Below are 332206 nucleotides of genomic sequence, written 5' to 3' on the forward strand. Positions count from 1 at the left end.
GTCTTGTGTGGACCATACGCTTTCGGAGCATCCTTCCACTGAAGGCCGTTGCGGAGGACATAAACGATCCCGCTCAGTTCAATAAATTAATAGGTCCTGAGCCTAGGACCTCTGATGAAACTCAATGGGGTCCGACCAGTGCACATCCGTCGTCACAAAATCACAAGCGCCAGCCGTCATTCCCTTGGTGTTGCAGCCAATATTGCTCACATGATTTCCAGAAGAAACAGACGGAATACAGGATGATTCCATCCATGTCCGACAAGGGAAACTGCTTCGAGAATACAGCTGTGGAGACCTTCTTCAAGAGCCTGAAGGCCGAAATGCTCTGGCGGCAGGCAACTGCCGCCATCTTCCAGTACGTCAACGGCTTCTATAATCCGCGACGACGCTATTCATATCTCGGCAGCATCAGCCCACTCGTTTCGAGGCTAAAGCCGCCTAACAAGATCACATTCCGGCACAAAACCGTCACAAGTCCAAGAATACGCAGGTTACCAGACATTCACCCGTTTCTGCGCCATTATCTCACTAACTGTCTTGCTAAAGATTTCGAGTGAAATAATTGAATAACCCAGAATTTCTTCTGATTCGTCTCTGACTTGGGTCAGCATAACAAGGTCGATGTCACCACTCTCCCGCGTAAATCTGTATGGAGGATAAGGTAGACCGCGTTCTCTAAAAGACTTCAACCATTCGAGCATCGTACGCGTATCAGGCAGAAGCACATGGATATCGGCACCAATGACCTCTTTTTTGTCAAAACCAATTCGACGACAGAATGTCATACTGGCATCCCGGATGATATAGTCTCGATCTATAAAACAAATCGAAACTTCTTTCGAGTTATAGAGAGATGAGATTTGAAATGCCCTCTCTTCAATAGATAATCTTTGATATTCGTTTTCTGCATGTACCGCCGGATTGGAATTCGGGCTTCCAATCCTTTTTAATGGCTGAGGAGGACTGAACAGATACCCCTGCCCTTTCGTACACCCGATTTTCCGTAACAGATCTGCCTGCTCGACCGTCTCTATTCCTTCTGCGATCACGTCAATATCGAGACTGTTTGCCAAACCAACAATCGCAGATATTATTTTTCTATCCTCCTTACGACTGACACAGGAATGCACGAATTTCTGGTCAATTTTTACACCTGAAAATGGCAAAGAACTCAGGATCGTGAGACTTGAATAGCCGGTGCCGAAATCGTCCATGACGAAAGAAATTCCGGTTGTATTCAGCTTTGTCATAAATTCAGTACAAAGCGCGAGATCAGAAATAATCACGCTTTCAGTAATTTCGATTTTGATGCGCTCGTGCGGGAACTCATAGAGGCTGATGAGGGACAGGATGTCATCAAGAATACAGGCGTCCGATATCTGCGATGGTGAAAGATTAAACGAGAAAAACAGGTTAGGACCAAATTTAAGTTGGTGACGGAAAGTATATTCCAAAAGAAAAATAAGGAGTCCATCAAGGAGTTTTTTATCTTCGAACCAATAGATACTTTCCTTGGTATCGAGAAGTTTTCCACAATCAAAAAACCTACTCAAAACTTCATAACCAATGATTTGATCAGATTTCATTGATACAATTGGTTGGAAATAAGGCAACACGGAAATCGTCGTTTCACCAATTTTGAAATGCCGGTTCATTGTCTATCCCTTTTCAGGGTTAATACGGTGCAAAACGTTCCGATATCGTTAACGTCTTGTACTTTCTGGGTCACGGTAACAAAAGACCTATTGGTCTGGCGCAAGATCTGAATCATTTTCTGGCTGTGGGATAACGGGTAGAGAAAACAGTCATGAAAGTGACAGTGTCCGCTTCAATCCCGTTGATCCCGGCCTGAGTTTCCCGCTTCCTAAACGAGCGTTCACCGTGTCACAATGTGCAAATTTGGTGCATATGGGAATTGGCAAGTGATAGCTTAGTCGCTCGCCCCGAGTTATTCAACAATCTCAGCGCGATAAGCATCCGACATTACCTTGACATAGCACGTGAACCTCACTGCTTTATGCATGATTCACTGCCTCGTCGGTCGCCTGAGACGGACGAGTTCGCGCCGGATGACTTGGAGAACCGTGTCGCGCAGCCAGCGATGAACGCCATCTGAGTCTACGCGCGGATGCCAAGCCTGAAAAGACGTGACGGGAGGAAGATCGAACGGGAAGTCGAAAGCCTCAAGCTGGATCTGCGAAAGTGGAAGACGGTCGATCACGATATCGGGCAACGGAAGGATCATGTCCGTCTCCCGCATGGTCTCGATCATGGAATGGTAAGTCGGCACGACCATGGCGATGGGTCGGGTCAGGCCGTAATGTTCTTGAAGAACAGTATCTATCGGGCCGTAAAGGCGACCTTTTCGCGATACGCTGATGTGATCATATTCCACCAGCGTTTGTGGTGTAATGCCTTGCGCGAAAATGGGGTGCCCTTCGCGCACCATGGCACGAAACGACGTCAGGAAGAGGGTCTGACGCATGATTTCAGGGCGCAGATCGTCCGTAGCACCAACATAAAGATCAATCTGGCTGTTGCGCAGAGCCTCACTGGCGGGCTCCTCCGTTTCGGGAGCGAACACAACGCTGCAATTTGGACATTCCTGCTTGAGAGCCATCAGAATGACATGCCCGAACGCACTGACGACAAGGTCATTGGCGCGGATCGTAAAGCGCGGCGAGAGATGGCGCAGATTGAGCGTTTCGCTGTCATTCACCAGTGCATCGGCCTCGCGCACGATGTTCTGGACCCGGTCACGAATGCGGCTGGCGAAGGCTGTGGCCATCATCCGGCGCCCGGAAAGAACCAGAATAGGATCTCCAAATACGGTGCGTAGCGTTGCGAGATGGCGGCTCATGGCGGCATCGCTCACCTTCAGCCGGCGCGCTGCCTGCGAGACGCTTTCTTCCTCCACAAGAACCTGAAGATAGCGCAGCAGGTCGAGATCATAGCGTCTGTGACTGTCAGTTCGTTTGGCCATCGCTCTCTTCGTTTCCTAAGGCTTTCCAGTATATTTTCGTGCTTTCAGCCTGAAATGGAAGGGTTTTTGATAACCCTTCCGGAAAATGGAAACGTCACCTGCTGCAAACGTGGGTTTTCGGACCTGTCCGCTCTGGATAATGGCTGAGGGGCAACGAAAGAGACCCCACAATGCAACCAGCAGCCTCGCCCTTGGCGGGTGCGCCGCCCGCGCAGCCGTCTTACATTCCACCTTTTGGCACGCGGACCATTATCGGCTGCCTTGGGATGCTGCTGGCCGTGCATGTCGCCGGGTTCAACGAACACATCACCGAAATCGGTCTCGCCGATATCCGAGGCGCGATGCATATCGGGCATGATGAGGGAACGTGGTTCACCTCGATCTATGAGGCCTTCAACATTGCCGCCATGGCTTTCACGCCCTGGTTCTACATGACGTTCTCGATCTATCGGTTTTCGATCTTCATGACGGCCGTGCTCGCCATGCTGTCGATCCCTCTGCCCTTCATGCCGGACATGACCTCGCTGTGCTTTCTTCGTGCGGCACAGGGGCTGAGTGCGGGGTGTCTGCCACCCGTCCTGATGACGGTCATGCTGAAATATCTGCCGCCGCCCATCAAGGTGTTCGGCATTGGCGGTTATGCGATGAGCGCCACCTTTGGCCCCAATCTGGGTGGGCCGCTTGAGGCAATGTGGTTCGAGCATGTGGGCTGGCGCTGGCTGTACTGGGAGGTCATTCCCTTCAGCATCATCGCCATTGCCATGATGGCCTACGGACTGCCACGTGATCCGGTGCATCTCGAACGTTTCAAAAAATTTAACTGGCGTGGCTTCTTCATTGGCGTGCCATCCATCCTGTGTGTGGTGACAGTGCTCTATCAGGGGGACCGGCTGGACTGGTTCCGTTCGCCGATCATCTCCCATCTGACATTCTGGGGCGGTGCGCTGTTCGTGGGGTTTCTGTTCCATGAATGGCACCATCACAGCCCGTTTTTTCGGCTTCAGTACTGGAAGAACCGCAATATCACGATGTCTCTGCTGACCCTTGTGGGTGTGCTCATCATCTGCGGTCTGATGATGGAAGTCCCGATGACATATCTGGAAGCCGTGCGGGGATACCGGCCCATTCAGACGGCTCCGGTCGCGCTGACAGTTGCCCTGCCCCAACTCATCATGCTGCCGCTGACGGCCGCGCTCTGCAATTCCGCGCGGGTGGACTGCCGATATGTGCTGGCATTCGGCATGTCGTGTCTGGCGTTGGCAGCGTTCCTCGGAACCTGGCTGACGCCGGACTGGGTGCGCGATAATTTCTATCTCCTGCAGGCACTACAGATCCTCGGTCAACCAATGGTTGTGATCCCGGTGCTGATGCTGGCCACCATGTCTCTGGGGCCAGCGGACGGACCGTTCATCTCGGGCATGGTCAACATGCTCAAGGGCATGGCCAATGCGTTTGCTGCCGCCATTTTTGAAATCCTGCTCCGCCGTCGGGAACAGTATCATTCCACCATGCTGCTGGACCGGGCGGGCAATAACGCCACGTCCCTGTCGGGCATGGGCGATCCGATCCATGCGGCGATCAGCAACAGCTCGCCTGACGGCGCTCATGTGGCGCGCAATACGCTTCAGATCTTCCATACCTATCTGCACGAGCAGTCGATAACGCTGGCACTGGTGGACATCTACTTCGTCGTGATGTGCCTCTGCATTGCTTATGTCGCGCTGACCGCCGTGCTGCCGAAACGCGTCTATCCACCCGGCAAAGGGCCTGCTCCGGCCATGCCTGCTGCTGCCCGCGAACCCGCTTCCTCCTCCCTTCCCGCCACCGCGCACTGACGGACCTGCCTCATATGATTTACGGAAAACCCCTTCTTCTGGCCGGATGTGCGGTCGTCTTGCTGACGGGCCTCGCCTGGACGGCGGATCGTTTCTTTGTGGGCGATGGTATCCGTCAGGAAACCAACGATGCCTATGTCACGGCCGATTTCACGACCGTAGCGCCGAAAGTCTCGGGCCGCATCGATCGAGTGCTGGCCGAAGACAACGAATATGTCCATGCCGGGGAAGAACTTGCCCATATCGAGGACGACGATTACCGCGCGGCTTTGGATACCGCGCGTGGCGACACGGCTGCGGCTCAGGGCGATGTGAACAATCTTCAGGCCCTGCTGGAGCGTCAGGGCTCCATCGTCGATGCGGCGAAATATACCGTGCAGTCCGACGAGGCCGCGCTAGTCTTTGCGCGGCAGAATGCAGCCCGGTATCGCAATCTGTCCGCAGGGGGCGCGAGCACGATCGAACAGCAACAGGGCGCGGAAGCCCGGCAGCTTGAAGCGGTTGCGGCCCTTGCCCGTGACAAAGCCGGAACCAGTACGGCTGAACAGCAGGTCGCGGTACTGAAGGCGCAGCTTGAAAAGGCGCAGGGTGCGCTTCTGAAGGCGAAAAGTGCCGAACATCAGGCCGAACTGAACCTGTCCTACTGCACCATTCCCGCGCCGGTGGACGGCGTGGTGGGAGAGCGCGGCGTACGTGTCGGTGCCTATGTCCATCCGGGCACAGGGCTGCTGGCGGTCGTGCCGGTCCGCAAGGCCTATGTGCTGGCGAATTTTCAGGAAACCCAGCTTACGAACGTCCAGACCGGCCAGAGTGCGACGGTCTGGGTCGATACGTTTCCCGGTCATCCACTCAAGGCCCATGTGGACAGTCTGGCCCCGGCCACAGGTGTGGCTTTCGCTGCGATCCAGCCCGATAACGCGACCGGAAACTTCACGAAAGTGGTCCAGCGCGTCCCGGTCAAGCTGACCTTCGATCCCGGCCAACCTCTGGCGGAGAAGGTTCGTGTCGGTATGTCGGTCGAAGCACGAATCGACACGTCTTCGACGCCTGAGGGCACCCATTCCCATGACGCACGGTATCTCTGGAAATGAGAGCTTCCATGTCCACCCTCTCACGCTGCTTCCTCCTGGGGCTCACCGCGCTGTCTGCCTGTACGGTCGGACCAGACTATCATCGGCCCGACCCGCAGGCACCCGCGCACTGGCATCAGAGTCTAGCCCCCGCTGCCAGCCATCCGCAGGAAACATCCATTGTCGATGCACAATGGTGGCGGATCTATCATGACCCCACGCTGACGGCGCTGGAAGAAGATGTGGCGCGTAACAATCTCGATCTGCGTGAAGCCGCCCTGCATTTCACGGAAAGTCAGGCAGAACGCCGGATCGCCAGTGCGGCGCAGATGCCGCATATGGAAGGTGCTGCGTCCTATGCCCGTGAACGCGCCAGCACAAACGGTATTCTCGGCCTTCTGGGAACCATGCAACAGGCCGGGCCCGGCGAAATTGCCAGCGGCCAGCAGGGTTTTGGACCGGCGGCTATGGATGGCGCGAAGGGCAACCCGTCTTTCAATCTGCCACAATACGGGCTGAGTGCGTCATGGGAGGTCGATTTCTGGGGGCATGTGCGTCGTCAGGTCGAGGCAGCTACCGCGGCCATGCATGAAACGGACGAGCTGCGCCGCGACGTGCTGGTCTCCCTCATGGCGGAAACCGCGCAGGATTATCTGAGCCTGCGCAATATCCAGACCCAGATTGGCATCACGCAGCAAAGCATCGCCATTGCCGAGCACAGTGTGAAACTGACGGAACTCCGCTTTACACAGGGCACGGCGACAAAACTCGATGTCGCCTATTCCCGCGGTCAGATGCATGGTTTTGAGGCGCGTCTTCCTGTTCTGAAAAGTCAGGAAGTGCACCTCGTGAATGCCCTGAGCTTCCTGACGGCACAGCAACCGGGCGCTTTGAAAAACACGCTCGGGTCTGTTCAAGCCATTCCGTCCGTTCCTGCTGACATTCCAGTCGGCCTACCCTCCGAACTGGCCGAGCGCCGTCCTGATGTGCGGGCGGCAGAAGACCATCTCCATGCCGCGACAGCGAGTATCGGTGTTGCCGTCGCAGATTTTTTCCCGCGCGTAACACTGTCTGGCAGTCTGGATATTCAGGCGTTGCAGTTCAGCGGATTGGGTTCATGGGCGTCGCGCCAGTACGGGTTCGGTCCGACCATGACGCTTCCCTTGTTCGAAGGGGGCCGTCTGACGGGACAATTGCATCTGCGCCGCGCCCAGCAGAAAGAGGCGGCGATTGCGTTGCAGCGCACACTTCTGAAAGCATGGGAAGACGTCGATGATTCCATGGCGGATCTGAGTGCCGCGCAGGAGCATCGAAACAGACTGGAAGAGACTGTCTCGGAAAACGAGACCGCCGTCCATATCGCGCAGCTTCAGTATAGTCAGGGAGCAGGAGACTTCCTCAATGTCCTGACCACGCAGAACGCCCTTCTGGCCAGCCGGAGCGCTCTGGCTGAATCAAGCGCAAATGCCTCAATCTCCGTCGCTCGTCTGTACCGCTCTCTTGGAGGAGGCTGGGAGAATGGAGACCCTTCACATAAACGTGGCGCGCCATGACACGCGAACAGGTCCAGAATTACAGCCCATTGAAATGGCAGGTGACGTGGGATGTATATCGGGATTGATCTGGGGACGTCAGGAGTCAAGGTGGTTCTGGTGGACGGAGCGCAGCATGTGCTGGCTTCGGAAACGGTGGCACTGAAGGTCTCGCGTCCCCACGAAGGATGGAGCGAGCAAAACCCGGATGACTGGCTCGCGGCCACGCTTGCAGCGATCGACGCGCTGGCAAAGGCCTATCCGTCCGAAGTCTCGCAGGTTACGGGCATCGGGCTATCGGGGCAGCAGCATGGCGCGGTCCTGCTCGATGGCGGCGGTAAGGTGCTTCGTCCCTGCATATTGTGGAACGATACGCGGGCCGAGGCCGAGTGCGCGATATTTGAGCATCGTTTCCCTGAGAGCCGCGCGGTAACCGGCAACATCGCCATGCCGGGCTTCACCGCACCGAAGCTGATCTGGGTCGCAGAACATGAAAAGGACATTTTCGCGAAGACGCGTCTCGTGCTTCTGCCCAAAGCATGGCTTCGTTTTGCCATGACGGGCGAGGCGATCGAAGACATGTCCGACGCATCGGGCACGTTATGGCTTGATGTCGGACAGCGCCGCTGGTCGGAAGAAGCGCTGTCTGCAACAGGGCTTTCTCTCTCCCACATGCCGGAGTTAAGAGAGGGAAGCGAGGCCGCTGGCGTTCTCAAACCCGATCTCGTGCAGCGTTGGGACATGCGCAAAGCGCCAGTCTTTGCCGGAAGTGCGGGAGACAATGCAGCCGGTGCAGTCGGGTTGGGTGCGACAAAGCCGGGGGATGCCTTTCTCTCGCTTGGCACTTCCGGAGTAGTCTGGGTGACGACAGATTCCTATCGCGGCGGTGCCCGGGACGCTATTCATGCGTTCTGTCATGCGGTGCCGGGAGTATGGCACCAGATGGGCGTAACGCTCTCGGCTGCGGCGTCACTGGCATGGTGGTCACGCGTCACGGGAATGAAAGAAGCAGAGCTTCTGGCCGAATTGCCTGTGTCACCCGAAGCCCCTTCTCCCGTCCTGTTTGCACCCTATCTTTCAGGTGAACGTACACCTCACAATGACGGAGCGGTACGGGGTGGCTTTGCTCTCCTTTCGCAGGATACGACACGCGCGCAAATGACTCAGGCTGTGCTTGAAGGAGTTGCGTTTTCGTTTCGCGATGCATTGGAGGGGTTAAGGGCGTCCGGATCTGAAGTTAAGGAGGCTGCGGTCATCGGCGGCGGGTCGCGTAGTGCACTGTGGGTAGCGATCCTCGCATCAGTGCTGGGAATTCCGCTGCATCGTTTGGCCAATGGCGAAACAGGCGGAGCATTTGGAGCCGCGCGACTGGCACGTCTCGCGGTCACAGGCGAGGACGTGGAAACCGTGTGTCTGTCGCCTGAGCGCGCGGAGACGATCATCCCCAATGAAGCGCTGCGTCATGCGTATGAGACTACCTATGCGGGCTATCGCACGCTTTATCCCGGCCTTGCGGCCGTGAAAACAGTGCTCGCGAAAAAAGAGAATGCGTGAAAAATCGTTGTATTCTTGTCTAGTTACCAAGAATAACAACGAAGGCAGTTAGAAAAAAACGCCTGATTACCAATGTTTCTGAACGAATAGAAATCGCAGGGACCACATTCCGGTTCCTGCGAACTCGCACCAATTCTGAACGCGCTCGAGAAGCGCTTGCATACTGTGCAAAGACATCTCTCGTAATCAAAAAATCACCTGTCTCGGCGCCAGGTACTGACGACCTGGTGGTCGCAGGCGTTCGGCTTCGTCCCGATTTGAAAAGATATATTTTGGTATAATTTGTAATAAATGCGTTTCTTTTCATTTCAAAATCACGCTGCTATCGATGTGCAAATGATAATGATTATCATGTGAATTTCCGATTGGGACCTGCTGACGTGAACCTGCGCCCTGTAACGCGTTACGCCATAACCAGCCTTCTGGCCTCCACATTCCTGGCTACCGTGGCTCCCGCCGCGGTACAGGCCGAAGACATGCAAGAGAAACCTGCCGTTCTCGAAAAATCCGAGAAACGTGTCGATTCCAAAAAGAAAAAAGCGTCATTGAAGACGCATTCAGGAAAAGATCAGGATGCGGGGCCACCGGCAGCGCGTGACAAAACTGCTCCCACAGCTGAAAATATCGTCGTCCGTTCCCAGAGATGGGATCGTGGAAGCTATACCGCCCCTTCCACCAGCGCATCCACGGGACTTTCTCTCAGTCTTCGCGAAACGCCCCAGACCGTAACGGTCATGACACGACAGGTCATGGACGATCAGCAGATCAACAGCCTGGATGACGTCCTGAACACCACACCTGGTGTCACATCCTACGCCAACGATAATGCCGGTCGTACGACTTATCGTGCGCGTGGTTTCAACATCACCAACTACAAGATCGATGGCATGCAGATTGATGCCACTACAAGCTTCGGTGGTGTTGGGTCATCCATGAATATGGACCTGTATGAGAATGTCCAGATCGTCCGTGGGGCCAATGGTCTTCTGGGCGGGACAGGTGATCCGTCCGCAACCATTTATTTGCAGCGCAAAACGCCAACCAAAGAATTCTCAGCGAATGGCCTGCTTCGACTGGGCAACTGGAATGAGCATCGTGTCATGGCGGATATTAACACTCCGCTGAATCATTCCGGCACGATCCGCAGCAGATATGTCTTCACATGGGATGACACGGATACATTCCGTGTCCGGGAGCACGTCAATCGTTTGGGCGCGCTTGCCAATTTCGCTGCGGACCTCTCCGTGCGGGATACACTGAGTTTTGGCTTCCAGTATGAACGAACCCGTAATGACGGCGCCTCATGGGGAACCAACGTTCCGATCTGGTATGCTGACGGTACACGCACGCACCTGCCCCGCAGCACCAACCCAGCCGCAGACTGGAGCCAGGCTACCCGCGACCAGTACACGGCTTTCATCAACTACGACCATGATTTTTCAGCAGGCTGGCACCTCAAGGTCGGCTATATGCGGACGCAGGGCAGTTCCTACAGCAATCTGGGCGTTGCCAAAATCAACAATGCCGCCAAAAATGTCGGGGGCTATGCCGGTTTCTGGAATCAGGATGGCACAGGTGGCTACCTCAACGCGCTTCACGCAGAATATGCCGATGCGCGTGATAATGCGGATGTTCATATCTCGGGCCCGATCCATTTTCTTGGACACGAGCATCAGATCGTTTTCGGTTTCAACGGGTATAATGACGAGCTGACACAATACACATTCAGCAAAGCGCTTGGAAATTGCAGCATTGCGGGTGTTACGCCCTATTCGGGCTGCCAGTATCGTGCGGCAGGGCTGCCCATTGCCAACTGGCAGACCTGGGATGGTTCGTATCCGGATTTTATGACGCATCGAACAAAAGCACGCGAAGTCGATGTGACGCGCAATTACGGGGCCTACACATCAGGCCGCTTCATTCTTGCCAAAGGTCTTTCGCTGATCCTTGGCGGCCGGGTAAGTACTTACGAAGCTTATAGTGGTACATATAATGTGCAGAACCAGTATTCGGGCGCGACAGGAACAGGACGCCAGAATGCCGTTCTGACGCCTTATGCAGGCATGGTGTATGATTTTACAAAGACGATGTCCGTTTATGGCAGTTACACCAATATCTTCACCCCCCAATCCAATCTGAGAGATGCCAACAATCAGCCTCTCAGCCCTGTGATGGGGAAAAGTTATGAAACGGGTTTGAAGGGGTCGTTCTTCAAACAACGCCTGAATACCTCTCTTGCTTTTTATCTTAACAGACAGAGCAATGTGGCGGAGGCGACGGGTGCCACCAACACAACGACGGGCGAGTCCATTTACCGATCCGTCAATGGCGTCAAAACCGAAGGCATTGATCTTGACGCTTCAGGCGAGCTTCTGCCGGGCTGGAATGTCTTCTTCGGCTATAGCTATCTTTACGAAAAAGGTCTGAGCTATCGGCAGGACCCACATCATCTCGTGCGCCTGACCACAAGCTATACATTTCCTGGTGTGCTGCATCGTCTGACCATAGGAGGCGGCATTTCCAGCCAGACGAGCACAGAATGGACCACCAATCCTGGCCGTCCGCTCGGCAACGGGAAATATGACAGTTCCAACCTGCGTGTGGGTGGTTACACGCTCATCAATCTTATGGCGCGCTACCGTTTGGCCAAGTGGATCGACGTTGCTGGCAACATCACCAATCTGACGGACAAGACCTATGTCAGACAGGCCGGATTTTATGACGGGATGATCTTCGGAGAGCCCAGAACCTTCAGTTTCACAATCCGCGGTCATTATTAAAAATAGAACAGGATCTGTTTGTAAAACCGCAAATCTACATTTTTGCTGATGGGACTGGCCTTCAAGGAAGAAGGTCCAGCCTACCTTCTCACTCCAGATCAGAGGACGGGTAGAGCCTGCGGGCAACCCGTTCCATCGTCAGTCCCTGCACGATAATGGTAAATACGACGACCCCGTAACAGACTGGCAGCAGCAGATCGCGCAAGTCTCCGGGCGGGAGCCCAAGCGCCAGCGAAACCGAAATGCCGCCACGCAGACCGCCCCAGGTCAGGATCCCAAGAACACGGCCCCGCTCCCATTGCCTGAGGTGAACCGGAAGCGTTGAAAGCAGCACACTCAAAGCCCGCACGGCAATGGACAGCGGGATTATGGCAAGTGTCGCCAGTATCGCAAAGACATTCGGCGTAATTTCGAGAATTTCGAAGCCGATGAGCATGAACAGAAGGACGTTCAGAACCTCGTCAATAAGTGTCCATGCGACGTCGAGTTCCTTTCGGGATGCCTCATCGAAAACGGAATGGCTATAGCTTGTTCCGAAACATAGCCCGGCTACGACGACGGCAATCGCCCCCGACATGCCAAGCTGGTTGGCAATACTGAAGGCTCCAGTCGCCAGAGCCAATGACGTCAACAGGTCAATGTGCGGGTCGCGCTGTCCTTTAAGCACACGGAGTGCAACCCATCCGGTCAGCGCGCCCAGCAGGCCGCCACCAATCGCCTCGCGGCAAAAACTCAGAGCGATCTCGGAGGCAGTCACGCCCAGACTGTCTCCAGTCGCCAGCCCGATCGTGACACCGAAAATCACTACGCCCACACCGTCATTGAACAGGCTCTCGCCAGCGAAAACGGCCTGAAGGGGGCCGGGTAGTCCGAGACGTTTCAGCATGCCGACGACCGAAACCGGATCGGTTGGCGCGAGAATGGCCCCAAGGACGATACACCACGCAAAAGGAATGGCATGACCCAACAGAGGGAAGACACACCACGCCGCGATCGCCAGAAAGGCAACCGCCAGAACGGTGCCGAGAACAGAGAGGGTAGCCACGGAGGCAAGCTTTGCGCGGAGATGCCCGACATTTACCTGCATTGCCCCGGCAAACAGAAGGAGGCACAATACGCCATTCAGAAGAGCCGTCGGAAGATTGATGGCGCCCAACACGGATCGTGGAAGAGCCTGAAGGTCATAAGCCGGAATCAACGGATTCAGGATCATGATCAGCAGAGACGCCAGCAATGAAAAGACCAGCACGCCAATCGTCACAGGAACACGAAGCGTGTGATGATTGAGAATACTGAACGCTGCCGAGAGAGTCAGCAGCAGGGCGAAGAGGCTGATGGTGTCCATATCCTCATCGCTGGCTTCTCCCGCTTCCTGCGTCAAGAAAAACCGGAAGGGTCTGCTTTGCGAAACCGGTCATGGCTATTTTTGACAATTAGGGAGAGCAGGTCAGCAGACAGGTGACAATCGCTTTCACGCTGGCCACAACGCAGGCTCAGATAAAACGCGGCGAACCGCCGTTGGCATAAATACCTTATCTTCCTACTGAAACGGCACACCCGTCCAAATCGCATTCTTAGTCCCCATGCCCGAGGCGGTGGCCAGATGGAAATCCGTGGAACCGGGCTTGCCAGACGATCAGGAACCCAGCAACCGCAAGCCCCATTACAGCCCAGGGAAACGATACAGCTCCCCAGGTCTCAAGCAACACACCGCCCAGAATTCCACCTCCCGCTATGGCGCTATTCCAGGCGACGACATTCATCGACAATGCGACGTCCGCCCCCTCGCCAGCCGCATCGGCCAGTGCTGTCTGAAGCAACGTTGCAGCACCGCCGAATGTCAGGCCCCATATCGCGACCCCCATTATGATCACTACTGGCGACGCTGATCCGACTGCAAAAATAACCGCAACAACGGCGAATATTGCCAGACTGACCAGAACGGAAAGCCGCAGGGCGTGATCGACCGTGCGACTGGTCAGCCAGATGCCAGCCAACGCAGCAATACCAAAGAGCAGAAGAATACCATCTGCGTGCGGCGCCAACCCGGCAGGTGTGATGAACGGCACGATATAGGTGTAGAGCACATTATGCGCGAGCATCCAGGTTATCACAACGCCCAGCACAGACCGTACGCCCGGAGTTCGCAGAACATGCCCGAACGGCTGACGTTCGTGGTGCGCAAGCCCCGGAAAATCAGGAACGCTCGTCAGAACCCAGAGGATCAACAGCAGAGTTGATCCTGACATGATCGCGAAGGCCAGTCTCCAGCCCACAGCAGCGCCCAGCCATGTTCCAGCCGGAACACCCAGAGAAAGTGCGATCGGTGTGCCTACCATGGCAATGGCCAGAGCGCGCCCCTGCTGAGAGCGCGTCACCATCTTGCGCGCATAACCCGCCAGCAGGGCCCAGGCGAGCCCTGCCGCTGCACCCGCGCCATAGCGGGCAACAAGGGTCACTCCATAATGCTTTGAAAATGCCGTAACGGAATTAAAGACTACAAAACCAATGATCGCCAGCAGAAGAACCCGTCTCCGCCGCCATCGCTGGGTAGCAAGTGTCAGCGGGATCGCAGCGCTCAGGGAACCCAAAGCATAGGCCGTCACCATCTGTCCTGCCAGCGCCGGGGAAATATGCAGGTCAGCTCCAATCTGGGGCAACAGCCCCGCAGGGAGAGTTTCGGTCATGATGCAGATAAAGCCAGTCATCGCCAGTGCGAGCAAACCGGCTACGGGCAGTCCGCCATTGAGCTCCTTGCGGGAAGCTGTCGTATCGAGGGTCATATGGCTCTCATATATGGATCGTTCGATCTATATATGAGAGGTGCAAAATCTTGGCAATTATTTCTGGATCACTTAATATAAAAGTCTTTCAGAAGGAGTGGCAGCATGGCGCGGACCGGGCGTCCTCGTGAGTTTGACAGGGACAAGGCGATTGATGCGGCCACCACACTTTTCTGGGCACAAGGATATGAACCAACGTCCCTGACGCAGCTCAAGACCTGCATGGGCAACATTTCGCCAGCAAGCTTCTACGCTGCGTTCGGCTCAAAGGAAGCCCTGTTCCACGAAGTCGTGCAGCATTATCTGGCGACCTACGGACAGGTCATGGCGCCCTTATGGGACGAGAGTCTGTCACCACGCGATGCGATTGAGCGGACGTTAAGCTGTTCAGCGGACATGCAGGCGGCTCGGACACATCCTTGCGGATGCCTGATCGTTTCAGGTGCCAGTAATTGCTCGCCCGAGAACCAGTCTGTTCAGGCTCTTCTTAGTGAACAGCGGCAACAGACGCGGGCTGGCCTCCGGGCGTGCGTAAAGCGCGCCGTAGCCAACGGCGAACTGCGGGATTGTCCCGTAACTGAGGCCCTGCCCAATATTCTCGCGACATTTTTCCACGGCATGACATGTGAAGCCCGGGATGGAGCAACATCAGAAGATCTGGATGCAGCAATCACCTCTCTCCTAATGTTGTGGGACGCCAATGCAGTGTCATCCGAAACAGAAATACGCTGACTGCCGGCATTCACGCTGGGCAGGCAGGCTCTGCATTCTTGCCATGAAAGGCGGCCTGATCCGGTAGGGTCTGAGTATCTGAAAACCGGCCGGATGACAGGAATATCCGCGTCAAAAGTCTTTGAAGTTGCGACTATCCGGACGCCACCCCGCTTCCGGAAAAGAAAGGTCACAGCACTCCGTCGGTCAACATCTCACCATCGGCGCCAATACGAAAATCTGCGCTGCCCTCCGTCACCAGCAGCCGGCTGTACTCACAGACACCTTCTCCGAGGCACGTCGTTACGCGCTTGATACGCATCAAAGCAGACTGCTCGGAAACACTGAGCCACTGAGCGACATCAGCCGAAGCCTTGGACAGGCCGATGGAAATATCTGCATGGGCAACCTGAAACTTGAAAATATCCCGAAGGATCGCTGTTGATGTCAGGGAAGCAGCAAGGTCAGGTGACACAAGAGGGGCAAGCCGGGCGGGATAAAAAACTTCTGTCACTCCCAAAGGTCCTTCTTCGGACCGATAACCACGACGAATGAACAATGTCTCGTCATCTGATGATAAAGCCAGAGCGACTTCTTCAGGAGGACGACGCATCTGGTAATCCAGCAACGCCATTTCTGGGCTCAAACCTTTTCCGGCCAGAATTTCAAAAAACGAATGAATCGTTTTCTGCCGCCCTGGCCGATGCAGGGCCCCTACGAATGTCCCACGTCCATGCTGCCGGACGACGACATCCCTTTCAGCGAGATAGGACAACGCCTGACGGATGGTAATGCGACTAACACCATACATCAGGCACAGTTCAGCCTCGGATGGGAGCCGCTCCATGAAACGGCTGTCCTTGCCAATCAACCCGGAAATATGATGCCCAACCTGAAGGTAAAGCGGCGTCGGGCCATTCGTATCGAGCGCTGACGAGAACATGGCGTTAGGCATAAAGAAAAAATTCCAGAAAACGTTTCACTTTTGGATTGAAGAGCACACCGAAACCCGGTACCAAGACGTCCTATAACAACCTAATACGTCTTTGCCGATTCAGTCACTGTTTTGTGCCAGCGTCGGGAGAGATTCGGGCCTTTCTGGCGTCTCCGCAGTGTTTGAGAGCTTCTTCCATGCGTGCTTCAACCTTCCTGAGTACCGCCGTTATCGGCAACATGTTCTGTATGGCAGCCTACGCTGCTCCTGTTGCGGATACAAAGCACGTCGGGGAGAAGCGCCACTCTTCCGCCACCGGCAAGAGCGTGAAGCCCTCCCCTTCCCGGCCAGAAGTCATCCGGGTGTCCGCAGAATCCGTGGCAGGCGGCCGCATGGCTCCCCAGAATGGCACGAAATCACGCAGCGAGATTACTCAGGCCTATATCGCCAAGCAGGCACCGACACCTAACGTCTTCAAGCTGCTCGGCAACCTTCCCGGCGCCAATGTCGCCAGTGCTGACCCCTTCGGGATGGTGAGTGGCAACATGACGATCCGTGGCATGAACAGCGATCAGATCGGCTTCACCGTCGAGGGTGCGCCTCTGAACGATATCGGTTCCTACATGGCTTTTCCAACCGAATGGGTGGATTCCGAGAACCTGCGTGAAGTGACGATGCAGCAGGGGTCCGCTAATCTGGACTCTCCCGTCATTGGGGCTTCAGGCGGAATTGTGTCGATGAACCTGCTTGATCCGTCTCACAAAATGGGCGCCACGATTGCAGGGTCTTTCGGGTCTTACAACACACATCGCGAATATGTTCGTCTTCAGAGCGGCGATATCGGTAACACCGGAATGCGGGCTTTCGTCGCATGGTCACATCTGGAAGAGCCGCATTTCCGTGGTGCTGGAGACGATCACAAGCAGCATATTGACGCCAAAATGGTCAAAGACTGGATGAACGGAAGCCGAAGCACCGTTGCACTGACCTTTGATGATTCCATGAAGGTGGCTTACCTGAACCCCTCCCTGTCTGCCTGGCAGGAATATGGTCGAGGCGCGAATTATAGCAGAGATTTTTCGCCGACAGACACCAAATACTGGAAACTGCACCAGAGCCCTTATCGCGTTCTGATCCTGAGCGCGCCGCAGAATATCGTCGTCAATGACAAACTCGGGTTTGATTTCACGCCGTATTTTTACTGGAATTCTGGCACGATCGCCTCGGCGTCCCTTATGTCTGAAAACGCCATCTATTCCGGGACACAAAAATACAGCATCGACCTGAACGGTAATGGTACGACCACCGATAAGGTGATGATGTATACACCGTTCGGTACACCTTACGTTTATCGCCCCGGTCTTGTCTCAAAGGTTCATTATACTATTGGCAAGCATACGCTGGTGTTTGGATACTGGTTCGACTGGTCCAGGCAGCGCATGGTCAATCCGTACAGCGCGATTGGAGAAAATGGCGGACCGGCAAATGTGTGGGGATATCTGGGAAACGTAAAACTGGCTGATGGCACACGCCTAGCAAGTTATGACAACCTGACCATCACGCGCGTCAATACTCTGTTCTTCGGTGACACATTCAACGCACTGCATAATCGTCTGCGAGTGGAAGCCGGAATCAAGGAGTCTATGGTAACTCGCATCGGGTACAACTACCTGCCTGGCGCACAATACCGCACCACCATGAATGCGGCCGTTGCGACGCCTAATCTGGGTGCACGTTATCGTATTGACAGTCATAGCCAGATCTTTGCAGACGTTGCGACCAATTTCCGCACACCAACGCTGAATGCGCTCTACAACACCTACAGCGCATCAACCGGAAAGGTGGCGACGCAGGCCAATACTGCCCAGAAAACTGAGTATTCGATCTCTGAAGAACTTGGTTACCGCTATCAGGGCGACATCCTGGACGGCTCCATCACATTCTTCAACTATAACTTCACGAACCGTCAGGTTTCTACACAGGTTACGATCAACAACGCGCAGATTACCCAGAACATCAATGCAGGCGGCCAGACATCGCGCGGCGTAGACATCGAGATTGGTCTGCGTCCGTGGCATCACCTGCGCCCTTACATCTCGGCAGAATATCTGCACGCAACGATCGATAACAACTACAAGGTTGGAGCAGACTATCTTCCAACGGCTGGTAAAACTGCTGTGCGCAGCCCGAATGTGCAGGCATCAGTCGGACTCGACTATGATGATGGAACATATTTCGCAGGATTTTCCGTCAAGTATGTCGGACGGCAGTTCTCAACTTTCATGAATGACCAGGCCATGCCAGGATATGTCAACGCGGATATGAACTTCGGTTATCGTGCACCGAAGATCTTCCACACACATCCCGAAATCAGGCTGAATCTTATGAATGTCGGCGATAACAAGTATCTCTCCGGTGTGGCTGGTGTCGCAGCGTCCTCACGCGCAGCACGAGGGATCTATGGCAGCACCATCGCATCCCAAGGGTCGCCAACATACTATGTTGCCGGAAGTTTCGCGGCTCTTGTCACAGCCAAAATTGACCTTTGATCGGATGTTTTACGCCCGTCTTGATCGTTTTTTCAACCTCACGGCCAGCGGAACAACCGCTGGCCGTGAGGTTATTGCTGGCCTGACAACCTTCGCCGCAATGGTCTACTGCGTTGCAGTCAATCCCATGATCATGGCGGAAGCCGGCATGGACCGCGCAAGCGTCCTGAGCGCCACATGCCTGATTGCAATTTTCAGCACGACTCTGATGGGGCTTCTGGCAAACCTTCCCCTTGGCGTCGCTCCGGCCATGGGATCGAATGTGGTCTTTGCGATCATTCTGGTCAAACAGATGGGCGTTCCCTGGCAGGCAGCTCTTGCATTGGTCTGCCTGACAGGGCTGATTTTCATGGTCATGAGCCTGACACGCATTCGCGAGCGCATTGCCCAGGAGATCCCTGATACACTCCGGATCGGTATTCAGGTTGCAGTCGGTCTGGTCATCATGTTCATCGGAATGCGTAATTCCGGCTTTGTTGTCCCTAATCCCTCTACATTTGTGTCCATGGGGCCCATTACCAATTCCAAAGTGCTCATGACACTGGCTGGCTTTATCCTCACACCACTTCTTGTCGCCAGACGGGTCCCAGGTGCCCTGATTATTTCAATTATTGCTCTAACCTTTGTCGGGCTTTTTCTTCCCGACGGCAAAGGTGGAAGCATCACGCCCTGGCCCACACATATCTTTGCGCTTCCCCGCATGCCCCATGAGACGGCTTTCCAGCTCGAACCACTCTATCTCGTGCATCACATCTTCTACGTCCTGCCGATGTTGTTCTTTTTCCTCTGCACTGAACTGTTCGGCACGCTCGCAAACCTGCTGGGCGTTGTAACCGCGACAGGAATGGTGTCGGAAAATGGTCGCATTCCTAGAGCCCGAGAAGCCTTCATAACAGATGCTGCCGGAAGTATTCTGGCCCCAGTATTGGGAACCTCAATTGTAACGGTCTATTCTGAATCCATCACGGGCGTTCATGCCGGCGGTCGAACCGGCCTGACGGCTCTGGTTATAGCGGGAGGGTTCGTTACAGCACTTTTCCTGTGGCCTTTGTTCATGATCATTCCACCTCAGGCAACAGCACCTTCTCTTCTCATGGTAGGAATGATGATGTTTCAGGGGGTCCGCCATCTGGATCTGTCCGACCTCAAGGAAAGTGCCCCTGCCGCACTGACATTCATTATCGCTCTTCTGACCGGCAATCTCATCAACGGCATGGCCATCGGAACATTCTCATACGCGACCATGGCTCTCGCAACCGGTCGCGGGCGGGCAGTATCTCCAGTCGTGTGGGGTCTATGCGTGATTTTCATTATGTTTTTTGCTGTTTCAGCCCAGATGCATGGCCGTCACGGCTGAGGGGATTTTTCCATGTTTTCCAGACTTCGCCTTTCAGTTCTTCTGCTCGGCTTTTCTTCTCTGACTTTCGCTCAGGCTCAGACAACGCCGACACGCAATTATGTCATCATCGACAACGATTTCGCGGGTCCGGGCGGAACGAACATCCAATCCGTCATTCCCTTGCTGGGGCAACCAGACAAAGCAACCCTCCTTGGCTTTACAGTCGTGGTTGGAGATGGCTGGGAAAACGAAGCGGTTGCCCACCTGTCCCGCTTTCTGGAAATAGCCTCTGCGCCGGCGAAATTGCCTGTCGTTCCAGGTGCAACGCAGCCATTGGTCAACTCACGCCCACGTCTTCTGGCCTGGGAAAAGTCCAGTGGTAAGATGCCATGGAAGGGCGCATGGCGTGGAGATGCTCCTGACCTTCAGCCTCGGATCCAAACACTCAAAGAAGGAATGCCAAGCCGCCCTGTCTCTCCGGAGAAGGCCGCATTGTTTCTTATCCGCCAGGTCCATGAACATCCTCATGAGGTCACTCTTCTCGCAGCCGGCCCCATGACGAACGTCGCTCTTGCCATCAAGCTGGATCCAGAATTCGCCTCACTCTGTCGCAGGCTCGTTTTTATGGGGGCCATCGTTGATGGCAACCTTTCCCAAGTGACGGATAGTGCGGATTATTATACCGATTTCAACTTCATGTTTGATCCGGAAGCCGCAGCCATTGCGTTGGAAGCGCCATTTCCAGAGGTAATTTCGATCGGGGCCGTTGCCAATCCCATTCGCATGACACCTGAAATCCGCGACCAGGCCACCCTCCATCCTGGGCCTGTTTCAGATTATCTGAAGCGCTATTTCCGCCCACAACCCATGTGGGATGAACTGGCCGCGGCTATCGCCCTGGATCCGACTTTGATGACACATAGCGTAACGGCATACATGACAGTCGACCTGACGCATGGTCCGAATTACGGATACGCTCATGTATGGCCTGATAGCACCCGCCCCCACATTGGCGAACGCCCCGTCCGAATTGTCACAGCAGTCGATACGCCTCGTTTCATCCAGACGTTTGTAGACGCAGCCAATCGGATCAGTACGCATGATTGATGTCAGCTGTTCTCTGACCTCGCCTGAACTGCGCACACGCGCCGTGGATGCAGCAACCGGGCGGGCGCCGTTCGATATTCTGCTTGTGAATGGAAAGATTGCTGACGTTGCGACGGGAGAACTGCGTAACGCTGATGTCGGATTGATTGGGCCGCTGATTGCCAGCACACACCCAACAGGTCAGCGTCAGGATGCCCTCAAGATTTTCGATCTCGCAGGTGCAGTGATCGCGCCAGGACTTATTGACTCTCATATGCATATCGAGAGTTCCATGATTACCCCCCGGATCTACGCAAAAACCGTAGTACCGCAAGGAACGACGACCGTATGCTGGGACCCGCACGAAATCGGAAATGCCAGCGGTCTGGATGGCGTGAAATGGGCCATTGAAGCCACCAAAGGCCTTCCTCTCCGCATTCTGGTCGAAGCCCCGTCCTGTGTACCGTCCGCACCGGGGCTGGAACGCTCTGGTGCCGTCTTTGACGAAACGGCCATGGCAGAGATGCTATCCTGGCCTGAAGTGATCGGTGTTGCTGAAGTGATGGATATGCGAGGCGTCATCACGGGCTCACCTCGCATGAAGAGTATTGTCAACGCCGGCCTTACAAGCGGAAAACTGGTATGTGGCCATGCACGAAACCTCAAAGGCAGAGACCTTCAGGCGTTTATGGCTGCTGGCATAGAGTCAGACCATGAGCTGACGTCTAAAGCTGATATTCTGGAAAAACTCCGATCCGGTATGACTCTGGAGTTGCGAGTTTCCCATGAAAATATCCTGCCTGAAGCGATTGCCGCCTTTGAAGAATTGGGCTGCGTTCCACAAACCGTCACGCTCTGTACGGATGATGTTTTTCCAGATGATCTGTTGCGTCGTGGAGGAATGATTCATCATCTCAGATGCCTCGTTTCTTTGGGAATGCAACCTCTGGATGCCCTGCGTTGCGCAACGCTGAATGCAGCGATGCGCCTTGAACGGCGAGATCTTGGCCTTGTTGCAGCTGGCCGCCGGGCGGATCTGGTAGTTTTCAACAACCTTTCAGATTTTACGCCTCTGGACGTTTTCACATCCGGCATCCATGCTGCGTCACACGGAACGCTTCTGATTGAACTCCCAACTGAGCTGCCAGGACTTCCGCTCAAAACCATTAACCACGCACCTGTCACCCCTGAAGATTTTCAGATTGCGGTGGCCGAAGCCACGAAAGTCCGTGTTCGAACTGTCCGTACACCCCGCACCACTCAGTGGGGAGAACGGGAAATGAGCGTTGAAGCGGGCCATCTCGTCCTGCCACCTGACGCTGCGCTCATGGCTGTTTTCAACCGCTATGGGGAAAACGGGCCACCCGGGCTCGGCATTCTTGAGGGATGGGGAGACTGGTCAGCCACAATCGGCACAACGATCCTTCATGACAGCCATAATCTTGCGATTTTCGGTCAAAATCCGGAAGATATGGCGCTTGTAGCCAACACTCTCATTGCGAGTGATGGGGGCATGGCAGTCGCACGGGACGGCAAAATTATTGCCCATGTTCCACTTCCTGTGTGCGGGCTGCTTTCTCCGGATAATCTGGAAATTGTCAGTCATCAGTTTACAGCCGTTCGGGATGCGGCAGCAGCAGCGACGACATGGGACGGTCCGACCGCCATGATTAAACTGGTGACGGGCGCTTCCCTCGCCTGCAATTCCGGGCCACACGTCACAGATCTGGGGATTACGGATGGTATGACAGGTGAAATCATCACCAGCATGGTCATGGAGACTGCCTGATGACGTTTCCCCACGACGTAACGGCCATGCGTCGCAACCTCCACAGCTTTCCCGAAACAGCCTTTCTTGAATACCGAACGGCATCACTTGTCGCTCAACGCCTGACAGAATTGGGTTATTCTGTCAGGGTTGGGCCGGAGATCATGTCCATGAACGATGTTCGTGGATTGCCTACAGAAGAAGACATTCAGGCTGCCCAAGAGGATGCCCTCGCAAATGGAGCAGACCCTTTTTGGCTAAAAAGAATGCCCGGTGGCCAGACGGCTGTTTGCGGAGAAATTCGGCGTGGTGAAGGCCCGGTTGTTGCCCTTCGCTTTGATATGGATGCCCTCCCCGTCCAAGAAAGTTCATCAGAACATCATTCCCCGGCTTTGGACAATTTCAGGTCTCGACACGAAGGGCGAATGCATGCGTGCGGACATGATGGTCATACGGCTATAGGGCTGGCTGTCGCAGACAAACTGTCGCGTCCAGAAGCAGAATGGAAGGGAACACTCCGGTTTATTTTTCAGCCTGCGGAAGAAGGAGGGCGCGGAGCCCAGCCGCTCGTTTCGAGTGGGCTTCTGGATGATGTCGACAGTTTTCTGGCCACTCATCTTGGCTGTCAGCTTCCAAGCGGGCAGATTGCCCTGACGGCTGATGGCTTTCTTTGGGCGGAAAAGTGGAATGTCACCTTCACGGGCAAAGCGGCTCATGCGGCGATGTGCCCTGAAGAAGGTCGGAACGCCCTGCTCGCTGCGGCTATCGCTGTTCCTGGTCTTTATGCGTTACCTCGCGATGGACAGTCTGACACGAGGATTAACGTGGGTCTGTTACAAGCAGGCCGTGCCCGAAACGTCATTGCAGATCAGGCCTATCTCGAACTTGAACTGCGTGCTTCAACCCGCGAAGGCCTCAGTCGCCTGACAGACGGCGCAACGCGCACCCTGCAAGGCGCGGCTCTGACTCAGGGTGTTGAAGTCAAAATCGACATTTACGGAACAGCCATCAGCGCTCAGTCCGACCCGGAGATTATGGAGCGTTTGAGAGATGCGATTCTTGGCACAGAAAGTGCCGCCGTTATTCAGAGCTGGCCGATAGGTGGCGGTGATGACGCAACCTTCATGATGCAGCGCGTCCAGGAACGCGGAGGCAAAGCTGGTTATTGCCTGTTCGGGGCAGATATTACTGCCCCTCATCATGCCAGTCTGTTTGATTTTGACGAGACTGTATTGCACAGAGCCGTATCGGTTCTTTCAAAATTTGTGGAACTGCCAGCATGAGCACACTTCCTTTCTGGCAGGTTTTCGCACCGGATGTTGCACTGAGCAGCCCCTATACCGATCGTTACAGGGTTCGTGCAGGAAATCGGAATCTTGACCTCCCTCTGCGTACTCTACCGAATGGAAAGCAGGCGGTCTCATCCCTTCTGGTCAATCAGACATCCTTTGAAGTGATGGATGTGTTGTGTGCAGAATTGGTCAATCTGGCCCACTCACTGAAGCCGGAGCTGGTCGTCGGTATGCCGACTTTGGGTCTAGGACTGGCTGCGGCTGTCGCCCGTGGGTGTGGACTGCCACGATATGTGCCACTGAGCACATCGCGAAAATTCTGGTATAAAGACACGCTTTCTGCGCCCCTTTCGTCCATTACCAGTCCAGACAATACCAAAAACCTCTACCTTGACCCCAACTTGCTTCCGTTGCTCCACGCAGCCAAGAAAATCATCATCGTTGATGACGTAGTCAGTACGGGGCAATCATTGGCTGCCGGTGTCAATATTCTTGCGGCAGCAGGCGTCTCACCCATCGGAGGCCTTTGTGTCATGACGCAAAGTGATCGTTGGAAAAACCGCTTTTCTTTTCCTGTTCTAAGCTGCTTCTCCTCCCCCCTTTTTGAGTACACGACAGAGGGCTGGATTGAACAAAAATGCCCCCCTCAAACAGAGAGCTCTGATTGATACGCTTCTGCCGTCTAAGCGCGGACGTTGGGCTGAACAGGACCTGTGAGTTGCCCTAATGACTCTGCCGCTATAGAACCCCAACGCCATGCTGGCCGACCGGAGCGATAACAAATAATCGTTTCCGCCAATATCTGCTGATTCAGGAAATCCTGCCGGTCATTCCATCATGCAAAAGCTGCGGTGGTCCATAGAAAACAGACTGGCGGCGTTACCGACCGCAGCCGCACTTTGCGATCCGTTCCGACGAGACCGCCTTGTCCTGAGAAGTTTCCTCACCCTCGCCGCCGTAAGGCTTTGGGTCAGGTCTTTTGTCAACGTAATCTGGACTGTCACTCGCACGACATGCGTGCCTATACCGGAACGTCCCGTAACAATCCTTTCAAGCTCTATAAAAATATCAATCCATAGTGGGATATTTCCAAAAGACATTAATAACCATCATACAATGTTATTTTTTATAAAACATTACGTTCGCGTGTATTTTTTTATCTCTCTCTATGATAGTTGTATAAAGATATAAAATCTTAAATCCGAGATAAAATAGTGGAATACTCACATCGTTCTTTGCCTCTCCTCACTCTACGGCAAATTCCATATGCGAAATGCATCGTTCCCCTGATGGTCATCGCGGGTCTGGGATTAACCACGGGGCAGGCAGATGCGTCAGAATTTGCATCTTCTCGGATAAAGAAAAAGCAGGAAAAACCACAAAATACAGGTCCTTCAACAACGCTTTCAGGTGGTGAAGAACAAATTACTGTCACTGTCCGTCGTCGGAGCGAGCCTCTGCAGAAAGTCCCGGTTGCCACGTCTGTTTTCACAGCAAAAGATGCTGCACGGAACAACGTTCATGATCTTCAGGGTATTTTCCAGTTCATTCCGTCAGCCAATTTCCGAACAAGCGCTTCCTCAAAAGATAGGACAGTTTTTGTGCGTGGAATAGGCACCATTTCCACCTCTCCAGGCGTAGAACCCTCTGTCTCCACCGTTCTGGACGGCGTTGTCCTGGCCCGCTCGGGTCAGGCCACTGCGGATCTTCTCGATCTTGAGCATATTGAAGTATTAAGGGGACCCCAGGGCACTTTGTTTGGTAAAAATGCTTCGGCAGGCGCGGTGAATATCGTCACTGCAGCGCCCACAGAAGCCTTTCATGCCCATGCCGATGCGTCCTATTTTTCGGGCGACGAATATCGTCTGAGTGCTGGAGCCTCGGGCACACTTATTCCCTCAAAACTGACTGCCAATGGATCTTTTCTGGTAGGCGGCTATACTGGGAATGTTCGTAATGTGTACATCAGCGAAACCGTTAATGGATATCAGCATCGAGGGGCGAGAACGAAACTGGCATGGACGCCAGACGACCAGACACGGGTTACCCTTGGACTGGATTATATGTATTCCAACGATGCCGTTCCCAATGGAGTCTTTTCATCGACCTCACATATTGCCTACCCTACAGGAACAGTGACGAACAATGCCGCTCTGGCGCAGGCTCTAAGTGCCGAAGGCATTAGTCCTTCATCGAACAATACACGCGTCAGCAACAATACCCTCAGCAAATCCATTGATCACAATGGGGGGGCTTCAATCACGCTTGATCGAAAGTTTGGCGCTTATACTCTGACTTCCATTTCCGCCTACCGGCGCTGGCAGAACACACAGGATCAAGATTACGATCAACTGTCTCAGCCGTACCCTTCCCTGCCGCAACTCGCTGATCATGGGTGGCTGGACTTCTGGCAGGCGTCACAAGAGGTGCGTATTGCCTCCCCGAAAGGCCATTTTTTCGATTACGTCGGTGGTCTGTATTATCTTCATACCTCTGATTCAGAGACATATGATCGATCTTTACAGCCTTATGGAGGAACATCCACTTCCGGACATGCAAATTTCGGAACCACCGGAAACAATTACGCGGTCTTTGCAGAAGGCAATCTGAACTTCACAAAGAATTTCAGGGCCATTCTGGGGCTTCGACTTTTGAGAGACGATCTGGATTACCGCTTCAACCGCACATCGACATCCGCCGCGGCGGTAACGGGCATCCGTCCAGACTATTCTTCCAATGGCTCAACAGCTCACAACGGATATGTAGACCGGATCGGCCTGCAATACGACATCAGCCACGATATCCATACCTATTTCACTTACTCCCATGGCTATAAGGGACCAGCTTATAACGTGTTCTTCAATATGCAGAACACCGATGCAAAATCTCTACGGCCAGAACAAAATAACAGCTTTGAAATTGGCCTGAAATCACAGTTCCTGCATCGTAGGATTACAGCGAATTTCGCAGCTTTCATTGAAGATTTTTCAAACTATCAGGCCAATTTTCTGGATACCGTTGCGGGTGCGACCGTTACGCGCCTTATCAATGCAGGAACAGTTTCCAGCAAAGGCGTAGAGGGGGACATTACCGCACGCCCCTTCCGCTATCTGACCGTTGGAGGCAATTTTGCCTATACCTATGCCACGGTCGATCATTTCAATTGCCCTGCTGGTGCGCCTCTCTCCTGCAATGTAAACGGCCAGCCGCTACCTTTTGCACCGCGCTGGAAACTTGTCCTGAATGCGGATTACACGCGGCCGCTGAACGATCGTTTTACGCTTTCATTAGACAGTGATTATACATGGCAGAGCCGCACCCAGTATTCGCTGACTGAAACGCCCGACACCATCCAGAAAGCTTATGGAATCTGGAACATGAGTACGACGATCGAGGACAGGAAGCATCGGTTGCGTCTTACGCTCATCATGCGCAATGCCATCAATACACATTACGCCTCTTATATGGGCTATGGGAGCCTGGGAGGTGTCGTAAACTGGCTTCCGCGCGATTACGGCCGTTATGGTGGCTTTACCCTGCACAAGGACTTCTGAACCAATGATCAGACGGCTCTTCAGTCCATCACAGGAATCAGAAACAGCACAACCGGACACAACAGAAAGACTGTCCGTCCTAATGCCCTCTCTGCTGTTTCTGATTGGTATCATCGCCTACGCAGACCGCCAGATTCTCGCTTTACTCAAGCCTGAACTGGACCGTATTTTCGGCTGGACTGCTGCTGACTACGCGTCAATTTCCTCATGGTCACAAGCGACCATTGCTGTCAGTCTGCTGGTCAGCGGGTGGGTTGTTGATCGTCTGGGAATAAAAAAGACGTTGGGTTTTGGTCTGACAGGATGGAGCCTTGCAACCATCCTGCATGCTGCGGTGCGGAGTGTCAGCGGCTTTTTGGCCGTCCGGGTCGCTCTGGGGCTGTTTGAGGGTGTGGGCACACCCGCCAGCATGAAGGCCATCAGAACGACATTCCCTCGTGATGCTCAGGGGCGCATGATCGGCCTGCTCAATGCAGCCCCAAATCTGGCCGCAATGAGCACACCTCTGATTGTGGCTCTTCTATTCCCCGTACTGGGATGGCGCGGCACAATTATCGCGGTTGGGGCTTCAGGACTGCTTTGCGCATTGCTCTGGTTCCGTTTCGCCCGCGTGAACGACAGCGAAACACAGACCTCGGCAACGGGTCATGCGGAGCCCAGCGCCCTTCCCGCATGGCGCTGTGTCACAGGTTTTGCATTGGGAAAATTTCTTACAGACCCGGTCTGGTGGTTCCTGCTGTTCTGGCTACCCGACCTGCTCCATCGGCGCTTTGCGCTTGAGCCGTCTTCCATGGGTTTTCCTCTGGCCGTAGCGTATGGCATGGCAGGGATTGGCTCCATTCTGGGAGGGTACGCGCCTTTTTTCCTGACTCGGGCCGGGTACAGACATGAAACAGCACGACGCGCCATTATGGCTTTCGCCGCCTTGTGCGCCCTGCCGCTCCCTCTTCTGCTCACAACGTCCAGCCTGACTCTTGGCATTGCAGTCTGCGGGCTGACTCTGGCTGCTCATCAGGCCTTTGCTACCAATCTGTTCGGGTTCATTACAGAGTGGGTTCCTACGCGAATGACTGGGCGTGCAACGGGTGTGGGCGCTTTTGCGGGAAATATCGGCGGCGCGCTCATGCTGCACCTTCTGGGGCAGTTTGCGGCTCCAGGTCAGTCAATGAAGCCCGTTTTCGCTTACTGTGCTGTCGCCTATATTCTGGGGTGGCTCGCACTGGCGCTTTTCGCGCCAGTTAGGAAACTTCTTTCCCAAACTGCCGATCCCGACCTTAACCGTCCAGTTCCGACAGTCTGACCATCCGTTTTTCGCGGGTACTGATCTCGGCTGCCGTCCCGATTTTTACGGCCAGAAGACCGTCTGCGGCCGTTACCTGAACAGGTGCGCGCCCAGCGGCAGCATCCAGAAACGCCAGTAGCTGGAAGTAAGTCGCCCCATGATGATGTCCGGCAGCAAGCACGTCATCGCGGACTTCGATCGTCTCCCGCACAACGGCCTTGGGCTCACCTACAGGAACGCGGGGGGAGAAAACCTTGATCCCGGACGGGATACCCACCTCAAGCTTTGCGCGATCCCCAATCGCCACAAGCTGCTCCTGCTCTTCCGCCCCTTCTGCGAACATGCACAGATCCAGCATGGCGCGCACGCCGTTGTCGAAATCGACAATGGTATAACTGTTATCGATGATATCAGGCGTCTGACCGTCATAACGCTCATCAAGATGATTGACGTCCGCCGCTCCCGAACAGAAAACGCTGACAGGATTGGCACGTACGATACAGGTCATAAGATCGAAAAAGTGACAACATTTTTCGACCATCGTACCGCCCGTATTGCGGTTGAAGCGGTTCCAGTCTCCAACCTTGGCCAGAAATGGAAAGCGATGCTCATGGAGAGCCAGCCGCTTCAAAACACCGATCCTGCCTTCATGCACATCAGCAATGAAGCGTGAGACAGGGGGCATAAACCGGTATTCCATCCCGACCCAGAAAATACCCTTCCGTCCGTCTGTCCGCGCGACAATGTCTGCGGCGTCCGCCACTGTTGTGCAAAGCGGCTTTTCGCAAAGAATATGAAGATCCGTATCGAGCAGCGGCAAAAGCACATCGTGATGCGTGTAATTCGGCGACGCAACAATCACCGCATCAGCCTCAGTCACCGCAAGCATGGACGAAACGTCGGCATAAGCCGGGATCTCTGCGGCATCCTCACCGAAACTGGTTCTCAGACTCTCTTTTGCCCATGCGATGGAAGAGGGTTCGGGATCGACAAGTGCAACGACGCGTGTTCCGGGCACAAGCGCCAGATTACGGATATGTTCCTGAGCCATAAGGCCGGTACCAACGAGAATGAAACGCATTGTCCGCCACGTGTTGTTGTTAATGCCGTGAAGCGCGCTATACATCAATTCATCAAAGTGGTAAATAAGTATTAAACATTATTGTTTAGTGATTAGGTCTACAGATGCCAGTTTCCTTCGCCTCAACTCCATCCTGTGAAGTCAGTTGGTTTTCCGCGCTGTGTGATGACGACTACGAATTTCTCGGTGTCCCGGACAAGGCACTTCAGTCGTCTTGGGAGCATTGCAGAAATATCGTTCTGAGCGCGGAAAAAGGAGGTTTTGACCGTATCCTTTTACCTTCAGGATACAGTCTGGGACTGGATACAATCGCTTTTGCCGGTGGGATGGCTCCCCTGCTGCGTCGCCTGAAACTGCTGACAGCCATTCGTTGCGGCGAGGTCTGGCCCCCTCAGCAAGCAAGGCAGATTGCCACGCTCGACCAGATGACCGAAGGTCGGCTCGACATCAACATCATCTCGTCAGATCTTCCGGGTGAAACGCTGGAAAGTGCCCCGCGCTACAGGCGTACCCTCGAATATATGCATATCCTGCGAGCCCTCCTGAACGGTCAGCCTGTCGAAACTCAGGGAGAGTTTTACAAGCTGTCCATCGCCCCGCCTCGCTTGCAGGGTTACGGTGGCAAGTCTCCTCTGTTTTATTTTGGCGGTCTTTCCGAAGCCGCCCGTGAAACGGCAGCGGCAGCGGCCGATGTCTATCTGATGTGGCCCGATACCCTCGAAGGCGTTCGGGATGTCGTCACTGACATGCGGGCCCGTGCTGTCCGACACGGCCGCACCCTGAAATTCGGCTATCGCGTGCATGTCATTGTTCGGGATACCGAGGCAGAGGCGCGCGCCGCCGCCGCCCGACTTGTTTCCAAATTGGACGCCTCTACCGGCGCCAGCATTCGCAACCGTTCACTTGATGCTGCGACTGCCGGAGTGCTCCGGCAAGGTGAACTCAGGGATCGCGCCGATAGCGATGGTTATGTCGAAGACATTCTGTGGACCGGCATTGGGCGGGCAAGGTCTGGCTGTGGTGCTGCCTTGGTCGGCACTCCTGACCAGATTCTGGCCAAGCTGCGCGCCTATAAGGAACTCGGGATGGAAGCCTTCATTCTGTCAGGCTACCCTCATCAGAGCGAATGCGACCTGTTCGCCCGACACGTCTTGCCACATCTGAACCATGCTTCACTCTCCCGGTTTGACTGAAGCCAGCATCACCATACGCACAAAAAGGAAAACCGCATGACTTGGACACCAAACCCCTCCCGTTATGAAACAGCGACCTTTCGTCGTTGCGGCCGCTCCGGCCTTGACCTGCCGCCCATTTCCCTTGGTTTGTGGCACAATTTCGGAGGCACTGACGTGTTCGAGACAGGTCGTGCCGTCATCAGGCGCGCCTTTGATCGTGGCGTAACGCACTTCGATCTGGCCAATAACTATGGACCGCCCTACGGCTCTGCTGAAGAGAATTTCGGCGCGATCCTCAAAAAGGATTTTGCGGCCCATCGCGACGAGATGATTATTTCTTCAAAAGCCGGATGGGATATGTGGCCCGGCCCGTATGGTAACGGCGGGTCTCGCAAATATCTTCTCGCCTCTCTCGACCAAAGCCTCCAGAGAATGGGGCTCGATTACGTCGATATTTTTTACTCGCACCGTCCAACACCGGATGTCCCGCTTGAAGAGACGATGAGCGCTCTGGTGCAGATGCACCGTCAAGGCAAAGCACTCTATGTCGGTATTTCGTCCTATGGTCCGGAGCGAACAAAACAGGCCGCTACCATCCTGAAGGCTGAAGGCGTACCTCTCCTCATCCATCAGCCGTCCTATTCGATGCTTAACCGATGGGTTGAGGTGGAACTGCTCGATACGCTCGAAAACCTTGGCGTTGGATGTATCGCTTTTTCTCCGCTGGCTCAGGGACTTCTGACCAACAAATATCTCAATGGCGTTCCGGAAAACTCGCGCGCGGCCATCGGGGACTCCTTTGTCCAGGCGATGCTCTCAGAGGACAATATCGCACATGTCCGGGCTCTGAATGACATTGCACGAAAACGCGGACAGTCCCTCGCACAGATGGCTATTGCCTGGATCCTGCGCGATCCCCGGGTCACCTCCGCCCTGATTGGCGCACGCAACGTTCAGCAGCTTAACGACTCACTGGATGCCCTGAAAAACCAGTCTTTCAGTGCGGATGAACTGAAGTTGATCGACCAGTATGCCCGCGAAGGACATATCGACCTCTGGCGCAACCTCTCCGAATAAAGAGATACTCACCATCTCAAACAGGTTCGTCGGATCATCCCGACGAACCAAATTATAGCTCATCAAGAAATACAATCAGATTTGAATTTCTATAATCTTCTGATATATTATCGTTCCATAATATATATAATTATTTTCAAGATACACACTGTCTGCATTTATAATTTCCCATAACAACCGGTTGAGCATTTAGTGCTCTCAACAAAAGCAGATTTGGTATTACCAAAACCGCAAACTGCCTCCGTTCGCAAGAACAAGCCTCTGAGGCCGAAAAATCACATCTTACAGGAGGAGAGAAAAATATCTCATACCCTTATGGACACCCATAGCGTTATATGTAACATAATTGGAGATAATTATTGCGGTCATAGTGTGACATTCAATCACAAAATAGATCGTATGAAACCTTGGGCATGACTAACCCGTCATGCACGCTTTCTGCTTCATAGGGTCTGGGTGTCGTTTATGGATCTGGTTCTTGGAATTGATGTCGGAACAGGGAGCGCCCGGGCAGGCCTCTTCACCCTCGACGGGCAAAAGAAAGCGTCTTTCGTCCAGAAGATCCAGACATGGACACCACGCGCAGGCTACGCGCAGCAATCTTCCGCTGACATCTGGTCCGCCATTTGCCAAGCGACCCGTAACGCGCTGGCAATGCTTGAGGGGCCTTATCGCATTACCGGAATTGGTTTCGACGCAACCTGCTCTCTTGTTGTCCTCGATAAGGACGGCCATGCCCTGTCGATAGATCCGGACGGAGCACCGGAGCAGAACATCATCCTCTGGGCGGATCACCGTGCCCTTGAGGAAGCGCAGGACATCAATCGTGGGGGTCATGATGTGCTTCGCTATGTCGGCGGCACGATTTCCCTTGAAATGGAAACGCCAAAGCTGCTCTGGCTGAAGCGGCACCTTCCCCATATCTACGATCAGGCCGCCCATTTCTTTGATCTGCCGGACTTTCTGACTTGGCGCGCAACAGGGTCCCTCTCCCGCTCAGCCTGTTCGACGGCCTGCAAATGGACCTATCTCGCCCACGAAAACCGCTGGGACGAAGGATATTTTCAGTCCGTCGGCTTGGGAGATCTTGCCTCTGACAATTTCAGCCGGATTGGAAATGATGTGCGTCCGTTGGGCGGCACTCTGGATTCCGGATTGAGCGCTCAAGCTGCTTCTGAAATGGGACTGACACCCGGCATCCCCGTGGGGGTCTCTGCCATTGATGCCCATGCTGGTGGCATCGGTCTGTTCGGACTCAATACGGAAGGGTCTTTGTCAGATGAGCAACTTGAGCGCTCAATCTCCCTGATCTGCGGGACTTCGAGCTGCCATATGGCGGTCTCTAAAGAAGCACGTTTCGTCTCGGGTGTCTGGGGGCCTTACTGGAACGCCATGATCCCCGGAATGTGGCTCAATGAGGCGGGTCAGTCCTCAACAGGCTCGTTGATCGACTTCGTTATTTCCAGTCATCGCCTTGGCGCTTCCCTCAAGCAGGAAGCCGAAAAAGCCGGAACAAGCGTATATGCGCTGCTGAACGCGCGGATTGAGACGCTTGAAGCCGAGGCACTGCCGGGAACGATCACGTCCGACCTGCATGTCTTTCCGGATTTTCACGGAAACCGCTCGCCCCATGCTGATCCGGCTCTGAGGGGCATAATCAGCGGTCTGACGCTCTCTGATACGCTTGATGATCTGGCAAGGCTCTATCTCGCCACAGTGCAGGGTCTCGCTTATGGCACGAAAGATATCATCGACGCCCTGAATGCCGAGGGCTACCGGATCGATACGATCCTTGCGACCGGTGGCAGCACCAAGAACCCCGTTTTCCTGCGCGAACACGCCAATGCAACCGGGTGCCGCATTCTGCTCCCCGCAGAGCCTGATTCCGTTCTTTTGGGTGCCGCCATTCTCGGCGCTGTCGCAAGCGGGGCCTATCCTGACCTGCGGCAGGCCATGGCACGAATGAGCCATGCAGGAGACGAGATCGTCCCGGACGACCGCACCGCCACATATCACGCCGCCAAACGCAGCATCGCGCACGACATGCTCACGAACCAGATCACCTGGCGTCAGCAGATGCGCGACGTTCTGGAAAAGGAGGCCGCCGCCTGAGAACAGGCCCTGCCGTTTTTCTTCAGTCCCTTGTTCGCAATCTGCCAGAACCCCTTTTCCAGAGGTCAACGTCCATGCTTCGTCTGAAATCCACCCGCACAGTCCTCTGCGCCCTTGGCGCCCTGCTCGCAGGCTCTTTCCTCTCCAGCGCACAAGCCGCTGGAACCCTCACGATTGCCACCGTGAACAACGGCGACATGATCGTCATGCGGCAGCTCTCGACAGAATTCGAAAAAGCCCATCCCGACATTCACCTGAACTGGGTCACGCTTGAAGAAAACGTCCTGCGTCAGCGCGTAACGACCGACATCGCCATGAAAACCGGCCAGTTCGATGTCGTCACCATCGGCAATTACGAAGTGCCGATCTGGGCCAAGCAGGGCTGGCTCACCGAAATCAAGCCTGACGACGCCTATGACATGAATGACATCCTGCCTTCCGTGCGTGAGAGCCTCACAGCAGACGGCAATCTCTACGCCCTGCCATTCTATGCCGAGAGCGTCATCACCTATTACCGCAAGGACCTGTTCCAGAAAGCTGGGCTGACAATGCCCGAACAGCCGACTTATGATCAGATCCGCCAGTTTGCAGACAAGATCACGGACAAGCCCAATCAGGTCTATGGCATCTGTCTGCGTGGCAAGCCCGGCTGGGGCGAAAACATGGCGTATATTTCCTCGCTCGCCAACACGTTCGGCGCGCAGTGGTTCGACATGTCCTGGAAACCGACCCTGACATCCGACGCCTGGAAAGCGACCCTGAACTGGTATGTCTCTGCCCTGAAGGCTGATGGCCCTCCGGGGGCCACGTCCAATGGCTTCAACGAAAACCTGGCTCTGTTTGCCAGCGGCCATTGCGGAATCTGGATTGATTCCACGGTCGCAGGCGGCCTGCTGTTCGATCCGAAGCAGTCGCAGGTTGCAGACAAGGTCGGCTTTGCTCCTGCCCCCAAAGGCCCCTACGGCAAAGGACCGACCTGGCTGTGGAGCTGGAGCCTCGCCGTGCCCGTCAGCTCCCATCAGAGCGCCGATGCCCAGACCTTCATCACATGGGCTACATCCAAGGATTATGTGAAGCTGGTCGCCGCCCGGAAGGGCTGGGTCTCAGCCCCTCCGGGAACACGCGCCTCGACCTATGCAGCGCCCGAATATCTTAAGGCCGCCCCTTTCGCCTCTTTCGTCCTGAACGCCATCAAGACCGCTGATCCCAATGGTCCGACCGCACAGCTCCGCCCCTACACAGGCGCCCAGTTCGTCGCGATCCCGGAATTCCAGTCCATCGGCACTCAGGTCGGCCAGACAGTTGCAGCAACCCTGTCCGACCAGATGACGGTCGATCAGGCGCTGACATCCGCTCAGGCTTCGGTCACCCGCGCGCTCCGCCAGTCCGGCCGCGCGCGATAACGCCGCCAGATCAAGGTCAAGATACCATGCAGGCCGTTCTCGAACACAGCCCGCCCGCAGGGGCGACAGCCCGGACCACGAAGAGGACAGGATTCCTGCTCCTCTCTCCTTCTGTCCTGATCCTTCTGGTCTGGTCGATCGTCCCACTCGTCATGACGCTGTGGTACTCGCTACAGAACTATAACCTCGTTGATCCCACGCTGCACGGCTTCGCGGGCATCGATAATTACTGGTACCTGCTGACCGACCCCGATTTTCTGCACGCTTTGCTGAACACGCTCGTCCTCGTTGCGGGCGTCCTGCTGATCAGCATTGGCGGTGGAACACTGCTGGCTGTTCTGTACGATCAGGAATTCTTCGGACGCGGCATCGCTCGCATCATGGTCATTTCGCCATTCTTCATCATGCCGACGGTTTCCGCGCTGTTGTGGAAAAACCTGATGCTGCACCCGATCTATGGCGTCTATTCCGCCATGATGCGGGCCGTGGGCCTCACCCCGATCGACTGGCTGGCGCGGTTTCCGCTCATGACCGTTATGATGATCGTCGCCTGGGAATGGCTGCCCTTCGCGGTTCTCATCCTGCTGACGGCCGTGCAGTCTCTGGACGGCGAGCAGCGTGAAGCCGCCCGCATGGATGGCGCGGGGCCGATCGCGCGTTTCCGCTACATCATCCTGCCGCATCTGGGCCGCGCCATCAGCGTCGTGGTCATGATCGAGACGATCTACCTGCTGACGATCTTTGCCGAAATCTCCGTCACTACGGCGGGCGGACCCGGCGTGGCCTCTACCAATCTCGCCTACCTGATCTATTCCCGCGCCCTGCTTCAGTTCGACGTGGGCGGTGCTTCAGCGGGTGGCGTGGTCGCAATCGTCATCGCCAATATCGTCGCAATTTTTCTGGTGCGCGCCGTAGCCCGCAATCTGGAGGCCTGACATGGCGCTCAAGACAAAAACCAGCACCCACATTGGCGTAACCATTCTTGGATGGGGAATAGCGCTCTGGCTGTTCTTCCCGATTTTCTGGATGATCCTCACAAGCTTTAAAAGCGAAGTGCAGGCCATCTCTACGCCGCCGAAGCTGTTCTTCATGCCTACACTAAGCAGCTATGCCGAGGTGTTCGAACGCGCCAACTACTGGCACTTCGCGCTGAATACCGTGATCGTCTCGGTCGGAGCGACAGCCATCGCCATCGCACTGGCTGTTCCCGCCGCGTATTCAATGGCGTTCATGCCTTCAAAGCGCACCCGCGGGACTCTGCTCTGGATGCTCTCGACCCGGATGCTACCCCCCGTGGGCGTTCTGGTGCCGATCTACATTCTGGCCCGCAACACGCATCTGCTCGACACCTGCACGGGCCTTGCGATCGTGGACATGCTCACGAACCTGCCGATCATCGTGTGGATGCTCTACACGTTCTTCCGCGAAGTCCCGGCCCCCATCTTGGAAGCCGGCCGGATGGACGGCGCCACACGCTGGCAGGAAATGACGATGGTGCTCCTGCCGCTTGCCCTGCCCGGCATCGCGTCTACAGCCCTGCTATCGCTTATCCTGTGCTGGAACGAGGCATTCTGGTCCCTAAACCTGACGTCCTCGCACGCGGCCCCGCTGACTGCCTTCATCGCGTCGTTCTCGTCTCCCGAAGGACTGTTCTTCGGAAAACTGTCCGCAGCCTCCACTCTTGCCGTCGCCCCGATCCTCGTTTTCGGCTGGATCAGCCAGAAACAGCTCGTCCGCGGCCTGACCTTCGGAGCCGTCAAGTGACTTTGATCCCGGCTCACTCCCTTCACTCTTCTTGCACGAACGGGGCCTGACCCATGGCGACTGTCGAACTCAAAAACCTCCGCAAGACGTATCTTACGGAAGAAATCATCAAGGGCATTTCCCTGTCGATCGAAGAACGCGAATTCGTGGTCTTCGTCGGCCCGTCAGGGTGCGGAAAATCCACGCTCCTGCGCATGATTGCAGGACTGGAAGACATCACATCCGGTGATCTGCTGATTGACGGCCAGCGCGTCAACGACGTGGAACCCGGCAAGCGCGGTCTGGCGATGGTTTTTCAGTCCTATGCGCTCTACCCGCATATGAACGTCTATAAAAACATGGAGTTCGGTCTGAAGCTGTCCGGCATGCCGGAAGCGGAGCGCCGCGCAAAAATCGAGCATGTCGCCCGTACGCTTCAGCTTGAACCCTATCTGAACCACAAGCCGGGGCAGCTTTCCGGCGGTCAGCGCCAGCGCGTCGCCATCGGACGCGCCATTGTCCGCAATCCGAAAGTCTTCCTCTTCGACGAACCGCTTTCCAATCTCGACGCAGCCCTGCGCGGTCAGATGCGCGTCGAACTTTCTGCCCTGCACCGCAAGCTCGGCGCCACCACGATCTATGTGACGCATGATCAGGTCGAAGCCATGACCATGGCGGACAAGATCGTCGTCCTGCAGAAAGGCGTGGTCGAACAGATCGGCTCCCCGCTCGAACTGTACCATCACCCGCGTAACCTGTTCGTGGCCCGCTTCATCGGCTCGCCACCCATGAACTTCTTCTCGGCCATTTTCCAGGGTGGCGACGCGGCGGGATCGAGCGTGCAACTCCGGGATGGATCGAGCCTCTACGTTCCCGTCACGTCTCCGGGCCTCCTGCCCGGAACAAAGGTGACGGTCGGTATCCGCCCCGAACATGTCGAACTGGCGTCTTCAGGCCCCAATAGCGGCGTCGTGGAGGTCATTGAACGTCTCGGCGCCATCACCCTCGTTCATGTCCGTATGCCAGATGGCGAAATCATTGTCGTCCAGACGGATGGCGCCGTTCTCACGGATGTGGACACCCGCGTCAGCCTGACGCTGCCGCCACGGAACTGTCATCTTTTTGCTCCCGACGGTGTGGCTTTCGAAGCCTGTCACCGCCACCCCCTCGCAGCCTGATTTTCTGGATCACTTACAATGTACATGGAAAAACTCCGCCTCGATAACCGCGTCGCCATCGTCACTGGTGGTGCACAGAACATCGGTCTGGCCTGCGTCACGGCCCTTGCCGAAGCTGGCGCCCGCGTCGTCATCGCAGATCTCGACGAAACCCTCGCAGCGCAGGCCGTCCGGGATCTTCGCGATCAGGGCTATGATGTCAGCAGCGTTCCAATGGACGTCACAAAAACGGAAAGCGTGCAGAACGCCGTCAGCAGTGTACATAAAAAAGAAGGCCGTCTTGACATTCTGGTCGCCTGCGCGGGGATCTGCATTTCCGAGGTCAAGGCCGAGGACATGACGGATGGGCAGTGGCTCAAACAGGTGGATATCAACCTCAACGGCATGTTCCGCTCCTGTCAGGCTGCTGGCCGCATCATGCTTGAACAGAAAAAAGGTGTGATCGTCGCCATCGGCTCCATGTCCGGCCTGATCGTCAACCGCCCGCAGCAGCAGGCTGCTTACAACGCGTCCAAGGCGGGTGTGCATCAATATATCCGCTCGCTGGCAGCAGAATGGGCGCCTCACGGCATCCGCGCCAATGCGGTCGCCCCGACCTATATCGAAACCACTCTCACGCGCTTTGGTATGGAAAAGCCAGAACTTTACGACGCCTGGATTGCCGGAACGCCGATGGGGCGCGTGGGCCAGCCCGACGAGGTCGCCTCGGTTGTACAATTCCTCGCCTCGGACGCCGCAAGCCTCATGACGGGCGCAATCGTGAACGTGGATGCAGGATTTACTGTCTGGTAAATCCCTTGTCCGGGCAGCAGAAAACTGTCCGGATTTCTTCCCTGCGCGAGGGCCGTAACACTTTGTTTCCGTGAAAAAATCTTTCCCGGTCTTATTTTGCAAACCTCTACTTGCAACTGACTCGCAATAGCGATACCAGCCTCTGATCACGCACCAGCATGAACAGTCATTTGAGGTCGGGTATGCACCGCAACAGGATTTTTTACGCGATACCCCTCTCCCTCGTCATGAGTGGAGAAGTCTTCGCAGCCGACCAGAATGTCACGCCTGAACAGTCCCAGCGTTCCGGGACAAAAAAAACCGATACCGCCGGAACACAAGCCAAAACGGTTGAGACGCTCAAGGTCCGCGCCCGCCGCGCCTCGACGATCGCGTCTTCCGCAACCAAATCGGACACACCGCTCGTCGAAACCGCCCAGTCGGTCACGGTTATCACCCGCAACGAAATGGATATCCGTAACGTCCTGAACCTCAATCAGGCCGTCCGTTATACCGCGGGCATTACGGCGGATCTCCGCGGCGGCGGCGTCGGAACGCGCTATGACCAGTTCGCCCTGCGCGGATTTTCGGCCCCGACATTCCTTGATGGCCTGAAACTTCAGGACAGCCCGACCGGTTACGCTACCGCCCAGACCGATACGTCACGTCTGGATCGCATCGAAATTCTCAAAGGCCCGGCATCAGCCCTGTACGGCCAATCCAGCCCCGGCGGTCTCGTCGCACTCTCCAGCAAACTGCCCACGGACCAACGCTCCTATGGCAGCGTCAACGCAACCGGCGGCATGTTTGATCTGTATCGCGTGGATGCCGATGTCGGCGGTTTCGTGACGAAAAACGGTTTCGTCCGCTACCGCCTCGACGGCACTATCAACGGCCAGCACAGCCAGCTTGCCCGGACCGGCAGCCGACGCTTCTCCATCAGCCCGTCCTTCACGTTCGGCGGCGATGGCCCGACCACGCTGACGATCCTCGGCAATTATCAGTACGACCCTGAAAACGGCACCTACGGCGGCGTTCCGCTGGTCGGCTCGCTTAAACGCGCGCCTTTCGGCTATCTGCCGCGCAATTTCTATGACGGCGATACATCGTTCGAGAAATACAATCGCCGCCACGGCGCCATCACCTATATCTTCAATCATCGTTTCAACGATGACTGGAGCTTCAGCACCCGCGGCCGCTACGACGATATCAAAACCCAGTATCGCAGCGTCTATGACAGCGGCTATTACGTTACGGGGCAGGACGACATGCTGGCCCGCTCAGCCATTGCCACAAACGAACACACGCATAATCTGACTTTTGACAGCGCGTTCAAAGGCAAGGTCCGGACCGGGCCGTTGCGCCACACGATGATGTTCGGCTTCGACTATATGCAGCAGAGCGCTTCCGAAGTCGGCTTCTATGGTGACGCTCCGTCCATGAATGTTTTCCATCCGAACTATCAGGTGGCCATCGCTCCCCTGAACCCCTGGGTGAACTACAACACCGACTCTCATCAGGCCGGTATCTATGGTCAGGATGAAATCCACTGGAAACGCCTGATCCTGACCGGGAGCCTGCGTAACGACTGGTACCGTTCCCACCAGACCGACAACATGTCCCACACCACCACCAACCAAAGCCCCAGCCAGATCACATGGCGCGCGTCTGGCCTCTATCACTTCGATTTCGGCCTCTCGCCTTACATCAGCTACTCGACATCCTTTCAGCCCCAGTCCGGGAATGTATCAACGGATAGTGGAAAGACCGTACATCAGGCCAGTCCGTCTGTCGGCAAACAGCTTGAAGGCGGCCTGAAATACCAGCTTCCGGGCACGTCACTGCTTCTTACCGCCGCAGGTTTCCATATTGAACAGACAAATGTTCTCGTCGGGATCGGCAGCACGGGCTACAGCGCTCAAAGTGGACTGGTCCATTCGGATGGTTTCGAGTTCGAAGCTCATGCCGAACCGTTCCACAACCTCGTGCTGACCGCGGCTGTCAGCATCCAGAAAGTCCACGATGACTCAACTGGCAAGCCCCTGATCCAGTCCGGAAAAGGCAATGCCTCGCTGTTCGCGTTCTATACGATGCCCTCTGGCCCGGCGAAGGGTCTCGGCTTTGGCGGCGGCATGCGCTATTCCAACAAATCCTATGGCGGCGAAGCGTCTTATGGGAGTGTCTGGGTGCCACAATATGCGGTATTCGATGCGTCAGTGCGCTATGACCTCTCCAACCTGTCGCACAGCCTTCATGGCTGGAACGTCGGCGCGAGCGTCCGCAACCTCTTTGACAAGAACTTCATCGCCAACTGCCTGAGCTATGCCTCTTACGGTCAGGAATTCTGCTACTACGGAGAGCGCCGCAACGCGCAGGCCAATATTGGCTTTAGCTGGTAAAGCGCTGAGCGGGCACACCCGGCGCTACGACACGATCCTGCGTTTTGTCGTAGCGCTTCCGGGCGGATACATCATATCCGCGCTGGGAGGCGTGTGCCTCGCATTCTGGCTCCCCCTTTCCAGAGCGGATAACGCCATGGCCGGGATACTGCTCGGCCTGTTGTTATGGCCAGTCGTCTTCATCGCATCCTTCGGGGTCGCAAATATTAGACGGCTGGCAGCAGTGGCAGGTGTTCTGACTGTTGTCTTGGCCGCTTTCGTCTTCAGCCGCGGCTGGTATCCATGAAAAACACCTTCCGTGCCTCCATGGCCCTGGTCCACACCACGCTGGGCCTTATAACCGGCTGGGTGCTGTTCGCCATTGCGCTGTCCGGTGCCCTGAGCGTGTTCCGACAGGATATCAATCTCTGGGCCAGACCGGAGTTACCGGTTACTGCCCCCGATCCGATGGTGGTGAACGCCCACGCGCTGGATTGGTTGAGCCATAACGCCCCTACCGCCAGCGCATGGTATGTTGCCAGCGCGACCACGCTTCAGCCTTTTGCAACGGCCCTATGGCCAAATGCGAAAGGAAACTACATCCAGCGCGTCCTTGACCCTATTACTGGCAGCCCGGACGGCATCCGGGATACGCTCGGCGGAGAATTCTTCTACCGCTTCCATTTCGAGCTTCAGCTTCCCTATCCTCTGGGCCGCCTGATCGCCGCACTCGCGGCCCTTGCACTCGTTGTCGGGCTGATAACCGGCGTCATCATCCACCGGCGCATTTTCGCGGATTTCTTCACTTTCCGACCTTCCCGCGGACAGAGAAGCTGGTTGGACATTCACAACCTGCTCGGTGTCACAGCCCTACCCTTTCACCTGATGATTTCCTTCACCGGTGCCGTCACGCTCGGAACGCTGCTGCTCCCATGGAGCACACAGGCGCTCTACCGCAATGATCTGACGGCGTCTTATACCGAGCTTAACCCGGCTCTCTATTCCCGTCCCGCTACGGGCCATCCCGCCCATCTCGCACCTTTTCTGCCGATGCTGCGCGAGGCCGAAAGTAAATTCGGCGGCGCGGGATTGGAACAGATCTATGTGTTCAATCCATCCGATCAGGCCTCTCTCGTGACCATGATCGCCGGTAACGATCATACCGTCAGCACGTCCTCACAAATCATCACTTTCGATGGGCCTTCGGGTCGCGTTATCAAACAACACATCGAACACCGCCCCGTTCTCAAAGCCTACACCTTCCTGTACGGGCTGCATGTCGCCCGCTTTGCCCCCGGCCTCACACGCTGGCTCTACTTCCTGTCCGGCCTTGCGCTTGCAGCCCTGATCGGCAGCGGCATGCATCTCTGGACGATCAAACGCCTGCGTCGTCCCCATCATCGCGGACACCGGATCGTTGCCCGACTGAATGTGGGTGTGCTGGCCGGTACGCCTCTCGCTTTCGCATCCTTTTTTATCGCGAACCGCCTTATCGGCCCCACGACGCTGCATCGGGCAGAATATGAAGTGACAACCCTCTTCGTCGTCTGGGGCCTTACCTTGCTGTACGCACTCGCCCGCCGTCCGGAACGGACATGGCCAGAGCTTCTGGGGGGCAACGCTGTTGCGTGCCTTCTGACCTCGCTTCTCAGCCTGCCCTGGCACACATCTGTTCTGGCTGGCGTCAGTGTAACGGCCGCGCTCCTGTCTGCATCATTCGCTTTCGCAGCCTTTCGCACGCTGCAAAAAACGGTCCTCCCGGCATGAACGAGATCATGTCGCTGCTCCTCGGACAGGGCGCAATGCTGGTGCTCGTTACGGCCTCAGTGCGCGGAAATCGTATCCTGTGTCGCAACAGCCTGACAGACCTTCAACGGAATATTCTGAAATCCTGCGCCGCTGCCGTTCTGACCGCCAGCCTCGTTCTTCGGGCCACATCCAGCGATTTCATCATCCTGAATATCATTGAATGGATCCTACTCGCAGGTCCGGAAATCATGGTCGCAACGCTGCTCTGCTCCTGGCGGGAACAGCGTTCACGATCATGACGTTCAAAAACGCTTAGCTGGAAAACGCCGCAGCAGGATCGGTGATCGTGGGCTGCCCTGTTTCCATCCGACCGCCCAGAACTTGCCTGAAATCGGCGTCATCCGGAGAGGTCAGCGTCACGTCATACCATTGATGCGTGGCTGATAGATCCAGCCTGATGTCCTTATGCCCCCCGGATTTCAGAATAACCTTTTGCAACGGCGCAGCATCTCCCGTCCGGTATTGGATCGTCACAGGAACCTTGCCGCCATTACTGAGCGAGAGAAGAAGTGCTGCCCCTTTCGCCTTTACGCCGCTTTCATAGCGACATGCCGAGCGCAGCAGAACACGATCCACATGCCCCCGATAGGCCCGATAGAATCCATTGGGCGCATGAACCGCCACATCATACAGCCCGTCTATAGCGGGAAGTGTCACGTCCATGTCGTCACCGGCCGCAACAGCATAGGTTCCCACCTGCATGTCCCGACCGTCATTACGATAATCATAGATATTGAACGGCGCACCCACAGAGCGTTCCCCATGAACGCCTCGGCCTGCGCGGAGCCTCAGGCCGACACGCCGTTCTCCTGCCACCACGCCGCCATCGCAATAGAGTTCATACGGCAGCGCACAGGCTGGACGTGTTCCTGCTTCCTGCCGAACGGTTTCCCGCAACAGATCCGGCTGTGTTCTCAGCGTTGCTGTCTCAGAAGCGGACAGAGAGCGAAAGCCACCCGGTAAAGGACGGTTTTTCGCGTCTTCAATTGCTCGGAGATGTGTGTTCCGATCCAGATAATTCAGGGATGGTGCATCCGCTTCGGAGGACTGAAAGCAGGATGTCAGATCGCCGCAGATCGCACGACGCCAGGGAGAAATATTCGTTTCCCGGACAGGCGTTCCGAATTTCCGTTCAACAAAATGTTCGAGAAACTGCAATGTCGAACTGTGGTCGAAAAGCTGCGAATTGACGCGGCCACCACGGCTCCAAGGGGACGCAACCACCATCGGCACCCGGAAGCCGAGCCCGATCGGACCACTACGGGCCAGTCGCTCGGGAACGCCAAGACGCATTTCATCATCCGCTGTCGTATATTCCAGTCCGTCCGGCCCAATCGCTCCGGAAGAGCGTCCCGTTTCCGGGCGCTGGGGATCGGGAGCAGCGTAAGAGCAGCAGTGGTCGAAATACCCGTCATTTTCATCATAGGTCAGAATGAAAATGGTCTTTTTCCAGACATCGGGGTTTTCGGTCAGAATGTTCATGACCTCCGACACATACCACGCCCCGTACCAGGCCGATGTCGGATGGTCCGAGAAATGCTCCGGTGCCGCGAGCCACGAAATAGCAGGAAGATTGCCTGTCCGCGTATCCATGCGGAACTGATGCAGCACATCGCCCTTTGGCGCCTTCATCCCCTTTGAATCTGAATCATCTGCAAAAGCCAGCGTCTCCAGAGAATGATAGTCCGGATCAGCCCTGTTCGTCACAAACGCCTTGTTGAAAAGCGCGCGTTCCGCAGGTGTCAGAGCCTCATATCCCTTTGCGGATTTCTGACGCCGACGCAGAACTTCCATCAGCGCCTTAGCTTCGACAAGCTGCTCGCCACGCTCACCCGACACCAGCATCTCGAGTTTTTCAAGCCGATTGATATGATCGGAACATTCCTGAATCCGCTCGTCAATCCAGTCTCCAAATCCCGCATTGGAGCTGACATTGAAGTTGTCGAAGCACTCCAGAACATTACATCCGAAATTTGACAGCCAGGAGCGCTCTGCCGCTGACATCCCTCCCGTCTGACTAAGTTCGTTCTGATAGAATTTCCAGGAAACACCAATCTTTTCCAGACGCTCCGGAAAAGTCGTCCAGGTCATGCCGCCTTCAAGGATTTCCGGGTTCCGCATATACACGTTTGAGTTCGTGGTCTGCTGGTCACGCACGGTTCCCGTCCAGAAGATCAGACGATTGGGGGTCGTGCTCGTCATCGCCCCACAGTAATTCTGGTCACACACCGTAAAAGCATCGGCCAGCGCATAATAAAACGGCAGATCTTCACGGGTATAATAACCCATCGTCAGAGGATATTGTTTGTAGTCTTTTTTGTAAGGACGCTTGGCATCAACCCAGTCATCATGATGTCCCTCATTCCAAGCATCGACCTGACTGTCCCGGGAATGCGGGATTGAGCCCATCCAAGTGACTTTGGTGTCATGAATATTGAGACGCCAGGGCGCATAGGTCTCGCCCCCCTTCCCTGATTGTACGAAAACGGAATTGCCGTTCTTCTGCCGGATAGCCCGCCTGTCATTAAAGCCGCGAACCCCGGCGAGCGTACCAAACATATGATCGAAAGAGCGGTTTTCCTGCATGAGGATCACCACATGCTCGGCATTCAGATATGTCGTTCCCGGATCAGGCGCGATGGCATAAGCACGGCGGATGGCGGCCGGCAGCCCTTCTGTCGCTGCGGCCGCCCCACCGAACAGGGCATATTTGAGAAAGGTTCTGCGAGAGGACATATAGATCTTTGCCTGAAACCAGAAGGCGTTTGCGCGCCATAAATAAGGTATATCAGGCCAGTCCTAAACATTTCGCAGAACCAGTTCACCCCCTGCTTTCATAATTTAATAAAGGTTTCACCACCCGGCGGTGTTGTGAAGATCAGTTGCCCAGTGAGCGATCAACAGAGCGCCCTGCCCGCTCGATCGGTCCTTTGGGCGGATCAACGGTATCACGTACCTTCTCGCCAAACGTCCGATGATGTTCGCAGGCCGTCAGCGTGACGCAGGAGACTGAAAGAGCCAGAAGAAGCAGGATTGATTTTCGCATGTGAGCGTCCCTTCGAAAATACGTTTCGGCATAGAAAACGTCGAAGCTCTCGCATGGTTTCTTTCGGATATCCGAAACGATTTCTTATTCAGCATTCAATTTTATTCAATATATTCCACCCTTAACTAGGAAATAAAACCCAAATCATTACAAAATAAAATTCAAAACCAATAACAGTCATGAAGAATTTTGATTTACCCAGACTGTCGCAAAACAGTCATGTTTCAATGGTCGCATCTTCATGGGGCGTGCAATAGATTGCAAAAAGGTAAACAACCCATGGATTGGTGATGTCTGAAACGACGATAGGTTCCCGCGCGGAAATCCAGTCTTCTTCGCGCCCCAACATGAGTGGAGGGAACAAGCCTCTGCATGTTGTCCTTTTTTTTGCGGTGCTGATCGGGGCGTTAGGCTTTGCCGCATTCAGTATTCTTAGAGATATGCATTCGGTCGGCGAAGGAGCCCTGGCAACCGGAACTTTCGTGATGCTCGGCATCGCGCTGATCATCGCTCTGGCGTTCGAGTTCGTTAACGGCTTTCATGACACAGCCAACGCCGTGGCAACCGTCATCTACACCCGAAGCCTGCCCCCTCTCGTGGCCGTCATCTGGTCCGGCTTCTGGAATTTTCTCGGTGTTGCACTCTCCACCGGAGCAGTCGCCTACAGCATCGTCACACTTCTTCCGGTGGAGTTGATCCTTCAGGCCGGAAGCGGTGCGGGCTATGCCATGATTTTCGCCCTGCTGATCGCTGCTATCGTCTGGAATCTCGTGACATGGGCATTCGGCATCCCCAATAGTTCGTCCCATGCCCTCGTGGGGTCAATCATGGGCGTCGGCCTAGCCAACCAACTGATGTCGCCGACCGGGGCGGCGACGCAGGGTGTCGACTGGGGCCAGGTTGAAAAAGTTTTCTCCGCCCTGCTGTTCAGCCCCATCTGCGGGTTCGTCATGGCCGGACTTCTGTTGCTCGTCATGAAGCTGCTGATCCGCAACAAAGCCCTGTATCAGGCCCCTAAAGGCGATACTCCGCCACCTCTGTGGATCCGCGCGCTCCTGATCTTTACCTGCACAGGTGTCTCATTTTCGCATGGCGGCAATGACGGGCAGAAAGGCATGGGTTTGATCATGCTGATCCTGATTGGCGCAGCACCCACCGCCTATGCCCTGAACCGGGCTATGCCGGAAAGTGCCATGCCTGCGTTCTTTCAGTCTTCCGCAGAAGCCGAAAAAATCTTCCTGAGCCACTCCCCATCCCCGTCCACCACGCTCACAGCAGCAAATGCCCGTGAGATCGTAGGCGCTGGCCTGCGTGCCAAGTCTGTTGCCTCTCCACAGACCTATGACGCGCTGGCCGTTCTCAGCAACGACATCTCCACCTCGGTCAAAACTTATGGCTCCATGAAAGCCGTCCCTGCTGCAGCCGTGCCGAACGTCCGTACGGACATGTATCTGGTCGCAGACGCCATCCGCGTCATGGGAGAAGCAAAGGATTTTACGCCAACGGAAAAGAATGCGCTGAAATCCTTCCAGTCCGAACTCTATCACGGCACGCGCTTTATTCCGCTCTGGGTCAAGATCTCCGTCGCCATTGCGCTGGGTCTTGGAACGATGGTCGGATGGAAGCGGATTGTGGTGACTGTCGGCGAAAAGATTGGCAAGACCCATATGACCTATGCCGAAGGAGCTTCGGCTGAACTCGTGGCAATGACAACTATCGGTCTGGCTGAAAGATACGGCCTCCCCGTCTCGACGACGCATATCCTGTCGAGCGGCGTGGCTGGAACAATGGCCGCCAACGGCTCTGGCATTCAGGTCGCTACCCTGCGATCTATGGCTCTGGCATGGGTCACCACCCTACCGGCCGCAATGGCGATTGCAGGCATCCTCTATGTTCTGTTCCGTCAAATTTTCTGATCAAACCGTATTGCCTTGTGCGGATTATATATCCGCACAAGGCAGTCGATTTCTTCCTTACCGTCGAGCCATGTCCAGAGGCTTCAAAAGCTGGCGCGAAGCAAGCACGCTTAAAAAATTCTGCCCGAAAGACAGGGCATTAAAAAGCCATTGTCTATTCATATTCTTCCATTTTACAGAAACGATGTTGAGCATCCTACGGTCGAAATTAAATTCTGATTTTTCATAAATTATTTCCCCCTATTCTGAAATCTTGCAGAGGAGTGATATTTTATTCCAAAACAAAAATCATAATTTCTTAGAAATAAATCTGCAAAAATGCTCCATTTAATATTTAACGACGTTACAAATTAAATTTCCTCAAAAAGTTTTTTCTCTTGCCTTTTTGAAAAATATGGCGCCTATCTCGATACAGCAGGTGCTCTTGAGTGAGTTTTTCGACGCGTGTTGCGCCATTCTTTCTCCTTAAGTGTTATGATTTCGTGTGTATCTTGTACACGACTGCTATTGTTAAAAAGGAGCCTCGTTATGGCAACAGGCACCGTAAAATGGTTTAACTCCACCAAGGGCTTTGGCTTCATCCAGCCTGACAACGGTGGACAGGACGCGTTCGTTCATATCTCTGAACTCGAGCGCGCCGGAATGCACACCCTCAACGAGGGTCAGCACGTCTCTTACGAACTCGAAGCTGGTCGTAACGGCAAGACCTCAGCAGTGAGCATCAAGGCAATCTGATTGCCCCGATGGACATTCTGATGTTCAGAAAGCCGCCTTTACGGGCGGCTTTTTTCATGTCTGCACACACCGCGAAACTGCGGTAAATTCGCTCATACCAAGCAGGGCCGTGGCAGCCGGGCTCTGATAACGCTCCTTGTGACGCAGACCATAGAAAAAACGACTTTCAGGGACCTGAAGTACGGCATGCAACGTGCCTGCGCGCAACGCCGGACCAACAACCAGAGACGATAATGCGCCGATCCCGGCCCCCGCTTCTATGGCCGTCTGCACACCCTCATTTGAAGGCAGAACAAGACTGATATTCAGATCTTCGATGTCAATATCATATCTTCCCAGATAGAGCTCCAGCGCTGCACGTGTTCCGGAGCCCGCCTCTCGCATGACCCAATTTTGTTGATGCAACCAAGCGTCGTCGATCCGGGGTGGAATCAGGGAACTTGCCTGCACGAGAATCATATGGTCCTCACCGACCGGCCATTGCGCCAGTGCAGGATCAGCGACAACGGCTTCCACAATCCCGACCTCGGCCTCACCCTCCCGAACCATTCGGGATGCTTCTTCCGAATTGCTGATCGCCAGTTCGATCTTGATGTCTGGATATCTCTTCCGGAAGGCGACAAGGATTGGGGGCAGCCAGTACGCAGCAATGGTCTGGCTGGCGACAACCTTCAACGTACCCCGTCTCAGACCGCTGATATCCTTCAGGATATTCTCAGCAGCCGAGGCCTGCGCGACAACTGCCCGTGCCTCTGGCAGAAACAAACGTCCTGCATCCGTCAGAGCAATCCCCCGCCCAACCCGATGGAAAAGCTTGACCCCATACCGCGCTTCCAGCGCCGCAATGGCAGCCGAAACGGCGGACTGGGTCACGTTCATCGCCTGACTTGCGGCTGTGACGTGCTCGCGTTCTGCGACAGCGATGAAAAGACGAAGCTGATCGAGTGTCATGCCGTCTTTCTAACAGAAATCATCTGATTTTCCGATTGGAATCAGAAAAGTTATTCGTTGGAATGATATATTAGCCTCAGCCTAGATGTCTCCGGCAAAGGAGATCATCATGCACATATCCTGTTTCAGAAACCGGCCCGCTTTCAGGTTGCCCGAAATTTTGGTCACTAGATTTCCCGGCATTGCTCTTTGTGCGGTCACGGCCCTGCTGGCTTTTGAAGCAGAAAAAATCGAACGCGCATTCCTTCAGAAATCATGGCTTGAAATGCTCAATCTGGCCCTTGTTATCGGGGTCTGCCTCCGACTGGTCTCCAGTCGAAGCCGCGTTTTCGATCCGGGGATCAGGTTCTGTTCAAAATCCCTTCTGGATGTGGCAATCGTTCTTCTTGGAGCCGGATTCAGCCTGAGGGGAATTGTCTCGGCAGGCCCCGGGATTCTCGTCTGTGTTTTCGGAATGGTCGCTTTCAGCCTTGCCCTGACAATCCTGATCGGACGCCTCACCGGCCTGTCCCGTTCACAGACCCTCCTCGTGGCCTGCGGTAATTCGATCTGCGGAAACTCCGCCATCATGGCCGTCGCACCCGTCATTCATGCTCGTGACGAAGATATTGGTGCCACTCTGGCCTTCACTGCTGCGGGTGGCCTTGCTATTGTTCTGGGCTTGCCGCTTCTTCTGCCATTCCTGCACCTGTCCGACATCGCGGAAGGCAGCGTTGCCGGACTGACCGTCTATGCCGTCCCACAGGTCATGGCAGCAGCGTCACCATTCGGGGCCGCGGCCCTGCATACCGGAACACTGGTCAAGCTCATGCGTGTCCTGACGCTAGGCCCCGTGTGCATTGTCCTGTCGCTTCTGTATGCCCGCAAAAACCGTCAGACAGGAACGCATCAAACGTCACGTCGGCTTGTCCCATGGTACATCACGGGGTTTCTGCTGATGATGACCTGCCGGTCTTTCAATATAATCCCTGAAGCGTTTCTTCCCGTCCTCAACACCCTCGCCACGACCCTGACCGTCATGGCGATGGCCGCATTGGGACTTAGCATTGATGTCCGCTCCATCTTTAAGGCCAGCGGATCGTTGATGCTCACGGTCGCCTTGTCTCTGGCCGGCCTCGTCAGCGCCAGTCTGGCGCTGATGAAGATCCTGACCTGATACAATCCTATTGGTAAATTTTCCCGTACCGGTTGGCCAGATAATCGGCCAGCGGAATGTCTTCCTGCCGCACAAAACCCTGAGTCGGAATTTTTCCTTCCGCCAGCAGATCCAGAACCGCACAAATGGACCCGGCCGTCGTGAGCTGGATCGCCGTGCGAAACCCTCCCATGAAATTTTGCGCCTCAATGGAACGCGCCACGGTTTCCTGCTGAAGCTTTCCGTTCTTGAGGCCAGTCACGATCACGGAAAGCACAACCAGATCCTGAGCAGTCCCCGGAATAGCATGCGTGAAAATATCCTGAAGGATATGCCGCCGCTCCGACAGACGCAGATCCGACAGCAGAACCTTCATGATATCCCGATGGCCCGGATAGCGCATGGTGCGATAATTGAGTTCCCGCACCTTACCTTCATAGGTCTCGCACAGAGACCCAAGCCCACCTGACGTATTGAAGGCTTCATAGGTTACACCGTCGACACCCAGCGTCTCGACCCCGTCCAGAGCAGGGACCAAAACGCGTCGCCCGTCTACGATCGCCTCGCACGGCTCGATATATTCGTTGATCAGACCTTCCGTGCTCCAGGTCAGGTTATAACCCAGCGCGTTGGACGGAAAGCGCGGCAGCGCCCCGACCCGAAGCCGGATCGTCTCCACCTCGTCGAAATGCTGCGCCAGATCATGTGCAGCAATGGAAACAAAGCCCGGCGCCAGACCACATTGCGGAATAAATGCGCTGGACGCCCCTTCTGCCAGCGCCCTCACATCTTTGGTGGAGGCAACGTCTTCCGTCAGGTCAAGATAATGCGTGCCTGCCGCTGCAGCCGCTTTTGCGATATTCCGCGTGAGATGAAAGGGAAGCGCCGAGAGCACCGCAAATTGCCCATTGAGCAGTTCGGCATCCAGTCCTTTTGCAATATCCACCGTCCTGCGTTTGATGCCTTCCGGCAGGACAAGCGCCTGAAGATGATCCGTGTGACAGTCCAGCAGCGTGACGCCATAGCCTCCATGATGAAGAAGCTCCGCAATGGCTGAACCGATCTTTCCCGCACCTGCAACTGTGACCTGCTTCATGATCATATCCTGTTCCGGAAGTGTTATGACAGCATCACGATCAGGGCAGACGGATCTCAAGCGGCATCCCGACGATGAAATGCAGTTTCCATCGGCAGATTGCCGGTTATAACTGGCAGAATGACGGATTCACTTGATCAGGCCCTGCTCGACATCCTGCGTCGCAATGCGCGCACGCCTACTGCCGCTCTGGCGCGCAGGCTCGGGATTTCACGCACAACCCTTCAGGGACGCATGGAACGTCTGGAGCGACAGGGCCATATTCGCGGCTATACTCTTGTGGAAAATACTGATGATGACCTGTTGCGCGCGCATGTCTCGATCGTCATCACGCCCCGTCACAGCCAGAAAGTGGAGCGAGACCTCAAAACGCTTCCCGAACTCCGGGAATTACACGCCGTCAGCGGCGCCTCGGACCTGATCGCCCTGCTGGGCGCCGCAACCACGGAGGCCATCAACCGTGCCATTGATGACATCGGCCAGATGGAAGGCGTAGAGAGGACGGTGTCCGCCATCATCCTCTCCACACGCTTCCGTAGAGGGAGTTAATTCCTCAGAGGGCGGCGTTGAATACCAGCCCCAGAACCGCGGCATCCTTGTAGCGGGTCGTTCCGCCAAGGCGGTTGAAATACTGGAAGTCCGGCTGCAGCGTCAGACCCGTCATGATGTGATAGCTGTAGAAAAACTCGTAGATGTTCTCATGGGACTGAATGCCATGCGGGACACCGAAATTGGTGGACTGGAACGGCAGACCATTATTGAACGATGCTTCCTGCTGAAGGGTCGCAGCCCGGCTGAAGTTCATCCACTGATACGCAATACCCCACGTATCCAGCGGACGTCCCCAGAGCTTTCCGGTATCAAGCAGAGAGCCAACCAGATGATGGTTCATCGCCGAGGTCTGGCCCGAGGCATAGGAATAATATCCCGCCAGCATGAGGCCGTTCATCGGCCCATCGCCATGCCGAATCAGCATCTGATCCATCAGTACCCAGACAGACGTCTGACCGCTCTGATAGCGCGGGCTACGTCCGCTCAGCACCCATGCCTGTCCGGATCCGTCATCATACAGATCGTGATAGCGCGAATTGTCGTACATGGCACCGACCTTGTAATGGCCGATCAGCTTGTTCTTGCCGAATTCCGGAATCCAGCCCAGTTCAACCTCGGTGGAGAGCTTTCCAAGCCCGCTCTGCGCCCAGGACCAACCGGAAATGCCACCATTATAGGAATGGGGAGAAACGGCAAACAGACCGCCCATCAGATAGAGATGCGGGTTCGGCATCAGACGCAGAACCGTGCCCATATTGCCCGACGGCCAGTCACGTCCGCCGTTGAGGTACTTGGTCGGCGTGACATTGCCGCACATGGAGACGTTCGCGAAGCTGCAAAGCCAGGGGGAATTATTGAAGAACGTGCCCGTCGGGATCCAGCCCGCTGCCAGATCCACCTTCCGGTTGAACCACGCTTTTTCTCCGTATGCCCAGACGAGATGCGCCACGACATTGCCACGCGCACCATAGATCTGCTGAGCCTGCGTGACGTTATCGCCGATATCACCGCTCAGATTCCGGCCATGCCCGTTCACCATGAGCGTATGCAGCCACAGATCCTTCGACCAGTCGCCACCCAAAATCTGATGCCAGTCCAGATCAACCGTCACGCCGACCTGCCCGGCATTGGTCTCGGTCTGGTGACGGCCGCCCGTCACATTGCCCATAAGACTTTCATACACATCCACCGCAACATAGATGCCATGCTTCTGAAGCCATGGCTGCACCCCTCCCCAGGTCCCGAACATATGGGTCGTGCCGTAGGGCGCACCAAAGGACGGCGGTCCGTATGGAGACTGGAGGAAACCCGGAATGGTCGTGGACAGCGGAGGAACCGGCTGCGTCTCCGACCCCATGGGGGCAGGATTTGTCAGATCTTCCGAACTGGCCTTGCTCTTGCTGCTCTGCGCCTCGGCAGTACCGGCCCCCATCGTGAGCACCCCCAACCCGCAGGCAAAAGCGAACGACAGAGCGGAACCGGACCGACGATAAGCCGTACCAGCAGAAACCAACGTCAGGAATTTACTCACATGCCTCAAACCGACATCCCCTTACAGAGCCAAAAAAAATGCGAAAGACAGGGATGCCATGATCGGCACCCTTAAGTAAAATTCACTTTACAGAAAGAGCTTTGCTGCAGGAAGGCACAAAACAGTGAGACAATTGAAACAATAAGACTTTATTTTTTGAAATAAGATCACGTTTGTTTTCGTTACCCCTCCCATCCCGGAATCCTCATGCAGCCTCCCTTCCCCGCTCCAGATGCCATTACCGTCAAAAACCTGCGGAAAACCTATACAGTCCGCGAAGGTGGAAGCTGGCGAGGGAAGACGCGCGAGATCGTGGCGCTGGACGGAATTTCCTTTTCCGTCCCCAAGGGCCAGATCGCCGGTTTCATCGGCCCGAACGGCGCAGGAAAATCGACAGCCATCAAAATCCTATCCGGAATCCTGCGTCCCACCTCCGGCGAAGTGCAGGTGAACGGGTTGGTGCCATGGACAAACCGTGTGGCCCATGTCGCGCGGATCGGGGTCGTCTTCGGCCAGCGAACCCAACTCTGGTGGGATCTGTCGGTTGGTGAAGGCCTTGCCCTCCTGCGGGATATTTACGGCGTCGAGCCCGAACGCTTTGCCCGCAACCGCGCCCGGCTGGCCGATGCGCTCGATCTGGACGGAATCATGGACCAGTCCGTCCGTCAGCTTTCGCTCGGACAGAGAATGCGCGCCGAAATCGCTGCCTCCCTGATTCACGACCCCGACATCCTGATCCTCGATGAGCCCACCATCGGTCTGGACGCTCCGTCAAAACTCGCCGTCCGGGCATTTGTGCATGAACTCTGCCGGGACCGGGGCACGACCGTCCTGCTCACCACCCATGACATGCATGATATTGAGGCGCTGGCCGAACGCGTGATCGTCATCGGGCATGGGCGCATCCTCGCAGACAGCCCGTTCGAGGATCTACGCACGACAACTCTGTCCGAGCGCATTCTCGAACTGGACTTTCACGGTACGCCCCCCGAACTGGCACTCCCGGCCGGCGCGGTCGAGACCGCCCGCGCGCCACAAAGCCTCACCATCACTTTCGACCCGCGCCAGATTCCGGCCCCTGCCCTCGTTGCCCATGTGGGACAACTGCAAGGGTTGGACGATCTGAGGATCAGCCGCCCCTCGATCGACGAGATCATCACACGCTTTTATGCGGACCACGCCGCATGACGCTCCGCCCCTATCTCACGGCCTTCGGGCTGCAATGGAAGATCGGTCTGCGCTACCGTATCGCGGTCGTGGCCGGATTAGTGGCGCAGATGTGGTTCGGCGCCGTGACATTAATGGCCTACGCCTCCGTCTATCATGCAGCCCCGGACGTTCAGGCCCCGCTCTCGCTGCGACAGGCCATGACCTACACTTGGATCCAACAGTCCTTCTTCACGCTTCTGCCACTCGGCTGCCTACCCGCCATCGGAGACGCCGCCAAAACAGGCGCAATCGTCTATGATCTGCTGCGTCCGGTCGATATGTGGAACTGGTGGCTGTCGGCCAGTCTCGCGCGTCTGCTGGGCAATGCCGTTCCCCGTGCGATCCTGCTGGCCTGCGTGGCGGGTCCGCTGGCCATGCTGGTGGGCCTCGGCGCATGGAGCCTCGCGCCACCAGCGGATCTGGCTGCGGCCACTCTGTCGCTGCTGTCCATCACACTCGGCGCATTGCTCTCGGCCACCATCGTCATGTGGTGGAATATCCTGACGGCCCGCACGCTCTCACCGCTCGGCAGCTACGCCGCTGGAACGCCACTGGCCGTTCTGCTGTCGGGAATGCTCCTGCCGCTGCCGCTCTATCCCGACTGGATACGCTCCTTCCTGCTCGCACAGCCGTTTGCCGGAATTACCGACATTCCCATCCGCATCTACCTGGGCACGCCCATTCCGGGCGGCGTAGCAACCGGGCTGGGCCTTCAGCTTTTCTGGCTGACAACACTCACCCTTCTCGGACGCTTATGGATGCGCCAGACGGTCAACCGGCTGGAAGTTCAGGGGGCCTGACATGACACATACCCCTGCCCGCACGCTCAGCGCCCTTGGTCTCTACCGCCGCATGGCGGGCGCTTCGATCATCGCGCAACTCCGCTACCCCGGCACGTTTGCCATTCAGGCCATCGGGAATTTCATCACAACCCTGCTCGGCTTCTTCGGCATCTGGAGCCTGTTCAAACGCTTTGGCAGCATTGCGGGATGGGATATCGGCACGGTTGCCGTTCTTTATGGTCTGGTGAATGTGGCATTTGCCGTGGCCGAAACACTGGGGCGCGGCTTCGAGGTTTTTGGCGGCGAATATGTCCGCACCGGCAGCTTTGATCGCCTGCTCCTGCGGCCACGCTCAACCCTGATTCTGCTTCTGGGCCATGAACTGCGCCTGCGCCCCATAGGACGTTTCCTTCAGGGCGCGTTCGTTCTCATCGCCGGATTATGGCTTGCCCCGCACGTCCAGTGGAGCGCGGTTCTGCTTCTGCCGCTCGCCATCGCAGGGGGAGCGGCCATGTTCCTTGGTGTCCTGATCGGACAGGCCGCACTGTGCTTCATCACGGTCGAGGGGTTGGAAGTCGTGAACGTCCTAACCTATGGCGGCGTCGAGGCCGGACAGTACCCGCTGACCATGTTCGGACGCTGGCTCCGGCGGTTCATCACCTTCGTCCTGCCGCTCGCTGCCGTCTGCTACTATCCCGCCCTGTTCAGCCTCAACCATCCCGACCCGCTGGGCGTGCCGACATGGATCGGCGCCTTGTCTCCAATTGCAGGCTTTGCCTTTCTGGGCGTCATGGTCCTGATCTGGCACCGGGCAGTTGCAGGATATGTTTCCAGCGGAAGCTGACGGCCGGGTTTAAGATCCTGCCCCCATCAGCGACACATGCGCGGCAATGATCTTCCATCCATCGGGCGTACGGAACCAGGTCTGGCTCTGACGCCCGATCTTTTCAGCCCCGATGCGCCGGAACTCCAGATCGACCGTCGCGACATCCTGCCCCACAGTTGTAACAACACGCCGCAGCACCTCCCGCGGCGGGGATCCTCCCGTCCGCGCCCGGCGGAAGGCCTGAATTTCCTCAAACCCGTAGAGGTTCTCGCCGACACCGTAACGAACCGTTTCCGCGCCGTCGTAAAAAAGAGCATCCAGTTCATGCAGGATGTTCTCACCCAGCGCCTTTTCATAGCGGTCGGACATCGCAGTCACGTCCGCAAGAACCTGAGGATCATTCAGCGCAGGAAAAGGATTCAGCGTCATCATTGGGTCTCCGACAGGACTTTCAGCAAGGTCTTCCACTCACGAAAAAGACATAGCATTCCTTGAAAAAATCACCATCTCGTGAATTTTCGAAACGTAACGAGATCTGTACCGTCTTTCGTAAATACTGATTACTCTCTTCAAATCATAAAAAAATTTTAATGGATTTTGAAAAGTAAAAAAAACTCCATAAACCACGATTTAAAAGACGTTGTATTTCATCCCACCTATTGTCCCGGTTTCCCTTCCTTGCTCAAAATCTGTTGGGAACCGAGCTGAATGAATGCCATCGTCGTCACCGCGCTAAGGCGACCGCTCACCTTTGTCGTCCTGTCGATCATGATCGTGCTGCTTGGCGTGATGTCGATCTTCAAGACGCCGACCGATGTTTTTCCAAACATCAAGGTTCCGGTAGTCGCGGCAATCTGGACCTATCCGGGGCTTCTGCCTCAGGAATTTGCAGGCCGTATCACCTATAACTTCGAACTGGCCGTTACCACGACCGTTCAGAACATCGAGCACATGGAGTCCAGCTCCTATTACGGCCGCTCGATCGTCAATATCTATTTCCAGCCCGGAACATCGGTCGGTACCGCCGAAGCCGAAGTGTCGGCCATCGCACAGACCGTGCTGCTCGGGCTCCCGCCCAAAGTCCCGGCGCCGATGATCGTGGCCCTGAATCCCTCTCAGGTTCCGGTCATTGCGCTTCAGATGACGTCTGACAAACAGACACCGTCCGATCTCTTCAAGCTCGGTGTCATTCGCGTTCGTCCGCTTCTTGCTACGGTTCCCGGCGCCATCGTCGCCCATCCTTATGGCGGTATGGACAGCTTCGTCATGGTCTCCCTGGACCAGAAGCAGCTTCAGGCCCACCACCTCTCCGCCGCAGACGTTCAGGCTGCCCTGACCGCCCAGAACATCGTTCTGCCGGCAGGTGACCAGAAGATCGACGCAACGGACTGGATGGTCCAGACCAACGCCGCCCCGGAATCCATGGACGATATCGCCAATATTCCGGTCAAGCGCGTTGGCAATGCGGTCATCTATGTGCGCGATGTGGCGTCGGTCTATCGCGGCGGACATCCCCAGACGAACCTCGTGCTGGTCAAAGGCCGCCAGGGCGTCGAGATGATCACGCAGAAGGGTGGCACGGCCTCCACACTCGATGTGGTCGCGGCTACCAAGGCCCTTCTTCCGCGCCTGAAAGCGATCCTGCCTCCTGACGTCCATATCTCCATCCTGTCCGACGCCTCCATCATGGTGAAGGATCAGATCAAGGACGTGGTTCAGGAAATGATCACCGCGTCGTTCCTGACCGGGATCGTGGTTCTGCTCTTCCTCGGCTCCTGGCGCTCGACAGTCATCATCGCGACTTCAATTCCGCTGGCCATTCTATGCTCGATCATTGCCCTTGGATGGGCCGGTCAGTCGATCAACGTCATGACGCTCGGTGGTCTGGCCCTCGCCGTCGGTATTCTCGTCGACGATGCTACGGTGATGATCGAGAACATCGACGTTCACCTTGAAATGGGCAAGGACCTCGAAACCGCCATTATTGATGCGGCCAACCAGATCGTCATCGCGACCTTCGTCTCCACGACCTGCATCTGCATCGTCTGGCTGCCGCTGTTCGAACTCGATGGCGTCGCAGGCTATCTCTTCATGCCGATGGCCCTTGCCATCATGTTCGCGATGATCGCGTCCTTCATCCTGTCGCGAACCCTCGTTCCGACCATGGCGAAGTACCTTCTCGCAGGCCATGTGCATCACCCGGTCGGCGCACCCGGCCCCGATGAAGACCCGCACGGTATCCATGACTCTGCGATCGACATCCCGAACCCGCATGCGACCCAGCGTCCGCCATCAGGCTTCTTCAGCCGCTTCCAGAAAGGCTTTGAAGCGCGCTTCACCAGCTTCCGTGAAGGATACAACACGATCCTCACACGCTGCGTGGCACGCCGTGGTGCCTTTGTCGGCATCTTCATGGTGCTCTCCATCGCATCCATGGGGCTGTATTTCGTCGCAGGGCGGGACTTCTTCCCCGAAGTGAAATCCGATGCCCTTCAGATGCACATGCGCGCACCGCTCGGAACGCGTATTGAAGTCGCAGGCCGCATCGCCGCCCTCGTGGACGATCGCATCAACCAACTTCTGCCGGGCAAGGTCGAGAACATCATCTCAAACTGCGGCCTTCCCGAAGGACCGCATAACCAGGCCTTCATCCCGACCCCGTCCATCGGGACGCAGGATTGCGATCTGACGATCGCCCTGAAGAACGCTGAATCCCCGGTCTGGGATTACCGTGCCCTCCTGCGCAAGGATCTCTCCAAGCGCTTCCCGGGAACGGTTTTCACATTCCAGCCTGCGGATCTGACGAACAAGATCCTGAACTTCGGTTCCGCCGCCCCCATCGACATCCAGCTTTCCGGCCCGGATGCCATGGAAAACTACAACTACGCCAAGCACCTGATCGGGCTGATCCGCCAGATTCCAGGCACGGCAGACGTGAACATCCAGCAGACGATGTCCACACCAACGCTGATGGTGAATGGCAACCGAACCTTCAGTCAGGCAACTGGCGTGACGGAAGCCGATCTTGCAACCAACGAACTGCTGACGCTTGCCGGTTCCGGCGTCGTCGATCCGCAGTTCTGGCTTGATCCGGTCGACAATGTCACCTTCCCGCTCAACGTCTACACGTCGCAGGATCAGCTCACCCATCTCAATGACCTGCTGACCATCCCGGTCGACAAGGGAGACGGGGATCCCAACGACAAGACCCAGCTTCTGGGCGCCCTTGCCAATGTCGTGGCAGCCGGCACTCCGGGCGAAGTCTCGCACTACAACTCGATGTCCGAAATCGACATCTATGTGAACATCGAAGGCACCGATATGGGTTCCGTGCTGGACAAGGTGCGTCAGGTCGTCGCCCACGACGATCATAACAAACCGACCTCCGCCGAAGTCGATATCCACGGTCAGGCCACAACGATGGCAAGCGCCTACAAGCAGCTCATCATCGGTCTCGCGATCTCGATCGTCCTGATCTATCTGCTGATTGTGGTGAACTTCCAGTCCTGGCTGGACCCGTTCATCATCATCACAGCCCTTCCGGGCGCACTCGGCGGCATCGCATGGGCGCTGTTCCTCACGCAGACACGCCTGTCCGTCCCGGCTCTGACGGGCGCCATCATGTGCATGGGAACCGCAACTGCGAACTCGATCCTCGTGGTGTCCTTTGCCCGTGAACGCCTCGAAATCCACGGCGATGCGCTTAAAGCGGCTATCGAAGCCGGTTACGGCCGTATCCGCCCGGTCATCATGACAGCGCTGGCCATGGTCGTGGGCATGATCCCGATGGCAACATCGAACTCGACCAACGCGCCCCTCGGCCGCGCCGTGATCGGCGGCCTGATCGTCGCAACGATCTCGACCCTCCTCTTTGTTCCCTGCGTCTACGCAATCCTCCACAACCGCACATCGCGTCAGAAGGAAATCGCCTGATGGCTACCTCCCCCAAACTCATCGCCGCTGCGGGAGGGTGCCTCCTCGCGCTCTATGTCGGCTATATCGTCGTTGACCGTATCCATGTCTCTGCGGCCCTTGCAGCAGAGACGAAGGAAAACGCTCTGCCCGACGTTGCCGTCGTCAAGCCGATCCAGTCCCCCAAGAAGGTCGCCCTGACGCTGCCCGGCAACATCGATGCCTGGTATCAGGCACCGATCTATCCGCAGGTCTCGGGCTACGTGAAGATGTGGTACAAGGACTACGGCGCCCGCGTGAAGCAGGGCGACGTTCTGGCCGAGATCAACGCCCCGGCACTGGACGCACAATACGCACAGGCGAAGGCCGATCTCGCGTCGATCATGGCAAAGTACAACCTGTCCAATGTCACGCTCCAGCGCTGGCAGGCCATGGGCCGCTCACAGTCCGTCTCGGGACAGTCCGTCTCCGTCGCGCAGGCTGACCAGCAGTCTGCCAAGGCGCAGGTCGAAGCCGCCGAGCGGAACGTTGCACACTTCGAGGCGCTCGAACGCTTCAAAACGATCGTAGCCCCCTTCGATGGTATCGTGACCTCACGTGACATCAATGTCGGCGACTACGTCCATGACGGTGGTGGCAACCTCAACGCTGCGGGCGCGGCCTCCGAGCTCTTCACCGTGGCAGACGTCCACAAGCTGCGTCTGTTCGTCTCCGTGCCGGAAGTCTTTCAGTATGTCCTTCAGCCGGACATCACAGCAGAAGTCACCGTCCCGCAGTTCAAAGACCGCAAATTCACGGCGAACTTCCTGACGACCGCGCGCGGCTATGATCCAAACACCCGTACCTCCACCACGGAGTTCGAGATGGACAATCCGAACGAAGTCCTGTGGCCGGGCACCTTCGCTTCGGTGGAACTCAAAGCGAATAATGAGAACTCGCATCTCTACGAAGTTCCCACGAGTGCTCTGGTCTTCCAGGAAAAGGGCATGCAACTCGCCGTGGTCCGCGACGACAACACGGTCCATTTCCAGAACGTGACGGTCGGACGCATGGCCGATACGGCAACGGAAATTCAGGCTGGCATCGGCCCGAACGACCGCGTGATCGCCAACCCGCCCGCAGACGTGCTCGAAGGCGACAAGGTCAACGTGACCGTGCCGCAGCGCGGCTACAATCAGTCCGGCTTCGGAAAAGAGAACGAGTAAGATGATCCCATCCTTCTCCCGCCTCCGCCGCACCGGTCTGGTCTGCGGCACCGCCCTGTCGCTGCTCGGTCTGTCCGCGTGCGATCTGGCGCCCACCTACAAGGCTCCGAACCTTGTCGTCCCTGCCTCATGGCAGGGGCAGGCACCGTTTGCCGTGGCCACACCCGCGGATACAGCATTGCCCACCAACTGGTGGACCATGTTTCAGGACCCGCTGCTGAACGATCTTGAAGCCCGCGCCACCTCGGATAACGGCGACATTCAAGCCGCAGCCGAACGCTTCATTCAGGCCCGCGCCCTCGTTGTAGCCGCGCGTTCGGAACTGCTCCCGCATGTCAGTCTCGAAGCTGGTGCGTCGGACAACAAACAGTCCGCTGATCGTCTGTTCCGCAACGGTGCGACCCTGACCCAGACCGAAGAAGAATATGGCGGTCTGGCTTCATGGGAACCTGACTTCTGGTCATCCATCCGCAACCGTGTCCGCGAGCAGAAACAGTTCGCCCAGCAGCGTGCGGCCGATTTCGCCATGGCGCGCCTGAGCACGCAGGCCGAGCTTGCCCGCGATTACATCCAGCTTCGCGGCTATGACGCGCAGGATGCGATCTATGCGCAGTCCATCGGGTACTACGAACGTGCCGTCCGGATTACGGAGAACCAGCTCCAGAATCAGGCTGCTCCCCGCCTGGATCTGGCACGCGCACAGGCCCAGCTTTATACAACGCAGGCAGCGCGTCTGGACATTCAGGCCGCAAGGCAGGTTACGGAACATGCCATCGCGGTGCTGACCAACAGTTCACCGTCGAGCTTCCACATCCCGGCCAGCCCGCAGTTCCATTTCGTCCAGCCGACGATCCCCACCGATGTTCCCTCCACCCTACTCCAACGTCGTCCGGATATCGCTTCCTCCGAGCGCGAAATGGCACAGGCCAATCGTGAAATCGGCATTGCGCGTGCGGCCTTTTATCCGCATATCGCCCTGCGCCTGAATGGTGGTTTCTCCGCCAATGGCTTCGATCTGGCCAATCTTGCCAACTCGTTGTGGACCTATGGCGCGACGCTCGACATGCCGCTCTTTGATGGCGGACTTCGCCGGGCGGAGCTTCAGAGAACATGGTCGGCCTATCGTGAAACGCGTGACGACTATCGCATGAAGGTTCTATCGGCCTTCCGCGAAGTAGAAGACGGGCTGTCCCTGACCGAACGTCTGAGCAAGGAAAATGCAGCGCTGGAACAGGCGGTCAAAGCCAATCTCGCCACGCAGAACATGACCATGACGCTCTATCAGGGCGGCGTCGGAACCTATCTTGAGGCCATTTTCAGCCAGGAAAACACGCTGGAAAGCCGCATCCATCAGGTCGAGATCGCAACCCGTCTGTATCACGCGGATGTGGACCTGATCCGCAGCCTCGGCGGCGGCTGGACTATCCGTGACCTGCCCACAATGGACCAGACCCTGTCCATTACGCCGTTGCAGTATGATAATCTGCATCACCCGAAACCCGTCGGGGACGTCACGACGTCCCAGCATCCAGAGCAGTTCGAAAACCTGACGACTGGTCTGCCAGCAACACGCTAAATAAATGTTTGGTCCTGACCCAGGTCATTTCGGTCAGGACCAAACAGGGCATTGACCTTTTCGCAAGAAGCGATCCAATAAGCACTCAGGTTCTACCGGGCCTATGCTTTATCCCGTTCCCTGCCACGAGTAGGCTCTGCTTCATGCGTTACGTTCTTCTTTCCAGCGTTCTTCTGCTTGCGTCCTGTTCTTCTGCTCCGTGGGTCACAGGCCATACTGACAGCAAATGCATCCGAGAGCAGATGGTGAGCGGGGCCAACGGCAATGGCCGCCCCTTCGCCGCTGCCGCAGAATTCTGTGCTGCTACCATCCGCAAAGAAAACAAAGGACATGACCGCCCGCTGGACGTGCGTGACGACATGACCCTTCAGGCGATGGCGGAGAACCCGGATTACAATACGACCGGGCTTTCATTCGTCCCGCGCGATTCCAAAACGCGCATTCCCGGCGGAATCCGCAACATCAATATTGACTGATCCTGCGGAGAGGCAGTTTCGTCTTACCGTCCCCCTTGACCAAAGAAAGTCTTTTCATGTTCAGCCACATCATGCTGGGTAGCAACGACATTGCTCGTTCCAAAGCATTCTATGATGCAACGCTTGGTGTCATCGGCTGTACGCCCGCCGAACCCGATGCAAAGGGTCGGCTTGTCTATGCCCATTCCGGTGGGCGTCTGATCATCACGAAGCCCCTGAACGGTGAACCGGCCACAGGCGCGAATGGCGGGACGGTTGGGTTTGCCATGAGCAGCCCCGAACAGGCCGATGCCTGGTATAAGGCTGGCGTTGAAAACGGTGGCGAGGCCATCGAAAACCCGCCCGGCATCCGCCACACCGGAATGGGTGACCTGTACCTGGCCTATCTGCGCGATCCGGATGGCAACAAGCTCTGCGCCCTGCATCGGGTCGGCTGAGAAACCAATCCCGGCCACGAGGTTGTCTGCCGGGCTGCCCTGCGGCATGAAAGGGGCTAACACGTCCCTTTCTTCCTGTCGGCAGGTTCCCAAGATGTCTAAACACACCCCCGTTGGTCTCGAAAACGGCTCAGCGCCTGTCACGGCATTGACCCATTCGGGGAATTTTCATGTCGACGAGACCATGGGTTATGTCATCCTGCATTATGCCCTTGCGCCGCAGGGAGATCTTCGTGCGCGTGTTCTCGAAGAAAAATCCGCCGATCGCCTAACCTTCATCCGGACGCGCAATCCAGACGTTATCAAATCAGCCGATCTCGTTTTCGACGTCGGTGGCCTCTATGATCCGCCCCATGGCCGTTACGACCACCACATGAAGGACAAGCCCCTTCGTGAAGACGGCACGCCTTACAGCGCGGCTGGTCTTTTGTGGAAGGATTATGGTCACGCGGCCATTCGTAACATCCTGAACACGCCGGTCGATGACGCTACCGTAGACCTGATCTGGCAGAGCCTCGACAAGTCCCTGATCCTGCCGATCGATCAGGATGACAATGGTGTGGTCAAGATGGGCAAACTCTCGCTGGCAGACATCGTCTCGGCATGCAGCCCGCCTTGGGATACGGCGGAGCTTTACGGCAAGCAAGAAGCCCGCGCACGGGAGTCCCTCGGTTTCGCCAATGCCGCCACAGCTGTCGCCTCGCATCTGATCAATGTCGTGGACCGTATCCGTGCCAGCCTCAAAGCGACGGACCGCGTTATTGAGGCTTATGAGAGCGCTGAAGACAAGCGCATTCTGGTCATGGAAACGGGAATGCCGACGGAGAAGGTCATTTTCGAGCGTGATCTGCCGGTGGTGTATGTCGTCTCTCCGGCAGGACCGGAGCAGTGGAACGTCAAGGCCGTGCCGCCCGTGCGTGGTGATTTCGGCCAGCGCGTTTCCCTTCCGGAAGCGTGGGGAGGTCTGGAACGGGACAAGTTGGCCGCGGTTTCCGGTGTTTCTGACGCCGTGTTTGCCCATCCTGCCCGCTTCATCTGTGGTGCGACGAGCCGCGAGGGGGCCATCCGTATGGCCCAACTGGCTCTGCAGATCGCCGGGGTCTGAGACGAAACGTCTTAGTTCAGAGCCTTGATCTTCAAATAAGTTTCTTCATCGGAAGTCGGTGTTGCCGCTAGGAAAGCTCCGAATTCCGGATTTCTCAGCGGCGGACCACTCTTTGATGACGAACTTTCCTTTGCGTCTTCCTGTTGCGGCGATTGGCCTGTGCCTGACATGGCCTCTCGCCGCTCACGCAGCCGACACGGTCCCTCCGACCAGAACCCCAATTAAACATCTGGTCGTGATCTATCAGGAAAACGTCTCGTTCGATCACTACTTCGGAACATACCCGAAGGCGGCCAACCTTGCTGGCGAGCCCGAATTCCATCCCTCAGCAGACACACCACGCGTCGATACGCTCGCTACGGCAGACCTACTAAGGCACAATCCCAACACGATCCTGGCCAACGGGCGGGACGCCTCCCTGCCTTTCCGACTGGATCGCACACAGGCCGCCACCGCTGACCAGAACCATGGCTACACGGCCGAACAGCGGGCCTATGACCACGGGCGATCCGACCTGTTCCCACGCTATACCGGTCGCGGACTGCCCGGCGGGGTTGGGGCGTTTGGCACCAGAGGCGAGGTCATGGGCTATTTCGACGGCAATACCGTCACGGCAATGTGGCGCTACGCACAGCGTTTCGCCATGAGTGATGCGACCTATACGGACACATACGGCCCTTCCACGCCCGGGGCGCTGGAAGTGGTGTCCGGCCAAACCAACGGTCTGCAGATCAAAACCACGACCCAGAAGCCGTCAACACTGCATGCCGCATCGCCTTATGTCGGAGACGGACAGGGCGGCTGGACCATGATCAACGACATCGATCCCGCTGACGACGTCTGCTCCACGCCCAACAATCAGGTGCGGATGACCGGGCCGAATATCGGGGATCTGCTCAACAAACATGGAATCACCTGGGGTGGCTTCATGGGAGGCTTCAACCTTTCACTCCACAATCCCGATGGCTCGACAGGGTGCCAGCGCCAAACGCTTTCCCCAACCGTGAACCAGATCGTGGCGGACTACATCCCGCACCATAACTGGTTCCAGTATTACGCCAGCACGTCCAATCCGACACATGCACGGCCATCTTCTCCAGCCGCGATCGGACACAGCATGCGCCCGGACAACGGCCAGCCGGACCCCGCCAACCACGAGTACGATCTTCAGGACTTCTTTGCTGCGACAAAAGCAGGAAACCTCCCCGCCGTTTCTTTTGTAAAAATGCCAGCCTGGCAAGACGCCCATGCGGGCTATTCGGACCCGCTGGATGAACAGAAGGGCGTGGTTGAACTCGTCAATTTCATTCAGACGCGTCCGGAATGGCGCGATACTGCCATTTTCATCGCTTACGATGATTCAGACGGGTGGTACGACCACGCCTTCGTCCCTCCCCGTCATGGCTCCGCAGATCCCGAAGTCGATCAGCTGGACGGACCGGGACATTGTGGAACCGCAGTTCGCCCTAAAGGCGTCGGTGGAGCTGAAGTGAATGGCCGGTGCGGACCGGGGACCAGAATCCCCCTGCTGGTGCTGTCACCCTGGGCGCGGACGAACTATGTCAGCCATACCTTCCTGACCCAGTCTTCCATTCCCCGTTTCATTGAAGACAACTGGCTTCAGGGCGACCGGCTGGGCAAAGGTTCTTTCGATGCGGACGCGAATTCTCTCGAGGACCTGTTCGATTTCAGTCGCAAGCCCAGACTGGATCCTCTGTTTCTTAATGCAGGAACGGGCACTGTGAAATCGCAGCCCTGAAACGACAAAGAGACGCGATCACACCGCGTCCCTTTGTCGTTATGGCCGGAGCAGAAACGCTCCGGCCTCTGATGAAGAGGTCTCAGGCGAGAAGGTAGAACACCGTCGCCGCGACACAGACCGTCACAGGCAGTGTCAGCAACCAGGCCATCACGATCTTGCTCAGCATCTTTTTGTTGATGCCCGATCCCGCAGCCACCATCGTTCCGGCCACGCCGGATGTGATGATATGCGTCGTGGACACCGGAAGGCCGGTATAACCCGCCGTCATGATCAGGCCTGCACCCACGACTTCCGAAGCTGCGCCCTGTGCAGGCGTCAGATGCGTCGTTCCAATGCCTTCACCCAGCGTCCGGACGATGCGCTTGTAGCCGACCATCGTTCCGATCCCGAGGCAGAGCGCGCTCAGAAGACGGACCCAGCCCGGAGCGTATTCAACAGTCGGACGCAGTTCGGATGCGAGGCGGGAAGCCTGCTTCTTCTCGGCATCGGACGCAGCCGGATTGGCGGCAACAGACCGCAGGCCGGACAGAACCTGATATACGTCACCGCGCAGCTCAGCCGGAACCTGGGAAGGGCCATCCGTCTGGGACAGACGGTTGATCGACGCGATGGCATCTTCCTTGAAAGAATACCGGTCATACTGCGTCACCAGCGGCAGAGCCTGCTGTGCGTCCTGACGGATCTGCTGGATGCTGACAGGAGCAGCCGGGTTCAGGGCGAAGGTTGCGGGCATGATGCCGATGATCGTCAGCATAATCAGGCCGATGCTCTTCTGGCCATCGTTGCTGCCATGCGAAAAGCTGACGAGCGTGCATGTCAGAACCAGAACGCCACGTACGATCGGGTTCGGCTTTTGCTCGGGTGTCGGCGCCTTGTACATTTCCGGCATCTTCACAAGCGAACGGATGAGGAAATACAGCAGGAGCGCGCCCACAAAACCCAGCAAAGGCGACACGGCCAGTGCACGGAGCACTTTCCAGATCTGGCTCCAGTCCACGCTGTGCCCCAGTTCGCGGGCATGAACGAAGGAATCACCGATCGCAATGCCAACCAGCGAGCCGATCACGCAATGGGAGGAGGAGTTCGGGATCCCGAACCACCATGTCATCAGGTTCCAGGCCAAAGCGGTGCCGAAAAGGGCCACCAGCATCGGAACAGCCGGATTGCCGCTCGGAGGCGAAAGCACATCGGGCGGGAGAAGCTCCACCAGCGCATAAGCAACGGAAATACCGCCCAAAATCACGCCCAGCAGGTTCATCAACCCAGACCAGACCACTGCAACAGTCGGCTTGAGCGAATTGGTATAGATGACAGTTGCAACAGCATTGGCCGTGTCATGAAAGCCATTGGCAAATTCAAAAACGCAGACCAGAACAAAGCAGAGGCATAGCGCAACAAGCGATACCGCCGAGGAAGGGTCAAAGTGAAGCATAAATCCCGGATTCCGTTATTCTGCCTCCTGCCTTAATCCATTTAATAAATTTTTAGTTATGACGTTTCTGCTTTTCACAAAACCTTCATAGTCATAATCTGAAACACAACAATATACGGCCCTACTTTCAGCAGTAGAGTTCCAAGTCAGGGCACAAGGGCTTTCACTAGCGCCTTGAGGGCTTTCTGTGCGGCCTTCGATCCCCATTCCCGCAACAGTTCACGCGCCTGTGGCTGCTTCGAGAGTGCTTCAGGCGTTTCCCGGATCGGCGGCATGGCGCTGACATGATCCTTGATGTTGGGCGGAAGTGCCGGGAAAGGATCAATATTCACTAACTGCGTCAGCAGCGCCACGCTCGTAATACGGCAGGTCGGACGATAGGTGTTCAGACACACATACGCCCCCGTGCCATTGACTGCGGGATCGTAAATCGCCTTCCACGTCACGGCAGGAACCGGAATACGGCCCTTCCCGATCGTCCGCATCTCATCCGGATCGTAACCCGGCCCTGTCACAACGAAGATTTCGCCTTCCTGTCGCGCCCAGCCCCTGACAGCACTTTCAACGCCTTCCCACGGGCCACGATTCAGCTCTGCTGTCTGCGGGACGATATTGGACAGCAGGAATGATTCCTGCTGCGCCGTCAGGCCTGCTTCATCGCCACTGGGAGTCATATGCCCCCGGTCATAGCCTGACGCCCGGTAATCGCTCAGAGTAGACCGCATACTGAGGGGAAGACGCTCATCAGCGAAAAAATTACCCTGCCGCCGCGTGCGATCCGCAATTTCCAGATTTTCTTCCGTCAAATCCTCGGCTGACCAGAGCGGCCCCTTAGTCGCTTCCGAAACAAGAGCGGCATATCCCGAATTACAGAGCTGAACCGTGCCGATCCGCGCCGTTTCCCGCAGGATGGCCGGAGGCTGCCCGTCTGCGAACAGGTCCGGACATGTCTCCGCTCTGGCCGACATGGAAAACATCAGGGAGAGAATGGGAAGAGACAGAAAATATTTCAAAAGTGGCCGGTCTCATGACGTCAGTTTCGGGAGCGGCCGGTGTTAATGGATCAGGACGCTCCGCGCAACTGACTGATTTTTCAGTTTCTTTTCATGACAACCTCAATCAGATGGACAGCCCCTTCATCTGTCAGAACGACCGGCTCCTCACCTCCAAACAGTTTCCCGTTCTCCCGAATCTCCAACACGCCTCGGCTGATCTGATCCGGGTTGCTCACCTCAATCCGATAGGTGGCTGTCTTCCAGCGCAGCATTACTTCAAAGTCCGGCCATTCCGGCGGAATGCAGGGCGAAAGAAACAGTTTGCCGTCTTCGATCCGCACACCGAGCAGAACTTCCATTCCCACGCGCTGCATCCATCCTGCCGAGCCCGTATACCACGACCACCCGCCACGCCCGACATGCGGTGCTGCGGAATAAACATCAGCCGCCACGACATACGGCTCCAGCCTGTAACGCCCGGCTGCCGCCTCGTTCCGGGCGTGATGGACCGGGTTGATGGTGGCAAACATCGCATGGGCCGTAGCGCCGTCTCCCAGCAGGGCCGTTGCCATGACGGTCCAGAGAGCCGCATGGGTATACTGACCGCCATTTTCCCGAACACCGGGCGGATAACCGCGAATATAGCCGGGGTCAGGTTCGGATTTATCGAAGGGCGGAGTCAGAACCATGATGATGCCGTCGTCCAGCCGCACAAGCTGCTCCCGCACCGCCTGCATGGCTACACGGGCGCGCTCAGGGTCTCCGATCCCGGAAATCACGGCCCAGGACTGTGCGATCGCATCAATCCGCCCTTCCCGGTTGAGATGACTGCCCAGCGGCGACCCGTCATCAAAATAGGCCCGGCAGTACCACTCCCCGTCCCAGGCGTTCTCCAGCCCGGTCTTGAGTTTCTCAAGCGCTCGGTTCCATTTCTCCAGACGGCTCTGATCGCCCCGCGCTTCCGCATGGGGGATAAACGCTTTCAGCGCCGAGGACAGGAACCAACCAAGCCACACGCTTTCTCCCCGACCGGCTTCGCCGACACGATTCATCCCGTCATTCCAGTCGCCGGTGCCCATGAGAGGCAGGCCATGAGCGCCCCATGTCAGACTGTGGTCGAGCGCTAAAGCACAATGTTCGTAAAGCGAAGCCCGCTGTTCCGTCATTGACGGCTGAAGGAAGCGTTCGTGCTCGTCATTGGCCAGAACAGGAGCGTCGAGGAAGGACAACTCCTCATCCAGAACGCTCCGATCGCCGCTAACCCGCACATACTGTGCCACCGTAAAAGCCAGCCATGCGCAGTCGTCGGAAATGCGCGTCCGCACGCCATTGCCTTTCTGGGGCAGCCACCAGTGCTGAACATCGCCCTCCAAAAACTGACGCGATGCCGCGCGCAGCAGATGCTCCCGGACCAGTTCAGGCGCGGAGGTTACAAGCGACATCCCGTCCTGAAGCTGGTCACGGAACCCGTACGCGCCGCTCGCCTGATAGAACCCGGCCCGCGACCAGATGCGGCTCGACAGGGACTGATACAGCAGCCAGCCGTTGAGCATGATGTCCATGGCCCGATCCGGAGTGCGGACCTGAAGTGCGTCCGTAACAGAACGCCAGCCCTGTTTCACATCCTCCAAAACATCATCCAGATCCACGGCCCGGTATTGTGCAATCAGTTTCCGCGCCTGTTCAACGTCCTGTCCCTGCCCCAGAAGGAAGACGATTTCTGTCTCCTCACCCGGGGCCAGAGTGATGAGCGTCTGCAAAGATGCGCAGGGATCGACGCCCGCGCCAACAAGACCCGGAAGGTCGGCTCCCCGCATGATCGCGCGAGGGGCGGACAGACTTCCATAACGTCCAAGAAATGCTGTCCGATCATCCATGAAGGAGGTCTGACGTCCTCCGAAATCTGCAAATGCCACACGATCGCCGAACGTATCTCCCCATACATTCCGCGCGAATAGGGCGCCGGTTTCAGCATCAGTTTCCGAGAACACGAAGGGGGCCGCAGACATCCGAGAGCGGCCAAGAACCCATTCCACATAGGCCGTTGCGCGCAGAGTCCGCGTCCGGGAAGTCTGGTTCACCAGACGCAGCCTTGAAATCCTGATTGGGTCTTCCCGTGGCACATACTGCACCAAGGTCGTGGCAATCCCGTCCGCAACCCGCTCGAACCGACTGTAACCGCGACCGTGATACGCAACATGAACCGCCGTTTCATCAGGGCAGACCGCCGCGACCGGCGACCAGAAAACCCGGCTCTCCTCATCGCACAGATAGAAAGCCTCTCCCGGCGGATTGCTGACCGGGTCGTTGCTCCAGGGCGTCAGCTGGTTCTCACGGCTGTTTTCGGACCAAGTATAGCTGCTTCCTTCTGCTGAGACCTGAAACCCGAAATGTGGGTTTGAGATCACGTTGATCCACGGCGCCGGCGTGGTGCGACGTCCCTGCAGAATCACGGCATATTCTGTCCCCTGCGCCGTAAATCCTCCATATCCATTTGAAAGTTCAAGTTCCGGGAGGGCTGGAGCCTCGCCCGTAGCCCTGTAAGGCCGGAAGAACGTTTCCTTCCCCAAACCCGCCTTGTCCTGCCGGATCGTTTCCGCACGGGTGATCTGGTATTGCAGGCTCCCTCCCTTTCCGGGGAGGACCACACGCGCAGCCGAGAACAGAAGCTCCTTCACCACACCGGACATCAGGCTGCCCCGCAGCAGATGGACACCCCCGGCCCCGCCGCCCACCGAGGACGATCTGACGAGCGTTTCAAGCGCCTGCTGAAGATCCTGCGCATAAGATGTCGGATGTTCATTCAGGATGACCACATCCACGGCCAGAGCCTTGAACCGGAAATATTCCTGCGCCCTGAGCACCGTGCGGGCAAGCTCGAAGTCCTCGCTTTCACTCACGACAAGCAGCAGGATCGGCAGATCGCCCGACAGACCCTGCCCCCACAGATCGGTCTGCCGTCCCGCTCCTCGTCTGATCCGCTCAGGAGAGGCCCGTAATGTCGGGCCTGCATAGAGCAGGAACCCTGCCAGCTTCTGAAACAGATCCGCCTGAGTGGGGCGAATGTCCAGATGCCGCAACTGAACCTGTGCATGTGTCCAGGCCAGCGTCAGCGCGCGGTCGAGATCTGCTGCATCCTGATGCCGCTCAATGCTGTCCATCAGCGCCGCCCGCGTCGAGGCCACGATCGTCCAGAACGACACCCGACGGGTGGTCCGTGGCGGGACCGCCAGCCTGCACCGCATAGCGAAGGCCGCATCCAGCACCGTACCGGTACTCCCGGAAAGTTCCGAAGCTCCCTGCAATGCAAGAGGTGCCCGAAGATCACGCCCCCGGCCCACAAACCGTGCACGGTCCGTTTCAATGGAGAGGGTTCCACCTCCAACCACCAGACAGGCAGCCCAGATTTCCTGCTCCCCCGGACTACGACGGCGGCGCGTGGCAATAATGGCGCGCTGCGAGGGAAGATATTCCGTTTGCACGAACATCCGGGCGAAAGCGGGATGGGCAAGGTCCGTCTCCGGCGGGCACAGCGCCAGTTCGACGTAGGACGTCACTTCGATCTCAACAGTCGCCAGACCTGTATTCCTGACGGAAACACGACGCAGTTCCGCATCGTCCTCCGCAGAGACCAGCACATCCATCGTCGTCGTCAGTTCGCCATCCTGCCGCAGATAAGTAGCGCGGTCCTCACGGAACTCGACGTTACACTGATCTGCCGGAACCCCGCAGGGCTGAAAACCGGCGGACCACACACGGCCGCGTCCGATATCCCTCAGATAGACATACGATCCCCAGTTATCGAGCGTCCCATCCTCACGCCAGCGCGTTACCGCCTGCCCGTTCCAGCGACTGTAGCCTGACCCTGCGGCGGTCAGCATGACGCTGTAGTGGCCATTGGAGAGAAGATGCGTGACGGGAGGCGCATCCACATCCAGCGTGATCTGACGCCCACCCGGAGCCTGTCCCGTAGAGGCCGGAGGCGGAAGCAGTTTCTCTTCCTTCAGCGGACGCGTTATGGCCCCGCCGATCGGCGCGCGTTCCTGAAGCAGAAGTTCGGCGGCCCCCATCATAGGCTCCGCATGAAAACGCCTGCGCATGATTCCATCCAGAATGGTATCGGCAAACGCCAGAATGGACATGCCCTGATGATGCGCCATGTAGGAGCGGATGATCGCAGGATTTTCTCCGGGCCGCAGACGCTCTTTCGTGTAGTCCAGAGCCTCATAGAACCCGAACGCTCCTTGTGCTCCGAGGGCCTCCAGACGGGCGAAATTTGCCACGGCCTTGCGGGCATTCACCATGGTGGCCAACGCCGTCGCATAAGGGGCGATCACGAGGTTCTGGGCAAGCCCCCGCTTCATCCCGAGACCCGGCACGCCGAAGTTGGAATACTGGTAATTATAGTCCAGATCCCGGGCGTTGTAGGCTGATTCCGAGATGCCCCAGGGCGTTTCACGCGCCTGTCCATATTCGATCTGACGCCTGACGATCTGTCTGCTGGTCCCTTCCAGCAGACTGTCGAACGGCGCTGCCATAACCAGAGACGGCATAAGATATTCGAACATGGAGCCCGACCACGACACAAGCGCCTCACCCCGCGCGACCGCGGCAACAGGCCGCCCGAGCCGGAACCAGTCCCGGGCGGGAACATCGCCTTTCGCAATCGCAAAGAACGAAGCAAGCCGCGCTTCGGACGCGAGCAGATCGTAGCAGTTGTCGTCCAGAACGCCGTCATTGACGACATACCCAATCGACAGCAGCCCGCGCTCACGGTTGCGAAGGAAGCCGAACTCCATATCAAGCGCCATGGTCCGGGCCTGCTCGGCCAGTTCCCGTAATAGTCTGGCTGTCTGCAGTCCAACGGCGCCGTCTCTCTGATCACTGCGAATAGCATTCTGGGCAGCCTGCAACCAGAACAGGACACTCTCAGCCCCTCCTGCCAGAATGATATCCCTGTCAGCCGTTTTCTGTCCCCTTGTCCCGTTCAGGGACTGCACTGCTTCTCCCGCACGCGCGACAAGAGCCATCAGTTTTTGTTCGACGAAAATCTGACCGGCAGCATTTTCCAGCAACTCATGCAGCAACGACCGGATATCCTGCGCGATACCGCTCGTGCGCAAGGCATTGCCACTAGCGGCCAGTTCCTCCTGAGCCAGAGCCAGAGCGTCCTGCACGCCCGGTCTCCAGCCGTCAGGCGAACGGCCCTTATGCTCCCATTCTATAAAGGTCCGGCCCAGCGTGATCAGATGGCCCGCCAGATTGCCGCTATCGACGGTCGAGACATACACTGGCGCAAGAACAGAGAGGTCTTCCGTACTATACCAGTTATAGAAATGGCCCCGATACTTTGGCAGGCGCGCCATCGTCGCAAGCGTTTCCTGCACTCGCTCCACGGCTTCCGCCATGCCGATCCAGCCAAAATCATGCGCGGCAACAACGCACAAGAGATACAGTCCCATATTCGTGGGCGACGTTCTGCGTGCGAGCAGGGCGGCGGGCTCTTCCTGAAAATTGTCAGGCGGGAGGAAATGATCCGATTCCGTGACGAAGGTTTCGAAATACTTCCATGTCCTCCGCCCCTGAAGGCGCAAAACAGCCGTCTCGTCCGCTGTTGCCTCAAGCCTGCGGGCAGAAACACTGTACTGGCTCGCCTTCCACGCGAAGACCGGCGACAGCATCCAGACACAGGCAAAGGGCAGCACCACAAGCCACACAAGAGGCGCCATCAGAGGCATCAGAACAAAGGCAAAAGCACCGAGAAGGATGGCTCCTCCCATCTGGCGCACATATCCCATCAGGCTTTCCCGCGGCGCCTCGGCAGCCTGCGCCGCCGTTACCCATTGCAGAAGATGCCTGCGCGTGACAAACACCCTTGCGAGCGTTCGAACGATCGCATCGCCCATCAGGCAGGCCTGATCCGCCAGAAACACCAGACAGAGCGCAGTGGTCAGGACAGTCCGCTTCAGGTCTGTGCCGAGCAAAGCCAGATAACTGTCAAGCGTCTCTCCCTGCCGGAAGCGAAACGCGTCAATCAGCAGCGGCAGAGTGGCTGGAATGGCAACGGTTGCGACAATGCACATCGTCCAGACGAACGCATCATGCCCTCCCAACATCCACCCTGCAAACAGGGCCGCGACGGCCATGGGTGCGGACAGACTGCGCCGCAGGTTATCCAGCATTTTCCAGCGCGCGATACCCGTCATGGGCGTTGAGCGTCTACCGATCGTCGGAAGCCACCCCATCCATGAAAAAATCCATGGCAGTAGCTGCCAGTCCCCCCGTGCCCACCGATGCAGACGGGATGCCGAAACCAAATAGTCAGTAGGAAATTCTTCAATGACCTCAATATCGGTCACAAGCCCGGCGCGGGCGAAGACGCCTTCAAACAGATCGTGACTCAGCAGCGTTCCTTCAGGCACCCGTCCGTCCAACGCAGCCTCGAAGGCATCGATGTCGTAGATTCCTTTCCCGGCAAACGACCCTTCTGAAAACATGTCCTGATACAGATCCGACACAGCGGCGGTGTAGGGCTCGATTCCGTTCGGGCTGGAAAAAACCCTCTGAAACAGTGTGCTGCTTCGCGCCTTAGGCAGCGAAGGCGTGACACGTGGTTGAAGGATGCCGTAGCCCTCCACGACAGCCCCGCGTTCCGGATCGAAACTCGCCCTGTTCAGAGGATGCGCCAGTTTGCCGACCAGACGCCGGACCACTTCGTAAGGCAGGCGCGTGTCGCTATCGAGCGTTACGACATACCGCACGCCTTCTGGAATCCGCTGCCCCGAAAGCGGCATGAAACTCGTATCCTGCGCCCCACGCAGAAGACGGTTCAGTTCATGCAGCTTGCCACGCTTACGTTCCCAGCCAATCCATTTCCCTTCGCCTTCAGACCATTTCCTACGACGATGCAGCAACAGGAAACGGTTCGAGGCACCGTCAATTGCCCCATCGGTCCGTCCATAGATCCTGTTCAGTCGCTCAATGCCCTGTACGGCCTGCTCCAGCAGGTCTTCATCCCCTGCGCGGTGTTCGGAAGACCAATCCGTCCAGTCCGTCAGCAGCGCGAAAAAGATATCTCCATCCCGGCTGGCGAGATAATGTTTTTCAAGCCGATCAACCATTTCCCCGACAGCCTGCCGGTGCGTCAGAAGGGTCGGCACTACGACCATCGTCCTCAGTTCGGCCGGAATACCCTGTTTGAGTTCCAGTGCCGGAAGTTCTGAAACCGTAATAGCCCACATCAGAAAACGGTTCATTCCGGAAACCACGGCATCGGATGCCGGGATGAATCCCAGAACGAGTAGAAGCAGGAATGCCCGTCCCGGCAGATAACCGTTCATGAGCGACAGAAACGCTGCCAGCAGCAGAAGTGTCAAAAGCGTAACGGCAATACTGTAGCCGGTAATGCCAAGCTGACGACTGATCTTCCCGACCTGAACCCGCAGCGGCGCGCGAAACCCCAGTTCCTGCTCAAGAGCGGAACGCCCCTCCGCAATCAGGTAATATCCGGGATCAGCACGCCGTGGCTCCGCAGATTGCTCGACACGGGCATTCTGCGCTTTTGCAACTGCCAGACTGGCAATATCGCACTCTGTAAACCGCGATCCTTTAGCGAGTTTTTCAACAGCCCGGCAGTAGAGGTGGCGCGTCGTCAGATCCATCCCGGCAAATTCGCCATGAGCCGCCAATATTCTACTGACAAGACTGACATCCTCGACCAGATCGTTCCAGTCGGTCGTCGTCATCAACCGGATACTGTTGATAATGTTACGAATTGTCGCGTTCAGGCCGCCCTGCTCCTGCATTTCCTCATGAACGAGCGTCTCCAGATCCGTTCCTTTTTCCTGGAGCACGCCATCAAGCCAAAGAAACGCAGGGTCTTTCTGCGGATCATGCCCCCGTAGACGATGGGCGAACTGAACAAGAAAAGCGCGCGAGAGCGTGTGGATCTCAACCCCAGCGAGAAGCTGCATGGTCTGCGGACCATTGACGCCCCCGTTTTCCGTCAGCGCATCGACAAGAGTATCGGCCCTCTCCCGCGCCTTCAGGTCAGCGCTGATTTTTTGTGAAATACGCCGCAGGTTTTCAATCAAAACGATGCGAATATTAATCGGAACGGCCCAGAGTTCCCGGATCAGCAGAGGCTGGGTCTGTTGGTAGGTCTCCAGAAACTCGCGGATCGTTTCTGAGCTGATATGACTGTCCGTATGCGCCACCAGCGCCCAGGCGATTTCGAAAACGCGGGGTAGTCCGGCAAACGCGCCATCCACAAGTTTGGGGAGGTCACGGTAATAGCCGACAGGCAGCTCAACCTTGATGGTCTGAATCTGCATGTCCATCAGATAATAGTTGTCGATCAGCCATTCAGCGGCTGGGGTCAGTTGCTTTCCCTGCTCCGATGCGTGGGACAGGACAATATTGGCATCCTGCAACACCCGCGCATTGTCGTTCAGACGGGCAATGAGCGGGCTACCACGAGTACCAAACCCGATCCGGGCATGGGAGACTGCCAGACTGTGAGCATGCGTCCGCATCCGCTCCAGACCGAACAAGTCTGCCCGAATGGGGTTTTCATCCGCCCAGCAGTTTCGCGAATGCGCGCCCTCTTTCGGCGCGCCGGGGAGATAAGAGGACACCGATTCGAGTGATGCCCGAAGTCTAAACATTTGTGTTCTGATCGACATCTTTACCACCCCATCTCCGGAAAAGGAGACTCATCCAGACGCCTGAAACCGGATTGAGAAAGCTGTCTTCAGCAACAGGTTCTTGTTATTTCTTTTGTGACGGATCACGTTTCCTTGCTGTTGAGGAAACGCCTGGTAAAAACTGCCAATGTTTGAGAGCGTTATTAGCGATACTTCAGAACTACCCGACTGCGGAGATGACAAAACATTGCATGATACGAAAAGAAAACGATCCGCGGTCACGACCTTCCGACTTCTCGCAAGCGCCTTGGTGAGTGCCGCGTTAACCGGAACTTTACCTCCCGCGAAAGCAGCGCCGCCAGAAATTCTCCCGCTCGCTCATGCAGAGTTGGAAAAGGGGTCTCATGTCACGCTTTCTGCACGGGGCGTTGTCGCGTCGCTGGACGTCAGACACACGACAAAATGCAATGTGCCGATCGTCTGGGGCGATATGGATTCCAGCCCCACATCTCCTTGCAGCATGGCTTTCCTGACACTCCGCACGCCCGGAGATACGCTGGCACAGGCGTCTTCTTTTCCCCTGACACCCTATGGGACGGAAGATGACGGCATGGCGCAGCTCAGAATGTCTTTTAGACAGCTGGACGCGTCGACCCCTTTCCCACAAGTCATGGTCTCGGCTTATACGGGGGGTGCGCATTGCTGCTCCCTTACGTCCATTTTCGATCTGCGTTCCAAAGGGCAATGGCAGCACCTCGAACTGGGAGCGATGGACGGTGATGGTGAGCCGCAGATCGTGGATATCGTCGGAAATGGACAGCAGGAAATCCTGACCTTCGATCAGTCCTTCCTCTATACTTTCGCCTCCCATGCCGGTTCTGAATCACCTATTGTGATTTCGCGTTATCACGACGGTGTTCTGGAAAATGTGACACGCGATCCGGTCTATCGGGACTATCTTGCCAAAGATCTGGCTGAAAGACGCCGCAACTGGACACGATCCGGTCGTTTCGAGCCGAATGGCTTTCTGGCCTATGAGGTCGCGACCATGGCCAATCTGGGCAAATTCTCAGAAGGCTGGCGCGATATGCTGGCTCATGCGCAATCCACAAAAGAAGCCGGATCTGGCCTGTCTTTATGTGATCTCAAACCCGCCGCAGAAAAACAGAATGGTCATGGCTGTTCTGCCAAAGAAAAAGAACTGCTTCCATTTCCCGAGGCCCTTTCCGCCTTTCTTGTCCAGACCGGTTACATAACGCCGGAACAGGCTGCTTCGGTTCGAGGAGATCAGGGTTCGACGAACGTGCCTCCTCCGCCGACGGAATCCGCTCCCCAGAAGCCGGTGTCTTCGTCATCCGCCGTTGCCCAGCCCACGACAACAAATTCCGACACCATAGCTCCGGCCAAGTCCATAAAATCCTCCGCCCTGTTCTCTGTCCTCGCAGGTCTTGGGTTGGTTCTTTATCTTCTCCCGATCCTGATTGCGTACAAACGCGACACTGTCGATCAGCGAAAAATCGCGATGGTGGCGGTCCTGCTGGGCTGGACGGTCATCGGTTGGGTCGCAGCCCTTGTCATGGCCCTCACGCAGCAGTCACGCAAAACATAGACATACGATCAGTTTCTACTCCGTGCCTCTCGCAGCGTCATGCTCCCGATCCGCTGTGAGAGGTAAATCCCGGTCTTTCCTGAAAAAGCGCAGGCCACGAAACATCCGATCGCGAAATAGGCGATATCCGCGGCCCCAAACAACTCGACACCCATCAAGGTACAGGCCAGAGGCGTGTTCGCCGCGCCCGCAAAGACCGACACGAACCCCACAGCAGCGAGTAGGTCCACCGGCATATGCAGCACATGGGCCAAAGCATTTCCCGAGGCGGCACCCAGAAAAAATAGTGGCGTGACTTCCCCGCCCTTGAACCCACTCGCCAGAACAACAACTGTAAACGCCAGCTTCCAGAACCAAGACCAGGGATAGAATGCAGGCCCGAAAAAGCTGACAATGGCCGCTCCACTGGGTTCTGCCGGAAGAACGCCCAGCCCAAGATAATCCCTGTTCCCAACGACTATCACCAAAAGAATGGTCGCAATCCCGCCAATCGCCGGGCGCAGCCATGATCTCGGACAGACTGTTTTCATAACTGCCGCCAGACGATGCACGCTCTCCGCGAAGATCCAACTCAGGAGACCAAAAACAACAGCCGCACCGGCAACCTTCCCAGCCAGCACAGGATTGACGTGCAACAGCGAGCCGTCGGCACTCAGTGTCCCCTGAAACATCAGAGGGTAGAAAACGTGATGCACTCCCCAGGCGCGACAGGACCAGTCCGCAATGATGGAGGCCATGGCCGCAGGAAAAAGAAACCGGTAGTCGAGCCGGCCCAACGTTAGAACTTCAAGAGCGAAAACCGCTCCTGCAACGGGGGTTCCGAAGACGGAACCAAACCCTGCGGCAATGCCACAAACCAGCAGGGCGCAGCGTTCCGAAGAGCGAAGCCTGAACAGCCGCGCCGTCGCACTCGCCAGACTGCCTCCAACCTGTATGGCCGTTCCTTCCCGCCCGACAGACGCACCGAAAAGATGGCTCACAACCGTCGCGATCAACACGAAAGGCGCCATGCGGAGTTGAACCCCGGCCCCCGGCTCGTGGATTTCGTCCACGATCAGGTTCGCCCCGCCTTCCACATCCCGTCCGAACCAGAAATACCATAGCCCGACCGCCACCCCCGCCAGAGGAAGGCCGAACAGCAGAACCGGATGAGCGATCCTGCAAGCAGTTACGACGTCCAGAAGCCACAGAAACAAGGCGCAGACGCTGCCGATACACACGGACAGCATGATGAGGACAGCACCCATCCGGCAATAATCAAAAATATCGGAAAAACGGAACTGATTCTGAACGTCGTTCATGGCGGACGCATGTCTCCTGTCTCATGCCGCAGAGGGCGCTGAACAGGAATCATCAGCTTCCGGATGAAGCGGTTCGACCATGAATGGTCAGGCAGAATCCATTGCCTTCAGACAGGAAAAAAGCCCCTCCGCCCCCAATCTGTCAAGAGATCCCTTCGTCCGGCAGATGACAAGGTTTTAAGGGGACGCCACTTTCCAGCATGACAGGGGTATGCCACCGTAACTGTAACAAAAACGAACGGCCTGATCCGTTCTTCTGTCCGACTGATTTTAAGGAGCTGCATATCATGCGTCGCCTTCTGGTTCTCACCACCCTTCTCGCAGGGCTGCCCTTCACGGTTGCAGCGCATGCCGAAGGAACCTTTTCCTTCGCCACAACACCGGGGCAGCTTCCCAAAACCGTTGTGCCGACGGATTACGTCATTGATCTGACGACCGACATGGATCATCTGACCCTTCAGGGTGACGAAATCATCCGGATCGAAGTCCAGACCCCGACTGCGGATATCACGCTCAATCAGGCGGGCCTCAAACTGGCGAGCGCCCTGCTCGACAACTCCGAGAAAGCCGTCATCCATCAGGACGACGCCGCAGAGACGGTCACATTGCACTTCCCGGCCCCCGTTCCGGCTGGCGTTCATACACTGGCCATCAAGTATTCCGGTCCGATCCTGAAGACGCCCAACGGCATTTACGTTGACGACTATACAGACCCCAAGGGCAAGCCTCAGCGGATGCTTGTCACACAGTTCGAAGTCGCTGATGCCCGCCGCATGTTCCCCGGATGGGATGAACCGGCCTTCAAGGCCACATATCAGCTGAACGTGACGCTCCCGTTTGAATATGCCGCCGTGAGCAACATGCCGATCATCGGCACGACACAGCAGGATGAAAAGACAAAGCGCGTCTCCTTCACCGCGACCCCGCGCATGTCGAGCTATCTGCTGGCACTGGTAGCGGGCGACATGGCCTCCGTCGATGGTAAGGCAGACGGCACACCTCTGCGCGTCTTTGCACCGACCGGCCTTGAAAATCAGGGCACCTACGCTCTGGGCGCTGCCGAAAAGATCCTGCCTTATTACAACGACTATTTCGGCATCAAATACCCGCTGCCGAAAATGGACATGCTGGCCATCCCCGGCAACTATCAGGCCGGCGCGATGGAGAACTGGGGCGCGCTGACCTATATCGACAACGTCCTTCTGTTCGACCCGAAGAACAGCACGCCCCGCACCCGCGAACTGATCTATGAAGTTGTCGCACACGAAATGGCCCATCAGTGGTCCGGCGATCTGGTGACCATGGGCTGGTGGGACAATATCTGGCTGAACGAAGGCTTTGCGTCGTGGATGGAAATCAAGGCGACGGACAAAATGAACCCGGAATGGGACATCTGGCCGCGCCAGCACGAAACCCGCGAAAGCACGATGGCAACGGACGCCCTGTCCACCACCCATCCGATCCAGCAGACCATTCACAATGTCAGCGAAGCCAATTCCGCCTTTGACGGCATCAGCTATGGCAAGGGCGAGCTTGTCATCCGCATGATGGAAGGCTGGCTTGGCGAAGACCATTTCCGCGACGGAATGCGCGCCTACATGAAGGCCCATGCTTACGGAAATGCCACCAGTCAGGACCTCTGGAACGCCCTGTCACAGGCCTCAGGTCAGGATGTCGGCAAGGTGGCCCGCAGCTTCACTGAACAGCCTGGCATCCCGCAGGTCAATGTCGCGGCGGTCTGCCAGAACGGCCAGACAACCTACACTCTGACGCAGAGCCGTTTCACGATCCACGATCCCAATGCGAAAGCCCTGACCTGGAACATTCCGGTTGTCGCGGGCGGTCCGGGACTTGAGACCAAAAAGCTGGTCCTCGGTGCTGAGCCCGTAACCTTCACCCTGCCCCACTGCAACGCCCCCCTCAAGCTCGATCTGGGCGAGAGCGGCTATTACCGCGTGCATTACGACGATGTTGCTTTCGCACCGATCGCCGCCTCGATTTCAAAATTTGCGCCGGTGGATCGCGCCAATATTCTTGGCGACCAGTTCGCCCAGTTCCGGGCCGGTCATGGCAACCTGTCCTCCTATTTCGATCTCGTGGACCGACTGACGGCAGCGCATGAGAGCGACATCGCCACACTTGAGGAAATCATCGGTAAGCTGGAAACGCTTGATACCTATGAAATCAACAGCCCGGATCGCGCGGCATTCCAGGCCTATGCCCGCAGCCGTCTCGCCCCCGTGCTGAAGCGTCTGGGCTGGGACCAGAAGCCGCATGAAAGCGTGCTGGACACCATGCTCCGTCCGTCCGTGATTTCGGCTCTGGGGAACTTCAACGATCCCGCAGCCCTTGCAGAAGCAAAGCGTCGTTTCGCGGCATGGCTCAAAAACCCGGCCTCCCTGCGCCCCGATCTGGTCGGTACGGTCTCGGCTCTGGCGATGAAGCATGCCGATGCCGCAACCTATGACATCATGGCCAAGAAAGTCCGCGATACGCAGGCCACGGAAGTCAAACTGCGTCTGTTCCAAGCTCTTGCCAACGCCACGGACCCCGATCTGATCCGTCGCAATGTCGAACTGGCCTATAGCGGCGCTATCCCGAACGGTCGTATTTCAATGGCCCTGTCATCGATCGCCTCTGCCAGCGAAAACCCGGATCTCGTCTGGAAGCTCGTTCGCCAGCATGAAGCCGAAATCCGCACGCATCTGGCCCCCTGGTCACAGGACGGGTTCCTGCCAGCCATCGCAGCCCATTCCAACAATCCGGATATTCTCGCCGAACTGCAGAAAGACCCGTCTTCCAGCATGACAACCGGTGCGAAAATCGCCACGGCCCATGCAGTCAATGCCGTTTCAGCCCGCAAGGAAGCCGTTCAGGCCGCTCAGAGCCAGATCCACGACTGGCTTGCCGTTCACACTCACTAACACTCCAACGAGGCGGAAAAGATCCGCCTCGTCCCTGTCCGGGGCGGTAAAACTGCTATAGACGTGGCTCTCCTGTTTTACCCGCCACCGGACCATCCTGCCCCATGCTTCAGATCGAAAACCTTGTCTTCAACGCCTGGGGACGACAGTTCTTCAATCGTGCAAGTGCGAACCTTCCCAACCCGTCCAAGGTGTCGCTGGTTGGCCGGAATGGCGTCGGAAAATCCACGCTTTTCAAACTGATCAAGGGTGAGCTTCAGCCGGATTCCGGTGAAATCGTCATCCCCCGAGCTGCCCGCGTCGCAACCGTGGATCAGGAACATCCCGCGACGCCCATCAGCCTCATCGATACGATCCTCGCAGCCGATACGGAACGCGCGACCCTCATGGCAGAGCTGGAAACAGCCGATCCCGAGCGGATGGGCGATATCTGGATGCGCCTGATCGAAATCGATGCGGACAGTGCGCCTTCCCGTGCGGCAGAAATCCTGAATGGTCTGGGCTTCTCCACGGCAGACCTCGACCGTCCGATGGCCGAATTCTCGGGTGGCTGGCGGATGCGCGTAGCCCTCGCCGCTGCCCTCTTTGCCGAACCCGATCTGCTGCTGCTCGATGAGCCGACGAACTATCTCGATCTCGAAGGCGCTTTATGGCTGGAAGCGCGCCTCGCCCGCTATCCCCATTCCGCGCTCATCATCAGCCACGACCGCGAACTCCTGAACAATTCCGTAGACTTCACCCTGCATGTCACGGAAGGTAAACTGGAACTCTACACCGGCGGCTACGACGATTTCGAGCGTCAGCGTGCCGAGAAGATCCGCCTGCAGAGTGCCACACGCGCCAAACAGGAAGCAGAACGCGCGCATCTTCAATCCTTCGTGGACCGCTTCAAAGCGTCGGCCGCAAAGGCCGCGCAGGCCCAGAGTCGCGTCAAGCGCCTCGCCAAACTGGCTCCTATCGAAACCACGATCGAAGCCTCCGTCTCACCATTTCTTCTCCCATCTCCTGCCCGCCCACTCGCACCGCCTTTGATCCGGCTAGAAAACGTCGAGGTCGGCTACGGAGACGACCCCGCCATCCTGCGTGACCTGAACCTCAGACTGGACGTGGATGATCGCATCGGTCTGTTAGGCGTTAACGGTGCCGGCAAATCCACTTTCGCGAAGATGATCGCAGGTGCCCTTGAAGTCCGCTCTGGTGAAGTCTCGCGCTCTCCCCGCATTGAGGTGGGCTGGTTCCATCAGCACCAGATCGAGGCGCTCGACCCCGAACAGACCCCACTCGACATCATGCGTGAGGCCCGCCCGACAGACAGCGATCAGTCTCACCGCTCCCGTCTGGCCCAATTCGGCATCCACTTCGAAAAACAGGGTACCAAGGTTGAAGCCCTGTCTGGCGGCGAGCGTGCCCGCCTGCTGCTGAACATGGTGGCCATGGCTGCTCCGCACCTGCTGATCCTTGATGAACCAACCAACCATCTGGACATCGACAGCCGACGCGCCCTCCTGGATGCACTGAACAGCTACGAGGGCGCAGTCATTCTCATCACCCATGACCGTTCGCTCATGGAACTGGTCGCGGACCGTCTCTGGCTTGCGGCAGACAACCAGATCGTGCCTTTCGATGGTGATATGGACGACTACGCTAAATTCGTAATCGAGCGCGCAAAGGGGGGAACATCTGCTCCATCTCAGAACGCGGCCAAGGAAAAACGGTCAAAGAATAAGAAAAACAAGAATAAATAAATATTCTATTTATTTTATTTAAAAATTATATGGTATTTCCCAAGACATCCATAGTGGAGAGATAAATAATCTTTCCACTATAAAAACAATACCTCAAATCAAGAAATGGTAATAAATTAGCTTATAGTCGGATCGTCGAGCTTTTGAGCGTTTCTGAACAGCATTATCAACGGAAAAGTCCTCATCGCGGAGGCAGCCATAAAATCAAAACATAATCAATCGCCCGAGATCATAATCTCAAATATGCTGATGGAAACTTATCAATATTGCAGGCGTTATTCACAAGATACAAAAGGAATATGCATGATATTTTTATTTATTAATACTTTCTTAATTTAAAAAATATCCATTGATATTTCCCTATATCCCTTGATTAAAAGAGGAGGTGAAATGGTAGAGTTAGCTGCAAAGAACTCCACTCAAACAAATGTTTTCCCTCTCATGGAAGAGAGGAGAGTAGGCTTTAGTCTCGCATTTTGTGCAGGACTGATGAACGCATGGACTTTCTTCCATGCACAAACCTTCGCCACAGTTCAATCAGGTAATGTCATACAGGTTGGTTACCGCTTGGTAGAAGGGGACTGGATTGCATTCTGGTTTGCATTCAGTTCCGTTATTGCTTTTGGTTTGGGATCTGCTGTGTGCGGTGTCTTGATGACAACCCTAATCAAAGAAGGTCGTAATTTTTCAAATATTGTTCTATGGTCTGAATGTATTTTACTGTCCATAATCACATTATTAGCATTTACAAACACAATCCCCTTAGCTTTTCTGGCTGTAGCCATCAGTTTTGTCGCAGGAATGCAGGGGAATGCATTTCATAAAGATCATGGAATGCTCTATGGAAACGTGGCCGTTACCTTTGTAGTGCAAATGGCTTTTAACTTTATGGCTCAGAGCTTTTTTAAGAAAGATGGAATTAATGGAGAGTCCAACCTGATGTGGGCAGGGATATTCTTCTTCGTTCTGTTTGGTTTTGCCATCGGCGGAGCTCTTGGATTTTTCTGCGATAAATACATTGGGAATAATACATCTTTAATAATTACGATCATTTCGCTTCTGTTGATTACTCTTTTTTCAAGAAAAGATAAATCAAGCCCAGACCCAAGAACTGGTGCCACATTCGTTTAAGCGAACATTGCGTTAAAGTTTTCTCAATTCTTCTTCAAACCAAGGTGCTTACAAATGGAAAATTTGAACCAACCAATTATGGGCTCTAAGGGAGCTGATATCGTGGGCCCCCGTAATCCGGAAATTGAACAGCAAAACCCGGATATTTTTCTGCCTCCGGCAACAGATAAGGGCGGCATTCCCAATCTGAAATTTCCTTTCGCGATGGCGCATAACCGTCTTGAAGACGGTGGATGGGCACGAGAAGTCACCTGTCGCGAGATGGGAGCACTCAAGGAACTTGCCATCGTTAATATGCGCCTTCCCCCCGGTGTCGTGCGTGAAATGCATTGGCACAAAGAGGCAGAATGGGCTTACGTTCTTAAAGGGAAAGTTCGCTTCTACCTCATGGATGATCAGCGCCAGACACTGATTGAAGATCTGGAGCCGGGTGATTTGTGGTTTGCTCCCGCAGGCTTCCCACATGCCATTCAAGGCTTGGAGGAAGGCACTGAGTTTGTTCTCGTCTTCAACGATGGTAATTTTTCGGAAAATCAAACACTCTTGGTCACCGAATTATTTGCTCATATTCCTCGCGAAGTTCTGGCGAAAAATTTTGGCGTTCCCGAAGCTGCATTTGCCAATATTCCGGCGCATGAAAAATATATTTTCCGTCAGCCAGTTCCCCCTCCGCTTGAGCAGGTGCGTCAGGATCTGGGAGCTGTAAACTTTACCGACAAATATGTTTTCCGCGCCTCCGCAACACCGCCTACGGCTTATCCGGGCGGAGCTACACAGGTTATTGACTCGCGCAATTTTAGCGTCACGACATTGGCTGCCTTAATTATCGATCTGGAACCCGGCGGAATGCGGGAAATCCACTGGCATCCGGATGCTGATGAATTGCAATATTATATTTCCGGGAAAGCCCGGATGACAGTATTTGATGCCGTCGACAATGCCAGAACATTTGATTTTGTTCCTGGAGATGTCGGGTATGTCCCAAGAACCTTGGCACATTACATCGAAAACATCAGCGATGAGCCTGTCCGGGTCATTAATGTTTTTCATACTGGCCAGTATAAAGATATCTCGTTCAACAACTGGCTGGCCCTCACGCCTGCCCATCTGGTCAAGGGACACCTTCAAGTTGATGATCAATTTATCAGTCATCTCAGGACTACACGGCAGCCCGTTGTCAAAAAATAAATTATTGTTTTGCGGGGCTTTTTAAAGTCCTTCCTGTGAGTGCTTCGACGGAGCATGAGGCCTGCCACACGATGTGGATTATGACCTCTGCACCGTCGATACACTTCTCGTGATCCTCCACCAATCCACGCGAACGCATCATTTGGCCGTATATCATCCCGATTTCAGGTTTTCGCGACCATCTTCTGCGTCGGTCACTAAAGACAAAATTGGGAAATAACTTGCATCTCTTAAAAAATATAAGTTTTTTGATGTGAATCAATATTTAAACTTCCGCGACCGCGTAAGTATCTTTTGTGAATGTCTTAGCTGATATCTTTACGAAAGACGGACATTTACGCGCGTTGGAATTTACAGAAAGGATAAAGTGTGTCTCCTTTTGGTGGCCTGAAGATCGTAGGGCAACATCTGCCCAGACGGTGCAGACTGCTATTGAGTGCCGCCATTTTCATCGGAAGTTCCCCAACAGCATTCGCGCAAAGCGCTGACGATCAGGAACTAGCCGCCATCAAAGCCGAAATGCGTATGCTAGAAGGCCGGTTGCAGGCTATCGAGGAACGTCGACACACCAAAACCTCTTCACAAGCAACGCATTCCCGCGCCACGAAAGCAGCTTTCGCGCCCCGTAAGACAATAGTGGGGCTTGAAACAAATCATATAGGGATGTCGCCTTCATCGCTCTCAACCGGAGCTATGCCCGTTTCAACGACAGGCTCTGCCCCAACCAGTGCAACCAATACCTCCGCTCTTTATAATCCTGTTCCCCCCGCCACTCACCAGACACCGCCGCCGTTGTTCCAGTGGTTGGGAACCCAACATAATGAAGCCCATAGGACATCCATCGACCTAACCTCCTCCAGCCCTCTCGCGATTACGCAGACCGAAGTGGATCATCTTCCGCCTGTTTTCCAGATCGGTAATCTGACCGTGCGCCTCGGTGGGTTCATTGATTTCTCCAATATCTGGAGAAGCTCAAATCTGACCAGTGGGCCTGCGACTGCATGGAACGGTTTCCCCTATGCCAACAGCCCCAATCACGGATTGAGCGAAGAGCGTTTCTCGGCCCAGCTCACACGTTTCTCCACCCTTCTGGAAGCAAATCCGACCAAAGCCGTACGTCTTCAGGCCTATGTCGAAGCTGACTTTGGTGGGTCTGGTGGTACGACCAACAGCGTGCAGATCAATGGTTATACACCTCGTCTGCGTCAGGGTTACTTCACCTTCACTGAGAAGGACTGGGGGCTGCATGTCCTTATGGGACAGGCATGGAGTCTGACAACCAACTACGCCAAGGGTGTCATTCCCCGTCAGGAACAGCTCCCTGCCGTGACGGATAATAACCAGATCCCTGGGATTACTTTCACTCGTGTCCCGCAGGTCCGGATCGCCAAAGACTGGGCTCAGAAATACTGGCTGGCACTGTCCGTTGAGGACCCTCAAGCAACGGTAGCTTTTTCAGACTCCCTCAGTTCAGGTGGCACGCTGCCCGCAAGCTATGGTCGTCTGGCCGGACCGCGTGTCTTTTATTCCAATGCAGGTGGCGTACTGCTGAATCCCAATACGCAGTACAGCTACAATCCTGCTCCTGACATCGTTCTCAAAGCAGCTGTTGATACGTCTTTCGGACATTACGAAGTTTTCGGCCTAGGCCGATGGTTCCGTGGACTAATCCAGCCTGCGGGCGAGAATCATACCCATAAAAGCACCCAATTCGGCGGTGGGGTGGGAGCTGGCATGACTGTACCGCTCGGAACGGATAAACTACAGTTGACCGGTAACGTCTTGGCCGGTCAGGGCGTGGGACGTTACGGACCAACCCTCCTCCCCGACACCACATTCGACAAAAACGGAAATCCCAGTCCTGTTCCGGAAATCATGGGTTCGCTTGGCCTTGTAGGCCACCCGGCGCGTTCTGTTCTGCTCTACACCTATGGAGGTGTAGAGACCGCCGGCCGCCGTACTTATCTGGGCGCGGACGGGCTTCAACACGGCTATGGCGCAACAGATTTGAACCTGTCCGGGTGTGAATACGAATTCGGAACATGCTCCGCCCAGACAAAAACGCTTGCCGCTTTCACGACAGGAGGCTGGTGGCATTTTCTGGACGGCCATTATGGCAGCGTTATGGGAGGGCTCCAGTACACCTATATCCGGAAGTTCGCGTTCAAAGGGAATGATGGCGCAGGTCATGCTGTCGATCCCACGACCTATGGTCATACGGTGTATGTGACATTCCGCTATTACCCGTTCCAGCAATAATATCTGGCGAATATTCCTATCACGCTCACGCTGTTCGGTCTGACTGACCATCCATGACATACTGGAGAATTTCATGTCTGGCACATCACCTCAGGCGGCTTCCCAGCCCCTGAACCCGTCACCGGCGCAACCACAGAAACTTCAGCCACTCTATGTGCTCTCATGGTTTCTGTGTGCGCTGTTCTATTTCTATCAGTATGCCATCCGTTCTGCTCCCGGGATCATGCAGGATGAACTCACGCAGACCTGGGGCAACAGCCATCTCGGCCTCATGATCGCGTCCTATTACATTGTCTACGCGCTGATGGCGCTTGCCGTAGGCGTGCTGCTGGACCGGTATGGCGCCCACGCAATCATGCCGATGTTCATTGCCGTAACCGGCGTCGGGTGCCTGATCTTCGGTCAGGGCAGTCTGATTGCCGGTATTGGCGGTTACATCATTCAGGGCATTGGTGCGATCTGTGCTTTCGTGGGCGCTTCTTACGTTGCCGCGCGTTATCTTCCAGCCCGGACACTGGCTCTTTTCGTGGGTTTAACCCAGTGCATGGGCATGGCAGGAGCCGCATTTGGCTCCAAACCGACCCGTATCCTGATTGATCCGCACGGCTCGTTCCACATTCCCTGGCAGTCTGTCTGGCTGGGCTTCGGCGCTATCGGCCTTCTGCTGGCCGTCGCCGTCTTTTTCGTCATGCCACGCGATACGGGAGACAGCGACCATCATCATGGCGACATGTCCCTTGCCAACCTGATGCGCCCGTTCAAAATCATTTTCTCCAACCCGCAGAGCTGGATCGCGGGGCTTGCTGGCGGTCTGCTGTTCGTACCCACGACAATCGGCGCACTGGGCTGGGGCGCTCTGATGCTCAGCAAGGGCGAGCATACGACGATGGGTTTCGCAGCCACGGACGTCTCGATGGTTCCCATCGGATGGGTCATCGGCTGCCCGCTTCTGGGCTGGATTTCCGACAAGATCGGTCGCCGCAAACCTGTTCTGATTGGCGGTGCGGTGGTCCTGCTGGCGGCGTCGCTCTGTGCCCTTTATGTCCCGGTCGGGGTGTTGCCGCACTACTCCGTAGCGCTGGTCATGGGGATTGCGTCGGGTGCTGCCATGATCCCGTTCTCTTCGATGAAGGAGGTCAATCCTCCAGAGGTCAAGGGAACGGCCGCAGGCGTCATGAACTTCCTTGTTTTCGGGACGACCGGGATCATGTCTCCGCTCGTGTCCGCCCTGATGGGCAAAACGGCGCCCGAGACGATGGAGCAGTTCCATACGGCTTTCCTGCCGCTGGTCATCGGGATCGGAATTGCCATTGTTCTGGGGTTCTGCCTCAAGGAAACTGGCTGGAAAGTCCGCAAGGCTTCCTGAGAGTTCCGAACAGACGAAAAAACGGCCCATGGAAATGGGCCGTTTTTTGTGTGTTACTTCGCAGCTGTCTTTTCAAACGCTCCGGCGATCGTCAGCGTCACATCATCGCTGACATAGGGAACATATTTCTTTACCCCGAAATCACTCCGATGGATTGTTGCCTGAGCCTGAAAACCAACCGTATAGGCCTTGTCCATCGGATTGACGCCTGCTCCCACGAAATGGACGTGCAGAACTTCCGGATGTGTCACGCCATGCAGCGTCAGATTGCCGGTGACCAGCGCTTCATCCGCACCTGTCTGGCGAACCTGCGTCGAGACAAAGGTTGCCTCCGGATATTTCGTAATATCGAACCATTCGCTGTTCTTGAGTTCGTCCGTCAGAACCGTGCTGGTGGTCGAGACGCTTGAAACCGGAATGGTCACGTTCAGATGCGAGGCATCGGGATGAGCAGCATCAAGCTGGAGCGTTCCTGTAACGCCGGAGAACTGGCCGGAATAATAGGTGAAACCAAAATGCAGAACGGAAAATCCGATCTGCGTATGGCTGGTTTCGACCGAATAGGCGCCCGAGGGCACACTTGCAGGCGTAGCGGCAAAAGCGCTGGAAGACAGAAGTGCCGCGGCGAATACTGCGCCGACGCTCTTGAGAAAATATGTGTTCATGAGTTTGCGATCTTTCATATGTATGAAGGTAAAGGCGTCAGCCGAACCGAAAACCGGACAGGGCTTTTCCCATGATGACGTCGCTATAATCGCGATGCCCTGCATCAGTTCCCGCGGCCCCGGCGGCAAACATCAGCGGCAGAAGGTGCTCCGGCTGAGGATGGCAGTCCCGTGCGAAAGGCGCATGCTCCCAGTCCATAAGACGACTTCTGCGAAGGTCTGAGGGCGCTTCCACCGCGCTCTGGAGCCAGTTGTCAAACGCAACGGACCGGGCATCTGAAACGGCATCAGGCCGCATCAGATAGCGCATGTTGTGATACGTCATGCCGGTGCCCACCAGCAGGATGTTTTCGCTCCGCAAAGGCTTCAGAACCTGCCCAAGCTGCAGGACATCAGCCGCGTCCATCGTTCTGGGAAGAGAAATTTCTACAACCGGGATACTGGCATCCGGAAAGGCCAGCATGAACGGAATGAACACCCCATGATCCAATCCGCGCGCGGGGTCTGTGGCGCACGCAACACCCGCATCGCGCAGAAGACCAAGCACCTTCGCTGCGACATCAGGTGCACCCGGCACGGGATATTCAAGCTGATAGGTGTGAGGAGGAAAACCGTAATAATCGTAGATGAGTGTCGGATGAGGTGCCGAGCCGACACGCATTTCATCCGTTTCCCAATGCCCGGACATGACAACAATGGCGTCCGGACGACGGGGAAGCGTTTCACTGACAAAGCGAAGATAAGCGGCCATACGGTTCCACGTATTTCCCCATTCCATGAAGAAACATGGACCACCACCATGTGGCAGAAAGAGAACAGGCTGTCGGTTCTCCTGATTTTCCTGCGACATCTTCACGACCTCCCTCATCATTCTGCAAAACGGATGTTGCCACCCTCTCCGGGAAAGAATAATTCCCTGTTTTGGAAAATGATCTGACACCAGGAGTGTGAGATAAATGCTCGATCGTTTCACCAGCATGCAGGTGTTTGCAAAGGTTGTGGCTCTGGGAAGCTTTTCTGGAGCTGCGCGTGCGCTCGGCTTGTCCCAGACGATGGTCACGAAACACATCGCTGCTCTGGAAAGACGGCTTGGCGTCTCGCTGTTTCATCGCAGCACCCGCAGACTTTCTCTGACAGAACCTGGACGTCTGCTGCTGATCCGCGCGCAGACGATCCTCACGGATCTTGAAGAGATGGAACAGGAAGTGTCGGCCGAAAATCAGGAGCCGCGCGGCGTTCTGCGTCTGAATGCCCCGGTCTCCTTCGCTATCCGGCATGTCGGCCCGATCATGCCGCAATTCAGCCAGCGTCACCCCCTCGTTACGGTTGAACTCGGACTTGATGATCGCAGGATTGATCCGATCACGGAAGGGTGGGACCTGACCCTCCGTATCGGGCGAATGCCGTCAAGCGCATTACGCTCGCGCCCGCTGGCTCAGATAGATTTCGTGGTCTGTGCCGCCCCATCCTATCTCGAACGGCATGGCACACCTCATACTGTCGTCGAACTTCAGAACCATCAGTGTCTGGGCTACACACTCGGTCACGACATTGGCGCGACCCGCTGGAGCTTCGGCCCCAAAGGCGAACGGATTGTCATGGTCAGCGGACCGATAAGCGCCAATAATGGCGATATACTGCGAGAAGCCGCCGTTGCGGGACAAGGGATCATCTATCAGCCGCTCTTCATCGTTTCGGAAGAACTGAAATCCGGCAGGCTGGTGCCCCTGCCACTGAACGTGCCGACAATGACAGGGCCGGAACTACACGCAGTGTATGCCCCCACACCCCATGTCCCGCTCAAGATCCGGGCGATGATTGACTTTCTGGTGGAACAGTATGGGCCGGTCCCGCCCTGGACACTCTGACGGAACCGGCAAAGACGGGTTAGTGAACAGTCGAAGGCGCGGTTTTCTGACGGATCGCAGCGAATTCCGAACCGTCGTTCCACTGCGGCCAGTCATGCGAAAACGCCACGTCATGTCCGACTTTCCAGACGGCCCAGACGTCCTGCGCAGCGCCTCTGACATCCCAGTCCGGGCTCCAGGCATCGCAGGCCTGATGGTAGCAGGCCATGTAAGCCGTCAGCCATTTGCCGCCTGCTTCCGTTCCGCCTTTCACGAGATCGAACTTTCCGGCCATGTCCATCACCGCAAGAACCGGTACACCCGCGCGCGCGAACGGCAGATGATCGGCGCGATAGAACGCCCCACGCTCTGGCATCGCTTCCGGCTGTGTCGTGCGCCCCTGAAGAGCCGCAGCAGCAGCGAACTGATCCTGCAACGTGTTCTGCCCTGCCCCGATAATGAAGGCATTATGTGCAGGCCCGGCCATCTGAAGCACATCCATCGTCAGGTTGGCTGCCGTCTTGTCCAGAGGGGCCAGCGGATGCGCCACATACCAGCCTGATCCCAGAAGACCCCGCTCCTCGCCCGTCCAGGCTGCAAAACGGACCGTCCGATCGGGTTTCGGACCTGCCTTGAAGGCGCGGGCGATTTCAAACAGCGCCGCAATGCCGGAGCCATCGTCAATCGCACCACGCCGAATGACCGTGTTGCCTTGGGCATCCGTGCTCTTGCCGTAAGCATCCCAGTGCGCGCCGAACATGACCGTCTCATCCGGATATTTCGCACCCGTGATCTTCGCGAGTACGTTCTGACTCTTGAGGCGGTCGACCGTAACCGGAAGATTGGCCGAGAATGTCGTGTGCTTCAGAGTGACCGGCCGGAAATCCTCCGAGCGTGCTTTGATGCGGAGCGCTGCAAGATCCAGCCCCGCCTGCCGGAAGAGTGCATCTGCGGCTTTCCCCTCAAGCCAGCCCTGAACGGGTACGGGGCGGCTTTCGCTCGCCGAATGCTCCACGTCATAGGCTTCACCGCCCGGCGCGACCACGGTGCTCCACGGATAGGAAGCCCCAGCCGTATCATGAACGATCAGGGCCGCAACGGCGCCACGACGGGCGGCTTCCTCGTATTTATAGGTCCAGCGCCCGTAATACGTCATGGTTTTTCCGCCGAAACGTCCCGCAACGGGCTCGCCGGGAGCCGCATCGAAATCAGGGTCGTTCACGAGGAAAATCGCGACCTTGCCCTTAAGATCCACACCCTTGAAATCATCCCAGTGGCGCTCCGGTGCATGGACACCATAGCCGACGAAGACCACTGGAGCATTTTTAACCTTGAGCCGCTCTTCGGGCAGCAGCGTTGAGAGATAGATGTCCTTCAGCTGAACCAGCGGAAGCGTTTTGCTGCCAGTCCGGGCCACAACAGATCCCGTAGCACCGGTTCTGGTCCGAAGCATGGGAACATCCTGCGTCCATCCACCGTTTTCTCCCGCAGGCTCAAGCCCCAGAGCCTTGTATTGTTCGATCAGCCAGGGAACCGTAACCTTCTCCCCTTCCGTTCCCGGAGCACGGCCTTCAAACCGGTCCGAAGACAGAACCTTCATTGCTTCCGACATCCGCGACGGACTGATATCTGCTGAAGGATCAGCGTATCCCGCGACGGGGTTCAGCAGACCAGCCGTCAGCGCTGTGGCAAGAAAGAGAATGCGGCGGGAAAAGGTTTTCTGCTTCATGACAGGCATTACTTTCAGTGGGTATTTTGAGGCTCTAAGGCCGGATTTCCGGCCTTGGTGGTGTCGCGATCCAGCCGGTCACGACGGATATAGACGCTCTTTTCAACCGGGTCGCGCTGATAGTCGCGTGCGAGAATTTTCAGAACGCAGGGCATGTAATCCGCTGCGCTCCACCGTCCCCAGACGCGGTAATCATCGAAATATATAACGGGAGGAAGATTAGCAGGGAGATCCACACACAAATCACGCTCATATCCAAACCAGGGATGGCGGGCATAGTCTGCTTCCCAAGGAAGATATTCATGATACTTCTTCATGGAAAGACGACCGGCATAAATATAAACATCCGGATTATACGGAATAACCAGAATACGTTCCTGCGGTGTGGAGTATTTCTGAATGACTTTGACAAATCCTACATCCGTATTCTCACGAGTAGGATGAAACCCGACCTGTCGCTGTTGTTCACGGTTCATCCCGTAAGGCGAGGACGTTGCCTGCCGCAGGCCCAGAACAAACATGATGCAGAAGAGGCTTGCAACCAGAATTCCCACGATCTCGCGCGACTGCGTGACCCACGCCAGCATCAGAACGCAAAGCGTCAGGGCTCCCATAACGAATGCCCCATCCTGAAAGCCGATCGCACCCCGGACCTGCGTCATGAGTATTGCACCCAAAAGCAACATGACAGCCAGACGATGGCGAGATGATGCAAACAGAAGGATACTGCCGCAATAAAAACAGATCGTCGCCAGCGATTGGACGAGAGCATCATGGTGAAGCGAGGGGATGAGACTTACTACTAACGGCTTCAGACCAACATCGATGTAGGGTGCATAATAGAACTGGTTTGCAACGAAATGATAGGCGATCATTCCTTCCAGATCGCCATAAAACACCATCCATATCAGACAGACTGCAAGCGCTCCTCCAGCCCCAGCCAGAAGGTTCGGAATGACACGTTCTGATCCGGAGCGACGGACGGCCAGAACAGACAGAGCCAGCAGAACAGCAGTTGGAGCAAAGGAATAGGCCGTTAGCGGCAAAAGGAAGAGACAGGCCCCTCCGCATCGCGCCTGCCACCGTCCGATATCTGCTCCCAGAAACAGAGGGAGGATCACAAGCGCTATCACGCCCCCAAGCAGATCTCCGCCAACAGTCCAGTAACTGTCCATGTTGAAGGCCTGAACTGACCATTGGGCACCCATCGCGGCAAGCCACATGCCAATGGCAAGTAACCTTGTAGAATTTTTCTGAAGTACCGGAGAGTAGAATACTGAGATGGCAGTTCCTATCGTGCATACGATAGGAACAAGACGCATCAGATAAGCATGATGGAAGTCCGCAAAGAGGCTGACACTCCAGGACAGAATGAAGATCAAAGGACCATGAGCATCAATATAGTCCCGATACAGGACATCACCTTTCGCTATGGCCAGACCACCCAGAATATGACCGGACTCATCTCCAAAAGAAGGCGTTCCAAAGCCATAGAAAGCTTTCACGCCAAAATATAGCGCAGCCAGCAGCGCGAGAAACGGGCCGCAAGACGACAGGGCGTTCATTCTGCGCATGTAAGATCGCCTGTTCCTACGTCATGGGTGGAAAATCGGGAAGAAAACCATGATTTTCTTCCCGACTACAATTACTTGCCCGGATCAGAAACAAGACCGCGATGGACAAGCATTGGCGTAATGTCAGGATCTTTACCATAGAACGCCTTGAACATCGGACCGTAATCCATCGTATGCCCCTTCGAAAGGATCATATCGCGGAAGCGCTGTCCGTTTTCGCGCGTCAACCCTCCATGGTCCTGGAACCAGGCAAATGCATCCTGATCCAGCATTTCGGTCCACAGATAGGCATAATATCCCGCAGAATAGCCATTGGACCAGATATGCAGGAAATCGCTGGAACGATAACGTGGTGGAACAACTGCAACATCCAGCCCCATACCATCCAGCGCTGCGCTTTCAAATTTGTCCACGTCCTGACGCGGAGCTGAAGCAGGCAGGCTGTGCCACTTCATGTCCAGTTCAGCGGCCGCGACAATCTCACCCAGCGCATAGCCCTGATTGAAATGCGCAGCCTTGCGGATTTTCTCGACCAATGCCGCTGGCATCGGAGCGCCAGTCTTGTAGTGACGCGCATAGTGTGACAGGACTTTCGGGTCCAGCGCCCAGTTCTCATTGAACTGAGATGGAAACTCCACAAAATCCCGTGCCACGCTGGTGCCGGAAAGGGACGGATAAGTCTGGTCCGCAAACAGGCCGTGCAGGGCATGGCCGAATTCGTGGAACATGGTCGTCACATCGTCGGACGTGATGAGCTGTGGCTGACCCGGAGCGGCCTTGGTGAAATTGGCAACATTATAAATGACCGGCTTTGTTCCCAGCAGCTTCGACTGCCCAACAAAGTTCGACATCCATGCGCCGCCAGATTTGTTGTCGCGCTTGAAGTAATCGAAATACATCAGACCCAGCGGTGATCCATCCTTGTCATGGACTTCAAAAACCATGACATCCGGATGATAGACGGGAATGTCCGTCCGCTGTTTGAACGTAATGCCGTAGAGCTGATTGGCAGCGAAGAACACGCCATCCGTCAGCACCGTCTTGAGTTCGAAATACGGTTTGATTTCATCCTGATCAAGATTGTATTTCGCACGACGCACCTGACCGGAATAATATTCCCAGTCCCAGGGTTTCAGGTCGAACTTGCCACCGTCCTTGCGAATGGTCTCCTGAAGAACTGCCGCTTCCCGCTTCTGTTCCGCAGCCGTGGCCGGAACAAGCTGCTGCATGAAGTTTTCCGCAGCTTCCGGCGTCTTGGCCATCTGGTCATACAGAGTATAGGCGGCGAAGTTCGGATAACCGAAAAGCGCGGCTTTCTGCGCGCGCAGTTGTGCCAGTTCAGCAATCGTGGCGCGGGTGTCGTTCTCATCTCCTTTTTCCGCGCGCGTCCAGCTCTGGTCGAACAGGGCCTTTCGGGTATCGCGGTCGGCCAGGGATGAGAGATCAGGCTGCTGTGTCGTGTTCTGGAGGGGGATCACCCACTTGCCAGTCAGTTTACGCTCCTGCGCAGCCTTGGCGGCGGAGGCGATCGCATTGGCGTCCATCCCCGCCAGCGCTTTCTCGTTATCCACGACCAGCGCACCGGCCTTGGCGCTCGCAATCAGCTTCTGCTCATACTGCGTTTCGAGATTGGACAGCCGCGTATTGATTGCCCGCAGCTTCGTTTTGTCTGCCGCAGAAAGCTGCGCTCCAGCATGGACGAACTGCTGGTAATAAATATCGAGGAGTTGCGCCTGTTCGGGCGTCAGTGTCAGCTTCTCCCGACGATCATAAAGCGATTTCACACGCGCAAAGAGCTTTGCGTTCAGATAGACTTCATCTTCATGAGCCGTCAGGCGCGGGGCTTCCGCGCTTTGCATCTTGTCCAGCGCGTCGTTCGTATTGGCCTGATAGACGCCATAGAACGTCATCTGCACGCGGTTGAGCGTCTGCCCGGCCCGCTCCATTGCAACAATCGTGTTGTCGAAAGTCGGGGCCGCGCGATTATTGGCAATCGCATTGATCTCACGCAGGTGCTCGGCCATGCCGCGCTCGAAAGCCGGGGCGTAGTCGCTGTCCTTGATCTGATCGAAACGGGGCGCCTGAAAAGGCAGCGTACTTGCCGAGAAAAACGGGTTTGTCGCAGCCGCATGGGCTTCAGCAGAAAGAGAGAAAGCCGAAACCGCGGCAACTGCGGCAAGCCTGAAATTGAAAGCCATGAAATCGCCTGTGACAGTCGTGATGATGGCGAACCGTATGGCCTTCACGATGGATCGTCAAACACAAGCTTCTGCTTCCGGAAACGGCCCAAAACCAGTCAGTTGGCACTTGACGTCATTTTCTCCTTGGTGCGCGCGAACGCCCCTCCCTAGACCGGGAGGGTGTGTTGGCACAGCCGCCTTCGGGGCGGTATTTTTATAGCCGGAGACAACAATGGACTGGACCTCACTGTTCCAGACAATCCTGCCCTATCTGCCCGCCAAATATGCTAGCGATATCGTTTCAATCATAACTTTCCTGATCGCTTCGGCCGCTCTGGCTCTTCGCTTTTGGAAACCCCCTGCCAGCACGTCAAAGCTGTTGCCGCTTTTTCAAATCGTCAGCGCCGTAGCGCAGGCAAAAGGCTGGAACACAAGCGCGTATCAGCCGGGCGCAAAAGCCATCATGGTGCCCGTGGGCTCCTCGCGGGTGGATGACGCTGCAAAACTGGGACTGGACATGGCCTCGACGCATCCGAAGGCCGGTGAAGTTCCCAGACGCGTCGAATAATAACCGAATTTTTCCTTCAGCTATTTTCATTGATCTCAGCCGCCTCTCGGGCGGCTTTTTTTTATGTGTGGAGCATTTAATGCGTAACCGTATTCTCGCCCTGAGCCTTGGCACCATTCTTCTCGTTTCCATGAGCGCCTGCACCACGACCGCCAACACGGCCTCGTTCAACACGACCGCCCTGAGCAATGATGCGGCGGCCATTGCCTACGCGGTTCAGGCGATCGAAAGCATTCCCGAACTCGAAAGCCACCTGTCCGAGAAAGACAAAGCGCAGTTCGACAACCTGATCGCCCAGATCAAGAGCGTCTCGGCTCAGGTCGCGGCCAATTCAAACGGCACGATCACGATTGCCACCGGCAAGGACTGGGCCAAAAGCCTTGGAACGGATCTTCAAACCCTGCTGGCCATCGCAACGCCGATCGTGAAGGCTTACTCGCCGTCGACCGCTGGCTACATGTCCACGGTCGCCGCCATGATCCCGCTGGTCGAAGCCCTTGCCGGCGTGACGGCCGCTCCCCTCGCGGCCCCTGTAGAAACGCCGGAACTGATCCGCGCCCGGATCTATCAGGGCGTCTGAGCCTCAATTCCACTCAACATTGGAGCGGTTTGCCTGAACTGCTCCAATGCCCCAGTTTCCCCTGCCGGAGTTTTCCCATGCCCCGATGCCTTGGCAAACGTGCGCCCAGACATGATCCCCGCACCTATCGTCTGGCCCCCATGCTGGCCTCACGCCTCCCGGACATTCCCACGCAGAAGGACTGGTCCGCCGGGGTGCCCTACCAGATGTGGGGCAATGACCGGTATGGCTGCTGCGCCTTCGCAGCACAGGCGGCGCTGACAGCGACATGGACCCATGCCGCACAGGCGTTGGTCTTACTGCCAACAAGCATGGTGCTGAACAATTACGCCGCCGTCACCGGCTTTGACCCACAGACAGGCGCCCGGGACAACGGAACAGTACTACTGGACGAGCTGAATTTCTGGCTCCGCGAGGGCCTCCACCGCCCGGGGCAGACACTGGACTATCTGACGGCCTATGGCACGATCAACCCGCAGGACTGCGACGGCATCCGTCGCGCCATCTGCTATCTGGGTGGCGTGCTAGCAGGGGTTCAGGTCCCGCAAGGCTTCATGGATCTGCCCTTGGGAGCAACATGGGACTGGAACGCCATTTCAGACAAAACACCAGTGGGGGGTCATGCTATTGCGCTTGTAGGCTACGACCCTGAAGGGCTTTTCTTCAACACATGGGGGACACGGACCTTCATGCCGTGGGACACGTTCACAAAGATCGCCGACGAAGCCTACGGTCTGTTGTCGCGCCAGAACTGGCTCTCCATTCCCGGCACATCGCCAAACGGGGAAACGTTCGACGCGCTTCTGGCAGAAGCGCGAGGCGTATAAAGAGCAATTCGATCTTGCGGATATTTTCAAACGGGTGCGGAGAGGCCAAGCGCCTTTCCCGCAGCTGTGGCCACATCGTGCCGCAGTTTTACAACACTATGACCTCCTGAAGGATGAACCCGGTTCGTCAGGATCAGCACATAGCTGTCACTGTCGGGATCAATCCATAAGGATGTACCGGCAAAACCGGTATGACCAAAGGAACTCCGGGAAAATACATCCCCACGCGGAGATGAATAATGGGTGTCGATATCCCATCCCAGCCCCCGCAGATCCGTTTTCCCGGCTGGCTGCTGCGGCGTGGTCATGAGGACGAGCGTTTCCTGTTTCAGCGGGAAACTGCTCGGCCGTCCTTTCAGCCGATCCAGAAGCGCCTGCGCGTATAGCGACATATCCTGCGCATCTGAGAACAAGCCGGCATGGCCTGCCACACCGCCCATCCTGCGTGCTGTCGGATCATGAACCACCCCCCGCAACATGACACCCTGATCGTCATACTGGGTCGGAGCAATGATCGGCCTCAGACTGGAGGATGGAAGATAGCCGGACTCCTTCATCCCCAACGGATCAAGAATATTGACCTTTACATACTGATTGAGCGGCATCCCGCTCAGCTTTTCCACCAGCAGCCCCAGCATGATGTAGTTGATGTCACTGTAAACAAATTTTTCGCCGGGCGGATTGATCAACGGTGACGTCATGGCCCGCCTGACGCCTTCGGCCTTGCCAGTCCAGGGGTCGTTCAGCGGTACATCCGGCGGCAGACCGGAATAATGGGTCAGCAGCAACCTGATAGTGATGTCGCCTTTGCCGTTACACGCAAATTCGGGAAAATACTGGCTGACCCGCTCGTCCAGACCCACCCTGCCCTGCTCGACAAGTTGCATTACCGAGAGCGCCGTCATGGTCGGCTTGGTCAGGGACGCCATATCGAAATGCGTGTCCCAGCTCAGCGGTTCAGAGGCTGGAACAATTGCCCGCTTCCCGTACGTGAAACGGTGTACGATTTTTCCGTCATGTCCGATAACGACAACAGCGCCCGGCGTTTCCCCTTGTCTGACTGTATCACGAACCAGACCATCCACCGCGTCGAAAGACGATGTCGGACGTGCACAGGCCACCATCTGACTGACACAGACAGCCGCACCACCCAGCAGAACGTGCCGCCGTTTCAGAGTAGCATATTTCATTTCGGCACGTCCGTCTGACATATTCCTGTTTTCCCCCGCTCCTGATCCCAAGCCAAAAGACTAGCCGTTTTTTTCGAATGCGCAACAGAGTGGCCCGTTAGATACCATCAGACGTGGTTTTGGCCACAATTCTCCTGTATGACGCTACTCAACCCTGAAATAACAGTTCGATACGAGTGTTGTCATTTGTCTGAAAAACGCCCAGTTCTGAAGCCATCCACAAACAGGTTTGCGGTTTACACGCTCTCGCTGGTATTCGGTCTCTTTCAGGCGCTGCAATGCTTTCCGTTTGCCTTGATTCGCGGAAAACTGCCCGGTCATGCTTCAGGTGATCTCGTCCAACACATCATTGGCCAGATTTATTTCCTGCGGCAGGGATGGCACTGGCCGCTTCTGCTGGATCAGCGACTGGGAGCACCTGCTGGTACCAATATCGGTTTGACGGACAGTATTCCGCTGGAAGCTCTCCTTCTGAAAGTCATTCATCCGCTCTTTCCGGACATGCTTCAGGGGATCATTCTCTACCTTGCCCTGTGCTGGACACTCCAACCGGTCTGCGCAGTTTTCGCATTGCGGTCTCTAGGAGAAAAGCGCCTTCTCCCTGCGCTGGCAGCCGCGGTTTTTGCCTCCTGTTTTCCGACTTTCATCTTCAGAATTGGCCATGCGGCTCTGTGCGGGCAATGGATCCTGCTGCTGGCGATCGGTCTTTATTTCAGGGCCACACGAACCGGTGCAGGTTCCAGACCGGTTTGGCTGCTGGCTCTCATAACCGTTCTGACGCTTCTGATTCATCCCTATCTGATGGTCATGGCCGGTGCCATTCTTGGCGCCGTACCCCTGACTCTTCTCCTACGAGAGAGAAACTGGAAAGCCTGTGCACCCGCTGTAATGGCTACAGCCTCATCCGGACTGGGGATCATCGCCATCGGATCGGTTTTGGGATACTGGGGCAGCGCGAGTGGCGGTGGTTACGGGCTCTATTCCATGAACCTCGCCTCCCCCTTCTGGCCGGTTCATTCCAGTCTTTTTCCGTCTGTCTCCTCCAGCCTCGTAGAAGCAACCGGTGGTCAGTACGAAGGATATCAATATCTTGGCGCCGGTGTCTTGCTGACACTTGGGCTTGCCCTTCTGAGTCGTCGAGGCATTAAGCTTCTTGCACAACTTCCAAAACAGCATGCCGGTCTGCTTCTGGCATGTCTGGCGCTAACGCTCATTGCTCTTTCAAATCGCATCTACTTTTTACATATTCCGGTTCTACTCACACATTTCAGGGTTCCGGGCGCAGAACAGATGCGATCGTCAGGACGGATGTTCTGGCCGGTTGGTTATCTGATCATGCTCGGAGCAATTTACGGCCTCTGCCGGGCCTGGCCGAGAATGTGGCCTTTCGTCCTGCTGGCAGGAATTGCACTTCAATGGCAGGACACTCGCAATATCCGTTCTGATGTTCATCAGATTGAACTCTCATTCCTTGAGCCTCCCTCCGCCAAAGACAGTCAGCTTTCTTCGATAATGCAGCCTTTTGACAGGATCGAGATTCATCCTCGCCTGGAATGTGACGGCATTGATGCAATTTATGTCATGCAGTTTCTGTATGCCGCAGCGCTAAAAAATGCGGCGGTCAACACCATGTACACAGCCAGAACAACGCCGCAATCTGCCTGCCACCCTTCAGCCGAACAGCCTCATCCTCTGGATCCGCGGACACTGGTGATCCTGACCGGCACCTCACAGCGTCTGCACGCGCTACGCTGGAGCAGCCTGCAACACGCAAAATGTGGCGTCTGGGACAAGGCCACGTTCTGCGTTGCAGCGGACGTGCCGCTTCCAGCAGGTCTGTCCCCTCCACCGCTGCCCCCTGTTTTGCCAATCGATCAGGAGATCGTCACGGCAGGTCGGCAATTTAAGCACGAAGAAATTCTTGAGAATGGATGGTCCAATCCTGAAGACTGGGGCGTGTGGAGTGAGGCGCCTGAAGCCCGCCTTCATTTTAATCTGCCTGCAGATGTCCATACAGCAAATCTTGTATTACGAATGCACTCCTCGCCCGGTACACCGCAGCACGTCCGGGTACTCCTGAACGGGACGCAGATTGCTGAATGGGACGTACAACCTCACGATGCTGACTACACCGCCGACTTCGCTCTCCCCCCTGAAGAACATTCCGCAAGCCTGCAATTACAGATCAGTAATCCGGTGCAGATCGGACAGGACCCCCGTCATCTCGGGCTTGCTCTCCTCAGCCTCAAAATCAACAGACTGAATTGAACCTCTCAAAAACCGGGCATCATCATGCCCGGTCTGTCTGTTCAATATTTCCGACGCAGAACGTAAATCGGCCGCTGTTTCGTCTCCATATAGATGCGGCCGATATATTCTCCCAACATACCGATACTGATGATCTGAACGCTGCTGAAAAAAATGATAGCTACGAACAGAGACGCATAACCCGGCACGGAATTTCCCCAGAATATCGTGCGAAACACAATGAAAATTGCATAAAGAATAGCCAGAAAAGCACCGATTGTTCCCAGATAGGTCCATAGTCGAATTGGAGCAGAAGAAAAGCTGGTGAAACCTTCAAGGGCAAAATTCCAAAGCGAATAACCTGAAAATTTCGTCGTTCCTGCGGCCCGGGGTGCGCGGACATAATCAATAGTGACTGTCCTGAAGCCAACCCACGCAAACAGTCCTTTCATGAACCGCTGGCGTTCGGGAAGCCGCCCCAAGGCTTCAACCACACACCGGTCCATCAGACGAAAATCACCCACATTTTCCGGAATCCGGATATGAGCAAGCCGATTGTGCAGCGAATAAAACCATGCGGCGGTTTTGCGTTTGAGCATGCTGTCGCTGGACCGATCAACCCGCTTGCCCAGCACGACTTCCGCCCCTTCCCGCCAGGCCTGCACCATCTGGGGGATGACATCAGGCGGATCCTGAAGATCCGCATCAATAATAATGACAGCATCCCCTGTCGCCGCATCGAGGCCGGCCGTCAGCGCAGCTTCCTTGCCGAAATTGCGGGAGAGTTCAAGCACCCGAAACCGCCGGTCGGTTTCCGAAAGACGAACCAGTTCCCGCAAGGTCGCGTCACTACTGCCATCATCCACACAGACAATCTCCCAGTCCGTCTCGGCAATGCCGTCGATAACCGGCAGGATACTCTTCACAAAGTGACCGATCGCGGCCTCTTCATTGTAGAAAGGAACAATCAGGGAAAGCTGGCTGGCCATACAGGTCTTCAAATTCCAAGTCTCTAGCAGGTGATTCTATCAGAAATATCCTGACAACACGCAGGTTTCATTCCAGTCAAACCACAGAAATAACCAGAAAAAAACACTTACCCATTGTCGCTTAACAGGAGCATTGATCTTTCTCCTGCAATCGATAAGGTCTTACCGGAGATCGTTCTCTGCCACATCGCACATTTTGACCCGTCCGCATCGTTCAAGTTTTATCTCTCACCAGATTTTCCATTCTTTATGCAAAACCAGGGAATGTCAGGACCGGAAATGCAAAGTCCATGACAGACAACACCGATACAGGGCCGCGTTCCCACGCACAGGACAATGCCCCGCAATGGCGTCTTGAAAACGAACAGAACACCCTCCTCATGGTGCTGAGCGGAACGTGGCAGGCCAGAACCGGCGCGATTCCGGTCTTTCCAAAAGATGGCCTACCTAAAACTCCCGATGGACATCTGTCTTTCCAGACCTCTGACATTCAGGCGTGGGACACGGGACTGATTGCGTTCCTATGGGATCTTAAACGCGTTGCCCATGATGCTGGCATCAGTCTCGACATGCAGACACTGCCGGGCCCGATGCGTCAGCTTCTGGAACTTCTACCCGAAGCCCCGGACGAGCCTGTCCACCACAAGCAACCTCACAGGCCCCTTCTGGAAGCCGTTGGTGGCCATGCCATCGCCTCGATGACGGAAGTGGGTGTTGTCTCCGAACTCGCGGCACTGACAGCCAAAGGTGCCGTTCAGACCATTCTCGGCCGAAGCCGGATGCGCCTGAGCGATCTTCTGGCCAACACCAGCGATGCCGGCCCCTATGCCCTGCTGATCGTCGGTATCGTCAATTTCCTGATTGGCGCAATTCTGGCATTTGTTGGAGCTGTCGAACTGCAGAAATTCGCGGCCGGAGTTTACGTAGCCAGTCTGGTCGGAATTGCGATGGTGCGTGAAATGGCCGCCGTCATGACCGCTATCATCATGGCCGGACGCACGGGCGGCGCCTATGCCGCGCGCATTTCCACCATGCAGGGTAACGAAGAAATCGACGCGCTGAATGTCTTTGGCATTCAACCCTCGACCTATCTGATCCTGCCCGCTGTCCTGTCCCTCATCATCACGATGCCGTTCCTTTACCTGTACGGATGTCTTATCGGCATGCTGGGGGGCTTCGTCGTCTCCATTTCGATGCTCGACATCACGGCAGCAGGCTACTTCCATCAAACAGTCACATCCTTCGGAATCGGCCAGTTCATCTTCGGTTTTGTCAAAAGCATCGTTTTCGGTGCCTTCATCGGCCTGACAAGCTGCCGCATTGGCCTCAAAGCCGGGCGTTCGGCTGCGGATGTCGGTATTGCTGCCACACGCGCGGTTGTCGTCGGCATTGTCGGCGTCATCGCCATTGATGCAATCTTCGCCGTCATTGCAGATGTTCTGGGGATCTGACCGACATGCCTGACCAGACCGTCCTGTCCCTGCGTGACGTCACACTCTCCTTTGGTCCGAAGATCATTCAGAAGAACATCTCACTTGATGTGCGCAAAGGCAGCATCTTCGCGGTCATGGGCGGTTCAGGTTGTGGCAAAAGCACGCTGCTCAAAAGCATGATCGGCCTTCTGCGCCCTTCTGTCGGCGAATACCAGGTCGGCAACGAGAACTACTGGGCGGGCACCGACGCTCATCGCACCGATCTGAACCATCGTTTCGGCGTCCTGTTCCAAAGCGGCGCATTGTGGAGCTCCATGACCATCGGCGAGAACATCGCATTGCCTTTACAGATGTTCACGGACCTCAAGCCCCCCGTCATCCGTCGCCTCGTGGAACTCAAGCTGGGTTTTGTCGGCATGTTGCAGGCGATTGATCTTTATCCGTCGGAAATCAGCGGCGGCATGCGCAAGCGCGCCGGTCTGGCCCGTGCCCTCGCCCTCGATCCGGACATCCTGTTTTTCGACGAACCCTCCGCCGGTCTCGATCCGATCACATCTGCCCGCCTCGACGACCTGATCCTGAACCTGCGGGACGGCCTCGGTGCTACAATCGTCATCGTCAGTCATGAGCTGTCGAGCCTGTTCCATATTGCCGATGACGGCATCTTTCTCGATGCCAAAACCAAAATTCCCATCGCCCACGGCTCCCCAAGAGATCTGCGCGACACCTGTACGGACCCACAGGTGCATGCCTTCATGCACCGCGAACGCGACGACGAAGAAGGAAATACGTGATGAACAGGCAGGCTCTTGTCGGTGCTTTCGTCCTTGGGGGGACAGGTCTGCTCGTTGCAGCGTTCGTCCTGTTCGGCAATTTCCATCCTTTCGCCCGAACGACGAAAGCCGTTCTGGTGTTCCACGGCGCCTCGTCGGGTCTGGCCGTAGGCTCTCCCGTCACGTTCCGTGGCGTTCAGGTGGGCGCAGTGGACCGCGTCGTCATTGAATACAACCCCGCCACGAAAGACGCCTACATCCCGGTCTATGTCACGATGCGACCAGACGACATCATCCTGACCAACAGCACCCGCCATCTTCCCAACCTGCAAGAGCTGATCAAGCAGGGGCTGCGCGGCGAGATGAACCTCAAGAGCTTCGTGACAGGCACATCCGAAATCGATCTGGATTTCTCTCCGTCAACGCCTGCGGTTTTTCATCCCGACATCGCCCGCATCACGGAAATCCCGACCAAACAGTCCACCATCGCTGCCATGACACAGAGCCTTCAGGACCTGCCCCTGAAACAGATCGGCGAGAATGCCGACGCCACTCTGGCCTCGGTCCGTCAGCTTTCGGACAAGCTCGACAAGGATCTGCCTGCCCTGATCCAGAGCATCCACGAAACCTCGGACCACAGCCGCGACATGGTCGATGCGACCCGCAAGGCTATAACAGAGTTCGAGCCTGCCATAACACGCACCCTTCTGAGCGTGGATCGTCTGGCCAATGAGGGAACGACGCAGCTTGATGCGCGCGGACGTGAACTGCGCGCGGTCCTCCAGAGCAGCAATGAAGCAGTGCAGCAGGCCACAAAAAGTCTCGCCAATCTGGAAAATATGACCTCCCCGCGCTCCGCAGACCGGACCAATCTCGAAGCCAGTCTGCGCGATATCGCAGCGGCCGCCTCGGCCCTGCGCGGGTTCGCGACAGACGTCGAACATAACCCGCAACTCCTGCTCACGGGACGTCGGCAGTGAGCCGCACCACCCGCCTTCCCCCGATTTTTCCGGAGAACACCCCCGTGATACGGCTCATGACACGATCTGCGGCACCGTTCGCCCTTTTGACGCTGGCTCTGTTGTCGGGCTGTGCCGCTCCGCCGGTGCAGTTCTATACGCTTGGCGCCCCAGCCATTGCTCAGACCGGCAACACGGCCCTTCCTGCCACAGCCCCGGTCCTGAACGTCGCGCGCGTTGCCCTGCCGGATTATCTGGACAATCAGGACATCATGACCCGCCATAGGGATCAGCTTGACCGCAGCCCTAACGGACGCTGGGGAAGCCGCCTGTCGCAAGGCGTGACGGACCTTCTGGCGGCCCGTCTGGGGCAGGACTGGCCCCATTATATCGTGACCACACAACCATTGGCCGAAACCCCAGCACTCCGGCTTGCCGTTAACATCAACCGGCTTGATCTCGACAGCAGCGGCCAAGGAGCCCTACAGGCCGATTGGGCGCTGGTCCCCTCGGACACTCATCGCGCCATCCTGCGCAACCGGGGCTCTTTCACGGCACAGGGCTCCGTAACGACAGATGCAGGCAAAGTCGCCCTGACGCGTGAGCTCGTGGAGCAGCTTGCCTCCCGGATCGACAGCACAATTCCTCATCCCTGAAAGCCCCCCTTTCACTCAGACGGCGAACGCCCTATTTTCCGTGTCCCTGCGCCCTGAGGCTGCAAGTTCGCGGAGCGCCTGATTGAAAACCCTGCTGACCATTCTACCACTTCTGGCAATGAGCCTTACGGGAGGTGCCAAGGCTGCCGAGGAGCGGGATACGCTCTCAATCGGTCTGGCCATTGAACCACCGGGTCTCGACCCTACACGCGGTTCCAGTGAAGCCATCGGAATGGTGACCTACGACAATATCTATGAAGGACTAGTTCGTCTGGATGAACAGGGAACCATCAAACCCCTCCTCGCTCGGGACTGGAGCGTTTCGCCGGACGGCTTGACCTACGATTTCGCACTCCATGAAAATGTGCATTTTCATGACGGAACGCTTTTGACCTGTGAGGCTGTAAAATTTTCACTTCTCCGCGCCGGAGCCTCAGGCAGTACCAACCCGGACAGAAGCACTTTCAAGCAGATTGCCGATATTTCGTGCCCCGACAGCCTGCACGTCCAAGTTCGTCTTCAGCGCCCCTATGGCAGTTTCCTGTACCAGTTGGCATGGAACGACGCCGCCATCCTTTCGCCAGCCTCCGTAGCGCAGAACATCAGTCACCCCGTCGGCACCGGGCCTTTCATCTTTGGCGAATGGCAACGCGATGATCACCTGACGCTGAACCGCAATCCGGAATATTGGGGTGTCAGACCCGCTCTGCGTTCCGTCACCTTCCGCTTCATGCCCGACCCGCTTTCGGCCAGCAACGCGCTTCTGGCCGGAGAACTGGATGCCTATCCGTCTTTCCCATCCCGTGAAATCCTGAGCCGTTTTGCCAGCAACCCGCAGCTTGAAGTCGTCCGGGGAAGTTTTCCCTTCAAGGCCATTCTCGCCCTCAACAATGCCCGCCGCCCGTTCAACGATCTGCGCGTCCGACAGGCCATCGCGCAGGCCATTGACCGCAGGGCGCTGATTCAGGCCGTGGCGGAGGGTGACGCGACGCTCCTGCAATCACACATGGCGCCGGATGATCCCGATTACGTCGCCCTGCCCGACCGTTATCCTTACGACCCCGACCACGCCCGCGCGCTTCTGAAGGACGCAGGCATTGCGCCCGGCCTGCATCTGACGCTGGCGTTTCCGCCCATCGGCTATGCACGCGACAGCAGCGAACTCATCGCCGCCTATCTGGAACAGATCGGACTGAACGTCACGCTGCAGCCTGTGGAATGGCCCGCATGGCTCAGCCAGATTTACGGACAGGGCGCCTTCGACATGACCGTCATCGCGCATACGGAGCCACACGACATCACAATCTATGACCGCACACCGGTCTATTTTCACTATCACAGCCCCGTCTTTCACGACCTTCTTCAACGGTACGAGGCCACGGCAGACTCTGCTTTGCGGCATGAGCTTTCCACCCGGATGCAGGCTCAGCTCGCGCTCGACGAGCCGAACGTCTTCCTGTTCTCGATCCCCCGTGAGACCGTCCTGAACCGCCACCTCAAGGGTCTGTGGACCAACCAACCCATCGCAGGCTGCCCGCTGGGTGGCGTCTTCTGGGAGCCATGACGGGAATGAACGTCCTGTCTCTGGCCTTTCAGCGGCTTCTGCTGCTGATCGTTGCAAGTCTTGTGATTTTCGCAGCCATGAACCTCCTCCCCGGCGACCCCGCCTCCGTCATGCTCGGACTGGACGCAAGCCCCGAAAGCCTTGCTGCCCTGCATCATCAGCTCGGGCTGGATACCACCCTGCCCACACGATACGCACACTGGGTTGGCGATTTGATGCGCGGCAATCTGGGCCGCAGCTACATCTACGATGTCCCCGTTAGCAACCTGATCGGCGAGCGCCTGCAAAGCACTCTGCCCTTGATCCTGCTGGCCATGCTGCTCTCGCTCGGCGCAGGTATCCCGCTTGGCATGACCGCCGCTGCAAACCGGGGGAAAATGCCCGATATGGGCCTTATGGCGATGCTTCAGCTTTTGAAGTCCATTCCTGATTTCTGGCTGGCGATGATGATGACGTTCCTGTTTTCCCTGACCCTTCACTGGCTGCCAGCCAGCGGTTTTCCGGGTTGGGGTCATGGATTTTTCACCGGCCTGAGAGCGCTCATTCTTCCGGCCGTCGCACTCGCCGTCCCGCAGGCCGCCATCACCGCACGCTTCATGCGCTCTTCCCTGATGGAAACCCTGTCGCAGGATTTCATCCGCACGGCCCGCGCCCAAGGCTACAGCCGCTCTGGCGTCCTGTGGCGCGTTGCGTTGCCCAACGCCCTGATTCCGGTTCTGACACTGGCCGGGATCCAGCTTCCTGTTCTCATAACGGGCAGCATCATCGTCGAAAGCGTGTTCAGCCTGCCCGGCTGCGGAAAACTTCTGCTGGAAGCCGTCAACCAACGCGATCTGCCCGTCGTGCAAAACCTCGTCATGCTGATCGTCACCGTCGTCATGATCCTCGGTTTTCTGCTGGCCGCGCTGGTGCGTTTTCTGGACCCACGCCTTGGGGAAGAGCGTCCATGACCACGCGCGCCAACCCGACACTCTGGACCGGCAGCGCGTTGCTCGGCATCGTTCTGCTTCCTGCATGCGTCACGGCCCTGCTCACGGGCGCCCGTGCTCCGGCAATCGACGTCATGCATCGCTACGCCCCTCTCTCCCTATCACACCCGCTTGGAACCGATCCTTTTGGCCGGGATCTTCTGACCTTCGTGCTTTCCGGAGCCTTCAACAGCGTCCTGATCGCAGCGATGGCCGTGTGCCTCTCGACAGTTGCGGGGACGGCGCTGGGGCTGATGGCAGCTGGGAGACCACCCAAAGTCATCATGGGGCTGGCCGATCTGGGGCTGGCGTTTCCGCCCGTTCTGATCGCCGCTCTTCTAGTCACGGCGCTCGGAGCTTCGGCCACGGGTGAAATCCTCGCCATCGCCCTGTTCGGCCTTCCCGCCCAGATCCGCATCACCCGGCAGGCTGCAAGCGCCATTCTGATTCAGGACTATATCGCGGCCTCCCGTCTAGCCGGACGCAGCACCGTTTCCATTTTACGACGGCACGTCCTTCCAAACATCCTCCCGCTTCTGACGGTTCAGGCAACATCCTCGCTCGCCCTCGCTGTCCTTTCCGACGCGGGATTGTCCTATCTGGGGCTGGGCGCGCCGCCACCCCGACCGGATCTGGGCCGGGCGCTGGCCGCCTATCAGATCCATATTTTCGATCATCCACTTCTGGTCGCCGTGCCGGGTCTGACAATCATGCTGCTCGTACTGGGGTTCAACATGGCCGGTGACGGCTTGCGCGATGCTCTGGATGCCCCGCTACAGGAGCGCGCGCCATGACCTCCCTTCTTCAGGTCCGGAATCTGAGTGTTCACAGCCTAGCCCGTCCCATCCTTCACGCCCTTTCCTTTACTCTTGAAGCGGGAAAAATCCTTGCCGTTATCGGCGAGTCAGGCTCGGGGAAATCCACACTGGCCCTGAGCCTCATGGGGCTACTGCCAGACGGATTCCAGCCTCACGGAGAAATCCGTCTGAACGATGAAAACCTTCTGACGCTTACGGAACCTCAATGGTGTCAGATCCGTGGAAAAACGCTCGGCATGGTCTTTCAGGAACCCATGTCCGCGCTCAACCCCACGCGAAGGATCGGCGCACAGATCGCCGACACCCTCCGGCTTCATACAACACTCACACGTTCCGAGATCCGCGATCAAACCCTCGCTCTCATGGAGCAGGTTGGCCTTTTGAAAGCGGGCGTGAACGAACGCGCCTATCCCCATCAGTTTTCGGGAGGGCAAAGGCAGCGCGCGCTTCTGGCCATGGCACTGGCCTGCAAACCCGCCCTCCTGATCGCGGATGAATTCACCACAGCTCTCGATGCCCGCACCCGTGCAGACGTGATGGCACTCGTCCATCAACACACAAAAACGCACCGTATGGCCGTCCTGATGATTTCCCACGATCTGGGTCTGGTCCGCCATCATGCGGATCACGTTCTGGTGCTGAAAGATGGGATCTGCGTGGAACAGGGCCCGACTGCCTCCATATTCGACGCCCCCGCCGATCCCTACACGCAGGCCCTTCTCGCTATGTCCCTGCATGGCGCGGCCCATACGCCCCTAACGCACCTGCCCTTTTATACGGTCCCTGCATGACCCCGATCCTTCAGGCCCGGAATGTGACGTTCAGACAATCCGGAAGGCAAATCCTGCATACTGTCAGCCTCGATGTCCTGCCTGGCCAAACGCTCGGAATCATCGGCGCATCCGGCAGCGGAAAATCAACCCTCTGCCGTCTCTTGAGCGGCCTCATCCCCCCCCATGAAGGACAAATCCTCTATCAGGGACAGGATCTCGCAACAGCTTCCCGCGCCGTACGGAAAAAGATCCGTCCTGCCATTCAGATGATTTTTCAGGACCCTTACGGCGCCCTCGACCCACGCCAGACGGTCCGCGAGATCGTCGAGGAGGCCCTTGACCCTGCCCCAGACCGCGAAGCCCGCATTCTGAAGGCTCTCGCCGAAGTCGGCCTCTCCGCCGAAAGCGCAGACCGCTATCCCAAAGCCTTCTCCGGCGGCCAGAGACAACGCATTGCGATTGCCCGCGCCCTGATCACGCGTCCCTCCGTTATCATCGCGGACGAAGCCGTCTCGGCGCTGGACGTCTCGACACAGGCCATCGTCCTGAACCTTCTGCTGGATCTGCAACAAAAACACGGACTGGCCTATGTTTTTGTCAGCCACGATCTGGCTGTCATCCGCCATATGTCGCACCATATCGCCGTTCTGGAACAGGGACGGATTGTAGAATCCGGACCGGCCTCCACCGTCCTGAATGCTCCGACCCAACCCGAGACGCGGGCGCTGCTCGAAAACTCCATCTGACCGACGAGGCCGCATGACCAGCCTGAACCTGCTCACCGACATCCCCGGAATCCGCGTCGGCCACAGTGAAGATCTGAACCTGCGCACGGGGGTGACGGTCATTCTGTTCGACAATCCGGTCACTGCCTCCGGCAGCTTTCCGGGCGGCGCTCCAGCTCTGAGGGAAACCGCGCTGCTGGAACCCGAAAATCTGGTCGAGCACATCCATGCAGTCGTTTTGTCAGGCGGTTCCACTTACGGTCTGGATGCCACGACGGGAGTTCAGGCGTGGCTGCGAGAACAGTTTGGCAATGCGCCCCTCCCCCCAGGCACGATCCGCGTCCCCATCGTGGTGCAGGCCAGTCTCTATGATCTGCCAGCAGGCGGTCAGACGTCCTGGGGCCGCTACTCCCCCTATGCCGACATGGGGCATCAGGCTGCCGACAACGCCCGCCATGGCTGCTTCAGACTGGGCACTGTGGGCGCAGGAACAGGCGCTACAACTGCCACACTTCGCGGCGGCCTCGGTTCGGCCAGCACCATAACCCCGGCAGGACACCGCGTCGCCGCTCTGGTCGCGGTCAATGCCGTCGGGACAGCCACGATCGGCGATGGCCCCCATTTCTGGAGCGCCCCTTTCGAGCAGGGACGCGAATTCGGCGGTCTGGGCATGCCCGCACATCTCACGTCCGAAGACCTGCGCCTGCGCTCAAAATGGGCCTCCGTCACCGGCACTACGATCGGCCTTATCGCGACGGACGCAACCCTCACCAAAACACAGGCCAAACGCCTGGCCATTCTCGCACAGGATGGCGTGGCGAGAGGCGTTTTCCCAGCCCATCTGCCTCTGGACGGAGACGCCATAATCGGGGTTTCGACACGCGCAAAGCCATCGCCCAGTCCACAGGAATGGACGGAAATCCTACACGCCGCCACGCAGGTCACGGCACGTGCCATAGCTCGGGGCGTGTACGACGCAAGCCCGCTCCCCGGCGCCACATCCCTGCATACATGGCACGAACGGTTCGGAGGAAAAGAAAGACAGGTTTCAGATACGATACAAAAATGACTCGAACCCTAATTTCATATATTTTCTTCGTGATCGTATATGATTATAGAAACCAGACCGAGTGTTCTGCCCAAGGCTGTGTCCATGTCCTCTATTGCGCCGTCCTATCCTGTCCGCTCCCCCCTCCGTCAGGCCATTGCAGCAGACATGCGCAGGCCAGAAGCGGACTGCATCCTTCCTCTGATCGAACAGGCCACACTGACCGAGACGGAACAGCAGAACACGTTCGACGTCGCCCAACACCTGACCCGCACCCTGCGAACGCAGCGTCGTCCGGGCGGTGTCGAGGCTCTCGTGCAGGAGTTTTCGCTCTCCTCCGCCGAGGGTGTGTCCCTGATGTGTCTGGCGGAAGCACTCCTGCGTATTCCCGACGCTGCCACACGCGACGCCCTGATCCGCGACCGGATCGGAACAGGGGACTGGCTGTCTCACATGGGGGGCAAAAAGACCATTTTCGTAAATGCGGCCTCGTGGGGGCTGATGCTGACCGGCAAGCTAACCAACGACACCGATGAAGGACTGGCCGCCACGCTGTTCCGTCTCGTCGGACGGGGCGGCCAGCCACTGGTCCGCCGTGCGCTCGACATCGCCATGCGGATGATGGGCGAACAGTTCGTCATCGGCGAAACCATCGAGGACGCACGCAAGGTCAGCGCAGAACCCGAGGAGCGCGGCTTCAAATATTCTTACGACATGCTCGGTGAAGCCGCGATGACGGAAGCCGACGCCCTGCGCTACCGCCACGACTACGAACGCGCCATCGACGTCATCGGTCAGACTGCCCGTGGCGCGAATGTCTATGAAAAAGCCGGTATTTCCATCAAGCTCTCGGCTCTTCACCCACGCTACGCGTTCGCTCAGCGCGAGCGCGTTCTTGAAGAACTGGGCCAGACCCTGAAGGATCTCGTCGTTCAGGCCCGCCGCTATGACATCGGAATCAATATAGACGCCGAAGAAAGCGAACGGCTAGACCTCTCGCTCGACCTGATCGAAAACCTGTGTCACTGCCCCGAACTGGACGGCTGGAACGGCATCGGGATCGTGGTGCAGGCTTATGGGCGCCGCGCCCCGAAGGTTCTGGACTATCTGATCGACCTGGGACGCCGCAGCGGACACCGTCTCATGATCCGGCTAGTGAAAGGTGCTTACTGGGACAGCGAAATCAAGAAGGCGCAGGTCGAAGGCCAGACGGATTTCCCCGTCTACACGCGCAAATGCTACACCGATGTCAGCTATATCGCCTGCGCCAAAAAACTTCTCGCCGCCCGCGACGTGGTTTTTCCGCAGTTTGCCACGCACAACGCCCGCACGTTGGCCACGATCTACACGCTGGCAGGACTGAACTTCCAGATTGGCGACTACGAGTTCCAGTGCCTGCACGGCATGGGTGAGACGCTCTATAACGAAGTCGTCGGGCCACAAAAGCTCAACCGCCCGTGCCGCGTCTATGCCCCGGTCGGCTCGCATGAGACGCTTCTGGCCTATCTGGTGCGCCGTCTGTTGGAAAACGGTGCAAACTCGTCCTTCGTCAACCAGATCGGCGATGAGAGCCTGCCGATCGAAAGCCTGATTGAAGACCCGGTCGCACTGGCCAAGGCCGTGGAGCCGCCGGGTGCCTCTCATCCGGCTATTGCTCTCCCGAAAGACCTGTTCGAACCCGAGCGGACCAATTCGCGCGGGCTGGACCTGACCGACGAACACACCATCGCTGCTCTGTCCGGAGCCGTCCGCGTGTCTGCCGAGCAGGCTTTGCAGGACACATCCTGTTCGGGCGAAGCGCAGGATATCCGAAACCCCGCCAGCCATTCCGACCGGATCGGCACTGTCCGTTTCGGAAACGAGGCCGATGTTCGCAAGGCCATCGACTTTGCAGAAAGCGAGATGCCGGCATGGGCTGCTCTTCCCGCTGACGAACGTAGCGCAAAGCTAGACCGTGCGGCTGATCTTCTGGAGCAGCACCAGAAAGACCTGATCGCCCTTCTGGTCCGTGAAGCTGGCAAATCCTACGCCAATGCGCTTTCCGAAGTCCGCGAGGCCGTGGATTTCCTGCGTTATTATGCCGCACAGGCTCAGGACATCGCCCGGACAGGCAGCAGTGCGCGGCTCGGTGTCGTCGCCTGTATCAGCCCTTGGAACTTCCCGCTTGCCATCTTCCTTGGACAGGTCGCCGCAGCCCTCGCAGCTGGCAACACAGTCGTCGCCAAACCGGCCGAGGAAACTCCCTTCATCGCCCTGCGGGCCGCCGCCCTTCTGCAGGAAGCCGGAGTTCCGGAAAACGCACTCCGCCTCGTTCCCGGCGCGGGCGAAACCGGTGCGGCCCTCGTGGCGGACACCCGGATTTCCGGCGTGATGTTCACCGGCTCCACCGTCGTTGCAGGTCTGATCGCCAAAACCCTGGCCGACCGTACCGGAGTGGACGGGCAGCCCGTTCCGTTCATCGCTGAAACGGGCGGACAGAACGCCATGATCGTGGACAGTTCTGCCCTGACTGAACAGGTCGTGGCGGATGTGCTGGTCTCGGCATTCGACAGCGCAGGCCAGCGCTGCTCCGCCCTGCGCGTCCTGTGCGTGCAGGAGGACTGTGCCGATCGCGTCATGACAATGCTGCGCGGTGCGGTCGAAGAACTGAGGGTCGGCAACCCCGCAGAACTGCATACCGATATCGGCCCCGTCATCTCCGCAGAGGCCCGCTCGGGCATTCAGACCTATATTGACGAAGCCCGTACGCATGGCCGCGCCGTCTGGTCCCTTCCGCTGCCGGAAGACGCAGAAAATGGCACCTTCATCGCCCCGACGATCATCGAGATCGACAGTCTGGCAGACCTGAAAGGTGAAGTTTTCGGGCCGGTGCTGCACGTCCTGCGGTTTGAAGCCAGCGGCTTCGAAGCCCTTCTCAACGCCATCAACCAGTCCGGCTATGGTCTGACATTCGGCCTCCACACCCGGATCGAAAGCCGTATGGCGCATGTCACGTCCCGCATTGAGGCCGGAAACCTGTACGTGAATCGCAACATGGTTGGCGCGGTTGTCGGCAGCCAGCCTTTTGGCGGCGAAAAACTGTCAGGAACAGGACCGAAAGCCGGTGGTCCGCTAATCCTGCGCCGCCTGATGCGCACCACCCCGCCCCATACCGGTTGGGAAAAACAAGAGCTGCCTGAGCCTGCCCGGCAGTTCCTGTCCTGGCTGATGCAGAGCAGTTTTCCGCTTTATCAGAAAATCGTGGAAAGCATGCAGCACGGCCTGTGCGGCGCCACACGCGAACTTCCCGGCCCCGTCGGAGAGACCAACCTTTACCAGCTTCTGCCGCGCGGTGCTGTCCTGTGCGTCGCCAGTGACCGGGAGACCATGCTGCGCGCCGTGGGGCTTGCCCTGAGTGGCGGAAATACGGCCTTCGTGCAGGGACCGAACGTGGCCTCGGACTGGGTCTCCGACGTGCCGCATGCCCTCGCTTTGCATATCCGTCGCACTCAGGGCGGCCGTGTTGCGGGATGCCGGACGATCCTCGCATCTCCCGAAGAGAAGCAAATGGCGGCACAGGCCAGTACAGCCCTGTCACGCTCGGGCATGGTCGTGCAGCTTTACATGCTCGATGCGAAAAGCCCGATCCGGCCCGAATGGGTGCTTCAGGAAAAGGTCGTCAGCACGAACACGACGGCCGCAGGCGGCAATGCCAGCCTGATGACCATCGGATAATCTCCCACAGGCATGATCGTTTGTTGCGATCATGCTATGAGGACCGCCCCACTGACGGATAACCGACCTCATGAGCGACGCCGCACCGATTTTCACACCTGTTGATACGAAAAGCGGCTCGGCCTCGCTCGAAATCGCGGACGCCCTGCGCCGTGCCATCACGGACGGCATACTGACCGACGCCCAACCCCTGCGTCAGTCCGAACTGGCCCGCAATTTCGGAGTCTCCACCATTCCGGTCCGCGAGGCGCTCAAACAGCTTGAAGCAGAGGGGCTGATCGCCTTTCTGCCTCATCGCGGCGCCGTAGTGACGGGGATGAGCGAAGCGGACATTCTGGAATATTCGGACATCCGCGCTTCGCTGGAAAGCATGGCGGCGGGACTGGCCATGACGACCCTTACCCGCGTGGATCTGGCCCATATCGAGGACGCCTATGAGGCATTCGTCAACGGAACAGGCGGCAGCCACGGCATGGCCCAGTCCGGTCGGTTGAACTGGGAGTTTCATGGCGCCATTTATGCCGCTGCCCGTCGCCCGCGACTATACGGCATGATCCACGACCTTCACTCGCGCCTCGACCGCTATATCCGCGCCCATCTGGAACTGCCGGGACGAAAAACCGCAACGGACGCCGAACATTTCCAGATCCTTCAGGCCTGCCGCAAACGCGACAGCGACGAACTTGGACGACTGACAAAGCAGCATATTCTGGAATCGGCCCGCCTGTCTCTGGATGTCATCCGCGACCGGGCGGGCTCCTGATCGTCAACCTGCCGGGTTAGCCGTTACCAGCTTCACAGTCCCGCGTTCATCGAACCAGCAATTCAACGGACCATCCGCGTGGAAAAATCCCGGAATGCTGTCGATGATATGTGCGCTCTGCTCCAGACAGGCCACAAGACGGACGTGGAACACACACCCTGTAGCCACGTCGGTGCCGGAGCCAATCAGCCGCGCAACTGCTCTCAAGGACGCCGCCGTATCAGCCGGGTTTCGACGCAGCATTCTGAAAGACGCAAGAGCCGTGTTGAGGGCTTCCGTCTGGGCAGCAGTCAATCCAGCCTTCTCCGCTGCGCGCCTGAGGCGGATCAGCAGACGGCCAAGGGACAAAGCAGCAAAAGCACCATCGACATAACCCTGCCGGTCAATCGGGGACGTGACCAGAGACAGACGCATCAGCAGACTCGAGACCTTCTGGATCTGCGCCCCTTCCCACACCATCCAGGACGGGACTTTCGCACCCGGCTGGCTTGAAAGACTCTGCAAACTACGCCCCAGAGACAGCACAAGCCGCGACGCATATAACCTCTGATCAGCTGGCATGATCACCCGGAACACCAGAACAAGCAGCACACACCCCATCAGGATGGCCAGCCACGTATTGATGAGCGTGATGTCATCCACAACCATGCTGTTCGTCACCATCAACTGCATAGCCAGAAAGACCGTATAGCCAAAAGCGCCAATCCCGTAGCGTGGATGAAACTGGAGCCACACGCCGGGCAACATGCACGCACAGATCGACAGCCAGAGCATCGGATACCCATCCACGCGAGGCAGCGCCACGATATGACACAGCCAGCAGGCTGGAACCGAAAGCGCCGTCCCGATCGCCATCGGCACACTGGCCCGGGCAGCCGATGGTACGGTCGACAGCAGGCTCGATGCCGCCACCACATACATGATCATCATCGGACCGGTCGGGAAATACGTGATGTACCAGATCATGCAGGCCAGAAAGGCGATGAGCATTCCGCGCAATCCATTATAGATCGCGGACATCCATTCTACATGCAGCCCGCCTCGCACCCGGACATGCGCGCCACGCGGGCTGGACAGATCCAGCACGATTTCCCGAAGCTGAAACAGAATATCACGAGTATTATCGACCGACGCCTGCGCTTCTGGCGATATCGCAGAACGCTCCAGATTTGCCAGCCGTTCCAGCGCGTCTTCCAGACATGCGAGCACGCTCTGCGGTTGCTCGATCCATCGCGCACTCTCCGTCAAAGCAAGGATCCGGGTCAACGTATCGCGGATTTCACGATGCACATCTGCCGAGAGCGGGTTCGCGATCCCCAGATTACGCCAGTACGGATGATAGGACGCAACCAGCCCCGTCATGCGACTGACTGCCAACCTGTAACCCCGCACCCCGGCATGAATATCCGGATTATCGGTCGCCGCGTATTCGATGGCCGGTCCCAGACGCGCAAGCTGCCCCAGAAGGCGCTGCCTACCGTCATACAGGGTCTGCGGCAGCGTCCGGAATGCCCCATCGGCAACGGCTAGTTCCGCATTCTGAACGTCCTGTATGACGGCAGAACGAACCAGTCCTTCATGAAAAACCAGAGCATGGCGCAGGGTTTCGCGGAACGCCCCCGACAATGCGCCCATCGTCCCCTGACGCCGTCGGGGCGACGTCACCATGAAGACAGCCGCCGTCACCACAATTCCGAGCGCCACGTCCGACACCCGCATCATCGCCGACAGAAAAATGTTCTCGGGATGGGTGAAAGCCGGAACGGCCACGATAACGATCGTATATCCGGCCAGAACCGCCGCATAAGCCCTGAAATACCGCAGGCACGTTGCCGTCATGCAGGCCAGTCCGACAAAGACCGAAAGCGCCATGAAATACAGAACCGCGGACTGAACGAACATCGCCATGACAGCCGTGCTTAGTGCTGCTCCGATCACCGTTCCAGTCATACGCCACACACTTTTGGACACCAGCGCGCCCACGGTCGGATTGGCAACGATCAGAACGGTCGTGACCGTACTCATTGGCGATTCAAGCTGGATCATGAACGCCAGGAAAAGCGCAATCCCGATGGACAGGAAAACACGCGCCGTGAAAGCGGCTGTCGCGAGAAAATTCTGCCAGCGCAGGCTGCTGCGGTCCAAAGAGAACGTCTGACGAAAAAGATTTTTCATAAGGAGCCGCAGTTTCAGCAAGACGACACACCGGACAGGGAAAATCTGCTTTCCATCATTCCAAGCTGATCCCGGAGCATCTCTGCCTCCTCCTCGGGAAGCCCTTTGGTCAGCCGGGCCTCAAGCTCCGCTGCAATCTGCTGGAACCTCCGACAGCGTGCCATCCCGGCTTTCGTCAGCGCCACAAGATTGGAGCGTCGGTCATAGGGATCGGGCTCGCGCGAAATCAACCCCTCCCGGCCCAACTGGTCCAGAACCCGAACAAGTGCAGAACTGTCCACCCCCATGACTGACGCCAGATCGCTCTGTTTCAGGCCGTTTCCCATCACCATCAGATAGGCCATGGGCCGCATGGTCGCGAGCGTCATGCCCTCAGGGCGCAGAAGACGATCAAGCTGGGCCCGCCAGAGGCTCGACAGACGCATGACGTGAAAGGTCAGCTCCATGTCATGAAAACTGCTCTCCCGAAGAAGCGATGCACCATACTGGACAGCCATTTTCAATGACACCTCAACTGTTGACATGTCAACATATTATATGACAACATACGATTTGAAAACAGATCCTGTTGACATTTTCGTCAGGAGGTTCAGTTTTTGATCCATATCACTAACCGGCTCTCCCTCACATAATGAAGGAGTCGTTGTGTTTGATTGAGGAGCGTTGTGGGCGAGTTGTCTTACAGTCTGGCGTTTGGCAGTCTGGTGGTTAACGCTGGAGCTGGCTTCTGATGCTGGCTGAAGTTAACCTGTTTGGCGTTTTCGTTGCTCCGCTCTCCATTTATGCCGTAGCGGCGGTCTTTGTAACGTTACTGCTGAGAAGTCTTCTGTGGCGCACGGGCGCTCTGGGATGGTTCTGGCACGTCGCTCTCTTTGAAATAGCGCTCTATGTCTGTGTTCTCTGTCTGCTCATCCTTTACGTCTAGGGAGGGTCAGCAATGAACTGGACCCGCAGTGTAATCCGTGTCCTGCTGACCCTTGTGGTGCTGGCGCTCGCCATCGGCCTGGGTCGGACGATGTGGGACATCTATGTCCTCGCCCCCTGGACCCGTGACGGCCGCGTGCGCGTCTATGTCGTGGACGCCGCTCCTGAAGTTTCGGGCACGGTCGTGGCCGTGCCAGTCGTGGACAACGAGTTTGTCCATAAAGGCGATCCGCTTTTCGTGCTCGATCCGGTGCGCTTCCGCCTCGATATCGACGCCGCCCGCGCCCGTCTGGCCGGAGCCGAGGAAGACCTGAAGCTCCGCACCTCCGATGCCAAGCGCCGCATGGGACTGGGCGGCATCGTCTCGGCGGAAGAGCAGGAAGACTTCAACTCCAATGTTGAAACCCAGCGCGCCAAGGTCAACGCGGCCAAAGCCGAGCTGGATACGGCCCTGCTGAACCTCCAGCGCTCCACGGTCTATTCGCCGGTGGACGGCTACATTACAAACCTGAACCTGCGCGTGGGTGACTACGCGCATGCTGGGCAGCCCGGTATGGCCGTGATTGACGCACACAGCTTCTGGATCAACGGCTATTTCGAAGAAACCAAGATGCACGGCGTGCATGTGGGGGACGAAGCCCGCATCAAGCTGATGGGCTACAAACAGATCCTCATGGCGCATGTCGTCAGCATCGGCCGCGGCATCAACGACCAGAACGGCGTCTCCGACAAGCTGGGCCTGCCGGACGTCAATCCGATCTTCACCTGGGTGCGTCTGGCGCAGCGTATTCCGGTGCGTCTGGAACTCGACAGCGTACCGCCGAACATCACGCTGGCGGCCGGCATGACGGCCACGGTGACGATCGGGCGCGAAACGCCGGGCGCGCGCGGCCGTCTGACCACCTGGCTGCAGAACCACCTCTGACATGTCCCGCAAATTCCTGACCCTTGCCCTGAGTACCTGTCTGTCGCTGACGGCGTGTACGGTGGGGCCGAACTTCACGCCGGACCGGATCAAGGTACCCGACGCCTTTGTCGAGCAGCCCCATCCTGCCACGGCCGATGCGCTGGCGCAGTCGGCGGCGGATATGAAGGACTGGTGGTCGCAGTTCCACGACCCCATGCTCAACGAACTGGTGGATCAGGCGATCAAGGGCAATTACGACCTGCAGATCGCCTCGCAGCACATCATCGCCGAGCGCGCCGTCCGCCGTCAGGCACAGTCGGCCTGGTATCCGCAGCTCGACGTGGCCGCAGGCGGCGGCGATGACCGCTACTCAATCAATATCGACAACTGGCCGCTGCGTCCGGGCAATCCGGCCAACCGCCCCGAAGCCTCGGTCTTGACCTATGGCGCGCGGGCGACCTGGGAAGTCGATCTGTTCGGGCACATCGCCCGACAGGTGGAAGAGCGCAAGCGGATCGTCGAGGAATCGATCGAGAACCGTCGCGGCGTTCTCCTTGCCCTGCTGGCCGAGATGGCGACGGACTATGTGACATTGCGCTCCGTGCAGGAACGTCTGACCGTCACTGAACGCGCCATCGACGTGGCCGTGCGCTCGCGCGAACTGACCGAAAAGCTCTACACCCATGGCCTCGGCAACACGCTGGCCGTGGCGCAGGCCCAGACGGAAGAACATCTCGAACGCGCCCGTCTGGCGCCGTTGCACGAGCAGGAAGAGCGGCTGATGCATGCCATCGCCGTCCTTGTTGGCGACATGCCGGGCCAGCTTGAGGAAGAGCTGGAAAAGCGCCGCCCGATCCCGGATCTGCCGCGCTTCCCCGACAGCCTGCCGTCGATCGTGCTGGCCAACCGTCCCGATATCCGCGTGGCCGAGGCCGAATACGCCGCCGACACTGCACGCGTGGGCATTGCGGTCTCGAACCTCTATCCGAAATTCATGATCCCGCTGACGTTCAACCCGAACGCGTCCGCCGCCTATCAGGCGTTCCAGGCGGGCGGCATGGCGTGGAGCTTCATGATGATGGCGACGCTGCCGGTCATCCATGGTGGCCGTTATACCGCAGCCATCGCACAGGCCCGGGCCGAGGCCGAGGGCAGCCGTCTGAACTACCGCAAAACGGTGCTCAAGGCGTTTGCGGATGTCGAGGACGCGATGGGCGACTGGCGGCATAATGCCGAACTGGTCGAGCAGCTGAACCAGGCCTCCGTCGATGCTGGCCTCGCCCGCGACCGCGCCCAGAAGCTGTTCGGAGCCGGTCTGACCGGCTATCTGAACGTGCTGACGACCGAACAGACCGCCCTGTCCGCCGAAGATCAGGCCGTCGTCGGACGCCTCGCCCGCGTCCGCAACGCCGTCGCCCTCTACATCGCCCTCGGCGCCGGATGGCAGGGAAAAGCCCTCACCGACACAAGGCTCCCCGTCGAAGTCAAACAACAAAACGCCTTCGTCAGAGCTTTTACTCGGTAGTCCTGAGAGGATTGATCGCATAAAACCATTTGGGTTTTATGACGAAACACGACAATATCCTTTCAGGACTCCCTGACCGCTCAGCAAGGATCAGTGATGGGCAAACTGACCTTGTGGCGCACTCTTCCCGCATTCATGGCAGCTACTTGCGTGCTTTGTTATCCCGTACACGCGCGAAACATCCATGACTGTGTCACCATGAGCGAGGTCCTCCCCTTTCTGAACCCGGCTGGCGCTCCAGTTATTCATGTCCAAATCAATGGTCATGATGTCGGCTCTTTTTTCTCGACGTTCACAACACGGACCAGCGTATGGGATGCGAAAGGGTTTGATTTTTACCGTCTTGACCCTGTCAGAACCATGTCGGTCACAGGAACGGGCGGAAACTATTCCACTACAATTAAAAGCCTCCAGATCGGTCAATCCGTGCTCAAAGACATGACAGCATTACTGGTCAATGAGCGCCCTCCAAAAACGCCGGATGGCCTGCTTCTGATGATGGATCTCGGATGGGATATTCTGGGACAATACCATCTGCTCATCGACAGGTATTCGCAGAAAATCGGCATTTTCACTTACGATACTGCTGCGGATTGCCCGGATATCGGAACACTTCTGAAAAACCCGGGGCCAGCCATTCCCCTGATATCCATTGATGATGAGTCTCCGCAACTCAATCAGATGACGGCTCTTCTGGATGGCCACAAGGTGGACATGCAGATCAATACGAGCGCCAACCACTCCATTATTCAGCAATGGGTAGCGCGGAAGATGGGAATTTCACGCCACATCCTCAAACAGGATGACGAAATCCGGGTCGGCGCTGGCGACGTCCTGCTGGGGCACAGGCATCATTTCAGCACGCTGCAACTCGGCTCACACACGCTGCATGACATCACGCTGGATGTCGTCCCCGATGCGGAGTTCAATATTCTTGGGATGGACGTGCTCAAGCACTTCAACGTCCTGATCAATCCCATGGCCGGTAAACTCTGGCTGGAGGACTACGTTCCGCCGCCCGGCCATGTGGAGGAAAAGGCCCTCCCCTGGTCGCCGACCCATGACCGGCTCAGCATCACTCATGCCAGCGAGGAAAAGTAGGCCCCACCTCTCCCCGCCGGAAAGCCTTGAGGGTCAGGCTTCTGACGAACCGCCGTCCACGTCAAATGTCACACCCTGTGCCAGCGGCAGGGTGCGCCCATAATTGATGGCGTTGGTCTGGCGACGCATATAGGCCTTCCATGAATCCGAACCGGACTCACGACCGCCGCCTGTTTCTTTTTCACCGCCAAATGCTCCACCGATTTCCGCACCGGACGGCCCCATATTCACGTTCGCAATGCCACAATCCGATCCCCGCGCAGACAGGAACTGCTCCACTTCCCGGATATCGGTCGCAAAGATCGAAGACGACAGCCCCTGCACCACGTCGTTCTGAAGCGCAATCGCCTCATCCAGCGTGTCGTATTTCATCACATACAGGATCGGTGCGAATGTCTCTTCCAGCACCGGCCCCACCTGAGACGGCATTTCGACCAGTGCCGGACGCGCATAAAATGACGCCTCCCCGTTCACATCGACGCGGATTCCGCCATGAACCGTACCGCCCGCATCCGCCGCAGCCTTGAGACTGTCCTGCATCATGCCAAAGGACGCCGCGTCAATCAGGGGCCCGACAAGCGCCGTTCCTTCGATCGGATTACCAACCGAAATGCTCCTGTAGACATTCACCAGCTTGGGCACGAGCGTGTCGTAGACGCTGGAATGGACGAATAGACGCCGCAATGTCGTGCAACGCTGACCCGCAGTTCCCATCGCGCCGAACGCAACGGCCCGCAGCGTCAGATCCAGATCGGCCGATGGCGTGACGATGGACGCATTGTTGCCGCCGAGTTCGAGAATGGAGCGCCCGAAACGACGTGCCACGCGCTCGCCCACGTCGCGACCCATTCGGGTCGAACCGGTTGCGGAAATGACCGGCACGCGGTGGTCTTCCACCATCAGTTCGCCAATATCGCGTCCACCAACCAGCAATGTGCTGAGTGCGACTGGGGCATCGTTTCCAAAGCGTGCTGCCGCCTTCAGGAACAAAGCCTGCGTGGCGAGCGCGGTCAGCGGCGTCTTTTCCGAAGGCTTCCAGATCACGCTATCCCCGCAGACCAGCGCCAAAGCCGCATTCCACGACCAGACGGCGACCGGGAAATTGAACGCCGAAATAATGCCGACCGGCCCAACGGGATGCCATTGTTCCGTCAGGCGGTGGTCCGGTCGTTCGGAGGGGATCGTCAGGCCGTAAAGCTGGCGGGACAGACCGACCGCAAAATCGCAGATATCGATCATTTCCTGTACTTCGCCCAGACCTTCGGACGGAACCTTGCCCACTTCCAACGTCACGAGCCGACCAAGCGCGTCCTTGTTCGCCCGCAATTCCTCGCCCAGCAGGCGGACCAGCTCACCACGACGCGGTGCCGGAACCCTGCGCCAGACCTTGAACGCCTCTGCCGCACGGCCGATCGTCGCTTTTGCCTCGTCCGCGCTGATTTCCGCAACTTCAGCAATCCGCTCGCCCGTCAGAGGTGATGTAACGGCCAGAGTACCTCCCGAGTAGAGATCAGCCGACACGCCAAGGCTGTCGAGAAGCGTTGTGACTTCGGAGCGGAGAGAGGCAGTCATTGTTCTTCCTGTCTGGATTGCATAGCAGTTATCCCATTCACAAACCGTTACGATCCCGACGTCAAGATGATCCCGAAGACAGCCACTCCAGACAGCGGGATATTTTCCAGTCTGGGTGAAAGGGGGAAAAAGCGTTAGGATCATCTCAGGCACAGCCTTGCCGTCACTCTTTTCAGGCCGTAACGGCGGCAGTGATGACGGCGCAATCAGAAACACCCGCTCTGAAGGCAGAACCCATGCAGAATTTTGAATTCTACAATCCCACACGCATCATTTTCGGCGAGAATACGATCCCGAAACTGGCGGAGCAGATCCCGGCCGAGGCCCGCGTCCTGATCCTGTTTGGCGGTGCAAGTGCGGAGCGCAACGGCACACTTCCGGCCGTACGCGAGGCGCTGGATGGCCGCTTCACCCGGGAATTCGGTGGCATCGAAGCCAACCCGACCTTCGAGACGCTGATGAAGGCGGTCGAGCTGATCCGGAACGAGAAACTGGATTTCCTGCTGGCCGTAGGCGGCGGCTCCGTCATTGACGGCACCAAGTTCGTGGCCGCAGCCGTGGATTTCGAAGGTGATCCGTGGAGCATCCTGACGACGCATGGCGCGAACGTCAAAGCTGCGATGCCGCTGGGAACGGTCCTGACGCTGCCTGCGACCGGTTCGGAGATGAACAGCTTCAGCGTCATCACCCGTCATGCCACCCGCGAGAAACTGGCTTTCGGCAGCCCACACGTCTTCCCGCGCTTTTCGGTTCTGGACCCGACCCGCACTTATTCCCTGCCCGTCCGGCAGATTGCGAATGGCGTCGTAGATTCCTTCGTCCACATCATGGAACAGTATCTGACCTATCCGGCGGACGGTCTGGCTCAGGATCGCTTTGCCGAGGGGCTGCTGCTCAGCCTGATTGAGATCAGCCCAAAAGTCGTTGCAGAACCCGAAAACTACACGCTTCGCGCCAATTTCATGTGGATCGCAACGCTGGCGCTCAATGGCATCATCGGCGTCGGCATGCCGCAGGACTGGTCCACGCACAGCATCGGCCATGAACTGACGGCACGTTACGATATCGACCATGCCCGGACGCTGGCCATCGTCCTGCCGTCCATGCTGCGTGTCCGCAAAGACGCCAAGCGCGGCAAGCTCCTGCAATATGCAGCTCGTGTCTGGAACCTGCATGAAGGCACGGAAGACGAGCGGATCGAAGCCGCCATCGTACAGACGGAGAAATTCTTCGAAAGTCTCGACATTCCGACCCGCCTCTCCGCTTACGAGATCGGCGAAGAGAGCATTGATCCACTGGTCGCACAGCTCGATACCCACGGCATGACTGCACTGGGAGAACAGTCTGAAATTACTCTGGATGTCAGCCGACGGGTGCTTGAGCTGAGCCTGTAAGGCAGGGGGCGGCTTAGGCCGCCTCTCCTCTCAAAACGCCGTCCCGATCACGTCTTTCAGATGCTGGTGATAGGCCGCGAGCGTCGCGTCCACATTTGGCGCCTTCATCACGTCTGTCGCCAGAAACGTCGGAAGCGCCGACATTCCCAGAAATTCGTGGGCCTTGTGAAACGGGAAATAAACCCCATCCACGCCCCGTCCCTCGAAGAACTGAGCGGGGTCCGTAAACGCGTCTTCCGGCGCGTTCCATGTGGCTGACAGCATGTAATGCTTGCCTTGTACCAGACCGCCTGAGCCATATTTCCGCTCGGGATGCGCGCGGCTACGCCCATCATTGGCATACAGCTTCCCATGACCAGCCGTCATGATTTCGTCCATGTATTTCTTGACGATCCAGGGCACACCCATCCACCAACCGGGGCACTGATAAATAATCAGATCGGCCCACAGGAAGTTCCCGACTTCCTGTTCCACATCATATCCGTCATCAATTTTCGTTTGGCGGATTTCGTGCCCGCTCTTGGACAGGATGTCGGCGGCAAAGGCCTGAAGTGTATCGTTCAGACGACCGTGAGAATGAGCGAAGACCTTGCCGCCATTCAGAAGAAGAATTCTTGTCATGATTGCATATCCATCATTGCCCCAGATCGGAGCTATTGGGCCATCATGAACTCCTGATACCCACTTGATAAGCGCCACGATCTCCACAAAATCTGTGAAGCAGTTTCACAGATGAGGCAGAAAATGGACAACCGTTTCGGCGAGATGAAAATCTTTCTCCGCGTCGTGGAGAGCGGCAGTTTTTCCGAAGCGGCGCGCCTCTCCCTGATGACACCCTCTACAGTCAGCAAACTGATCGGGCGCATTGAAAGTCGTCTTGGCGTTCAGCTTGTGGAACGCTCGACCCGAAAACTGTCCATCACGCCTGAAGGACTGGCTTATTACGAACGGGTGCAGGCCTTGATTGCGGAACTGGACGATCTGGAGGGCTTCCTGTCCAGAAAAACCGTCCAATTGAGGGGGACCATCCGAATCAATGCCTCCGTGGCGTTCGGAGCGCTGATGCTGGAGCCGCTGCTGCCGGAGTTCTGGACGACATATCCGGATATCATTGTGGACCTATCCCTGTCCGACGAGATGGCGGATCTGTATCTGGATCGGACGGATATCGCGTTCCGGGTCGGAAAACTTCAGGATTCCAGCCTGATGGCCAGACATCTGGGGACCGTACCGCGGCTGATTGTCGGGGCACCGGATTATCTGGAGCGGTTCGGATGGCCCCAGAGCGCGGACGATCTGGAGCATCACCGGTGTCTGGGCTTCAATTTCCGCCGCGCGGCTCCGGTCTGGCCGTTGCAGGAACGCGGGCGGATCGTAGATCGGATCGTCCGGGGACCGCTACTCGCCAATAATGGTGAAACCGTTCGACACGCAGCAGTCCGTGGTGCCGGGCTGGCCCGGCTGGCCGAATATCATGTGCGCGACGATCTGGCGGCAGGACGTCTGGTCGAAGTGCTGGCAGACAATGCCACGCGGGATGAGGAGGCCATCCACGCGCTTTATCAGGGCGGAAAACGGGTACCGCAACGTATCCGCGCGTTCCTGGATTTCGTTATTCCGCGCCTTCAGGCCAGTCTCAGCCCGACTTTTATCCGTTGCTCAGAGCAGAGTTAAGGACGGCTGCCAGACGCACACCTGCCTGTTCAAGACGCAGTTGCATGATCGGCCAAGTGAGTTCGGTGTAAGCCTTGCCAACATCGGCGCCCTTGTTCGCCGGAAGCGCACCGTAAGCCACACTGCGGGCCAGAGAATGGCTTTCATCGGCCCAGTTGACGGTGGCGTCATGAACGTCACCAGCAGCCAGATCCTGCACCCAGTATTGCGCTTCATCTGGCGTAATCAGGGCACCGAGACGATCGGCTTCCTGCTTCGCGCGGGCGGGATCGATGCTGTAGAACGGGCCGACATGCAGGTCCGCTTCATGGTCAATCACCCCTTCATCCCACAGGGAATGCAGGTTCATGTGACCATTGGCGTTATTCCCGAAATAAGTCAGGTGAATTGCATTCCCGCCCATATCCTTGTTGCGCTCGGCAGCGTGCAGGGGCTGGTGGATATCGCCCATCAAATGAACGACCCATTTCAGCGCGACCAGACGGTCCTGAGGCGATTCATGGGTATCGGTAAGAATCCTGATTTCTTCGGGAAGTTTTTCCACAACACAGGCATGATCCGGGCAGTCGCGAGCCTGATCATAGGCCGGATGAGACACATCGATATCGACATAATGCCATTTCAGCGTCTCGGGCGCGCCCCCCTTCTTCTTGGGAACATGGCCGATCGTGTCAGGCCAGGAAGCGACCTGATCAAGGGTCTGGTGGTTTTCAAGCTCCAGGAGGGCCGCTGCCGCTTTGCTGGCCTGAGGTGTCAGGCGCTCCTGAGCGATATCCGCTACGATGGCGTGGCCATAAGGCCCCCAGGCGAATGCGCTGGAAGAAAAAGCAAGCATACCCGCGCCGATCAGGGACGCACAGAGAACACGAAACTGCATGGAAAACCTGACTGCCCATCTCTGGAAATGACGTTATCCCTGTTTCTCACCCTTTCGGGACCATCACAAGATATTCCAGCGCGCTGTCATAACCTTGTCTCGAACCTGCGCACCCACATGGGAAATCCGCAATAAAAAATCTTAAAATCTCCCGATATCAGTAAAATTTCTCAGTTTGGAAAATTATTTTTTCTTTCATGCAAAATTGTTCTGATCAATATTTTATATCTATTTCAGATCATCCCGATTTATTTCAGCTTCCCTGTTGATTGAGAGAAAATTTTTCACAAACCCATCAATCTTTAACCATGATATTTATCGATAAACATTATAATTCGTTCAAAACCATCAAGAGGCTTATTCTTTCCAATCCAACTATTAAAAAAAGTATGTCATAAAATTTACCGCATTCTTCAAAATATCATCATTGCCATTATTGTTATCAAAAAATAACATCCTCTTTAACGACAAGAAAAAGATATATTTTTCTAAATGTCACTTGGTTTTTATTTTGGAGGATCCAGCATGTCATCCTGGGCACAAGTTTACGATCCAATAGGGAACATCTGGATTTCTGGAGCAATCGCTCTTATTCCAATCCTGTTTTTCTTCTTCGCCCTTCTTTATCTGCATATGAAGGGTCATATTGCCTGCACCATTACTGTGGGAATTACTTTCGCACTGGCCGTCCTGTTTTATGGAATGCCCGTTTCCACGGCTGTAGCCGCCGGTCTGTATGGCTTCGCTTATGGATTATGGCCAATTTCCTGGATCATCATCGGGGCGGTCTTCCTGTACAAGATTTCCGTCCGGACAGGGCAGTTCGACATTATCCGTCATTCCATTTCCACAGTCTCGAAAGATCAGCGCATCCAGCTTCTTCTGGTCGCGTTTGCTTTTGGGGCTTTTCTGGAAGGAGCCGCCGGTTTTGGAGCGCCTGTAGCCATTACAACCGCGCTGCTCGTCGGGCTTGGATTTCCGCCGATCTATGCCGGAGGACTGTGCCTGATCGCCAATGCGGCTCCCGGCGCATTCGGAGCCATGGGCATTCCCGTGATCGTCGGCGCACAGGTGATCGGGACCGAGCCTTATGCCGTCGGTCGGCTTGTCGTCATGCAATTGATCCTGATCGGCATCATCATTCCATTCTGGCTGGTCGCCGTTGTGGACGGCATGCGCGGCATTCGTGAGACATGGCCTGTCATTCTCTTTACCGGCGTTGTTTTTGCCCTCACACAGTCGCTGACGGCCCTACTGATCGGGCCGGAACTTCCTGATATCATTGCACCGCTGGTGACGATGGTTGCCATCCCGCTCTTTCTGCGGTTCTGGAAGCCGAGCCGGGTTTTCCGTTTCGACACCGGCGATACACCCGCAGATGCCGTAATTGACAACACATCTTACACGTCATCGCAGATCATGCGGGCCTGGTCTCCGTTCATCATTCTCACGGCCTTCGTCGCCATCTGGAGCATCAAGCCCTTCAAGGCGCTGTTTGCCGCTGGTGGGCCATTGAACTGGACGGTTCTCGTCATTCAGTTTCCGGGATTGCATAACCTTGTCCTGAAAACGGCTCCGATCGTCCCCAACCCGACCCCTTACGCCGCAATCTTCAAGCTGGATTTCATTTCCTCTGTTGGAACAGCCATTCTGCTGGCCGGTGTGATGACTGTTCTGTTCCTGAAGATGCGCCCCACAGATGCCCTCGCAACATTCCGCGACACTTTGCGCGAACTGCGTATTCCCATTTACGCCATCGGCATGGTGCTGGCTTTTGCGTTTCTCGCAAACTACTCCGGCCTGTCCACCACGCTGGCTCTGGTGCTCGCCATGACCAAGGGCGCTTTCACGTTCTTCGCACCGCTTCTGGGCTGGCTCGGGGTGTTCCTCACAGGCTCCGATACGTCTTCCAACGCGCTGTTCGGCGGACTTCAGGCGGCAACCGGACGGCAGATCGGAGTGAGCGGGGAGCTTCTGGTCGCAGCAAATACGGTCGGCGGCGCGGTTGGAAAGATGATTTCTCCGCAATCCATCGCTGTAGCGTCGGCGGCCGTCGGGCTGGTCGGGCGCGAGGGCGAACTGCTGCATTTCACGCTGAAATGCAGCATCATTCTAGCCGTTCTGGTTGGGCTCATCACGACAGCGTTGGTTTTCATGGGGGTAGGCGCCTGATCCTGCGCTGACCTGAGAGCGGTGATGATGGGGCGCAGGAACATTTCTGCGCCCGTTTTCTTTTCAGGGTCTGAACAGAATTGCCGTATAAGGCCCCCAAAAACGAATTGAGAAACATTCTCAATAATAGTAAACCTCATTGCACGAATATCCCGACGACTACTCGCTTTCCCTCGAAGATTCCCGACAATAGAGCATCGTCGAACTCTTCAGGATTTTTCGGGAACCATAATAGGATAACAAGCGTTTTCGCTTTCTATCCTTTCGACATATCGTCCGAAAACTTTACTCCTCATGGGATTATTTACCGATAATCAGCTCTTCACGGTTGCATGATCACGTGACGTCTGTAGGTTGCGGACCTCTGTAAGGTGACACTGATCACGGTCATGTCATCCGTCTCGAGTGTATGCGAAGAGTGATCCTACATGACGAAAGATCGTCACTGCCCTCTTGTTGACCTCCATACGTCCTCCCCCAATGCCATGCGCCTGAACCGGCTGACGCGGATGTCGCGTCGCGATACGCTGATGACGGGCATGGCGGGTGTGGGCGTTCTGGCGGTTGGAAATGTCGTGGCCGCAGAGCCTGCGACTGGCGCCGATCCGGAACTTGAGCGCTTCATGAAGGTGTCAACGCGCCTGACAGATCGCGCCTCTCTTGATCCCCGGATCGGAAAGGCACTGTACGAGCGCATTCTCCAGTCCGGCCCGGAGCTTAAAGCTCAGCTTTCAAAGCTGGCGACGCTTCTGGAGAGCGGGAATTACGAAAACGCCTCAGCCTTCGCCAAAGCCGCCGAACAGGCCGATCCGGCGCTCAAGGACGTCATTCATGACATCATGACCGGCTGGTATCGCGGGGTCGCGGACGGCAAGGTTGTGGTCTATCGCTCCGCCCTGATGTTCGACGTCACCAAGGACGCGATCTACCCCAAGACCTATGCCGCGGGCGGCCCGTTCTACTGGACGACCCAACCTCCCGAAGTCGACAAGCCGACCGGCGCGCCTGCGCTGTCGCCGTCCAAGTTCGACGTGGAACCTACCTGAGAGCGGGAACAGCATCTCTTATGTCTTCTGATCAGAATCTCTCCGCCGATGTCGTGATCGTCGGGTCCGGTGTGGCTGGCAGTTCCATTGCGAACGAACTGGCGCGCGCGGGCATTTCCGTCATCGTGCTGGAAGCCGGGCCGCGTGTGGACCGTCAGCATTTCGTGGATAATTTCCGCAATCTGGAAAACAAGCCGTCCTATCAGGGCCCCTTCCCGTCCACACCCTGGGCCGTGCATCCGCCCAACCAGATGACGCCGAACCAGTATCTGCATACGAGCGGCCCGAACGCGGAAGCGTATCAGCAGGTCTATCTGCGGATGATGGGTGGCACGACCTGGCACTGGGCCGGATGTGCGTGGCGCTACCTGCCGTCAGATTTCGAACTCAAGACCCGCTATGGTCAGGGCCGTGACTGGGCGCTGAAATACGACGATCTTGAGCCATTTTATTATCAGGCCGAAGTCATGATGGGCGTGTGTGGACCGGACCCGAAGGTCGAGGATCTGGGCTCCCCCCGCCAGCAGCCCTATCCGATGGAAGCGCTGCCGATTTCCTATGCGGCGCAACAATTCCGCAAGCTCATCAACGAAAAGACACCTTATCGTGTCGTACATGAGCCGCAGGCTCGCAATACGCGGCCTTATGACGGCCGTCCGACCTGCGAGGGGCACAATAACTGCATGCCAATCTGCCCGATCGGGGCGATGTATAACGGCGGCTATTCCGTCTATCACGCCGAGGCCGCCGGGGCGAAGTTCGTACCCAATGCGGTGGTCTATAAAATCGAGCGTGACAGCGCGAACAAGAAGGTGACGGCCGTTCACTATTACGATCCGGACAAGGGATCACACCGTGTTACGGGCAAGTATTTCGTGATCGCAGCCCACTGCATCGAGACGGCCAAGCTGCTACTGGTTTCGGCCGATGAGCAGAGCCCGAATGGTATTGCCAACAGTTCGGGCCATGTCGGCCGGAACATGATGGATCATACCGGCGTGCAGGTGACGTTCATCAGCGGCGACAAGGCGCTGTGGCCGGGACGTGGCCCGCTTGAGACCAACGTGATCGACAATTTCCGCGATGGCGACTGGCGTGGCGATCGTGGCGCGTATCTCGTCCACATGGTCGATGACAATCAGGTCGATTTCGCAACGCAGCTTGCGATTTCAAAGGGGTATGTCGGCAAGGATCTGGAAGATCAGATCCGGTATCTGGCGTCCCACACCGTCCGTCTGTTCAGCCACAACGAGGCCTTGCCCGATCCGGACAACCGCCTGACGCTCAGCAAGACACATAAGGATGCGCTCGGCATTCCGCATCCGGATGTCTATTACAAGCTGCCGGACTACACGGTCCGCAGTTGCGAGCATACGCGCGGGCTGTTCAAGAACCTCATCGGCCTGATGCATGGCACAGATGAACAGTGGACGCCGGGCTATTTCCCGCAGGATCATCCCTCCGGCAGCACCATCATGGGCGTAGACCCCAAGGATTCCGTCGTGGACGGCCATTGCCGGACGCATGACCACGAGAACCTGTTCATCGCGAGTTCGTCCGTGTTCTCCACGGTCGGGACCGGGAACATCACCCTTACCGTCGCAGCCCTTGCGCTTCGTGTTGCCGATACGCTGAAAAAAGAACTGCTCCATGCCTGATTTCAAAACCGTTTTCTGGTCTTTTCTTGTTGGTGGAACGGTTCTGGCTGGACTGTCTTCTTTCGCTGCGCGGGCGGCGGATATGGATCAGGATGTCGTGAACCGTGGCGCCTATCTCGCTACGGCTGCGGACTGCATCGCCTGCCACACCAAGCCGGGCGGTACACCGTTCGCGGGAGGGCTGAAGATTGCAACGCCCATGGGCGACATCATTTCTACGAACATCACGCCCGATGCCGATCATGGGATCGGCAAATACTCGGAACATGATTTCGAGCAGGCCCTCCGCAAGGGCAAGCGCCGCGATGGCGCAAACCTCTACCCGGTCATGCCGTATGTCTCCTATGCGGCCCTGACGGATCAGGACGTTCACGCGCTTTATGTGTGGTTCATGAACGGGGTCAAACCTGTCGCGCAGACGCCCCCCGCAACCCAACTCAGTTTTCCGAGCAATATCCGCCTGACACTTTCAGGCTGGAACATGCTGGCGGGGACCGAGACGCAGGAAACTGGCGATTCTGCGAGTTATGACAAGATGCGGCGTGGCCGGTATCTGGCCATTGCGCTCGAACATTGCGGAACCTGCCACACGCCGCGCAACGTCATGCTGATGGAAAAGTCGGACCAGTATCTGGCGGGAAGCCCGCTGTCCGGCTGGTACGCTCCAAATATCACACCCAGCAAAACAGGCGGGATCGGAGACTGGAGCGAAGACGATCTCGTCCAGTATCTGCGCACGGGCCGGGCCAAAGGCAGAAGTCAGGCAGCCGGACCGATGGGAGAAGCTGTCGAACACAGCACGAGCCATCTGACGGATGCAGATCTGCATGCACTGGCGGCGTTCGTCCTTCAGGTCAAGGCGATCGACGATGCGTCCGACACTCAGCCTCGTGACGGTTTTGGCAAGGCGAACGACATTCCCGACCTGCGTTCGGGCAACCTGACGCGGATCGACAACCTGTCGCAGAAAGCCCCGGAAAACCTGTTCGATGCCAACTGTGCCGCCTGTCACGGGCAGAACGGCGCGGGCACCGTCGATCAGTATGCGCCGTCGCTTTACAAAAACTCCGTGGTTGGTGCGGGCCGTCCGGACAATCTGATCATGACAATCCTGACGGGTGTGAACCGCAAGACGGCGGATGGTCATGCCAGCATGCCGGCGTTCGGCAGCACTTCAGATGTGCAGCGTCTGGATGATGCGGAAGTCGCGAGCCTTGTGAACTATGTCAGCAAGACCTTCGGAAGCGGCACCTACACCGTAAGCGCAGATCAGGTCGCCAAGGTTCGCAAGGACCATACGCCGCACTGATTTTCGTCAGTTACGGGCCATAATAAAAAAGGGGAGCCGGATCAGATCCAGCTCCCCTTTTTCTATGAAAAAATCCGGTTCAGCCTTCGCTGGAGCGGCGCTTCATCAGCAGCAGGATGAAATACGGCACGAAGAAATAAAGCCCGATCATGACCATGAGCGGACCCAGCAACCAGGCCATGTTTTCATGAAACAGCGACTGACTGAAGAGATTGCCAAGCCCCATCATGCAACTGACGCAAAAGAAACCACCCAGATTTGCGAAAAACCCACGGTCTCCGTTGATCTGGCGCAGCTGATTGAAAAAGGAACTGGACTGCTGCGGAACGGTCATTGCGGGCATACTTCCTGTTTTCCTGTCGAAAATGGACAAGAACACGCCAGTCGTGGCCTTCCATTTCGTCGGAGTGCCGGGAAGGATACTGCCAAGTCCGGCAAGATCAAAGCCTCAACTCCACAAAGCAGCGCAAGGCCTTGCTCTGTCAGGCATCCAATAAAAAAACCGGCGCCTTTGGGGGCGCCGGTTTTCCTGAAACATTGACCGCTCAAGCAGCCTGACTGGAGACCGCAGAGACCGTCGCGGGCGCGGCCGCAGCAGGAGGCGTCAGCGTGCGACGGACGGCATCATGCCAGCCATCAATCATGATGCGACGCTGTGCCGGGTCCATCTTCGGTGCGAAAACGCGCTCCTGTTTCCAGGTCGCCGCAACTTCGTCCAGACTCTTCCACAGCCCGACCTGCAATCCGGCAAGGAAGGCTGCCCCAAGAGCCGTGGTCTCGATATTGACCGGACGCTCAACCTCGGCCTTGAGCATGGAGGACAAGAACTGGGCAAACCAGTCGTTGACTGCCATGCCACCATCAATCCGCAGGATGCTCGTGCGCATGGCACCGTCCTCGCGCATGGCGCGGATCAGGTCATAGGTCTGATAGGCCACGGATTCCAGCATGGCGCGGGCGATATGCGCCTGCGTGGAGCCGAGCGTCAGGCCGCAGATCAGGCCGCGCGCGTCAGGGTCCCAGTGCGGAGCGCCAAGGCCCACGAAGGCCGGAACCATATACACGCCGTGGCTGTCCGGGATACGGGTTGCCATGTCGTCGGTCTGGGAGGCATGCGTGATTAGTTGCAGGCCATCACGCAGCCACTTGATGCCTGCGCCCGCCACGAAAATGGAGCCTTCCAGCGCGTAGAAGGTCTTGCCACCAATACGATAGGCGATTGTGGTCAGCAGGCGATTGTTGGACATGATGGGCTTTTCGCCGGTGTTGAGCAGCATGAAGCAGCCCGTACCGTACGTCGCCTTGGCCATGCCTTCATGGAAGCAGGCCTGCCCGATGACGGCAGCGTGCTGGTCGCCTGCCATCCCGCCAATGGCAATCTTCTCGCCAAACAGCTTGGCTTCCGTCTCCCCAAAATCGCTGCTGTTGTCGCAGACTTCCGGCAGAAGGGCGCGCGGGACGTTGAAAAGCTCCAGAAGTTCATCATCCCACTGTTGGGTATGGATGTTGAACAGAGACGTGCGACAGGCATTGGTGATGTCAGTCGCATGTTTGCGGCCACCCGTCAGACGCCACAACAGGAAGCAGTCGATCGTGCCCGCTGCGAGTTCTCCGGCTTCCGCACGACGACGCGCATCGGGAACGTGATCGAGAAGCCAGGCAATCTTGCTGGCCGAGAAATACGGGTCCAGCAGAAGTCCGGTCTTGTCACGGACGACGGCTTCCTTGCCCTGCTGACGCAGGAGACTGCACTCATGGGCCGTCCGGCGATCCTGCCAGACGAGCGCGCGGTGGATCGGGCGACCCGTCTCGCGATCCCAGATGACGACAGTTTCTCGCTGGTTCGTAATGCCCAGAGCCGCAATCCGCTCCGGCCCGCCCACTTCGTCGATGGTCTCCCGCGCCGTGGCCAATACATCGCGCCAGATGTCTTCGACGTCATGCTCCACCCAGCCGGGTTCGGGATAATGCTGCGGAAACTCACGGCGGGAGATCGCCAGAGCCTGCGCATCCTTTCCAAAAACGATGCTGCGGGTCGAAGTCGTGCCCTGATCGATGGCGAGGATGCAGTCTTTCTTGTTCATGATGGACACTCCAATAAGGGTTCAAAAAAATTCAGACTGATTTTCAGGACACTCTGTTGACGACCGGGAAAGCAGGATCGCCAGGATTGGACACGACCAGAACCGGCTCGGCGGGATTGATCCCCTCGGGGGCCACGATGACCGTCTGCTCCAGATAGCGCGGCATGAACGGGCGCAGGCCGAACTGATAGAGTGCAGCACCGATCGGTCCACCGATCAGAGGAGCAACGATGGGCACCCAGAAGTAGTTGCCCGGTGCCGGCAGTGCGCTCTGTCCCCAACCCGCAAAAAAGCAGAACAGACGCGGGCCAAAGTCACGGGCCGGATTGATCGCCCAGGCGTCCAGATAGCCACAGGACGCGCCGATGATTGCCACCAGCAGACCGATGATCAACGCGCTCGAATTGGCCTGCGGAGCCTGCGTGTTGTACTGGCAGGTGATCGCGAAAATCCCGAAAACCAGAACAGCCGTCAGAACCAGCTCGTCCCAGAACGCATGCGACACCGTGACGAAATCACCGGGATGGGTGAAGAATACACCCGAAGCACCACCGTCGACGGCGCGCGTCAGGTTATGCGCCAGATTGAAATGGTCGATAACCGGGACATAAAGCGAGTAAACTACCGCTGCACCGGCACAACCACCCAGAACTTGAGCGCTAATGTACGGAAGCACTTTTTTCCACGAGAAGCCGCGGAACATGGCCAGAGACAGCGTGACAGCCGGGTTCGCATGCGTTCCGCTGATCGCGCCGGTGGCATAAATCGCCACCGTCACACCCAGACCCCAGACGATACACACGCCCCAATAGGCCGTTTTGTACGGACTGGGATCGTAGAGCGAGTACATGGCCGCAACGCCGTCTCCGAAGAGAATGATGATTGCGACTGCGAAGAACTCCGCGAGGAGCTCACCGAGATAACGTCTGTTTTCTGACATGACTGATATCCGCCATGAAAAATGAAGTAAAAATGGTCAGGCGACGTTCTGCCGCACGACCTGATCGGGATTGGCAACGGAGGCGACGACCGCTGGCAGACGTCCCTCGACATAGGTCTGAAGGGCCGCGCGACCAGCATCATTAACGAACAAACCAAGCCGTGAGCGACGCCACAGGATGTCCTCGGCGGTGCGGGCCCATTCGTTGTCGATCAGGTAATCCACTTCCCGCGCGCTGAGCGTGTCGCCGAACATCTGACCCATGCCTTCCGCATCTGCAGTGGCGATTTCATAAGCCCGGAGCCCGTAATTGCGCATCAGACGCCACGAACTGCGCTCGGAAAGATGCGGCGCGTATCCACGGAAGCGACGAAGCTGTGCGTCGAAATCCTTCGGCGCGAACTCTCCTCCGGGAAGCGGGGTGCCATCCGTCCAGCCCGGCTTGTGCAGGACGGGGAGATGCGGCGCGAGCTTCTCGACGGCATGTTCGGCCAGCTTGCGGAAAGTCGTGATCTTACCGCCGAAAACGGACAGGATCGGCGCGGCCGTCGCATCCACATCCAGCACATAATCACGCGTCACGGCCGAGGCATTGCCCGAATTGTCGTCATAGAGCGGGCGCACGCCTGCGTAGGTCCAGACGACATCATCGGGGCTGACGGTTTTCGTGAAATAGCGGTTTACGCTCTCGCACAGATAGCTGATTTCCTCAGGCGAGATGTCGACCTTCCCCGGATCCTTCTCCCACGGAACATCCGTGGTGCCGATCAGGGTGAAGTCCTGCTCGTAGGGAATGGCGAAGACGATCCGCTTGTCCGGGTTCTGGAAGATGTAGGCCTGCGAACCCTCAAAGACGCGCGGAACCACGATGTGGCTGCCCTTGACCAGACGTACCTTGTTGCGGCTTGGCACGTTCAGACGGTCCTGAAGCAGTTCCGCCACCCAAGGACCGGCAGCGTTTACGAGGGCCTTTGCCTGAACCGTGCTCTGCTCGCCCGTCTGGGTGTTTTCGAGCGTGGCGGTCCAGACCTGCGGGCCGCGAACAGCCTTAACGAGACGCGTGCGGGTCTGGACGTTCGCACCCACGCGCACGGCATCCATGGCGTTGAGAACCACGAGCCGACTGTCCTGCACCCAGCCATCCGAATATTCAAAACCGCGCACATACTCCGAACGCAGCGGCTTGCCCGCCGGAGCCGAACTCAGATTCAGAGCCTTCGTCTTGGGAAGCGTCATGTTCGGGCACAGATGATCGTACAGGAACAGCCCCGTACGCAGAAGCCATGCCGGACGCAGCATTTTCGAATGCGGCAGAACGAAGCGCATTGGCCAGATGATGTGCGGTGCGATCTTCAGCAGACGCTCACGCTCCATCAGGGCCTCACGGACCAGCCGGAACTCGTAATATTCGAGATAGCGCAGGCCGCCATGAATAAGCTTGGTGCTGGCGGACGATGTATGGCTTGCAAGATCATCCTGCTCGACGAGAAGCACATTCGCCCCCCTGCCCGCGGCATCTCTTGCAATTCCGCAGCCATTGATCCCCCCGCCCACAACCAGAAGGTCGTAGGGCGCGGATGGATTGGCCGAAGATGAAACCTCATGAATCGATGACATCATAATCTCCTGTCATCACGCTCCAAAACGAGCGGTCGATGTTCGTTTTGGAGCATGTTGAGCGATAAAGAAAGGGGTTTATGTGATTCGTAACGCAATAGTGTTAGAAGACGCTGCGTTATTCGTGATTTTCAGCCACATGCAGCGTGACACCCGCAGCATCCAGAAGCCGCTGAAAGGAGTCGGAGACCGGACGGTCGGTGATCAGGTCGTCGATATCCCGCAGATCCCCCACCCTACCCAGCGGATGGCGCGTGAACTTCGTATGATCGGCCAACAGCAGAACACGACGCGAGTTCCGGATAATTGTCCGTGCGCACTGGATTTCTTCCAGATCGAAATCCAGCAACGTGCCATCTTCCTCAATCCCGCTGATCCCGATTACGCCGAATTCCGTGCGAAACGAAGACAGGGTTTCAATGGCTGTGGCACCGAGAATGGCGCCGTCCTGCGGACGCAACTGCCCGCCCGCAATGATGGTATGAAAATCCGTCCGCCCAGAAACAAGCGATGCCACATGCAGATTGTTCGTCACGATCCGCAAATCCCTGTGGCTTGTCAGAGATCGGGCAAAGGCTTCCGTCGTTGTGCCGATATTGATGAATAAAGACGAACGATCGGGAATCAGGGCCGCCGCATAACGTCCGATCGCATCCTTGGCAGAGGAATTGAGGATCTGGCGCGCATCGTAATCCAGATTTTCAACCGTAGAGACGGGCGTTGCACCTCCGTGATGGCGGCACAGCAGGCCAAGTTCCGCAAGATGGGTCACATCCCGGCGAATGGTCTGAACCGCAACGCTGAAATGCTGCGCCATCTCCTCATTGGCCATGTAGCCCTGACTACGAACCAGACGCACGATCTGGTCCTGTCTTGGACTGGTGGAAGGCGGATCGTGAGGCATGATGGAATCCTGACGCGAAATGTAAGAAAGCGAACATAAGCGCACATTCCTGAGCACGGAAAGCCTTCCGCTCTGTAAGAATCTTTATTCCGGAACCGACAAAGCAACTCCAGGATTTCACAAACCGTTACAGATCGAGCCCTAAAAGCCATATTCCGGCCATGTCAGAGGATTTACCTTGAGACTGTAAGTGCCCGGAGTTGAACAGTCGGGCCTGAAGGTGAGTTATGAAGACAAAATTATTCGCAGGATTGATGGCAGGCTGCCTCCTCGCCGCAGCGCCTCTGGCTTCTGCCGATCCACGGAATTCCGGTCCTCAGGGTGGGCCCGGATGGCATGATGGTCCGGGACGAAATGGCGATTATCGCGGCAGCGGTCGGCGCGGCGGTCCTGACCGGGTGTGGCGTCGTGGAGACCGTTATGACGGCCCCCGCGGCAATCGTTGGGCCGTCAATAACTGGCGCAACTATCGTGGCCTGTATGCTCCACCGCCCGGTTATTACTGGACGCGTTCTGGAAACCAGTTCCTGCTGACAGCTCTGGCAACGGGTCTGATTGCCGGGGTCGTTGGCGCCAATATTGCGGCACCGCCTCCAGGACCGCCTCCGCCGCCCCCACCGGGATATGGACCGGGGCCACGCTAAGGAAGCGACCTACTGTTGAAGAAGCGCCGCGACCTCGCTCCATTCCGGTGCGGCGTCTGCGGCGCCACGACGGGTCGTTGCCAAAGCTCCACAGGCTGAGGCGATCCGGGCTGCTTCCGGCAGATTTTCTCCACGGGCCAGCGCAACGGCAAGCCCTGCATTAAAACAGTCTCCGGCAGCCACGGTATCGATCGGAGTTACCTGAAATGGCGGGATGTGTCCTGATGACGTTCCATCGTGCCAGAACACGCCTTTCGCTCCCATCTTGACCAGAACGGCGCGGACACCTTTCGCCACAAGAGCTTCTGCGGCCGTCTTTGCATCTTCAATAGTCGCGGGACGAATGCCGGTGAGGCTGAAAGTCTCGCTTTCATTGGGTGTCAGAATGTCGATCTCGCTCCATAAAGCGGCGAGGAGTCCATCTTCGGGTGCAGGAGCTGGATCAAGTACAACCAGCCCTCCCGCCCGCTTCGTCTGACGCGCGGCAGCAAGAACGACTGCCTGGGGGATTTCGAGCTGGAGCAGAAGAACCTTCGCCCTGTGCAGCCAAGGCGATGCAGCCACAACATCCGTTCCGTCCACCGCCATGTTCGCCCCGCCGGCAACGGTGATGCAGTTCTCCGCCGAAGCGTCGATCCCGATCAGGGCAATGCCGGTCGGGTGCTCGGGATCATCCCGCAGCGGCGAGAGATCCACGCCGAAACCCTCCAGACTGGCCCGGGCCTGCGCTCCGAACGCATCGCACCCCACACGACCGGCGAGAGCGACATCCACGTCGAACGGTTGTGCAAGCCTTGCAGCAGCCGCCGCCTGATTGCTGCCCTTCCCGCCCAGTCCGATCGCATAACTGTCGGCATGCACGGTTTCACCGGGTCGGGGAAGCCGCTGGCTTCGGGCCGTCAGATCAATATTGATACTGCCGAAGGAAAGGATCAGAGGCGTCCGCAAAGTCATGTCCATCAGGCCGAAAGCTGGAGAAAGTGAGGATGTCCAAGCCTGCTTATCGGATGGCCCGACGCCCTTCAAGCAGAGCATCATTCCCGTCCTCAATCCGAATTCGTTTCTTGACTTGCAACTTTTCACAGAAGCAGCAGTTTTCCATTCTCGACTTCCCTACCGGGTCGACAGGACTGTGTCTTTCGCAAATGATTGTGATAGGCTTCAGCCCTCCTGATGGCCGCGCGAAAGTTTCCTGCCTCCAATGCGACCTGCCCGCCTCCGATCCTGCATCTCCGGCCCCGCTTTTCTCCTGACGGGCGGATGCACTCTTCGCGGCGCTCCGGCCTTTCCGATCATGGGAGCCTATTTCCCGGGCTGGATGGCCTGCGCACTGATCGGCGTGGCGACGGCTGTGGGCCTGCGCGTCCTCTTTCTGCTGACAGGGCTTGATGCGCTGCTCAGCTTCCGCCTCTTCACCTATGTCGCCCTTGGCGTCATCGCCGCACTCACGGTGTGGACGCTGGTATTCGGACCCTGATCGTGCAGCGCATCCCTGTTTCCAGCAAAAAACCAGTCGGCATCATCATTGCGGTCCTGTGCGTGGGAGCGGCCACCGCTTTCGGCATACATGTCGCCCATGAAGACAGTGCTCACCCCTCCTCCGATAGCGGCATCATTGATGCGGAAGTGGTGCATATCGCTTCGGTTGTGGGAGGGCGCCTTAAAATACTGAACGTGTCGGTCAACCAGCATGTGCACAAAGGCGATGTGCTATACCAGATTGACCCTGAGCCTTATGAACTGACGCTTCGACAGGCGAAAGCCAATCTGGATCTGGCCAATGCGGAAGTGGAGAACCAGACGCGCTTGCTCAGCGTCAAGACCTCCAACGCCGCAACGGCTGGCGATCAGGTTTCCCGCGCCCAGACCAACCGGGATCTGGCGGCGCGGACGGTGGAGCGGCTTCAGCCTCTGGCCGGAAAGTCCTATATTCCTTGGCAGCAATACGATCAGGCCCGCGTTGCCCTACACGACGCCGAAATCTCGCTGGCCCAGTCCCGCATCCAGTCCACGGCGGCCACGACTGCAATTGGCGATCTGAAAAGTTCGATCGCCGCGCGTGATGCCAGTCAGGCAGCGTATGATCGTGTCCGGTATGAACTGCGACAGACCACGGTCATTGCTCCTGCGGACGGATATGTCACCAGCCTGCGCGTCAAGGTCGGCGAAGTTCTGGCGCCCTCGCAGTCTCTGTTCACGCTGATCGCGGACAATGAATGGTATGCAATGGCCAATATCCGGGAGGGCGATCTTGAAGCCGTCGGGGTTGGAGACTGCGTGACGGTCCATTCCATGATCGATCGGAACACACCGATCCGTGGTCATGTCGAAAGTATCGGCTGGGGCGTTCTGTCGGTGGATTCCTCCGGAATTGCCCGTTCGCTTCCCCTCGTGCCGCGACAGATGGACTGGGTGCATGTCGCCCAGCGTTTCCCGGTCCGTATCCAGTTGGAGAAAGCGAACCCTCTACTGCTGCGACTTGGCGCCACCGCGACGGTCGAGGTCCGGCATGGCGCTGCCTGTCCCTGAAGCCACCTCTCCGGACGTTTCGGATCAGGACGTGATCCAGTCCGCATCGCCCCTTCGCACCCTTGGGCTGGCGCGGATTTGGCGCCTGATATGGGACCCTGCGCCGGGACGTATGGGCTATGCGCTGCGTATGGCGGCGGGTTGCACAACCACCGTTCTGGTCGGGGAAATCTGGCAGGTTCCCGATCTGGGCGTTCCGGCACTCGTGACGATGGCACTATGGCAGAAAGACCGCGTGACCAATGCCCTCGTCGGGGTTCTGGTGAACATCGTGGTGGTGTTCTTGCTCCTGCTGATCTATGGCCTGATCAAGATCACGCTGGATCACGCGATGGAACTGGTGATCGTGATCGCCCTCCTGTCATTTGGGTTTTTCTTTCTGGGGTCAGCCAGTAAACTCAAACCCGTAGCCTATATGTTCGGCCTGATTATCGTCTTTGGACTGGTCGTGATTGATCAGGTTCCGGTCGGGGAAGTCATTACTCGGGCTATTCTTTATACGGATCTGTTTCTGGCCGTGCCGGGAGCGGTCATGATCGTGCTCGGTATGCTGATCTGCCCGTCTCCGCGCAGGGTTCTGACCGACGATATTGCAGCCCGTCTTCTCATGGCGTGCCGCCTGCTTCGGGGCGCGGATGACCGTACCCGCGAACAAGCGACGGACATGCTGCGCATCGGCACGACAGACATGATGAAGTCTGCGAAAATGGCCGGGCTGGAAAAAATTTGGGCGGTCAAAGATCTGGCCTGCCTCAGACAGGCCGCAAGCAGCAGCGTGGCCGTCCTCGCGCTCGCCGATGAAGCAGACCGAACCGGACTATCAGCAGAAGACGCGGCCTGTCTGATAGCAACGCTTGAAAAAATGGCCGCCATTTTCGCAGCCGGGGACTATCCAGCCGACATCGAGCGCCCCACCGTCAGCACCGCATCTCCAGCAGCCTGCGCCATGGCGGACATGCTGCCCGAGTTTACCACGCTCCCTGCGGAAAGTACGAAAGCTGCCCCCCCGGAGAAAAAATCCGGCTTCTTCGCGGACGACGCATTCAGCAATCCCGAACATGTCCGGTTTGCGGTCAAGGGCACGGCGGGGGTTATGCTCAGCTATCTGGCCTTCATGGTGCTGGACTGGCCCGGTATCCACACCTGCATCATCACCTGCTTCATCGTTGCGCTGCCAACCATGGGGGAGATGGTTTCCAAGCTGACCCTGCGTATCTCAGGGGCGCTTGTGGGGGGGGCGATTGGCATTGGCTCCATCATTTTCGTCATGCCCTATCTGGATGGGATCACCGGTTTTCTGGTTCTGATTTTCGTGGTGTCCCTGCTCGCGGCATGGGTCAAAACGGGTGATGAGCGCATTGCCTATGCGGGGTTTCAGATCGGTCTGGCCTTTTATCTATCGGATCTGAAAGGCTTCGGCCCCACCAGCGACATGGAAACCGCGCGGGACCGTATCATCGGAATCATGCTGGGCAATTTCATCACCTATGCCATGTTCACGAGCTTCTGGCCGGCGACCGCCAGAGACAGAATTGGAGAAGGTCTGCGCAAACTGGCGGAAGCTCTCCAAAGACAATCTCAGGCCTTGACGCCGCAAGCCCGCGCAGAAGCGATTGCCAGCACCCAGTCCGCCCTTTCGGAAAGCGAGCGCACTCTGGAATATGTCATGGCAGAACCCATCAACACCCGCGTTGATCTTCCCCGTCTGAGGGAGACAAAACAGGCGCTTGCTGATGCTGGCTGCCTCTCGGAAGACCTGCTCGTCACACCCGAAAGAGCAGATCTGACCAATCACACCGCACGCCTGGAACGACTTGCAGGGTAAGGAGCCTTGGCGTTTCTGAGGGATTTTCTCTCCCTCCGAGAGCGAAAACTAGGCGTCCAGAAGCTCTTTTGAAAGCTCCACATGCTTTCGGGCATACGCCACGGAATTAATGGCGTTTTTCACCCGCTCCTGAGCAGCTTCGGTTCTTTGCAAAGCGCCAGACGGATTGGTACGCACCGCAGAAATCGCCTCTGCAAGCGCCGTCGGGTTTCGTTCTGGCACATAGAGTACAGAATCTGACCCAAAATAATCTGTCAAACCACCACAGTCTGAAGAAATGACCGGGACTCCAAGAATAATAGCTTCTTCAACAACAGTAATGCCAGAAGCATGTCGATTGGACTGAAGGGGAACTACAACGATATCAGCGTCAGAATAAAGGCCGATCAGCTCAGCATTGTTTTTCGCCCGCACAAGCGTGACATTAGGAACATTCTTTGCCGCTTCAAATGCAGCAGGCGAACTGCTTGCGATGCTGAATTCCACATCCGGCAACGCGCTTGCCGCAGCGCAGAAGGTCTTCCAGTCTCTGTGCTCGTCGTTGCCAAGCGAAAGAACCTTGAGTTTTTTCCCCTGGCAGGTTTTGCGAGCAGGCTTCATATCGTCTGCCCGGATGCCGAAATGCACCCGCTCAACACGCAGATCCGGAAACATACGCCGACCATCATCCCGGTTGAAAACCGAGAGTACTGTCAGAAGGTCGAGGTCTTTCATAAGACGCCGGAAGAACCATTTCCTCCAGAAAGGCTGTTTGCGCCAGCGATCAATCAGCCAGACAGCCTGCCCAAGAAGCTTTGGCCTGCGCACAGGCTTCAGAATTCGGAACAGGAGGAGAACTGCCAGAGTCTGCGATTCTGTATGCGTCCACACCACATCGGACGCAAGCATTTGCTTACGGTTCCGCCACGCATGGACAAAGTCGAAACCAAGCACAAGACGTGCACCATAGCGGAGCGCTTTGTTGAGCGGATTTTCGCGCTGATCTTCAGAATAAACGATTTCTATGTCGTCTGAGGCAGCTCGGGAGTAGCCATAAGCCTGCTCCTCATTCAATCCCAATATTCGGCCCGCTTCCCAGCGTTCCCGCCAGGTTTTGCTGCCAAAACCGTACGCAAGCTGCACAAAAACTTTCATCACACAACATCCAGTTGCAATGATTGCTAAATACTTAACTTTAACAGCAGAATCAACGGAAAATTAACGGAAAATTATGGGGTTTTGGCCTCATTTTCACATCAGGATGGAAAACCTCTGTTCCGTTTTGTGATCGAACAAAGCGTTTGTATCTGTGCCTTTCAAGAAACAGTCATGGGGAAACGCGCCGCATATCGGCATCAAAACAGGCGAATCATTTTGACACTCAGTGCCATAATGTGGACAGGAGACTTCAGCCCACTCATACCGACTGATCAGGACCGCTCATGAAATCCGCACGCCTGCTGCTTTGCCTTCTTTCCGGATCTGTCCTGAGCAGTATGCCCGCTTTCGCAGCAGTGACACAACCAGCTTCCAAAACCAAAACAGCCGTACCCGCCCCGTCATCTCATGCCAAAACACAAACCCCCAAAGCAGAGACCATCACGGTTCGTAGTCGAAACGGTTCTGGAACTGCTGCGGATTATCTGAACAAAGACGTGGCTTTGGGGCCGCTCGGCACGCGCTCCGTGCTCGATACACCGATGTCCATCATGGTTGTTCCGCATGATGTTCTGGTGAACCAGCAGAGCCGCAATATTAACGATCTCGTAGCGTATGTGCCGTCCGCACAGCTTGAAATGCGCGGCGATCCGAACACCAGCCGCCCGCAGTCCCGTGGCTTTGAAGGCGATGTGATTGCCAACACCCGCATGGACGGGCTGAACATGGTCATCACCACGCCCTACGCCGCCGAACAGTTCGACAGCCTTCAGGTTCTGAACGGTCTGGCAGGCGCGCTTTACGGACCGCAGAACCCGGCTGGCACGTTCGACTTCACGCTCAAGCGCCCGACGGACCGTATGACCGAACGCTTTGTCGTGGGGACGGATTCCATTGGTTCTCCTCTGGAAAGCGCGGATGTTTCGGGGCGGGTCGGCAAGAACAAATGGTTCGGCTACCGGTTGAACCTGCTGAACCAGAATGGCGAAGGCTATGTGGAGGGCTCGCATCTGCGGCGTGATCTCGTCAGTGGCGATTTCGACATTCATCTCTCGGACAAGACTGTCATCCAGATCGATGCCAGCCAGTATACCTATGCCGAGCGCGGCTATCCGGGCGGTTTCGCCTATAGCACCGCAATCCAGCTTCCTCAGGCACCGGATCTGAGCCAGAAGGGTTATGGCCAGCCACAGGCGGGCTACAACATGGAAACCGATACGGCTCTGGCCAAGATCATCCATAATTTCAACGACAACTGGAGCCTGAGGCTTGGCGGTCTGTGGCAGAATGCGGCGCGCAATGTCTTCAGCACGTCCAATCAGCTTCTGAATTCCTCGGGCCTGTATCGCCAGACGATTTCCGCAGCCCTCACGGCCAATGATTTCGTCGCAGGAAGCAATATGGCTTACCTGAACGGCAAATTCCGCACCGGTCCGCTGCGGCACCAGATCGAACTCGGCACGAACGGTTATATGATGGGGAACTATAACCCCACCTCTTCCACCGGAACCATCACTCTTGGGGAAGCCACGATCGGTCACCCCAAGAGCTTCTCAAGCGTGCAGCCTTATTATTCCGGCCGCTATAAATCCGCCGATACGATGAACCAGTCGCTGCTGGCAGGCGATACCATTTCGCTAGGCAAGCACTGGTCGATCATGGGGTCCCTCGCCTGGAGCTGGCTGAGCACCAACAACTACGCCAAGACGGGCACCAAAACATCCAGCTACACGCGCGCGGCCGCCTTCAGCCCGATGACGAGCCTGATGTACAAGCCGACGGACAGCCAGACGCTGTATTTCACATGGGGACGTTCGCTACAGGCGGGAACGACCGCCCCGGTGGGATCGGTCAATGTGAATGACGTCACGGCTCCGTTGCGCTCAGAAGAATATGAAGTCGGCTACAAAATCCTGATCGCCAAGCGCATGCAGGTCAACATTGCGGGCTTCCGCATGTCACGCCCGTTCGGATTCACGGACCCTGTGACGCATGTCTATGCGAATTACGGCACGCAGCGAAACTATGGCGTCGAATTTCAGGCATCGGGCAATATCACCGATAATCTGACGTTTCTTGGTGGCATGACATGGCTCGATGCCCAGATGCTGGGCACGGGATCGTCGCTGACGGCCAACAAGCAGGTTGTGGGCGTGCCACCACTCATGGCGAATGCACTGCTGGATTATCGCCTGCCATTTCTCAAAGGCGCGGCCGTCAACGCGAATGTTCATTATATGGGCCGTCGAGCTGCCAATGTTTACAACACGACCTTTGCGCCGTCTTACGTCACGCTGGATCTGGGCGCACGTTATGCGACCCATGCCTATGGCCAGCCGCTAGTGTTCCGCTTTGGTGTGAACAACGTGACGAACCAGAGCTACTGGGCCTCCGTCTATCCATCCAGTATCAATGGCGTCAGCAACGCCACCAACTCCGCCGTGGCCGGTCTGCCAAGGACGTACCATTTCAGCATCGAGTTGGACCTCTGAGCGGAGCTCAGCCTGAGCTCATCGGGAAATCGTTCTGCCACAGCAGTGGCTGAAGCGTGAAGGTCCGGCGCAGGATGGTTTCCAGATCCGACCGGCCTTCAGTCTTGACCCATTCGTCCAGAGCCGTCCGGAACGTCGCAATCGCCGTCCGAGCGAGAAGACGCGCCGCAAGTGACGGCATTTCGGTGGCGGGCAGCCGGGCGATCAGGGTGGAAGCGAGCGTCTCTTCCCATTCCGAATACCGGCGCAAAGCCATGTCACGCAGCGCGGGCGTCTGTTCCACCAGCCTGACGACCGCATAGGCATCCATCCGGTCGGACGAATAACAGGCGACGACCGGCACCAGCCCCGCCAGCACAGCGTCTTGTAGCGGAACGTCCAGCGGCACGGCGCGAATGGCATCGGTCAGGATCGTTGTGACGCCGTTGGTCCAGGCGAGAATGATGTCGGCCTTGCCCGGAAAATAACGAAAGAGCGTCCGACGCGAGATCTGCGCGGCTTCTGCGATTTCATCGACGGATGTTTCTTCATAGCCATATGTCGAAAACAGGCGCATGGCTTCGCGCACCAGCGCGGCATGGGTGCGGTCCTTCTTGCGCTGCCGCAGCGGCCCGTCCTGTTCGCCATCCTGGTGTGCGTCTGTCGTCATGTCGTCCAGTTATCCCGAAGTCCCCAGCGAGCATAGACCCGAACTGTTAAAGCGTTCCAGAAGGCAGAAAGCACTGGCTTCAGGACACGAGCCGGTAACGCGCCCGGACCAGCACGTCATTTTCAAGCTGCTGCCGGAGCGCCGACATCTCCTGCGGGGCAGTCAGAACCGCCACCTCGTGAAAAAACGGGCGTCTGCCCGTCACGCGGTCCTGGAAAACCTGTGCCAGAACCATGGCCACCGGATCACGGCTGCAACACAGGCATCCCGTAGCGTGGCGGCTCCTGAAGGGCAACGGTGCCGGAATGGCGGCGACGTCGCCCCACGTTTCCTCAGGCCGTGCCTTACCGATGAACAGCGCATGATTTTTGCGCTCCTGCGACCACGAACATAGTCCGGACAGGAGGCTCAGGGGGATCAGAGACATGTGGGACACGGTCATTCCGTCCTCTGTAGCAGGCCGGGCGTACCCGGGCAGCCTTTTCATGTTCCGTTTTTCATACCTCCAACTCTTTGCCGCCATGCAGGCGGTTTGCTACACCGTTTCTGCCTCTTACCGTATATGGAGGCGCTGTCCCGATCACGGGTTCCCGAACCTGTCTCCTGTCCTTTCCAGTTACAGAGCCTGCTGCCCATGTCCTCACGTCCCCATCTGCTTGATGCCCTCGCCGATCAGGTCCTGCTCTGTGATGGTGGTATGGGGTCCCGGGTGCAGATGCTGGATCTCGAAGTCGAGCGCGATTACTGGGGACAGGAAAACTGTACGGAAATCCTGAACCTTTCACGTCCGGAACTCGTCCGCGAAATCCATCGCGGCTATTTCGAAGCCGGGGCGGACATGGTGGAGACGAACACGTTCGGCGGCTCCATCGTCACACTGGCGGAATTCGGGCTGCAGGACCGTACACGGGAAATCAACCGCACGGCAGCCACGCTGGCCCGTGAGGCGGCTGAAACGTTCTCCGACGGACGGCATCGCTACGTCATGGGTTCCATCGGTCCGGGCACGAAGCTGCCGACGCTGGGCAACATTGCCTATGACGATCTGGAAGCTGGTCTGATCGAACAGTGCCGTGGCCTGATTGATGGCGGCGTGGACGGATTCCTGATCGAGACATGTCAGGACACGCTTCAGATCAAAGCAGCCGTAAATGCTGCCAAGATTGCCCGGATCGAACTGGGTTCGGATGCGCCTATCTTCGTGCAGGTCACAGTCGAGACCACCGGCACGCTGCTGGTCGGCCCCGATATCGCTGCGGCCGCCACGACCGTTCAGGCGCTGGACGTCCCCTCTCTCGGCCTGAACTGCGCGACTGGCCCGCAGGAAATGGGCGAGCATGTGCGCTGGCTGTCAGAAAACTGGCCTGGCCTCATTTCCATGCAGCCCAATGCCGGCCTGCCCGAGCTTGTGGACGGCAAGACTGTCTATCCGCTCAGCCCCGAAGAAATGGCCGTTTGGATGGAGCGCTTCGTTCAGGAAGACGGGCTGAACCTGATCGGCGGCTGCTGCGGCACATCCACGCCGCATATTCAGGCGCTAGACGGGATGCTGCGTCGCCTTGGTGGCACGAAGCTACGCCCTGCCCCGGTCAAACGCAGCACGATCTGGATGCCGTCGGTCTCCAGCCTTTACACCCAGACGCCGCTGCGTCAGGAAAACAGCTATTTCTCCATTGGCGAGCGCTGCAATGCGAACGGCTCCAAGAAATGGCGCGAGCTTCAGGAAGCCAATGACTGGGATGGCTGCGTCGCCATCGGGCGTGAGCAGGCCGCCGAAGGCTCCAACGCGCTCGATATTTGCACGGCATTCGTGGGACGCGATGAAGTCCGCGAAATGAACGAGGTCGTCACGCGCTTCACGTCGTCCGTGAATGCGCCACTGGTGATTGACTCGACTGAGACCCCCGTCATTGAAGCCGCGCTCAAGCTGCATGGCGGCAAGCCGATCATCAACTCGATCAATTTCGAAGACGGTGAAGAACAGGCGCATGCCCGCATGAAGCTGGCCCGCAAGTTCGGCGCGGCGATGATTGCGCTCACGATCGACGAAGTTGGCATGGCGAAGGAGCCGCAGGACAAGCTGCGCATCGCCGAACGTCTGGTTGATTTCGCCTGCACCCAGTACGGGCTGCCGCAGTCTGACCTGATGATCGACCCGCTGACCTTCACCATCGCGACGGGCGTGGAAGATGATCGCAAGCTCGGACAGTGGACGCTTGAAGGTATCAAGCTAATCCGCGACAAGTTCCCCGATATCCAGATCATTCTCGGCCTGTCGAACATTTCCTTCGGCCTGAATCCGGCCGCGCGAGCTGTGCTGAATTCGGTGTTCCTCGACCATGCGGTCAAGGCGGGCATGACGGGCGCGATCGTGCATGTCTCCAAGATCCGTCCGCTGCATCTGATCGCGGCTGAAGAGGTCAAGGTCGCAGAAGACCTGATCTTCGACCGTCGCACCGAAGACTACGATCCGCTTCAGAAACTTCTGGAACTGTTTGCGGGCCGAAAAGCCGCTGATGCCGTCAAGAAGCGTCGTGCGGAAACGCCAGCAGAACGTCTGAAAGACCGGATCGTGGACGGTGACCGCAAGGGCATCGAGGACGATCTGGCAGCCGCAATGACGGAAATGCCGCCGCTCGATATCATCAACAATGTTCTGCTGGACGGCATGAAAGTTGTGGGCGAGTTGTTCGGTTCGGGCAAGATGCAGCTTCCGTTCGTGTTGCAGTCCGCCGAGACGATGAAGACTGCCGTCGCCTGGCTTGAGCCGCATATGGAGCGCACGGAAGGCCAGCATCGCGGCACGATGGTGCTCGCCACCGTCAAGGGCGACGTCCACGATATCGGTAAAAACCTCGTGGACATCATCCTGACAAATAACGGCTACCGGGTCATCAATCTGGGCATCAAGGTGCCACTGGCGGACATGATTGCGGCCGTGAAGGAACATAACGCCGATGCGCTGGGTATGTCCGGGCTTCTGGTGAAATCCACGGTTATCATGCGCGAAAATCTCGCGGAAATGCAACGTCAGGGCTTTGACCTTCCGGTTATTCTTGGCGGCGCGGCCCTGACGCGGAATTACGTCGAGGAAGAATGCGCCCGCTCTTATGGCGCGGGGGAACCGGGACGTGTAGCCTATGCGCGCGATGCGTTCGACGGTCTGGGCCTGATGGACAAGATCACCAATAACGACCTCGACTCCTATCTTGGCGCCATTCAGACGCGCCGCGCCAGTCAGGCGAGCCGCAAGACGGAACGTGCGCCGGAAATCGCGGAAACGCGGGGCTTTGGGGAGGTGGATCGTGAGGCCGCAAAAGCCCGGCGTGAGCGCATTTCAGGCTCCGAGCCTGTCATTACACCGCCCTTCTGGGGCGCGCGCGTTCTGGAAGCGACGCCGAATGCGGTTCTACCGTTTCTTAATGAACGGTCGCTGTACCAGTTTCAGTGGGGCTTTCGGAAACAGGGCCGCTCGCTCGACGAGTTCATGGAATACGCCAAGATCGAACTCCGCCCCGTGCTCAAGCGGATGCTGGCGCTAAGCGCGGAGCAGGACATCATCCGTCCACAGGCGATCTATGGCTACTGGAAGGCGGCGGGCGACGGGAACGATCTCGTGCTGTTCGAAGAGGACGGCAAGACGGAAGCCGCACGCTTCGCCATGCCGCGACAGCCCAAGGACGACGGCGAGTGCATCGCCGATTTCGTGCGCGATATCAGCGACGATGTCCGTGACGTGGTCGGGCTTCAGGTTGTGACCGTCGGGCAGAAAGCATCCGATCTGGCGCGGGTGTGGTTCGAGGACAATCGCTATCAGGACTATCTGTACCTGCATGGCCTGTCGGTCGAAATGGCGGAAGCCATGGCGGAATACACCCATAAGCGCATCCGCGCCGAACTGGGCTTCGCGGGCGACGACAACCGAGACATGGAAAAGCTGCTGTCGCAGTCCTATCGCGGCTCGCGCTATTCGTTTGGTTATCCCGCCTGCCCACGCCTGGAGGATCAGGAACCGATCCTGAAAATGCTGGATGCCGAACGCATCGGCGTGTCGCTTTCGGACGGCTATCAGTTGCACCCGGAACAGTCGACATCAGCCCTTGTGATGCTGAATCCTCGGGCAAAATACTTTACCGTCTGAGGACGGCAGACTTTCATAAAGACGGGAAAAGACCTTCCATGACGGCCTCTTCAGTTCCGCAGACGACCTATGTTCTGACGCTTTCCTGCCCCAACCGCCCGGGTATCGTGGCGGCCATCAGCGGGAAACTGGCGGAGCTGGATGCCAACATCACGGAAGCTCAACAGTTCGATGACCGGGACAGCACGGTCTTCTTCATGCGGATCGTCTTCGAAGTCGCACAGGACCGGACCAGCATGCAACAGCTCCAGGAGGCGCTGGCCATTCTGGGGAACAGTTTCAGCATGGAGTGGGCCCTGCATGATCGCAGCGTCAAGCCGAAGGTCCTGCTGATGGTCTCCCGCTTCGATCACTGTCTGGTCGATCTGCTCTATCGCTGGCGTATCGGGGAACTGCCAATCGAGCCGGTTGGTATCGTATCGAACCATCCACGCGAAGTGTTCGCGGATCTGGATTTCTACGGCATTCCATTCCATCACGTGCCCGTCACGAAAGAAACGAAGCCCGCGCAGGAAGCGCATGTGCTGGAACTTCTGGCGTTGAGCGGTGCCGAACTGGTCATCCTCGCGCGTTACATGCAGGTTCTGTCAAACGAGATGGCCGCCAGCCTGTCCGGTCGCTGCATCAATATCCACCACTCCTTCCTGCCCGGCTTCAAGGGTGCGCGCCCGTACCATCAGGCTTTTGCCCGCGGCGTGAAGCTGATCGGTGCAACCGCCCATTACGTTACGCGTGATTTGGATGAAGGTCCGATCATCGAACAGGATGTGGAGCGTATTTCCCATGCCGACACGCCTGAAGACCTGATCCGCAAAGGACGCGATATCGAACGTCGCGTTCTGGCACGTGCAGTCCGGTATCACATCGAACGCCGGACCATCATCAACGGCAACAGGACAGTCGTCTTCACGCCCTGAGACGGGTTTTTATTTGACGGGACATAAAAATTTCGCACGACATCCTGAATATTCTCTCCTACGTTCAACCGGCATTTTCACTGTCGGTGGCAATATTCAGATGAACGCTCGCAAAATTCTTTGTTCACTGGCCCTGTTTGCGACTTTGATCAGTCAGGCAGCCTGTTCCGGCAACTGGGTTCTTGAAAAAAGGCTGACACCGGCCGACACGCTGCAGGCAACATCCAAACGGACCGTCGTTCCCGGTACGTTTGTCATGACCGTCAAAAGCGTGAATGTTTTTAACAAGATGGTCTTTCTCAACTCCGAAGACACGTATCTGGACCGAGCCAATGTCGCCGTACAGATCACATCTTCGGTCGCCTATAATGCCGATATCCGGTTTGGTGGCGATTTCCGCAACATGGTGCTGAACAGGAAAATTCTGGTGATCGGCTCGGCCATGAAAGTCGGGGCGGATCTCGAACAGGGGATCATCGTCAACACCAAGGGTGACGAGCGGACGTATATTTTCGTCAGCCGGGCAAGCAATATTTTCTTTGAGTAAGCTTCATGTCTTGCCGGAATGCGCCCTGATCTTTCAGTGCGGATCCGGTTTCAGACAGATTATTTCATTCTATACCCCCATATTAATCATAAGATATTTCCCAAGCCTGAGATCCAGCCTATGAAGAGCGTCCTGTCTTTATGCCGGATCCAGTCATGACCGCCTCTTCCCTTCCTGCTCAGGACCGCCTGCAGGCCGTTCTCAAGGCCCTACAGACCGTCATGGGAGAACAGATCAGCACGGCACCCTCCGTTCGTGAGGAACACAGCCACGGCGAGGCCATGAATGCCTCTCGACTGCCCGAGGCGGTCGTGTTCGCGGAAAGCACGCAGGATGTCGCAACCGTTTTGCGGCAGTGTCATGAATGGCGGGTTCCGGTTGTGGCATTCGGGGCCGGTACCTCGGTCGAAGGCCATGTCGTGCCGCCCGAGCAGGCCATCAGCCTCGACCTGTCGCGCATGACCGACATCGTGGAACTGAACGCCGAGGATCTGGACTGCCGCGTTCAGGCTGGCATCACCCGCCAGACACTGAATGTGGAAATCCGCGACACCGGCTTGTTCTTTCCGGTCGATCCGGGCGGGGAGGCCACGATCGGCGGCATGTGCGCCACCCGCGCTTCGGGCACGGCCGCCGTGCGCTACGGCACGATGAAGGAAAACGTGCTCGGCCTGACCGTGGTGCTTGCGACCGGCGAAATCATCCGCACGGGCGGGCGCGTCCGCAAGTCCTCCACCGGCTATGACCTGACGTCTCTGTTCGTCGGCTCGGAAGGGACACTGGGGATCATCACGGAAGTCCAGCTTCGGCTGCATGGACGCCCCGAGACCGTATCGGCAGCCATCTGCCAGTTCGAGAGCCTGCATGACGCGATCCGGACCGCCATGGAAATCATCCAGTGCGGCATTCCCATCACCCGCGTGGAGCTGATGGACAGCGTGCAGATGGCGGCCTCCATCCAGTATTCCGGCCTTACGGAATATCAGCCGCTGACGACGCTGTTCTTTGAATTTACTGGCTCACCCGCAGCCGTACGCGAACAGGTCGAGACAACGGAAGCCATTGCGTCGGGTAATAACGGGCTGGGTTTTGCGTGGGCGGAGAGTGCGGAAGACCGTACCCGTCTGTGGAAAGCGCGGCATGACGCCTACTGGGCGGCGAAGGCCATTGTTCCGGGCGCGCGGGTCATCTCCACGGACTGTATCGTTCCGATTTCGCGTCTGGGCGAGCTGATCGAAGGTGTGCATCGCGACATCGAATCCTCCGGCCTGCGCGCACCGCTTCTAGGCCATGTTGGGGACGGCAATTTTCATACGCTCATCATTACGGACGACACACCCGAAGGGCATGACCGCGCCCTCGATCTGGACCGGAAAATCGTTGCCCGCGCCATGTCGCTGAACGGATCATGCAGCGGCGAGCATGGCGTTGGCATGGGCAAGCTGGAATTTCTGGAAACCGAACATGGTGCTGGAAGCCTCAGCGTGATGCGGGCGCTGAAAAACACGATGGACCCGCATCATATCCTCAATCCCGGCAAACTCCTGCCCGCAGGCCCGGTTTACACGGGCTGAACTTTCGGAGATCTTTCGCCCTCTTTTCTTTCCAGCCCTTGCCGGATTTCAGCCTCATGCCGTCAGTTTCCAGCCTCTGCCCCGATGTCGTCCTGATCGGTGCGGGGATCATGAGTTCCACACTTGCGGCCCTGCTGCGCGAGCTCGATCCGTCGCTGTCGATGATGATGTTCGAAACACTACCGGATTGCGGGCAGGAAAGTTCCTATGCCTGGAACAATGCCGGGACCGGACATGCCGGGAACTGCGAACTGAATTACACGCCCCAGCGCGCGGATGGCAGCATCGACATCTCCAAGGCGCTGGCGATCAACACGGAATTCGACCTCTCAAGGCAGCTCTGGGCGCACTGGGTCCGCGAAGGCCGCATTGCCGATCCGGCCTCATTCGTGCAGCCCTGCCCCCATATCAGTCTGGTTTGGGGAGCGGAGAACCTCGCCTTTCTCAAAGCCCGTTACGAGGCGATGGTCGCCCATCACTGCTTTGCGGATATGGAATACACGTCCGATCCGGCCGTCATCGCCCAATGGGCGCCTCTTGCGATGGCAGGGCGCGATACGTCCCAACCCGTTGCGGCCACGCGCATTCAAGAGGGCACGGACGTCAATTTCGGCGCCCTAACCCACGCGCTGACGGCCTCCCTCAAGTCAGACCGCAACATTGCCACCCACTACAATCATCGCGTCACCGGCCTGACACGCACCACGGACGGTCGCTGGCGCGTGACGGCCACCGATACCGAAAGCGGCCACACGATCACGGTTCTGACGCGGTTTGTTTTTGTCGGCGCGGGCGGCAATGCGCTGCCACTGCTTCAGGCATCCGGCATTCCCGAAGCGGCACATTATGCCGGTTTCCCCGTCAGCGGCCTGTGGCTGCGCTGCATGGACCCGGCCATTACCGGGCAACACCACGCCAAGGTCTACGGCAAGGCCCTTGTCGGTTCGCCGCCCATGTCGGTCCCGCATCTCGATACGCGCGTCATCGACGGCAAATCCTGCCTGCTGTTCGGACCTTATGCGGGGTTTTCCACGAAATTCCTCAAAAGCGGTTCATGGACGGATTATTTTCGCTCTCTGACGCCCCAAAACATCATTCCCGCCCTGACCGCCGGGAAAGACAATCTTGGATTGCTGGACTATCTCGTGCGTCAGGTTCTCCAGACGAACGAGGGCCGCTTCAAAGCCCTTCAGGATTTCTACCCGACAGCCAGACCCGAGGATTGGACGAAAGTCGTGGCCGGACAGCGCGTGCAGATTATCCGTCCGGACAAGGGGCTGCACGGAACCCTGCGCTTTGGGACCGAGCTTGTGAAAAGCGCCGACCGCTCCCTCATGGCCATCCTCGGCGCATCGCCCGGAGCGTCCGTTGCAGCCTCCGTAGCGCTTCAGGTCGTCCAGCAGGTCTTTCCCGAACGGCTGACAGAGGCTGACTGGCTGCCCCGCCTGCGTCAGGTGTTTCCGGCCTACGGGATCGATCTGATCAAAGACGCCCAAGCCTGCGCGACACTCCGGGAAGAAACTGCCCGTGTTCTGAAGATCACGGCAAAAGCGTAATAGTCACCTTTTTAGGGCCGGATTTCGCTCAACGGACGTTACACGTCCATTCGGCTCTGATATGGTATGTGTGATTTTACACTTGTCTGTTTGCTTTCACGCTCAGGAATCGATTTGACACATGACTGATGGTTCGGGCTCCGTGATCACCACCGCCTCGCCGCAGAGTTCGAAAAGGCGGGATAATTCGGCCCGGCAGAAACAGATCCTCGACGTCCTTCTCGAAACCGGAAGCGCCACCATCGAAGGTCTGGCAGAGCGTTTCGGGGTCAGTCGCATGACGATCCACCGCGACTCTCATGCCCTCGTACAACAGGGTCTGATCGACAAGCTCCATGGCAGTATCGTCCTGCGCAACAAGGTTACGACCCAGAAAACGGTCAATTTCCGACGCTCGCGGGCGACAGACCTCAAGGACGCGATCATCCAGCGGGCCGTCTCCTTGATCCAGCCCGAGCAGGTTCTGGTCCTTGATGACTCCACGACCGTCGCGGCCATGCTGCCGCTTCTGCCCGCTCTCGCGCCCCTGACGATCATCACCAACGCCGTGGGCGTCATTCAGGCGCTCTCGCCCTATCCCAACCTGAAACTGATCTGCCTTGGCGGCGACTATAATCCGCCGCGCAATGCGTTTTTCGGGCTGGTCTGCGAACAGGCCGCGCAGTCCCTGCGGGCGAACATGATGTTCCTCTCAACCTCCATCATCCATAACGCCACCGCGTTCCAGAACGATCAGGATGTGGTCAAGGTCAAGCGGATCATGATGGATATGGCGGACCAATGCGTTCTGCTGGTGGACAGCACGAAGTTCCGCAAAGGCGGCCTGCACCGTCTGGCGTCCTTGTCGGAATTCGACCACGTCCTGACAGATTCCCATCTTAAGCCGTCCATCGCGAAGGCTCTGGCGCAGGAAGACGTCAATCTCGAAATCTGCACCTGAGTGCAGATTTCGGACACGGACTATCAGGCGTCCGGTAAGTTTTGCATGAATTGTTGCAGATTGCCCCGGATTGCCTTTTCAAAGAGCGTCAGGGTCTCGCTCCCGACGTAATGCTCTACGCCTTCAGAATCTACACGGGCATTTTCCTCACTGACGCCGAGCGCTAGCAGAAATGCCTCCACGATCCGGTGCCGGTGCCGCGCCCTATCCGCCATTTCCTGCCCGGCAGGCGTCAGAAATACCCCCCTGTACGGCTTCTGTGTGACGTAGCCTTCCGTTGCGAGACGGGCGAGCATTTTCGCTACGGTCGGCTGTGACACGCCCAGACGCCCGGCGATATCGACCTGCCGGGCTTCCTGCCCTTCCGACAGCAGATCCGAAATCAGTTCGACATAGTCTTCCACCAGCACATTGCGCCGCGCCTCACGATTGGCGCGGAAGCCTTCGGAATGGGTTTCGACATCAGGCAGCGTCTCCTTGGGCGCGGTGTCCTTCAGCCGTTTTTTCCGTTCCATTCCCGTCCTGTGCCTCTATCCAGAAAACATTATTCACGGCGGAATAAAACATTCCGGACCGCTCTGCCAGTGCTGGCAATCACGATTTCCAGAGATTCTGTGTTTTTCATGAGGCTCATCAATATAGCATATTGAATATAAATCCCGGATGGGATTGAATACAGTCCCGATGCCAGACACCAATGCCCCCCGTACACCCTCTCCGGCTATGCGCCCGAGCCTGCCCGATGTGTTCTCCAGCATCCGTGTTCCGGGTGTGGAAGCGTCATGGTTCAGCCGTTTCATGGCCTTCGTCGGGCCGGGATTCATGGTCTCGGTCGGTTATATGGACCCGGGAAACTGGGCCACCGACCTTCAGGGCGGCGCGCGGTATGGCTATACGCTGCTCTGCGTCATCATGCTGTCGAACCTCATGGCGATCCTGCTTCAGGCGCTCTCCGCCCGCCTCGGGATTGCGACGGGGCAGGATCTCGCACAGGCCTGCCGCAACCATTTTTCCCCGCGCGTGAACATCGTTCTGTGGCTTGCCTGTGAATTGGCCATCATTGCCTGCGATCTGGCGGAAGTCATCGGCACGGCCGTGGCGCTCCAGCTCCTGTTCGGCCTGCCCCTCCTCGGCGGGGCCCTGCTGTCCATTCTGGACGCGTTGATCGTGCTGATGCTGATGAACCGGGGCTTCCGATATCTGGAGGCGTTCGTGATCGCGCTGCTGGGGATCATCGCCCTGTGCTTCGGGATCCAGCTCGTCGCGGCAGCCCCGCCCGTCCACAGCGTTCTGGCTGGACTTCTACCCGACCCGAAAATCGTGACGACGCCGGGGATGCTCTACATCGCCATCGGCATCATTGGCGCCACGGTCATGCCGCATAACCTGTATCTGCATTCCTCAATCGTTCAGACCCGCGCCTATGAACGCACCCCGGCCGGACGGCGGGACGCCATCCGCTGGACGACATGGGACAGCACGATTGCCCTGACTCTGGCGCTGTTCATCAACGCCGCCATCCTGATCGTGGCGGCAGCGGCGTTTCACAACTCCGGCCATCAGGATGTGGCAGAAATTCAGGATGCCTACAGGCTGCTCTCCCCGATCCTCGGACTTGGCATCGCCTCCACGCTGTTTGCCCTGGCACTTCTGGCAGCGGGCACGAACTCCACAATCACCGGCACGCTGGCCGGACAGATCATCATGGAAGGCTTTCTGCACCTTCGCATCCCGCACTGGGCGCGGCGGCTGCTGACACGCGGGCTGGCGATTATTCCCGTGGCGATCGTCACGTTGATCTATGGCAATCGGGGTGTGAGCGATCTGCTGATGGCCAGTCAGGTCATCCTGTCGCTACAACTGCCCTTTGCCGTCATTCCGCTCGTCATGTTCGTTTCGGACCGGCGCAAGATGGGCGAGTTCGTGATTTCCATGCCTATCCGTATCCTGTCATGGGGCGTGGCAGGGCTGATCCTGCTTCTGAACTTCAAGCTGCTTTACGACACTCTAGCGGGCTGAGAATCAGGTTGGATTGACGACCCACGGGCTGGCACGAAACACCGACCATCCCGTGTGCTGAACAAGCCGCTCCAGAGCGCGCGTTCCCAAAAGGGAATTGCCCTGCGCATTCAACCCCGGCGACCACACCGCGATGGACGCCACGCCCGGCGCAATCGCAAGGATGCCACCCCCCACACCGGATTTTCCGGGCAGACCTACGCGAATGGCAAATGCCCCCGAACCGTCATAATGGCCGCACATCATCATCAGCGCGAGGATCGTCTGGGCATTGCGCTCTGACATGACTCGCTCGCCAGTCAGCGGGTTCAGGCCACCCGTCATGAGATAGGTTCCGACCTGTGCAAGCTGCTGGCAGCTCATGGTGAGAGCGCACTGATGGAAATAGAAATCCAGCGTGTCCTCAACCACGTTGCGGATATTGCCGAAGGTCCGCATATAGTTTGCAAGCGCCATATTGCGAAACCCGGTCTCGCGCTCCTGACGCGCGACATCCGTGTCGATGTCGATCGAGGCCGGATCGTCCACCAGCGGACGCAGGAAATCCAGCAGGCGTGTCCGGGCATTTTCGCGGCCATAGCGGGACACCAGAATATCAGCGATGACGATGGCACCCGCATTGATGAACGGATTACGGGGAATGCCGTGCTCGTTTTCAAGCTGGACGATGGAGTTGAATGCGCTGCCCGATGGCTCCTGACGCACCCGCCCCCACAATTCCTCCCCCATCGCATTGAGCGCCATGCTGAGGCTGAACACCTTGGAGACGCTCTGCACCGAGAACGGAACTGCCGCATCTCCGACCGTGTGTGTCTCACCATCCATCCCCACAACGGCCATGCCGAAACGGTTGAGGTCCACCCGTGCGAGCGGAGGAATGTAATTGGCAACAGCACCCCGTTCTGAGGCTGTCCGCATTTCCTCTGCGATCGAGACGATAATGGACGCAAGTGTGGTCATGGGGCCTCGGTGTACGGAACGCGATGTGACTGAAAGAACAGGAGTTTCACAAGCTGCCGCCCCTGCGGACAACCCGCACGGGCGTGAAGTGGGATATGCATTTACAACATAGCTTGAAGAGCCTGTCTTCTTCTCATGCAGATCAGGGAGAAATCACCCGATGCCGCACCACCTGCCCCACGATCACCAGCGCAGGCGATTTAACCTGCGCTTCAGCCGCCTGAAGGGCGATGTTGGATAGCGTCCCGGTGAAAACCCTCTGCGCCGGCTGCGTGCCCCGCTCCACAATCGCCACAGGCCAGTCAGCCGGTAGTCCTTTTCCCAGAAGTCCGGCGGCAAGCTGCGGCAAGGTTGAAATCCCCATATAGATCACGACCGTCTGCCGACGATCGGCCATGTCGTCCCAGGGCAGATCCAGAACCCCGTCGGCTTTTGCGTGTCCGGTCACGAACAGACAGGCCTGCGCGCAATCGCGATGCGTTAGAGGAATGCCGGAATAAGCGGCACATCCATTCGCCGCGGAAATGCCCGGAACCAGCCGAAAAGCGACCCCGGCGTCAACCAGCGCTTCGATTTCCTCTCCGCCACGACCGAAAATGAACGGATCACCGCCCTTGAGACGCAGGACGCGTTCCCCTGTCTGCGCGCGACGGATCATTTCACTGTTGATCTCGTCCTGCGGCAGTGCATGTCTGTCACGCTGCTTGCCCACGAATACGAGTTCAGCATCCCGCCGGACCATGTCGAGCAATGCCGGAGACAGAAGATTGTCGTAGAGAACAGAATCCGCATTCTGCATCAGACGCAGCGCCTTGAGGGTCAACAGATCAGGATCGCCCGGCCCGGCCCCGACCAGCCAGACCTCCCCCGGTTTGCGCTCCGCGTCCAGAAGCGCGTTCAGTCGCGCATCCGCGCGAACATCATTGCCGTTTCGAGCTTCCTCCGCACCCGGACCATCGAGAAAATCCTCCCAGATGCGCTTGCGGTCCTGTACCTGCGGATAGCGCTCCGAAACCCGCGCCCTGCGGGACTGCATATAAGCGGACAAACGCCCCGTCCCCTCGGGCAGAAGCGCTTCGATTTGCTCTCGCAGACGACGCGCCAGAACAGGCGCCGCCCCTCCTGTTGAAACAGCAACGCGCACTGCACCCCGGCGAACCTGCGCCGGGGTGATGAAGCTCGACGGCTGCGGATCATCCACCGCGCAGACGGGAATGTTCAGCGCATCAGCCAAAGCCGCCACCTGCCGGTTGACGTCCCGGTTGTCGGTTGCAGCATAGACCAGACGGCAACCCGGCAGATGCTCCTTTAGGGCCACCTCATCCGCCCGTCCGCCAACATGACGCACAGCACCGCTCTCCACCCAGCTCTGCACCACCGGATTAAGGGTCTCGGCCAGCACATCAATCCGCGCACCATGATCGAGCAGAAGCCGCCCTTTGTTCACGGCGATTTCCCCGCCTCCGACCAACAGGACACGCGCTCCCGCAAGCCGCAAGGAGACCGGAAACCACCCACCCTCTGGAGGGGCGTCTGAACTGGAATGAGGAGGCTGGCTGTTCATTGAGGCACGGATTTCCGGATCTGGGGCGGGCAGAGGCTTAAGAGGCCGCATTCAGCGACAGCCGGGCCACGACGTCAAATCCGAAAATCATGCCTTCAGGGGTGGGGCAGACATCCGCTATCGGCAGATGCCCATAAAGACTGTTACCAGCCGCCCTGTCCGCCCGGACCGCCGTTCATGCCGCCGCCCATACCCCCACGGCCCTGATTTCCCATGCTTTGACTTCCCATGCCTTGGCCTCCCATATTCTGACCGTACCCCCTGTCACCATGATGATGGTGATGTCGGTTATTGTCCCGACGGTCATCGTAAGGGCCGTCACAGGCTGCAAGCGACAGGGTCAGAGTGGTCCCGAGAACCACTGCAAGAATTTTTTTCATGAGATACTCCATCACGACTGTGTCGATGACCATCATGCCCGGCGAAATATGGCGTTCTCAAGGACCGCACGGTAACGGAAAATAACAATCCATGATCATGGAGAAATATTTCCGCAGACGACACGGCAGAAATGCCGTAATTCTTCAGGATCGGAGAGCCTGTTAACTGGCCTCGCGGACTGCGCTTCTTGCAAGGAACATGTTTCATGGCTGGATTGATGGTTAAAATCTTCAGATCCCTCCAACAGGGGCCCGGCTTCGTCATCCTGCTCGTGCTGCTGGCCGTTGCTTCTTTTGTGGGGTATGAAATCCTGTACGCGCTTGTCGGATAAGGCGTTCACCACAGACTGGACTTTGCTTCATGACGAAAGGCGATCTTGAAAAGCGCCTCGATTTTCTCCGGGAAGCCTCCCGGCTGAAGGATATCCTTAGACGGACCTATACCCACGGCGGGCAGACCGAAAGCACGGCGGAACATACTTGGGCGCTCTGCCTTCTGGTTATGACCTTTGCCGACCAGCTTGAGGACATCGACCTTCTAAAGCTCCTCAAAATCTGCATTCTTCATGATCTGGGTGAAGCCATTCATGGCGACGTCCCCGCAATCTCCGCTCATGCCTCCGCCAACAAGGCGGCGCAGGAGCGCGAAGACCTGCTGACGATCATGGCCCCTTTGCCTGCCGACCTGCAGGCAGAGTTTCTGGAGCTGTGGGACGAATATGAAAACGCGGCGTCCCCCGAAGCACGGCTGGCCAAAGCGTTCGATAAGATCGAAACCATCAGCCAGCACAATGCAGGCCTCAACCCGGACGATTTCGACCATACATTCAATCTGACCTATGGCCGAAAATATACCGATGCGACCGAACTGACGCGCCGGATCCGCGATATTTTGGACGAGGAAACGCGCCGAAATATGATGCGAAGCCGGAACATGGTGGCGGGCTGAGCAGCCCTTTCTGCTCGACATCTGAAAGCAAATCCGTCAAAACCGGCTTCAAATGGCCTTCCGCTGTTACGAAATCTTTGCAGATTCGTGACAATCTGTATCCGATATGGACGTTCTGGCCCAAATGGAATGCAGAAGGACGCAGACAAGCGCATGGCAGATCATGACCTGAAAACTGGCATCCTTCCTCCTATAGGTCGTCCTTTGCTGTGTCCGGCGCTTGGGCTGGTCTGTGGCCTCGGCAGCCTGCTGGTCAGCGCATCCGCACAGACGACTACAGCATCTGTCACGACACCGCCCGCAGCACAGAACAGCGGCACAAGTGTTACGACCTCCACCACCTCCGTAAACGGTGGCGAAAAAATCGTCGTCAAGGGACACAAACCCGCTGGAGCCGTTCTGGGTGACGCCAAGGCGATCATGCAGATCCAGTCTGATGAGATCCGTTCCTATGGCGTTGATACTGCGGCCGATCTTCTGACGGCCATTGCCCCCGAAACACGCTCGGGCCGGGGCGCTACCGGAAATACGCCGGTTGTATTGCTCAACGGTAAGCGCATTTCGGGAATGCAGGAGGTCAACGACCTGCCCTTCGAAGCCATTGCCCGGGTCGAAATCTTCACTGAAGAAGAAGCCCTGCGCTACGGCTATCCGGCTGATGAGCGCGTGGTGAACATCATTACGGTGAAAAATTTCCGCGCCGTGCGACTGCGCACTTATGGCAGCACGTCCACCGATGCCGGAGGAGACGATGGTATTCTGGGCGCGAGTTTTACAAAACTCTCAGGCGAGCGGCGGATCAATCTGAGCGCCCGTTATGAAGTGCAGGCCCGTCTGCTCGACAGTGATCGCGGCGTGACACCCCCGTCCGCAAGCGGTCTATATTCCAACGCGGGCAATGTCACGTCCGTCAGTGGCGGCAGCCTCGATCCGGCTCTGGATGCACTGGTCGGGCAGAGCGTTACATCCGCAGGCGTACCATCACTGGTGGCGGGGCAGGTTCCGACGCTTCAGGATTTCACGGCTTATGCCAATGCGCCGCATGTCAGTTCAAACGCCTGCGATTACAGCCTGCAACCCAGAACGCACGAACTGAAGCTGAACGGCGTTTATGCCGATCAGATCTTCAAGACCGTGTCGGCGTCGTTCAATGCCAGTTACACCCATAGCAATTCCGAAAGCCTTCAGGGACCGGCACGCGGCATCCTCACCCTTCCGGCTGATAGTCTTTATTCGCCGTTTTCTCAGGACACGCTGCTCTACCGGAACTATACCACCGTTCCCGCCCTGCAACACACGGCGCATACGGACACCGTTCATGCCGGGGTGAATTTCAACGGCGACGTAGGAGACTGGAAGTGGAACAGCACAGGAAGCTTCGACCGCTCCACCACGTCCACCAACAGCCAGACCGGCCTTAACCTGAGCGCCGCCCAGACAGCCCTGACCAGCGGCCTCAGCAGTTTTGATCCATTTTCCAAAGTGGACCGCAACTGGCTGAACAACCGTTTGGTTAATCGCGGCCACACCACGGGCACGAGCGGCGAAATCACGGGCCTGCTGTCCGGCTCGCTCTTTTCCCTGCCCGCGGGGGATGTCTCCACCAGCATCGCGCCGACCGGTAGCTTAACAGAGCAGAACGCCACCTCGCTCAGTCAGGGCAAGCTGCAACGCACCCATATCAGCCGCGATGTCGGCACCCTTCAGATCGACGGCGATATTCCCATCGCCAATGCGCGCAAGCATGTCCTGTCATTTCTGGGCAAGCTCGATGCGAACATCAATGGCGCCATCAGTCAGGTGTCCCATTTCGGAACGCTGGGAACGATCGGCGGCGGCGTGACGTGGGAGCCTGCGCCGTGGGTCCAGTTCCCGTTCTCCGTCACCGACCGGACCGAGGCCCCCGACGCCACCGACCTTATTGCCCCCCGGATCGAGACGCCCAACGTCACGACCTATGATTACGTCACCGGACGGTCGGTTCAGGTAACGACGATTTCAGGCGGCAACCGGAACCTTCAGGCCGCAGATCGGCACGAAATCAGTATCGGGACGATCATTTCCCCAAGCTTTCTCGACGGCGCCCGTCTGCATGTGAACTACGTCCGGGACCGAAACCACAACCCGGTCATGAGCCTACCGACCGCGACCGCCGCCATCGAAGACGCATTTCCAGACCGCTACCAGCGCAATTCGGACGGCATTCTCGATGTCGTAGATATCCGTCCGGTCAATGCGCTGATGGAAAAGCGCAACGAGTGGAACGCGACATTCTCTTTTTCCAGACCGCTTGGAAAAAAGCCGGAAGGAAAAGGCGGAAAACATGGTGCGGGAGGACGGTATTATATTGTTCTGACGCAGGTCTGGCGCCTTAAGGACACCGTGCAGCTTCGCTCAGGCCTCCCCCCTATCGACCTGCTCAACGGCGGGACCATCGGCGGAACAGGCGGCCAGCCGCGGCATGAAGTCGAGCTTCAGGGCGGCGTTTTCAAAAACGGGTTCGGCTTCCGCCTCGTAACCAAATGGCAGTCCGCAACCTCCACGCTCGCCAGCACTCATGCCAGCAGCCTGTTCTTCAGCGATCTCGCCACGGTGGATACGACGGCTTTTGCCGATCTGGGGGAAATTCCGCGCTGGCAGAAGCGCAGATGGGCCAAGAATTTCCGGGTCATGGTGTCGGTCAGCAACCTATTCAACAGCCGCATCCGCGCCCGCAACGGCCTCGGCGTGACACCGGCGGGCTATGAACCTGCTTTTCTGGACCCGCTGGGACGGACTGTCTCCATCTCGATCCGCAAATCGGTCTGAGACAGCTCAGGCCGCCGGCGTATAAACCCGATGAAAGCGGCTTCCGAGTGAGGTCAGAACTTCATATCCGATCGTCCTCGCAGATCGTGCCAGCGCATCCACATCCTGCTGCGGCCCAAGAACCGAGAGGACATCCCCTGCTTTCAGATCGGCAGGTGCGTCGGTCAGGTCCACGGAAATACTGTCCATCGAGACGCGCCCGATAACCGGAAGCCGCGCCTGACCATGCCAGACACTCGCCTGTCCCGCCTGAGCACGGAAGAACCCATCCGCATATCCGAGACCAAGCGTGCCAATGCGCGTCGGCTTTGAAGCTGTCCAGCTTAGACCATACCCCACACGATCTCCGGGCTGGATCGTGCGGATTTGAGCAATGCGTGCATCGAGCGAAACGACCGGCGCAAGAACACGATGCCCTTCGTAAGGCGCAATCCCATAAAGGGCCGCCCCCGGCCGGATCAGTTCAAAATGATAGTCCGGCCCCAGAAAAATCCCGGATGACGCCGCCAGAGAGCGGGGAACACCGGGAAAAGCCGCCGCCATCGTCACGAAACGCTGTCGCTGCATCTCGTTGGCAGGGCTGTCGGGCACATCCGCACAGGCCAGATGGCTCATCACGAGTTGCAGGTTCAGCCCCTCGAAAAGGTTCCGCTCCGTCAGATCCTCAACGCCCAGACCAAAACGCGACATCCCGCTATCGAACTGGAGCGCCGCCGGGAGAGCCTGCCCCGCCCGCTCACACAACTGCTTCCAGCTCCGCACCTGATCAAGACTGTTCAGAACGGGCGTAAGACCATGCGCCTGCATCCTGCTCTCACAGTCTGGCATGAAGCCATGCAGCACGAAAATCCGTGCGTGGGGCAGTGTCTCCCGTAACGTCATGCCTTCATCAAGATGCGCGACGAAGAACGTTTCAGCGCCTCGCGCGGCCAGAGCCTGTGCGACCTGCGCCGCCCCCAGCCCATAAGCATCCGCCTTGACCACCGCCGCGCACTCTGCCCCCGCGCCTAGCCCGGCGACGAGATCATAATTATCGGCAATGGCCTTCAGATTGACGGTAAGCCACGCGCCCGCTCTGGCGGATGCGTCGTCCTGAGAGAATATGTGCATGGGACCGTCCGCAAGGATGCAATGCACCTTTATGGCACGCCCACCATACGACGCAACGGCCGCAACCCTCTTTTCAGATCGGACATTCTGCGCAACAAGACGCTCTGGTCCGTATATGAATGCAATTTTCCGTCACAAAAAGTGAGTTCAGATTTTCAGGGAAACGCCTATTTCTGTTCGCCACTGACGTTAACGACAAGACTGTTACGAAAGTTTCCATAAATTGATGTCAGACGACTCATCGTCTTCTCAGGCAGCGAGGCCCGGCGGTATCCAGCGCGTCATGAGCAATCTGGGCGTCCTTCTGGGAGGACGTGCCGTGAATGCTCCGCTGAGCCTCCTTCATATCTGGCTCGCGACCCACCTGCTGGGCAGCTACGGCTTCGGACTCGTTGCCATGATGTATGCCTTCGCACGAACGATGGGGGATATCGTCGACTTCCAATCCTGGCAGACCGTTCTGCACTATGGCCTGAAACCCCTAACGCAAGGGGATCGTCGTAGTTTCCAGAAAATCGTGTCCTTCAGCCTTCTTCTGGATGGCGCGGGAGGGCTTCTGGGTTTTGGCGGCGGTGTTCTCATCAGTCTTATGGCTATGAATTTCCTAGGATGGCCACCCCAGATCCACATTATCGGCGTTGTTTACTGCGTCTCCATCCTCTTCATGGCATCCGCGACCGCAACTGGCCTGCTGCGGGTGTTCGACCGCTACGACCTCTTGGCCGTGCAAGGAACCGTCGCCACCATCGTCCGGGTTATCGGAACGGCCTCGATGGCTCTGGGGTGGGCTTCTGTGGCAGCCCTTGCCAGCGTCTGGATTGCCGCGGAAGCCGCTGCGTGGGGCACGATCTTCTTCATGGCAGCCCGCGAAATGTACCGCCGTAACCTGATCCGCGGACTGTTCCAGGAAATGCTCGGGATTATCCCCGAACTTCTGAACGGACAGTTTTTTCGCGCCTATCCGGGGATCTGGCGCTTTGCGCTGAATACGAACCTCAATTCCACGCTAGCCCTCGCTTTCGGGCATATCGGCACGCTCGTGGTCGGCGCATTCGTCGGTCCGACCAGCGCAGGCTACTACCGGATTGCCAGCCAGATTGCCGCAGGGATTGCAAAACCCGCCACCCTGATCCAGACGACCGTCTATCCGGAAATGGCCCGGCTGTGGCGCGATCGGGCCATGAACCGCCTGTATCGCATGACGGGACAGATCGCCCTGATGGCCGGGGGGATCGGGACGGCCCTGCTCCTGCTGACACTGTTCGCCGGACGCCCGCTGCTTCAGCTTTACATCGGACACACAGGCGCTACGGAAGCTCTGCCCGTCACGCTGTGGCTGCTGGCTGCCGAAGTCGTAACCGTCTGGGGCCTGCCGCTGGAGCCGCTGTTGTTCACGACAAACCGCTCGGGTGCTGCGATCGGCGCACGCATTCTCGAATGCCTGTTCTTTCTCCCGGCGCTGGTGATGATGGTCCGCCAGTACGGGCTGAGCGGTGTGGGCCCGGCGACGTTCTGCGGTGTGACATTACTGATCACGATTCAGCTGGTCCTCGTGATCCGCGCGGCCCGCAGCCCCGATGGTCTTGCAGCATGAAGGTGGCCTTTCCCCTCATCGGCCAGCGTCATCAGACCCTGCACGCCCTGCCCGTTGCTCTGGAGATTTCTGCCCGCCATCCGGACGTGGCGGTCCATGTGTCCTGCCTGACCGTCAGCCATCTCGAACTGGCCCGCTCCCTCGCAACCCTTTATCCAGAAGCCCGCGTCCAGTTCGACCTGCTGCCTATTTCCCAAACCCTCCGCCGCCGCATCGAGAAACATGGACTGCGGGTGGTGGACAGGCTGATCGGCCTCTTCGCATCCCGGCATTATTTCCGGGGCTTTGACGCCATCATCGTGCCGGAAGCCACATCCCTGCAGCTTCGCCGCATGGGCGTAAGACGTCCAAAAATGATCTGGACGGGACATGGCGCCGGAGATCGGGCCATCGGATTTGCCAGCCACCTCGGAAAATTCGACTTTCTGCTGGTTCCCGGCCGCAAGGTAGAGCAGCGTATGCTGGAAAAAGGTATCATTCGTCCCGGCGCGTATCATCGCGGCACCTATGCCAAGTTTGATCTCGTGCGACGGATGGATGCGAAACGGCCAAAGCTTTTTAATAACAACCGGCCCACGATCCTGTATAATCCTCATTTCGTTCGCCGCCTGTCCTCATGGCCCGGGATGGGGCATCAGATTCTGGAGTTCTTTGCCGGACAGGACCGCTACAATCTTGTTTTTGCACCTCATTTCCGTCTTTTCGACAATCGTCGCGAGGAAGGCGAAGCGTTGAAACGTCAGTATGGGCATCTTCCGCACATGCTGATCGACCCTGGAAGCCACCGAAGCATCGACATGACCTATACGATGGGGGCAGACCTCTATCTGGGAGATGTCAGTAGTCAGGTGGCGGAATTCATGATCCGTCCCCGCCCTTGTCTCTTCCTCAACGCCCACCATGTGAAATGGAATGGAGATCCGGATTATCAGTTTTGGACGCTGGGGCCGGTGACGGAAAATGTGTTGGATCTGGGCGACAAGATCGAGAATGCCTTCGAAACGCATCCTCGTTTTCTTGAGGCGCAGCGCCAATATGGTTTAGAGACATTCGAAACACTGGGTGATGAACCCACTGCTCCCGCTGCGGCGGACGCAATCGTCGATTTTCTGAAAAGGGCAGCCTGATGTCAGGCAACCCAAACGGAGCTAGTCCAGGTTTGACCGAGGCCAACCAGAACCCAACCGCCAATCCCGTCCCGACGCCCAGCCGATCCGGTCTGGAACGACGTTACGGAGATTTCCCCAGCTTTGCAGCCGCACTCGATTACGCGGCACAGGGTGAGAGCGGATTCAACATCTATTCCGGTCGCGGACAGCTTCTCGAAGCACTCCCTTACCGTCTATTACGCGAGCAGGCCCGTTCAATGGCTTGCCGTCTGCTGGGTCTTGGCCTCACGCCCGGTGACCGTGTTGCAATCGTTGCGGAAAGCGATGGCGATTTTGCCCGTATCTTCTTCGGCTGCCAGTATGCCGGTCTTGTTCCGGCGCCGCTTCCCCTCCCCGTCGCGTTCGGCGGCAAGGACGGCTATGTGGCGACCCTGCGTGGCATGATTCAAAGCGCCGCCGCCCGTGCCGTCGTGGTGCCCGACGTGATCGGAAGCTGGACCAGCGACATCGTCGAGGGACTGGATCTGGTGTTCGGCGGATCTCCTGCCGATCTTAACCGTCATGCCGAAGCCCGCGTCGAACTGCCGGAAATCGCCCCGACAGCGCTATCCTATCTCCAGTTTTCCTCGGGAAGCACCCGGTTTCCGATGGGCGTTTCGGTCACGCAGGCGGCTGGCATGGCCAACGCCCGAGCCATCGCCCGCGACGGCCTGCACGTTCATCCGGCCGAAGACCCGCGCGATGACCGCTGCGTGTCTTGGCTGCCGCTCTATCACGACATGGGTCTTGTCGGCTTCTTCCTGACTCCCCTGACCTGCCAGCTTTCCGTTGATCTGCTGCCGACCCGCGAATTTGCCCGCCGTCCGCATGTCTGGCTGGACCTGATTTCACGCAATCGCGGGACGATCGCCTACAGTCCGTCTTTCGGTTACGAACTCTGCTCCCGCCGTAGCGGTCAGGCTGACCTGGACCTGTCCTGCTGGCGCATTGCAGGGATTGGTGGCGACATGATCCGCCATCACATCCTCGAAGGCTTTGCCGAACGGTTTGCGTCCAACGGGTTCCGCGCCAGCGCTTTTGTCGCGAGCTACGGCATGGCAGAAGCAACCCTCGCCATCAGTTTTGCCCCGCTCGACACCGGCATCCAGACCGACACGATTGATCTGCGCCGCCTTGAAAAGGACGGCATTGCCGAACCGTCCAACGATCCGTCCCTTCCGTTGCGGACATTTGTGCTATGCGGTGCGGCGCTCCCTGACCACCAGATCGAAGTCCGGGATGCATCTGGCCGTGACCTGGCAGACCGGCAGGTCGGAACCGTCTATGTGCGCGGGCCGAGCCTCATGTGCGGTTATTTCCGCCGCCCTGACGAGACCGAAGAGGTTCTTGATGCAGATGGCTGGCTGAATACCGGTGACCTTGGCTATCATCTCAATGGTCAGATCGTCGTCACCGGACGCGCCAAGGACCTGATCATCATCAACGGACGCAATATCTGGCCGCAGGACCTGGAATGGTCCGCCGAAAGCGAGATCCCGACCCTACGTTCGCGTGACGTGGCCGTATTCTCAGTGGACGGAGAAGAAGGCGAAAAGATTGTGGCCCTCGTCCAGTGCCGTGCGAGCGAGGATGCGAGCCGCAACCAGCTCCGTGATGAGGTCACGAGTCTGTTCCGCCGCCAGCACGGAGTGGATGTGGACGTCATCCTCGTTCCGCCCCGCACGCTACCCCAGACATCCTCCGGCAAGCTGACCCGCGCTAAAGCCAAGACCATGCTGCTCTCCGGGCAGTTTGACCAGCAGCCCGAAACCACGTCTTCGGCTGCCTGATCCTGCCCGTTCCGTTTGCCACATTGCCTGAAGACACAGAGGGCTGGCGAACGGGACGGGTTTGGAGCATAAGGCTTGCCCAAGATTGCACAGACATCGAGAGTTGAAGTCCATGACTGACAGCGTCACCGACATTTCCGCAATGATCATTGAGAAACTGCTTGCCAACCCGAAAGTTCCCCGGGACATCGATGGCAACAGCAAGATTGTCGAAGATCTTGCCTTTGACAGTCTCGCCGTCATGAACTTCGTCATGGAAATCGAAGACGAAATCGACGTTTCCGTCCCTCTCGACAAGCTGGCCGATATCCGTACCATCAATGATCTGGCTGGCTGCCTGCACGCGCTGAAGGTCGCCCAGGCGTGATCGATATCTTCGCCAAACATGCAGGACTGCGCGAAGCTTACGACGCCCTGACGGCCACGTCGCCGCGTAATCCGTTCGAAGTCGTGATCGAGCGTCCGGTTTCCGCCAGCGTCGGTATCATCGAAGGCCGTGAAACGCTCCTGTTCGGGACCAACAACTATCTTGGTCTCAGCCAGTCGAAAAAAGCCATCGAAGCCGCCGTGGAAACGGCAGAGACGATGGGCGTCGGCACGACAGGCTCACGCATCGCAAACGGCACCTTCGGCCTGCATCGCAAGCTCGAAGCCCGTCTGGCCGAGTTCTTCCGACGCAAGCATTGTATGGTGTTCTCCACCGGGTATCAGGCCAATCTCGGCACGATCTCGGCGCTGGTGAACAAGGACGACATTCTGCTGCTCGATGCGGACAGCCATGCAAGCATCTATGACGGCGCCAAGCTGTCCGGCGCGCAGGTCATCCGCTTCCGCCACAACGATCCGGTCGATCTGGAAAAGCGCCTTGCGCGTCTCAAGGATCATCCGGGCGCGAAGCTGATTGTCGCCGAGGGCATCTATTCCATGACGGGCAATGTCGCTCCTCTGGACAAGTTCGTGGACATCAAGACGCGCCACGGCGCCTATCTGATGGCAGACGAAGCCCATTCGTTTGGTGTTATGGGCGCGCATGGCCGTGGCGTTGCGGAAGTTCAGGGTTGCGAGGACGGCATCGACTTCGTGGTCGGGACCTTCTCCAAATCGCTTGGCACCGTCGGCGGCTACTGCGTCACAGACCATGACGGTGTGGACCTGATGCGCCTGTGCTCACGCCCCTATATGTTCACGGCGTCCCTTCCCCCTGAGATCATTGCCGCCACCATGGCAGCGCTCGAGGACATGCAGGAACACCCGGAACTGCGGACCAAGCTTCAGGACAATGCGGCACGTCTGCATGCGGGCCTTCAGAAAGCTGGCCTCAAGACCGGCGAACATATCTCACCCGTCGTGGCCGTAACGCTTGAAACCGTGGATCAGGCCGTAGCCTTCTGGAACGCGCTGCTGGAAAACGGGGTTTATGTGAACCTCTCGCTGCCGCCGGCAACACCTGACAACCGCCCTCTGCTGCGTTGTTCGGTGATGGCGGCCCATTCGCCCGAGGAAATCGACCGCGCGGTCGCAGTCTTCGGCGAAGTCGCCAGACATTTCGGGTTATAATCCATAAAAAAGGGGGATCCAACGGATCCCCCTTTTTTATGCTTTCGGACGACCCAACAGCTTTCGGGCCCGCCAGAGAAGTCGTGGCAGCATCACAAGTGGATGCCGGCTTTCAAAGGGCGACAACTGCATGTCAAAGCCCGTATGGCGCTGTATTTTCCAGGCGAGATAGGACGCGCCGTTTTCAAAGGTGAAAGCCGCTTTCAGCAGTCTCGCCACATTCCGTGGACGGCCGGATGTCTGAACCAGCGCCCAGCGACGCACCGCTTTTTGGCGCAGAGTCGTGCTCAAAACAGGCTCCAGAGTATCGTCATGAGCGGAGAACTGAAGTCCTGCCCTTGCCCATCCCAGCGGCAGCAGGGCCGCGTAACGCTCCTCCTGTCCTTCCAGAATGCTGTTACCACGCCCCTTTTTCTCAACCCGCAATTCAGACGCATAAGTATGGGCGAACAGGGTTTGCCAGAACTCCAGCGCCGTCATGGAAGGCGCCCCCAGCAGAGCAGCCCAGCATGAGGCCGTCATCACACATCCCGCAATCAGGGTGAGAAGACTGTCCGCGCTCTCCGGTCCGCGCACCCAGACCAGCCGGACCGGTTGGCAGAAACGGGCCCAGATCGTGGTATCCAAAGCGCCAAGACTGGTGCGGGCGGCGAACTGCTCACGGGACAGGACCGCGATCTTGGCACGCAAAACGCGGTCCTGATATCGGAATTCCGAATACCGCACATTGGGCGGCAGCACGAGATTTCCGGTCCGGGCGATCAGGCCACCTGAAAAGCCTTCTGCATTTTCGGTGACAATATAGAAGTCGAGAATACCGTCCGGATCGGCCTTGCGCAGAAGCGAGCCGTAAAACAGCACGCCAAGCGGCGGTTCGGGACAGGCACGGGCCAAAGCATCCGCAAAAGCGCTGACGCCCGGATCGACAGAGGTGGTCAGTTCACCGATCAGTCGTTGTTCGAGCGCATCAGGCATGAAGGAACCGGAAGCTGGGCGCACGTTCCAGCCTCAACACGCCATCCGGGGCCGCGCTGAAAACTTCTCCGTCAAGCACGAAATCGCTTTCCGTCACCAATGTCATATCGTCCGTACGACCACTGACGTAATCGGGATGACGACGCAGCCAGCGCGGTGCACGACCACACAGGAGCGCCCATGTGGCTCGCAGAAGACTTTCGGGCTGTGCGCTGACATCAAGATATCGAAGACCTTCGACATTCGGTTCAGCATCCCAGAACGGCCAGATCCCGCGCGACAGACACGACAGTCCCGTCGCAAGAAACATGAAGCTCTGCCCGTCATAAACATGACCGCCCGTTTCGATCCGAAGCGGATCTCCCCGGAGCCACGCTTCGCGGCTTTTGCGGAACATGAGACTGACAAACGTGGTGAGAAGGGTGATCCCCACCGCAAGATCATGCGGTGCAAAACGCAGCACCGTCGGCGAATGCGCGATGCGAACGGCCCGCGCAAATCCAGCACATCCTCCGAAAAGCCCAAGCACGGGCATCCGGTCGGTTCCGGGCCAGGACAGGCGGATCGGCGTGCGGATGCTGGAGCGTAAGGCGCCTGCTTTCAGACGACGGATGGCCTCCATGCCCCTCAGGCCAAACCCCACATCGCTGGCAATCAGGTTCGTATTGCCCGACGCCAAAACCACGATGTCGGGTAGGCGGTCTGCGGGATAGGCGCGCGCGATCGCTGTCAGGGCCGTACTGACCGTCCCGTCTCCACCATCGATGATGATGGTGTCGATACCGCGTTCGTAAAGCTGGCGAACATGAGCGGTGGTTCCTTCCCGACTGTCGGAGGGAACGAAATCCTTCCCCAGAAGGGCCTGGGCCTCGACAGCAAAACTGGAACCGTTCCGGCGATTTTTCCGGCTACGGGCATTATGGATCAAGGCTATGCGCACTGGGGAGGCAATCTTCATATGGCGTTCGGCTATGCGGGCGGGTCTAGCACGGCTATGATGGAACTGCCAGAACGGCACATCCCGGCAGTCCCGGGCGCCGTCTCATGGCGTGGATACTGACAAGGCCTTTCTCTGATCATGACCCCTGACCTGCCCGCAGATCCCCTCGCGTCGCGGCATACGTCCCCTGTCACAACGCCTCATGTCACATTGGCCCATATTTCAGACCCGCATCTGCCTCCGCCACCCGTTCATTGGCGTGCGGCCCTCAACAAGCGCGTCCTGAGTCTTCTGTCCTGGAAGAAGCACCGCCAGTACGTCCATCTCGCTCAGACCTGCGCTGCACTGGTGAAGGATATCGGACGCACAGGCGTGGACACGATCCTTGTGAGCGGGGATCTGACCAATTTCGGAACACCGGACGAATTCGCCGAGGCCGCCCGCTGGCTGGAAGCACTCCCCGCTCCGGCCCTCGTGATCCCCGGCAATCATGACTGCATGGTCCGGCAACCGGCTTCCGCGGGGCTAAATCAGTGGGAACGCTGGTCCGCGCGGCAATATCCGTATGTGCGTCTGCAGAACGGGGTTGCGATCATCGGCGTTAATTCCGGCATCCCTACAGCCCCTTTCATGGCCTACGGTCGCGTTGGACGCAGGCAGCGGGAACGGCTTGAAGCTCTGCTGGAGCAACTTGGAAAAGAAGGACTGTGCCGGGTGGTGATGATCCACCATCCCCCAAAGCGCGTCCTCGTCTCCTGGCGCAAATCCTTGCTGGATCACCGCGAGGTTGCGGCCCTCCTCCGACGGGCCGGAGCGGAAATCGTCCTGCACGGCCACTCCCATGATGCGACACTGACCCATATCGCCGGCACGGACATTCCCCTGCTGGGCGTGGCATCGGCCTCCCTGACAGATGACCGCCCTCACCGGCAGGCCTGCTGGAATCACCTGACGATCCGCTCATATGAAGGGGGCTGGCACATTGATCTGGCCCGTCACCGGCTGGATGGTTCGGTCAGCGAACGGGCGTCATGGAAGAGATCCGGGCGAAAACAGGCAGGAAGGACAGACGCGTGAAACAGCGGGCCCATATTCTGGACCGCTATCTGCTGACGCAGATGGCGCCGCCATTTGCGATCGCACTGCTGGCGATGCTGGTCGCCCTGCTTCTCGAACGCCTGCTGTCGCTTTTCGACTATCTCGCCTCCGCAGGCAGTTCGCTTGCGACCTGCATCGCGCTCCTGACGGACCTGTTGCCCCATTATTTCGGCATCGCCCTGCCCGCGGCGTTGTGCATCGCAGTCTTCCTGACCATCCGCGGCATGAGCGACAACAACGAGATCGACGCTCTTCAGGCCGGTCGCGTCTCGCTCATGCGGATCAGCCGTCCTTTCATGATCGTCGGCCTGCTTCTCGGTGCGGCGAGCGTGTTCCTGTACGGCTATATCCAGCCCGTTGCCCGGTATGACTATCGCGCAGGCTTCTATTTCGCGGAACATACCGGCTGGGCGCCCCATCTTCAGGCCGGAATGTTCGCCTCCACCTCCAGTAAAGCCGTCATGACCGCAGACAGTGTCAGCCATGCCGGAACCCGCCTTAAACGCGTTTTCATCCGCGAAGTCAGCCCCAGTGGGGTCGCCCACATCATCACGGCGCAAACAGGCGCGCTAACCATTTCGGAAAAAACGCGCAGCACGCGCCTCGATCTGTGGAACGGAGAAATCGTGGATGATCCGTTTCAAGCAACCCATCCTCACAAGCCGACAGTGACGCATTTCGAGCATGTCGTCCGCGTCATCGATCGGCCGGACAAGGAAACCGCGTTCCGCACACGCGGAGCGGACGAGCGTGAACTGACCCTGCTCGAACTGGCCCATGATCTGCGCTATGGCTTGCCGGGCATCGAATACCGCACACTTCGGGCTGAAATGGACTTCCGCATGGCCCGCGCCATTGCCATTCCCTTCATCCCTCCACTGGCGGTCGCTCTGGCCATCAGCGCGAGACGACGCAAATCCGTCTGGGGCCTGATTGCCGTCGCAGTCATCCTGATCGGCTTCGACCAGACCCTGATGTTCGGGCACAGCCTTGCCTCCACGGGCCGTCTGCCGATCTGGCTGGCAATCTGGGTGCCGGAGGCCGTGTTCTGTATAGGCTGCCTCGCGGCCCTGCTACGTCGGTCCCGGGGTTCCTGGCGCCGTCGTCTGCTGAAACGGGCTGTGGCATGAGCGACTCTCAGCCTTCCATGCCGCGCTTCGTGCTCATCAAGGCGCTCAACCGGGCCCTGCTGGGCCGGTTCATGTTGTGCGGTGTCGTGCTCGTCTCTCTGCTGGAAATTCTGGCCCTTATGGAGAAGACGACGCCGATCCTGAACCGGCATCTCGGGATCCGCGGGCTCCTGACATTCGCGTTCCTGCACCTGCCAGCACTCAGCATCGACATTCTGCCGCTGGCCTTCATGGTCGGCGCACTTTTCCTGCTGACGCAGATGACGCTGTCGAGCGAAATCTCCGCCCTGCGCGCAGCCGGACTTTCGACACCCTCGCTGTACCGCCTGCTTCTGCCTGCCGTCCTGATTGTCGGTCTCTGCGGAACCTGCGCCCAGTACTGGCTGGTCCCCGCCTGTGAAAATGCCCTCACCACATGGTGGAACAGGACAGACCCTCTGGCCGGACAGGACGGACAGCCTGAAGACGACATCCTGTGGTTTCGCGCAGGCCCCACTCTGGTGCGGATCGGGCAGATCGCCCAGGGCGGATATTTCCTGCGGGATGTGACGATCTATCACCGTGATTCCACGGGGCTGCTCACCGGAACCGAACATACGAATACCCTGACCTACACACAGGGCCGGTGGCATCCTGATGGCGCGCAGGATCTGTCCCTTTCCGAGGACAAATCGTTTGTGAACGTCACGAAGGGCGACAGCACCTTCGTCATCCCCGCCACCCCATCCACCATCATGACACTGTCCCAGAGCGGCGCTTTCGTCACACCGGGGCAGATCAGTGCCATTCTGCACAAGGGGGCTCCTGCAAGTCTGCCCAGAGCCACCTACCGCATGGCCCTCTTTGGCGGCATGATTTTACCGTTTGAAATTGCAGTAATGCTTCTATTGACGCTTCCGGTGATCTATATCCCTCCCCGTGCAGGACTTCGAAATCCGCTTCCGGTGTATGTTCTTGGCGCCGGAATGGGCTTCGTCATCCTGCAGGGAATGATTTCCGCACTTGGAAACGCAGGCACGCTGCCAGCCCCGCTGGCTGTCAGCGTCGGGCCATTGCTTGGCGCCCTTCTGGGTTTGACCTGGATCCTGCGGATGGAGGAACGATGAGCACTTTCACTGCACCGTGGCGCAACATGTCCGCCATCCGGACTGGCCGCAGCTTTGATCTGGGAAAGATGAACCTCTCCCAGCTCTGGTTCGCCTATCTGACCTATCCGACGATCCTGCTCTACTTCGCCCTGATCGTGGGCGCGGCCTGGGCGGCCCTGCATTTCTCGTCTGCCCTGTGGGTGACACTCATCCCCGTTCCCGTCGTGATCGTGGTCTATCCACTGGCCTGGTATGCGATCCACCGCTTCATCCTTCATGGGCGCTGGCTCTATCGCAATCACTGGACCGCCTCCCTGTGGAAGCGCATCCATTTCGACCATCATCAGGACCCGCATCTGCTGGACGTTCTGTTCGGCTCACCGCTAAACACGGTGCCGACGATGGCCATCATTACGATGCCGATCGGCGGTCTGATCGCGGGCTGGAGCGGTGCGTTCTGCGCCCTTTCGACCGCACTGGTCATGACCTGTATCTATGAATTCTTCCACTGCATCCAGCATCTGGCTTACAAGCCGCGCTGGAAATGGGTGGCGAACATCAAGCAGTTGCACGTCCTGCATCACTTCCACGACGAAGACGGCAATTACGGCATCACGAACTATGTGCCGGACCGTCTGTTCAGCAGCTTCTACCGTGAAGCGCGTGACCGGCCCCGCAGCAAACACGTCTTCAATCTCGGCTACGATCTTGAAGAGGCGCACCGCTATCCATGGGTCATGGACCTGACCGGCTCGCCGCCGAAAGATCGCCCGGACGGGGCCCGTCCGGCAGCATCACGCAAAACGTCAGACCGTAACCCCGCGGCATGAGTCTTCCGGTTCTGGTGCTCGCTGGTTCGCGTGACGGCGAGAATGATGTTCTCGCAAAACTCGGGCGGGTTTCTCACAAAGCGCTTCTTCCCGTCGCGGGTCAGCCCATGCTGGCCCGCGTGCTCGACACCATCGCCCGCACGCCCGGCCTCGGCCCGGTTACGATCAGCATCGAAAACCCGGATTGCATCAGGGACCTCGCAGGAGACGCCACGATCCTCCGCTCAGCTCCTTCTCCCAGCGAAAGCGTTGCCGAAGCGATCGACAGGATTGGCACGCCCTGTCTGGTAACGACAGCCGACCATGCGCTTCTTCGCCCGGAATGGATTGAGGAGTTTCTGAGCAAAGCGCAAGGCTGCGATCTGGCAGCAGGTGTGGCGTTGCGCACAACTGTCGAACGCGATGTTCCCGGCACGAAACGCACCTATATCCACCTGTCGGATATGAGTTTCTCAGGCTGTAACCTGTTCCTGATCGGGACGCCAAAAGCGCGGAACGTCATCGACTTGTGGAAGCGCCTTCAGCAGAACCGCAAACAGCCGCTTCGAATGGCTCTGACTCTTGGCCTCGGCACGTTGCTGCGCGCCGTGACGCGTACACTGGATTCCAGCGCTCTTTACCGCCGTATCCAGAAGCTCACCGGCGCGAACGTCCGACTGGTGACGCTGTCGGACGGGCGCGCCGCGGTGGATGTGGACAAGCCGTCAGACCTGACGCTGGCTGAACAGATTCTGGCGCAGACGACCCCATGAAAATCGCCTACATCATCAATTCGCTCGAATGTGGCGGCGCACAGCTTCCCATTCCGGATATTGTTTCCGTCATGCGCGCCCGAGGCGGGGATGTGACGGTCTTCGCGCTGGCCCGCAAAGACGGCCTCGCGATTCCGTTGCTCGAAGCCGCAGGCATTCCCGTCCGCGTACGCGAAGGCACGACGCGTGACCATATCGCGGCCTATCGCTGGCTGCGCGACGAGATGGAGACGTTCCAACCCGATCTGATCTGGACGTCACTGAGCCGCGCCACACTTCTGGGACAACTGGTCGCCCTGCGCCGCAAGACTCCAACAGTCCACTGGCAGCATTGCGGACGCCTCAAGAAGGCCAACGCATTCCTCCTCAGGCTCTGCCGTCCCTACACCACGCTCTGGGTCGCCGACTCCCAATCCGTCATCACCTTCGCCGCCAAAGAACTCGGCCTAAGCGATAATTTCGCGGCCTGGCCCATTTTCCGCGCCGATCCCGATGCGCCCATCGCAACACCTTGGAAAGAGGGCGAGATTGTCCGTATCGGCTCTCTGGGACGCCTCAATCCGGTCAAGGCCTATGACATCCTCTGCGATGCCGTGGCCCTCCTGAAGGACCATCCCGACCTGCCGCCATTTCGTCTTCAGATTGCGGGAGATGGCCCTCTGCATGCCGCGCTTCAAGCCCGCATTACGGCCGGAAATCTGCCGATCGACCTTCCGGGCTATACGTCAAAGCCCATGGATTTCCTGAAAACCCTGCATCTTTATGTCCAGTCGTCACACTGGGAGGGCATGTGTGTCGCAGGACATGAAGCCATGACATGCGGCCTCCCGGTTGTCGCAACTCCTGCCGGAGAACTGCCGTCCAGCATCCTCGACGGCGAGACAGGGCGCATCGTACCATTCGACAACGCCCCTGCCCTCGCAGACGCTCTGGCGGATCTGATCAGCAGACCTGCCGATCTGGCAGCAATGGGTGAACGCTCCCGCAAGCGGGTTCTGGAGCGCTTCGGGCCGGAAGCCTTCACCCGTAACGGTAATGCCGTACTGGATCGCATTCCGGGCTTCTGAACACCCGAATCACGCTTTTAGGCTCCGAAAAGCCGCCGCTTCACATTCAGCAGATCCCGCTTTGGGCCAAGCCCGATTTTCTTGACATCAATCAGCGTCACCTGCCCGGCTGCGGAGAGCGTGTGCATTCCGTCCCCAAAACGCCGACGCAGGGATGCTGGAATGGAGATCGTCAGGCCGGGCGTGACTTTCGGCAGTTCACGCTCCAGCCCCTCAATTTCCAGCAGCCGGATGCCGCGCCCATAGGTGCCCTGACAGTCCTGTGTGGGCAGAATGATCTTTCCATTCACGACAACAGGCGTTCCTGCCGGACGCGCCCCTGCACGGTCGTTCAGGAAAAGCCCAAGATTCTTCCATGAGCCCATCAGCGTATCGGCAACCGAAATATTCAGCAGACTTTGCCGCTCGACCTTACTGCCCGCAGGCGTCCAGAACATCCACCAGCGACCGGCATGATGGAACGGTGTGGCGTCGATCGCGGCTTCGGGGAAATCAAAGGCCTCGACGCGCTCCCAGCCCTTAGGAAACGATGTCGCACGATAGAGCGAAAGACGCCCCGACGCGCTCGCTTCGGGCAACAGGTAAACCTCGCCCTCATGCTCGAGCACAAAAGGGTAAGACAGGTGCCAAGGCTCTTCCAGAATGCTCTCGCGGGACAGCAGACGCCCCGTACCGTCATAGATCAGAACCTCGATCGTGCCTTTCGGATGGCGATAATCGAACGCTTCAGCAAAGACATACAGCTTTCCATCCCGCCACAGCCCGAAAGGGTCCGCCAGAAAACGATGATCCCCGATGTCAGGCAGTGTCGTGATGGGAAAACCGTTCAGGCTGGCCGCATCGACGATCTCCGCCAGAGGCGCATGAACGATGGCGCATCGCCAGTGATCCGTCCGCAGAAATGGCATGAGGCACTCCTCCCGCAAAAATACAGCTTCAAAAAATATCTGCCGGGGCAGACGTAGAGCGCAGATCGGGGCAGGATGGAACCATGAGTGAGGCTCTTTCCGCAATTCCCGCAGACATCGCCTGTGGTCTGCCCGAAACGCAACTGGCCATCCGGCGCGCCGTTCTCGGCCTGTGCCGGACGATGAACTGGGCGGCCATCAATGAATTTTCCCTGCCCGCCGCAGGCCGTCGCGCGGACGTGATGGCGCTGCTGCCCGACCATTCCCTGACCTGTATCGAGATCAAGTCCGGCCTGCGCGATTTTCAGACCGATCAGAAATGGCCCGAATACCGTGACTGGTCCGACCGCCTGTTTTTCGCCGTGGATGATGCTTTTCCCGTGGACCTCATACCGCCGGATGTGGGTCTGATCGTCGTCGGCGTTAGCGCCGTCCCCCCTGCCCTGCGCGACAGCGTTCTGGCAGAATGGACCATCATCCGGGAACCGGCACTCCACAGACTCGCCCCTGCCCGGAGGCGGACACTGGTGCATCTGTTCGCAACAACCGCCGCCAGCCGTCTCATGGGCCTTGAAGACCCCGCCATCACCTCATCCCTCCGCGCCGCACGTCGCGCTGAATAGGACTGTTCCATGACCTTCGATCCGATTGCCGTCCGCCTCGAAGCCGCCCGCAGCGTCGTTCGCGACGCAGCCCAGCTGGCCCTCTCCCTCCGCCCGGCCCCGGGCGGCCCGAGCGGGACTCTCAAGGGACGTCAGGACTATCTGACCGAAGCGGACGGCGCTGTCGAAGCCCTCGTCAGCCGCCGCATTCAGGAGCTTTTCCCTGAAGACGGTTTTCAGGGCGAAGAAAACGGTACGACCCGTCAGGGCCGCTTCCGCTGGGTCGTGGACCCGATCGACGGCACATCGAACTATGCGCGTGGTCGGGACCGCTGGTGTGTCTCCCTCGGCCTTCTGGAAGGCGATGAACCCGTCGCAGGCGTGATCGAGGCCCCGGCTCTGGGTGAAGTCTTCACCGCCAGCAAAGGCAAGGGCGCGTTCCTGAACGGCAAGCCCATCAAGGCCTCTCCCATCACCAACACGCAGGAGGCCATGATCGAAATGGGTTGGTCCTCCCGCGTTCCTGCCGAAACTTTTAACGAAAAGATCGCAGCCATCATGGCGCTGGGTGCCATGCCACGCTCGGGCGGGTCCGGCGCGCTGGCTCTGGCGGATGTGGCGTGCGGTCGCTCCGACGGCTACCTGGAAATTGTTATCCAGCTCTGGGATGTGGCTGCCGCACTGGCCATTCTCGCGGAGTCCGGCGCGGCCGTCTCGCCCTTCCTCCAGACTGGAGGCCTGACCGGAGGGGCGACCATCCTCGCAGCCGCTCCGGGCGTCGCAAAGGCCCTCTCAGCCGCGGTCAACGTGGAAATCTGACATCTCCTTTCCCGCACTCGTGATTTGGCCGCATTTGGCGCATAGTGCGGAAAACATCCTTTCGATGACTGCAGAAGGTATCTTCCATGACCCTGTCCGGTCTCCTGCGTACGACCACGCTCGTCGCTTCGGGCTGTATTGCCCTGTCGGCCTGCTCCGACGCACCCCAGACCACTGCCAGCCAGCAGCAGCTTATCGTTGATCGCGCCACACTGGCTGTTCAGGATCTCTTCGCGGGGACCACCCCCCAGTCGCGCTCGCAGAAACTCCTCGCGGAAGCGAAGGCCGTCATGGTCTGCCCGTCCGTGCTGAACATGTCATTCGGGATCGGCGGCTCCGGCGGTCGCTGCCTGCTGCTCAGCCGCGATGCTCGCGGATCCTGGTCCGACCCGGCTTTCTATCGCCTGAGCACGGCGTCGCTGGGATTACAAGTCGGCGTCCAGAGCGCTGAAACCATCCTGTTCATCATGTCCCAGCGCGGCATTCAGGCCATTCTGGACAGCCAGTTCAAGTTTGATGCCTCCGCCTCCGCCTCCTTCGCCAGCATTGGCACGGGTCTGGAAAACAGTACGGCCGGCGCACACAACACCGACATTTACGCTGCCCAGAAAAACGAGGGGCTCTATGCCGGTGCAGCTCTGGGTGGCTCGAAACTGACCGTCGATAGCGGTGCAAACCGCGCCTATTACAACCAGACGGTCGGTCCCGAAGACATCGTCGTGACGATGCGCGTCAACAACCCGTCCGCTGACCCGCTGCGCCGCGCCCTGATGTCAGTCGCCCAAACGCCAGCAGCCTCCACAGTCTCATCCCGCGTGACACAGGCGGCCACCACAGCCGCACAGGATGTAGTCGGCAACAGTCCGTACCCGACGACCTACGATGCATCGCGCCCCTACTCGGCACAGGCCGCAGGCGTCCAGAGCCAGAGCCTCGCTCCACTGAAGCACTAAAAACCCGTCCCGCTCTCTTCCAAAGAGCGGGACATCAGTTCGGGGTCTGCGTCGCCCCGGACAGATGCGCGCGATAGGCGCGGATGTTTTTATCCTGATCGGCAAGGGTTTCGGCAAAATTATGCCCGCCCGATCCTGTCGCCACGAAATACAGCATTTTGCCATCAGCCGGATGCGCCGCCGCATCCAGAGAACTCTGCCCGGGTGAGCAGATGGGTCCGGGGGGCAATCCGGCCTGAAGATAGGTATTGTACGGCCCCGGTGTTTGCAGGTCCTCATGAGTCAGAGGCGCATCAAGCGTCCCCACACCATTGCTGAGCCCGTAAATTACGCTCGGATCTGTCTGTAGCCGCATTCCCAGCTTCAAACGGTTGAGAAATACGCGCGCCACCATGGGGCGCTCCGATGGAACTGCCGTTTCACGCTCGATTAAAGACGCCAGAACCAACAGTTCCTGCGGAGACTGTATCAACCCGTCCAAAGCCTCGACATTGCGCCCGTCCCATGCGGCGGCCAGCCTGGTTGCCATCATTTTCTGCAATTTTTCGGCCAAAGCCTGACGCGACGTTCCCCAGACATAAGACACCGTCTGCGGAAAAACCGTCCCCTCCACCAATGTCGGCAAATCACCATTCAGGGCCGGAGCCTTATCGAGAATGGCTTTGATTTTAAGCACCGTCAGTCCCTCAGGCACCGTCACCTGATGGGAGACAGGCTTGCCGTGACGCAGGATCTCAAGAACATGCGCGACCGACACGCGAGAGGGAAACTGGAGTTCCGCCGCATGGATCTGGCCGTCGCGATGCGTCAGGAAAGCGGCAATTCGGAAAAAAGTGCCGGAAGCCCATGTCGGCGACAGAATACCATCGTCCTGTAGGGCCTTCGTCACCCGGGCATTATTGCCATGCGGGATGACGAAAGTCTTCGCGTCCTGTAGCGGGCCGGGATCGGTGTAATGGCCATACCCCGCGACCAGTCCGGCTACGAGAAGCAAAGGCGCTCCGAAGAACGCCAGCTTGCGGCCAGCCTTTGGAGGAAGAACGAGCTTCCGCGGTTCTTCGCTGTCAGACTGGCCTTCAGACATGGGAAACGAACCCTTCCTCAGTCCTTGAAGCGCTTGAGGATGATGCTCGCATTCGTGCCGCCAAAGCCGAAGCTGTTGGACAGGGCGACGTCGATCTTGCGCTGCTGGGCGACATGCGCCACGCGGTCGATCACGCTTTCACGCGCCGGATTGTCGAGGTTCAGGGTCGGCGGCACGATGCCGTCACGGATGGCCTGAAGGCAGAAGATCGCCTCAACCGCACCGGCCGCCCCCAGAAGATGGCCAATGGCCGACTTCGTGGAGGACATGACCAGACGCTTGGCGTCTTCGCCAAAGAAGCGTTCGACCGCATCCAACTCAAGGTCATCCGCCATGGTGGAAGTGCCGTGGGCGTTGACATAATCAATGTCTGCCGTAGTCAGGCCACCGCTGTTACGCAGCGCGGCTTTCATGGCACGGAACGCACCCTCATGGCCTTCAGCCGGGGCCGTGATGTGGTGGGCATCGCCGGACATGCCGTAGCCGCCGATTTCACCATAGATTTTCGCGCCACGGCGTTTGGCATGCTCAAGTTCCTCAAGCACGACTACACCCGCACCCTCACCCATGATGAAGCCGTCACGGTCCTTGTCCCAGGGGCGCGAAGCCTTGGTTGGATCGTCGTTGGAAGCGGTGGACAGCGCACGTGCCGAGCAGAACCCGGCAATGCCGAGCGAGCAGATCGCAGCTTCCGCACCACCGGCAATCATCACGTCCGCATCGCCATACTGAATCAGACGCGAGGCATCGCCAATGGCGTGAACGCCCGTTGCGCAGGCCGTCACGACAGCATGGTTCGGTCCTTTGAAGCCGTAGCGGATCGAAAGGTGACCGGAAATCAGATTGATCAGGGCCGAGGGAATAAAGAACGGCGACAGACGGCGGGCTTTGCCGCTCGAAACCGTCAGAGAGCCGTCATAAATCGTCTGAAGACCGCCGATACCCGAGCCGATCATGACGCCAGTGGCGCAGCGATCGTCTTCGTTCTCAGGCTTCCAGCCTGAATCCTCGACAGCCTGAATGGCTGCGGCAAGGCCCAGATGGATGAAGCGATCCATCTTCTTCTGGTCCTTGACCGGCACCCAGTCGGACAACGTGAGACCACCTTCCGCCGTCGGGCCGTCCGGAACCTGTCCGGCGACCTGGGCAGGAAGTTCGGAGGGATCGAAATGCGTAATCCGGCCAATGCCGGACTGTCCTTCGATCAGCCGCTTCCAGGTCAGTTCCGCGCCCACAGCCAGTGGGCTGACAACACCGATACCGGTTACGACGACACGCCGCCCGTTAGTTGCAGTCCCGCTCATCGATGCCTCTTGTCTCACGTTATGTCCGGGTCTTGCAGCCGGACCTCATGACAAGGCCCGGCTGATCTTCCACCCCTAAACGGGGCAGGAATCCGGGGCCGGAAAAGCAGCCCCGGTCAGTCTGAGGACTGGCCTCAGGCTGCTTTCTGCTTTTCGATGTAGTCGATGGCATCCTTGACGGTTGCGATCTTCTCGGCTGCATCTTCCGGGATCTCGACGGAGAAGGCTTCTTCGAAAGCCATGACCAGCTCGACCGTGTCGAGGCTGTCTGCGCCCAGATCGTCGATGAACGACGCGTCCGGCGTTACCTTGCTTTCGTCCACACCGAGGTGCTCGACAACGATCTTCTTTACCTTGTCAGCAATGTCGCTCATCTGTTCGTTCCTTATGCCCATCCGGGACCCTGTTGCCCGTCCGGTGCGTTACATCAAAACTCGTACTGCCGCCTGCCAGTCCGGAAGCCCAGTGGTTCCTCCAGAGCAGGGCCGCCCCCGTTGAAGGGGAGGCGTTGCCGCCGGAAGAACCGGACATCAGCCTTCAGCAGGCCGGGCAAAGCAGCGCGCGATTAGCATGCTTTAACCAAAAAGGCCAAGCATTCACACCATCGCCATGCCACCGTTGACATGTAGGGTCGTACCCGTGACCCATGCTGCCTCTTCGGAAGCCAGATATACCACTGCGGACGCCACGTCACCAGTATTCCCCATCCGACCGAGCGGAATAGAGCCAACCAGCTTTTCGCGAACCGCTTCCGGCAGCACATCGGTCATCGGCGTTTCGATGAAACCGGGCGCCACAACATTGACCGTCACACCACGCGGACCGGCTTCCTGCGCCAGAGATTTGCTCATGCCCACGATACCAGCCTTGGCGGCGGCGTAGTTGGCCTGACCGGCATTGCCCGTCGTTCCCACCACGGAGGCGATCGAGATGATCCGCCCCGCACGACGGCGCAGCATGCCCTTGAGCGCAGCGCGGGCCAGACGGAACGGGCTTTCCAGATCGACGGTCAGAACCTGCGACCAGTCGCTGTCCTTCATGCGGATGGCCAGCGTATCGCGCGTCAGACCGGCATTGTTGACCAGAATGTCCAGCGGAGCGCCCGCAGCGGCTTCGGCCTTGGCCACGAGGCCGTCAGCCTCGGCGGGGTCGGACAGGTTGGCGACAGCGATATGGGCGCGCTCGCCAAGGCTGTCGGCCAGTTCCTGAAGGGCCGCTTCGCGCGTGCCGCTGAGCACGACCGTTGCGCCCTGCGCGTGAAGCTGGCGGGCAATGGCAGCGCCAATGCCGCCCGATGCGCCCGTCACGAGGGCCGTCTTGCCGGTAAGAGAGAACATGATCGGTTATCCTTAAAGGGTCTTGAGCAGGGCTTCGATTTCGGCGGGCGTTCCGGCATTGCTCGTGGCCAGTTCAGGGGCGATACGACGCGCCAGACCGCACAGGACCTTGCCTGCACCAAGCTCGTGCATGTTCGTCACACCCATTGCCACCATCGCCTGCACGCTCTCGCGCCAGCGCACGGTGCCAGTCACCTGCTTGACGAGCAGGTCACGGATAACAGCAGGATCAGTCACCTTGGCAGCCGTAACATTGGCGATCACGGGAACGGACGGCGCATTCAGCGTCGCAGTCGCCAGTGCATCTTCCATCTCGCGTGCGGCAGGCGCCATCAGCGACGAATGGAAAGGTGCGGAGACCGGCAGCTTCACGGCGCGCTTGATGCCATGCTCTTTGGCGACAACGATGGCGCGGTCGATGGCGCTCATCACACCGGAGACCACGATCTGGCCACCGCCATTATCGTTGGCGATCTCCAGCGTCTCGCCCTGAGAGGCTTCATCGCAGATCGCACGGGCCTGCGACGCATCCACACCCAGCAGGGCCGCCATACCGCCCTCCCCGGCTGGAACGGCGCGTTGCATGGCCTGACCACGTAGACGCAGCAGACGCGCACCTTCCGCAATCCCAAGCGTGCCAGCAGCGGCGAGAGCGGAATACTCACCCAGCGAATGCCCGGCCAGCAAGGCTGCCTTGTCCGCCAGTTTGAAACCGCCTTCGCTTTCCAGAGCACGCACGGCGGCCAGCGAAACCGCGAACAGCGCGGGCTGGGCATTTTCCGTCCGCGTCAGTTCATCCGCATCACCAGTGAACATCAGGCGCGACAGATGATCGCCAAGCGCCTCATCCACTTCCTGGAAAACGGCGCGGGAGGATGCAAAAGCCTCGTGAAGGGCCTGTCCCATCCCGACGGACTGGCTCCCCTGTCCCGGAAAGACGAACGCGTGAACCGACATGGATCCCCCTGCTGGCAGTGAATTTAAGGTTTTGCGTGATGCGTCCTCACGCTCCATCTGTCAAATCCGGCATCAGTTTTTACGCTTGAGCGTAAAGAATTCATCAGTCGGAATTTTCACACGGATCATGGAAAACGGCCTGTCGGAGCGGAATACGGTGCCATTCTGATAATCCTGCGGGCGGAGAATGAATGTGTAAGGCACCGCACCCTGATTATCGACCAGAAGCCTCGGCGTTCCGTTTTCCACGGCTTCAAAACGCGCGCCGGGAGCAACATCAATCTTCAGCCGGTGTGCATCAGGCGCCAGAAAAGCAAGGATTACGCCAAAGAAATCGCGGATGGCGGCATTGATCTCCCCCATCCAGCCCACGGCCTGCTCTTTTGTAAAAGACGGCACCGGGAGAGGATCAACCTCAATCGCCAGTTCAAGCTGAACCTTTCGGTTGGACGGCAGGGTCAGCAGAACCGGAGGATTTTCCGCCAGAAGCGCCGCGGAACGAGGGAAATGCATCTCCCTGTCCTGACCAACAAAAAGCGGAATATCGCCTTCTTTAGTATGGAGGACGACCCGCGCCTCAGACGGTGCGGCATGGTCAGGCAGGATATCCCCCAAAAAGTGCAGAGACAGATTTTTCCCTGCCTTGTCCGGCAGGCGGTCAAACCGGTCATACACTCGGTAAATGCCCTTGTAGCTCCCGACCCGCATAGCGTGCTGGCCGGTAACGGTGACAGTTTCTTCCGGTTCGGCAGAAACGCTGGGAAACGGTGCGGCCAGAAGAACTGCGAGCAATCCCATGCCGATGCCGGTTTTTTTCAAGCCCCTCTCCTCCCGCTCTGCCACATCTTCGTGACAAACGATGACTATCCGATCTTCTGCATCACAATCAGGACCTGTGGCAACCGGACGGGATTGTCCATGTATTCGATCAGACGAAACAGACCGCCCCATGCCTTGATGATATAATTTCGCGGAATGATCGCCTCACCATAATGCGACTGGGGCTGAGGCGGTTTCGAAGTCGCCGCGTGAAGGAAACGTCCAGCCTCGAATTCCGCATTCGCACGTGCTTCATCCGTGAAACTGTCGGCACAGGCTTCATGCCACGGATGCTCCAGACGGATGCCGGAAGCGCGTTTGAGCCGCTGTTCAGCGCAGAAGGCGATGAACCGGCGGCTCTGCGTCGTCATGACCAGAATTCCGCCCGGTCTGAGCAAACGGTGAAACTCCCGGACCCAGTGCCCCGCGAGAAACTCGTCCAGATGCGAGAACACCGACCATGACGTAATCAGATCAAAGCTCTCCGACGTCAGAAGCATAGGCGGCACCAGATCGCAGCCCAGAAAATTCAGCGCCGGATTGCTCAGTCGCGCCGCCATGAGAAAACGGTCCGTGGTTTCCGCGCCATACAGATTGGAAGGCCGGATATCTTTCATGAACAGCCGGGCAATGCGCCCCCAGCCGCAACCGAAGTCCAAAAGACGTGTCTCGGGACGAACCGGCTGCCCGGCATAAGCACAGTACGCCTTGATTTCCCGGAAGAAGACATGCGCTTCGTGGATGGAAATTTCTCCATGATGCCCATGGATTTCCCGTTGCAGGTCATCGGGGGGGAAGGACGGCATCTTCACACCCTGAATTTCAGGAATGTGCACGGACGACACCAAAACCTGAAGCCATTCCTCATCGCTGATGCCACCGAAAGTTTCAAAGACGGCGCTAATACTTTCAGAATGGCTCATTAATTCCCGCCGAAGCCGTTTCGTAACGTTTGTTTAACGCATTCTTGCAGTCCCGGCCTTCCATGACCAGAGCTGGTTTATGAAAATTACGTCCTTCGCCTGCTCTGCGAGCAGAGCTTCTCCAGACCGACACAATTCCGTGTAACATTTAGAAAACAGGCGATTTTTTGTGGAATCCCAAAAATAAAGAACCGATGGTTTGGGCTGTCATGGCATTCACATGCGGATGACGGACAATCGAAGGATCTTTTTTCAATGTCCCTTTCTGGAAAAGTAGCTGCCGTCACGGGTGCCGCCCAGGGTATCGGCAAGGCCATCGCACTTCGTCTGGCCAAAGATGGCGCGGACGTCATTCTGCTGGACGTCAAACAGGACATTCTCGCCCAGACCGCCAAGGAGGTTGAAGCCCTCGGACGGCGTGCCGTCGCGCTTACGGCCGATATCAGCAACCGCGACCAGTTCGCCACGACCCTGCGCGAAGCCGCGGATACGCTGGGCGGCCTTGATATCATGGTCAACAATGCTGGTATCTGTCAGGTCAAACCGGTTCTGGAGATCGAGCCGACAGAGATCGAAAAGATCTTCAGCATCAACGTGCAGGGCGTGTTGTGGGGCATTCAGGCCGCTGCGAAGATTTTCCAGGAAAAGGGCACGAAAGGCAAAATCATCAATGCCTGTTCGATTGCCGGACATGAAGGCTACCCACTGCTGGGCGCCTATTCCGCCACCAAATTCGCCGTCCGCGCCCTGACACAGTCAGCAGCCAAGGAACTGGCGTCCTCGGGAATCACGGTCAATTCCTACTGCCCCGGCATTGTCGGAACCGATATGTGGGTCACGATCGACCAGCGCATGGCCGAAATTACCGGCACGGAAGTGGGCGCGACCTACAAGAAATATGTGGAGGGAATTGCTCTGGGCCGCGTGGAAACTGCCGATGATGTCGCAGGTTTCGTGGCCTATCTCTCCAGCAGCGACGCCGATTACATGACGGGTCAGTCTGTGCTGATCGACGGTGGCCTCGTCTTCCGCTGAGAGCAGAAAAAAGGGGGCCGGGTTCCCGCGCCCCCTTACATATCAGCGCCCGATCAGACGGCCGCGCTGCCACGCTTCAGCCGCCCCTTCAGGGTCCTGCCCGTCAACGGAAATGACATAATCCAGGGCGCTCATGACCTTGTTGCCCAGCATCATTTCCGAAAGTTCGTCCAGCAGATCGCTGTCTGCCTGACGCGCTACATCTTCACGCAAAATCATGCGGGCAGACATCTCACCACCAAGCAGACGCGACGGGTCTTCGAGCACGGTCAGCAGATCGGTATGGAACACCGCATGCGGCTGCGTTGCGACCACCAGCGGTTTCTCCCCGGCGTCGCGAGCCTTCTCCAGACGCTCGATCAGAGCACCCTCGCCAATGCTTTCAATAGACAGAACCGAAAGCGCCGGAAGCTGCTTGAGCGCCTCTTCCAATGCCTGACGGCTGTCATCAGCCACGATGATCCGGTCCACATCCGTTGCAGTCAGGGTTCCGACAGCGCCCAGCGGTGTCAGAGCAGCGAAGCTGACAACCGGTTGATAGAGGTCTCCCAGAACCCGAAGGCCCGGGCCGGCGAGACGCTCGTCACGCGGGAACCAAGCGGAAACCAGAAGGTCGACCTCCCCTTGTTCCAGCGCATCTTCGACATCATCGGGATCAAGATCGACATACTCGACCTCGACCTCATAGGCCTCAAGCACGCGCGCGACCGCGCTGGCACATCCCGCATGCAACGAGGTGTACAGATGGCCGATCGTCATTTGTGTCATGAGAATGGGTCCGTCAGGCAGAAAATTGAAACGTGAGACCGTGATTAGGCCCCACGTTCCAGTTTGTCACGACCTTACCAAATCTTTACGCGCTGATCCGGTGCCAGATAGAGCTTCTGGCCGGGTTTTACGTCAAACGCCCCATACCAGGCATCAATGTTATGAGCCGGGATGTTGACGCGCGTGATCGCCGGAGCGTGTTCGTTGGAGAGCACCTGCTGACGCAGGGCATCCGGACGATCCTTCTCCCGCCAGACCTGCGCCCAGCCGAGGAACACGCGCTGATCGCCCGTCAGACCATGCACGACCGGCGCGGGCTGACCGTGCAGCGAGTCATGATAAGCCTGAAGGCCGAGGTTCAGACCACCGGAATCCGCGATGTTCTCGCCCATGGTCATCTTGCCGTTCACATACAGGCCCGGCAGGACTTCCTGTGCATCGTACTGCGCGGCCAGACGGTCGGCCAGCTTCTGGAAGGCCTCTGTAGACGCCTTGCTCCACCAGTCGTTCAGACGTCCATGTTCGTCGTAGTGACGGCCCTGATCGTCGAAGCCGTGGCTCATTTCATGGCCGATCACGCCACCGATACCACCGTAATTGACGGCTGTATCGCCCTTCGGATCGAAGAACGGGGGCTGAAGGATCGCAGCCGGGAACACGATCTCGTTCATGGTCGGATCGTTATAAGCGTTCACCGTCTGCGGCGTCATGCCCCATTCGTCACGATCAACCGGCTTGTCGAGCTTGTCCAGATCGTGCTGCCAGCTGAACGCCGCACCACGCACGGCATTGCCGTAAACGTCGCCCTTGCGGATATCGAGCTTGCTGTAATCCCACCACTTCTTCGGATAACCGACCTGAATGGCGAAATGGTCCAGCTTGTTCAGAGCGGCCTTGCGGGTCGGCTCGTCCATCCAGCTGTTGTGTTCGAGACGATCATGGAAAGACGCCTTCACTTTCTGCACCAGATCGGTGATCTGCGCCTGTGCGGATGGCGGGAAGTAGCGCGCAACATATTCGCGACCCAGTGCCCAACCTAATGCACCGTTCGTCACGCGCACGGCACGCTTCCACCGCGGAGACTGCTGCGCCACACCCGACAGCGTATGGCTGTTGAAGTCGAACGACGCATCATAGAAGTTGCTGGACAGATAACCGGCAGCGTTGTCTCCAAGATGGAACGCCAGCCAGGCGCGCAGCGTCGCAGGGTCAGCAGCCTTGAGAACGGCCGTCATCGCCTTGATTCCGGCGGGTTCGCGCACGTCGATCTTGCGGCTTTCGAGCCCTTCTGCCGGAAGGCCGGCGCTGGTCAGGAACGTGACCCAGTCGAAGTCCGGCGCGAGCTTCTGAAGCTCGGACACCGGCATCGGGTTGTAAATTTTGAGCGGATCACGGGTCTGGTCGCGCGGCACTTCGACCTTGGCCAGAGCCGTTTCGAGATCAACCACGGCCTGCGCGTTCTTTGCAGCGTCCGGCCAGCCCTCAAGCGTCAGCATCTTGGCGATATAGGCCTGATAGGCCTTCTTCTTGTCCGCCAGCTTGGGGTTTGTGTAGTAGCTCGTGTCCGGCAGACCGAGGCCACCGCTCACGCCGATGCTCATGCCCTGATCGAGCATCAGCATATACCGTTCCGGGTCCTTCTGGTCCTGTTCTACGCCGATCTGGAACGTGGAGAACATCATGGATTTCAGGGACGCACCGAACGCCGCGGCAAGAGACTTGCCATCGTTGACGTTACGAATTGTTTCAAGATCAGCTGCGAGAGGCTTGCCCCCAAGGCGGTCCACGGCCTTCTGGTCAAGGAAGCTGGCGTAATAGGTTCCGATTTTGCCCATGTCGTCCGTGGGCTGTTCAGTAACCTTCTTTGCGGCTTCGTCGAGAATGGTCTTCTGACGCGACAGGGAGAGTTCATACAGGATACGGAACGGGCCGTAGCTGCTCATATCCCCGGGGATTTTGAGGTTTTTGAGATAGGTACCGTTGGCATATTCGAAGAAATTGTTGCCCGGCTCAACGGCGCGGTTCATCCCGGCTTCATCAAAGCCCCAGCCCGCATTGTAGCCAACAGCCTGTGCACCGGAAACCATCAGGCCTCCAGCGAGGGCGAGAAGGCTGGCCCCATATTTCAGAGTATGTCGTGACGTAAGGAATCGTTTCACAATGTACCTCATTCCAGAGTGGTGCCTTTAGAATGAGGTATAAAGTATCATTTCGTCAAAAGGACAAAACGCCCCCGCTCCGCTCAGCGGGTTTTGTGGACTTTTTTGGATTTTGCGCCCGTACCTTCCGGCGTCACGACAGCCGCGACCGGGTAATCGAAAGCGACCACCTTTTCGAGATACGGCCCGGCGAATTCCTTGAAGGCCTCATGGGCGGGATCAATGAACGCCACGTCCGTTACGACAGGTTTGCCGACATAATAATTCCGGTCTCCTTCGGAGCGAAACGTCACAAGAAATGCCTGCTGAAGGCCGGCATCTGCCCCTTCGCCACTATTCTGAAAGCCGGTTTCGATGCTGACGACAACCGGCTTGCCATCAGAACGACGGCTGTCCTGCGCGAGATGCAGGAAACGGCCCGACACTTCAGCACGCTGGGCCGTTGTGGAATCCTTGGTGTAGCGAAACATGACCATGTGCCGGACCGGACCAACACGCCAGTCTGGAGCAGTGAACTGCGCATAGCCGACCTGTTTGGCCAACTGCTGGGCAGACAGGGTGGCGGGGCTCACCGTATCGGTTTTGACCGGACCGGAGGACGCGATCGGCAGGGAATAAGGGTCCGCTTTCGCTGTCGGAAACTGATACAGTCCGGCGGCACAGAGGGACAGGGTTGCGCCGTAGACGGCACGACGGGAGAAAATGGCGGAAACGGTCATCGAAATCTCCGGACGCAGGCGAAAGAATCAGGCGTCTTTCATGGCACAGACGCCCGGTTTCGTCTTCTGTTTTCCAGTTTCCGGATGTTGCGTGGAAGTCCTCAGGCCTGAACCTGTTTCCTGAAAACTTTCCGGCGCCACTGGATCAGTCGATAGACCAGCGAAGATGCCAGCTTCTGCCAGCGCGAATGCGGCGTAAAACCGATCGTCTTGAAAATCATCGCCGTCACGCGGTCGATATGTTTGGGCTGATAGAAGCCCATCGCCTTGGACATATAGGCCGCGATGCAGCGCTGATGGTCATAGGCCATACCCGGCGGCTCATTGGTCGTGTGATAGGCCGAGGCGAGTTCGTCGTCCTCGCTCTCCGTCACACGGCCCAGCGCAATGCGCGTCCGTGCCCATACGCCGAGCTTTTCGCGCTTCAGATACCGGTGCATGTGATCGTAGAACAGCTTGAAATGCCGGTACTCATCCGCTGCGATCTGCTTGCAGATGGCCTTGAGCAATGGTTCGTCTGTCGCGTCGGCGAGTGCCGTATAAAAGGACGATGTGCCGGTTTCGACCATACAACGTGCAATCAACTCGCCCGTGCGGGAGCCGCGGATCGAGGCATCCACATCAGCGTCGATCTTGTACGATGCGCGATAGCGGTCGAACGCCTTTTCATAGTCCCAGGACGGATCGGCCAGCATGGCCCAGCGGCCAAGCGCATCGCCGTGCTGCACTTCTTCGACCGCCCAGTTCGCGGCAGCCGCACTGAAATCCGGGTCTCCCACGAAAACACGACGCAGATATTCGGCATAATCGAGACCGTTCTTTTCCACCACGGAAGCGGCCTTCACGAGGGGGATGATCTCGGGGTCCACGCGGGACGGATCAAAGGAGTTCCAGTCCATCTGATCGATATGCCAGTGTTTCATTCTGCAACCTCGTCCGTTTTCCGGCTCACCAATAGTGACGATCAGATGACACGGTGGGACAATTTTGGGTAGGTGTGATGCAGCAACCCTTGGAGATTGATCCGTGACGGCCACCCATACGCCCCACCCAGACGTCCGCCACGACTGGACCCGCGACGAAGTCGAAGCTCTTATCAGCCTGCCTTTCCCCGAGCTGATGTACCGTGCACAGACCCTGCACCGTCGCTACTTCGACCCCACAAAAGTGCAGATTTCCACGCTTCTTTCGATCAAAACAGGCGGCTGCCCGGAAGACTGCGCCTATTGTCCGCAGAGCGCGCTTCACGAAAAAAGCGTCAAGGCCGAGCGCCTGATGGCCGTGGAATCCGTTCTGAAGGAAGCGCGCGCTGCCAAGAAAGCCGGTGCGGGCCGATTCTGTATGGGCGCGGCCTGGCGTACGCCGAAGGATCATGACCTCGACACCGTCTGCGAGATGATCGAAGGCGTGAAGTCGCTGGGGCTGGAAACCTGCGTGACGCTCGGCATGCTGGACGCGCAGCAGACGGAGCGCCTGAAGACGGCGGGGCTGGATTATTACAACCACAACCTCGACACGTCCGAAGAGTTCTACGGCTCCATCATTTCCACCCGTACCTATCAGCAGCGTCTCGACACGCTTTCGAACGTGCGCGAAGCGGGAATCAATGTCTGCTGCGGCGGAATCGTAGGCATGGGCGAAGACCTGTCCGACCGTGCCGGTCTGCTCATGACGCTCGCCAACCTCCCCAAGCATCCGGAGAGCGTGCCGATCAACCTGCTCGTCCGCGTTGAGGGTACGCCGCTGGGCGAGGCCGAAGCCGTCGATCCGATCACCTTCGTCCGCATCATCGCTACGGCCCGCATCATGATGCCGGAAAGCCATGTCCGCCTTGCAGCAGGCCGCGAGAACATGACCGACGAAGCCCATGCGCTGTGCTTCCTCGCGGGTGCGAACTCGATCTTCTGCGGCGAAAAGCTCCTGACCACGCCTAACCCGGCCGAACATCGCGATCGCCAACTTCTCTCCGCCCTCGGAATGTCTCCGATGGTGCAGTCCGAAGCCGAAATGGGCACGATGCGCCCGGCTGTGGTGGAAGAAGCCGTCTGCGAGATGGCTGCGTCCTGACCGTCAGATCGACCGCTATGGGGAAGCACTCGAAAGGGCGTTTCCCCTTTTTTATGCTTGGCGTGCGGCCGCTTCTTCCCTAAACCCACGCCCTTTGCCCATACCGGAAGAAAGCGGAACCGATGACGACGCCCGGACACAACCAGACCAAAATCCGCGTCGGAATTGACTTCGGCACCACCAACAGCGTGGTCGTGATTGCGGATGAAAACGGCGACACCCACCCTGCCCGCTTCGTCTTCACGGATCACGCCACCAGCGAGACCTGCCGTACGCTGCTTTGCCTGTGGATGGATCAGGACGGACGACGCCGCGTCATGAAAGACGCGATCGGGCTGGACGCCATCGAGGCTTATCTGGACGATCCAGCCGAGAGTCGTCTCATCATGTCCATGAAAACCTATCTCGCGCAGGGGTCTTTTCGCGAAACGCGGGTTTTCAGCAATGTCATGACGCTCGAAGCCCTGATCGCACGCTTTCTGACGTCGCTGATGGACAAGGCCGGACTGAACCCGTCCGATGTGAGTGCCACGATCGGCCGTCCTGTCCGTTTTGCAGGCGAGTTGGCCGATGATTCGCTCGGTGTGGCCCGTTTGCGGGAAAGTTTTCTGGAAGCCGGATTTCCCGAACCCAATATCGTTCTCGAACCCGAGGGCGCGGGCTGGCGCTTCATGCAGCGTCTGGACCGCCCGGCAACCGTTCTCGTTGGCGATTTCGGTGGGGGCACCAGCGATTTTTCGATCATGCGCTTTGACCCGCAGGCCCGTCAGCGCGTCACGACGTTGGGTCATTCGGGTGTGGGCATCGCAGGCGACCAGTTCGACTATCGTATCATCAGCCACGCCGTCGCCCCGGCGCTGGGCCGGGATGCGACCTATCGCGTCATGGGTGGACAGCCCCTGCCCGTACCGGCGGAATGGTTCGCAAGCCTTGGTCGCTGGCATCGGTTGTCGCTGATGCGGACTCCCCAGACGCTGCGAGACATTGCGGACGTCGCCAAAACATCGTCAGAGCCGGAGAAGCTCCGCAGCCTGCTGCGTCTGATCGAGGATCAGGAAGGCCAGAATCTTTATCGTGCGGTTGGACAGGCCAAGAGCGATCTGTCGCGTCAGGACAGCACCGTTCTGCGCTTCATCCATCGGGATCTGAAAATCGAAGAAACCATCACCCGCGCGGATTTTGAAAGCTGGATTGCCCCTGATCTGAGCCGTCTGGACGACGCCATCGAAGACGCCATGCGTCAGACTGGTTTGCGTCCGAGTGATATTGACCGGGTCTTCCTGACCGGGGGCACCTCTTTCGTCCCGGCCGTCCGCAACCTGTTCGACCGGCGCTTTGGGGCAGAGCGCGTGGATGGCGGGTCAGAGTTTGTGTCGGTTGCCGAAGGGTTGGCCTTGATTGAACGTGAGCGCCATCTGGCCTGAACCGATGCCTATACAATCAAAATCACTATCCCATTCAGGACGATACAAAAGACAATTACTTAAAGAACACTATATTATACTTTTTTATTTAGTGAAGAAGGTTCCAGATTATGTGATTGGGAATTTTCTTCAATAAGGATTTTATCTTTCCTTGGAGAACCAGAAACGCACCGTGGAAATCCCTAAGCGTTCTGCTTTTACAGATCAGATTTACAGTCATGCATCATGCAGGCCATGATCGCAGGAAAGAACAGCAGACATGTCTCGCCCGCGTTTTTTGAAAATATTCCTGCAGATCAATATTTTTTCAGTATTCAGCATCCTTCCCCTGACTGTTCATGCACAAAGTACGGCGCCAGGTCTTCAAGAACGCGCGCGCCAGCCAACGGCCCGGGTGCTGCCCTCGACCGCACCCGGGATTTCACATTTAGCCAGCGCGGCGCAGCATAAGCATCCCCCCGCCCCTTCCGCCGACCATCTGGGCGCGATTTTTGATACGGAGAGCATTTCCTCGCTCCTGAACCGCAACAATGACGCCCTGCGCCGCAGCGATCTGACAGCCGGTTATTATGTGCCAGCCGAAGCCTTCGGCCATCTTGTGCCCCAGCTTTCGCCGTACCGGAACTGGTTGTCGGAACGCGGCTTCAGCTTTGAGTTCTCCTATAAAGGAGAAGCCATGGCGAATGTTGGCGGCGGCATCAGCAAGGGTATGTCCTACGCCCATGAACTGACCTTCAATACGCGCTGGGATCTCGGACGACTGCTCGGGCTGGATGGCTGGATTCTGCACGCCGTGATGATGGAACGTGCAGGTCGTCAGATCTCTTACGACCATGTCGGGGAGCATCGCATCCTGCTGAGCGAGGTCTACAGCCTTTCGGGCCATGCAGCCGCGCATCTGGCGGATATCTATGTTGAGAAGTCGTTCTTCAACAACCGCGTCAACATCAATATCGGCCGCATCACCCTGACGCATACCTATGCGACGTCGGTGTTGCTCTGCACCTTCATGGTGCAGTGTTCCGCCCCTCCTGCGATCAAGGCAGACGAAGGCTGGAGCGTCTATCCGAAAGCCACATGGGGTGGAACGCTGCGAATCAAGCCTACCCGCGACCTTACGCTACGAACCGGCGTCTACAAAGTCGGCCCACTGACGGAAAATCCGAGCGGCTGGGCCTGGGGCAGTGAAACCTCCACGGGAGTCATGCTTCCCATCGAGCTGACCTGGGAGCCCTTTATCGGTAAAGATAATTTGCCGGGTCATTACAAACTCGGCTTCGGCCATGATACCTCCCCTTATACTGATCGTCTGGGAACAATCCCGGCGATGTTCGCGCATGACGTTTTCCATGATGCCAACAAACCCCGGGATACGTTCTACATCGAGGCCGACCAGATGGTTTATCGCAAAGGTGGCCAGCACCAGATGGCGGGCGGATACATTCTTGCGGGCTATGTCCACAATACGCCCAGCGTCTCGACATTTTCCGATCAGGTCTATGTCGGTGCATCGCTTCTGGGCATCATTCCGCGCAGACCGTTCGACCGTTTTGGCGTGATGTATTCTTACTACCAGATGAGTCCCGCCATTACGCTCGGGCAGCGCCTGAGACAGCTTGCAGGCATGTCCATGGGGGCTTTCGTCAACGGCCCACAGACCCATTCCGCCATTCTGGAGGCGTATTACGGTATTCCTATCCACCCCGGCCTCGTGGTGCAGCCTGAGTTCGAATACATGATGCGCCCCGGCGAGACGTCCATCATTCCGAATGCAACGCTGATCGGTCTCAAGGTTCTTGGAAACCTTTAAGACAAAATCACAGGTAAGCGATCCGTTATTTGTGAGTTAACAGCATTGTTATTCTTCAACACTGACATTACCCGTTCGTGATTAGAGTATAAATATTTATTTACATACCCTGGACACAGATAAGGACACCTGACAAAGGATTTTCCGAATGAAAACGATGTTCGCTTCTTTTCTGGTTCTTGGACTTCTGGGCGGAACCGCACTCGCACAGGATCCGAAAGTCGAAAACGCTGTGGTCAGTGCCTCTTCAGACGCGAAGGCCCCTGTCACCCAGGTTGCGGACACAAAGAACAGCGAGACCTGCACTCAGGTCTGGGTTAACACGGTTACCCATGTCTATCATGTACCGGGCAGCTTCTGGTACGGCGCGACCGCGCATGGAACCTATATGTGCGAAGACGACGCCAAGCGGGCGGGGAATACACGCGGCCAGTTCTGAGCCTGTCAGGGGGTTTTTGCAGCCCCCGCTTGTTTTGCTTCCACCTCCCGGCTGGCACTTTCCTGTTGTCGCAGGGCTTCCGCCTGACGTGAATGTCCCGCGGCCTCCGCAGCATCCGCTGCCAGAGTGAGCGCCTGACGCATTCCGCGATAATCCAGAGCATCACGGCGGTTTTTCACGACTGAAAGCGCCTCCTTGGAAGCGAGTTCGGACTGCCCCTGTAACAGATACAGACGGGCCAGAAGTTCCTGCCGGTCAGTCGCAGCCCCATTGTCATGGAAGGTCGCCAGATCGTTTGCGCGCTGCCTCAGAGCAGCGGACTGCTTCTGATCTGCAGCAATCAGGCCAGACAAATAAAGCGCTCTCTCCCGAATACCCATATCGGGGGATTGCAGAGCGCGCTGTACGGCCTGTGATGCGAACATCGTATCATGCAACCTGTACAGGGCAGCCGCGCGGATCACCGCCAGATCAGACGTGTCGGAGACATTGCGCAGGCTTAGCGCGGTTTCGGTTTCGCCAAGACTCTGAAGAGCCTTCTGAGGCTTGTCCTGCCCCAGAAGCACCGTCGCAAGATTAAACCCGGCTTCATGAATGGCGACTGCATCGTCTCGCATCAGTGCCCGATCCATGGCCGTTCGATACTGCACCTCGGCCTGAGACGCCTGACCGATCCCATAAACGGCTTTGCCCGTATCCATGGCATCTTCATAAGGCTGATCGGGCTTGGGTCCCTTCGTTGCAGTTGAAGACGAACAGCCGCCCAACGTCAGAACGACCAAAGCCGTGCAGGCCAGAAAACCGTACCTCATGGCCGCACCGCCTCAGCCGGAAGACGACGGGAAGGCTCCTGTTTTGCACCTCCGCCTCCCAGCAGCCACAGCCCCCGGAGTTGATCCGTCAGCTTGCGCAGACTGCTCGCACTCGCTTCGGCCTGCGCCAGCAGGGCCGGCAGCTGGGCCGTGGCGGTATTGGCATGGCTGATGGTCTGCTGGATCTGCGGCATGCTCTGACGCAGACCTGCGGTTGTGGCACGGGCGTTGTCCATCGTTCCGTCAGCCTTGGTCATAATCCCCCCGACCTGTTTTTCAATGGGCCGTAAATCCGCAATGACGGCATCAAGATGCGCCAGAGCCGCGTTGGCCTTGTCCAACACGTCATCCTTCACCAGCAGACCGCCGATCGTGCCCCGTCCTTTGCGCATATCGGTCATCATGTCGTTCACCTGCGCCGTAATGAGCTGGACGTTATTCATGGCCGGCACCAGCTTGCTGCGCAGATCCATAACGGTCTGGGTGATCACATCCGCCGGGTTGGCCTCCACCGTGGCCTGAAGGACCGCATAGTCCCAATCCAGCGGCTTGCCCTTGCCACGCCCGAGTTCGATATAGCTCGCCCCGGCCACGATCAGGCGATGGCGGATGACGGCCGTACTATCCTGACGGATGAAGTTTGCGAATTGCGGGTCCAAATCCCCTTCCGCATACATCCGCCCCGTTTCATTGAGCTTGAGGCGCCGGATTTCGCCAGCATGGACGCCCATGACTTCGATATCGTTGCCGATCGCAAGCCCCGCCACGCCGCTTTCGGGCAGAATGAAATGCAGTTTCTTTTCCGGTGTCAGCCACTGACGCAGGAATCCGGCCTCCACGACCGCAACCGCGAACATGACGATTGCGGCAAGGACAAGCAGTCCGACCCATTCATCCGCATAGCGGTTTTGAAAGAGCGGACGGGCGGTCTCGGTTTGGCGCAGGCGGAACATCAGGAACCTCGCATCGAAAACAGTCCATCATCGTACAGTCTCAGGCGGATCGTGGCATCGGACGCATAATCCCCCCACCCGCTTTCATCCGGAGCCATCCACACCACCGCGCAGCCACGGTCCCGCAGATCGGTCACGAGAGACAGGAACGCATGCATCAGGCTGGCGGAAGCCCCTTCCATCGGGTGTTCCAGCAGCAGGAGCGCCGGTTCTCCCAGCATGGCCCGCACACACGCCGCGCGCTGCCGATCCATCGCCGACAGACGTCCCGGTGGCACCACCGGCAGGCCCGGCAGACCCAGCGTAACCGCCAGATGCACGGCCTGTGCCTGAAGTTTTTCAATCGGCGTGCGCGTGTGATGAAGCTGCGGCCACAGGATGTTCATATGCGTCCCATACAGGTCCACCCAGCCCCCCGTAACCACGATCCGTCCGATCCGCCCCCGCAAGGCGTTGGCGCGCCGCTCGTCCAGATCGGCCCAGTCCATGCCCATGCAACGCACATGGCCGTCATCAAGCGGAATAAGGCCCACGCACATATCGGCGAACAGTGCCGCCTGCCCCATGTCCCGACACTCGATCAGCGCGCACTCGCCGGGGTTGAGACGCAGATTATAGCGGCTCGACACCAGCCCGCTCTCATCAAACCGCGGACGCGCGTCCACCAGTTCAAGCCGGGCTTCCAGCGCATCGGACAGGACGTCGTCGTTTTCAGCCATCGAAACACACGCTGAAAACGACATTGATGACCATGATCGACAGCATTCCACGTGCAAACCCGCGCGGAAGCATGCTCGCCAGATCGTCTTCGGTCGTCACATCCATGCCCGAGAGGCACGAACAGACACCCACCGCGTAGCCGCTGAAAACGAACTTGGCCGGTATGACGAAATAGTCGATCGGCTTTACGCTCCCTGCGACCTGATCCATGAACGCCCAGATCGGCATCGTGATCGCATCTTCCACGCGACAGACTGCATAACCCACGACAAGCGCCGTCAGGCTGAAGATGATACCCAGCGTAAAGCCACTAATCGTCATGGCGAGGCTGCGCGGCACGAGAAACGAAATAAAGGGATCGACCCCCATTCCGGTCATGGCGCGCATCTGCCCACCCGTCGTGAGGGTTCCAAGTTCGGTCAGCATCAGCATTCCCGAACGTCCCAGCAGGATCACGCCTACCAGAACCGGCGCGATTTCACGCACTAGCACCGTTGACAGGATGGAGCCGGTCATCTGTGCCATGCCTGCAAAGCCGAGCCAGTACACCGTCTGCGCCACGATCCCGAACCCTGTCAGCGCGGCGGTCACGAGCGTACTCAGTAGCCCTCCGCCCACAGCCTGATGCAGGGATGCCCAGAATTCGATCCGTACCGTCCGCCGCCACGTCGTCAGGCGGGTCGCTTCGCGCATGATTCCCCAGCCGGCCCCGATCATCATCAGCGTGAAACGCATCTGCGTGCGGGAAAAATATCCCAGATGGACCAGCATGGTCCGGACCATCGTGATCCGGTCGAGGTTGCGCAGACCTTTCATCGGCGTCCTGCCAGAACGAAGCTGCGGGTAATGCCGCTATTGGGAAGATAGAACATCCCGCGCGCCCGAAAGAGGAAATGTTCCCGCAGGATCAGATAGGCCTGTTCGGACACCTGAATCGTCCCGGCATCCGGTGCGCTTCCGGTCAGGAGTTCGGCCCCGTTGAGCGCATCGCCCCAGATGTTGAAGACGGAGGGAGCCTCTCCCAGTTCGGAGGCCATGACAGATCCCACATCCATCCCGATCCGGAACACGGGGTCCAGATCCGCTGCCGCCAGAGACGACAGGCAGGCTTCACGGATCGACACCGCCGCATCCGCAAGACGCACGGCGGTTGACGGGTCCGGCGTTTGCGAGCAGCCGCCCACGAGAACGAGCCTGTTGCTTACCACCTGCACGGAGAACAACCCGCTGTCGCGGGCGATTTTCTGGATTTCCAGACTGAGCGTGCGGATGACAGTCATGGCCCGCGTGATGCTGTCACGATCCGGCGCATAAGGGTCTACGAAGGAAATGACCATGACCGGAACCTGCGGGTAGAACCCTGCCGCAACCGGCTCTCCCGCTGTGGGCGACGGCTCCAGCAGAAAGCCTTCGCCAAAGCGCGTCTCGTATTTATCCGCCGCGACCGCAAATCCGGACGTGCCGTCGCCCGCAGCATCGAACGGCTTGGCAAAGCGCAGGGCGACGACCGATCCCACGATGGCAATAATATGCTCCATCGTTTCGACCTGCCCCGGATCTTCCAGAACAATGGCGCCGACCGTTCGGTGAGCATTGCGGACCGGCTGGAACAGCAGCGTACTGGCACCCACAGCCCGCATGATGACGCGCTGGAAGTTCTGCGTCCGCTCGTCCTGCGAGGCATCCGCGATCGAGAGCGTATGTCCTTCGTCCAGAGCCTCGAACAGCTTGCCGTTTTCACGACGGCTGATCTCAACGCCCGTACTGTGAACATCGCGCGACGGATCGAACGCATCTTCACACAACAGACGATCGCCATCCGGCAACAGTCGCCACAGGCTGGCGCGACGCGCGCTGGTTCGTGCTGTCAGCGCTTCGGTCAGGATCGGCACTTCATGGGCGGGATCGAACAAGTCGGGCGTGCTGGCAATTTCGAGCAGCGAAGCATTTTCTGCCCGGATCTGGTCCCGCCCTTTCTGGAGCCGCTTTCGCAGACGCTCCACATGCCGCCCCTGCGCCACCAGCGCGAACGCCAGAACGGACGCCAGCATGACGATCAGGAGCGAAAACCCGATATTCTGCCGCCGTGCCGTCTGCGCGAAATCGGCAAAATCGCTTTCAGGCGCATTCAGCAGCAGAACCCACTGCCGGTGTACGAAGGGCAGTTCGGAGGCAATCGTAACGTAGTTCTTCCCCCGCGCCCGCACCGTCCCTGTCCCGGGCCCCTCGATGCGATACCGGTTGAGCGCCTGCGTGAAGACAGGCTGCGTCTTGGGATCGAGAAAGACATTCCCCGGATCGAAGGTTTTCGGGTCTTGTCCGGGAGCCATATTATGACCAGCAATTATCTGGCCGTGCATATTCACGATTACGGCCTGACCACTGCGTCCGACCTGAAGTTTATTGAGAAACGACGTCAGCTGGTTCAGCGAAACATTGATCGCAAACACCGATTTATGCCCGTCATGCCCATCATAGGCGAGAGACGCCGTGATGATGAACTGACGCGTTGACACAAAGGCATAAGGATCGGTCCAGTGGAGCTGACGGCCCGGGTCGTTCTGATGCTTGATGGCCTTGGCGAACCACGGACGCACCACGACATTATAGCCGTCAGCCGGGTCCGCCGCTTCTCCCGTAATATTGCCATCACGATCTGTATAAACGTGGTGATAGACCTGCTTGCCATCGTCGGTCTGGAAATGGGTTTGCTCGAAACCATCCTTTCCATGGCGCGTGATCATCCAGAACTGTCCCTGATCGTTCGCGATATAGAAGCTGTCCACCTGAGGCGCGTGGGCCAGAATGGAGCGTCCGTAGAGCATGAACGTCGTGGGGGTGGCGTTGGTCAGCGGATCGCGGAACATGTCTCGTGCGATCATGGCGCCGACAGAAGCCGGGGCCAGATAGTCGCTCACTTCCTGCGTTACATAGCGCTGCTGGCTGCGCAGAAGATCGTTGGACAGCGCAATCGCACCCCTGCGGGTTGTCTGATAATTATGAAGACTGATGCCCGTGATCGCCGCGATGACCAGCAGAACACCCACGAACGGCCCCAGAATCTGAAAGATTCGACGACGGTCGCTGGCGGGGCTCTGTGTAGGGTCCACGATCTCTGCGGCTGACAACGTCTTTTCTCTCCGGACAGGCACGGGGTCGCGGAACAGGGCCATACTGCCGCGATAGGTTAATATCCTCCGAGTATTGCGAGACTGCAACCCGCCGTCACGGACTGAAACAACCCTGCGCCCGAAAATACTCCCATGTTCCCGAACTGGCGGTTTGCAGGGTTCCTCGTTATGGTCAGACGTTTTTCCGGCAGGATGGTTTTGCTGGACGCTGTCGGAACTGCGGTCTCTCCCATGAATCAACATCTTTCCCACCGCGCCGTCCTGTCCTTCACAGGTGCGGACCGGAGCAGCTTTCTTCAGGGCCTCATCACGAATGATGCCCTGAATCTCGCGCCCGCGACCTCTGTCTGGAGCGCACTTCTGACGCCGCAGGGCCGCTGGCTGAGCGAATTTTTCCTGTATGAAGCATCCGGCCGCATTCTGATGGATTGCGCGGCAGACCATGCCGACATGCTCGTCAAACGCCTCTCCCGTTTTCGCCTTCGCGCGGATGTGCAGATCGAAAAAACAGACCTGCGCGTCATCACTGGCGCAGAAAGCCGACCCGTTCCACCCGATACGATCACACATGCCCCGGACCCACGCTATGATGGCGCGGGCTGGCGGGCCATCGTGACCGGAACCGGGCAAGGTGGTGAGACGCCTGCAGAATTTCTGGAACGCCGCCTCACGCTGGGCCTGCCAGACGTCATGGATTTCGAAAGCGAACAGACACTGGCGCTTGAAGCCGACATGGACTTTCTGAACGGCATTTCCTGGAAAAAAGGCTGCTATATGGGGCAGGAACTGACCGCCCGCACCCATTACCGTGGCCTTGTCAAACGCCGCCTGTTGCCCGTTGTGCTGTCGCACGGGACGTTTCCCGATGAAGGCGGCATCATCATCGCGGGAGACCGCGAGGTTGGAGACATCCGCTCCCGCAGCGGCAACCGAGCACTCGCCATGCTGCGACGGGACGCCTGGTCTTCCCCCGAACTGACCTGCAACGGGCAACCGCTTTCTGTCGTCTGGCCCGCCTGGTTCCCACCGGAAATGCGTTGAGGAGATGCGTTCGTGACCTATACCCCCCCTTCCCCAGCGATTGTCGATGACATCATCGCGCAGGTGAAATTCGATGCGAACGGCCTGATTTCAGCTCTTGCGCAGGCGCCGGACGGCATGGTGCTGATGCTCGCCTGGATGAACGCGGACGCGCTGCGCGAGACGCTTCTGACCGGTCGCGTCTGTTACTGGTCCCGCAGTCGTCAGAAGCTCTGGCGCAAGGGCGAGACTTCGGGCCAGCAACAGAAACTGATCGAAGCGCGGCTCGACTGTGACATGGACGCCATTCTCATGATCGTGGATCAGACCGGCGTAGCCTGTCATACGGGCCGCCGGAGCTGTTTCTATCATGGCGTAACGCCGGACGGGCTGCGCGATACCGCACAGCCCGAAATCAGCGCCGAAGAGCTTTACGGACGCTGAGCAGCCTGACCCGACAGGCTCCAGCCCGGTACGAGGAACGTGGCCGGACAGCCATTCTGGTCGTCCGGTGAAGACAGATAAGCGCCCTCATAGGGGAAGCGCGACAGCTTCTTCGGGTCCAGCGTGAACCAGAGCTGCGTCAGGACCATCTGTCCGTTATGCGCGGGCTCGCAGCGGACCTGCAGCGCCCGGTCGTCATGCACGTTCATCAGGCGCGCAAACGTGGTGAGAAGATCGTCACGTTTGACCTGAAAACCCTCCTGCTGCGACAGCCACACTCCGAAAGCCGACGCCGCGAACCGGTCCCGCAGTTGCATGGACGTGACGAAAAAGCTGTCGGCGTCATAGCCGAAGCAGCGGGCGTGTTTGGTGTATTCATGCACATAAAGCGGCTTTTTCAGATGCGGCACGACGCCCCGCAACGCCTCGACCGTCGTGGGCAGGAGTTGGGGCGGGGTGTCGTCATGATCGTAGAGATCGCAACCCTTCGACCACCATTCCTGCACCGGCACGCCCTGCGCCTCCAGAGCATGCGGTTCCGAGGCCCACAGCCCGTGCAGACCAATCGAGATCCGATGCGTCTGGTCCCATTCGCACCCGCCGCCGGTGGCGCAGAAACCCGGCTGCCAGGTCAGCGCCAGCGTATCGTGCCGGAAATCGGTATGGGCCGTAGGCGTGAGCGAAGGCCCAGTTGGCGCTTGAGAAACACAGCCTGCCATCAAAAGAAAAGCAGCAAGAACGGAACGCTTCACGCAGAAAGCCCTTTGGCATGATGGGTCAGATGGTCGGCAATAAAGCTCTGCACAAACCAGTAGGAATGGTCATAGGCGGTATGGCGACGCAGTTCGAGCGCCTGTTTGCCCTCTTTTGCCGCCGCCTCCAGCGCGTCGGGGCACAGATCTGCCAGATATTGATCCATCAGCCCCTGATCCACGAGAATGGTTGAGGGATGCGTGCGCCCTGAGCGCAGAAGCAGCGTGGGATCGCAGCTCTGCCATTTCGCCGGATCGCCGCCGAAATAGGCATCGAACGCTTTCTGGCCCCAGGGAACAGTACTCGGATGACAAATCGGCGCAAAGGCCGAGACCGTCTTCCAGCGGTCTGGGTATTTCAACGCCTGTATCAGCGCACCCATACCGCCCATGGAATGTCCCATGATGCCGCGTCGGGTACCATCCAGCGGATAGAGCCGTTCCGTCAGGGCCGGAAGCTCTTGCCCGACATAGGTTTCCATCCGGTAGTGACGGCTCCACGGAGCGGACGTGGCGTCAATATAGAACCCGGCCCCCGATCCCAGATCATAAACGTCATCCTCGCCCTCGATCCCGGTATGGCGCGGGGAGGTGTCGGGCGCGACCAGAGCGATGCCGTGTTCGGCGGCAAAATGCAGGGCATTGGCCTTGATGAGGAACGTCTCCTGCGTCGCCGTCAGCCCGCCAAGCACATGAATGACCGGAACCTTCTGCCCCGCCAGCGCCTCTTTCGGCAGAAACACGCCGAAGGTCGCGGGCACGCCGAGCGCCTCTGAATGGTGCCGCACGAACCTGAGTGAACCGTCGAAACAGGCGTGATGCGCCAGAACTTCAATATCCGACATGCTCAGTACTCCACGACGGTGCGGATGCTTTCGCCGCGGCTCATCATGTCAAAGCCCAGATTGATGTCCGCCAGCTTCAGCTTGTGCGTAATCAGGGAGTCGATATCGATCCGGCCCTCCATGTACCAGTCCACGATTTTCGGCACATCGGTCCGGCCGCGCGCGCCGCCAAAAGCCGATCCGATCCAACGCCGTCCCGTCACGAGCTGGAACGGCCGCGTGCTGATTTCCTGTCCGGCACCAGCGACACCAATGACGCACGACACGCCCCAGCCGCGATGTGCGCTCTCCAGCGCCTGACGCATCAGGGTCGGATTGCCGACACACTCAAACGTGTAGTCCAGACCACCACCCGTCATTTCGATCAGATGCCCGACAAGGTCTCCATTCGGTCCCAGTTCCTTCGGGTTCACGAAGTCCGTCATGCCGAACTGGCGCGCAATCGCCTCGCGCTCGGGGTTGATGTCGATACCGATGATCCGGTTCGCCCCGACCATTTTCGCACCCTGAATGACATTAAGACCAATGCCGCCCAGCCCGAACACCGCAACCGTCGAACCGGCTTCAACCTGCGCCGTAAACAGCACAGCCCCGATGCCCGTCGTCACGCCGCAACCGATGTAGCAGACCTTATCGAACGGCGCGTCGGGACGGATTTTCGCCAAAGCTATTTCCGGCAGCACCGTGAAATTCGCGAAGGTCGAACAGCCCATATAATGATGGATCGGCTGGCCTTTGTAAGAGAAACGGGACGTCCCATCCGGCATCAACCCCTTACCCTGGGTGCTACGAATGGCCGTACACAGGTTGGTCTTGCGTGACAGGCAGGACGGACATTCCCGGCACTCAGGTGTGTAGAGCGGAATGACATGATCGCCAGGTCTGAGATGCTTCACCCCGGCCCCGACCTCCCGAACGATGCCCGCTCCTTCATGGCCCAGAATGGCCGGGAACAGACCTTCAGGGTCCTGACCGGACAGCGTGTACTTGTCGGTATGGCACAGCCCCGTCGCCATGATCTCGACGAGAACTTCCCCGTCTCGTGGGCCTTCAAGCTGAACCGTATCGATTTCCAGCGGCCGACCGGCCTCGAACGCAATGGCTGCGGTCACGTCCATAACATCACTCTCCTCTGAAACGGTGAGAACAGGGTGTCGTATTGAAGGGCATGGCGGCAAGAGGTGCGGCTGCAAAAGAAAGTAAAAAGACAGACACCCTTTGCTGTTGGCCGGACAGACTGTTCGCCGCTACGCTCGACATGGACTTGTCTGCGTATTCCGCCCATCCGAGGAGACAGCCGTTTGATCGTCAACCGTCCACATGGACTGGCCATTCTTTTCCGGGAATCCCTGCCCCCGCTGTTCATCCTGACACTGTGGGATTTCGTGGTGGTCATCCTGTTCCAGATCTATCATCAGGACTGGATGGAGCAGCCCTCCCTGCCGGTGCCACTCATGGGTACCGCGCTGGCCATCTTCCTGAGCATGCGCAACAACGCCGCCTATAACCGCTGGTGGGAAGGCCGAACCCTGTGGGGGGCGATCACCAACAACTGCCGCTCTTTCGGACGTGAAGCCGCGACACTGCTGGGAGGTTGTCCGGATCTGGCCCGCGCCATGGCTGCGTATCCGCATGTCCTGCGCGCTGCTCTCAGAGGCGATCCGCCCAATGAAGACGCCAAAAGGCTCCTGGCGCCGGAAATGTATGAGAAGGTCTTTTCCTGCTCGAACACCGCCAACATGCTGCTTTACCAGATCGGGCTTGGTGTCCGTGAGGAAGTTGAGCTACGCGGAATCGATGGCGCCGTTCACGGTACGGTAGACCGCATCCTGTCAGATATCGCCAACGCACAGGGCGGCCTTGAGCGCATCAAGAACACGCCCCTTCCCGCGCAGTATTCCATGCTGCCCGAAATCGCGACGCATCTGTTCTGCATCATTCTGCCGCTCTCCGCCGTACAGACCCTCGGCTGGATCACGCCGCTGGGCTCAAGCATCATCGGGATGCTGTTCCAGATGCTCGACCGCAGCGGCCGCGATCTTCAGGAGCCGTTTATAAAGAGTGTTCACGCCCTGCCCATGCTCACCATGGCGCGCACGATCGAGCGCGATCTGCTTCAGCCCATCGGCGATACACCGCCCCCGGCCATTCAGGCCAGCAACGGCGTCCAGCCCTAAGGCAGTAGTAAAAAGCACTCCAGGACCGAAAATACCTCTTGCGATCAGACAAGACAGCAAGGGGTTTTTCTGCTATGAACCGAGCCTATGAACACGTTCAAAAGCCCCCAGAAGGGCGGCATGACCGATGAAATGGCTCGTGTCGCAGCCAACAACACGGCCCGTCAGACCGATCCCGAGCAGGATGCTGACCCTTTCCACGAAGGTGACTCCATTGTCTACGCCGCTCATGGCGTTGGCCGCGTGGAAAAGATCGGCATGGTCGAAGTCGCCGATACCGTGATCGAGATGATCCAGATCTCTTTCCCCGGCAACCAGATGATGCTGCGGATCCCCCTCGCCAAAGCCCGCAAGGCCGGTCTGCGCAAGATTGTCACGCGCGATATCGTCGACAAGGCGATGACCGTCATCAAGGGCAAGCCGCATGTCAGCAAGGGCATGTGGGCCCGTCGCGCTGTGGCCTATCAGGAAAAGATCAACTCTGGCGATCTGATCCAGATTGCAGAAGTGCTGCGCGACCTGCGTCGCAATGTGGATAGTCTCGATGGCAGCTTTTCGGAGCGCAAGCTATTTGAAGCCGCGCAGGAACGCTTCGTGGCCGAGGTTGCGGTTCTGGAAAATGCCGATCCGGCACAGGTTCTTGAAAACCTGACCAAGACGATGAAGGCCGCCTGAAACGCAGCCTGGGATGCGGTTTGAAAAGCCTGCATTTCTTCAATATGGATCAGGATGTGGTTTTCTTCGCATCCCGGACGGGGTTTCTCGCGTTGGCGACACGAGAAACCTTTTCCGTGATGTGTTTTCAGTCACGGTTTCAAACCTGCATTCCAAAGGAGAGGTGAGGCCATATGCCTGCCCCTTACAAAAACCGTTTCGCCGGCAAGAAAGTCCTCGTTACCGGGGCATCCCAGGGAATTGGCGAGGCCACCGCGCTTCGTTTTGCCGAAGAAGGCGCGCAGGTCGCCCTCAACGGCCGCAAGGAAGACAAGCTGATCGCCGTGCGCGACAAGCTGCCCAAAGTTTCTGGCGGAGAGCACCCGATCGCCACGGGTGATATTTCCAAGGAAGACGACGTCAAACGTCTGGTTGCCGACAGCATCAAGGCCATGGGCGGTCTGGACGTTCTGGTCTGCAACGCAGGCTATCAGATCCCGTCCCCTTCCGAAGACATCAAGCTCGAAGATTTCGAAGGCGTGATGGCGGTCAACGTCACGGGCGTGATGCTGCCGTGCCGCGAAGTCATTCGCTACTGGCTGGAGAATGGTATCGAGGGCGCGATCATCGTGAACTCCTCCGTTCACCAGATCATCCCTAAACCGCATTATCTCGGCTATTCCGCCTCCAAAGGTGCGGTTGGCAACATCGTCCGGACGCTGGCGCTGGAATATGCAGGGCGTGGTATCCGGGTGAATGCCGTGGCACCGGGCGCCATCGTAACGCCGATCAACATGTCGTGGATCAACGATCCGGAGCAGTACAAGGCCGTTTCAAGCCATATCCCGATGAAGCGTCCCGGTGAAAGCCGCGAGATCGCAGACGCCATCACCTTCCTCGCCGCGGAGGACAGCACCTACATCACGGGCCAGACCCTGTATGTCGATGGTGGTCTGACCCTCTATGGCGACTTTGAAAAGAACTGGTCCTCGTAATCCAAATGCCCTCTTCCCTGACTGTCCTGCTGATCGAAGACGATTTCCTCATCCGGACATGTCTGGCGGAATTTCTGCTGGATAATGGCCTGACAGTCAGGGAGGCGGATCATTGCGCCGAAGCCCGCGCCATCATCGGCGCGGAGCCCAAACTCGACGCCCTCGTGGCGGACATGACCCTTCCGGACGGGGATGGCATGACGCTTGTCCAGCCTGCCCGGGAACGCTGGCCGGACCTTCCGGTCATTTATATCAGCGGTCATGGGGATTTGCGCCGGGGGGAAACGTCCGGCGATCCTGCGCGGGACCGTTTCATCTCAAAGCCTTATACGCTAGCCAGTATTCTGGAGGCTCTTGAGGATATGACATCAGCGGCCTCGGACTAGGAGATCCGCATGTCCGACAGTCTGGACAAATCCGCCCTCGATAATTCGGTCTCCAAGATCGAGGACAGCCAGCCTGACCCATCGGACGTTCTGAACCGCGCACAAAACGCCATGACCCGTGGCGCTCCGGAAGAAGCCCTCGCCATAGCGCGCGCGCCTCTTGATGGAAGGCCTGAGATCCCGGCCCTGCATTACGTCAGGGCGCGGGCATATTTTCATCTTCGTCGCTATCAGGACTGCGCGGTGGAGCTTGAAGAGGCCAGTACGAATACAGGGCCTCATGCGATTTCCCTGCTGCTGGATGAAGCTGTTGCCATGCGGCGGCGGGACGATCTTGTCCCGCTTTTGAAAATCTGCCGCAAGCGCAAGCCTGACGATTTTCGCCTGTTGAATGCCGGAGCCGCCGTCCTGATCCAGCTTGCGCGGTTTGATGAGGCCGAACTGCTCCTGCGCCTGAGCCTGCAACGGCGCCCCGAAGATCCGGCCACCCTCAATCTGCTCGCTTTGCTCCTGACAGAAACCGGCCGCTTCGACAGCGCGCTTTCAGTCATGGCCCGTTTGCGGGACGCGGACCCGCAGGATTGGGAACCGCTCTGCAATATGGCCTGCATTCTCAGCAACATGGGCCGGATGGAAGAAGCCGCCAATCTGTACCGGCAGGCCGTTCCGATGGCGCCCCAGAATGCCCGCCTGCGCCTGAACCATTCCATCACCATGCTCAAAAGCGGCCGGATGGCTCAGGGCTGGACAGAGCATGAATGGCGCTTCGGTCTCCCCGGCCATACCAGCATGCCGCTGGATCGCCTGTTGCCCAACATTTCTCCATCACTGGACCTGAGGGGCAAGCGCATCCTCATCACGCAGGAGGAGGGTTTGGGCGATACGCTCATGTATCTGCGCTACATCCCGCCCCTCGCCCGCACGGGAGCCATCATTCATATCTGGGGCACGGAAACGCTGGCTGCGATCTGCGAACGCGTGGCCGGGGTTTCGGAAGTGCAGTTCGGAGGTGAGACTCCCGAGTATGACTATCATTGCCCGTTCATCAGCCTGCCCCGCGCCTTTTCGGGAACGCCGGATGCCATGGGAGCGCCCGTCCCGTATCTCAGCGCCGATCGGCAGAAAGCCGAAGCATGGCGCCAGCGGTTTCAGGATGATCACAAGTTGAGGGTCGGGCTGGTCTGGGCCGGAGCAGCACGGCCCGAAGATACGGCGGCTCTTATGGTGGATCGTCAACGCTCCATGCCGCTCTCGGAGCTTGCACCTCTGGCCGGGATCGAAGGTGTGAGCTTCTATTCCCTTCAGAAAGACACCCCTGCCGAACAGATCCCGGATTTTCCTGCCGCGCTCGTGAATGTCATGCCAGACTGTCACACGATGGATGACACGGCGGCCCTGATGGTGAATCTCGACATTATCGTCTCGGTCGATACGTCAGCCGTTCATCTGGCCGGGGGTTTGGGCAAGCCCGTCATCATGATGGACCGCATCAACAACTGCTGGCGCTGGCTGCACGGACGGGATGACACCCCTTGGTATCCACAGATGCGGATCGTCCGCCAGACCCGTTTTCAGGACTGGTCGGACGTTGTGGCGCGGGTCAAACAGCTTCTCGAAGACGCCGTTGCTGCCCGGCAGCACAAACCTCAGTAACTGTAGCCATAGGACAGGCCGATGCTCGACCCCGGATCGTTCTCCGGCGTCGTGAAGCCCGTGACCTGACCACCCGTTCCCACCGTCGTGTTGAACTTCAGGCGCTTCGTCAGGTCGATCTGCACCTGAGCCTGTGTGCCCGAGCCGGATGTCGCCTGTTTGGCGCCGACATAGACGCCCTTCATGACGTATTTTCCGGCCTCGACACTGGTGCCCCCGTTATCGACACCGCTGCCGCCACCAACAGCCAGGCGATCCAGCCCCAGCAGGTTCTGAACCTTGGCCAGCGGATCGAACGCCGAGCCACCTGCAAGCTGCACGACCGCCGCACCCAGTTCCGCAAGCTGCGTCGTGGAGAGCGAATGCGTGTCTGTTCCGAACAGCAGGATGGACAGGACCTGATCGCGCGGCAGGCTGGGCGAGGAGACGAAATCCAGTTTCGGTGCACTGGCATAGCCCGTCACCAGAAGGCTTGCGAGCGTGCCGCTGGCATTGCGGTCCGCCCGGAAATCCAGCGTCGGATCGAGTTTATGGTTCACGCCCGAGCCGTTGAACGCCACGCGCCCGTTCGTAAAATTGAGGTTGATCCCGCCCAGATTAAAATTGCCGCGCTTGAGATCAAACCCGCCATTGATCAGAGGCGCCGCACTCGTCCCGCGAATCCGCAGACGCCCCTGCATTTCAGCGAACACACCGTGCCCGCGCACGAAGAACTCGCCGGGGGAAATCACATCCACGCCCAGTCCGATGATCAGGCTCGATCCCGTACCGGAAGCCGGCTTCTGCCCCGGACGAATCACGTCGAGCTGGGGCACGGAGGCAGGCATGGAATTCGGAATATTGACGGTCGCGTTGGGAATATTGACCTTCCCGTCCACATCTAGCCGTGTCGTGGCCTGACCGTGGATGTGCAGATCGGTATTGATCGTGGCAGTCAGCAGTTCGCTGGAGACGGGACGGGCTTTGTCGGAGGTAATGTGCAGATCGACAGGCAGATCGGGCCGGAAAGCTCCGACCGTGCCGTCGAGCGTGATCGTGCCGGGACCTGCATGGGCGATGATATGGTTGACGTTGATCGTATCCCCCGAGGCAACGAGGGCCCCGTTGATCCGGCTGAGATGCACGCCCTGCGCGTAGTTGTCGAAAGAGGCGTTCTCCAGCCCGATCTGGCCTGACGCCCGCGGCTGCGCGGCTGTCCCAGCGACATTGAGGTTGATGCCGATTTTCCCGGCCACAGCCATGCCGTTCGCGCCCAGAACGGCATTTGCAACCGACAGATCAACATGACCCGTGGTGGCTAGGGCGATCGCACCCGTTTTGGAAAGCGGCGCCGTTCCGTGGACGGCCAGCGCGACGGACGGGCCTGCACCAAATGTTGCATCCACCTTCGCGGAATGTCCCGCAAGGCCGAGATTCGCCAGAATCTGCGCCGCTGGAAGGGATGCCGCCGGACCGGTCTTCATCCGCAGATCACGCCCGTTAAGCGAGACCGTTCCGGTCGGAGCATCCAGCGTGCCGCCCAGTTTCGCCGCAAGCGAGATCGTACCAGTGGCTGACAGATCCGGCGCGAAAGGTTTTGCGATGGCCGGTGTGAGGTGATCCAGACGCGCCGTGAGCGCGAGTGCGGGCTTGAACGTGCCCGCAATATCGACCGTTGCAGGCGCTACACCCTGAGGTGCGAGGGTCGCCACCAGATGATCCACCCCCATCGTATCGCCAAACGATACTACCGCAGGATGGCTCAGACGCAGGCCCTCTCCCTTGACCAGAGCCGCCAGTCGGCCGAGGCGCACCGTCTTTTCGGGGACGTTCAAAACAAGGGCGGTGTCGATATTGGCCGGGGCATCCATCACGTTCTGGAAAGCCGCATTCAGCGCGACGGCCATTGCGGTCTGAGGTCCCTTGATCGTGGCGTGTGCCCTGCCCGTCATGGCCTGATAGCGCAGTCCGGCGAGATCCAGCACCAGAGAGGGTTCTGGCGCATCAATCGGGTTCGCGATGGTTCCGCTGACCTTGAGAGACTGGACTGCGGCCTGCGCCATGCCCAGCATGCCGTCCAGCCCGACCTTGACGACAGGCGGCGCGCCCTCTGTTTCCGTCGTGTGCAGTCCCAGCGTCAGATGGCCGGAAATCGCCTGCCCGATCAGACGGCGGAAATCACCCAGATTGCGGATCGAGACGTCCAGATCCCCGAGCGGCACCTTCGCCCCTTTGGGGAGACGCATCTTACCTTTGCCGCTCAGGCTGTTCCAGCCCAGCGTGTTGAGATCCAGATGATAAGCCCCTACGTCGTCCTGCTGGAACGCGGTATCAAGCACCAGTGGCGCATGATCGAGCGTCCCCTTGGCCGTCAGCGCGCCTGCCGGATGAGACGGCAGATGCTGGACATCGGCATGGAGCGTCACGGGGCCTTTCGCCACGTCTTTCGTGCCGAATTCCCCGCTCAGATCGGCCTTGACTGCCAGATCGTCCGTCGGACCATCGGCCGTGGCGGTCAGCGTCGTGTTGCCAAGAATGGCGGGGCTGGCCTTGGCAAGATCCGGAAGCTGAACAGAAGCCTTCGTCTGCATCCGGTTGCCATGCGCCATGTCGATCACGGACGACACCAGCATGTGCAAGGCCGCCCCATCCAGCGCGAAACTCTTCAGCGTCAGGACATTGGCTGGAGATTTCGCCAGATCGAGCGAGAACGTGCCGCTTTTACCGATCAGGTTCAGGGCCTGCGGCTGGCCGCCCGTGATTGCAAGCGTTCCCGTGCTTTTCAGCGTCAGGTCATCCTGTTTCGTCACCGGCATGGCAAAATCTGCATGCAGTCCGGCTGTGCCGCTGAGATCCGTGCTGCCCGTCGCCGCCAGCGGATGCAGATCCGGCAAAGCGAGGTCCAGTTGGCCTTTCGGTGCAGGCTTCAGATCGGCCGTTGCAGCAGCGTGCAGAAGCGGATGATCCAGCTTCGCCACAACCGGAACAGAGGTCGCCAGCGGATGCGCCAGAACGTCCAGCGTCAGCGGTGCGGACGCCAGAAGCGTGGGCTGTGAGCCCGGAATGCGCAGACCATCCAGCACAGCCGCCAGATGAGCGGTCGTGTCTTCGGGTCGTGTACCTTCCACACCGTCAAACCGCGCATGCAGATGCCCGATTCCGGCCCCTGCTGCGGTCAGGGCATCGATATCCAGCACGCCCTGACCGTTCGGCGCCATGAGCGGGCCATGTAGATCCGTGTCCAGCGCGATGCTGTTCCACGCAATGCCCGGACGCAGCGTCATGGACGGCGCATCCGCCTTCACATGCAGGTCCGCAACCATGCTCAGCAGGTTTATCGTTCCGCTGGCGACGGCCTTCACCGGCCCCGCACCCAGACCGAAATCCAGCACAGCCGCCGTACGCGGCCCGTTGAGATTCAGATGCAGATCCAGCGGGTCAAGCTGCGGCATCTGGCCCAGCGTGGTGGCGAAGCCGTTTTCGCCCTCATGATATCGCACGCTCACCGCGATGCGGTTTTTGGGCGTCTCGACACCAAGCGTCAGATTACCCGGCTGATCCAGCCGCTTCAGGGCCAGAGCGATGTCCATGACCGGGAGCGTGCGGATTGTCACACCGTCCAGAAACGGCGCAATGCTGTGGATATGGGCGTGTCCGTCCGCTGAAAAAACGGTCGGGGTAACGGTATAATCCGGGCTGACTTCCAGCCGTCCGACATGCAGCGAGGTCAGATCGACCCGCAGATGCAGCTTTGACGGCGCAGTATTGGCAGGTGTCGGCTGCGCGGGCGTGGTGTCAGGAGCCGACACCATCTTGCGCAGAACGGCCACACGCGATGCACTCAGACTGGTAATCTTCGCATCCAGATGCAGCAGCGACAGTGGCGACCAGCGCAAGTCCGCGTTGTCCAGTTCGATCCAGGGGCCTTTCTCATCCTTGATGAGGAGTTTCGTCACCGCCAGATGTTGCGGCAGAAAGCCCGAAAGCCCCGAAATCTCGACCATGCCACCCGTTAGCGGGCCGATTTTCTGCTCAATCAGCCGTTGCCCAACAGGCAGGTTGATCCCGACCAGAACGCCTGTGACCGCCACGGCAACCAGCCCCGCAGGGACGATGACCAGACCGGCCGCGACACGGAGAAGAACCTTGCGAACCCGCATCAGAACGTCTCCCCGAGGCCGAAATACAGTTCCCATTTATCGCCCTGCGGCGGCCGGTTCATCGGCAGCGCCACGTCCACGCGGATCGGACCGATCGGCGTGAAATATCGCACGCCCCCACCATATCCGACCCGGAGCGTTCCCTGCCCCGGACGCGATCCTGTCCCGACCTGCCCGGCATCCACGAACCCGGCAAAACCCAGATTCATCGGCAGACGCTGACGGAATTCGACACTCCCCGCATCCATGGACGTCCCGCCGATCGCATATTTTGTACGACCGTATTGCGGCCCCACACCCTGATAGCGAAAGCCGCGCACTGTTGCCGGACCACCGGCGTAGAGCCGCTGATCGGGCGGGATCTGATAGGTCGACGCCCCCTGCACGGAGCCGACGATACCTCTGACCGCAATCACGCTGCGACCGGGTCGGGAAATCCCGAGATGGTGCAGATCGAAATAGGTCGAGGCTTGTGCAGAGAGAAGCGTGAAGAACGTCGAGCCGCTTTCCAGCGATTCCGACGGCGTGATGGACAGTGATGCCCGCACGCCATGGGTGGCCGGGTCAATCGGGTTGGTCAGACGCGTGTTGTCGAATGTCGCATTCAGGGGGGCTGCGACGATGAAATAGCTCCGTGTGTCGCCGAACTGCTTGATCTGCTCCTGCTCGCCCATCAGGCTACCCGAAAGGTTCCAGTATTTCCCGACATGACGGTTCAGCCCTGCACGGGCGATAATGGCGGTCTGGTGATAGGAATAAAGAAGCTGGCGGACGCCTTCGAGACGCACGCTCAGATTCTGCCCTTTCGACAGGAAATCCGGCTTCATGAAATCTGCATAGACATCATAGCCCAGCCCCTGCTGCGCGGAGCCGCCAAGCCCCGTGACCAGAGCTGTCAGTTTTAGCTGCTCGGCATTGCCGAACAGATTGTGATGCGTCCAGCTTGCGCCCAGACGGCCACCGAGATCGGTCGAATAGCCAACTTCAGCGGACAGCGTACGCCGCTTGGCTTCCTTGAAGCTAAACTCGATGGGCATGGCCTGAAGAATCCCCGGCATCAGGGTGCGGCTGGGCGGCAGGGTAATGATGGGCGGGGCATTGCGGACTTGCACGGACGCAAACACACCCGTACTCACCAGATCCTGACGCGCGGCCTCGATCCGGGAGGGGCGATACAGTTCGCCCTCTTTCAATTCCAGCCGGTTACGCAGGAAACTCTGGTTGGTGTGAACCAGACCCTCCATCCCGATGGGACCGATCACCACCCTTGGCCCGCGCTGAACACGGAACACGATATCGAGCTTTTGGGTCTGAGGCTCCAGATAGGCCACGGGCGTCGAGACGCTTGCAGTCGCGTAGCCGTCTTCCTGAAGCTGATTGAGCAGGGTGTTCTGAGCGGCCAGAACGGTCTCGGCCACTGCTGGCTGGCCGGAGGACAGATCAAACGCCTTACGCTCATCTGGTGCGAGCGTGACGGGCTGAGACTGTGCAACGGCCTGCGCGAAGGTTACCGGAGCAGTGGCGGCAGGAGCGGCTTCGGTCGGGACTTTGGTTTTGACTTTGGACGTGGAGGCCTTCGTGGTGGGCGCTTTCGCGATTTGAGAGCCTGCTACGGGTGCCGGTGCGGCAGCCTTTTCGAGGGGCGCAAGGAGCGCGATGCTTCCAAGACTGAAACGTGGTCCGAGCGTGCTGGAAATCGTGATGGCGACTTTCTGGTTCTTTTCCAGCGCCTTGAGAATATCCGGCAGGGATGGGTCCTTGCCGTCCACGACCCGCGTCCCGACCTTGACGCTGATCTGCACGGAACCCGCATAATATCCCTGCGATTCCAGCGCGATATTCACCCGGTCGTAATCGCTGCGGATCCGCCCGGCGAGCGCATAGGCCCCGACGGCATGGGACGTCTGAAGGGACTCAAGCTGGGATGATGCGCTGATCGCGGCATCCAGTTCCGGATGCTTCGTGGGGGTCAGTGTCACGGTGTAAGGGATGACGGGCTCGGAAATTCCATCTGAAACCGGCTGAGCGGTCGCAGCCGTTTTGGGTGCCTTCGCATACAGGGGCAACGGCGCACAGAACACCGTTACGACACCCAGCATGCAGGACATCGAAGCGACTGACACAGAATAAGAAACTGAGCGGCGGCCTGACTTCACCGTGCGTCCTGAAAATCTGTCTTGAGGGCATTTCCGGCCTGTAAAAGCCGGATACGGGCGCGCAGACCGAACGACAGGACTGCATAATCCGAGGAACCTTGCACGGCGCTCCCTGTCAAGCCCTTCACGACGGAGACAGTCCGGAAAAATGCTCTGTTTGAAGGCGTGGAAACAAACAAGATTGTGTCGTCCCTGCGAAAACCGTATCACTCAGCACCCATGTCCCATCGTGATGCCAAGACCCCGAAGAGCCGACGCGGTCACAACCGTCCCGTCGTGGATGAAAATGCCGCCTTCCCGGCTTTTCAGCCGACAACATCCACATCCTTCTACAGCCGTCTACGCTGTGCGCTGCGCCTGTCCCTCGTCCTGATCTGGACGTTCTGGGCGTGCAGTCTTCAGGCCGTTCTGGTGCGTCTGCCCGGGCGGTTGAAAATCATGATGCCGCGCATTTACTGGAGAGGCGTGTGCCGGATTCTGGGCATCAAGACAAAAGTCATCGGCCAGAGCGCGGGTGGCGTCCGGACTGCAAAGGACGTCCGGAACGGCAAGCGCCCGGTGGTGTTCGTGGCCAATCACTGCTCCTGGCTGGACATCGCCATTATCGGCAGCGAGCTTCCTGTCGTGTTCGTCGCCAAGGGTGAGGTCGGCAAATGGCCCCTCATCGGCACGGCGTCCCGTCTGGGCCGCACGATTTTCGTCAGCCGCAACCGTCAGGATACCGGCCGCGAGCTTCAGGAAATGGCCGCACATCTGTGGGATGGGGACGATATTGTTTTGTTCCCCGAAGGCACGTCCTCGGACGGCTCGCGCGTTCTGCCGTTCCTGTCGTCGTTTTTCGCGGTCGCGAAACCCGGACGTCTGGAAAAAGTCGGCCTGCCCAAGGCCCCGCCCGTTCTGATCCAGCCCGTTTCCGTCGTTTATGACAGTCTGGAAGGCCTGCCGGTCGGACGAAGCCGCCGGAATGTGTTTTCATGGTATGGCGACATGGACCTTGCGCCGCATCTCTGGTCTTTCGGCCAATGGCGGACCATGGGAGCGTCTCTGATGCTGCATGAACCGATCACGCCGGATGAGTTCCTCTCCCGCAAGGACCTGTCCCGCGCGACGTTCGAGGCCGTCAATACCGGCGCAGCAGACCTCCGCCGCGGCCAGCCCAAAGCGGCCAGAGCCTGAAATGCAGGCTGCAATCCGGTCTGCCATCAGGTTTATCTTGACTTGAAGCCTGCCTCCACGCCACTTTCGGATTATGACACGGCGGCAACCCGGCTTTCGTGTCCGGAGGTGGTATTACCCATTCAGGCCCGTCTGATCATCCGTCGGCCCGTTGCGCTCGGCCAGCCGTTCACCAGAACAGGCTTGACCCCGAGGATGCCTGCCCCGATGTGTGTGCCTGATTCTGCCATTCCCGGATCGAGACCTTGACCGCCACGCCGAACTCCCCAGCCACGCCCGCTTCTTCCGATCCCGCGTCTGCCGTGCAGGCGCCGCGCGGCCTTCATGTCATCACATGGGGCTGCCAGATGAATGTGTATGACAGCGCACGCATGGCCGATGTCCTTCGTCCGCTGGGATACGGACCGGTCGAGCGTCCCGAAGACGCGGACATGGTCATTCTCAACACCTGTCACATTCGCGAACGGGCAACGGAGAAGGTCTTTTCCGAACTCGGACGGCTGCGCAAAATCCGTGACGAGCGGATCGGAAATGGTCAGGATCGGACCATCATCGCGGTGGCAGGCTGCGTCGCGCAGGCTGAGGGCGAGGTCATTCTCTCCCGCGCGCCCTATGTCGATCTGGTGCTCGGCCCGCAGACCTATCACAAACTGCCCGAAATGGTGGCCCGCGCCGCCCGTGCGGGTGGTGCGGTGATCGAGACGGATTTCCCGGTCGAGCAGAAATTCGATTTCCTGCCCACGGATGCTGCCCCCCAGACGCAGGGCAACCTCACGGCGTTCCTCACCATTCAGGAAGGCTGCGACAAGTTCTGTTCGTTCTGCGTGGTGCCCTATACCCGTGGCGCGGAGACGAGCCGCCCGGTGGCTTCCGTTCTGGCGGAAGCACGGCGGATGGCCGAAAGTGGTGTGCGTGAAATCACGCTGCTTGGGCAGAACGTGAACGCTTATCATGGCGATAACGGCAACGGCGGAAGTGCAACGCTGGCGGGGCTGGTCGAGCAGCTCGCGCAGATCCCGGGCCTGGGCCGCATCCGCTACATGACGTCCCACCCCCGCGACGTGGATCAGAGCCTGATCGACGCACACCGGGACAATCCGGCACTGATGCCGTTTCTGCACCTGCCAGTGCAGAGCGGTTCGGACCGGATTCTCAAGGCCATGAACCGTGGTCACACGGCGGACGAATACCGCGAGAGCGTCCGCAAGCTGCGCGAAGCCCGCCCGGATCTGGCCCTGTCGTCCGATTTCATCGTCGGTCATCCCGGCGAGACGGAAGAAGATTTCGAAGCAACCATGCAGCTCGTGCGCGATATCGGTTTCGCCATGGCCTACAGCTTCAAATATTCTCCCCGTCCGGGCACACCCGCCGCAGGCCAGCCGATGCAGGTGCCCGAGGACGTGAAGGATCGCCGTCTGGCCGAGTTGCAGGCGCTTCTGCGCGAACAGCAGGACGCCTTCAACGCCGACATGGTCGGGACGGTGCAGGAGATTCTGGTGACGAACCGGGGCCGCAAGCCCGGGCAGATCGCCGGGCGCTCGCCTTACCTCCAGCCTGTTCACTTCGACGGCCCCGATCATCTGATCGGCTCCACCGTCAAGGTCGCCATCACCACACGCCGCACCAATTCTCTGGGCGGCACCCTGATCCGGGAGACAGCCTCCGCTTGCTGACAACGCACCCGACCCGTCCCGTCGCCACCAGCAGTGGCTCCGAAGGCAACCGCACCGTTGCCCTGCGTTTCAACGACAACATCCTGCTCCAGCGCCTGCTGGGAGACCATGACCGGCATCTCGTCCGGCTGGAGGAAGGGTTCAACGTCAAGCTGTCCTGTCGTGGCAACAAGATTGCCATTTCTGGCGAAACGGATGCGGTCGGGCGGGCGCAGGCGGCCATCATCGCACTGTACAACCAGCTCGAACAGGGCGGCACGATCGATGCCTCGCAGGTCGATGGCGTCATTCGCCTGACCGCTCTCCCGAGCCGTCCGGAGCGCCCGGTCGATACACGGCAGGTTCGTCCGGCTCCGGAAGAACGCCAGCGCGGCCATGCGCCCCGCCGCCCCGAAAAAGGCAACGGCAAGCCGCAGACCCTGCCTGCCGCTCCGTTCGGGGACCTACCCGCCATCCGGACCAAACGCGGTGTCATCGCGCCGCGCTCGCACGGTCAGGCCGCCTATATGGAGATGCTGGCCAATACCGACATGGTGTTCGGGATTGGTCCGGCTGGCACGGGCAAGACCTATCTCGCAGTCGCACAGGCCGTCGGCATGCTGCTCGCCGGACAGGTGGACCGGATCGTGCTGTCACGCCCGGCCGTGGAAGCCGGTGAGCGCCTCGGCTTCCTGCCCGGCGATATGCGCGAAAAGATCGATCCCTATCTGCGCCCGCTCTATGACGCCCTGCATGACATGATGCCGGGCGATCAGGTGGTGCGCCGCATGGGAACGGGTGAGATCGAAGTGGCGCCGCTCGCTTTCATGCGCGGACGCACGCTTGCTCATTCCTACGTCATTCTGGACGAAGCCCAGAATACGACTGCAGCCCAGATGAAGATGTTCCTCACCCGCATGGGCGAAGGCACACGCATGGCCATTACGGGCGATCTGAGTCAGATCGACCTGCCAAGTGGTGTATCATCCGGTCTGCGCGAAGCGGTCGAGACCCTTGAAGGTATCAAGGGAATCGGCATAACGCGTTTTTCTTCCGAAGATGTGGTGCGCCATCCGCTGGTTGCCCGTATCGTCGATGCCTATGAACAGAAAGCGCCAGCCCCCCGGGACGTCTTCCGGAACAGGCTGCGCCGGGAAAACAATGGAACCTCCAAGTCGACACGCCGGCACTGACATCATCATCGAGGACGCGCGCTGGCGCGCCTCGGTGCCGGGAACGGAGCGCGCAATCCGGCGCGCTCTCGTCGCGGTCGCCCGCCAGGGTGGCCCCGATTTCACACAGTCTCCGGCCCCTTCGATCCTTCTGGCAACGGACAGGGTCGTCAAGCGCCTCAATGCGCGCTTCCGGGACAAGAACAAGCCCACGAACGTCCTGACGTTCGAGCCACTTTCGCCGGAGCATGGCGGAGATATCGTTCTGGGCTACGAAACTGTCCGCAGGGAAGCAGATGCCGCACGACGCTCACTGAAGGCGCATCTGTCGCATCTTGTAGTGCATGGCGCGCTGCATCTTGCCGGTTATGATCATCACCACCCCGGTGAAGCTAGGGAAATGGAGGGGATCGAGACCCGGACGCTTCGGTCCCTCGGCTTTGGCGATCCATGGCAGCAGGGCAACGGGCAGATGGCGGGGAGTGTCCGGATATGAGTGACGATACCAACGACCGCTTATCGGAAGAGTCGGGCAAAAGCCGCTCCTCACGCGGACTTTTCGGACTATTCAACCGTCGCAACCGCGATCAGGGCCTGCGCGAATCCATCGCGACCCTCGTTCACGAAGCCAGCCAGCCGACCGAGGATTCCAGCGACGAGCCTGAACTCGACCGGCAGGAACGTGCCCTCATCATGAACGTGCTGCGCCTGCGCGACATCACGGCTGATGACGTCATGATCCCACGCGCAGACATTATTGCCATGCCCGAGGCTCTCCCGTTCGGCGAAGCGCTGGACCTGATGCGTCGGGAAAACCACTCCCGCCTTCCGGTCTATCGCGACCAGCTCGACGACATTGCGGGCATGATCCATGTGAAGGATCTGATTGCCTATGTCGGCGAACCAGACGCCTTCGACATCCGCCCGCTGCTCCGTCAGCCACTGATGATCGCGCCCACGATCCCGGTGCTGGACCTGCTGCTCCAGATGCGTCAGCGCCAGATGCACATGGCCCTTGTCATTGACGAATATGGCAGCATCGACGGGCTCGTGACGATCGAAGATCTGATCGAAACCATCGTCGGCGATATTTCGGACGAGCACGACGATCCGGTGACGACCATGTGGGTTGAGCGTCCGGACGGATCTTTCGATATCGACGCCCGCCTTCCCGTCCGGCAGCTTGAGGAGCGGCTTGGCGCCGTCCTGACGGATGCCGAACGCGAAGCCGAAATCGAAACGGTGGGTGGTCTGGTGTTCCGTCTGGCCGAACATGTCCCGGCCCGGGATGAAGTTCTGACGCATGAAAGCGGTTTGGAATTCCGCGTCCTAGATGCAGACGCCCGGCATATTCGCGCCCTGCGCATGCGGGTTCCGGAAGGCTGGGAGAACAAACCTCTTCCCACCATCAAGACACAGGAAGACGACCGGGGCTCTTGACGGAGCCGCGTGTTCGTCGTTCGAGTATCACCATCGATTCCAGCGGAGCCCCGTTCATGCCTGCCGCCCAGCTTCTCGGCCGCCGTACCCTCCTCGCCTCCGGAATGGCTCTCGCGGCCATTGCGGCGGCACCGTTCGCACGGGCGGACGATGTGCCCGCCAGCGACCCGCGCATGGGACCGCGCGTTATCGGCTCGCCGGATGCGAAGATCATCGTGGACGAGTGGTTCTCCCTGACATGCTCGCACTGCGCCCATTTTTCGAAAGAGATCTTTCCGCAGATCCGCAAGAACCTGATCGACACAGGAAAGATCCGTTACCGCTTTCATGATTTCCCGATCGATCAGGTCGCCCTGTTGGCCGCTATGGTAGCCCGCTCCCTGCCAGTGGACCGCTACGAAGCCTTCGTGACGGATCTGCTGGACCATCTGGACGAGTGGGCGTTCGCACAGAATATCGATCCGGTTGCCGAACTGAAGAAACGCACTGCCCTGTTCGGGATGAATTCTGCGGAATTTGACCGGATCAACGCAGATAATGCCCTGCGCGAGGCCATTATCAACAAGCAAGATCACGACGGCGCTTTCCTCCAGATCCAGGGCACGCCATATTTCCGTATCAATGATGTTCCCGCGCCCGACGTGGTCGGGAGCTATGATGATTTCGCAAAAGCAGTCGCAAAGGCTTCCTGAATGACCCGTCTTTCCCTTTCCCGCCGCTTTTTCGTCTCCGCCGCTCCGGCTCTTGCTATTGCGGGAACCGCTGCTGGTACGGCCCACGCCGCCGATGCAAGCTCCACCGACGCCCGATTGAGCCCACGCATTCTCGGCAACCCGAATGCCAAGGTTCTGGTGCAGGAATGGTTCTCGCTGACATGCACGCATTGTGCGCATTTCGCGACGGAAGAATTCCCCAAAATCAAGGAAAAGCTGATCGATACGGGAAAGATCCGCTATCAGTTTCATGATTTCTGCGGTGATCGTGTTGGCCTGACAGCGGCCATGGTGGCCCGCTCTCTGCCGGAAGAACGCTACGTTCCGTTCATTGAGGCCCTGTTCTCCAGCCAGATGCAGTGGGCTTTCGCCGCAGGTGGCGACCCGATGCAGCGCCTTCAGCAGATGTCTGCCCTCGCCGGCGTCTCGGCAGCCCAGTTCGACGCCATCAGCAAGGACAATGCCTTCGCCGAGGCGCTGTTTGATCAGGTGAAGAAGGACGCGGACACCTACAACATCCAGGGTACGCCGTATTTCCGCTTCAACAATACGCATTACGACCAGGACCCGGAAACCTACGAAAAGTTTGCCGATCTTGTCGCCAAGGCGTCCTGATCCACCTCTCTAGGACCGGTATTTCCCTCCCCTGATGTCGAGCCGTACCACGACGATCGACCGCCTGAGCATTGGCGGTTTCAAGAGTTTCGCCGATGAGGTGCGTCTCGATATCCTTCCGGGCCTGACGGGGATTATCGGGCCGAACGGCTGCGGTAAATCCAATGTCGTCGAAGGCCTGCGATGGGCGATGGGCGAAACCTCCGCCCGCGCCCTGCGGGGCGGAGAGCTCGATGATCTGATCTTTGCCGGTACGGGCGCACGCTCGGCCCGCAATATCGCACAGGTCACGCTGCATCTCAGCAATGCGGCAGGTCTGGCGCCCTCGCCGTTTCAGGACGCGGAGGAACTGGAAATCAGCCGCCGGGCCGAACGCGGATCGGGCAGCGAATACCGCATCAACGGCCGCGTCATGCGCGCGCGTGACGTTCAGACCCTGTTTGCCGATCTGGCGTCCGGCGCACGCAGCTCCGCCATCATCAGCCAGAACCGCGTTGGCCAGCTCATCGCCGCCAAGCCCGAGGAACGGCGACTGCTGCTCGAAGAGGCCGCCGGCATCACCGGCCTGCATGCCCGCCGCCACGACGCCGAACTCAAACTCCGCCAGACCGAAACCAATCTCTCCCGCGCCGAAGACCTGCGTCTGCAACTTGAGGAGCGGCTTGCGAGCCTCGAAGGCCAGACGGTTCAGGCCCGGAAATACCGTGAGCTTTCCGAAAAAATCCGCGAGACTGAAACCGCGCTCCATGCCCTGCTTCATGCCCGCGCCAATCTGGCCGTACAGCGCAGCCGGGACGATCTGGCTAAGGCGCACGAAGATCTGAAAAAAGCCGAACGCGCTGCCGAAACCGCGGCCATCGCCGAGTTCGAAGCCCGCAAGGCCGCCCCACAGGCGCGCGAAGAAACCGACCGCCTCCGCAGCACGCTTGAACGGCTGAAAGTACAATCTGAGACCCTGAAACAGGATCTCGACCGCGCCCGACAGGCTGAATCCGAAACACGCCTGCGCCTCGAACAGGCGGAAGGAGATCTGGCCCGAAGTCATGCCAGTCTGACGGCGGACTGGGCGACACAGGAAACGACTGCCGCAGACTGTGAGGCGCTTGAAGCAGAGATAGCTTCGCTCCCGCAACTTCGCTTGGCCTGCAGCGCTGAATGCGAGCGTTTGGACGCGCTCGAAAAGGAGCAGGCGCTTGCGCTGGAAGACGCAATCCGTCTGCGGGATGCCGAAGCCATTCGCAGGGATGCGATGATAGAAGGGCTTGAGGCCCTGACGCTACGGCTCGATACGGAAGCCAGCGCACTCGACGCGATTCAGGCGGAAATCGCTGCGCTGGACGCAACCACGCCTGATGATGCGACGCTAAATGCGCTGCGCCGGAATGCTGCGTCGATGCAGGAACAGTCCGAAGCCGACAGCCGCAGGGAACAAAACTGCATAACGGCCTTGCAGGAGGCACGCCTGAAAGCAGAACTGGACGGACGGGCGCTGACAGACGGCAAAAATCGCCTTCAGACGCTGGAAGCTACGGAAGCCGATCTGGACAGACGCTTGCAAACGACCCAGGCCCAGATCACGCAGGATCGAACAACGCGTGAGACTGCCCAGACTGCTCTTCTGACCGAAGCAGTCAGAGCGGATCTTCAAAAAACCCGCGACGTCACGGCACAGGCCCAGAGCGACGCCCACGCTCAGGAAACGCAGGCAAGGCAGGAGCAGGAACGCCTCGGCACAATCTGGCTGGAAGCCCGTGCGGCAGCCGAGGAAGGCATGCAGCGTCATAAAACGCTGCTGCGGGTCGTCGAACAGAGCCGCCAGACACGCGATCAGGCGCGCCAGAAAGTGCAGATCGCCGCAACGTCGGAGGCGACAGCCCGGACCGCTCTCGTTCCGGAACAAACGGTTCAGGACGTCCGCAATACCGTTACGCAGGCTGAAGGCCGCCTGAAAACCCTTCAGCGGTCTCTTGCGGACGCGGACGCCACCCTCACGACCGCCCGTGAGCGGGAGGCGCAGGCCCGGCAAGAGTTTTCCGCGCTGGAAACGCTGATCCTGCGCACGCAGGGCGAGTGTGAAGGATTGGAGCAGAGTCTCAATGCTGTGGCCGCGCAACCCGACCCGCTTGAAGATGTGCTGGATCTTCCCGCAGACATGGCGCGGGCCGTCGCAGCAGTTCTGGCGGACGGGCTGGATGCCTCTCTCGCTCCGGACCATGTTCCAGCCGATCGGCGTTGGCGGCCGCTAGAGCGGCTTGCGCCTGCGGAACTGCAGAACTGCGTCCGGCTTTCGATATTGGTTCAGGCTCCTGAAGCATTGCAACGCTGTCTGGACGCCGCATTCCTGCTGGATGACGACGCGGCAGGGCCCGAACTGCAAAAAACCCTCCAGCCGGGACAGGTTCTGGTCTGCCGCAGCGGAGCGCTCTGGCGCTGGGATGGCTTCACGCGGTCAGCCGACGCGCCGGATTCCGGTGCGGCCCGACTGGAGCAGCGTCGCCGTCTGACGGACGCCCGCGCGCTTCTTCAGTCTCATCTTGCCTCACAGCCCGCATTGAAAGAAAGTTGTGTCGCAGCCTTGCAGGCCCGCGAGCAGGCCGAAGCTGCCCTGACCACTCTGCGACAGGAACGCGCGACACTCGAACCCAAACTGGCCGAAGCCCGAACCGTCTCGTCACGGATGGAGCAAAAAGCGGCCCTTGCTCTCACGCATTGGGAGCAGGCCAGCGAACGGCTGAAAGACGCGGAAGGCGCGCAGACAGCCGCACAGACCAGCGTCGCGGAGGCAGAAGCCGAACTGGCCGCCCATCCCGATCCCGAGAACCTTCAGGCACAGGCGCGGAACAGCACAAAAGATGCCGAAGCCGCCCGCGAAGCACTCCGCGTGGCGGGAACGAGGCTTGAGGACGCCCGGAATGCCGCCGATACCGCCGCCCGGACGCTGGATCAGGCTCTTCTGCGCCACGACACCACACTGGCGCGTCTGCGGGATCTGGATGAAGCCGTAGCGCGGCTGGAATTGGAACAGGCCCGTCTTGCAGAACAGCGTGCCTCTCTTCAACAGCAGGAAAACCGTCCTGACATTTCCGCCTTGAGGACCGCCGCCGAAACCTCGCAGCAGGCTTTCGATGTGGCACGGTCTGCGGCGGATACAGCAACACAAGCCGCGCGAAAGAGCCGTGAAGACGCCCAGCGTCTGACGCGCGAACTCCAAATGCTGGACCAGACTGCCGCAACGACCCTCGCACGCCGCTCGGCGTTGCAACCGCGCCAGACGGAACTTCAGGCCCTCGTCAGCCGTCTACGGGACGAGCATGCGAAACGAACGGACGAACTGGCGGAACGTCCCGAACCCACGCTGCTGGAACAGGCGGTTCAGGACGCCACGGCCCCGCTCCATGAAACCCGGCACCTTCTGGAAGCGGCCCTTACCGAAAGCGGCCGCCTTTCACTTGAGGACGTTCGCCTGACCGGCGCGCTAACTGCTATCCGCGCCAGACTTGAAGTGCTGGCAAGTCAGATTGCAGCCGGAAACGCCAGCCTTGCGCATCTGCAGGATCGGCGGGACGAACTGCACACCAGCTTCCAGACCGTCAGCGCAGTCCCTGCCGAACTGGAGCGCAAACTTGCCGGACACGACCAGACCCTGACGGACGCCCAGAGCGCTTACGATGCCGCGCGGGCCGCTGATGAGGCCGCTGGAGCAGCCGGGCTTGAAGCACAGGAACAGCGCCGCAACGCCGATCTGGCGCTGGCTGCGGGGCGTGAGGCGATCGCACGTCTGACCGAACGCGCGGAACAGGCTGTTGCCGCCCGAGAGCGCCTGCTGGCCGATAGCGAACCCCCGGAAGGCGGCGCTCAGGGTGCGGCTTATCCGTCCGACCTCTCCGAACAGGCCGAGACCGCGACCCGCCGGCGCCTCTCCCGCCTGACACGCGAGCGCGAAGACCTTGGTGCGGTCAATCTGCGCGCCGAAGCCGAATTCGAGGAAGCCCGCGAGACGGCGGAAACCATCGCCCGCGAGCACGCTGAACTGACGGCTGCCATCAACAGGCTGCGCGGCGGGATTGGCACGATCAACCGCGAAGGACGTGAGCGCCTTCTGGCCGTCTTTTCGGAAGTGGACCGGCATTTCCAGTCCCTGTTCGCCCGGATGTTTGGCGGCGGACGCGCCCATCTGGGTATGGTCGGAAGCGATGACCCGCTGGAAGCCGGGTTGGAAATCTTCGCGCAGCCTCCGGGCAAGAAGCTCTCCACGCTGTCCCTGCTATCGGGTGGCGAACAGGCCCTGACCGCACTGTCGCTGATCTTTGCGACCTTCCGCTGCAATCCGGCCCCGATCTGCGTGCTCGATGAAGTGGACGCGCCGCTCGATGACGCCAATGTGGAGCGGTTCTGTTCGCTCCTGTCCGACATGACCAAGGAAGCCGGAACGCGGTTTCTGGTCGTGACGCATCATCAACTGACGATGGCGCATATGGATCGTCTTTATGGTGTCACGATGCAGGAGCGTGGTGTAAGCCGGGTTCTGTCAGTCGATCTGGGGCGCGCAGCTGCGTTGATGGACGGCTAAGGTCAATTTTCTCAAACAGATAAATTGACCTTGGACCGTTCTGGCCCTTTGATAGAAGGAAAATCAGAAAGCACGCGCCATCTTCGTTGATCCTCCCCTTCCCGACCCTGTCATGACGCGAATCCGTGAACACGGCATTCGCGTGGTGGGGGACGTGCATGGCGATCTGAATGCTTTTCGGCATGCAACGGCGACGGAACGCTTCGTTATCCAGCTCGGAGACCTCGTCGATCACGGGCCGGATAGCGCGGGCGTGATGGAGCTGATGCTCGATCTTCTGGAGCAGCAACGCGGACTTTTCATTCTGGGCAATCATGACCGCAAACTCGGTCGCGCCCTTGAAGGCCGCCGCTTGAGACGCGATCCTCCGCTTGAGGAAACGCTGCGTCAGATCTCGCTGCCGGAATATGACGGCCTTCCCGAACGAATCTACCGGGCGATCGATCAGGCGCCGACATGGCTGCGGATCGGGCGCTCGCTGTTCGTGCATGGAGGGTTTCATACCGCCATGCTGTCCCACTCCCCCGTGCCGGGTCTGGGCGAGATGTCCGCACCCCTGTCCCGTGCTCTTTTTGGAGAAACCACCGGCCGTATGCAGTCGGATGGCTATCCCGAACGCCGCCTGACCTGGATCAACCGCATCCCCGAAGGGATGACGGTCTATGTCGGCCATGACCGCCGTTCGACCGACGGACGCCCTTGGCGCCGGACGGGACGTCTGGGGGGCACGGCCGTCTTTACCGATCTTGGTGCCGGAAAAGGCGGCCATCTTGCATGGATTGATCTGAATGAGCCCTGAGCCTGTGTCTTCTCCTTCCCGCACTCCCGATCCCGCTCTAGCTGAACTCGAACGCCTGCGCGGCAGCATCGACAATATTGATGCCGCCCTGATCCACATGCTTGCGGAACGGTTCCGCTGTACGCAGGAAGTCGGACAGCTCAAGGCCCGCGCCCATCTGCCGCCTGCGGACCCGTCCCGCGAAACACGGCAGATCGAGCGCCTCCGCCAGCTCGCCCGTGACGCGCATCTCGATCCGGATTTCGCCGAAAAGTTTCTGGCCTTCGTTATTCACGAAGTCATCCGCCATCATGAAGCCATCGCCGCCAATGCGCGCAAGGCTTCGGAAGCCTGATGCCCCTGCACCGCCTCCTGCTGCTGCGCCATGCGGAGGCCGTCCCGCACGTCCTGACGGAAGACGGCGACCGCAATCGCGCGCTGACGTCCAGAGGGCGCGAACAGGCCGCGAGCATCGGCAGACAGCTTGCTGCACTCGATCTGCCCGATCCAATACAAATTCTGTGCAGTCCTGCCATCCGTACCCGACAAACGGCTCAGGGCGTACTGGACGCGCTGGATCAGGCGGCTTCAGTCTCAATCGAAGACAGCCTCTATTCCGCAACCCCGGACACCCTCTACGGTCTCGTGCATGCCACATCCGAGACTATACGAACGCTTCTGATCGTCGGGCATAATCCGACCATCGGTGAGTTCGCCTGCGACCTCCTTGGCCCGGCCCTTCAGAATATGCGTTTCTCGGCTCTTTCCCGTGGGTATCCGCTTGCGGGTCTGACGATTCTCGACGTTCCGGGACACTGGCTGGATGTCCGTCCGTCGACCATTCAGCCGGCCACACTTCTTTTGCCCTGAAAGCTCTGTTCAGAGACGCTCTCTGGACACAAAAAACCTTTCAGAGATAAAACGGAATAACATTCTTACATCTTAGGCGGGTTATCTTCTGCATGTCCGAAAATCGTTCCGCGACCCTTTGCCTCGATGGCCTCAGCCGCCAGTTTCCGCTGCTGGAAGGAACGATCGGTCCGGACGTCATGGACATGCGCGCCCTGTCCCAGAAAACGGGCGTGTTTTCCTTCGACCCCGGACTGGGCAGCACCGCCACCTGCACCAGCGCCATCAGCTATATTGACGGTGACAAAGGCGTTCTGCTGCATCGCGGCTATCCGATCGAAGATCTAGCCCTGAATGCGAGCTTCACGGAAACCGCCTATCTGCTGCTTTACGGCGAACTGCCGACGGCCGCGCAGTATCAGGCTTTCAGTAAGGACATGAACACCCACCGGCTGCTGAACGAGCAGATCCGGAACTTCTTCAACGGCTTCCGCCGCGACGCGCATCCCATGGCGATCCTGTGCGGGACCGTGGGCGCTCTATCCGCATTTCATCATGACGGACTGGACATCTCCCAGCCCGAGGCGCGGGATCTTTCCGCCCGGCGTCTGATCGCCAAAGTTCCGACCATCGCGGCCTGGGCTTATAAATACTCCATCGGCGAACCGTTCATCTATCCCGATGAAGACATGTCGTTCTCCGAGAACTTCCTGCACATGCTGTTTGCCCGTCCCGGCAACCATTACCGCGTCAATCCGGTTCTGGCGCGTGCGATGGATCGCATCCTGCTGCTGCATGCCGATCATGAGCAGAACGCCTCCACAACCACTGTAAGGCTCGTCGGTTCAACCGGCGCGAACCCCTATGCCTGCATCGCGGCGGGCATTGCAGCCCTCTGGGGACCTGCGCATGGGGGGGCCAATGAGGCGGCTCTGGGTATGCTGGAATCCATTGGAAGCCGCGACGGCATCCCGGCCTTTCTCAATGAGGTCAAGAACCGCAATTCCGGGGTGCGCCTGATGGGCTTCGGGCATCGCGTCTATAAGAATTTCGACCCGCGGGCGAAAATTCTTCAGGCGACCTGCCACGAAGTCATTGAAGAACTCGGACTCAAGCGTGACCCGCTGCTGGATCTGGCGATGGAGTTGGAGCGTGTGGCGACCGAGGACGATTATTTCGTCAGCCGTCGCCTCTATCCAAATGTGGATTTCTATTCCGGACTGATCCTCAAGGCTCTGGGCATTCCCAAAAGCATGTTCACCGTCCTGTTCGCTGTCGCGCGGACGGTCGGCTGGGTCAGTCAGTGGAAGGAAATGATCGAGGAACCGTCCGTCCGCATCAGCCGCCCTCGACAGCTCTATATCGGTGCGGCGGAGCGGAGTTTCGTCCCGATGAGCGAGAGGAGCTGAGGCTCCTCTCTATAATTCAGCAGTCGCAGCCCGGCGTCTGGCCTCTGGCCTGACGGACGACGTGATGGTCGATCCACTCCGCGACAAGGCGGCGGGCTTCCTTGACGGAAGATTCGGGGTGATGGATGCGGTACAGCGTCGTGCATGCGGCGAAGGCCTGCATGTCCGGCTGGCCGACCTCCCGCAGTTCCTGATAGGCCGTGACAACAGCGCGTTCGCATTTCCGGCCGATCCGGCTGGTCTCTATGCTCACTTCTGATCCTGCCGTAAATGAGAATGAATATCGATATCCCTCCCTAGAACTCCCCGGCCTCCCATGCAAGCGGGAAGATCGGAACAGCCTGTGACACTGACAGGCAGCGGATAAAATTCACACAGTCCAAAAGGGGGCGATATTGCCCCTACCCTTCCCGGCGACAGCCCGGTAAACCACGAGAAAACGACGTCAGCGGAGACAAGCATGACCCAGTTCGCCGAGAGCCCGATGGCGGGCCGCACCCAGTGGGACCGCGACGCGGCCCTCACCACGGCCCGTATCCTGCTTGAGATCAAGGCCATCAACTTCCGCCCGGAAGACCCCTACACCCTGACGTCAGGCTGGAAGTCCCCGGTCTATATTGACTGCCGCAAGATCATTTTCTTTCCGCGTGCGCGTACGAAGATCATGGAACTGGCCGTTGAAAAGATCGGCCGCCATATCGGCTATGAAAGCATTGACGCCGTCGTGGGTGGCGAAACCGCTGGTATTCCGTTCGCCGCCTGGATCGCGGACCGGATGATGACGCCGATGGCCTATGTCCGCAAAAAGCCCAAGGGTTTTGGCCGCAACGCACAGATCGAAGGCGATGTGCCCGAAGGCATGCGCACCCTGCTGGTCGAAGACCTGACGACGGACGGCGCGTCCAAGATCCGATTCGCCAATGCCCTGCGCGATGCGGGAGCCATCGTGAACCACACCTTCGTTGTCTTCTTCTACGGCGTCTTCCCTGGCGCTCACAAAACGCTGGCGGATATGGACATTTCGCTCCATGCGCTTTGCACCTGGTGGGACGTGCTGGAAGCCTGTGCGGGCGAGAACTACTTCTCTGAAAAAGACAGCGCCGAGGTCCGCCGCTTCCTCGAAGATCCGTGTGGCTGGTCGAAGAAGCATGGCGGCGTGAGCAGCGCGGAAGAGGCACTGGCTCTCAAGGCCAAAGCTGAAGCCTGATGGAGACTGGCGCATCCGTGCCAGCAGGCCGGAGTCTGGTTTTTGACTCCGGCATTGGAGGGATGGGCGTCGTGCAGGCCCTGCGCGATCTCCTTCCCGCTCTTCATATCGACTACCTCGCCGATACGGCGCTCTTTCCCTATGGCGAACAGCCGGATGACCTGCTGACAGCGCGTATCGTTAGCCTGCTGGTCGCGGCCTGCAACGATCTCCAACCCGATGTGCTGATCATTGCGTGCAATACCGCCAGTACGATCGCCCTCCCCGCCCTGCGTGCACGACTCAACATCCCGGTGGTCGGATGCGTCCCCCCCATCCGCTGGGCCGGGCGGGTTTCGGAAACCCGCGTGATCGGCCTGCTTTCGACCTCCGCCACTGCACGACGCCCCTACACCCTTCGGCTCCATCAGGAATTTGCTGCGGATTGCCGTCTGATTACTCATGGCGCGCGCAGGCTGGCTGATCTGGCGGAACGTGCTTTTCTGGGTGAGGTTATTGCGGATACGGACATTCAGCACGAACTGGACTGCCTGTTCGGGCAGCCTTATGGCAGCGAACTTGATACGGTCGGGCTGGGCTGTACCCACTACACCTTTCTGATGGATGCTTTCCAGCGTCTCTCACCGAAGGACGTCCGCTGGCTGGACCCTGCTTCCGCCGTCGCGCGACAGGTCGGAACCGTCCTTCAGACAGTGTCCTACGGCGCAGAAGCAGCGCAGAAAGGCCGCTTCCTGATGACCCGGCTGCCGCATACTGCGCCGGGGCTTGAAGCCGCCGCCGCAAGGCTCGGCTTCAGGAAGTGGGAGTTGCTCACCGCCCCCGTTCCGCCCATGACAGCGGACAGCTGAAAAGCCCCCGCCCGATCAGGCAGGGGCTAACACGCTTCAGCGGGCGCGATCGACGGTGTACTGGACCGTCTCCGTCATCAGACGACGCAGTTCACTGTCCGGGAAAATGGACAGCGCTTCGACGGCCTCGGCGGCATAGACCTGCGCGCGGGCGATGGTCGTGGCAATCGCGCCGGTCTTCTCGATCAGGGCCAGTGCGTGCGGCAGGTCAGCTTCCGTCTGCTCGCCCTTTTCGATGACACGCTCCCAGAACGCCCGGTCTTCGGGAGAACCCGCTTCATAGGCGGCCAGAACCGGCAGCGTGATCTTGCCCTCGCGCATGTCGTCGCCAACGGTCTTGCCCAGAACCTGCTGATCGGCAGCATAGTCGAGCGCATCGTCCACCAACTGGAACGCCATGCCCAGATTGGTGCCGAAACAGTCCAGTGCGACTTCTTCCGCTTCGGGACGATCGGCAACGACCGCGCCGACGCGGCAGGCTGCCGCGAACAGGGCTGCCGTCTTGCCGTGAATGACTTCCAGATAACGCTCAACCGGCGTGGAAAGGTCGTTCTGCGTCACCATCTGAAGGACTTCGCCCTCAGCAATCGTCGCCGAAGCATCGGACAGGATCGCCATGACCTTGAGCGAGCCATCGGCCGTCATCAGCTGGAAGGAGCGTGCGAACAGGAAGTCGCCCACCAGAACGGACGCCTTGTTGCCAAAAACCGCATTGGCCGACGCCAGCCCACGACGCAGATTGCTCTCATCGACCACGTCATCGTGAAGCAGCGTTGCGGTGTGGATGAACTCCACACAGGCTGCCAGTCCGACATGACGCTGGTTTTCAGGAGTCGACTGATAGCCACACAGGCGGGAGGCAGCGAGCGTCAGCAGCGGCCGCAGGCGCTTGCCACCCGCTGCAACAAGATGAGCGCCAAGCTGTGGAATGAGTGGGACCGGGCTCTCCATCCGCGCGATAATGGCGCGGTTGCAGGCCTGCATGTCCTGTTCCAGATAGGCGGACAGAGCGGAAAGGGCGCTCTCGCTCCCTGCATCCCTGAGCACAGCTTTATCAACGGTCGCAGAAACGTCCGGTGCGGCAGAATCCAAGGGTCATTACTCCAGTTCCCGCAACGGCTCCGGGGGCTGGCCCAGGAGCGCACGGGCACGATATGATGTGGCGTAGCCCGTTCTTTCTCTCCTGTCGCGACAAGAACGAACGGACCATGTAACGCCGGACGACAGGTTGGAAAGACCATATGAGCGGCAGCAGGAAGACGGTCAACCCATTGCCCCCTCCGAACATCTTCTCCGGGCATGCATTTTCCGCTCCCGGTCCCACCCGCGAAGAAGGATCGCTACTGGGAGGGCGCGTGCGATACGACCAGTTCACCGAAGGTTACAGGACGGGCCTGGAACCTGTTCTCATGGCGGCCTCCATTCCGGCAAAAACTGGCGAAACGGTTCTGGAAGCGGGTTGTGGGGCTGGAGCAGCCCTGTTGTGCCTCACCGCGCGCCTTCCGAGGGTTCGTGGATTCGGGCTGGAAGCCGATCCGGAAACTCTGGCACTGGCCGAGCGCAATATCCGCGCCAATGCTGATCCCGACGGTGCAACGCGGATTCAGGTGGTCCACGCCCATCTGCCCGACATCCCCAAAAGCCTGCGCGCCCTCACACCAACCGCCAATGGTCGTTTTCATCATGTGATGGCCAACCCACCCTGGCATAGCCCGCACGGCACGCCCTCTCCCGACAACCGACGCCGCCTCGCCCTGAGTGCGGAGACGACAGCACCGGAAGACTGGGCGCGCGCGCTGACAAAGTGGGTTCTGCCGGGCGGAACGCTGACATTCGTCCTGTCAGCCGCCAGTGCGGACAGGATCTGTCGAACTTTACTGGAAAATGGGTGTGGCTCGATCCAGTTCTATCCCTTCTGGCCACGAGCGGGCCGCGAAGCGAAGCTGGTTCTGGTCCGCGCCGTTTATAGCGGACGGGGGATCTTCCGGCTTCGGGCCGGACTGGTTCTGCATGAAGCAGACGGGCGTTTCACCGCCGCCGCAGAGCGCGTTCTGAGAGACGGAGAAGCCCTGCCTGAAAGTCAGGACCTCTCCAGACCCTGTTTTTAGCTGAAAACGTTACCTTCGAACGCTTCTTCCCATGTGCCGGAGGTGGAGGCACGGGAATATTCGGTCGAACGGTTCTCGAAGAAATTGGCGTGTTCGACGGCGTTGAGCATGTCGTCGATCCACGGCAGCGGATTGCTTTCCTGCCCATAGACCGGATCCAGCCCAAGCTGTGTCAGGCGACGATCGGCGATGAAGCGGATATAGGCCTTTACGTCATCGGACGACATGCCCTCGACCGGGCCCATCTCGAACGCCAGATCGATGAACGCATCTTCATGCTCGACCGTCGTGCGGCAGACCTGCGTCAGTTCCTCGCGGAAATCGGCGGTCCACAGTTCCGGGTTTTCGCGGATGAACGTGCGGAACAGGCGGATCATGGACAGGCAGTGCAGCGTCTCGTCACGCACCGACCAGGACACGATCTGCCCCATGCCCTTGAGCTTGTTGAAGCGCGGGAAGTTCAGCAGAATCGCGAAGGACGCGAAAAGCTGGAGGCCTTCCATAAACGCCCCGAAGGCGGCCATGGTCTTGGCGATTTCACGCTTGCTGTCGATGTTGAACGACTGCATGAAATCGTATTTGTCCTTCATCTCCTTGTATTTCAGGAAGGCCGAATACTCGGTCTCGGGCATCCCGATGGTATCAAGAAGATGGGAATACGCGGCGATGTGGATCGTCTCAATGTTCGAAAACGACGACAGCATCATCAGCACTTCAGTCGGTTTGAAGACCTGACTGTAATACTTCATGTACGCAGAATTCACTTCCACGTCGGCCTGCGTGAAGAAGCGGAAAATCTGCGTCACCAGATGCTGTTCTGCTGCCGTCAGCGTCCGGTGCCAGTCCTTCACGTCATCAGCCAGCGGCACTTCTTCGGGCAGCCAGTGGACGCGCTGCTGGGTCAGCCAGGCGTCATAGGCCCAAGGATAGCGGAAGGGCTTGTAGACCGGATTAGCGGTCATCAGGTCGAAATGCTGCTCGTCCGGCGTGCCGGAGATCGGGGTGGTGTCGCTCATGATCGCGTCCTTTCACGTCCCGCCATTACTGGCAGGACAGGCACTCTTCGTAATCGCCGCTGCTCATTTCGCCGCGAGGGGCGGCCTGAGCCGTGGCTTCGTATTTTTCGTCTTCCAGAATGTCGCTTTTTACCGCCAGCGTGGACACCGCATCGGCGCGCTGCACAGATAGGGAGCGGCAGTAGTAAAGGGATTTCAAGCCCTTCTTCCACGCCTGAAAATGGATTTGATGCAGGTCACGCTTATGTACATCGGCTGGCAGGAACAGATTGACCGACTGCGCCTGACAGATGAACGGTGCGCGATCTGCGGCATGTTCTACGACCCAGCGTTGGTCGAGTTCGAACGCCGTTTTGAACACGTCCTTCTCATCCTGCGTCAGGAAGTCGAGGTTTTGCACCGAGCCCTTGTTCAGCGTGATCGCCGACCAGACTTCATCCGTGTCCTGCCCACGCTCTTCCAGAATTTTCTTCAGGTGGCGGTTGCGCACCGAGAACGAGCCCGACAGCGTTTTCTGCAGGAACACATTGGCGCTGATCGGCTCAATGCCGGGGCTGGCATTGCCCGTGATGATCGAAATCGAGGCCGTCGGCGCGATGGCGAGCTTATGCGAGAAGCGCTCCATAAAGCCGTATTCCTCGGCATCCGGGCACGGACCACGCAGTTCTGCCAGATGCTTCGACGCAGCATCGGCCTGCTTGCGGATATATTCGAAAATCTTCCGGTTCCAGACCTTCGCCATCACGGACTCGAACGGGATCATCCGGGCCTGCAGGAATGAGTGAAAACCCATTACGCCTAGCCCGACCGAACGCTCACGCGCAGCGGCGTATTTGGCACGCGCCATGTCATCCGGAGCGCGGTCGATGAAGTCCTGCAACACGTTGTCGAGGAACAGCATGACGTCCTCGATGAACTGCGGATCATCCTTCCATTCGTCCCAGGTCTCGAGATTGAGCGAGGACAGGCAGCAGACAGCCGTGCGGTTCTTGCCGTGATGATCGATGCCGGTCGGCAGGGTGATCTCGGCGCAGAGATTGGAGGTCTTCACTTCCAGACCAGCCAGCTTGTGATGCTCGGGCCGCGCACGGTTCACATGATCGGAATAGATGATGTAGGGCTCGCCCTGCTCCATCCGGGCCGTCAGGATCCGGATCCACAAACCGCGCGCCGAAACTTTGCGGATCGTGCTGTGATCCTTCGGCGACAGCAGCGCCCATTCTTCGTCGTTTTCCACAGCACGCATGAACGCATCGGTCACGAGCACGCCGTGATGCAGGTTCAGGGCCTTGCGGTTCGGATCACCACCCGTCGGGCGGCGCATCTCGACGAATTCTTCCACTTCCGGATGCCAGACGGGCAGATACACCGCCGCTGAACCACGACGGAGCGAACCCTGCGAGATGGCCAGCGTCAGGCTGTCCATGACGCGAATGAAGGGAATGACGCCGGAGGTCTTGCCGTTGCGACCGATATTTTCGCCGATGGACCGCAGATTGCCCCAGTAAGACCCGATGCCGCCGCCCTTGGACGCCAGCCAGACGTTCTCGTTCCACAGCCCCACGATTCCCTCGAGGCTGTCTTCGGCCTCGTTCAGGAAGCAGGAAATCGGCAGACCGCGCTCGGTTCCGCCATTGGACAGAACGGGCGTGGCCGGCATGAACCAGTGGCGGGAAATGTAGTCGTAAATCCGCTGCGCATGACCCGCATCCGCGCCGTAATAGGAGGCGACGCGGGCGAAAAGTGACTGATAGTCCTCACCCGGCAGCAGGTAACGATTGTTGAGTGTCGCCTTGCCGAAATCCGTCAGCAGGGAATCGCGCGAACGATCGACGCGTACGGCATGATGGCCCGGAAGCTGCACCACATCGTCGAACATGTCCGCCGAATTGGCATCTCCGGGAATCGGCGTCTCGCCCACAGGATGGTCGGAAAGCGGACGCACATCATGCGGTCGGTCGGACTGATCGGACACGTCCATCGTCACGTCATGAAGGGTCATTCGCTCTCTCCGCAGGGCATCTATTTTCGAAATCTTGAGCACTCATTTCCATCACTCCGAACCCGATCGCAAGCACGAAGTTCGCTTGCAAAATCGAAAGAGCTGTGAATTTGAACCATCCCATATCTAGGGAAGGAATTCGTTAATGCCCCTAGATATAGTGCCGATCGCAGAAAACTGCCCCTAAGCGTTGTTATCCCAAGAGTTTTCCCCCGAGGTGTTTTCCCGGTGTGTGATAGCGGTCACAGGGTTGGGAAATTTGGTGAACATCGTGTCGGGCAACGATCCGAACGGCATCGCGTTTGAGGTACGAAACCCACATTGCGAAAGAGCTCATCATGACCATCAAAAAGACAGCCTCAGCCCACTGGACCGGCGGTCTCAAGGACGGCAAAGGCACGATTTCCACCCAGAGCGGCGCTCTGCATGACCAGCCTTACGGCTTCAACACCCGCTTTGAAGACAAGCCCGGCACGAACCCCGAGGAACTGCTCGGTGCGGCCCATGCCGGGTGTTTCACGATGGCGCTGTCCATGATGCTGGAACAGGCTGGCTTTAAAGCCGAGTCACTGGAAACGAAGGCGACCATCTCACTGGACAAGTCCGGCGAAGGCTTTGCCATCACCCAGTCTCATCTCACGTTGCGCGGCAAGGTTCCGGGTGCGTCCGAGACCCAGTTTCTCGACATTGCGAACAAAGCCAAGGCGGGTTGCCCGCTGTCGCAGGTCATCAAGGCGAACATCACGCTGGATGCCACCCTCGAACACTAAAACGTCGTGTGCTGGCGGGGGTCTAACGGCCCCAGCCACATTGCGCATGATCGCGCAGCAGATGGTCGGCCAGTACGCAGGCCATCATCGCTTCCGCCACAGGAACGGCGCGGATTCCGATACAGGGATCATGCCGCCCCTTGGTCATCACTTCGACAGACTCGCCATCGCGCGTAATGCTGGGAACGGGCGTGAGGATCGAACTGGTCGGTTTAATCGCAAAACGCGCCACGATGGGCTGCCCTGTGGAAATACCGCCCAGAATGCCACCGGCATGGTTGGACGCGAACTGTGGCCCCGGCGAAATCGGATCGGCATTCTGCTCGCCACGGAGGGCGGCCACGGCAAAACCATCCCCGATCTCGACGCCCTTGACGCCATTGATACCCATCATGGCGCCCGCCAGATCGGCATCCAGCTTGCCATAAACCGGCGCACCGAGTCCGGCGGGCAGACCTTCGGCAACAACCTCAACCGTCGCGCCGATGGACGAACCCTCTTTGCGAACGGAGTCGAGCAGAGCCTCCCACGAGCCCACGGAACCCGCATCGGGACACCAGAGCGGATTGCGCTCCACCTCGTCCCAGTCCCAGCGGGACGGATCGATGGTCTGACCACCAATGCCGGTCAGGGCCGCGCGGATTTTCACGTCCTCCCCCACCAGCGTTTTCAGCAAAACGCGCGCCACGGCACCCGCTGCAACACGCATGGCCGTCTCGCGCGCCGAAGAGCGCCCGCCTCCGCGATAGTCACGGATGCCGTATTTCATGTCGTAAGCGATGTCAGCGTGACCGGGGCGATACCGGGTTGCGATATCGCCGTAATCCTTCGACCGCTGATCGGTATTTTCGATCATCAGCGAAATGGGGGTGCCGGTCGTCTGGCCTTCAAACACGCCCGACAGGATGCGGACCTGATCCGCCTCCCGGCGCTGCGTGGTAAAGCGGGACTGTCCCGGACGACGACGGTCGAGCCAGGGCTGGATGTCCTCTTCGGACAGCTTCAGGCGGGGCGGACAGCCATCGATGACGCAGCCTATGGCTGGTCCGTGGCTCTCACCCCAGGTGGTGACGCGAAAGAGCTTCCCGAAGCTGTTGTCCGACATGTCAGGTCCCGGAGCCAACCGCTGCGATATCCGGTGCGTCCGGGTTCTTCATGCCGACCGTGTGGTAGCCGCAATCCACATGATGGATTTCGCCCGTCACGCCGCTGGACAGGTCGGAGAGCAGGTACATGCCCGAACCACCGACATCCTTGAGCGTCACGTTGCGCTCCATCGGAGCGTTGAGCTGGTTCCAGCGCAGGATGTAGCGGAAATCGCTGATCCCGTTGGCGGCCAGCGTCATGATCGGACCGGCGGAGATGCCGTTGACGCGGATATCGTCGCGGCCCAGATCGGCGGCCATGTAACGTACGGAGGCTTCCAGAGCCGCCTTGGCTACGCCCATCACATTATAGTGCGGCATGACGCGCTCGGCACCGAGATAGGTCATGCTCAGGAACGATCCGCCCGGATTCATCATCGCGGATGCACGACGGGCGACGGCCACGAAGGAATAACAGGAAATGTCCATAGCCTGCAGGAAGGCATCGCGCGGCGTGTCGATATAGCGGCCGCGGAGATACTGCTTGTCCGCAAAAGCAATGGCGTGGAGCACGAAGTCGATCTTGCCCCAGACCTTCTCAATCTCGTCGAACGTGGTGTTGATGGCGTCGTCATCGCTGACGTCACAGGAGATGACGAGTTCGGACCCGACACTCTCGGCCAGCGGACGGACACGCTTGCCCAGCGCCTCACCCTGATAGGTGAAAGCAAGTTCCGCACCCTGTGCCGCGCAGGCACTGGCAATGGCCCAGGCAATCGAGTTCTTGTTGGCGACACCCATGATCACACCGCGCTTGCCCTTCATGAGGGTTCCGGTCACGGGTGCCGGGATATTGTCTTCCGTTTCAGACATGGTGATTTCCTGAATCGCGTTGGCGTATTGAGGGTGGTGGTTGCACAAGCGCCCGTTACAGACAAGACTTTGCGACGATTGCCCGGTTTTTTGCCTTCTGACAGGACATTAAGGCATCACTCCGGCGCGACGACGGTTCCTGAGCGTTTTCAGGAAACGAGCATTCTTTCAGTCATCCAGATGTCGCCGTCGGATATTGGAGCCATGGATTTTTCCGACAACAGGAATGCGCCTGACGCAACCCTGCTGCGTTACCATCCGCAAACGCCACTCCAATGAGCCGCGCGATAGCTGCAACGCGTCAGTCGCGTTATGACTACAGATCAAGCGGCCCTGCACCGGTCCGTCAGCCGATCTCGCTTCCAAGGAGCCCCCGATGTCCGACCTCCCCCTGATTGATCTGAAGGCCGATCCCTTCGCCCTGTTCGCAGCCTGGATGTCGGATGCAAAGGCCGCCGAGCCAAACGATCCCAACGCCATGGCCGTCGCCACCTCAACGCCTGACGGGCATCCGTCCGTGCGGATGCTGCTGCTCAAGGGCGTGGATGAGCGGGGCTTTGTTTTCTACACCAATCTGGACAGCCGCAAGGGCGGTGAACTGCGCGCTAATCCGCACGCCGCTCTGCTGTTTCACTGGAAGTCCGTTCGCCGTCAGGTCCGGATCGAGGGGCCAGTCGAAGCCGTTACTGCAGCCGAAGCCGATGCCTATTTCGCTAGCCGCTCCCGCATGTCGCGCCTCGGAGCCATTGCCTCCGACCAGTCCCGCCCGCTCGACGAGCGCAGCACATTCGAGGAGCGCCTGAAGGCCGCGGACGAAAAATATGGCGACGGCCTGATCCCCCGTCCCGCCAACTGGTCCGGTTTCCGCGTTCTGCCTGAGGCCATCGAATTCTGGCAGGACCGTCCCTATCGGCTGCATGATCGTGCTGTGTGGACGCGTGATGGAAACCAATGGAACGTCACACGACTTTATCCGTAAATACATCATAACGACGTCACAAAATTACGGCCGGGGAGCCTTCACCCATGCTTATCGACATCAAGAACATCCTTCTCCCCCTGAACGGCACCTATGAACTGGACGCCGTCATGTCGGTCGCGCTGGACTTCGCGCGCCGTTTCGACGCTCATCTGTCCGCGGTCGTGGTCGGATCGGACCCGTCCGAAGTCGCGACGCTGGCCGGTGAAGGGATCTCGGCGGGTATGGTCAATGAAATGATCGACACCGCCATCACCGAGGCGCAACACCGGGCCATCAAGATCCGCAGGGCTTTCGACGCTTTTGTTCACGAACATGGCATCCGTCGTATCGAGCCTTCGAAAATCGGCTCTTCGGCCGGAGAAGGCGTCAGTGCGAGTCTCGACGTTCTTAACGGGACAGAACACGACTCCCTGACATGGCGCTCGCGTCTGGCCGATATGACGCTGGTCCCGAATCTTGCCAAGGACGGCGACCCGCGTGCTTCCGAAACGCTGCATGCCATTCTGTTCGACAGCGGACGCCCTCTGCTGATTGCACCACCGTCTCCGCCAAAATCGGTTGGCAGACGGATCGCCATTGCCTGGAACGGAACGCCCGAAGCCTCGCTGGCCCTGCGCTGCATCCTGCCTTGGGCCCACAAGGCCGAAGCGGTGCAGGTTCTGACCTGTCAGGACTATCAGCGCCGCGGTCCGGGGGCAGACGAGGTCGTGACCTATCTGCGGATGCACGGCATTTCCGCCACATCCCGTGAGTTTGAGGCCGTCAACAGGGACATCGGTATGGGCCTGCTGAACGCTGCCACGGAGTTCAATGCCGACATGCTCGGTATGGGGGCCTATTCCCATTCACGCCTGCGGCAGATGATTCTGGGCGGTGTCACCCGTCATATTCTGGAGCACGCCCAGATCACGGTTCTCATGAGCCGCTGAACACGCCTGTTGCCGCTTACTGCCTGCTGATCTGAAGGAACCGTCCCATGTCCCTGCCCCGCCTCTTCTGCGCCACCTGCCTGACCCTCACGCTGGCAGGCACCGCGCTGGCTCCCGCATCGGCCATGGACACGCACGCTCCACCTCAGGCTGTTGGCTTTACCCTTCAGGAACCGCAGGCACGCCTCAAACTGCGCCTGGTTCCCGGCACTACGCTCGCGAAGGGCTATCGCAGCCCGTTCTATGAGCAGAATGCTGCGACCGGCGCTATTACCCTGCGGACGGATGCGCTCCAGCCGTCCATCCGCGGCCAAACGGCCCCCGCGACCGTGCTGCGCGAAGGGACGGCATGGTATTCCCAGCAGACTCCGGCGGACATGACCGCCACCCTGCATATCGATACATGGCCCACCAATCAGCGCGTCATCATCGGCCAGATCCAGAGCGCGCAGGGACCGGTCGTACAACTGATCGCGGACGGCAAGCGTTCGCAAGTCATTGCCGTCATTCATAATGGTACCGAAACGCGCCGCGTCGTTGCCGGGACCATCTATCCCGACCGCAGCGTCAGCTATGGTCTCTCTTCCCGACCCAACGGAACGTTGCTCATCGTCGTAAATGGAACCCGCAATATATTCGCCATGCCCGCCGCCGCAACGGCTCCCGCTATGTGGTTCGAGGCTGTTGCCGGGCAGACCGGGTGGCACATGCCCTGTCACAGCGACTCAGCGCGCGTAACGTTCACATCCCTTGAGATGAATCATCCGGCAGCGTGATGGTTCTGCCTGTCGAAATGCCCGGTCTTTGCCCCCTGTAACGTCGCGTGCTACCCGACGCGACATGACCCTGTCTCCACGCCTGCTCCGCCTGTGGCTGGGACTCTGCCTACGCTCCACGCGCTGGCAGGTCAGCGGCTCTCCCCGTGCGATCGAAACACTACTCACGCCCCAAAACGGGGCGGTGGTTGCTTTCTGGCACCGGTCCCTGACGCTCAGTCCCGCACTCTGGTTCTGGGCCAGATCGCAGGAGCCACGGCTGCAATTACGGGTGCTGATTTCCCGCAATCCGGATGGCATGCTGATTGCCGATGTTGTCCGGCCATGGGGTATTATCGGTATCCACGGCTCCTCCAGCAAGAACGGCAAGAACAAAGGCGGCGCTGCAGTTTTACGGACCGCCCTGAAAGAACTGCAGGGCGGTGCGATCGTGGGCATCACTCCCGACGGCCCACGCGGACCAGCCGAGCACGTCCAGCCCGGCGCCGTGGCCTTATCGCGCCTTGCCGGATGCGCCGTGGTGCCGGTCGGCATGGCCTGCACGAGTCTGCGTCTGCCCTCGTGGGACGGTCTCGCCTTCCCGCTCCCCTTCGGACGCGGCGCGCTCATTCTGGGCGAACCCCTTTTCCAACCGGGCGCCCCTGACCTCCAGAACGCACTGAATACTCTTTCAGGGCGAGCAGAGAGCATTCAGCGGCATCACCAATCTGGCGTGAGCGAGCATCTGTGGCGTCTGACCGGAGCCCTGCTGGCCCCGGCCCTGACTGTCATGCTCCGCATCCGGTTGCAGAAGGGTCGTGAACTCCCCGATCGTCTGCGTGAACGCATGGGGCTGGGCGACACCCGTCGCCCCGCAGGCCGGATTCTCTGGCTTCATGCCGCCAGTGTTGGCGAAACCCTCTGCGCCCTGCCACTGGCCGAGGCCCTGCTCGACGCCAGACCGGAACTGACACTCCTCTTCACGACAGCAACCGTTACAGGGAGCGAAATCGTCGCGCGCCACCCGCTTTTCGGAAAGCGGATCATCCATCGCTTCATTCCGCATGACGTGCCCCGATGGCTGAGACGCTTCCTCAACCTCTGGCAACCCGAAGGGGCAGTGTTTGTTGAAAGCGAGCTTTGGCCGGGCATCATCGCGGCCTGTTCGGACCGGGACATTCCCGTCATGCTGGTCAACGGACGCCTGTCGGACCGCTCCTCCCGACGCTGGGGCCGTCTGCGTGGCCCTGCACGGCGCATGATGGGACGTCTCTCTTGGGTAGCAGCCCGCGGCCCTGAAGATGCAGCGCGATTTCGCGCACTTGGAGCCTCTCCAGTCTACGAAGACGGCGATCTCAAACAGGATGCGCCGCCCCTTGCTTATGACGAAGCGGAATATAACCGTCTGAAGGCCCTGTTTGGGGAACGTCCAATATTCGTTGCCGCATCCACCCATCCGGGTGAGGAGGACCTCGTCCTTCAAGCCGCCGAAAGCGCCCGCACCCTTCAACCCGATCTTCTAACCATCCTTGTTCCGCGCCATCCCGCCCGTGGCGCGGAACTGGCAGAGCGTTTCCAACTCCCCCGCCGCTCTGCCGGCGAGGAACCGACGCCCCAGACTCCTGTCTGGCTGGCCGACACACTCGGCGAGCTCGGCCTGTTCTACAGACTGGCGGACCGCTGTTTTCTGGGAAATTCCCTGACCGGAAAAGGGGGCGGCCATAATCCGTTCGAACCGCTGCGTCTGGAAGTTCCAACAGCAACCGGCCCGAAAATGGAGAACTGGCGGGAGGCAATGGCCACCATTTCTGATACCATCCAGATCGTGAACGATGTGGAGTGTCTCACACGATGGCTCAAATCCCCTCTCCCGCCCGTCAGGACCACAGGATTGCAGCGCTCGGTCGTGAGCGTCCTGCGAGACCGTATCCTCAGAACGGTTGAACGATGAGAGGTCGCCCACCCCGTTTCTGGCTGCATCCGAGGCGCAGTCTCACCGCCCGTCTCCTCAGGCCGCTTTCTCTCGTCGCCACGACCCTTACCCGCCGCCGCCTCAGGCGGCCCACATTTCATGCTCCCATTCCGGTTCTGTGCTGCGGCAACATCACCACAGGTGGAACAGGCAAAACTCCTCTCGCCCTCGACCTCGTGCAGCGCCTCAAAGACCGGGGCCACCATCCTCATATCCTCAGCCGAGGCCATGGCGGACGTGAGCGCGGCCCCATCGACGTCAATCCCGGACGCAGCACCGCCCGCGACGTAGGCGACGAACCCCTCCTCCTCGCACAGTCCGCGCCGACATGGATTGGCGCCAACCGGGCTGAAGCCGCGCGTCTCGCTATTGGTCAGGGGGCAGACTGCCTCGTCATGGATGACGGCTTCCAGAATCCGACGCTGCACAAGACCGTCTCCATTCTGGTGGTGGACGGCATAACGGGTTTCGGCAACGGATGCGTCCTCCCCGCAGGTCCGCTCCGCGAACCCCTCCCGGACGCCCTCTCCCGCGCACAGGCCGTCGTCGTCATCGGAGACGACAGGCACAACCTGCTCCCGACATTTCCGCGCCATCTCCTGACCGCACAGGCCAGACTGGTCCCCGGCCCTGAAATCCGCACTCTTCAGGGACGGCGGATCGTGGCGTTCGCGGGAATCGGACGCCCAGAAAAATTTTTCGACATGCTACGGGACGCTGGTGTCACACCCATCCGCGCACTCCCGTTCCCCGATCATCATATCTACACGCCTCGTGATATTCAGCGCCTTGAAGCCCTCAGCCGGGAATCGGGCACCACACTGGTCACGACCCCGAAGGATGCCGTGAAACTGCCCTTTCCATTCCGCACACAGGTGAAGGTTATCAGCGTAGAATTGCTCTGGGCTGATCCGAAAGCGCCCGAACGCCTTCTCGATCTGCTGTTCAGCACTCCATGACATCCTTTCTGTACCGCTCGGAAACCTTGCTGATCCGTGGACTTCTGGCCGTGATCCGTGCCCTTCCCGCAGCCGCAGCCTCGAATCTTGGAGGGGGAGTGGCTCGAACGATCGGACCAGCACTGCCGGTCTCGAAAATCGCGGACCGGAACCTGCAACTCGCCATGCCTGAACTCGACGCCCTCGCTCGACGGCGTATCGTGCGCGACTGTTGGGACAATCTGGGCCGGACGGTCGGCGAGTTTCCCCATATCGGCCGATTGAAACACAACACACCCTCCGGTGCAGGATGGAGCGTCGAGGGCGCGGAACATCTTGAAGCCGCAAAGGCTTCAGGCCGACCCGTCATTTTCTTTTCCGGCCACATCGGCAACTGGGAACTCATGCCGCCGATCGTTGCGCGCTACGGTATGCCATTCGCCTCCTTCTATCGGGCGGCCAGCAACCCCGGCGTCGACGGTCTGATCCACAGCCTGCGTCAGGAGGCCATGGGGCAAGACGTGCCAATGTTCCCCAAAGGGGCCAAAGGCGCACGCTCAGCCCTGAAACACCTTTCCAAAGGCGGTCATCTGGGCGTTCTGGGCGATCAGAAAATGAACGACGGAATCGAAGCCCGCCTTTTCGGACGCTCCGCCATGACAGCATCCGCCGCCGCAGTCTTCGCCCTCAGACATGATGCCCTGATCGTCACCGGCCATGTGCGCCGTGACGGACCTGCCAGACTCGTGCTTGTGGTTGATCCATCCTTTTCGCCTGAAAAAACGGATGATCGCGCAAAAGACGTCCTCGCCCTGACGCAGCTTTTCAACGACCGTCTTGAATCCTGGATCCGTGAAATCCCGGGCTCCTGGCTCTGGCTGCATCGTCGTTGGGACAAATCCCTGTACCGGAATATGGCAACATCCTGTTGAGCTATGCGTTTACAGCATGGCAGATTTGCCACAGTAGGGATGGTTTGTGTCGCAAAACCTTCTTCAGACGTTATTAAAGATTGTGAAACGCCCCCTCTGAACCCTAGCCTGAACTCATCACCACGGCCCGGGTGCCCTGCCCGGCTTTTTGATGAGGACTTCCTGATGGCGCAGGTGGCTCACCTTCACGACCTTTCTCACAGCCGCAGCACGAGCAATATCGTGCCTCTGCGACAGGGCCTGCTGCCGCGTCATCGCGAATATCTGCTGCGCTGGCTTGAAGCGGGACAGCGTATGGGTGTTTTCGATGCAGAAATCGCAGATGCTTCCCACGACATCATCAATGTGGACGGAAGCGCACCTGTCGATCATGTTCTGGTCTGGGTCCGTGAAAATCCCGATCCCGCTTACATGCTGCGGCCACAGGGTATGCGCTGGGTGCTGATCGATCAGATCCGCGATCATGAACTGGGCAGCTATGCCAGCTTCGAGCTCGCCCTGCATGTGATCCGCCCGGTTCTGCCGCTCGCCGAGACCTGCGCCGCCTAAACCTGCACCAGGGCTTTCTCGATCAGACATAAAAAAGCGCGCCGTTCAAAGAACGGACGCGCTTTTTTTTGAAAAAATATAGCCTTAGCTTGGGCGAATCGCCACATCCCGGGAAGCCGGAACCACGATGCGCGCACCACCACCACGCTGGATCTGATAAATCGCCAGCGCCCGCGTTACATGTCCGTCCGGCCGCAGGCGGAAGAGGCCATCCACACCCATATAACCATCCGGGCGCGTCAAAGCTTCGACCGTCACACCGCCCTGCCGGATCAGACTGCCAGCCAGAGCCGCCGCGTCATACGCAAAATCGCTGACGGGCGACGGTGCCTGTTTGTAGAGGGCTCGATACTGCGCGACATAGCCTAACCGGTCATGCGCGTCGGGGGCTGCATACCAGGCGCCATGCAGCGCGCCGAGCTTGCCATCAAAGGCCTTCCACAGCGCGGGCCCCATGATCTGCACCTGCGACGAATCGATATGATCGGCCTGAAGCGCGGTGATGACTCGTCCAAGCTCCAGCCCGGTATCAGCCAGCACCAGAGCATCGAATGGCGGCGGCGGGATCGGCGCGGGTTGCGCCGCAGGCGTGGGGGCGGGAGATGGAGTCCCCGCTGGAGCAGCAGCGTCCGGAGTGGCCTCACCTGTCGGGTCAATTGCAGATGGGCCAGACGGCGTCTCCACAACCACTGGCGCAGCGGGCTGACGTGTTTCGATGGCGGACAGCGTTTTCAGCCCGTCGTCGATGTTCTGGGCATCCATTGTATGGAAGACGATCTGCGGATCCTTCAACCCGGCATCCCGGCAGGCCCGGGCCAACCCGTCTCCCATAGCGTGACCGAAAGCATTGTCCGGCAGGAAAGCCGCGAAAGTCTTGCGCCCCGTCGCCCGCGCGGCATCGACCATCCGGCGCACCTGCTGCTCTGGCGTCAGTCCCATCACCCAGACGCCCGGACGGGCCTGCGTGGAGTCGCTGGTGAAGGCAAGCTCTGGCTTGCCTGCATTGATCGCGAGCGGTGCAGCGGCGGCAGTTTCGGTAGCGGTCAGAGGGCCCAGCAGAATGGCGTCACCCCGCGCAAGCGCATCGCGCACGGCCTGTTCCGTCCCGCCCGGACCATTGGTGTCATGAACGTCGAGTGCAGGAGACCCCTTGGCGGAAAGGGCCAGTTTTGCCGCATCGCGCATCCGCATGCCGTAAGACGCATTGCGTCCCGTCAGCGGCAGGATCAGCCCGACATCATGGGCTCCCGGCCCTTCGGAAACGCCCGGAATACCGCCCACACCCGGCACGGAAGACGACCCGCCACCCGAGCAGGCGGCAAGGGTCAGGAAGGTTCCCGCGGCAAGGCCGGTGCTTACACCCTTGCGCAGACGGCTCAAGGGACGACAATACGTCCCTGAGTTTGTCACCGAGGATGCAGATGTCCGAAAAGTCATGTTCCGCTGAAACTCCCTTGAGCGATGCGGCTGAAACGTTACCGGCCGCCCCCCTGCCAGCGCAGGGCCAGGCCGAAGGTGGATGTCTGATATTGGTTGCAACGCCAATCGGCAACCTGGCCGATATCAGCGAACGCGCGATCGAGGCCCTTGGCACCGTGGATGCGATCCTCTGCGAGGACACGCGCGTTACGGCAAAACTCCTTCTTTCGCGCAATATTGCCACACCGACCCGAACACTGCACGACCATAACGAACAGGACCGCACTCCGTTCCTGATCGAAAAACTGCAGGAAGGTGCCCGCTATGCCGTCGTCTCTGACGCGGGTACGCCGCTGGTGTCCGATCCCGGCTACCGACTGGTCCGCGCCGCCATTGCAGCCGGAATACACGTCACGGCCATTCCCGGCCCGAACGCCGTCATCACCGCCCTGACGCTTTCGGGCCTGCCCCCCCTGCCCTTCATGTTTCTGGGGTTTCCGGCTCCACGCAGCGAAGCTCGCAAAACCGGATTTTCCACCCTGCGCGCCACAGAACAGGCGGGTCTGCACTCAACCCTGATCTGGTACGAAGCGCCGCACCGGCTGGTCGAGAGTCTCGAAGACCTGATCGACGTGTTCGGTCCCGAGCGCGAAGCGGCAGTCGGACGCGAGCTCACCAAGCGGTTCGAGGAAATGGTGCGCGGCACTCTCGCAGAGGTTTTGGAACATTTTCGCATGACGACACCACGCGGCGAAATTACGCTGCTGATCGGCCCGTCCGCCGAAGACGACAGTGGCGCGGCCGATCTGGACACGCATCTGCGGGAGGCTCTTGCCACCCATTCCGTCAAGGACGCGGCGGCTCTGGTCGCGGGCATCGTCAAGCTGCCCAAACGCACGGTCTATGCCCGCGCGCTGGAGCTTTCACGCGAACTGAAACACTGAAAGTTCAGTCCGCTTTCGGCAGCACGAACAGCGATTGCGACACATCTCCGCCGAGATGCACATCGGACAGGGCAATCGTGGTCGTGCGCCCCTGCGCGTCCACGACGCTCCAGCCTTCCAGTGCCAGAGGCGCATCGGAGAATACGAGCGTCAGACTGCCTTCACCGGCACTCTGCGTGCGGACAAGCTGAATCCTGATCTGTCCGTCCCGATGCTCGAATCCTGTTACAGTCACATCGCCTGAAAGCTTGAACTCAGGCCGCAGCAGCAGTCCGAGCGGGGTACGGTCGAGCGGAAGGGTCGTAAGCTGATCGACGCTGCGGTCCTGAAACACCACACGACCGTCATTGGCGACCAGCAGCAGCGGGCTTGGCTTGTCATAATCGAAACGCATCCGACCCGGTCGGTCGAGCGTCGCCGTCCCAGTTGTCACGCTGCCATCCGCAGCCGTCTGACGAAAATGCGCCTGAAGCGTCGTCACCTTTCCGAGCGTGTCTTCAATGCGGGACACCCATCCCTGATCCGCGGGACGAAGCTGCACGGGAGCCGTCTGTGCAAAAGCACTGCAAGGCAGGGAGACAGGAAACAGCGCCGTCAGAGCGGCCGCGCGGAAAAAGGAACGATTCATCATGTCTCAGGAACTGCCAATTAGCACGCCGGTTGCAAAAACAAGAGCCCCGCCAAGGAAAACCTGCACCATGGCCGAGCCGAACGGTGTGTCCTGATAGCGCCAGCGTACCCAGGAAATGAGCAAAAGCTCAATCGCCACCGCAACGAGCGCCACGCCGAAAGCAAGACGGAAATCCGGCACCAGAAACGGCAGCGTATGGCCGATGCCACCGCCGAACGTCATGGCTCCGCAGATCAGCCCACGCAGAAGCGGCGCTCCTCGCCCGGACAGCTTGCCGTCATCGGCGAGCCCTTCCGCCAACCCCATGGAAATTCCGGCCCCCAGCGATGCCGCAAGCCCGACCAGAAAAGCCGCATGGGGGCTGTGCGTTGCAAACGCCGCTGCAAACACAGGCGCCAGCGTCGAGACGGAGCCGTCCATAAGCCCGACCAGACCCGGCTGGACAATCCGCAGCACGAAATCGCGGCGACTGTGCTCGTCCTCGCGATCCCGGGAATTGTCATTCAGATGCGCGTCTTCAAGGCGTCGCGCTTCGCGCTGATGCCGGTCTTCTTCCGTCGCCAGATCGCCCAGAAGCTTGCGGATTTCGGCATCATTGGTCTGTCCGGCGGCCTGACGGTAAAACCTTGCCGCCTGTCGCTCCATGTCGGCAGCCTGCGCCCGGATCGCCTCAATTCCGCGATTCTGCATCTGCCAGGCCGATTTGCGGGACGGAAAGCCCTGCACATCCTGCCGCCGGACCAGCGGAATGTGATTGCCAAAACGCCGGACGAACAGGTCGATCAGTGCGCGGCGGTGATGGTTTTCCTCTTCCGCCATATCCTGGAAAATAGCGGCGCTGTCGGGATAGTCTTCCGCCAGCATCTGGCCGAAATCCGCGTAAATATGACCATCCTCTTCTTCGCTGGCGATCGCCAGTGCAAGGATTTCGCGTTCGGTCAGCTCGGAAAGTTTCGTCACGTAGGCAGCAGGTCCTGTCTCATAAAAATCAGATGGCGGCTTCGGTAAAGAGCGGCTTCACGCTCTGCCCCCAGGCACCATTATACAGATCCAGCCAGTGCTGCGCCTGATTCGGACCACCATCGGCAATCAGATGCAGCGGATCGAGATAGCTGGCCTCGTTCCGCACGCGCGCCCGCAGCCCCTGCTCCGCAAGCTGGACCACGCGCTTGGCCAACGGCTTCAGCCCACCCGGAAATGCAGCATCCAGCCCCAGACGCGGCACGTCGGCCCGAAGCTGCTGATAGGCGCTCCAGGGCTGTTCGCGCACCAGCTTTTCCGCCGCTTCCAGCGTTGCCGGATCGTATAGCAGGCCGACCCACAGGGCCGACTGCGCCACCATCATGTCCAGCTTCCCCGCATCCGCGCCACGCATTTCAAGGAACTGCTTGAGGCGCACGTCCGGGAAAACCGTCGTCAGATGGTCTTCAAAATCCCCAACCGTCGGTGTCAGGCCCTTCAGCGGTTCCTGAATGTCGCCAGCCAGCCAGCGACGGAACGAGCAGCCTGCCACGTCGAGGTTCTTTCCGTCGCGGGAGACGAAATACATCGGCACGTCCAGCGCCCAGTCCACATATTGCTCAAAGCCGAACCCGTTCTCGAAGAACACCGAAGGCTGCCCCGAACGCTGGTTGTCCGTATCGGTCCAGATCCGCGCACGGTTGGACAGAAGCCCGTTGGCCTTGCCCTCAACGAACGGGGAGTTCGCAAACAGCGCGGTGGCCAGCGGCTGAAGGGCCAGCGACACGCGCATTTTGCGCGCCATGTCGGCTTCATCGCTGAAATCGAGATTGACCTGAACCGTGCAGGTCCGCGTCATCATATCGAGGCCAAGCGTGCCGACTTTCGGCATGTAGTTGCGCATGATCGCATAGCGGCTCTTGGGCATCCACGGCATTGCGTCGCGCGACCAGAGCGGCTGAAAGCCGAACGGCAGGAAGCCCAGCCCCAGTTCTGCAGCCGGACCGCGGACCTGATCATAATGCTCCTGCATCTCCGCTTCCGTTTCCTGAAGCGACACGACCGGCGCACCCGAAAGCTCGAACTGTCCGGCCGGTTCAAGCGAAATTGCCCGCCCAGCCTGTGCGTTCTGCCCTTTCAATCCGATCAGGTTTTCGCCGTCCATGATCGGCGACCAATCCGGCCCCTGAAGCTTCTCCAGCAATGCCCCGATTCCACGCGGCGCGTAAGGCGGCGGCGACAGAGGATCGCGTCCGTCAGCATCGTGCGGAAGAATGAAGCCGAATTTTTCGTGCTCGGTCCCGATCTTCCATTCAGATTTCGGCTTGCAACCCCGTGAGATCGCCTCGACGAGCTGCGCCCGGCTTTCGATCGACGCAGTATTGGACGTGCCGGGATTGGACATGACGTTTGGCCTCGGTCTGAATTCGTTGTTCGATAATGATTGAACTGTAGCATGTCCGACGGTTCTGTCACCCTCAGGCAGCGCCCTCGGCTCCCGCCGCAAGACGGGCCAGCCCCGCGCACACGGCCGTTTCCGCCCGCAACACGAGCGGCCCCAGACTGAGCGCATGAACGGCGCTATGCCGCCGGAGCATCTCCACTTCGGCATCAGAAAACCCGCCCTCCGGCCCGATCAGCAGAGCAGCGGCCCGCAAGCCCGTCTGCTCGCCGGGACGGCGCTCCAGCGCGGCAAACAGCGGGCGATCTTCAGGCCACTCCGCCAGCACGACACGCAGCGTCTCAGGCTGCAAAATTTCAGGAACATCCAGCCGTTCACACTGTTCGGCCGCTTCCGTCGCAATCACCGCCAGCCGCTCCAGATTGAGCCGGTGCGTATTGGTGCGCTCCGTCACGACGGGTCGAAAACGCGTCACTCCGAGTTCCGTGCCCATGCGGATCACGAGCTCTGTCGCATCCCGCTTGAGCGACGCAAACAGCAGTTCCACGCCCTGCGTCGGCATGGGGTCCCGCTCGCGGTGTTGCAGCAGGATGCTTCCACGGTCTTTCTTCAAAGCCGCAATCTCGGCACTCCACTCCCCGTCGCGCTCGTTAAACACACGCACGGGACTTCCCACGCCCTGACGCATGACGTTGCCCAGATAATGCGCCTGCCCCGGTGGAAGCGACACGGTCTGGCCTTCCACGAAAGCTGTTTCAGACGCAGGCACATAAAGACGGGGATCGGATCGGCTCATCCTTTTCCGATAGCGCGCCTCGGCCATTGACGGAAGCACGTCCACACAGCATCACATCTTTCCATGAGCCAGACCCGCGCCCATACCGATATCCATCTGACCGGCCGCATCGCCCGGCTCCCCGAGCCGTGGCGCTCCTATGCGCTGCTAGCCCGTCTCGACCGCCCGGTTGGAACATGGCTTCTGTTCCTGCCGGGCGTGTGGGGCCTGTTCCTTGCTCCCGGCGCCTCTCTCCAGACTCGGCTGATCGACACGGCGTTGTTTGCGTTCGGCTCTCTTGTCATGCGCTCGGCCGGATGCGTCGTGAACGACATCTGGGACCGCGACATCGACGCACAAGTCGCCCGGACCGCAGGCCGCCCCCTCGCCAGCAGGGCATTGTCGCTGAAACAGGGGCTACTGCTTCTGGCCGTGCTGCTGCTGATGGGACTTGGCGTTCTGGTCTGCCTGCCGCCTGTCTGCTGGGCCCTCGCCCCGCTCGCGCTTCTGCTCGTCGCGCTCTACCCGGCGGCCAAGCGCGTTACCTGGTGGCCGCAGCTCGTTATGGGGTTCACTTTCGGATTCGGCGCCCCTATGGGATACGCCGCAGCAGCCGGGACGCTCGATGGCAACGGGCTGTTGCTCTATGGCGCCGTCATTTTGTGGCAGCTCGGATTCGATACGATCTATGGCTTTCAGGACATGGACGACGACGCCCGCATTGGTGTGCGCTCCACCTCGCGCCTGATGGAAAAAAACGCGCGCTCCTTCATCGGCACCTGTTACAGCCTCATGATTCTGGCTCTGGCGCTCGTCGGTATCCACGCCCATCTGCACTGGATTTTCTGGCCGTTCCTCGCCATCGCAACGGCCATGCTGCTCCAGCAGGTCCGGGTACTGCACCCGTATGACGCTCCGGCATGTCTGAAGGAGTTTCGCCGCAACGTGCCCATCGGGTTCGTGCTGGCCGCAGGTTTCGTCGCGGCAAGAGTGCTTGGATGATCACCACGTTGGGCGATCCCGTCAGCTTCATCCGCGACAATACATGCGTTGAACAGGCCCCACTGGTTACTGAGATTTCCCTGCATCTGGCCACGGAAATCACCCCGATCTGGCAGGCCAGCGAGACCTATCTCGAACAGATTGGGATCGAACCGCCTTTCTGGGCCTTCGCATGGCCTGGAAGCCAGCTCATCGCCCGCTTCATCCTCGACAATCCCGAGCATGTGCGCGGACGTCGCGTTCTGGATGTGGCCTGCGGATGCGGACTGGCCGCCATCGCCGCGTCCCTATCCGGCGCGGCGTCCGTTCAGGCCAACGACATCGACGTCATGGCGCTTGAAGCAACGTCCCTCAACGCGGGCCTGAACCACGCGACCGTCACGCCACTTCCGGGCGATCTGATCGGCACGGTCCCGGACTGTGACCTGCTGGTCATCGGGGACGTCTGCTACAACGAAGCCATGGCCTCACGCATTATTCCGTGGCTTCTGGAATGTTCGAAAACCTGTGAGGTCTGGCTCTGCGATCCGGGTCGGCATTATGCGCCATCAATGCCGCTTGAAGTGCTGGTCCGGCAGTCCGTCTCCGTCACGCAGGAACTGGAAAGCGTGGAGCAACGCGCGACCACACTCTTCAGGCTGCGAGATACTTCCGCCCCAGACTGAGGATTGATCCCGTCAGCGCCACGGTCATGGCCGCCCCGAGGCAAATAAAGGCCGGATGGGGGAAGATCGTAAACAGTGCCGCCACGAGCAGCGCCCCCGTCGTCTGTCCTGCCAATCGTGCAACAGACAACATACCGCTTGCCCCGCCCTCCCGTCCGGGAGGGGCCGTCACCATGATGGCGCGGTTGTTGGGCGGCTGAAACAGTCCAAAGCCACATCCGGCAAAAAGCGTCCGCCAGGCGATATCCCAGTTGCCTGCATCCGTCGGCAGGAACCAGAGGAGACAAAAACCGCTCGCCGTAATGAACAGTCCGATTGACGATAAAACCGACGCCGGGAAACGGTCGGCCAGACGGCTGACCACAAAGGACATCGTTGCCACACCCACCGCCCATGGCGCGATCAGAAGGCCGATCGTTCCCGCCCCGCGATGAAATGCCGTAGCCAACGTGAAAGGCATCGCCACAATGTAAAGATTGGACGCCACGAACCCCAGAAATCCAACCAGACAGGCCAGCAGAAACGGGCGACGCGCCAGAAGATCGACCGGCACGATCGGTTCAAGTCGCTCACGCTGATAATGCAGCAGCATCGCCCAGCACAGCACACCCGCAGCCGTGACTGCGGCACCGGACACGAAATCGGCGTGCATCAGCCCATCCAGCCCCACGCCGGTCAGGGCGAAAGACGCCACCGTCAGGAGCGAGCCGACCACGTCGGTTGGAATATCACTGCGTGGAGTCTGGGGAAGCGCCGCATGTGCCAGCGCCAGAGCAGCCAGAGCCAGTGGCAGATTAATCCAGAAAATCCAGGGCCACGTCGCAACAGACAGGATCAGAGACCCCAGAGTGGGTCCGAGCGCCACGCCGATTCCGACGAACAATCCGTTCAGCGCAATCCCGCGCCCCAGTTCATTATGCGGATAGATGAAGCGAACGAGCGCAATGTTCACGCTCATGATGCAGGCCCCGCCCACGCCCTGTAAGGCGCGCGCCAGCGTCAATTCCAGCAGATTTTGCGAAAGCGCGCAGGCCACGGAGGCAATCAGGAACAGGAAAATCCCGAACTGGCTCAGCCGTCCGAACCCCACGCGCGCGCCCAGAGAGGCCAGCGGCAACAGACAGGACAGATTCGCAAGCTGATAGGCATTCACGACCCAGATGGCCCGCGACGATGACGCATGCAGATCCACCGCGATCAGCGGCAGAGCCACATTGGCAATCGCATAATCCAGAACCGACAGAAGAAGCGCCAGAAGAACGGCCGACATCGCCTTGACCCTCTGCGCCCCGTAGAGCCCAGCATGGCGTTTGGAGTCGTATTCTTCGTGTTGTTGCTCGTCTTCTGTCGTGGTCGTCATGGTATCAGCGCCCCAGATCACGCAGGCGCATGCCTGCAAAAAGGTTGGCCTCCAGCTTTTCGAGCGAGACGCCTTTCGTTTCGGGAACGAACAATACGGTCACAACGATGAAAAGACCATTGAAGAGGGCAAACATCAGGAACGTCACCGACGCCCCCATCATGGCCATGCCGAGCGGAAACACGTTGGAGATGGCCCAGTTTGCGGCCCAGTTCGTCACGGTCGAGCAGCCAATTCCGAAATCCCGTCCCCGCGTTGGCTGCACTTCAGAACACAGCGTCCAGACCAGTGGCCCTTCGCCAATGGCAAACCCGGCGACGAACAGAAGCACAAACCCGCAGAGCAGAAGCTGGGATTCAAAACTGTTCGCTCCGACAGCCAGCAGTGTTCCAACGCCGGCCAGAGAAAAGGCAGCAATCGCGCAACTGAGGATCAGCAGCGGCCGCCGCCCCCAGCGATCGACACAGGCGATCGCAACACCCGTCAATGCCATGTTCGTCAACCCAACAAGGGTTGTCGCCCAGATGGCTGCGTTCGTTCCGAAATGCGCGGCCTGAAACACGCGCGGCGCATAATACAGGAGCGCGTTGATGCCCGAGAGCTGCTGCATGATCTGAAGCAACATGCCCAGAAAAACCGTCCGCCGGAAATTGGGGTTGCTTTTGAAAAGCCCGATCCCCGCGTCGCTACTTTTCTGGAGCCGCGACTGAATATCGACCAGTTCCGCTTCCGCCACTTCCTCATCGGATCGCAGGCTCTGCAAAACCCGGCGTGCGTGCTCCGTTTCCCCCCGCATCATCAGCCAGCGCGGGCTGTGCGGCAGGATCAGAACAATCACAAGAAAGAAACTGGCCGGGACCGCCATGATACCCAGCATCCAACGCCAGTGCCCTCCCGAAGCCAGCAGGCTGTCCGAGACGAAAGCCAGAAAAATCCCGAGAGAGACCATGAGTTGGTAAAACGAAATCATGGCTCCGCGAACGGATTCAACCGTGATTTCGGAAATATAAAGCGGGGCTGCAAATGCCGCGACACCGACCGCAAGCCCCAGAAAAATCCGGCCTACGATCATGATCGCAGCGCCCGGAGCAAGAGCGCAAAGCAGTGTGCCGATCAGAAACAGGATTGCGGCCCCGAGCATCGCGCCCGTTCGCCCGAACCGAACCGAAATCCGACCAGCAAACAGCGACCCAACCGCAGCCCCTGCCATCATAGAGGACACGATCCAGCCTTGCAGAACGTCGCCCGCATGAAAATCGGTTGCAATGAAAGGAAGGGCGCCCGCGACAACGCCGGTATCAAGACCGAACATCAGTCCCGCTAACGCTGCCAGAATACCAAGGGTTGTCGCCCGTGCGGTGCTGCGGGTCTGTCCTGTCGACAGACCTTCGCTGGAAGACGCAGCAATCCCAACCATACCCTTAGTCACCCCAAACATATCCCCTCATACCGGCGAGGAGAACAGAACCGAATGTTCCGAAATCGGAAACAGACGGTCCTGTATTTAATGATCAATCAGGGGTGTGGTCTATATCGAAACCAACAGAAAATCACTTTTCCGCGTAAGGATTTTTCGTTCCGCGCAATTGTACACGCACCGGAACGCCCGGCATGTGGAACGTTTCACGCAGGCCATTTACCAGATAACGCTTGTAGGAATCGGGAAGCTGTTCCGCACGCGTGCCAAACAGAAGGAATGTCGGAGGGCGTGCCTTGACCTGCGTCATATAACGCAATTTGAGGCGACGACCGTCCACCAGAGGCGGCTGATGGCGCTCCAAAGCATCTTCAAACCAGCGGTTCAGTTCACCGGTCGAGATGCGTGAGTTCCAGATCTCGTAAACCTCCCGCACCGCAGGAAGGAGACGATGCACACCCGCTCCCGTGAGTGCGGAGAACGTCACGACCGGAATGCCTCTGACCTGCGCAAGAGAAATTTCCAGACGGTCCAGAATCGCTTTTTTCGTCGCGTTCCGATCCTCGACTGCATCCCACTTGTTCAGCGCGATGACACAGGCGCGGCCTTCGCGCTCGATCAGACGGCCAATCTGGAGATCCTGCTCATGCACGCCGAGCGTCGCGTCGATCACCAGCACAACCACTTCCGCCATTTTCAGGGCTTCGATGGAGGCCGAAACAGACATCCGCTCCAGATGCTCCTCGACGCGGGCACGCTTGCGCATTCCGGCCGTATCGACGAGTCGGATTTCGCCCTGATCGTCATGAAGCGTGACTGCGATGGAATCGCGTGTCAGCCCGGCTTCAGGGCCGGTAATCATCCGCTCTTCGCCAAGCAGACAGTTCAAAAGCGTGGATTTTCCGGCATTTGGGCGCCCGATAATCGCCAGACGTAGCGGACCCGCCGGGCGTTCCTCTTCTTCACTCTCGGCATCAACCTTCGGCGCTTCCCGACGACGCTGTTTTTCAGCCGGAGGCAGACGCTCGGCAATCTCACCCATCAGATCGGCAATGCCTTCGCCGTGCTCTGCTGACAGTGCCAGCGGGGTGCCAAGACCAAGGGAATAGGCTTCAAGCGCCGCATTCGTCCCGGCCTGCCCCTCCGCCTTGTTGGCGATCAGCAGAACAGGCCGGTTCTGACGACGCAGCCAGCTTGCAAAATGTGCATCCGCAGGCGTGATACCAGAGCGTGCATCAATGCAGAACAGCACCAGATCCGCCATCGCAACAGCGGATTCCGACGAGGCGCGCATCCGGCCGTACAGCGTATCGGGTGCTGCTTCTTCAAGCCCGGCCGTATCGATCAGTCGCACACGGCGGCCACGCAGAAGGGCTTCGCCCTCCTTGCGGTCGCGCGTAACGCCCGGCATGTCGGAAACGATCGCCTGACGGCGGCCGACAAGCCGGTTGAACAAAGTGGATTTCCCGACATTCGGGCGCCCGGCAATAACAACAACGGGCAGGTTCTCAGAGGTCATTCGTTCAGCCATAGGCCCGCAGAACGGCATCCTGCGACAGAGCCAGCACATGACCGTCACAGACGATCGGCTGAACCTGACACGGGGCAACGGTCTTGCGGGTCAGTTCAAGTTTCCCGGTCACGGCGTTCACGACCGCCATGCCTTCTTTCGGAAAGGTGGAGAAGCAGAGCAGCTTGCCATTCACCAGAAGCGGTCCCACCCAGGCGATGGCGTCCTTTTCCACATCTACCCGGACAAAGCGACGAAGCTGCGTGATCCAGCGGACATGCCCGGACAGACGATCCAGACAGGCGATCTGCTGATCCGTGGACAGCACATACATCCAGTCGCCACAGATCGCCAGAGGGCTCTGCCCGCTGACTTCACGTTCCCACAACCGTCGGCCTGAACGCATGTCTATCGCCACCAGCACGCGGGACATGGACACGGCATAGGCCGTGCCGTCCTTGATGACCGGCGCGCCCCGGATGCAGGAGAAATCCAGCATGGCGCCCATGCCGTTCGTGCCACCCAGACTGTCGCTCCAGACCATCTCGCCTGAAGCCGCACGCAGGGCAACCAGATCGCCGCTGCCAAAGCCCGCGAGAATGACGCCATCCACAAAGGCCGGAGCGGACTGGCCGAAAATGACCGTGTCGGACGCCGTTGCCTGATACGCCCAGACCTGATGGCCCGTATTCGCATTCAGCGCGATCAGACGCTCGTCAATGGTTCCGAAGACCATCAGGCCTTCTGCAATCGTGGGTGCGGAACGACCCGGCGTTCCCGTACTCACGCGCCATTTCACCTTGCCTGTCAGCGCCTCGACCGCAAGAGCCTGCGCTACACCGTCCACGATGTAGAGCGTGTCTCCGTCAAGCGCGAGGCCACCACCGATATTGGTGGAACGACTTGCCGAAGATGCAGGCTGACGTGTCCAGACAAGGCGGCGGCCCGGCCATGTCCAGGCCTTAACCACGCCTTGCGCGTCCGTCGTGTAGAGATGTCCGTTTCCAATCACCGGAGGAGACTGGATCGCGCCACGATTAGTCGGCATGATGGCGATCATGGACAGGAAACTGGATGGATCGGTCGGCGCACCGATGGTCTGACTCCAGGCCAGATCCGGGCCATTCCAGGCAGCATTCACCGCGACGTGGGACGGACGACCGCCTTCCTGAAGCCATTCCCGAACCGGCTGCACCGGACCGAGATTGATCGGCGTATGATCGTCGTGATCAACCGTCAGCCCTGCCCCCGTGGACAGCACATCCACACGATGCCCGGCCAGAGGTGGCTTCTTGTCGTCTTCAAACAGACTGCATCCGCCAAGAACTGCGAGCGCACTGCCTGAGCAGGCCGTCCGAAGCAGAGCCCTGCGGTTCACGGAGAGAGAAGAGCGGGAAAGAACAGGACGGCGCATCAACCGGCGTCTCCAAATGTCTCAAGCAGGGCCTGCGCACGCGCACGTACCCCTTCGGTCGCGTTTGCACTGCTAACGATCTGGGTCAGGATACGCCGGGCTTCCTTCTGCTGATCGGCCGTCGCGCCGGACCGCAGATCCAGCGCCACAAGACCTTCCTGAGCGAGAGGCGCCCATGCTCCACCACCCTGCGCCAGAGCTTCATAGCCCGAACGGACCGCCTGCGGGTCAGCAGGAGAGGCCGTCTGGGCGTTCAGGCCCATATAGCGCGCCATGTCCCGCAGAGACGGTTCGGCTGAAGAATCATCCGCAACACTTTTCCATGATCGGAGAGCCGCAGCGTCCTGATGTGCCTGAACCTGAAGGTCGGCCAGACGCAGCGCAGCATAGGAGCGTGCACCCGCAGGGCCGTGCTCCGCCAGATCCTGCAAGGTTGCGGTGGCTTTACTGAGGGCCGCAGCGTCCCGCTTCGGATCAGACAGAGCGGCCATGGCTGTGAAATAGCGTGCCGATGCTGCCTTTTGTGCGACATGGCGCGCATGGCTGTTCCAGCCCCACACACCACCCCCGATGGCACCAACGAGCACAACGACGCCAGCTACGGCACCAATCCGCCGTGCCATGGCCCGCAACCGCTGCGCCTGCATTTCTTCGTCAATCTGCGTGATGAAATCGTCTGCCACCTGGTCCCCTGCTGGATCGGTCTTCAAACTGTTTGCACGACCATACAGGTGCCGAACCGTCGCGGCAAACGCTTCACACGCCCGGACAGATATTCGCGTAGCGCGCAGTGCTGAAAAACCAGTTTTCGTCAGAAAATCCGACCGACATTCAGACTTCCTTAACGCGACCCAAAGCATCCTGACGGCCATGAAAAAGTCCGTCCCGCTCCTGCTGCTTCCACTGGTGTTCTGCGTCCTTGGCGGCTGCGCGCCGGACCGTATCGCGTCCGCGATTACCGGAAAGGACTGCAACACGGCCTATCTGTATGACAATGAGAGTTTCTGTGCCCGCCCGATCGGGCCACCTCCGCCACAGCCTTACTGCACGACGAGCTTTGAAGGTACGACCTGCTGGGCGCGTCCTGACCTTATGCCCAATGTCGCCCGCCAGACCTATGAAGGCCCGACGACGCTGACACCGCTCCAGAATCAGGAACGCATGGGGCAGTAAGAGTCGCAAACTGCCCCAACTGGATTTCAGTGATGGCCGAGCTTCCGCCCGGCTGCCGCCAGATTGGCGGAAAGCGTCTGGAATGACGCCGCAATATGAGACTGAACGGCGGCACTTCCCGCGTGGACATGCGCGATCCGCGCACTGGCGTCCTGACTGATGGCCGTTTCTTCGCGGTTGGCCTGAGCCGCAACGCAGGCGTTGTAAACGCGGGCGGCCTTTTCATAAGCCGTAACACGGTCAACACTCTCGTTATATTGCGCGACTGTTCCGGCCTTGACAGCTGGGGCCTGCGGCTCGGCGCCACATTTTGGAGCCGTCCATGCCGCCTCACCCGCCTGTGCCGTTCCGACACCAACAACTCCTGCAAAAACCAGTCCGAACAGCACCGCCTTACGGCTGGCGGCAACGCAACGTCTCATACAGATCCCTTTCCTGATTGAAGCGTTGCGCGCCCTACGCCCAGATCAAGGCGCAAATTTGGCAGGCTGACCTGTTGGCGCACCCGAAACCTCATTGTCCTGCATCACGACCGTTCCACGCACGATCGTCGCCATCGGCCAACCCGTGACACGCGTGCCATCGAACGGCGTCCAGCCCGCAGGCGTGGCGATCCAGTCATTGGTGATTTCGCGCTCGGCCTTCATGTCCACGAGGGTAAAATCGGCATCGAACCCAACGGCCATCCGACCCTTGGTCTGCAACCCGTAAACCCGCGCGGGGCCAGCGGCCATCAAATCCACCAGACGTGACAGCGGCAGACGACCGGCATTCACGTGATCGAGCATGACTGGCACGATTGTCTGCGTCCCTGTCAGACCAGCCGGGCATTTCGGCCAAGGAAGCTGCTTGGCCTCAAGCGGATGCGGCGCATGGTCGGACGACACAACGTCCACCCGCCCATCCCGCACAGCTTTCCAGCTCGCTTCCCAGTGCGGACGATCCCGCAATGGCGGGTTCATGACCGCCAGACCACCGAGCTTTTCATAACATTCCGGCGCGACCTGTGTGAGATGGTTCACCAGAACCTCGACTGTGGAAATATCGCGATATTCTGCCAGATATTCCAACTCCTCCGCTGTCGAGACATGCAGGATATGCGCCGGACGGTTGGTTTTTCGAGCCAGTGCCATGATGCGACGGGTGCCGAGAAACGCACATTCCACATCCCGCCATACGCTGTGCGTTTCATAGGGCTGACCTTCATGGAACATCGGCTTGCGCGCCTGAAGGCGGTATTCGTCTTCCGAATGATAGGCCACGCGGCGATGGCCAGAACGCATGACCGCTTCCAGTCCCGCATCATCTTCGATCATGAGATTGCCGGTAGACGACCCCGCGAAAACTTTCACGGCGCACACGCCCGGCTGCTGCTCCAGCAACGCCAGATCCGGCGTATTTTCACGCGTCGCACCGACATACATCCCGACATCCACATGGGCCGTCTTGCGGATATGATCACGCTTCCAGTCGATCATCGTCACGTCGGTGATGCTCGGAGACGTGTTGGGCATGTCGAAAACCGTTGCAATCCCGCCCAGCGCCGCAGCGCGCGTTCCGCTTTCCAGTGTTTCAACTTCCGGCTTGCCCGGATCGCGCAGATGAACATGCGCGTCGATCAGACCGGGCAGAACATGCAGGCCACGCGCGTCAATCACCCGATCCGCTTCATCCGTCGAGGCAACGGACAGCGACGCGACCTTGCCGTTGCGAACTCCGATATCTGCTTCAGCCTCGCCCCAGGGAAAGACGCAGCGTCCACCGCGGATGATCAGATCGTAATGCATGTTCCATCCTTGCAAATCAGTAAGCTATTCATAAAGCGCGCAAGAGAGTTTCGAACGTATCCCCGTCCACGGGAACACCCTCGATATGATGGCGATGCCAGAGCGCATAAAACAGTAATGTCCAGGCCTGCCGTGCGACACCGCGCTGGCTGGCGCGGGCAAAAAGACGCCCTACATCCTGCTGCTGCATCATGGCGCGGATACAGGGCTGACGCGCGACCAGCGGCCCCAGACGCGGCGCCTGTTTCTCGATCCATGCCCCTACAGGCACCGTAAATCCCTGCTTTGGCGCAAATGGCCGGGCCTGAGGCAGTGCGTCCTGAAGCCAGCGGCGCAGAAGCCATTTCCCGTAACCGTCACGCACCTTGAACGTCTCAGGCAAAGACCAGACCGCTTTGGCCACAACCGGGTCCAGCAGCGGGGTGCGCCCTTCCAAAGAATGCACCATCAGACAGCGATCCAGCTTGAGCAGCAAATCGTTGGGCAGCCATTCCGCGATATCCAGCGCCTGCGCGCCCTCCAGCCCGGATGTTCCGAGCGCCACTTCCGTCATGGCGATCCCGTGCCGCCACTGCCGCCCTCGCTGCGGAAAATTTCGGCCGAACGTCCCGGACCGATACGGTGCACGCCCCCCCTTCCACCAGGGTTTCATGACCCGCCGATAGCGACCATAGCCCGCAAAAAGCTCGTCCCCGCCTTCACCACTCAGGATGACCGTGACGTCCTTTTTTGCTTCGCGGGCCAGAAACCATGTCGGGATGATCGCATAATCCGCAGCCGGATCGTCCATACAGGCCACGATGGATGGCAGATCGCGCCAGACCATGTCTTCGGTGACGGTCAGGACATGATGCTCCGCACCGACTGACGCTGCCAGAGCTGCGGCATCGGCGGACTCATCTGCCGATCCGGCATCAAAACGCGCGGTCCATGTTTTGGGATGTGGCAGTCCCAGCCGATGGGCCGCCGCCAGAATGACCGAACTGTCGATCCCGCCCGACAGGAACAGCCCAAGCGGTACATCCGCCCGCAGATGCGCCGCCACACTATCGAGAAGCGCCGTGTCCAGCCGCGCCAGCGCGTCCGTATCCGTCAGACCGGCCGGAACCGTATCGCGTGCCTCGTGCAGAACGTGCCGACGGCGTGACTCTACGATTCGTCCGTCCACGATCCTGAGCGTCTCACCCGGAAGAAGACGCCGGATGCCCTCGAAAATGGTGTCCTGTCCGGTCGTGAACTGAAGCTGCATCAGTTCATCGCGCGCGCCTTCGCGAACGGCGCGTCTGCCAAACCCGCCCGCCAGCAACGCCTGTGCTTCGGATGCGAAGGCGATCCCCCCTTCGTAAGCCGCAATATAGAGCGGCTTGATTCCAAACGGATCACGCGAGAGCACCATTTCATGGCGCCCATGCTCATTTTCCACAATCGCAATGGCGTACATGCCCCGCAATGCGTGGGTATAACCCGCACCGTCCTGCAACCACAGATGCAATGGCGGCTCGCAGTCGCTGTGTGTCTGAAAGCAGGTTGTGGGGAACCGTTTGCGGAGGACCGGATCGTTATAGATTTCACCATTCGCGATCAGAGCTGCCGCGCCAAGCTTGAAGGGTTGCGCACCGCCTGCGATATCGACGATGGACAGCCGACGGTGACGCAGGGCGGCCCCCGCCAGATCCAGCCGCCCCTCCCCATCCGGTCCACGGTGAAAAATCGCCTGTGACATGCGCTCCAGCGCCGCGTGGTCCGGGCGATGCCCCGGCAAACAGGACAGGCCTGCGATGCCACACATCAGGCCCGCACCCCGTCCAGAAACGCGGACCATCTCGCCATGACCACGTTCTGCGAAAACTCCCGCTCAAACCGCGCCCTCCCGTTCACGGAAAGCTGCTGCGCCAGCGTGGGACTTTCCAGAACACTGCCGATCTGCGCCGCAAGGTCCTTCTCGTCCTCGACTGCAACCAGAAGCCCGTCTTCCGTGCCTTCAAGAATTTCCTGCGGTCCCTGAATGCTGCTTGCCACGACCGGCACCCCGGCGGAGAGCGCTTCGATCACGACATTGCCCAGCGGTTCGATCCGGGACGGGCAGACCAGAACATCACAGGCCCGCAGCCATGGGCCGCTCTGGCCAATCCAGCCGGGAAGATGCACGCGATCCGCAACCCCTTCCGCTTTCGCCTGCGCCTCAAGAGCGCCACGCTCCGGCCCTTCGCCCGCAATCACAAGGTGAGCGCCGGGTACATGCTTCATGCTCCGGATCAAGACATCGAAAGCCTTGTTTTCATGCAGACGGCCCAGAGCGAGCACAAACGGCGCACCGGACGGGAGAAAATCGGGACGCTGCGGAGCTACGTCTGAAAAATCCGTCGCGAAATTCGGCAGATGATGCACGCGATCGGCGGCCCAGCCCTGCGTCTTCATCCAGTCCGCCAGACCTCGCGTATTGCCGATCAGATGATCGCAGCGACGATAGTTCGACAGGTCGTAATATCCGCCCAGACGCCCGGCCATCTGCCACGGCCCTGACGGCACCAGACGCGCCGCCCGACTCATCCACGCCACAACGACATCCGGCCGGAACGCATTCAGACTACGCCGCAAGCCGGGCCGGGTCCGCAGGTCCAGCAGACCGCCGAACCGATACGTCCGGGTGTCGACTCCTGCTTCCTCAAGCCGTGCGAGCCGACCGGCATCGTGTCGGATCAATGCCTGAACGGGACGGCCATCCCGCATCTGGGCCATCGTCAGGCGCTCGAAGAAAAGCTCTGCGCCCCCTCGGGGAGCCCCCGCCATCACATGGGCCACACGGCCCCGGTATTCGTTGGACGATGCAGACATCATCCTTCTTCTATCGGCCATGACCGACGGGGCATCAAGTCAGTCTGTTGCAAGGTCCGGAACAAACACGCTTTTTTCATTCAGGATTGCCGTCGCAGCTTTCAGAACCTGCGCCACATCCAATCCGGCCATAGGAGCATGACCTTCCGGCCCCGGGGCTTCCACAAAACGCGCAAGACGACCGGCGGGCGCATATTCCGACGCCCGGGACGGCCCAAACAGACCCAGCGTCGGCGTCCCCGCAGCGGCGGCGAGATGCATCAAGCCGGAATCATTACCTACAAACAGCGCGCAACGCTGAAGACGTGTCGCCACATCGCCTAGTGCATGGTTCCCGCCCAGATCCAGCGCATCGGGAAGTCCTTTTAGCACAGGCTCCGCCCGCGCACGCTCGTCCTCACCGGGTCCATAAAACACGACGGGGCGTAGATTTTCCGACCTTAGTGCCTGAGCCAATGCTACGAACCGTTCGGGCGGCCAGATTTTGCCATCCCAGTTCGCCGTCGGCCCCAGCGCCAGCCAACGGCCTTCGGGCAATGCCGCAACGGCTTTCGCCCGCTGCGCTTCGGACATCCAGACACGCGGCATGGGCGTGCGGCGATATCCGAGCGCTTCTCCAAGCTGTTCGACCCTCCGCCCCGGACGGCGCCCACCTCGCACGATGACCCGACGCCGCGCCCACAACGTCAGCCCGAGCAACGATCCGCGCAGATCCACGACCATGAACCATCGTGTTCGGAAACAGGCCCGCCACAAATCAATCCAGTGCCGGTCATGGCGGCGCTTTTCCATGGTGATGATCCGCTCACAGCGCGGGTCCGCTTCGAAAAGCCCCGCCGCCACAGGGCCACAGACCACCGTGAACATCGCCGCCGGATAACGCTTCTGCAACGCATCCAGCACCCCCGTGGAAATCACTGCATCGCCCAGACGGTTGGACGTGATGAACAAAATCCGCATCATTCGCGATGCCACACCGCGTCCTTGATGGTGCTCACGAACGCCTCATGCACCTGAAGTTCTTCCGCTGTCGGGGGCGCCATTTTCCGTGGCGGACGACTGGCGAGCGCATTGATCCCGTCCGTCATGCTGCGACTGCGGGACGGCCCTGCCAGACCTAAGCCACGTTGCCGCCCGCCCATCAGTTCGACATACACTTCCGCCAGAAGTTTACAGTCCAGCAGTGCGTTATGTGTGCCGCGCTGCGACAGATCGATGCCGAAACGTCGGCACAGTGCATCCAGGCTTGCCGGAAGGCCCGGATATTTCTTCCGCGCCATTTCCACAGTGTCGATGGCCCGGCTGGCGTAGTCGAGCGGCTCGCGCCCACAGGCTTTCAGCTCGGCATTGACAAACTTGAAATCGAAGCGGGCATTATGCGCGATCATCGGACTGTCTCCGATAAACTCTAGAAAACCGTCCGCGACTTCGGCGAATTTCGGCTTCCCCTCCAGATCCTCGATCCGGAACCCGTGCACCTTGGTCGCTTCGGGCGGGATATCACGCTCGGGATGGATCAGCACATGATAGGCCTCACCCGTCGGCAAATCGTCGATCAGTTCGAGAGCCGCGATCTCGATGATGCGGTCGCCCATATCCGGGTCAAATCCCGTGGTTTCCGTATCGAACAGGATGGATCGTTTCATGACGCCTCACGCAGCCGGTGCAACAGGGCATGGACCTGCCGGGCGGCGTGTCCACGGGACAGGCCGGTTCGTATCACGATGTCGGCCCGGCGTCTGCGTTCATGGTCACTCATCTGACGGGCCAGCAATCCTTTGGCATCTGTCACGCTCATACGCCCCCCACTGCGTCCGCGCTGTCGGATACGCGAAAGCCGTGTACTCATCGGGGCCTCAGCAACCACGACCAGATCACAGCGTCGGTCTTCCCCGATTTCCATGAGCAGCGGAATATCCAGCACGCAGAACGGCTCTTTCCGCGCCCGACACTGCTTCAGAAAACGCGCCCGTTCTGCTCGCACCAGCGGATGCATGATGGCTTCCAGACGCTTCAGCGCGTCAGGCTGCGTCCGCACAATTTCTCGCAACGCGCCTCGATCCAGACGCCCTTCAACCACCGTTCCCGGAAACATTTTTTCGATCAAAGGGAGTGCCTTTCCCCCTTCGCCCTGAAGCCTCCGAACACACGCATCCGCATCGAAAACCGGCACTCCGGCTCTCCGGAACAATGTTGCAACCGTGCTTTTCCCGGCTGCCATCCCGCCCGTCAGACCAATAATCCGCACGCCCTAGCGCAGGCTCGCCGCCAGAAGATCGAACGTCGTCCGGTCGGCCTCAGGGTCAACGCCGAACCATGCCCGAAACCCGGCCCGCGCCTGATGGACGAGCATCCCCAGACCATCCACCGTTCGCAATCCGCGCGCCTGAGCTGCCAATAGCAGAGGCGTCTCGCGCGGTGTGTAGACGATATCGGTTACGCAGAGCCCCGGTGCGGCCTCTCGCAGCGCGGAATCCCAGTCCATGCCGGGTTTGCCACCCATGCCCATGGAGGTGGCGTTCACCAGAAGCGAACAACCCGACAGCAGGGACGGCCATTCGTACCACGCGACGGCCTCGCCGCCGCCAAGAGCCTCGACCAGCGCTTCGGCCCGCTCCCGCGTCCGGTTCGCGATCACAACCTCGCAGCCCCGGTCCAGCAGCACTGCCGCCACAGCCCGCGCCGCACCGCCCGCGCCGAGGATCAGGGCGCGGCCCGCAATCGCGACATCATGTGCGCTCAGATTGTCGCAAAAGCCCGTTCCGTCCGTGCAGTCACCGATGATCCGTCCCGCTACGAAACAGATCGTGTTTACGGCTCCCGCCCGTTTCGCAGTTGGCGTGAGTTCATCACAGGCGCGCATCGCGGCTTCCTTGTGCGGAATCGTGACGTTCACGCCCTGAAAACCCGCTGCTGCCAGTCCACGCAACGCCTGATCGAAGCCTTCCGGCCGCGTCGGCAGCGGCACATAGGCGCCATTCACACCGTTCACCCGGCACCAGTGATTGTGCATCAGCGGAGAGCGCGAATGTTCGACGGGCCATCCCATGACGCCCGCGAGTTTCGTATGTCCGTCAATCATGCCGCCAGCCTTTCCCAGACTTTCGGCAGCAAGTCGGCCAGACGCTCGGCCCATGCCCGCTGTCCGGCTGTTTCAAGGATCAGATCCTGCCGGATCTCGATTTCCAGATAGGGCAGACCCGCTGCTTCTGCATGGCGCGGCACCGTGTAGTCGGACGTATCGGTCAGAACGTAAGGCTCATTATCGCCCACGCACAGCGCACTGTCTTCGCGCAGCAGGTCCAGTGCGATCGACGCCATACGGCTGTCCGAATTGTGCAGAATGCCGATCTGCCACGGGCGGTCTTTCCCGTTCATCTGCGGCGTAAAACTGTGCAGCGCAATCAGCGCCGTCGGACGCGAGCCCCGCTCGGCGAGAACTTCTGCGATCGTGTCATGATACGGATGCAGGATTTCTCGCTCACGTTTCGCCCGACAACTCTCCTGCGCCGTCTGATTAACCGGAACCGGCGTGCCATCACTCACACCCGGCATGGATGTCGGATGGCCGGGCGCGCGGTTGCAGTCGATCACAAGCCTTGAATAGACCTGCTCGATCAACGCCGCGCCCAGCGTTTCATGCAGCACGCGCCCGACACCGACGATGCCGATATCCCAAGCGATGTGCCGGTCCCAGTCCTCGGTCTGCACCCCCATGTCTCCCAGCGCATCCGGCACCGCCCGCCCTGCGTGATCGCTCACGAACACGAACGGAGACGGTGTCTTTTCAGGAAAAAGAAGGAAGGGTGCCGGGTCATTGGCGCCAAGAAGGGGAGCAGACATCAGGACTTTACTCTTACTATCCAGCCAGAGCCTGCACAGTATGCCTCACAGCGTCCGCAGACCAGTCCATGTTCCCGATGGATTCCGCCACGACTTCGCCTTTCGCATTCAGGATCAGCGACCGGGGCACGCCATGCAGAGACATAACGTCCGGTGTCAGGCTCTTCAGATCATCCGGGCGCACCTGCCGGATCGACTGGATCAGCGCCGTTTGATCCGCTGTTTCCATCATCACTGCTGAAAGCGGATCGACCAGGATCGGCAGGGCATCAATGCCGTGGCTGTCATAAAACGCCCTGACCTTGGGAATCGTGCTGCCACGCACAGCGACGGCGACGATCTGCGGTCCCTCGGCGCCCAACGCCTTGGCCGTTGCATTCACCGAAGGAAGTTCGCGGATGCAGGGCGGGCACCATGTCGCCCAGAAATGCAGGATGAACGGTTTGCCATACCAGTGCGACAGCGGCACGTCCTGATCCTGCTCGTTCTTCACGCTCAGCGGCGGCAGAACTTTCGGCACAGCCAGTTTACCGAAAGAATTTGGTTCGAAAGCCAGCCCCTTGCCAGCTTCTTCCTTTGCCGCTGTTGCAGCAATCGCCCGTCCCGAAACCAGAAGGGCACCGGCTCCGCCCAAGAGATGACGGCGCGTCAGGGGAAAAGTCATGTTGGAAATCCGTTCTTTCATTTCTGCTTTATCGCGACTCAGGCGGTCATGTCGGCAAGCACCCGGCGCAGCGCACCAACGGCATCGGAAGCGCCCCAGTCCAACGGACCGGCCGCCGGCGCGCGAATGCGCCCTGCACCATCAATCAGGAATGTTACAGGTATGGCAAGCGCCGCAGCCCGGTACCAGTCTTTCAGAGCCGTCCCGTCCACTGTCCATGCGGGCAAATCTGCGATGCCGTTTCGGTCCAGAAACGCACGAACATCGTCGGGCGATCCACTTGAAACCGCGACCGGAACAACAGGGAAATCTATCCCCCATGCCCGCATGAACCCCGCCAAAGCAGGCAGTTCATGACGGCAGGGCGGACACCATGTCGCCCAGACATGCAGCAGGAAAGGCGCTCCCCGACGCGAGACAAGTGACGAATGCGCACCTTCAGGGCCGGACAGCGAAAGCGTAACGGATTCCGAGACGGGCCGCCCCGGCATCAGCCGCTCAATCGGCATCCCACGGCGCACAACCGTCCCGGCCAGTTTCGAAGCTCCGACCCCGACCAGAACCGCAAGACCTGCCGTTCCCAAAACAAGGCTCCGCCGACTGGCCAGCCCACCGCTCACGCGGGTTTGGACGCCTGAAGGCCCGACAGGATCTTTTCAAAAGAGGCCTGACTGTCCGGCGCGCTCCACGCCATTTCTCCTTCAACACTGGCGCGCAACCGCCCCTGCGAATCAATCACGCAGGTCATGGGAAGGCTTGGCTCGCCGGACATGAACCATTGGGAGAACTCATGCTGGCCCAGCGTCCAGGGCGCGATATGCGGCAGATTGCCCTGCGCCAGAAAGATCATCACTTTCGGCAGCGGACTCGCCACAGCGACTGGAATGACAGGGATGCTAGCCCCCGTTTTCTCGATAAACGCATTCAACGCTGGAAGTTCGAGCCTGCAGGGCGGGCACCATGTCGCCCAAAGATGCAGAATAAAGGGCCGCCCCCTCAACGAGGAGAGCGACAGCGTCGTGCCGTCTGGCCCTTTAAGCTGGAAATTCACAGGCTCCAGCTTAGGCGCACCGGGCGCGAGCGAGGGCAGCACGGGCTGTGCTCCATCCGCTGCGCGGGCGGAATTCCCCAGCCCGCAATTGCAGAGGGAGGCTGCCGCAGCTAGGCTGGCAGCTCCTCCAAGAAGGGTTCGCCGGTCGATCTGCTTCCGAATCATCTGCTTACGGTTATCATGAAAAACGCTCCTGTCGACACACAATCAGATGCCGCCACGTCCTTTGAAGGCACTGCCGCCAATCCGCAATGGGGTGGCCGCTTTGCCTCAGGCCCTGCCGCCATCATGGGTGAGATCAACGCCTCCATCGGATTTGACAAGATCCTGTGGCGACAGGACATCCGCGGTTCTCTCGCACACGCTGCCATGCTCCAGAAAGTCGGCCTGCTGACCGAGACGGAACTTGCCGAAATCCGTCAGGGCCTTGGCGATATCGCGCAGGAAATCGGCGAAGGCCGCTTCGAGTTCTCCCCGGCCCTCGAAGACATCCACATGAACATCGAGGCACGTCTGTCCGAGCGGATTGGCGAGGCCGGCAAGCGCCTGCACACGGCGCGCTCGCGCAACGATCAGGTCGCCACCGATTTTCGCCTCTGGGTCCGCGATGCCATCGACGGCCTTCAGGACCAGACCGCCGCCCTGATGCGCTCCCTTGCCACCCGCGCGCTGGAGCACGCCGCAACGCCGATGCCCGGCTTCACCCATCTTCAGGTCGCCCAACCGGTCACGTTCGGACATCATCTTCTGGCCTATGTCGAGATGCTGTCGCGCGATCGCGGCCGTCTGCGTGACGCCCGTGCGCGGCTAAACGAATGCCCACTTGGCTCTGCGGCCCTTGCCGGAACGTCCTTCCCGATCGACCGTCGCATGACGGCTGCGGCGCTGGATTTCGACCGCCCGACCGCCAATTCGCTCGATGCGGTTTCGGACCGCGATTTCGCGCTCGAATTCCTCTCCGCCCTGTCACTTCAGGCCATGCACCTGTCGCGTCTGGCGGAAGAAATCGTGATGTGGGCCTCCGCGCCCTTCGGTTTCGTCACGCTGTCCGATGCCTTCACGACCGGCTCCTCCATCATGCCGCAAAAGCGCAACCCAGACGCCGCCGAACTGGTTCGCGCCAAGATCGGCCGGATCATGGGCGATTTCGTGGGTCTGCTGACGGTCATGAAAGGTCTGCCGCTCGCTTATGCCAAGGACACGCAGGAAGACAAGGAACCCGTCTTCGACGCCACCGAGGCCATGACGCTTTCCCTCGCCGCCATGGACGGCATGATCCGGGACCTTAAGGCCAATGCCCCCCGGATGCGCGAAGTCGCGGGCATGGGCTTCTCGACAGCGACCGACCTTGCCGACTGGCTGGTCCGCGAGTTGCGCGTTCCCTTCCGCACTGCCCATCACGTCACAGGTCGGCTCGTCGGCATGGCGGAACAGAAAGGCTGCGATCTGTCAGATCTGTCGCTGGGCGAAATGCAGTCCGTCGAACCCCAGATCAACGCGGGCGTTTTCGATGTCCTGACCGTTGAGGCCTCTCTTGCGTCCCGCACCAGCGAAGGCGGCACCGCACCGGCCAATGTGACGCATCAGGCCAAAGCCTGGCTCGCAAAACTCGGAGAATCCGCATGAAAACCCTGCTGCTCGTCAGCATGGCGGTTATGGCTCTCAGCCTGACCGCCTGCGGCAAAAAAGGCGCCCCACATGCCCCCGGCCCCGCGCAGGACATCACCTATCCGGGCACCTATCCGCCGGAATAAAGCTCTCTTTCAAAGCCTGCCGCACCAGTGGATGGTCCAGAACCTGTCGGGCCGTCCACCCTTTCTGCCGCAGAACCCGCACGCCTTCAGCCCCATCCCGTTTGGACAGCTTCTGCCCATCCGCACCCATGATAAGGGCATGATGGGCATAGACCGGTTCCGGCCAGCCCATCAGGTCCTGTAACACCCGCTGCACTGACGTCGCCTCGTACAAATCCCGCCCGCGCGTGACTGTGGTCACGCCTTGCAGCGCATCGTCATGCGTGACGCACAGATGATACGACAGACCCGTATCCCGCCGCGCCAGAACAATATCACCGAACGCCCCGGCCTGCCCTGCAATCCGCCCGCACCCCAGTTCGTGCCAGCCAGGCACTTCCTGCAACACATCAAGCGCCCGCCCCATATCGAGCCGCCAGACCGCTTCCCGAGCTTCATGAACTGCGCCATGCCGACAGGTCCCCGGATACACGACGCTCCCGTCCGGCGCGGTTTGCGTCGCGGCGTCGGCGATCTCCCGCCGCGTGCAGAAACACGGATAGAGCAGCCTCCGCTCCCGCAGAGTTTCCAGTACGGACTGATATTCAGACAAATGTCTGGACTGCTGCCGAACCGGCGCGTCTGACGACAATCCAAGCCAGTCCAGATCCTCCCGCAGCGCTGTTGTTAGCTCCGGCGTACAGCGCGTCGTATCAATATCCTCGATACGGATCAGGAACCTTCCGCCCTCACCCGCCATGATCCGCGAATAGAGCCCTGACACCACATGTCCCAGATGCAGAAAGCCCGTAGGACTCGGCGCAAATCGTGTTGTGGCGGGAAGCGTCATGAATGTGTCACCAGCGTTTGCTTGCGGTTCGCGCAGTTTACTGGAATAGTTTCCTCAAAGAAGCCGACGACACGTGTTTTCCCGCTGTTTGTCCCGTTTTCATTCGGCGCCCAACCCCGCATGTGTCGTCCTTGCAGAAAGGATGCGTGTGGTGTCCGTCAGCGGTCAGCATTTTCCGGCTCTTGTCCTGAACGCGGATTTCCGTCCGCTGTCCTATTTCCCGCTCTCGCTCTGGTCCTGGCAGGAGGCCGTCAAGGCCGTCTTTCTCGATCGCGTCTCGGTCCTTTCGGAATATGAAGACGCCGTCGTCCACTCTCCGAGCCAGAGCATGCGCCTGCCCAGCGTGATCGCCCTGAAAGACTATATTCCCAGCGCGCGCAAACCTGCTTTTACGCGCTTCAACGTCTTTCTACGGGACAATTTCTCGTGTCAGTACTGCCACGACCGATTGCCCACGCACGAACTGACCTTCGATCACGTCATCCCCCGCGCCCGCGGTGGCCGCACGACATGGGAAAATGTCGTCACCGCCTGTAGCCCCTGCAACCTGCTCAAGGGCTCAAAACTGCCAAGCGAACTTGGCATGCACCCACATCGCAAGCCAGTCCAGCCCAGCAGCCGCCTTCTTCAGGAAAACGGCCGGACCTTCCCGCCCCATTACCTTCACGAAAGCTGGCGCGATTATCTGTACTGGAATACCGAACTCGAAACCTGAGCAGACGTTCTGTTGATCCCCATTCTGCCCAACTTCTGCAAGGATGATTTTCCATGCGTACAGGACTTCTGCTCACAACACTCGTCCTCGGTCTTTCCGTCACAGCTCTCCCGGCCTCCGCCGAGACCCTGCATCTTTTTGGCCCTTTCAAGGGCGAACATGGCGCCACAACGCCGATCAAGGGCTCGGCGTCCGCCATGCTGGACACCACGAAAAACACCCTGACCTACCGCTTCGAAGATAATGGCCTGTCCGGTCCCGTCACGGCCATCCATCTTCATGGCCCCGCAGATGCAGGGGAAGACGCAGGCGTTCTGGCCCCGATCAACGGTCCCTACACCACCCGCATGACCGGCACACTCCAGCTCACGCCTGATCAGGTGAAGGATGTTCAGGCCGGACGGAGCTACATCAATCTTCACACGGAAAAATTCCCGGACGGAGAAGCCCGCGCCCAGCTCACCACGGAACTGACCGGCCACCATCACCACGCGGAATAAGACTGTCATCACGGCAAATTAAAAAAGGTCTGCCCCTCACAGGGCAGGCCTTTTTCATGAGACTGGCAACAGATCCAGTCTGGCGGGCAGTTTTATTCACCTGTCGTGGAATTTTTCGTAGCGGGAGCCTTGGCGGGCTGTCCCGGATCAAGATCATGCACGGCTTTTTTCGTCCAGACGCTGGTGTCATGCACCGCATCCTTTGTGCCGTTCTTGGTGGCCTTCCACCCCTTCTCGCCTTCCTTGCCAGTCCAGTGAGCCGCATCGGAGACGCCATTTTTCGTAGCGTCCCAGCCTTTGATGCTCTCTTTCTTCGTCCATTGCGCCGCATCGGACGTGTCATGACGAACCGCAGCCCAGGACTGACGCACACTCCGGCACAGATCGGTTTCACAGGGCTTCTCAGCGGAGTCAGCCGCCATAGCCTGCGAAGCCATTCCCAGCGGCAGCGCGGCCAGAGCAGCAAGAAGCAGAGGGGCGGAAGAGGAAATGAACCGGATCGACATCGTAAGTCTCCTGTTTTCAGAGACATACACCCTGTCATCCTCCACAAGGTCGGGCAAGCCCAACACAGCTTTCCCGTCGCAACACACAGTAGTCATAACAAAAAAAACCCCGCATCACTGCGGGGTTTTCAGCACGTCAAACCTGAAGAGCTTCAAGCACTAACGAAGCAGGATCATTCCCACTCGATCGTGCCGGGCGGCTTGGACGTGATGTCGTAGGTCACGCGATTGATGCCGCGCACTTCGTTAACAATACGCCCCGCAACGCGGTTCAGGAACTCGAAGTCGAACGGATAGACTTCCGCCGTCATGCCATCCGTGCTGGTCACGGCACGCAGGGCGCAGGCCTGATCGTAGGTGCGGCCATCGCCCATGACACCCACGGTCCGAACCGGCAGCAGAACTGCGAAGGCCTGCCAGATCGCATCGTAAAGTCCGGCGCGGCGGATTTCCTCAAGATAAATCACATCCACCTTGCGCAGCAGATCGAGCTTTTCTTTGGTCACATCGCCCGGAATACGGATCGCCAGTCCCGGTCCCGGGAACGGGTGCCGTCCGACGATGCTTTCGGGAATCCCGAGTTCGCGGCCCAGCATGCGGACCTCGTCCTTGAATAGCTCACGCAGCGGCTCGACCAGTTCCATGTTCATGCGGTCTGGCAGACCGCCGACATTATGATGGGACTTGATGGTCACGGACGGACCACCCGAGAAGCTCACGCTCTCGATCACATCCGGATACAGCGTGCCCTGTGCGAGGAACTGCGCACCACCCAGCTTCGCAGCTTCTTCCTCGAAAACCTCGATAAACAGACGGCCGATCGTCTTGCGTTTGGTTTCCGGGTCCGTCACGCCAGCCAGTTCCTTGAGGAACAGCTCTGACGCATCACGATGCACAAGACGAATGTTGAAGCGGCCACGGAACGTCTTGACGACCTCGTCAGCCTCGCCCGTGCGCATAATGCCCGGATCCACGAAAATGCAGGTGAGCTGATCGCCAATCGCATCATGGATCAGTTTTGCAGCCACCGAACTGTCCACACCACCGGACAGACCACAGATCACCCGACCCGAGCCGACCTGCTTGCGGATACGCGCGATTTCCAGATCGCGGAAACCCGCCATCGTCCAGCTGCCGCTGCAACCCGCGACATTATGGGTGAAGTTGCGGATCAGCGCTGCACCATGCGGCGTATGCACAACTTCGGGATGGAATTGCACGCCATACAGACGACGTCCCTCATCCGCGATGATCGCGAACGGCGCGCCTTCGGAATGGGCGACGGCACGGAAGCCCGGCGGAAGCTGCGTCACGCGGTCGCCGTGGCTCATCCAGACCTGTTCACGCTTACCGCGCGCCCAGACGCCACGAAACAGCGAGCAGTCTTCGGCAATATCGATATAGGCCCGACCGAATTCGCGATGATCGTGGTTTTCGACCTTGCCACCCAGCTGCTGGCACATGGCCTGCTGGCCGTAGCAGATGCCCAGCACAGGGCGGTTCAGAGCAAAAACCACCTCTGGAACTGGCGGTGCATTCTCGTCATGGACGCTGGCCGGGCTGCCAGACAGGATAATGCCGCGCGGATTGAAAGCGCGGATTTTTTCCTCGGTCGCCGTGTATGGCCAGATCTCACAGTACACACCGCTTTCGCGGACGCGGCGCGCAATGAGCTGCGTCACCTGACTGCCGAAATCCAGAATGAGGATACGGTCTTCGTGAAGAGTTTCGTCGAGCTTCTCGACGGTGCTGGCGTCCTGCTGGGTCAATGTCATGGCCTCGCGTTCCGGTTTCATGGTGCCTTTTGAGGCTCTCCTATAAGGTGTTGTGTCGTCTGCGTCATCCATTCTGCATCATCGAACAGGAACAACATGCGCCTGCCAGCATTTTTCGCCATTTCCGCCACGGCCCTGCTTACCGCATGTGCGGGCACGCCTGACCCCGGCCACGATCCAACCGGTTCCTGGGTTGGTGCTCTTGTTACGGATCAGGGAACATGCCCGACCGAGCACCCCTCCACCCTTCGTATAAGAGGCAGAGAGATCCTGTTCACACCCGCCGACGGCTCACAGGTTCTTCACGGCACCTACACACCCGGCAACCAGCACTATCATGCAGAACTCGCCATGACGGATCTGGACCACCATCCCACAGCCGCCGTCTTCAACGGCTACCCCGTCGGACAGGCGATCGGCGGTATTTTCGGCTCACCGTCGTGCCGCGCTCATATCACCATGACGCGAAACTGAAATTTTTTCGAAAGCGGGGTTGTCAGGTCAGTTAAGCCTCTGTAAAACCCCGCCTCACAGCGCACCCGTAGCTCAACTGGATAGAGCACCAGACTACGAATCTGGGGGTTAGAGGTTCAAGTCCTTTCGGGTGCACCAGTCTTCTCCTGATGAAGACTTATACAATGTGTCCGCACCCGTAGCTCAACTGGATAGAGCACCAGACTACGAATCTGGGGGTTAGAGGTTCAAGTCCTTTCGGGTGCACCACATTGCTTTCCCCTTACGATACTTTACTTACTAATTCAGTGGCGCACACGTTCAAGGCAGCGATAGACCTCGTCCCATTCATAGGGCTTGGCCAGAAACATCGTGCCGCCCGGCAACTCCCCCAGTTCCTGAATCCGGGTTCCTGACGTCAGAACAAGACCGATATCGGGGTGCTGCTCACGAATCGCGTGCGCAAGACCCACGCCATCCATATCACCGGGCATATTGACGTCGGAAAAAATCGTGCAGATGTCCGGGTGCCGGGCGAGAACAGCCAGTGCCTCGTCAGCATCCGCCGCAAGCGACGTCTCGTAACCAGCCTCTTCCAGCATGTCAGCAGCGAGGAATCGCAGAAGCGCCTGATCTTCAACGACCAGAACATGCTTTCTGTCGATTTTTTTACTCTCCCCCTGCGCGTTTCCCTGCGGAACGACGCTGGATGATGCTCCCTTCATGGACATGACATACATGGCAGTTACTTTCCGGGATTAAAAAACCTTTAACACCATAATGGTGTCGTCTCCTCAACAACGCGGAAACACGGCTCATGTTTGCATGAGTGAATTTTTTCTGACGCAAACCTTACGCACTATACCCTGTGGAAATACACAAATTTCAGTGTGGTAAAGGGGCGGCAAAACCGCCCCGCTCCGGCGTCGCCAGAACATCGATACCCACAATCCCCCACTGGCCGTCTGGCTGGCGTGCCAGAAGAGGGCCACCGCTGTCTCCGCGTGTTGCCGAACAATCATGATGGATCAAACCATTCCCTAACAAACCATTGATATAACAGGAAATATCTCCATACGGGACTTCCGACCGATCCTGCGGATATCCGACCAGCATCGCAGCCGCGCCCATCTGTGCTGCGCCGTAAGGAACAAGATCGGCCGACGCGATTACCTTGCGGTCCAGCACCAGCGTTGCACGATCCTCGGACGCCGTGCCGCCCTCGTTTTCAGGGTCGTAACCGGGCGCAATAACAAACTGTGTCACCTGCGCATGAAGACGGTAATGTCCGAGCATATAGCCCATCAGGACATGAACATCCTCAGGTTGGATATAGTGACGCGTCGCAGGCAGCCATAGACAGTGCGCCGCCGTCACCATGACGGTCGGTGCCACGGCGAATCCCGTGCAACGACTACCGAGGGAAGTTTGTACACGCCCCAGAATCTTCCAGGGCGCCTTATTCACATCCACCACGCTTCGATGGCTGTCAGGTCCGAGTCCCGGCAGCGCGACACCCGGAGCGGCGAACGCTGCTGCGCCGCAGATCCAGAACATCAGCAGCGCAGCGGCGCCTTTCATCCCAGATGATCCGGGCCGAACGCATCAGGCAACAGTTCGGCCAGCGTCCGGGTCAGAAGAATGTCCCCTTTAGGCGAAATCATATGCACCCGCAGTTCCGGCAGACCGAACTCCCGCAGTTTCTGCCGACACCCGCCACAGGGCGTACACGGCGCATCGCCGCCCACGACCACGATTTCCTCAATCCGCCGTCCCCCAGCACGGATCATGGAGGCAATCGCACCGGCCTCAGCACATGTTCCCAGCGGATAGGCGGCGTTCTCGACATTGCAGCCTGAATGAACAACACCCTCACACCGCAAGGCCGCGCCCACCTGAAAGCGCGAATAGGGTGCATAAGCACGCGAACGGGCCTCAAGGGCCTCCCGGATCAGTTCCTGTATCATGCCGATGATATTATCCCCTGCGGGTTCAGCTTGGAACATGCTTCCAAGAGCGATACGGTATCACCATCATGAGTGCACCGCTTCCCTCCGATCCCGCTACCGACCCGTCCTTCAACGACATGCTGGACACCCGCCCTTCCCTGACGATGGATGCGCGGGACGGACTCCTGTTCGAAGGCGTGCCCCTGCACGTCATCGCGGCCGCTGTCGGCACGCCGTGCTGGATCACAGGAGCAGAAACGCTGCGACGGCGGGCAAAAGCCCTGCGCGCGGCGTTCGAGGCTCGGAACCTGCCGATCAGCATGCATTTCGCCATGAAATCGCAGGACCATCAGGCCACACTCACCATCCTGCGGCAGTGCGGTTACGGCGTGGATATCGTCAGCGGCGGCGAAATGCAGCGCGCGCTCCATGCCGGGATCCAACCCTCGAAGATCGTTTTCTCCGGCGTTGGGAAATCCGATGCGGAACTGCGGGCAGCCGTTGAACACGATATCGCGCAGGTTAATGTCGAAAGCGTCGAAGAACTATACCGCCTCGACGACATTGCCCGCGCCTGCGGTCGTGTCGCGCGTGCTGCCCTGCGTGTTAATCCGGACGTGGACGCCGACACTCATGACAAGATTTCCACAGGTCGCGCCGGAGACAAATTCGGTATCGAACACCGCCGCGCCGTGGCCCTGTATAGTGAAGCCGCCAGCCTGAAGAACGTCCGCCTCGTTGGCCTTGCCGTTCATCTGGGCAGCCAGATGCTGACCGCAGGCCCTTTCCGCGAAGGCTATACCCGACTGGCCGATATGGTCCGCGAAATCCGCGCCGCCGGTCACACCGTCGAAGCCGTGGACTGCGGCGGCGGCCTCGGTATCCGCTATCGTGACGAAATCGCTCCCTCGCCCGATATGCTCGCAGGCGTTATTGCCGAGACGCTGGGGGACCTTGGTGTCCGCCTCAGCATCGAACCCGGCCGCTGGCTTTCCGCACCAACCGGCATTCTACTAAGCCGCGTGATCGAAACGAAAGCTGGCAATCCAGATTTCGTTGTGCTCGACGCTGCCATGAACGATCTGGCCCGTCCATCCCTGTACGAATCCTGGCACGGCATCATGCCAGTCGCCCCCAATGGCCTGACCAGCCCGACAAAACTCTGGGATATCGTCGGTCCGGTCTGCGAAAGCAGCGATATCTTCGCCCGTGATCGCGCGCTCCCTGCGGATACGAAACGTGGTGACCTGATCGCCCTGCTCGACACCGGCGCTTATGGATTTGTCATGAGTTCCACCTATAATTCCCGCCCGCTCGCCGCGCAGGTTCTGATCGACAATGGGAAATGGGATATTATCCGCCAGCCCCAGAGTGTTGCAGAACTGATTGCCGTTGAAACCGTCCCCGAATGGCTGACAGCAGCTGGGAATGACCATGGCTGAGCCAAACCCGGCCCTCCATCTCAAAACCCTGCGCCGCAAGGCCCAGCGCGTCCTGTGGTGGGAACGGGCCTGGGAGCCCCTGCGCTGGCCTCTGCTTCTGGTGGCGTTCTATGGTCTGGCCAGCCTTGCACGCATTCCGCAGTCCCTGCCCGACTGGTTGCACGCGCTACTCGAAATCGGTGTGCTCGGCACGGCACTCTGGCTGACCGTCAGCGGCGTGCGGCGTGTCGCCCCCGTGAGCATCCCGGCAGCAGACCGCAGGATCGAGCACGATTCCCGTCTCGCCCGCCAACCACTGCTCAGCCTGACGGACCGACCGGCTTTTGCCGGAAACGGCGAACAGTCCGCCATCTGGGCGCGACATGTCGAACGCGTTACGGCCTCGCTCGGAACGCTCCGCGTCGGTCTTCCGCATCCCGAGATCAGCCTGCAAGACCGCATTGGGCTCGTCGCTGTCCCTCTAGCCCTGATCGGTGCCGCGCTGCTGGCAAGCACACACACGCCGTCACGTCTTTACGCCGGACTAGTCCCCGGCGTGGACGATGACAGCGTCCCGCTCCCGACCCTTCAGGCCTGGATCGACAGACCGCCTTACGCTCCCGGCGCGCCCATTTTCCTGTCCTCAACAGGCCGCACCTCGATTGATGTGCCGCAGGGTTCGATCCTGAACGCCACCATCACCGGCGCTCACGGAAAACCCACTTTGTCCGGCATCGCCTCTCCTGAACAGAGCCGTCTGGATGCCGGAAGCTGGAACAGCCACGGCACGCTTCAGCAATCCGGGACTGTCCGCATCGTCGTTCGTGGCCGCACTCTCGGCGCATGGCATGTGACCGTTGAGCCCGATTTGCCCCCGACCGTCACGTGGGACGACAAGCCGGGCCCACAGAAAGACGACTGGCGTACCGGACTGCCCTGGCACATCCACCAGACCTATGGCGTAGAGTCGCTTGAGGCAGAAATCCACCTGCCCGGTCTCTCCCGCGGTCGCGTGCTGCGCGTTCCAATCCCTCTCGACGGTCATCCGAAGGACGCGAAAGGGATTGCCACACCCGACCTCTCCTCCGATCCTTTTGCGGGAATGGACGTCGAAGGCCGCCTGCACGCCAAAAGCGTCTCGGGTCGCGAAAGCCGAAGCGATCTGATCAAATTCCAGATCGGCGCCCGCAAATTCACCGACCCGCTGGCCCGCGCCCTCGTGGCTTTGCGCCGCCGCCTCATGCTTGGGCAGGAACGCGCCTCGAAGGTTTCGGACGAACTGGAACTCCTGACGCAGACAACCGACGAACGCGCGATCCTCGCGGCTCTGGGTCTGGAAATCGCATCCCTTCGTAAAGACGCCCCTGAAGGCTCGGCGGATCGTGTTCCCGGCGACCTCTGGGCGCTTGCGCTCTATCTGGACGATCTGCGTCGTGACGGCCCTGAAATCGCCGATGCCGCAGCTGAAGTCCGCGCAGCCCAGCAGGGCGTGCAGCAGCAGCTCGACCATATGCGTGAACTTGGGGAAAAGGGTCATACCCTCCCCGAGCAGGAAGAACTCCAACGCCGCACACAGGTCCTCAAGGACGCCCTGAACCGTCGGATGCAGCTCCTGTTCGAACGCGCCGCGCAGAGCGGGATCATGATGCCGCAATCCGGCACCAGCTCGGCCGACCCGTTCTCAGACGAAATGCGCCGCCTCCAATCCGAAGCCAATCAGGGGCATGGCGACGAAGCCCTCCGGCGTCTCCAGCAGATGGAAGACATGGCCGAACGCATGCGTCAGGCGCGCCCCGAAGACCTCAAGGCGCTTGCCGCCCAAATGAAGGCGCAGGCCGAAGCACAGGCGCAGCGCGCGGCCCTGCATGATCTCGTCCACCGCGAGACCACGCTGCTCGACCACACGCAGTCCCGCCTTTCCGCCGCCCGCAAGGCCGCAGCACCGCCCGATGACGGCAATCCGCCTGATGTCAGCCAGATGTCCACGGCGGACCTGCTCCGCCAGCTTGGAATGCAGCCGCCTGCCGGAATGGATCAGCCTGCCGACAAACCGCCTGCACCGGTCGATCCGGCGACGGTTGCTGCCCAGTCCGACGGGCGCCGTGCGGATCACGCCCTGCAACGCGCCCTTCAGCGCGTGAACGATATCCTGAGCCACCGCGTCAAGGATCTGACCGGCAAGCCCGCCACAGCCTTCGACAAAGCCAAAACGGACATGCAGAGCGCCCGCGAAGCCCTCGCGGACCGCAAGGACGCCGATGCCCAGACAGCCGAACAGAAAGTTCTGGCCGACCTCTCCGAAGCCGGAAAGCAGATGCGCCAGAACCAGAAATCCGGCGGTTCCGGCAAGGGTGGGCAGGGTGGAGGCAGCCTGAGCTTTATCCCCTCCGGTGGTGCAGGCGGTTCCGGAAAACCCCAGCACGGCGCAAAGGGCCAGCAGGGCGATGACGGTGACCAGCCGCAGGCCGGCGACGAAGACGGCGGTGATGAGGACCAGAAGGATCAGGATCCGCTGGGCCGTAAACTCGGCGAAGGTGACAAAGGCAAGGATTCGGACGCCCATATCCCGGACAAAAGCGCCCGGGACCGCGCCCGGGACATCGAACGCGAACTCCGCCGCCGCGCCTCGGACCGCACGCGCCCGCAGAGCGAACTGGACTATCTGGAACGGCTCCTCAAATCGTTCTGAGACAAAAAAGCCCGGTGCCATCGAGGCACCGGGCTTTTTCAGAGGTGGCAAAGACGATCTTGCCCCCCCGAATTACATAATATTACGGAACACGATAGAACGGATTCGGGAGCAGGAAAGTCTTTTCTGCAAAGCCACCGCTCAGGTCGGACGGCTGATCCCCAAGACTTGCAATAATTGTATAGCCTTTACGCTCGATCCGCTCGCGGGTCGGCGCCTTGTACAAGGCAGCATATCCATGGGAGGTCATCGGTCGCAGATACAGCCCGTCCCAGTGCTGGATTCCCGCCAGATGCAGGTTCCGCTCGGTTGCGTCCCGCTCGTCTTCATGGCGCCCCGTCACGAAAAACACCGCGACATGATTTGCCTGAGCCTCTGCGATCAGCGCCCGCATGGACGCAAAAGCCGGGGCGCGGCCACTCTTTTCCCAGGCAATCGCGCCACACGGCCCTTTAGGCAGAGCGTCGCACGGACCCGCTGGAATATAGCCGAAATCATCGGCGCGGATCTCGTCCCAGTTGGACAAGATCGTCTCGTCGATATCCAGAACGATTGCGGGATGGCGCGTTTTTGGCGCCGTCTGTTTGATCCACTGGCGCGCCTGGGCAACTACGGCGTCGAAATCGCGCTGATAATCACCGCTGTCGTGATAGGCACTGGCGGCCATAATGGCATCGCCAACATTCGCAGGCGGCGCGGCCAGCGCCGCGAGGGGCGCAACAAACAGGCTGGTGGCAAGCAGGAGGGAACGGATCATGGAGGAGCCACCTTTCGTGACAGAAGAACAAGCCCGACCCCGACCAGCGCCAGAGCCGTACCGATAACGGACACACCGCCATAGCCCAACCCCATGGACAGTGCGATCCCTCCCAGAGCCGCACCGATCGCATTGCCGAGGTTGAACGCCCCGATATTCATGGACGACGCCAGCGCAGGCGCATCATGCGCGGCCTGCATCACCCGCATCTGAAGCGCAGGCATGAGCGCAAAGGTCGCCGCACCCCACAGCAGCGCCGCAAACAGTGCGCCCGGTACGCTCTGCGCCATCCACGGGAAGATCAACATGATCACGCCAAGGACGGGGAAAAAGACCAGCAGGCTCCCATCCAGAGAGCGATCCGCGCTCCGGCCGCCTATAGCATTTCCGATCGAGAACCCTACCCCGGTCAGCATCAGCGCCAGAGTGATGATGGTGGGGCTGGCATGGGTGATGTGTTCGAGGATTGGCGCGATATAGGTGTAGAGCACGAACATCGCCCCCGCGCCGATCGCCGTCGTCAGCAACGCCAGAAGCACATTCCCCTTCACGAGAACCCGCAATTCGCGCCCAACTTCCGGGGCCGGGCCAATCTCGCGGGCCGGCAGGGCAAACTGCACGGCCAGCATGGTTACGAGCCCCAATATGGCCGTCACCCCGAACGCACTGTGCCAGCCGAAATTCAGCCCGAGCCATGTCATTGCTGGAACACCAACGATATTGGCGATCGTCAGCCCCATGAACATGGACGCCACCGCACTCGCCCGGCGCGCTGGCGCGACAGATAAGGAAGCCTCCACGGCTCCCAGCCCGAAGAACGCCCCATGAGCCAGACTGGTCAGAACGCGTGAGGCAAACAGCAGATCATAGCTGGCAGAAACCGCAGAGAGCAGATTGCCCGCCACATACAGCCCCATCAGCAGGATCAGGGCCAGTTTTCGACGAAAACGCGCCATCAGCAGCGTAATGACGGGCGCACCCAGCATCACACCAACCGCATAAGCCGTTACCAGCCCACCCGCCTTGGGTACACTGACCTGAAGACCATGCGCGATGACGGGCAGCAGGCCCATCGGCGTAAATTCTGTGGTGCCGATGGCAAAGGCGCCAACGGCGAGCGAAAGCAGTGGCCAGTTTGGGGACGATTTCGCTGCCAGTTTCAAGACCGGTCTCCGGGAGGACAGATTGTTCGAGATTAATCGAACCCTGCCACACCCGGAATCCCTGGACAACCCAAAGCTGTTTTACATCATTCCGTTGGGGTGCTGCCCCATATCCATGCCATCCATGATCATGGATTTGTGGTGCGGATCATCGAGATGACATTCATGGTCCTGAAGCTCCTCGCCCGATCCATGATCGAGCACATGCGCCATGTCATCGAGCAGGATGAACCCGCCATGCTTCGCCGGCGTGATGACGAGCGTGTGGATGGACATGTCATCAGCAGCAATCACCCGGAACGGCGACGGCTCCAGAGACGTCACGATCCGCGCCCGATAGGGATGACCGTACAACGAGACCAAAGACCAATCCTCGGTAATCATGTTCTTGTCGAGCTCGGCACGCGCATAGGACGTCAGGCAATCCAGATGGATGTGCAACTGGTCCTGCGTGCGCCCCGAACGCGAATTGATCGCCATCGACAGATGCGAGTCAGGGATTTCAAACCCGTAGGACTGCGCCACATGGGCACGCTGCCCCCAGGCTTCCGCAAAATAATTCGGCGTCTCAGGCTTCAGCAGACTTGGATCTTCAACGCCCGGCACCTTCTGCGTCGGGATCACCAGATACTGGCCGCGTCCGGTCTGATCCTTGAGGAGGGCATAACCATCTTTCTCGTCATAAACCGTGCAGGGCTTGTGATCCGCATCAACAGCGCAACGCCCGTGAACGACCTTCCATAACGCGCCCCGGTCATGGGATTTTCCGCAGCCGGCCAACCCGAAAACCACTGCCGCCGCTACAAGACCAAATCTGGCCGCCGTCCCGTAATCCCGCAAAGTCATTCTTCCCTAACCTGACATTCAAGCTGCATGGCAGCCGCCAGCCTCTCGAAACGACGTCGGACCGCACTGCCCGCCGCCCGCACACTGCGCGCGCCCAGAACCAGCACGAGCGTTTCGTCTTCCACGAGAAGCCTGCACTCATCGAGCAGGACTTTCGTCCCCGCGCAGAGTGTATAGGCCAGCCGGAGCGCAAGGCCCAGACGCACCGCACGGTCAATCTCCGAACGCGACAGAAGCTGCCGTGAAGGTTCAATGAGGGGAGAGTCCATCGAGACTTCATATCGTACGGCGAGCGTCAGGCCGATAAAGGCCCGAGCCGTATGATCGAAGCCCACACCATGCCCATACATCACCCGTCGATAGGTCTGCTCAACCCGATATTCCGGGTGATCGTAAGAACCGATATCGGAGAGCATACACGCCAGTTCGCGCAGACGCTTCTGGGTGCGCGTCTCGTCGCGGAACAGCGGTGCGGTCCAACTCACCAGCGCCTCAGCGAGCGAGGCGCTGCGGGCCAGACGATTGGCCATTTCCGTCGCCAGATCCGTCATCGGATCGAGATCCGCAACCGAGGACGCCACATGGCGCATGTACCAGCCTTCGCGCAGTCCATCGACACTGAACACGACCTTGGACGGACGGACCCGCTCCATCAGACAGCGCAACACAACCGCCGCAAACGGCGCATCTGCCAGACGCTTGCGGGGCGCACCGGGCATTTTCTCAAGGGTCCGGCGCGGAGAACTGATGACCCAGTCCGCCATTTCCCGCGCTTCCCCCTCGGAAAGGGTAAACAGATGCACGAGGTTTAATGGATACTGCGTCCGCGCGATCTGAAGCCGCGCCAGCGCACGAAACGCCCCGCCCACGAGATAGAGCGGCCGCCCGGTCATGCCCGGCAGCCAGTTCACTTCTGCCAAAAGCTCGTTCGCAATTTCCGCTGCCCGCTCAATGCTGCCCTTGGCACGGTCATGCAGCCGGATCACGCCCAGCTTCGTCGTCACGGCTTCAAAATACTGGCTGTCCGCAACATGGATCAGTTCCAGAGAACCGCCACCAATATCCGCAACCAGTCCATTCGCTTCCGGCAGACCACACAGAACGCCGCGGGCCGCATAATCGGCTTCTTCGGTCCCTTCCAGAACGCGGATCGGCACGCCTGGCATCCGCGCTCGGATGGCGTCCACGAAATCGGGTCCGTTGGTCGCATCGCGAACGGCTGCGGTGGCGAGAACCTCGAAAGGCTCGGCCCCCATGGCACGGGCGACGGCATGGAACCGCCCCAGCACGTCCATCGCCAGCGTAACGCCCTCGTCATTGAGACGCCCGGTCACATCCAGTCCGCGCCCCAGCTTGAGCGTGGCTTTCTCGTTGAAAATCGGAAGGGGATTGCGCGTTACCCCTTCAAAAACAACCAGCCGGACCGAGTTGGACCCAAGATCGACAATGGCGGAACGCTGTGCAGATGAGGACATGAAATCAGTCTTCCAGAATCCTGTCGGGCCGCTCACGGGGGCGATGTGCCTCCGGAAGGACCTTCTCCCGCGCAGCCGAGCCTCGGCCGGACAGGGACGGATTGTTCATGAAGTATTCGTGGGCGGAGAACGGATGTGCGCCCGGCGAAACCCGATGCCAGTAGCCGTCCCTCGTGAGCGTCCAGCTCTGAAGGTTGTCCTTGATGTTCATCGTCATGATCTGGCCAAGAATCTGCGCATGGACCGTCGGGTTCGTGATGGGCACCATGGCTTCTACCCTCCAGTCCATGTTCCGCACCATCCAGTCTGCCGAAGAAATGAAAACTTTTGCCTTGGCGGACGGCATCCGGTGTCCGTTTCCAAAGGCGAAAACCCGGGAATGTTCCAGAAAACGCCCGACAATCGACTTGATTTCAATATTATCCGAAAGCCCTGGCACACCGGGCCGCAGACAGCAGATTCCGCGAATAATCCCGATAATTTTCACTCCGGCCTGCGAGGCTTCGTACAGCTTGTCGATCAGTTCGGCATCCACGAGGCTGTTCATTTTCAACCAGATCCGCCCCGGACGCCCCTCCTTCACATGGTCGATCTCATCCTGAATGAGCTGTTCCAGCGTGGAGCGGATGGTGATGGGCGAGAAGGCCAGCGCATCCATTTTCGCGGGGATGGCATAGCCCGTCATGTAATTGAACAGACGCGCCGAATCCGAAGCCAGCTTCGGGTCACAGGTGAAGAACGACAGATCCGTATAAATCCGCGCCGTGATCGGATGGTAATTGCCCGTTCCGAAATGCGCGTAAGAGCGCAGCGAGCCATTCTCGCGACGGACCACAAGACTCAGCTTGGCATGGGTCTTGAGATGCGCGAAACCGAACACGACCTGCACGCCCGCAGCTTCAAGCGCGCGGGACAGGCGAATATTGGCTTCCTCGTCAAACCGGGCCCGCAGTTCGACCATCGCCGTGACCGACTTCCCGGCTTCCGCCGCTTCGATCAGCGCGTGAACGATCGGGCTGTCGCGGGATGTGCGATACAGCGTCTGCTTGATTGCCAGAACGTTCGGGTCCAGCGCCGCCTGACGCAGGAACTGCACCACCACGTCGAAGCTTTCGAACGGATGATGGACCAGCATGTCCTTCGCCCGGATCGCCGCGAAACAGTCGCCGTCATAATCCAGAACCCGCTCCGGAAAGCGCGGCGTATAGGCCGAAAACACCAGATCCGGGCGGTCATCCACGATCAGTTGCTTGAGATCGGTCACTCCGACGAAGCACGGCAGAACGACAACGTCCTCCTCACCCACGCCCAGCTCTTCACCCATCTCACGACCCAGCGTGTCCGGCAGCTTGCGATCAAGTGCGAGGTGGATGCACACGCCGCGCCGACGCTGCTTCAGCGCCGTTTCGTAAGACCGGACCAGATCCTCGGCCTCGTCTTCAAACTCCACATCCGTATCGCGGATCACGCGCAGCACGCCCGCAGCACCGATCACCAGCCCCGGAAACAGGCGTCCGGCAAATAGCGTGATGAGATCTTCGAGCAGCACGAAGCGGATCTGGTCCGGTGTTTCCTGCCCTTCCTTCAACCGCGCCGGAAGCCGCAAGAAACGCGGAACCTGCGCTGGCAGCAGGATAAGTCCATCCATCACATGTGCTGAAGAGGCCGCATCCTTCAGACGCAGATGCAGCGCCAGCCCCATATTCGGAATGAAAGGCAGTGGATGGGAAGGATCGACCGCCATCGGCGTCAGCACCGGGAAAACCCGCTCGTCGAACAGCGTGGAAAGCTGCGCCAGATCCGTTTCATCCAGCGAGTCGGTCGGAAGAATGACGATCCCCGCGTCCTTCAGCTCTCCTTCCAGCACATGCCAGACGCGCTGCTGCTCCGCCAGAAGATGCCGCGCCTTCTGCCGCACCTGTGAAAGCTGCTGGATGGGGGTCAGTCCGTCCGGACTGCGCACGACCATGCCTTCGCGCACCTGCCCTACAAGCCCGGCCACACGCACGGAATAGAACTCGTCCAGATTGCTGGAACTGATCGAGAGAAACCGCACCCGCTCCAGCAGCGGATTGCGGGTATTTTCGGCCTCTTCAATAACGCGCTCGTTGAAATCCAGCCAAGACAGTTCCCGGTTCAGAAAACGCTCTGGCGACGTTGCCATACGCGCGTAATCTTCGGCGCGGATAGCGGGAGTCTGTCGGCGACGGCTGCGGTTCTGGGCCGGGGTCACTGCACTGCGGGGCTTGCGGGGAGAGCGGCGGCGCGGCGCGGGCCGGGAATCTTCAGTCGTCACAATGGGGCCTTCCGGAACACACGAATTTACAAATCGCCTCAAGGGTCATGCCACGGGATAGGCATGTCAAACGGAGTTTTTGTGTCACGTTCTTGACATCTATTCCTCAGGCGTCAGCAGATCCGGCAACATTTCCAGCGCCAGCGCCCGCGTAATGGGCTGTTTGCGGACCAGCGCCGCCTCGTCCAGCCGCTCCACCGCGGAAACCAGCGCGTTGCCCGTGCGGGGCAGATGACGCCACAGCCAGTCCGTCACCGATTGCGACACGACGAGCTGCCGATCCGCCAGCAGCGACAGGAGCAGCGTCGCCCGCAGATCATCCTCAGGCTCACCCGTCGCGGTCGTGGCCGTCGCCCGCAGACGGCTGGCCAGATCGGGCAGCATGAAATGACTGCGCGACGGCGGCAGGCGTCCCGCCATCAGAACGCGATCGCCTTGGGAGAACGCATCGTTGAGCAGATGCAGCATGGTCGCCTCATCGCCCGGCGAATCGGCATTATCAATCGCAAGATTCCCCTGAACCCGGATCCGCCCGCCCGCAGAGGACCTAGAGAACAGGCGGGCATCCAGTACCGTCGCGTCATGTTCATGCGCCCATGCCGTCAGAAGATGCGTCTTTCCCGTCCCCGAAGGCCCCCAGAGCCATAAACGCCCATCCGGCCATTGACTGCGCGCAAGCCATGCCCGTGCCGCCACATTCGACGGACCATTGATGAAACGATCGGACGTCATCGCCGTCACCCGGCGCAGGGGAAACGCCATCTGGGTGGCCGCGGGTCTTCCGGACACCCCGCCCACATCCCGTTTCGTCATCGCAGCCCCCTTTTTCATGCCGTAACACCATCAAACAGGCGTTCCGCCAGCGCGCAGGATGCTCTAGAACGGCGTCACGTCAACCAGCGGGAACCTTTCGACCATGACCGATCAGCCTGATATCGCCCCCGGATCGAGCCACAGCACGGCTGGCGGCGCAAGCTACGCACAGGCCGGCGTGGATATTGCCGCTGGCGATGCGCTGGTCGACGCCATCAAGCCCGCAGCCAAAGCCACGAACCGTCCCGGCACGATGGGCGGCCTCGGCGGCTTCGGCGCGCTTTTCGATCTGAAGGCCGCAGGCTTCACCGATCCCGTCCTCGTCAGTTGCACCGATGGCGTCGGCACGAAGCTGATGGTCGCCATCGAGGCGGGCAAGCATGATGATGTGGGGATCGACCTCGTCGCCATGTGCGTCAACGACCTCGTCGTACAAGGCGCCACCCCGCTATTCTTCCTGGACTATCTCGCCACCGGAAAACTCTCCGTCGAGGCTGCTGCTACGGTCGTCAAGGGCATTGCCAAGGGTTGCGCCGAGTCCGGCTGCGCTCTCGTCGGCGGCGAAACGGCTGAAATGCCCGGCATGTATGCCCCTGGCCATTACGATCTCGCAGGCTTCAGCGTGGGTGCGGCCGAGCGCAACAACCTGCTCCCCGCCAACATCGCCGAAGGCGACACGCTGATCGGCCTGCCCTCCTCCGGCGTTCATTCCAACGGCTTCTCGCTGGTCCGCGAAGTTGTGCGCCGCTCCGGCCTCGGCTGGAACGACCCGGCCCCCTTCGCCGAAGGTCACACGCTGGCCGAAGCCCTGATGACGCCCACGAAGCTCTATGTCCGCACGGTGCTAGACCTGCACGCCAAGGGCCTGCTGAACGGCTGCGCCCACATCACAGGCGGCGGCCTGCCGGGCAACCTGCCGCGCGTCCTGCCCGAAGGCTTCGGCGTCTGCGTGGACGGCTCCGCATGGGTCGTTCCGTCCGTTTTCCGCTGGCTGGCCAAAACCGGCAATGTGGCGGCTGACGAAATGCTCCGCGTCTTCAACTGCGGCATCGGCATGGTGCTTGTCACATCCGAGCCGGAAAAGGTCATGGCGGAACTGGATGCGCGCGGCGAAACCGGTTTCCTCATGGGCCAGATCGTCCGCTCCGACGACGCCTACACCCTGACCGCACCGGTTTCCTTCGCATGAAGAAGCCGCCCGTCAGAAACAGAGCCAAGCCCCCCGCTAAAATCGCGGCTAAAAAGACCGAAAAAGTCCCCGTCGCGATCCTCATCAGCGGTCGCGGCAGCAATATGCGCGCCCTGATCGAGGCCTGTGCCCGACCGGACTATCCCGCCGAAATCGTGCTGGTCCTCAGCAACCGCCCGGATGCGCCGGGCCTTGAGGTCGCCGAAGACGCGGGCCTGAAAACCCTCGTCATCGACCACAAGCTTTTCGGTACGGACCGCGAAGCCCACGAACGCGAAATAGACGCAGCCCTTCAGGCCTCCGGCGCCATGCTGGTCGTCCTCGCGGGCTATATGCGTGTCCTGACACCATGGCTGGTCAAGGCGTGGGAAGACAGGATGCTCAACATCCACCCGAGCCTCCTACCCGCCTTCCCCGGCCTACACACCCATGAAGCCGCCCTCAAGGCTGGCGCAAAAGAACATGGCTGCACCGTCCACCTCGTCACATCCGGCGTGGATGAAGGCCCTATTCTCGGGCAGGCCAGCGTTCCCGTCCTTGACACCGATACGCCAGAAACCCTTGCCGCCCGCGTGCTGGAACAGGAACACCTGCTCTACCCGGACGTACTCGAAATGATCTGCGACGTTTTTGCGAAGTAAGAGACGTCCAGCGTCTCCAAACAAAAAAGGCGCGGACCGAAGTCCGCGCCTTTTTTTGTTGAGAACAGATTACCTGTCGTAAAAATTACGGCAGGATTTCCGTCTCGGCGAAGAAGAAGGAGATTTCGTTCTTCGCGTTCTCAAGGCTGTCAGAGCCATGCACGGAATTGGCTTCGATGCTCTCGGCGAACAGCTTGCGAACGGTGCCTTCAGCAGCATCGGCCGGGTTGGTGGCGCCCATGACTTCGCGGTTCTTGGCGACAGCGCCTTCACCCTGCAGAACCTGCACGACAACCGGCTCGGCAATCATGGAGGACACGAGGCTGCCGTAGAACGGACGCTCCTTGTGAACTGCGTAGAAAGCGCCAGCCTGCTTCTCGGTCAGGTGGATGCGCTTCTGGGCGACGATACGCAGGCCGGCGTCTTCGAACACGGCATTGATCTTGCCGGTCAGGTTACGCTTGGTGGCGTCGGGCTTGATGATGGAAAGCGTGCGCTCAAGAGCCATCTTTCTTCTCCTGTTAGGACCGGTCCTCGCTGGACCAGCGGGTCAATACCGCCGTTCCACTAGAGCAAATTCATCGTTCCTGATAGGTCTGTCGCAGTTTTTTAACGTCCCCCGTTTCTTTTCTTCCGACTGACCGAGGCGCCCGTGAGCCTGCTCACCATCACTGACCTGACCCTCCGCATCGCGGGCCGTACCCTGCTGGACAATGCGTCCCTCAGCGTGGATCCGGGACGCAAGATCGGTCTGATCGGCCGGAACGGAGCCGGAAAGTCCACACTTCTGGCCGCGATCGCGGGAGATTTCGCACCCGATGGCGGCACCATCACCCTCGCCGCACGCGCCACGATGGGCCGGGTGAAGCAGGAAACGCCTTCAGGCAGCACCTCGATCCTCGATACGGTCCTCGAAGGCGATCTCGAACGCACCCGCCTGCTGGCAGAGGCCGAAACCGCCACCGACCCGGCCCGCATCGCCGACGTGCATGAACGCCTCATCGCCATCGACGCCTACACCGCCCCGGCCCGCGCGGGTGCCATCCTGTCCGGCCTCGGCTTCGATCAGGACGCCCAAAATCGGGCAGTCTCGGATTTCTCGGGCGGCTGGCGCATGCGCGTGTCGCTGGCCACGGCGCTGTTCCTGAATCCCGATCTGCTGCTGCTCGACGAGCCAACCAACCATCTTGATATCGAAGCCACGCTCTGGCTGGAATCCTGGCTCGCGAAATTCTCCGGCGCCGCGATCATCGTCAGCCATGACCGCTCCCTTCTCGACAATACCGTCGATGCCATCGCCCATCTCGATCACCAGAAAATCAGCGTCACCCCCGGCGGCTACGACAATTTCGTCCGTATCCGCACGGAACAGGCGCTTCAGCAGAACCGCGCCGCCGAACGCATCGCCGCCCAGCGCGCGCATATGCAGTCCTTCGTGGATCGTTTCCGCGCCAAAGCCACGAAAGCCAAACAGGCACAGGCGCGCCTGAAAGCCCTCGAACGCCTGCCGCAGATCGAAAGTGTCGTGGAAGACACCCCCACACGCTTCTCTTTCCCCGAACCGCAGCCTTTGCCGCCGCCGATGCTGAGCCTGAACAATGTCAGCCTCGGCTATGACGGCCGCGTCGTGCTTAAAGGGCTGAACCAGCGTCTGGATATGGAAGACCGGATCGCCCTGCTTGGCCAGAACGGGCGCGGCAAATCCACCTTCGCCAAGCTGCTGGCCGGTCGGCTGGAGCCGATGTCAGGCACTTACACCCACTCCCCAAAGCTGAAGATCGGCTATTTCGCCCAGCACCAGAGCGACGAACTCGTTCTGACCGACACGCCCATCGACCATATGAGCCGCGCCATGCCGGACGCGCTCCCCGCTGCCGTCCGCGCCCAGCTGGCCCGGTTCGGCCTTGATGAAAACCGCGCAGAGACAAAGGTCGGCGAACTCTCTGGCGGGGAAAAAGCGCGTCTGCTCCTCGCCCTGTCCACCCGCGAAGCCCCGCATCTGCTGATCCTCGATGAGCCGACCAACCATCTCGATCTCGACGCCCGCGACGCCCTGATCCGCGCCCTGTCAGCGTTCGAAGGCGCGGTCGTCCTCATCAGCCATGACAGCCATCTCGTGGAATCCGTCGCCGACCGTTTCTGGCTGGTCGAAGACGGTACGATCTCGCCGTTTGATGGCGACATGGCCGAATATCGCGCTTGGCTTCTCGAGCGCGCCCGCAAGGCCCGCGCCGAGATAGCGGAACGCAGCAAGGCCGCCACGGCGTCAACAGATGGCGGCACAGCGTCTGCCCAGAAACGCATCGACCGCAAGGAACAGACACGCGCCCTCGCCCCGCTGCGGCGGAAAATCCGCGATGCGGAAGCGAAAATGACTCAGCTTGCCGGCGAAAAGAAAAAGATCGAGGCCCGGCTGGCCGATCCTGCTCTCTACCAGTCCGGTGATGCTGGGGAACTGACATCCCTGAACGTGCATCTTGCCGCGCTCAACGCCACGCTCGAAACCGTCGAGGAAAGCTGGCTCGAAGCGCAGGCCGAACTGGAAGATGCAACGGCCTGAGCCGGGCCCATTGACCCTCCTTCTTCCGCCCCATAAGCCAGTTGCCAACGACTGAGCCTCAGGACTGACACCCCCATGCGCATCTCTTTTTCCGATCCGGCAGAACGCAGCGAAACGGAACCCCGTGCGCGGGAACTGTCCAAAATTGCCGGGCTGATGCGGATCACGCTCGCCCTGACCCTGATGCTGCTCGCCATCTGGCTGATCGGCGATGTTCTGGCCGTGATCTTCGCCTCCGCTCTCGTGGCCATCGTCCTGCATGGGCTCGCCCGTATGCTTCGGCGTCACGTTCCCGTCATTCCCTATCAGGGCGCGGTTGCTCTCGTAACCGTTGCGATCCTCGTTGCCATGATCGGCCTTGGCTGGAGCAGCGGCCCTTCCATCAGCGACCAGTTCATCCGCCTCAAACAGGCGCTGATCACTCAATCCGGTGAACTCCGCGCCCATCTTTCCGGCTCCACGATCGGCCAGATGGTCCTTGACCACCTGCCAGCCTCTCTTGGCGGAAACGCTCCCGGAACAGGAGGCCTCGGCTCTCTGGGATCAGGACTTGCGGGCTCGGTCACAGGGCTTCTCAGCAGTGTTTTCGGTATCATCGGAACGCTTCTGGTCGTTCTGATCGCTGGTCTGTATTTCGCCCTCAGCCCGGCCGTCTATATCGACGGGATGATCCGCCTCGTCCCCACGCAGCACCGTCCCGCCGCGCGTGAACTAATGTTGACCGCCGGGTCCACGCTCTGGGCCTGGACCGCCGGGCAGGCACTGGACATGCTCGTGGTCGGCATCCTCTCAGGCGTCGGCCTGTCGCTGATTGGCGTGCCGCTTGCACTGGCGCTCGGCGTCGTGGCGGGTCTGTGCAATTTCATACCCTATATCGGCGCCATTCTCGGTGCCGTGCCTGCTGTCCTGCTGGGACTGTCGCTCGGCACGCATGAGGGCCTGTTCGTCGCCATTCTCTACTGCGTGATACAGTTTTTCGAAGGCAATGTCCTTGCCCCGCTGATCCAGCGCCGCGCCGTGCATATGCCTCCCGCAATGGCGATCCTGTCGCAGACGGTTTTCGGCTCCATCCTCGGCGCTCCCGGCCTGATTCTCGCCTCCCCCATCACCGCCGCCCTTCTGGCGATGGGCGACAAAGCCACGGCCCCGCTGGAGGACGAAAACCAGACCCGTCGTGACGTCGGCGAAGTCACGGAAGAAGAAGAGAAACAGCAGAAATAAGCCTCGCCCTTTCCGCGACAGCACAAAAAAGACCGGCACTCCCGAAGGAGGCCGGTCTTTTTTGTGCTCTCAACACGCTCCAGAAAGTCCTTACTTTCCGGGCTGCGCTCCAGCAGGCTGCAAGGCCATGAGCTGTGCATCAGGAAAGGCGTTCATCCGGTACGGGCCATTTTTCGCAAGCTGGATCCCAACAATGTCGTCCTGCTTTTTGTATTTCCAGATGGAAATAATAACTGGCTCGCCCTGTGCGCCCGCCATTTCGAGAACGACTTTCGGTGCGAGATCGGTTTTCTCGCCCGACGGCCCCCAGGCCGTTTCATGCGACTGAAGCCACAGATTGACCTTCTGAACCTCATCTGCCGACAGATCGCGACTGATCGGCGCACTCATCTGCCCCGCAGTCACCTGCGGAAATTTCCACGCATGCAGCAATGGCCATGTCACAAACCAGATGATGCCTACGGGAATGAGGACCAGCGCCCCGAAAACCAGAAGAAGTTTCTGCTCGCGTCTCACGCCTGTTCTCCTGCCCACCGATTGAGGGCTGCAATGATGTGATGGACGTCCTCGTCCGTCAGTTCGGGATGGATGGGAAGCGCCAGAACGCGTGCGCCAAGCCCTTCGGCCACTGGCAGCACGGCTCCGTCATGATGCGGCGCATAGGCCGGCTGATGATGCAGCGGTTTTGGATAGTAAACGGCGGTTGGAACGCCTGCATCCTTCAAAAACGTCTGAAGCGAATCCCGCTTTTCCGAATCCGGCAGCAGGATCGTATAGATCGCCCACGCGCTCTCGCTGTCCGGAACGCGTACGGGCGGTACGATCCCTTCAGGCATCCCGGCGTCATAGGCCGTCGCAATTGCATCCCGGCGCTTCAGCTCTGCGTCAAACACATCGAGCTTTGCCAGAAGAACAGCCGCCTGAAGCGTATCCAGACGCCCGTTGATCCCGATCCGCTCGACTTCATAGCGCGTCCGGCCTTCGCCATGCGTGCGAAGGGAATGATACAGCGCCGCCAGATCGTCGTCGTCCGTCAGGATCGCGCCGCCGTCCCCATACCCACCCAGCGGCTTGGACGGGAAGAAAGACAATGTGGTCGCTTTCGCCTCTTGTCCCAGACGACGGCCATGATATGTCGCCCCAAAAGACTGTGCACAATCGGCCACCAGCGTCAGACCTTCCTGCGCCGTCCAGAGCTTCAGTTCGTCCCAAGGCGCGGGTTGGCCGAACAAATCCACACCGATCACAACACGCGGCTCCAGATCTTCGGCCTGACGCACTGCCTCAAGTCGCGCCTTCAGCGATTCAAGACTGATCTGGAAGGTCTGCGGATCGACATCCACGAAAACCGGCGTTCCACCCAGCAACAGGACGACTTCAGCCGTCGCCGTATAGGTGAAGGCTGGCAGGAAAACCGCATCTCCCGGCCCGATCTCCTCGCCCATCAGCACCATCAGCAGCGCATCCGTGCCGGATGAGACGCCGATCGCATGTTTCGCACCGCCGAACTCTGCCAGACGCTGCTCGAGTTCCTGCACTTCCGGGCCAAGCACGAAGCGGCAATGCGCCATGACGGCATCCACGCGCTTCTGGATGCTACCGCCGAGGCGCGCCTGCTGGGCGGGGAGGTCTAGAAAAGCAATCTGCCGTGTCATGGCGCTATCATCTCCGGATCGGGATGGGAGACCGCGACCGGCAATCCGCCGTCACGGTTATGAAGAAATTCAGGGACCAGCCTGTACAGGATCGTCATGATCGCGCCCAGATCGTTTGCGCGGCAGGCCATTTCCAGCTCATCCATCGCAAGTCTCGCAACACTGAAATCAACTGTGCGCGGGGACGCCATCCGCAGACCGGGCGCATCTGTCGGAACCGGGGCCTCGCGTCCGTGGAACAATTCTTCAAACAATTTTTCCCCTGGACGCAGGCCCGTAAAGCGGATCTCGATATCGGTTTCGGGACGCAGTCCGGCCAGCCGGATCATCTGGAACGCCAGATCCATGATCCGCACCGGATCGCCCATATCGAGCACGAAAATCCCGCCCTGCTTGAGGCGCCGGTCCGTGGCATCGTTTTCCGCACGCTCATGCGTTCCGCGTACAGCCGCCTGCAAGACAAGCCCTACAGCCTCAGGCACCGTCATGAAATACCGGGTCATATCCGGATGCGTGATGGTCAGCGGACCGCCATGTTCAAGCTGCCGCCGAAACAGCGGCACGACCGATCCCGTGGACCCCAGCACATTGCCAAAACGCACAGTCACGCACCGCATGCCGCCGTGCCCGGCGCGCGCCCGCATATCGAGCGCCTGCCCGTAGACCTCCGCACAACGCTTACTGGCGCCCATCAAACTGGACGGATTGACCGCCTTGTCGGTGGAGATCATGACCATCGCCTGCGCACCAGCGCGCTCGGCTTCGTCCGCGACAATGCGTGTGCCGATCACATTTGTCAGCACACCCTCGACCGGATTGTCCTCGACGATGGGCACATGCTTGAGAGCCGCCGCATGAAAGACGATCTGCGGTCGATACTCCCCGAAAATCTCCGCCATGCGTCGCCGATCGCGCACGTCCGCCACGATCTGATGGCGTGTCACGTCACCGAAACGCTCGGAAATATCCAGATTGATCTGCCACAGCGCATACTCGCTGCTTTCAATCAGGAGAAGCACAGCGGGCTGGAACGATGCGATCTGCCGCGCGAGTTCGGAGCCGATGCTGCCTCCGGCCCCGGTCACGGCAATGACACGGCCACTGATCAACCGCGCCATACCCTGCGAATCGAGCGCAACCGGTGGACGGTTCAGCAGATCCTCAATCGCGATGGGCCTAAGCTCCACCCGGTCTGCCGGCTGCAAAGCCGTCAAAGACGGCGTGCGCTGAACGTCGATGTCATAGACGCGCGCGGCTTCAAGGATGCGTGCCAAGTCCCGCCCCTTGATGTCTCCTGACGTCAGAACCAGCGCATCCGGCAGCTTTCCCGCAGCAAACAGACGCTCCAGAATGGCAGGCGTTTCGCTGATCGTTCCCAGAATGGGGCAGTCATGAATACGCCGCCCGGCCTGCTGCGAACCGCCGGTCAGAATTCCCGTCACGCTGCGGCTGTTCTCGCTGTCCCGCTCCATCGCCCGGATGAACAGATCCGCCTCATGATCCGCACCCAGCAGCAGAATGCGCTGACTGGCCAGCGCGGTGCTCTTACGACGCGCCGCCAGCCGCCACATCATGCGGACGGAACCGAGAAACACCAGTAGAACCAGCGCATGAATGATTGGGAAGGTCGGCGTCGGCAGCGGATAGCCCGCCACACATAAGAGCCCGGCGAATAACAGCGCGCTCAGAACCGAGGCGCAGGCAATATTGAACAGGTCCGCCACACCCGAGAACCGCCAGTATTGCTGCGGAACGCGGAACGGCAGCCCACCCACCAGAAGCGTGATCCCGCCACCCGCAATAAACCAAAGCGGATGCAACCACCCTCCGGCCGGATCTGCCAGCCAGCGCGCAACAGGTGCGGCAGCCGCAGACACGACTCCGTCAAGCGCGACATTGAGCGCAATGCGCCGCGCGCGCATCGACGTGTGCGAGGCAGAAGGCGGCCTGAAAGACGGCGCCGAAGGGGGCATTGAGGCCGGAGCGGCAGGGCCTGTAGGATTAGCAGATGTCACCCGCCCCTTATAGCGCCAAAAGCCGCTCTCCCATAAAGTCGTTCCATGCCCTTTTCTTTTCAGAACATTAACAACGGCCTTACGCTCCCCTGCGTGGCCGCAGTCGTGCTGTGCAATATCCTGATCCTGCTCATGATCCGGGCCGGTGTTCTGGATCATCCCGTAGAGCGGAGTTCTCATACACGACCAACCCCTAAGGGTGGCGGCATCGGAATCGTGGGAGCCTTCGTTCTATGCCTGATCCCGGCCTTGCGCGCATCCCATGCCCCGGCGTCAATCATTCCGGCTATTACGGGACTGCTGATCGGCATGATCGTGCTGGGCGCTATATCGTGGCTCGACGACATGCGCCCTTTCCCGGCCCGCTACAAACTCGCAGCCCAGTTTCTGGCCGCTATTGCCGCGGCATTCGGAGCGACATACGGCACGAATATTCCATCATGGATGGTAGTGCCTTTCGTTCTCGCTGCGGTGTTCATTACGAATGCTCTGAATTTCATCGACGGGATCAACGGTCTCGCCTCGGGCATCATGGCCATCTCCGCCATCTTTCTGGCGAGCGCAGGCATCATGCCCGTGGCCTTCATACTGCTCGCCATCTGCCTGCTGAGCTTCCTGCCCTATAATTTTCCAAAGGCCCGAATTTTCATGGGCGACGTTGGCAGCCAGCCCATCGGACTCGCCATCGCATGGGGTGGCATGACAGGATTTGGCACGGGTGGCGGCGTCCTCGTGATCGCCCTGCTCTCGGGCGTGTTGTGGGACGTGACCTTTACGCTACTACGTCGCGCCCGCGCTGGAGACAGACTCGCGCAAGCTCATCGTGGCCATCTCTACCAACTGGCCGCCCGTTCAGGGCTGTCGGTACCATTCGTCACTTTTTTATACTGGGGATTTGCCCTCTGGGGCGCTGTGGCTTTCGCCACAGGTCAGATCATCACGACAGTTCTGATGATCGCCCTGCCACAGATTTTGTGGACAGGATATGTCTGCACGCGAGCCAAAGCCCGCGTGCAAGATCGCTGGTAATCAGCAGATCGTTCAGCCGGCGCGGCGGCTGCTCAGGCGCTCGACGGAAGCCGAAGCGCGTTCCGTGCGGGTCGAGCGGGTGCCGGAGGCTTCCGTCATGACGGCGCGCATTTCGCGCAGGAAGGTGGAACCCTTCAGCGTGCGCTGTACGAGAACCGAACGACGGTCCAGCGGATCGACCTTGCGGCGGGCCAGATCCAGTTCACCCAGACGGTCAAGCGCACGGGTGATGGCGGGCTTGGACACCTTGAGCTCAAGGGCCAGACCACGAACCGTGTGGGCGCCGTCCCGCAGATAGCAGGTCAGGAATACGGCAAGCTGGCGTGCCGACAGATCGGGTCCGTCACGACGGACCATGGAAACGATGGTGTCGCACAGAAGATTGAGCATTTGATCATTGGTAGCCTGGGGCATGATCTCTCTCCTAAACAGTTAGCCCCCCTGTTGTCCGATCCCATAACAGAGACCCGCAGCACGGGAACCAACATGAAATTGTCTCTGCCTCTCCTTCCCGGGAGAGGCGTCAGTTACACTCAGATGGTGATTCGAAACGCATACGCAAGCATATGGGTTTCAAAACATTCCAGTAGACGATGACTCTGCATCGAAACGATAAGGGGCATATGCCTCATTGAAACGCGTTTGACACCCTAATCTTTCAAGCCCTCTTCATGCCGTCACACTGTTCCTCGAGTGAAACGCTTCATGGAAGCTCAGGAATTATTATGAATTCGTGACAAAGTCTCCAGAATTGCCCGCAGACCGAGCACTTCTCCGCCCTCCGGCCGGCCCGGACGCCCTCCATCATTCCACGCATAAGTGTCGATATGGGCCCATTTTTGGCCATCCGGAACGAATTTCTGGAGATAAAGCGCCGCTGTAATCGCCCCGGCCATGGGTTTTGACGTCACGTTTCCGAAGTCGGCAACTTTACTATCGAGCCATGCATCATAGCCATGCCAGAGCGGCATTCTCCACATCACATCGGCTGCCTTTTTTCCCGATTCGAGAATGAGTGAGGCCAGTTCATCATCATTACTGAACAGCGCCGGCACATCCGGACCGAGTGCTACACGCGCAGCACCCGTCAGGGTTGCAGCATCGAGAATGACATCCGGACGGTTTTCAGACGCCTCCGTTATGAGATCACACAACACCAGCCGCCCTTCTGCATCCGTATTGCCAATCTCGACCATTTTGCCGCTGCGCGTCTTCAGGACATCCCCCGGCCGCATGGCATGACCGGACACGCTGTTCTCCACGCACCCCAGACGCAGTTCCAGATCCACATCCAGACCCAGATCGATCGCCGCGCAGGTCACCGCAAGCATCAGGGCCGCCCCGCCCATGTCCTTCTTCATCCGCAGCATCCCTGCGGCCCCTTTGAGGTCATAGCCGCCCGTATCGAAGCACACCCCCTTGCCGATCAGCGAAACCTTCGGCGCTCCCTCGCGGGCCTTCCAGCGCGCCACGACCACGACCGGTTTGCGTTCGGACCCTTCACCCACTTCCGCCAGACACGGATACGCACCGCGCAGATCATCCCCTTCGACGAGACTGACGCTCGCCCCCCGATGCACCAACGCCTTGCCTGCCATCTGCGCAAGTTCGCGCGGCCCGAGAAGATTCGCCGGCATGTTGATAAGATCCCGCCCGAACCACACAGCCTTCGACAACGCTACAAGCCGCGTCGCATCGTCGGGAACGACCATCCGCGTCGCGCATGGCTTCACCTCCCCCAGACCGAACCGATATGCCCCCATACAGAACCCGAGCAGCGCACTCTCCAGCGCTCCGGCTTCCAGTCCGTGCAGCACGACCGTCCAGTCACCTTCAGGCAGGGCTGTTCCCAGAACCCCGAAAGCCTCCGGATCATTTGCCCGCGCGGAGGCCACGCACAGGATTGCTGCCCCGACCCCGATCTCACCCGGCAGTAGCGTGAAAGCACCGTCTTTCGCCGAAAATCCCTGTGCTTGCAGAAAGGCAGCATGCTCTCCGAGAAGACCGGAAACCGCAGCACTGCCCTCACAGGCCACCAGATGGACCAGACGCGCCGAAGGCGCTTCGGCAGAGGTCACGAAGGGAAGCTGGGGATGCGAATTCATGAAATTTTCTTCCTCAAAGACCTGCCTCACCCGAGAAAGATCCATCGGGAAGGCTTCAGATGCTTGCTTTTGCTCCGCAGGCACCCGACCATTCAGACATGAAGGGTGCATTCCACGGAACCTCGTCCAGCGACCATACCATGCCAGCCAGCATCCGTGCTGCCCTCGGCCCCACCAATACCGGCAAGACCCATTATGCCTTGACACGCATGATGGCCCATGCGTCCGGCATCATCGGCTTCCCCCTGCGCCTGCTGGCCCGGGAGAATTACGAGCGCCTCGTCAAAATCAAAGGCGAGCGCAGCGTCGCGCTCATCACGGGTGAAGAAAAAATCGTGCCCCCCGGCGCCCGCTGGTTTTCCTGCACTGTCGAAGCCATGCCGCTGGACCGCAAAGCCGAATTCATCGCCATCGACGAGATCCAGCTCGCTTCAGACCCGGATCGCGGCCACGTCTTCACGGACCGCCTGCTCCACGCCCGTGGCACCGTCGAGACGCTGTTCCTCGGCGCCGAGACCATCCGCCCGCTGCTTCAGAGACTCGTTCCGGGTATCGAGATCGACATCCGCACCCGCCTTTCCAGCCTCGCCAGCACCGGACACACGAAACTCTCCCGTCTGCCTCCACGTTCGGCCATCGTCGCCTTCTCCATGAGCGAAGTCTATGCGCTGGCCGAAGTCATCCGCAGACGCCGTGGCGGCTGTGCCGTTATCATGGGCCAACTCAGCCCTCGTACCCGAAACGCTCAGGTCGAGCTCTATCAGAACCGCGACGTGGATTATCTCGTCGCAACCGACGCCATCGGCATGGGCCTGAACATGGACGTCGATCACGTCGCCCTGGCGCAACTCAGCAAATTCGACGGCACAGTTCCTCGCCCGCTGTTCCCGCAGGAAATCGCCCAAATTGCCGGACGCGCCGGTCGCGGCATGAAAGACGGCACCTTCGGCACCACGGCCGACTGTCCGCCCATGTCCAGCGCCCTCGTCGAAGCTGTCGAGCAGCACCGCTTCGACCCGATCCAGCGCCTCTACTGGCGCAACCACGAACTCGATTTCACCAACCCGGCCAATCTGCTCAAAAGCTTGACCCGCCCGCCACCGCTGCGTGGCCTGACCGCAGGGCGCGTGGCCTCGGACGTCACCACCCTCGAATCCCTGATGCTCGACCCGGATGTCCGCGAGATCGCGAGAGGCAAACGCGCCACGACCCTGCTTTGGGACGTCTGCCAGATCCCTGATTTCCGCAAACTCGGCGATGACAGCCATACCCGGCTCTGCGCGCGCCTCTACAGCCATCTAATTAAGGACGGGTCCATTCCCGCCAACTGGATGGAAGGCCATATCCGTGGTCTGGCCAAAACCGAAGGCGATATCGACACCCTCATGCACCGCCTCACCGGTGTGCGCGTGTGTTCCTATGTCGCCGCCCGCACCGAATGGAGCCGCCATTCCGCCATATGGCAGGAGCGTGCCCGCGAAGTGGAAGACCAGCTTTCCGACGCCCTGCACGAGCGCCTCACAGCCCGCTTCGTGGACCGCCGCGCCACAACGCTTCTGCGCCGTCTGGACAGCGATGGCGACCGCACACTCTTGTCCGCCGTCAAACCCGATGGCGACGTTCTGGTAGAAGGGCACAGTATCGGACGCATCCGTGGCTTCACACTGGAAACCGACGTCGCCTCCGGCCCCGAACGCCAGATGATCCTGCGTGCCGGGCGCAAAGCCCTCATCCACGAAATCCCCCGCCGCATCCGTCTCCTACAGGACGCGCCCGACACCGCCCTTAAACTGGACGCTACCACCGGACATCTTTTCTGGGACGAAACCCCTCTGGGTCGCCTCACCGCAGGCACAGCTCTGCTGCGCCCGGCCATCCAGCTTTTTCCAGCCGAGTTCACTGATACGGTTCAGAAAACCCATGTCGAAACCCGTCTGCTGACATTTGTGGCCAACCTCATTCGAACGGATCTGAAAGCCCTTTATCGCGCCCACGCACTTGCCGAACACGAACCGGGACTGCGCGCCATTCTGCACCGTCTCATGGAAGACGGCGGCATTACCGAAACCCTGCCAGAAGATCAGGCGCTTCCTCCCGCTTTGCGCAACACACTACGGAAGCACGGAGTCGAAGTCGGACGTTTCTCGATCTTCTGCCCGGCCCTGTTCCGAAAACGCCCTCTGGATCTTCTAGGACTGCTCCACGCCCTGCATCGCCAGACGCCTCACCGTCCGACAGCGCCCGGTCGCGTCTCCCTTCCATGGCACGAGATCAGCGGGCAATTCGGCTGGATCCGTGCCGGAGAGACGGGCCTGCGCCTCGACATCGCAGAACGCTGCATCGCGGAGTTGCACCAACTCACCCGCCGCCGCGACCACACAGCACCGCCCGATCTGGCCTCCAGACTGGGCATAAAATCCGACAGCCTTCCCTCCGTCCTGAAAGGTCTGGGCATCGCGCATCAACCCGCAGAGGCTCAGTCCTCCACCCATGCCGGTCCACCACGCCCGCTCATGATCCTGAATGATCGCAAAACCCGAGCCTCCCGTCGCCCCAGAGCCGCTCAACACGGATCTGCCTCCAGGCGCCCCTCGCCTCCACGAACTGACAGCCCTTTCGCGGCCCTCGCCATCCTGAGTGAAAAAGTCCGCCCATGAGCGAAGCATATCAGCGACTGGACCAGTGGCTCTATTACGCACGCATCGCCAAGACACGTCCGCTTTGTGCGGCTATCGTCGGGAAAGGTCGCATCCGCATCAACCGGCAGCCCACAAGCAAGCCCCATGCCAAGCTTCACATCGGCGACATATTGACTTTTCCCGCAGTTTCTGGCGGAGAAGTGCGCGTGTGGCGCGTTTTGGATCTTGGTGAACGCCGCGGTCCGGCAAAAGAAGCCGCACTTCTTTACGAAGTCATCACAGAAGACGGCTGAGGATGCTTGCGTCTGACGCCAAACCTTCGCATATCATCCCGCTCGGATGAAACCGGCCGGATGCCGGACCAGCAAGACGATCGGAGACGTCAATGACCTATGTGGTCACAGAAAACTGCATTCGCTGCAAGTTCACGGATTGCGTGGAAGTCTGCCCCGTAGACTGCTTCTACGCAGGTGAAAACTTCCTTGTCATCAATCCGGACGAATGCATCGACTGCGGCGTATGTGAGCCGGAATGCCCGGCCGAAGCCATCTTCCCCGACAGCGACAACCGCGCCGCACCGTGGATCGAAGTCAATGCGAAATACTCGGCACAGTGGCCGAATATGACCCGCAAGATCGATGCCATGCCAGACGCGGAAGAATGGAAAGACAAGCCGGGCAAAGCCGCCATGTTGTCCGAAGCACCGCATCAGGGCTGATTTTCTCCGATATACCGAAGTTATCCTCACCCGGTCTCTCATGAGATCGGGTTTTTTTGTGCCACCTGCTCTGACTGGCATCCCGATCCCCACCAAGGCGTATGGCATAAAAAAAGGGCTGGTAGGATTTCTCCCACCAGCCCTTCCCACAGGTTTCGAGAGAAACCTTAGCGGGACATCATGTTGATCGCAGTGTCATGCATGATGAAGATCGTGCCGCCGATGATGACGATCACCGATGCCGCAGCAAAGATGAAGCACATCAGGTTCCAGCTCTGCTCGCTGCTGGTGTTCAGGTGGAGGAAGAACACCAGGTGAACGACGATCTGCACGACGGCAAGAAACGTCAGCGCTGCAAGCGTCATGGACGGAGGCAAAACGTGGGCCATAACAGCGGCAAAGGATGCCACCGTCAGGATCACGGCCAGAACAAAGCCGATCAGATAAGCCGAATAGGAGCCGTGGCTACTATCGTGGGCTGTATGTGCCTGAGCCATTACATCACTCCTGCGAGATAGACGAACGAAAAGACACAGATCCAGACGATGTCGAGAAAGTGCCAGAACAGGCTGAGGCAAGCCAGCTTGTTCATCATACGCTCGGACAGATCCTGCGGACCCATCATCTGAACCATCAGGACGACCATCCAGATCAGGCCACAGGTGACGTGCAGACCATGCGTTCCAACCAGCGTGAAGAACGCGGAGAGGAATGCAGAACGGTCAGGGCCATTACCTTCTGCAATCATGGAGGTGAACTCGTTCACCTCCAGACCGACGAAGGACGCGCCAAGAACGAACGTGACGGCAAGCCAGACCAGAACCATCGTCTTGTTCTTCGCCAGCGCATTCAGCGAGGCGAAGCCGTACGTGATGGACGAGAACAGCAGGATAGCCGTTTCGATCCCCACGTTCGTCAGGTCGAACAGTTCCTTGCCCGACGGGCCACCGGCATACTGGTTCCGGAGGACCGCAAAGGCAGCGAAGATCGACCCGAACAGGACACAGTCCGTCATCAGGTAGAGCCAGAAGCCGAACACGTTGGGGGTTTCGTGATGATGTTCCCCGCCGTGATCGTCGGCGTGTGCCAGAGGCGACATTGTTGCTTCGTGAGCCATAAGTCTTATGCCCCCCCTCTTACTCTGCTGCCTGCGCCGCAGCGATACGACGAGAATAGACTTCCTCGTTGTGCTCGATTTCGCTCACCGGGACGTAGTAGTCGACGTCGCGGTTTGCACTGCGCAGGATCATGGTTGCAACGATACCGATCAGGCCGATGGCAGCGAGCCACCAGATGTACCAGACCGAAGCGAAACCGAGAATGAAGCTGAACAGACCGATGAAAACACCAGCAGATGTGTTCTTCGGCATGTGGATCGGAGCCAGCGGCTTGCCGTGAGCCTTCAGGCCCAGCTGCTTCTCGGTATGGAACGTGTCGAGACCATGAATGTCAGGAATGACCGCGAAGTTATAAGCCGGCGGCGGAGAGGAAATGGACCACTCCAGCGTACGGCCGTTCCACGGATCACCCGTCAGATCGAGGTTCTCGGGCAGGTTACGGTCACGGATGGACACATAAAGCTGCGTCAGCTGGCAGACGATACCGCAGGCGATAACGATTGCACCGGCTTCAGCAACCAGCATCCACGGATACCAGTCGGGGTTGTCGTAATGGTTCATACGACGCGTCATGCCCTCGAGACCGAGGATGTAGAGCGGAACGAAGGCCAGATAGAAGCCGACGAACCAGCACCAGAACGCGCGCTTGCCCCAGGCTTCGTTCAGCTTGAAGCCAAAAGCCTTCGGGAACCAGAAACCCATGCCCGCGATGTAACCGAAATACACGCCGCCGATGATGACGTTGTGGAAGTGGGCAATCAGGAACAGGGAGTTGTGCAGGATCCAGTCAGCAGCCGGCATGGCCATCATGACACCGGTCATACCACCGATGGAGAAGGTGATCATGAAGCCCAGCGTCCAGTACATCGGAGCCGTGAATTCCACGCGGCCCTTATACATGGTGAACAGCCAGTTGAAGATCTTCACACCCGTCGGGACGGCGATGATCATCGTCATGATACCGAAGAAGGTATTGACGTTGGCACCGGCACCCATGGTGAAGAAGTGATGCACCCACACGACGAAGGAGAGCACCATGATGGAGCACGTGGCGTACACCATCGTCTTGTAACCGAAGAGCGGCTTCTGGGAGAATGTTGCTGTGACTTCGGAGAACACACCGAACGCCGGGATGACGAGGATGTAAACTTCCGGATGGCCCCAGGTCCAGATCATGCTGAGGTAAAGCATGACGTTGCCGCCGGCATCATTCGTGAAGAAGTGCATGCCGAGGTAACGGTCAAGGCTGAGCAGAGCCAGCGTAACCGTCAGAACCGGGAAGGACACCATGATCAGCACGGTCGTGCAGAATGCAGTCCAGGTGAACACCGGCATCTGCATCCAGCCCATGCCAGGAGCACGCATTTTGACGATGGTCGTGAAGAAGTTCACGCCTGTCAGCAGCGTTCCAACACCGGAGATCTGAACGGCCCAGATGTAGTAGTCAACGCCGACACCCGGGCTGAACTGCATCTCGGACAGAGGCGGGTAAACCAGCCAGCCGCACTGGGCAAACTCACCGATGAACAGCGAGATGTTGATCAGCAGGGCTCCGACCAGCGTCATGTAGAAGCTGAGCGAGTTCAGGAACGGGAACGCAACGTCACGCGCACCGATCTGAAGGGGAACCACCAGGTTCATCAGGCCCGTCATGAACGCCATCGCCATGAAGAAAATCATGATGGTGCCGTGAGCGGAGAAGACCTGATCGTAGTGATGTGGCGGCAGATAACCGGGGTTACCATTATAGGCCAGCGCAAGCTGGGTCCGCATCATGATGGCATCCGCGAAACCGCGGAACAGCATGACGATCGCCAGAATGATATACATCACTGCAAGACGCTTGTGGTCGACAGTCGTCAACCAGTCACGCCAGAGATAGCCCCATTTGCCATAATAGGTGACAGCACCCAGTACGGCGAGACCGATAACAGCAACACCAAGGAATGTACCGACAAGAATCGGCACATCCAACGGTATGGCTGAAAAGGAGAGTTTTCCGAGCATCTGTCGGTTATTCCTTCATGCCAGTGTCGGACGGTGCAGCGTTGAGAACGGACTGCATGTGCATGACCTTGCCCGTCGTCTTGTCCACCACCATGCCATTATTATACTTGGCTACGATGCCGTCGAAGAGTTCCGGCTGGACATGCGCGAAATACTGTACCGGTGCAGCTTCCTGCGGCGCAGCATATTTCGGGTATGTCGTGTCGTCGAGATTTTCGCTTCCGCTCTTCACTTTCTCAACCCAGTCGTTGAACTGAGAAGGGTCCATGGCGAGTGTGCGGAACTTCATATCCGAGAAACCGCGACCGCTGAACTGCGACGCTTCACCAAGGTAGTCCCCAGGTGAGCTTGCAATCAGATGCAGCTGCGTCTGCTGACCCGGCATGGCGTAGATCATCGAGCCCAGACGGGGGATGAAGAACGACGTCATGACGGAATCAGAGGTGATCTGGAAGTCCAGTGGCGTGTTCGTCGGCACATCCAGCTGGTTGATCGTTGCGATCCCCAGATCCGGATAAATGAACAGCCACTTCCAGTCGAGGGAAACCACCTGAACATTCAGCGGCTTGACATTGTCATCCGTCTGAAGCGGGCGGTAGGGGTCATAGGCATGCGTACTCCACCAGCTGATAGCGCCGAGGAAGGCGATCAGAATGGCGGGAACACCCCAGATGACATATTCAATTGCGGTCGAATGATCCCAGGTCGGGAGGTATTCGGCCTCTTTGTTGGAAGCACGATACTTCCACGCAAAATAAAGCGTCGCGACGCAGGTTGGAACAACAACGAGCATCATGATGACGAATTCCGCCACCATGACATCGCGGTTCATTACTGCGACCGGGCCGCGCGGCTGAAGCAGATCAACCGTACAACCCGATAGCATCAGCGCCGGCAACGCTGGGAGATATCGCCAGAGTTTTTTCATCGGTCCTGCTTTCATCATCCGTTCCGGCTTGCAGTAGTCGCCGGGAAACGGTTTGACACGATAAGGTCCGCATCAGTGCCGCCGAACGCTGCCATAGTCTGCTACCTTTCTCGTTCGTATCCTGACGTCAGGAACCGGATCAAAGATCCGATCCTGAAGTTCATTCAGCATGGGACACGGCTGTCCCGGTTCCTCAGGTTTTTTCTGCCTGAATCGCCTCAAAGACAAGGCTTATCACGGATTTCGTGAGCCTATCCCCAGCATGGACCTCAGGATGAAATGGCTGTTTTTCGCCACATTTGATCTAATTATGACTTTCATTAAATATGAACATTACAGATTTTTAATGTAAACCTCTTTAGAATTCGCGGAAATAATTCAAGACTTTATTGGTCCAAAAAGCAGAAAGGGGCGGCATCAACTGCCGCCCCTTTCCCGATATCCAGTATCGTCCAGACAATACTGTCAGTCGCTGTTACCTGAACGCACGCCCATGAACTGGATGAGAAACTGGAACAGGTTCACGAAATTGAGATACATCGTCAGAGCATCATAGACACTCAGCTTCGCTACTTCTTCCGGACCAGCATAAGCCATGTATTGCTGATATGTGATCTTGATCCGCTGCGTGTCATAGGCTGCAAGCACGGTGAAAAGACCCACGCCTATTACAGAAACAAGCATGGCCAGCGGAGAACTGTGCAGGAAAATGTTCACCACCGAAGCCAGAACGATACCGATCAGGCCCATGAACAGGAACGAACCGAGTCGAGCGAGATTGGCACCGGTCGTGTATCCCCACAGCGACATTCCGGCGAATGTAATGGCCGTCACGAAGAACGTCCGGGCTACGGAAACGCCCGTATAGCTCAACAGAATGCTGGCCATGCTGGCGCCCATCGCGGCGCTGAACAGCAGGAAAATCCCCTGCACAGCAGGACGGGAGAGACGGTTAACGCCGAAAGACAGAACCATCACGAACACGAGCGGTGCGAAAATACTGATACCACCCAGAAGGGTCGGTCGCAGGACGATTGCACCATTCGGCATTTCAGCCAGATGGAAGAACAGAGCGCGCAGGGATGTCTGTGCGACGCCGTAGGCGACCACTCCCGTGATCACCAGACCAAGCGCCATCCAGTTGAAGACCCGGCACATATAAGCGCGAAGTCCGGCGTCAAGACTGCCGGCTCCGGCCTGCACACCGGCTCTGCTGAAGTTGGAATTAAAAGCCATGACACCTTTTCCAATGAGATGCCCTTTTAAAAAGGGCGCTTGACGAACCAGGGAGGGCCGTCCGTACACTCCACCTGAATGTGGGAGTTTTGCCGGAGGGGTCAAGAATACTCCGCCGTCCCTTACTTATTTTTCATGGGAAACGCGCCTCTTGAGACTTTTTGTCGCACTCGACCTTCCTGTCGACATCCGAGAAACGCTGGCGCTGATGCGCGGTTCCATGCCCGGCGTGCAATGGGTTCCTGCCCAAAACCACCACATCACGCTTCGCTTCATCGGGGAAATCACGGACAGACACAGAATGGAGGAAATTGACCTTGCCCTCTCCCGTCTGGCCTGGAAGCCCTTTGATCTGTCGCTCGCACAGGCCGATATCCGCGAGGGCCTCAATGCCGACAGCCTTCTGATCGGGGTTGAGCGAACGCCACAACTTGAAGCGCTCCAGTCTCAGGTCGAAAGTGTCCTTCGCCGTGCCGGATGTCCTCCCGCGAAGCGACGCTTCCAGCCAGCCGTCACGCTGGGGCATTTCTCCTCCAGCCAGCGGGCGGATGCCATTCAGTGGGTCCAGAGACACAATCTCTTTCGCAGCAAACCGATGTCTGTAGAGCACGTTACGCTTTTCGAAAGTCTGCGCAGCCTTGGAGAGCATGTCTATGTTCCCAGAGCCGAATATGCGTGGCAGCCAGAGATGCCGCTGACTCCTGAGGAAGAATGACCCGATCCATCCCCTCCCCTGAGGAGCGTCTTGACGCCCTCCTCAGGGAAGTCCGCGCCTGCCGCGTCTGTGAGAAACACCTGCCTTTGGGGGCTCGCCCTCTGGTCCACGCCTCCGCGACTTCCAGAATTCTGATTGCAAGTCAGGCACCGGGCACCAAGGCCCATATTGCAGGAAAATCGTTTTTCGACCCGTCCGGCAATCGGCTCCGAAGCTGGCTCGATATCCCGGAAGACATTTTTTACGACACCCGGCATGTCGCTATTCTGCCAATGGGCTTGTGCTATCCCGGACGTATGCCTCAGGGCGGCGACAAACCGCCGCGCCCTGAATGCGCCCCTCTATGGCGGCAACGTATCCTGTCGCTCCTGCCTGATATCCGCCTGACACTTCTCGTGGGCATCTATTCCCAGAACCACGTTCTGGGGCGTGGTTCAGTCACGGAGCGAGTCAGGAACTTCAGGGATTACCTGCCTGAGTATTTTCCCTTGCCCCATCCGTCATGGCGGACCGGGGTTTGGGAAAAGAAAGCGCCATGGTTTCAGGAAGAGGTCATCCCTGCCCTGCGAGCGCGCGTTCATGCGCTGCTTGCCGAGCGCTGATTTTCAGGCGGCTTTAGCCTGCCTGAAAGCCTCGACCAGAAACCCCTCGACGCCGGAGGAGAGAATCTGAATCCCGATCGCCAGCAGGATCAGGGCGGCAAGACGGCTGACAATCCGCGCACCGGTCACACCCAGCATCGCCACGACACGCTCGGCATAGGCGTAAACGATGGCCACAACGACGGCCATGGTCGTCGCCGCAGCGGAAACGCCCAGATAGTAATCTGCTGTTGGCATATGGGGGGGCGTGGACGAACTCAGGGCGATGGCGACGGAAATACTTCCCGGCCCCACCGTGAACGGCATTGCCAGTGGAAAGAACGCCCGCTCCCGCAGATCTGGTGTGGTTACTGTGCGGCCACCCTGAAGCGCCTGCTTTTCCTTGCGCGCCTCGGACGTTTCGGGCTGCAACAACATCACCCATGCCCGGGAAGCCACGACAAGACCGCCAGTAATCCGCAGGGCATTAATGGAAATACCGAAAAAACCGAGAATCCAGCTTCCAAACCAGATGGACACTAGCATGATGCCCAGCGAATTCAACGCCACCTGACGCGCGAGTTCCACAACTTCGCGGCGCTCGCGCCCCTCCGTTGCCTGCGCGAAAATCAACGAGGCCCCGAGCGGATTAATGATCGAAAACAGTGCGGGAAAGGCAATCAGCCAGCTGCTGAGCGTATTCCCCAGCCCGGGCGCCAGACTCATGAGCCTGTTGCAGCCTGTGGCTGGCGCTTGCGTGCCAAACGTTCCTCACCCTTCAGAAAAGCCCGCAGCATCCGATAGTCCTCGGAAAAACAGCATACCGTCCCGGCTGTCCTGTCTGGACAGACCGTCAGTCCCAGATCGTTATAAACGGCCATCAGGGACTGGCCAACCTGTATGAAAGCGAGCTTGCAGCCTTCCTGCAACGCCAGATCCCGCAACCGCCAGATGGCAGCCACACAGTTCCGTTCGGAGCCCGCGGGATCGCCCAGCCCGATAATGAACTGCCCCGTCCGCAGGAACGGGATGGCCGCACGCCCAGCTTCATCCAACAGCAACCCTGTCGGACGGCGTGCGCCCAGTTGAGGGAGCGCATGGGCCAGGCTGTGGTAGCGGCAGGCGTTTTCGGCCGTCCAGGCTTCGAAGCGGATCCGCGTCCGGCGCATTCCGCGCCACAGAACGTAGAATCCGCACAATGCCGAAAAACCCAGAAACCAGCGCCCGACAGCCGTGTGGGCATCATAGATCATGGAGCGCCACCAGATCGGCCCCAGATGCCGCTGCACCGCAACCCAGCCCACCCCCATGAGCCCCAGTCCCCACAGCGAGAGTGGCGCAAGCGTGGCTGGCGTCAGAGGGGCGGTCAAAAGATGTGCCCGGCGATAATAGCAGTTCCGAAACGGCAACAGCAGCAGCATCACGAGCGCTATGACAACCGGTCCTTCCCACGGTGCATGACGCAGGATCAGCAGCAGAACCGCCGCCCCCAGCATCCCGAGGGAAAATTTCCAGGCCAATGCCACGCGCTGTGACAGCCCCCAGGAAAGCGCCGCAAGCCCGACACCAACCACCGTCAGCAGAAGATCCGCAATCTGAGACACCGCCGCCCAAAAGGAGGTCTGCACAGGCGGCAGGTCTGCCACCAACGCATAGAGCAGCAACAGAAGTCCGACGACAGCCTGCACACTCGTCGCCACCGCCACGGAAAAATCCGCTTCCGATTCACGAATGACCTGACTGGGCCTGACCCTGCGCGAGGTCTGCCCCGCCGAGACCAGAGCCTGTTCGCCACGCAGGAACAGCTCATGCCCCGCGAACATCAGGCCTGCAATCAGAAGAGGGATGATGTAATAGAAAAGCCGGAATACGAGGATCGCGCCCATGATCTGCGACGTTGGCAGATAAGCCTGCAACGCCAGCAGCATGGCACCATCGAAAACGCCTAAGCCTCCCGGAACGCTCGCCATCAGCCCGGCCGTATAAGAGGCCAGATAGATCGCCAGAAAGGTCCCGAACCCGAAATGGGCTTCCGGCGGTAGAGGCGGCAGCACGCAATACGCAATGAGCGCCGTTGCCGCCATGTCCGCCGCACTGACGGCGATCTGTGCAATCGCAATTCCCGGCCCCGGAAGTTCAATCTCATACTTCCAGACACGCACATGCTTGCGGACGCGCGAGACCAACACATAGGCCAGCAACACAGCCCACAAGCCGAGGCCAACAAATCTCAGCAGAAACGTCGGCAGATGCATCAGAACCGGCACCGCGTGCGGTTCGATAATCAGAATTCCACCGATCAGCGCCATCGTACCGAGCAGATAGGTCGCGGAGCAGAAAGCAATGATCTGCGCAATTGCACCCGGCGCCACACCCCAACTCCGGTACAGCCGGAACCGCACCGCTGCCCCTGAAATCGCCGCACAGCCCAGATTGTGGGACAGCACATAGGAGCAGAACGCCGCAAAAGCGGAGCGCTGATACGACACGTCCGCCCGGACATGCAGACACGCGAGCCTGTCGTAGAACGACAGGATAAAATACGACAAAACCGTCGCCGCCCCGCCGGCCATCAGCGCAGAGTTCGGGATGGCGCTCAGGCTCGTGGTAATGTCATGCAGCGAAAGATGTCGCAGTTCGCGCCAGATAACGACCACAGCCGCCACCAGCAGAACCAGCCCCACAAGAGCGGGCGCGCGCGACAGGAGAACCTGCCAGCGTCGCTTCGACGGACTGGCCTCCTCACACCCGCAATCCACGGGATCCGCCTCCACCAATGCACAGATCTCGCCCTTCACAGACGAAGCCTGAACATCGGGCGACCGGAACTCCGGTCTTTTATCTTTGGGCGCGCCCACGGCTCAGCCCTGTACAGGCTCTTCAACAGGCCGCGCGAGAGCTTCCCGGATCAGGCCAACCGTCTCCGGCAGCCCGAACAGGGACGCAAAAATCCCGAAACGCGGCCCTTCGGTCTGCCCCAGCAGAACCTCATACAGGCACCCGAACCACGACCGCAGTTCAGACTTCTCGAAATACCGTTTGCCGACTTCGAACACGACATCCTGCACGTCGCCCGGCGGCGTTTCCGGCGCGAGCTTTGCCAGTTCGTCCGCAAGATCGACCAAGCCCTTGCGCTCGGTTTCGGTCGGCGCACGATAGGTCTTGTTCGGGTAGACCTGTTCCTGAAAATACGTCAGCGCACAGCGTACGAGACGGTCCACATACGGATGCGTCTCGGGCGACAGTGTCGGATCGTAGCGACGCAGGAACTTCCACAACGTCTCCGGCTTGTCGGCATTGGCCACGTTCGCAAGGTTCAGCAACGCCGTATACGAGACCGGGCTGGTGTCTTCCGGGCGAATTGTTCCGCCATGAATGAACCACACCGGATTAGCCATCAGTTCCGGCCCTTCCTGCGTTTCGGCCTTCTGCACGAGCGTCAGGTAATCATCCGTCGCACGCGGAATGACATCGAAAAACAAACGCTTGGCCCGCGTCGGCTGCTGGAACATATACTGCCCCAGACTTTCCGGCGTGCCATAGCGCAGCCATTCCTCGACCGACAGGCCATTGCCCTTGGACTTGCTGATCTTCTGCCCCTGCGCATCAAGGAACAGTTCGTAGGTCAGACCCGCAGGCGGTTCCTTGCCCAGAATACGGCAGATCTTCGAGGACAGCTTCACACTGTCGATCAGATCCTTGCCGGACATTTCATAATCCACGCCCAGTGCATACCAGCGCATGGCCCAGTCGGCCTTCCACTGCATCTTGGCATGACCACCCAGAACGGATGTCTCGAACGTCTTGCCGGATTCGTCCTTCCAGACAACGATCCCGGCATCCGGATCAACTTTGATGATCGGCACCTGCATGACCTGCCCGGTCTCAGGATGGATCGGCAGAACCGGGGAGTAGGTCGCCCGACGCTCCGTACCAAGCGTCGGAATAATGGTCGCGACGACTTCGTCATGGACTTCAAGCATCCGGCGTAGCGCCGCATCGAATGTGCCGTTGGTGTAATACTGTGTGGCGGAGGCGAACTCGTATTCAAAACCGAAACTGTCGAGGAACTGGCGCAGACGCGCATTATTATGCGCGGCAAAGCTCTCATACTCGCCAAACGGATCGGGCACCCGCGTCAGCGGCAGGCCGATATGCTTTGCCAGAAGTTCCTGCTGCGGCACATTGGTTGGCACCTTGCGCAGCGCATCCATGTCGTCAGAAAACGCGAGCAGGCGGGTCGGACGGCCGGTCAGCGCCTCATAGGCCTGACGCACCCAGGTCGTCCGTGCCACTTCGCCGAACGTACCGATATGCGGCAAGCCCGACGGACCATAGCCCGTTTCCAGAAGAGCGGGAGCCTGTTCCGAAGCATCTGATGCGCGCGCGTCCATGCGCGCGGTGATTTTTCGCGCCTCTTCAAACGGCCATGCTTTCGGAAGCGGCGCGTCAGGAGAGAGGGACGGGGCGATAGGTGTCTTGGATTTCTGCATGATTACAGGAAAAAGTAGGGAGACACATCTTCCCGGTCAAGCAATACGACACATTCCCGTTTCACTCTGACCAATCCTTCACATTACGAAATATTTCAGTAACTTTTTTGCTCGACCCAACCCCTTGCAGACAGCCAGCTTTCACGTTCCGTTCGCAAAACCCGCAAAACATCCTCGCCGGAATTTTTCCTTCCCGCTACACTGGCCACAATGCCCCGCGCCCCCACCTTCCTGTCGCCATTCGACGCTCCGGCCCTCGTCGCCCGTCGTGGCCTGTCCTCCCTCCTGACCCCGGATGGCGAACTGCTGGATCTGACAGCGGAAGACGCGCGCGATCGCCTGACACAACTTCCGCCGCCCCTTCTGGTCCACGGCCCCGCCGCCCTGCGCGCCCTAGACCTCACTCCGCTATCCCAGCCTGTGCCGTGGTTTGACCTGCTGGACCTGTTCC

280 protein-coding genes, 2 tRNA genes, 2 pseudogenes and 1 riboswitch are annotated in these 332206 nt (G+C 58.9%); of the genes and pseudogenes, 163 read left to right on the top strand and 121 right to left on the bottom strand.

Annotation, left to right across the window (positions count from 1 at the left end; all coding sequences use genetic code 11):
* A pseudogene (locus JK176_RS07420) lies at window positions 1-77 on the bottom strand (IS5/IS1182 family transposase); the annotation flags it as partial.
* Window positions 78-194: 117 nt separating this feature from the next.
* Between JK176_RS07420 and JK176_RS14960 the strand changes: the two are divergent.
* Window positions 195-437: pseudogene (locus JK176_RS14960) on the top strand (IS3 family transposase); the annotation flags it as partial.
* Between the two features lie 57 nt (window positions 438-494).
* Here JK176_RS14960 and JK176_RS07425 read toward each other — a convergent pair.
* Window positions 495-1658: an EAL domain-containing protein gene (locus JK176_RS07425; RefSeq protein WP_211587296.1), complete on the bottom strand. Its 1164-nt coding sequence runs from the start codon at window positions 1656-1658 to the stop codon at window positions 495-497.
* 371 nt (window positions 1659-2029) lie between these two features.
* Entirely contained in the window at window positions 2030-2986 is a 957-nt protein-coding gene (locus JK176_RS07430; RefSeq protein ID WP_194268745.1) for a LysR family transcriptional regulator, read from the bottom strand.
* 170 nt (window positions 2987-3156) lie between these two features.
* On the opposite strand from JK176_RS07430, the gene JK176_RS07435 reads away from it, so the two are divergent.
* The 5 genes from JK176_RS07435 to JK176_RS07455 all read left to right on the top strand — a co-directional run bounded on the left by JK176_RS07435 (window position 3157) and on the right by JK176_RS07455 (window position 11757).
* Complete coding sequence (locus tag JK176_RS07435) at window positions 3157-4821, top strand: MFS transporter (RefSeq protein ID WP_211587297.1); 1665 nt, start codon at window positions 3157-3159, stop codon at window positions 4819-4821.
* Between the two features lie 14 nt (window positions 4822-4835).
* Window positions 4836-5912, top strand: a complete 1077-nt coding sequence (locus JK176_RS07440; RefSeq protein WP_211587298.1) for an HlyD family secretion protein — start codon at window positions 4836-4838, stop codon at window positions 5910-5912.
* Window positions 5913-5920: 8 nt separating this feature from the next.
* Complete coding sequence (locus tag JK176_RS07445) at window positions 5921-7444, top strand: efflux transporter outer membrane subunit (RefSeq protein ID WP_408874186.1); 1524 nt, start codon at window positions 5921-5923, stop codon at window positions 7442-7444.
* A 51-nt stretch (window positions 7445-7495) separates the two neighbouring features.
* Window positions 7496-8977, top strand: coding sequence for a xylulokinase (xylB, locus tag JK176_RS07450; protein ID WP_211587300.1), 1482 nt, complete (start codon window positions 7496-7498; stop codon window positions 8975-8977).
* A gap of 380 nt (window positions 8978-9357) precedes the next feature.
* Window positions 9358-11757 (top strand): TonB-dependent siderophore receptor, encoded by a 2400-nt coding sequence (locus JK176_RS07455; RefSeq protein ID WP_349291915.1) that lies wholly within the window; start codon window positions 9358-9360, stop codon window positions 11755-11757.
* An 88-nt stretch (window positions 11758-11845) separates the two neighbouring features.
* Here JK176_RS07455 and JK176_RS07460 read toward each other — a convergent pair whose 3' ends face one another.
* Complete coding sequence (locus tag JK176_RS07460) at window positions 11846-13102, bottom strand: sodium:proton antiporter (protein WP_211587301.1); 1257 nt, start codon at window positions 13100-13102, stop codon at window positions 11846-11848.
* Between the two features lie 229 nt (window positions 13103-13331).
* Window positions 13332-14540: an MFS transporter gene (locus JK176_RS07465; RefSeq protein ID WP_211587302.1), complete on the bottom strand. Its 1209-nt coding sequence runs from the start codon at window positions 14538-14540 to the stop codon at window positions 13332-13334.
* Window positions 14541-14645: 105 nt separating this feature from the next.
* Between JK176_RS07465 and JK176_RS07470 the strand changes: the two genes are divergently transcribed.
* Window positions 14646-15272 carry a TetR/AcrR family transcriptional regulator gene (locus JK176_RS07470; protein ID WP_211587303.1) on the top strand — a complete coding sequence of 209 codons (627 nt, stop codon included), beginning with the start codon at window positions 14646-14648 and terminating at the stop codon, window positions 15270-15272.
* Between the two features lie 169 nt (window positions 15273-15441).
* On the opposite strand, the gene JK176_RS07475 is transcribed toward JK176_RS07470, so the two are convergent.
* Window positions 15442-16206: a GntR family transcriptional regulator gene (locus tag JK176_RS07475; RefSeq protein ID WP_194268752.1), complete on the bottom strand. Its 765-nt coding sequence runs from the start codon at window positions 16204-16206 to the stop codon at window positions 15442-15444.
* 176 nt (window positions 16207-16382) lie between these two features.
* On the opposite strand from JK176_RS07475, the gene JK176_RS07480 reads away from it, so the two are divergent.
* From JK176_RS07480 to JK176_RS07515, 8 genes are all read left to right on the top strand, one after another.
* A complete protein-coding gene (locus JK176_RS07480; protein WP_211587304.1) occupies window positions 16383-18734 on the top strand; it encodes a TonB-dependent receptor in 2352 nt (783 codons plus the stop codon).
* A 4-nt stretch (window positions 18735-18738) separates the two neighbouring features.
* Entirely contained in the window at window positions 18739-20091 is a 1353-nt protein-coding gene (locus tag JK176_RS07485; RefSeq protein ID WP_211587305.1) for an NCS2 family permease, read from the top strand.
* A gap of 12 nt (window positions 20092-20103) precedes the next feature.
* Window positions 20104-21180 carry a nucleoside hydrolase gene (locus JK176_RS07490; RefSeq protein WP_211587306.1) on the top strand — a complete coding sequence of 359 codons (1077 nt, stop codon included), beginning with the start codon at window positions 20104-20106 and terminating at the stop codon, window positions 21178-21180.
* Window positions 21173-22948 (top strand): adenine deaminase, encoded by a 1776-nt coding sequence (locus JK176_RS07495; protein WP_211587307.1) that lies wholly within the window; start codon window positions 21173-21175, stop codon window positions 22946-22948. The genes JK176_RS07490 and JK176_RS07495 overlap by 8 nt, the downstream gene beginning before the upstream one ends.
* Before the next feature lie 26 nt (window positions 22949-22974).
* Window positions 22975-24210 (top strand): amidohydrolase, encoded by a 1236-nt coding sequence (locus JK176_RS07500; RefSeq protein WP_249194349.1) that lies wholly within the window; start codon window positions 22975-22977, stop codon window positions 24208-24210.
* Window positions 24207-24887: a phosphoribosyltransferase gene (locus JK176_RS07505; RefSeq protein WP_211587309.1), complete on the top strand. Its 681-nt coding sequence runs from the start codon at window positions 24207-24209 to the stop codon at window positions 24885-24887. The genes JK176_RS07500 and JK176_RS07505 overlap by 4 nt, the downstream gene beginning before the upstream one ends.
* Window positions 24888-25508: 621 nt before the next feature.
* Window positions 25509-27773 (top strand): TonB-dependent receptor, encoded by a 2265-nt coding sequence (locus JK176_RS07510; protein WP_211587310.1) that lies wholly within the window; start codon window positions 25509-25511, stop codon window positions 27771-27773.
* A gap of 82 nt (window positions 27774-27855) precedes the next feature.
* A complete protein-coding gene (locus JK176_RS07515; protein ID WP_249194329.1) occupies window positions 27856-29073 on the top strand; it encodes an MFS transporter in 1218 nt (405 codons plus the stop codon).
* Here the strand turns inward: JK176_RS07515 and JK176_RS07520 are convergent.
* Entirely contained in the window at window positions 29048-30136 is a 1089-nt protein-coding gene (locus JK176_RS07520) for a Gfo/Idh/MocA family protein (RefSeq protein ID WP_211587312.1), read from the bottom strand. The genes JK176_RS07515 and JK176_RS07520 overlap by 26 nt on opposite strands.
* Before the next feature lie 104 nt (window positions 30137-30240).
* Between JK176_RS07520 and JK176_RS07525 the strand changes: the two genes are divergently transcribed.
* The 12 genes from JK176_RS07525 (at window position 30241) to JK176_RS07580 (ending at window position 44021) form a co-directional block, all read left to right on the top strand.
* The gene (locus JK176_RS07525; RefSeq protein WP_211587313.1) at window positions 30241-31329 is read left to right on the top strand and encodes an LLM class flavin-dependent oxidoreductase; all 1089 of its coding nucleotides are present in this window, start codon (window positions 30241-30243) and stop codon (window positions 31327-31329) included.
* Window positions 31330-31365: 36 nt separating this feature from the next.
* Complete coding sequence (gene mgrA / locus JK176_RS07530) at window positions 31366-32388, top strand: L-glyceraldehyde 3-phosphate reductase (RefSeq protein WP_211587314.1); 1023 nt, start codon at window positions 31366-31368, stop codon at window positions 32386-32388.
* A gap of 465 nt (window positions 32389-32853) precedes the next feature.
* Window positions 32854-34500, top strand: a complete 1647-nt coding sequence (locus JK176_RS07535) for an FGGY-family carbohydrate kinase (protein WP_211587315.1) — start codon at window positions 32854-32856, stop codon at window positions 34498-34500.
* Between the two features lie 74 nt (window positions 34501-34574).
* Window positions 34575-35903, top strand: a complete 1329-nt coding sequence (locus JK176_RS07540; RefSeq protein WP_211587316.1) for a sugar ABC transporter substrate-binding protein — start codon at window positions 34575-34577, stop codon at window positions 35901-35903.
* A 26-nt stretch (window positions 35904-35929) separates the two neighbouring features.
* Window positions 35930-36838, top strand: a complete 909-nt coding sequence (locus JK176_RS07545; protein WP_077802629.1) for a carbohydrate ABC transporter permease — start codon at window positions 35930-35932, stop codon at window positions 36836-36838.
* A gap of 1 nt (window position 36839) precedes the next feature.
* Complete coding sequence (locus JK176_RS07550) at window positions 36840-37667, top strand: carbohydrate ABC transporter permease (protein ID WP_211587317.1); 828 nt, start codon at window positions 36840-36842, stop codon at window positions 37665-37667.
* A gap of 53 nt (window positions 37668-37720) precedes the next feature.
* On the top strand, window positions 37721-38824 hold the full coding sequence (locus JK176_RS07555) for an ABC transporter ATP-binding protein (RefSeq protein ID WP_211576330.1): 1104 nt from the start codon (window positions 37721-37723) through the stop codon (window positions 38822-38824).
* An 18-nt stretch (window positions 38825-38842) separates the two neighbouring features.
* Window positions 38843-39616: an SDR family NAD(P)-dependent oxidoreductase gene (locus JK176_RS07560; RefSeq protein ID WP_211587318.1), complete on the top strand. Its 774-nt coding sequence runs from the start codon at window positions 38843-38845 to the stop codon at window positions 39614-39616.
* A 182-nt stretch (window positions 39617-39798) separates the two neighbouring features.
* Complete coding sequence (locus JK176_RS07565; protein ID WP_211587319.1) at window positions 39799-41994, top strand: TonB-dependent siderophore receptor; 2196 nt, start codon at window positions 39799-39801, stop codon at window positions 41992-41994.
* Entirely contained in the window at window positions 41978-42280 is a 303-nt protein-coding gene (locus JK176_RS07570) for a hypothetical protein (RefSeq protein ID WP_194262868.1), read from the top strand. The genes JK176_RS07565 and JK176_RS07570 overlap by 17 nt, the downstream gene beginning before the upstream one ends.
* Window positions 42277-43740, top strand: coding sequence for a PepSY domain-containing protein (locus JK176_RS07575; protein WP_211587320.1), 1464 nt, complete (start codon window positions 42277-42279; stop codon window positions 43738-43740). Before JK176_RS07570 ends, JK176_RS07575 begins: the two co-directional genes overlap by 4 nt.
* An 8-nt stretch (window positions 43741-43748) precedes the next feature.
* Entirely contained in the window at window positions 43749-44021 is a 273-nt protein-coding gene (locus tag JK176_RS07580; protein ID WP_211587321.1) for a hypothetical protein, read from the top strand.
* Window positions 44022-44034: 13 nt separating this feature from the next.
* On the opposite strand, the gene JK176_RS07585 is transcribed toward JK176_RS07580, so the two are convergent.
* A complete protein-coding gene (locus JK176_RS07585; protein WP_211587322.1) occupies window positions 44035-46518 on the bottom strand; it encodes a phosphocholine-specific phospholipase C in 2484 nt (827 codons plus the stop codon).
* Window positions 46519-46660: 142 nt separating this feature from the next.
* Window positions 46661-46828 carry a hypothetical protein gene (locus JK176_RS07590; RefSeq protein ID WP_167386170.1) on the bottom strand — a complete coding sequence of 56 codons (168 nt, stop codon included), beginning with the start codon at window positions 46826-46828 and terminating at the stop codon, window positions 46661-46663.
* A gap of 290 nt (window positions 46829-47118) precedes the next feature.
* Between JK176_RS07590 and JK176_RS07595 the strand changes: the two genes are divergently transcribed.
* Window positions 47119-48744, top strand: a complete 1626-nt coding sequence (locus JK176_RS07595) for an inorganic phosphate transporter (RefSeq protein WP_194262872.1) — start codon at window positions 47119-47121, stop codon at window positions 48742-48744.
* A gap of 528 nt (window positions 48745-49272) precedes the next feature.
* Entirely contained in the window at window positions 49273-49479 is a 207-nt protein-coding gene (locus JK176_RS07600) for a cold-shock protein (protein WP_062027513.1), read from the top strand.
* Window positions 49480-49533: 54 nt separating this feature from the next.
* Here JK176_RS07600 and JK176_RS07605 read toward each other — a convergent pair whose 3' ends face one another.
* Window positions 49534-50430, bottom strand: coding sequence for a LysR substrate-binding domain-containing protein (locus JK176_RS07605; protein ID WP_211587323.1), 897 nt, complete (start codon window positions 50428-50430; stop codon window positions 49534-49536).
* A 160-nt stretch (window positions 50431-50590) separates the two neighbouring features.
* Between JK176_RS07605 and JK176_RS07610 the strand changes: the two genes are divergently transcribed.
* Window positions 50591-51586 carry a YeiH family protein gene (locus JK176_RS07610; protein ID WP_249194331.1) on the top strand — a complete coding sequence of 332 codons (996 nt, stop codon included), beginning with the start codon at window positions 50591-50593 and terminating at the stop codon, window positions 51584-51586.
* Window positions 51587-51593: 7 nt separating this feature from the next.
* On the opposite strand, the gene JK176_RS07615 is transcribed toward JK176_RS07610, so the two are convergent.
* A complete protein-coding gene (locus tag JK176_RS07615) occupies window positions 51594-52661 on the bottom strand; it encodes a saccharopine dehydrogenase family protein (protein ID WP_211587325.1) in 1068 nt (355 codons plus the stop codon).
* A gap of 120 nt (window positions 52662-52781) precedes the next feature.
* On the opposite strand from JK176_RS07615, the gene JK176_RS07620 reads away from it, so the two are divergent.
* Entirely contained in the window at window positions 52782-53210 is a 429-nt protein-coding gene (locus JK176_RS07620; protein ID WP_194268778.1) for an Lrp/AsnC family transcriptional regulator, read from the top strand.
* Window positions 53211-53214: 4 nt separating this feature from the next.
* On the opposite strand, the gene JK176_RS07625 is transcribed toward JK176_RS07620, so the two are convergent.
* Window positions 53215-54744: a carbohydrate porin gene (locus JK176_RS07625; protein WP_349291916.1), complete on the bottom strand. Its 1530-nt coding sequence runs from the start codon at window positions 54742-54744 to the stop codon at window positions 53215-53217.
* A 207-nt stretch (window positions 54745-54951) separates the two neighbouring features.
* Between JK176_RS07625 and JK176_RS07630 the strand changes: the two genes are divergently transcribed.
* The 3 genes from JK176_RS07630 to JK176_RS07640 are packed head-to-tail and all read left to right on the top strand — an operon-like array spanning window position 54952 to window position 57579.
* Window positions 54952-55932, top strand: a complete 981-nt coding sequence (locus tag JK176_RS07630) for an ATP-binding cassette domain-containing protein (protein ID WP_211587326.1) — start codon at window positions 54952-54954, stop codon at window positions 55930-55932.
* Window positions 55929-56753: an ABC-2 family transporter protein gene (locus tag JK176_RS07635; RefSeq protein WP_211587327.1), complete on the top strand. Its 825-nt coding sequence runs from the start codon at window positions 55929-55931 to the stop codon at window positions 56751-56753. The genes JK176_RS07630 and JK176_RS07635 overlap by 4 nt, the downstream gene beginning before the upstream one ends.
* 1 nt (window position 56754) lies before the next feature.
* Window positions 56755-57579, top strand: a complete 825-nt coding sequence (locus tag JK176_RS07640; RefSeq protein WP_211587328.1) for an ABC transporter permease — start codon at window positions 56755-56757, stop codon at window positions 57577-57579.
* Window positions 57580-57588: 9 nt separating this feature from the next.
* On the opposite strand, the gene hpxZ is transcribed toward JK176_RS07640, so the two are convergent.
* Window positions 57589-57990 (bottom strand): oxalurate catabolism protein HpxZ, encoded by a 402-nt coding sequence (gene hpxZ, locus JK176_RS07645; RefSeq protein ID WP_211587486.1) that lies wholly within the window; start codon window positions 57988-57990, stop codon window positions 57589-57591.
* A gap of 279 nt (window positions 57991-58269) precedes the next feature.
* Here hpxZ and JK176_RS07650 point away from each other — a divergent pair, with 279 nt between their 5' ends.
* The 7 genes from JK176_RS07650 (at window position 58270) to JK176_RS07680 (ending at window position 68031) form a co-directional block, all read left to right on the top strand.
* Window positions 58270-61494 (top strand): efflux RND transporter permease subunit, encoded by a 3225-nt coding sequence (locus JK176_RS07650; RefSeq protein WP_211587329.1) that lies wholly within the window; start codon window positions 58270-58272, stop codon window positions 61492-61494.
* Window positions 61494-62678, top strand: coding sequence for an efflux RND transporter periplasmic adaptor subunit (locus tag JK176_RS07655; protein ID WP_194262881.1), 1185 nt, complete (start codon window positions 61494-61496; stop codon window positions 62676-62678). Before JK176_RS07650 ends, JK176_RS07655 begins: the two co-directional genes overlap by 1 nt.
* A gap of 1 nt (window position 62679) precedes the next feature.
* Window positions 62680-64254 carry an efflux transporter outer membrane subunit gene (locus JK176_RS07660; protein ID WP_211587330.1) on the top strand — a complete coding sequence of 525 codons (1575 nt, stop codon included), beginning with the start codon at window positions 62680-62682 and terminating at the stop codon, window positions 64252-64254.
* A gap of 143 nt (window positions 64255-64397) precedes the next feature.
* Window positions 64398-64730 (top strand): hypothetical protein, encoded by a 333-nt coding sequence (locus JK176_RS07665; RefSeq protein ID WP_211587331.1) that lies wholly within the window; start codon window positions 64398-64400, stop codon window positions 64728-64730.
* 56 nt (window positions 64731-64786) lie between these two features.
* A complete protein-coding gene (locus tag JK176_RS07670; RefSeq protein ID WP_211587332.1) occupies window positions 64787-65167 on the top strand; it encodes a VOC family protein in 381 nt (126 codons plus the stop codon).
* Window positions 65168-65261: 94 nt separating this feature from the next.
* A complete protein-coding gene (locus JK176_RS07675) occupies window positions 65262-66272 on the top strand; it encodes an MYG1 family protein (protein WP_211587333.1) in 1011 nt (336 codons plus the stop codon).
* 115 nt (window positions 66273-66387) lie between these two features.
* Entirely contained in the window at window positions 66388-68031 is a 1644-nt protein-coding gene (locus tag JK176_RS07680) for a phospholipase C (RefSeq protein ID WP_211587334.1), read from the top strand.
* Between the two features lie 82 nt (window positions 68032-68113).
* Here the strand turns inward: JK176_RS07680 and JK176_RS07685 are convergent, their stop codons facing one another.
* The 3 genes from JK176_RS07685 to JK176_RS15170 form a co-directional block, all read right to left on the bottom strand.
* Window positions 68114-69466 (bottom strand): inorganic phosphate transporter, encoded by a 1353-nt coding sequence (locus JK176_RS07685; protein WP_211587335.1) that lies wholly within the window; start codon window positions 69464-69466, stop codon window positions 68114-68116.
* A 146-nt stretch (window positions 69467-69612) separates the two neighbouring features.
* Window positions 69613-70434, bottom strand: coding sequence for a DNA/RNA non-specific endonuclease (locus tag JK176_RS07690; protein WP_249194332.1), 822 nt, complete (start codon window positions 70432-70434; stop codon window positions 69613-69615).
* Between the two features lie 125 nt (window positions 70435-70559).
* Window positions 70560-79097 carry a GH36-type glycosyl hydrolase domain-containing protein gene (locus JK176_RS15170; protein WP_349291917.1) on the bottom strand — a complete coding sequence of 2846 codons (8538 nt, stop codon included), beginning with the start codon at window positions 79095-79097 and terminating at the stop codon, window positions 70560-70562.
* Between the two features lie 319 nt (window positions 79098-79416).
* Here JK176_RS15170 and JK176_RS15175 point away from each other — a divergent pair, with 319 nt between their 5' ends.
* Window positions 79417-80715: a superinfection immunity protein gene (locus JK176_RS15175; RefSeq protein ID WP_211587336.1), complete on the top strand. Its 1299-nt coding sequence runs from the start codon at window positions 79417-79419 to the stop codon at window positions 80713-80715.
* An 8-nt stretch (window positions 80716-80723) separates the two neighbouring features.
* On the opposite strand, the gene JK176_RS07705 is transcribed toward JK176_RS15175, so the two are convergent.
* The gene (locus JK176_RS07705; protein WP_211587337.1) at window positions 80724-82016 is read right to left on the bottom strand and encodes a voltage-gated chloride channel family protein; all 1293 of its coding nucleotides are present in this window, start codon (window positions 82014-82016) and stop codon (window positions 80724-80726) included.
* A gap of 36 nt (window positions 82017-82052) precedes the next feature.
* A riboswitch (Fluoride riboswitch) is annotated at window positions 82053-82131 on the bottom strand.
* Window positions 82132-82303: 172 nt separating this feature from the next.
* On the opposite strand from JK176_RS07705, the gene JK176_RS07710 reads away from it, so the two are divergent.
* From JK176_RS07710 to JK176_RS07735, 6 genes are all read left to right on the top strand, one after another.
* On the top strand, window positions 82304-84940 hold the full coding sequence (locus JK176_RS07710) for a M1 family metallopeptidase (RefSeq protein ID WP_249194333.1): 2637 nt from the start codon (window positions 82304-82306) through the stop codon (window positions 84938-84940).
* Window positions 84941-85044: 104 nt separating this feature from the next.
* On the top strand, window positions 85045-86685 hold the full coding sequence (locus JK176_RS07715) for an ABC-F family ATP-binding cassette domain-containing protein (protein ID WP_211587338.1): 1641 nt from the start codon (window positions 85045-85047) through the stop codon (window positions 86683-86685).
* A gap of 390 nt (window positions 86686-87075) precedes the next feature.
* Window positions 87076-87816, top strand: coding sequence for a YoaK family protein (locus JK176_RS07720; RefSeq protein ID WP_194268792.1), 741 nt, complete (start codon window positions 87076-87078; stop codon window positions 87814-87816).
* 54 nt (window positions 87817-87870) lie between these two features.
* Window positions 87871-89004, top strand: a complete 1134-nt coding sequence (locus tag JK176_RS07725) for a cupin domain-containing protein (RefSeq protein ID WP_211587339.1) — start codon at window positions 87871-87873, stop codon at window positions 89002-89004.
* Window positions 89005-89430: 426 nt separating this feature from the next.
* Window positions 89431-91263 (top strand): hypothetical protein, encoded by a 1833-nt coding sequence (locus JK176_RS07730; protein WP_249194353.1) that lies wholly within the window; start codon window positions 89431-89433, stop codon window positions 91261-91263.
* Between the two features lie 73 nt (window positions 91264-91336).
* Complete coding sequence (locus JK176_RS07735) at window positions 91337-92629, top strand: MFS transporter (protein ID WP_211587341.1); 1293 nt, start codon at window positions 91337-91339, stop codon at window positions 92627-92629.
* 53 nt (window positions 92630-92682) lie between these two features.
* On the opposite strand, the gene JK176_RS07740 is transcribed toward JK176_RS07735, so the two are convergent.
* A complete protein-coding gene (locus JK176_RS07740; protein WP_211587342.1) occupies window positions 92683-93294 on the bottom strand; it encodes a YceI family protein in 612 nt (203 codons plus the stop codon).
* A gap of 37 nt (window positions 93295-93331) precedes the next feature.
* Window positions 93332-94144: a class III extradiol ring-cleavage dioxygenase gene (locus JK176_RS07745; RefSeq protein WP_249194334.1), complete on the bottom strand. Its 813-nt coding sequence runs from the start codon at window positions 94142-94144 to the stop codon at window positions 93332-93334.
* A 106-nt stretch (window positions 94145-94250) separates the two neighbouring features.
* On the opposite strand from JK176_RS07745, the gene JK176_RS07750 reads away from it, so the two are divergent.
* Entirely contained in the window at window positions 94251-95162 is a 912-nt protein-coding gene (locus JK176_RS07750) for a LysR family transcriptional regulator (protein ID WP_211587343.1), read from the top strand.
* 19 nt (window positions 95163-95181) lie between these two features.
* Here JK176_RS07750 and JK176_RS07755 read toward each other — a convergent pair whose 3' ends face one another.
* The 3 genes from JK176_RS07755 to JK176_RS07765 all read right to left on the bottom strand — a co-directional run bounded on the left by JK176_RS07755 (window position 95182) and on the right by JK176_RS07765 (window position 100642).
* On the bottom strand, window positions 95182-96870 hold the full coding sequence (locus JK176_RS07755) for a M28 family metallopeptidase (protein WP_211587344.1): 1689 nt from the start codon (window positions 96868-96870) through the stop codon (window positions 95182-95184).
* 14 nt (window positions 96871-96884) lie between these two features.
* On the bottom strand, window positions 96885-98444 hold the full coding sequence (locus tag JK176_RS14975) for a hypothetical protein (protein WP_249194335.1): 1560 nt from the start codon (window positions 98442-98444) through the stop codon (window positions 96885-96887).
* Window positions 98445-98515: 71 nt separating this feature from the next.
* Complete coding sequence (locus tag JK176_RS07765) at window positions 98516-100642, bottom strand: M3 family metallopeptidase (protein WP_211587491.1); 2127 nt, start codon at window positions 100640-100642, stop codon at window positions 98516-98518.
* A 214-nt stretch (window positions 100643-100856) separates the two neighbouring features.
* Between JK176_RS07765 and JK176_RS07770 the strand changes: the two genes are divergently transcribed.
* The 3 genes from JK176_RS07770 to JK176_RS07780 all read left to right on the top strand — a co-directional run bounded on the left by JK176_RS07770 (window position 100857) and on the right by JK176_RS07780 (window position 102599).
* Window positions 100857-101192: a hypothetical protein gene (locus tag JK176_RS07770; protein ID WP_211587345.1), complete on the top strand. Its 336-nt coding sequence runs from the start codon at window positions 100857-100859 to the stop codon at window positions 101190-101192.
* Window positions 101193-101271: 79 nt separating this feature from the next.
* Window positions 101272-101772, top strand: a complete 501-nt coding sequence (locus JK176_RS07775) for a hypothetical protein (RefSeq protein WP_194268800.1) — start codon at window positions 101272-101274, stop codon at window positions 101770-101772.
* Window positions 101773-101849: 77 nt separating this feature from the next.
* Window positions 101850-102599, top strand: a complete 750-nt coding sequence (locus JK176_RS07780; protein WP_211587346.1) for a hypothetical protein — start codon at window positions 101850-101852, stop codon at window positions 102597-102599.
* Window positions 102600-102625: 26 nt separating this feature from the next.
* Here the strand turns inward: JK176_RS07780 and JK176_RS07785 are convergent, their stop codons facing one another.
* A complete protein-coding gene (locus JK176_RS07785) occupies window positions 102626-103810 on the bottom strand; it encodes a serine hydrolase domain-containing protein (RefSeq protein ID WP_211587347.1) in 1185 nt (394 codons plus the stop codon).
* A gap of 165 nt (window positions 103811-103975) precedes the next feature.
* Between JK176_RS07785 and JK176_RS07790 the strand changes: the two genes are divergently transcribed.
* Window positions 103976-106057 (top strand): DUF6311 domain-containing protein, encoded by a 2082-nt coding sequence (locus JK176_RS07790; protein WP_211587348.1) that lies wholly within the window; start codon window positions 103976-103978, stop codon window positions 106055-106057.
* 41 nt (window positions 106058-106098) lie between these two features.
* Here JK176_RS07790 and JK176_RS07795 read toward each other — a convergent pair whose 3' ends face one another.
* Window positions 106099-107025, bottom strand: a complete 927-nt coding sequence (locus JK176_RS07795) for a glycosyltransferase family 2 protein (protein WP_194262904.1) — start codon at window positions 107023-107025, stop codon at window positions 106099-106101.
* 290 nt (window positions 107026-107315) lie between these two features.
* Here JK176_RS07795 and JK176_RS07800 point away from each other — a divergent pair, with 290 nt between their 5' ends.
* The 12 genes from JK176_RS07800 (at window position 107316) to JK176_RS07855 (ending at window position 121219) form a co-directional block, all read left to right on the top strand.
* Window positions 107316-108476, top strand: a complete 1161-nt coding sequence (locus JK176_RS07800; RefSeq protein WP_211587349.1) for an ABC transporter permease — start codon at window positions 107316-107318, stop codon at window positions 108474-108476.
* 5 nt (window positions 108477-108481) lie between these two features.
* Window positions 108482-109252, top strand: coding sequence for an ABC transporter ATP-binding protein (locus JK176_RS07805; protein ID WP_211587350.1), 771 nt, complete (start codon window positions 108482-108484; stop codon window positions 109250-109252).
* Window positions 109252-110211, top strand: a complete 960-nt coding sequence (locus JK176_RS07810) for an MlaD family protein (protein WP_194262907.1) — start codon at window positions 109252-109254, stop codon at window positions 110209-110211. Before JK176_RS07805 ends, JK176_RS07810 begins: the two co-directional genes overlap by 1 nt.
* Before the next feature lie 56 nt (window positions 110212-110267).
* A complete protein-coding gene (locus JK176_RS07815) occupies window positions 110268-110846 on the top strand; it encodes a membrane integrity-associated transporter subunit PqiC (protein ID WP_211587351.1) in 579 nt (192 codons plus the stop codon).
* An 82-nt stretch (window positions 110847-110928) separates the two neighbouring features.
* Window positions 110929-112410 carry an ABC transporter substrate-binding protein gene (locus JK176_RS07820; protein ID WP_249194336.1) on the top strand — a complete coding sequence of 494 codons (1482 nt, stop codon included), beginning with the start codon at window positions 110929-110931 and terminating at the stop codon, window positions 112408-112410.
* 5 nt (window positions 112411-112415) lie between these two features.
* Entirely contained in the window at window positions 112416-113360 is a 945-nt protein-coding gene (locus JK176_RS07825; RefSeq protein WP_211587352.1) for an ABC transporter permease, read from the top strand.
* Window positions 113357-114172, top strand: a complete 816-nt coding sequence (locus JK176_RS07830; RefSeq protein ID WP_211587353.1) for an ABC transporter permease — start codon at window positions 113357-113359, stop codon at window positions 114170-114172. Before JK176_RS07825 ends, JK176_RS07830 begins: the two co-directional genes overlap by 4 nt.
* Window positions 114169-114987: an ABC transporter ATP-binding protein gene (locus tag JK176_RS07835; RefSeq protein WP_211587354.1), complete on the top strand. Its 819-nt coding sequence runs from the start codon at window positions 114169-114171 to the stop codon at window positions 114985-114987. Before JK176_RS07830 ends, JK176_RS07835 begins: the two co-directional genes overlap by 4 nt.
* Window positions 114984-115715 (top strand): ATP-binding cassette domain-containing protein, encoded by a 732-nt coding sequence (locus JK176_RS07840; RefSeq protein ID WP_211587355.1) that lies wholly within the window; start codon window positions 114984-114986, stop codon window positions 115713-115715. The genes JK176_RS07835 and JK176_RS07840 overlap by 4 nt, the downstream gene beginning before the upstream one ends.
* A gap of 13 nt (window positions 115716-115728) precedes the next feature.
* Entirely contained in the window at window positions 115729-116763 is a 1035-nt protein-coding gene (locus tag JK176_RS07845) for a P1 family peptidase (RefSeq protein WP_211587356.1), read from the top strand.
* Between the two features lie 84 nt (window positions 116764-116847).
* A complete protein-coding gene (putA, locus tag JK176_RS07850; protein ID WP_211587357.1) occupies window positions 116848-120456 on the top strand; it encodes a bifunctional proline dehydrogenase/L-glutamate gamma-semialdehyde dehydrogenase PutA in 3609 nt (1202 codons plus the stop codon).
* Window positions 120457-120526: 70 nt separating this feature from the next.
* The gene (locus tag JK176_RS07855; RefSeq protein ID WP_211587358.1) at window positions 120527-121219 is read left to right on the top strand and encodes a GntR family transcriptional regulator; all 693 of its coding nucleotides are present in this window, start codon (window positions 120527-120529) and stop codon (window positions 121217-121219) included.
* A gap of 3 nt (window positions 121220-121222) precedes the next feature.
* On the opposite strand, the gene JK176_RS07860 is transcribed toward JK176_RS07855, so the two are convergent.
* Window positions 121223-123394, bottom strand: coding sequence for an FUSC family protein (locus JK176_RS07860; RefSeq protein ID WP_211587359.1), 2172 nt, complete (start codon window positions 123392-123394; stop codon window positions 121223-121225).
* A 14-nt stretch (window positions 123395-123408) separates the two neighbouring features.
* On the bottom strand, window positions 123409-123891 hold the full coding sequence (locus JK176_RS07865; protein WP_211587360.1) for a MarR family winged helix-turn-helix transcriptional regulator: 483 nt from the start codon (window positions 123889-123891) through the stop codon (window positions 123409-123411).
* A 233-nt stretch (window positions 123892-124124) separates the two neighbouring features.
* Between JK176_RS07865 and JK176_RS07870 the strand changes: the two genes are divergently transcribed.
* The 4 genes from JK176_RS07870 to JK176_RS07885 all read left to right on the top strand — a co-directional run bounded on the left by JK176_RS07870 (window position 124125) and on the right by JK176_RS07885 (window position 127851).
* The gene (locus tag JK176_RS07870; protein WP_062026972.1) at window positions 124125-124319 is read left to right on the top strand and encodes a DUF1656 domain-containing protein; all 195 of its coding nucleotides are present in this window, start codon (window positions 124125-124127) and stop codon (window positions 124317-124319) included.
* A 12-nt stretch (window positions 124320-124331) separates the two neighbouring features.
* Complete coding sequence (locus JK176_RS07875) at window positions 124332-125243, top strand: HlyD family secretion protein (protein ID WP_194263514.1); 912 nt, start codon at window positions 124332-124334, stop codon at window positions 125241-125243.
* 1 nt (window position 125244) lies between these two features.
* Window positions 125245-126750 carry an efflux transporter outer membrane subunit gene (locus JK176_RS07880; protein WP_194263515.1) on the top strand — a complete coding sequence of 502 codons (1506 nt, stop codon included), beginning with the start codon at window positions 125245-125247 and terminating at the stop codon, window positions 126748-126750.
* Window positions 126751-126948: 198 nt separating this feature from the next.
* A complete protein-coding gene (locus tag JK176_RS07885) occupies window positions 126949-127851 on the top strand; it encodes a retroviral-like aspartic protease family protein (RefSeq protein WP_211587361.1) in 903 nt (300 codons plus the stop codon).
* Window positions 127852-127884: 33 nt separating this feature from the next.
* On the opposite strand, the gene JK176_RS07890 is transcribed toward JK176_RS07885, so the two are convergent.
* The gene (locus tag JK176_RS07890) at window positions 127885-129423 is read right to left on the bottom strand and encodes an aldehyde dehydrogenase family protein (RefSeq protein ID WP_211587362.1); all 1539 of its coding nucleotides are present in this window, start codon (window positions 129421-129423) and stop codon (window positions 127885-127887) included.
* Window positions 129424-129659: 236 nt separating this feature from the next.
* Between JK176_RS07890 and JK176_RS07895 the strand changes: the two genes are divergently transcribed.
* The gene (locus JK176_RS07895; RefSeq protein ID WP_211587363.1) at window positions 129660-130817 is read left to right on the top strand and encodes an iron-containing alcohol dehydrogenase; all 1158 of its coding nucleotides are present in this window, start codon (window positions 129660-129662) and stop codon (window positions 130815-130817) included.
* 30 nt (window positions 130818-130847) lie between these two features.
* Here the strand turns inward: JK176_RS07895 and JK176_RS07900 are convergent, their stop codons facing one another.
* Window positions 130848-131438: an NAD(P)H-dependent oxidoreductase gene (locus tag JK176_RS07900; RefSeq protein ID WP_211587364.1), complete on the bottom strand. Its 591-nt coding sequence runs from the start codon at window positions 131436-131438 to the stop codon at window positions 130848-130850.
* A 123-nt stretch (window positions 131439-131561) separates the two neighbouring features.
* Between JK176_RS07900 and JK176_RS07905 the strand changes: the two genes are divergently transcribed.
* On the top strand, window positions 131562-132491 hold the full coding sequence (locus JK176_RS07905) for a LysR family transcriptional regulator (RefSeq protein ID WP_211587365.1): 930 nt from the start codon (window positions 131562-131564) through the stop codon (window positions 132489-132491).
* Here the strand turns inward: JK176_RS07905 and JK176_RS07910 are convergent.
* Window positions 132466-133368: a S1/P1 nuclease gene (locus JK176_RS07910; RefSeq protein WP_211587366.1), complete on the bottom strand. Its 903-nt coding sequence runs from the start codon at window positions 133366-133368 to the stop codon at window positions 132466-132468. The two genes, JK176_RS07905 and JK176_RS07910, sit on opposite strands and share 26 nt — an antisense overlap.
* Before the next feature lie 525 nt (window positions 133369-133893).
* Here JK176_RS07910 and JK176_RS07915 point away from each other — a divergent pair.
* The 4 genes from JK176_RS07915 to JK176_RS07930 all read left to right on the top strand — a co-directional run bounded on the left by JK176_RS07915 (window position 133894) and on the right by JK176_RS07930 (window position 139553).
* Window positions 133894-135540 carry a lactate permease LctP family transporter gene (locus tag JK176_RS07915; protein WP_211587367.1) on the top strand — a complete coding sequence of 549 codons (1647 nt, stop codon included), beginning with the start codon at window positions 133894-133896 and terminating at the stop codon, window positions 135538-135540.
* Window positions 135541-135968: 428 nt separating this feature from the next.
* Entirely contained in the window at window positions 135969-136586 is a 618-nt protein-coding gene (locus JK176_RS07920; protein ID WP_211587368.1) for a sorbitol dehydrogenase family protein, read from the top strand.
* Between the two features lie 20 nt (window positions 136587-136606).
* Complete coding sequence (locus tag JK176_RS07925) at window positions 136607-138244, top strand: GMC family oxidoreductase (RefSeq protein WP_211587369.1); 1638 nt, start codon at window positions 136607-136609, stop codon at window positions 138242-138244.
* Window positions 138237-139553, top strand: coding sequence for a cytochrome c (locus tag JK176_RS07930; RefSeq protein WP_211587370.1), 1317 nt, complete (start codon window positions 138237-138239; stop codon window positions 139551-139553). The genes JK176_RS07925 and JK176_RS07930 overlap by 8 nt, the downstream gene beginning before the upstream one ends.
* A 79-nt stretch (window positions 139554-139632) precedes the next feature.
* On the opposite strand, the gene JK176_RS07935 is transcribed toward JK176_RS07930, so the two are convergent.
* The 5 genes from JK176_RS07935 to JK176_RS07955 all read right to left on the bottom strand — a co-directional run bounded on the left by JK176_RS07935 (window position 139633) and on the right by JK176_RS07955 (window position 145098).
* A complete protein-coding gene (locus JK176_RS07935; RefSeq protein ID WP_194261642.1) occupies window positions 139633-139887 on the bottom strand; it encodes a hypothetical protein in 255 nt (84 codons plus the stop codon).
* Window positions 139888-140098: 211 nt separating this feature from the next.
* Window positions 140099-141637: a glycerol kinase GlpK gene (gene glpK, locus JK176_RS07940; protein ID WP_211587371.1), complete on the bottom strand. Its 1539-nt coding sequence runs from the start codon at window positions 141635-141637 to the stop codon at window positions 140099-140101.
* A gap of 43 nt (window positions 141638-141680) precedes the next feature.
* Window positions 141681-142577, bottom strand: coding sequence for an MIP/aquaporin family protein (locus JK176_RS07945; protein ID WP_211587372.1), 897 nt, complete (start codon window positions 142575-142577; stop codon window positions 141681-141683).
* Window positions 142578-142613: 36 nt separating this feature from the next.
* Window positions 142614-144194, bottom strand: a complete 1581-nt coding sequence (gene glpD, locus JK176_RS07950) for a glycerol-3-phosphate dehydrogenase (protein WP_194266768.1) — start codon at window positions 144192-144194, stop codon at window positions 142614-142616.
* A 118-nt stretch (window positions 144195-144312) separates the two neighbouring features.
* A complete protein-coding gene (locus tag JK176_RS07955) occupies window positions 144313-145098 on the bottom strand; it encodes a DeoR/GlpR family DNA-binding transcription regulator (RefSeq protein ID WP_194266388.1) in 786 nt (261 codons plus the stop codon).
* 227 nt (window positions 145099-145325) lie between these two features.
* Between JK176_RS07955 and JK176_RS07960 the strand changes: the two genes are divergently transcribed.
* Window positions 145326-145742: an RcnB family protein gene (locus JK176_RS07960; RefSeq protein WP_211587373.1), complete on the top strand. Its 417-nt coding sequence runs from the start codon at window positions 145326-145328 to the stop codon at window positions 145740-145742.
* A gap of 9 nt (window positions 145743-145751) precedes the next feature.
* On the opposite strand, the gene JK176_RS07965 is transcribed toward JK176_RS07960, so the two are convergent.
* Window positions 145752-146696, bottom strand: coding sequence for a ribokinase (locus JK176_RS07965; RefSeq protein ID WP_211587493.1), 945 nt, complete (start codon window positions 146694-146696; stop codon window positions 145752-145754).
* Window positions 146697-147036: 340 nt separating this feature from the next.
* On the opposite strand from JK176_RS07965, the gene JK176_RS07970 reads away from it, so the two are divergent.
* From JK176_RS07970 to JK176_RS07980, 3 genes are read left to right on the top strand one after another with little or no spacing between them, the layout of a single operon-like run.
* Window positions 147037-147219, top strand: a complete 183-nt coding sequence (locus JK176_RS07970) for a hypothetical protein (protein WP_235993225.1) — start codon at window positions 147037-147039, stop codon at window positions 147217-147219.
* 2 nt (window positions 147220-147221) lie between these two features.
* On the top strand, window positions 147222-148271 hold the full coding sequence (mdtN, locus tag JK176_RS07975) for a multidrug transporter subunit MdtN (protein WP_194266392.1): 1050 nt from the start codon (window positions 147222-147224) through the stop codon (window positions 148269-148271).
* Window positions 148252-150096, top strand: a complete 1845-nt coding sequence (locus JK176_RS07980) for an FUSC family protein (protein ID WP_408874187.1) — start codon at window positions 148252-148254, stop codon at window positions 150094-150096. Before mdtN ends, JK176_RS07980 begins: the two co-directional genes overlap by 20 nt.
* A gap of 48 nt (window positions 150097-150144) precedes the next feature.
* Here JK176_RS07980 and JK176_RS07985 read toward each other — a convergent pair whose 3' ends face one another.
* A complete protein-coding gene (locus JK176_RS07985; protein WP_194266769.1) occupies window positions 150145-151230 on the bottom strand; it encodes a glycosyltransferase family 4 protein in 1086 nt (361 codons plus the stop codon).
* A 287-nt stretch (window positions 151231-151517) separates the two neighbouring features.
* On the opposite strand from JK176_RS07985, the gene JK176_RS07990 reads away from it, so the two are divergent.
* Complete coding sequence (locus JK176_RS07990; RefSeq protein ID WP_211587374.1) at window positions 151518-153725, top strand: TonB-dependent siderophore receptor; 2208 nt, start codon at window positions 151518-151520, stop codon at window positions 153723-153725.
* Window positions 153726-153732: 7 nt separating this feature from the next.
* Here the strand turns inward: JK176_RS07990 and JK176_RS07995 are convergent, their stop codons facing one another.
* Window positions 153733-154374, bottom strand: a complete 642-nt coding sequence (locus tag JK176_RS07995) for a TetR family transcriptional regulator (protein ID WP_211587375.1) — start codon at window positions 154372-154374, stop codon at window positions 153733-153735.
* 79 nt (window positions 154375-154453) lie between these two features.
* Window positions 154454-154816, bottom strand: a complete 363-nt coding sequence (locus JK176_RS08000; protein ID WP_211587376.1) for a hypothetical protein — start codon at window positions 154814-154816, stop codon at window positions 154454-154456.
* Between the two features lie 192 nt (window positions 154817-155008).
* Here JK176_RS08000 and metH point away from each other — a divergent pair, with 192 nt between their 5' ends.
* The 6 genes from metH (at window position 155009) to JK176_RS08030 (ending at window position 164049) form a co-directional block, all read left to right on the top strand.
* Entirely contained in the window at window positions 155009-158515 is a 3507-nt protein-coding gene (metH, locus tag JK176_RS08005) for a methionine synthase (protein ID WP_211587377.1), read from the top strand.
* A gap of 38 nt (window positions 158516-158553) precedes the next feature.
* Entirely contained in the window at window positions 158554-159432 is an 879-nt protein-coding gene (gene purU / locus JK176_RS08010) for a formyltetrahydrofolate deformylase (RefSeq protein ID WP_077802570.1), read from the top strand.
* 100 nt (window positions 159433-159532) lie between these two features.
* Window positions 159533-159979 carry a hypothetical protein gene (locus JK176_RS08015; RefSeq protein ID WP_145995655.1) on the top strand — a complete coding sequence of 149 codons (447 nt, stop codon included), beginning with the start codon at window positions 159533-159535 and terminating at the stop codon, window positions 159977-159979.
* 155 nt (window positions 159980-160134) lie between these two features.
* A complete protein-coding gene (locus JK176_RS08020) occupies window positions 160135-161553 on the top strand; it encodes an FAD-binding oxidoreductase (RefSeq protein WP_211587378.1) in 1419 nt (472 codons plus the stop codon).
* A 56-nt stretch (window positions 161554-161609) separates the two neighbouring features.
* Window positions 161610-163109, top strand: coding sequence for a malate dehydrogenase (quinone) (mqo, locus tag JK176_RS08025; protein ID WP_211587379.1), 1500 nt, complete (start codon window positions 161610-161612; stop codon window positions 163107-163109).
* 121 nt (window positions 163110-163230) lie between these two features.
* Complete coding sequence (locus JK176_RS08030) at window positions 163231-164049, top strand: DeoR/GlpR family DNA-binding transcription regulator (RefSeq protein ID WP_099285016.1); 819 nt, start codon at window positions 163231-163233, stop codon at window positions 164047-164049.
* Between the two features lie 23 nt (window positions 164050-164072).
* Here JK176_RS08030 and mntR read toward each other — a convergent pair whose 3' ends face one another.
* Entirely contained in the window at window positions 164073-164564 is a 492-nt protein-coding gene (gene mntR / locus JK176_RS08035) for a manganese-binding transcriptional regulator MntR (RefSeq protein ID WP_211587380.1), read from the bottom strand.
* A 169-nt stretch (window positions 164565-164733) separates the two neighbouring features.
* Between mntR and JK176_RS08040 the strand changes: the two genes are divergently transcribed.
* On the top strand, window positions 164734-166068 hold the full coding sequence (locus tag JK176_RS08040; RefSeq protein ID WP_211587381.1) for an Nramp family divalent metal transporter: 1335 nt from the start codon (window positions 164734-164736) through the stop codon (window positions 166066-166068).
* 3 nt (window positions 166069-166071) lie between these two features.
* Here the strand turns inward: JK176_RS08040 and JK176_RS08045 are convergent, their stop codons facing one another.
* From JK176_RS08045 to JK176_RS08055, 3 genes are all read right to left on the bottom strand, one after another.
* Window positions 166072-167028, bottom strand: coding sequence for a glutaminase (locus JK176_RS08045; protein ID WP_194266403.1), 957 nt, complete (start codon window positions 167026-167028; stop codon window positions 166072-166074).
* A 142-nt stretch (window positions 167029-167170) separates the two neighbouring features.
* A complete protein-coding gene (gene cysG, locus JK176_RS08050) occupies window positions 167171-168592 on the bottom strand; it encodes a siroheme synthase CysG (RefSeq protein ID WP_211587382.1) in 1422 nt (473 codons plus the stop codon).
* A 143-nt stretch (window positions 168593-168735) separates the two neighbouring features.
* Window positions 168736-168972 carry a hypothetical protein gene (locus tag JK176_RS08055; protein WP_211587383.1) on the bottom strand — a complete coding sequence of 79 codons (237 nt, stop codon included), beginning with the start codon at window positions 168970-168972 and terminating at the stop codon, window positions 168736-168738.
* A 206-nt stretch (window positions 168973-169178) separates the two neighbouring features.
* Between JK176_RS08055 and JK176_RS15115 the strand changes: the two genes are divergently transcribed.
* The 3 genes from JK176_RS15115 to JK176_RS08065 all read left to right on the top strand — a co-directional run bounded on the left by JK176_RS15115 (window position 169179) and on the right by JK176_RS08065 (window position 172729).
* The gene (locus JK176_RS15115; RefSeq protein WP_268898541.1) at window positions 169179-169304 is read left to right on the top strand and encodes a hypothetical protein; all 126 of its coding nucleotides are present in this window, start codon (window positions 169179-169181) and stop codon (window positions 169302-169304) included.
* A 29-nt stretch (window positions 169305-169333) separates the two neighbouring features.
* Window positions 169334-169921, top strand: coding sequence for an HD family hydrolase (locus JK176_RS08060; RefSeq protein WP_211587384.1), 588 nt, complete (start codon window positions 169334-169336; stop codon window positions 169919-169921).
* A gap of 153 nt (window positions 169922-170074) precedes the next feature.
* On the top strand, window positions 170075-172729 hold the full coding sequence (locus tag JK176_RS08065) for a hypothetical protein (protein WP_211587385.1): 2655 nt from the start codon (window positions 170075-170077) through the stop codon (window positions 172727-172729).
* A gap of 6 nt (window positions 172730-172735) precedes the next feature.
* On the opposite strand, the gene alr is transcribed toward JK176_RS08065, so the two are convergent.
* A complete protein-coding gene (alr, locus tag JK176_RS08070; RefSeq protein ID WP_211587386.1) occupies window positions 172736-173839 on the bottom strand; it encodes an alanine racemase in 1104 nt (367 codons plus the stop codon).
* Between the two features lie 226 nt (window positions 173840-174065).
* On the opposite strand from alr, the gene JK176_RS08075 reads away from it, so the two are divergent.
* From JK176_RS08075 to spt, 5 genes are all read left to right on the top strand, one after another.
* Window positions 174066-175433: a lipopolysaccharide biosynthesis protein gene (locus JK176_RS08075; protein WP_211587387.1), complete on the top strand. Its 1368-nt coding sequence runs from the start codon at window positions 174066-174068 to the stop codon at window positions 175431-175433.
* A complete protein-coding gene (locus JK176_RS08080; protein ID WP_211587388.1) occupies window positions 175430-176560 on the top strand; it encodes a sensor domain-containing protein in 1131 nt (376 codons plus the stop codon). Before JK176_RS08075 ends, JK176_RS08080 begins: the two co-directional genes overlap by 4 nt.
* On the top strand, window positions 176560-178371 hold the full coding sequence (locus tag JK176_RS08085; RefSeq protein WP_211587389.1) for a fatty acyl-AMP ligase: 1812 nt from the start codon (window positions 176560-176562) through the stop codon (window positions 178369-178371). Before JK176_RS08080 ends, JK176_RS08085 begins: the two co-directional genes overlap by 1 nt.
* Window positions 178372-178483: 112 nt before the next feature.
* On the top strand, window positions 178484-178738 hold the full coding sequence (locus tag JK176_RS08090; RefSeq protein ID WP_062027581.1) for an acyl carrier protein: 255 nt from the start codon (window positions 178484-178486) through the stop codon (window positions 178736-178738).
* Window positions 178735-179928 carry a serine palmitoyltransferase gene (gene spt / locus JK176_RS08095; protein WP_211587390.1) on the top strand — a complete coding sequence of 398 codons (1194 nt, stop codon included), beginning with the start codon at window positions 178735-178737 and terminating at the stop codon, window positions 179926-179928. Before JK176_RS08090 ends, spt begins: the two co-directional genes overlap by 4 nt.
* Before the next feature lie 36 nt (window positions 179929-179964).
* Here spt and JK176_RS08100 read toward each other — a convergent pair whose 3' ends face one another.
* Complete coding sequence (locus JK176_RS08100) at window positions 179965-180903, bottom strand: hypothetical protein (RefSeq protein WP_211587391.1); 939 nt, start codon at window positions 180901-180903, stop codon at window positions 179965-179967.
* Window positions 180896-181861, bottom strand: a complete 966-nt coding sequence (locus JK176_RS08105; protein WP_249194339.1) for a diacylglycerol kinase family protein — start codon at window positions 181859-181861, stop codon at window positions 180896-180898. Before JK176_RS08105 ends, JK176_RS08100 begins: the two co-directional genes overlap by 8 nt.
* Window positions 181862-181981: 120 nt before the next feature.
* On the opposite strand from JK176_RS08105, the gene JK176_RS08110 reads away from it, so the two are divergent.
* Genes JK176_RS08110 through JK176_RS08135 form a run of 6 tightly spaced genes read left to right on the top strand, consistent with a single transcriptional unit; the run spans window position 181982 to window position 187808 of the window.
* A complete protein-coding gene (locus JK176_RS08110) occupies window positions 181982-182920 on the top strand; it encodes a metallophosphoesterase (RefSeq protein WP_211587392.1) in 939 nt (312 codons plus the stop codon).
* Window positions 182917-184071 (top strand): LptF/LptG family permease, encoded by a 1155-nt coding sequence (locus tag JK176_RS08115; protein ID WP_211574258.1) that lies wholly within the window; start codon window positions 182917-182919, stop codon window positions 184069-184071. The genes JK176_RS08110 and JK176_RS08115 overlap by 4 nt, the downstream gene beginning before the upstream one ends.
* A complete protein-coding gene (locus tag JK176_RS08120) occupies window positions 184068-185177 on the top strand; it encodes an LptF/LptG family permease (RefSeq protein ID WP_211587393.1) in 1110 nt (369 codons plus the stop codon). The genes JK176_RS08115 and JK176_RS08120 overlap by 4 nt, the downstream gene beginning before the upstream one ends.
* A complete protein-coding gene (locus JK176_RS08125; RefSeq protein ID WP_211587394.1) occupies window positions 185174-185989 on the top strand; it encodes a sterol desaturase family protein in 816 nt (271 codons plus the stop codon). Before JK176_RS08120 ends, JK176_RS08125 begins: the two co-directional genes overlap by 4 nt.
* Complete coding sequence (locus JK176_RS08130; protein WP_211587395.1) at window positions 185986-186741, top strand: nucleotidyltransferase family protein; 756 nt, start codon at window positions 185986-185988, stop codon at window positions 186739-186741. The genes JK176_RS08125 and JK176_RS08130 overlap by 4 nt, the downstream gene beginning before the upstream one ends.
* Window positions 186738-187808 (top strand): glycosyltransferase, encoded by a 1071-nt coding sequence (locus tag JK176_RS08135; RefSeq protein ID WP_211587396.1) that lies wholly within the window; start codon window positions 186738-186740, stop codon window positions 187806-187808. Before JK176_RS08130 ends, JK176_RS08135 begins: the two co-directional genes overlap by 4 nt.
* Window positions 187809-187825: 17 nt before the next feature.
* On the opposite strand, the gene JK176_RS08140 is transcribed toward JK176_RS08135, so the two are convergent.
* Complete coding sequence (locus JK176_RS08140; RefSeq protein ID WP_211587397.1) at window positions 187826-188716, bottom strand: hypothetical protein; 891 nt, start codon at window positions 188714-188716, stop codon at window positions 187826-187828.
* Window positions 188717-188799: 83 nt separating this feature from the next.
* On the opposite strand from JK176_RS08140, the gene JK176_RS08145 reads away from it, so the two are divergent.
* The 3 genes from JK176_RS08145 to JK176_RS08155 all read left to right on the top strand — a co-directional run bounded on the left by JK176_RS08145 (window position 188800) and on the right by JK176_RS08155 (window position 191090).
* On the top strand, window positions 188800-189339 hold the full coding sequence (locus JK176_RS08145; RefSeq protein ID WP_211587398.1) for an MmcB family DNA repair protein: 540 nt from the start codon (window positions 188800-188802) through the stop codon (window positions 189337-189339).
* A 9-nt stretch (window positions 189340-189348) separates the two neighbouring features.
* A complete protein-coding gene (locus JK176_RS08150; RefSeq protein ID WP_194261399.1) occupies window positions 189349-190137 on the top strand; it encodes an inositol monophosphatase family protein in 789 nt (262 codons plus the stop codon).
* Between the two features lie 86 nt (window positions 190138-190223).
* A complete protein-coding gene (locus JK176_RS08155) occupies window positions 190224-191090 on the top strand; it encodes a lipid-binding SYLF domain-containing protein (RefSeq protein WP_211587399.1) in 867 nt (288 codons plus the stop codon).
* 34 nt (window positions 191091-191124) lie between these two features.
* Here JK176_RS08155 and mltG read toward each other — a convergent pair whose 3' ends face one another.
* The 7 genes from mltG to JK176_RS08190 form a co-directional block, all read right to left on the bottom strand.
* Entirely contained in the window at window positions 191125-192174 is a 1050-nt protein-coding gene (mltG, locus tag JK176_RS08160; protein WP_211587400.1) for an endolytic transglycosylase MltG, read from the bottom strand.
* Window positions 192175-192191: 17 nt separating this feature from the next.
* On the bottom strand, window positions 192192-193478 hold the full coding sequence (fabF, locus tag JK176_RS08165; protein WP_211587401.1) for a beta-ketoacyl-ACP synthase II: 1287 nt from the start codon (window positions 193476-193478) through the stop codon (window positions 192192-192194).
* A gap of 134 nt (window positions 193479-193612) precedes the next feature.
* Window positions 193613-193852 carry an acyl carrier protein gene (locus tag JK176_RS08170; protein ID WP_011253554.1) on the bottom strand — a complete coding sequence of 80 codons (240 nt, stop codon included), beginning with the start codon at window positions 193850-193852 and terminating at the stop codon, window positions 193613-193615.
* A gap of 222 nt (window positions 193853-194074) precedes the next feature.
* Window positions 194075-194815, bottom strand: a complete 741-nt coding sequence (gene fabG / locus JK176_RS08175; RefSeq protein ID WP_062030220.1) for a 3-oxoacyl-[acyl-carrier-protein] reductase — start codon at window positions 194813-194815, stop codon at window positions 194075-194077.
* 12 nt (window positions 194816-194827) lie between these two features.
* Window positions 194828-195772: an ACP S-malonyltransferase gene (gene fabD / locus JK176_RS08180; RefSeq protein ID WP_211587402.1), complete on the bottom strand. Its 945-nt coding sequence runs from the start codon at window positions 195770-195772 to the stop codon at window positions 194828-194830.
* Window positions 195773-195844: 72 nt separating this feature from the next.
* Entirely contained in the window at window positions 195845-196591 is a 747-nt protein-coding gene (locus JK176_RS08185) for a hypothetical protein (RefSeq protein ID WP_211587403.1), read from the bottom strand.
* A gap of 44 nt (window positions 196592-196635) precedes the next feature.
* Window positions 196636-197514 carry a bifunctional 2-polyprenyl-6-hydroxyphenol methylase/3-demethylubiquinol 3-O-methyltransferase UbiG gene (locus JK176_RS08190; protein ID WP_211587404.1) on the bottom strand — a complete coding sequence of 293 codons (879 nt, stop codon included), beginning with the start codon at window positions 197512-197514 and terminating at the stop codon, window positions 196636-196638.
* Between the two features lie 255 nt (window positions 197515-197769).
* Here JK176_RS08190 and JK176_RS08195 point away from each other — a divergent pair, with 255 nt between their 5' ends.
* Window positions 197770-198549, top strand: coding sequence for an acetoin reductase (locus JK176_RS08195; protein ID WP_211587405.1), 780 nt, complete (start codon window positions 197770-197772; stop codon window positions 198547-198549).
* 42 nt (window positions 198550-198591) lie between these two features.
* Here the strand turns inward: JK176_RS08195 and JK176_RS08200 are convergent, their stop codons facing one another.
* The 4 genes from JK176_RS08200 to JK176_RS08215 all read right to left on the bottom strand — a co-directional run bounded on the left by JK176_RS08200 (window position 198592) and on the right by JK176_RS08215 (window position 203118).
* Window positions 198592-199317: a glycine betaine ABC transporter substrate-binding protein gene (locus JK176_RS08200; protein WP_211587406.1), complete on the bottom strand. Its 726-nt coding sequence runs from the start codon at window positions 199315-199317 to the stop codon at window positions 198592-198594.
* 74 nt (window positions 199318-199391) lie between these two features.
* The gene (locus tag JK176_RS08205; protein WP_211587407.1) at window positions 199392-201488 is read right to left on the bottom strand and encodes a M13 family metallopeptidase; all 2097 of its coding nucleotides are present in this window, start codon (window positions 201486-201488) and stop codon (window positions 199392-199394) included.
* Between the two features lie 71 nt (window positions 201489-201559).
* A complete protein-coding gene (locus JK176_RS08210) occupies window positions 201560-202195 on the bottom strand; it encodes a Dabb family protein (RefSeq protein WP_211574243.1) in 636 nt (211 codons plus the stop codon).
* A 101-nt stretch (window positions 202196-202296) separates the two neighbouring features.
* Window positions 202297-203118, bottom strand: coding sequence for an acyl-ACP desaturase (locus tag JK176_RS08215; protein ID WP_211587408.1), 822 nt, complete (start codon window positions 203116-203118; stop codon window positions 202297-202299).
* Window positions 203119-203221: 103 nt separating this feature from the next.
* On the opposite strand from JK176_RS08215, the gene bioB reads away from it, so the two are divergent.
* The 4 genes from bioB to JK176_RS08235 all read left to right on the top strand — a co-directional run bounded on the left by bioB (window position 203222) and on the right by JK176_RS08235 (window position 207935).
* Window positions 203222-204262, top strand: a complete 1041-nt coding sequence (gene bioB, locus JK176_RS08220) for a biotin synthase BioB (RefSeq protein ID WP_211587409.1) — start codon at window positions 203222-203224, stop codon at window positions 204260-204262.
* Between the two features lie 122 nt (window positions 204263-204384).
* Window positions 204385-205686 (top strand): Hsp70 family protein, encoded by a 1302-nt coding sequence (locus JK176_RS08225; protein WP_211587410.1) that lies wholly within the window; start codon window positions 204385-204387, stop codon window positions 205684-205686.
* 259 nt (window positions 205687-205945) lie between these two features.
* Complete coding sequence (locus JK176_RS08230; RefSeq protein ID WP_249194340.1) at window positions 205946-207496, top strand: carbohydrate porin; 1551 nt, start codon at window positions 205946-205948, stop codon at window positions 207494-207496.
* 148 nt (window positions 207497-207644) lie between these two features.
* Complete coding sequence (locus JK176_RS08235; RefSeq protein WP_211566146.1) at window positions 207645-207935, top strand: hypothetical protein; 291 nt, start codon at window positions 207645-207647, stop codon at window positions 207933-207935.
* A gap of 5 nt (window positions 207936-207940) precedes the next feature.
* Here JK176_RS08235 and JK176_RS08240 read toward each other — a convergent pair whose 3' ends face one another.
* Genes JK176_RS08240 through JK176_RS08260 form a run of 5 tightly spaced genes read right to left on the bottom strand, consistent with a single transcriptional unit; the run spans window position 207941 to window position 213548 of the window.
* Complete coding sequence (locus tag JK176_RS08240) at window positions 207941-208747, bottom strand: hypothetical protein (RefSeq protein WP_211587411.1); 807 nt, start codon at window positions 208745-208747, stop codon at window positions 207941-207943.
* On the bottom strand, window positions 208744-209700 hold the full coding sequence (locus JK176_RS08245; protein ID WP_211587412.1) for an MlaD family protein: 957 nt from the start codon (window positions 209698-209700) through the stop codon (window positions 208744-208746). The genes JK176_RS08240 and JK176_RS08245 overlap by 4 nt, the downstream gene beginning before the upstream one ends.
* Window positions 209700-210419 carry an ABC transporter ATP-binding protein gene (locus JK176_RS08250; protein ID WP_211587413.1) on the bottom strand — a complete coding sequence of 240 codons (720 nt, stop codon included), beginning with the start codon at window positions 210417-210419 and terminating at the stop codon, window positions 209700-209702. The genes JK176_RS08245 and JK176_RS08250 overlap by 1 nt, the downstream gene beginning before the upstream one ends.
* Entirely contained in the window at window positions 210412-211236 is an 825-nt protein-coding gene (locus tag JK176_RS08255; protein WP_062030244.1) for an ABC transporter permease, read from the bottom strand. Before JK176_RS08255 ends, JK176_RS08250 begins: the two co-directional genes overlap by 8 nt.
* A complete protein-coding gene (locus JK176_RS08260) occupies window positions 211233-213548 on the bottom strand; it encodes a cache domain-containing protein (protein ID WP_211587414.1) in 2316 nt (771 codons plus the stop codon). The genes JK176_RS08255 and JK176_RS08260 overlap by 4 nt, the downstream gene beginning before the upstream one ends.
* A gap of 234 nt (window positions 213549-213782) precedes the next feature.
* Here JK176_RS08260 and JK176_RS08265 point away from each other — a divergent pair, with 234 nt between their 5' ends.
* On the top strand, window positions 213783-214592 hold the full coding sequence (locus JK176_RS08265; RefSeq protein WP_211587415.1) for a folate-binding protein YgfZ: 810 nt from the start codon (window positions 213783-213785) through the stop codon (window positions 214590-214592).
* Window positions 214593-214604: 12 nt separating this feature from the next.
* Entirely contained in the window at window positions 214605-215015 is a 411-nt protein-coding gene (hisI, locus tag JK176_RS08270; protein ID WP_194266440.1) for a phosphoribosyl-AMP cyclohydrolase, read from the top strand.
* On the opposite strand, the gene JK176_RS08275 is transcribed toward hisI, so the two are convergent.
* From JK176_RS08275 to JK176_RS08285, 3 genes are read right to left on the bottom strand one after another with little or no spacing between them, the layout of a single operon-like run.
* On the bottom strand, window positions 215003-215767 hold the full coding sequence (locus JK176_RS08275; protein ID WP_211587416.1) for a ribonuclease T2 family protein: 765 nt from the start codon (window positions 215765-215767) through the stop codon (window positions 215003-215005). The genes hisI and JK176_RS08275 overlap by 13 nt on opposite strands.
* Window positions 215764-216612: an S-formylglutathione hydrolase gene (gene fghA / locus JK176_RS08280; RefSeq protein WP_211587417.1), complete on the bottom strand. Its 849-nt coding sequence runs from the start codon at window positions 216610-216612 to the stop codon at window positions 215764-215766. The genes JK176_RS08275 and fghA overlap by 4 nt, the downstream gene beginning before the upstream one ends.
* A 2-nt stretch (window positions 216613-216614) precedes the next feature.
* Window positions 216615-217730, bottom strand: a complete 1116-nt coding sequence (locus JK176_RS08285) for an S-(hydroxymethyl)glutathione dehydrogenase/class III alcohol dehydrogenase (protein WP_211587418.1) — start codon at window positions 217728-217730, stop codon at window positions 216615-216617.
* Between the two features lie 183 nt (window positions 217731-217913).
* Here JK176_RS08285 and JK176_RS08290 point away from each other — a divergent pair, with 183 nt between their 5' ends.
* The 5 genes from JK176_RS08290 to JK176_RS08310 all read left to right on the top strand — a co-directional run bounded on the left by JK176_RS08290 (window position 217914) and on the right by JK176_RS08310 (window position 222477).
* Entirely contained in the window at window positions 217914-218789 is an 876-nt protein-coding gene (locus JK176_RS08290) for a bestrophin family protein (RefSeq protein WP_211587419.1), read from the top strand.
* 87 nt (window positions 218790-218876) lie between these two features.
* A complete protein-coding gene (locus JK176_RS08295; RefSeq protein WP_194261423.1) occupies window positions 218877-219464 on the top strand; it encodes a CarD family transcriptional regulator in 588 nt (195 codons plus the stop codon).
* Between the two features lie 173 nt (window positions 219465-219637).
* Window positions 219638-220438 carry an SDR family NAD(P)-dependent oxidoreductase gene (locus tag JK176_RS08300; RefSeq protein ID WP_194261424.1) on the top strand — a complete coding sequence of 267 codons (801 nt, stop codon included), beginning with the start codon at window positions 219638-219640 and terminating at the stop codon, window positions 220436-220438.
* Between the two features lie 5 nt (window positions 220439-220443).
* The gene (locus JK176_RS08305; RefSeq protein WP_194261425.1) at window positions 220444-220824 is read left to right on the top strand and encodes a response regulator; all 381 of its coding nucleotides are present in this window, start codon (window positions 220444-220446) and stop codon (window positions 220822-220824) included.
* Between the two features lie 9 nt (window positions 220825-220833).
* Entirely contained in the window at window positions 220834-222477 is a 1644-nt protein-coding gene (locus tag JK176_RS08310; RefSeq protein WP_211587420.1) for a tetratricopeptide repeat protein, read from the top strand.
* Here the strand turns inward: JK176_RS08310 and JK176_RS08315 are convergent.
* Window positions 222471-226616, bottom strand: a complete 4146-nt coding sequence (locus tag JK176_RS08315; RefSeq protein ID WP_211587421.1) for a translocation/assembly module TamB domain-containing protein — start codon at window positions 226614-226616, stop codon at window positions 222471-222473. The genes JK176_RS08310 and JK176_RS08315 overlap by 7 nt on opposite strands.
* Window positions 226616-228724 (bottom strand): autotransporter assembly complex family protein, encoded by a 2109-nt coding sequence (locus tag JK176_RS08320; RefSeq protein WP_211587422.1) that lies wholly within the window; start codon window positions 228722-228724, stop codon window positions 226616-226618. The genes JK176_RS08315 and JK176_RS08320 overlap by 1 nt, the downstream gene beginning before the upstream one ends.
* Before the next feature lie 267 nt (window positions 228725-228991).
* Here JK176_RS08320 and JK176_RS08325 point away from each other — a divergent pair, with 267 nt between their 5' ends.
* The 12 genes from JK176_RS08325 (at window position 228992) to JK176_RS08380 (ending at window position 243146) form a co-directional block, all read left to right on the top strand.
* Window positions 228992-229948: a 1-acyl-sn-glycerol-3-phosphate acyltransferase gene (locus JK176_RS08325; RefSeq protein ID WP_211587423.1), complete on the top strand. Its 957-nt coding sequence runs from the start codon at window positions 228992-228994 to the stop codon at window positions 229946-229948.
* A gap of 245 nt (window positions 229949-230193) precedes the next feature.
* A complete protein-coding gene (miaB, locus tag JK176_RS08330) occupies window positions 230194-231621 on the top strand; it encodes a tRNA (N6-isopentenyl adenosine(37)-C2)-methylthiotransferase MiaB (RefSeq protein ID WP_211587424.1) in 1428 nt (475 codons plus the stop codon).
* The gene (locus JK176_RS08335) at window positions 231615-232793 is read left to right on the top strand and encodes a PhoH family protein (protein ID WP_211587425.1); all 1179 of its coding nucleotides are present in this window, start codon (window positions 231615-231617) and stop codon (window positions 232791-232793) included. The genes miaB and JK176_RS08335 overlap by 7 nt, the downstream gene beginning before the upstream one ends.
* Entirely contained in the window at window positions 232762-233268 is a 507-nt protein-coding gene (gene ybeY / locus JK176_RS08340; protein ID WP_062110379.1) for an rRNA maturation RNase YbeY, read from the top strand. The genes JK176_RS08335 and ybeY overlap by 32 nt, the downstream gene beginning before the upstream one ends.
* Window positions 233265-234212 carry a hemolysin family protein gene (locus JK176_RS08345; RefSeq protein ID WP_211587426.1) on the top strand — a complete coding sequence of 316 codons (948 nt, stop codon included), beginning with the start codon at window positions 233265-233267 and terminating at the stop codon, window positions 234210-234212. The genes ybeY and JK176_RS08345 overlap by 4 nt, the downstream gene beginning before the upstream one ends.
* A gap of 56 nt (window positions 234213-234268) precedes the next feature.
* Window positions 234269-234904, top strand: coding sequence for a thioredoxin domain-containing protein (locus tag JK176_RS08350; protein ID WP_194261650.1), 636 nt, complete (start codon window positions 234269-234271; stop codon window positions 234902-234904).
* Window positions 234905-235540 carry a thioredoxin domain-containing protein gene (locus JK176_RS08355; protein ID WP_211587427.1) on the top strand — a complete coding sequence of 212 codons (636 nt, stop codon included), beginning with the start codon at window positions 234905-234907 and terminating at the stop codon, window positions 235538-235540.
* A 34-nt stretch (window positions 235541-235574) separates the two neighbouring features.
* Window positions 235575-240110, top strand: a complete 4536-nt coding sequence (locus tag JK176_RS08360; protein WP_211587428.1) for an AAA family ATPase — start codon at window positions 235575-235577, stop codon at window positions 240108-240110.
* Between the two features lie 112 nt (window positions 240111-240222).
* On the top strand, window positions 240223-240909 hold the full coding sequence (locus JK176_RS08365; RefSeq protein ID WP_211574223.1) for a metallophosphoesterase: 687 nt from the start codon (window positions 240223-240225) through the stop codon (window positions 240907-240909).
* Entirely contained in the window at window positions 240899-241243 is a 345-nt protein-coding gene (locus JK176_RS08370) for a chorismate mutase (protein ID WP_099285138.1), read from the top strand. The genes JK176_RS08365 and JK176_RS08370 overlap by 11 nt, the downstream gene beginning before the upstream one ends.
* Window positions 241243-241758 (top strand): histidine phosphatase family protein, encoded by a 516-nt coding sequence (locus JK176_RS08375; RefSeq protein WP_211587429.1) that lies wholly within the window; start codon window positions 241243-241245, stop codon window positions 241756-241758. The genes JK176_RS08370 and JK176_RS08375 overlap by 1 nt, the downstream gene beginning before the upstream one ends.
* 92 nt (window positions 241759-241850) lie before the next feature.
* On the top strand, window positions 241851-243146 hold the full coding sequence (locus tag JK176_RS08380) for a citrate synthase (RefSeq protein ID WP_211587430.1): 1296 nt from the start codon (window positions 241851-241853) through the stop codon (window positions 243144-243146).
* A gap of 16 nt (window positions 243147-243162) precedes the next feature.
* Here JK176_RS08380 and JK176_RS08385 read toward each other — a convergent pair whose 3' ends face one another.
* Window positions 243163-243399 carry a hypothetical protein gene (locus JK176_RS08385; protein WP_024716776.1) on the bottom strand — a complete coding sequence of 79 codons (237 nt, stop codon included), beginning with the start codon at window positions 243397-243399 and terminating at the stop codon, window positions 243163-243165.
* Between the two features lie 207 nt (window positions 243400-243606).
* On the opposite strand from JK176_RS08385, the gene JK176_RS08390 reads away from it, so the two are divergent.
* Complete coding sequence (locus tag JK176_RS08390) at window positions 243607-244353, top strand: orotate phosphoribosyltransferase (protein WP_211587431.1); 747 nt, start codon at window positions 243607-243609, stop codon at window positions 244351-244353.
* Window positions 244353-245201, top strand: a complete 849-nt coding sequence (gene murI, locus JK176_RS08395; RefSeq protein WP_211587432.1) for a glutamate racemase — start codon at window positions 244353-244355, stop codon at window positions 245199-245201. The genes JK176_RS08390 and murI overlap by 1 nt, the downstream gene beginning before the upstream one ends.
* Window positions 245202-245237: 36 nt before the next feature.
* On the opposite strand, the gene JK176_RS08400 is transcribed toward murI, so the two are convergent.
* Window positions 245238-246293, bottom strand: coding sequence for a polyprenyl synthetase family protein (locus JK176_RS08400; RefSeq protein ID WP_249194342.1), 1056 nt, complete (start codon window positions 246291-246293; stop codon window positions 245238-245240).
* A gap of 149 nt (window positions 246294-246442) precedes the next feature.
* Between JK176_RS08400 and JK176_RS08405 the strand changes: the two genes are divergently transcribed.
* On the top strand, window positions 246443-247309 hold the full coding sequence (locus JK176_RS08405) for a tRNA1(Val) (adenine(37)-N6)-methyltransferase (protein ID WP_211587433.1): 867 nt from the start codon (window positions 246443-246445) through the stop codon (window positions 247307-247309).
* On the opposite strand, the gene JK176_RS08410 is transcribed toward JK176_RS08405, so the two are convergent.
* Both JK176_RS08410 and JK176_RS08415 read right to left on the bottom strand, forming a co-directional pair.
* The gene (locus JK176_RS08410) at window positions 247306-248325 is read right to left on the bottom strand and encodes a ribonucleotide-diphosphate reductase subunit beta (protein WP_211574218.1); all 1020 of its coding nucleotides are present in this window, start codon (window positions 248323-248325) and stop codon (window positions 247306-247308) included. The two genes, JK176_RS08405 and JK176_RS08410, sit on opposite strands and share 4 nt — an antisense overlap.
* Before the next feature lie 25 nt (window positions 248326-248350).
* The gene (locus JK176_RS08415; protein WP_194261441.1) at window positions 248351-250327 is read right to left on the bottom strand and encodes a ribonucleoside-diphosphate reductase subunit alpha; all 1977 of its coding nucleotides are present in this window, start codon (window positions 250325-250327) and stop codon (window positions 248351-248353) included.
* Between the two features lie 338 nt (window positions 250328-250665).
* Between JK176_RS08415 and JK176_RS08420 the strand changes: the two genes are divergently transcribed.
* Window positions 250666-251097, top strand: coding sequence for an OsmC family protein (locus JK176_RS08420; RefSeq protein WP_211587434.1), 432 nt, complete (start codon window positions 250666-250668; stop codon window positions 251095-251097).
* Window positions 251098-251119: 22 nt separating this feature from the next.
* Here the strand turns inward: JK176_RS08420 and aroC are convergent, their stop codons facing one another.
* Both aroC and fabI read right to left on the bottom strand, forming a co-directional pair.
* Window positions 251120-252202: a chorismate synthase gene (gene aroC / locus JK176_RS08425; protein WP_211587435.1), complete on the bottom strand. Its 1083-nt coding sequence runs from the start codon at window positions 252200-252202 to the stop codon at window positions 251120-251122.
* Between the two features lies 1 nt (window position 252203).
* On the bottom strand, window positions 252204-253055 hold the full coding sequence (gene fabI / locus JK176_RS08430; RefSeq protein ID WP_099285158.1) for an enoyl-ACP reductase FabI: 852 nt from the start codon (window positions 253053-253055) through the stop codon (window positions 252204-252206).
* A gap of 376 nt (window positions 253056-253431) precedes the next feature.
* Here fabI and pdxH point away from each other — a divergent pair, with 376 nt between their 5' ends.
* From pdxH to JK176_RS08465, 7 genes are all read left to right on the top strand, one after another.
* Window positions 253432-254034: a pyridoxamine 5'-phosphate oxidase gene (pdxH, locus tag JK176_RS08435; RefSeq protein WP_211587436.1), complete on the top strand. Its 603-nt coding sequence runs from the start codon at window positions 253432-253434 to the stop codon at window positions 254032-254034.
* 47 nt (window positions 254035-254081) lie between these two features.
* Window positions 254082-254966, top strand: coding sequence for a universal stress protein (locus tag JK176_RS08440; protein WP_194261445.1), 885 nt, complete (start codon window positions 254082-254084; stop codon window positions 254964-254966).
* A gap of 47 nt (window positions 254967-255013) precedes the next feature.
* A complete protein-coding gene (locus JK176_RS08445; protein WP_211587437.1) occupies window positions 255014-255742 on the top strand; it encodes a polysaccharide lyase family 7 protein in 729 nt (242 codons plus the stop codon).
* Between the two features lie 64 nt (window positions 255743-255806).
* Window positions 255807-257672, top strand: coding sequence for a glycosyltransferase N-terminal domain-containing protein (locus JK176_RS08450; RefSeq protein WP_211587438.1), 1866 nt, complete (start codon window positions 255807-255809; stop codon window positions 257670-257672).
* Window positions 257669-258652 carry a tetraacyldisaccharide 4'-kinase gene (gene lpxK / locus JK176_RS08455; protein ID WP_211587439.1) on the top strand — a complete coding sequence of 328 codons (984 nt, stop codon included), beginning with the start codon at window positions 257669-257671 and terminating at the stop codon, window positions 258650-258652. Before JK176_RS08450 ends, lpxK begins: the two co-directional genes overlap by 4 nt.
* Window positions 258649-259563, top strand: a complete 915-nt coding sequence (locus JK176_RS08460) for a lysophospholipid acyltransferase family protein (RefSeq protein WP_211587440.1) — start codon at window positions 258649-258651, stop codon at window positions 259561-259563. Before lpxK ends, JK176_RS08460 begins: the two co-directional genes overlap by 4 nt.
* 165 nt (window positions 259564-259728) lie before the next feature.
* Window positions 259729-260112, top strand: coding sequence for a hypothetical protein (locus JK176_RS08465; RefSeq protein ID WP_194261450.1), 384 nt, complete (start codon window positions 259729-259731; stop codon window positions 260110-260112).
* 84 nt (window positions 260113-260196) lie between these two features.
* Here JK176_RS08465 and JK176_RS08470 read toward each other — a convergent pair whose 3' ends face one another.
* A complete protein-coding gene (locus tag JK176_RS08470) occupies window positions 260197-261492 on the bottom strand; it encodes a penicillin-binding protein activator (protein WP_211587441.1) in 1296 nt (431 codons plus the stop codon).
* Between the two features lie 149 nt (window positions 261493-261641).
* Between JK176_RS08470 and rsmI the strand changes: the two genes are divergently transcribed.
* Window positions 261642-262475: a 16S rRNA (cytidine(1402)-2'-O)-methyltransferase gene (rsmI, locus tag JK176_RS08475; RefSeq protein WP_211587497.1), complete on the top strand. Its 834-nt coding sequence runs from the start codon at window positions 261642-261644 to the stop codon at window positions 262473-262475.
* Between the two features lie 4 nt (window positions 262476-262479).
* Here rsmI and JK176_RS08480 read toward each other — a convergent pair whose 3' ends face one another.
* From JK176_RS08480 to JK176_RS08495, 4 genes are all read right to left on the bottom strand, one after another.
* Window positions 262480-263106: an outer membrane lipoprotein carrier protein LolA gene (locus tag JK176_RS08480; protein ID WP_211587442.1), complete on the bottom strand. Its 627-nt coding sequence runs from the start codon at window positions 263104-263106 to the stop codon at window positions 262480-262482.
* Between the two features lie 3 nt (window positions 263107-263109).
* Window positions 263110-264066 carry an iron exporter MbfA gene (gene mbfA, locus JK176_RS08485; protein WP_211587443.1) on the bottom strand — a complete coding sequence of 319 codons (957 nt, stop codon included), beginning with the start codon at window positions 264064-264066 and terminating at the stop codon, window positions 263110-263112.
* A gap of 28 nt (window positions 264067-264094) precedes the next feature.
* The gene (locus JK176_RS08490) at window positions 264095-265471 is read right to left on the bottom strand and encodes a glutamate--cysteine ligase (RefSeq protein ID WP_211587444.1); all 1377 of its coding nucleotides are present in this window, start codon (window positions 265469-265471) and stop codon (window positions 264095-264097) included.
* Window positions 265472-265544: 73 nt separating this feature from the next.
* On the bottom strand, window positions 265545-266291 hold the full coding sequence (locus JK176_RS08495) for a 16S rRNA (uracil(1498)-N(3))-methyltransferase (protein WP_211587445.1): 747 nt from the start codon (window positions 266289-266291) through the stop codon (window positions 265545-265547).
* A 36-nt stretch (window positions 266292-266327) separates the two neighbouring features.
* On the opposite strand from JK176_RS08495, the gene ubiA reads away from it, so the two are divergent.
* Both ubiA and JK176_RS08505 read left to right on the top strand, forming a co-directional pair.
* Window positions 266328-267245 (top strand): 4-hydroxybenzoate octaprenyltransferase, encoded by a 918-nt coding sequence (ubiA, locus tag JK176_RS08500; protein ID WP_211587446.1) that lies wholly within the window; start codon window positions 266328-266330, stop codon window positions 267243-267245.
* Complete coding sequence (locus tag JK176_RS08505) at window positions 267242-267910, top strand: methyltransferase (RefSeq protein WP_211587447.1); 669 nt, start codon at window positions 267242-267244, stop codon at window positions 267908-267910. Before ubiA ends, JK176_RS08505 begins: the two co-directional genes overlap by 4 nt.
* Here JK176_RS08505 and JK176_RS08510 read toward each other — a convergent pair.
* The 5 genes from JK176_RS08510 to JK176_RS08530 form a co-directional block, all read right to left on the bottom strand.
* Complete coding sequence (locus JK176_RS08510) at window positions 267879-269270, bottom strand: MFS transporter (protein ID WP_194261457.1); 1392 nt, start codon at window positions 269268-269270, stop codon at window positions 267879-267881. The two genes, JK176_RS08505 and JK176_RS08510, sit on opposite strands and share 32 nt — an antisense overlap.
* Before the next feature lie 4 nt (window positions 269271-269274).
* On the bottom strand, window positions 269275-270687 hold the full coding sequence (locus JK176_RS08515; RefSeq protein WP_211587498.1) for a sugar porter family MFS transporter: 1413 nt from the start codon (window positions 270685-270687) through the stop codon (window positions 269275-269277).
* 133 nt (window positions 270688-270820) lie between these two features.
* Window positions 270821-272206 (bottom strand): ribosome biogenesis GTPase Der, encoded by a 1386-nt coding sequence (der, locus tag JK176_RS08520; RefSeq protein WP_211587448.1) that lies wholly within the window; start codon window positions 272204-272206, stop codon window positions 270821-270823.
* 4 nt (window positions 272207-272210) lie between these two features.
* Complete coding sequence (locus tag JK176_RS08525) at window positions 272211-273611, bottom strand: PQQ-binding-like beta-propeller repeat protein (protein WP_211587449.1); 1401 nt, start codon at window positions 273609-273611, stop codon at window positions 272211-272213.
* A complete protein-coding gene (locus JK176_RS08530) occupies window positions 273611-274294 on the bottom strand; it encodes a tetratricopeptide repeat protein (RefSeq protein ID WP_349291919.1) in 684 nt (227 codons plus the stop codon). The genes JK176_RS08525 and JK176_RS08530 overlap by 1 nt, the downstream gene beginning before the upstream one ends.
* Window positions 274295-274481: 187 nt before the next feature.
* Between JK176_RS08530 and JK176_RS08535 the strand changes: the two genes are divergently transcribed.
* The gene (locus tag JK176_RS08535; RefSeq protein WP_211587450.1) at window positions 274482-274784 is read left to right on the top strand and encodes a hypothetical protein; all 303 of its coding nucleotides are present in this window, start codon (window positions 274482-274484) and stop codon (window positions 274782-274784) included.
* A 26-nt stretch (window positions 274785-274810) separates the two neighbouring features.
* Here the strand turns inward: JK176_RS08535 and JK176_RS08540 are convergent, their stop codons facing one another.
* From JK176_RS08540 to JK176_RS08595, 12 genes are read right to left on the bottom strand one after another with little or no spacing between them, the layout of a single operon-like run.
* A complete protein-coding gene (locus JK176_RS08540) occupies window positions 274811-275206 on the bottom strand; it encodes a hypothetical protein (protein WP_211587451.1) in 396 nt (131 codons plus the stop codon).
* 45 nt (window positions 275207-275251) lie between these two features.
* Window positions 275252-276571, bottom strand: coding sequence for a dihydroorotase (locus JK176_RS08545; protein WP_211587452.1), 1320 nt, complete (start codon window positions 276569-276571; stop codon window positions 275252-275254).
* 28 nt (window positions 276572-276599) lie between these two features.
* Window positions 276600-278360: an asparagine synthase (glutamine-hydrolyzing) gene (gene asnB, locus JK176_RS08550; RefSeq protein WP_211587500.1), complete on the bottom strand. Its 1761-nt coding sequence runs from the start codon at window positions 278358-278360 to the stop codon at window positions 276600-276602.
* Entirely contained in the window at window positions 278360-279409 is a 1050-nt protein-coding gene (locus JK176_RS08555) for a glycosyltransferase (protein WP_211587453.1), read from the bottom strand. The genes asnB and JK176_RS08555 overlap by 1 nt, the downstream gene beginning before the upstream one ends.
* 36 nt (window positions 279410-279445) lie before the next feature.
* Entirely contained in the window at window positions 279446-280366 is a 921-nt protein-coding gene (locus tag JK176_RS08560; protein WP_211587501.1) for a glycosyltransferase family 9 protein, read from the bottom strand.
* On the bottom strand, window positions 280366-281052 hold the full coding sequence (gene dnaQ / locus JK176_RS08565) for a DNA polymerase III subunit epsilon (protein ID WP_211587454.1): 687 nt from the start codon (window positions 281050-281052) through the stop codon (window positions 280366-280368). Before dnaQ ends, JK176_RS08560 begins: the two co-directional genes overlap by 1 nt.
* On the bottom strand, window positions 281049-281654 hold the full coding sequence (gene coaE / locus JK176_RS08570; RefSeq protein WP_211587455.1) for a dephospho-CoA kinase: 606 nt from the start codon (window positions 281652-281654) through the stop codon (window positions 281049-281051). The genes dnaQ and coaE overlap by 4 nt, the downstream gene beginning before the upstream one ends.
* A 3-nt stretch (window positions 281655-281657) precedes the next feature.
* Window positions 281658-282488 carry a shikimate dehydrogenase gene (locus JK176_RS08575; RefSeq protein ID WP_211587502.1) on the bottom strand — a complete coding sequence of 277 codons (831 nt, stop codon included), beginning with the start codon at window positions 282486-282488 and terminating at the stop codon, window positions 281658-281660.
* Complete coding sequence (locus tag JK176_RS08580) at window positions 282485-283249, bottom strand: N-formylglutamate amidohydrolase (RefSeq protein WP_211587456.1); 765 nt, start codon at window positions 283247-283249, stop codon at window positions 282485-282487. The genes JK176_RS08575 and JK176_RS08580 overlap by 4 nt, the downstream gene beginning before the upstream one ends.
* Window positions 283250-283265: 16 nt before the next feature.
* Window positions 283266-283913: a TlpA disulfide reductase family protein gene (locus tag JK176_RS08585; RefSeq protein WP_211587457.1), complete on the bottom strand. Its 648-nt coding sequence runs from the start codon at window positions 283911-283913 to the stop codon at window positions 283266-283268.
* 38 nt (window positions 283914-283951) lie between these two features.
* The gene (locus JK176_RS08590; RefSeq protein WP_211587458.1) at window positions 283952-284533 is read right to left on the bottom strand and encodes a TlpA disulfide reductase family protein; all 582 of its coding nucleotides are present in this window, start codon (window positions 284531-284533) and stop codon (window positions 283952-283954) included.
* On the bottom strand, window positions 284530-285129 hold the full coding sequence (locus JK176_RS08595; RefSeq protein WP_211587459.1) for a TlpA disulfide reductase family protein: 600 nt from the start codon (window positions 285127-285129) through the stop codon (window positions 284530-284532). Before JK176_RS08595 ends, JK176_RS08590 begins: the two co-directional genes overlap by 4 nt.
* Window positions 285130-285144: 15 nt before the next feature.
* On the opposite strand from JK176_RS08595, the gene argH reads away from it, so the two are divergent.
* On the top strand, window positions 285145-286590 hold the full coding sequence (argH, locus tag JK176_RS08600) for an argininosuccinate lyase (RefSeq protein WP_206033335.1): 1446 nt from the start codon (window positions 285145-285147) through the stop codon (window positions 286588-286590).
* Window positions 286587-286718: a hypothetical protein gene (locus tag JK176_RS15120; protein ID WP_255308560.1), complete on the top strand. Its 132-nt coding sequence runs from the start codon at window positions 286587-286589 to the stop codon at window positions 286716-286718. Before argH ends, JK176_RS15120 begins: the two co-directional genes overlap by 4 nt.
* Here the strand turns inward: JK176_RS15120 and gluQRS are convergent.
* Window positions 286687-287547 (bottom strand): tRNA glutamyl-Q(34) synthetase GluQRS, encoded by an 861-nt coding sequence (gluQRS, locus tag JK176_RS08605; protein ID WP_211587460.1) that lies wholly within the window; start codon window positions 287545-287547, stop codon window positions 286687-286689. The genes JK176_RS15120 and gluQRS overlap by 32 nt on opposite strands.
* Window positions 287548-287689: 142 nt before the next feature.
* Here gluQRS and JK176_RS08610 point away from each other — a divergent pair, with 142 nt between their 5' ends.
* Complete coding sequence (locus tag JK176_RS08610) at window positions 287690-288262, top strand: HNH endonuclease (RefSeq protein WP_099285209.1); 573 nt, start codon at window positions 287690-287692, stop codon at window positions 288260-288262.
* Between the two features lie 53 nt (window positions 288263-288315).
* Complete coding sequence (locus JK176_RS08615) at window positions 288316-288762, top strand: CHRD domain-containing protein (protein ID WP_211587461.1); 447 nt, start codon at window positions 288316-288318, stop codon at window positions 288760-288762.
* A gap of 92 nt (window positions 288763-288854) precedes the next feature.
* Here JK176_RS08615 and JK176_RS08620 read toward each other — a convergent pair whose 3' ends face one another.
* Both JK176_RS08620 and guaA read right to left on the bottom strand, forming a co-directional pair.
* Window positions 288855-289268, bottom strand: a complete 414-nt coding sequence (locus JK176_RS08620; protein WP_211587462.1) for a hypothetical protein — start codon at window positions 289266-289268, stop codon at window positions 288855-288857.
* Window positions 289269-289441: 173 nt separating this feature from the next.
* On the bottom strand, window positions 289442-291043 hold the full coding sequence (gene guaA, locus JK176_RS08625) for a glutamine-hydrolyzing GMP synthase (protein WP_211587463.1): 1602 nt from the start codon (window positions 291041-291043) through the stop codon (window positions 289442-289444).
* Window positions 291044-291139: 96 nt separating this feature from the next.
* Here guaA and JK176_RS08630 point away from each other — a divergent pair, with 96 nt between their 5' ends.
* The 3 genes from JK176_RS08630 to JK176_RS08640 all read left to right on the top strand — a co-directional run bounded on the left by JK176_RS08630 (window position 291140) and on the right by JK176_RS08640 (window position 291766).
* Window positions 291140-291517 (top strand): hypothetical protein, encoded by a 378-nt coding sequence (locus JK176_RS08630; RefSeq protein WP_194261474.1) that lies wholly within the window; start codon window positions 291140-291142, stop codon window positions 291515-291517.
* A gap of 61 nt (window positions 291518-291578) precedes the next feature.
* Window positions 291579-291655: transfer RNA gene (locus JK176_RS08635), tRNA-Arg, on the top strand.
* A 34-nt stretch (window positions 291656-291689) separates the two neighbouring features.
* Window positions 291690-291766, top strand: a tRNA-Arg gene (locus JK176_RS08640).
* Between the two features lie 35 nt (window positions 291767-291801).
* Here JK176_RS08640 and JK176_RS08645 read toward each other — a convergent pair.
* The 3 genes from JK176_RS08645 to JK176_RS08655 all read right to left on the bottom strand — a co-directional run bounded on the left by JK176_RS08645 (window position 291802) and on the right by JK176_RS08655 (window position 293463).
* Window positions 291802-292236, bottom strand: a complete 435-nt coding sequence (locus tag JK176_RS08645) for a response regulator (RefSeq protein WP_211574188.1) — start codon at window positions 292234-292236, stop codon at window positions 291802-291804.
* Between the two features lie 145 nt (window positions 292237-292381).
* Window positions 292382-293077, bottom strand: a complete 696-nt coding sequence (locus tag JK176_RS08650) for a serine protease (protein ID WP_211587464.1) — start codon at window positions 293075-293077, stop codon at window positions 292382-292384.
* Window positions 293074-293463 carry a cytidine deaminase gene (locus JK176_RS08655; protein ID WP_211587465.1) on the bottom strand — a complete coding sequence of 130 codons (390 nt, stop codon included), beginning with the start codon at window positions 293461-293463 and terminating at the stop codon, window positions 293074-293076. The genes JK176_RS08650 and JK176_RS08655 overlap by 4 nt, the downstream gene beginning before the upstream one ends.
* Window positions 293464-293531: 68 nt before the next feature.
* Between JK176_RS08655 and lysA the strand changes: the two genes are divergently transcribed.
* Together lysA and JK176_RS08665 are read left to right on the top strand one after the other, a co-directional pair.
* On the top strand, window positions 293532-294887 hold the full coding sequence (gene lysA, locus JK176_RS08660) for a diaminopimelate decarboxylase (protein WP_211587466.1): 1356 nt from the start codon (window positions 293532-293534) through the stop codon (window positions 294885-294887).
* Window positions 294880-297555 carry a DUF4175 domain-containing protein gene (locus JK176_RS08665; RefSeq protein WP_211587467.1) on the top strand — a complete coding sequence of 892 codons (2676 nt, stop codon included), beginning with the start codon at window positions 294880-294882 and terminating at the stop codon, window positions 297553-297555. The genes lysA and JK176_RS08665 overlap by 8 nt, the downstream gene beginning before the upstream one ends.
* A gap of 82 nt (window positions 297556-297637) precedes the next feature.
* Here JK176_RS08665 and JK176_RS08670 read toward each other — a convergent pair whose 3' ends face one another.
* The 6 genes from JK176_RS08670 to JK176_RS08695 all read right to left on the bottom strand — a co-directional run bounded on the left by JK176_RS08670 (window position 297638) and on the right by JK176_RS08695 (window position 304905).
* On the bottom strand, window positions 297638-298312 hold the full coding sequence (locus JK176_RS08670; RefSeq protein ID WP_211587468.1) for an HAD family acid phosphatase: 675 nt from the start codon (window positions 298310-298312) through the stop codon (window positions 297638-297640).
* Window positions 298309-299475 carry an MFS transporter gene (locus JK176_RS08675; RefSeq protein WP_206033322.1) on the bottom strand — a complete coding sequence of 389 codons (1167 nt, stop codon included), beginning with the start codon at window positions 299473-299475 and terminating at the stop codon, window positions 298309-298311. Before JK176_RS08675 ends, JK176_RS08670 begins: the two co-directional genes overlap by 4 nt.
* 81 nt (window positions 299476-299556) lie before the next feature.
* Window positions 299557-300321 (bottom strand): CDP-diacylglycerol diphosphatase, encoded by a 765-nt coding sequence (locus JK176_RS08680; protein WP_211587469.1) that lies wholly within the window; start codon window positions 300319-300321, stop codon window positions 299557-299559.
* Window positions 300318-301796, bottom strand: coding sequence for a Ppx/GppA family phosphatase (locus tag JK176_RS08685; protein WP_211587470.1), 1479 nt, complete (start codon window positions 301794-301796; stop codon window positions 300318-300320). The genes JK176_RS08680 and JK176_RS08685 overlap by 4 nt, the downstream gene beginning before the upstream one ends.
* A 4-nt stretch (window positions 301797-301800) precedes the next feature.
* Complete coding sequence (locus JK176_RS08690) at window positions 301801-303960, bottom strand: RNA degradosome polyphosphate kinase (protein ID WP_249194369.1); 2160 nt, start codon at window positions 303958-303960, stop codon at window positions 301801-301803.
* A 231-nt stretch (window positions 303961-304191) separates the two neighbouring features.
* Window positions 304192-304905 (bottom strand): DnaA ATPase domain-containing protein, encoded by a 714-nt coding sequence (locus JK176_RS08695; protein ID WP_211587472.1) that lies wholly within the window; start codon window positions 304903-304905, stop codon window positions 304192-304194.
* Window positions 304906-305008: 103 nt separating this feature from the next.
* Between JK176_RS08695 and purM the strand changes: the two genes are divergently transcribed.
* Window positions 305009-306094: a phosphoribosylformylglycinamidine cyclo-ligase gene (gene purM / locus JK176_RS08700; protein WP_211587473.1), complete on the top strand. Its 1086-nt coding sequence runs from the start codon at window positions 305009-305011 to the stop codon at window positions 306092-306094.
* Window positions 306091-306735: a phosphoribosylglycinamide formyltransferase gene (gene purN, locus JK176_RS08705; protein WP_211587474.1), complete on the top strand. Its 645-nt coding sequence runs from the start codon at window positions 306091-306093 to the stop codon at window positions 306733-306735. Before purM ends, purN begins: the two co-directional genes overlap by 4 nt.
* 85 nt (window positions 306736-306820) lie before the next feature.
* On the opposite strand, the gene ndk is transcribed toward purN, so the two are convergent.
* Window positions 306821-307243 (bottom strand): nucleoside-diphosphate kinase, encoded by a 423-nt coding sequence (gene ndk, locus JK176_RS08710; protein WP_062030848.1) that lies wholly within the window; start codon window positions 307241-307243, stop codon window positions 306821-306823.
* 144 nt (window positions 307244-307387) lie between these two features.
* On the opposite strand from ndk, the gene JK176_RS08715 reads away from it, so the two are divergent.
* Window positions 307388-309295 carry an ABC-F family ATP-binding cassette domain-containing protein gene (locus JK176_RS08715; protein ID WP_211587475.1) on the top strand — a complete coding sequence of 636 codons (1908 nt, stop codon included), beginning with the start codon at window positions 307388-307390 and terminating at the stop codon, window positions 309293-309295.
* A gap of 75 nt (window positions 309296-309370) precedes the next feature.
* A complete protein-coding gene (locus JK176_RS08720; protein ID WP_211587476.1) occupies window positions 309371-310516 on the top strand; it encodes an AI-2E family transporter in 1146 nt (381 codons plus the stop codon).
* A 90-nt stretch (window positions 310517-310606) separates the two neighbouring features.
* Here the strand turns inward: JK176_RS08720 and JK176_RS08725 are convergent, their stop codons facing one another.
* From JK176_RS08725 to JK176_RS08735, 3 genes are read right to left on the bottom strand one after another with little or no spacing between them, the layout of a single operon-like run.
* The gene (locus JK176_RS08725) at window positions 310607-311032 is read right to left on the bottom strand and encodes a hypothetical protein (protein ID WP_194261490.1); all 426 of its coding nucleotides are present in this window, start codon (window positions 311030-311032) and stop codon (window positions 310607-310609) included.
* Window positions 311029-312171, bottom strand: a complete 1143-nt coding sequence (locus JK176_RS08730) for a DegT/DnrJ/EryC1/StrS aminotransferase family protein (protein ID WP_211587477.1) — start codon at window positions 312169-312171, stop codon at window positions 311029-311031. Before JK176_RS08730 ends, JK176_RS08725 begins: the two co-directional genes overlap by 4 nt.
* A complete protein-coding gene (locus JK176_RS08735; RefSeq protein WP_211587503.1) occupies window positions 312168-314144 on the bottom strand; it encodes a nucleoside-diphosphate sugar epimerase/dehydratase in 1977 nt (658 codons plus the stop codon). Before JK176_RS08735 ends, JK176_RS08730 begins: the two co-directional genes overlap by 4 nt.
* A gap of 87 nt (window positions 314145-314231) precedes the next feature.
* Here JK176_RS08735 and JK176_RS08740 point away from each other — a divergent pair, with 87 nt between their 5' ends.
* Window positions 314232-315215, top strand: a complete 984-nt coding sequence (locus JK176_RS08740; RefSeq protein ID WP_211587478.1) for a glycosyltransferase family 4 protein — start codon at window positions 314232-314234, stop codon at window positions 315213-315215.
* 12 nt (window positions 315216-315227) lie between these two features.
* Here the strand turns inward: JK176_RS08740 and JK176_RS08745 are convergent, their stop codons facing one another.
* Both JK176_RS08745 and JK176_RS08750 read right to left on the bottom strand, forming a co-directional pair.
* The gene (locus JK176_RS08745; RefSeq protein WP_062030832.1) at window positions 315228-315629 is read right to left on the bottom strand and encodes a MarR family transcriptional regulator; all 402 of its coding nucleotides are present in this window, start codon (window positions 315627-315629) and stop codon (window positions 315228-315230) included.
* Window positions 315630-315928: 299 nt separating this feature from the next.
* Window positions 315929-317320 carry a leucyl aminopeptidase family protein gene (locus JK176_RS08750; protein WP_211587479.1) on the bottom strand — a complete coding sequence of 464 codons (1392 nt, stop codon included), beginning with the start codon at window positions 317318-317320 and terminating at the stop codon, window positions 315929-315931.
* A gap of 59 nt (window positions 317321-317379) precedes the next feature.
* Between JK176_RS08750 and JK176_RS08755 the strand changes: the two genes are divergently transcribed.
* From JK176_RS08755 to fdxA, 3 genes are all read left to right on the top strand, one after another.
* On the top strand, window positions 317380-319977 hold the full coding sequence (locus tag JK176_RS08755; RefSeq protein ID WP_249194345.1) for a helicase-related protein: 2598 nt from the start codon (window positions 317380-317382) through the stop codon (window positions 319975-319977).
* A complete protein-coding gene (locus JK176_RS08760) occupies window positions 319974-320252 on the top strand; it encodes an RNA-binding S4 domain-containing protein (RefSeq protein ID WP_099285253.1) in 279 nt (92 codons plus the stop codon). The genes JK176_RS08755 and JK176_RS08760 overlap by 4 nt, the downstream gene beginning before the upstream one ends.
* Before the next feature lie 92 nt (window positions 320253-320344).
* The gene (fdxA, locus tag JK176_RS08765) at window positions 320345-320677 is read left to right on the top strand and encodes a ferredoxin FdxA (protein ID WP_099285255.1); all 333 of its coding nucleotides are present in this window, start codon (window positions 320345-320347) and stop codon (window positions 320675-320677) included.
* A 167-nt stretch (window positions 320678-320844) separates the two neighbouring features.
* Here fdxA and cyoD read toward each other — a convergent pair whose 3' ends face one another.
* The 5 genes from cyoD to JK176_RS08790 all read right to left on the bottom strand — a co-directional run bounded on the left by cyoD (window position 320845) and on the right by JK176_RS08790 (window position 325966).
* A complete protein-coding gene (gene cyoD / locus JK176_RS08770) occupies window positions 320845-321174 on the bottom strand; it encodes a cytochrome o ubiquinol oxidase subunit IV (protein ID WP_194261494.1) in 330 nt (109 codons plus the stop codon).
* A complete protein-coding gene (gene cyoC, locus JK176_RS08775; protein WP_062030824.1) occupies window positions 321174-321794 on the bottom strand; it encodes a cytochrome o ubiquinol oxidase subunit III in 621 nt (206 codons plus the stop codon). Before cyoC ends, cyoD begins: the two co-directional genes overlap by 1 nt.
* A 19-nt stretch (window positions 321795-321813) precedes the next feature.
* Entirely contained in the window at window positions 321814-323802 is a 1989-nt protein-coding gene (gene cyoB / locus JK176_RS08780; protein ID WP_194261495.1) for a cytochrome o ubiquinol oxidase subunit I, read from the bottom strand.
* 7 nt (window positions 323803-323809) lie between these two features.
* A complete protein-coding gene (gene cyoA / locus JK176_RS08785; RefSeq protein ID WP_211587480.1) occupies window positions 323810-324748 on the bottom strand; it encodes a ubiquinol oxidase subunit II in 939 nt (312 codons plus the stop codon).
* A gap of 447 nt (window positions 324749-325195) precedes the next feature.
* Window positions 325196-325966 (bottom strand): Bax inhibitor-1/YccA family protein, encoded by a 771-nt coding sequence (locus JK176_RS08790; protein ID WP_194266516.1) that lies wholly within the window; start codon window positions 325964-325966, stop codon window positions 325196-325198.
* A gap of 151 nt (window positions 325967-326117) precedes the next feature.
* On the opposite strand from JK176_RS08790, the gene thpR reads away from it, so the two are divergent.
* Window positions 326118-326681, top strand: a complete 564-nt coding sequence (thpR, locus tag JK176_RS08795; RefSeq protein ID WP_194261498.1) for an RNA 2',3'-cyclic phosphodiesterase — start codon at window positions 326118-326120, stop codon at window positions 326679-326681.
* Window positions 326678-327283, top strand: coding sequence for a uracil-DNA glycosylase family protein (locus tag JK176_RS08800; RefSeq protein ID WP_211587481.1), 606 nt, complete (start codon window positions 326678-326680; stop codon window positions 327281-327283). Before thpR ends, JK176_RS08800 begins: the two co-directional genes overlap by 4 nt.
* A gap of 3 nt (window positions 327284-327286) precedes the next feature.
* On the opposite strand, the gene JK176_RS08805 is transcribed toward JK176_RS08800, so the two are convergent.
* From JK176_RS08805 to JK176_RS08815, 3 genes are all read right to left on the bottom strand, one after another.
* Window positions 327287-327988 (bottom strand): MarC family protein, encoded by a 702-nt coding sequence (locus JK176_RS08805; RefSeq protein WP_099285269.1) that lies wholly within the window; start codon window positions 327986-327988, stop codon window positions 327287-327289.
* Window positions 327985-330036 (bottom strand): lysylphosphatidylglycerol synthase domain-containing protein, encoded by a 2052-nt coding sequence (locus JK176_RS08810; protein ID WP_408874188.1) that lies wholly within the window; start codon window positions 330034-330036, stop codon window positions 327985-327987. Before JK176_RS08810 ends, JK176_RS08805 begins: the two co-directional genes overlap by 4 nt.
* A gap of 87 nt (window positions 330037-330123) precedes the next feature.
* Window positions 330124-331755, bottom strand: coding sequence for a lysine--tRNA ligase (locus JK176_RS08815; protein ID WP_211587482.1), 1632 nt, complete (start codon window positions 331753-331755; stop codon window positions 330124-330126).
* A 210-nt stretch (window positions 331756-331965) separates the two neighbouring features.
* Between JK176_RS08815 and JK176_RS08820 the strand changes: the two genes are divergently transcribed.
* The coding region (locus JK176_RS08820; protein ID WP_211587483.1) for a hypothetical protein at window positions 331966-332206 on the top strand (241 nt) is incomplete at its 3' end.

This window comes from Gluconobacter sp. Dm-73, from assembly GCF_018256215.1.
GTDB lineage: Bacteria > Pseudomonadota > Alphaproteobacteria > Acetobacterales > Acetobacteraceae > Gluconobacter > Gluconobacter cadivus.

Bases quoted from the DNA above. Each gene is read 5' to 3' on its own strand.
- JK176_RS07845 (WP_211587356.1), top strand. From the start codon at position 115,729: ATGACCAGCCTGAACCTGCTCACCGACATCCCCGGAATCCGCGTCGGC.
- JK176_RS08205 (WP_211587407.1), bottom strand. From the start codon at position 201,488: ATGAGGTACATTGTGAAACGATTCCTTACGTCACGACATACTCTGAAA.
- JK176_RS07490 (WP_211587306.1), top strand. From the start codon at position 20,104: ATGTTTTCCAGACTTCGCCTTTCAGTTCTTCTGCTCGGCTTTTCTTCT.
- JK176_RS08685 (WP_211587470.1), bottom strand. From the start codon at position 301,796: ATGTCCTCATCTGCACAGCGTTCCGCCATTGTCGATCTTGGGTCCAAC.
- metH (WP_211587377.1), top strand. From the start codon at position 155,009: ATGTCCTCACGTCCCCATCTGCTTGATGCCCTCGCCGATCAGGTCCTG.
- JK176_RS08020 (WP_211587378.1), top strand. From the start codon at position 160,135: ATGACCGCCTCTTCCCTTCCTGCTCAGGACCGCCTGCAGGCCGTTCTC.
- JK176_RS07810 (WP_194262907.1), top strand. From the start codon at position 109,252: ATGAACAGGCAGGCTCTTGTCGGTGCTTTCGTCCTTGGGGGGACAGGT.
- aroC (WP_211587435.1), bottom strand. From the start codon at position 252,202: ATGTCGGACAACAGCTTCGGGAAGCTCTTTCGCGTCACCACCTGGGGT.
- JK176_RS07430 (WP_194268745.1), bottom strand. From the start codon at position 2,986: ATGGCCAAACGAACTGACAGTCACAGACGCTATGATCTCGACCTGCTG.
- lpxK (WP_211587439.1), top strand. From the start codon at position 257,669: ATGAGAGGTCGCCCACCCCGTTTCTGGCTGCATCCGAGGCGCAGTCTC.
- JK176_RS08805 (WP_099285269.1), bottom strand. From the start codon at position 327,988: ATGAGTCTGGCGCCCGGGCTGGGGAATACGCTCAGCAGCTGGCTGATT.
- JK176_RS08130 (WP_211587395.1), top strand. From the start codon at position 185,986: ATGAGTCTTCCGGTTCTGGTGCTCGCTGGTTCGCGTGACGGCGAGAAT.
- JK176_RS07735 (WP_211587341.1), top strand. From the start codon at position 91,337: ATGTCTGGCACATCACCTCAGGCGGCTTCCCAGCCCCTGAACCCGTCA.
- JK176_RS07470 (WP_211587303.1), top strand. From the start codon at position 14,646: ATGGCGCGGACCGGGCGTCCTCGTGAGTTTGACAGGGACAAGGCGATT.
- JK176_RS07685 (WP_211587335.1), bottom strand. From the start codon at position 69,466: ATGCTTCACTTTGACCCTTCCTCGGCGGTATCGCTTGTTGCGCTATGC.
- JK176_RS08240 (WP_211587411.1), bottom strand. From the start codon at position 208,747: ATGAGGTACGGTTTTCTGGCCTGCACGGCTTTGGTCGTTCTGACGTTG.
- fabG (WP_062030220.1), bottom strand. From the start codon at position 194,815: ATGTTCTCTCTTACCGGCAAGACGGCCCTCGTGACGGGCGCATCGGGC.
- JK176_RS07485 (WP_211587305.1), top strand. From the start codon at position 18,739: ATGTTTTACGCCCGTCTTGATCGTTTTTTCAACCTCACGGCCAGCGGA.
- JK176_RS07475 (WP_194268752.1), bottom strand. From the start codon at position 16,206: ATGCCTAACGCCATGTTCTCGTCAGCGCTCGATACGAATGGCCCGACG.
- JK176_RS07465 (WP_211587302.1), bottom strand. From the start codon at position 14,540: ATGACCCTCGATACGACAGCTTCCCGCAAGGAGCTCAATGGCGGACTG.
- JK176_RS07945 (WP_211587372.1), bottom strand. From the start codon at position 142,577: ATGTCAGAAAACAGACGTTATCTCGGTGAGCTCCTCGCGGAGTTCTTC.
- JK176_RS08075 (WP_211587387.1), top strand. From the start codon at position 174,066: ATGTCAGACGACTCATCGTCTTCTCAGGCAGCGAGGCCCGGCGGTATC.
- JK176_RS08060 (WP_211587384.1), top strand. From the start codon at position 169,334: ATGACGAAAGGCGATCTTGAAAAGCGCCTCGATTTTCTCCGGGAAGCC.
- fghA (WP_211587417.1), bottom strand. From the start codon at position 216,612: ATGTCGGATATTGAAGTTCTGGCGCATCACGCCTGTTTCGACGGTTCA.
- JK176_RS07955 (WP_194266388.1), bottom strand. From the start codon at position 145,098: ATGCCTCACGATCCGCCTTCCACCAGTCCAAGACAGGACCAGATCGTG.
- JK176_RS07980 (WP_408874187.1), top strand. From the start codon at position 148,252: ATGGCGCTGCCTGTCCCTGAAGCCACCTCTCCGGACGTTTCGGATCAG.
- JK176_RS08650 (WP_211587464.1), bottom strand. From the start codon at position 293,077: ATGAAAGGCGCCGCTGCGCTGCTGATGTTCTGGATCTGCGGCGCAGCA.
- JK176_RS08750 (WP_211587479.1), bottom strand. From the start codon at position 317,320: ATGAATTCGCATCCCCAGCTTCCCTTCGTGACCTCTGCCGAAGCGCCT.
- JK176_RS07875 (WP_194263514.1), top strand. From the start codon at position 124,332: ATGAACTGGACCCGCAGTGTAATCCGTGTCCTGCTGACCCTTGTGGTG.
- JK176_RS08170 (WP_011253554.1), bottom strand. From the start codon at position 193,852: ATGAGCGACATTGCTGACAAGGTAAAGAAGATCGTTGTCGAGCACCTC.
- JK176_RS07600 (WP_062027513.1), top strand. From the start codon at position 49,273: ATGGCAACAGGCACCGTAAAATGGTTTAACTCCACCAAGGGCTTTGGC.
- JK176_RS08800 (WP_211587481.1), top strand. From the start codon at position 326,678: ATGACCCGATCCATCCCCTCCCCTGAGGAGCGTCTTGACGCCCTCCTC.
- JK176_RS08350 (WP_194261650.1), top strand. From the start codon at position 234,269: ATGCCTGCCGCCCAGCTTCTCGGCCGCCGTACCCTCCTCGCCTCCGGA.
- JK176_RS07650 (WP_211587329.1), top strand. From the start codon at position 58,270: ATGAATGCCATCGTCGTCACCGCGCTAAGGCGACCGCTCACCTTTGTC.
- JK176_RS08410 (WP_211574218.1), bottom strand. From the start codon at position 248,325: ATGAGCGACACCACCCCGATCTCCGGCACGCCGGACGAGCAGCATTTC.
- JK176_RS07660 (WP_211587330.1), top strand. From the start codon at position 62,680: ATGATCCCATCCTTCTCCCGCCTCCGCCGCACCGGTCTGGTCTGCGGC.
- JK176_RS07870 (WP_062026972.1), top strand. From the start codon at position 124,125: ATGCTGGCTGAAGTTAACCTGTTTGGCGTTTTCGTTGCTCCGCTCTCC.
- JK176_RS08250 (WP_211587413.1), bottom strand. From the start codon at position 210,419: ATGGCTGAAAACGACGACGTCCTGTCCGATGCGCTGGAAGCCCGGCTT.
- JK176_RS08090 (WP_062027581.1), top strand. From the start codon at position 178,484: ATGACTGACAGCGTCACCGACATTTCCGCAATGATCATTGAGAAACTG.
- JK176_RS07510 (WP_211587310.1), top strand. From the start codon at position 25,509: ATGGTCATCGCGGGTCTGGGATTAACCACGGGGCAGGCAGATGCGTCA.
- JK176_RS08735 (WP_211587503.1), bottom strand. From the start codon at position 314,144: ATGCCCCCTTCGGCGCCGTCTTTCAGGCCGCCTTCTGCCTCGCACACG.
- JK176_RS08745 (WP_062030832.1), bottom strand. From the start codon at position 315,629: ATGCCCCAGGCTACCAATGATCAAATGCTCAATCTTCTGTGCGACACC.
- guaA (WP_211587463.1), bottom strand. From the start codon at position 291,043: ATGACATTGACCCAGCAGGACGCCAGCACCGTCGAGAAGCTCGACGAA.
- JK176_RS08495 (WP_211587445.1), bottom strand. From the start codon at position 266,291: ATGGCCGAGGCGCGCTATCGGAAAAGGATGAGCCGATCCGATCCCCGT.
- purU (WP_077802570.1), top strand. From the start codon at position 158,554: ATGACGGCCTCTTCAGTTCCGCAGACGACCTATGTTCTGACGCTTTCC.
- JK176_RS08440 (WP_194261445.1), top strand. From the start codon at position 254,082: ATGCTTATCGACATCAAGAACATCCTTCTCCCCCTGAACGGCACCTAT.
- JK176_RS07855 (WP_211587358.1), top strand. From the start codon at position 120,527: ATGAGCGACGCCGCACCGATTTTCACACCTGTTGATACGAAAAGCGGC.
- JK176_RS07480 (WP_211587304.1), top strand. From the start codon at position 16,383: ATGCGTGCTTCAACCTTCCTGAGTACCGCCGTTATCGGCAACATGTTC.
- JK176_RS07755 (WP_211587344.1), bottom strand. From the start codon at position 96,870: ATGAAGCAGAAAACCTTTTCCCGCCGCATTCTCTTTCTTGCCACAGCG.
- JK176_RS07580 (WP_211587321.1), top strand. From the start codon at position 43,749: ATGTCGCTGCTCCTCGGACAGGGCGCAATGCTGGTGCTCGTTACGGCC.
- JK176_RS08315 (WP_211587421.1), bottom strand. From the start codon at position 226,616: ATGCGGGTTCGCAAGGTTCTTCTCCGTGTCGCGGCCGGTCTGGTCATC.
- JK176_RS07440 (WP_211587298.1), top strand. From the start codon at position 4,836: ATGATTTACGGAAAACCCCTTCTTCTGGCCGGATGTGCGGTCGTCTTG.
- JK176_RS07725 (WP_211587339.1), top strand. From the start codon at position 87,871: ATGGAAAATTTGAACCAACCAATTATGGGCTCTAAGGGAGCTGATATC.
- JK176_RS08345 (WP_211587426.1), top strand. From the start codon at position 233,265: ATGAGTGACGATACCAACGACCGCTTATCGGAAGAGTCGGGCAAAAGC.
- JK176_RS08320 (WP_211587422.1), bottom strand. From the start codon at position 228,724: ATGTCCTGCATGCTGGGTGTCGTAACGGTGTTCTGTGCGCCGTTGCCC.
- JK176_RS07620 (WP_194268778.1), top strand. From the start codon at position 52,782: ATGACGGATTCACTTGATCAGGCCCTGCTCGACATCCTGCGTCGCAAT.
- JK176_RS08695 (WP_211587472.1), bottom strand. From the start codon at position 304,905: ATGACGAAACGGGATGTGGGCGGGGTGTCCGGAAGACCCGCGGCCACC.
- JK176_RS08420 (WP_211587434.1), top strand. From the start codon at position 250,666: ATGACCATCAAAAAGACAGCCTCAGCCCACTGGACCGGCGGTCTCAAG.
- JK176_RS07990 (WP_211587374.1), top strand. From the start codon at position 151,518: ATGAAATCCGCACGCCTGCTGCTTTGCCTTCTTTCCGGATCTGTCCTG.
- JK176_RS08560 (WP_211587501.1), bottom strand. From the start codon at position 280,366: ATGCGGATTTTGTTCATCACGTCCAACCGTCTGGGCGATGCAGTGATT.
- purN (WP_211587474.1), top strand. From the start codon at position 306,091: ATGAAGAAGCCGCCCGTCAGAAACAGAGCCAAGCCCCCCGCTAAAATC.
- JK176_RS15115 (WP_268898541.1), top strand. From the start codon at position 169,179: ATGGCTGGATTGATGGTTAAAATCTTCAGATCCCTCCAACAGGGGCCC.
- JK176_RS08145 (WP_211587398.1), top strand. From the start codon at position 188,800: ATGAGTGAGGCTCTTTCCGCAATTCCCGCAGACATCGCCTGTGGTCTG.
- cyoB (WP_194261495.1), bottom strand. From the start codon at position 323,802: ATGCTCGGAAAACTCTCCTTTTCAGCCATACCGTTGGATGTGCCGATT.
- JK176_RS07805 (WP_211587350.1), top strand. From the start codon at position 108,482: ATGCCTGACCAGACCGTCCTGTCCCTGCGTGACGTCACACTCTCCTTT.
- putA (WP_211587357.1), top strand. From the start codon at position 116,848: ATGTCCTCTATTGCGCCGTCCTATCCTGTCCGCTCCCCCCTCCGTCAG.
- JK176_RS08480 (WP_211587442.1), bottom strand. From the start codon at position 263,106: ATGATGAATCGTTCCTTTTTCCGCGCGGCCGCTCTGACGGCGCTGTTT.
- JK176_RS07825 (WP_211587352.1), top strand. From the start codon at position 112,416: ATGAACGTCCTGTCTCTGGCCTTTCAGCGGCTTCTGCTGCTGATCGTT.
- JK176_RS08080 (WP_211587388.1), top strand. From the start codon at position 175,430: ATGAAGGTGGCCTTTCCCCTCATCGGCCAGCGTCATCAGACCCTGCAC.
- JK176_RS07595 (WP_194262872.1), top strand. From the start codon at position 47,119: ATGTCTGAAACGACGATAGGTTCCCGCGCGGAAATCCAGTCTTCTTCG.
- JK176_RS07635 (WP_211587327.1), top strand. From the start codon at position 55,929: ATGACGCTCCGCCCCTATCTCACGGCCTTCGGGCTGCAATGGAAGATC.
- JK176_RS08505 (WP_211587447.1), top strand. From the start codon at position 267,242: ATGATCACCACGTTGGGCGATCCCGTCAGCTTCATCCGCGACAATACA.
- JK176_RS07815 (WP_211587351.1), top strand. From the start codon at position 110,268: ATGACACGATCTGCGGCACCGTTCGCCCTTTTGACGCTGGCTCTGTTG.
- JK176_RS07830 (WP_211587353.1), top strand. From the start codon at position 113,357: ATGACCACGCGCGCCAACCCGACACTCTGGACCGGCAGCGCGTTGCTC.
- JK176_RS07780 (WP_211587346.1), top strand. From the start codon at position 101,850: ATGCCCCGATGCCTTGGCAAACGTGCGCCCAGACATGATCCCCGCACC.
- JK176_RS08790 (WP_194266516.1), bottom strand. From the start codon at position 325,966: ATGGCTTTTAATTCCAACTTCAGCAGAGCCGGTGTGCAGGCCGGAGCC.
- JK176_RS07540 (WP_211587316.1), top strand. From the start codon at position 34,575: ATGCTTCGTCTGAAATCCACCCGCACAGTCCTCTGCGCCCTTGGCGCC.
- cysG (WP_211587382.1), bottom strand. From the start codon at position 168,592: ATGAACAGCCAGCCTCCTCATTCCAGTTCAGACGCCCCTCCAGAGGGT.
- JK176_RS07905 (WP_211587365.1), top strand. From the start codon at position 131,562: ATGGACAACCGTTTCGGCGAGATGAAAATCTTTCTCCGCGTCGTGGAG.
- JK176_RS07705 (WP_211587337.1), bottom strand. From the start codon at position 82,016: ATGAACGACGTTCAGAATCAGTTCCGTTTTTCCGATATTTTTGATTAT.
- JK176_RS07670 (WP_211587332.1), top strand. From the start codon at position 64,787: ATGTTCAGCCACATCATGCTGGGTAGCAACGACATTGCTCGTTCCAAA.
- pdxH (WP_211587436.1), top strand. From the start codon at position 253,432: ATGTCCGACCTCCCCCTGATTGATCTGAAGGCCGATCCCTTCGCCCTG.
- JK176_RS08390 (WP_211587431.1), top strand. From the start codon at position 243,607: ATGACCCAGTTCGCCGAGAGCCCGATGGCGGGCCGCACCCAGTGGGAC.
- JK176_RS08730 (WP_211587477.1), bottom strand. From the start codon at position 312,171: ATGACACGGCAGATTGCTTTTCTAGACCTCCCCGCCCAGCAGGCGCGC.
- JK176_RS07860 (WP_211587359.1), bottom strand. From the start codon at position 123,394: ATGAAAAATCTTTTTCGTCAGACGTTCTCTTTGGACCGCAGCAGCCTG.
- JK176_RS08030 (WP_099285016.1), top strand. From the start codon at position 163,231: ATGACTGATGGTTCGGGCTCCGTGATCACCACCGCCTCGCCGCAGAGT.
- JK176_RS08490 (WP_211587444.1), bottom strand. From the start codon at position 265,471: ATGTCCAATCCCGGCACGTCCAATACTGCGTCGATCGAAAGCCGGGCG.
- JK176_RS07900 (WP_211587364.1), bottom strand. From the start codon at position 131,438: ATGACAAGAATTCTTCTTCTGAATGGCGGCAAGGTCTTCGCTCATTCT.
- JK176_RS07535 (WP_211587315.1), top strand. From the start codon at position 32,854: ATGGATCTGGTTCTTGGAATTGATGTCGGAACAGGGAGCGCCCGGGCA.
- fdxA (WP_099285255.1), top strand. From the start codon at position 320,345: ATGACCTATGTGGTCACAGAAAACTGCATTCGCTGCAAGTTCACGGAT.
- JK176_RS07795 (WP_194262904.1), bottom strand. From the start codon at position 107,025: ATGGCCAGCCAGCTTTCCCTGATTGTTCCTTTCTACAATGAAGAGGCC.
- gluQRS (WP_211587460.1), bottom strand. From the start codon at position 287,547: ATGACGCTTCCCGCCACAACACGATTTGCGCCGAGTCCTACGGGCTTT.
- ubiA (WP_211587446.1), top strand. From the start codon at position 266,328: ATGAGCCAGACCCGCGCCCATACCGATATCCATCTGACCGGCCGCATC.
- JK176_RS08045 (WP_194266403.1), bottom strand. From the start codon at position 167,028: ATGACCACACTTGCGTCCATTATCGTCTCGATCGCAGAGGAAATGCGG.
- JK176_RS07435 (WP_211587297.1), top strand. From the start codon at position 3,157: ATGCAACCAGCAGCCTCGCCCTTGGCGGGTGCGCCGCCCGCGCAGCCG.
- JK176_RS08215 (WP_211587408.1), bottom strand. From the start codon at position 203,118: ATGAAACACTGGCATATCGATCAGATGGACTGGAACTCCTTTGATCCG.
- JK176_RS08200 (WP_211587406.1), bottom strand. From the start codon at position 199,317: ATGACACAAATGACGATCGGCCATCTGTACACCTCGTTGCATGCGGGA.
- JK176_RS08140 (WP_211587397.1), bottom strand. From the start codon at position 188,716: ATGCCATTTCTGCGGACGGATCACTGGCGATGCGCCATCGTTCATGCG.
- JK176_RS08460 (WP_211587440.1), top strand. From the start codon at position 258,649: ATGACATCCTTTCTGTACCGCTCGGAAACCTTGCTGATCCGTGGACTT.
- JK176_RS07425 (WP_211587296.1), bottom strand. From the start codon at position 1,658: ATGAACCGGCATTTCAAAATTGGTGAAACGACGATTTCCGTGTTGCCT.
- JK176_RS08670 (WP_211587468.1), bottom strand. From the start codon at position 298,312: ATGATCCGTTCCCTCCTGCTTGCCACCAGCCTGTTTGTTGCGCCCCTC.
- JK176_RS07505 (WP_211587309.1), top strand. From the start codon at position 24,207: ATGAGCACACTTCCTTTCTGGCAGGTTTTCGCACCGGATGTTGCACTG.
- JK176_RS08720 (WP_211587476.1), top strand. From the start codon at position 309,371: ATGCGCATCTCTTTTTCCGATCCGGCAGAACGCAGCGAAACGGAACCC.
- JK176_RS08055 (WP_211587383.1), bottom strand. From the start codon at position 168,972: ATGAAAAAAATTCTTGCAGTGGTTCTCGGGACCACTCTGACCCTGTCG.
- JK176_RS07460 (WP_211587301.1), bottom strand. From the start codon at position 13,102: ATGGACACCATCAGCCTCTTCGCCCTGCTGCTGACTCTCTCGGCAGCG.
- JK176_RS07605 (WP_211587323.1), bottom strand. From the start codon at position 50,430: ATGACACTCGATCAGCTTCGTCTTTTCATCGCTGTCGCAGAACGCGAG.
- JK176_RS07865 (WP_211587360.1), bottom strand. From the start codon at position 123,891: ATGGCTGTCCAGTATGGTGCATCGCTTCTTCGGGAGAGCAGTTTTCAT.
- JK176_RS08585 (WP_211587457.1), bottom strand. From the start codon at position 283,913: ATGACTTTTCCCCTGACGCGCCGTCATCTCTTGGGCGGAGCCGGTGCC.
- JK176_RS07740 (WP_211587342.1), bottom strand. From the start codon at position 93,294: ATGAACACATATTTTCTCAAGAGCGTCGGCGCAGTATTCGCCGCGGCA.
- JK176_RS08230 (WP_249194340.1), top strand. From the start codon at position 205,946: ATGTCTCGCCCGCGTTTTTTGAAAATATTCCTGCAGATCAATATTTTT.
- JK176_RS08000 (WP_211587376.1), bottom strand. From the start codon at position 154,816: ATGACCGTGTCCCACATGTCTCTGATCCCCCTGAGCCTCCTGTCCGGA.
- JK176_RS08450 (WP_211587438.1), top strand. From the start codon at position 255,807: ATGACCCTGTCTCCACGCCTGCTCCGCCTGTGGCTGGGACTCTGCCTA.
- cyoD (WP_194261494.1), bottom strand. From the start codon at position 321,174: ATGGCTCAGGCACATACAGCCCACGATAGTAGCCACGGCTCCTATTCG.
- fabF (WP_211587401.1), bottom strand. From the start codon at position 193,478: ATGAGCGGGACTGCAACTAACGGGCGGCGTGTCGTCGTAACCGGTATC.
- JK176_RS08615 (WP_211587461.1), top strand. From the start codon at position 288,316: ATGCGTACAGGACTTCTGCTCACAACACTCGTCCTCGGTCTTTCCGTC.
- JK176_RS08690 (WP_249194369.1), bottom strand. From the start codon at position 303,960: ATGGCAACGTCGCCAGAGCGTTTTCTGAACCGGGAACTGTCTTGGCTG.
- JK176_RS07965 (WP_211587493.1), bottom strand. From the start codon at position 146,696: ATGACTTTGCGGACGCCTCTGATCCTTTCCTTCGGCAGTATCAATATT.
- JK176_RS08210 (WP_211574243.1), bottom strand. From the start codon at position 202,195: ATGACCGTTTCCGCCATTTTCTCCCGTCGTGCCGTCTACGGCGCAACC.
- asnB (WP_211587500.1), bottom strand. From the start codon at position 278,360: ATGTGTGGCATCGCAGGCCTGTCCTGTTTGCCGGGGCATCGCCCGGAC.
- mgrA (WP_211587314.1), top strand. From the start codon at position 31,366: ATGACTTGGACACCAAACCCCTCCCGTTATGAAACAGCGACCTTTCGT.
- ndk (WP_062030848.1), bottom strand. From the start codon at position 307,243: ATGGCTCTTGAGCGCACGCTTTCCATCATCAAGCCCGACGCCACCAAG.
- JK176_RS07675 (WP_211587333.1), top strand. From the start codon at position 65,262: ATGTCTAAACACACCCCCGTTGGTCTCGAAAACGGCTCAGCGCCTGTC.
- JK176_RS07885 (WP_211587361.1), top strand. From the start codon at position 126,949: ATGAGCGAGGTCCTCCCCTTTCTGAACCCGGCTGGCGCTCCAGTTATT.
- JK176_RS07710 (WP_249194333.1), top strand. From the start codon at position 82,304: ATGCGTCGCCTTCTGGTTCTCACCACCCTTCTCGCAGGGCTGCCCTTC.
- JK176_RS08310 (WP_211587420.1), top strand. From the start codon at position 220,834: ATGTCCGACAGTCTGGACAAATCCGCCCTCGATAATTCGGTCTCCAAG.
- JK176_RS08360 (WP_211587428.1), top strand. From the start codon at position 235,575: ATGTCGAGCCGTACCACGACGATCGACCGCCTGAGCATTGGCGGTTTC.
- JK176_RS07750 (WP_211587343.1), top strand. From the start codon at position 94,251: ATGCTCGATCGTTTCACCAGCATGCAGGTGTTTGCAAAGGTTGTGGCT.
- purM (WP_211587473.1), top strand. From the start codon at position 305,009: ATGACCGATCAGCCTGATATCGCCCCCGGATCGAGCCACAGCACGGCT.
- JK176_RS07565 (WP_211587319.1), top strand. From the start codon at position 39,799: ATGCACCGCAACAGGATTTTTTACGCGATACCCCTCTCCCTCGTCATG.
- JK176_RS07925 (WP_211587369.1), top strand. From the start codon at position 136,607: ATGTCTTCTGATCAGAATCTCTCCGCCGATGTCGTGATCGTCGGGTCC.
- JK176_RS07445 (WP_408874186.1), top strand. From the start codon at position 5,921: ATGTCCACCCTCTCACGCTGCTTCCTCCTGGGGCTCACCGCGCTGTCT.
- JK176_RS08645 (WP_211574188.1), bottom strand. From the start codon at position 292,236: ATGTATGTCATGTCCATGAAGGGAGCATCATCCAGCGTCGTTCCGCAG.
- JK176_RS07630 (WP_211587326.1), top strand. From the start codon at position 54,952: ATGCAGCCTCCCTTCCCCGCTCCAGATGCCATTACCGTCAAAAACCTG.
- JK176_RS07585 (WP_211587322.1), bottom strand. From the start codon at position 46,518: ATGTCCTCTCGCAGAACCTTTCTCAAATATGCCCTGTTCGGTGGGGCG.
- JK176_RS07665 (WP_211587331.1), top strand. From the start codon at position 64,398: ATGCGTTACGTTCTTCTTTCCAGCGTTCTTCTGCTTGCGTCCTGTTCT.
- JK176_RS08300 (WP_194261424.1), top strand. From the start codon at position 219,638: ATGCCTGCCCCTTACAAAAACCGTTTCGCCGGCAAGAAAGTCCTCGTT.
- JK176_RS08540 (WP_211587451.1), bottom strand. From the start codon at position 275,206: ATGAGACGTTGCGTTGCCGCCAGCCGTAAGGCGGTGCTGTTCGGACTG.
- alr (WP_211587386.1), bottom strand. From the start codon at position 173,839: ATGCACATATTCTCTCAGGACGACGCATCCGCCAGAGCGGGCGCGTGG.
- JK176_RS08760 (WP_099285253.1), top strand. From the start codon at position 319,974: ATGAGCGAAGCATATCAGCGACTGGACCAGTGGCTCTATTACGCACGC.
- JK176_RS07550 (WP_211587317.1), top strand. From the start codon at position 36,840: ATGGCGCTCAAGACAAAAACCAGCACCCACATTGGCGTAACCATTCTT.
- JK176_RS08155 (WP_211587399.1), top strand. From the start codon at position 190,224: ATGACCCTGTCCGGTCTCCTGCGTACGACCACGCTCGTCGCTTCGGGC.
- JK176_RS08665 (WP_211587467.1), top strand. From the start codon at position 294,880: ATGGCTGAGCCAAACCCGGCCCTCCATCTCAAAACCCTGCGCCGCAAG.
- JK176_RS07560 (WP_211587318.1), top strand. From the start codon at position 38,843: ATGTACATGGAAAAACTCCGCCTCGATAACCGCGTCGCCATCGTCACT.
- JK176_RS08740 (WP_211587478.1), top strand. From the start codon at position 314,232: ATGCCCTTTTCTTTTCAGAACATTAACAACGGCCTTACGCTCCCCTGC.
- JK176_RS08415 (WP_194261441.1), bottom strand. From the start codon at position 250,327: ATGACCCTTCATGACGTGACGATGGACGTGTCCGATCAGTCCGACCGA.
- JK176_RS08555 (WP_211587453.1), bottom strand. From the start codon at position 279,409: ATGATGTCTGCATCGTCCAACGAATACCGGGGCCGTGTGGCCCATGTG.
- JK176_RS08065 (WP_211587385.1), top strand. From the start codon at position 170,075: ATGGCAGATCATGACCTGAAAACTGGCATCCTTCCTCCTATAGGTCGT.
- JK176_RS07970 (WP_235993225.1), top strand. From the start codon at position 147,037: ATGGGAGCCTATTTCCCGGGCTGGATGGCCTGCGCACTGATCGGCGTG.
- JK176_RS08630 (WP_194261474.1), top strand. From the start codon at position 291,140: ATGCGCCTGCCAGCATTTTTCGCCATTTCCGCCACGGCCCTGCTTACC.
- JK176_RS08580 (WP_211587456.1), bottom strand. From the start codon at position 283,249: ATGTCTGCTCCCCTTCTTGGCGCCAATGACCCGGCACCCTTCCTTCTT.
- JK176_RS07915 (WP_211587367.1), top strand. From the start codon at position 133,894: ATGTCATCCTGGGCACAAGTTTACGATCCAATAGGGAACATCTGGATT.
- JK176_RS07765 (WP_211587491.1), bottom strand. From the start codon at position 100,642: ATGGCTTTCAATTTCAGGCTTGCCGCAGTTGCCGCGGTTTCGGCTTTC.
- JK176_RS08405 (WP_211587433.1), top strand. From the start codon at position 246,443: ATGAGCGGCAGCAGGAAGACGGTCAACCCATTGCCCCCTCCGAACATC.
- JK176_RS08150 (WP_194261399.1), top strand. From the start codon at position 189,349: ATGACCTTCGATCCGATTGCCGTCCGCCTCGAAGCCGCCCGCAGCGTC.
- JK176_RS07545 (WP_077802629.1), top strand. From the start codon at position 35,930: ATGCAGGCCGTTCTCGAACACAGCCCGCCCGCAGGGGCGACAGCCCGG.
- JK176_RS07590 (WP_167386170.1), bottom strand. From the start codon at position 46,828: ATGCGAAAATCAATCCTGCTTCTTCTGGCTCTTTCAGTCTCCTGCGTC.
- JK176_RS08620 (WP_211587462.1), bottom strand. From the start codon at position 289,268: ATGTCGATCCGGTTCATTTCCTCTTCCGCCCCTCTGCTTCTTGCTGCT.
- JK176_RS08225 (WP_211587410.1), top strand. From the start codon at position 204,385: ATGACGACGCCCGGACACAACCAGACCAAAATCCGCGTCGGAATTGAC.
- JK176_RS07910 (WP_211587366.1), bottom strand. From the start codon at position 133,368: ATGCAGTTTCGTGTTCTCTGTGCGTCCCTGATCGGCGCGGGTATGCTT.
- dnaQ (WP_211587454.1), bottom strand. From the start codon at position 281,052: ATGAAACGATCCATCCTGTTCGATACGGAAACCACGGGATTTGACCCG.
- JK176_RS07615 (WP_211587325.1), bottom strand. From the start codon at position 52,661: ATGAAGCAGGTCACAGTTGCAGGTGCGGGAAAGATCGGTTCAGCCATT.
- JK176_RS07495 (WP_211587307.1), top strand. From the start codon at position 21,173: ATGATTGATGTCAGCTGTTCTCTGACCTCGCCTGAACTGCGCACACGC.
- JK176_RS07920 (WP_211587368.1), top strand. From the start codon at position 135,969: ATGACGAAAGATCGTCACTGCCCTCTTGTTGACCTCCATACGTCCTCC.
- JK176_RS07880 (WP_194263515.1), top strand. From the start codon at position 125,245: ATGTCCCGCAAATTCCTGACCCTTGCCCTGAGTACCTGTCTGTCGCTG.
- fabD (WP_211587402.1), bottom strand. From the start codon at position 195,772: ATGTCGGTTCACGCGTTCGTCTTTCCGGGACAGGGGAGCCAGTCCGTC.
- JK176_RS07515 (WP_249194329.1), top strand. From the start codon at position 27,856: ATGCCCTCTCTGCTGTTTCTGATTGGTATCATCGCCTACGCAGACCGC.
- JK176_RS08365 (WP_211574223.1), top strand. From the start codon at position 240,223: ATGACGCGAATCCGTGAACACGGCATTCGCGTGGTGGGGGACGTGCAT.
- JK176_RS08265 (WP_211587415.1), top strand. From the start codon at position 213,783: ATGAATCAACATCTTTCCCACCGCGCCGTCCTGTCCTTCACAGGTGCG.
- JK176_RS08120 (WP_211587393.1), top strand. From the start codon at position 184,068: ATGAGCGACTCTCAGCCTTCCATGCCGCGCTTCGTGCTCATCAAGGCG.
- murI (WP_211587432.1), top strand. From the start codon at position 244,353: ATGGAGACTGGCGCATCCGTGCCAGCAGGCCGGAGTCTGGTTTTTGAC.
- JK176_RS08610 (WP_099285209.1), top strand. From the start codon at position 287,690: ATGCGTGTGGTGTCCGTCAGCGGTCAGCATTTTCCGGCTCTTGTCCTG.
- JK176_RS07775 (WP_194268800.1), top strand. From the start codon at position 101,272: ATGCGTAACCGTATTCTCGCCCTGAGCCTTGGCACCATTCTTCTCGTT.
- JK176_RS07930 (WP_211587370.1), top strand. From the start codon at position 138,237: ATGCCTGATTTCAAAACCGTTTTCTGGTCTTTTCTTGTTGGTGGAACG.
- JK176_RS07500 (WP_249194349.1), top strand. From the start codon at position 22,975: ATGCGTCGCAACCTCCACAGCTTTCCCGAAACAGCCTTTCTTGAATAC.
- JK176_RS15120 (WP_255308560.1), top strand. From the start codon at position 286,587: ATGAAAACCCTGCTGCTCGTCAGCATGGCGGTTATGGCTCTCAGCCTG.
- glpK (WP_211587371.1), bottom strand. From the start codon at position 141,637: ATGAACAAGAAAGACTGCATCCTCGCCATCGATCAGGGCACGACTTCG.
- JK176_RS07995 (WP_211587375.1), bottom strand. From the start codon at position 154,374: ATGACGACAGACGCACACCAGGATGGCGAACAGGACGGGCCGCTGCGG.
- JK176_RS08255 (WP_062030244.1), bottom strand. From the start codon at position 211,236: ATGAAAGGTCTGCGCAACCTCGACCGGATCACGATGGTCCGGACCATG.
- JK176_RS08295 (WP_194261423.1), top strand. From the start codon at position 218,877: ATGAACACGTTCAAAAGCCCCCAGAAGGGCGGCATGACCGATGAAATG.
- JK176_RS08085 (WP_211587389.1), top strand. From the start codon at position 176,560: ATGTCAGGCAACCCAAACGGAGCTAGTCCAGGTTTGACCGAGGCCAAC.
- JK176_RS08245 (WP_211587412.1), bottom strand. From the start codon at position 209,700: ATGTTCCGCCTGCGCCAAACCGAGACCGCCCGTCCGCTCTTTCAAAAC.
- JK176_RS08510 (WP_194261457.1), bottom strand. From the start codon at position 269,270: ATGACGACCACGACAGAAGACGAGCAACAACACGAAGAATACGACTCC.
- JK176_RS07985 (WP_194266769.1), bottom strand. From the start codon at position 151,230: ATGAAAGTTTTTGTGCAGCTTGCGTACGGTTTTGGCAGCAAAACCTGG.
- mntR (WP_211587380.1), bottom strand. From the start codon at position 164,564: ATGGAACGGAAAAAACGGCTGAAGGACACCGCGCCCAAGGAGACGCTG.
- JK176_RS07785 (WP_211587347.1), bottom strand. From the start codon at position 103,810: ATGTCAGACGGACGTGCCGAAATGAAATATGCTACTCTGAAACGGCGG.
- JK176_RS07840 (WP_211587355.1), top strand. From the start codon at position 114,984: ATGACCCCGATCCTTCAGGCCCGGAATGTGACGTTCAGACAATCCGGA.
- JK176_RS08515 (WP_211587498.1), bottom strand. From the start codon at position 270,687: ATGGTTGGGATTGCTGCGTCTTCCAGCGAAGGTCTGTCGACAGGACAG.
- hpxZ (WP_211587486.1), bottom strand. From the start codon at position 57,990: ATGACGCTGAATCCTTTTCCTGCGCTGAATGATCCTCAGGTTCTTGCG.
- JK176_RS14975 (WP_249194335.1), bottom strand. From the start codon at position 98,444: ATGCGCAGAATGAACGCCCTGTCGTCTTGCGGCCCGTTTCTCGCGCTG.
- JK176_RS08370 (WP_099285138.1), top strand. From the start codon at position 240,899: ATGAGCCCTGAGCCTGTGTCTTCTCCTTCCCGCACTCCCGATCCCGCT.
- JK176_RS07555 (WP_211576330.1), top strand. From the start codon at position 37,721: ATGGCGACTGTCGAACTCAAAAACCTCCGCAAGACGTATCTTACGGAA.
- JK176_RS07640 (WP_211587328.1), top strand. From the start codon at position 56,755: ATGACACATACCCCTGCCCGCACGCTCAGCGCCCTTGGTCTCTACCGC.
- JK176_RS08815 (WP_211587482.1), bottom strand. From the start codon at position 331,755: ATGCAGAAATCCAAGACACCTATCGCCCCGTCCCTCTCTCCTGACGCG.
- JK176_RS08100 (WP_211587391.1), bottom strand. From the start codon at position 180,903: ATGCCTGATGCGCTCGAACAACGACTGATCGGTGAACTGACCACCTCT.
- xylB (WP_211587300.1), top strand. From the start codon at position 7,496: ATGTATATCGGGATTGATCTGGGGACGTCAGGAGTCAAGGTGGTTCTG.
- JK176_RS07680 (WP_211587334.1), top strand. From the start codon at position 66,388: ATGACGAACTTTCCTTTGCGTCTTCCTGTTGCGGCGATTGGCCTGTGC.
- mltG (WP_211587400.1), bottom strand. From the start codon at position 192,174: ATGTCTGAAGGCCAGTCTGACAGCGAAGAACCGCGGAAGCTCGTTCTT.
- JK176_RS08135 (WP_211587396.1), top strand. From the start codon at position 186,738: ATGAAAATCGCCTACATCATCAATTCGCTCGAATGTGGCGGCGCACAG.
- JK176_RS07935 (WP_194261642.1), bottom strand. From the start codon at position 139,887: ATGACCGTTCCGCAGCAGTCCAGTTCCTTTTTCAATCAGCTGCGCCAG.
- JK176_RS08380 (WP_211587430.1), top strand. From the start codon at position 241,851: ATGTCCGAAAATCGTTCCGCGACCCTTTGCCTCGATGGCCTCAGCCGC.
- fabI (WP_099285158.1), bottom strand. From the start codon at position 253,055: ATGTCTGAAACGGAAGACAATATCCCGGCACCCGTGACCGGAACCCTC.
- JK176_RS07655 (WP_194262881.1), top strand. From the start codon at position 61,494: ATGGCTACCTCCCCCAAACTCATCGCCGCTGCGGGAGGGTGCCTCCTC.
- cyoC (WP_062030824.1), bottom strand. From the start codon at position 321,794: ATGGCTCACGAAGCAACAATGTCGCCTCTGGCACACGCCGACGATCAC.
- JK176_RS07835 (WP_211587354.1), top strand. From the start codon at position 114,169: ATGACCTCCCTTCTTCAGGTCCGGAATCTGAGTGTTCACAGCCTAGCC.
- JK176_RS08355 (WP_211587427.1), top strand. From the start codon at position 234,905: ATGACCCGTCTTTCCCTTTCCCGCCGCTTTTTCGTCTCCGCCGCTCCG.
- JK176_RS08125 (WP_211587394.1), top strand. From the start codon at position 185,174: ATGAGCACTTTCACTGCACCGTGGCGCAACATGTCCGCCATCCGGACT.
- JK176_RS08285 (WP_211587418.1), bottom strand. From the start codon at position 217,730: ATGGACGTGACCGCAGCCATTGCGTTCGAGGCCGGTCGGCCGCTGGAA.
- JK176_RS07720 (WP_194268792.1), top strand. From the start codon at position 87,076: ATGGTAGAGTTAGCTGCAAAGAACTCCACTCAAACAAATGTTTTCCCT.
- argH (WP_206033335.1), top strand. From the start codon at position 285,145: ATGAAAAACGCTCCTGTCGACACACAATCAGATGCCGCCACGTCCTTT.
- JK176_RS08110 (WP_211587392.1), top strand. From the start codon at position 181,982: ATGACCCCTGACCTGCCCGCAGATCCCCTCGCGTCGCGGCATACGTCC.
- JK176_RS07895 (WP_211587363.1), top strand. From the start codon at position 129,660: ATGCAGAATTTTGAATTCTACAATCCCACACGCATCATTTTCGGCGAG.
- JK176_RS07745 (WP_249194334.1), bottom strand. From the start codon at position 94,144: ATGTCGCAGGAAAATCAGGAGAACCGACAGCCTGTTCTCTTTCTGCCA.
- JK176_RS07520 (WP_211587312.1), bottom strand. From the start codon at position 30,136: ATGCGTTTCATTCTCGTTGGTACCGGCCTTATGGCTCAGGAACATATC.
- JK176_RS07800 (WP_211587349.1), top strand. From the start codon at position 107,316: ATGACAGACAACACCGATACAGGGCCGCGTTCCCACGCACAGGACAAT.
- JK176_RS08040 (WP_211587381.1), top strand. From the start codon at position 164,734: ATGCCAGACACCAATGCCCCCCGTACACCCTCTCCGGCTATGCGCCCG.
- JK176_RS08195 (WP_211587405.1), top strand. From the start codon at position 197,770: ATGTCCCTTTCTGGAAAAGTAGCTGCCGTCACGGGTGCCGCCCAGGGT.
- JK176_RS08545 (WP_211587452.1), bottom strand. From the start codon at position 276,571: ATGCATTACGATCTGATCATCCGCGGTGGACGCTGCGTCTTTCCCTGG.
- JK176_RS08525 (WP_211587449.1), bottom strand. From the start codon at position 273,611: ATGCGCCGTCCTGTTCTTTCCCGCTCTTCTCTCTCCGTGAACCGCAGG.
- JK176_RS07770 (WP_211587345.1), top strand. From the start codon at position 100,857: ATGGACTGGACCTCACTGTTCCAGACAATCCTGCCCTATCTGCCCGCC.
- JK176_RS08595 (WP_211587459.1), bottom strand. From the start codon at position 285,129: ATGATTCGGAAGCAGATCGACCGGCGAACCCTTCTTGGAGGAGCTGCC.
- cyoA (WP_211587480.1), bottom strand. From the start codon at position 324,748: ATGATGAAAGCAGGACCGATGAAAAAACTCTGGCGATATCTCCCAGCG.
- JK176_RS07690 (WP_249194332.1), bottom strand. From the start codon at position 70,434: ATGTCGGCCAGAGCGGAGACATGTCCGGACCTGTTCGCAGACGGGCAG.
- JK176_RS08465 (WP_194261450.1), top strand. From the start codon at position 259,729: ATGGCGCAGGTGGCTCACCTTCACGACCTTTCTCACAGCCGCAGCACG.
- JK176_RS07715 (WP_211587338.1), top strand. From the start codon at position 85,045: ATGCTTCAGATCGAAAACCTTGTCTTCAACGCCTGGGGACGACAGTTC.
- JK176_RS08325 (WP_211587423.1), top strand. From the start codon at position 228,992: ATGTCCCATCGTGATGCCAAGACCCCGAAGAGCCGACGCGGTCACAAC.
- JK176_RS07575 (WP_211587320.1), top strand. From the start codon at position 42,277: ATGAAAAACACCTTCCGTGCCTCCATGGCCCTGGTCCACACCACGCTG.
- JK176_RS08305 (WP_194261425.1), top strand. From the start codon at position 220,444: ATGCCCTCTTCCCTGACTGTCCTGCTGATCGAAGACGATTTCCTCATC.
- JK176_RS08655 (WP_211587465.1), bottom strand. From the start codon at position 293,463: ATGATACAGGAACTGATCCGGGAGGCCCTTGAGGCCCGTTCGCGTGCT.
- JK176_RS07960 (WP_211587373.1), top strand. From the start codon at position 145,326: ATGAAGACAAAATTATTCGCAGGATTGATGGCAGGCTGCCTCCTCGCC.
- JK176_RS07890 (WP_211587362.1), bottom strand. From the start codon at position 129,423: ATGACTGCCTCTCTCCGCTCCGAAGTCACAACGCTTCTCGACAGCCTT.
- JK176_RS08015 (WP_145995655.1), top strand. From the start codon at position 159,533: ATGAACGCTCGCAAAATTCTTTGTTCACTGGCCCTGTTTGCGACTTTG.
- der (WP_211587448.1), bottom strand. From the start codon at position 272,206: ATGACCTCTGAGAACCTGCCCGTTGTTGTTATTGCCGGGCGCCCGAAT.
- JK176_RS08755 (WP_249194345.1), top strand. From the start codon at position 317,380: ATGCTTGCTTTTGCTCCGCAGGCACCCGACCATTCAGACATGAAGGGT.
- JK176_RS08445 (WP_211587437.1), top strand. From the start codon at position 255,014: ATGTCCCTGCCCCGCCTCTTCTGCGCCACCTGCCTGACCCTCACGCTG.
- glpD (WP_194266768.1), bottom strand. From the start codon at position 144,194: ATGTCATCGATTCATGAGGTTTCATCTTCGGCCAATCCATCCGCGCCC.
- JK176_RS08535 (WP_211587450.1), top strand. From the start codon at position 274,482: ATGAAAAAGTCCGTCCCGCTCCTGCTGCTTCCACTGGTGTTCTGCGTC.
- lysA (WP_211587466.1), top strand. From the start codon at position 293,532: ATGAGTGCACCGCTTCCCTCCGATCCCGCTACCGACCCGTCCTTCAAC.
- JK176_RS08375 (WP_211587429.1), top strand. From the start codon at position 241,243: ATGCCCCTGCACCGCCTCCTGCTGCTGCGCCATGCGGAGGCCGTCCCG.
- JK176_RS08680 (WP_211587469.1), bottom strand. From the start codon at position 300,321: ATGACTTTGCGGGATTACGGGACGGCGGCCAGATTTGGTCTTGTAGCG.
- JK176_RS08235 (WP_211566146.1), top strand. From the start codon at position 207,645: ATGAAAACGATGTTCGCTTCTTTTCTGGTTCTTGGACTTCTGGGCGGA.
- JK176_RS07525 (WP_211587313.1), top strand. From the start codon at position 30,241: ATGCCAGTTTCCTTCGCCTCAACTCCATCCTGTGAAGTCAGTTGGTTT.
- JK176_RS08575 (WP_211587502.1), bottom strand. From the start codon at position 282,488: ATGATTGACGGACATACGAAACTCGCGGGCGTCATGGGATGGCCCGTC.
- JK176_RS08190 (WP_211587404.1), bottom strand. From the start codon at position 197,514: ATGAGCCATTCTGAAAGTATTAGCGCCGTCTTTGAAACTTTCGGTGGC.
- ybeY (WP_062110379.1), top strand. From the start codon at position 232,762: ATGGAACCTCCAAGTCGACACGCCGGCACTGACATCATCATCGAGGAC.
- mqo (WP_211587379.1), top strand. From the start codon at position 161,610: ATGCCGTCAGTTTCCAGCCTCTGCCCCGATGTCGTCCTGATCGGTGCG.
- JK176_RS08105 (WP_249194339.1), bottom strand. From the start codon at position 181,861: ATGAAGATTGCCTCCCCAGTGCGCATAGCCTTGATCCATAATGCCCGT.